Genomic DNA, 461373 nt, shown 5'->3' on the forward strand with positions numbered 1-461373 from the left:
CTGAGCCTGAAGGCAGTTGGGTTTTCAGTAGTAGGGCAAGCGCCTGGCCGATACCACCAGCAGCGCCGAGGACTGCGACTTTCATCCTAAACTCCTTATTATGGTTAACTTAAGTATCTGTAAATCCGTTGCCGCGACCTTAATTCAGCAAGTCTTTAATTACAATTTTCGAAGCTAAAGAATTTGAGGTCACGCGTCTTTATCTCCCATCAGAAGGCTATCTGACGACAGAAGGCAACGCATTAAGAGGGGGTTACAATACACCCTGCCCCGCCACCAAAACAACATCATTTTGATAACATTTAATTTACTTTTAAGCTTATTTGCGTGGCGTGACCCAGGCATGTTTTCTGATAACGAAATCTGATAAAATCACTCCCTTTCATAACATTATTTCAGCCTTGCGCTGAGTAGATAATTTGCATAAAAATTCATCCACATGCATAATAATGTTGTTTCTTTCGTCATATTCCGGGTGACTTATGCGAAGCTCGTCTAAGCAAGAAGAATTAGTAAAGGCGTTTAAAGCGCTACTCAAAGAAGAGAAATTCAGTTCTCAGGGAGAAATTGTTCAGGCGCTGCAGGAACAAGGTTTCGATAACATCAATCAGTCGAAAGTCTCCCGCATGTTAACGAAGTTTGGCGCGGTACGTACCCGTAACGCGAAGATGGAGATGGTCTATTGCCTGCTGGCTGAACTTGGCGTGCCGACCACTTCCAGCCCCCTCAAAAATCTGGTTCTGGATATCGACTATAACGACGCCGTGGTGGTGATCCACACAAGCCCTGGTGCCGCACAGCTGATTGCCCGCATGCTGGACTCGTTAGGTAAAACGGAGGGCATCCTGGGTACCATCGCAGGCGACGACACCATTTTTACCACCCCGGCCAGCGGTTTCTCCGTAAAAGATCTCCACGAAGCGATTCTGGTTCTGTTCGAACAGGAACTGTAATCCTCTCTCCCCGTAGCGCTGCTACGGGGAACATCCTGCTCCAGCCTCGTTTTCCCCTGCATTCCACTGCCTCTGGTTTTAACAAATAGTGCTTTTTACCGCCTATTAACATTCATCTGGTGAATGATAAATCAAAAAATCGCACAAAAAATCAAAAGCAGATATCCATATGATTTTCTTAGATTTAAACACACTTAAAGCTCAAAAATCACTCAATATTATGCATTTTGGTTATAAAAAACGGTGTGTTTAACACGTAATAACACAGGAAACCATTAGTCTGGTATTAATTTTTACCGTTATTAGTGTATACTTGATTTTGTGATGAGGGTCACGAAACAAGACCCCACTAAAAAATTCGACGAGGTAAGAATCATGAAAATCAAAACTACTGTAGCGGCGCTGAGCGTCCTGTCTGTCCTGTCCTTCGGTGCTTTCGCGGCTGACGCTATTAATGCTGACCAGGCACAATCCCGTGAGGCAATCGGTACGGTTTCGGTCGGTGCAGTCGGCACGTCGCCAATGGACATGCATGAAATGCTGAACAAAAAAGCGGAAGAAAAAGGTGCATCATCTTATCGCATCATCGAAGCGCGTTCCGGTGACCACTGGCACGCAACCGCAGAGCTGTACAAATAAGTTTTAGTTATCACTGAAGATGTAATTCTCCACTCAACGGCACCAGGCATAAAAATAGCGGTTCAACCCTTCTCGCCGTTGAGCAAAAAACCTTTTCCAGGAGTAAAGACTATGAAAACCAAATTGATCATCGCAACCCTCGGTCTGGCATCCGTTCTCTCTTTCGGCGCAAGCGCAGCCGTACAGCAAGTGAATGCCGACCAGGCACAAAATCTGCAGCGTATGGGCAGCGTATCCGTCACGTCGGTCACCGGCTCACCGATGGATATCCGTCAGGAACTTGCCGCCAAAGCTGAAAAAGCAGGCGCCAGCAGCTATCGCGTCACCGAACTGAATCAGGGTGACCACTGGCATGCCACGGCAGAACTGTATAAATAAACCCTCGTCGTATCTCATCATACGACTTGCCCCTGGCCTGATGGTCAGGGGCTTTTTTATGGCTTGCTCAGTGGCGAGCATTGAAACGCAGTTGTCCTTCCAGCTCTTCTTCCGCTTCATCGAACAGTAATATCAGCGCCCCGAAACGTCTGCGCAGCTTATCGGGCAGATGGATAAACTCTATTTCCAGCGGTAGCGGCAACAGACTGCCGGTTACCACATCCCACAGCGTATCCAGGTTCGTCACGCTTTGTTGTTCAAGATCAAACACCCGTGTAAATTCCCGGTAGAAGTCTTCCTGACTGTCTATCTCATCAAAATCAAAGGTATAGGTTTTCATTACCAGCCACCAGTCCAGGCGAGCGGCAGATGCCGCTCCATCTATTATAATCCCCCGATATGCAGGGTTTTAACTTCCAGATACTCTTCCAGCCCCAGCACCGATCCCTCACGCCCCAGGCCGGATTCTTTCACGCCGCCAAAGGGCCCCAGCTCTGTGGAGACGGCGCACTCGTTAATCCCAATCATTCCGCTTTCAATTGCCTGTGAAACGCGGAAGACCCGCGAGAGATTCTGTGTATAGAAGTACGCCGCCAGACCATAAGGCGTGTTGTTGGCACGCTGGATGACTTCATCTTCTGAAGTGAAACGGAAGCACGCCGCGACCGGGCCAAACGTCTCCTCTTCTGCCAGCTTCATCCCTTCATGACAGTCCCCCAGTACGGTTGGCATCCAGAAATTGCCGCCAAGGGAATGAGGTTTACCGCCCGCCAGCACGGTCGCGCCACGCGCAACAGCGTCGTCAACATGTTCACGTACCTTGTCGACCGCTGCACCTTCAATCAACGGCCCGACGACGACGCCGTCCTCAAGACCATTTCCCACCTTCAGCGCCTTCACCGCATCAGCGAGTTTATTCACGAATTTGTCGTAGACGGTTTCCTGAATATAGAAGCGGTTCACGCTGACGCAGACCTGCCCGGCATTGCGAAACTTATTGGCGATCGCGCCTTTCACAGCCGCGTCGATGTCTGCATCCTCAAAGACGATGTACGGAGCATTTCCCCCCAGCTCCATCGAGACTTTTTTCATGGTTTCTGCGGCGTTACGCACCAGCGTTTTGCCAACCGATGTCGAGCCGGTGAAGGAGATTTTTCGCACGTCCCGGCTGGCCATAATCGCGTCGCTGATTTCGTGCGTATTCCCGGCGACTGCGTTGAGTACCCCATCCGGTACGCCGGCCTGTTTTGCCAGCGTCAGCAGCGCAAAAGCGCTGAGCGGCGTGTTATTGGCCGGTTTGATTACCCCGGTGCATCCGGCTGCCAGCGCCGGGCCTAACTTGCGGGTGAGCATCGCCATCGGGAAGTTCCACGGCGTGATAGCCGCGACAACACCTATCGGTTCACGGGTCGCCAGAATGCGCGAGCCGGGTTTGATCGGCGGAATAATTTCACCGTTCGCACGCTTGGCCTCTTCGGCAAACCACTGGATAAAGCTGGCGGCGTACTCCACTTCACCTTCCGCTTCTTTCAGGGGCTTACCCTGTTCGGTGGTCATTAGCCGTCCGAGCCAGCTTTTATTCTCAATAATCAGTTCGTACCAGCGGTAAAGAATGGCCGAACGCTCTTTCGCGGTTTTGGCGCGCCATGCAGGGAAAGCCTGGGTGGCGGCAGCAATTGCTGCTTCGGTCTCTGCTTTGCCGGCTTTCGCGACGCGGGCGATGACTTCCCCGGTAGCCGGGTTAAGCACATCAAACGTCGTATCCAGCGGTTTCCAGAGGCCGTTAACCAGATAGCCGGTCTGAAAAAGGGTATTGTCCTGAAGCGCCTGGGTCGTCATGTGTCCTCCCTTTCTGAATGTAAGAACGTGCTGGAATAAGTATAGCCACAAAAAAACCGACGCTTTTGGCGTCGGTTTTTTTACTTCAGTCAGTTATCGGTGAGGGCATTTTGATAGCGACGCAGCATCAGCGCCAGCCGCCCTACCGGTTCGGTGACCTGAAGCGGTGCATCCCAGTGCTTAAGCTTTTCCTGATAGATATCGAGCTCTTCAAGCAGCTGCGTAAAGTAACGGCGACGTTTGTCATCACTGCTGGCGGAAAGCACATGGTCCGCGGTACGACGCAGCTGACGGTGCCAGGCGGAGAGATCGTCGTTGATCGGCACCGGTGCACTGCGCAGACGCTGGTGCGCGATAATCATGGTTAACGCCAGGCGGAACTTCGCGATGTCGCCCGGAAACTTGTTCAGCAGTAAAAACAGCTGCTGATAGAGCGCCGGGAGGTGGTTCTCTTTACGACGCGCCGTATTGGTGGTCATCGACGACACGGCGGCAGAAACAAACTGATTCAATAACACACGCCCCGTCCGCGCCTGTGAGTTATCTCGCACCAGCAGAATGACCATCATCGCCAGGAAACAGCCCACCAGCTGGCCCAGCGCGCTGTCGAGGAATTGGCTGAAATGGAAAGTCATCGGGTTATCGAGCACGATGATGTTAATCGTACTCGCCAGCGCCCCTAGCGATCCCAGGCGACGCTTTTGCACTTCAATGCCGATAAAGAACGCCATCACCGCCAGGCTAATACAGAGCAGCAACATGCTTTGTTGCGTCGACGGGATGATGACCAGGAAATAGAGCGCCCCTATCGGCAGGGCGGCAATGGTACCGTAGAGGAAATCAACGGCAACCATACGCGGGTTAGGCAGACGCATCGCCAGTGCGGTCACAACGGCAATCATCACCATCGCGCCGCTGCCAGACGTCCAGCCTGTCCACAACCAGAACAGCGTACCGAGCATACAGGCAAGCGTGGTACGCCAGAAGTTGACCATCGCGTGGTGACGTTCGGCAGATTCGGCCTTGATGACCACTTCACCCTGGAGGACCTCTTCTTCCGCCGCGCTAATTTTGGTGTTGCCGATCACGCCACGTTTCAGCAGCAGATAGCGCGTCGCGGCCCCGACCCAGGTGTAGATGGTCACCGGCGTGTCGCGCTCCCCGGTCCAGGCGATCACCCGACGCATACGCTTAAGCTGTTTATGCACGTCCTGCACGGTTTCCACCGGCTCGGAAAACAGCTCACGGAACGTATCGGTGACCGCTTCCGGACGGGTGTTCTGGATGAGATACGTTTCGCACGCCTGGGTAATCAGCGTCAGGGAGACAGTATTGAGGGCTTTCAGGCGGCGGTTCGCACGGGCCCAGCGCGAGGACTCCATGTTGAGGTTGCTACGCATCCCCTCCAGCGCCTGCGTCCGGCGAACCAGCCCGCTCCAGGCGTTATCCACCTCTTCACTGTCGCCATGCTTAATGCACAGCTGCATCAGCTGGTACTGGGCAACGATCAGCGCGTCAAGTTCACGGTCGACTTCCTGTTTGATGGAGCGTGGAGAGAAAAGCAGGTCAGCGACAATCGCACTCACAATACCGATCACAATCTCGCTGCAGCGCTCCACTGCAAACTGCGGCGCGAGCAAAGGTTCAGACTGAATGGTGATGATAATAATCAGCGCGGTATAACCCGCCAGCCCCCAGGCGTAGGAGTTTTCCACTTTCACCAGAGACGAAATCCAGGTGCAGAAACCCGCCCAGATACAGCACACCATCAGCATCAACAATGGCGTGCGGATCATCAGAATAATAATGGTGAGTGCTGCGAAACAGCCGATAAACGTCCCGATGATACGCAGCATCCCACGATAGCGGATCGCGCCAGAATAGGGTTCCCCGCCAGCGGCAAAGGCAGGACCCGCCGCAACTATTGCAGCCGTCAGGACCGCCCAGCGAGGGGTTTCAAGCTGGAAGTGAAAGCCAACAAACAGCGCCAGCACAATGGCACAGGCCAGCTTCACGGCGAAGCGAATGTGCTGGCTGGCGATGGAAAAGATACCCATGGCGATTAACCAAACTCGCGCAGGCGATGGGCAATTTTACGGAAGAAGGAGTCCTGGCTGGCATCCCGATCTTTTTCACCGGTGATCACCACCGTCGCCGTGGTCCCCGCCGGCCACAGGTTGCCCTGCTGTTCATCAAGGTGAATACGTACCGGCACACGCTGCGCCAGACGCACCCATTCCAGGTTGGAATCCACCGTCGCCATTCCTTTGGTATCGTTAGAGCTGCTGGAGTTGGTCACCCCTGCAGCGACACTGTCGACGGTACCTTTGAAGACGCGGTTACTGCCCAGCGGCGTGATTTCCGCACGATAACCCGGACGCACGCCTTCCAGCTTGGTCTCTTCCATATAGGCGAGCACGTAGAAGGAGTTCTGTTTAACCAGCGCCACGGCAGTGGAGCCACGGGTAATAAACTCCCCGGCATAGACATTGAGGTTAGTGACCCAGCCGTCGGATGGCGCGCGGATCACGGTGCGCTCCAGATCGAGCTTAGCGAGATCGCGCGTGGCTTGCGCTTTCGCCAGCTGGTGCAGCACGGTTTGCAGCACGTTGTTAGACTGGTCTATCTCTTCACGGGACATGGCCTGAACGCCCAACTGGTTACGGCGGCCCGCCTCACGGCGTTTTTCCGATGCCAGCGCCTGGTAATAGGCGACATCTGCTTCCGCTTCTTCCAGCGCCTTCTGGTAACGAGGCTGGTCGATGGTGAACAGAACCTGATCTTTTTTCACCAGCTGGTTATCGTGAACATTCACCGCCGTGATTAGACCAGCCACATCGGGGGCGATGGCCACGACATCCGCGCTGAAGCGCGCATCACGCGTCCACGGTGATTCGGTGTAATAGACCCAGGCACGAAAAATAGCGATGAAGGCGAGGATAACCAGGGCCATCGTGATGGCAGTGCGGGAGATTTTTCTTGTTAGCGTTTTCACATCAACCTCAGACAAACATGCGCGATATCAGGTAAAACAGGCAGCAATACAGCGCGGTATTGAACAATGCAGGGTGCCAGACGAAATCGTAAATCCCGGTAGGGACCAGCACCTTGCGCACCAGCCAGAAGATCGCCAGTGATAAAAGTAGCTCGAAAAATATCGGTGGGAACGACAGACCGAACACCACGATAACGGGAAACAGACTCATGTTGACCTTGATAAGAGAGAGTGCAGGCTTCAGAATTTTTTAGCGCACGCCATCGCAGAAGAGCAAGAAACGTCGGGCGAGAATGGCGCAGCCGTTATGTAATTAATAATATATTAACGTAACTGTTATGCTGTTATCTATAATATGTGATCTAAATCACTTTTAAGCCAGAGTGAACAATGGAACGTTTAAAACGCATGTCGGTCTTCGCCAAAGTGGTTGAACTGGGTTCGTTTACCGCCGCGGCACGTCAGCTTCAGATGAGCGTATCATCCATTAGCCAGACGGTCTCTAAACTGGAAGATGAGCTACAGGTCAAGCTGCTCAACCGCAGTACCCGCAGCATTGGGCTGACGGAGGCGGGTAAAATTTACTATCAGGGCTGCCGACGCATGATGCACGAAGTACAAGACGTCCATGAACAGCTCTACGCCTTTAACAACACCCCGATCGGCACACTCCGTATAGGGTGTTCTTCAACTATGGCACAAAATGTACTCGCTGCCATGACCGCGGATATGCTGAAGGAGTACCCCGGGCTTACCGTCAATCTGGTGACGGGTATCCCGGCGCCGGATCTGATCGCCGATGGTCTGGACGTGGTGATCCGCGTGGGGGCGTTGCAGGATTCCAGCCTCTTCTCGCGTCGACTGGGCAGCATGCCGATGGTTGTCTGCGCCTCGAAAAGCTATCTTGCGCAGTACGGCGTTCCGGAGAAACCCGCGGATCTCACCAACCACTCCTGGCTGGAGTACAGCGTGCGACCCGACAATGAATTCGAGCTGATTGCCCCGGAGGGGATCTCCACCCGGCTGCTGCCGGAAGGACGATTCGTCACTAACGATCCGATGACCATTTCGCGCTGGCTGGTGGCCGGTGCGGGGATCGCCTACGTCCCGTTGATGTGGGTGATCAATGAGATCAACAGCGGCGTGCTGGAGATCCTTTTCCCTCGCTATCAATCCGATCCGCGCCCGGTCTACGCCCTGTATACCGAAAAGGACAAGCTGCCGCTCAAAGTGCAGGTGTGTATCAACTATCTGACCGACTATTTTGTGGACGTGGCGGAGCTGTTTCAGGGGATGCGGGGAAGAAGAAAGGAATAATCAATTTATTTCTGAACGCATAGAGGCAATGAATATTCCCAGGATGAATCCCTTGTTGATTCAGGAATATTCCTTCACCACTATCAGGAATAGAGAATTGACACTACTGCCGCCACCCCATTACTTTATATGCAGTCTGCTCGTCAGACTGTTATTAATTTGTTGCTGATATGAATAATAAAATGTATTCCGCAGGATGACGTTAAACAAGGAAAAGAAATGAATCTATTTGAACAAACACCGCCTTCACGCAGGCGCTATGGACTCGCCGCGTTCATCGGTTTAATTGCAGGGATTGTCTCCGCGTTTGTCAAATGGGGAGCCGAAGTACCGCTTCCACCACGCAGCCCCTCCGACTTATTCACCGGCGCATGCGGACCCGAGCAATTAATAAGAGCCGCAAGCCAGATTGACTGTTCCCGCAATTTTTTAAACCCTCCCTATGTATTTTTACGCGACTGGCTGGGCGTTGTTGATCCTAACGCGGCAGTTTATACATTTGCCGGACATATATTTAACTGGGTTGGCGTGACGCATATTATTTTCTCAATCGTCTTCGCTGTTGGCTATTGTGTCGTGGCTGAAGTCTTCCCGAAAATTAAACTCTGGCAGGGTTTGCTGGCGGGTGCGTTAGCTCAGCTCTTTGTGCATATGATCTCCTTCCCGCTGATGGGGCTGACGCCACCGCTGTTTGAGCTGCCGTGGTATGAACACGTTTCAGAGATCGTAGGCCATCTGGTCTGGTTCTGGTCGATCGAAATTATTCGTCGTGACTTGCGTAACCGCATCACACACGAGCCGGATCCGGAGATACCGCTGGGTAACTTACGTTAAAAAAAAGGCGCTACATCAGTAGCGCCATTTTTTATGCCGATTCAGGTCAGGCTGTGCCGCCTACCGTCAGGTTGTCCACTTTCAGCGTTGGCTGGCCCACGCCCACCGGCAGGCTCTGGCCCTCTTTACCGCAGACGCCCACGCCGTTATCCAGCTTCAGATCGTTACCGACCATCGAGATCTGCTGCATGGCTTCAATACCGGAGCCAATCAGCGTCGCACCTTTTACCGCTTTGGTCACTTTGCCCTTCTCAATCAGATACGCTTCTGAGGTAGAGAAGACAAATTTACCGGAGGTGATGTCCACCTGGCCGCCGCCAAAGTTTGGCGCAAAGATACCGTAATCTACAGACTCGATAATCTCCTGCGGCGTGGATTTGCCCGGCAACATGTAAGTGTTGGTCATGCGCGGCATTGGCAGGTGCGCGTAAGATTCACGACGGCCATTACCCGTTGGCGCGACACCCATCAGGCGCGCGTTGAGTTTGTCCTGCATGTAACCTTTCAGCACGCCGTTTTCAATCAGCACATTGTACTGGCCTGGCGTACCTTCATCATCGATAGCCACCGAACCGCGACGGTCAGGCATGGTGCCATCATCCACCACGGTGCACAGCTCAGATGAGACGAGCTGTCCAATCTGACCGCTGAACACGGATGTCCCGCGACGGTTAAAGTCGCCTTCCAGACCGTGGCCCACCGCTTCGTGCAGCAGCACGCCCGGCCAGCCTGCGCCCAGCACCACCGGGAATGTCCCGGCGGGAGCCGCAACAGCATTAAGATTCACCAGCGCCATGCGCACGGCTTCTTTTGCCCACGCGTCAGCGCGCGCTTCGCCATCTACATCGCCCAGGAACCAGTCATAGCCGAAACGACCGCCGCCGCCGCTGGAGCCACGCTCGCGTTTACCGTTGTCATCAACCTGCACGCTGATGGAAAGACGCACCAGCGGACGCACATCGGCGGCCAGCGTACCGTCCGTTGCCGCCACCAGAATCAGTTCATAAACACCGCTCAGGCTGGCAGAGACTTCCTGCACGCGTTTATCTGCAGCACGCGCCACTTTGTCCACGCGGCGCAAAATATCCAGCTTCTCTTCGCGGCTCATGCTTTGCAGCGGATCGATACTGGTATAGAGCGCAGAGTGCGACACTTCACCGAGGGTTTTCACACGGCCATCGCCAGTATCACGCACAATGGTACGTGCAGCCTGCGCACTTTGCTCCAGTGCAGCCAGGCTAATCTGGTCGGCATAGGCAAAACCGGTTTTCTCACCGCTGACGGCGCGCACGCCGACGCCCTGGTCAATGTTATAAGAACCATCTTTGATGATGCTGTCTTCTAAAACCCAGGATTCGTGATAGCTCGACTGGAAATAGAGATCGCCGTAGTCGAGACGGCGTTCGGTCAGTTGACCAAGAATGGAGAACAGGTCCTGATGGCTCAGGCCGTTCGCTGCGAGCAAATGTTCACTTACCAGGTTCAGACTCATCGTATTGCTACTCGTTCGTTGCCGCCCATGGCGGTATAAAAATCGTATTTATTGAGAGTGAGGCAATTACCTGCCCACGTCAAATCATTGCTGTGCATCTTTGCGCGGCTGGCGCAGTACCTCGTTAATCTGGGGTTTATCCACCGGACCGGTAATGCGATAGCGCAGAATCGAGACTTTGCTCCACAGCGGGCCCAGCACTTTACTGGCAGCAAATACCGCCGCACCGACTATCGGGTTCACCACAAACGCCGCCGCCACGCCCACGCTCGCGGAAATTTCCGGCGCCACCACGGCTTCCATATCCAGCTCACGGCGTACCAGATTGACTGAGCCTTTCATGGCGATATCCGCTTCCAGGCCGTCTACCAGCGTGTCATCCGTATGCATCACGCCGTCCTTTATCCACGCCGTGCTGCGGATGGAATCGTAGTAGAAACCTTCGCTGAAGGTGTCGCTGAAATCGAAGCGCAGCTTGCGCAGCAGCGCATCAAAACTCAGCAGGCGCAGGATCTGCCCGGCTCGCCCCGTGCTCACATCGGCGATTTCCCCCTTGCCAAAGCGGGTTTTTAAAATACCGTTCAGTGACGCTTCGTCTGGCTTCCACGGCGCGTCTCGCCAGTGAAGATCGTAATTCACGTCAAATGACGATCCCCGCAGCGGCGTAGTGATGCCAAAGAAATTGGTTGCCGCATCCAGTTTGTTGCCTTTAATGTCGCCCTTCAGGGAGGTACGCTGTTCGCCCGGGTTATTGACCCATTCCCCTGCGGCCGTCATGCGGCCAAAACCGGTATCGACCAGGCCGCCGGAGAGCGTAAGCGTATTCCCCTGGATGGCAAAATCGCCGTCGATACGGCCATATTTTTGCCCCCACAGCCAGCATTCCGCGCAGCGCAGCTGGAGATCGGGCCAGCCGCTAAAATCGACGCGGGAGGCTTGACTCAGCGGCGATGTGTTCGCCGGTTGATCTTTACTCGCGGTGGCCGGGTTGTAGTAGAGATAGCGAATCGCTGCCTGCCACGGCGCGTTATTACGCATGGTAAGCGTGCCGTTGATCTCCCGGCCCTGCGCCTCCACTTTGGAGCCATTCGCGGTGGGCTGAGAAACAATGCTAAGGTTGTTCCACTGCTGTCCGCCCAACATCAGCGACGGCGTGCGTACCGTAACGGTTTGCGGGAACTGGGCGGCTTCATCCACGTTTTGTCCAACGCCTTTCTGGAACAGCGCCAGCCACTCCGCGCCATCCATCGGCGGAAGATTGAGCTCAACGCCCGCATGGTCGGGCAGCGGCGGCGTGGTTTTGCTGTCCGTCGTCCAGATAGCCCTGTCGAGGGTGAGTTTGCGATTAAGCAGCCAGCGGCTGTTGAAATGGTTTGTGCTGCCCGCATTTCCGGTCAACGCAAAGCTGTTCAGGTTGCCATCGACGTTGACCTTCACCGGCAGCGATTGTCCGGCCTGTTTATCCAGCGGCGCGGGCAACTGGCTGTGGATGTTTTTCAGGTCACCCGTGATGTCGACCTTATACTGCACGCCTGCGTGATAAGGCAGCTCAATAGCCACTTTGCCATTCCAGGCTACCGCGCCATCCACTGATGACGCGATCGGCTTCGGCAGGACGTCCATACGCGCAGGCTGCCAGTTACCGTCCAGATTGACGGCCACCTGGTAAGCTTTTTCACCCTCAGTGGTTGTGAAGTCAATATTCACCGGCTGATTAAACCAGCTGGCGGTCAGCGGCTCGCTCTTGAGGTTACCATTCACAAAACTGAACTGCCCGCTGAGGTTTTTCAGGGTGCTCTCAAGCGGTTTAATGTACAGACTGTTGTTCTTCAGACGGACATCACCTTTGGCGGTGGTCATCTCACCGTCAAGTGGGATATCAAGATGTAAGCGAGCATTCACATCGCCATCAAGCTGGAGCTGCTGCAGCGTCGCCGCCAGCGACTCTTTCAGCGGCGTCTCCTCAAAGTACGGCCCCACCGCTTTACCTGGACCGTTGATGTCGGCATCGATAAGCAGCTTCTCTTTTGAGTAGTCCGGGATGTTAGCCGTCAGGTTGCTGGCCGTCACGCCGCCCAGCGCAACGCTGTCAGACTTCATCCATAAGCCGTCATTGAGGAAGTTAAGTTCGATATCCAGGTTTTTCAGCGCAGGCCAGCCAGGCTGGAACGCGAAGGTGGCGTTGTGCAGCGGCACCAGCACCTGGAACTGACCTTCATTATGTTTGTACGGGAAAAGATGCGGATTACCACCGTAGACCAGTGTGGCATTATCCGCCTGACCGCCCTGAATCGCGCCGCTCAGATAGTCGACCAGCGCTTTCCCCATCAGGTTTTCCGGGAAATAGCGCCAGGCCTGAGAACCATCATCGGTACTGATGCCGGCCAGAATACCCAGCCAGGGCTCATCGCCATCTGGCTGCAGGTAGCGGAAATCGCCGCGTGCATGTACCGCTTTGGCTTTGACGTCGATATGCCTGCCATCAAGCTGGAAGCCCTTATCATTACGGAGCCAGTTCAGCACCGCATTGCCCTGTTCAATTTCCAGCGGCGCACGGAAGACCGTCTCGTAAGGCATTTTGGCGTTGTGCATATCCACCGTCAGCCTGCCGTTTTCCACACTGCCTTCCAGCTTGCCGCTGAAGTGCTCGGCTCCCGGAAGCAGCTTCCACTGCTTCCAGGCAAGATCGTTCCACGAGGCCTGGAAACGGGTTTTATCTGTGGCCTGAAGCGGGATATCCAGCGCCAGCGCATCAATCTTGCCGCTCGGCTGCGTTGCCAGCCAAATCTCGCCCAAATCCGGGGAGAGTTTCGCCGCCATTGAGCGCAGGCCTTCGATGGCTGTCAGATCCAGGTTACTGGCGCGGATACGCAGCTCATCGCTGCGTTTACTGGCCGCGCCGCCCACGTCCTGCTCCGGCATCCAGGCCAGCGTCAGCGCACCGCGCGGCCACGGCTTGCCGTCCATCGTGATGCGCGTATCCGGAATAGCAAACTGCCAGCCCTCTTTCTCCTGCGTCACATGCGCGGTGAGGTTATCGACGGAAAGCTGATGCTGCTGATTTTCGCCCTTCCAGCTTGCGCCCCCTTGCTTCAGCCAGATATCGCCGCTGGCGAATTTTCCCTTCGTCAGGGTTAGCCAGCCCTCAAGGCTAAAGCGGGCGGTTTCCAGCTGCATGTTTTGCTGTAACCAGTCGCCGAGCCAGGGCTTCACGTCCACATCGTCGGCCTGCAGCCAGACTTTACCGTTGTTTAACAGACCGTCATCGTCGCGCAGATCCATACGTACCTGCATCACGCCGTGCTGGCCGTTCAGGCTGGACAGGCTCACCAGTCCTTCCGCGCGGTGTCGGTTCTTGCCGTTAAGCCAGGTTAGCTGTGGGATCGCCAGTTCGGCGCGCTGGCCGGAAAGGGTAATAAAGCTCACTTCGCTGTCGCGCAGATCGAAATGATCGAACTGGCGGAGGAAGAGATCGCTGAAGCGGTTGGCTTCCAGGCCCTGATTATCCTCACCGCCCGTTAGCGGCGTATTGGTCAGAAACTGAAGCTGGTAAAAGGTGAGATCGCGAAACTGCCAGCGCAGATGCAGCAGGCTTTGCCAGACGTCCAGCGCCAGGGTCACGCGTTTGATTTTCAGATGGCCGCCATCTTTCAGGCTGGCATTGATATCCCGGACGTCGAGCGTCGGGCCAAAATTTTGCCAGCTGGCGCTTAGCTGGCTTACGTCGACCGGCACACCGGTGGTGGATTCGATTTTTGCCAGCAGCTGCGGACGCCAGCTGTCGAGATGCGGCAAAACGAGGCGTAGCCCGCTCACGAGCAACGCGACAATCACGACCAGCGTTGCCCCTGTAAGCAATAAAATCCCCGGCAATCGCCTCACGCATCTCTCCTTGTCAGCTTTCGTCACGCAGCGTACTGCGTTTTACATCATCACAACGTCAAACTGCTCCTGGTTATAGAGCGGTTCAATTTGTACTTTTACCTGTTTGCCGACAAAGATTTCCACTTCCGCCAGCGCGTGCGACTCTTCGCCTTTCAACGCTTCCGCCACCGCAGGGGAAGCATAGACCAGAAAACGGTCGGAGTCGTAGGCGTGATGAACACGGACGATTTCACGCATAATTTCGTAGCAGACGGTCTCAACCGTCTTTACCGTTCCGCGTCCATGGCAGGTTGGGCATTCATTACACAGCACATGCTCAACGCTTTCACGGGTGCGCTTACGCGTCATTTCCACCAGCCCCAGCTGTGAGAACCCGTTGATGCTGGTTTTCACGCGATCCTTACTCAGCGCCTGCTCCAGTGAATGCAGCACGCGGCGGCGGTGGTCTTCATTACTCATATCGATGAAGTCGATGATAATAATGCCGCCGAGATTGCGCAGACGCAGCTGGCGGGCAATCGCCTGCGTGGCTTCAATGTTGGTGTTGAAGATGGTGTCATCGAGGTTGCGATGGCCAACAAACGCGCCGGTGTTGATATCGACGGTGGTCATCGCTTCGGTCTGATCGATAATCAGATACCCGCCGGACTTGAGCTCAACCTTACGCTCCAGGGCACGCTGGATCTCGTTTTCGACATCATAGAGATCGAAGATAGGCTGACGCCCGGTGTAGTGCTCCAGCAGGCCCGGCATTTCCGGGATGTATTCAGCGGTAAATTCCAGCAGCGCTTCATACGTCAGGCGAGAGTCCACACGAATGCGGTCGAGCTGCGCATCGGCAAAGTCACGCAGAACGCGCTGAGCCAGCGCCAGCTCACCGTAAAGCTGGTAGCGGGTCTGGTTGCGTTTTTTACGCTCCATCACTTTGGTCCAGACGCGCTTAAGGTAAGCGGCATCGGATGCCAGATCGTCTTCGCTGATCCCTTCCGCGGCGGTGCGGATAATAAACCCGCCCTGTTCATCGCAGTAGGCGCTGACCACTTTCTTCAGACGCTCGCGCTCGCTTTCGCTCTCAATGCGCTGCGAAACGCCGACGTGTGACGCGCCGGGCATAAAGACCAGATAACGGGAGGGTAAGGTGATGTCGGTGGTAAGACGGGCGCCTTTGGTGCCCAGGGGATCTTTCACCACCTGCACCATTAAGTCCTGGCCCTGACGCACCAGTTCGGAAATATCGCGCACGGCAAACTGCTTTTGCTCTTCGCCCGCAACGCACTCGGTGTGCGGCATGATATCGGAGGCATGTAAAAATGCCGCCTTATCCAGACCAATATCTACAAAAGCCGCCTGCATACCCGGCAGTACACGACTGACACGACCTTTGTAGATATTGCCTACTATTCCGCGCCGCGCTTCACGCTCAATATGAATTTCCTGAAGAATGCCACCGTCAATATAGGCCACACGGGTTTCCGATGGCGTTACGTTTACCAACAATTCAGCCGTCATAATTATCCCTTCCCTCACGCAGTGAGTTAAAATTGCTCAGCAACTCATACGTTTCCACCAGCGGTAAGCCGACTACGGCGTGATAGCTGCCATGAATCTTCCTGACAAAACAGCCACCCAGCCCCTGAATACCGTATGCACCTGCTTTATCCATCGGTTCACCGCTGGCAATATAAGCGGCGATCTCGTCGTCGGTAAGTACTCTGAACGTGACATCGGTTACCACCAGACAATCCAGCACGTGCTGGCTATCCGCCAGCGCGACCGCCGTCATTACCTGATGCGTTTGCCCGGACATTTTGCGCAGCATACGCGCCGCATGTTCGGTATCGTGCGGTTTCTCAAGCACTTCACCATTAAGGATAACGATGGTATCTGCTCCCAGCACTGGCAGATCGCGGGGCGCTAACGCCACGCCCGCCTGCGCTTTCTCGCGCGCCAGACGAGAGACATATTGCTGCGCACTTTCGCCCTCAGCACGTTTTTCTTCAATGCCGGTCACGATGCGTTCAAAAGATACCCCTAACTGGGTCAGGAGTTCCTGACGGCGCGGGGAACCGGAAGCGAGATACAAAGACGTCATAGAAACCTTTTATTGCACGGCAAACTGCTGGCGAACCTTACGCATCAGCAGGAACAGCCACGGCCAGAGCACACCGTTTACTACACTACTCCAGAACACTTCCGGTCGGAAAGAGACGTTGATCACTAAAAACTCTGCCCAGAAAACAACGATATCCGCAGCAAGCGACAACAACATCACGACCAGGGCCTGTTGCCAGAGCGCGAGGTTACGAAAGAGCTGGAATTTTAGTGCGACGAGGTACGCAATAATGCTCATGGACAGGGCGCGAACGCCCAGCGTAGAGCCACTAATGAGATCCAGTATGGCACCCATAACAAAACCCGTGCCGACATTTACGCGGTGCGGCAGGGCAAGGATCCAGTAAAGTAAAATGAGCAAGACCCAGTTTGGCCGGAAAACGAGAATGTTATCCGGCCAGGGCATAATCTGCAGCAACAGTGCAATGAGGAACGAGAGCCAGATGACCCAGCGTCCCTGGCTACGATAACTTGCCACTACTGCCCTCCCAAAGAGAGTTTAGGCGGTGGCGGCGCATCAGGCAGCGGCTGCGTTAACCCGGTTGCCGGCGCGGGCACTGGCGCAGGTGGCCCCATGGAGTCCGCAGGCGGAAGAACCTGCGGCATCATCTGCATCAGGCGTTCGTTTGCGACACGGTGCACCTCTTCAGGCGTCATCGGATTCGTGCCATTACGATCGGCACCCCAGAGCAGCAGCAGGTAGCGCAGACGCTGTAAACCCGCAGTCGGACGAGCCTGAATGACGGTATACGCACGTTGAGTATCGAGCTTCACGGAAGAGACCACCGCAACCGGGTAGCCCTCAGGGAAGCGTCCACCCAAACCGGAAGTCACCAGTACATCACCGACACGGATGTCCGTGTTCGCAGGCAGGTGTTCCAGCTGCAGATCGTCCGTACAGCCGTTACCGGCCGCAATCACGCGGATATCGTTACGCAGGACCTGGATAGGCAGCGCATGCGTGGCATCGCAAATCAGCAGCACGCGGCTGGTCAGCTTGGCGACGGCAACAACCTGCCCCACTACGCCTTTATCACTGATTACAGGCTGGCCTTCATACACACCGTTCACACTCCCTTTGTCGATCACAACCTGATCGCTGTAAGGATCGTTCACGGTGGAGATCACCTGGGTGACCATCTTCTGCTCATCCTGACGCAGCGGCGAGCCGAGCAGTTCACGCAGACGCGCGTTTTCCTGCTTATATTGCCCCAGCATCAGCAGTTCGCTGTTTTTCAGCAGCAGTTCCTGGCGTAATGCCCGGTTTTCAAGTTCGAGCTGGTCTCGTGAAGACAGCGTTTGAGAAACGGAGTCGAGCAGTTCACGGGGACCATTTGATATAAAGTAGAAAGGACTGACGGCGGTATCCATGTACGTTCTGATCTGGCTGAACGTACCGAGGCGGCTATCGGCAATAATGACGCCAAGCGCAACCAGAACCGCCAGAATAAGGCGAAACTGTAGCGATGGGCCACGGCTAAAAATTGGCTTCATAGGCTATGCGTATTCTCGTGTCAGAGAGAAAGGGTAGCGATTCGCTACCCTTTCACAATGACTACTCTTCGCTGAACAAGTCGCCGCCGTGCATGTCGATCATTTCCAGCGCCTTGCCACCACCACGGGCGACGCAAGTCAGTGGATCTTCTGCAACTACGACAGGAATACCTGTCTCTTCCATTAACAGGCGGTCGAGGTTACGCAGCAGCGCACCACCACCGGTCAGAACCATACCGCGCTCGGAGATATCGGACGCCAGTTCTGGTGGGCACTGTTCCAGCGCAACCATTACCGCGCTCACGATGCCAGTCAGCGGTTCCTGCAGCGCTTCCAGAATTTCGTTGGAGTTCAGGGTAAAGCCGCGTGGCACACCTTCCGCCAGGTTACGACCACGCACTTCGATCTCGCGCACTTCATCGCCCGGGTAAGCAGAGCCGATTTCGTGTTTGATACGCTCTGCGGTCGCTTCACCGATCAGAGAGCCGTAGTTACGGCGCACGTAATTAATGATGGCTTCATCGAAGCGGTCACCACCGATACGTACGGAGGAGGAGTACACCACACCGTTCAGAGAGATAACGGCCACTTCTGTGGTACCACCACCGATATCCACTACCATTGAGCCGGTTGCTTCAGACACAGGCAGACCTGCACCGATTGCCGCCGCCATTGGCTCTTCAATCAGGAACACTTCACGAGCACCCGCCCCCTGAGCAGATTCACGGATTGCGCGACGTTCTACCTGGGTTGCGCCAACCGGCACACACACCAGAACACGCGGGCTTGGACGCATGAAGCTGTTGCTGTGAACCTGCTTGATGAAGTGCTGAAGCATTTTTTCAGTCACGAAGAAGTCAGCGATAACGCCGTCTTTCATTGGGCGAATTGCGGCGATGTTGCCAGGGGTACGACCCAGCATCTGCTTCGCGTCATGACCCACTGCGGCGACGCTTTTCGGCGAGCCTGCACGATCCTGACGAATGGCCACAACAGAAGGCTCATTCAAAACGATGCCTTGTCCTTTTACGTAAATAAGGGTATTCGCGGTACCCAGGTCAATGGACAGGTCATTGGAAAACATGCCACGAAATTTTTTCAACATACTAAGGGATAATCCTGAAAGCTGGGGCGGAAAACAAAATCCGCTTACTTTACCAACCACACGCAGCAGCGACAAGGCGCAAAAATCATCTGCAACGGTGAAAATTTGTGCAGTACGTTTCCTGATGTTACAAAATTGATCCCTGACTCCCTCAGGGCTGAGTCAACAGCAGCATTCCTTACTGACCTTTGTAACCCGTTAAAGGTCGTTCACTGGCTTTTTGCTCGACATACTCAAAGCTACAGGCGCGATATTCTACGTGAAAACAACGTAAACGGCAGGTCAAACAGAGTATCTTTGCAAATATTTTTTCACGTTGGTGTCAAGCGGTTGAGAGGCGGCAAAAAAATCGCCCTGACCACCCATGACACCGCGCTCTGTTAACATCTGCCATTCGCCCCTGGAGCGCACGCCCGCGGCAAAGACTTGTGTTCGGGTTCCTTTACACGCTTCAACCAGACTCTGAACCAGCAGCTGGTTTTCCGTGCGCTTTTCAATATTTCTTACCAGCCCCGGATGCAGCTTTAATAGCTCCACATCCAGTTCCTTGATCCAGTCGGTACTGACCAGCGTTAAACCAGCTTGTGTCACCGCCACACGCGCACCGAGCGCGTTGATCAAACGAACCACCGGACGTAACCGGCTGATGTGTTGACCCACATCCGCCTCAGCAAGTTCAAAAATAATGCGTTTGCGTTGCGATTTTTCGCATTGCATTAATGTATCACGCAGCCAGCGCTGAAAACGCGGGCGTATTAACGACTCAACGGTGACCTGTAACGCCAGACTTTCTTCCGGCCAGAAAGATAAAAATGGGATCAGGCGGGAAATTTGCTGGCGGTCATACTCTTCAGACAGCCCAAATTGCAGCACCATTGGCAGATATTCCGCAGAAATAACCTCTTCCGTACCGTCAAAAATACGGCACATCAGTTCGCGATGGTGGACATAGCCGTTTTTCATGACCGCCGGTTTTTGATAAATACGTGGCCCACCGCGGCTCAGCATTTGCTCAATTAACGTACGCCACCGCACGTTTCCACGCCCTTTTTCCGGTAACGAGTCATCGTAAACGGCCCATCCGTTCGCCCCCTGCAACACGGCGTTGCGGGTAGCCGATTCCGCATGCTCCATCACCTGCTCCGTCGACTGACCGCCGCGCCAGGCGCAGATCCCCATATGCACCATGTCGTCGCGATCGAGCATTTTACTCTGGGGCAGCGCGTCTACCGCCTTCAGCAGCTGGCTGGCAATACTTTCCGACTCTTTTAGCGTGCGATGCGGCAATAACACGGCAAAGTCGCTGCGGTGATAGCGGGCCAATAGTGCCCCGGGGTAGCGCATGATAAAGGTGGAGAGCAGGTTGATCAGCGTAAAGAGATTTTCTTCCGCGGCCCGCTGCCCCCATGTGTCGCGCAGCAGATCGAAATCGGGCAGGCGAATCATCATCACCACGCCGTGAGTGCCCACTTTTTCCGAATCGTCGAGCAGCGTGGCCAGTTGATTATCAAAGAAAAGGCGGTTGTTAAGGCCGGTTTTATTATCCTGCGCGGCATAAGAGCGGATCAGCGTATCCATACGGCTGCGCTGGTCGCTGGCAAACTGAATTTCTGAGAGCAACGTATCCAGCGCACTGCTGGTGCGTGACGGCCATTCATGAACAGAGCCGCGCACCTGCGGGCCGCGCTCACCGTTCAGGATGCGGACGGAGCGGATTTCCAGCAGTTCCTGCCCTGAGAGCTGGCGGCGCAACCAGCGAACCGCGAGAAAAATGAGCAGAATAATGAATGCAACCGCGATCGTGAGCGGCGCGGTGGTCATCATGGAACGGAAATAGCTGGCCATCGGATCGAGATATACCATGTGAATGGTCATACCCGGGTTTTTAAGGGAGTGCACCGTTACTTCCCGGTACTGACTCACTACGCCCGCAGGGCGATAACTTCCCTGCCGTTCATGGCTTAAAACCTGATGCTTTCCCTGCTGAATATCGATCCGAATAATATCAACCGGCACCATCAACTCATCCAGTTCCCGGGAGAGCGACGGGAGTGGCGTGGTCAGCAGACGCGTATCAATGACCGACGCAACAGACTGCACCCGGTTGACCAGTTTGTCCTGAATGGCGTTATAAAAGCTCAAAGAGCAACCCAGAAGCGTGACAAAGATGGTCAGCCCCGTTAGCAAGGTGATAAAAGCCGAGAACTTCGTCGTTAATCGCATCCTTGAGATTACTCCGTGGGTTGAGGGGGTAGCGAGTAAGCGCTAACTTGCATTTCAAATGCGGCATACTACCAAATCGGGCGTATCTGGCAATTTATTGCGTTAAATCGGCATTGAATTACCCTGAGCGAGTATAGTCTTCAGAAATTATTTTCCAATCATCTGAGTCGTGAGGACCCCGTATGCAGGCTTTGATCTTAGAACAGCAGGACGGCAAAACGCTTGCCTCAGTACAGGCCGTAGAAGAGAGCCGTCTGCCGGAAGGCGACGTCACCGTCGACATCGACTGGTCCAGTTTAAATTACAAAGATGCGCTGGCGATCACCGGTAAGGGTAAAATCATCCGAAATTTCCCTATGGTGCCGGGTATTGATTTTGCTGGCCGGGTCCACAGCAGCGAAGACCCTCGCTTCCATGCGGGCCAGCACGTGCTGCTCACCGGCTGGGGTGTGGGTGAAAATCACTGGGGCGGGCTGGCAACACAGGCGCGCGTAAAAGGCGACTGGCTGGTGCCGATGCCGAAAGGCATGGATGGTCGCAAAGCGATGATCATCGGCACCGCAGGCTTTACCGCCATGCTGTGCGTGATGGCGCTGGAAGAGGCGGGGGTTCACCCTGAGTCGGGTGACATTGTCGTGACCGGCGCCAGCGGTGGCGTGGGGAGCACGGCGGTAACGTTGCTGCACAAACTGGGTTACCAGGTCACGGCGGTTTCCGGCCGGGAAAGTACGCATGATTATCTTCGCCAGCTCGGTGCCAGCCGCATTCTTGGCCGCGATGAATTCGCCGAAACCCGTCCACTGGAAAAACAGGTCTGGGCGGGCGCGGTAGATACCGTCGGCGATAAAGTGCTGGCGAAGGTCCTGGCGCAGATGAACTACGGCGGCTGCGTGGCAGCCTGCGGTCTGGCGGGCGGCTTTGCCCTGCCAACTACCGTCATGCCGTTTATTTTGCGTAACGTTCGCCTGCAGGGCGTGGACTCCGTGATGACGCCAGCGGCTCGCCGCACGGAGGCCTGGGAACGTCTGGTACGCGATCTGCCGGAATCGTTCTTTACCCAGAGCGCAACGGAGATAAGCCTCAGCCAGGCGCCAGACTATGCCAGTAAAATCATGGATAACCAGTTCCACGGTCGCGCGCTGGTGAAAATCGCCTAATCTTCAAATTTTCGTGACATATTCGCGTGAAGCGCTCTCCTCCGTCATGCTTAGAAAAACGCATGACGGAGGATGCCATGAAAAACCGAAAACTGACGGAAGCCGACGTAACGTCCGAGTCTGTCTTTATGTTACAGCGCCGCCAGATCCTGAAAATGCTTGGCATCAGCGCCACTGCACTGACGCTCTCCCCTGCGGCACATGCCGACCTGCTCGACTGGTTTAAAGGTAACGATCGCCCTAAGGCGCCTTCCGGTGCCCCGCTTACGTTTACGAAACCCGCCGAGTGGCAAAACAAACTGACGCTCACCCCTGAAGACAAAGTCACCGGCTATAACAACTTTTACGAATTTGGTCTGGATAAAGCCGATCCTGCCGCCAATGCAGGCAGCATGAAAACCGATCCGTGGACGTTGAAAATTGACGGCGAGGTGGCAAAACCCCTGACATTGGACCACCACGATCTGACCACCCGCTTCCCGCTCGAAGAGCGCATCTATCGCATGCGCTGCGTGGAAGCCTGGTCGATGGTGGTACCCTGGGTCGGCTTCCCGCTGCATAAGCTGCTGGCGTTGGTTGAGCCCACCAGCAATGCAAAATATGTCGCCTTCCAGACGCGCTACGCTCCGGACGAGATGCCGGGCCAGAAAGATCGGTTTATCGGCGGTGGACTGGACTATCCGTACGTTGAAGGGCTACGCCTCGACGAAGCCATGCATCCCCTTACCCTGCTGACCGTTGGCGTATACGGCAAGGCGCTTCCTCCTCAAAACGGCGCCCCCATTCGGTTAACCGTACCGTGGAAATACGGCTTCAAAGGAATTAAGTCTATCGTCAGCATTAAGCTGACCCGCGAGCGTCCGCCAACGACCTGGAACCTGGCAGCACCGGGTGAATACGGTTTCTTCGCGAATGTGAATCCGCATGTGGATCATCCCCGCTGGTCGCAGGCGACTGAGCGCTTTATTGGCGCGGGTGGTGCGCTGGATGTTAAGCGTCAGCCCACGCTATTGTTTAACGGGTATGCGGATGAAGTGGCTTCGCTTTACCGTGGCCTTAATTTACGGGAGAACTTCTGAGTGCGTTTAACGGCAAAGCAGATTACCTGGCTGAAAGTGCTGCTGCATTTAGCTGGGATACTTCCTTTTATCTGGTTGTTCTGGGCCGCCAGTCAGGGCCTCTTTAGCGCCGATCCGGCAAAGGATATCCAGCATTTTACGGGTCGGATGGCTCTGAAATTTTTACTGGCAACCTTGCTCGTCTCGCCGCTGGCGCGCTACGCTAAACAGCCATTATTGATACGTACCCGTCGGCTTTTGGGGCTATGGTGTTTTGCCTGGGCGACGCTGCACCTTACCAGCTACGCCCTGCTGGAACTGGGAATTAACAATCTGACACTGCTTGGCCGAGAGCTGGTGACACGCCCTTATCTGACGCTGGGTATCGTAAGCTGGCTGGTTTTACTGGCGTTAGCGCTGACGTCCACGCAATATGCGCAGCGAAAGCTGGGCAGACGCTGGCAGTTACTGCACAACTTCGTTTATCTTGTCGCGATCCTCGCCCCCATTCATTATCTGTGGTCGGTGAAGATCCTCTCCCCGCAGCCAGTCCTGTATGCGCTGGCGGCAGTGGCGCTTTTAGCATGGCGTTACAAGAAGTTCCGCCAGTGGTTGCGATAGTTCGCGAAACTGTGCGTTTTCCCGCAGATCCCCCCTCAACCGCAAATCTTTTTTGGATTGCGGTTGATAATCTTCCCTGATAAGACCAGTATTTAGCTGCCAAATGCTACGAAATCGTTATAATGTGCGACCTTGGTTCCCCTGACAGTGGTTTTTGGCCTCTGAAAAGGTGACATTTGCGCTTCGACGGTATATTTTGTTTTTTACCCGAAAATCGCAGGAGATAGCGGCATAATGACTGACAAGTTCCATATCTTAGTATTGAACGGACCGAACCTGAACATGCTCGGTACCCGTGAGCCAGAGAAGTACGGCACGCTAACATTGAGCGAAATTGTTAACCGTCTGAGCACGGAAGCAGCGTCGCTGAATGTGGATTTGGATCATTTTCAGTCAAACGCGGAGTACGCAATCATCGACCGTATTCATCAGGCTAAAGACAATGTGGACTATATCCTGATCAATCCGGCCGCGTTTACGCACACCAGTGTTGCTATCCGCGACGCACTGCTCGCGGTGAGTATCCCGTTTATCGAGATCCACCTGAGTAACGTGCACGCCCGAGAGCCGTTCCGCCACCATTCGTATCTGTCGGATATCGCTACTGGCGTTATCTGCGGACTGGGCGCTGACGGTTATTCATACGCTTTACAGACAGCGGTAAAACGCTTGTCACAATCACACTAAACAAGAGTACGGAACCCACTCATGGATATTCGTAAGATTAAAAAACTGATCGAGCTGGTTGAAGAATCAGGCATCTCCGAACTGGAAATTTCTGAAGGCGAAGAGTCTGTACGCATCAGCCGTGCAGCCCCAGCCGCTAGCTTCCCGGTAATGCAGCAGGCTTACGCTGCGCCAGTGCAGCAGCCTGCGCTCTCCGCAGCCGTTGCACCAGCAGCTGAAGCCGCACCTGCCGCTGCAGCAGAAATCAGTGGTCACATCGTACGTTCCCCAATGGTTGGTACTTTCTACCGCACCCCGAGCCCGGACGCGAAGGCGTTCATCGAAGTGGGTCAGAAAGTCAACGTAGGCGATACCCTGTGCATCGTTGAAGCGATGAAAATGATGAACCAGATCGAAGCAGACAAATCAGGTACTGTGAAAGCGATTCTGGTCGAAAGTGGTCAGCCGGTTGAATTTGACGAGCCGCTGGTCGTCATCGAGTAACGAGGCGAACATGCTGGATAAAATTGTTATCGCCAACCGCGGCGAGATTGCATTGCGTATTCTTCGTGCCTGTAAAGAACTGGGCATCAAGACCGTCGCGGTGCACTCAAGTGCGGATCGCGATTTAAAACACGTATTGCTGGCGGATGAGACGGTCTGTATTGGCCCGGCTCCGTCCGTAAAAAGCTATCTGAACATCCCGGCTATCATCAGCGCCGCTGAAATCACCGGCGCGGTGGCAATTCATCCGGGTTATGGCTTCCTCTCTGAGAACGCCAACTTTGCTGAGCAGGTTGAACGCTCTGGCTTTATCTTCATCGGCCCGAAAGCCGACACTATCCGCCTGATGGGCGACAAAGTGTCTGCGATCACCGCGATGAAAAAAGCCGGTGTGCCAACCGTACCAGGCTCTGACGGCCCTCTGACCGACGACATGGATGCTAACCGTGCTCATGCTAAACGCATTGGCTACCCGGTTATCATCAAGGCGTCCGGCGGTGGCGGCGGTCGCGGTATGCGCGTAGTACGCAGCGATGCTGAACTGGCGCAGTCCATCTCCATGACCAAAGCGGAAGCGAAAGCGGCTTTCAGCAATGACATGGTGTACATGGAAAAATACCTGGAAAACCCACGCCACATCGAAATTCAGGTGTTGGCTGACGGTCAGGGTAACGCGATCTATCTGGCAGAACGTGACTGCTCCATGCAGCGTCGTCACCAGAAAGTCGTCGAAGAAGCACCTGCGCCGGGCATTACCCCGGAATTGCGTCGCTACATCGGTGAGCGTTGCGCCAAGGCGTGTGTCGATATCGGCTATCGCGGGGCGGGTACTTTTGAGTTCCTGTTCGAAAACGGCGAGTTCTACTTTATCGAGATGAACACCCGTATTCAGGTTGAACACCCGGTTACCGAAATGATCACCGGCGTTGACCTGATCAAAGAACAGCTGCGTATCGCTGCGGGTCAGCCGTTGTCCATCAAGCAGGAAGAAGTCGTGGTGAAAGGCCATGCGGTTGAATGCCGTATCAACGCCGAAGACCCGAACACCTTCCTGCCAAGCCCGGGTAAAATCACGCGTTTCCACGCGCCGGGTGGCTTTGGTGTGCGTTGGGAGTCTCATATCTACGCCGGTTACACCGTACCGCCGTACTATGACTCAATGATCGGCAAGCTCATCTGCTACGGCGAAAACCGTGACGTGGCGATTGCCCGCATGAAGAACGCCCTGCAGGAGTTGATCATCGACGGTATTAAAACCAACGTTGATCTCCAGATGCGCATCATGAGCGACGAGCACTTCCAGAATGGTGGAACTAACATCCACTATCTTGAGAAGAAACTCGGCCTCAACGAGAAGTAATCTAAAAACACGCCTGTTTATCAGGCGTGTTTATTTTTTGCGTCCTTGTTTCTCACCCCACACTATTTACCGTCACTATATCTCCAACCCAACCTAGAAATATTCAATATCATCATTTTTTCTACATTTACTTTTCATTATTCCTCGGTTCTTAACGATATTACAGCGTGATGTAATGAGTCCGTTTTTCTTAATATTTTCTCGATAACGGACATATCTTTTATGAATATACTGAAGAGTGGCAGGTGATGCTGCCAACTTACTGATTTAGTGTATGATGGTGTTTTTGAGGTGCTCCAGTGGCTTCTGTTTCTATCAGCTGTCCCTCCTGTTCAGCTACTGACGGGGTGGTGCGTAACGGCAAAAGCACTGCCGGACATCAGCGCTATCTCTGCTCTCACTGCCGTAAAACATGGCAACTGCAGTTCACTTACACCGCTTCTCAACCCGGTACGCACCAGAAAATCATTGATATGGCCATGAATGGCGTTGGATGCCGGGCAACCGCCCGCATTATGGGCGTTGGCCTCAACACGATTTTCCGCCATTTAAAAAACTCAGGCCGCAGTCGGTAACCTCGCGCATACAGCCGGGCAGTGACGTCATCGTCTGCGCGGAAATGGACGAACAGTGGGGATACGTCGGGGATAAATCGCGCCAGCGCTGGCTGTTTTACGCGTATGACAGGCTCCGGAAGACGGTTGTTGCGCACGTATTCGGTGAACGCACTATGGCGACGCTGGGGCGTCTTATGAGCCTGCTGTCACCCTTTGACGTGGTGATATGGATGACGGATGGCTGGCCGCTGTATGAATCCCGCCTGAAGGGAAAGCTGCACGTAATCAGCAAGCGATATACGCAGCGAATTGAGCGGCATAACCTGAATCTGAGGCAGCACCTGGCACGGCTGGGACGGAAGTCGCTGTCGTTCTCAAAATCGGTGGAGCTGCATGACAAAGTCATCGGGCATTATCTGAACATAAAACACTATCAATAAGTTGGAGTCATTACCAATCCAGCTTATGCATCAACCTATGATGTACAAAATGTCAATAACCCCCTGTTCTGGCTCAACCGTACTTTAAAAGTTTACGGTGAGGCTGAACAAGGTCGCTATCAAATTCCTGTTACCGAAGTTCATGGCAATGGCACGAACAGAACCACCAACGGTGGACGTAATAATTACTTCTTAACACATACATGGGGCGTCAAGGGTGAAAACGTTACCCTCCGTCTCGGTGATGTTCCGCAAAATGTTTCCTGCTATGCTGCCGTTGATCCTAACTACGAAGGTATTGTCGGTCCTGCTAATGAGCTTATTCTGAATGCAAACGGTGACACAACCTACACATTCTCTCAGAACGCGCTGCTTATCGTTGGGTGTCAGGATAAAACCAAAAAAATGGAGAATATTGATACATTCGTCTCCGTTGATATTGTTAACGGCGGTACGTATCACCCCCTCTTTATCTTTGGTATGAATGACAGAGCCGAGTGGCGCCAGCAGGCACAGGCCACAACGCCATCAGGCTACCACTTTATGTTTGATGGCAGGACACGCTTCGTTGCAAGTCAGGCAATTGCGCAAAACTCAGCAACTAAAAATATAGAGCAGACCCTCCGCCAGTCGCTGCTGCGAACCATTACTTATGACAAAGTCGATGGGCTGGATGGCTCGAGCTGGTTGCACCAGCCTAGCCGAGGCTTGCTCTTCGTCTCTTATCAGAGCTGCTGCTGGGCAAATAGCGGGCAAGGGCTGATTGGCGTGGGTGGTGACAGCTCAATCCCTGAGACACCGAGCTGGCTCGACTGGCACGAATACGGTCATCAGTTCCAGATGGGATGGTCCTGGAGTGACCAGGGAGAAGTTACCGTCAACCTTTATTCTATCGCTGCATGTTACACCACCCTCGGCGATACCGATTTCAAAAACTGTCATAGTAATGAAGGCTTTTACGGTTTCGGTTGGGATCAACAAGCTATCGGCACTCTGCTGAAATCCGGGCACACCTGGAATTTTGCTAAAGAAGATCTGTTCCGTAGGGCGTCTTTCTTTGGTGAAATAATGACGAGCTGGCCACAGCTTTACCCGGCACTGTCGAAAGCTTACCGTGAAGTTAACCAGAATGACCCAACCCTGGTTAATAGCAGCCAGAAAAAAATCGACTGGTTTACGCTTAATGCCAGTAAAATCGCCGGCGTTAATCTGAACCAGTATTTCCAGCAGTGGAATATTCCCCTTTCCGCAGAGGCGATTGCAGCAATTAATGCGCTGAATTTACCTCAACCTAAGAAAGTTGCGAAAACCTTTACCGGTAGCCTGAACGGCTCTTCCCCGATAACGATTGAAGTTCCAGCTGAAGATAACACCGTAAATATTGCTTTTGTGACCAACACACCTAAGGCGGGCCCTACCTCTCTGGTCTGGGTTGAGGATGGTGAAACGCCACTGTATGCGCAGGTTGTCGATAGCCGTAACAGAACCTTCATCGTGAAACTGCGTGGCCAGAACAGCCATGGCGGCTGCAATATTCATTCCGTTAACACCGCGGTAAACTGCAACTCTGGAACAAGTGCATATTTAAGAATCGCTTATAAAGCAGAAGATAACCCGCTTTTGCCTCAGGGCAGCTATACGGGTGTTCTCCACCTGATTGCGAATGACTGGCACAACACTGACTGGACGGCAAACGTGAATGTCGATCTCTCCATTGTGAAGTAAATGCTTTATTGCTGCGCCAGTTTCTGGCGCAGCAGAAAATGATTTGGTATCCCCCCTGCAATGCGTACAATCCGCCTCTCACTATGAATTATCCAGGAGAGTGGATGGACGCTCGTTTTGTTCAGGCCCATAAAGAAGCGCGCTGGGCGCTGTGGCTGACCCTTCTCTATCTTGCCGCATGGTTGGTAACCGCTTACTTACCTAATTCAGACATCGGTATTACCGGCCTGCCACACTGGTTTGAAATGGCGTGCCTGCTGGTACCGCTGGTATTTATCCTGCTGTGCTGGGCGATGGTTAAATTTATCTACCGGGATATTCCGCTGGAGGACGATGATGCAGCTTGAAGTCATTCTGCCGCTTGTCGCATACCTGCTGGTCGTATTTGGCTTGTCCATTTATGCCATGCGTAAAAGGGCGACCGGCGCCTTTCTGAATGAGTATTTCCTCGGTAGCCGTTCGATGGGTGGCGTCGTGCTGGCCATGACGCTGACGGCCACCTACATCAGCGCCAGTTCATTTATCGGCGGTCCCGGTGCCGCGTATAAGTACGGGTTAGGCTGGGTACTGCTGGCCATGATCCAGCTACCTGCCGTCTGGCTCTCTCTGGGTATTCTGGGTAAAAAGTTTGCCATTCTGGCACGGCGCTATAACGCCGTGACGCTCAACGATATGCTGTTTGCACGCTACCAGAGTCGCTTGCTGGTGTGGCTGGCAAGCCTGAGCCTGCTGGTCGCCTTTATTGGTGCGATGACGGTGCAGTTTATCGGTGGAGCTCGTCTGCTGGAAACGGCAGCCGGGATCCCCTACGAGACAGGGTTGATTATCTTCGGGGTAAGCATTGCGCTGTATACTGCGTTTGGCGGATTCCGCGCCAGCGTGCTGAACGATACGCTGCAGGGAATGGTCATGCTGATTGGCACGATCGTTCTGCTGGTGGGCATCGTTCATGCTGCGGGTGGACTTACGCATGCGGTGGAAACCCTGGAAGCCATAGATCCGAAACTGGTCTCGCCGCAAGGCGCGGATGATATTCTTTCTCCGGCATTTATGACGTCGTTCTGGGTGTTAGTCTGCTTTGGGGTGATTGGTCTGCCCCATACCGCCGTGCGCTGTATCTCCTATAAAGACAGCAAAGCCGTTCACAAAGGCATTATTATCGGGACGATTGTCGTCGCGATCCTGATGTTCGGCATGCATCTGGCGGGTGCATTAGGACGTGCAGTCATCCCTGACCTTACCGTGCCGGATCTGGTGATCCCGACACTGATGGTTAAAGTGCTGCCGCCATTTGCCGCCGGGATTTTCCTTGCTGCGCCAATGGCCGCTATTATGTCCACTATCAACGCCCAGCTACTGCAAAGCTCCGCGACGATCATTAAAGATCTCTATCTCAACCTGCGTCCTGAGCAGGTAGAAAATGAACGTCGCCTGAAGCGTATGTCAGCCATTATTACGCTGGTGTTAGGGGCATTGCTGCTGTTAGCCGCATGGCGCCCGCCGGAGATGATCATCTGGCTGAACCTGCTGGCGTTCGGCGGCCTTGAAGCCGTTTTCCTCTGGCCGCTGGTGTTGGGTCTCTACTGGGAACGTGCCAATGCTGCAGGCGCGCTGGGCGCGATGATTGTTGGCGGTGTGCTGTATGCCGTACTCGCAACGTTTAAGATTCAGTACCTGGGCTTCCATCCAATTGTGCCTTCGTTACTGCTAAGTTTACTGGCGTTTGTGGTGGGGAACCGTTTCGGTCAGCCCGTCCCACAGTCCGCTATGATTTCTACTGATAAATAAAGAGTTTTGCCATGCCGTGGATCCAATTAAAACTGAACACAACCGGCGCGAACGCCGAGGAACTGAGCGATGCGCTGATGGAGGCCGGCTCGGTCTCCATCACCTTCCAGGACACGCATGACACGCCGGTCTTCGAGCCGCTGCCGGGCGAAACGCGCCTGTGGGGTGATACCGACGTCATTGGACTTTTCGATGCCGAGACCGACATGAAAGAGGTCGTCGCGATTCTGGAAAACCATCCACTGTTAGGTGCAGGTTTCGTGCACAAAATCGAACAGCTGGAAGATAAAGACTGGGAACGGGAGTGGATGGATAACTTCCACCCGATGCAGTTTGGCAAGCGTCTGTGGATCTGCCCAAGCTGGCGCGAAGTGCCTGATGAAAACGCCGTCAACGTGATGCTCGACCCGGGCCTGGCATTTGGTACCGGCACCCACCCGACCACCTCCCTGTGCCTGCAGTGGCTGGACGGTCTGGATCTGGCAGGAAAAACCGTGATCGACTTCGGCTGCGGCTCCGGGATCCTCGCTATCGCGGCGCTGAAACTCGGTGCGGCAAAAGCGATTGGGATCGACATCGATCCGCAGGCAATTCAGGCCAGCCGCGATAACGCCGAGCGTAACGGCGTCTCCGATCGTCTGGAGCTGTATTTGCCGGATGCGCAGCCAGTGGCCATGAAAGCCGACGTGGTGGTCGCCAACATCCTGGCAGGCCCGTTACGTGAACTGGCACCGTTAATCAGCGTACTGCCCGTTGAGGGCGGTCTGCTGGGGCTTTCAGGTATCCTGGCAAGCCAGGCCGACAGCGTGTGTGAAGCCTACGCGGATCTCTTCGCCCTTGACCCGGTGGTAGAGAAAGAAGAGTGGTGCAGGATCACCGGTCGTAAAAAATAAGCATTTGGCGTGGTCATCTGACCACGCCTCTCCTCCACTGATAGTCCTCTCTCCCCGCGCATTTCTCCGGTAAAATAACCACACAAATCATAATGATTTGAATTACAACAATTCACCGGAAGAATATTATGAAACACATTACTGGCAAGGCAGCGCTGATTGCGCTGAGTATGATCTCGGCATCAGCTTTCGCTTCACACTGGAGCTACGAAGGGGAAGGTTCACCGGAACACTGGGGTGAACTGGACGAGGCCTACAAGGCCTGTCAAAACGGGATGAATCAGTCTCCGATTAACATTGAATCGACCGCAAACGCCCATTTCTCTCCGCTTAAAACGCACTACATTGATGGCCCTATGACGTTGACGAACAATGGCCATACCATTCAGGCCAGTGAGAAAGCGGATACCCGCGACACGATAACCCTGGATAATCAAGCCTGGACTCTGCAGCAGTTCCATTTCCACGCGCCGAGCGAGAACACCGTGCATGGCAAAAAATACGCAATGGAAATGCATCTGGTGCATAAAAATAGCGCAGGTGAGCTGACCGTAGTGGCCGTCATGTTTGATAAAGGCGCCGCGAACCCGGAGCTTGATAAGCTGTGGAGCGTGATGCCCCAACAGGCTGAACAGAACATCTCCATTAAGCAGGATCTCAACCTGAACAAGCTGCTCCCGGTCAACAAAACTTACTGGCGCTTCAGCGGTTCACTGACCACCCCACCTTGTTCAGAAGGCGTCACCTGGATTGTGCTTAAGCACCCTCTCACGCTCTCAGCTGAGCAGCTGGAGAAATTCACCCATACAATGCATCACGATAACAACCGCCCGGTACAGGCCCTGCATGGCCGTCTTGTGGTCGAATAATCTGCATTTTTTGCCCTGAGATCATGTTCTAAAATGCGACAGAGATCGCAAAGAAGTGAGGAAATCTGCTGCGAAAAACAGCAGATTATCCCGCTCAACTGTCGCGTTTAATGAGAAATGATGAGAAGTTACGGGAAATTGCAAGCGCTCATAAAACAATCATTTAATTATAACCCAATGATTTAAATGATGAATAATTTTTAACGGAATGATTGAGCGGCGATTCCTTGATCTACAACAGTGGATTGTTCAAAGTTTGGCCTTTCATCTCGTGCAAAAAATGCGTAATATACGCCGCCTTGCAGTCACAGTATGGTCATTTCTTAACTCATGCGCATCGGACACCACCAGCTTAGAAATCGCCTGATCGCAGCCCCAATGGCAGGTATTACCGACCGGCCGTTCAGGACGCTGTGCTATGAGATGGGAGCCGGTTTAACCGTATCCGAGATGATGTCGTCTAACCCGCAGGTCTGGGAAAGCGATAAATCCCGCCTTCGGATGGTGCACATTGATGAGCCAGGTATCCGCACCGTGCAAATCGCCGGAAGCGTGCCTGAAGAGATGGCAGATGCCGCGCGTATTAACGTGGAAAGTGGCGCCCAGATTATTGATATCAATATGGGTTGCCCGGCCAAGAAAGTGAATCGCAAGCTTGCAGGTTCAGCCCTTCTGCAATACCCCGATCAGGTGAAGTCTATCCTGACGGCGGTTGTCAGCGCGGTGGACGTTCCTGTTACGTTGAAGATTCGCACGGGTTGGTCGCCGGAACACCGTAACTGTGTAGAGATTGCCCAACTGGCCGAAGACTGTGGCATTCAGGCCCTGACCATTCATGGACGCACTCGCGCCTGTTTGTTCAATGGTGAAGCTGAATACGACAGCATTCGGGCAGTTAAGCAGAAGGTTTCCATTCCGATTATCGCGAATGGCGACATAACTGACCCGCTTAAAGCCAGGGCTGTGCTCGACTATACGGGAGCTGATGCTCTGATGATAGGACGTGCAGCTCAGGGAAGACCCTGGATCTTCCGGGAAATCCAGCATTATCTGGACACTGGGGAGCTGCTTGCCCCACTGCCTCTGGCAGAGGTTAAGCGCTTGCTTTGTTCGCATGTTCGGGAACTGCATGACCATTACGGTCAGGCAAAAGGGTACCGAATTGCGCGTAAACACGTCTCCTGGTATCTCCAGGAGCACGCTCCAGATGACCAGTTTCGGCGCACATTCAACGCCATAGAGGATGCCAGCGAACAGCTGGAGGCGTTGGAGGCATACTTCGAAAATCTTGCGTAATGAAATAAAGAGCTGACAGAACTATGTTCGAACAACGCGTAAATTCTGACGTACTGACCGTTTCTACCGTTAACTCTCAGGACCAGGTAACTCAAAAGCCCCTGCGTGACTCGGTTAAACAGGCACTGAAGAACTATTTTGCTCAACTGAATGGTCAGGATGTTAATGACCTGTATGAGCTGGTACTGGCTGAAGTTGAACAGCCACTGTTGGACATGGTGATGCAATACACCCGCGGTAACCAGACCCGCGCTGCGCTGATGATGGGTATCAACCGTGGTACTCTGCGTAAGAAACTGAAAAAATACGGCATGAACTAATTTCGATTAGCGAAATGCTTGTTTAAAAAGGCGCTACTCGGCATGGGGATGCGCCTTTTTTATTGCCTGTTAATGTTATCGTCAACGCTTTGTAAACCCTCGCGTATCCCGCTTTTAAACCGCAACTTTTCGTGTATATTTCCACCACTTCAGTGGTTCTCTTCTCGCGGAATGACACAATGATTCGTAAATACTGGTGGCTGGTTGTCTTTGCAATCTCCGTTTTCCTCTTCGATGCCCTTTTGATGCAGTGGATTGAACTGATGAGCACTGAAACCGACAAGTGCCGCAATATGAACTCCGTGAACCCGCTCAAATTAGTGAACTGCTCAGAACTCGATTAACGCCCTGACGTCACTGCCCCCCGAATTACCCACTAAAAACGGGGATTTAAAACCCTTTGAGCCGTTACCTTACGGTGATAATGTCTCGCCCTTCTCAACCTCTCCTGCTTAACGTCAGACACGAGTAGAACCGACCATGCTGGTTAGCCAATACAACCTTATCCTTGTAGTTCTTTCCTTCGTTGTGGCCATCCTCGCGTCGTATACCGCACTGAATATGGCGGCACGCGTCGCCGGAAGTCAGGGCGTCGCCGCCCGCGTCTGGTTGGCTGGCGGCGGTATTGCGATGGGCATTGGCGTGTGGGCTATGCACTTTATCGGCATGCTGGCGATGGACCTATCCATGAGCATGAGTTACAACGTCAGCCTGACCATTTTATCCATGGTCATTGCCGTGGGTTCTTCACTGTTTGCACTCTGGCTCGTCAGCTGTGAACAACTGCGCTTGCGCCGTCTGCTACCCGGCGCGCTGGTGATGGGAAGCGGTATTATCGCCATGCATTACACCGGTATGGCCGCGCTGGAAGTGAGGCCCGGTATCGTCTGGGACACGTTGTGGGTGGCCATTTCAGTCGTCATTGCCCTTGCCGCTTCGCTTGCTGCATTGTGGCTGACCTTCCGCCTGCGTCACGAAGCGGCTCAGGTCGTGCTGATGCGTCTGGGTGCCGCCATCACAATGGGCATTGCCATTGCCGGTATGCACTACGCCGGGATGAGAGCCGCGCAGTTTCCAATGTCGACGATGACGCACCATGTTGGTATTAACAGCAGCTGGCTCGCCATGTTGGTCAGCGTCGTCGCGCTCTCTATTCTTGGGATCACCCTGCTGGTGTCGATGCTGGATGCCCGTCTTCAGGCACGTACTGCCCTACTGGCCTCATCGCTTGCAGAAGCGAACCGGGAACTTGCTCAACTGGCGCTGCAGGATACGCTAACGCGTCTGCCCAACCGCATCCTGCTGGAAGACCGACTTGATCAGGCGATCAGTAAAGCCGATCGTGAAGGAACCCATTTTGCGCTGATGTTTATGGATCTCGACGGCTTTAAAGCCATCAATGACGCCTATGGTCATGATGTCGGTGACAAACTGCTGGTCGCCGTTACGCAGCGTCTGCTGCTGCTTCTGAAGGGCCAGTTCACTCTTGCACGTATCGGCGGTGATGAGTTTGTTCTGCTGGCTGAGGGCGAAGGCCCGGACGATGCGGCCTCGCTGGCAAATTCGCTGGTACGCGCGATCGATAGCCCGTTCAACCTCGACCCGTATGAACTGATGGTGACCCTCAGCATTGGTATCGCTTTTTATCCTCACGACGGCAAAACCGAACGCGAGTTGATGTTTAACGCCGACGCGGCGATGTACCACACCAAGCATATGGGCCGAAACGGTTATCACTTTTTCCAGCCTTCCATGAACACCCTGGCGCAGACCCATCTTCAGTTAATGAACGATCTGTGGATGGCCATCGAACGCAATGAGCTGCGCCTGTTGTATCAGCCAAAATTTCACGCGCCCGCAGGACCTCTCCTCGGGTTTGAGGCACTGTTGCGCTGGCAACATCCTAAGCAGGGACTACTGACGCCGGATCTTTTCCTGCCACTGGCGGAAAAGACGGGGCTTATCATCCCTATTGGTAACTGGGTGATCAATGAAGCCTGCCGCCAGCTGAGAGAATGGCATCTTCAGGGACATCAAGACTGGTCAATGGCTGTAAACCTGTCGACATTGCAGTTTGAACAACCATCACTGGTTAAAACGGTTCTCGACTGCCTGGAGCGCCATCAGGTACCGCCGGAAATGCTGATCCTGGAAGTTACGGAAACGACGGCAATGAGCAACCCGGATGAGAGCGTACGGGTGCTGACAGAATTGACGAATGCAGGCGTGAAAGCGTCCATTGATGACTTTGGAACCGGGTATTCAAGCCTGCTGTATCTCAAGCGCTTACCGGCCTGTGAACTGAAGATCGACAGAGCATTTGTAAAAGAGTTAAGCGGGGAAAGCGAGGATGCCACCATTGTCTCGGCGATTGTGGCTCTCGCAAAAACACTTAACCTGAAAGTCGTGGCTGAAGGTGTGGAAACCGAAGCCCAACAAACCTTTTTAACAGAGCTGGGTTGTAACACCCTTCAGGGTTATCTGTTAGGCAAACCAGCCAGCGCGCAGACCATAGAGGCGCTTTGTGCGCGAGGTGAAATGTTGCCTGGCGCTGAGCTGTAGTCATCTTGAGGCGACACGCGCAAGACAGGGAGTGTCGCCAGAATACTGTCGACCAGAGCGGGTGCCTGTTGATAGAGATTAAAACTGTCGGTGTTCATTAACCAGTTTTTAATGATTCCGCTAAAAAAGCCATGCAATACAATCATGGTCAGCTCAACATTCATCTGCGCCGCAACGATTCTCTGAGAAATACATTTTTCCAGCGTAATACGTAAAGAATCATAATTAAAGCCAATGCGTTTACGGATTTCATCTTCTGAAATCATATCGCTATGAAACTCACATTTATGATACAGAATTTGTAAAAGCGCGCATTGCCGGGGTTCATGCGCGATATACTGTAGCGCAGTAATAAATTGCTCACGAAGCATTAACAACGGGTCATCATTTTCGGAAAGAGAAAGCCTGTCACAAATAATGTCACGCAGCGGTAATTGCTGTTCCCAGATCGCATTAAATATCTCTGCTTTACTGGTAAAGTGCCAGTAGATGGCACCGCGCGTAACCTTTGCGGCATCCGCGATATCCGTCAGCGTGGTACTGGCCACGCCACGCGTCGCAAACTGCCCGATAGCCGCCTCAATCAACTGCTGTCGGGTCTGTTGAGCCTCTTCTTTTTTTTTACGCGCCATAGGCAGCTACTCGTTACTCACTGGGTTTATACGTAACCTCGGGTTCGGATGGCTGGAATTATTCCCTAAAACCCGTTTTCATTTTGCACAAAAAAAGTCAAATCCCTTAACTCATAATTTATACAAATGCATAATCAATATTTAATTCATGATATGAATATTTTAAGGCATTAAACTCTCTTTATGTGGTTAGCCTGGAGGGGAGTATATTCATATCTTCTCCGGGCCCCATTCTGATTTTTCCTTCACGCCTCGTCATTCGCACTTATAAATTAAAAAACATTAAATATCCTCATTATTATACGCAGCTACATTTTATTTTTTTATCCCTCTGCCCCAACGACCGTTCTACGGCAAATCTCGGTTAATGGGTATTTAAAGGAACAGTAATGACGAATCATTTCAGACGTTTGCCCTTATCCGGTTTCATTGTCTGCGCTGTACTGCTCTCTGGATGCGATGGCCAGGAAAACCAACAACAACATCCCCAGGCACCTCAGGTCAGCGTGCATATCGTGAAAAGCGCGCCGCTGGCGGTCACCACTGAACTCCCGGGCAGAACGGATGCATTCCGCGTGGCGGAGGTTCGTCCACAGGTTAGCGGTATCATCCTGCGTCGTAACTTCACGGAAGGTAGCGATGTAAAAGCAGGAGATTCGCTTTACCAGATTGATCCTGCGACCTATCAGGCGGCTTACGACAGCGCGAAAGGTGAGCTGGCGAAGGCCCAGGCGGCGGCCAATATTGCGCATCTGACAGTAAAACGTTATCTCCCGCTGGTAGGCACCCAGTATGTCAGCAAGCAAGAGTATGACCAGGCCGTGGCAACAGCCCAACAGGCCGATGCCAGTGTTATCGCCGCCAAAGCCGGCGTCGAAAGTGCACGTATTAACCTTGCCTATACCAAAGTGACGTCTCCCGTCGATGGGCGCATCGGCAAATCCAGCGTGACAGAAGGTGCTCTCGTCACGAACGGGCAGGCCTCTGCACTGGCAACAGTCCAGCAGCTTGATCCGATTTACGTCGACGTCACCCAGTCCAGCAATGAATTTATGCGCCTGAAACAGACAAGCCTGCAAAAAGGCGACACGGCCAGCAGCGTTGAACTGCTGATGGAAAATGGTCAGCCTTATCCGCTGAAAGGAACGTTGCAGTTCTCAGACGTCACGGTGGATGAAAGTACCGGTTCGATTACCTTGCGCGCCATTTTCCCTAACCCTCAACACCTTCTGTTACCCGGGATGTTCGTTCGCGCCCGCATTGATGAAGGCACACAGCCGAATGCAATTCTGATTCCCCAGCAGGGCCTGACCCGTACGCCGCGAGGGGATGCAACCGTCATGGTGGTTAACGATAAAAACCAGGTTGAGCCACGCACCGTCGTTGCGCCTCAGGCCATTGGCGATCGCTGGCTGGTGACGGAAGGGCTGAAAAACGGTGACCGCGTGATTGTCAGCGGATTACAAAAAGCCAGGCCAGGTGCCACCGTCGTCGCCACCCCAGATACCACCACAGCGCCCGCCAGTTAAGGAACGACGACATGGCTAATTTCTTTATTCAGCGGCCGGTTTTCGCCTGGGTACTTGCCATCATTTTGATGATTGCAGGCGGGCTGGCTATTCTCAAACTGCCCGTTGCCCAGTATCCAACGATTGCCCCGCCAGCCGTTGCGATTTCCGCAACCTACCCCGGCGCAGATGCCCAGACGGTACAGGATACCGTGACCCAGGTTATCGAACAGAACATGAACGGTATCGATAACCTGATGTATATGTCCTCCACCAGCGATTCAGCGGGTAATGTCACCATCACCCTGACCTTCGAGTCGGGAACAGACCCGGACATCGCCCAGGTGCAGGTGCAGAACAAGTTGCAGCTGGCCATGCCGCTGCTGCCGCAAGAAGTTCAGCAGCAAGGGATTGGCGTTGAGAAGTCCAGCAGCAGCTTCCTTTTGGTCGCCGGTTTTGTTTCGGACAATAAAAGCCTTACTCAGGATGATATCTCCGACTACGTCGCTTCGAACGTCAAGGATGCCATCAGCCGAACATCGGGTGTCGGCGACGTTCAGCTGTTTGGTGCCCAGTATGCGATGCGCATCTGGCTCGACAGTAACGCGATGAACAAATACCAACTGACGCCGCTGGATATTATCAATCAGTTAAAAACGCAGAACGACCAGATAGCGGCAGGCCAGTTGGGTGGAACACCATCAGTCCCTGGACAGCAGCTGAATGCCTCCATCATCGCGCAAACTCGCCTGAAATCACCGGAAGAGTTTGGTCGCGTCACGCTCAAAGTGAACCAGGACGGCTCAATGGTTCATCTGAAGGATGTGGCTCGCATTGAGTTGGGTGGCGAAAACTACAATATGGTGACCAAAATCAACGGGCAGGCGGCAACTGGTCTGGGGATTAAGCTCGCTACTGGTGCAAACGCGCTGGATACGGCGGCAGCCATCAAGAGCAAGCTGGCACAACTGCAACAGTTCTTCCCGCAGGGACTGAAGGTCGTCTACCCCTACGACACCACGCCTTTTGTGAAAATCTCGATTCATGAAGTGGTGAAGACCCTGTTTGAGGCGATCATTCTGGTCTTCCTGGTCATGTATCTGTTCCTGCAAAACCTGCGGGCAACGCTGATCCCAACGATCGCCGTGCCGGTTGTTCTGCTGGGGACCTTCGCCGTGCTGGCTGCGTTCGGTTTCTCCATCAATACCCTGACGATGTTTGGGATGGTGCTGGCGATAGGGCTACTGGTTGATGACGCCATCGTGGTCGTCGAGAACGTTGAGCGCGTGATGGTGGAAGATAAACTGCCGCCGAAAGAGGCCACGCAGAAGTCGATGGAGCAGATTCAGGGCGCGCTGGTGGGGATCGCCATGGTCCTCTCGGCGGTCTTTGTTCCGATGGCCTTTTTTGGTGGCTCGACTGGGGCCATCTATCGCCAGTTCTCGTTAACTATCGTTTCCGCGATGGCGCTATCCGTGCTGGTCGCGCTGATCCTGACCCCTGCACTCTGCGCAACGTTGCTTAAGCCCGTCTCCAGCGACCACCATGAGAAGAAAAGGGGCTTCTTTGGCTGGTTCAATGCGCTCTTTGATAAGAGTGTGGAACACTACAGCAACAGCGTGAGCGGTATTTTGCGTAAGACCGGTCGCTATCTGGTGGTGTATGTCATTATTGTTGGTGGCATGGCGGTGTTGTTCCTGCGCTTACCGACCTCCTTCCTGCCCGAAGAGGACCAGGGGGTCTTTATGACAATGGTTCAACTCCCGGCGGGGGCGACCCAGACGCGTACTCAGGCGGTCCTCGACCAGGTTCAGGACTACTATCTGGACAAAGAGAAGGCGAACGTTGAATCCGTCTTCACCGTAAACGGCTTTAGCTTTAGCGGCCAGGGTCAGAACTCCGGTATTGCCTTTGTCAGCCTGAAGCCCTGGGAGGAGCGCCCGGGCGAGAAAAATAGCGTTGAAGATATCGTGGGTCGCGCGACAAAAGCGTTCAGTCAGATTAAAGACGGCCTGGTGTTCCCGTTCAACCTGCCTGCGATTATTGAGCTTGGAACCGCAACGGGATTCGACTTTGAACTTATCGATCAGGCTAACCTGGGACATACCCAGCTGACGCAGGCACGTAATCAACTGCTCGGGATGGTAAAAGAGCACCCAGACCTGCTGGTGCGCGTGCGTCCAAACGGACTGGAAGATACGCCTCAGTTCAAGCTGGATGTCGATCAGGAAAAGGCGCAGGCATTGGGCGTCAGTCTTTCCGACGTCAACCAGACTATCTCGACGGCGTTGGGTGGCACCTATGTGAACGACTTTATCGACCACGGGCGCGTGAAAAAAGTTTACGTGCAGGCAGATGCCCGTTTCCGCATGCTGCCGGGGGACATTAACAACCTTTACGTGCGCAGCGCGAACGGAGAGATGGTCCCCTTCTCCGCCTTTAGCTACTCTCACTGGGTTTATGGCTCACCTCGCCTGGAACGCTTCAACGGGATGCCTTCAATGGAGATCCTCGGGGAATCCGCACCGGGTAAAAGTACCGGGGAAGCGATGGTGTTGATGGAAAGCCTGGCCGCAAAACTGCCTGCAGGAATTGGCTATGACTGGACGGGCATGTCTTATCAGGAACGCCTTTCCGGTAACCAGGCGCCCGCACTGTATGCCATTTCACTGATCGTGGTGTTCCTGTGTCTGGCGGCCCTGTATGAGAGTTGGTCCATCCCATTCTCCGTGATGCTGGTTGTGCCGCTGGGTGTTATCGGTGCTCTGCTCGCCGCGTCGCTGCGCGGATTGAACAATGACGTCTATTTCCAGGTCGGCCTGCTGACGACAATTGGCCTGTCGGCGAAAAACGCCATCCTGATTGTCGAATTTGCTAAGGACCTGATGGATAAAGAAGGTAAAGGGATTATTGAAGCCACCCTGGAAGCATCAAGGATGCGCCTTCGACCAATCCTGATGACCTCCCTGGCCTTTATCCTTGGCGTCATGCCGCTGGTAATCAGTACCGGAGCCGGGAGCGGTGCGCAAAATGCTGTCGGTACGGGCGTTATGGGAGGCATGCTTTCCGCGACGCTGCTGGCGATTTTCTTCGTTCCCGTTTTCTTTGTGGTTGTCCGGCGACGGTTTACCCGCCATAAAGAGTAACGTCCCCATGAAAGGCACCCTGTGGTGCCTTTTTTATTTTTAATATAAACAATAAATTAGACATTATTGAATTGCAGTGTTAAAAATGCGGTGATTTACATTAAGTAGAAACGCCCTGTTGTGTCTCCATAATTTCTCCATTAATTCATCCTGAAACCGACTTTTCTCCACGATTTTTACAAACGACATACTTTGAGATTATTCCCCGTGCAACGAGGTGTTATCCCGGTGGTAAAATAGCCTCCAGTTCGTTAATAGCCCTCCTGGCTTTGTAGCGAATGAGAAATAATACTGAGGTAACATCATGAAAAGATTCATTTCCGTTGCACTTCTCGCTGCGCTACTTGCTGGATGCGCGCACGATTCTCCATGTGTACCGGTTTACGATGACCAGGGTCGACTGGTTCATACCAATACCTGTATGAAAGGCACCACCCAGGATAACTGGGAAACCGCGGGTGCTATCGCCGGCGGAGCGGCTGCCGTGGCGGGTTTGACGCTGGGTATCGTTGCCCTGACGAAGTAACATCAATTAAGAAAGCGCGGCTCGGGCCGCGCTTTTGCGTTTAAAAAGTGCATTGTTTTCTAATAAGTAAAAAAATAGCCCCGTTTTTATTCAAGAAATTAATTCCCATCAACTGGCTATCACATCTTTTTAGTATAAAAAAGTTTATTTCATATTTTATCGTGATGATTTTCACACATTAATCTTATTGAATACCCTGCCAATATTCACTTCAGAAACTATCTCTTGATTTATCTCATCCTCATCGAAACTTTTGCTCCGATTTGTGGCACAGGTTGTAATTTCGCACCGTTTCGGGGCGTTCGTTTTATTTAAGCGTGTCTACACTCAGCATTAAGCGTTCTGTTATCACTTATTTTGTAGAACGCAAAACTGGCATTACGTTTGCTTTATAAACGTTGGCCAAAGCCACAGACAGGTTTAGCGCTTAAAAAGCGCTTCTATAACGATAAATTTCGCCACACAGGATGCATTATGAAAAAGACGATGATAGCCAGCCTGACCGCTGCAGGCATGTTGTTTGCCGTAGCGGGCCAGGCCCATGCGGGTACGACACTGGATGCCGTTAAAAAGAAAGGTTTTGTTCAATGTGGTATCAGTGATGGTCTGCCTGGCTTCTCATATGCCGATGCGAACGGCAAATTTACCGGTATTGATGTGGATGTCTGCCGCGGCGTCGCAGCTGCCGTTTTTGGGGATGACAGCAAAGTAAAATACACCCCGCTGACGGCGAAAGAACGCTTTACGGCGCTGCAATCCGGTGAAGTTGACATGCTCTCGCGTAATACCACCTGGACCTCCTCTCGTGATGCAGGTATGGGGATGTCATTTACCGGCGTGACCTATTATGACGGCATCGGATTCCTGACCCACAATAAAGCGGGCCTGAAAAGTGCCAAAGAACTGGATGGCGCCACCGTGTGTATCCAGGCGGGTACGGATACTGAGCTGAACGTCGCGGATTATTTCAAAGCCAATAAGATGAAATACACCCCTGTGACGTTTGATCGCTCGGATGAATCAGCCAAAGCACTGGAATCCGGCCGTTGCGACACGCTGGCCTCTGACCAGTCACAGCTGTATGCCTTACGTATTAAGCTGAGCAACCCGGCAGAATGGATTGTGCTGCCAGAAGTGATCTCCAAAGAACCTCTCGGACCTGTTGTTCGTCGTGGTGATGAAGACTGGTTCTCCATTGTTCGCTGGACCCTGTTTGCCATGCTGAACGCGGAAGAGATGGGCATCAATTCGAAAAACGTTGATGAGAAAGCCGCTAATCCATCCAACCCGGATATGGCTCACCTGCTCGGTAAAGAGGGTGATTTCGGCAAGGATCTGAAGCTGGATAACAAGTGGGCTTACAACATCATCAAGCAGGTGGGTAACTATTCTGAGATCTTTGAGCGCAACGTGGGATCGGAAAGCCCGCTGAAGATCAAACGCGGCCAGAACAATCTCTGGAATAACGGCGGCATTCAGTACGCGCCACCAGTACGTTAAGTCAAAGCTGTAACGGGCACTGCTCAGGCGGTGCCCAGTCCAGAGTCATGGTTACTGAGGTTTCTTTATGTCCCATCGCCGCTCAGCCGTAAAAGGAACGCTATCCTTTTCTCATCCCGCGGTCCGCGCCTGGCTATTCCAGATCATTGCTATTGTTGCGGTTGTTCTCATCGCCGTGTATCTCATCCATAACACCATCACCAACCTGAATAACCGCGGTATTACCTCCGGTTTTGCGTTCCTGGATCGCAGTGCAGGGTTTGGTATTGTTCAGCATCTTATTGATTATGAGGAAGGTGACACGTACGGACGCGTGTTTGTGGTCGGTTTACTGAATACGCTGCTGGTATCGGCGCTTTGTATTGTCTTCGCCTCGATATTGGGTTTCTTTATTGGCCTGGCTCGTCTTTCTGAAAACTGGCTCCTGCGGAAGCTTTCAACCTTTTATATTGAGACTTTCCGCAACATCCCACCGCTGCTGCAGATCTTTTTCTGGTATTTCGCGGTCCTGCGTAACCTTCCTGGCCCCCGCCAGGCCGTCGATGCGTTTGAGCTGTTTTTCCTGAGTAATCGTGGGCTATACATTCCCTCTCCGCAGTTCGCCGAAGGGCTTTACGCCTTCATCGTCGCAGTTATTATTGCGATCGCCATTTCTGTCGGGCTGTTCCGTTATAACCGCAAGCACCAGATTAAAACAGGGCAGCTTCGTAAAACATGGCCCGTTGGCGCTGCGCTAATTGTTGGCTTACCGTTAGTCGCTCACTGGCTTTTTGGTGCGGCTTTGCACTGGGATATCCCCCATCTGCGCGGGTTCAATTTCCAGGGCGGGATGGTGTTAATTCCTGAACTGGCAGCACTCACGCTGGCGCTCTCGATTTATACCTCCGCATTTATTGCAGAAATCATTCGCTCCGGGATCCAGGCGGTGCCTTACGGACAGCACGAGGCGGCGCGTTCACTTGGTTTACCGAATACCGTGACGCTGCGCCAGGTCATTATTCCCCAGGCCCTGCGGGTAATCATTCCGCCACTGACCAGTCAATATCTCAACATTGTCAAAAACTCATCGCTGGCCGCCGCGATTGGTTACCCGGATATGGTGTCTCTCTTCGCCGGCACCGTGCTTAACCAGACCGGACAAGCTATCGAAACCATTGCCATCACCATGTCTGTCTATCTGATCATCAGTCTGGCGATTTCATTGCTGATGAACCTTTATAACCGCCGTATTGCACTGGTCGAGCGCTAAGGATTTATGATGTCGAAAGCGATACTGTCGCACTCCTCGCGTCCAGCCAGCACAACCGGTGGACGTTTCATTATCTGGGCACGTAAGAACCTGTTCTCCAGCTGGAGCAACAGCCTGCTGACAATAGTCTGCCTGTGGTTGATGTGGGAACTGATCCCGCCGCTACTCAACTGGGCATTCCTGCAGGCGAACTGGGTGGGTTCCACGCGTGCCGACTGTACGAAAGCAGGCGCATGCTGGGTGTTTATTCACGAGCGTTTTGGCCAGTTCATGTATGGATTGTATCCTCATGAACAGCGCTGGCGGATTAATCTGGCGCTGGTTATCGGTCTGCTTTCCATCGCCGTAATGTTCGGGAAAAAGCTACCTCATCGCGGACGCTATATTGCCGGCTGGGCTGTAGCGTATCCCATTATTGTTTGGGTGTTGTTGTATGGCGGCTTCCTGGGGCTGGAACGCGTTGAAACACGCCAGTGGGGCGGTCTGACGCTGACGTTGATTATCGCTTCTGTGGGGATAGCTGGCGCTCTGCCGTGGGGCATTTTACTCGCTCTGGGGCGTCGTTCAACAATGCCGGTCGTGCGTGTGCTCTCAGTGATCTTTATTGAGTTCTGGCGTGGCGTACCACTGATCACCGTATTGTTTATGTCTTCGGTCATGCTGCCGCTGTTTATGGCAGAAGGTACAACGATCGACAAACTGATTCGTGCCCTGGTCGGGGTGATTCTGTTTCAGTCTGCCTATGTCGCTGAAGTTGTGCGTGGTGGCCTGCAGGCGTTACCTAAAGGCCAGTACGAAGCAGCGGAATCACTTGCTCTCGGATACTGGAAAACGCAGGGGTTGGTCATCCTTCCACAAGCACTCAAGCTGGTGATCCCGGGCCTGGTCAACACGATCATTGCCCTCTTCAAAGATACCAGCCTGGTCATCATCATCGGATTGTTCGATCTCTTTAGCAGCGTGCAGCAGGCAACCGTTGACCCTGCCTGGCTGGGCATGTCCACCGAGGGATATGTCTTTGCTGCTCTGATCTACTGGATCTTTTGTTTTAGCATGTCGCGCTACAGCCAGCACCTGGAAAAGCGCTTTAACACCGGGCGTACACCGCACTGAGGAAATTATGAGCCAAATTACTATGACACCCGCCGACGCGATGATTACGCTGGAAAACGTGAATAAATGGTATGGACAGTTTCATGTCCTGAAAGACATTAATCTCAAGGTAAAGCAAGGCGAACGAATCGTTCTTTGCGGCCCTTCCGGTTCAGGGAAATCGACAACCATTCGCTGTATCAACCATCTTGAAGAGCATCAGCAGGGACGCATTGTGGTTGATGGTATCGAGCTGAATGAAGATATTCGCAATATCGAACGCGTACGCCAGGAAGTGGGGATGGTATTTCAGCACTTTAATCTATTTCCCCACCTGACCGTTCTGCAGAACTGTACGCTTGCGCCGATTTGGGTACGAAAGATGCCGAAACAGGAAGCGGAGGCGTTGGCAATGCATTACCTCGAACGCGTACGTATTGCAGAGCACGCCAATAAGTTTCCCGGCCAGATCTCAGGCGGACAACAGCAGCGTGTGGCTATCGCCCGTTCGCTATGCATGAAACCCAAAATTATGCTGTTTGACGAACCGACATCTGCGCTGGATCCGGAAATGGTGAAAGAAGTGCTGGATACTATGATTGGGCTGGCGCAATCCGGGATGACGATGTTGTGCGTGACGCATGAGATGGGTTTTGCCAGAACGGTGGCAGACCGGGTGATCTTTATGGACCGCGGTGAGATCGTTGAACAGGCCCCACCGGATGAGTTCTTTGCGCATCCGAAGTCGGAACGTACGCGTGCATTCCTGTCGCAGGTGATTCATTAGTCATTTGCTTTGCCGGGTGGAGGCTTTGCCTTACCCGGCCTACCGTTTTTTCTGCACATAAACGCAAAAAGGCCATCCTTTCGGATGGCCTTTTCACTTATTTGATGTCTGGCAGTTCCCTACTCTCACATGGGGAGACCCCACACTACCATCGGCGCTACGGCGTTTCACTTCTGAGTTCGGCATGGGGTCAGGTGGGACCACCGCGCTAAAGCCGCCAGACAAATTCTTTTACTTCTTGCCGAACTTTAACCTAAGTATAAAGTGGTGCTGATACCCAGAGTCGAACTGGGGACCTCACCCTTACCAAGGGTGCGCTCTACCAACTGAGCCATATCAGCACACTAAATTTGATGCCTGGCAGTTCCCTACTCTCACATGGGGAGACCCCACACTACCATCGGCGCTACGGCGTTTCACTTCTGAGTTCGGCATGGGGTCAGGTGGGACCACCGCGCTAAAGCCGCCAGGCAAATTCTGTTATCTGTATCAGGCTGAAAATCGTCTCTCTTCGCCAAAACACCTTCGGCGTTGTAAGGTTAAGCCTCACGGTTCATTAGTATCGGTTAGCTCAACGCATCGCTGCGCTTACACACCCGACCTATCAACGTCGTCGTCTTCAACGTTCCTTCAGGAGACTTATAGTCTCAGGGAGAACTCATCTCGGGGCAAGTTTCGTGCTTAGATGCTTTCAGCACTTATCTCTTCCGCATTTAGCTACCGGGCAGTGCCATTGGCATGACAACCCGAACACCAGTGATGCGTCCACTCCGGTCCTCTCGTACTAGGAGCAGCCCCCCTCAATTCTCCAGCGCCCACGGCAGATAGGGACCGAACTGTCTCACGACGTTCTAAACCCAGCTCGCGTACCACTTTAAATGGCGAACAGCCATACCCTTGGGACCTACTTCAGCCCCAGGATGTGATGAGCCGACATCGAGGTGCCAAACACCGCCGTCGATATGAACTCTTGGGCGGTATCAGCCTGTTATCCCCGGAGTACCTTTTATCCGTTGAGCGATGGCCCTTCCATTCAGAACCACCGGATCACTATGACCTGCTTTCGCACCTGCTCGAGCCGTCACTCTCGCAGTCAAGCTAGCTTATGCCATTGCACTAACCTCCTGATGTCCGACCAGGATTAGCTAACCTTCGTGCTCCTCCGTTACTCTTTGGGAGGAGACCGCCCCAGTCAAACTACCCACCAGACACTGTCCGCAACCCGGATCACGGGTCTACGTTAGAACACCAGCCATTAAAGGGTGGTATTTCAAGGTCGGCTCCACGCAGACTGGCGTCCACGCTTCAAAGCCTCCCACCTATCCTACACATCAAGGACCAGTGTTCAGTGTCAAGCTATAGTAAAGGTTCACGGGGTCTTTCCGTCTTGCCGCGGGTACACTGCATCTTCACAGCGAGTTCAATTTCACTGAGTCTCGGGTGGAGACAGCCTGGCCATCATTACGCCATTCGTGCAGGTCGGAACTTACCCGACAAGGAATTTCGCTACCTTAGGACCGTTATAGTTACGGCCGCCGTTTACCGGGGCTTCGATCAAGAGCTTCGCGTTACCGCTAACCCCATCAATTAACCTTCCGGCACCGGGCAGGCGTCACACCGTATACGTCCACTTTCGTGTTTGCACAGTGCTGTGTTTTTAATAAACAGTTGCAGCCAGCTGGTATCTTCGACTGATTTCAGCTCCACCCGCAGGGGCTTCACCTACATATCAGCGTGCCTTCTCCCGAAGTTACGGCACCATTTTGCCTAGTTCCTTCACCCGAGTTCTCTCAAGCGCCTTGGTATTCTCTACCTGACCACCTGTGTCGGTTTGGGGTACGATTTCGTGTTACCTGATGCTTAGAGGCTTTTCCTGGAAGCAGGGCATTTGTTACTTCAGCACCGTAGTGCCTCGTCATCACACCTCAGCGTTAAAAAGGTACCGGATTTACCTGGAACCTCCGCCTACATGCTTAAACCGGGACAACCGTCGCCCGGCTAACATAGCCTTCTCCGTCCCCCCTTCGCAGTAACACCAAGTACAGGAATATTAACCTGTTTCCCATCGACTACGCCTTTCGGCCTCGCCTTAGGGGTCGACTCACCCTGCCCCGATTAACGTTGGACAGGAACCCTTGGTCTTCCGGCGAGCGGGCTTTTCACCCGCTTTATCGTTACTTATGTCAGCATTCGCACTTCTGATACCTCCAGCAACCCTCACAGGCCACCTTCAACGGCTTACAGAACGCTCCCCTACCCAACAACGCATAAGCGTCGCTGCCGCAGCTTCGGTGCATGGTTTAGCCCCGTTACATCTTCCGCGCAGGCCGACTCGACCAGTGAGCTATTACGCTTTCTTTAAATGATGGCTGCTTCTAAGCCAACATCCTGGCTGTCTGTGCCTTCCCACATCGTTTCCCACTTAACCATGACTTTGGGACCTTAGCTGGCGGTCTGGGTTGTTTCCCTCTTCACGACGGACGTTAGCACCCGCCGTGTGTCTCCCGTGATAACATTCTTCGGTATTCGTAGTTTGCATCGGGTTGGTAAGCCGGGATGGCCCCCTAGCCGAAACAGTGCTCTACCCCCGAAGATGAGTTCACGAGGCGCTACCTAAATAGCTTTCGGGGAGAACCAGCTATCTCCCGGTTTGATTGGCCTTTCACCCCCAGCCACAGGTCATCCGCTAATTTTTCAACATTAGTCGGTTCGGTCCTCCAGTTAGTGTTACCCAACCTTCAACCTGCCCATGGCTAGATCACCGGGTTTCGGGTCTATACCCTGCAACTTAACGCCCAGTTAAGACTCGGTTTCCCTTCGGCTCCCCTATTCGGTTAACCTTGCTACAGAATATAAGTCGCTGACCCATTATACAAAAGGTACGCAGTCACCTAACAAGTAGGCTCCCACTGCTTGTACGTACACGGTTTCAGGTTCTTTTTCACTCCCCTCGCCGGGGTTCTTTTCGCCTTTCCCTCACGGTACTGGTTCACTATCGGTCAGTCAGGAGTATTTAGCCTTGGAGGATGGTCCCCCCATATTCAGACAGGATACCACGTGTCCCGCCCTACTCTTCGAGTTCACAACCTGTGCATTTTCGTGTACGGGACTATCACCCTGTACCGTCGGACTTTCCAGACCGTTCCACTAACACACAAGCTGATTCAGACTCCGGGCTGCTCCCCGTTCGCTCGCCGCTACTGGGGGAATCTCGGTTGATTTCTTTTCCTCGGGGTACTTAGATGTTTCAGTTCCCCCGGTTCGCCTCGTTAACCTATGTATTCAGTTAACGATAGTGTGACGAATCACACTGGGTTTCCCCATTCGGACATCGCCGGGTCAAAGGTTCATATCACCTCGCCGGCGCTTTTCGCAGATTAGCACGTCCTTCATCGCCTCTGACTGCCAGGGCATCCACCGTGTACGCTTAGTCGCTTAACCTCACAACCCGAAGATGTTTCTTTCGATTCACCATCGGTTTGCGAAAATTTGAGAGACTCGAACACACATAACATGTGTGTCGTTTCAATTTTCAGCTTGATCCAGATTTTTAAAGAGCAAATATCTCAAACATGACTCGCAAGTCAGTTTTGAGATATGACGGCAGGTGACTTTCACTCACGAACCAGCAAGTGGCGTCCCCTAGGGGATTCGAACCCCTGTTACCGCCGTGAAAGGGCGGTGTCCTGGGCCTCTAGACGAAGGGGACACTGAAGTCTCAATCGCAAGACGCCTTGCTATTTACTTTTCATCAGACAATCTGTGTGAGCACTACAAAGGCAGGTTCTTTAAGGTAAGGAGGTGATCCAACCGCAGGTTCCCCTACGGTTACCTTGTTACGACTTCACCCCAGTCATGAATCACAAAGTGGTAAGCGCCCTCCCGAAGGTTAAGCTACCTACTTCTTTTGCAACCCACTCCCATGGTGTGACGGGCGGTGTGTACAAGGCCCGGGAACGTATTCACCGTAGCATTCTGATCTACGATTACTAGCGATTCCGACTTCATGGAGTCGAGTTGCAGACTCCAATCCGGACTACGACGCACTTTATGAGGTCCGCTTGCTCTCGCGAGGTCGCTTCTCTTTGTATGCGCCATTGTAGCACGTGTGTAGCCCTACTCGTAAGGGCCATGATGACTTGACGTCATCCCCACCTTCCTCCAGTTTATCACTGGCAGTCTCCTTTGAGTTCCCGGCCTAACCGCTGGCAACAAAGGATAAGGGTTGCGCTCGTTGCGGGACTTAACCCAACATTTCACAACACGAGCTGACGACAGCCATGCAGCACCTGTCTCAGAGTTCCCGAAGGCACCAAAGCATCTCTGCTAAGTTCTCTGGATGTCAAGAGTAGGTAAGGTTCTTCGCGTTGCATCGAATTAAACCACATGCTCCACCGCTTGTGCGGGCCCCCGTCAATTCATTTGAGTTTTAACCTTGCGGCCGTACTCCCCAGGCGGTCGACTTAACGCGTTAGCTCCGGAAGCCACGCCTCAAGGGCACAACCTCCAAGTCGACATCGTTTACGGCGTGGACTACCAGGGTATCTAATCCTGTTTGCTCCCCACGCTTTCGCACCTGAGCGTCAGTCTTTGTCCAGGGGGCCGCCTTCGCCACCGGTATTCCTCCAGATCTCTACGCATTTCACCGCTACACCTGGAATTCTACCCCCCTCTACAAGACTCTAGCCTGCCAGTTTCGAATGCAGTTCCCAGGTTGAGCCCGGGGATTTCACATCCGACTTGACAGACCGCCTGCGTGCGCTTTACGCCCAGTAATTCCGATTAACGCTTGCACCCTCCGTATTACCGCGGCTGCTGGCACGGAGTTAGCCGGTGCTTCTTCTGCGGGTAACGTCAATTGCTGCGGTTATTAACCACAACACCTTCCTCCCCGCTGAAAGTACTTTACAACCCGAAGGCCTTCTTCATACACGCGGCATGGCTGCATCAGGCTTGCGCCCATTGTGCAATATTCCCCACTGCTGCCTCCCGTAGGAGTCTGGACCGTGTCTCAGTTCCAGTGTGGCTGGTCATCCTCTCAGACCAGCTAGGGATCGTCGCCTAGGTGAGCCGTTACCCCACCTACTAGCTAATCCCATCTGGGCACATCTGATGGCAAGAGGCCCGAAGGTCCCCCTCTTTGGTCTTGCGACGTTATGCGGTATTAGCTACCGTTTCCAGTAGTTATCCCCCTCCATCAGGCAGTTTCCCAGACATTACTCACCCGTCCGCCACTCGTCACCCGAGAGCAAGCTCTCTGTGCTACCGTTCGACTTGCATGTGTTAGGCCTGCCGCCAGCGTTCAATCTGAGCCATGATCAAACTCTTCAATTTAAGTTTGATGCTCGTGAATTAAACTTCGTAATGAATTACGTATGTTCACTCAGAGACTTGGTATTCATTTTTCGTCTTGCGACGTTAAGAATCCATGTCACTTTGAGTGCCCACACAGATTGTCTGATAAATTGTTAAAGAGCAGTTGCAACGCGGCTTTCGCTCACCGTTGCGAGGTGGCGTATATTACGCTTTCCTCTTTCAGAGTCAACCCGTTATTTCAGGATTTTTTCTCTTCAACCGACCGGGTTGTCTGTGAAGTGATTCACATCTGCCGTGTCGATGGAGGCGCATTATAGGGATCCCATTTTTTAGCACAAGTATTTTTTAGATCTTTTTTTCCAACTGCTGATTTTCCGCGCTTTTCGCTGAAATCCCGCCCGATCTGCTTAAATATTGACGTATTTTGCCTTGCCTCGATCCCATAATATGATCAAAGTCTTCTGTCTAGCGCTCATCCTTAGAGGTAGTTATGTCTACTGTATTACGTCCTTATAAAGATCTGTTCCCCAAACAAGGCGATCGCGTGATGATCGATGCCAGCAGCGTAGTCGTAGGTGATGTCCGAATGGCTGATGATGTCAGTATCTGGCCACTCGTTGCCATCAGGGGAGACGTTAACTCTGTGTCGATTGGCGCACGTACCAATATTCAGGACGGCAGCGTTCTGCATGTCACGCACAAATCCTCTTATAACCCGGAAGGTAATCCACTCATTATTGGAGAGGATGTCACCGTTGGTCACAAAGTGATGCTTCACGGCTGCACTATAGGAAATCGCGTACTTGTTGGCATGGGATCGATTTTGCTGGATGGCGTCATAGTAGAAGATGACGTAATGATTGGTGCCGGTAGCCTGGTCCCGCAGAACAAACGGCTGGAGAGCGGCTATCTCTATCTGGGTAGCCCTGTAAAACAGATCCGCCCCCTGAAGGAGGCAGAGATCGAAGGATTAAAATACTCGGCGAACAACTACGTTAAATGGAAGAATGACTATCTGGATCAGGATAACCAGACCCAGCCCTGATCGTCTTCCTGCTGGTCGCGGATTAAATCGCTGGCTTCTTCTTCAAGATCCCAGCGATTTTCACAAAATATGTCTAAAGGATCTGAACCGCCAAAACGACGTAGCAGCGTTTCCCTATGAATGGCACAGGTAAGTTGCATCCCCTGCACCAGCACCGGGAAGCAGACTGCTTGTTTATCCTCATCCCAGCTCTCTCTGTCCGGGAAGTGAATAGCCTGATTCACGCCGAAAGCTCCTGCTTTAACTTTTCTATCACCGGCTCGACTGCAGGTAACACCCCATGCCAGAGCAGCACCGCATGCGCAGCCTGGCCCACCAGCATCCCCAGCCCATCGGCTAACTGTTTCGCGCCATGTTCTTCACACCACATAAGGAAGGGTGTCTTCCCTTTCTGGTAAAACATGTCATAGAAGTACATATGAGAGTTGATAAGAGAAACGGGGATTGCCGGGATCTCACCATTAATGCCGCTGGACGTGGCATTGATGACCAGATCAAATTCACGGTCTTCGAGATCCTCAAGCGCGATGGCGCTCACGCTACCGGTATGGGCAAACAACGCCGCCAGCGCTTCTGCCCTGGAAAAGGTTCTGTTGGTAATGGTCACTGCACAGTCCAGTGAAAGCAGGGGCAACAGCACGCCCCGCGATGCACCACCCGCACCAATCAGCAGAACCCGGAAACCAGGCTTGATAAACGAAAGTCTTTCCAGATCGCTCAGTAAACCAATCCCGTCAGTGTTGTCACCCAGAAGGCGGCCATCCTCAAGCCGTTTTAAGGTATTTACTGCACCAGCAAGTGAAGCACGCTCGGTCAGTTCGTCTGCACGTTCAAATGCCTCTTCTTTAAAGGGAACCGTCACATTCGCCCCTTTGCCGCCCGCAGCGAAAAACGCCTCGAGCGTTGGGATAAATGCATCAACCGGTGCCAGCACGCGACCGTAAGGGTGATCTATCTGCAACTGTTCCGCAAATTGCTGATGGATCAAGGGTGACTTACTGTGCGCAATCGGGTTACCAAAAACAGCATAAGTTTCCATGAGATTACCCCTGACGAAAACGTTCACCGGTTAATGCGTCGCGAATTTCGGACGGATTCAGGCGCCCTCCCGTCTCGCCGGCAGCAACCGGGAAATCATTCCCGAACTGTGCCAGCACTTCTTCGGTTGTCCGGCACGGAGGTAACCCGGTCAGATTCGCGCTGGTTGAAACCAGTGGTTTACCAAACGCCACACAAAGCTCAACCACCAGCGGATGGTCGGTGACGCGCACCGCCAGCGAATCAAACCTTCCGGTTAACCAGCGCGGTGTTGTCGGCTGGGCCGGGAAAACGAAGGTCACCGGTCCAGGCCATACGGAGAAGATGGCTTCACGCTGGGCCGGGGTAAGCATGGAATCATCAATGTAAGGTTTAAGCTGCTCATAATTGGCCGCGATTAAAATCAGTCCTTTTTCGACAGGCCGTTGCTTAAGTGCCAGCAATCGGCCAACGGCCGTCTCACTGTCAGGATCGCAACCGACCCCAAAAACAGCTTCAGTTGGATAAGCGATGACTTCTTCTTTTTTCAGTACGTCCACTGCATACGCAATGGAACCTGATGGCAGGTTATTATTCACTGTTTTGATCCGCCGGAACCGGCTTTCCACATTGTTTACTGGCGCAGAAGCGTTTAATGCCTTGCGCGGTTTTCTTCTCGATGAGTAGCGGATAATGGCAATGCACGCAGATACCCGCTACCGGTTTGAAATTGATAACGAACTGGCAGTCAGGGTAACGATCGCAGGAATGGAAAGTCTTACCAAAACGAGAACGACGCTGTACCAGTTGACCACGTTGGCACTGAGGACAGGCAATAGCCGTTTCATCTGGCTTATCAATTTGTTCTGTATGCTCACATTCCGGATAACGGCTACAGCCAATAAACATACCGAACCGCCCCTGACGCAACGCTAATTCACCACCACAGGCAGGACATAACTGCCCCTCCAGAATTTTGACGATATGTCCATCCGCCTGGCTTTTAAGAGGACGGACATAATCACATTCCGGATAGTGTGAACAACCGAGAAACGGACCGTGTTTCCCGGACCGAATAACAAGTTCAGCCCCGCACTGCGGGCAGGGCTCGTTTTTATGCACCGTAAATAGTGCGGATTTGGCCATAACAACTCTTGGTGCTGCACATTTGAATTAATGCAGCATACCTTCATTCACTTCAAAGAGTAATTCTTCCATTTGCTGATAGGCATTTTCACAACCCGGGATATTAAACAGAACCATCAGGATCACCCATTTGAGATCTTCCAGTTCAAATTCTGCCGTATCCAGCGCCATGACGCGCTCTATCACCATTTCTCTCGTTTCGAGGTTTAGCACCTGAATCTGCTCAAGGAATAAGATGAATCCCCGGCAGCTGGCATCCAGCCTTTCACACTCTTCAGCGGTATAGATGCGTACTGACAATGGGTCAGAAGCAAGCTGCATCGGTTCGGCGAGGCCTTCCTGATAATCAGCCAGTTTTTCCAGCCACATCAACGCATTATAGATATCTTCCCGCTCAAACCCCGCATCGGTAAGATCCTGTGTCAATTTGTCCTGATCCACTCGCATTTCTGCTTCGTTATGGATGTAAGTCTCAAACAAATACATCAGTACGTCGAACATGGCATGCCCTCCTTAATCGGACATAGCCGCCGGGTACAGCTGCGATCCACCCTGCTAACTCCAGTTCGAGTAGCTGTGCTACCGTTACTGGCACAGGTTGGCCGGCACGTTCAGCGACAACGTCAACAGGTGTTACCTCATCTCCTACGTTAGCCAGGAGCTTAGGAAATGGCAATGCCACCTTTCCCTGATCTGACGAATAATGTCGCTTTTCGGGATCTTCCTGCAGCCATTGCAACCCATGTTGCAAATTTTCAAGAATATCCCCTACCTCGGTTACCGGCGTTGCGCCCTGCTTTATCAGCCAGTGTGGCCCTTCGCAGCCGGGGTTACCTATCGGACCGGGCAAGGCGAAAACCTCCCGCCCCTGCTCAAGTGCGCACCGGGCCGTGACCAGAGAGCCGCTTCGCACTGCCGCTTCAACGACCAAGACGCCCTGGCTTAACCCGCTGATAATCCGATTACGGCGCGGAAAGTTTGCCGGTCGGGGCTGTGCCGAGAGAGGAAACTCAGACACTATCGCCCCGTCAGATTCAATAATCTGCATCGCCAGAGCCTGATGCCGACGGGGATAAACGCTAAACAGGCCGTTCCCCAGCACGGCCACGCTACGTCCTTTTGCGGACAGCGCAGCGTGATGGGCGACACCGTCAATACCGCAGGCCAACCCACTGGTGATTGTGAAACCGCTTTGTGAAAGCTGTTCGCACAGGATTTTCCCCCACCGCTCACCGTACCATGACGGCGCCCGACTCCCCACCACAGCCAGTTGGACAGTATTAAGTGTCGCTAAGTTACCTTTTACACATAATGCCCCAGGATAATCGGGAATCGTTCGCAGCAAAGGGGGATAAAAGGGATGGTTTGCCGTCAACAAATGATTTCCCGGCATTTCAAGCCACTTAAGGCTTCGCTCCAGTTCACTTTCCTCTAAGGCAAAGAACCGGCTAGCCTGTTTTGCTGACAGCCCGGCGTCTATGACAGCAGGAACATCTATATTTGTCTGCTTGAGCAACCGTGCAGCGGCTTCCAGCATCCCATCACCACACAGAGAACCCGTGTGGATAAGCCGTAACCATATCTCGGTAGACGTCATCCTTTCCCCCTGCCATAAGCGGCCTGCGCAATCATTGCGATTGGTCACTGATGCTGTCAATCGACCGGGGATTTGTCTAGAATAGAAGTAATATTCTTATCAACTCCTGAACACGACTCTGGAAATTTATGGCAGTTTTGCAAGTGTTACATATTCCGGACGAGCGCCTTCGCATCGTCGCTGAACCGGTTAAAGAAGTGAATGCAGAAATTCAGCGTATCGTCGATGATATGTTCGATACCATGTACGCTGAAGAAGGCATTGGCCTGGCGGCGACCCAGGTAGACATTCACAAGCGTATTATCGTGATCGACGTTTCTGAAAATCGCGATGAGCGTCTGGTGCTGATTAACCCTGAGTTGCTTGAAAAGAGCGGCGAAACGGGTATCGAGGAAGGCTGTTTGTCCATTCCTGAACAGCGCGCTTTGGTGCCACGTGCCGAAAAAGTGAAAATTCGCGCCCTGGATCGTGACGGTAATCCGTTCGAACTGGAAGCAGACGACCTGCTGGCGATTTGTATTCAGCATGAGATGGATCATCTGGTCGGTAAACTGTTTATCGATTACCTCTCGCCGCTGAAACAGCAGCGTATTCGTCAGAAAGTAGAGAAACTGGATCGTTTGCGCTCTCGCGCATAACGTCCCCCCGGATACAAGGATCATCGTGTCTAAAACACTACGTATTATCTTCGCGGGAACCCCTGATTTTGCAGCGCGTCATCTTGGCGCGCTGTTATCTTCTGGTCACCAGGTTGTTGGCGTCTTTACCCAGCCGGACCGCCCGGCAGGTCGCGGTAAAAAACTGATGCCGAGCCCCGTAAAGGTGCTGGCAGAAGAGCATGGGCTACCCGTTTTCCAGCCCGCCTCCTTACGCCCACAGGAAAACCAGCAGCTGGTTGCTGACCTGGATGCCGACGTAATGGTGGTGGTGGCGTATGGTTTAATTCTGCCAAAAGCCGTGCTTGATATGCCTCGCCTGGGCTGTATCAACGTGCATGGTTCCCTGCTCCCGCGTTGGCGTGGTGCGGCACCTATACAGCGCTCCCTGTGGGCGGGTGATGCTAAAACCGGCGTTACAATCATGAAGATGGATGTAGGTTTAGACACGGGCGACATGCTGTATAAGTTGACGTGTCCCATTACGGCAGAAGATACCAGCGCTACGCTGTATGACAAGCTGGCAGATCTCGGCCCACAAGGGCTCATTAAGACCTTACAGCAGCTTGCTGACAATACGGCGAAGCCTGAGGTTCAGGATGAGTCTCTCGTCACCTACGCCGAAAAACTGAGCAAAGAAGAAGCCCGGATCGACTGGTCTCTCTCCGCCGCTCAACTTGAACGCTGCATCCGCGCCTTCAATCCATGGCCAATGAGCTGGCTGATGATTGATGAGCAGCCCCTGAAAGTCTGGAAAGCGTCAGTGATTAACAGCATCACAGCAGCTGAACCCGGTACGATTATCGACGCCAGCAAGAACGGAATCCAGGTTGCGACTGCAGAAGGGATCCTGAATCTTGAGTCATTACAACCGGCCGGTAAGAAAGCCATGAGTGCACAGGATCTGTTAAATTCCCGTCGCGAATGGTTTATACCGGGCAATCGCCTTGCCTGATCCAATATTTGCTTAAAGCCCGGTGTTCCGGGCATTTTTATTTTTACGGTTATGAAAAAACAAAATCTTCGCAGTATGGCGGCGCAGGCCGTTGAGCAGGTCATCGAGCAGGGTCAGTCATTGAGTAATGTCCTGCCTCCCCTGCAACAAAAAGTATCTGATAAAGACAAAGCCCTGCTTCAGGAGCTCTGTTTTGGCGTCCTGCGCACTCTCTCTCAACTTGAGTGGCTCATTAATAAGCTGATGTCACGCCCAATGACCGGCAAACAGCGCACCATACATTATTTGATTATGGTGGGTTTTTATCAGCTTCTTCATACCCGAATCCCCCCTCATGCCGCACTGGCTGAGACGGTGGAAGGTGCCGTTGCGATTAAACGTCCTCAGTTGAAAGGGTTGATCAACGGTGTACTGCGTCAGTTCCAGCGACAGCAGGAAGAGCTGCTGGCTGAATTTACGCAAAGCGAAACACGTTACCTGCATCCGGACTGGCTTCTGAATCGCCTTAAAAAGGCGTATCCACAACAATGGCAAAACATTGCCGAAGCCAATAATCAACGTCCACCGATGTGGCTGCGCGTTAACCGGAATCATCATACCCGCGATGCCTGGCTGAGCTTGCTCGAAGAGGCCGGAATGAGTGGATTCACACATGATGCCTATCCTGACGCCGTGCGTTTAGCTTCCCCTGCACCGGTACATGCTTTACCCGGTTTTGATGAAGGCTGGGTGACCGTACAGGATGCCTCTGCTCAGGGTTGTATGACTTTCCTTGACCCGAAAAATGGCGAGCAGATCCTCGATCTGTGCGCAGCACCGGGCGGAAAAACAACGCACATTCTGGAAGTGGCTCCGCAGGCCAGCGTGATGGCAGTCGATGTTGATGAGCAGCGTCTTTCACGCGTCTACGATAACCTTAAGCGTCTGGGTATGAAGGCTCAGGTTAAGCAGGGCGATGGACGCAAACCCGCAGAATGGTGTGGTGAAACACAATTCGATCGTATTTTGCTGGATGCCCCTTGCTCTGCAACCGGTGTTATTCGCCGTCACCCCGATATCAAGTGGCTGCGCCGCGATCGTGATATCAAGGAACTTGCCCAACTGCAATCGGATATTCTTGACGCCATCTGGCCGCATCTAAAACCTGGTGGAACGCTGATCTACGCGACCTGCTCCGTGCTGCCGGAAGAAAACAGCCAGCAAATCGCGGCCTTCCTTAAACGCACTCCGGACGCTACGCTGCGTGATACGGGAACACCTGAAAACCCGGGTCAGCAGAACCTGCCGGGTGCGGAAGAGGGTGATGGCTTCTTTTACGCTAAGCTAATCAAAGAGTGATGTTGAGAACAGGTCACAAGATATGAAGATTATCATTCTGGGCGCAGGACAGGTTGGTGGAACGCTGGCAGAAAACCTGGTTGGCGAAAACAATGACATCACTATTGTTGATACCAACGGAGATCGTCTGCGCGTATTGCAGGACAAATTTGACCTTCGCGTTGTGCAGGGTCACGGTTCGCATCCGCGCGTTCTGCGCGAGGCTGGCGCTGACGATGCCGACATGCTGGTTGCGGTCACCAGTTCTGATGAAACCAATATGGTGGCTTGTCAGGTAGCCTATTCGCTTTTCAACACACCAAACCGAATCGCACGTATCCGCTCTCCGGACTATGTTCGCGATGCCGAGAAACTGTTTAATTCAGAAGCGGTTCCAATCGATCATCTCATCGCGCCTGAACAACTGGTTATCGACAATATCTATCGCCTGATCGAATATCCAGGGGCACTGCAGGTGGTGAACTTTGCCGAAGGGAAAGTCAGTCTGGCTGTAGTTAAGGCTTATTACGGTGGGCCATTGATTGGCAACGCGTTGTCCACCATGCGCGAACATATGCCCCATATTGATACGCGCGTCGCCGCTATTTTCCGTCACGACAGACCTATCCGCCCGCAAGGCTCTACCATTGTCGAAGCTGGCGATGAGGTCTTCTTTATTGCTGCCTCTCAGCATATCCGTGCGGTGATGAGTGAGCTACAGCGTCTCGAAAAGCCTTATAAACGTATTATGCTGGTCGGCGGCGGCAATATCGGCGCGGGTCTCGCGCGCAGGCTGGAAAAAGACTATAGCGTGAAATTGATCGAGCGCGATCAACAGCGTGCTTCTGAACTGGCGGAGAAGTTGCAAAATACAATCGTATTTTATGGCGATGCGTCGGATCAGGAGCTGCTGGCAGAAGAACATATTGATCAAGTAGATCTTTTTATTGCCGTCACTAATGATGACGAGGCGAATATTATGTCTGCCATGCTCGCCAAGCGTATGGGGGCAAAGAAGGTCATGGTGCTTATCCAGCGTAAGGCTTATGTTGATCTCGTTCAGGGCAGCGTTATTGATATTGCCATTTCACCGCAGCAGGCAACGATTTCTGCCCTGCTTAGCCATGTACGTAAAGCGGACATTGTCGGTGTTTCATCGCTCCGCCGCGGTGTGGCTGAAGCCATTGAAGCGGTGGCGCATGGTGATGAAACCACGTCACGCGTTGTGGGCCGCGCCATCGACGAAATTAAATTGCCGCCAGGCACCATAATCGGCGCTGTCGTGCGTGGGAATGATGTCATGATCGCCAATGATAATTTGCGTATTGAACAAGGCGATCACGTAATTATGTTCCTTACCGATAAAAAGTTTATTACCGACGTCGAACGTTTATTCCAGCCAAGTCCCTTCTTCCTTTAATGAGTCGGGTGCTCGCATACGAGCACCCACGCTTTAACCGCTTAATTCCTGTGCCTTTTATTTTTCATAACGTTTAATTATCCCGAATGGCAAATAGCTAATCATTTGTTAAACTTATAGTCGTCAGCTGGCACAAGGAGAACATAATGAGTTTTATTAAAGAATTTCGCGAATTTGCGATGCGCGGGAACGTGGTTGATTTGGCAGTGGGTGTCATTATTGGTGCGGCATTCGGCAAGATTGTTTCATCATTAGTTGCAGATATCATCATGCCACCTTTAGGGTTGCTCATCGGGGGCATTGATTTCAAACAATTTGCCTTCACGCTGCGTGAAGCGCAGGGGGATATCCCGGCAGTAGTGATGCATTATGGCTTATTTATTCAGAACGTATTTGATTTCGTGATTGTGGCGTTTGCTATTTTCATGGCTATCAAGCTGATCAACAGACTCAACCGTAAAAAAGAAGAGCCAGCAGCTGCGCCAGCACCAACGAAAGAAGAAGTCTTGCTGACTGAAATCCGCGATCTGTTAAAAGAGCAGAACAACCGCGTTTAATCAGCAAATTAAAGCAGGAAGGCCAGTGGTAAATAAGCGATTCGCTTGCTTGCCACTGGCCTCCCAGTTACCCCGTTTTGCATGTTTGTTTTTACGCAGATAACTTCCCTTCCCTTTTTTATTCTTTTCAACACGCTGTCGAAAAAGCGGGTCGTGAAGTAAGGCCTCAATGGCATTGTCTTTAATTTGTCCCTTCGTATGCTGATAGTGGCTCATCTTTTCTCCTGAGCATGATTTATGACGACTGAAGTCTAGACCCGGGTGGATTAAAAATCAACATCCCCGCGTTTCTCCACTGGCTCCCTGTTCAAGGGCTTCAAGAATTGAACAATAAATACTGCTATGGGCCGTTCCACAGCAGGCATCATTCAGCCTTTGCAGAGAACGTTGCATGGTTTGCAGCTCCTGAATACGGGCTTCAACTTCATCAAGCCGGGCCTGCACGATGCTTTTTGATTCCTGGCAGGTATGATGTTCAGGATCGATGCGGATCGATAATAACTCGCGGATCGAGTCCAGCGTGAATCCAAGCTGTCGCGCATAGCGTATAAATCTTAAACGCTGTAGATCGTTATCGGTATAAAGCCGAAACCCGCCTTCTGTGCGTACTTCATGATCGATCATCTGCTGCTTTTCGTAATATCGGATAGTATCCGGCGTTACGTTCGCGAGCTTTGCAAGTTCACCGATACGGTACATCGCTACTCCTCGTTTATTTTCTGCATCAATCTTTCACTGTATTCGCCATGCAGAAATTCAGTACTCAACCCGGCCTGACGTAACTTGAGCTCGACAAGGGCAAGCCTGCGGCTAAGTTCAGTATGTCGTGGATCGTCCCGGCGAATACCTTTTAGCAAATCGATAAGTTCAACGGCCTCTCTGCGCTGCTCAAGCTCAGGAGGAAGACAGCCGGCGTTTTTTAGTAAACGGTATCCGGCCCGCAGTTCAGGCGCAATATGCGAATCATCTTCCAGCACAAGAGGTTCGCCGCTTCCGGGGAGATCGTCGAAATCACCTTTATTTTGGGCATCGCGAATATGGCGTTCTGCCCACTGGTCAAGCAACCACATCGTCAGCTCCAGGGGATGAACAGAATTAATACAGACATTGTAGAGAAGTGGAGATACTGCGGATATAAAAAAACCCGCCGAGGCGGGTTTTTTTACGTTACTGCAGATTACTCTGCAGCAGCTTCTGCTTTCTCTGAACGATCAACCAGCTCGATGTAAGCCATCGGCGCGTTGTCGCCTGCACGGAAACCACACTTCAGAATGCGAGTGTAACCACCGGCACGGCTCGCGAAACGCGGGCCCAGTTCGTTAAACAGTTTTGCCACGATCTCGTTATCACGAGTGCGGGCGAATGCCAGACGACGATTAGCAACGCTGTCAGTCTTGGCAAGAGTAATCAGCGGCTCAACTACGCGACGCAGCTCTTTCGCTTTAGGCAGGGTCGTCTTGATGATTTCATGACGAACCAGTGAACCTGCCATGTTGCGGAACATAGCCTGGCGATGGCTGCTGTTGCGGTTCAGTTGACGACCACTCTTACGATGGCGCATGACCTTATCCTTCTCAGTAAAACCTTAACCTGTGATCCGGTTACTCGTCAGCAATGCTTGCTGGTGGCCAGTTTTCCAGGCGCATGCCCAGAGACAAACCACGTGAAGCCAGCACGTCTTTAATCTCGGTAAGAGATTTTTTACCCAGGTTCGGCGTTTTCAGCAACTCAACCTCGGTACGCTGTACCAGATCACCGATATAGTGGATAGCTTCTGCCTTGAGGCAGTTAGCAGAGCGGACAGTCAATTCGAGATCGTCAACAGGGCGCAGCAGGATCGGATCGAATTCTGGTTTCTCTTCTTTCACTTCCGGCTGACGAACATCACGTAAGTCAACGAAAGCTTCCAGTTGTTCTGCCAGGATGGTTGCCGCACGACGAATCGCCTCTTCAGGATCGATTGTGCCGTTGGTTTCCATTTCGATGACCAGCTTGTCCAGGTCGGTACGCTGTTCTACACGCGCTGCTTCAACATTGTAGGCAATACGCTCTACAGGGCTGTAGCATGCGTCGACCAGCAGACGGCCGATTGGGCGCTCATCTTCTTCCGAATGAATTCGGGCAGAAGCCGGCACATAACCACGACCGCGCTGAACTTTGATACGCATGCTAATAGCTGCGTTCTCATCGGTCAGGTGGCAGATCACGTGCTGCGGCTTGACGATTTCAACATCACCGTCGTGGGTGATGTCGGCTGCAGTCACAGGGCCAATGCCAGATTTATTCAGAGTAAGAATAACTTCATCTTTACCCTGAACTCTCACCGCCAGCCCTTTCAGGTTGAGCAGGATTTCAAGGATATCTTCCTGAACGCCTTCTTTGGTGCTGTACTCATGAAGTACACCATCAATCTCAACCTCGGTCACCGCGCAACCCGGCATCGATGAGAGCAGAATACGGCGCAGTGCGTTACCCAGAGTATGGCCAAAGCCACGCTCTAAAGGCTCAAGGGTCACCTTGGCGTGCGTCGAACTCACTTGCTCGATATCTACCAGGCGCGGTTTTAGAAACTCTGTCACAGAACCCTGCATTGTGTCCTCTCTTTGGTACTAAGCTTTACTTGGAGTAAAGCTCGACGATCAGGTGTTCGTTAATGTCCGCAGACAGATCAGAACGTTCCGGCTGACGCTTGAACGTACCTTCCATCTTGCCAGCATCAACTTCCAGCCAGGTTGGCTTTTCACGCTGCTCAGCCAGCTCCAGAGCGGCCTTCACGCGAGATTGCTTTTTCGCTTTCTCACGAATGCTAACAACGTCATTCGCTTTAACCTGATAAGAAGCGATGTTAACAACACGACCGTTTACCATGATTGCTTTGTGGCTAACCAACTGGCGTGATTCAGCACGAGTCGCGCCGAAGCCCATACGGTAAACAACGTTGTCCAGACGACCTTCCAGCAGAGCCAGCAGGTTTTCACCTGTGTTGCCTTTCAGACGTGCTGCTTCTTTATAGTAGTTACGGAACTGACGCTCCAGCACACCGTAGATACGGCGAACTTTTTGCTTTTCACGCAACTGCACACCATAGTCAGACAGACGCGGTTTACGCGCACCGTGCTGGCCAGGAGCTTGTTCAATTTTACACTTGGTATCGATCGCGCGAACGCCAGACTTAAGGAATAAGTCGGTGCCCTCACGACGGCTCAGCTTGAGCTTAGGACCCAAATATCTTGCCATTTTCTATCTCCAACTAACCTAAAAAACGAGCGTTATACGCGACGTTTTTTCGGCGGACGACAACCGTTATGAGGGATCGGAGTCACATCAGTAATATTCGTGATGCGGAAACCAGCGGCGTTCAGAGCGCGAACAGTAGATTCACGACCCGGACCCGGACCTTTAACCATAACTTCCAGATTCTTGATGCCGTATTCTTTTACGGCTTCAGCGCAACGCTCTGCTGCAACCTGAGCTGCGAACGGAGTGGATTTGCGAGAACCACGGAAACCGGAACCACCGGCTGTTGCCCAACCCAAAGCGTTACCCTGACGATCAGTAATAGTAACGATGGTGTTGTTGAAAGAAGCATGGATATGAGCCACGCCGTCAGAGACTTGTTTTCTTACACGTTTACGTGCACGAACTGGTGCCTTTGCCATTATTCAATCACCCCGATTATTTCTTGATCGGTTTGCGCGGACCCTTACGGGTACGTGCGTTGGTCTTAGTACGCTGACCGCGCACTGGCAGACCACGACGATGACGCAAACCGCGATAGCAACCAAGATCCATCAGGCGCTTGATGCTCATGCTGATTTCACGGCGCAGATCACCTTCAACGACAAATTTGGCAACTTCGTCACGCAGCGTGTCGATTTGTTCTTCAGACAGCTCACTGATCTTAACATCTTCAGCGATACCCGCTGCAGCCAGAATGGCTTTAGAACGGGTCTTGCCGACGCCGTAGATCGAAGTTAATGCGATCACAGCATGTTTCTGATCAGGAATGTTAATGCCTGCTATACGGGCCACTATGCACTCCTACTATTTAATATGTACGCACCATGCTGAAAAGCCCGTTTTCAGGATACTCAAATGGAAACGTACAGACATACAAAAGATTGGCTGGCTAATCTAGCCAGCTCAACCCAACTTTGCAAGAAAAATATGCGAAATAATCAGCCTTGGCGCTGTTTATGCTTCGGCTCGGCACTGCAAATCACACGGATGACACCATCACGCTTAACGATTTTGCAGTTACGGCATAATTTCTTGACGGAAGCACGAACTTTCATTTTTACTCTCCGTAACTTCTCAGGCGACCAATTAGCGGCCGTAGCCTTTCAGGTTCGCCTTCTTCAATGCAGACTCATACTGACTGGACATCATCAGAGTTTGCACTTGAGCCATAAAGTCCATAATCACGACAACAACGATAAGCAGTGAGGTCCCACCGAAGTAGAACGGTACTTTCATTGCATCACGCATGAACTCCGGGATCAGGCAGATAAAAGTAATATAAAGCGCACCAACCAAAGTCAGGCGGGTCATTACTTTATCGATATACTTCGCCGTTTGCTCTCCCGGACGAATTCCTGGTACAAATGCACCGGACTTCTTCAGGTTATCTGCTGTTTCACGCGGGTTGAAGACCAACGCCGTGTAGAAGAAACAGAAGAAGATGATCGCAGACGCATAGAGTAACACATAAAGTGGTTGCCCAGGCTGCAAATACAGCGAAATTGTTGTCAGCCAGTTCCAACCAGTACCGCCCCCGAACCATGACGCGATGGTTGCCGGGAACAGAATAATACTGGAAGCGAAGATTGCCGGGATTACCCCCGCCATATTCACTTTCAGCGGTAAATGTGTGCTCTGTGCAGCATAGACACGACGACCTTGCTGACGTTTCGCGTAGTTCACCACAATGCGGCGTTGACCACGTTCAACGAAGACAACAAAGAACGTCACTGCAAATACTAATACTGCAACCAACAGCAACAGGAGGAAGTGCAGGTCGCCTTGACGCGCTTGCTCGATAGTGTGGGCGATGGCTGGCGGAAGACCCGCAACAATACCGGCGAAGATAATGATTGAGATACCGTTACCGATACCACGCTCAGTAATCTGTTCGCCGAGCCACATCAGGAACATCGTCCCTGTGACCAGACTAACAACAGCGGTGAAATAGAATGCAAAGCCTGGGTTTAATACCAGGCCCTGCATACCAGGCATATTCGGCAGACCGGTAGCAATACCGATCGACTGGAATATTGCCAGCACCAGAGTACCGTAACGGGTGTACTGACTAATCTTACGACGTCCAGACTCCCCTTCTTTCTTCAATTCTGCCAGGGCCGGATGAACGACCGTCAGCAGCTGGATAATAATCGATGCCGAAATATACGGCATGATACCCAGAGCGAAGATAGAAGCACGGCTGAGAGCACCACCAGAGAACATGTTGAACATTTCAATGATGGTGCCTCGCTGTTGCTCAAGCAGTTTGGCAAGTACAGCGGCATCGATACCAGGGATCGGAATAAAAGAGCCAATACGGAACACAATCAGCGCGCCGATAACAAACAGCAGTCTGCGTTTCAGCTCGCCAAATCCACCTTTGGCACTTTGAAAATCTAATCCCGGTTGCTTAGCCATCTGCTACTTATTCCTCAATTTTACCGCCAGCAGCTTCGATAGCAGCACGAGCACCTTTAGTAACACGCAGGCCACGAACAGTTACCGGAGTAGAAACTTCACCAGACAGGATCACTTTCGCGAACTCGATCTGAATACCGATAATGTTTGCTGCTTTCAGCGTGTTCAGGTCTACAACGCCGCCTTCAACTTTCGCCAGGTCAGACAGACGGATTTCCGCTGTGATCGCTGCTTTGCGAGAGGTGAAGCCGAACTTCGGCAGACGACGGTACAGTGGCATCTGGCCACCCTCGAAACCGCGACGTACGCCACCGCCAGAACGAGAGTTCTGACCTTTGTGACCACGACCACCGGTTTTGCCGAGGCCAGAACCGATACCACGACCCAGGCGTTTACCCGCCTTTTTAGAGCCTTCGGCCGGAGACAGAGTATTTAAACGCATCTCTTACTCCTCAACTTTAACCATGAAGTAAACCGCGTTGACCATACCACGAACAGCAGGAGTATCCTCGCGCTCAACGGTATGACCAATACGACGCAGACCCAGGCCAAGCAGCGTTGCCTTGTGTTTCGGCAGACGACCGATTGCACTGCGGGTTTGAGTGATTTTAATAGTCTTTGCCATGGTCAATTACCCCAGAATTTCTTCAACGGATTTACCACGCTTGGCAGCGACCATTTCTGGAGAATTCATATTTTCCAGGCCATCAATAGTTGCACGAACCACGTTAATCGGGTTGGTGGAACCATATGCTTTGGCCAGAACGTTATGAACCCCAGCAACTTCCAGAACGGCGCGCATTGCACCACCGGCGATGATACCGGTACCTTCTGAAGCTGGCTGCATGAATACACGAGAACCCGTGTGAACACCTTTAACAGGGTGTTGCAGGGTGCCGTTGTTCAGCGCGACGTTAATCATATTGCGACGGGCTTTTTCCATCGCTTTCTGGATCGCTGCTGGAACTTCACGCGCTTTACCGTAACCAAAACCAACGCGACCGTTACCATCGCCTACTACAGTCAGAGCTGTGAAGGAGAAAATACGACCACCTTTAACGGTTTTAGATACGCGGTTTACCGCGATCAGCTTTTCCTGCAGTTCGCCAGCCTGTTTTTCGATGTGAGCCATCTTACACCTCTACCTTAGAACTGAAGGCCAGCTTCACGGGCAGCATCTGCCAGTGCCTGGACACGACCATGATATTGGAACCCGGAACGGTCAAAGGAAACATTGCTGATGCCTTTTTCCAGAGCGCGTTCAGCAACAGCTTTACCTACAGCTGCAGCGGCGTCTTTGTTACCGGTGTACTTCAATTGTTCTGAGATAGCTTTTTCTACAGTAGAAGCAGCTACCAGAACTTCAGAACCGTTCGGTGCAATTACCTGTGCGTAAATATGACGCGGGGTACGATGTACCACCAGGCGAGTTGCACCCAGCTCTTTGAGCTTGCGGCGTGCGCGGGTCGCACGACGGATACGAGCAGATTTCTTATCCATAGTGTTACCTTACTTCTTCTTAGCCTCTTTGGTACGCACGACTTCGTCGGCGTAACGAACACCCTTGCCTTTGTAAGGCTCAGGACGACGGTAGGCGCGCAGATCTGCTGCAACCTGACCGATCAGCTGTTTATCAGCGCCTTTCAGCACGATTTCAGTTTGAGTCGGACATTCTGCAGTGATACCGGCCGGCAGCGGATGCTCAACAGGGTGTGAGAAGCCCAGAGACAGGCCTACTGCATTCCCTTTGATCGCTGCACGATAACCTACACCAACCAGCTGAAGCTTTTTAGTGAAGCCTTCGGTAACACCAACAACCATTGAGTTCAGCAGGGCACGCGCGGTACCAGCCTGAGCCCATCCATCCACGAAACCATCACGTGGACCGAAGGTCAGAGCGTTATCTGCATGTTTAACTTCAACAGCTTTGTTGAGGGTACGAGTCAGCTCGCCGTTTTTACCTTTGATCGTAATAACCTGACCGTCGATTTTAACATCAACGCCGGCAGGAATGACGACCGGTGCTTTAGCAACACGAGACATTCTTTCCTCCGATTAGGCTACGTAGCAGATAATTTCGCCACCAAGACCAGCCTGGCGCGCTGCACGATCAGTCATAACACCTTTAGAGGTAGAAACAACTGCGATACCAAGACCAGCCATAACTTTTGGCAGCTCATCTTTTTTCTTATAGATGCGCAGGCCTGGGCGGCTGACACGCTGAATGCTTTCTACAACAGCTTTACCCTGGAAATACTTGAGAGTAAGTTCCAGTTCCGGCTTGGTGTCGCCTTCAACTTTAAAATCTTCGATAAAACCTTCTTCCTTCAGCACGTTGGCAATTGCCACTTTCAGCTTGGCGGAAGGCATGGTGACCGCAACTTTGTTCGCGGCCTGACCGTTACGGATACGGGTCAGCATATCCGCGATCGGATCTTGCATGCTCATCTGTCTTTACTCCCGTGATTCAATTGGTAATTACCAGCTAGCCTTTTTCAAGCCTGGCACTTCACCGCGCATGGCGGCTTCACGCAGTTTGATACGGCTCAACCCAAACTTGCCCACATAACCATGTGGACGACCTGTTTGACGACAGCGGTTACGCTGACGAGACGGGCTGGAATCACGCGGCAGAGACTGCAGCTTGAGAACCGCATTCCAACGATCTTCGTCGGAAGCGTTCACATCAGAAATGATCGCTTTCAGTTCAGCGCGTTTAGCGAAGAATTTATCAGCTAAAGCTACGCGCTTTACTTCGCGTGCTTTCATTGATTGCTTAGCCATTCAGTAACCCTACCTTACTTGCGGAACGGGAAGTCAAAGGCAGCCAGCAGAGCACGGCCTTCTTCGTCAGATTTCGCAGTAGTGGTAATGGTAATATCCAAACCACGCACGCGGTCGACTTTATCGTAGTCGATTTCTGGGAAGATGATCTGCTCACGGACACCCATGCTGTAGTTACCACGACCGTCGAAAGACTTAGCGGACAAGCCACGGAAGTCACGGATACGTGGAACAGCAATAGTGATCAGGCGCTCAAAGAACTCCCACATGCGTTCGCCACGCAGAGTTACTTTACAGCCGATCGGATAGCCCTGACGGATTTTGAAGCCTGCAACAGATTTGCGTGCTTTGGTGATCAGCGGTTTTTGACCGGAGATTGCTGTCAGGTCAGCTGCTGCGTTATCCAGCAGTTTCTTGTCAGCGATCGCTTCACCAACACCCATGTTCAGGGTGATCTTCTCGACCCGAGGGACTTGCATGACAGAATTGTAGTTAAACTCAGTCATGAGTTTGTTAACTACTTCGTCTTTGTAGTAATCATGCAGTTTCGCCATCGTACTACTCCAAATTACTTGATAGTTTCGCTGTTAGACTTGAAGAAACGGACTTTTTTGCCGTCTTCGAATCTAAAGCCTACACGGTCAGCCTTGCCGGTAGCCGCATTGAAGATTGCAACGTTAGAAACCTGAATAGCAGCTTCTTTTTCAACGATGCCACCTGGTTGGTTCAGGGCCGGAACCGGCTTCTGATGTTTCTTAACCAGGTTGATACCTTCAACGACGAGTTTGCCGGAAGACAGAACATTTTTTACTTTACCGCGTTTACCTTTATCTTTACCGGTTAACACGATAACTTCGTCATCACGACGGATTTTCGCTGCCATGATTCGCTCCTTAGAGTACTTCTGGTGCCAGAGAGATAATTTTCATGAACTTCTCAGTACGAAGTTCACGAGTTACCGGCCCAAAGATACGCGTGCCGATAGGCTGCTCGCTGTTATTGTTCAAAATAACGCATGCATTACCATCGAAGCGAATGACAGAACCGTCAGGGCGACGAACACCCTTCTTGGTGCGCACCACTACCGCTTTCAGCACATCACCTTTTTTGACCTTACCACGTGGAATTGCTTCTTTGATGGTGATCTTGATGATGTCGCCTACGCCTGCGTAGCGACGGTGCGAGCCACCCAGAACCTTGATACACATTACGCGACGTGCACCGGAGTTGTCGGCGACGTTCAGCATAGTCTGTTCTTGGATCATTTTAGTGCTCCGCTAATGTCAACTACTACCTGAGACTCTAAAATCAGAGCCGTTAAAAAGCCCCATATCGAGGGCGCGGCATTATAACACCGCTTCTGCAATATGGGTAGAAAAAATAAACGGCTCATCGCTGAGCCGTTTATTCGTATTGAGAATGCGTACTGTATTACAGAACCGCTTTCTCTACAACGCGAACCAGCGTCCAGGACTTAGTCTTGGACAGTGGACGGCATTCACGGATTTCAACCTTGTCGCCGATACCACATTCGTTGTTCTCGTCATGTACGTGCAGTTTGGTCGTACGCTTGATGAATTTACCGTAGATCGGGTGTTTCACAATACGTTCGATAGCTACAACAATGGATTTCTCCATTTTGTCGCTAACAACACGACCTTGCAGAGTACGGATTTTATCGGTCATTACGCACCCGCCTTCTGAGTCAGTAAAGTCTTAACGCGTGCAACATTGCGACGCACTTGCTTCAGCAGGTGAGTCTGTTGCAGCTGGCCACTTGCAGCCTGCATACGCAGGTTGAACTGCTCACGCAGCAGGTTCAGCAGCTCAGCGTTCAGCTCTTCAACGCTTTTTTCACGCAGCTCTTTTGCTTTCATTACATCACCGTCTTAGTTACAAAGGTGGTTTTGATAGGCAGTTTCGCTGCTGCCAGGCCGAAGGCTTCACGGGCCAGCTCTTCCGGAACACCGTCCATTTCATAAAGGACTTTGCCCGGTTGGATCAAGGCAACCCAGTACTCCACGTTACCTTTACCTTTACCCATACGAACTTCCAGCGGCTTCTCGGTGATCGGTTTGTCCGGGAATACACGGATCCAGATCTTACCTTGACGCTTAACTGCACGGGTCATTGCACGACGTGCTGCTTCGATCTGACGTGCAGTCAGACGACCACGGCCAACAGCTTTCAGACCGAAAGTGCCGAAGCTAACATCCGTACCCTGCGCCAGACCACGGTTGCGGCCTTTGTGCACTTTACGGAATTTTGTACGCTTTGGTTGTAACATCAGCGACGCTCCTTATTTACGGCCTTTACGCTGCTGCTTTTTAGGTTGAGCAGCCGGTTTTTCCGGTTGTTCAACAGCAGCCATACCACCCAGGATCTCACCTTTGAAGATCCATACCTTAACGCCGATTACACCGTAAGTGGTGTGCGCTTCAGAGGTGTTGTAGTCGATGTCAGCACGCAGAGTGTGCAGCGGTACGCGACCTTCACGGTACCATTCGGTACGTGCGATTTCCGCGCCGCCCAGACGGCCGCTAACTTCAACTTTGATACCCTTAGCGCCCAGACGCATTGCGTTCTGTACAGCACGCTTCATAGCACGACGGAACATAACACGACGTTCCAGCTGAGAAGTGATGCTGTCAGCAACCAATTTAGCGTCCAGTTCAGGCTTACGAACTTCAGCGATATTGATCTGTGCAGGAACGCCAGCGATATCCGCTACGACCTTGCGCAGTTTTTCTACGTCTTCGCCTTTCTTACCGATAACGATGCCAGGACGAGCAGTGTGAATAGTCACACGGATGCTCTTAGCTGGACGCTCGATAACGATACGAGATACAGACGCTTTAGCCAGTTCCTTAGTCAGGTACTGACGTACTTTAAAATCGCTGTCCAGGTTGTCAGCGAATTCTTTGGTGTTCGCAAACCAGGTAGAGTTCCATGGTTTTACAATACCCAGGCGAATACCATTAGGATGTACTTTCTGACCCATTGCTAGTCTCCAGAGTCTCAGCGATCGGACACAACCACAGTAATGTGGCTGGTGCGCTTCAGGATGCGATCTGCACGACCTTTCGCACGCGGCATAATGCGCTTCATGCTTGGGCCTTCATCTACGAAAATTTTCGCGACTTTCAGATCGTCGATGTCAGCGCCATCGTTGTGTTCAGCGTTAGCAATGGCAGATTCCAGTACTTTCTTGACCAATACCGCAGCTTTCTTGTTGGTATAGGTCAGGATGTCCAGGGCCTGCGACACTTTCTTACCGCGAATCAGGTCAGCAACAAGGCGAACCTTCTGTGCAGAAGAACGAGCATGGCGATGTTGAGCTAAAGTTTCCATCTCTTCCTCCTACCTTATTTCTTCTTCGCTTTTTTATCAGCAGCGTGGCCGCGATAAGTACGAGTCGGTGCGAATTCACCCAGTTTGTGACCAACCATTTCGTCGGTAACAAAGACTGGAACGTGCTGACGACCATTATGGACAGCGATGGTCAAACCGATCATGTTAGGAAAGATCGTTGAACGACGGGACCAAGTGCGCAGGGGCTTCTTGTCTCCGCTTTCCACCGCTTTCTCTACCTTCTTCAGCAAGTGCAGGTCAATAAAAGGACCTTTCTTGAGAGAACGTGGCATGGCTTATCCTCTAAAATTATTTGCTACGGCGACGTACGATAAATTTATCAGTACGCTTGTTGCTGCGGGTCTTCTTACCTTTGGTCTGAACGCCCCACGGAGTTACCGGGTGCTTACCAAAGTTACGACCTTCACCACCACCATGTGGGTGGTCGACTGGGTTCATCGCAGTACCGCGAACGGTAGGACGAACACCACGCCAGCGTGCAGCACCTGCTTTACCCAGAACGCGCAGCATATGCTCAGCATTGCCAACTTCGCCCAGAGTAGCGCGGCAGTCTGCTTCGACTTTACGCATTTCACCAGAACGCAGACGCAGGGTGACATAAGCACCGTCGCGCGCAACGATCTGAACGTAAGTACCCGCGGAACGCGCCAGCTGACCGCCTTTACCTGGTTTCATTTCTACGTTATGAACGGTAGAACCAACCGGGATATTGCGCATCGGCAGGGTGTTACCTGCTTTGATTGCAGCATCAACGCCAGACTGAATCTGGTCGCCAGCTTTCAGGCCTTTAGGGGCCAGGATGTAACGGCGTTCGCCATCTTTGTACAGAACCAGCGCGATGTTCGCGGAACGGTTCGGATCGTACTCAAGACGTTCAACAACTGCTGGGATACCGTCTTTGTTGCGTTTGAAGTCAACAATACGATAAGCCTGCTTGTGGCCACCACCGATGTGACGAGTGGTGATACGGCCATTGTTGTTACGACCACCGGATTTGCTGTTTTTTTCCAGCAACGGAGCAAAAGGTTTGCCCTTGTGCAGCTCAGGGTTAACCACTTTAACTACGTGGCGACGACCCGGAGATGTCGGTTTACATTTAACAACTGCCATTGTATTACTCCTCCGACTTACTCAGCGCCGCCAACGAAGTCCAGGTTCTGGCCTTCTTTCAGGGTGACGTAAGCTTTTTTCCAGTCGCTACGACGACCGATACGCTGTCCGTGACGTTTAACTTTCCCTTTAACAACCAGGGTGTTAACGACTTCGACTTCGACTTCAAACAGTTTCTGCACAGCAGCTTTGATCTCTGCTTTGGTCGCGTCTTTAGCAACTTTGAGAACGATGGTGTTTGTTTTTTCCATCGCAGTAGACGCTTTTTCAGAAACGTGCGGTGCGCGAAGCACCTTCAGCAGACGTTCTTCACGAATCATGCCAGCATCTCCTCAACTTGCTTAACAGCATCAGCAGTCATTACGACTTTGTCGAAGGCGATCAGGCTAACCGGGTCGATACCAGTCGCATCGCGTACGTCAACCTTGTGCAGGTTACGTGCGGCCAGGAACAGGTTCTCGTCCAGCTCACCGGTGATGATCAGCACATCTTCCAGAGCCATGTCTTTCAGTTTCTGAGCCAGCAGCTTAGTTTTAGGCGCTTCTACAGAGAACTTCTCGACAACGATCAGACGATCCTGACGTACCAGTTCGGACAGGATGCTTTTCAGCGCGCCGCGGTACATCTTTTTGTTAACTTTTTGACTGTGGTCCTGTGGACGCGCAGCGAAGGTCACGCCACCTGAACGCCAGATCGGGCTCTTGATAGAACCTGAACGCGCACGGCCGGTACCTTTCTGGCGCCATGGCTTTTTGCCAGAACCAGTTACTTCAGCACGAGTCTTCTGAGCACGAGTACCCTGACGAGCACCAGCTGCATAAGCAACAACAACCTGGTGAACCAGCGCTTCGTTGAAATCACGACCGAAGGTAGTTTCGGAAACAGTCAGCGCGCTCTGCGCGTCTTTCAATACTAATTCCATTGCTATCCCCTTACGCCTTCACAGCTGGTTTAACGATCAGGTCGCTACCGGTTGCACCCGGGACCGCACCTTTAACCAGCAGCAGGTTGCGCTCAGCGTCAACACGTACTACGTCCAGGCTCTGAACGGTTACACGTTCGTTACCCAGCTGACCTGCCATTTTCTTGCCTTTGAACACTTTGCCCGGAGTCTGGTTCTGACCGATAGAACCCGGAACGCGGTGAGACAAGGAGTTACCGTGGGTAGCGTCCTGGGTACGGAAGTTCCAGCGCTTAACGGTACCAGCAAAACCTTTACCTTTAGAGGTACCGGTTACGTCAACTTTTTTAACGTCAGCAAACAGCTCAACGCTAATGTCCTGACCTACGGTGAACTCTTCGCCTTCAGCAAGACGGAATTCCCACAGACCACGGCCAGCTTCTACGCCAGCTTTAGCGAAGTGACCCGCTTCTGGTTTGGTTACACGGTTAGCTTTTTTAGCACCAGTGGTAACCTGAATAGCGCGGTAGCCATCGTTAGCCAGATCTTTAACCTGAGTAACGCGGTTTGCTTCAACTTCGATTACGGTTACTGGGATAGAAACGCCATCTTCAGTGAAGATGCGGGTCATACCCACTTTTTTACCGACTAAACCAATCATTGTTTCAACCTCTCAATCGCTCGATGACCTGATTAACCCAGGCTGATCTGCACGTCTACACCGGCAGCCAGATCCAGACGCATCAGAGCATCAACGGTTTTCTCAGTTGGCTCAACGATGTCAACCAGACGCTTGTGAGTGCGGATTTCGTACTGATCACGCGCGTCTTTGTTAACGTGCGGAGAGATCAGAACGGTAAAGCGCTCTTTGCGGGTCGGCAGCGGGATCGGACCACGGACTTGCGCACCAGTGCGCTTAGCAGTCTCGACGATTTCCGCGGTTGATTGATCGATCAGACGATGATCAAACGCTTTAAGGCGGATACGGATTCTTTGGTTCTGCATGAGACCAGAGCTCCAATTATTTTATAAACGAAAATGATTACTCCTCAAACCCATTACGATTGATGGGAGAGTGTAACCGTTCTTACGTAGCTCCCCAATTGGGAGCATTGTTGAGTAACAAAATGCGCTACCCAGGTTCATATCGAACCAGCCGTCAATTACGACAAGCCCGCGTATTATACGTATTTACAGGCTTAATGCAAGTCGACTGTGTCGATAATAACCAACCTTTTGCAAGACACGTACACTACTGGTCAATATCTGCTATCGCCTGCTTAATACGCGCTTCAAGATCGCCCTTTTCCCCGGGAGCAACCGGATGCTCAGCGTCGCTTTCCTCCGACACACTAACATCCGTCTCTTCCACCGGCACCGGCAAGGGACGCTTCTTATAGATATAGTGCTCCTCAGAAAGCCGATAATGCTGAGGCTCTGGTGATGAAGACGCGTGCAGAGCAATCCCGCGGTACAGGTAATACCCGACGACCGCGCAACCCACACTATATAAAAGCCAGGACAATGCGATGCATATCCCCGCCCAAAGCGGGCGCGGCATATCTGGCCGGACAAAGCGTACTTTGGGCTGCAAAGAGGTTTCCGTTTGCTCGCTCATATCGTCCCTCTTTCCTGAATCAACGTTGGACTTTCACCCAGGGCTTGCCATAGCCTGATAAGTGACAACTGTCCCATCACACCATCGACTTTAATCTTATTTTGCGCCTGAAACTGGCGGACCTTCTCAGTTAGCAGCGAACTCCATTCTCCCGTCCCTTCCGCCTCGACATTCAGCACGCGGCTCAGCATCGTATCAAGCCAGACAATGTCATCGGTGCTACTCTTCTTTGTTATGCTTGCGTTGCCGTCGGGCGATGGCTTCCACATTCGCGTCACATTCCCTGTCCAGACATGGCTGAACCATGCCTTATCAAGGATCCATGTTTGATTTCCTGACAGCACGGTAAGCGTGTTCTCTCCTCCCCCGATCACGACGACAGGGAAACTGGCGCTACCTGCTTTCAGGGTGGCGACCCAGGGAAGTCCGTCAGACAACAGTGTTTCAAGCGTTTCGGTGCCGGAAAGGCAGGCCATCCCGCCCCGGTATGCCTGATCGCACCAGGCTTCTCCTTTGTCTACCTCATACCCCCAGACGCTAAACAGTAAACTGAGCGATTCATTGGTAGACATCGTCTCTGCCATCAGTCGCGCATGTGTTGAGACAGGTCTTGAGAATTCTACAGGAAGCAACGTTGTGAGCGGTGGCAGCCAGCGGGAAAGAGGCCTGGCGAAGTATACGCCTCCTCCACCACATAACACCGTTAACACCAACAGCAGCAACCAGGTTACGCCCTGACGGCCAGGTGCGGGCAGGTAACGCAACGCCTCACGCTGAAGAGAAGCGTCAATAATAGAGGCGGCATGTTCCTCCCCCTCCATCTTATTACGACGAATAACCCCTCCCAGTCGCGCAGCAAGATGAAGATTGCCATCGCAACGTCTCATGCATCGTCTGATAAATTGTTCCGGAAGAGTGTTGGTTGTCTCAGGGCCAATGCCTGCATGAGAGGAGATCACCTTGCGGTAATCTTTACTGTCCGGCGCGGGTATCTCAAACCATACCGGCTGTAATACCCGTAACTCGCGCTGCTGACGACGGTTGAATATCCCTGTAAGTAGCAATCGGGCTTGCGGCATCATGGTCATAAACGCCAGAATCGTTGAAACAAGCCCCCTGGAGATTCGGTGTCCATCTTCCAGGACAAACAGCGGCATACTGCCGTGTATCACGGTCCCCGCGCTGTACAGTTCCTCCCAGAGCTTCTCAACAGGGAATATTTTTCCCGCCAGACTGTTATCCGTCTGCGAATCCGCAATAATCACCCACTCCCACAGGTAACCTTTTCGGTTCAAAGGGCTGATGGTGAGCGCGCGATAAGGCCACGCGCTAATCACCCCTTGCGCAAGCACACTTTTTCCTGCCCCTTTACCGCCCTGCAATATTAGCCATTGTTCCTGAATTAACGTGGAAAACATGCTGTCCCGAATCAGACAATGCCGCGTAGTATAAAAAGTATTTAGCTCATCCATGAATAGCCGCATTACCTCGAAAATTATTCCATTCCTAAAACAGGGATATATATTGCATATGACTTGCTGCGTGCCAGTGACTGATTATATTATGACGGACTTAAACAAGAAACACGTTCACTCTTAGTCATTCTTAAAAGTGATTTCATGGCAACCATCTCTCCCTTAGTGAAAAATGCGTTATCGTATCGCACCCTGAGCCTTATGATTATATTGACTAGCGCTATGGGTGTCTTTATCTTCATTTACTCAGCATATATACAGTGGGGTAATAACAAAGCGTCGCTGATTAATGAGGATATCATCACGCCATTGAATAATTTTAATGAAAAATATAAATGGAATTTATCATCGTCAGTCAATAATCGCATTGACGCGCCCCCATTAGTGAGTGGCAACGTAGATACTCTGTCCCATATCCATTTAAGCGGTATTATTCATAGTTCGGATAAATTATCGTCCCGGGCCATTCTGCAGGAAGGGGGGGAACAGAATGTCTATTCTATTGATGATGTGCTTAAATCATCCAACAGCACGCGCATCATTGATATCACTAAGAACCAGGTGTTTTTCTCCTCAGGCGGAAACACCGCGCAGCTTACGCTGCTTACCGAACTGACGCCACCTGCCGCAACGCCAGAAAAAGTGAACGAGCAGCCGGCACCAACAGATGTCACATTGTCAGATTTTATTGAAGCGATTCCTGTCGTTGATAAAAATGTCTTGCGAGGATTGCGCCTTTTACCTCGCGGTAATACAGAATTATTTTCACGGACAGCCATTGCACCTGGTGACATTGCTATTCAGCTTAACAATATGTCTTTAACGCAACAGGTGAATATACCCCAGGCGCAGGAGGCACTTAGACATCTGCAGACGGCTCAGATTACCCTCTTGCGAAATGCATCACCAAAACTAATTAATGTTGCTGTTCAACAATTCCAGGACGGTCAGGATAAATAAATGGATGGAACCTCCGCAAGCCAGCGACTGAAAGCGCTTTCGCTGTTTTTTTTGCTCATCGCTACCGCTAAGCCCGGATATTCAGCTGATTACACGGCGAATTTTAACGGTGCGGACATTCAAACGTTTGTCAACATCGTGGGACAAAACATGGGGAAAACGATTCTGATTGATCCCGATGTTAAAGCATCCATTTCCGTCAGAAGCGTAGATACCTTTAATAAAGAGGAATACTATCAATTTTTCCTGAGCGTGCTCGACCTTTATGGCTTTTCACTTATCACTCTTGATAATGGCCTGCTGAAAGTCGTGCGTTCAGAAACCGTGAAAAATCTTCCAGGAAAGCTTACCAGTAACACGCAGCCCGGCAAGGGTGATGAACTGGTGACACGTATTGTTTCTCTGGAAAATGTTCCAGCGCGATCGCTGTCTCCTCTGCTTCGTCAAATGCTCGATGGCGGTAATGTCGGTAACGTCTCGCATTATGAGCCCTCTAATGCGCTGGTCATTACCGGCAAAGCATCAACCGTCAATCGCATGCTGGAAGTCATTAAACGTGTCGATGTCATGGGTGACGAGCAAGAGCAAATTATCCCGCTGAAATATGCTTCCGCTGTCGATCTTGCCGATGTCCTTAACACGCTGTCGCGTGAGAACGCAAAAGAGGCACAACCTGCGACACTCCAAACGCACATCGTTGCCGATAAAAGAAGCAATGCGCTGATTATCAGAGGCTCAGAACGCGCCCGCGCAAGAATTACTGAGTTGGTAAAACGTCTTGATACCCAGGAGCAAGGGCAAGGAAACACGCGGGTATGGTACCTGAAATATGCCAAAGCGGATAAGCTTGTTGACGTTTTAACCGGTGTCACGCAAAAACTGAAAGATGGCAAAAGTGGCACAACCAATACGGCAACCAGCAGCAGCCGCGATATCTCTATTACTGCAGATGAACAAACCAACTCACTGGTTGTGACCGCCGATCAGGGTATTCTCCAGCAACTCGATGAGGTTATCGCTAAGCTGGATATTCGTCGTGCACAGGTTCTGGTGGAAGCGATTATCGTTGAAGTGCAGGACGGTAAAGGTCTGAACCTGGGTGTACAGTGGGCTGAGAAAAACGTTGGTGGACAACAGTTTACCAAAACTGGCCTGCCAATCTTTAACGCGGCACAGGGCGTGGGTGAATTCAAAGCAAACGGAGGGATCACCAGCGATAACCCAGCTTACAACCTCTTCAGTAATTATAACGGCCTTGCGGCAGGTTTTTTCAACGGCGACTGGGGGGTGCTCCTCACAGCACTCAATACCGACAACAAAAACGACATCCTGTCTACGCCCAGCATCGTTACGCTTGATAATAAAGAAGCAGCCTTCAACGTCGGGCAGGATGTGCCCGTACTTTCCGGTTCCCAGACGACCTCCGGCGATAATATTTACAATACCGTCGAGCGTAAGACGGTGGGGACCAAGTTAAAAGTCACCCCGCAGATTAACGAGGGTGATTCTGTTCTGATGGAGATCGAGCAAGAGGTTTCCAGCGTCGACACATCGACAAGCTCTTCCTCGCTCGGCCCAACCTTCAACACCCGAACAATACAGAATGCCGTCCTGGTGAAAAGTGGCGAAACCGTTGTGCTTGGCGGTTTGATGGATGACGCCAGTAAGCAAGAAGTTTCAAAAGTTCCCCTACTGGGCGATATCCCTTTGGTGGGACAGCTTTTCCGCTACACATCCAATGAGAAAAGCAAACGTAACCTGATGGTCTTTATCCGCCCGACCATTATCAGAGACGATGAGGTCTATCGTTCACTCTCACGTGAGAAATACACCAATTTCAAAGATCTGCAAAAAGAGAGACGAGAAAAGCAAAGTGAAACACTGATTAACGTCGACAACATCAAAGAGCTTGAAGATCGGGCTTTTAATAATGCACCGGCAACACCGGACGCCAAAAATCCGTTCAGGGAAGGTCGAACGGAATGAGTCAGCACGCATGGAAAAAAGCGCAGCGCTATGGCATTGCCTTACAAGGAGAGACTCTCTTCTACTCGACAGATGCCACACTTGAGCATCTGCTCGAGTTCGCATCCGTTGCGCCAGAGTGCACCTGTTTTACCCGGCTCCCCCCGCAGCAGTTTGCCGAAAAGCTGGAACTTATTTACCAACAGAACAGCGGGTCAGCCCAGTTAATTGCCGAAGATATTAATAATTCCGACGATCTCAATACTCTCTCTGAAGAGATCCCAACGAATGAAGATCTGCTGAACGAGCAGTCGGACGCGCCGGTTATCAGGCTTATTAATGCCGTGCTCAGCGAAGCAATTAAAGAACACGCCTCAGATATTCATATTGAAGTGTTTGAAAAAGCGATGAGTATCCGCTTCCGGGTTGATGGCATCTTGCGCCCGGTGGTTCAGCCGAATAAAAAACTGGCGGCCTTACTCATCTCACGTATCAAAATCATGGCCAAACTGGATATTGCCGAAAAAAGGCTGCCGCAGGATGGACGCATTACCTTAAAAATTGGTCAGCGAAATGTGGATGTCCGTGTGTCGACGCTCCCGTCGCAGCATGGCGAACGTGTTGTTCTGCGTCTGTTGGATAAAAGTAGTCTGCGCTTATCCATCGATAAACTGGATATGTCAGCGGCAGACACACACAGTCTGAAGAATCTGCTTGCCCTTCCCCACGGTATTATTCTGGTCACGGGGCCAACGGGCTCCGGGAAAAGCACCACGCTCTACGCCATTCTCTCCGCGCTAAATAGCCCAGAACGCAATGTGCTTACGGTAGAGGACCCAATTGAATACGAACTGGAAGGTATCGGACAAACCCAGGTTAATAGCCGCGTAGATATGTCATTTTCCCGCGGACTACGCGCTATTTTACGTCAGGATCCTGATGTCGTCATGGTAGGAGAAATTCGCGATAACGAAACCGCTCAAATTGCGGTTCAGGCTTCTTTGACCGGGCATCTGGTGCTTTCCACTCTCCACACCAATAGCGCGTGCGGTGCCGTAACGCGATTACGGGATATGGGCGTTGAGCCGTTCCTTCTCTCTTCCTCGCTCGTTGGGGTGATTGCCCAACGTCTGGTCAGACGGCTATGCCCTCACTGTAAAACGGCTCACGCCGTGCGGCCTCAGGAGCAACAGCTCCTGCAAGCCCATGGGATTAATGCATCTCATCTCTGGCAAGCAAAGGGTTGCACCGCTTGCAGACAAAGCGGCTATCAGGGGCGCATGGCTATCCATGAACTGCTGCTCGCCACACCAGAACTGCGTGACGCTATTCACAATGAGCGCCATGAAAGGCAGTTGGAAGAGATCCAGCGTCGTCATCACCTCAGCCTGCTGGCAAACGGTCTTCGCGTAGCGGCAGAAGGGATGACCTCACTTGAAGAAATTCTGCGGGTGACCTCTGAAGGTCAGACTCCAGCGGATGGGCGCCAATGAAATTTCACTGGACGGCGACGGACGCGCGGGGAAACCGCCATACGGGGCTGAGTGAGGCCGCGAGTGAAAGAGATATGGTCGCGCAGTTGCGTAGCCAGGGGTTATTACCGCAAACGCTAAAACGGCAGCGGCCCAGGGTCACCCTCAGGGCTTTTTCGACACGAATCAGCCACAGCGAATTAACGCTTTTTACGCGTCAGCTGGCGACGCTGATCGCCGCGGCGTTGCCGCTGGATGAAGCGCTCGCCGTTGTTCAGCAGCAAAAAGAAAATAAAAAACTGGCCGACGTCATCACTTCTCTGCATCTCGCCGTTCTGGAGGGAAAGCCCCTCTCTGTGGCCATGCAAGCCCACCCTCGTCTGTTTGATACGGTCTTTTGCACCCTGGTAAAAGCGGGAGAGACGGTCGGCCAGCTGGGCGCCGTTCTTGAAAGGCTGGCCGAATATAATGAAGCACGTCAGCAAATGCGCAGCAAACTCACACAGGCGTTGATTTACCCTGCCCTGCTCACCACGGTCGCCATTCTGGTCGTTATCATTTTGCTTACCACGGTGGTACCGAAGGTCGCCGCGCAGTTCACTCATCTTAAGCATGAGCTACCGCTTTCCACCCGAACGTTACTGGCTATTAGTCACTTTCTGTCGACATACGGTCCCTGGATCGCACTGACGCTGATCTGTGGTGGAACGCTATTCTCTTTCTGGCTGAAGCGCGGGAAAAACCGGGATCATTTTCATCGCTGGCTCATCGCGTTTCGCATTACCTCCCCGCTGGTCTGCGCGATCAATAGCGCCCGTTATCTGCGCGCCCTGAGTATTCTCAATCGCAGCGGTATTCCACTCCTGGAAGGGATGTCGCTCTCAGCAGAAGGTGTGGGCAACCGTGAAATTGGACAGCGGCTCAGCGACGCAGCAGAAAGTGTGCGCCAGGGAAATAGCATCAGCCAGTCCCTGAAGCAGACGCAAATATTTCCCCCCATGATGATTTACATGATTGCTTCCGGGGAAAAAAGCGGCCAGCTCGGGGAACTCATGCAGCGTGCAACAAATAACCAGGAGGTGCAGCTGCAAAATCGCATTTCGCTGACCCTGGCGATTTTTGAACCGGCGCTGATTGTTGTCATGGCAGCGATCGTTTTGTTTATCGTTGTCTCGATCATGCAGCCCATATTACAACTCAACTCATTGATCAATTAAGGAAAAATCATGGAAGCGCAGAAAAAGGAAAGGCAGCGTGGTTTCACGCTTATGGAATTGATGGTCGTCATCGTGATTATGGGGGTTCTGGCCAGCCTGGTGGTGCCTAACTTAATGGGCAATAAGGATCGGGCAGACCGGCAAAAAGCCGCCAGCGATATTATTGCTCTCGAAAATGCGCTGGATATGTACAAGCTGGATAATCATCGTTATCCCACAACAGAACAGGGCCTGGAGGCGCTTATTACCGCCCCAGCGCAAGCTCCCCGGGCTGAAAACTACAACCCGGACGGTTATATCCGCCGTCTGCCCGCCGATCCGTGGGGGAATGACTACATCCTGATTAGCCCGGGTGAGCATGGCGCGATCGATATCATGTCCACAGGTCCTGATGCTGAAACCGGCACCGAGGATGATATCCACAACTGGGATAACGATAAAAAGTCACGCTAAAAATGGCCCATCAGAAAGGATTCACACTGCTGGAGGTGATGCTGGTTATGGTCATCATCGCCCTGGCGGCAGCCGGCGTTGTCGCTATGCAAAGTGACAGGCTGAGCGCTACCGGAAAGCTACTGCGGCAGATCGATGTCCTCAGACAGACAGCAAAATACATGTCAGACGTGGCGCTACTGGAAAAACATACTGTCGGCCTTCAGCTCACTACTGACGGCTGGCTTTTCTATGCACCGAAAAAGGATCGCACCGGTGAATGGCAGTGGCAGGAAATAGCAAACAATGACAATTTGCCGTTACGCGGCGATTGGGACGCACCGGCCAGGCCTGACGTGACACCGTCGTCGGAGGAGGCCAAGCCGCAAATCGTCATCCTGCCCGATGGACAAGTCACTCCCTTTTCAGTGGTTTTCAACGCTAAAGATGGCGAAAAAATCGCCATTCTGCACTCACACGGCGCGCTGCCGCTTGAGGTCATTCGCTTTAAGGAACCGCAATGAAACAACAAAGCGGAATGCTGCTGCTTGAAGTCTTGCTGGCAATGGCTATTTTTGCGACCGCCATTATTGCACTCCTCAACAGTATGCAATGGCAGCTTTCAGCACTGGAAACGTTAAAACAGGAAACGCTAGCGCTTTGGGTTGCAGACAACGTACTCGTGACCTCGACTTACGGACAACTCGCCGCCAAAGAGGGAGCCTCTTCTCAATTAAATGAGACCTTCTCCTGGCAACTGGTTGAAGGGAAAAAAAGTTCGTCTCCTTTGCTTCAGAAAGAGGCCAGGGTGATAACGTCTGATGGCCGAACCCTCAGCCTGTATGCCTGGTCTTCAGATAGTAAGAAAACGGAGGCGAAGCATGAGTAAAGTCCCCAACGGCTTTACGCTTCTGGAAGTGATGCTGGCGATCGTCATTTTCTCAACGCTCAGCTTTCTGGCCTCTCAGGTGTTCTCCCAGGCAACCGAACAGTACCAGCGAGCCAAGAAGACTGGCGATGATTTTGAGGCCATCCAGCACACCGTGCTCATGCTTGAAAATGATTTAATGCAGTATGTCCCGCGGAAAAACCGGCAAACACCGCTCCCCTTCTTGTGTGAAAAAGAGAGCGTAATTTTCACAACACAAACCCGGGATCCCGCAATGCCTTTTGGGGCAACGTTCGTTTTAACGACCGTCCACTGGTATATCGAAAACGACACATTATTCCGTGCAGTACGCTACTCATCCGACAGTGAAAAGGACGTGGCACCACAGCCACTGCTGGATCATGTCTCCCATTTTTCTGCAACAATGACGCCAGCGGATGAAAAGAGCGTGTCAACGACAGCCACGATAACGCTGGAGCGTGACGGTAAAGCGGAAATAACCCGACACGTTGTCCTGCCCGGCTGGTTTCCGGAAAAAAAAGCCGCCAGCCAACCTGCAGGAGCGACGCAATGAACACGCAAAAAGGTTCTGCATTGCTGATCGTTTTAATGATTCTGGCGCTGATGGCTGCGCTGGCAGCAGAGATGACGATAAGTTTTCAGGTTCAGCTCCAGCGCACCCGGCGCATCAATGATAGCCTGCAGGGGAAATACGCTCTGCTCTACGCTGAAGCACAATCTATGGCACGTTTTCAGGAGAAGCCTCGAGACGTACTCACCCACTCGGAGAGTCCTGGCGACGACACCGACGTCAGCTGGCAGATAAACGATCTGCACCATTGCTACAACCTGAACGCACTGAAGAATACGCCGGAAGAACCACTGGCGACGCCACCGTATGAAATCAGCGTGTTTTATGCCCTACTGGAGAAGCTCGCCGTTGAAAAATACCGGGCAGAAGAGATCGCACAATCCATCGCAGACTACATCGATGATAACGACTCAACGCGCGTTAAAGGTGCAGAAGACGAATACTATCAACATAGTCAGCCAGGCTACCTGACCGCCGGTCAGGTGCTCTTTTTACCCACAGAAGTGCGCAAAATTAAAGGGATGACTGACGCGCTTTATCAAAAACTCGCCCCTTTTATCTGCACCCGATTCAGCAGTGACCTCGCCATTAATATCAATACCCTTACTGAGCAGCAAGCGCCGCTTCTGGCAGCCCTCTTCCTCAACAATATCAGCTTGTCAGATGCAAAAATGCTCCTGAAAAAACGTCCTGTAAATGGCTGGGAAAAGGTAGAGGATTTTCTTTACCAGGCCCAACAGGATTTCAGCGCAGCAAAACCGCTGGTGGATTCGCTTAAAAAACAGATTACAACCAGCAGCAGTTATTTTTTGACCACATCCACGGTTCATGAGGGTGACCTTACCTTTGGTATGCGCACATTTTTCATTTATGACGAAAAAACTAAAACACTCAAACTCTATTTACGCCAGCTTACGGATGGCAGTAGCGAACAATAAAGCAGTTAACGTCCCTGCGACGAAACTGCTTATCCGCCTTTCTGGATCGACGCCGAACGTCCTTGAATGGGTGGAATATGATGGATGTGGCTACAGCCAGGTTCAGAGTCTGACAACAGAACAGTTGCCGGAGATTGCCGCACGCCCGGCATCAGGATGCACTCATCTCGTTATTCCGGCCCAAAAGGCAACGAGCAGAATAATCGTCATCCCAGACGAAAATTACGAACTGACCGATCAAAAACTTCAGTGGCTTGCGGATGAAACACTGGACGAAGGCATGCCCTCGCTGCACTGGACGCTACTCTCTCGGGAGGGAACGCGAGTTTCCGTCATTGGCGTTGACGCCGACTGGCTTATGTCCCAGCTTCGTCTCTTTGCCGGGGCTGGTTTTAACGTCACGCATGCGACGATTGACGCCCTTCGCTTGCCAGCCTGTGAAAGCGGCTGGACGGTATTATCAGACAGCGGTGGATGGTTGCTCAGAACGCATGAGAACAGTGTTGCCCATCTGACAGAACCCTGGCTGGCACAGCTGCTAGCGCATTATCCCCCGCAAGAGGTCGTCAGCTACGGTCCACTGCCAGCTGGCCTTTCCGCGAAGGAAACGCGTCCCGCATGTCATAGTTTGACACTCTATACACAGGAACCACCCGCTAACCTTTTGCACGGGAAAATGCGCCCGCCAGCCCCGCGCTCTTTCTGGAACACCAATATCAAACGCATGGCGCTTTGCAGCATTTTCCTGTTAGCCGTGAGTGCGTGTCTGGCTCAGGCTGTCGTGTATTTGCAACTTCGGGAGTATGAAAAACAGCTGAGCCACACACTGACGCAGCAATGGCAACGTTATATTCCAGAAAACAGGCATACCCGTAATCTGCGTACCTATTTACCCAGGCAGCTACAGCAACGATCGCCTGCCCCCTATTTGCTCTTACAACAGCTTCAGGCTCATCTGTCCGCTTTCCCGGAACTGGCGCTGGAAGGGTTGAGTTATAACCCGGCACGTAATGATTTACGTCTTTTTATTTCTACCCGCGATGAGCAACAGATCCAGGCGTTTTTAAATCAAAAACTGGCTGGCTACTCACTCAAAGTCGATAAACATGAACAGGGATTATGGACGATTCGAAATGATTAAACGCGCTCAGGAATGGTTTCACCAAAAAGATCCGCGTGAACAGCGGCTGCTACTCGCACTGCTTGTCTGCGGTGTCAGCATTCTTTTCTGGTTTGGGCTCTACCAGCCCCTGAAGCAGGCTACGGACACCATGCAATCCCGCTATGCTAAGGTGCAACGCGATCTGCAGTGGTTGCAGAAACAGGTTTCGGCTGCAGCTCTTCTTCCGGAAAAGAGACCATCAGGCTCCCTGGAGAATCAGGTTAAAAGCAGTTTGCACATGCTGGGCACTGCCGCAAAACTCCAGCGCACCGATAGCGGAGAACTGACTGTATCGGCCGACGCTCTCAGGATGGACGCTTTTATGAACTGGCTGGCAGTGCTACAGGGAGACTACGGTCTGCGGATTGCGGAACTTGAATTCCACGCCAGTGAACAGGGTACGGACACTATAATCCTGACGCGCCTGACGCTCGGAGTGAAATAAAATGGATAGCTCACTGGTTACTCTGTTTCTCATCATTGGCCTGCTGTCAGGAACCGCAATGGGTATACTCACCTGGCGTTTGCCTGCCGAGATTTTACGACCGTCTTCGACAGGCGAGGCGGGTTCAACGTCAGAGTTTACGTTCTCTGGCTCCCGGTGCTGCCAGTGTCAAACCCCACTGTTCTGGTACGACACGGTTCCCCTGCTCGGCTGGATGCTTCTCAAAGGGAAATGTCGCCACTGCGGCCAGCCTGTTTCAACACGCTATCCCTTGCTGGAAGGGCTTTGTGCGATGATGGCCGTCATTTGCTATGCCCTCCATCCAGCATCAATGATAATGTCACTGGCGCTTTTTCTGTTCTTTTGGTTTGTACTCGCACTCAGCGTGATCGATCTGCAGCATTACCTTTTACCCGACAAGCTCACGCTACCGTTACTGTGGGTTGGCCTGTTGTTTAATGCCTTTTTTGGCCCTGTTTCCTCCCAGGACGCCATTGTGGGTGCCGCTGCCGGCTATTTAATTCTGTGGCTGCTCTACTGGCTGGTCCGCTTAATCTGTCACAAAGAAGGGATCGGTTACGGGGATTTCAAGATGCTTGCGGCAGTGGGCGCCTGGTGCGGCTGGCGAGAGGTACCCGTGATCCTTTACGTAGCGTCAATCGCTGGGATCTTTTACGGGCTTCTGCTGTGGGTAAAAAAAAGGGCATTTCGGTGACCCGATACCTTTCGGTCCGGCACTGGCACTGAGCGGCTGGGGCTGTTTCTGCTGGGCAACGCTGTGAGGAGGCAGGAAGGAGGGTTTCCTTCCTGTATCAACTACTCTTTTTCTTCGCGGATTTGCGCCTGCAGATAGTTTTGAATACCCAGCTTATCGATCAAATCCAACTCGGTTTCCAGCCAGTCTATATGGCCTTCTTCATCGGCAAGGATCTCAATCATCATGTCACGGCTGACATAATCAAAAACGCTGTCGGCATAGGCAATGGCTTCACGGAGATCTTTGGCACCTTCAAGTTCCAGCCTGAGGTCGGAACGTAGCATCTCCTCGACATCTTCACCGATGCCCAGCTTGCCGAGATCCTGCAGGTTTGGAATACCTTCAAGGAATAAAATGCGCTCGATATATTTATCGGCGTGTTTCATCTCATCTATAGATTCATGGTACTCAACGTCGTTCAGACGTTTAAGTCCCCAGTTTTTGAACATTCTCGCGTGAAGAAAGTACTGGTTGATTGCGACAAGCTCATTTCCCAATAATTTATTGAGATAACTTATGATTTTAACATCACCTTTCATTATATAGTCCCTCCGCTTCCACTCATTGAAGCGTAGATCGGGCTACGGGGATGTCAAAAAAAAGATGGGCGCTTACGCGATCTCTTTGTATTCCGGGATCTGCATCAACTCGTCCTGCATGATTTCACGTGCAGCACGTACACATTTACCGCATTGATTTCCAACCGGAACAAATTTGCGAAGCTGCTGAAATGACTGTGGCTGAAACTGGCGAACGGCCTGACGTATTTTTTTGTCGCTTACACCATTACATAAACAAACGTACATAGAGACTCCCGTTCAAATTATGCGCAAAGTGTAAGTGAGAATGGTTATGATTACAATAGCACAAACGCCAGAATACGGGGCGGGTGCAGGCAAAAAATGCGAAAGTTTGTGACAACACCTGAGCAGCACAAAACAAAAAAGGACGCCGAAGCGTCCTTTTTTAATTCGGGGATAATTAATTAGCCCAGAACTTTAGCAACAACGCCCGCGCCAACGGTACGGCCGCCTTCACGGATTGCGAAACGCAGACCGTCGTCCATCGCGATTGGGTGGATCAGAGTCACAACCATCTTGATGTTGTCGCCTGGCATTACCATCTCAACGCCTTCTGGCAGTTCGATGGTACCGGTCACGTCAGTTGTACGGAAGTAGAACTGTGGACGGTAGCCTTTGAAGAACGGAGTATGACGGCCGCCTTCGTCTTTGGACAGGATGTACACTTCAGATTCGAACTTGGTGTGTGGCTTGATTGAGCCTGGCTTCGCCAGAACCTGACCACGTTCGATTTCTTCACGTTTGATACCACGCAGCAGAACACCAACGTTCTCACCAGCACGGCCTTCGTCCAGCAGTTTGCGGAACATTTCAACGCCAGTACAGGTAGACTTCGCAGTCTCTTTGATACCAACGATTTCAACTTCTTCACCAACTTTGATGATACCGCGCTCTACACGACCGGTAACAACGGTACCACGACCGGAGATGGAGAATACGTCTTCGATTGGCAGCAGGAATGGCTTGTCAATCGCACGCTCTGGTTCTGGGATGTAAGAATCCAGGAAGCCAGCCAGTTCGATGATTTTCTCTTCCCACTCTGCTTCGCCTTCCAGCGCTTTCAGCGCGGAACCACGAACGATTGGGGTGTCGTCGCCTGGGAAATCGTACTGAGACAGCAGTTCACGAACTTCCATCTCTACCAGTTCCAGCAGTTCTTCGTCATCAACCATGTCGCACTTGTTCAGGAACACGATGATGTAAGGAACGCCTACCTGACGACCCAGCAGGATGTGCTCACGAGTCTGAGGCATTGGGCCGTCAGTCGCAGCAACAACCAGGATCGCGCCGTCCATCTGCGCAGCACCGGTGATCATGTTTTTAACATAGTCGGCGTGGCCTGGGCAGTCTACGTGTGCGTAGTGGCGAGTCGGGGTGTCATATTCAACGTGAGAAGTGTTGATGGTGATACCACGAGCTTTTTCTTCTGGTGCGTTATCGATCTGGTCGAATGCACGAGCAGCACCGCCGTAGGTTTTAGCCAGAACGGTAGTGATTGCAGCAGTCAGGGTAGTTTTACCATGGTCAACGTGGCCGATAGTACCAACGTTAACGTGCGGTTTTGTACGTTCAAATTTTTCTTTAGACACGGCTATATTCCTTACTATAGTGCTCTCCCCTTCGGAGAGAGCACGGGACTTAGGTTTTAATCCTGTGGATTACTTACCACGGGCTTCAATAACGGCCTGAGCAACGTTGTTAGGCGCATCATCATACTTCAGGAATTCCATGGTGTATGATGCACGACCTTTGGTCAGAGAACGCAGCTGAGTTGCATATCCGAACATTTCAGACAGCGGAACTTCAGCGTGGATCTTAACGCCAGTTACTTCAGATTCCTGACCACGCAGCATACCGCGACGACGGCTCAAGTCACCGATAACGTCACCGGTGTTCTCTTCAGGAGTTTCTACTTCAACCTTCATGATTGGCTCAAGCAGAACTGGTTTTGCTTTCTTAAAGCCTTCTTTAAAGGCAATAGACGCAGCCAGTTTAAACGCCAGTTCAGAGGAGTCAACGTCGTGGTAAGAACCGAAGTGCAGACGGATACCCATGTCAACAACTGGGTAGCCAGCCAGAGGGCCCGCTTTCAGCTGTTCCTGGATGCCTTTATCAACGGCTGGGATGTATTCGCCAGGAATTACACCACCTTTGATGTCGTTGATGAACTCGTAACCTTTCGGGTTAGAGCCCGGCTCCAGTGGGTACATGTCGATCACAACGTGACCGTACTGACCGCGACCACCAGACTGCTTAGCGTGTTTACCTTCAACATCGGTAACTTTCGCGCGAATCGCTTCGCGGTAAGCAACCTGAGGTTTACCCACGTTCGCTTCAACGTTGAATTCACGCTTCATACGGTCAACGATGATGTCCAGGTGCAGTTCACCCATACCAGCGATGATGGTCTGGTTAGATTCTTCATCAGTCCATACGCGGAATGATGGGTCTTCTTTCGCCAGACGGCCCAGAGCCAGACCCATTTTTTCCTGGTCAGCTTTGGTTTTTGGTTCAACCGCGATGGAGATTACCGGCTCTGGGAATTCCATACGCTCCAGAATGATCGGGTGATCCGGGTCACACAGGGTGTCACCAGTGGTCACGTCTTTCAGACCGATAGCTGCAGCGATGTCGCCCGCACGAACTTCTTTGATCTCTTCACGTTTGTTAGCGTGCATCTGTACGATACGGCCAAAACGCTCACGCGCCGCTTTCACGGAGTTCAGGATGGTGTCACCGGAGTTAACCACACCAGAGTAAACGCGGAAGAAGGTCAGGTTACCCACGAATGGGTCGGTAGCAATTTTGAACGCCAGTGCAGAGAACGGCTCGTCGTCGCTTGCGTGACGCTCAGCCGGAGTATCTTTACCGTCGTCCAGGATGCCGTTGATCGCAGGAACGTCAACCGGGGATGGCAGGTAGTCAACTACCGCATCCAGCATCGCCTGAACACCTTTGTTCTTGAACGCAGAACCACAGGTTACCAGGATGATTTCGTTGTTCAGAACACGCTGACGCAGAGCTTTTTTGATCTCTTCTTCAGTCAGTTCTTCACCACCCAGGTATTTCTCCATCAGCTCTTCAGAAGCTTCAGCAGCGGATTCGATCAGGTTCTGGTGCCATTCGTCAGCCAGGTCCTGCATCTCAGCCGGGATGTCTTCGTATTCGAAGGTCACGCCCTGGTCTGCGTCGTTCCAGTTGATGGCTTTCATTTTCACCAGGTCGATAACGCCGGTGAAGCCTTCTTCAGCACCAATTGCCAGCTGCAGCGGAACAGGGTTCGCGCCCAGACGGGTTTTGATCTGACCAACAACTTTCAGGAAGTTAGCACCCATACGGTCCATTTTGTTAACGAACGCGATGCGTGGAACTTTATATTTGTTCGCCTGACGCCATACGGTTTCAGACTGTGGCTGAACACCACCAACTGCGCAATAAACCATTACCGCGCCGTCGAGCACACGCATGGAACGTTCTACTTCGATGGTGAAGTCAACGTGCCCTGGGGTGTCGATGATGTTTACGCGATGCGGTTCGTACTGCTTAGCCATACCTGACCAGAATGCAGTAGTCGCTGCGGAGGTGATAGTGATACCACGCTCCTGCTCCTGTTCCATCCAGTCCATGGTGGCTGCGCCGTCATGAACTTCACCGATTTTATGGTTTACACCGGTGTAGAACAGAATACGTTCGGTAGTAGTGGTCTTACCGGCGTCGATGTGCGCACTGATACCGATGTTACGGTAGCGTGCGATGGGTGTTGTACGAGCCATTTGATTCCTCGTTTGTTTCTTTAGGCGTTCAGTTAAGTTACCCAGAGCGGGCGGCTTCTCTGAAGCGCCCGCCTGGTGACTAATACTCCGAAGGGATTACCAACGGTAGTGTGCGAACGCCTTGTTGGCTTCTGCCATACGGTGAACGTCTTCACGTTTCTTAACTGCAGTACCTTTGTTTTCTGCAGCATCAGAAAGTTCGTTCGCCAGACGCAGAGCCATGGATTTATCACCGCGTTTACGAGCAGCTTCAACGATCCAACGCATTGCCAGAGCATTACGACGAACCGGACGAACTTCAACTGGAACCTGATAAGTAGAACCACCAACGCGGCGGGACTTAACTTCTACAGTTGGGCGAACGTTGTCGAGAGCGACTTCGAAAGCTTCCAGTTCATTTTTACCAGAACGCTGAGCCAGGGTCTCAAGCGCGCTGTATACGATGGCTTCTGCAGTAGATTTTTTACCATCTACCATCAGGATATTTACAAATTTTGCCAGCAGTTCTGATCCGAACTTCGGATCTGGAAGGATTTTACGCTGACCAATGACGCGACGACGTGGCATGGGAATACTCCGTTGTTAATTCAGGATTGTCCAAAACTCTACGAGTTTAGTTTGACATTAAGATAAATCAGTTTGGCCTTACTTAACGGAGAACCATTAAGCCTTAGGACGCTTCACGCCGTACTTGGAGCGAGCCTGCTTACGGTCTTTAACACCTGAGCAGTCCAGCGCACCACGAACGGTGTGGTAACGAACACCCGGAAGGTCTTTAACACGACCGCCACGGATCAGGATCACGGAGTGCTCCTGCAGGTTGTGACCTTCACCACCGATGTAGGAAGTCACTTCGAAACCGTTAGTCAAACGCACACGGCATACTTTACGCAGTGCGGAGTTTGGTTTTTTAGGAGTGGTGGTATATACACGAGTACATACACCACGTTTCTGCGGGCAGGCTTCCAGTGCAGGCACGTTGCTTTTTGCAACTTTGCGTGCACGTGGTTTGCGTACCAGCTGGTTAACTGTTGCCATTAAATAGCTCCTGGTTTTAGCTTTTGCTTCGTAAACACGTAATAAAACGACCTCATACAATATGAGGACGCGAAATTTTAGGGCTACGTCGAAAAGGTGTCAAGAAATATACAGCGATCTCGGATCACCAGTTCATTTGACTGGCGTGCGTCACAGTAAGATTGACGAAATCAGTATAGCCAACCACGTCAATTTTGGCTGAAATTTGACCAGAAAGACCTCGCGCGTCCAGATCGTCCTTCAGCGCAGAGACTGTTATGGGGGCATTCGTGAGAATTTCAACGAAACGACTGCCTTCCAGAGCGGCAAGCACGCCGTCCTGAATGAGCAGCAAATCATCACCTTCGCGCAGCATGCTCAACAGTGTGTCGATATCACATTGCCACGGTGAGTGGCTCAGAATATGGAGCATGGCGGCCTCAGAACGTCAAAACGGTGTCGTAGTGGGAAAGGTGTTCACGCAGATCAGAGGAAGGTAAGAGCGTCACATCCAGCACAAAAGACGACTTATCACTCAAACCGCGCGCCGTTAAGGAGTCGGCACAGACATAGCAGGTTTCGATATCGTACAGCGGCAGCAATTTGAAGGTTGCGATGTAATCGCGCGCCAGGATGGCCTGCGGCTGTTGGCCCGCGAGCAGTTGAAACACCCCGTCCCCCAGAAAAAAGACGCCGATATCTTCTGTTAATGCCGATGTCGCAAGTAACGCATCCAGCCCTTCGCGGCCAGAGGCGCTACCGTGCGGTGCAGAAGTAAAAACAAATGCCACGCGCTTCATCAGAATTGCACCACTCTGTCGCAGGTTAGCGCCGCCTGAGCCAGCTCGCCCAGACCACTCAACGAAAAGCCAGGCTGAAGGTTAGCGCCCGATAACCCCAGGCGATCGGCTTCGGTTGCATCCGTCACGCCGCGACGCAGTGCCGCCGCCACGCAGATGTTCAGCTCAACACCCTGCTTTTCATTTAACGCCTGCCACGCGCGGACCAGATCAAACTCATCGCTCGCCGGTGACGTAAACTGGTTCGCGTTATACACCCCTTCCCGATAGAAAAAGACGCTCGCCAGTTCATGTCCGGCCGCCAGTAGCGCATGCGCAAACTGCAGCGCGCTGCTGGCCTGCTGAGTGCCGTACGCCGGGCCTGTCACCATTAACGCAAAACGCATTACTTATCTTGCCCTACGAAGTCGCCGCTTTTGAACTGGCGGATGTAGAGGTAGACCGTATGCTTGGAGATATTCAGACGATCGGCCACCTGGTTAATGGCGTCTTTGATATCAAAAATCCCTTTCTCGTAGAGATTGAGTACGATCTGACGATTCTTGGCATTGTTCGAGACGTTGCGATCGGCATTCACCTCTTCAATGGTAAACTCAAGCGTTTGAGTCACCAGATCTTCTACGGAGGAGGCAAAGTTAACGGAGGAGCCAACGTCTGGCGTTTCAGGCGGAATAAAGGTGCTCATGATCTGCGAGAAAGGCACATCAAGGTTCATGTTGATGCACAGCAGTCCAATCACACGATGTTCGCGGTTTCGAATCGCGATAGTTTCTGATTTCATCAGCACGCCGCTTTTGGCGCGGGTGAAATAACATTTGGAGACGCTGCTGTCCGCGCCGGTCATGTCATGCAACATACGCAATGCAAGGTCGGTGATTGGCGAACCAATTTTACGGCCGGTATGCTCACCATTAGCAATGCGGATGGCGGAACACTTCAGATCTTGCAGGGAGTGCAATACGATTTCGCAGTGGGAACCAATGAGCATCGCTAACCCGTCCACCACCGCCTCATAGGATTTAAGAATATCGAAGTCGGTCTGGTCAAAAGGACGTTGATCCAGCAAATCAAGTTCACTGGTTTCGTTGGTTAAAAGCGACCTGGACATGAAAAAAACACTCCTTTTCAGGAGCCTGTCGTTAGGTTTTCAGGGCAGGCTCATTATCTACACGGACAACTAAATTAATACAGCGTACCAGACGCTTTCCAGTGTTAATTATATCTGCCCTGCAATAAAAAAACCGCCGCCTTAAAGGCGGCGGTTTTTATTACATTACTTCTTAGCGTCTGTCGCAGCTTTCTGATCTGCCTGCGCTTCCGGTTTCGCATCCGCTTTCGGTGCTGGTTTAATGTCCAGCAACTCTACGTCGAAGACCAGCGTGGAGTTAGCCGGGATACCCGGAACGCCCGTTTTGCCGTAGGCCAGATCCGGTGGAATAACCAGCTTGATCTTGCCGCCTTTCTTGATGTTTTTCAGGCCTTCAGTCCAGCCAGGAATCACACCGTCCAGACGGAAGGAGAGCGGCTCACCGCGGGTGTAAGAGTTATCGAACTCTTTACCGTCGATCAGCGTACCTTTGTAGTTTACGACAACAGTATCGCTGTCTTTCGGCGCATCGCCGGTACCTTCTTTCTCAACTTTGTACACCAGGCCTGTAGAGGAAGTCTTCACACCCTTCTCTTTAGCAAAGGTATCGCGGTAGGCTTTGCCTTTCGCTTCGTTGTCTTTCGCGTCCGCTTCCATCTTGGTCTGAGCGGCACCCTTCACGCGTGCTTCGAACGCCTGCAGCGTCTGCTCAATTTCCTGGTCAGACAGCTTGCTCTTATCCGCAAATGCGTCCTGTACGCCTGCGATCAGCTGGGCTTTATCCAGTTTGATGCCCAGTTTCTCTTGTTCTTTCAGAGAGTTTTCCATGTAACGACCCAGAGATGCGCCCAGTGCGTAGGCGGATTTCTGGTCGTCATTTTTGAACGCCGCTTTGCTGTCTGCAGTGGCAGCAGGCTTCGCAGCAGTATCAGCAGCGAATGACAGCGGCGCGTTCAGCGCAACAGCCATCGTCGTCGCCAGCAGCGTTACTTTAAACAGTGATTTCATCCATATCTCCAGGGCCTGGGGACTCTCACCCCAGCGTTAAACGTAAATGAGTGACGTACTATAAAACGTTGCAGAAGAAATCTACAGACAGACACTCCCAATTCTCACCACTTTTCAGACTATTTTTGTTTAAATAAGTTTCTTGCCAGCGGGATAGAGACTGCACTTAAGGATAAACTCAGTTAAACTGCGCCGCCGCTGGACCATCAGGTAAATCAGACATAAACGAGGTGAATGATGAAGGATACAACGATAGAAGCGAGAATGGCTGAGCTGGAAAGCCGCCTGGCTTTTCAGGACATCACCATCGAAGAGCTAAACCAGACTGTCACAGCACATGAACTCGAAATGGCGAAGCTGCGGGATCACATGCGTCTGCTGACGGAAAAGCTAAAGGCAACGCAGCCGTCAAACATTGCCTCTCAGTCTGAAGAGACACCACCACCTCATTATTGAGGCGTAAAAAAAGCGGGGTTCACCCGCTTTTTTATTTTCCGCTTAGCGGAATTAGTGGCAACCGCAGCCGCCGTTACCGCAACCACCTTTGCCATGGTCATGACCATGGTCGTGATCGTGGCCGTGACCACCGCAGCAGCCGTCGTGGCCGTGATCGTGGTCATGGTCGTGCGCACCGTGAACGTGGCCATGAGCCAGCTCTTCTTCGGTCGCTTCACGGATCGCAACAACTTCTACGTTGAACTTCAGGTTCTGGCCAGCCAGCATGTGGTTGCCGTCAACCACAACGTGGTCGTCTTCAACTTCAGTGATTTCTACAGGCACTGGCCCCTGGTCAGTTTCAGCCAGGAAGCGCATGCCAACCTGCAGTTCGTCAACGCCCATGAATACGTCTTTAGGAACGCGCTGAACCAGGTTGTCGTCATACTGACCGTAAGCGTCGTTCGCGCCGACAGCAACGTCGAATTTGTCGCCAACTTCATGACCTTCCAGCGCAGTTTCCAGGCCGGAAATCAGGGAACCGTGGCCATGCAGGTAGTCCAGCGGCGCACTCACCGGAGACTCATCAACCAACACACCGTCTTCTGTACGTACCTGATAGGCCAGGCTGACCACCAGGTCTTTTGCTACTTTCATGATATCTCCTGAGCGTGGGAAAATTGCTGGCGCAGATTGTAGCGGAAATCTGCACCCGTGTACCCTTTAGCTTAAAAAAACTCAGGGCATATCGCTAGTCCGGATGAAAAATGCCGATCACTTGCTCTTCTTTGCGAACATGATCGCGGGCCTCTTTATCGGCCTCACGCATCTGGTGACCACACTTAACACACTCAACGATATCAATATTATTTTCTCGCCACATCGCCAGAGTATCTTGCGCCTGGCAGGACGGGCATTTTGCACCTGCGATAAAGCGTTTACGGACAGCCATCTTTCGTTACCCTTTATTCAAATTCATCCCAGCCATCAAGCTGGCGTCGTTCCTGTTGCATCTCTCGCTGGAAGATCTCCTCCAGCTCGCGACGCGCTTCCCGCACGCGGGAGATCTGCGCCGTGTCGGTATGTACCGGCATCAGTTCGCGCAGCATTCGCATATCCAGCCGACGGAAGTGCATCTGGGCACGTTGCGCCTGATGAGGATGCATACCCAGCGAGATCAACGCCTTACGGCCTAACTCCAGCGCACTGGAGAACGTCTCACGGGAGAAGTGTTTCACACCCGCCTGCAACAATTCGTGAGCTTCAACACGTCCCCGGGCACGCGCCAGTATATGCAGGTGCGGGAAGTGCTGTTGACACAGCTCCACCAGTTTCATCGTGTCTTCCGGATCGTTACAGGTGATCACGATGGACTCGGCGGCCTCAGCGCCCGCCGAGCGCAGCAGCTCAAGCTGGGTCGCGTCGCCGTAATACACCTTGTAGCCATATTTACGCATCAGGTTAACCGCACTGATATCGCGTTCCAGCACCGTAATGCGCATCTTATTCGCCATCAACAGGCGACCAATCACCTGCCCGAAGCGGCCAAAGCCCACCACTATCACCTGGGGTTTATCGTCTTCTACCCATGGCGCTTCATCTTCATCGTCCGTCGGGTTTAAGCGGCGCGACAGCAGTTTATCCACCAGCTTCATCAGCAGCGGCGTGGTCATCATCGACAGCGTCACCGTCACCAGCAGCAGCGCCATCTGATCGTCCTTAAACAGCTTCTGAGAGGACGCGGCGGAAAACAGCACAAACGCGAACTCTCCCCCCTGGCTTAACACGCTGGCAAACTGCATGCGTTCCGAACTGCGCAACCCGTAAATACGCGCCATGACGTACAGCACCAGCATTTTCACCGCCACCAGGATGGCGACGCTGACCACAACCCAGAGCAGATGGGTATAAAGCACACCGAGATTGAGCGCCATCCCCACCGAAATAAAGAACAACCCTAACAGGAGCCCTTTGAAGGGATCGATGGCAATTTCCAGTTCGTGACGATACTCGCTCTCCGCCAGCAGCACCCCGGCGATAAAAGTACCCAGCGCCATTGATAGCCCCAGCGCGTCCATAAACAGCGCCGAGCCAAGCACCAGCAACAGCGTCGCAGCTGTAAACACTTCACGCACGCCCGATGCGGCAATAAAGCGGAACACCGGACGCAACAAGAAGCGTCCGCCAATCAGCATGCCCGCAAAGGCCAGCACCTTCATGGAAATCTTTGCCCAGTCGAAGCTATCGTCGCCAGAACCCGCCAGCAGCGGCACCAGCGCCAGCGCCGGGATCACCGCTAAATCCTGAAACAGCAGCACCGAAAAGCCCAGTTGCCCGGCTTCATTGCGGTTCATCCCTTTGTCGCGCATCAGCTGCAACGCCATCGCCGTCGAAGACATGGCAAGACCAATCCCGCCTATCACCGCGGCCTGCCAGGAAAAGTGGGTCAGCATTAGCAGGCCAGCCAGAATCGCGGCGCTGAACAACACTTGCGCGGCACCCACGCCAAAGATAGAGCGTCGGAGCTGCCACAATTTAGAGGGATTCAGTTCCAGACCGATGATGAACATCAGGAACACCACGCCTAGCTCGGAGAAATGGAGAATTTCATCCACATCGCTGATGAATCCCAGTCCCCAGGGACCAATGGCGATCCCCGCGAGCAAATATCCCAGTACCGCACCGATGCCGAGACGGGCGGCAAGCGGAACCGCGACGACGGCCGCAAATAAAAACAGTACCCCGGCGAGGAGCAAATTCGATCCTTCCATTAACGACCTCCTGCCGGAATCGGCGATGCCAGCCACTCGCCATAAGCTCTGGCGTGGCTGGCCAGTTCTTTCGGATCCTGACGCCGCGCCCAGTAGACAATGATCGGGCTCATCCAGTGCATACGGCACATCGCCGCCGTCAGCTCGAATGGCCGCAGGATATCGCTCATCGGATAACGGTTCAGCCCGTCGTGACGGTAAGCACTTTCGGGTTCACCGGTGGTGATCACGCTACGCCAGTACTTTCCCGCCAGCTGGTTTCCCCCCACCCCACTGGAGAAGCCGCGGCTCAGCACGCGGTCCAGCCACTCTTTCAGCAGTGCCGGACAGCTATAGGTATAAAGCGGGTGCTGGAACACAATCACGTCATGCTGACGCAGCAGTTCCTGCTCGTAAGGAATATCAATAAAGAAATCAGGATAGTGCGCGTAGAGATCGTGCACCGTAACGTTACTGAGCTGTGTGGCCGGCTTAAGCAGCACCCGGTTCGCCACCGAGTCCTGAGATTCCGGATGGGCATACAGCAGCAGCACTTTCGCTGTCTGAGACATCATTCCCCTCCCGGTCGTGTTTCTGTTTTTGTGTATCGTTGTTGTTTTGGGCTACCATGGCGGCCCGGTGCGGAAAATGGCCCACACCTTACATTATCATAATGACAAATTAACATAGTCGGAACATACGGCGCTTCTATGATTGTTTTCTCCTCGTTACAAATTCGTCGCGGCGTGCGCGTTCTGCTCGATAACGCCACTGCTACCATCAACCCGGGCCAAAAAGTGGGTCTGGTCGGCAAAAACGGCTGTGGCAAATCCACGCTGCTGGCGCTGCTGAAAAACGAGATTAGCGCGGATGGCGGAAGCTTTACTTATCCGGGAAACTGGCAGCTCGCCTGGGTGAACCAGGAGACGCCAGCCCTGAGCGAACCGGCCCTCGACTATGTTATCGACGGCGACCGTGAATACCGCAAACTCGAAGCGGAACTCCACGCCGCCAACGAGCGCAACGACGGTCACGCCATCGCCACCGTTCATGGCAAGCTGGACGCCATCGACGCGTGGACCATTCGCTCCCGCGCCTCCAGCCTGCTGCACGGCCTGGGCTTCAGCAATGAACAGCTGGAACGCCCGGTCAGCGACTTCTCCGGCGGCTGGCGTATGCGCCTCAACCTGGCGCAGGCGCTGATCTGCCGTTCTGATCTTTTGCTACTTGATGAACCGACTAACCACCTCGATCTCGATGCGGTTATTTGGCTGGAGAAGTGGCTTAAGAACTATCAGGGCACTCTGATTCTGATCTCCCACGACCGCGACTTCCTCGATCCGGTGGTGGATAAAATCATTCATATCGAACAGCAAACGATGTTCGAATATACCGGCAACTACAGCTCTTTCGAGCGCCAGCGCGCGACGCGCCTGGCCCAGCAGCAGGCGATGTACGAAAGCCAGCAGCAGCGCGTGGCGCACCTGCAAAGCTTTGTGGATCGCTTTAAGGCCAAAGCCTCTAAAGCCAAGCAGGCCCAGAGCCGCATCAAGATGCTGGAACGCATGGAGATGATTGCCCCGGCGCACGTCGATAACCCGTTCCACTTCAATTTCCGCGAGCCGGAAAGCCTGCCGAATCCACTGCTGAAAATGGAAAAAGTGAGCGCGGGCTATGGCGATCGCATTATTCTCGACTCCATCAAGCTCAACCTGGTGCCGGGTTCACGTATCGGTCTGCTGGGGCGTAACGGCGCCGGTAAATCAACGCTAATCAAACTCCTGGCGGGCGAACTTAACCCGGTCAGCGGCGAAATCGGCCTGGCGAAAGGCATTAAGCTTGGCTATTTCGCTCAGCATCAGCTGGAATTTTTACGCGCGGATGAATCGCCTATCCAGCACCTTGCGCGTCTGGCACCGCAGGAAATGGAGCAGAAGCTGCGCGATTACCTCGGCGGCTTCGGCTTCCAGGGCGATAAAGTCACCGAAAACACAGAGCGTTTCTCCGGCGGTGAAAAAGCCCGCCTGGTACTGGCGCTGATCGTCTGGCAGCGCCCGAACCTGCTGCTGCTCGATGAACCGACCAACCACCTGGATCTCGACATGCGTCAGGCGCTGACCGAAGCGCTGATTGAGTTCGAAGGCGCGCTGGTGGTGGTCTCGCACGATCGTCACCTGATCCGCTCCACCACAGACGATCTCTACCTGGTGCATGATGGCAAAGTTGAACCGTTCGACGGCGATCTGGAAGACTACCAGCAGTGGCTGACGGACGTGCAGAAGCAGGAAAACCAGCCGGACGAGTCGGCGAAAGACAACGCCAACAGCGCGCAGGCGCGTAAAGACCAGAAGCGTCGCGAAGCGGAGCTGCGCACTCAGACTCAGCCGCTGCGTAAAGAGATTGCCCGTCTGGAAAAAGAGATGGAGAAGCTCAACGCCACGCTTGCCACCGTTGAAGAGAAGCTAGGCGACAGCGGCCTGTACGATCAAAGCCGTAAAGCGGAGCTGACGGATTGCCTGCAAACGCAGGCAAAGACCAAATCGAGCCTCGAAGCGTGCGAAATGGCGTGGCTGGACGCGCAGGAACAGCTGGAAGCGATGCTGCAGGCCGACTAACACACCGGGAGGGTTATGCGTTTCGATACCACGAGCGAGATTACATTCCGCAAACTCAGCATCTTCATGACCTTCATGGAGAAAGGGAATATCGCCCGTACCGCCGAAACGCTCGGGCTGAGCGGTGTCAGTGTGCACCGCGCGCTGCACACGCTGGAAGAGAACGTGCGCTGCCCGCTTTTTACCCACAAGGGGCGCAATCTGATTGCGCTGCCTTCCGCCTGGACGCTGCTGGAATATTGCCAGGAAGTCATGCAGGTGATGGAGCGCGGGCTGGAAGAGTCGCGCAAAATCGCCGGTATCGGCCAGGGTCGGTTGCGCGTCGGTACGCTCTACTCGCTCACCCTGGAAACCGTACCGCGCCTGATTATGGGCATGAAATTACGCCGTCCGGATCTGGAGATGGATCTGACGATGGGCTCTAACGACACGTTGCTACACATGCTGGACGAAGGGTCGCTGGACGCCATATTGATCTCCATCTCCGAAAGCGATATCGACCGTAACGGCCTCGAAGTACTGCCCCTGTTTCACGACGACATTTTCCTTGCCGCGCCCGCGTCCGCCACGCTGAACGCCCATGGGCCAGCGGATCTTCGTGATTACAAACACCAGAAATTTGTCGCGCTGGCAGAAGGGTTCGCCACCTACGCCGGGTTCCAGGAAGCGTTCCACATCGCCGGATTCGAGCCGGAAATCGTCACGCGCGTGAATGACATTTTCTCTATGTTGAGCCTGGTGCAGGCGGGCGTCGGTTTTACGCTGATGCCGGGGAGGATGAAGAAAGTGTATGAGAACTCGGTGCAGCTATTGAAGCTGGCGGAACCGTACCAGATGCAGCAGCTGATTGCGATTGTCTTTGCCCGCAACCGCGAGCAGGATCCGAGCCTACGCGCACTGGCCGCCGAAGGGCGGATGTATGCGCGAAGCCTCACGGCAGGTACCTCGGCCCTGTAGGCCTGGTGCATTCCCCCTGTTCCAGGGTTCACTAAAACTGAACGCCACATTTGACTTATCATCCTTTACCTCTGAATATCCACAAAAACAACATGGCTTAAAGCAGGAACAGGATGTTCACACTCTACATGAAATGGGATGCTGGCTGTGATTTAGCACCGGCTGATATTCAGTTCATCCTCACGCCACGCGATGCACTGGAAATGGCGAGCGTATTTTACGAACTGGATTATCTAAAATATGCCCCTCAAAACCGTTTTCAACATTTCACCATCCCCAAACGTCGTGACGGCGTATACCACCGCTTCGCGGCGCAACCATACAACCGCAAGCACCACACGGAATACGACGGTCTTTATGATGAAGTAAAATGGAATCTTGAGCAGGGCTGGATGGTTGGCGTAAACACCGCAGAGAAGTGGGACCGTTTCCGCAACCCCTTCTTCTTCGATGACGACGGTAATCTGGTTTATGACTGTTTCATGGACAGCTATAGCGACAGTTTCCAGCGGGAAGTACGGAATATTTACGAACATTGCCTGAACGCACACCCGGGACGAAAACCTGCTCCGACCATTAAACAGTATAATTCCGATGCTCCCGTACAGCACGCACAAGCCACCAAAACCATCAACAGCAAAGCAGCCGGACGATTACTGGCGGCAGGTGGAATCTACAACGGCAACATTGAAGGCTTTAGGCAAACAGCGGAGCAACTTGGTGGTGATGCGCCAGCCGGATACACTGAAGTCATGGACAATAAGGGGCTAATCATTGCTGGCGCTTCTGTCGCTGCGGGATTTGGTCTTAGTCGATTAGGTACGGCAAGTGAGCTTTCTGAACTGGAGAATCTCCATGTTCTTGGAAAGGTCGAGGGCGAATATTCGATGATCAAGCCTGGACCATTGAGTAATAGATTTGCTGAAACGTTCTCAGGAGGTGTATATAAAGAAATAACGCTTTCTGAAGATACAGTTTTCTATCGAGGCGGCCAGAACGGTACTGATTTAGGACGTTTTTTTAGTTACGAGAAACCTCAAGGTATTATCCAAACTCGAATCGATAAAGCAGTTCTGCCTGAATGGCCTGATGGAAGCAAATCAATAATTGATAGTTACTTTGAAGTAGAAATACCTGCTGGCTCAAAGGTCTATATTGGAAATGTCGGTTACCAAACGGGTTTCTATGCGGGTGGTTCAGAACAGGTTTTAATTCCAGCTCCATGGGATATACCAGGAGTGAAAACACTAGGTTTTGGTAATCTAAAATGAAAGCTAATATTCAGAAATTTTTGGTAAAAATAACCCATCTGCTTTCAGATAGTGGTGAAACGAAATGGGCTGCAACATTTGAGAATTTCAGCAAGGACCTGGAGGTAGATTACGACACAACGTTAATCAAGATTAAACGTACATTCGGTGGCGCTGGGTCATTTAATGACGTAGTTTTACATCAAAACGGTCAAATGTTAACTAGTGAAAACAGAGAGTTGAACATACTGCAGGATCAACTTTATGACGCATTAACAGCAGAAATTGTGCGGACAAGAGGTCATTAAGCGCTTAATGATTGCCCCTGACATCCGTACCCGGCATAACGAAAATGTGCTCAGGAAGCGCTGCTATCATCCTATCTCAACGCTGCTGTGTTCCAGCGTAGTAGAGTTACTCTCCCATTCCAACTGCCGCATTTTTCACTGAAGAGAATGAAGAACTGGAACATTTGCGTCATAGGCTTTACCAGCAACTTGAGCAGGCAATCGATTTAATAAAAAAAGGTGTTTACCCTAACACTCGTCATCAGCGTCGCTGACGCATGCTCAGGGAGATTTCTACACTGAGCTATAAGTGCCAAACTTACCTTACGTTTTTCGAAAGCGCCGCCGGGCAAAACTCACCGCTGAAGCCGACCCGCCAAATGTACCGCTACATCAACCCCGCTGCGTTCCAGCGAAATGGATTCCCCTTCCCACGCCGCCTGTCGCGTTAAGCAGGTCAGCACGCCGCCGGGAGGCATCTCGATTGCCAGCCGCGCATCGCGTTCATTCGCGGATATCACCGCCTCCTGCCAGCGCACGGTACGCGCCATATTCATCGCCAGATCGTCGGCGATCTTCTCCGGCTGCCAGAGCACGCGTCCGGTACTGCCGCTCAGATACGCGCAGCGTGGGCGTGAAAGCGTGACCGATTCAAACGCTGCCGCCAGCTTCTGCGCCGGGTCCGCCAGCAGTGCGCAGTGCGACGGCACGCTGACCGCCAGCCGTTTGGCCTTGCTCGCCCCTTTCGCCAGCGCCCGCTCGGCTACCTGCGCCATCCCTTCATCGGAGCCGGCAATTACAATCTGCGTTTCGGCGTTCAGGTTCGCGATGTACGTGCCCGTGCCTTCGATAAGCTGTTCCACCTGCGACAGGGTCAACCCCATAATCGCCGTCAGGCCATAGCCGTGCGGATACGCCTGCTCCATCAGATCGCCGCGCAATGCAACCAGCTTAAGGGCGTCGGTAAATTCCAGTGCGCCAGCCATCACTGCTGCCGGGTACGCGCCAATCGACAAACCGCTCACAATGTCCGGCGTCACGCCGCGACGTTCAAGCTCGCGTGCCCAGGCCACGCCTGAAATCAACAGACAAAGTTGAACCGCGCGGGTGTGGCGTAACGAGGCTGCACTGTCCAGCGTATCGACTTCGCTTCCCAGTACCTTACGCGCCTGAGCCAGCGCCGTTCCCGGCAGGTTATGCAGCATACCTTCATGCTGCGTGCCCTGCCCCGGAAAGGTAAACAGTATTTTCATTACTCCTCCCTGCGCCACGGGTCCGTTACCAGACGCGGCCCGCGGCGGGTTTTCAGCAGCGTTTTGCCGTCGCGCAGCCACTCCGCCAGCGCGAATCCCCCTTCGGGTGTATCGACCTGCGTATCCGCCCGGCACAATGCGCGACTCAGCTGCGACTGCCATGCGGTAAACGCATCAGGGGAAATCGGCTGCGGGGCGCGGATCAACAGGTCGAGATCGCTGTCGGCATGGATAACCGGAATACCGGTCGCCAGCGCATAGCCAGTGCTGCCGGTAATGCCCCACGACCATGGCCACAGCTGCTGAGAAAGTTGTAGCGCCACCTGTACCGGTGGCTGCGTCACAAAGGGCGAGCGCAGCAGATCCGCCGTTACGCTCAGTGATTCGGGTAACACCACACGCGTTACGTGTTCTGGTTTCACCCATCCGGCCGCCCGCTGGTCGCGGCGCAGGCCGCGCACGCCAACGGGAATACGGCCAGCGTTATCAACATCACGCCGCACTACGACCGGCAAACCGGTATGCCAGGCCGCCTCCACCCAGTCGTCGGTGATGCCTTCCAGCGCGTCTCGCGCGGTAAGCCAGATGAGGTCGTGGGGGCGTAATGTTGTGGTCATGATTACATTCCTGAGGTCAGCGAGATAAACAGCGGCAGCGACAGGATACACAGTACGGAGCTTAACAGCAGCACGGCTTCCGCATCCGGAGACTGCACGCCAAAGCGGTTACCGAACACCACACCGAAGAAGCCCGCAGAAAGCGCAATCATCAGGATAGCGGTGATCGCCACGGAACCGTGCAGACCAAAGAGTAAAACGATACCCCAGGCAATCGCAGGCTGAATCAGCAGCTTGGCGATAGTTGACGTGATCACCATGGTGTTGATCTGCAGCTTACGGGCAGAGAGGATCACCCCGGTCAGGAACAGCGCTGCAGCGGTCGCGGACAGCCCCAGCGGTTTAATCGCCGCCAGCACCAGTTCCGGCATTTTGATACCGATGGCGGACAAAATGACACCCAGCAGCGGGCCCATCACGATCGGTTTTTTAATCGAACGCCACATCAGCACCGGCAGCATGGAGAGCGTCGAGCCAGAGTTATTCCCTTCGGCGCGCGCTTTTTCACGTTCCAGAATGAGCAGGCAGAACGGAGTCATCAGCACCGAACCGCAGGCGATGGAGACCGCAACAGACAGTGATGTCGATGAACCTTCACCCAGCACGCTGCCCAGAATAGGCAGGCCGAGCGCAGCATAGTTTGGCAGGGCGACGGTCAGCGTCAGCACGGCGGCATCCTGCGGCGATTTTTTAAAGACGCCGGTGGCGAGGAAGTAGATGGCCGCATAGGTTATCCACATCGCCAGGGTCAGCACCAGAATCAGCGGCGACTGGGCCACAATGCCGGTCCACGGCGTTTGCACGGTGGCGTTGAACAGCGCGGCAGGCAGTGCAAAATCCATCACGAAAATATTAAGCAGGGAAACGTTTTTGTTATCGACCATCTTTGCCTTACCGGCCCAGAATCCCAGCAGCATGATGACGAAAATCGGTGCAAGAGCATGAACAATTACGTAAGTCATAATTCACCTGTAGTAAAAAAGTTTAAGCACTGGCGCGATGATTATTATTTTCAGGATGCAGGTTCCCGCGCGGACGTAACGGTTACGTCCGCGGGGTCGTGCATCTGGCAGGTCTCTTTTTACTTACCAGCTTGCCCGCATGCGTTCGCGTACGAGGGCAGAGCTGCGGCGGTTGTCAGCACCCAGACGATTGTTCAACGTGGTGTCCTGACGAGCGTCACTGATGGCCTGTTGCAGGATGGTTTTCACCTGCGCCAGATCGTTATCGGAGGGGGCATCCGGGTTGCTGATGTCCAGCAGGTTTGAAAGCAGCCCCAGGGTGGAGTAGTTGCTGATGTCATAGGCCATCGGCGGAATGGTGGCCGCCAGTTTTTCCAGCGCGTCGACGGTTCGCAACGTAATGCGCGCCGCAGACTCTTTACCCATCGCGTGGATCAGCACCCCTTTATCGTTGAAAGCAATCAGGCGGTTAGCCTGGTAGCCATGCGCCAGAAATGCGCCGGACATCGCTTTACCGACGATAAGCCCAATCACCGGATGACCGGCCAGGCGCGCGTTGGCATACGCGGCGGCAGCCCCCGCCAGCGCCTGGTGGATACCAAACGCCTCTTCGCGACGGCCATAGGCCTGGCTTGGGACGTCAATCACCGCCACAATCGGACGCTTCACGGACTTACTGGCATCCTCGGCCACGGTTTCGCTCACCACTTTCGCCAGCGTCCAGCCCTCCAGCAGACCGACTTCCCCTTTCGCCGCGCGCGGGAAATGGTTGTGGGCATCCGGCACCACGGCAACAAAACGCACCGCTTCACCGTTCAGTTCGCCGTCTGCCGCCTGCACGGACGGGCAAAGCCCTTCCACACGTTTTACATTCGGCGCGAGCAGAGTCATCCAGAGTTCGCCACGGCTTATTGCGTTAGTCATCATTTCACCTCCCGGGCAAAAAGCGCGTTAATTTGTTCGGCATCGGCCTGTTTGCGGGTGTCGAAATTCGTCAGACGGTTCAGGTAATCGTCGTAGTTATCGGTGCGGTGTTTCGCGGGTACGCCCCTGGCAATCGCGTCGTTCATCGCCGCTTTCACCGCGTTGATACCGTCACCGACCAGCGCGTCAACCAGCCCGCTTTGGTAGCGCACTTCGCCACCGGTCATGCTCCAGATAAACGGACGGTCACGGGAGTCGTACTCTTCAATCCCCGCTTCCTGCTCGATGACCTGCGGACCGTTCAGTCCGAGACGCGCTTCGCGGGTCACAATCAGGTAGCTGCACAGCGCCGCCGCGATGGACATCCCACCGAAGCAGCCCACGGTCCCTGCGACAATCCCGATAACGGGCGTGTAACGACGCAGGTCAACAATCGCCGCGTGGATATCGGCAATGGCGGCCAGACCCAGGTTCGCCTCCTGCAGACGAACGCCGCCGGTTTCGAGGCACAGCACAGCCTGAGTCGGAATGCCGTTGCGGTTATCTTCTGCCGCCAGCTCCAGCGCCGCCGCCATTTTGGCACCGGACACTTCACCCATGCTGCCGCCCTGGAACGCACCTTCAATGGCGACCACAACGGCTGGCTGACCGTTGATCGTGCCTTTCGCCACCACCATGCCGTCGTCCGCCTGCGGAACAATGCCCTGTGGCCCAAGCCACGGAGAGATAATGCCTTCAAACGGATCCAGCAGTTCGCGATAGCTACCCTCATCGAGCAGGGCCTGCGCACGCTGGCGTGCTTTCAATTCGATAAAGCTGCTGTCATCACGCATGGCTCACCCCCTCAAAAACCTGTTCGATACGAATGCGAGCCACGCCCGGCGTCGCGCCGAAATCATGAATGGTCAGTTTTCCTGCTGGCAGGCTACTGACCGTTTGCAGGCGGTTGAACAGTGCCTCCCAGCGACCCCGGCTGTTGTCGACGGAGGTGGTGATATCAATGGTTAACGTCTGGCCCGGTTCGGCGGTGAAGAGCACCTCCATATCCCCGGAACCGACTACCCCTGCCAGGGCCCTGCCGCTTAACGCGCGGCTGGCTGGCACGGTCAATGTGATTTTTTCCATAACATCCTCTTAATGCTTTGAATAAGGCGTTTCGACGCGATCGAGAAACAGCGTGGCAGCAAGCAGGTCAGCAGCGCCGCCTGGGGAGGCGTTTAGCACCAGCATCTGACGGTCTAAGTTAGCCAGCGCCTGCTGGCCTGCAGCCGTTGCACAACCTCCGGCGTTCAGTACCGCACGGGCACCGTCCTGCATGGCGTCCAGCCCCTCCAGCCCGGCGCGCGACAGCACGCAGGTGTCGGTAAGCGACGTCATGATCGCCATCAGCGCGTCAAGCCTGGCGTGCGTTTCACTGCTGCCGTTGAGACGGCTCAGGCGAAGCTGCGGCAACGCGCGCTGCATAATGTGCGGGAACGCCTGCTGAGCCTCTTCGCGTGCACCCGGTACGCGGTAGCGGTGCGTGGCGCGAAGGCCTTTGCTGAACACTTTCGGCGCCGCCTCGTCAGGGAGTTTCGCCAGCTGCGCGGCAGTGCGGGCGACGTCGTGCGCCCTGGCTTCCCCGCCCAGCATCGCCACCGCGCTGACCAGCAACCCCAGCGCCCAAATCGCGCCGCGATGGGTGTTTACGCCACACGTTGCAGCCATCATCTGCTGCTCGCCTTCGCGACCAAGACGGCCAACGGTTTGCCGAAGCGCAATATCTGCCGGACGCAGCCAGCTTTGCTGCGCCAGCGCCTGAAACGTCGGGGTCAGGCTGCGCGCGGAGCGCTCCATCAGCGCAAGGGATAAATCGTGGTGCGCACCGTTCCCCCGACTGTCCACCAGACCGGGTTTCGGGCTTAATCGTGCTTCGTCAATCAGACACTGCGTGGCGGTTCGCGCCAGCCATTCGGCACCGCCTTCAACCTGAATCTGGGGCAGAAGTTTCATTACCAGCTCCGGAATTTCGCAGGTGGGTTGTACAGACCGCCGGACCATTCAACGAGGTCTGACACGCTGCCCGCCGCCAGCAGAGAGCGGGTGGCGTCGGTGCGGCGAATACCCATATCTTCCGGATAAACAACCTTGCCGCTCTGGCGCAGTTCCGCCACGCGTTTAGCATCCACGCCCAGGCCGATATCGGTAATCCCCGCCACAGCGGCGACCATGGCACGACGCTCCTCAAGATCTTTGGCGCGATAGAGGTAAGCAATCCCCTCTTCCGTCAGCACGTGCGTCACGTCGTCGCCGTATATCATGACCGGCGCCAGAGGCATCCCGGACGCTTTTGCCACGTCAACAGCATCAAGCTTTTCCACAAAGGTCGTCTTTACGCCCGCCTGGAAGGTTTCCACCATCTGCACGACCAGTTTTTTACCGCGCTGCATCGGGTCAGGTTCGGTGATCATGTTCAGCCAGGCCGGTGTAGCGTGGCGACGACCATGTGGGTCGTGCCCCATGTTTGGCGCACCGCCGAAGCCGGAAAGACGACCGCGTGTCACCGTTGAGGAGTTGGCGTAACCATCAACCTGCAGAGTTGAGCCGATAAACATATCGACCGCATACTGACCGGCCAGCTGACAGAACGCACGGTTGGAACGCATGGAGCCGTCGGCACCGGTAAAGAAGATGTCCGGACGGGCGCGGATGTACTCTTCCATCCCCAGCTCGCCGCCGAAGCAGTGCACGCTTTCCACCCAGCCGCTTTCAATTGCCGGGATCAGCGTTGGGTGCGGGTTCAGGGTCCAGTGCTTACAGATTTTGCCCTTCAGGCCGAGCTGTTCGCCGTAGGTCGGCAGCAGCAGTTCAATCGCTGCGGTGTTAAAACCGATCCCGTGGTTGAGGGACTGCACCTGATGTTCCGCGTAGATGCCCTTAATCGCCATCATCGCCATCAGGATGTGTTCCTGTTTGATCAGTCGCGGATCACGGGTAAACAGCGGTTCGATAAAGAATGGCTTGTCGGCAACGACAACATAGTCAATCCAGGAGCCCGGAATATCGACGCGCGGCAGGTCGCATTCGTCGTCCACCAGTTCATTCACCTGCGCAATCACAATCCCGTCGTGGAAGGCCGCGGCTTCCACCAGTGCCGGAGTATCTTCGGTGCTCGCCCCGGTGTAGAGGTTGCCTTTGCGGTCTGCTTTAAACCCCGCAATCAGCGCCACGTTGGGCGAGAGGTCGACGTAGAGGCGTGAATAGAGCTCGATATAGGTATGGATAGCGCCGATTTCGAGCTGACCATCTTCCAGCAGCTGGGAGATTCGCAGGCTCTGCGTCCCGGAGAAGGAGAAGTCCAGCTTGCGGGCGATGCCTTTCTCAAAGATATCCAGATGCTCGCTACGGCCGACGCTCGGCATGATCATATGCAGATCGTGGACAATTTGCGGGTTCACTTCAGCCAGCGAGCGTGAAAGGAAATCGGCCTGCTTCTGGTTGTTACCTTCCAGAACGACCTTATCGCCAGGGGCGATCAGTTTTTCCAGCATGGCGACAAGATCGCCGGTTGGCAGTACCTTGCCCTGCACCGGTACGGACGCCAGACGACGCGCTTTTTCGCTGCGTCGCGTGTTCCATTGCCGGGTGGGTGTTTGCCCAGATAACATTATTAACCTCCTGATTCAGCTAATCATTTTGATTTGCTTAACGTTGAGTAAAGTGTGCGCTCTGGTGGGAAAGGCATCAATTAAGCGTAGAGCGGAATCATTAGCCTGAGAGTAATAATCACGGTAAAGATTTGTGATCGGGATCAGTTCATGTTTCGGAAAACCAGGCTAAACGGGGTACAATTCGGAAAGTATCGTTAATTTCCGACAAGAATCAGCATCGCGCTTATGACCCAAATCATTCCAACAGACTTCGACATTGCAGCCGAAGACAGCACCGAGTTCGTGCCCATGCGCGGTGTGTCCAACTGCCATTTGCAGACCATGCTGCCACGGCTGATCCGCCGTAAGGTTCAGTTCACGCCGCACTGGCAGCGGCTTGACCTGCCAGACGGTGATTTTCTGGATCTCGCCTGGAGCGAAGACCCCGAGCAGGCACGTCATAAGCCGCGTCTGGTGGTTTTTCATGGTCTGGAAGGGAGTCTGCACAGCCCTTATGCGCATGGATTGATTGAGGCAGCAAAAGCGCGCGGCTGGCTCGGGGTGGTGATGCATTTTCGTGGCTGCAGCGGCGAGCCAAATCGACAGAAACGCATCTATCACTCGGGTGAAACCGAAGACGGAACCTGGTTTTTACACTGGCTGCGGGAAAACTATGGCACCGTGCCAACGGCGGCCGTGGGGTATTCGCTGGGCGGAAATATGCTCGCCTGCCTGCTGGCCAAAGAGGGCGACAGCGTACCGCTCAATGCCGCAGTGATTGTCTCCGCGCCGTTTATGCTGGAGCAGTGCAGCTACCATATGGATAAAGGGTTTTCCCGCGTCTATCAGCGCTATCTGCTCAACCTGCTGAAAGCCAACGCCGCACGTAAGCTGAAGGCTTACCCGGATACCCTGCCGGTCAGCCTGCGCCAGTTGAAAAAGGTGCGCCGCATTCGTGAATTCGACGATCTGATCACCGCAAAAATTCACGGCTTCGCCGATGCGATCGACTATTACCGTCAGTGCAGCGCCATGCCGTTGCTCAGCAAAATCACCCAGCCGACGCTGATTATTCACGCCAAAGATGATCCGTTTATGGATCATCACTCTATTCCCGCGCAGGAATTCCTTCCCGACAATGTTCACTATCAGTTGACTGAACATGGCGGCCACGTTGGGTTTATTGGCGGGACGCTGCACCGCCCGAAAATGTGGCTGGAGGCGCGTATTCCTGACTGGCTTACTCCTTATCTGGACGGTGCAAAATGATCATCCCCTGGCAGGATCTGTCTCCCGAAACGCTCGATAATTTGATTGAAAGCTTTGTATTACGTGAAGGCACCGATTATGGTGAACATGAACGCTCACTCGAGCAGAAGGTCAACGATGTAAAACGCCAGCTGAAAAGCGGCGACGTGGTGCTGGTGTGGTCAGAACTGCATGAGACGGTCAATATCATGCCCCGCAACGCGTTTCACGGCTGACCTTCCAACCTTTTCAGTCAGGGAGTTGCTATGTCTGCCAGACATCCCATTATTGCCGTTACAGGGTCGAGTGGTGCGGGAACGACCACCACCAGCCTCGCGTTTCGTAAGATTTTCGCCCAACTGAATCTCCGGGCGGCGGAGGTCGAAGGCGACAGTTTTCACCGCTATACGCGACCTGAAATGGACATGGCGATCCGTAAGGCGCGCGATCTGGGTAAACACATCAGCTATTTCGGTCCCGAAGCCAATGACTTTGGCCTTCTTGAGCAAACCTTCCTGGAGTACGGTCAGAGCGGCAAAGGGCAATCGCGTAAGTATCTGCATACCTATGATGAAGCTGTGCCGTGGAATCAGGTGCCGGGCACCTTTACCCCCTGGCAGCCGCTGCCGGAACCCACCGATGTGCTGTTTTATGAGGGATTACACGGCGGCGTAGTCACCCCACAGCATGACGTGGCGCGTCATGTGGATCTGCTGGTTGGCGTGGTGCCTATCGTGAACCTGGAGTGGATCCAGAAGCTGACGCGCGACATGAGCGAGCGCGGCCATTCGCGCGAAGCGGTGATGGATTCGGTGGTGCGCTCCATGGAAGACTACATCAACTACCTCACGCCACAGTTCTCCCGCACGCACATTAACTTCCAGCGCGTGCCGACGGTGGACACCTCTAACCCGTTCGCGGCGAAAACCATCCCGTCGCTGGACGAGAGCTTTGTGGTGATCCACTTCCGCAATCTCGAAGGCATTGATTACCCCTGGCTGCTGGCGATGCTGCAGGGCTCGTTTATTTCGCACATGAATACGTTAGTGGTACCAGGCGGAAAAATGGGGCTGGCGATGGAGCTCATCATGACGCCGCTGGTGGAGCGGTTGATGGAAGGGAAGCAGATTGCGTGAGTTGTTCTGCCCGGTGGCGCTGCGCTTACCGGGCCTACGTTCATGCTTTTGTAGGGCGGGTCAGCGAAGCGCCACCCGCCAAAAGATTAAGCCTCGATCACTTCATACGAATGCGTGATTTTTACCGCTTTCTCCAGCATTAACGCCACAGAGCAGTATTTTTCCGCAGACAGATCCACCGCACGCGAAACCGCCGCGTCTTTAAGCGCTTTACCGGTGACCACAAAGTGCAGATTAATGTGGGTGAACAGGCGTGGCGCCTCTTCGCGACGTTCTGAGGTGAGTTTAACCTCGCAATCCGTCACGTCATGACGACCTTTTTGCAGAATCGACACCACGTCAATCGCGCTGCATCCACCCGCCGCCATCAGCACCATTTCCATTGGGCTGGGGGCTTTATCGCCGGAGTTACCGTCCATCAAAATCTGGTGCCCTGACGCGGATTCGCCCAGGAACGTTAAACCTTCAACCCATTTCACGCGCGCTTGCATATTCTTTGACTCCAACGTTGCATTTTCGGTGACAGATTACGCGTGCGTTACATTTCTCGCAACGGAAGGCGACCTGCATCATGCTGAAGCGAGACACCAGGAGACACGCGGCGAAAGCTATGCTAAAACACTCAGGATGCTACAGTAATACATTGACGTTACACATGTATGCAGAGGACATCAAACTTTACTGGCTGCGAAACGTTACGACAGCCGACTTCCCAGGGTATGGGTAAGAATTCGATTGCAACCCCAGAGTCCGGATGCATCTGATGACTCTGGTGACAGCTTATAACAGAGGATAACAGCGCATGGTGCTTGGCAAACCGCAAACAGACCCGACTCTCGAATGGTTCTTGTCTCATTGCCACATTCATAAGTACCCATCGAAGAGCACGCTGATTCACCAGGGTGAAAAAGCGGAAACGTTGTATTACATCGTCAAAGGCTCGGTGGCAGTGCTGATCAAAGATGAGGAAGGGAAAGAGATGATCCTTTCTTATCTGAACCAGGGCGATTTTATCGGTGAACTGGGCCTGTTTGAAGAAGGCCAGGAACGTAGCGCCTGGGTTCGTGCAAAGACAGCATGTGAAGTGGCTGAAATTTCTTACAAGAAATTCCGTCAGTTGATTCAGGTAAACCCTGACATCCTGATGCGTCTTTCTTCCCAGATGGCGCGTCGTCTGCAGGTCACATCCGAGAAAGTGGGTAACCTCGCCTTCCTGGACGTCACCGGTCGTATCGCGCAGACCCTGCTGAACCTGGCGAAACAGCCAGACGCCATGACCCACCCGGACGGCATGCAAATTAAAATTACCCGTCAGGAAATTGGTCAGATCGTCGGTTGCTCCCGCGAAACGGTGGGTCGTATCCTGAAAATGCTGGAAGATCAGAACCTGATCTCTGCCCACGGTAAAACCATCGTGGTCTACGGAACGCGTTAATTCCGCTCAAACGGCGTGCCATCGCAAGGTGTCACGCCGTTTTTGTCTCTATTCCCCATGTGGCGCAGGCTGATCTATCACCCGGAAGTTAATTACGCACTGCGACAAACGCTGGTGTTGTGCCTTCCTGTGGCCGTGGGCCTGCTTCTGGGACAACTCCAGCAGGGTCTGCTGTTTTCTCTCGTTCCCGCCTGCTGCAACATCGCCGGTCTGGACACGCCGCATAAACGCTTTTTCAAACGCCTGATCGTTGGCGGTTCGCTGTTTGCTGGCTGTAGCCTCGCCGTGCAGCTTTTACTGGCGCGCGATATTCCGCTGCCGCTGATCCTGACCGTACTGGCGATGAGCCTCGGTGTTACCGCAGAAATCAGTTCCCTGCACGCCCGCCTGCTTCCCGCTTCACTGATTGCCGCCATCTTCACCCTGAGCCTCGCCGGGAATATGCCGGTGTGGGAGCCGCTGCTGATCTACGCCCTCGGCACGCTGTGGTACGGGCTGTTTAACTGGTTCTGGTTCTGGCTGTGGCGGGAACAGCCGCTGCGTGAATCTCTGAGCCTGTTGTATGTGCAGCTTGCGGATTACTGCGAAGCCAAATACACCTTGCTGACCCAGCATACCGACCCGGAAAAATCCTTACCGCCGCTGCTGACGCGCCAGCAAAAGGTGGTGGATCTGATAAGCCAGTGCTATCAGCAGCTGCATATGCTCGCCGCCAACAAGAATCACGAATATAAACGCCTGCTGCGCACCTTCCAGGTGGGGCTGGATCTGCAGGAGCATATCTCCGTGAGCCTTCATCACCCACAAGAGGTGCAAAAGCTGGTCGAGCGCAGCCACGCCGAGGCGGTGATCCGCTGGAATGCGCAGACCGTCTCCGCGCGCCTGCGGGTGCTGGCGGACGACATTCTCTATCACCGCTACCCCACGCGCTTTAACATGGATAAACAGCTCGGCGCGCTGGAGAAAATTGCTCGTCAGCATCCGGATAACCCGGTCGGCCAGTTTGCCGCCTGGCACTTCAGCCGCATTGCCCGCGTGCTGCGCACCCAGCGCCCGCTGTATCCCCGCGACCTGATGGCGGATAAGCAAAAACGTCTGCCGCTCCTGCCAGCACTCAGAAGCTATCTCTCTCTTAAGTCTTCTGCCCTGCGCAATGCCGCGCGGATTAGCGTTATGCTCAGTATCGCCAGTCTGATGGGCATGGCGCTGCATCTGCCGAAACCGTACTGGATCTTAATGACCGTGCTGTTTGTCACCCAGAACGGCTACGGCGCCACGCGGGTACGTATTCTGCACCGGGCAGGCGGCACGATGGCGGGGCTGATTATTGCGGGCGTAACGCTACACTTCCACGTTCCCGAGGGGTATACCCTGGCTGGGATGCTGGTGATTACGCTGGTGAGTTACCTGATTATCCGCAAAAACTACGGCTGGGCGATGGTGGGCTTTACGGTGACGGCGGTATATACCCTTCAGCTGCTTACGCTAAACGGCGAACAGTTTATCGTTGCCCGCCTGATCGATACGCTGATTGGCTGTCTGATTGCCTTTGGTGGCATGGTCTGGCTGTGGCCGCAGTGGCAAAGCGGATTGCTGCGCCAGAACGCCCACGACGCGCTGGAGGCTGACCAGCAGGCCATTCGTCTGATCCTGAGCGACGACCCGCAGCCCTCCCCGCTGGCGTATCAGCGGATGAAAGTTAATCAGGCGCACAACGCCCTGTTTAACTCGCTCAACCAGGCGATGCAGGAGCCAGGCTTTAACGCGCACTATCTGGCGGACATGAAGCTCTGGGTCACGCATAGCCAGTTTATCGTCGAGCATATTAACGCCATGACCACCCTGGCGCGCGAGCACACGATGCTGACGCCGGATCTGGCGCAGCGTTATTTGCAGTCGTGTGAAATCGCCCTGCAGAGGTGTCAGCAGCGTCTGGAGTATGACGCGCCGGGTGAGTCGGGGGATTCGAACATTCTGGAAGCGCCGGAAACGCTGACTCACGGGCCGATGAGCACCCTGGAGCAGCATTTGCATCGCGTGCTGGGCCACCTGAACACCATGCACACCATTTCGTCGGTGGCATGGCGTCAGCGTCCTCATCATGGCATTTGGTTAACGCGCCGGTTAAAACGAACCGAGTATTAGCCTTTAACGATCTTCGCGACCGCTACGGCAAAGCGGGTTAACCCGTCTTCAATGTCTTTCTCTTCCACCACCAGCGACGGTGCGAAACGCATCACGTCTGGCCCCGCATTCAGCACCATTACCCCTTCGTGGGCGGCAGCATGCAGAAAATCGCGGGCGCGGCCTTTGTACTGTGGCGTGAGCTCGGCACCGATCAGCAGACCCATGCCACGGATTTCGCTGAACACATCATACTGGTCATTGATCTTTTGCAGATGTTTTACGAACAGCTCACGCTTCGCATTCACGCCGTTCAGCACTTCTGGGGTATTGATGATATCGAATGCCGCCCCCGCCACAGCGCTCGCCAGCGGGTTACCGCCATAGGTTGAGCCGTGCGAACCGACATGAAACGCAGAGGCGATCTCCTGAGTCGTCAGCACCGCACTCACCGGGAAACCACCGCCGAGCGCTTTGGCACTGGTCAAAATATCCGGCGTCACGCCGTAGTGCATATAAGCGAACAGATCGCCGGTACGTCCCATTCCGCACTGCACTTCATCAAACACCAGCAGCGCCTGATGCTCATCACACAGCGCGCGTAGCCCTTGCAGGAATTCCGGGGTGGCCGCCGTCACGCCGCCTTCGCCCTGAATTGGCTCCACGACTACCGCGCAGGTGTGGTCGTCCATCACCGCTTTCACCGCATGCAGATCGTTAAACGGCACATGGACGATATCGGCCGGTTTTGGGCCAAAGCCGTCGGAATACTTCGGCTGGCCGCCGACGGAGACGGTAAAGAACGAGCGCCCGTGGAAGGCGTTGTGGAAGGCGATGATTTTGGTTTTGTACGGGCTGTGACGCGTCGTCGCGTAATAGCGCGCCAGCTTAAAGGCGGTTTCGTTGGCTTCGGTGCCGGAGTTCATAAACAGCACACGCTCGGCAAACGTGGCATCAATGATTTTGCGGCCCAGACGCAGCGCCGGCTCGTTGGTGAATACGTTACTGGTGTGCCACAGGGTTTCGCCCTGGGTTTTCAGCGCCTCCACCAGCGCAGGATGGCAATGACCCAGCGCCGTGACCGCAATACCGCCCGCGAAATCCACATACTCTTTTCCCTGCTGATCCCAGACGCGGCTGCCTTTCCCCTTAACCGGGATAAACTCAGCCGGTGCATAAATCGGCAGAATCACTTCATCGAATGTTGCGCGGGTAATTGCTGGTTGTTCAGTTGCCATGTCATGCCCATCCATTTTATGTCACATTGATTGTGAAAATATAATCACAAAATATGCATAAAAAATCACAGCAAGGCAACAGATATTCAGCGATGGAAGAAATTAGCCAGCAGGTCATGCCCTTGCTCGCTAAGGATACTTTCCGGATGGAATTGCACGCCCTCAAGATCCCACTCGCGGTGGCGAATCCCCATGATCTCCTGCGTATCGCTCCAGGCGGTCACCTCAAAGCAGTCTGGCAGCGTCGGCGGGTCAATCACCAGCGAATGGTAGCGCGTCACGGTTAAGGGATTATTGAGCCCCGTGAATACCCCGATACTGGTATGCGTGACCGGCGACGTTTTTCCGTGCATCACTTTCGCGGCACGCACGATGGTGGCGCCGAATACCTGGGCAATGGCCTGATGGCCCAGGCAGACGCCCAGAATGGGCAGCTTGCCAGCATAGTGCCGGATAACATCCAGAGACACGCCCGATTCCGACGGCGTGCAGGGGCCGGGTGAAATCACAATTTTCTGCGGAGCCAGCGTCGCAATATCGGCCAGAGTCACGTCATCGTTACGGCGGACAACCACCTCTGCTCCCAGCTCACAAAAATACTGGTAAAGGTTCCAGGTGAAGGAATCGTAGTTATCAATCAGCAGAATCATGGCGGCTCCCGAAAAAAATGCCGCCCTATTCTACTCAGATTCCCGCGCTTCGCTCACTACTTTGGCAAAGACAGCGTTCAGCGCAGTCAAATCGCCCGTCGCGCCGCTTCGGTTCGCCGCCACCCACTGCTCGGGATCGATACCCCGCCAGTCCAGCATATACCCGGCATGAATGGCCAGCTGCTCAAAGAAGACCCGTTGTGCAATACCATTGCCGCTCATAAAAGGATGCAGCATATTGATTTCACAGTAGTAGTGACTAACTCTGTTCACAAAGGTTTCTTTCTGAAGACCCACCAGATACTTTTCGCTTTCCAGGTCCGCCATCAATTCATTGCCCATCTTCTCGATGTACTCGAAGTGGCAGAAAGGAATGTCACCTTTAAAAATATCGTCGGTACGGTATTCGCCCGCCCGCTTCAGCTCTTTGCGATACAGATGGCGGTGAATAAGACAAAGATGGGGTAAACCGGGCGCGGAAGGCCCGAGCTCCAGCGTCTCAATATGGGGTTCTGAAGGACCATGACCTTTTTCAAGGAGACAACTGGCCTGAAGATTGACGTTACGCTGCTGCTCCCAAATACGGGATTTTTGCTTGTCGGTGAGTTTTTTCACTTAACGCCTCCCTGAATAGTCCGTTTGCCACAAGTATAAGCAGCAAAACGCGCTTTCGCAGGGAGGGGGCATTACACGGGCGAGCGCCGCCCGTGTCAAAGAGGGTTACGGCAGTACTTTTGCGGAGAGGATCACGACCGGTTTGGACGGCACATTCTGGTACGGGCCGACGTCATGAGTAGGAACCTGAGAAATCTTATCCGCCACGTCCATCCCTTTCACAATTTTACCGAAGACCGCGTAACCGAAGTCGCGCTGGCCATGGTCGAGAAAGGCGTTATCCGCCACGTTGAGGAAGAACTGGCTGGTGGCGCTGTCTTTATCCGCCGTACGCGCCATGGAAATCGTGCCGCGCTTGTTCAGCAAGCCGTTGTCCGCTTCGTTTTTGATCGGCGGGTTCGGCTGCTTCTGCTGCATCTGCTCGTTGAAACCGCCGCCCTGAATCATGAAGCCAGGGATCACGCGGTGGAAAGTGGTGTTGTTATAAAAACCACTGTTCACATAGTCGAGGAAGTTTTTCACGGAAACCGGAGCTTTCTGGCTATTCAGTTCCAGCTCAATATTCCCGGCAGAGGTGGTCAGCAGAACGTGAGGGTCCCCTTTGGCTGCCAGCGCAGCAGGGGAAACGGCAGAAAGAGCAAACACAGCTGCGACAGCCGCCAGTGTTGATTTGAGCATGAGAATTCCTTAACAAAGCGCAGTATAAAAAGCGAATGGCTTGATTCTAAAGAGCAGTATGAACGGAGACCAGCCTTTTACCTAATTTTACGAAATTGAAACAGTTGTAACCACGCAAACGATTGGTTACGGCGTCTTTTTATGTGATATAGATCACATAAAAAACTGCAATGAAGTTTAAATTTCTTTGAAAAGGTATGAATGGATCACTTTAATGTCTAAAATCTGCCCGCTCTCAGCGCCCTCCGGGCGCTTTTCTTTTTTGAACAGGCCAGACATGACTAACAGCAATCGCATCAAGCTCACATGGATCAGCTTCTTCTCCTACGCCCTGACCGGCGCGTTGGTGATCGTCACCGGGATGGTGATGGGGAATATCGCAGACTACTTCCAGCTGCCCGTCTCCAGTATGAGTAACACCTTTACCTTCCTCAACGCCGGTATCCTCATCTCTATCTTCCTGAATGCCTGGCTGATGGAAATCGTGCCGCTGAAGACGCAGTTGCGTTTTGGCTTTGTGCTGATGGTCGCCGCCGTGGCGGGTCTGATGCTGAGTCACAGCATCGCGTTGTTCTCCGCCGCCATGTTCGTGCTCGGCCTGGTCAGCGGGATCACCATGTCGATCGGTACGTTCCTGATTACCCATATGTATGAAGGCCGTCAGCGCGGCGCGCGCCTGCTGTTCACCGACTCCTTCTTCAGCATGGCCGGGATGATTTTCCCGATGGTGGCCGCCGTTCTGCTGGCACGCAGCATTGAGTGGTACTGGGTCTATGCCTGTATCGGTCTGGTTTACGTAGCAATCTTTATTCTGACCTTCGGCTGTGAATTCCCGGTTCTGGGCAAAAAAGCGCAAACCAGCGCAGAACCCGTCGCGAAAGAGAAATGGGGCATCGGCGTACTGTTCCTCTCCATCGCCGCCCTGTGCTATATCCTGGGCCAGCTGGGCTTTATCTCCTGGGTACCGGAATACGCGAAAGGCCTGGGCATGAGCCTGAACGACGCGGGTAAACTGGTAAGCGATTTCTGGATGTCTTACATGTTCGGCATGTGGGCGTTTAGCTTCATCCTGCGCTTCTTCGATCTGCAGCGCATCCTGACGGTGCTGGCGGGCCTGGCAACCGTGCTGATGTATCTGTTCATCAACGGTTCCCCGGACAATATGCCGTGGTTCATTATGACCCTGGGCTTTTTCTCCAGCGCGATTTACACCTCGATCATCACGCTGGGCTCCCTGCAGACCAAAGTAGCTTCGCCGAAGCTGGTTAACTTCGTGCTGACCTGCGGTACCATCGGCACCATGCTCACCTTTGTGGTGACGGGGCCGATCGTTGCCCACAGCGGCCCGCTGGCGGCGCTGCACACCGCTAACGGTCTGTATGCCGTGGTGTTCATCATGTGCTTCGTGCTGGGCTTCGTGACTCGCCACCGCCAGCACAACGCGGTAGCGTCTCACTAACCTTCACGCCCCTTTGCGCTACGCAGAGGGGCTGTTTCTGGCAAAGCTGACCTCTTCACCCCCGATATCCATCTGAATCCACGTCTGCGCCAGCTGCGTCGTGGCAATCACCCGCCCCTGACGAATCGACCAGCGCACCGGCACCTGACAGCGCACCGCTTCAAACCCGCTTTCCGCAGGCAAAATCACCAGATTCGCCGGATTGCCCGTGGCAATACCGTAATCGCTCAGGCCAAAGGTACGGGCGCTGTTATGGGTGATCAGATCCAGGCCTCTGTCGATTTGCGGATAGCCCATCATCTGGCAGACGTGTAACCCCATGTGCAGCACCTGGAGCATATTGCCGGTTCCCAGCGGGTACCAGGGGTCAAAAACATCGTCATGACCAAAGCAGACGTTAATGCCTGCTTCCTGGAGTTCCTTCACGCGCGTGATGCCGCGGCGCTTAGGATAGTCGTCAAAACGCCCCTGCAGGTGGATATTGACCAGCGGGTTAGCGACGAAGTTAATCCCCGACATCTTCAACAGGCGGAACAGGCGCGAGGTGTACGCACCGTTGTAGGAGTGCATGGCGGTAGTATGGCTGGCGGTCACGCGCGGACCGATGCCGGCCTCGTAGGCCAGGGTAGCCACCGTTTCGACAAACCGCGACTGTTCGTCGTCAATTTCATCGCAATGGATATCCAGCGGACGGTCATATTTCTTCGCCAGTGTAAAAGCAATATGCAGCGACTGGACGCCATACTCGCGGGTGAATTCGAAGTGCGGGATCGCCCCCACCACGTCGGCACCCAGTTTTAACGCCTCTTCCAGCAGCGCCGCGCCGTTCGGGTAAGAGAGAATACCCTCCTGGGGGAACGCGACGATTTGCAGCGTCACCCATGGGGCCACCTCCTGCTTCACCTCCAGCATGGCCTTCAGGGCGGTGAGCGTCGGGTCGGAGACATCCACATGGGTACGGACAAACTGAATGCCGTTGGCGATTTGCCACTTCAGCGTTTTCCAGGCGCGCGCTTTGACGTCGTCATGGCTGAGTAACGCTTTGCGCTCCGCCCAGCGTTCAATGCCCTCAAAGAGCGTGCCCGACTGGTTCCAGTTCGGCTCGCCTGCCGTCTGGGTGGTATCAAGATGGATATGCGGCTCGATAAACGGTGGGATCGCCAGCCCGCCGCGCGCGTTCAACACTTCATAACTTTCAGCGCGGGTGTCGTCCATTGGGGTGATGTCACCAAATCGCCCGTTCTCAATGGCGAGTTGCCATAGTCCTTCCCGGCCCGGTAAGCGAACATTCTGAACAAGCCAAAGCGGTGTTGTAGACATTTCTTATCCCCTGATCAACGCAACGTTGTTTAAGCATATTTTTGTTCAAAAATACGCCATTGCTTTGTACACAAAATCGACGCCCCCGAAAAGCCTGCGATTTCCATAACTTATAAAAATCCTGACAAATCAGCCGCATACCACCTAAGGAGTAGGCGAAGACGTATTTGATTTACATCAATAAGCGCCCCTGCTGAATCGTTAAGGTAGGCAGTAATAGAAAAGAAATCGAGGCAAAAATGAGCAAAGTCAGACTCGCTATCATCGGTAACGGCATGGTCGGCCATCGCTTTATTGAGGATCTTCTCGATAAAGCCGGTGCCGACCAGTTCGATATTACCGTGTTCTGTGAAGAACCCCGCAAGGCGTACGACCGTGTGCACTTGTCTTCCTACTTCTCCCATCATACCGCCGAAGAGCTCTCTTTAGTGCGTGAAGGTTTCTATGAGAAGCATGGCGTAAAAGTGCTGGTGGGCGAACGCGCCATCACCATCAACCGTCAGGAAAAAGTGATCCACTCCAGCGCCGGGCGTACGGTTTTTTACGACAAGCTGATCATGGCGACAGGCTCGTATCCGTGGATCCCGCCTATTAAAGGTTCTGAAACTCAGGATTGCTTCGTTTACCGTACGATTGAAGACCTCAACGCCATTGAATCCTGCGCACGCCGCAGCAAGCGCGGCGCCGTTGTCGGCGGCGGTCTGCTGGGCTTAGAAGCCGCGGGCGCGCTGAAAAACCTCGGCGTAGAAACCCACGTCATCGAATTTGCCCCGATGCTGATGGCCGAACAGCTCGACCACATGGGTGGCGACCAGCTTCGCCGTAAAATCGAAAGCATGGGCGTGAAAGTTCACACCAGCAAGAACACCAAAGAGATCGTGCAGGAAGGCACCGAAGCACGTAAAACCATGCGCTTTGCTGACGGCAGCGAGCTGGAAGTAGACTTTATCGTCTTCTCCACCGGTATTCGTCCACGCGACAAGCTGGCAACCCAGTGCGGTCTGGCCGTCGCGCAGCGCGGCGGGATCATGATTAACGATACCTGCCAGACCTCCGACCCGGATATCTACGCGATTGGCGAATGCGCCAGCTGGAATAACCGCGTATACGGTCTCGTGGCGCCAGGCTACAAAATGGCGCAGGTCGCCGTGGACCATATTCTCGGCAGCAAAAACGCCTTCACCGGCGCGGATATGAGCGCCAAGCTGAAGCTGCTGGGCGTGGACGTGGGCGGTATCGGCGATGCGCACGGTCGCACGCCTGGCGCTCGCAGCTACGTCTATCTCGACGAAAGCAAAGAAGTCTACAAACGTCTTATCGTCAGTAAGGACAATAAAACCCTGCTCGGCGCAGTACTGGTAGGCGATACCAGCGACTTCGGTAACCTGCTCCAGCTGGTGCTCAACGCCATCGAGCTGCCGGAAAACCCGGACGCGCTGATCCTCCCGGCGCACGCCTCCAGCGGTAAACCGTCCATCGGCGTGGATAAACTGCCGGACAGCGCGCAGATTTGCTCCTGCTTCGACGTCACCAAAGGTATGCTGATCTCTGCCATCAACAAGGGCTGCCATACCGTTGCCGCGCTGAAAGCCGAAACCAAAGCCGGTACCGGCTGTGGCGGATGTATTCCACTGGTGACTCAGGTGCTGAACGCCGAGCTGGCGAAACAGGGCATCGAAGTGAACAACAACCTGTGCGAGCATTTTGCTTACTCTCGCCAGGAGCTGTATCACCTGATCCGTGTGGAAGGCATTAAGTCCTTCGACGAACTGCTGGCGAAACACGGCCAGGGTTACGGCTGTGAAGTGTGTAAACCGACCGTCGGCTCCCTGCTGGCCTCCTGCTGGAATGAATACGTGCTCAAACCCGAGCACACGCCGCTGCAGGATACCAATGACAACTTCCTGGCGAACATTCAGAAAGACGGCACCTACTCCGTCATTCCACGTTCCGCCGGTGGCGAAATCACGCCGGAAGGGCTGGTCGCGGTGGGCCGGATCGCCCGCGAATTTAACCTGTACACCAAAATTACCGGTTCACAACGTATCGGGCTGTTTGGGGCGCAGAAAGACGACCTGCCAGAAATCTGGCGCCAGCTGATTGAAGCAGGCTTCGAAACCGGCCACGCGTATGCCAAAGCGCTGCGTATGGCAAAAACCTGCGTGGGCAGCACCTGGTGCCGCTACGGCGTGGGCGACAGCGTCGGCTTCGGCGTGGAGCTGGAAAACCGCTACAAAGGCATCCGTACCCCGCATAAAATGAAGTTCGGCGTCTCCGGCTGTACCCGTGAATGTGCCGAAGCGCAGGGTAAAGACGTGGGTATTATTGCCACCGAAAAAGGCTGGAACCTGTACGTCTGCGGTAACGGCGGGATGAAACCACGCCATGCAGACCTGCTGGCAGCGGATCTTGACCACGACACGCTGATTAAGTACCTCGACCGCTTCATGATGTTCTACATCCGTACCGCCGATAAGCTGACCCGTACAGCGTCCTGGCTGGATAACCTGGAAGGCGGCATTGATTATCTGAAAGCGGTGATCATCGACGACAAGCTGGGCCTGAACGAGCATCTGGAAGCAGAGATGGCTCGCCTGCGCGAGGCAGTGATCTGCGAGTGGACCGAAACCGTGAATACCCCTGCGGCGCAGACACGCTTCAAACACTTTATCAACAGCACCCAGCGCGACCCGAACGTGCAGGTGGTGCCAGAGCGCGAGCAGCATCGCCCGGCAACACCGTATGAACGCATTCCAGTCACGCTGGTGGAGGAAAACGCATGAGCCAGTGGGTAAACATTTGCGAGATTAACGACATTCTGCCCGCCACCGGCGTGTGTGCGCTGCTGGGTAACGAGCAGGTCGCGATTTTCCGTCCCCGTCACGATGAACAGGTTTTTGCCATCAGCAATATCGACCCGTTCTTCGAGGCCAGCGTGCTCTCCCGTGGCCTGATTGCCGAGCACCAGGGTGAACTGTGGGTCGCCAGCCCGCTGAAAAAGCAGCGTTTCCGTTTAACCGACGGACGCTGCATGGAAGATGAAAGCGTCTCCGTGAAGCACTATGACGTCCGCGTGAAGGACGGCAAGGTGCAGCTCAAAGCGTAACCCCCCGCCTTTTCAATAGGAAAGGCTTATGACCCCTTATGGGTAACGGCAGGAAAAACCGTATATTTTCGGCGATTCCTGCTGTTATCCTGACGTCAATGCTTACCCCCTCCTTGAATGCTGTGAGGTATCGTCGTGGACCACCTGCCGATTTTTTGTCAATTACGCCATCGCGACTGCCTGCTTGTAGGCGGCGGCGATGTGGCTGAGCGCAAGGCGCGCCTGCTGCTGGAAGCGGGGGCCCGACTGACCGTGAATGCTCTCACCTTCACCCCGCAGTTTGACGTCTGGGCCCAGGAAGGGATGCTCACGCGGGTACAAGGAGAGTTTGATGAATCCCTGCTGGATACCTGCTGGCTGACCATTGCCGCAACGGATGACGATGCCGTGAATCAGCGCGTCAGCGATGCCTGCGAAGCGCGGCGTATCTTCTGCAACGTGGTAGATGCGCCGAAAGAAGCCAGCTTTATCATGCCGTCGATTATCGACCGCTCACCGCTGATGATTGCGGTGTCATCCGGTGGACGCTCACCTGTTCTCGCCCGCCTGCTGCGGGAAAAACTGGAAGCCGTGCTGCCGCAGCATCTTGGTCAGATTGCCCACTATGCCGGACAACTTCGTTCCCGCGTGAAGCAAACCTTCGCGACCGTAGGGGAGCGTCGTCGCTTCTGGGAAAAGTTCTTTGTGAACGACAGGCTGGCGCAGTCGCTGGCGAACCAGGACACAAAAGCGGTGGAAGAGACGACCGAACAGTTACTGAACGAACCGCTGGATCACCGTGGTGAAGTGGTGCTGGTCGGCGCGGGTCCTGGCGATGCAGGCTTACTGACGCTGAAAGGCCTGCAACAGATCCAGCAGGCGGATATCGTGGTCTACGACCGCCTGGTCTCCGATGACATCATGAACCTGGTGCGTCGCGACGCCGATCGCGTCTTCGTCGGCAAGCGCGCGGGCTACCACTGCGTACCGCAGGAAGAGATTAACCAGATCCTGCTGCGTGAGGCGCAGAAAGGTAAGCGCGTGGTGCGTCTGAAAGGCGGCGATCCGTTTATCTTTGGTCGCGGCGGCGAAGAGCTGGAAACCCTGTGCAACGCAGGTATTCCGTTCTCCGTGGTGCCAGGGATTACGGCGGCGTCCGGCTGCTCAGCCTACTCCGGCATCCCGCTGACCCACCGCGATTACGCGCAGAGCGTGCGTCTGGTGACGGGCCACCTCAAAACCGGCAGCGAACTGGACTGGCATAACCTGGCCGCTGAAAAGCAGACGCTGGTCTTCTACATGGGGCTGAATCAGGCCGCCACCATTCAGGCGAAACTGCTGGAGCACGGCATGGAGGCAGATATGCCCGTTGCGCTGGTTGAAAACGGTACCGCCATTACGCAGCGTGTTGTCGATGGTGTGCTGACTCAACTCGGCGAGCTGGCGCAGCAGGTTGAAAGTCCGGCGTTGATTGTGGTGGGTCGCGTGGTTGAATTACGCGATAAGCTGAACTGGTTCTCGAATCACTGACACATATTTTTCCTTCTTCGAGTAGTCCTTAAGCGGACTACTCCCCTCTAACGGCTACCGCTAACATACCGCCCGCATAGTGGAACTTTTCCATTTATTCCCTCGTATTACATCCAATTTTTTAGACAAGGAATGCGTATGTTCAAGCTGGCAAAAGCCGCCGTTCTGGTTGGCCTGTTATCGACCCTGACGGCCTGTACCGGTCACGTTCAAAACACCAAAAATAACTGCAGCTACGATTATCTGCTGCACCCGGCGATCTCAATTTCGAAGATCATCGGTGGTTGCGGACAGGCGGCACAGCAGTAAGCCGTTTTCAGGCGTAAAAAAACCGGGATTTCCCGGTTTTTTAGTTTTGGGAAGTGCGGCCTGATGCCCTCACGCTGACCCTCTCCCACAGGGAGAGGGAACAAACCCTAAAAACGGTAACGTGGTTACCGTTTTGCTTTTACCTATGGTTTACCCACAAACCCAATCGCTTCATACACCGCTTTGAGGGTTTCTGACGCGCGCGCGCTGGCTTTTTCCGCGCCGTCTTTCATCACCTTCTGCAGGAAAGCTTCGTCGTTACGGTAGCGGTGATAACGCTCCTGCAACTCGGTCAGCATGCCGGAAACGGCGTCTGCCACTTCACCTTTCAGGTGACCATACATCTTGCCTTCGAAGTGCTGTTCCAGCTCTGGAATGCTCTGGCCGGTCACACCGGAGAGAATATCCAGCAGGTTGGAAACGCCCGCTTTATTCTGCACGTCGTAGCGCACCACTGGCGGCTCGTCGGAGTCGGTCACCGCACGCTTAAGCTTTTTAACCACGGATTTCGGATCTTCCAGCAGGCCGATAACGTTGTTGCGGTTATCGTCTGACTTGGACATCTTCTTGGTCGGTTCCAGCAGCGACATGACGCGTGCGCCCGATTTCGGAATAAACGGCTCTGGTACTTTAAACACCTCGCCATAAAGCGCGTTGAAGCGCTGGGCGATATCGCGGCTCAGCTCCAGGTGCTGTTTCTGGTCTTCACCGACAGGAACCTGGTTGGTCTGGTACAGCAGAATGTCAGCCGCCATCAGCACCGGATAGTCAAACAGACCGGCGTTGATGTTTTCAGAATAGCGTGCGGATTTATCCTTGAACTGGGTCATGCGGCTCAGTTCACCGAAGTAGGTGTAGCAGTTCAGCGCCCAGCCCAGCTGTGCGTGCTCTGGTACATGTGACTGAACGAAAATGGTGCTCTTCTCAGGATCAATGCCGCAGGCCAGATAGAGGGCCAGGGTGTCCAGGGTGGCTTTGCGCAGCTTCTCAGGATCCTGACGCGCAGTGATAGCATGAAGATCCACGATGCAGTAAATGCAATGGTAGTCATCCTGCATGCTGACCCACTGACGCAACGCACCCATGTAGTTACCAATGGTCAATTCACCTGACGGCTGTGCGCCACTAAATACGATGGGCTTAGTCATTATTCAATTCCTGATGTTCACTGTGCGAAAGCCCGAGTGCGGGCAACAAATCTTTGAAGTGGTCGAACACAACATCCGGCTCACTCAGCGTTATGGCCTCACCGTAGTTGTAGCCATAGGTCAATCCGACGGAAGGACATCCTGCCGCGCGGGCAGCCAGAATATCATTGCGGGAATCCCCGACAAAGAGCAGCTCCGCAGGTGTTAAGGATAATTTTCCTGCCACCAGCAACAGCGGTTCCGGATGCGGCTTTTTGTTTTGCACATCATCGCCGCCCACAATCACGGAGAAATATTTCGCGATATCCAGCGCGTCGAGAAGAGGGGCAACAAACGGCGTGGGTTTATTGGTCACTAGCCCAAGCGGGATGCCTTGGGCATGCAGCACGCTCAGGGTTTCCTGGACGTCCGGGAAGAGAAAACTCCCCTCTTCAACGGTCTCTTCATAGAAACGATTGAACAGTTTGCGCAGGATACGCAGCTGCTCATCCTGAGGGATATCTGCGTGATCGACGCTCGGTTTGCCCTGCGCGGAACGCTGCGACGCGCGCTCCTGACGAGCCCACGTTAACGCGCGCTCCATCAGCACATCGGCACCGTTGCCAATCCACGTCACAACACGTTCTTCGCCCGCAACGGGCAGTTCAAGGGCATACAGCGCCTGATCCACGGCGCTCGTTAAGCCCGGCGCGCTGTCAACCAGCGTGCCGTCGAGGTCGAACGCTACACCCCGAATTGCCTGCAATTTATCCATGACTTACCTTCGCCAGCTCGCGGCGCATTTCATCAATGACTTTTTTGTAATCCGGTTGGTCGAAAATGGCCGACCCGGCAACGAACATATCCGCGCCCGCTGCCGCAATTTCACCAATGTTATTCACTTTCACACCGCCGTCCACTTCCAGGCGAATATCGTATCCTGACTCATCAATACGACGGCGCACTTCGCGCAGCTTGTCCAGCGTATGAGGGATGAACGACTGACCGCCAAAGCCCGGGTTAACAGACATCAGCAAAATGACGTCCAGTTTATCCATGACATGATCGAGATAGCTCAACGGCGTGGCCGGGTTAAACACCAGACCCGCCTTACAGCCATTCTCTTTGATCAGCTGCAGGGTGCGGTCCACATGTTCTGAGGCTTCCGGATGGAAAGTGATGATGCTGGCCCCCGCCGCGGCGAAGTCTGGCACGATTCGGTCGACCGGCTTGACCATCAGGTGAACGTCGATCGGCGCGGTGATGCCGTAGTTACGCAGCGCCTTGAGCACCATTGGGCCAATCGTCAGGTTGGGGACATAGTGGTTATCCATAACGTCGAAATGGACGACATCTGCGCCAGCCGCGAGAGCTTTAGCCGTGTCTTCACCCAGGCGGGCAAAATCGGCCGACAGAATTGAGGGAGCAATCAAAAACTGTTTCATCCGCATCTCCTTGAAATGTGTTTACCGGCGGGCAAAACGGCTCAGGGGCGATAAAGAGCCAGGAGTTCGTCCACCTTTTTACGTGTGCCGCCGTTGCTGCTAATGCTACGCCGCACTTTAACCTGAAAATGCTTCGCGGCTTTATACCATTCGCGCGTATCAGGCGTATCGTGATTCGAAATTAACACCGGAATTCTTTTGCTGACCAGCTTTTCCGCCATCTCCGCCAGACGCGCCTGTTCGGCCGGGCTGAAGCTGTTGGTATGGTAGGCGGTGAAATTCGCCGTCGCCGACAGCGGGGCGTACGGAGGGTCACAGTAAACCACCGAATTTACGCCCGCCAGTTCCATACACTCCTCATAGGAGAGACAGTGGAACTCTGCATTCTGCGCTTTTGCAGCAAAGTGATATAACTCGTCCTGCGGGAAGTACGGGCGCTTATAACGACCAAACGGCACGTTGAATTCACCACGCAGATTATACCGGCACAGGCCGTTGTAACCATGACGGTTGAGATAGAGGAACAACAGAGCGCGGCGGAACGGATCCTGGCTCTGATTAAACTCCGTGCGGAACCGATAGTAGACGTCAGGGTTGTTGTTCTCAGGCGTAAACAGCTTACGCGCCTCTTCCACATACTCATCGGTACGCAGTTTGACGATGTTATAGAGGCTGATAAGGTCGCTGTTGATATCCGCGAGGATATAACGAGAAAAATCGGTGTTCAGGAACACCGATCCTGCACCCACGAAGGGCTCGATAAGACACTCGCCTTTTGGCAGGTGCTTTTTAATATCATCGAGCAGGGGGTATTTCCCCCCTGCCCATTTCAGAAAAGCGCGATTTTTTTTCATGCTGACTAACTGATTACACCTTCTCCGGCTGTGGAGAAAGCTCCGACAGCATCCTGCGCTTTAAACATTACTTCAGATCGGCCTGAACCTGATGAATCGGCTTCGCCCATGGGTTTTTAGCCTGAACATCTGCAGGCAGCGACGCCACGGCACGTTTCGCTTCATCTTTGGATGCATAAACCCCGCTAACCAACACATACCACGGTTGACCGTTTCGGGTCGTCTGATAAACCACGTAGTTTTTCAGATTTGATTTCTTCGCCCAACCGTTGAGGTTGTCATAGTTAGACGAACTGCTCAACTGCAGCGTGTAGTTGCTGGATGGCGCAGATTTCAGCGAGCTGACGTTGCCTGCGGTTTTGCCTGCTGTCGTGCTGGAAGCCGTCGCGGCAGGCGCAGTGGTGGCCGCCGGTGCCGTTGTGGTCGCCGTCGCTTTCGGTGCAGTCTGCGTGACTGGCGCTTTGGCCGGCTCGTTCACGGCAGCTGTAGCCGTGTGTTTCGGCTGTGTCGGTGCGGCTTTCACTTCAGGCGCTTTGACTACGGCCTGAGGTTTGGTTTCACGCTTAGGCTCAATCACCGCCTGCTTACGTTCAGGACGTGTCGCCGTTTGCGTCTGACGCGGCTTGGTTTCCGTCGCCGCAGTTTGCGGCTGAGCGTTACCACCGCGAATCGGCGCAACGGTTGCAGGTTCAGTTGGCAGCGTAGAGTTCACCACAACGTTATCAACCTGCTGCTGGTTCTGTGGCTGCGTCAGTGCATTGTTCAGGTCTCCCTGAACTTCTACACGCTGCTGGCCTTCAGGCGTAACGGGAGCCTGGCCCTGAGCTGGGGTTGATGACACAGGCGGCAGGGAAACATCCTGCGGCGTCGTGGTGTTGCTGGCAGTCTGCTCAGCGGAAGTGGTGCCCGGCGCTGGCTGCGCACCGTTCGCCTGATCCGTCGCATCGTTACCGGAAAGATTAATGCTCTTCTCAGTAGAAGCCGTCTGCTCGGTTGAGTTCGTTGACGGTGCTTTCAGCGCGGAGCCAATGCCAACAATCAGCAGCACAAGCACCAAAACGCCAAGGCCCATCATAATATACTGGCGGGAAGCCGGTTTCTGCGCAGCGGCTTTTTTACGTTTACGCGGGCGACGCTCTACAGGCTGTTCGTCCATTGAATCTTCTTCGGACTCATAATCCTCTTCTTCTCGCTCATCACGCGCGTTGCGGCTACGCGAAGGGCGACGATCGTCTGCATCCAGTTCAACATCGTCAAAGTTGATCTGCGGCTCGTTATCACGTTCTGAAGATTGACGAGAACGACCAGTACGACGATCGCTGGGATCGGGTTTCAGCTCGTCTTCTGGTTTGAATTCATCCATTTAACACCCCACTCAAAGGCTTATGCCTACGTCTTTGCATTTCGCCTGAAGCTAAACGACCACCGGTAAAAGTGGCCTGACCTTTCTAGTTGTTACGCCTGCTGACAATCAGCGATAGCGCCAAGAACGACATCGTGCGACACTCCGCCGCGCACTTCACTCTTCCCTATTGCAAGCGGGAGTACAAGACGCATCTCACCTGCCAATACTTTTTTATCGCGCATCATGTGGGGTAAATACGCTTGCGCCGACATCTCCTGCGGCCCGGTTACCGGCAAACCTGCACGTTCAAGCAGCGCAATGATACGTGCCGTCTCTTCCGGTTTAAACTGACCCAGACGTTCAGAGGTGCGGGCTGCCATGACCATTCCGGCTGCGACGGCTTCACCGTGCAACCAGTTGCCGTAACCCATTTCGGCTTCAATGGCGTGACCAAACGTATGCCCAAGATTCAGTAAAGCACGTAAGCCGGTTTCACGCTCGTCTGCGGCGACAACTTCTGCTTTCAGTTCACAACAACGACGAATGCAGTATGCCAGTTTTGCTTCATCCAGGCGCAACAACGCATCCATATTCTCTTCCAGCCAGTTAAAGAACTCGCCATCCAGAATAATGCCGTATTTGATCACTTCAGCCAGACCCGAAGCCAGCTCGCGCGTCGGCAGGGTTTTCAGACAGTCGAGATCCACTACGACCGATGCGGGTTGGTAGAACGCGCCAATCATGTTTTTGCCGAGCGGATGGTTGACTGCGGTTTTGCCGCCGACAGAGGAGTCGACCTGTGACAGCAACGTGGTCGGGATTTGAATAAAACGAACGCCACGTTGATAACTTGCGGCCGCAAAGCCGGTCAGATCGCCCACAACACCGCCGCCCAGGGCAAGCAGTGTTGTATCGCGACCATGCGGTTTTTGCAGCAATGCGGTAAAGACGGTATCCAGTACCGTCAGGCTTTTATACTGCTCGCCATCGGGCAGAATCACACTGTCGACTTTAACGCCTGCCCGCTCAAGCAGGTGGCGTACGCGGTCGAGATAAAGCGGAGCCAGCGTCTCATTGGTGACCAGCATCGCCTGATCACCCGCTTTTAGTGGTAAAAAGGAAGCTGGGTCGTTAAACAAACCAGCCGCGATGGTGATAGGGTAACTACGTTCCCCGAGAGTAACTGTAATCCTCTCCATGACGCGACATCCACCTTTAATGCTTTACCCGCAAGCGAGTGTATATAAAGCCAGAATCAGTTGCTTTCCAGCATATGAATAATCTGGTTTGCAACCACTTTAGCGCTCTGATCGTCAGTGCGAATGGTCACATCGGCAATCTCTTCGTACAGCGGATTGCGTTCATCGGCCAACGCTTCCAGAACTTCGCGAGGTGGCGTTTCAACCTGCAGCAACGGGCGCTTTTTATCGCGCTGCGTACGTGCCAGCTGTTTCTCAATGGTCGTCTCAAGATAGACCACTACGCCACGGGCGGAGAGACGGTTGCGGGTTTCGCGAGATTTCACAGAGCCGCCGCCTGTTGCCAGTACGATGCCCTGTTTTTCCGTGAGTTCGTTGATCACTTTTTCTTCTCGGTCACGGAAACCTTCTTCGCCTTCTACATCGAAAACCCAGCCCACATCAGCTCCGGTTCGTTTCTCAATCTCTTGATCAGAATCGTAAAATTCCATATTGAGTTGTTGAGCTAACTGACGCCCAATAGTGCTTTTGCCGGCACCCATAGGCCCAACCAGAAAGATATTGCGTTTCTCTGCCATTTTATCGGTACTACTAAGACTATTCGTTAATGGTAATCCCCGCTTCGCAGACACCCGGCGTAGCAGGACATGAACTGAAACCTCATATGCAATAGAGCGAGAGTCAGACTAAAAATTATCTCAATACTCCGGCTTGTTTGGCAACTGATTAAATCACCACGCCGGTCGCATAAGGTAATAAGACGTAAGTCCAACTCAAATCGGTACTCCTTGTATGCTAATTCATGCCCCACGTCAAACATCTGCAACAAACTGAATGCAAAATCATTGCGGGGATCGTTACCCGTCAGTGAATAGCCACCAGACGTGGTGTAATAAACACCACTAACTCACGCCGTTCATTGTCTTTTCCATCATGGCGAAAAAGTTGTCCCAGCCAGGGGATACGGCTAAGCCCGGGTACGCCGTCACTGCCGGTTTTATTCTTTTGCGAGAAAATCCCGCCCAGCGCCAGCGTTTCTCCACTTTTGACCTCCACCTGGGTTTCTATCTCCTGCTTGTCGATGGCCAGCGTTTCACCGTCAGCCTGCTGCAACACCTGTCCCGGCATGTTTTCACTGATGTGTAATTTCAGTCGCACGCGTCCACCGGGCAATACCACCGGCGTGACCTCCATTCCGAGTACTGCCTCTTTAAACTCCACCGAGGTCGCGCCGCTTTCGCCGCTTGAGACCTGATACGGGATCTCACTGCCCTGCTTGATGCTTGCCGGTTGCATATGCGAGGCCAGCAGCCGGGGGCTGGCGATGATATCGACCTGCTGTTTTTGTTCCAGCGCAGATAACTCCAGATCCAGCAGCCTGCCGTTAATCCGCCCGATGTTAAACCCCACATGGCTGGTTGCGCTGGCCACGGACAGATCGCTGCCAAGGGTCGTAATCTGTCCAACCCTGCCCGCCTCGGTAGCGTCAGCGAGATTCCATTTCACGCCCAGCTCACGGAGGCTTTTTTCATTAATGGTGACAATGTGCGCCGCCAGCTCAACCTGCTCGACGGGAATATCCATCTGCAACGCCCACTGTTGCAGCGCTTCCAGCGCGGCCGCGTTATCTCTGACCAGCAGGCGGTTGGTACGTTTGTCGACCGATACACTCCCCTTTGGACTCAGAAGCTTTTCCGCGGCTTTTTGCAGTTCCCCGGCATCCGCATATGAAAAAGGGAGGCTTTGCGAGACCAGCGGTGCATCAAGCTGTCGACGCGCCCGCTCCTGCTCTAAACGTTCCCGCCGATCGCGCAGCCATGCCGGGGTATGAACATAAAAAATGCTGCGCTCCTCGTGCAAAACGAGCCCGGCGCTGGCAACGACCGTCTGCAATGCTTGCCACCAGGGGACGCCCGTCAGATTAAGCGAGAGCGTGCCGCTGACATCGGGCGATATCACCAGATTACGGTTCTCCTGCGTAACCAGTGCCTGGAGCACCTGGGCCACAGGAACATCATCCACCACCAGCGTGACCGGCTTTGGCGCGGCGGCCCACAGCGGGTGGCTGAACGCCAGCAGCAACAGCACTATCCTTAACGTCATTTGTATCCTTTCCTTCTCGTTGCCACGTCCATTGCCCGGGTTCACATGTCTCCCCCACGGCAATGACCAGTTCCGTTTCATTGATGGCGGTTATCTGCCAGCCCGCCGGAAAACGATCGTGCATTTTCATACGATGCCAGCGCTGTTGCCCGTCCTGTAAAATAGCCAGTCGCTGCTGTCCTGCTACCATTCCGCGGTAGTGCCACTGCGCCAGCTCGCCCGTAGCGCAAGGGTCATCCGGCGGACGAAACGGATCGCGGATGCCGGTCAATAACAGCACGGAACAAACCAGCAGGCACTTCGCGCTATTTCGCATGTTCCAGCTCCAGCCGCAGGCGTAACACCGTACTTTGGGGCGAAATCGTAAAAGCAGCGACCTGCACATCCCGCTGTGCCAGCCGGGAAAAGAGTGCGGGGATCGCCTGCCACGCCGATTCCAGCGCCAGTTCGCCGCCGTTCTGCAACGGCTTCCAGTGCAGGAGCGTTGTTCCTTCACCCTGAAAATCGAGCGGCGAAAATGGCATCATCTCCCGTGCCGTCTGGGTTTCTGGACGAAGCGCTGTCTTACTGGCGGAAGGCCACAGCGACGCGTTAGTCCGCACCTCCTGGACCAGCTGCTGCTGTCGCTCTGTACACTCCCTCTCAACTGGCCGAAGCACCGTGCTCCATGCTGCCAGTCCCACAAGGAAAATCCCCAGACACATGCAGATCAGCCGACACCAGGGGCGGCTATCACACCAGCGTTCTAACAGAGTCTCCACGCGCTACCCCTCGCTTTTCAGGTGCAGAGTGAACATCCAGCGCCCCTGGCTATCCTGCCGAAGCTCCCCTTCAGGCCCGGGCGTAAAGCCGGCGAGTTGTCTCACCCCGTTGCGCAGCGCAGAGAGAGCCGGAAGGGTGGAGGCATACCCGATCATCATCAGCGCGGGAGGCTGATAACGCAGCTCTGTCAGCCAGACCTGTGGGGGCATGGCGCGGGAAAGTGATTCCAGCACCGGTTGCCATGCGTGTCGTTGCAGCGTGCCCGCAGGCTTCTGCGTCACGGTGGTCAGTTTCTGGCGAGACATAAGGCCACGCTGCACGGACTGGGTTCCCACAAGCTGACTTTGCAGCGCGCGCAGCGTTACCTGATGGTTCATTCGCAGACTGAAAACGATCATGAGGATCAGCAGCGACGTGCTGATAAACATGCCGCCCCAGAAACGCAGGCATCGCGCGCGACGCTGCTGACGCCAGGGCAGGAAATTGGTGACGTTCATTCAGGCTCCTCACTCATAGCCAGTGCCAGCGCGACGGTAAAGTCAGCTCCGCATTCGGGGAGAGGAGCATGGCAGCGTTGCAGGGTTTCCCATGGCGTCCGTTGGGTATCAAACAGCGCGATGTCGTTCGGGTTGAGGGCCAGCAGCGCCGCCAGCTCAGTGACGTTTTCTGCTTCCGTGGTGTATCGACGTCCCCACTGGTGGCGCATGGCCCACAGCCATTGATGCTGATCCCGCCAGGCGACGCACGGCGTCGGTGCTACCGCAGGGAGCAGGTTCCCCAGCGCGCTGGCATCCGGGGTGATGGTCGCCAGCCGCAAATGCAGTGTTTTCGCCAGCGCCAGCAGCGTTTCAACCTCCTTGTTTTGTGCGGCAGTGACGTGATACGTATTGCTGAACGTATCCTGGGTGTAATCGAAACAGAGGGTATCTGCGGACATCTCCAGTTCGCGCGAGAGCGACGCGCCCAGCCATGAGAGCTGTTCGCTGTCGCGCAGCGCAACCGCCGGGCGGGGAAGCGACCTTTGCAGAGTGCGCGCGGCTGGGAATGAGAGATAGACCCGGTGATAATGCGGCAGCGTCTTTCGCCAGTCGCGCAACGCATCAACCAGCTGTTCCGGCTGGCAAATTTTGCCGTCACGAATCGTGCCTTCAGCAAGAGTGAATGCCCACCAGCGGCGTAAACACCAGCCGCCTCTCTCCCGGGCCAGCGCCGCAATCAGCACCCTATCCTGTTGAATATGAACGCCCGTTTGCCATGTTTTGAAAGCCATACTTCACGATCTCCTTATCGCCCGTCGCCGTGACGGCTATATCAATGAATCAGGCTTGCCTTTATACTACCGCGCGATTGTTTAGAAACTGCCCAAGTGAAACCAAATGGGAAATCTCCGGTGAAGTTCGTAAAGTATTTATTCATCCTTGCAGTCTGTTGCATTCTGCTGGGAGCAGGCTCGATTTACGGTTTGTACAAATATATTGAGCCACAGCTACCTGATGTCGCCACGCTTCGCGATGTGCGGCTCCAGATCCCGATGCAAGTCTATAGCGCCGATGGCGAATTGATGGCGCAGTATGGCGAGAAGCGTCGTATCCCGCTGACCTTAAACCAAATTCCGCCCGTGATGGTGAAAGCCTTTATCGCCACCGAGGACAGCCGTTTTTACGAGCACCACGGTGTCGATCCGGTGGGGATTTTCCGCGCCGCGAGCATTGCGTTGTTCTCTGGTCATGCCTCCCAGGGGGCAAGTACCATTACGCAGCAGCTGGCGCGTAACTTCTTCCTCAGCCCTGAAAAAACGCTGATACGTAAGATCAAAGAGGTGTTCCTGGCGATCCGTATTGAGCAGTTGCTGAGCAAGGACGAAATCCTTGAGCTGTACCTCAATAAAATCTACCTGGGCTACCGTGCTTATGGCGTGGGGGCTGCGGCACAGGTGTATTTCGGTAAACCGGTGGATCAACTCACCTTAAGCGAAATGGCCACCATCGCCGGTCTGCCTAAAGCGCCTTCTACGTTTAACCCGCTCTATTCGCTCGATCGCGCCACCTCGCGTCGTAACGTCGTCCTGTCACGTATGCTGAGCGAAGGCTATATCAGCCAGAGCGAGTACGACCAGGCGCGCAACGATGTCATTGACGCCAACTACCACGCCCCTGAGATCGCCTTCTCTGCGCCTTACCTGACCGAAATGGTGCGCCAGGAGATGGTGAGCCGTTATGGCGACAAGGCCTATGAAGATGGCTATCGCGTGTACACCACCGTCACTCGCAAAGTGCAGCAGGCGGCTCAGGAGGCGGTGCGCAACAACGTGATGGACTACGACATGCGTCACGGCTATCGCGGCCCGTCAAACGTGCTCTGGAAAGTGGGTGAAAGCGCGTGGGACAGCAAAAAAATCACCAGCACGCTGAGGGCGCTGCCAACCTATGGCCCGCTCCTCCCTGCTGTCGTGACGCAGGCCAATCCTCAGGAAGCCGTTGCGACCCTGGCGGATGGCACTTCCGTCTCCCTGCGTATGGACGGGATGCGTTGGGCACGACCTTACCGTTCGGACACTCTGCAAGGGCCAACCCCGCGTAAAGTCACCGATGTGGTACAGACCGGACAGCAAATCTGGGTGCGTAAGGTGGGCGATGCCTGGTGGCTGGCGCAGGTCCCTGACGTCAACTCGGCCCTGGTCTCGATCAACCCACAGAATGGTGCGGTCATGGCGCTGGTTGGCGGGTTCGATTTCAACCAGAGCAAGTTCAACCGCGCGACTCAGGCACTGCGTCAGGTTGGCTCCAACATCAAGCCGTTCCTCTACACCGCGGCGATGGATAAGGGCTTAACCCTTGCCAGCATCCTTAACGACGTGCCTATCTCCCGCTGGGACGCTGGTGCCGGTTCCGACTGGCAGCCGAAAAACTCGCCTGCGGAATATGCCGGCCCTATTCGTCTTCGTCAGGGTCTGGGACAGTCGAAAAACGTGGTGATGGTACGTGCCATGCGCGCAATGGGCGTTGACTATGCGGCAGAGTATCTGCAGCGTTTCGGCTTCCCGGCGCAGAACATCGTTCGCACCGAGTCGCTGGCGTTAGGCTCCGCTTCCTTTACGCCGCTTCAGGTCGCACGTGGATACTCGGTGATGGCCAACGGTGGCTTCCTGGTTGACCCGTTCTTCATCAGTAAAATCGAGAACGATCAGGGCGGCGTGCTGTTTGAGGCAAAACCGAAAATTGCCTGCCCTGAGTGTGATATCCCGGTCATTTACGGCAATACACCGAAATCCGAGGTGCTTGAAAACAAGGACATGGAAGACCCTGCCGTGTCTCAGGAGCAGCCGAATATCGTTGTACCGCAGCCACAGCTGGAGCAGGCTAACCAGTCGCTGGTTGCACAGACCGGCGCGCAGGAGTATGCCCCGCATGTGATCAACACGCCTCTGTCATTCCTGATCAAGAGCGCGCTGAACACCAACATCTTCGGTGAACCAGGCTGGCAGGGTACCGGCTGGCGTGCGGGACGCGATTTACAGCGCCATGATATCGGCGGTAAAACGGGTACCACTAACAGCTCGAAAGATGCATGGTTCTCCGGCTACGGTCCGGGCGTAGTGACCTCGGTGTGGATCGGTTTCGACGATCATCGCCGTGACTTAGGTCGTACCACGGCATCCGGCGCGATTAAAGATCAGATTTCCGGCTACGAAGGCGGCGCGAAAAGCGCACAACCGGCGTGGGATGCGTACATGAAATCCGTTCTTGAAGGCGTACCAGAGCAGCCATTAACGCCACCGCCGGGTGTGGTCACGGTCAATATCGACCGTAGCACCGGACAGCTCGCTAATGGCGGTAATAGCCGCGCCGAGTATTTCATCGAAGGCACGCAGCCAACCACGCAGGCGGTGCATGAGGTGGGTACAGAGATTATTGATAACGGCGAAACGCACGAGCTGTTCTAAGCATAAAAATGCCCGGTAAAAACCGGGCAAAGAATCCCAGGCCGGGTAAGGCGAAGCCGCCACCCGGCTTTTTTTATGACCTACAACCGCCCCTGCCCCTTCAACCATTCCCGAACCAGGAACAACGCGCTCACGTTGCGGGCCTCGTTAAAGTCTGGGTCTTCCAGCAGATCCATCAGATGCGCCAGCGGCCAGCGCACCTGCGGCAGCGGTTCCGGCTCATCTCCCTCCAGCGATTCAGGGTAGAGATCTTCAGCCACCACAATATTCATTTTGCTGGAAAAATAGGACGGCGCCATGCTCAGTTTTTTCAGGAACGACAGCTCATTCGCACCAAAACCCACCTCTTCTTTCAGCTCACGGTTTGCCGCTTCAAAGACCGTTTCGCCCGGGTCGATCAGTCCTTTGGAGAACCCAAGTTCGTAAGATTCTGTTCCCACGGCGTATTCGCGGATCAAAATCAGATGATCGTCGACGATAGGGACAATCATCACCGCTTCGCGCGAAGAGGGGCGCATACGTTCATAAACACGACGCACACCGTTGCTGAACTCCAGGTCCACACTTTCAACATTAAACAGGCGCGATTTGGCGACAGTTTCAACATTCAGAATGGTGGGTTTTTGTAGTGGTTTGCTCATCTTGATGGGGTCTTAACAGTGTGAACTGGCTTTATTGTGCGATATGCCGCACGGTTTCGGCAATGTCAATCGCTCTTTATTTACATTTATGCAACGTAGCTGGGATCAATCCTCAATTCAAAACAAATGTCAAGAGGTTGAAATGTTTCCAGGAATTTGCTGATATCGCGCCATAAGAGGCTTTGCTATCATCACCGGTCACTGGGATGCGCTTCAGAATGCTCAAGTTCGACTCCATACTTGCCGATAGCCAGCCACAGACTCTCATTCAATGTAAAGGTGCTACTGATTACACCTGTAAGAAGATTAGTAAGATGGGGAAAGCATGAGCACCATTTTGATTGTTCTCGCTGCTATGCTGGCCAGCGCATTGATTGCAGGGTGGCTGTACTGGCGACGCGCACAGCGCCGTTACCGGCTGCCTTTTTTAAATGCCTTCGCGGGTGCGACCACCCGTAAACTCGCGCAAGATGAGCGCGATGCAGTTGAAAACTATCTCGAAACGCTGAACCGTACCCAGTTATCGCCTGGGCCGACGGGAGCTACAGCTGCGCCTGTCGCACTGAAACTTAACGCGCAGAGCGACACCGTGCTCTGCGTGACGCGTTCCATTACTCGCTACGGTATCACAACGGACGACCCCAACAAGTGGCGCTACTATCTTGATTCCGTCGAGGTACATCTGCCCCCCTCCTGGGAACAGTACATTAACGACGAAAACAGCGTTGAGCTGATTCATACCGATTCGCTGCCGCTGGTTATCTCGCTTAACGGTCATACCCTGAGTGAATATCTTCACGAAGCTCCGCGTTTTGCGCTGGAACGCGCGAGTTCAACACAGGCCTCCATTCGTGGCGAAGAGACCGAGCAGATCGAACTGCTGAACATTCGTCAGGAAACGCATGAAGAATACGCCCTGAGCCGTCCGGACGGCATCCGTGAAGCCATTCTGATCGTTGCCGCTTTCCTGCTCTTTTTTGTCTGCCTGCTGACGCCGGACGTCTTTGTTCCGTGGCTGGCAGGGGGCGCTGTGCTGCTTCTGGCTGCCGGACTGTGGGGGCTTTTTGCACCGCCGGCCAAAACCTCGTTGCGGGAGATCCACTGCCTGCGCGGCACACCAAAGCGCTGGGGTCTGTTCGGTGAAAACGATCAGGAGCATCTCAACAATATTTCGCTCGGTATTATCGACCTTATCTATCCGCGCCACTGGCAACCGTGGATCGCGCAGGATTTAGGGCAGAAAACCGATATTGATATCTACCTTGACCGCCACGTTGTGCGTCAGGGACGCTTCCTGTCTCTGCATGATGAAGTAAAAAATTTCCCGCTTCAGCACTGGCTCCGTAGCACGGTCATTGCTGGCGGCGCCGCGCTGGTGTTTATCATGCTGCTGCTTTTCGTACCGCTGGATATGCCCATCAAATTCACCCTGTCGTGGATTAAAGGCGCGCAGACCATCGAAGCGACCAGCGTCAACCAGCTGGATGAAGCAGGGGTGCGGGTGGGCGATACGCTGCGCCTGAAGGGAACCGGGATGTGTAATATCCACAGCCCGGGCGGATGGAACACGCGGCAGAGCTCGCCTTTCATGCCGTTCGACTGCTCGCAAATTATCTGGAACGACGCGCCGCCGCTGCCATTACCGGAATCCGAAGTGGTGAATAAAGCCACGGCGCTGACCCAGACGGTTAACCGCCAGCTGCACCCGAAAGCGGATGACGATTCACGCGTCAGCCCTGCGCTCCGTTCTGCCATCCAGAAGTCAGGCATGGTTCTCCTGGATGACTTTGGCGATATCGTTCTCAAAACCCAGGATTTATGTTCCTCGCAGGATGAGTGCATACGCCTCAAAAACGCGCTGGTTAACCTGGGGAACAGCAAAGACTGGGACTCACTGGTCAAACGCGCCGAAGCGGGACGACTGGACGGTGTCAACGTCCTGCTGCGCCCGGTAAGCGCCGAATCGCTGGATAACCTGGTCGCCACGTCGACATCGCCGTTTATGATGCGCGAAACCACCCGTGCGGCGCAGGCGCTCAACAGCCCGGCACCGGGCGGCTTTGTGATTGTCAGCGATGAGGGCAGCGACCTGGTCGATCAGCCTTACCCGCAGGTGGCGCTTTATGACTATCCGGCACAGGAGCAGTGGGGTCAGTTCCAGCGTCTGGCGCAGATGCTGATGCAAACCCCCTTCAGCGCCGAAGGGATTGTCACCAGTATTTATACCGATGCCAACGGCACCCGTCATATCGGCCTGCACAGGATGCCGGATAGCGCAGGATTGTGGCGATACATTGGCACCTCTCTGCTGATGATCGCCATGCTTATCGCCATTGTCTGGAACGGTATTATGGCGCTGCGCCGCTATCAACGCTCGCGCACCCGTCTTGCTGAGATCCAGCAATATTATGAAAATTGCCTTAATCCCAAGCTGATCCCCTCCTCCGAGAGCCTGATCTGATAACCTCGTTGCGCGACAAGATGTGCTACCCTGTCGCGCACGTTTCTTCTGGCTGGAGTTCCCCCTTATGCATCTTGATATCGACTGGCAGCAGGTCGACACCGTTCTGCTGGATATGGACGGCACGCTGCTCGATCTCGCCTTTGATAACTATTTCTGGCAAAAGCTGGTACCGGAAACCTACGGCGAACAGCAGGGTATCTCCCCGGCAGAAGCACAGGCATTCATTCGTTCGCAATATAGCGCGGCGCAACATACGCTAAACTGGTACTGTCTTGACTACTGGAGCGAGCGCCTCGGTTTGGATATTTGTGCCATGACCACCGCCCAGGGCCCGCGCGCGGTACTGCGCGAAGATACGGTTCCGTTCCTGGACGCGCTGAAAGCCAGCGGCAAGCGCCGTATTTTGCTGACCAACGCGCATCCACATAATCTGGCCGTGAAGCTGGAGCACACGGGGCTGGCATCGCACCTTGATTTATTGCTTTCTACCCACACATTTGGTTATCCGAAAGAGGATCAGCGGTTGTGGCATGCGGTGAAGGAAGAGACCGGCTTGCAGCCGGAACGCACGCTGTTCATTGACGACAGCGAGCCCATTCTGGATTCCGCGGCAACGTTTGGCATTCGCTATTGTCTGGGCGTCACCAATCCTGACTCTGGCCTGGCTGAAAAACGCTATCTGCGACATCCTGGACTGAACGACTACCGCCAGATGATCCCCTCACTGACCGTGAAGGAGACGCCATGAAAGAAAAACCCTCTGACGGGGTAAGACTGGATAAATGGCTGTGGGCGGCCCGTTTTTATAAAACGCGCGCCCTTGCCCGCGAGATGGTTGACGGCGGTAAAGTGCATTACAACGGCCAGCGCAGCAAGCCGAGCAAGCTGGTTGAGCTGAACGCCACCTTAACGCTACGCCAGGGCAACGATGAAAAAACGGTGGTGATTAAAGCCATTACCGAACAACGTCGGCCCGCATCGGAAGCCGCACTGCTTTATGAAGAGACGGCGGAAAGCGTTGAGAAACGCGAGAAGACCGCGCTGGCGCGCAAAATGAATGCGCTAACCATGCCCCACCCGGACCGGCGGCCGGATAAAAAAGAGCGCCGCGATCTGATGAAATTTAAACACGGTGAGACAGAGTAACCCTCACCCGCACGAGAGATGAAAATGGCCCAACACGACCAATTACACCGCTATCTGTTTGAACAATTCGCCGTGCGCGGCGAACTGGTCACCGTATCCGAAACCTGGAAACAGATTCTGGAAAACCACAATTACCCGCTGCCGGTGAAGACCCTGTTGGGCGAACTGCTGGTTGCCACCAGCCTGCTGACCGCGACGCTGAAATTTGCCGGTGATATTACCGTGCAGTTGCAGGGTGACGGCCCAATGACGCTGGCAGTGATCAACGGCAATAACCAGCAGCAGATGCGCGGCGTCGCACGCGTTCAGGGCGATGTGCCAGAAAATGCAGACCTCAAAACGCTGGTGGGGAATGGCTACCTGGTGATCACCATCTCCCCTGAGGAAGGTGAACGCTATCAGGGCGTGGTCGGCCTCGAAGGGGATACCCTGGCAGCCTGCCTGGAAGATTACTTCATGCGTTCTGAACAGCTGCCGACGCGTCTGTTCATCCGCACCGGTGAAGTGGATGGTCAGCCTGCTGCGGGCGGTATGCTGCTGCAAGTTCTGCCAGCCCAGGACGCACAGACCAATGACTTCGAGCACCTGGCGACGCTGACCGAAACCGTCAAAGCAGAAGAGCTGTTTAACCTGTCGGCGACTGACGTGCTGTGGCGTCTGTACCACGAAGAAGAAGTGACCGTTTACGACCCGCAGGCGGTGGAGTTCAAATGCACCTGTTCTCGCGAACGCTGCGCGGGTGCGCTGAAAACCCTGCCAGATGAAGAGATCGACAGCATCATGGCGGAAGACGGCGAAATTGATATGCACTGTGACTACTGCGGTACGCACTATGTGTTCAATTCAATGGATATCGCTGAGATCCGCAACAACGCCTCCCCGGCGGATCCGCAGGTTCACTAATACCCTTCCCTCTCCCCATCCAGTTCCCTCTCCCAGTGGGAGAGGGTTAGGGTGAGGGCAAAAAACCTCGCTTAAGCTGAATCGTTTTCCGTATGTAACTCTTACGTAATTTTCTTACGTGTATGCGATTACATTCACATTCTCTCCGATAAAATCACCAGCCTTTAACCTTTTCGGAACATTTTCCCCAACCAAAAAGCGATTCCTGCGATAATCCGCCTGCACTGTGACTGGAGTCGCAGCGTTTTCCGTTAGTAAGGGTTTTGTCCAGATGCGTAAATCTATGAGCCCCGTCGCGGTTAACAACCCCAGAAAAACCCTACAATTTCAGGCAGTACATATTGGCTAAGGAGCAGTGATATGCGTGTTACTGGTTTAACCCCGCAAGATCTCAAGGCTTATGGTATTCACGACGTCCAGGAAGTCGTCTACAACCCCGACTACGATACGCTGTATCAGGAAGAGCTCAATCCAGCACTGGAAGGATACGAGCGCGGTGTGTTGACGAATCTTGGTGCTATCGCCGTCGATACCGGTATTTTTACCGGTCGTTCGCCGAAAGATAAGTATATCGTCCGAGACGAAACCACCCGCGATACGCTGTGGTGGGCTGACAAAGGCAAAGGGAAGAACGACAACAAACCGCTCTCCCCGGAAACCTGGCAGCATCTGAAAGGGCTCGTCACCCATCAACTTTCTGGCAAGCGTCTGTTTATCGTAGACGCTTTCTGCGGCGCTAACGCCGACACCCGTCTCTCCGTACGTTTCATTACCGAAGTAGCCTGGCAGGCGCATTTCGTGAAGAACATGTTTATTCGTCCAACCGACGAAGAGCTGCAGGACTTCACGCCTGACTTCATCGTAATGAACGGTGCGAAATGCACTAACCCGCAGTGGAAAGAGCAGGGCCTGAACTCCGAAAACTTTGTCGCCTTCAACCTGACCGAGCGTATCCAGCTGATCGGCGGTACCTGGTACGGCGGCGAGATGAAGAAAGGGATGTTCTCGGTCATGAACTACCTGCTGCCACTGCGCGGCATCGCGTCCATGCACTGCTCGGCGAACGTCGGCGAGAAAGGCGATGTGGCGGTGTTCTTCGGCCTGTCCGGCACAGGGAAAACCACCCTCTCCACCGACCCGAAACGTCGTCTGATTGGCGATGACGAACACGGCTGGGACGATGACGGCGTGTTTAACTTTGAAGGCGGCTGCTACGCGAAGACCATTCGCCTGTCAGAAGAGGCTGAGCCGGATATCTTCCACGCAATCCGTCGCGATGCGCTGCTGGAAAACGTCACCGTACGTGCCGACGGCTCTATCGACTTTGACGACGCCTCGAAAACCGAAAACACGCGCGTGTCATACCCGATCTACCACATCGACAACATCGTGAAGCCGGTGTCAAAAGCGGGTCATGCTACGAAGGTGATTTTCCTGACGGCGGATGCCTTTGGCGTGCTGCCTCCGGTATCTCGCCTGACCGCCAGCCAAACGCAGTACCACTTCCTTTCTGGCTTTACGGCCAAACTGGCGGGTACCGAGCGCGGCGTGACGGAGCCAACCCCAACCTTCTCCGCCTGCTTCGGCGCAGCATTCCTGTCGCTGCACCCGACGCAGTACGCTGAAGTGCTGGTGAAACGCATGCAGGCGTCTGGCGCGCAGGCCTACCTGGTGAACACCGGCTGGAACGGGACTGGCAAACGTATCTCTATCAAGGATACTCGCGCTATTATCGACGCCATTCTGGATGGTTCTCTCGATAACGCCGAAACCTTCACGCTGCCGATGTTTGACCTGGCCATTCCAACGTCGCTGCCGGGTGTGGATACGCATATCCTCGACCCGCGCAATACGTACGGATCGCCGGAACAGTGGCGCGAGAAGGCAGAATCGCTGGCGAAGCTGTTTATTGAGAACTTTGAGAAATATACCGATACACCAGCGGGCGAAGCGCTGGTGAGTGCGGGACCGAAGCTGTAGCCCTTCTCCCTCTCCCTGTGGGAGAGGGCCAGGGTGGGGGCATCAGGTCGCATGTTGTCGGGTGGCGGCTTCGCCTTACCCGACCTACAAAAAAGGTGGCTTTTGCCACCTTTTTTTAACTCTCTTTCACCTGTCCGCGCGTCACCGGCACCGGTAACCAGGCGCGAATGCTCAGCCCACCCCGCTCGCTGGTGCCGATCTCCAGCAATCCGTTATGGTTATCGATAATACGCTGCACAATCGCCAGGCCTAAGCCCGTACCACTGGTGCTGCGCGCACTGTCGCCACGCACAAACGGCTGGAACAGATGCTTACGCTGCTCGGGCTTAATACCCGGACCGTCATCTTCCACCTGGAACCAGGCGCGGTTGAGTTCAGACCCGCTGCTGACTTTAATCCAGCCGTTACCGTAGCGCGCCGCGTTGACCACCATGTTCGCCACCGCACGCTTAATGGAGAGCGGGTGCATACGGACCTGAATTTCACCGGCCTGAAGGGCAGTATCAATTTCACGTTCATAACCACTTTCCGCGGCCACCACTTCACCCAGCACCGCGTTCAGATCCGCCATCTCCATCGGCATCTCCTGCCCGGTACGGAGATAGTCGATGAACTGCTCGATGATGGCGTTACACTCTTCGATGTCCTTGTTGATGGACTCGGCGAGATAACCATCTTCTTCGCCCATCATCTCCGTTGCCAGACGGATACGCGTCAACGGCGTGCGCAGGTCATGACTGACGCCCGCCATCAGCAGCGTACGGTCATCCGCCAGCTGCTTCACGCCTGCGGCCATGTGGTTAAAGGCCCGCGTCACAGAACGCACTTCCGAGGCGCCATACTCGCGCAGCGGGGGAGGAATAATGCCTTTACCGACCTGCAGCGCAGCGTGCTCCAGGTCGACCAGCGGTCGGTTCTGTATACGGATAAACAGCCAGGCCCCGCCTATCGCCAGCAGCATAATGGCGAGCGTATAGCGGAACAGCGGCGAGAAGTCGCCCTGATGGATTTCCGTCAGCGGAACGCGCACCCAGATGTTGGGTGACAGCCAGGTTTTCAGCCAGACGACAGGCGAGCTTTTGTTGACCTCAACACGGACTTCCGTTGGCCCCCCCAGCTGCTGCGCCATCTGCTGGCTAAGAAATTCGTAGTGCTGCGCCCAGCGCAAACCCGCGTCTTCTGCCGCCTCATTCGAGTAGAGCGAAATGCCCAGCTCACGGTAGATTTCACGGCGAAACGCCGGGGGAACGACCAGTTGCGTGCCGTCCTCCAGTTGCAGTTTATCGGTCATCAGCATACGGACTTCGTACGCCAGGACCTTATTAAACTGCTGGAGGCTCGGCAAAATCGCAAAGTTCAAAACCACCAGGTAGGTCGTCACCAGGCTGACGAACAGCAAGGTGACGATCAGTAACAGGGTGCGGGCAAATGAGCTTCGCGGCGAGAAGCGCATTCGCCTCATGCTTTAGAGCCGTCCGGAACGAACACGTAGCCCAGACCCCATACGGTCTGAATATAACGAGGATGCGCCGGATCTTCTTCCACCATGCGGCGCAGACGGGAGATCTGCACGTCGATGGAGCGTTCCATTGCCGAGTATTCGCGACCACGCGCCAGGTTCATCAGCTTGTCACGGGAAAGCGGCTCACGCGGGTGGCTGACCAGTGCTTTCAGCACCGCAAACTCACCGCTGGTGAGCGGCATTGGCTCATCTTCACGGAACATCTCACGCGTACCGAGGTTCAGCTTGAACTTGCCGAAGGCAATCACCGCTTCTTCCTGCGACGGTGCGCCAGGCAGCTCGTTCGCCTGACGACGCAGCACGGCACGAATACGCGCCAGCAGTTCACGCGGGTTAAACGGTTTTGGAATGTAGTCATCCGCGCCGATTTCGAGGCCCACGATACGGTCAACTTCTTCACCCTTCGCGGTCACCATGATGATCGGCATCGGGTTACTCTGGCTACGCAGACGACGGCAGATAGAGAGCCCGTCCTCGCCCGGCAGCATCAGGTCGAGAACCATCAGATGGAAAGATTCACGGGTTAGCAGACGATCCATCTGCTCAGCGTTCGCGACGCTACGAACCTGGAAGCCCTGCTCGGTCAGATAACGCTCCAGCAGCGCACGCAGGCGCATGTCGTCATCCACGACCAGAATTTTGTAGTTCTCTTGCATTGTGTGTACTCCCAAAGGTTCGGATAGTCTTTGTGACAGCGTATTCTAAAAAAGTGCACGTATTCGACCAGCGAAATCTGGTATAAATTCTAGTCGAAATTGTTACAAAGCATATTTAACAGCAGCTTATCTGCTCATTTCATCACATAAATCATTATTAATCCTGTCTGTTACACTGTGTGGTACGTATTGTGCGCCAGACAGAAAACAGGCAGCAAAGGCTTTACCATGAAAACGCCCCTGATCACCCGCGAAGGGTACGAAAAACTCAAAAAAGAGATGGATTACCTGTGGCGAGAAGAGCGCCCTGAAGTAACCAAAAAGGTGACCTGGGCGGCAAGCCTGGGCGATCGCAGCGAAAATGCTGACTACCAGTACAACAAAAAGCGACTGCGTGAGATTGACCGTCGGGTACGCTACCTGACCAAGTGCCTTGAGAACCTGAAAATTGTCGATTACTCCCCGCAGCAGGAGGGCAAAGTGTTCTTCGGCGCGTGGGTGGAGATTGAAAACGACGACGGTGACACCCTGCGTTTTCGCATTGTCGGCTACGATGAAATTTTTGGTCGTAAGGATTACATCTCCATCGACTCCCCGATGGCCCGCGCGCTGCTGAAAAAGGAAGTGGGTGATTTGGCCGTCGTTCAGACTCCCGCCGGTGAAGCCAGCTGGTACGTCAATGAGATCGTCTACGTAAAATAGTCCGAGAGCGCCCTCCCCGGCTGGCATTTTGCCGTGTCAGCCCGTATAACTATCCCCTGATTTTTCGACTCAACAGATGATAAAGCCATGATGAAAGATTCGCTCTGCCGCATTATTGCGGGTGAACTTCAGGCCAGAGCCGAACAGGTAGAAGCTGCCGTTCGCCTGCTTGATGAAGGGAACACCGTGCCGTTTATTGCACGTTATCGTAAGGAAGTCACCGGCGGTCTGGATGACACGCAGCTGCGTAACCTGGAAACCCGTCTGGGATACCTGCGTGAACTGGAAGACCGTCGTCAGGCGATCCTCAAATCCATTGGCGAACAGGGCAAGCTGACCAGCGAACTGGAAAGCGCCATTAACGGCACCCTGAGCAAAACCGAACTCGAAGATCTCTATCTGCCTTACAAACCGAAGCGCCGCACGCGCGGGCAGATCGCGATTGAAGCAGGCCTTGAGCCGCTGGCCGACCTGCTGTGGAATGAGCCGTCCCACCATCCGGAAACTGAGGCGGCGAAATTCATCGATGCCGACAAAGGCGTCGCGGACACCAAGGCCGCCCTCGACGGTGCGCGTTACATTCTGATGGAACGCTTTGCCGAAGACGCCGCCCTGCTGGCTAAAGTGCGTGATTACCTGTGGAAGAATGCGCACATCGTCTCTACCGTCGTGGCGGGGAAAGAGGACGAAGGCGCGAAATTCCGCGACTACTTCGATCACCACGAACCGATATCTACCACCCCATCACACCGTGCGCTGGCAATGTTCCGCGGCCGCAACGAAGGTGTGCTGCAGCTCTCTCTGAACGCTGATCCGCAGTTTGACGAGCCGCCGAAAGAGAGCCACTGCGAGCAGATCATCATTGACCATCTCGGCCTGCACCTTAACAACGCTCCGGCAGACAGCTGGCGCAAAGGCGTGGTGAGCTGGACCTGGCGCATCAAGGTGCTGATGCACCTCGAAACCGAGCTGATGGGCACCGTGCGCGAGCGCGCCGAAGATGAAGCGATCAACGTTTTCGCCCGTAACCTGCATGACCTGCTGATGGCGGCGCCTGCTGGCCTGCGCGCGACCATGGGTCTCGATCCGGGCCTGCGTACCGGCGTGAAAGTGGCGGTGGTTGACGGCACCGGCAAGCTGGTCGCCACTGACACCATCTATCCGCACACCGGACAGGCAGCGAAAGCGGCTGTCGTGGTTGCCGCTCTGTGTGAAAAATACAACGTCGAGCTGGTCGCCATCGGTAACGGTACGGCGTCCCGCGAGACTGAACGTTTCTTCCTCGACGTGCAGAAGCAGTTCCCGAAAGTCACGGCGCAGAAGGTGATCGTCAGCGAAGCGGGCGCATCAGTCTATTCCGCCTCCGAGCTGGCGGCGCAGGAATTCCCGGACCTGGACGTTTCATTGCGCGGCGCGGTCTCTATCGCCCGTCGTTTGCAGGATCCGCTGGCGGAGCTGGTGAAAATTGATCCGAAATCCATCGGCGTGGGCCAGTACCAGCACGATGTGAGCCAGACTCAGCTGGCACGCAAGCTGGATGCGGTCGTAGAAGACTGCGTAAACGCCGTCGGTGTTGACCTGAATACCGCCTCCGTGCCGCTGCTGACCCGCGTGGCGGGCTTAACCCGCATGATGGCGCAGAACATCGTCGCCTGGCGTGATGAGAACGGCCAGTTCCAGAACCGTCAGCAGCTGCTGAAGGTGAGCCGTCTGGGGCCGAAAGCGTTTGAGCAATGCGCGGGCTTCCTGCGCATCAACCACGGCGATAACCCGCTGGATGCCTCCACCGTTCACCCGGAAGCCTACCCGGTGGTGGAACGTATTCTGGCCGCCACCCAGCAGGCGCTAAAGGACCTGATGGGCGATAGCAGTGCCCTGCGCAACCTCAAAGCGGTGGATTTCACCGACGATAAATTTGGTGTGCCAACCGTCACCGATATCATCAAAGAGCTGGAAAAACCGGGCCGCGATCCGCGTCCTGAGTTCAAAACGGCGACCTTTGCTGACGGCATCGAGACCATGAACGATCTGCTGCCCGGCATGGTGCTGGAAGGTGCGGTAACTAACGTCACCAACTTCGGCGCGTTTGTGGATATCGGCGTGCATCAGGATGGCCTGGTTCACATCTCTTCTCTCGCCGACAAGTTCGTTGAAGACCCGCACACCGTGGTCAAAGCGGGCGACATCGTGAAGGTGAAAGTGCTGGAAGTGGACCTGCAGCGCAAACGTATCGCCCTGACCATGCGTCTGGACGAGCAGCCAGGCGACACCAACGCGCGTCGTGGCGGAAACGGCGGCGCTCGTGACTCTCAGCGCCCGGCCGCGAAAGCGGCAAAACCGCGCGGGCGTGATGCTCAGCCAGCGGGCAATAGTGCGATGATGGATGCGCTGGCGGCCGCGATGGGCAAGAAGCGCTAAGTGATAAACGCCCGGTGGCGCTACGCTTACCGGGCCTACGGTTTTGTAGGCCGGGCAAACGCAGTGCCGCCCGGCAAGCAGGCCGCAAAGAATGAAAACAAATAGAGTGCATCCATATTTAAACCACTAATTATCACTTCATTAACAAATAACCCTCTTCTCTTTATCTCCGCATTTCAGCAAATATTGAGCAAGGTCAAACAGGCCGTAAATTAATACACCAAACAACATTCCGTCACAGTTTTATTATTGCTGATAAAAACTATTCTCATTATCATCCCATAGTTGATAATTTAACCTTTCGTGGAAGCAGGCGTTATGCAATTCACTCCAGACAGTGCGTGGAAGATTACCGGTTTTACCCGCGAAATTAGCCCGGCCTATCGGCAAAAGCTGCTCTCGCTGGGCATGCTGCCCGGCTCGTCATTCCAGGTGGTGCGCGTGGCGCCGTTAGGCGATCCGGTTCACATTGAAACCCGACGCGTGAATCTGGTCCTGCGTAAAAAAGACCTCGCATTAATAGAAGTCGAAGCCTTATCCCGATAACGAGCCAGCGGTTTCAGTGAGTCTAAAAAAATGAAAAAATTAACTATTGGCTTAATTGGCAATCCTAATTCCGGCAAGACCACGCTATTTAACCAGCTCACGGGCGCGCGCCAGCGCGTCGGTAACTGGGCAGGCGTAACCGTTGAACGTAAAGAAGGCCAGTTCACGACAACGGATCATCAGGTCACTCTGGTTGACCTTCCCGGCACCTATTCCTTGACCACCATTTCGTCGCAGACCTCGCTCGATGAGCAAATTGCCTGCCACTACATTCTGAGCGGCGACGCGGATCTGCTGATCAACGTGGTCGACGCCTCCAACCTCGAGCGCAACCTCTACCTGACGCTGCAACTGCTGGAGCTGGGTATTCCCTGCATCGTGGCGCTCAACATGCTCGACATTGCAGAGAAACAAAAGCTGCGCATCGACGTCGATGCCCTCTCCGCGCGCCTGGGTTGCCCGGTAGTGCCGCTGGTCTCAACGCGCGCTCGCGGGATTGATGCCCTGAAGCTGGCGATTGACCGTCACACGGGAAATCACGACGTTGAGCTGGTGCATTACGCCCGCCCGCTGCTGCGCGAAGCCGATCTGCTGGCGCAGGAGATGGACAAAAGCATGCCTGCAAAACAGCGCCAGTGGCTCGGCCTGCAGATGCTGGAAGGCGATATCTATAGCCGCGCCTATGCCGGACATGCGGCAGATAAACTGGACGCGACGGTGGCCCGTCTCAGCGACGAGCTGGACGACCCGGCGCTGCACATCGCTGATGCACGATACCAGGCCATCGCCTCGATTTGCGACGTGGTCAGTAATGCCCTGACGGCGGAACCCAGCCGCTTTACGGCGGCGGTGGATAAGATTGTACTCAACCGCTTCCTCGGTTTGCCGATCTTCCTGCTGGTGATGTACGTGATGTTCCTGCTCGCCATCAACATCGGCGGCGCACTCCAGCCGATTTTTGACGCCGGTTCCGTCGCGATCTTTGTACACGGGATTCAGTGGGTGGGTTACACCCTGCACTTCCCGGAGTGGCTGACCATTTTCCTCGCTCAGGGGCTCGGCGGGGGCATTAACACCGTTCTGCCGCTGGTACCGCAGATCGGCATGATGTATCTGTTCCTCTCGTTCCTGGAAGATTCAGGTTATATGGCGCGCGCCGCGTTCGTCATGGACCGCCTGATGCAGGCCCTGGGTTTGCCCGGCAAATCCTTCGTACCGCTGATTGTCGGCTTCGGCTGTAACGTGCCGTCGGTCATGGGTGCCCGTACCCTGGATGCTCCGCGTGAACGCCTGATGACCATTATGATGGCGCCGTTTATGTCCTGCGGTGCGCGTCTGGCCATCTTCGCCGTCTTTGCGGCCGCCTTCTTTGGTCAGCAGGGCGCGCTGGCAGTCTTCTCGCTGTATGTTCTGGGCATCGTGATGGCGATCCTGACCGGTTTAATGCTCAAGCACACGATTATGCGCGGTGAAGCCTCACCGTTTGTCATGGAGCTGCCGGTCTATCACGTTCCACACCTGAAAAGCCTGGTGATCCAGACCTGGCAACGCCTGAAAGGGTTTGTGCTGCGCGCCGGTAAGGTGATTGTCATCGTCAGCATTTTCCTGAGCGCGCTGAACAGCTTCACCCTCAGCGGTCAGGCAGCAGATAACATCAACGATTCTGCCCTCGCCTCCGTCAGCCGCATCATCACGCCGGTCTTCAAACCGATTGGCGTGCATGAGGATAACTGGCAGGCGACCGTGGGCCTGTTCACCGGTGCGATGGCGAAAGAGGTGGTTGTCGGCACCCTGAACACGCTCTACACCGCGGAGAACATCCAGGAACAGGAATTTAATCCGGCAGCGTTTCACCTCGGTGATGAACTGCTGGGTGCCGTCGAGGAGACCTGGCAGAGCCTGAAAGATACCTTCAGCCTCAGCGTGCTGGCGAACCCGATTGAGGCCAGCAAAGGCGACGGTGAAATGGCGACGGGTGCCATGGGCGTGATGGGCGAGAAATTTGGTAGCGCATCTGCGGCCTACAGCTATCTCATCTTTGTTCTGCTCTATATTCCGTGCATCTCCGTCATGGGAGCGATTGCGCGTGAATCCAGTCGCGGCTGGATGGGCTTCTCCATTCTGTGGGGGCTGAATATCGCTTACTCGCTGGCGACGCTGTTTTATCAGACCGTTAATTTCAGTCAGCACCCACGCTACAGCCTGGTTTGTATCCTCGCGGTTGTCCTGTTTAACGTGATTGTTCTTGGCCTGCTGCGCCGGGCACGCAGCCGCGTCGATATCGACCTGCTGGCAAATCGTAAAACCGCCGCGACCTGCTGCAACAGCCCGGCGGGCGACTGTCACTAAGGAGCACACCATGGCGTCATTGATTCATGTGCGTGACATGCTGGCTCTGCAGGGCCGGATGGAGGCGAAACAGCTGAGCCTCAGCCTGCATACGCCCCAGCCGATGATCGATGCCATGCTGGAACGCCTTGAAGCCATGGGTAAAGCCGTGCGGATCCAGGAGGAGGCAGAGGGTTGCCTCTCTGGCAGTTGTAAAAGTTGTCCGGAAGGAAAGGCTTGCCTGCGGGAGTGGTGGGCACTGCGCTAATATTGCACTCATAAAGCCGGGCATCGCTGCCCGGCTTTATCATATTACTTATAGACGTCCGCGGTGGCGCGTACGTTTTTGGTCTGTTTTTCTGCACTGGTGACGACGTAGTACGTCCCGCCCATTTCATCCGCTTTCTTCGACAGCTCTTTTCTCGCATCCATCGGCGCGGTGGTGTCAGACGTAGAAATCTCACCGATTTTCGTCAGATTCATGCCGGCAACTTTATCTTTTTCCAGCTCTTTTGCCGCAAAGACGCCAAATGACAGTGACCCAATAACCAGAGAAGTGACAATACCTGTAACAAGTTTCATAGCCTGACTCTCCATAGGATTGTTGTTTTGATCATCGTAGGCATAACAACCGCAACGACATCTGGAGTATGGTTGCGGTGTGTAACTTTTTCCAGGCTGGATAGAAAATAATCAGTCTAAACGTTGACTTAACGCAATGAGCGCTGAACAAAATTCCGTCGGATGAGAGATAAACGGGGCATGCGCGGCTTTGGCAATGACCTGCGATTCGCTGTCCGGCCAGAGGGAGTCCAGCAAAGGCACCACTTTGCGCGGCACCAGCCCGTCAAGATAACCATAGATACGCAGATGCGGCATCGTCAGCGCGGCCAGCGGCTCACGCAGATCGACCGTTTTCAGAATTTCAAGGCCGCCGTTGAGCACCTCAACGTCCGGCATCGGCAAAGAGAGCACCACCTGCTTCAGCGCTCTGGCATCCTGTCGCGCGGTTTCGGTGCCCATCGTCTGTAGCGCGAGGAACCGCTCTACGGTCCGCTGGAAATCGTCACTCAGCTGCTGCTGGAAACCCGCCAGCACGTCAGGCTTTATGCCGGGCCACGTCTCCTGCGCGCTAAAGCAGGGCGATGAGGCCACCGTCACCAGCGCGTTTACGCGCTCGGGCCAGGAAAGCGCAATCTGGCTTGCCACCAGCCCACCCAGGCTCCAGCCCAGCCAGATGGCATGTTGTGGCGCCGCGTTCAGCACCTCCTGCGCCATCTCTTCGAGCGTCATCGCACCATAACCGTGGCTACGGCCATACCCCGGTAGATCAACCAGATGTAACGTAAATTGCGAGGCTAGTTCCTCGTTTATGCAATGCCATACTTCTGCATTCAGGCCCCATCCGTGCAGCAGCACAAGATGGCAATTTCCTGTCCCAACGGTCTGCCACCACAGCGTCTTCATCAGTTACTGTTCTCTTTTTTCACATGGAGGTTGAACATGCTAACAGTGCCCGGCTTGTGCTGGCTATGCAAAATGCCGCTTGCCCTTAGCGCCTGGGGCGTCTGTTCCGTCTGCACGCGTTCGCTGGAAAGGCGTATCACCACCTGCCCACAATGTGGTTTACCCGCCGCGAACCGCTATTTACCCTGTGGCCGCTGCCTGAAAAAACCCCCGCCGTGGAGCGCGCTGGTGGCGGTGGATGATTACGTTCGACCGCTGAGCAGGTTGATTCACGCCCTGAAGTTTTCCGGCCAGAGCTCGCTGGCACCGCCCCTTGCCCGCCTGTTATTGCTGGCGGTTTTACAGGCACGGCGAACCCGCGCCCTGCCGAAAATTGATATGGTGGTCAATGTTCCCCTGTATCGCCATCGCCACTGGCGGCGTGGTTACAATCAGAGCGACCTGCTCTGCCGTCCGCTCGCCCGCTGGCTCGGCTGTCGATACACTGCCAGCGCACTCACCCGCGTACATGCCACCGCCGTTCAGCATCAGCTCAACGCCCGGCTGCGCAAAAGAAACCTCAAAAATGCCTTTCGCCTTGAATTGGCGGTTAACGGCCTCCATATCGCGATTGTGGATGATGTCGTCACCACAGGCAGTACCGTTGCTGAACTTTCCCGACTGCTTTTGCGAAGCGGCGCCGCGTCGGTTCAGGTATGGTGTCTGTGCCGTACCTTGTAGCCCTTCTTCAATGGGCGTATGATTATACCCAGGTAATTTAGTCAACTATTAGGCCAAAGCTATGATCCGTATTTCCGATTCTGCACAAGCGCACTTTGCCAAACTGCTGGCAAATCAGGAAGAAGGGACGCAGATCCGCGTGTTTGTGATTAACCCGGGCACGCCGAATGCAGAATGCGGTGTCTCTTATTGTCCGCCAGACGCTGTGGAAGCAACTGACACTGCCCTTAAGTTTGAACAGCTCACCGCTTATGTTGATGAGCTGAGCGCGCCGTATCTTGAAGATGCGGAGATCGACTTCGTCACCGACCAGCTGGGCTCTCAGCTGACCCTGAAAGCGCCGAACGCCAAAATGCGTAAAGTCTCCGACGATGCCCCGCTGATGGAGCGCGTTGAATATCTGCTGCAATCCCAGATCAACCCCCAGCTGGCGGGTCATGGTGGTCGCGTTTCCCTGATGGAAATCACGGAAGACGGCCTGGCGATCCTGCAGTTTGGCGGCGGCTGTAACGGTTGCTCTATGGTCGATGTGACGCTGAAAGAAGGGATCGAGAAGCAGCTGCTGAACGAGTTCCCGGAACTGAAAGGCGTACGTGACCTGACCGAGCACCAGCGCGGCGAGCATTCTTACTACTAAGCCGTCTGCCTTTGCCCGGTGGCGCTGCGCTTACCGGGCCTACAAAACTGTTACTGTATCCCAATCGCAGGCCGGGTAAGGCTAAGCCGCCACCCGGCTTTTGTTTTCCCGCCGCGCCTCCTCTATATGTTGACCTGCGTCTCATAATTCACATTTTGCCTGCCTGGGTGATTCTCAACCACGCCATGTTACCCGTATCATTCTCGTGGGCACTAAGCACACTCATAACAGCCGACTAAACTTAATGGTTTGCAAGGCATCAGTATTAGTGCCGTTACTTCTCTGTTCCCAGTTGGGACAATCGGAATGTGTCGTTGAAACAATGACGTTACCCATAACAATTCAAAGGCCAGGTAAATCATGCCATTAGTCATCGTTGCTATCGGTGTTGTGTTATTACTGCTCTTGATGATCCGTTTCAAAATGAATGGATTTATCGCTCTGGTTCTGGTGGCACTTGCAGTCGGTCTGATGCAGGGTATGCCGCTGGTTAAAGTTATCAGCTCCATTAAAGCCGGTGTCGGCGGCACGCTCGGCAGCCTGGCGCTGATCATGGGCTTCGGTGCCATGCTCGGCAAAATGCTGGCAGACTGTGGCGGCGCGCAGCGTATTGCCACCACGCTTATCGACAAATTTGGTAAGAAGAACATTCAGTGGGCGGTGGTGTTGACCGGTTTTACCGTCGGTTTCGCGCTGTTCTATGAAGTGGGCTTCGTGCTGATGCTGCCACTGGTGTTCACCATCGCAGCGGCGGCTAACATTCCGCTGCTGTTTGTGGGTGTGCCAATGGCTGCGGCGCTGTCCGTGACCCACGGCTTCCTGCCACCTCACCCGGGCCCAACGGCAATCGCCACCATCTTCCACGCCGATATGGGTAAAACCCTGCTGTTCGGTACGATTCTGGCAATCCCGACCGTGATTCTGGCAGGCCCGGTATATGCCCGCTTCCTGAAAGGTATCGATAAGCCAATTCCGGAAGGTCTGTACAGCGCGAAAACCTTCACCGAAGAAGAGATGCCAGGCTTTGGCGTCAGCGTCTGGACCTCACTGGTACCGGTGATCCTGATGGCGATGCGCGCCGTGGCAGAGATGATCCTGCCGAAAGGTCATGCGTTCCTGGGCGTGGCAGAGTTCCTGGGCGATCCGGTCATGGCTACGCTGATTGCCGTCCTGATCGCGATGTTCACCTTCGGTCTGAACCGGGGTCGTTCAATGGATCAGATCAACGACACATTGACCTCTTCCATCAAAATTATTGCCATGATGCTCCTGATCATCGGCGGTGGCGGTGCGTTCAAGCAGGTGCTGGTTGACAGCGGCGTGGACAAATACATCGCTGCGATGATGCACGAAACCAACGTGTCGCCGCTCCTGATGGCCTGGTCTATTGCCGCGGTTCTGCGTATTGCGCTGGGTTCTGCAACCGTTGCTGCGATTACTGCAGGCGGTATCGTTGCGCCGCTGATTGCCACCACGGGCGTCAGTCCTGAGCTGATGGTTATCGCGGTCGGTTCCGGTAGCGTGATTTTCTCTCACGTGAACGACCCGGGCTTCTGGCTGTTTAAGGAGTACTTCAACCTGACCATCGGTGAAACCATCAAGTCCTGGTCCGCGCTGGAAACCATTATTTCGGTGTGTGGCCTGGTTGGGGTGCTGCTGTTGAATATGGTGGTTTGATGTCATAAGTCGGGTGGCGGCTTCGCCTTACCCGACCTACTGGCTCCATGTAGGCCCGGTAAGCGTAGCGCCACCGGGCAATAAAAAACCCGCCACTGGCGGGTTTTTTATCACTTCTTAGCAGCCGCTTTTCGCCGCTTATCCAAATCCTTAATCAGCCTGTTCACCCCGTCATCGGCAAACATCTTCTCAAGCGTTGTGGACAATTTGCGACGCCAGTTCTTGTACTGATAGCTGGTGCCCGGGATGTTCACCGGCTCCGCCATATCAATCCAGTCTTCCGGCTGAAGGCCAAGCAGAGCGCTGTTGCTGTCGGCAATATAGCGCTGCAAACCGCGGTTGAGCGTTGGCGTCATCGCCATCAGCGACGCCTTGTGACCGGCGCGCTTCGGCAGACAGCCATGCTTATGCAGCGCATCCAGCAGCCCCTGCTTCGCCAGCTCGCGATCCTGATACAGCCCGCGCAGAACCTCTTCATCAGGATAGAGACCCAGCGTTTTCCCGAGCGTCAGATCGCCACTTTCCCAGTAGCCTCTGAGCGTAGGAAGATCATGCGTCGTCGCGACTGCCATTGACTGTTCTGGATACGCTTTCGGCGCGCGGAAGGTTTTCTCATGGTCGTTTTCAAAATAGAGCACTTTATAGGAGTACACGCCGCTGTCGCGGAGCTTGCTGACAATTTCCACCGGCACGGTACCGAGATCTTCCCCGATCACCATACACTGGTGACGCTTACTCTCCAGGGCCAGGATCGACAGCAGATCGTCTACCGGATACTGGACGTACGCGCCGTGATCGGCCGTTTCGCCGTAAGGGATCCACCACAGGCGCAGTACGGACATGACGTGGTCAATACGCAGCGCGCCACAGTTTTGCATGTTCGCACGCAGCAGGTCGATAAACGGCTCGTACGCGCGCGCCGCCATCACGTGCGGATCCATCGGCGGCAAGCCCCAGTTCTGACCGAGCGGCCCAAGGATATCCGGCGGCGCACCGACGGACGCTTTCAGGCAGTAAAGCTCACGGTCACACCAGGTTTCCGCGCCCCCTTCTGCCACGCCGACGGCCAGATCGCGATACAGGCCGATCGGCATGTTGTAGCCCTGGCTTACCTGCCAGCAGGCGGCAAACTGGCTGTAGGCCAGCCACTGCAGCCACAGATAGAAATCCACCTCGTCGGCATGCGTTTTACAAAAGGCTTTGACTTCCGGGGTGTCCACGGACTGGTACGCTTCCGGCCAGACCGGCCAGCCCCAGCGCATTTCGTCCTCTTTCACCTGTTGCGCGTGCAGCGCATCGAATGCCGCTTGCCAGTAGAGGCTTTCGCCTTCCTGCGCCACAAACTGGCGGAAGGCCGCCATCTGATCGTCATTGCGCTTAGCAAAGCCTTTCCAGGCCAGACGTAGCGCCGCCATTTTTAGCGCGGTCACAGTAGCGTAATCGACCCAGTCCGCTTCGCGGGCCTGTTTCAGCATCTGCTTCGTGGTCTCAAGCTTCCACCACGCCTGCGCGTCTTTACTGTTTTTAAAATCATCCAACGCGTTAACGTCGATATAAATGACGTTCAGCCAGCGACGGGAGGACGGGCTGTACGGGCTGGCGCTTTCCGGGTTCGCCGGATAGAGCGCGTGGATCGGGTTGAGGCCGATGAACGCGCCGCCGCGCTCACCCACGGAGGCCAGCATATTCTTCAGATCGCCAAAATCGCCGATGCCCCAGTTGCTGTCGGAACGCAGCGTGTAGAGCTGCACGCAGGCGCCCCACAGCTTTTTGCCTTCGAGCAGCGCCTGCGGCTCATAGCAGCGTTTTGGCGCGACGATCACCCGGCAGTGAAAACGCTGCTCGTCCTGGGTGAGCGTCAGGCTGTGATAGCCCTCCGGCAGTTTCGCCGGAAGGTTAAACGCTTTGCCGCCGGTGGCGTGGCCTTTATGCTGATGCCCCTCTTCGGTGGTGAGCAGCCAGCTAAACTCGCCGCACCCCTCCACCGTCAGCGACATTTTTTTGCCCGCAGTAAAGACCTTTACGTTTGGCACCGGTAGTGCCGACGCTTTCGCGTCGGCTTTGTGCATGGCATTCAGCAAACGTCTTTTGGTGTCCGCACCAATAGACTGCGGTTTGCCGTGCGCATTGATGTAACTGAGGCTAATTCCCGCCGCCTGCGCGGCGCTGTCCAGACGTTTACTCTCCATCGCGCTTCCTTAGCGTTTTGCCTGCCAGATACGAGCCTGATAATCACGGATTGAGCGGTCAGAGCTGAACATACCGCAGCGCGCCGTGTTCAGAATGCATGCCCGGGTCCACGCGTCCTGGTCGCGATACAGCACGTCGACCTGCTTTTGCGCGTCCACATAGGCGGTGAAATCGGCCATCACCAGATACGGGTCACCGCCATGTTTGTCCATGCTGTGCAGCATCTGGTCAAACGCGTGCTTGTCACCGTCGCTGTATTTACCGCTCTCCAGCTCTTTCAGCACCGCATCCAGCACTTTGTCTTTCTTACGCCATTTCACCGGGTCGTAGCCTTTGGCCTTGATGGCTTTCACCTCTTCCACGGTATGACCGAAGATGAAGATATTCTCTTCACCGACCTGCTCAGCGATTTCGACGTTCGCACCGTCCAGCGTGCCAACGGTCAGCGCACCGTTCAGCGCCAGCTTCATGTTACCGGTGCCGGAGGCCTCTTTCCCTGCGGTCGAGATCTGCTCGGAAATATCCGCCGCCGGGATCAGCATTTCAGCCGCCGAGACGCAGTAATCCGGCAGGAACACCACCTTCAGCTTGTCGCCCACCTTCGGATCGTTGTTGATCGCCGCCGCCACTTTATTAATGCCGAGGATGATATTTTTCGCCAGGTAGTAGCCCGGTGCCGCTTTCGCACCGAACAGGAACACGCGCGGCACGCGGTCGGCCTGCGGGTTCTCGCGGATCTCTTTATACAGCGCCAGGATGTGCAGCAGGTTAAGGTGCTGACGTTTGTACTCATGCAGGCGCTTGATCTGGATATCGAAAATGGCATTCGGGTTGATCTCAATCCCGGTGCGCGCTTTCACAAACGCCGCCAGACGAACTTTGTTCTCCAGCTTGATGGCACGGTACTGCTCGCGGAACTTCGCGTCATCCGCGTATTTTTCCAGGTTGATGAGCTGGTCCAGATCGTTGGCCCACTCTTTCTTCAAGGTCTTATCCAGCAGATCGGCCAGCAGCGGGTTGCACTGCTTGATCCAGCGACGCGGCGTGATGCCGTTGGTCACGTTGTGGAATTTGGTCGGCCACAGCTGGTGATATTCCGGGAACAGATCTTTGACGACCAGATCCGAGTGAAGGGCCGCTACGCCGTTCACCGCAAAGCCGCTCACCACGCACATGTTCGCCATGCGAACCTGCTTATCGTGGACCACTGCCAGCTTCGCCCAGACCGCTTTATTGCCTGGCCAGGTTTTATCCACCAGGGTTTTAAACCGATCGTTAATCTTGTTGATGATCTGCATATGGCGCGGCAGCAGCGCTTTCACCAGCTTCTCATCCCAGCACTCCAGCGCTTCCGGCATCAGGGTGTGGTTGGTGTAGGCGAAGGTGCGGCTGGTAATCGCCCAGGCGTCATCCCAGCTCAGCTGATGCTCGTCGATCAGCACGCGCAGCAGTTCAGGAATGGCGATGGTCGGGTGCGTGTCGTTGAGCTGAATCACTTCGAAGTCCGGCAGCTGTGCCAGCTTGCGGCCCGCCAGGTGATGACGGCGCAGAATGTCCGCCACGGAGCAGGCGCACTGGAAATACTGCTGCATCAGACGCAGTTTTTTACCCGCCAGATGGTTGTCGTTCGGGTAGAGGACTTTGGTCAGCTTCTCGGCGTCGATACCCTGCTGCTCGGCACGCAGGAAATCGCCGTCGTTGAATTTGGTCAGGTTGAACGGATGAGCGTGCTTCGCCTGCCACAGGCGCAGCGGCTGCGCCACGCCGTTACGGTAGCCAAGCACCGGCAGATCCCAGGCTTCACCGGTGATGGTGAAAGCCGGTTCCCAGAGGCCTTGCTTTGTGACTTTCCCACCGATGCCGACCTGCACGTCCAGCTGCGCATTGTGGCGGAACCACGGGTAGGTATTGCGGTGCCAGTCATCTGGCGCTTCCATCTGGTGACCATCAGCGAACGACTGACGGAACAGGCCATACTGATAGTTCAGGCCATAGCCAATGGCGGACTGGCCAACCGTTGCCATGGAGTCAAGGAAGCAGGCCGCCAGGCGCCCCAGACCACCGTTACCGAGAGCCGGGTCAATCTCTTCTTCCAGCAGGTCAGTCAGGTTGATGTCGTGCGCTTTCAGCACATCACCCACCTCCTGATACCACCCAAGGTTCAGCAGATTGTTGCCCGTCAGGCGGCCAATCAGGAATTCCATCGAGATATAGTTGACGTGACGCTGGCCTTTGACGGGCTTCGCCACGGGCTGAGCATCCAGCTGCTCTGCGAGCGCCCCGCTCACCGCCTGCCACCACTGGTGAGGCGTCATCTCGTTTGCAGCATGAAGGCCAAAACGCTGCCACTGACGCGTCAGGGCAGCCTGGAATTGAGCTTTGTTGAAGGTAGGCTGTGACATAGGGGATCGGCATCCTTTAGAAAGAAAACACAAGTTGGCGCTAGTGTGCCTGGCTCATTTCACCTCTTCCTCCTCCTGTGGGGGATTAGACAGGGAGGAGTAGCGGGGATGAGCATAAAAGTGTGATCGAGGCCACTCTCAGAGCATAGCCTGAGTGTGCCCGGAAGAGGAAAACGTCACCGGGAAGAATGTCAAAGAAATGAAATGCAGTTTCGGATGAAATTAATCCGCGCTGAAATGATTACTTACGTAGAATAATATTTCTGCAATTGGGTCATATCTAAGGAGATTATTAAGCTCACTGAACTTTACCCGGACTTTATTAAATTTGGCGTCACTATCCCTTTCTGAAACCAGTTTCAGCATAACCGCAAGAGAACCATACAAGCCAGCACTGGCGCGGCGTCACAGCCCTTTCAGGAAAGTTCCATCATCTGCCTGAATGTTTTGTGACAGAGTGCAAATTCAGAGCCACCAAATCCAGACATAACTTGCAATAGTTCTCTATCTGTCCGACCTTATAGCTATTAATTACGAAGCGCAAAAAAATAAAATCTCTCGTTCACCACAGTGAAGTGAAACCTATGTTGATTCCGTCTAAATTAAGTCGCCCGGTTCGTCTCGACCATACAGTGGTCCGCGAGCGTCTGCTGGCTAAACTTTCCGGCGCGCATAATTTCCGACTGGCGCTGGTTACGAGCCCTGCAGGTTATGGAAAAACAACGCTCATTTCGCAATGGGCCGCAGGTAAGAGCGATCTTGGCTGGTACTCCCTTGATGAGGGCGATAACCAGCAAGAGCGTTTTGCCAGCTATCTGATTGCTGCCATTCAACAGGCCACGAATGGACACTGCGTCGCCAGTGAGGTGATGGTGCAAAAGCGCCAGTACGCCAGCCTGTCCTCCCTTTTCTCTCAGCTGTTCATTGAACTGGCTGAATGGCATCGCCCGCTTTATGTGGTAATTGATGATTATCATCTGATTTCAAATCCGGTTATCCACGAGTCGATGCGTTTCTTCCTGCGCCATCAACCGGAAAACCTGACCCTGGTGGTGCTGTCGCGCAACCTGCCGCAGCTGGGCATTGCCAACCTGCGCGTGCGCGATCAGCTGCTGGAGATTGGCAGCCAGCAGTTGGCCTTTACCCATCAGGAAGCGAAACAGTTCTTCGACTGCCGCCTGACCTCGCCGATTGAGGCCGCTGAAAGCAGCCGCCTGTGCGATGACGTCGCGGGCTGGGCCACGGCGTTGCAGCTGATTGCCCTCTCTGCGCGGCAAAACAACAGCCCGACACACCAGTCGGCACGGCGTCTGGCCGGTATCAACGCCAGCCATCTCTCTGATTATCTGGTGGACGAGGTGCTGGACAGCGTTGATCCTTCAACCCGTCATTTCCTGCTGAAAAGCTCCCTGCTGCGTTCGATGAACGACGCGCTGATCGTGCGCGTTACCGGCTGTGAAAACGGCCAGTTACAGCTGGAAGAGATTGAACGTCAGGGCCTGTTCCTGACACGCATGGACGATCCCGGCGAGTGGTTCAGCTACCATCCCTTGTTTGGTAGCTTCCTGCGCCAGCGCTGTCAGTGGGAGCTTGCCACAGAACTGCCGGAAATCCATCGCGCCGCCGCTGAAAGCTGGATGGCGCAAGGCTTCCCGAGCGAGGCCATTCACCACGCGCTGGCTGCCGGTGACGCCAGTATGCTGCGCGATATTCTGCTCAACCACGCGTGGGGGCTGTTTAACCACAGCGAACTGACGCTGCTGGAAGAGTCGCTGAAAGCCCTGCCGTGGGAGAGCCTGCTTGAGAACCCGCGTCTGGTTCTGCTGCAGGCCTGGCTGATGCAAAGCCAGCACCGCTACAGTGAGGTCAATACCCTGCTGGCGCGTGCCGAGCAGGAGATGGAAAGTGAAATGGATACTACCCTGCACGGCGAATTTAACGCCCTGCGGGCGCAGGTCGCAATTAACGACGGCGATCCGGATGAAGCGGAACGGCTGGCGATGGTCGCGCTGGATGAGCTGCCGCTGGCTAATTTCTACAGCCGCATCGTGGCGACCTCGGTACACGGGGAAGTACTGCACTGCAAGGGCGAGCTGACGCGCTCCCTTTCCCTGATGCAGCAAACCGAGCAGATGGCGCGCCGCCATGATGTGTGGCACTACGCCCTGTGGAGTCTGATTCAGCAAAGTGAAATTTTATTCGCTCAGGGGTTCCTGCAGGCTGCCTGGGAAAATCAGGAAAAAGCGTTCCAGCTGATTCGTGAACAGCATCTGGAACAGCTGCCGATGCACGAGTTCCTGTTGCGCATTCGCGCTCAGCTGCTGTGGGCATGGTCGCGCCTCGATGAAGCAGAAAGCTGCGCCCGTCAGGGTGTGAACGTGCTTTCTGGCTTCCAGCCGCAGCAGCAGTTGCAGTGCCTGGCGCTGCTGGTGCAGTGCTCGCTGGCGCGCGGCGATCTCGATAACGCCCGCAATCACCTTAACCGTCTGGAAAACCTGCTCGGCAACGGCCAGTACCACAGCGACTGGGTGTCAAACGCCGATAAGGTCCGGGTGATTTACTGGCAGATGACGGGGGATAAAAAATCCGCCGCCAACTGGCTGCGTCATACGCCAAAACCAGAGTTTGCCAATAACCACTTCCTGCAAAGCCAGTGGCGCAACATCGCCCGCGTGCAGATCCTGCTGGGTGACTTCGAGCCTGCCGAGATCGTACTGGAAGAGTTAAACGAAAACGCCCGTAGCCTGCGCCTGATGAGCGATCTGAACCGCAACCTGCTGCTGCTTAACCAGCTTTACTGGCAGGCGGGACGCAAAAATGACGCCCAGCGCGTGCTGCTGGAAGCGCTGCAGCTGGCGAACCGTACCGGGTTTATCAGCCACTTTGTGATTGAAGGTGAAGTGATGGCGCAACAGCTGCGCCAGCTGATTCAGCTGAATACCCTGCCGGAGCTGGATCAGCATCGTGCTCAGCGTATTCTTCGCGAGATTAACCAGCATCATCGCCACAAATTTGCGCATTTTGATGAGAACTTCGTTGAACGTCTGCTAAACCATCCGGAAGTGCCGGAGCTTATTCGCACCAGCCCGCTCACCCAGCGGGAATGGCAGGTGCTGGGGCTGATCTATTCCGGCTACAGCAACGAGCAGATTGCCGGTGAGCTGGCGGTGGCGGCGACCACCATCAAAACGCACATTCGTAATCTGTATCAGAAGCTGGGTGTGGCGCATCGTCAGGATGCGGTACAGCATGCGCAGCAGCTCTTGAAGATGATGGGGTACGGAGTGTGATTCCTTGCCCGGCGGCGCTACGCTTGCGCGGGCCTACGGGGTTTTGTAGGTCGGGTAAGCGCAGCGCCACCCGACACAATTCCTAGCACAATTCTAACTGCAAATTATTATCTTTAATCACCTGCATCACGCCCGCTGGCGGCATCGCGTCGGTGTAGACCGCATCCACAATGCTGATGCTGCCCATGTTCACCATCGCGTTACGGCCAAACTTCGAATGGTCCACCACCAGCATCACGTGGCGTGAATTTTCAATAATCGCGCGCTTGGTGCGCACCTCGTGGTAATCAAACTCCAGCAGCGAGCCGTCGCTGTCGATACCGCTGATCCCCAGAATGCCGAAGTCGAGGCGGAATTGAGAGATAAAGTCGAGCGTCGCTTCACCGATAATGCCCCCGTCGCGGCTGCGCAGTTCACCACCGGCGAGGATGATCCGGAAATCGTCTTTCTGCATCAGAGTGTTGGCGACGTTCAGGTTGTTAGTGACCACGCGCAGGTTCTCGTGATCCAGCAGCGCGTGAGCAACCGCTTCCGGCGTGGTGCCGATGTCAATAAACAGCGTCGCCCCGTTTGGGATTTGGCTCGCCACTTTACGGGCTATGCGTTCTTTTTCCGCCGTCTGCGTGGCTTTACGGTCATGCCAGGAGGTGTTGACCGAGCTGGACGGCAGCGCCGCCCCGCCGTGGTGGCGCAAAATACGGTTCTGATCGGCCAGATCGTTCAGGTCACGACGGATCGTTTGCGGGCTGACGGCAAACTGCTCGACGAGCTCTTCGGTGCTGACGTATCCCTGTTTTTTGACCAGTTCGATAATGGCGTCATGACGTTGTGTTTGTTTCATCAATTATCCCTGAGAATTATGTTCGTTTTCGCGCATGGAGCGTGTCGGCAAGCGCCATTGCCAGCCCGACCGCCAGGCCGGTGACGTGCGCACCATTGGCGATAGACATACCAAACAGATCAAACCATCCGGCAATTAGCCATATTAACGCAAAGGCTATTAATCCGCGTTGTAAATAGATGCCGCTTTCCGGGTCGCGCTCTCCGCGAAGCCAGACATAGCCCATCAGGGCGTAGACGACGCCCGACAGCCCACCGAACCACGGGCCGCTGAATTTATGCTGCACGTAGCCGCTCAACAGGGCGCTAATCACGGTGATCACGATCAGCTTACCGCTGCCGAGTCGCTTCTCGACAATCCCGCCGAGATACCACCACCACAGCAGGTTGAAGAGAATATGCATCACTGAGAAGTGCATCAGCGCATGGGTGAAGTAGCGCCAGACGTCAAACTCCAGAGAGGGGTCGTACGGCCACGCCAGGGCGATCATCACGCTCTGGTCGCCCACCACGTTCATGATAATGAAGACGATAATACAGGCGGCCATCAGCAGCAGCGTAAACGGCCCTGCGCGCTCGCGAATAGTGGCAAGAAAAGGGAAACGACTGTAATGCAATCCGCTGCCCGTCTGGCCGGATTGCCAGCTTGCCGCCAGATAGCGCGGGTCGCCAGGATTCTCAAGAAAACGCGCCAACTGCTCGTTTACCCGCCCGGCCTGGCTCTCATCGGCCAGCCAGACATCGGTCTGCGTATGTTGCTGAATGGTCAGAATAACGCCCTGCGTTGCCATATAGTCGACAAACGCCTGGGCGACGCGCGGATTGGTAAAAGAGGTGATCATCAACATGGGCAGCGGTCGCTTATTTCCACACAAAAGGGAACAGTATAGCGGGATTAGCGCTCAAAGGCGTATTCCACTTCTGCCGGGAAATGACGATGCCAGGCATCGAAGCCGCCGTCGACGCTGTACACAGCGTCGTAGCCCTGCTGAAGCAGATACTGCGCCGCGCCTTTGCTGCTGTTGCCGTGGTAACACATCACCATCACCGGCGTATCGAAGTCGTTATCGCGCATAAACGCGCCCAGCGTGTCGTTGGTGAGATGGAACGCGCCCGGCGTATGGCCCATCGCAAAACTCTGCGGATCGCGGATATCCACCAGCACCGCCGTTCCCTGGTGCATCTTCTGATGGGCTTCTTCTACGTTAATACATTCAAACTGATCCATGGTGTTCTCTTTACAGGGGTCAACGACACAATTTTACCCCGTAGTGTACGTCCTGGCGGCGGGTAAACGCCATTATGTTATCCATATCACTCTAAATTGTTTTTTTGATGTTACCAAAAGCGCGTTCCTTTGCTATTATGAGCGATATCGAACATTTTTGAGCTTTAACGAAAGTGCATGAGGGTGTTATGGAAACCAAAGATCTGATTGTGATAGGCGGTGGCATCAACGGTGCCGGTATTGCGGTCGATGCCGCAGGACGCGGTTTATCCGTGCTGATGCTGGAAGCTAACGATCTCGCCTGCGCGACGTCGTCCGCCAGCTCCAAGCTGATCCACGGTGGCCTGCGCTACCTGGAACACTACGAATTCCGCCTGGTCAGTGAAGCGCTGGCCGAACGTGAAGTGCTGCTAAAAATGGCGCCGCATCTGGCGATCCCGATGCGTTTCCGTCTGCCCCATCGCCCGCACCTGCGTCCGGCGTGGATGATCCGAATTGGTCTGTTTATGTACGATCATCTGGGTAAACGCACCAGCCTGCCGGGTTCGAACGGTTTGCGTTTTGGCTCAGAATCGGTCCTGAAGCCTGAAATCGTGCGCGGTTTCGAATATTCCGACTGCTGGGTGGACGATGCACGCCTGGTGCTGGCGAATGCGCAGATGGTGGAGAAGAAAGGTGGAGAGGTGAAAACCCGTACCCGCGCTACCGCCGCGCGTCGTGAAAACGGCCTGTGGATCGTCGAAGCAGAAGACATTGATACCGGCGAGAAATTCAGCTGGAAAGCGCGCGGTCTGGTGAACGCCACCGGTCCGTGGGTGAAGCAGTTCTTCGACGACGGCATGCATCTGCCTTCGCCGTACGGCATCCGCCTGATCAAGGGCAGCCATATTGTGGTGCCGCGCGTACACACGCAAAAACAAGCGTACATTCTGCAGAACGAAGATAAGCGCATCGTGTTTGTGATCCCGTGGATGGACGAATTCTCGATCATCGGCACCACCGACGTGGAGTACAAAGGGGATCCGAAAAACGTTGAGATCGACGAGAGCGAAGTGAACTACCTCCTTAAAGTGTATAACGCACACTTTAAGAAACAGCTGTCCCGCGATGACGTGGTCTGGACCTACTCCGGCGTGCGTCCGCTGTGCGATGACGAGTCTGACTCACCGCAGGCCATCACCCGCGACTATACGCTCGATATTCACGACGTAGACGGCCAGGCGCCGCTGCTGTCGGTGTTTGGCGGCAAGCTCACCACCTACCGCAAGCTGGCGGAGCACGCGCTGGAAAAACTGGCCCCGTACTATAAGGGCATTGGCCCGGCATGGACCAAAGGCGCGGTATTGCCCGGCGGTGATATCGGCGACAACCGCGACGATTATGCCGCGAAGCTGCGCCGTCGCTTCCCGTTCATTACCGAAGGCATGGCGCGCCACTACGCCCGCACCTACGGCAGCAATACCGAGCTGTTCCTCGGTGATGCGAAGGACATTGCGGATCTGGGCGAGCATTTCGGTCACGAGCTGTACGAAGCCGAGCTGCGTTACCTGGTCGAGCACGAGTGGGTTCGCCGCCTGGACGACGCCATCTGGCGCCGTACCAAAGAAGGGATGTGGCTGAATGCCGAACAGCAGTCACGTGTGGCGCAGTGGCTGCAGCAGCATGCGGGAAAGCGTGAGCTGTCGTTAGCGTCTTGATGTAAAAAAGCCCGGTGGCGCTACTGTATGACCGGATACATAGGTGACAGATCAGACCGGGAACATAGGTAACACTTTTAGTCTATCCGGAGCACACTCTGGGTTTTTCGGTCGTAGTACGCAAGCGTTATCCCATTAAAGATGATGGCCTCAAGGCCATCAGCTTGTTCTTCCAGCATGATGTACTCCCCAGTCAGTGCTTCACTCAGGAACACCGTACCCTTTTTTCCCATATAGAGGGTCCCCCTCGATTTCACCCTGTAGACTGTACCTCCTTCCGGATAAGCATATTCAGGAACACGGCCATCCCAGTGTCGGTTTGAGGGTTGCCATACCGTTCCGGGCGTTGCTCCCGCCAGTGCTTCATGCGGCCTTTCGTAGTTAAATTCTTTCCGGTAGTCACTGAACCACCGCTGTTGTTCTTCCATCGTCATGAAGGTGTTGCCCTGTTTCACCGCACTTTTCAGGGAGCGGTGCATTCGCTCATGGCGGCCATTTTCTTCCGGATGCCCCTTTCTGATACGCTCCGGCCTGATGCCCAGCTTGATTAGCCAGACGGCAAGACGACTTAATCCGGCTATTCCTGTTCCCGCGAAGGGCTGGCCGTTATCGGTTCTAAGCACTTCCGGCAGACCATATTCCAGGAACGCATCCGTCAGGCACTCTCTGACAAAGGGTTCACTCTCACGGTGTGTTCCCCGGCAGCTGAGCAGATACCGGCTGTGATTATCGGTCAGGGTGAAAGGATGGCAGTACTCTCTGCTGAGCAGCCTGAACTTGCCTTTAAAATCAGCGCTCCAGACCTGATTGTTCTCACTGATGATGGTCAGGGGCTGGCGATTGCCTGGTGTTCTGCGTTTTCGTTTTTTATCCGGAACCAGGCCTTCGCGCTTGAGGATATCGCCGATAGTGCTGGCGGCAGGTACGGTAAAATCGACGTGATGATTGAGCAACCACATCCGCAGTTTTTTTGGCCCCCAGTCAGGGTGTTTTTGACGCAGGGCAGTCAGGTGTCCGGCGATATCATCAGGAACCGTCCGGGAGTGGGAGCGTGGCGCACGCGACCGGTCCGAGAGAGATGACAGGTCAGAAGGGTCAAAACGCTGAAGCCATTTATAGCCGGTTTTACGGCTGATGCCAAAAAGACGGCAAAGCGCGGAGAAGGAGTCCGTACCTGCATGGCAGGCACGGATAAAATCAAGGCGTTGCATAGGTCGGGTCTCAGTCCAGGGCATAGCGAGTCTCCTCTTCTATGCCAGTTATAACTGTTACCCATGTATCCGGTCTAAAGTGTTACCCATGTTTCCGGTTCATACCCTACGCTTACCGGGCCTACGGGATCGAGTAGGCCTGGTAAGGCGAAGCCGCCACCCGGCTATGTTTTTACAGCCTCACCGGATCAATATGCCAGATCGTCTCGGCATACTCCTTAATGGTCCTGTCGGACGAGAAATACCCCATATTGGCGATGTTATGCATCGCAGCGCTGGTCCACTTCTCCTGCTGACGGTACAGTTCGTCCACCTTATCCTGACAGTCCACGTAGCTGCGATAATCCGCCAGCACCTGGTAGTGATCGCCAAAGTTAATCAGCGAATCCACCAGATCGCGATAGCGGCCCGGCTCGTCCGGGCTGAATACACCGGTCGCGATCTGCGTCAGTACCTGACGTAACTCTTCATCTTTTTCATAGAACTCACGCGGCGAGTAGCCTTTTCTGCGCAGCGCCTCCACTTCTTCCGTGGTGTTCCCGAAGATAAAGATGTTCTCAGCCCCTACGTGCTCCAGCATCTCAACGTTCGCCCCGTCCAGGGTGCCAATGGTCAGCGCACCGTTGAGGGCAAACTTCATGTTACTGGTCCCGGAGGCTTCCGTACCCGCCGTCGAAATCTGCTCAGAGAGATCCGCCGCCGGGATGATCAGCTGCGCCAGGCTTACGCTGTAGTTCGGGATGAACACCACCTTCAGCTTGTCGCCAATATCCGGATCCAGGTTGACGACCTTCGCCACATCGTTGATGAGATGGATAATGTGCTTCGCCATGTAATAGGCGGAAGCGGCTTTACCGGCGAAGATTTTCACGCGCGGCACCCACTCGGCCGTCGGGTCGGCCTTAATCCGGTTGTAGTGGGTAATCACATGCAGCACGTTCATCAGCTGACGCTTGTACTCGTGAATACGTTTGATCTGCACGTCAAACAACGCTTTCGGGTTGGCGACCACGTTCAGATGCAGCGCAAGGTAAACCGACAAACGCTTTTTGTTCAGCAGCTTGGCTTCGCGCACGGCTTTGTTCACCGTCGGGAAATCAATGTGCTGTTCCAGCTCGCTCAGCTGGCTCAGGTCGGTGCGCCAGGTGCGGCCAATGTTCTGATCCAGCACGTCAGAAAGCGGCTGGTTCGCCAGCGCCAGCCAGCGACGCGGCGTGACGCCGTTGGTCACGTTGCAGAAACGCGTCGGGAAGATCTTCGCGAAATCCGCAAACAGCGACTGCACCATCAGGTTTGAGTGGAGCTCAGACACGCCGTTTACCTTGTGGCTGATCACTACCGCCAGCCAGGCCATGCGTACGCGACGACCGTTGGATTCATCAATGATCGACGCCCGGCTCAGCAGGCCGGTATCGTTCGGATACTGCTCCTGCAGCGTCTTGAGGAAGTAGTCGTTAATCTCGAAGATAATCTGCAGATGGCGCGGCAGGATTTTGCCGAGCATATCCACCGGCCAGGTTTCCAGCGCTTCGCTCATCAGCGTGTGGTTGGTGTACGAGAACACCTGGCAGGTCACCTCGAATGCCTCATCCCAGCTGAACTTATGCTCGTCGATAAGCAAGCGCATCAGCTCTGGAATAGAGAGCACCGGGTGCGTGTCGTTGAGGTGAATCGCGGTTTTCTCCGCCAGATTGGCGTAGGTTTTGTGCAGCTGGTGATGGCGGCTGAGGATATCCTGAATCGTCGCCGAGACGAGGAAATACTCCTGACGCAGGCGCAGCTCACGGCCGGAGTAGGTTGAGTCATCCGGATAGAGGACGCGGGACACGTTTTCAGAGTGGTTTTTATCTTCCACCGCGGCGAAATAGTCACCCTGATTGAATTTACCGAGGTTAATCTCGCTACTGGCCTGGGCGCTCCACAGGCGCAGCGTGTTGGTGGCATCGGTGTCATAGCCGGGGATGATCTGGTCGTAGGCCACGGCCAGGATCTCTTCGGTCTCCACCCAGCGGGATTTTTTGCCTTCCTGCTGAATACGTCCGCCAAAGCGCACCTTGTAGCGGGTATTGTGACGCTTGAACTCCCACGGGTTGCCGTACTCCAGCCAGTAGTCCGGCGACTCTTTCTGACGCCCGTCGACGATGTTCTGCTTGAACATGCCGTAGTCGTAGCGAATGCCGTACCCGCGTCCCGGCAGCGCCAGGGTCGCCAGCGAGTCGAGGAAGCAGGCGGCAAGACGCCCCAGCCCGCCGTTGCCGAGGCCCGGGTCGTTCTCTTCGTCAATCAGCTCTTCTAAATCCAGCCCCATCTCTTCGAGGGCGGTTTTAACGTCGTCGTAAATGCCGAGCGACAGCAGCGCGTTGGAGAGCGTGCGGCCAATCAAAAATTCCATCGACAGGTAGTAAACCTGACGCGTTTCCTGCGAGAGCTGGGCGCGGTTTGATCGCAGCCAGCGTTCAACTAAACGGTCGCGCACCGCAAACAGAGTGGCGTTCAGCCACTCGTGTTTGTTGGCGATGACCGGATCTTTCCCGATGGTGAACATCAGCTTATAGGCGATGGAGTGCTTTAACGCCTCAACGCTGAGCGTGGGTGAAGAGTAGCTAAATGGAGCATTCATATCAGTAACTTCGCCTCGTTACATCAAGCGTTGATAAAGATCGCGGTACGACTGCGCCGCAACGTGCCAGCTAAAGTCCATGGACATCGCCTGACGTTGTACGTAACGCCACAGCGACGGACGGGACCACAAGACGAAAGCACGCCGAATCGCCCGAAGCAGCGACCAGGCATTACTGTCTTCAAAAACAAACCCGCTGGCGATACCGTCCGCCAGATTTTCCAGTGAGCTATCAGACACCGTATCCGCCAGCCCGCCCGTGCGGCGTACCAGCGGCAGGGTGCCGTATTTCAGGCCATAGAGCTGCGTCAGGCCGCAGGGCTCGAAGCGGCTTGGCACCAGAATGACGTCTGCGCCGCCCATAATGCGGTGCGAAAATGCCTCGTGGTAACCAATCTGCACGCCCACCTGCCCCGGGTGTTCCGCTGCCGCCGCGAGGAAACCTTCCTGCAGCACCGGGTCACCTGCGCCGAGCAGCGCCAGCTGTCCGCCCTGCTCGAGCAAGCCGGGCAGCGCCTCCAGCACCAGGTCCAGCCCTTTCTGGCTGGTCAGGCGGCTCACCACCGCGAAGAGCGGCACTTTGTCGTTGACCTTCAGCCCCATTGCAATCTGCAGCTGGCGTTTGTTTTCCGCTTTGTCTTCCACGGAATCGCGACCATAGCGTGCCGCCAGCAAGAGATCGGTTTCCGGACTCCAGATCTGTTCATCCACGCCGTTCAGAATGCCCGACAGGCGCCCTTCCCGATGGCGCTGTTGCAGCAGCCCTTCCATGCCGTAGCCAAACTCCGGCTGGGTGATTTCTCGCGCATAGGTTGGGCTGACCGCCGTGATGTGATCGGCGTAGTACAGCCCCGCCTTCAGGAACGAAATCTGCCCCTTAAACTCCAGCCCGTGCATGTTATAGAACGACCATGGCAGATCGATGTCATTCATATGATGCGCGTAGTACATCCCCTGATAGGCGAGGTTATGCACCGTAAAGACCGATTTTGCCGGGTGACCGCGCGCGGCGAGATACGCCGGAGCCAGCCCGGCATGCCAGTCGTGCGCGTGCACCACATCCGGACGCCAGAACGGATCCAGCCCCGTCGCCATTTCTGCCCCGACCCAGCCGAGCAGCGCAAAGCGCAGCACGTTGTCGGTATAGGCGAACAGGTTCGTATCGTGATACGGGCTGCCCGGTCGGTCGTATAAGTGTGGCGCGTCGATCAGGTAAATCCCTACGCCATTGTAATGTCCAAACAGCAGGGTGATGCGTCCGGCAAACGTCTCACGGCGGGTCACAACCTTTGCATCAGGAATGCCGCGCCGGATATCCGGGAAGGCAGGCAGCAGGACTCGGGTATCCACGCCTCCGGCGATTTGTGCCGCCGGTAATGCACCAAGAACATCCGCCAGACCGCCCGTTTTTAACAACGGGAACATCTCAGAACATACGTGTAAAACCTGCATCATCGCTCCTGTTTGATCTGCAGCTTCCGCAACATTTCCCGTGTGACTAACACGATCCCCTCTTCCGAACGGTAGAAACGACGCGCGTCTTCTTCCGCGTTTTCACCGATGACCATCCCCTCAAGGATGACGCAGGCGCGGTCGATCACGCAACGACGCAGACGACACGAACGCCCTACCCAGACATCCGGCAATAAGACCGCCGAATCGATATTACAGAATGAATTTATCCGCACGCGCGGGAACAGCACGGACTGCACCACCACCGAACCGGAGATAATGCACCCGCCAGAGACCAGCGAGTTCAGCGTCATACCGTGGCTGCCGGAGCGGTCCTGCACGAATTTGGCCGGCGGCAAGGATTCCATGTGGGTACGAATCGGCCAGTTCTGGTCGTACATATCCAGCTCAGGCGTGACTGAGGCCAGATCGAGGTTCGCTTTCCAGTACGCTTCCAGCGTGCCCACATCGCGCCAGTAAGGCTCGGCATTCGGGTCTGACTGCACGCAGGACAGCGGGAAAGGATGTGCATACGCCATGCCAGCTTTGGTGATTTTCGGGATGATGTCTTTACCAAAGTCGTGGCTGGAGTTTTCGTCTTTGTCGTCGTCTTCCAGCAGCTCATAAAGATAATCTGCATCAAAGACATAGATCCCCATGCTGGCGAGGGATTTGGTGTCATCGCCCGGCATGGTTGGCGGGTTCGCCGGTTTTTCGACGAAGTCGATGATTTTATCGTCGGCGTCCACGTGCATCACGCCAAACGCCGTCGCCTCGGCAACGGGCACCGGCAGACACGCCACGGTGCAGCGCGCCCCTTTTTCGACGTGGTCGATGAGCATGTGGGAGTAATCTTGCTTGTAGATGTGATCCCCGGCGAGGATCACAATGTATTCCGCGTTATAGCGACGAATGATGTCGAGGTTCTGCGTCACCGCATCCGCCGTCCCGCGATACCAGTTCTCGCCGTGAACACGTTGCTGAGCAGGAAGGAGATCGACAAACTCGTTCATCTCTTCACTGAAGAATGACCAGCCGCGCTGAATATGCTGAACCAGCGTGTGCGACTGATACTGCGTAATGACGCCAATACGGCGAATGCCTGAGTTCAGGCAGTTGGAGAGCGCAAAGTCGATGATGCGGAACTTACCACCAAAGTGAACGGCCGGCTTGGCGCGCTTGATGGTCAAATCTTTCAGACGGGTACCACGCCCGCCCGCAAGTATCAGGGCAACCGTTTTTAATGGTAGCTGGCGTGCCAACATTAAGGGATCGTTCTTCTCTAATCTAACCATGACTAACTCCTTTTTTATCATCTTTGGAATACGCACACTCCGTGCGCAGGCCCGTGCCAGACAGCCATTACTACCGGATTATCCGCTCCGGCAAAGGGGGGAACAGCGCGCCATTCCCCGTCAGGTAAAACAATCTCTGCGACGTCATCCGTCGCGTTCAGCGTCACCAGCCACTTATCCGACAGCAGGATTTGCAGACAGGTGATGCCGTGTTGCCACTCTTGCGCACTCAACGGTTGCGCGTCTTTATTCAGCCAGCGAACGTTGCCGTCGCCCTCTTCCCACCAGCGATCGGCGGTGAGCGCGGGGATCTGCTGGCGAAGGTGGATCAGCGCTGCGGTGAAATGGGTCAGCCCACTGTTCGCCTCACCCCAGTCGAGCCAGGTCAGGGTATTGTCCTGGCAATAGGCGTTATTGTTGCCGTGCTGACTGTGGCCGTGCTCATCGCCCGCCAGCAGCATCGGCGTGCCCTGCGATAACAAAAGCGTCGTCAGCAGCGCATGAACGCTGGCGCGACGCCGCTCAATCACGTCCAGGCTCCCGCCTAATCCTTCTATACCATGATTAAAGCTATGGTTATTGTTAGTCCCATCGCGATTCTCTTCGCCGTTCGCTTCATTGTGTTTCTGATTGAAACAAACGCAGTCGCGCAGCGTAAAACCGTCGTGCGCCGTCACCAGATTAATGGTGGCCGACGGCCGTTTGCCGTCGCGCCTGAAGAGATCGCTGGAGGCGGCAAAGCGCCCGGCGAACTCCCCCAGTGACAGATCGCGCGCCAGCCAGAAGCGGCGCATGGCATCGCGATAATGGTCGTTCCACTCAGCAAACAGCGGCGGGAAATTCCCCACCTGATAGCCACCCTCACCGATGTCCCACGGCTCGGCGATCAGTTTCACCTGCGAGAGCACCGGGCAATTTTTGATGGCCTCAAACAGTGGAGCCTGCTGGCTGAATGCTGGCGTGCGCCCCATGACGGGCGCCAGGTCGAAACGAAAACCGTCGACGTGGAACGTCTCAACCCAGTATTTCAGGCATTCATAAGCAAAATGCGTGACCGCTGGATGGCTGAGGTTGAGGGTGTTACCGCAGCCGGTCCAGTTCTCGTAATCGCCATCCTCTCTGATCCAATAATAGCTACGGTTATCAATTCCGCGCATGGAGAGCGTCGGGCCGTCGAGATCGCTTTCAGCGCTGTGGTTCAGCACCACGTCCAGAATGACCTCAATGCCCGCCGCGTGCAGCGCCTTCACCGCATCACGAAACTCGTCCCGCGCTGTCTCCGGATGGGCGGCGTAGCGGGGTTCTAGGGCGAACATCGCCAGCGGGTTGTAGCCCCAGTAGTTGCTCAGCCCCAGCCGCTGCAGGCGGGGTTCATTGGCGAAATGGGCGACGGGGAGCAGTTCCAGCGCGGTGATACCGAGGTGTTTCAGATAGGCAATCATCGTCGGATGGCCGAGTGCCTGATAGGTGCCGCGCATCGCGTTGGGGATCGACGGGTGCAGCCAGGTCAGCCCTTTGACATGCGCTTCATAAATCACGGTGTTGCCCCACGGCGTGCGCGGCGGAGCATCGTCTTCCCAGTCGTAGAGGTCGTTCACCACCACGCTTTTGGGCACGACCGGCGCGCTGTCGCGGTGGTCGGGCTCACCGTAGCCGACGTGAAACAGCGGGTCGTCTTTAAACTCGCCATCGACGCGGTGCGCGCACGGGTCAATCAACAGCTTCGCCGGGTTAAACCAGTGCCCCTGAGCCGGTTGCCACGGACCGTGTACGCGAAAACCGTAATGCATCCCCGGACGCCCACCGGACAGGTACCCGTGCCAGATATCCCCTGTGCGAGACGGTAAATCGTAACGGTGCTCGTTACCTTCCCCGTCAAACACACAAAGTTCCACCCGCTCCGCGTGAGCGGAAAAGAGCGTGAAGTTCACGCCCTTACCGTCAAAACGCGCGCCGAGCGGTTCGGGATGACCTGCCGTAAGCTGCGTCATTCACCCTCCCGCATCAGCCAGATAGTGCCAAGCGGCGGCAGCGTCAGGCTCAGGGAGTTTGGCCGCCCGTGGCTTTCGATGGCGTCGCTCTGCACCAGCCCGCCGTTACCGGCGTTGCTGCCGTGGTAGTGCATGGAATCGGTATTCAGAATTTCGCGCCATTTCCCCGGCTGGTTAATGCCAAAGCGGTAGTGTTCGCGCGGTACCGGCGTGAAGTTACTGGCGACGATGATTTCGTTGCCGGCTTTATCACGACGCACAAAGACAAATACCGAACGCTCATGGTCGTCCACTACCAGCCACTCGAAGCCGTAGGGGTCGAAATCCAGCTCGTGGAGGGCTTTGTGATGGCGATAGGTCAGGTTCAGGTCACGCACCAGACGCTGCACGCCGTGGTGCCAGTTGTCGCCGCCTTCCAGCAAATGCCAGTCGAGACTGGAGTCGTGGTTCCACTCGCGCCCCTGGGCAAATTCATTGCCCATAAACAGCAGTTTTTTACCCGGGAAGGCAAACATCCAGCCGTAGTAGGCGCGCAGGTTGGCAAACTTCTGCCACGCATCGCCCGGCATACGGTCGAGAATGGATTTTTTGCCGTGCACCACTTCATCGTGCGACAGCGGCAGCATGAAGTTTTCGGTGTAGTTATAGAGCAAGCCGAAGGTGAGCTTGTCGTGATGGTACTGACGGTACACCGGGTCGAGCTTCATGTAGTCGAGCGTGTCGTGCATCCAGCCCAGGTTCCACTTATACCAGAACCCCAGACCGCCTGATGACGGGGGTCGGGAGACGCCTGCAAAGTCCGTCGACTCCTCCGCCATGGTAACCGCACCCTCGACCTGCTCACCGATAATACGGTTAGTGCTGCGCAGGAATTCAATCGCTTCCAGGTTTTCGCGGCCGCCATACTCGTTCGGGATCCACTCGCCCTCTTTGCGGCTGTAGTCGCGGTAGATCATTGACGCCACCGCATCCACGCGCAGGGCATCAATGCCGAAGCGCTCAATCCAGTACAGGGCATTACCGACCAGATAGTTCGCGACTTCACGACGACCATAGTTGTAGATCAGCGTGTTCCAGTCCTGGTGATAGCCTTCGCGCGGGTCGCTGTGCTCGTACAGTTTTGTGCCGTCAAACTCTGCCAGCGCAAAGTCATCAGAAGGGAAATGACCAGGTACCCAGTCGAGGATCACGTTCAGCCCGGCGGCGTGCGCGGCATTAATGAAATAGCGGAAGTCATCGCGCGTGCCGAAGCGGCGTGTTGGGGCATACAGCCCGGTTGGCTGGTAGCCCCAGCTGCCGTCGAACGGATGCTCGTTAACCGGCAGCAGTTCGAGGTGGGTAAAGCCCATCCATTTAGCGTACGGCACCAGCTGGTCGGCGAGTTCCCGGTAGCTCAGCCAGAAGTTGTTATCGGTGTGGCGGCGCCAGGAGCCGAGATGCACTTCATAGACGGAGATCGGCGCATCAAAGCGGTTGGCCTGTTTACGCTCTTCCGTCTGGACCACCTTCTCCGGCTGGCCGCAAATCAGCGACGCCGTGTCCGGACGCATCTGCGCCTCGAAAGCATACGGGTCGGCTTTAATGCGCAGCTTGCCGTGAGCATCGATCATTTCGAATTTGTAGAGCTGGCCGTTATGCGCCCCCGGGATAAACAGCTCCCAGATGCCCGTCTCCCGGCGCAGACGCATCGGATGGCGACGACCGTCCCAGTAGTTGAACTGCCCGACAACGGAGACGCGCTGGGCGTTAGGCGCCCACACCGCAAAACGCGTGCCGGTGATGCCGTCCATGGTATCCGCATGAGCACCCAGCGTTTCATAAGGGCGCAGATGCGTACCTTCAGACAGCAGCCAGGCGTCCATCTCTTTTAAGAGCGGACCGAAGCTGTAAGGATCATCAATCAGGTTTTGCTGGCCGTGCCAGATAACGGCGAGTTGATAACGAAAGGGGTTTTTACGACGGGGCATGATGCCCGAGAAGAAGCCACGCGAGTCGAGGCATTCAAGATTGGCCACCTTGCGGCCGGTTTTGGGCTCAATGACCCACACTTCGGTCGCATCCGGTAACAACGCCCGAACTTCCAGCCCGGCCTCTGTACGGTGCATCCCCAGCACGGAAAAGGGGTCGGCAAAATGACCCGCAATAAGCGCATTAATCACGTCTCTATCCACACGATCGGACATGGTATTCATCCTGTTTTTTATGTCGTCCTTTTTTAGCGCCTGGGACGACTTTAATGTGACCTGACGGGTATCCACTCAGTCCCGTCCTAACCTCAGGTAAGAAATGACTCTTCCTTAAAGCATAGCCAACGCTCTACATGACTCCTGATAAAAAATAAGACATACGCGTGTTACTCCATGTAGTACGCAAAAAAAGGGGGTGAAAATCACCCCCGGTCATTAACAAATTATTACGCCAGCTGGCGTAGCATGCGGCGCAGCGGTTCGGCGGCGCCCCACAGGAGCTGGTCACCGACGGTGAACGCGGAGAGGTACTCCGGCCCCATGTTCAGCTTACGCAGACGGCCAACCGGCGTGGTCAGCGTGCCGGTGACGGCAGCCGGGGTCAGCTCACGCATGGTGATATCGCGATCGTTTGGTACCACTTTCGCCCACGGGTTGTGCGCGGCCAGCAGCTCTTCCACGGTCGGAATAGACACATCTTTTTTCAGTTTAATGGTGAAGGCCTGGCTGTGGCAGCGCAGTGCGCCGATACGCACGCACAGACCGTCAACCGGAATGGTGTTCGCGGTATTGAGGATTTTGTTGGTCTCAGCCTGACCTTTCCACTCTTCGCGGGTCTGGCCGTTATCCAGCTGTTTGTCGATCCACGGGATCAGGCCACCGGCCAGCGGTACGCCAAAGTTATCCACCGGCAGCGCGCCGCTGCGGGTCAGATCGGTGACTTTACGCTCGATATCGAGGATCGCGGATGCCGGGTTTGCCAGCTCGGTTGCGACGCTGTGGTGCAGCTGGCCCATCTGGGTCAGCAGCTCGCGCATATGACGCGCGCCGCCGCCGGACGCGGCCTGGTAGGTCGCCACGGAAACCCATTCAACCAGATCCTGCGCAAACAGGCCGCCAAGGGACATCAGCATCAGGCTGACGGTGCAGTTACCACCGACAAAGGTTTTCACACCGTTGTTCAGGCCATCGGTGATCACGCCCTGGTTAACCGGGTCGAGAATAATGATGGCATCGTCTTTCATGCGCAGCGAAGAGGCCGCGTCAATCCAGTAGCCCTGCCAGCCGCTTTCACGCAGCTTTGGATAGATTTCGTTGGTATAATCGCCGCCCTGGCAGGTCACAATAATATCAAGTGCCTTCAACGCTTCCAGATCGTAAGCATCCTGCAACGTGCCTGTGGTACCACCAAAGGACGGTGCAGCCTGGCCGAGCTGGGAAGTGGAGAAGAAGACCGGGCGGATAGCGTCGAAATCGCGCTCTTCAACCATGCGTTGCATGAGTACAGAGCCGACCATACCGCGCCAGCCGATGAAACCAACGTTTTTCATAGCATTTTTTTCCTGCTGAGGGTGTGTGCTGATTGTGCAAGCCAGTATTGAACTGGGATATGCTTCACATTACAAAATGCTGCCAAAGTCGCAAGCGAAATTAATCGATGATTGCCCGGCAATCAGAAATACAGCTAATTATCATAATAACCATAGAGATGTTCAGGGATAATTTACATGAGTGAAATCATTTCCGCAGCGGTTTTATTGATCCTGATAATGGATCCACTGGGCAACCTGCCTATCTTCATGTCGGTGCTGAAGCACACTGAGCCGAAGCGCCGCCGGGCGATCATGATCCGCGAGTTGCTCATCGCCCTGCTGGTGATGTTTATCTTCCTGTTTGCGGGAGAAAAGATCCTCGCCTTCCTGAACCTGCGCGCAGAAACGGTCTCCATTTCCGGCGGGATTATTCTGTTCCTGATTGCCATTAAGATGATTTTCCCGAGCGCCGAAGGGAGCAGCAGCGGCCTGCCCGCGGGCGAAGAGCCGTTTATCGTACCGCTGGCGATTCCCCTCGTCGCCGGGCCGACCATTCTGGCCACCCTGATGCTGCTGTCACATCAGTATCCGAATCAAATGAGCCACCTGGTGATTGCCCTGCTTATCGCCTGGGGCGGGACATTTATCATCCTGCTGCAATCGTCGCTGTTCTTGCGCCTGCTGGGGGAGAAAGGGGTTAACGCGCTGGAGCGCCTGATGGGGCTGATTCTGGTGATGATGGCGACGCAGATGTTCCTGGACGGGATCCGCGCGTGGATGAAAGGCTAGGTAAAAGCAAAATGGCCACGCAGTGGCCATTTTTAGTGTTTGCCCCCTCTCCCCGTGGGAGAGGCCGGGGTGAGGGCATCAGACCGCAGCGGCGGACCACCTACCCCTTACGAATCAAATACCGGTACGGCAGCGCTTCTGTCTGCTGCGCCACAAGCTCATGCTCCATAAAGGTACAAAACCCGGGAATATCGCGAGTCGTGGCCGGGTCGTCTGCAATAATCAGCAGCGTTTCACCGGGCTGCATGTTACGCACGGTCTTGCGTACCATCATTACCGGCTCCGGGCAGCGAAGGCCCTGAGCATCAAGGGTATGGTCTGGGCTGGAAAACAGGTCGGTCATGGTCTTCTCGGTCTGGTAAAAACGGCTGTAGTTTACGCCCGGTGGCGGACAATGCAAACCAGGTTAACGATTGCGCAAAAATCAACCATTGCAATGTCCAGCCAAAGCAGTATCATGCTGCGGTTTTTATTGGGTTCCCTCACCCCAACGTATAAAAAGGTCACAATATGACGCAGTTCTCTGAATCACAGCGCGTTAAAGCGTTGTTCTGGCTTTCGCTTTTTCATTTACTGGTGATCACGTCCAGTAACTATCTGGTGCAGCTCCCCATCTCCATCTTTGGTTTTCATACCACCTGGGGCGCGTTCAGTTTTCCGTTTATTTTCCTCGCCACGGATTTGACCGTGCGTATTTTTGGCGCACCGCTGGCCCGCCGCATTATTTTTGCGGTCATGCTTCCGGCGCTGTTCATCTCATACGTGGTGTCGTCCCTGTTTTATATGGGAAGCTGGCAGGGCGTTGAGGCGCTGACGCACTTCAACCTGTTTGTCGCCCGTATCGCCGCGGCAAGCTTTATGGCCTACGCGCTGGGGCAGATCCTTGACGTGCACGTGTTTAACCGTCTGCGCCAGAACCATCGCTGGTGGATGGCGCCTACCGCCTCCACGCTATTCGGTAACGTGAGCGATACGCTGGCCTTCTTCTTCATCGCTTTCTGGCGCAGCCCGGATGCCTTTATGGCCGAGCACTGGATGGAAATTGCGCTGGTGGACTACTGCTTCAAGGTCCTCATCAGCATTGTCTTCTTCCTGCCAATGTACGGCGTGCTGCTGAATATGCTGCTGAAAAGGCTGGCAGATAAATCTGAAATCACGGCATTGCAGGCTGGTTAAGGGTTCGCTTTATCAGTTGTGATAAGATGGACGAATGAGCCGTTATGGCCGTTTATCGAAAGGAAGAAGTCAATGCGCAATCTGGTTAAATATGTCGGGATTGGCCTGCTGGTTGTGGGTCTTGCAGCCTGTGATAACAGCGACACGAAAACGCCTGCTCAGGGCGCATCCGCAGAGAGCAACGCGACCGGCCAGCCGGTGAATCTGATGGATGGCAAACTCAGTTTCTCTCTGCCAGCCGATATGACTGACCAGAGCGGCAAGCTGGGTACCCAGGCGAACAACATGCACGTTTACTCCGACGCAACCGGTCAGAAAGCGGTCATTGTGATTGTGGGCGACGACACCAGCGAAGACCTGGCCGTCCTGTCTAAACGTCTGGAAGATCAGCAGCGCGGCCGCGATCCGCAGCTGCAGGTGGTGACCAATAAATCCATCGAGCTGAAAGGCCACACGCTGCAACAGCTGGACAGCATCATCTCTGCAAAAGGCCAGACCGCTTACTCTTCTGTGGTGCTGGGCAAGGTGGATAACAAACTGCTGACCCTGCAGATCACCCTGCCAGCGGAAGATCAGCAGAAAGCGCAGACGGCGGCTGAAAACATCATTAACACCATCGTGATCCAGTAACCTTCACGATGATGACGTGGCCTCCGGTGCTTGCACCGGGGGCCATTTTTTTAGCCGCCACGTCAGTAACAAGGCAATTATCACCAGACCCGCTGCGGCAAGATAAATCACCGGTACCCCTGCCCAGGCCATCACCAGCCCCGCCAGCGGCCCGGTAATGCCTAACGACATATCCATAAATACCGTATAGGTCGCCAGCGCCGCTCCCTGGTTCTGCTGCGGCACCGCTTTCACCGCCACCACGCCCAGCGCCGGGAAGACCAGCGAGAAACCGGCCCCCGCAAGGAAGACGCCCATTTTCGCCATCCAGGGTGCACTGGCGATGCCGGTCAACAGCAGCCCGACTATCTCGACCGCAAAGCAGATCATCGCCACATTCAGCCCACCCAGACGGTTGATGCCGTTCGGGAAAAGCAGGCGCGCGCCAACAAACGCCACGCTAAAGAGGGTTAACGCAAAGGCCGCGCCCTCCCAGCCTTTGGCGTCATAGAACAGGGTAATGAAGGTCGCAATGACGCCGAAGCCGGTCGTCGCCAGGGCCAGTGCCATACCGTACGGCCATACGCGGCCCAGCACAGCCCGAAACGGCAGTGGCTTGCCCTTGCTGGCCTTTACTTTCGGGCGCGGCAGGGCAAACAGAATCGCCAGAAGCGCGACCACCATAATGGTGATGGCGAGTCCATAGAGCCCGCCAAAGGCATAACAGGCCACGCCGAGCGGTGCACCGAGCGCCATCGCGCCGTAGGTAACAATTCCGTTCCAGGAGATCACCCGGCCAATGTGTGATGCGCCGACAACGCCCACGCCCCACAGCGTGGAGCCGGTTCCCGCCAGACTTTGCCCAATACCGAGGATGACGCGGCCCAGGCAGAGGAGCGTCAGACTGACCAGCGGCCAGGCGCTGGTTGTGGCCGCCAGCAGGTAGCTCAGGCCACTGAGGAAACAGCCGCACAACCCCACCACGACGATGCTTTTTGGTCCGAACATGTCCGCGTAGCGCCCGGCATGCGGCCGGCTTAACAGCGTGGCGAAATACTGCAGGCTAATCACCAGCCCCGCCCAGAATGCGCTAAACCCCATTACGTCATGGACATAGCCCGGCAAGACCGCCAGCGGCAGACCAATGGTCAGATAACTGGCAAAGTTGAAAATGACGACGGAAACAATACGCAGATTGAGGCGCAATCCGCTCAGCGCCGGTTCAGCGGCAGGTTCGGGCATGGAGTTAGACCTGAATTTTTTGCAACAGTGTTTCACTATTACCACGACGCCATCAGAAAATCAGCCCCGACTTTCAGATTATCGGTGCCAGACGAAGCGGAAGCCAGGCACTACACTTAATGCGTCATCTTACTAAGGAACGCGCATGATCTCCCCCCAGCCCGATAAAGCAGGACTCCACATTTTATTAAAACTCGCCTGTCTGGTGGTTATCCTCGCGGGTATTCATGCTGCCGCTGACATTATCGTCCAGCTTCTGCTGGCACTCTTTTTTGCCATTGTTCTCAATCCGCTGGTGACCTGGTTTTTACGCCGGGGCGTTAGCCGCCCGGTGGCCATCACTATTGTGGTGATTGTAATGCTGATTGGCCTGACGGCACTCTTCGGCGTACTGGCCGCATCGCTGAGCGAATTCTCCACCATGCTGCCGCAGTACAATAAAGAGCTGACGCGCAAAATCATCGCCCTGCAGGAGATGATGCCCTTTCTTAACCTGCATATCTCGCCAGAACGGATGCTGCGCAGGATGGATTCAGAGAAAGTCATGACCTACGCCACCACGCTGATGACCGGTCTTTCCGGCGCGATGGCCAGCATTTTGCTGCTGGTCATGACGGTGGTGTTCATGCTGTTCGAAGTCCGTCATGTGCCCTACAAGCTGCGTTTTGCATTAAATAACCCGCAAATCCATATTGCCGGTTTACACCGCGCGCTGAAGGGCGTGTCCAAATATCTGGCGCTGAAAACGCTGTTGAGCGTATGGACCGGGATCATTGTCTGGCTGGGACTGATGCTGATGGGCGTCCAGTTCGCCCTGATGTGGGGGGTGCTGGCATTTCTGCTGAACTACGTTCCCAACATTGGCGCCGTGCTCTCCGCCGTGCCGCCGATGATTCAGGCGTTTCTGTTTAATGGATTTTATGAATGTATGCTGGTCGGCGCGCTGTTTCTCGTTGTGCATATGGTGCTGGGGAATATTCTCGAGCCGCGGATGATGGGTCACCGGCTGGGCATGTCGACGCTGGTGGTATTTTTATCCTTACTGATTTGGGGATGGCTGCTGGGCCCGGTTGGGATGCTGCTGTCGGTTCCGCTGACCAGCGTATGTAAAATCTGGATGGAGACCACCAAAGGGGGCAGCAAGCTGGCGATCCTGCTGGGGCCGGGACGACCCAAAAGCCGGTTGCCGGGCTAAGCCGCTGGTCGGGTTAGCCATTATCGGGGACAATAGATTATAGTAATGGTTTCGCCGCGCAACTTTGCGACTCTCTGTTTGACTGAAGGCCAGACGTTATATGTACCAGGTTTTTCTGGGAAAAATCTCCTCGCTGAGCACCAACCGCTGGGCTCAAGCGCTCTCCCGTCACGCGCCCGAAGGCGCCCATCGCGCGCGCTGGCTCGCTGGACGCGGGTTGCTTTCGCGTCTGTTGGCGCCGACGCCACTCCCGGAGATTATCCACAACGAACAGGGGAAACCCCTTTTTGCCGGCGACTATCCGCTGTGGTTCAGCCTTAGCCACTCGGGAGATGAGATTGCGTTAATTATCAGTGACGAAGGTAACGTGGGCTGTTCCCTGGAACGTATTCGCCCGCAGGATAACTGGCGCACGCTCGCCAATGCCGTCTTCAGCGGCGCCGAGCATGAAGAGCTGGAAAAGGAAACGCCAGAGCGCCAGCTTACGGCATTCTGGCGTATCTGGACGCGAAAGGAAGCGATCGTTAAACAGTGCGGCGGTCACGCCTGGCAAATGGTTAGCATTGACAGTACCGCCAGCGCGTTTCATTCAGTCAGCCACTGCCGCATAGACTCGCTGAGCCTTGCGGTCTGTACCGCAACACCCTTCGAACTCAACGCCGGCCTGATTCATTCTGCTGACGACGTGCTGGCCTAAAAATCGTTAGTACACCCAGCATAATAAACCCGACGCCCACCAGCCCGTGCCAGGAGAAGTGTTCCCCCCAGCCGGGCAGGACGATTGCCGCGGCCCACACCAGAATATAACTGAGGCTCAGCAAGGCATATGCTTTGCTGAGCGCCATTCGATGCAGCGCCAGATACCAGCAGCCCATAGAGGCCACATACCCCATCAACCCCAGCAGCAGCGCGCCCGTGCCGGATGAGAAGTGCCACAGCGCGGAAATAAGCGCCAGAACATCGCTGACCGGCGGCAGTGCCTGCATGGCATCGCGCAGCAACAGCTGTGCGGCGCTGACTAACAGCACGCTGCATAACGCCCAGAACGCGCCTTTCACAGGCTTCCTCCCAGCACGATAATCCCAATGATGATAAACCCGACCCCCAGCCAGTGGTGCGCAGCAACGTGTTCGCGCCAGAATACTTTTGCCGCCAGCGTTACCCAGACAAAGTTGAGGCTCAGCATAGGATAGGCGACGCCAACGGGCAGGCGTTGCAGCACCACCAGCCAGACCAGCATTCCGCTACCCAGCGCCAGCACTGCCAGACCAAGCCACAACATAATGTGCGCGCCGCGCCGCCCGGCTTTCGCCGGACGGGTGGCCTGTTTCTGGCATAACTGCCCCGCGCAGCTGAGCAAGCTTGCCAGTACCAGCCAGGTCCAGGTCATCACTTCGGCAGATACTCCAGCAAGGCAAACCGTCCCTGGATATAGAGATTGTCCGGCTGCGGTAAATTCGCCCGTGAGATATCGTCACGTTTTGACAGCAGAACCACCAGCGACACACGCCCCTGCTGACGATGCGTCGCCAGCCACTGCGCGAAGTCATCTTTGTCGACGTAACGATCTTTCACATCGGGATAATCCAGCCCGTAACGCAGTTCGCCGCTCTGACCAAACAGCGTAATGTCATTACGCTTCAGCTCCCACGCCAGACCCGCGGCCACGCCAACGTTATTGGCCAGCACAAATCGGCTTTCCTGAAGCGGCTCGCGCACGGTATCGACCAGCGACTGCGGCTGTTTGGAATCCACCACCAGGTTAGGAATGGCAAAACCAATCAGCAACGCCAGGCCTGCAGGACACAAGGCTGCCAGCCACCAGCGCTGCTGACTCTGTCTGAACGTAAACCAGCCCACCGCGGCCCAGAGGAGGAACGCCACCACTGCACAGAACACTTTGTACAGTTCGACCGGCGTCCAGACCGGATGCTTAGCCAGCCCCCATGGCGAGACCACCAGCGCCGCAATCACGCCGATCACCCCAAACGCCAGGTTAATCCCACCGTTAATGCGCAACGCTCTCGCACCTTTTTCCGCCGCGAGGCAGGCATAGCGCGCCATCAGGATAGCCAGCGGGGCAAAACAGGGCAGGATGTAGGTCGGCAGTTTGCCTTTGGCGATGCTGAAGAACAGCAGCGGCATCACCACCCAGCCCAGCAGATAGAATCCTCCACCCGCGCTTTGTCTGTCATTCCAGCCGAGACGAAACGCGCCCGGCAGCAGTGCCAGCCACGGCAGGCTGCCCGCAAGCAGGAACGGCAGGTAATACCAGAACGGGGCTTTATGCTGGGCGTCGCTCTGTGCAAAACGCTGAATATGTTCAACCCAGAAGAAGTAACGCCAGAAATCAGGCTCCCGATGCGCAATCGCCAGCGCCCACGGCAGGACAATCAGCACGCAGCTCAGGATCGCGAGCCAGCCAAAAATCAGCACCTCTTTCCAGCGCTTCTGGACGATCACCCACGGCAGCACGCCAATCACCGGAACGGCCAGCGCCAGGAAGCCTTTGGTCATCACCCCCATCCCGCAGGCCAGCCCAAGCAGCACATAGCCACCCGCTTTTCCGGCCACGGTTTGGGCCTGCGAGGCCAGCCAGAAGCTGCACATCGCCGCCACCAGCCACAGGGTGATGATAGGATCCAGCACCGCATACGTGCCGATACCGTACGCCAGGAACAGGGTCAGGAAGATAAGGCCGGAGAAAATGGCTACTCGCTTATCCCGCCAGAGACGCCAGGCCATCCAGATCACCAGCAGCGCCGTTAACCCGGTGGAGAATATCGCCCCGGCGCGTACGGCAAAGTTGGTGTGCCCGAACAGCAACTGCCCGAGACTGTTGATCCAGTAGCCAGCAATCGGTTTTTCAAAGTAACGCAGCCCCAGAAAATGCGGGACGATCCAGTCACCCGATGCCAGCATTTCGCGGCTGATTTCCGCATAGCGCGTTTCGTCAGGCTGCCACAGCAGGCGGACATCGACAGGAATGAGGTAGTAAACGATAAACAGTGCGAGAAGCGCTAAGCCATAACGGGCTGTTTTCATGGGACCGGACTCACGGTGTGTTGATGGCCAAGCCAGCCTTCCCGGCCAGCCAGTTCATTACGGACAATTTTTCCCACAGGCAGGGTGCTGAGGTCGTCGGGCAGCAGCTCGCTCAACGGGCAGAATTCAATGCCCTCCTGAGCGGCCAGGGTCAGCAACGCATCGAAATCATGCTGATACGCAATCCCCTCTACTTCTGCATGGATGGTATACACCGGCGTACCCGTATCGCGATGCATACGGTCCAGAATATAACGATTAAATTCTTCCGCCTTCACCTCGCGTCCGACCACTTCATCCCAGGTGGGAAGCGTGACCGGAATTTGCACCGTACCGTAGTGATTTTCGCCTAACAGCGGCAAAAACGGCCCGGTTCCGCGGCAATCGCTGTTGTAGCGAAACGCAAAGGCTTCTTTGGCCTTTACGACCCGTTGATCCGCACGCCATCCTGCCACGGCGGAACAGCGCACGGGCTGACCGGTGATGGCCTCCAGCTCCAGCATTCCACGCTCAATTTCACGGGAGAGACGCGGGATATCCCAGACGCCTGCCCACGCCTGCCAGGCGTGATGATCCCAGGCATGCAGGCCGACCTCATGCTGCTGCGCCGCCTCACGGATAACCGCTTCGTTACCCGCGCCGATGCGTCTACCGGGCCAGGCGGTGCCAGCCAGCAGAATATCCCAGCCGTAGAGAGATGCTGCGCGTGAGCGCAGCATTTTGAACAGAAATGCCGGTTTAATCAGACGCCATAAATGGCGTCCCATGTTGTCAGGCCCCACGCTGAAGAAGATGCTGGCACGCACGCCGTGCTTGTTCAGCAGTTCCAGCAGCCTGGGGACGCCGTTACGCGTTCCCCTGAAGGTGTCGACATCAATGCGTAAACCGACTTTTTTCATGAGACCTGTTCCGACAGCTCCACGGTGCGCAGGAAGAAGTCGAGCGTCTCGTCAATGGTCTGCTCCATCTTCACCGTCGGCGTCCAGTTCAGGCAGCGCTTCGCATTGCGAATGCTCGGCTTACGGTGCTCAACGTCCTGGTAGCCTTTACCGTAGTAGCTGCTGCTTTCCACTTCGCGGAAACCGGCAAACGGTGGGAATTTATCGCGCAGCGGATGGCGCTCAAAGCTGGCCAGCAGCATCTCAGCCAGTTCGCGAATGCTCGCTTCGTTGTCAGGGTTCCCGATGTTGATGATTTGACCGTTGCAGCGGTTATCTTTGTTTTCGATGATGCGGAACAGCGCTTCGATACCGTCGCTGATATCCGTGAAGCAGCGTTTCTGTTTGCCGCCTTCAATAAGCTTAATCGGTGAGCCTTCCACCAGGTTCAGGATCAGCTGGGTGATCGCACGGGAGCTACCGATACGCGCCGCGTTCAGGTTATCCAGACGCGGGCCCATCCAGTTGAACGGACGGAACAGGGTAAAGCGCAGCCCCTCTTTCTCACCGTAGGCCCAAATCACGCGGTCCAGCAGCTGTTTGGAGACAGAGTAGATCCAGCGCTGTTTGTTGATCGGCCCGACCACCAGGTTAGAGGTGTCTTCGTCGAAGTTTTTGTCGGTACACATGCCGTACACTTCAGAGGTGGACGGGAAGATGATGCGCTTGTCGTATTTCACGCAGTCGCGAATGATCTTCAGGTTCTCCTCGAAGTCCAGCTCGAACACGCGCAGCGGGTTACGGGTGTACTCAATAGGCGTGGCGATGGCGACCAGCGGCAGTACCACGTCACATTTTTTAATGTGGTATTCAATCCACTCGGAATGGATGCTGATATCCCCTTCCACGAAGTGGAAGCGTGGGTTGTCGAGGAAACGACTGATCGCATCCGCGCCAATATCCAGGCCATAGATTTCGTAGTTATCGTCTTTGAGCAGGCGTTCAGTCAGATGGTTACCGATAAAGCCGTTTACGCCGAGGATCAGCACGCGGGTACGGCGTTTAACGGCAACCACCGGGGCGCTTGTGATCAGCGCCCCGGCGACCAGACCCAGAGACTGGGCCAGCTGCGTGCCCTGCACGTAAAGACCGCTGTCGGTTTGCCCGGTAATAATCTCCAGCGCCTGCTCGCCGCAGCTCACAATCAGCGGTGAGACGGAGACAACGGTGCCCGGTTTTGCCGCCGGGATGTCGTCGCGCACGCGGGATTTCCAGACGATAAACTTGCTCACGCCCGCAAAGCTGTATGCCCCCGGCCATGGGTCGGTCACGGCGCGCACCAGGTTGTGAAGCTGGCGAGCAGGTTGGTTCCAGTCCAGACGACCATCCTCCGGCGTGCGGCGACCGAAGGTACTTGCTTTGCTCTCATCCTGCGCGGTCTCGCTGAAGGTGCCGTTCAGGATAGCTGGCAGCGCGTCGCGCAGCAGGCTTTGTGCCACGGTGCAAAGTTTCTGGTGCAGCTGCAGCGCCGTTTCATCCGCATCGATTGCCACGCGGTGCTGGGCAATGATGGCCCCCGCATCCGCACGGTGGACCATCCGGTGCAGGGTCACGCCCGTTTCCGTTTCGCCGTTCACCAGCACCCAGTTCAGCGGCGCGCGCCCACGGTAGGCTGGCAGCAGTGAGCCGTGAAGGTTAAATGCTCCTTTTGCGGCCAGGCCGAGGATCTCGTCGCAGATCAGGTTGCGATAGTAAAACGAGAAGATGACATCAGGGGCAAGCGCGCGGATGCGCTCCACCCACAGCGGATGGTTCACGTCGTCCGGGGCATAAACCGGAATCCCCCGCTCGGCGGCGATGCGCGCCACTGAGCTGAAAAAGTGATTTTCGCCCGCCGTGTCCGGATGGGTAAAGATTGCCGCAATGTCATAGCCCGCTTCCAGCAGGGCCAGCGTGCCCGTGCAACCCATATCGTGATAGGCAAATACAACAGCTTTCATGGGTGGATTTCCTCTTGAGATGCTTTGTGTTCCTGACGGACAACACGTTGAATAAAGTAGCGCGGACGTGCGCGGACATCGTTATAAATTCGGCCAATGTATTCACCGAGCAGGCCCATGCCGACAAACTGGGCACCGATGAACATAAACAGCACGGCAAAAAGCATGAAGACCCCTTCAGCCGCCCACTGCGGGCCAAAGACCAGCCGCAGCACCACCAGCAGGACGGAGAGCGCGAACCCCGCCAGCGCGATGATGCTGCCGAAAACGCTCAGCAGACGCAGTGGCGTGGTGGTCAGGCAGGTGATAAGGTCGTACATCAGGTTGATGAGACGCATGAAGCTGTACTTCGATTCCCCGTGCTCACGCTCGGCATGCAGGACCGGGATTTCCGTTGCCTTACGGGCGAACGTATTAGCGAGGATTGGAATAAACGTGCTGCGCTCGTGGCAATGCAGCATGGCGTCGACAATATGACGGCGGTAGGCGCGCAGCATGCAGCCGTAATCGCCCATCGCTTTACCGGTCGTACGCTGGATAAGACGGTTGATAGTGCGTGAGGCCAGCTTGCGGAACAGGCTGTCCTGACGGTTCTGACGCACCGTGCCGACCACGTCATAGCCTTCATCGGCTTTCGCCACCAGGCGTGGGATCTCCTCCGGCGGGTTTTGCAGATCCGCGTCCAGAGTGATGATCAGATCGCCCGTAACGTGGCTAAATCCGGCCATGATCGCCGAGTGCTGGCCGTAGTTACGGTTCAGCAGCACGGCAACAATATGGCTGCCTTCAGCCTGGGCAGCATCGGTCAGCATCATTGCGGAGTCATCGCTACTGCCATCGTCCACCAGCAAAATTTCATACGCTTTGCCCAGCGTCTCGCAGGCGGCCGTCGTGCGGCGAATCAGTTCAGGCAGGCTCTCCTGTTCGTTATAAACAGGAATGACGACGGAAACTTTTTGTACGGGTGGTGCACTGAACATATCAATGTCCTGCAAGCTGATGGAGCGCGGTAATGACGCGGGTTGTGTCGTCATGAGTCATGTCCGGAAAAAGAGGGAGAGAACAAATACGCGCGCTATTCCATTCCGAATTCGGGAGCGATACATCAGGAAAACGCTCGCGGTAGTATTTTTGAGTGTGCGCCGCGCGGAAGTGCAGGCCGGTACCAATGCCCTTCTCCTTCAGCGCCGCCATCAGGTTATCGCGTGAAATCCCACAGCGGGCTTCATCAACGCGAATAATAAACAGGTGCCAGGCGTGAACGTGCGGCCATGCCGGGATGGTCAGCGGCTGGAACGGCGTATCGGCCAGCTCCCGCAGATAGCGTTGCGCGATTTCCTCACGGCGTTTGTTGGCCTCTTTTAATTTGCCCAACTGCACCAGCGCCAGCGCGGCGTTAATATCCGCCAGGTTGTATTTATAGCCCGGCGAGATCACTTCAGCCTGCGGTGCACGACCGTGCGTCTGGCGGTCATAGGCATCCACCCCCAGGCCGTGGAATTTCAGACTGCGGATCCGCGCAGCAAGCTGAGCGTTATCCGTGACAACTAAACCGCCTTCTGCAGAGGTCATATTTTTAATGGCGTGGAAGGAAAAAATCGCCGTCCCTTTCCAGCCCACATGGCGGTTCTTGTAATAGGTTCCGGCGGCATGGGCAGCATCTTCAATAACGGGAATACCGTGACGTTCGCCAATGGCATGAATCGCGTCGATGTCACACGGTGCGCCAGCATAATGGACGGGGATAATGGCTTTAGTACGCGAGGTTATCGCCGCTTCAACGGCGTCAGGCGTCACCATCAACGTGTCGTTGTCCACATCAATCATCACCGGTGTGGCACCCAGCAACACGATCATATTTAGCGTGGAAACCCAGGTCTGGGAGGGGGTGATCACTTCATCGCCGGGGCCAATATTCAGCGCCATCAGCGTGACATGCATGCCCGCGGTGGCAGAACAGACGGCAATCGCATGCTGATTGCCCGTCAGATGACAAAATGCCTCTTCAAGCTCCTGATTTTTAGGCCCCGTGGTGATCCAGCCCGACATCAAAACGTCCTGAACCGCCGCCATTTCTTCGGCACCCATTGAGGGTCGCGAAAAGGGCAGAAAATCACTCATTATTAATTTCCTTGCAATAAAAATGGCACGTTTTTGATATTAACCAAATGCCGGTCCGTTTATTTCAACGAACCATAAACTCATATCAAAATAGCTTTCATTTCTTAGGGAAAAATTAAGACAACGTTTATAACGTTATAGAACTACTAGCAGACACTTTAAAAACAACAAGTTAAATTAATATTAAATATTTTTTATTGTGACCTTCACAACGTTTTGCCAGGAAATGATTTAAACCAAACATCAACAAACAAAAAAAATCCCGGCCATTTCAAAATAATATGAAATAGCCGGGAACTTTTCTTTTTAGTTAATTGTCGCGCTTATTTTAAGTTTTCTGGAAAGTTTTCAGGTAACTCGCTGGCCGCACAGGCAATCACGCTGTCATCATTTGGACCACAGTCGCGCACAAAGGTGATTGTCGCGAATTCATCAATCACTTCTGTGGGATATGCCGGACCGGCATCGCGATAGCTATTCATCAGCGGAATATGATCGTTCTGGAAACAGACGGTTTTTTCCGGATTGTTCATTACCCAGCGCGGGAAGAAGATGGTGCCGTGGAACAGGTTGTCGCCCAGGTTAACAATCAGGCTCACGTCAGTACCGGTTGGCTCTGTCCAGGAGATTTTATAGATGCTCTCCCCGACGCGAACGATATACGCCTGCTGATCTTTTACCCAACGGTTTCCGACCAGGCCGCTGTGAATACGGTAGTCGAGGGTGTTTTCATTTTTGACGTAAATCTCGTAGTTCCAGCCGTTATCGTAGGTATAAACCAGATGTTTGCCAACGAAGCCGCTTAAGTCATGTTTGTCGAAGTTGCTCATGATGTGTCTCCTTTGTTTTGATGAACGTATCGTACCCCTTCAAAAAATGAATGAATAACGCTATGTTTGAATCAAATTAATTCAAAAATTAGATATGTCATGCATAAAACAACTCTTGAACAGTGGTCACTCCTGGAAAAAGTGGTCGAGGCCGGGAGTTTTGCCAAAGCGGCAGAACAGACACACCGCAGCCAGTCTTCCGTCAGTTACAACCTCTCTTTACTCCAGGAGCGCCTGGGCATTGCGCTGCTGGTGGTGGAAGGGAGACGGGCAGTCCTCACGCCCGCAGGAGAATTATTGCTGAATCAGGTAAAACCGCTGCTGAAAGCGTTCTCTTATGTTGAGACGCGCGCCGCGACGCTGCAAAGCGGCATGCGCACCCGAGTCGATCTGATCGTAGACAGTATTTTTCCCCGCCGCAGGCTGTTCGCGATTTTAAGACAATTCCAGCAACGGTATCCGCAAACCCAGGTGCGCCTTACCGAGGTGCTGGAAAATAGCCGCGCGGACACGATAAACGACGAAGCGGACGTAATGGTCCTGACCCGCCGCCAGGACATTACCGGGCTTGGCGAGTGGCTGATGAATATCGACTTTGTCGCCGTGGCGCATTACCAGCATCCGCTCTTTTGTCTTGATGCACCGCTTAATGATGAGATGCTGCGCCCGTGGCCGCTTATCCAGATTGCGGACAGCCAGAACGCCGCGCGGGCTGCCGGCGAGTCGTGGACGTTCTCCACCATTGATGCTGCCATAGAGGCGGTTGTCTCTCAGGTCGGCTACGGCTGGCTGCCAGAGGAACGCATCCAGCCCCTGCTGGAGCGAGGCTTACTGAAAATCCTTCCGCTGAACCACGGTGTCCGCCGGGCCACGCCGCTGCATTTGATCGTGAAACGTACCCTCGCCCCGCTGGATGAGCAGGTTGAAACCCTGCTGCGCCTTTTTAGCCAGGAGCCGTCATCACCACCTGCTACGCTTTAAGGTCCGAACGCTAAAACGATAAGGAGCAGAAGATGAAAATCGACTTTGCGGGGAAAGTGGCGCTGGTGACTGCCTCAACCGGCGGTATCGGGTTCGCCATTGCCAGAGGCCTGGCGGAAAGCGGCGCGGAAGTGATCGTGAATGGCCGCAGCATCGACTCGGTGAACAAGGGTATTCAGCAGTTACAGCAGGTTGTACCCGGCGTACAGGTGCGTGCCGCCATTGCCGATCTCAGTACGGCAGAAGGGGTGGAGTCGCTGCTGAAGGTCGCAAGTGATGTCGATATTCTGGTGAACAACGCCGGAATTTACGGCCCGCAGGACTTCTATAGCACCGACGATGAAACCTGGGAGCGTTACTGGCAGACCAACGTGATGTCCGGCGTGCGTCTTTCCCGCGCTCTGCTGCCAGGCATGGTGAAAAAAGGCTGGGGACGGGTGGTGTTTATCTCTTCCGAATCGGCATGCAATATTCCGGCGGATATGATCCACTACGGGGTGACCAAAACGGCACAGCTCTCGCTCGCGCGCGGGCTGGCGAAGTTCGTGGCGGGAAGCGGCGTGACGGTGAACAGCGTACTGCCGGGGCCCACCCTGTCGGACGGTTTCGCTGAAATGATGAAAGATGAAATCGAGAAAACCGGGAAATCGCTGGAGCAGCTGGCGAAAGAATTTGTCATGGCCAACCGCCCCAGCTCGGTTATCCAGCGTGCGGCCACGGTAGAAGAGGTGGCCAATATGGTGATTTATGTCTGTTCGCCTCAGGCCTCCGCCACCTCGGGCGCAGCGTTGCGCGTTGACGGTGGCGTGGTGGATGACATCATCTGATCCCGTTACGCCGCACTGCCCGTCACGCGGCGGGCCGTGATGTAATGTGCTTGCCAGTAGTCATCGGTCAGGGTTGACACCGTCACCCCCTGGCTGCTGGAGGCGTGAATAAACCGGTTGTCACCGATGTAGACACCGACATGCTTTCGGTTTGGCCCCGTCTGGAAGAAGACCAGGTCGCCGGCCTTAAGACGGTACTGCGCCACCTGCACGCCGCGATGGATTTGCTCGCTGGTCGTGCGCGGCAAATTAAGATTCGCCGCATCGCTGAACAGGTGCTGCATCAGTGCAGAGCAATCCACGCCGCGGTGGCTCGTGCCGCCCCACTGATACTGGGTTCCCTTCCACTTCTGGTATTGATCGAGAATGCGCGAGCGCAGCGGGCCCGTTTCCTGATGAAACAGCGCCGATTTCGCGGGTGATTCCGCAAACGCAGAATTCATCGAGATCATCGATGCAGGCAGTTGAAAACTCATTGCAGAAAACGAAGCAAAACTGAGTGTGAGGATTGAAATAAGCGATCTTAACGTCATATCAAAAATTGTGGCTTTGAGTGAATTTTTCCTTACGCGTGGGGGCCAATGTTCCCCCGAAATATCTTTCGATGTGGCGATAATATAGACAGTTCATTTTTTCACCAACGACTATCGAGGCCAAAAATGGACTCACTTTTAGATCGCAAGATCGTGAAAAAAAGAGTGGTGATGTAAGGACTGTTCAGATAAAGCAGGTAAACTGATCCGCAGAATGTGTATTTCAGCTAAGACGTATTTATGACCAATATGATTGCCGACGAGACGGTGGCTAAATCCAGCGTGCTCTCTGTCTTTGATTTTGATGGGACACTAACGCACCACGATAGCTTTATCCCTTTCCTGCGTTTTGCCTTTGGGAAACGCTACTTCGCAGGCCGCCTGGTGCGCATGGCGTTACCTACGCTGCACTGCGTTCGCCGCAAGCTGACCCGGGATGAGCTCAAGGAAGTGCTGATCAAAACATTCCTGACGGGAGTGGATGAGCACTGGCTGCGCCAGCAGGCGGAAGCATTTTGCGAAAAATACTGGAACAAGCTGATGCGCCCCGAAGGGGTTCTGGCCGTGGCGGCGGAGGTGAATTCCGGTGCGGAGGTGACGATCTGTTCTGCCTCTCCGGCGCTGGTGCTTCAGCCCTGGGCGGATAAGCTCGGTATTAAGCTGATTGGCACCCAGCTGGAAGTGAAAGACGGCAAGCTGACAGGACGCATCACCGGCAATAACTGCCGCTGTGCCCAGAAAGTCGCAAGACTGGAAAAAGTGTATGGCGATCTGAAGGCCTATCACCTGCGCGCCTGGGGAGATACCCGCGGCGACCACGAGCTGCTGGCCGCGGCGCAGGATCCTCACTGGCGGCATTTCCACCACCCGCGCAAGCGCCGGAATTCGCCGATTAAGGGTTAGGTGCGGTCTGGTGCCCTCACCCCAGCCCTCTCCCACGGGGAGAGGGAGAAAGGCAAAGCATCAGGCCTCACGTTTCCCAGGGAACATCACGCTCGTAATAATCCCCAGCGCCAGCACGCCTAAGACCACAAACAGGCTCGCCGTCGCGCCAATGCTGTACCCGTGATGCCAGAAGTGATCGGTGGCATTTAACCCCAGCTTGAACGCCACGAAGAACAGCAGCAACACCACGGCTTTCTCAAGGTGGACCAGATACTGCTTGAGCGCTTCCAGCACAAAGTAGAGGGTACGCAGGCCGAGAATGGCGAACATCATGGCGCTATAGATAATCAGCGGCTCGCGGCTCACGGCAATAATGGCCGGTACGGAGTCAAATGCGAACATCACGTCAGAAAGTTCCACCACTGCCACGCAAAGCAGCAGCGGCGTCGCGTAGCGTTTCGCCTTCTTCACGCGCCCGACCATGACGTCCTGGTTTTCCGGCTTTTCAAGCTCCGCATCCACCTCTTTCTGGGTCAGGATAAAGGCATTGCTGCTGATTTTCGGCCAGACCGGATAGAAGCGCTTCACCAGGCGGTACGCGAGATGGCCGGAGTAATCTTCCACTTCGTCACTCTCTTCATTGCGTTTGAGCATCATCACCGCCGTCCAGCCGACAACCAGCGCAAAAATGACCTCCACGTACGGCCCCAGGCTCAGCAGGCTGGTTCCGATCGCCACGAAAATACCGCGGAAAACAATCGCCCCCAGCACACCCCAGTAGAGCACGCGGTGACGGTACTTATCCGGCACGCCGAACCAGGCGAAAATCGCCATCATCACAAACAGGTTATCGACGGAAAGCACCTCTTCCAGCGCATAGCCGGTGAGGAACAGGCTCGCCATCTCTGCACCGTGGTGGACATACAGGAACCCGGCGAACGCCATCGCCATCATGACCCAGAAGATGGACCACATCGCCGCGCTTTTCAGCGAGACAGGTTTATCGTGACGGTGCATAAAGAGGTCGATAAACATCGCCCCAACGGCCATCACCACAAAGACAACAACGGTTTCCGTCGGGAAACCGAGATGAGCAGCTGACATACACAACCCTTTTTTGGATACAAAACACCATGCAGACAATAAAAAGCGCGAGCCCGTTAAGGGCACAGCACGCAAAAAAATAAATATTAACTGTTCTTTTCGGCCAGCGCCTGCGCACACGCCCAGGCACTTGCCCACGCCCACTGGAAGTTATACCCGCCGAGCCAGCCGGTGACGTCCATCACTTCGCCGATAAAGTAGAGCCCCGGCACGTTGCGGGCTTCCATGGTGCGCGAGGAGAGTTCATTTGTATCAACGCCGCCCAGCGTCACTTCCGCCGTGCGGTACCCCTCGGTGCCGTTTGGCTGAACGCGCCAGTTTGTCAGCGTCTCCACCAGCGTCTCTTGCTCGCGGCTGTTCAATTGCTTAAGCGATACGTCCGGGATCTGCCCCAGCACCTGAAGGCACTCCACCAGACGTTTTGGCAGCTGCATCGCCAGCGTGTTTTTCAGGCTCTGATTCGGGTGCGCCTCGCGCTGCTCGTTGAGGAACGCGTCCAGGTCGCAGTCCGGCACCAGATTCACCGTGACAAATTCACCCGGCTGCCAGTAGCTGGAGATTTGCAGTACCGCCGGGCCAGAGAGCCCCCGATGGGTAAAGAGCAGGTTTTCACGGAATACCGTCCCGTCTTCGGCAGTCATGACGGAAGGAACGGAGACGCCAGAAAGCGTCTGAAGCTGTTCAAGAAGGGGTTTGTGCAGCGTGAACGGCACCAGACCCGCGCGCGTGGGCAGTACCTTAAGACCAAACTGCTCGGCAATCTTATAGCCGAACGGGGACGCGCCCAGACCCGGCATAGAGAGGCCACCGCTGGCGACGACCAGATTATCAGCACTGACGGTTTCACCGTTCAGCTGCAGCGTGTACCCCTGTTCGTCGCGGGCGACCTCCAGCACTTCCGTGCGCAGACGCATCACCACGCCGCCCTTCTCGCACTCGGCGACCAGCATATCGACAATCTGCTGCGCGGAGTCGTCGCAGAACAGCTGTCCCAGCGTCTTTTCATGCCACGCGATGCCGTGCTTGCCCACCAGGTCGATAAAGTCCCACTGGGTGTAACGCGCCAGTGCAGATTTGCAAAAATGACGGTTTTGGCTCAAATACGCCGCGGGTTCGACATAAAGATTGGTGAAGTTACAACGCCCGCCGCCCGACATCAGGATCTTGCGGCCAGGCTTTTTTCCGTTGTCCAGTAACAGCACACGACGACCCGCCTGTCCGGCCATCGCCGCACAAAACATACCCGCCGCACCGGCGCCAATTACCACGGCATCAAACCTTTCCACGTCAAAATCCTCTTCGTTAACTGCCGCGGATTGTAAAGTTTCCTCTGTGGTCACACCAGCGTAAAAAGTTCTTACAAAGCCATTCCATTGAAATTTAACGATTATCCCTTCAAGCACTTTTCTCAAATCAGGTGGTATGTCAAAAAAAGTCTATATTTCACTTTGCCCGTTGCGCATTTGTCCTGGATAATGCGCCGCGTTCATGTCCTCAAAATGGCGTAACGTCCTATGCTACATTTGTTTGCCGGCCTGGATTTACATACCGGGCTTTTATTATTGCTTGCTCTGGTTTTTGTACTGTTTTACGAAGCGATCAACGGCTTCCACGACACTGCAAACGCAGTAGCAACGGTTATCTACACTCGCGCAATGCGATCGCAACTTGCGGTTGTTATGGCGGCGGTATTTAACTTTTTTGGTGTCCTTCTGGGCGGACTGAGCGTGGCGTATGCGATCGTGCATATGTTGCCAACGGATCTGCTGCTTAACGTGAGTTCCGGTCATGGCCTTGCCATGGTGTTCTCAATGCTGCTTGCTGCCATTATCTGGAACCTCGGTACCTGGTATTTTGGCCTGCCTGCATCCAGCTCTCACACTCTCATCGGCGCGATTATCGGTATCGGGTTAACGAACGCCCTGATGACCGGGACATCCGTCGTTGATGCGCTGAACCTGCCTAAAGTACTGGGCATTTTCGGTTCTCTGATCATCTCTCCAATTGTGGGTCTGGTGGTTGCGGGTGGATTGATTTTCATCCTGCGTCGCTACTGGAGCAACACCAAGAAACGTGCGCGCATCCACCTGACGCCAGCAGAGCGTGAGAAGAAAGACGGTAAGAAAAAACCGCCATTCTGGACGCGTATCGCGCTGATCATTTCCGCTATCGGCGTGGCCTTCTCTCATGGCGCGAACGATGGGCAGAAAGGCATTGGTCTGGTGATGCTGGTACTGATCGGTGTCGCACCGGCAGGTTTCGTGGTTAACATGAACGCCTCTGGTTACGAAATCACCCGTACCCGTGATGCCGTTAACAACGTTGAGACCTATTTCCAGCAGCATCCCGATCTGCTGAAAAAAGCGACCGGCGTTGATCAGCTGATCCCATCTCCGGAAGCCGGTGCAACCACCGCGCCGGGCGAATTCCACTGCCATCCGGCAAACGCGATTAATGCGCTGGAACGCGCCAAAGGCATGCTGGGCGATATCGAAAGCTACGACAAACTGGCCGTTGAACAGCGTGGTCAGCTGCGTCGTATCATGCTCTGCATCTCTGACGTGACCGATAAAGTCGCGAAACTGCCAGAGGTGAATGCCGACGACAAACGTCTTCTGAAGAAACTGAAAAGCGATATGCTCAACACCATTGAGTACGCGCCAATCTGGATCATCATGGCCGTCGCGCTGGCACTGGGTATCGGTACAATGATTGGCTGGCGTCGCGTAGCGACCACCATCGGCGAGAAGATCGGTAAGAAAGGCATGACCTATGCGCAGGGGATGTCCGCGCAGATGACGGCGGCGGTTTCTATCGGCCTGGCGAGCTACACCGGAATGCCGGTATCCACCACCCACGTACTCTCCTCGTCCGTGGCAGGTACCATGATTGTTGACGGTGGCGGTCTGCAGCGCAAAACCGTGACCAACATCCTGATGGCCTGGGTGTTCACCCTTCCGGCGTCCATCCTGCTGTCTGGTGGTCTGTACTGGATTTCGCTGAAGCTGATCTAATCAGCTGAAGGCGACAAAAAGCGGGTCAGGAAACTGACCCGCTTTTTTTATGCTCAGTGCCAAATCATCAATGCAATCATACTGACCACAACCAGCCCGCACAGAGCGCTGGTCAGAATGAACTGCCGACGCAGACGCTCGCAGCGACGGATAAACTCTTCATCGTGATGATCGCGGTAACGCTGGTAGTAGATGTATCCCACCAGTCGCATCTGTTTGCTGGGCTGTCCATGCGAGGTGAAGAACCCCCCACCGTCCACATACTGATAAAGCAACGGATCGCAACCACGAAGTACCACTAACAGCGCACGTAACGATGAGAAGTAGCGCGCCATATTCACTATGCAAACTACGCATAACGCCCAAAACAATGCGACGGTGCTAATCATACATCCTCCCCGGCGTCCGCCCACGGAGCAAAGCTCCTGAGCTCCCGCACCCCAATGCCCTGACAGACAGTTCAGTGAAAGAATGACCAAAAGTCGATCCGGTTCGCGTTTTAATATCCGAACGGCTCATTAAATAGTGTAGGAGATCCGTTAATTTTTTTGCCACAAGGTTAATCGTTATCAACACCAAAGCTTGAAAAATATGTTTAACTGGGCCGTAATGAAAGTATCAGACGACGGCATTCTCATTTAGTCATCGATAACTTAAGGAAGGAGTAACACTATGGCTTACAAACACATTCTCATCGCGGTAGACCTCTCTCCGGAGAGCAAAGTGCTGGTTGATAAAGCGGTATCCATGGCACGCCCCTACAACGCGAAAGTTTCCCTGATTCACGTTGATGTGAATTACTCCGACCTCTATACCGGTCTGATCGACGTGAATCTCGGCGATATGCAGAAGCGCATCTCCGAAGAGACGCATCACGCCCTGAGCGAACTGTCCACCAACGCGGGCTACCCGATTACCGAGACCCTGAGCGGCAGCGGCGACCTGGGTCAGGTATTGGTTGATGCGATTAAGAAATATGACATGGACCTGGTCGTATGCGGTCACCACCAGGACTTCTGGAGCAAGCTGATGTCGTCCGCGCGCCAGCTGATCAACACCGTTCACGTGGATATGCTGATTGTTCCACTGCGTGACGAAGAAGACGAGTAAGTGCGTTAAATTCCCCTCACCCTAACCCTCTCCCAGAGGGAGAAGGAATAGATCGAGGATGTAGGCCGGGTAAGGCGAAGCCGCCACCCGGCTTTTTTATTCCGGTGTACCTGAATAGATATCAAACCGGTGCCCTTTCGTGGTCACCGCGTTAGTCGTGGCCACGTCCGCCAGCGGCGGCGCGTAGTCAGGGCGCTTCACCACCACCCGCTTCGTCGCGAGCTGTCTGGCAGGCTCCAGCAGACCATCTGCATCTAAATCCGGCCCCACCAGCGACTGAAACACCCGCATCTCTTTCTTCACCAGCGCACTTTTCTGCTTATGCGGGAACATCGGGTCGAGATAGACCACCTGCGGGCGCGGGGTGATATCAGTGAGCGCCGTCAGACTGGAGGCGTGGATCAACTGCAACCGCTCCTGCAGCCACGGGCCGATTTCCGGGTCCGCGTAGCCACGCGTCAGCCCGTCGTCGAGCAATGCGGCGACCACCGGGTTACGCTCCAGCATTCGCACACGACAGCCAACAGACGCCAGCACAAACGCATCGCGACCCAGCCCCGCCGTGGCATCGACCACGTCCGGGAGATAGTTCCCTTTAATGCCCACCGCTTTGGCCACCGCCTCGCCGCGACCGCCGCCGAACTTGCGCCGGTGCGCCATCGCACCGCCGACAAAATCGACAAAAATCCCGCCGAGTTTCGCTTCGTCGCGCTTACGTAATTCAAGATGCTTCGGTGTCATCACCAGCGCCATCAGGTTATCTTCATCGTGCTCCAGCCCCCAGCGGGTCGCCAGAACAGATAAGGCGCCGTCTCCGGCGCCTGTTTCATCCACTAAGCAGATTTTCACGAACTATCAGCCTTTGATCCCGTAATGCTCAAGCATCGCATCCAGCTGCGGTTCGCGGCCACGGAAGCGTTTGAACAGTACCATTGGCTCCTCAGAACCGCCGCGGGTCAGGATGTTATCGAGGAACGACTGGCCGGTTTCACGGTTGAAGATCCCCTCTTCTTCGAAGCGGGAGAAAGCATCCGCTGCCAGCACGTCGGCCCACAGGTAGCTGTAGTAACCTGCCGCATAGCCGCCTGCGAAGATGTGACTGAACGCATGCGGGAAGCGGCCCCAGGTTGGCCCAGGGATCACAGCAACCTGCTTTTTAATCTCGGCCAGCGTTTCGAGGATTTTCGCCCCTTGTTCCGGGCTAAACTCGGCGTGCAGACGGAAATCAAACAGGCCGAACTCCAGTTGACGCAGGATGAACATCGCTGCCTGATAGTTTTTGGCCGCCAGCATTTTATCCAGCAGCTCTTTCGGCAGCGGTTCGCCGGTCTCATAGTGACCAGAGATAAACGCCAGCGCGTCCGGCTCCCAGCACCAGTTTTCCATAAACTGGCTTGGCAGCTCGACCGCATCCCACGGTACCCCGCTGATGCCAGCCACGCCTGCGGTTTCGATGCGGGTCAGCATGTGATGCAGACCGTGACCGAACTCGTGGAACAGGGTGATCACTTCGTCGTGAGTGAACAGCGCAGGTTTGCCATTCACCGGACGGTTAAAGTTACAGGTCAGGTAAGCGACCGGCTTTTGCAGAGAACCGTCGGCTTTACGCATCTGGCCGACGCAGTCATCCATCCACGCTCCGCCGCGCTTATTCTCACGCGCGTAGAGATCAAGGTAGAAGCTACCGCGCAGCTCATTCTTGTCGTCATACAATTCGAAGAAGCGCACGTCCGGATGCCAGACGTCGATATCGGTTCGCTCTTTTGCAGTGATGCCGTAGATGCGCTTCACCACTTCGAACAGGCCGTTAACGGCTTTGTTTTCCGGGAAGTACGGGCGCAGCTGCTCGTCGCTGATGCTGTAAAGATGCTGCTTCTGTTTTTCGCTGTAGTACGCAATATCCCACGGCTGCAGTTCGTCCACGCCGAACTCCGCTTTCGCAAAAGCACGCAGCTGAGCCAGCTCTTTCTCACCCTGAGGACGGGCGCGTTTTGCCAGATCGGTCAGGAAGTCGAGCACCTGCTGTGGGTTCTCCGCCATTTTGGTGGCGAGGGATTTGTCGGCGTAGTTTTCGAAGCCCAGCAGCTGTGCCAGCTCGTGACGCAGGGCGAGGATTTCCGCCATCACCGGGCTGTTGTCCCACTTACCGGCATTCGGCCCCTGATCGGAGGCGCGCGTGCTGTAGGCGCGGTACATCTCTTCACGCAGGGCCTGGTTGTCGCAGTAGGTCATTACCGGCAGGTAGCTTGGGATATCCAGCGTTAACAGATAGCCTTCCTGCTCTTTCGCTTCGGCCTGCGCTTTTGCTGCTGCCAGCGCGCTTTCCGGCATCCCGGCCAGCTCGGATTCATCGGTAATCAGCTTCGTCCAGTCCATGGTGGCGTCGAGGACGTTGTTGCTGTACTGGTTGCCCAGCTCGGACAGGCGCGCGGCAATTTCACCGTAGCGAACCTGCTTCTCTTTTGGCAGACCAATCCCGGACAGCTCGAAATCACGCAGGGCGTTATCGACCGATTTTTTCTGCGCCGTGTTCAGCTCGGCGTAATGGTCGCCGTCACGCAGATCGCGATACGCTTTGTACAGCCCTTCGTGTTGGCCGACCCAGGTGCTGTACTCCGAGAGCAGCGGCAGGGTCTGTTCATAGGTCTCGCGCAGTTCCGGGCTGTTTTTCACCGAGTTCAGGTGGCTTACCGGGGAGAAGATACGCCCCAGCACGTCGTCCACTTCGGCCAGCGGCTGACACAGATTTTCCCAGGTGTACGGTGCGCCCTGCGCCACCACGCTTTCTACCGCCGCGCGGCAGTTGTCCAGCGATTGCGTAACGGCTGGAACCACATGCTCAGGGAGGATTTTAGAAAACGGCGGCAACGAAAAAGGCGTCAGTAATGGATTGGTCATAAACGCTGTCCTGTTGAAATAGGTGAATGAAGCGCGCATCCGGCGCTGTGCATATCATTAATTAATGGGGTTAAGTGTAGAGGATTTCAATGCCGGACGTCGTGGAAAAGCGCCCGGTGGCGCTGCGCTTACCGGGCCTGCGGGTAATCTGTGCCGTTCTGCTGTAAACTGTGGCAAATCGTCAATTCAGCGGAAAATCATTACCCATGCTCAGTTATCGCCACAGCTTCCACGCTGGCAACCATGCCGACGTCCTCAAACACACCGTTCAGAGCCTGATCATTGAATCGCTCAAAGAGAAAGAGAAGCCGTTTCTCTATCTGGACACCCACGCGGGCGCGGGCCGTTATCAGCTGAGCGGCGAGCATGCCGAGCGTACCGGTGAATATCTGGAAGGGATCGCCCGCATCTGGCAGCAGGACGACCTGCCAGCCGAACTGGAACCGTACATCGGCGTGGTGAACCACTTCAACCGCAACGGCCAGCTGCGCTACTACCCAGGCTCACCGCTGATTGCCCGCCAGTTGCTGCGCGAGCAGGACAGCATTCAGCTGACCGAACTGCATCCGAGCGATTTCCCGCTGTTGCGCTCTGAGTTTCAGAAAGATAACCGCGCCCGCGTGGAGAAAGCCGACGGCTACCAGCAGCTGAAAGCCAAACTGCCGCCCGTTTCCCGCCGCGGCCTGGTGCTGATCGATCCGCCGTACGAAATCAAAACCGACTATCAGGCGGTGGTGACCGGCATCCACGAAGGCTACAAACGTTTTGCCACCGGCACTTACGCCCTGTGGTACCCGGTGGTGCTGCGCGCGCAAATCAAACGCATGATCAAAGATCTGGAAGCGACCGGGATCCGGAAAATCCTCCAGATTGAGCTGGCCGTGCGCCCGGACAGCGACCAGCGCGGCATGACCGCCTCCGGCATGATTGTGATTAACCCGCCGTGGAAGCTCGAAGCGCAGATGAACAACGTACTGCCGTGGCTGCACAAAACGCTGGTGCCTGCGGGTACAGGCCACGCCACCGTCAGTTGGATCGTGCCGGAGTAATCGCAGCCATCGGTGGAAACTATTGATTTCAGGTATACAATCGCGGCAATTCACGATTAAGGATAAAAGCTATGACTAAGCATTATGACTACATCGCAATCGGCGGCGGCAGCGGCGGCATCGCCTCCATCAACCGCGCGGCCATGTATGGCCAGAAATGTGCGCTGATCGAAGCTAAAGCGCTGGGCGGCACCTGCGTGAACGTGGGTTGTGTACCGAAGAAGGTGATGTGGCACGCGGCGCAAATCCGCGAAGCGATCCATATGTACGGCCCGGATTACGGCTTTGATACCACCCTCAATCACTTTGACTGGGACAAGCTGATCGCCAGCCGTACCGCCTACATCGACCGTATTCACACCTCCTACGACAACGTGCTGGGTAAGAACAACGTCGATGTGATCCACGGCTTTGCCCGCTTTGTGGATGCGAAAACGATCGAAGTGAACGGTGAGACGATCACCGCCGATCATATCCTGATCGCCACCGGCGGTCGTCCGAGCCACCCGGACATTCCGGGCGTGGAATACGGCATCGACTCAGACGGTTTCTTTGAACTGCCTGCGCTGCCTAAGCGCGTTGCCGTGGTTGGCGCGGGTTACATTGCGGTAGAGCTGGCGGGCGTGATCAACGGCCTGGGCGCGGAAGCGCACCTGTTTGTGCGTAAACACGCGCCGCTGCGCAGCTTTGACCCGCTGATTGTCGAGACGCTGGTTGAAGTCATGAACGCTGAAGGCCCAACACTCCACACCCACGCGGTGCCGAAAGCGGTAGTGAAAAATGCGGACGGCAGCCTGACGCTGGAGCTGGAAGATGGCCGCAGCCAGACCGTCGACTGCCTGATCTGGGCGATTGGTCGTGAACCAGCGAATGATAACTTTAACCTGGCCGTGACCGGCGTGAAAACCGACGAAAAAGGTTATATCGTCGTCGATAAGTTCCAGAACACCAGCGTATCGGGCATTTACGCAGTCGGCGATAACACCGGTGCCGTAGAGCTGACCCCGGTGGCCGTTGCAGCGGGACGTCGTCTCTCCGAACGTCTGTTTAACAACAAGCCTGACGAGCATCTCGATTACACCAACATCCCGACCGTGGTCTTCAGCCATCCGCCCATCGGCACCGTTGGCTTAACCGAGCCGCAGGCGCGCGAGCAGTATGGCGACGACCAGGTGAAAGTGTATAAATCCGCGTTCACCGCGATGTATACCGCCGTCACCTCTCACCGTCAGCCATGCCGCATGAAGCTGGTCTGCGTGGGCCCGGACGAGAAGATTGTGGGTATCCACGGCATTGGCTTCGGCATGGATGAGATCCTGCAGGGCTTCGCCGTGGCGCTGAAAATGGGCGCGACCAAGAAAGACTTCGACAACACCGTGGCAATCCATCCGACCGCCGCGGAAGAATTTGTTACCATGCGTTAAGGCAGAAGCCCCTCCCCGGAGGGGCTTTTTTTATTCACATTCATAAATCGTTGCAAAACGAATGCTCCGAAAATAGTGATCTACCGCACATTTCCCTCCCCATCTACCGAAGCGAATGTCTACGCTTATAAGACGCCCGGAAAAAAACTGTCTTTAGGTACACACAACCGGAGGTCCCTATCACCATGTTCAACCAGAAACTACAGGCTACCGAGAATATCGAATTCGAGATCGCAGAAGAGCTGCGCTACGAGACCGATCCCTGCGAGTTGAAACTGGATGAAATGATTGAGGCGGAGCCGGAACCCGAAATGATCGAGGGGCTACCCGCCTCCGATGCCCTGACGCCCGCCGATCGCTATCTGGAACTGTTCGAGCATGTTCAGTCAACACGCCTGTTCGCGGACAGCAAAACCTTCCCTGACTGCGCGCCGAAGATGGACCCGCTGGATATCCTGATCCGCTATCGTAAAGTGAAACGTCACCGGGATTTCGACCTGCGCCAGTTTGTAGAGAACCACTTCTGGCTACCGGCCACCTACGGCACGGAATATGTTTCTGACCCCGGTCTGTCGCTAAAAGAGCACATTGACAGCCTGTGGCCGGTGCTGACGCGCGAACCGCAGGACCATATCCCCTGGTCCTCTCTGCTGGTGTTACCGCAGGCCTATATTGTGCCCGGCGGGCGATTCAGTGAGACCTATTACTGGGACTCCTATTTCTCCATGCTAGGGCTGGCGGAGAGCGGACGTAACGACCTGCTGAAGTGTATGGCGGATAACTTCGCCTGGCTGATCGAACGCTACGGGCATATCCCAAACGGTAACCGTACCTATTACCTCAGCCGCTCTCAGCCGCCGGTCTTTGCCCTGATGGTCGAGTTGTTTGAAGAGGACGGGGTACGCGGCGCGAAGCGTTACCTTGAGCACCTCAAGATGGAGCACGCCTTCTGGATGGACGGTGCCGAGTCGCTGCTGCTTAATCAGGCCTATCGCAGCGCGGTACGTATGCCGGATGGATCATTGCTCAACCGCTACTGGGACGACCGCGACACGCCCCGGGACGAATCGTGGATTGAGGACGTAGAAACGGCCCGTCACTCCGGACGTCCGCCAAACGAAGTGTATCGTGACTTGCGCGCGGGTGCGGCCTCCGGCTGGGATTACTCCTCCCGCTGGCTGCGTGAGCCTGGCCGACTGGCCAGCATTCGCACCACGCAGTTTATCCCGATCGATTTGAATGCCTTCCTGTTCAAGCTGGAGAGTACTATCGCCAATATCTCGGCGTCGAAAGGGGATAAAGAGACCGCTGAACTGTTCCATCAGAAGGCCAGCGATCGCCGCGCCGCGATTAACCGCTACCTCTGGGATGAAGAAAGCGGCTGCTATCGCGACTATGACTGGCGCCGCGAAGTGATGGCGCTGTTCTCTGCCGCGAGCATTGTGCCGCTGTACGTCGGTATGGCCACGCATGAACAGGCCGATCGACTGTCGGATGCGGTGAAAACGCGACTGCTGACGCCGGGCGGGATTCTGGCAACCGAGTATGAAACCGGCGAGCAATGGGATAAACCCAACGGCTGGGCCCCGCTGCAGTGGATGGCCATTCAGGGGTTCAAGCAGTATGGCAATGACTCACTGGGCGATGAGATCGCCTGGAGCTGGCTGCAGACGGTGAATCATTTTTATAAGACCCACCACAAGCTGATTGAGAAGTATCATATCGCCAGCAGTACGCCACGCGAGGGTGGCGGGGGTGAGTATCCCCTTCAGGACGGCTTCGGCTGGACCAACGGCGTAGTGCGACGGCTGATAGGGTTGTATGGGGAGCCTTGAGTGGGGTGCGGTCTGGTGCCCTCACCCCGGCCCTCTCCCATAGGGTAAAGGGTTCAGCGAATCACCTCATAAATGGCAGTCTGAATGGACTGCCATTTTTTCGTGGTGGCATCCGGTTGCGACTGCGCACGCCGCGTAGCCATATCCAGATCGTGCTGTTGGCGCTTCACCACGGCGGGCACGGTGCAGAACGCTTTGAGATACGCTTTACGCACTGAGGTCAGGGATTCACCGTTCGACATCGCGTGGCTGAGCGTGTTGATAAAGCGACGGCATGGCTTCTCTTCCGTCATGTTCCGTCGGTAGCGCAGCATGAGCTCCAGCACGTCGTCATGGCCTGCCGACATCGCCTCTTCGGTCCATGACAGCTTCCAGTCCATCCCGCCCTGCAAAAAGAGCTGCGCGACACGGGTATCGTTGCGGTTAATCGCTGAACGGAAATTATTGTCGTCCCAGGTCACCCCCATGCGGGTCAGCGTCTCGCGCGCAGAAGGGGTTTCGCGCATATCTTTCGGCGGCGCCGCTTGCGCAGTGTGTTCGGCCGATGGATGCGGTTTGCTGCTGGTCACCAGCCAGAAGCCGCCCACCAGGATGGCGATTACCATCACGCCAACCGCGCCCCATAACGCACCGGAGATAAGCTGCTCACGCTGTTCGGGCGTGCGCGGCGCGCGCTGGGTCGGCTTTTCAATCGTGTCACGAACCTCAAACAGATCGCCACCGGTAACCCGATCCATTTTCTGCGCCTTTTCCCAGAAAGTGTGCAGTTCACTGGCGTCCACCGCCATCAATCCGGCCGGGTTGACGCGCGTTCTCCCCTCTTCGAATGCACGTTGAACCGGTCGGGAAATCTGCATGTAGTAGTTATCCAGCAGCTGAATTTGCGCCGAACTTAACGTTTTCTGAACCGTGATGTTGTTGCGAATTTGCCGAATATCATCAAGGAAGGTTTGCAGCGTTTTACGCGGTTCTACCAGGAGCGTCAGCATGGCAGGATCGTTAAACAGCGAGGCGTAATACCGGCTGAACTCTTTTTTATCCACCAGCATCTGCGCCAGTTCACTGAACATCATCCCGTTCAGGATATCGTTGATCTCCCCGAGCTTCAGCCAGCGTCTTACCCGGTCGGCATTAAATAAGGTCTTAAGATGATTATTGAGCCGCACCTGATCGGGCCAGGCCTGCTGAATAAGTCCTTTAATCATCAGCTCAATGGCGCGAACCTGCTTGTGCGCCTGCTGTTGCTGCAGTTCGCTACCCGTTGCCAGCTCCGTGCTGTAAGTCAGCAACGGTTGCTGCAAACGAAGATGTTCCAGCGTGGTCACAAAGCGCATCGCCGCAATCAGCTGGTTTTCGCTGACATCCTGCCCGCTTTCATACTGTGGAACGCGCTGCTGCAGCAGGCGCAGCTGCAGCGTAAATTCCGACATCTCGGCATCATTCAGATTGAGGGTCTTCGCAACGGCTGCCCATCCCCCGAGCGCTAAACGTGCGCTATCCAGTTGTTCCAGGAGCCAGCGTGGATCTTTTCCCTCAGAAACATGTACATTCAGGAGAAGCAAAATTTCAACCGACGCCTGGCGAATGACCGCCAGACAGTGTTCAAACTGTTCGCGAATATGATGTGATGTGCTGAGAGTCATTATTTTCCTTAAGCGACAACGAAGACATCAGGAATGGGCACTTATGGCCATTTTTCTTTTATTTATACATGCTTAACCATACCTGACTTTCTGTTGAAATAAAGTGACAACCCTAAAATCATTAAAATGTTTCAGGAGAATCTTAATGCCGGTTTTAATGACTTCACGCCTGAACTGCTCGCCTCTGCAGGAGCATGACTGGCCCTTTTTTCTGGCGTTGCAGCAACATCCTGACGTGATGCGCTTTGTGGCGGAAGACCGTCCCGTTGCCGCAATTCGTGAGGCGTTTGATTCTCGTCTGCCCCTCTGGACGCCGGGCAGCACGCACTGGCTGTGTCTCGTCGTCCGTGATGCCACCTCTCAGGCACCGCTGGGCGTGACCGGGTATATTCATCGTGAGGACGATTGCGCTGAAGTGGGCTTTCTTTTTGCACCCGAGGCGCAGGGGAAAGGTTACGGTTTCGAATCCCTGCAGGCGCTTTGCGATTACGCCTTTCGTGAGGGCGGACTACGTCGGCTCACCGCCACCGTCACGGCGGGAAATGTCGCCTCCAGACGTCTGCTGGAAAAAGCCCACTTTCGTCTGGAGGGGGAGCTTCGCGAGAGCTATTACCTTTCCGGACGCTGGCAAAATGACTGGTTATTGGGTTTATTGCGGCATGAATATCTGAACCATAACGCCTGATCAACAGCCATTTGGCGGATATTTTTCATTGTTCAATTCCTCTACAGTATCGCCATTACGAGGAAATGAATATGAAAGGTCATGCGCTGAATATCTCTTATGCCGCCATTGATTTAATAAAGAAGCATCAGGGGCTTTCACTGGAGAAATATCGTGATGAAAATGGTTTATGGGTGATCGGCTATGGACATGCGATCCATGAGGAGGACAATTTTCACGGAGGCATTACTCCGCTCCAGGCAGAATGTTTGCTTCAGGAGGATATTCAGTTATGTGAGAGGCTGCTGCGGGAAAATATAACACGCCCATTAACCCAACAGCAGCATGATGCATTGGTAGTATTGATATTCAGTTTCGCCGAGACGCCTTCACGTCTGAACGCGCTGTATCAGGCTATCGCCCGGGTATAGTACATGGCCGCCTGGGTCCGGTTTTTCACCTCCAGCCGCCGAAAAAGTGCTTCCAGATGCGCTTTTACCGTGGCCGCGCTGATGTTGAGATTGCGGCCAATCTCTTTATTTGACTCCCCCGCAGCCAGCAGTTTGAGTACCTCGCGCTGACGCTCGCTTAAACAGAGTAACGGCTGCGCTGATGATTGCTGGCTAACCCACTCCCCGGGAAAGCAGACCATCCCTCTCGACACGGAATCCAGCACGGCGGCAAACCGTTCGGGGTTAGCGTTACGGGGGATAATGGCCATCACGTTTCGCTGCATGAGCTGCTCAACCCATCTGGCCTCTTTTCTTGCCAGAACCATAATCACCCGTATCGCCGGGAAGGAATCCATAAGCTCTTCCAGGAAAGCACTCTCCTCTTCCTGGATCAAATTGCCGTCAATCATCACGATAGCAGACGGTGAAGCAGATATTTGCCCCCATAAATCGTCCGCCTGACAAGCGCCCGTTATATTTATTTCAGGAATTAACTCCTGCAGACCGTGTATCGCTCCATGAATAAATATCGACTGCCTGTCAAACATGATTACTCGCATCGTTTTTCTCCCTCTGAGAATAGCGAAGGGGGATTCTACAGAGGCAGTATTTAAGAAAAAACTCAATGAATGGAGAGGTTACAAATCCGCGAGTGGTTTTTATATTTGCCCGTATTTTGACACATCGGCATTAAGGATTTCCTTAAGGGGTTCCCTCCCCTTAATAGCAGGCCTCACAGGAACATACCGCCTGACACCTCAATACGTTGCGCATTCATCCAGCCCAGCTTATCGCTGAGCAGTGCCGCGATGGCATCGCCGATATCGTCCGGCAACCCCACCCGCCCCAGCGCCGTCTGTGATGCCAGCATCTGATTAAGCTGCGCGTTGTCGCGAACGCGTCCACCGCCAAAGTCGGTTTCTATCGCGCCCGGCGCGATAATATTGACGGAGATGCCACGCGCACCCAGCTCCTTCGCCTGATAGCGGGTCAACACTTCCATCGCCCCTTTCATCGCTGCATAGGTTCCGGAGCCTGGCTGGGTAAAACGGGCCAGCCCGCTGGAGACGTTGAGGATCCGGCCTCCGTCATTCAGCAGAGGCAGCAGGCGCTGTGTCAGGAAAAAAGGCCCTTTGAAATGAATATTCATCGCCTCATCAAACTGGGCTTCCGTTGTGTCGGTATAGGGTGCATATAAACCCGTCCCGGCATTGTTCAATAAATAATCAAAGGTGTCGCGTTGCCAGACGGTCTTAAGGATTTCCTGAAGCCGCTGAGCAAACTTATCGAAGCTGGCAATATCACCGACGTTGAGCTGTAATGCTGCAGCATTCACGCCTTTTTCCTGAATTTCGCGAACAACCTCCAGCGCGTCCTGCTGATTGCTGTGGTACGTCAGAACAATTCCCGTTCCGTCTGCCGCCAGCTTCAACGCCGCGTTTTTACCCAAACCACGGCTACCACCCGTCACTAATGCGATACGTTCAGTCATCATAAACCTCGTTTTGGCTGTTATGGAGATTGAGAAAGAGCTTATTAGGTGATAGAAGATCAATAAAGATGGTTTAAAACGCTTCACTGTTTCAACAGCAACAACAATGAGCTTCATCTATGGATAAAATTCACGCAATGCAGCTGTTTGTTCGCGTCGCGGAACTGGAAAGTTTTTCCCGTGCTGCAGAAACCTTAACGCTGCCGAAAGGCAGCGTTTCGCGGCAAATTCAGGCCCTTGAAAACCGCCTTGGCACCCAGCTGTTGCACCGGACCACGCGTCGCGTCAGCCTGACGCAGGACGGCATGGTCTATTACGAACGGGCAAAAGATCTGCTGGCAAACCTTGATGAACTGGACGGACTGTTTCAGCACGATCCTTCCACCATAAGCGGAAGGCTGCGCGTGGATATGCCCGTCGGCGTTGCTCGAAATTTAGTCATCCCCAGACTGCCGACTTTTTTGCAGCAGTACCCGGGTATTGAACTGGAACTCAGCAGCAGCGATCGTCTGGTGGATGTGATTCGCGAAGGGTTTGATTGCGTGGTCCGCGTGGGTTCCCTGAAAGATTCAGGGTTAATTGCCCGGCCGCTGGGGAAACTGACGGTAATTAACTGTGCCAGTCCGGATTATCTGGCGCGTTTTGGCTACCCTGAAACGCTGGATGATTTGGGCTCACACGCTGTGATTCACTACGCCGCCATGCTGGGTACCCGTCCGCAGGGCTTTGAATTTTATAACGGCAGTGCAACGCAGTGGATAAAGACGGGCGGCGTATTAACCGTCAACAGCACGGAGACCTATCAGGCGGCCTGCCTTGCCGGGCTGGGCATCATTCAGGTTCCACGTGTTGGGGTACGTGATTTACTGCGGGCGAAAAAACTGATTGAGATCCTCCCGCAATATCGCGCGGAACCGATGCCCGTGTCCCTGATTTATCCCCATCGCCGCAACCTCTCCCGTCGGGTACATCTGTTCATGGAGTGGCTGACCGAACTCACAAAAGCTTACGTGGATTAGTCGCAAGCTATAATTCAGTAACATCCAGCCTAACGAAAAGGAAAAGACGCGTGACGCCGGAAAATAACCCGCAACGACCCACCCAACATTTAGATTATGATCCCATCAAGAAGATGGAAACCGGGCCAGAAAAGGCTAAAACCCCAGGGGCGGCCAGCAAGACGCTGGGTACCGTCACCAGCCTGGCAGAAAGAATTCAGCAGTTTCCCATGGTTGCGCATTTAATACGTGCGACCGAGCGCTTTAATGACCGCATGGGGAACCAGTTTGGTGCTGCCATCACCTATTTCTCCTTCCTGTCGATGATCCCCATTCTGATGGTGTCGTTTGCAGCGGCCGGTTTTGTACTCGCGTCACACCCGACGCTGCTGCAGGATATTTTCAATAAAATCCTGAATAACGTTAGTGACCCGACCCTCGCCACCACGCTAAAAAGCACGATTAATACCGCTGTTCAGCAACGTACGACCGTTGGGATCGTTGGTTTGCTTATCGCCCTTTACTCCGGGGTAAACTGGATGGGCAACCTCCGCGAGGCCATTCGCGCCCAGTCGCGTGAGGTGTGGGAGCGTAAGCCGCAGGATCAGGAGAAAATATGGGTTAAGTATCTCCGCGACTTTGTTTCGCTGATTGGCCTGCTCATTGCGCTCATCGTTACGCTTTCGATTACCTCCGTGGCGGGCTCCGCACAGCAGATGATTATCTCTGCACTCTATCTGGATTACATCGAATGGCTGAAACCGGCCTGGCGCGGCATTGGGCTGGCGATTTCCATTTTCGCCAACTACCTGCTGTTCTTCTGGATTTTCTGGCGTTTGCCCCGTCATCGTCCGCGCAAGAAGGCCCTGCTCCGCGGAACGCTGATTGCGGCGATAGGCTTTGAAGTGATTAAAATCGTGATGACCTACACCCTGCCGTCGCTGGTGAAATCCCCGTCGGGCGCGGCGTTCGGCTCCGTGCTGGGGTTGATGGCCTTCTTCTACTTCTTCGCCCGCCTGACCCTGTTCTGCGCCGCGTGGATTGCCACCGCCGAGTACAAAGGCGACACACGCATGCCGGGAAAAACACACCGCTAACCCCTCTCTCGGGCTGAAATTTCAGCCCGACTCATCATTTCAGCATATAAATCCAGCCCGTAACTTTTATTTAACCAAAAACCAGTTTTATTCACCAATACTTAAAAACTGTGAAGCATTTCATGGAAGCATTTTCGCTGGCCTGAAAATTATCCGCTTTTTGTTGCTTTTATCACCAGAACGCGACTTTGTTACAGATTGAAATGTCGCTTTTGCTGTGCGTAATATGGCCTTTCGTTCGATAAAAAATAAGAAAATATTATGCAAGCAACAGCCACAACACTCGACTCTGGCGCGGAAAACGTCCCGGTCAACTCGCGCAATAAAGTTGTCGTCGCATCGCTGATTGGCACCGCCATTGAGTTCTTCGACTTTTACATTTACGCCACCGCTGCGGTCATCGTCTTCCCGCATATTTTCTTCCCTCAGGGAGACCCGACGGCGGCGACGCTGCAGTCTCTGGCAACCTTTGCTATCGCGTTTGTTGCACGTCCGATTGGCTCTGCGCTGTTTGGACACTTTGGCGACCGTATTGGTCGTAAGGTCACCCTGGTGGCCTCGCTGCTGACGATGGGGATCTCCACCGTGGCGATCGGCCTGCTGCCGACCTACGAAACCATTGGCATTCTGGCGCCGGTCCTGCTGGCGCTGGCGCGTTTTGGTCAGGGTCTGGGGTTGGGCGGTGAATGGGGTGGTGCGGCGCTGCTGGCGACCGAAAATGCCCCGCCGCGTAAACGCGCGCTGTACGGTTCATTCCCGCAGCTTGGCGCGCCGATTGGCTTCTTCTTTGCCAACGGGACCTTCCTGCTGCTTTCCTGGCTGCTGACGGATGAACAGTTCATGAACTGGGGCTGGCGTATTCCGTTTGTCTTCTCTGCCGTGCTGGTGCTGATTGGCCTGTATGTCCGCGTGTCCCTGCATGAGACGCCGGTGTTCGCTAAAGTGGCCGCGGCGAAAAAACAGGTGAAAGTCCCGCTGGGCACGCTGCTGACCAAACACGTCCGCGTCACCGTGCTGGGCACGTTCATCATGCTGGCAACCTATACGCTGTTCTACATCATGACGGTTTACTCCATGACCTACAGTACCGCCGCCGCGCCGGTTGGGCTGGGTCTGCCGCGTAACGAAGTACTGTGGATGTTGATGATGGCGGTCATCGGGTTTGGTGTGATGGTGCCGATTGCCGGCCTGCTGGCGGATAAATTCGGTCGTCGTACGAGCATGATTACGATCACCACGCTGATCATTCTGTTTGCCCTGTTCGTCTTCCCGCCGCTGCTGGGTTCGGGTAGCCCGGCACTGGTGATGGCCTACCTGCTGATTGGCCTTAGCCTGATGGGGCTCACCTTCGGCCCAATGGGCGCGCTGCTGCCAGAGCTGTTCCCGACGGAAGTGCGTTATACCGGTGCGTCGTTCTCCTACAACGTCTCTTCCATTCTGGGGGCGTCCGTTGCGCCATACATCGCCACCTGGCTGCAGGCAAATTATGGTCTGTTCTACGTGGGCGTTTACCTGGCGGCCATGGCGGCGCTGACGCTGATTGCGCTGCTGCTGACGCATGAGACTAAGCATCAGGCACTGTAAGCTCATGCCGGGTGGCGGCTACGCCTTACCCGGCCTACGATTCAAAATGTAGGCCGGGTAAGCGCAGCGCCACCCGGCAAAAACATCCCGCATCTTACTTCTTCATCTGCGACAAAATTGTCCGACACTGGTTCGCCTCACCTTCTGACGGCGAGATCAATGCCAGCAGCGCGGCGGCTGGGGTGACCAGCGTCGCGAGGGCTGCGGCCACCGCACCACGCGCGATCAGCGGCCCGGGCTTCACGCCTGCCTGCGGATTTTTAAAGGTGCCGCGGACATAAAGCGGCGAGCGCAGGGTAATAATACGGATCCCTTTACTTTCCGGGTCGATCGTCAAATCCAGCTGCTCTGAGGCCATGCTGGCGGTACCGGTCACGTTAATCACCGCGTTTTCCGTGTCGAAGGCAAAAATCTGCGGACGCGCCACGCCGTTAACCAGATCCAGATTGGCCGCGGCGCAGTTCACCCGCACCTCGTCATCCCCAAAAATTTGCCCGATGATAAAGTTGCCCACGTTCAGCCCCAGGATCTCCATCAGGTTGCGGCTGACCAGGCCGTCGTTCATCAGCAGTTTCAGGTTACCATTGCCGCTGCCCAGCAGCGCCGCCACGGAATTCCCTACCCCACGAATGTCCGCGTCACCGTTCATTTCACCGAGGGTTTTCTGCATCAACTCCACGTTTGGCATCAACTCTTTCAGCTTCAGCCTGCGGGCCTGAATTTCGGCGCGCCCCTGCATCGGCTTTTTATCGCCCTCGAGGTGAATGTTCGAGGAAATCGTTCCGCCCGCCATACCAAACTTCAGCGGCTGCAGGCGCAGATCGGCGTTTTTAAGAATGACATGCGTCGAGAGATCGCTCAGCGGCAACGTGCTGCCATGCTCAATTTTACGCCCTTTGAAGCGTACATCAGCATCCATCACGTCCCATTTGTCAGTTTCGAAGCGATCGTAAGGCAGCACTTTCCCCGCAGGCTGAACGTCCTTTTTAACCTCTTTCGACTTCGTGCCTTTGCCCGAATCCACGCCAATCAACGGGCCCAGATCGGCCAGACGTAGCTGGCTGGACTCCACATCCCCTTCCAGTTTCGGGCGCGGTTTTCCGGTGGTGTAGGTTAGCGAGCCGTGGATATCACTGTCACCGATGCGGCCGTTAAAATCCCGGTAGTCAAAGACAGACGATTTTTCGGTGTCGATTTTGGCAACCAGATGCCCGTCCGTTTCGAACGGCGGCGTATCGGGCAGCAACACACCGGTCAGCTCATACAGTTCCCCCAGCGAATCACCGGCAAATTTCAGCCGCAGATCCACGCCCCCCATGTTCATCGGGTCGTTGACCGTGCCCACGAATGCCACGCGCGTATTCCCTGAACGGAAATCCGCCTGCACCGGGAACGGCGTACCTTCGCTCCTGAGCGCCAGCATGCCGCCCATTTTTCCTTTCCCGCTCAGCGGCTGACCGTTGTAGCGCCCTTTGGCCGTCAGGCCGAACACATAATCTCCCGCTTTGGCGTTATCGCCTTTCGCCTGGTTGCCCGTCACTTCGCTAAACGGTAGCGGTTTACCCAACGGATCGACCAGGATCTCCACATCCGCCTTGCTGACCTTATCGTCGATGGCGATCCGCCCGCGATCGAAAAGAATATTGTCCAGACGGAATGACCATGAAGAGGGCCGGGCATTGGGATCTTTTTCGCCGTCGCTGGCAAGGTTAAACGTCCAGTTGTTGTTCTTTTCAGAAAGGCGGATCAGACGCGCATCGGGCTGCTGGAGTTTAATCCACGGCAGATAGACGGTTTTGGTCAGGAGCGCTAACGGCGCCAGCGTGGCTTCAACGCGTGGCAGATGGACCATGGTGACGTCCGGAATATCCGGCGGGTTGCCGAGAATAATGTCGTCGGCGTGGACGTGCGGCCAGGGGATCCAGCTTCGCCAGCCGGTCTCCTGTTTCTGACGTTCCCATACCACGCCCAAATCGCCGCGGATGGCGAAGGGACGGTTCAGCTCAGCTGAGACTTTCTGGTTGATGGTCGGCTTAAGGCGATTCCAGTCAAACGTCGCAATAATGACGACGATAACCACGATCAACAACAAGAAAATCCCTGTAGTCCAGGAGATAACCCTGGTTGTCTTTGTCATTTTTGTCCCCTTTCCTGATGGCCTGTCCTGTAAAACTATAGTCCAGACAAGGGGAAACGGGCGGATCAGAGGTTAGTTATGACGGTATCGAGGGTATCCATAGGAACCGGACGAGAGAGGAAATAACCCTGTGCGGCAGCAGCGGGTGAGTGTTGCACGTCGCGCCACTCTTCCAGCGTTTCCACACCTTCGACAATCACCCCTTTGCAATAGCGGTTCATCAGCTGCAATAACAGCGTAAACAGGTTTCGCCCTTCCGGGGTCTGACGCAGCATAATAAACAGATCGCGGGCCACTTTGATGTAGTCATAACGCACTTCGCTCAGCGCAGAGAAGTTCGCCATGCCCGTACCAAAGTCATCCAGCCACAGCGGGCCAAATTCACACATCGAGGCAAACGAGGAGTCCTGGGGCAGCCGGACGTGCTCCACCAGTTCAAAACGCATCCACGGCAGAGTGGCGATCAGTTCCTGCAATTTTGCATTCTGACGCAGCGCCAGCAGTGTCGGGCCATCCACGTTAACCGAGGCGAGGATATTGTGCCGCTCGAAAAAGGCCTGTTTGGTCGCCAGCATACGAAGCTGCTCTTCCAGCACGTCAAGGCGCTGGCGAACGGCAACTTCGGCAAAATAGCGATCTGGCGCGATACGCTGTAAAGGGTTTGACGGGTGCGTAACAACGGTCAAAATTTCAATGGCCATCAGTCGACCGTCCGTTCGGTAGATCGGCTGATAGGTATACGCACGCTCACATTGCAGCCAGTAGCGATGCTCCTGCAAGTTCTCAATACTTGCCTCAGGCGTAGTGCTCAGCCGCTGGATAACCTGCTCTGACTTCATTTCAGATGTCCTGTTGTTGGATGGCCTTTCTGGACTCGTCACTGGGTTATCGGCGCGACAATTGAGAACTTTATGTTCAATTCACCGGGAAAATGAAATTAAGATGACAGAAATTTGCCGGAACACGTGCTGGCTCAAACTAAATAATGGAACGTCGTTTTAATATAGTTGACCATCTAATTCACTCAGCGCACACTGCTGATAAATTCTTCTGTTCAGGTTCACGACTATGTCCAAAAAAATTGCCGTGATTGGCGAATGCATGATTGAGCTGTCCCAAAAAGGCGCGGAAGTCAGCCGCGGATTTGGTGGCGACACGTTAAACACTTCCGTCTATATCGCCCGTCAGGTTGCGCCAGAAGCACTCTCCGTGGACTATGTTACCGCCCTCGGCACGGACAGCTTCAGCCAGCAGATGCTGGAAGCCTGGCAGAATGAACATGTGGGCACCGCGCTGATCCAGCGTATGGAAAACCGCCTTCCCGGGCTTTACTACATCGAAACCGACAGCACCGGCGAACGCACGTTTTATTACTGGCGTAACGAAGCCGCGGCGAAGTTCTGGCTAGAGAGCGATGCAGCCCCGGCCATTTGCGAAGCACTGGCAAGCTTTGACTATCTCTATCTGAGTGGGATCAGCCTGGCGATCCTCAGTCCAGTCAGCCGCGAAAAGCTGCTGTCGCTGCTGCATAAATGCCGCGCCAACGGCGGTAAGGTGATTTTTGATAACAACTACCGTCCACGCCTGTGGGCCAGCCGTGAAGAGACGCAGCAGGTTTATCAGCAGATGCTGCAGTGCACGGACATCGCGTTCCTGACGCTCGACGATGAAGACGCCCTGTGGGGTGAGAAGCCCGTAGATGACGTGATTGCACGCACGCAGGCGGCGGGCGTAAGCGAAGTCGTCATTAAGCGCGGGGCGGAATCATGTCTGGTCGCGATGGCGGGTGAAGCGGTGGTTGAAGTCCCGGCGGTGAAGCTGGCCAAAGAGAACGTGATTGATACGACAGCGGCAGGGGACTCCTTCAGCGCGGGTTACCTGGCGGTACGTCTGACCGGGGGAACGCCGGAAGCCGCGGCACAGCGCGGACACCTGACGGCCAGCACCGTGATTCAGTATCGCGGGGCGATTATTCCGCGTGAGGCGATGCCTGTTTAACCAAAGTACGGGCTGATGCCCTCACCCTGGCCCTCTCCCACAGGGAGAGGGCATGTCTACGCATTACTGTCCTTGCGGAATATCCGTCGCGTCCGGGTGTAAATCATCCGCTGCGGTCGCCGGCTGCGGCGCGGTAACCATAATAGAATCCCAGGTCTTCTGAAGTTCCTTCATGTCATATTCCGGCTCGCCTTTCGGCTGCGTAAGGATCAATGCCATATCCTGCGACAACTGCTGACGTAAATCCTGATTTAACATATCCACGGTCAAACCGTTCAGGAAATCCTGACGAAGCTTCTGGTACTGTTCAGGCGCAATGTCGACAACCTGATTCTGCAGGGAGCGGATGCGCTGGCTGATCAGAATATCCGTATCGGCACGCGCGTAGGTCGCAAACAGCTTCTGCAGCTCCAGTTTTTTCTGGGCCACCAGCGCATTGAACTCCTCTTCAGAGAGGCCCTCTTTACGCACTTTTGCCAGCTCTTTGGCGACCACACCAAGATTCGCATTCAGCTTATCGCCCGGCGATTCAACGTTAATGGCACATTGCGCACGCTGGAAAAGCACGCGACAGTCAAAGCCAAGACCAATATTCTTCACGTTATTCTTACTGAGCGTCTGCTGAACGTGCCAGAACAACGCTTCACGCGCCAGGTCGGCACGCCAGTAGCGCAGCAGCGCGGCGGACTCGCGGATAGGCTGCCAGGCGTTATCCCACATCACGGAGAGTCGGTCCTGACGCACGGTGTCCGTCATAATGCTGACAGGCTCGGCGCGCAGCGGAGAGAGTGTCGGAACCGGGGCAGGCGTTTCACGCTTGCCTTTCAAATCGCCAAACGCTTTGTTGATCTGTTCAACCACCGCGCGGCTATCGACATTACCAACCACAATCAGCGTCATGGCGTCCGGGGTGTACCATTTCTGGTAGAACGATTTCACCTGTTCGGCATCGACCGGCTGCTTCAGCGGCTCCGCCGGATCGTGACCCAGCAACGTTGAACCTTTCAGACGGTAGCGCCACCAGCCCTCTTTGGTATCCGCAGGCCAGGTCGCCACCATGTCGCTGTTGCTCAGCGCATAGTTAACGGTATCCGGCGTAATCGCCAGGTTGCCTGAGGCATCAGCGAGATAGGTCAGCGCTTCTTTGAGCAGATCGTTACGGTTATTTGGCAGGCTCAGGTTAAACATGGTGTAGTCATAGGAGACCACAGCCGGAGGCAGCGGGCGTTTTGGATCGATGGCCTGTTGCCACAGCGAACGCACCTGAACCGCTTGCAGGCTGCCGCTCTGAGTGAGCGCCAGACGGGGAATAAAATGGCTAAAACCGGTTTGCTGAGTACTTTCCGTAAGGGAGCCGGTATTAACGGACAGACGGATTTCAACACGATCGCTCGGACGTTGCGGGGTGGATAAAACCTGCCACTGGAAACCGTTCGCTAACGTGCCTTGTTGCCAGGCCGGGTCTGGCTGGAGCGCATCTGCCTGCACATAACTGGCTGCTGCCATCATCAGCAAACCGCCGGTTAAGAGTCGAATTTTTGTGCCCTGCATGTGAACCCCTGATCAACATTCCTGGTTAAAAAGAGTGACTCGCGACGCGCTGCACTCTAAAAGATGACGATGAAAACACGTCGATTAGACCGCGCGTTCGGCAAAACGTCACGGTCCGAAGTGAAATATACCCAAAAAAAATCTTGTCGAATTATGACAGGTATGAAGGGTTATTATGCGCAGGAGCCCGCATCCCGACAAGGGAATGCGGGCATTTGTAACAAGATTAGGAGGTTAAACCAGGAGTTTTGCTATCAGACACGCGATTATTCAGCGTATCGTCGAGTTTTTTGTGATCCAGCTCTTTCACCCATTTCGCGACAACGACCGTCGCCACACCGTTACCTACCAGGTTGGTTAATGCGCGCGCCTCGGACATAAAGCGGTCAATACCGAGAATCAGCGCCAGGCCCGCCACCGGCAGATGCCCCACCGCAGAAATGGTAGCCGCCAGCACGATAAAGCCACTGCCCGTTACGCCTGCCGCGCCTTTCGAGGAGAGCAGGAGCACCACCAGCAGGGTGATCTGATGGAAAATATCCATATGGCTGTTGGTCGCCTGAGCGATGAACACCGCCGCCATCGTCAGGTATATCGACGTACCATCAAGGTTGAAGGAGTAGCCCGTCGGGATCACCAGCCCGACCACCGACTTACGGCACCCGAGTTTTTCCATCTTGTCGAGCATACGCGGCAACGCCGATTCTGAAGAAGAGGTCCCCAGCACAATCAGCAGCTCTTCACGAATGTAACGGATAAATTTGAAGATGTTGAAACCTGTCGCACGGGCAATGGAGCCCAGCACCACCACCACGAAAAGAATACAGGTGATATAGAAGCAGATAATCAGCTGGCCCAGCTGCACCAGCGTACCTACGCCATATTTACCGATGGTGAAGGCCATCGCACCGAAGGCACCGATTGGCGCCAGGCGCATGATCATATTGATGATGCCAAAGATGACCTGTGAGAAGCTCTCAATCACATTAAAGATAAGTTGGCCTTTGCTGCCCAGACGGTGCAGGGCAAAGCCAAACATGACGGCAAACAGCAGTACCTGCAGAATGTTTCCGCTGGCAAATGCGCCAATGACGCTGCCGGGTATCACGTCCAGCAGGAAGGCCACCACGCCCTGATCCTTCGCCTGCTCGGCATAGACCGCGACCGCTTTGGCATCGAGCGTTGAGGGGTCAACGTTCATGCCCGCACCAGGCTGGACCACGTTAACGATAATCAGACCAATAATCAGCGCAAGGGTACTGACCACTTCGAAATAGAGCAGCGCCACAGCACCGGTACGGCCTACCGCTTTCATGCTTTCCATGCCAGCGATGCCCGTGACAACCGTACAGAAGATTACCGGGGCGATGACCATTTTGATGAGCTTCACGAACGCGTCGCCAAGCGGTTTCATTTGCGCGCCCAGCTCAGGGTAGTAATGCCCCAGCAAAATACCGATGGCGATGGCTGTCAGGACCTGGAAATAGAGACTTTTGAAGAGTGAGGTTTTCATAAGGTGTCCTTGGGAAGAAAAACCACAGGTTTTGTAAGGTTATGGTTAACCTGCGGCTCTAAAATAACACCCGTATAACAGGACAGAAATAAACTCAGTTCAAATTTGAAACACAAATGTTAAGAACTTTGAGCTGGCTCGCACAAGCCAGCAACAAAATTACACTTTTGCGTGATTGTCAGCACCGGGAAGATAGCGTTGTTCAAAGACATCCGCAGGAACAGCAGCGGCAAAAAGGAAGCCCTGACCGCTCTCTACGCCCGCCTCTGCCAGCCAGATGCGCTGCGCGTCGGTTTCAATCCCCTCGGCAATCAGATGCAGATTGAGACTGCGCGCCATCTGAATAATGGCCTGCACCATGCTGCTGTCCTCTGGCAACCCTTCGACAAACGCTTTGTCGATTTTCAGCACATCCACCGGCAGGGTTTTCATATGCTGAAGCTGACGCAGCCCGGCGTAGCCCATACCAAAATCGTCCAGCGCGATGCGAATGCCGGCATTGCGCAGCGGCTTCAGAATGGCAACGGCTTCGTTAGGATCGTCAATGCGTCGGCTCTCCGTCACTTCCAGCGTCAGCGTATCAGGCTTGATCCGGTAGCGATTGATCAGCTCCAGCATTTCGGAAACCATCGTCGGATGCATGAGCTGCAACGCAGACAAATTGACCGACAGCGGCAGCGTCACGCCGCGCTCCTGCCAGGCGGCAAGCTGGCGGCAGGACTCCTCCAGCACCCAATAACCGACGGTGACCATCAGGCCACAGGATTCAATGCGTTCAATCAGCCCCTCCGGCAGCTCCCATGAGCCGTCCGGCTGCTGTACACGGAGCAGCGCCTCGGCGCTTTTTACTTCACCCGTCTGTAAATTCACCTGCGGCTGTAGCCAGAGAGCAAACTGACGGTTATCCAGCGCGGTCAGGATGTCGCTCTCTTCCGTCAGGCGCTGCTGCGCCTTTTCCATCTGTTCCGGGTCGAAGAACTGGATCTGATTTTTGCCTTTGCGCCGGGCGGTAAACGCCGCCGAGAACGCGCGGCGATACAGCTGCTCCGCCGTTAAATCACCGTAGTACATGGCGATACCGATACTGGCGCTTGGACGCAGCTGGATCCCCTGAACAGGCAGCCGCTCGTTAATGACAGTGAGCACTTGCTGACCTAATGTGATGGCATGCCACGGCTCTTTCACGCCGTTGGCTATCACCACCAGGTCGTAACCGCTGACCTGCGTCAGCACCATGCGCGGGGCCAGGACAGATTTCACCTTTTCCACCAGCGTCAGCAGCAGCATTTCACGCTGGCTCTCCTTGAGCACGCCCGCCGTATCCTGCAGGGTTTCACAGGCGATCACCATCAGCGCCGTGGTTTGCTGGCGCGCAACCGTCTGCTCCAGCATCGCCATCAGAAACGCCTTATTAGGAAGTTCTGACACCGGGAATCGCGTGGCGCTGTTATTTAATTCATCCTGCTGACGCTGGATGCGCTGCTGGTTGAGGTTATAGCTGCGTACCAGCATCCCGATCTCATCGTCATGATGAAGGCGCGGCAGTTCAAGCTGGTGCCCCATCTGATCCTGCGGCGCAAGCGCATTCAGCTCGCGGGCGATACGGCGCAACGGATGCACAATCAACCGGTTAATACACCAGGTTAACGCCACGCTGAGAATCAGGGTCATAAGTAAGCAAGTGGTCACTAACGTAACCACCCAACTCATGACGAACTTATACATGCGATACGAGTCTGCCTGCAGGACCAGGTAGGCCAGCGGCTGCGGATTGGCAGGACGTTCCAGCGAATAGAGAGGCAGAGAAATTTGCACCGGCAGTTCAAACAGGCGCATGACCATCATCGGGACGGGGCGTTCCGGGATAAAGCTCATCCGCAGCGCCTGGAACTGGTTGGGCAAGACGACATCCGCGCGGCTCACGATGCCAGCAGGCTGAATGCGTTTTAAAATGGTTTCCGCTTCGGGAATATCCCCTTTCAGGATCGAGGCGGAGAGTGGGCCGCGCACCGAGCGGGCGATACTTTCTAACTGCGAAGCCGTGTTATAGCGATTCTGCTGCACGGAATGAAACAGCAAAATGACGCAGAAAAGCAGGACAAACAGCATCGTGACGGCAGACACCATCGCCATCTGTTTGATCGTTAAGGAACGGCTGACACGCAAAATGACTCTCCACAAAACTCGAAGCGCAGGGCGCGCCAGGGTGTAAACCTGGCGCGCCTGAGTATACCCGATTGCTGTGCTATTAAGAGAGACTTACAAATGGATTAAGGAAAATCCGATTACCAGTCCGCGTAAGGAATGAGCGGCTGCGGCGGTAAGTCCATATCGCCCTGCCAGCCTGCGGCAGAGTAACGCACATAAATCAGCGCATGGCTTGGGGTATAGTCTTTCGCTTCCTGAATATCCACGCCCATGCCCACAAACCAGTTGGACGTGACCCGGCGTTCGATAATCGCCCGTGCGGTGTAACCCGTGCCGGAGCTGCTGCTGCCGGTTTCCATCGCGCCCCGGTCAGTATAGCGGCCGGGTTCATCGGTCGGGATCAGACTCTGAATCGGGTAGCGCAGTTCATCTTTGGTTTTGGAGTGTGACCAGGAGACAGAGCCGCCCAGCTCCCAGGACCAGTTTTCCGTGCGTTTACGCCAGGTCACCGGCAGTGCGAAGGAGACATACTCCTGCGGGCTGTAATAGCCGCCCTGACCCAAGGTATATCCGCTCAGGTCTTTGTCGTAATGCCAGAGCATATTGGAGACGCCGACCGTCAGGCGCTCGTTGTTTTTATTAATGAGCTTGTAGTAGTAACCCGTCATCCAGCGGACGCGCCAGTTATCTTCCACATTTTTACCCGTCAGCGTTTCTGCGTTCAGGCTTGACCAGACGCCGTTCGCCTCACCTTTGTCATAGCTGATGCTTACGCCACCCCCGGTCGCCCGTACGCCGCCCCAGGTGGTGCCGGTATTGGTATCTTTCTGCCCGGCGAAGGCCAGCAGTGAACTGGAGATTGGCCGACGATGGGCGTTGACGGTATAACCGATGGGACCCAGATCGCTGCTGTAGCTCAGGCCGCCCACCACGTCGACGACGTCAAAGCCCATTGGGGTGGTACCAATATCCATCGACCAGGTTTTATTCTGCCAGCCGACGGCGACGCTGGCGCCACTGTCACTCTGATGGGTGCTGCCGCTACACGGTGTTTCGTAGCAGGTCCCCCATTTAGGGTCGTACGTACCGTTATTGTTATCAAATGAACCGGCGTCCATATTGACCAAATCGCTTCTGAAGAACATGCGGCCATCAGAGAGCGGGGCATCGACCTGGAGCATGGTGGTATGGGCTTTCAGATCGGAATAGCCCCCCGTGCCGCTGGAGCCCCAGTAATCGTGCTGCAGCGTGACGTTAACATCCTGCTGACGGTACAAATCACCGGCGTCACTCCGTACGCCGCGCTTCAGCCAGTCATCTTTTTCATCGTTACGCGTCAGACGGGTGAAACTGTCGTTGTCCACCGGACGGGTCGTCGTGATGCCTGATGACACCATCGCGTCTTTATACGTCTCCAGCGCTTGCTGAGGCTGACCGTTCTGCGCCTGGAAGCGCGCGGCATCACGTAACACCAGCGCTTTTTCCATTGAGGCAGGCTGCGATTTGGCCTGCGGAATGATGTTGTTGAAGGTCTGCTCTGCGGCGGCGGAATCGCCCAGCCCCGCCTGCGCCATCGCGATCCGGCGCTGCATATTAAGGGATAACGGTTCGCCATTTTGCGCGGCAGGCAGTTTCGCCAGCTCGGCACGCGCAGCGTCCTTGTTACCTTGCGCGCTATAAATCTCGGTCAGACCGAGGATCGCGTCCTCGTTCTGCGGCTCACGCTGCAGGACGGCGTTGTACGTGGTTTTCGCCGATTCCAGATCGCCACGCTGCTGCGCCCAGTCGGCCAGCGTTAAGTCGATACGGGTAGAGGTCGGCTGCTGACGCAGAAGGTTTTCCGCCTCCTGCTCTTTACCGCTGTCGCGCAGGCGGTTGGCGGTTTCCAGCACCTGGTTACTTTGCAGACGGTCGGCCAGTTCCTGAATGTTGCCATTCCACTGGCTACGCGGCAGCGCATCAGGATGTCCGCCTGGCTGCGCTGGCCCGCGCTGTAGAGATCGCGCGAGAGACGATACGTTATCCAGACGTCGCCTGGCGAGAGCGCCAGACGGCGGCGCTGTATTTCTGCTGCCTGGGCGTATTTCCCCTGATTCTCCAGCTGTTCGGCCTGGGCGGACAGTTGCTCGTTAGTCAGGCTACGTTCAATATCATCAATGCTCCGGCGCTGGCTGGCAGAAAGCGACTGGATAAACTGCGAGGCTTTCTCCGGTGACTGTGCGCGGTAAATATTGGCCAGGCCGCGAACCGCATTGCTGTTACCGCTGTCCATACGCAACGCCTGACGATAATAACGCTCCGCCGCATCGTTATCTTTACGTGCCGCCGCGGTATCACCCAGGCCCAGCACCGCGTAACTGTCGGTATTGTCGATGTTACGTGCCTGCTGATAGTAACGTTCCGCCTGTGACGGGTTATTCGCCTTGAGCGCCGCATCGCCCTGCTGGATCAGCAGCCAGTAGCGGTTGACCTTCAGCAAACTGTCCCATTTACCCCGGTTATCGCTCTGCGGGTCGAGGGCTATGGCCTTTTCAAACTGCGCCACCGCGCGGGCACGATCGCCTTTCTGGGAATAAGCCTGTCCCAAAGCACCCACCGCTTCACTGTCAGCATGGTTGGCGCTGACGGCTTTTTGCAGCTCCGCAACCGCCTTACTCCCCTGCCCGGCATCCACTGCCGCCAGACCTTCCGCTTTCGCCCGGAAGGCCGGGTCTGCGAGCTGTTTTTGCTGCGCTTCAAGCTGGGCACGCGCCGCCGCGACGCTATCGCCGTCGCTGAAAACGCTCAGGTATTTTTGCAACGCGCTGACGCTGGCGCTGCTGGCAGGCTGGTCTTTGATCTGCTCATACCACATGTCAGACGCCTGGCTGCGGCCGCCGGTCGATTTAGCCATCTCCCGCAGGACCGCAAAGCCCTCATCGCGGCGCCCGCTCTGGAACAGGAGCTGGGAAAGCGTCGTCTGCAGCTGCGTATTACCGGGGCTGCTGCTGTTAATTTTTTTCAGCTGGTTAATGGCCGCATTGCGGCGGGCAGGATCTTTCGCCACCACATTCCAGTATTCCGTCGCCACGTCGCCACCCGGCGGGTTGCCGTCAAAGAGCTTGTCATAGGCGGCAATCGCCTCCTGAGTGTGCCCTGTCGTGGCGAGCAAGCGCGCCTGCTGTAACTGCTGTCGGCCATCCGGGGTGGAAAGCAGCATCGTATTGCGTGAGGACTGATACGCGCTGGAGCCCGGAGCGATCCCTTTCAGGCGATCCAGCTCTTTTTGCGCACCGGCGGTATCGCCCTGGCGCAGCAGGTAACGAAAACGGGCGGCGATAACATCAGGGTTGTTCGGATCAATCAGTTCAAGACGATAGAGCGACTGACGAACCAAATCCTCACGCTGTGTCGACTCGCCCAGCCGAACCTGCTCCAGCAGCTGTTTCTGCTGCGGAGAGTTAACGGCCTGCGCCAGCGGCATCAGTGCCAGCCCAAGCGATAAAGTGAGTAAATTTACTGTGAACTTGCGCATTCCTGGCCCCAATCCGGTATTAAGTCACCTTTAGCGGTGAAGCGAAAACGATGCTGATCCCATCCCTGACCAAAGAGAGTCAGTACATAGCTGTAATAGGCGTTGTTATCGGGAAAATGGTCTGCAACGCGCTGGCGCTGAACCGCCTGAGCATCGCGCTGTTGTAAAAACGGCAGCATGGCGGCAGAGAACCCGACCGGACCATTGCCGGTGCGTTTACCCGTCGCCACGTCCACTTTTTCCGGCGGCACGCCCTGTTTCATTGTTTTTGCCGCCATCGGCTGGAAGCGCGTCAGCAACCGGGCTTTCTGAGGGTCTTTATCACTCATCATGCCCACCCAAAGATAGACACGAATGGCGTCATAGCCCCCTACCAGCGCTTTATCCTGCTTTAACTGCCAGCCTCTGTTTTTCTGATACTGCACCCAGTCCGGCGAGAACCCCTTTGGCGCGCTTTCCAGCAGCAGTCGCAGATTCGTTTCACGAAGCGTGGTCCACGGGGCACCAAAGCGGGTGAAATAGCTTGCTAACTGCGGAGGAAGATAGCTGGGGTTAAAGCGCCAGGCGTTTTCATCAGCAAAACCGACTTTACCCGGAAGCAGCATGGCGCCGAGCCCTGGTACTTTCACCACTTCCTCACCGGCAATGCGTTTCAACAGCGCCTTACCCGTGCGGGTGTAGTCCGGATGTTTCCATAACCGGCCCGCTTCAAGCAGTGACCAGGCGATCCAGACATCGGCATCTGAGGCGGAGTTGGTGTCAATCACCGCCCAGTTTTCTTTGTCTTTCTGCCCCCAGAGCCAGGCAGGCAGATGGTCGTTGAGATTGCCGCCGGCAAGGTTATCGCGCGTCCATGTCAGTATTTGCTCAAACGCGCGGCGGTCGTTGGCGGCCAGAGCAAAGAACAACGCATAGCTTTGCCCTTCCGACGTGGTAATTTTGCGCGTGTCACTGGGATCAATGACGCGCCCGCCCTCGCTGATGTAATCCTTTTTGAACTGCTCCCAGGCAGGCCAGGTACAGGCGGCGCGAAGAGGAAGCGCCGCCAGCATCAACGCTGCTACTGCACACCAGCGAAAGGCTTTCATCACATCTTACTCATCCGGGTTGAGGCGACGACGGCTGATGATACGCAGCAGACGCCACAGCACCCATGCCAGCAAGACCACGCTGACCGCGGCCAGGATGGCGAGCAGAACCGGATGGTTAGACAGCGCATACCACAGGCGTTCGAACCACGGCAGATGGCCGACGTAGTACACATCACCCACGCGCAGGCTGTTGACGCCAGACTCACGGATCACCGACACAGAGCCAAACATCGCGGCACGTTTACCACTGTCGTTCATCGCCGTATTCAGCAGTTCATAGCCACGCGGGCTGTCCGCCAGAAGCGCCACCACGCTACGCTGATCGTTATAAGGTGACTGGAAGCCCACTACCGCAGCCATCGCCCCCTGAGAGGTGACGGCCGTCTGCGCGCTGGCCTGGCGATCGTTCGCATCCGGCATGATGCTCGGGAAATCGGTCTGGCGCAGCGGGGTGTTAACCCAGGACTCCGTGGCTTTCACCAGCAGATCGATACGCTTATCATCCTTCAGCTTATCCGGAATCGTACCGATGACCATGATGTCAGCGTCTTTGTTCTGGATCTGGCTGCCATCGTCCGTCAACGTGACGTTAATTGCCGGCAATCCCGTCTGGGCCCCAACGGTTGCTATGGTATCAAGCAGGGTTGTCACCTGACCTTCGTTTGGCGCTTTTGGCATCACAACGATGGACTCAGAGAGATCGGCCATGCGGCTGAACGGGAAGCCTGCATTAGCAAAGGCGCGCAGATCCGGCATCGCCAGGAAGTGATAGTACTTCGAGAAGTCGATGGTCGACTCATCGCCGATGACAACGTGGTTCTGAACCTGCTGGAAGGTGATGCAGTTATCCACCGAACCGCCAGGCATCGGGTTCATGTACTGGAAGTCAAAACGCAGCTGGTTGATTGCCCCAAGCTTCAGTGCCGGAATGGAGACATCCGTTTTACCGTCCAGAAGCCCCTGCAGCACCGGCAGGCGAAGCATCAGTCGGTTAGTGTCCTGGGTACTTTGCAGGCTGAACGATTGCAGGAACTGGTTGTTCAGGCTGATATCCATGCGCGAGCTGTCTTTCGTCGCCGGCGCGGTATAACGGTAGTTAAGATTGATATCGATGCCGTTGGTACGCAGCAGGTACAGATCCGGCGGCAGGTTCAGTGACAGGCTAATTGGCGAGGGTTCAAGCCCGGACGCCTGCAGCTGCTCTTCATAGGTTTTCAGCTCACCAAACGTCACGACACGGTCGGTACGCACCCAGTTTGGCGCATCATAAGGTTTACGCGCCAGCAGCGGCTTGACCTCGTCCACCACGACGCTGTTGCCGCGGAAAAGAACGTTGCCCTGGGCAATCGCTTTTGCCGCCTGGACCAGATCTTTATCGTCACGACCAAAGACCACCAGCAGCTTCACGTACGGGTTATCCGGGTGGCTGACCATCTCAATGGTTGGCGCTTTGACTTCAGGATGATCGCGCAGGAAGGCAGGACGTTTCGCGTTGGTGGCAAATACAATCGCGTTTCTGTCCGGCATTTTGTCATACATCACCGGGAAATTCTGACCGCGCCAGCCGGAACGCGAACCAAACCAGGAAGCCACAATGGTGGCCGCCAGCTGCTCGGTTACGTCCGGGGACGACGCAAACACCATCGGCAGCGTGAGCGGACGGTTATCACGAGGATCGAAGAACGGCACCGGGAAGGCGGAGAGATCGTTCTTCAGCGCCAGGGACTGATAGGTCATCTGCAGCGAGGAGTTACGCCCGATGTCCATCCACAGCGTGTTGCTGGCCGGGTTTTCACAGACATCGCGGTAGTGACCCACAAACTCCAGACGAATGCGGTTAAAGTCGGTAATGAACAGCGGGTTAATCGGCACCTGCGCCTGCGTTTTCTTACCCAGTTGTTCTTTGGTAACCGGCAGTACGTCCATCAGCTCATCGTTCAGGTAAACCTTCAACTGAGACTGGGTCGGCAGCAGGGACGGCGACGGGGTATATTCAAGGTTCAGCACGGCATTCGAGACGACTTCATCGCTGCGCATGCCAAATTCAATGCCGCCATTAGGATTGATGCCGCGCAACACCATGCTGCCCGGCGGCGGCGCGATTTGCGCGAAGGTCAGCTTGACGTCGCGTGACGGGGCATTTTCCGCGACAACGGGCGCATTCGCCCCCCGAACACCCGGCATCACCTGTCCGATAACCGGGTTCTCGGCGGGTAGAGTGTTCCCCTCCGTTGGCTGGTTCGGAATGACATTTTCTGTTTGACCGGGCGCGGCAGTAATAACCGGATCGGTTGCCTGCGCGACCACAGGCACTGTTGGCGCAGGCGTTGCCGCTGCGTTATCAGGCTCTGCGTTAGCCATTGTTGCGGGGAGCGCACTCATCCCCATTGCCACTGCACATAACCAGGAAAGTTTTGTTTTCATCGCGTTATCATCATTGTTGAGCCATAACCGGGTCCGCCTGCTTCGCCTCATCCCGCTCAGGACGACGAGGAATGAACGATACGACCCAGGAAACCAGCGAAGTAAGTGACCGGAAAATTAATTTCACCGACGACGGGGCAAATTCTGCAAGGTGACGATAGCCACGGAACCCCAGCTTCAGAATATCCAGCAGGCTTTCCAGAGGTTTATCTTCCGGGAAGCTGTCCTGCCAGAGAGCCCATGTATCCGCACGGGCAAACGTACACTGCACAAAATCAATGTGTTGCTTTTTGGTCAACGGCATCAGTTGCAGACCGACTTCATTGCCCGCCACACGCGCTACCTGCGTCGGGAAGACATACTCCTGCTGTCCGCGCTTAAGCAGCAGGTTAACTTTTTGCCCTTCCAGCACTTTCGCCTGGCCGTTGATTTTGATCCCCAGACCACCGTCAGAGAAGTCGTGCACGGTACAGGAGAAGAGGTGACCATCTTCACGGGCAATCGCCGCGGGCATGCAGATTTCAACGCGATGCGCGCGACGAACCTGTTTACTCTCCACCGACACCGCCACCGCGCCGCCAAGAATAATCAGGTTGTAGAAGACCCAGGCCATACTCACAAAGACGGTCAGGATTTCATTTTCAGGGCCGTAGAAGTAACGCCAGATACCGGCGATGACGCCAACGATGTTCAGCAAGACCAGGAAGATATACGGACGGGAGATCACCCAGTCGACGTACTCCTCTTCCACCAGCCCCCCCCTTCGCGGTGACGTTGAATTTCCCTTTATGCGGGTTGATCAGCGCCACCATCGTTGGCGGCGCAATGTACCAGGCCAGCACCGTTTCGTAGATTTCACTCCAGAAGGAATGGCGATATTTACCCTGAATCTTCGAGTTCGTCAGGCTCGCGTGGATCATGTGCGGCAGAACAAACAGCGCAATCATCAGCGCCGGGGCGTAGATGATATAGGCGTGAAGGAGCAGGAACGCCAGCGGCGCGGTCAGGAAGATCAGCCGCGGGATGCCGGATAAGAAGTGGAACATCGCGTTGACGTAGCAGAGACGCTGCGCCAGCTTGAGCCCTTTCCCTATCAGTGGATTATCGAGACGGAAAATCTGCACCATGCCGCGCGCCCAGCGAATACGCTGACCAATGTGCGCCGAGAGCGATTCCGTCGCCAGACCGGCGGCCTGAGGAATACGCATATAGGCCGAGGTATAACCCCGACGGTGCAGACGCAACGAGGTGTGCGCATCTTCAGTCACCGTTTCGACGGCAATACCGCCAATTTCATCCAGCGGTTTACGGCGGATAACCGCACAGGAGCCGCAGAAGAACGTGGCGTCCCACATGTCGTTACCATCCTGCACCAGACCATAGAACAGCGTGCCTTCGTTTGGGGTCTTACGGAAACGGCCAAGGTTGCGTTCAAACGGGTCCGGCGAGAAGAAGTGGTGCGGCGTCTGCATCATCGCCAGCTCTTTCTCTTTCAGGAACCAGCCCATGGTCATCTGCAGGAACGATCGCGTAGGTACGTGGTCGCAGTCAAAGATCGAGACAAACTCCCCGGTGGCATACTTCAGCGCGTTATTGATGTTACCGGCTTTAGCATGTTCGTGCGTCGGACGGGCGATGTATTCGACGCCGACCTCTTCCGCGAACTGGCGGAACGCTGGGCGGTTGCCGTCATCCAGGATCCAGACCTTGAGTTTATCTTTCGGCCAGTCGATGCCGAGCGCAGCATAAATGGTGTTTTTCACCACGCTCAGGTCTTCGTTGTAGGTTGGGACGAAGAGATCGACAGTCGGCCACGTCGTGGTGTCCTTCGGCAGCGGTACGGGCTGGCGATTGAGCGGCCAGATGACCTGGAAATACCCCAACACCAGCACAATCCAGGCATAGGTTTCGGCAAACAGCAGAATCAGACCGCAGACCAGACTCACCGGGTCGTCCCAGTTCAGCGTTGAGGTGTAACGCCACCAGATATAGCGGCAGGAAACGGTCAGCGACAGCACAATCAGCATCAGCGCCGAGAAGCGGCCCGGAATACGACGCACCAGCAACGCCACGCCCCACAGCAGGATCAGGAAGGTGAACTGCGCCAGGGGATTGAAGGGTTGCGTAATACAGACCAGCGCCAGAATCAGTGAGAACACGACAATCACGCCGAGGATAAAACGCCGCAGGCCCGGGTGGAGGTGCCCGAGCTCTTTTTGGTTATCCAGATGGCTGGTTTTGTCGGTCACGCTGTCAGGCAATTTATCCAGCCACTGGTGATAGCGCTCGCGCAGCTGTTGAACGCGGGAGAAACTGCGCCAGTGCGGCGTCAGGCGTTCTCGCTGTGACGAGGTGACGACCAGCCAGACGGCCTGAATGAGATAACGCGCCGGATCCAAAGGCCGCGGCCGGTCAGGGTTAATGTGTGGATATAATTCATTATGGTGCGCACGTATGCGCTGCCAGCGCGGATGTTCAAGCGGAATGAACATCCAGGCCATAATCATCCAGAAACAGCCAAGCGCGGCACTGAATGCCGACGCACCATGCCGACGAAAATGTCGGTAGCGTTCGCTCAGACGCGCATTAACCGGCGGGATAAGGAACCAACTGGCGAGTCGACTCATACCGAACTCCCTGCCGGCTCCGCCGCGTTGGCGAAGTTCAGCAGACACCAGTTAGCCAGCGTGAGGATCTCCTCTGCCGCCAGGGAATCGCTGCGGTACTCGCCGAGCGGCTGCTTGGAGGCCAGGGATTCTGCCATTCCTTCATCCCGGTGAATCACAATGGGTAGCAGGCGACGCTGACTCTGTAGCCAGACCTGGTAGAGATCGTCCTGGATCTGGCTCCCGATGCGTAAGTCGTTAATCAGGAGGTGCGCATTCTGCGGCAGCCCCTGTTGATGCAGACGAATATGGCAATTTGCATCCACGTTGACGATGGAGAGAACATGATCGCACTGCGCGATAAGCTGCCGGGTTAACGTCCCGGCGCCGTGCGGCAGATCCACCAGGATCCACTGGTAGTGGCCTTTTTCTTTCAGACTTTGCAATGCAAGCGTGAACTGCGAAAACAGCCGCTGATAAGCGGCTTCATTCTCACGTTCGGTGGTGGTGAGCTGACCAAAAGGCAGTAAATCAAGCTGAGAGGTATAGCGCAGCCCTGCATCCCGCCAGTCTTTATCATCAAGCAACGCGCGTGCCCAACCCGCTTCACGAGTGAAGTCGACGTTGAACGACATACGCAGCAAATTATCGGCGCAGGCGTCAATCACCAACACCGATTCACCTAAAAGCTGTAATGACCACGCCAGCGCCGCGGTAACGGATGTGGTACCCACACCGCCACGGACACCCTGTAATCCGAGTATGGCCATCAATGGCTCCCTTATTGTTGATGGGCGAATTCAGCTAATAATGGCCAGCGTTTAATAGCCGCGGCCAACTGTTCCCGCTGGGAAATATCGGTGTAATCTATTTCAGGTAAAGAAAAGGCCTGCGTCAGCGCCAGAAAATCGTTTTGGAATGTATAGCCCAGGGTCGAGTCGACTGGGGTTCCGGGTTCGTTATTATCCATTTTTCTGCCATCCCTTTGAGGAAAATCGCACGCTCAGAAGTTGCGGGGCGTCCTGCCCTGACAAATTTCATTTACATGCTAAATCTGATGTTCTTTAATTTCAATGTTAGGTTTATTTCTACGCTTTCGCTAGTAAACTGAGATACAGATAAATTAGACGAAAAGAGGGACACCGTGGACTCCATATTTTCTATTGGCATCCAGTCATTATGGGACGAATTGAGCCACATGCCAGTCGGTGGAGTCTGGTGGATTAATACCGACCGTAATGAAGATGCCATCAGTCTGGTAAACCAGACAATTGCCGCCCAGGATAAGGATTCCCGCGTGGCTGTCATTAGCATGGGCGAAGAGCCGAAGAAAATTATCACGCTGGAAAGTGACGACGGACCGCAAACCGTGCGCTTATTTTCCATGTCAGCAGAAGTGGATAGTCTATACTTTTTGTCCCGCGACGTTCAGTGCTCCATTGATCCGGATCACTATTTAGTGATTCTTAAATGCGCAAATAACGTCCTGCAAAATATCCCTGCTGAAAAACTGCTGCCGTGGCTGGAAAAAATCAATAAATGGGCAAAATTTCAAAATTGCACGCTATTGGTCGTCAATCCCGGCAGTAATAATGACAAGTTGTTTTCACTTTTAATGGGTGAATATCGCTCCCTGTTCGGTCTGGCCAGTCTGCGTGACCAGGTAGGCAGCTATCTCTACGATATTGCTTTCTGGTGTAATGAAAAAGGCGTGAGCGCCAGGCAACAGCTGACCCTGAAACAGAGTGAGGGGAAATGGCACCTGGCATAGCAGGAAGAAACGGTTGTGCAGCCGCGCAGTGATGAAAAACGCATCCTGAGCCATATTGCGGTTTTAGAGGGCGCGCCCGCGCTGTCGGAAAACTGGTCGCTGTTTGAGTCTAACGAAGCGCTTTTTCATGAAGCTCGTACAACCCAGGCGGCAACCCTTGTTTTCTCGTTGATGCAAAATAACCAGATTGAGACGCTGGCGAGACAAATTCATACCTTACGTCGCCAGCGCGGCAGCGCATTAAAAATTGTGGTGCGGGAAAACAATACCAGCCTGCGCGCCACCGATGAGCGTCTGCTGCTTGGCTGCGGAGCAAATATGGTTGTTCCATGGAATGCGCCGCTGTCACGCTGCCTGACGCTAATCGAAAGCGTTCAGGGCCAGCAGTTCAGCCGCCATGTGCCGGAAGACATTTCCACCTTGCTCTCCATGACGCAGCCGATGAAGCTGCGCGGATACCAGAAATGGGATAACTTCTGCGACGCCGTCGGCAATATGATGAGCAACACGCTACTTCCTGCGGACGGGAAAGGGGTGATGGTTGCCCTGCGTCCTGTTCCGGGTATCCGCGTTGAACAGGCTCTCACCTTATGTCGTCCGAATCGTACAGGGGACATCATGACCATTGGCGACAATCGCCTGGTGCTATTTTTGTCCTTCTGCCGGGTGAACGATCTTGATACCGCGCTTAACCACATCTTTCCCCTGCCTACCGGGGATATTTTCTCAAACCGTATGATCTGGTTCGAAGATAATGCTATCAGCGCGGAGCTGGTGCAGATGCGCGCACTTCAGCCTGAACAATGGGTTAAACCGCTGGCGATCACCAGCGATGCAAAACCGATTCTCAATGCCAGACATGACGGTCATGTCTGGCGTCGGGTTCCGGAACCCCATCGCTTATTAACCGAGAATGGGGAGAACGTAACATCATGAATATCAGCGATATTATTCAACTGGTCGTATTCTGTGCGCTGATCTTTTTCCCGCTTGGCTACTATGCGCGCCATTCCATACGTCGTATCCGTGATACGGCCAGAGTGATGTTTATAAAACCTCGCTATGTAAAACCAGCCGGAACACTGACACGGGCATCACACGTCAAGGCAGACCGAAAACATGACTAATTCTACCTATACCGCTTCGTCACCCTCGCCGCTCTGGCAATACTGGCGCGGCCTTTCCGGCTGGAACTTTTACTTTCTGGTGAAGTTTGGTTTGCTCTGGGCAGGCTATCTGAATTTCCATCCCCTGCTTAACCTGGTCTTTATGGCCTTCCTGCTGATGCCGTTGCCGAATATCAGGCTGCATCGTTTACGTCACTGGGTAGCCATCCCCGTCGGCTTTGCGCTGTTCTGGCACGATACCTGGCTACCGGGTCCGGACAGCATAATGAGCCAGGGGTCACAGGTCGCGGGCTTCAGTGCAGACTACATGCTTGATCTGGTTGAGCGCTTTATTAACTGGCAGATGATTGGCGCTATCTTTGTCCTGCTGGTGGCCTGGCTGTTCCTGTCGCAGTGGATCCGCGTCACGGTGTTTGTTGTCGCCATTATGATCTGGCTTAACGTGCTGACGCTGGCAGGACCGGACTTCTCCCTGTGGCCTGCCGGTCAACCAACCACCACGGTGACCACCACGGGTGGAAGCGCAGCGGCTACTGTTACCACGGCAGGCGATACGCCTGTGGTAGGTGATATTCCAACCCAGACCGCACCGCCGACCTCCACCAACCTCAATGCGTGGCTTTCCAGCTTCTATACCGCAGAAGATAAGCGACAGACGAAATTCCCGGATGCACTGACGGCAGATGCTCAACCGTTTGAGCTGCTGGTGATTAACATCTGTTCCCTCTCCTGGGCCGATGTGGATGCAGCCGGATTAATGTCTCACCCACTGTGGTCTCATTTCGATATCCAGTTTAAAGATTTCAACTCTGCCACCTCATACAGCGGCCCGGCAGCGATTCGCCTTCTGCGTGCAAGCTGCGGTCAGACATCGCATAAAAACCTGTACCAGCCGGCAGGGAATCAGTGTTATCTGTTCGATAACCTCGCGAAGCTGGGCTTTACGCAGCATCTGATGCTGGGACATAACGGCCAGTTCGGTAACTTCCTGAAAGAGGTGCGTGAACAGGGTGGCATGCAGGCGCCGCTGATGGATCAAACCGGGCTTCCCGTTACTCTGCTCGGCTTCGACGGTTCACCTGTTTACGACGATACAGCCGTACTGCAGCGCTGGCTGCAAACCATCGAAAAAGACAGCAACCCGCGCAGTGCGACGTTCTTTAACACCCTGCCGCTTCACGACGGTAACCACTTCCCGGGCGTGAGCAAAACGGCAGATTATAAAGTGCGTGCGCAGAAATTCTTCGACGAGCTGGATGCGTTCTTCACTGAGCTGGAAAAATCAGGCCGTAAAGTGATGGTGGTTGTCGTGCCTGAACACGGTGGCGCGCTGAAAGGCGACAGAATGCAGGTGTCAGGTCTGCGTGATATTCCAAGCCCGTCCATTACCAACGTGCCTGCGGGCATTAAATTCTTTGGTATGAAGGCTCCGCACCAGGGCGCGCCGATTGAGATTACACAGCCAACCAGCTATCTGGCAATTTCAGAACTGGTTGCCCGTGCCGTGGACGGGAAGCTGTTTGTGGAAGATAGCGTGAACTGGAATCAGCTCACCAGCAACCTGCCGCAAACGGCAGAGGTCTCCGAAAACGCGAATGCTGTTGTGATTCAGTACCAGAACAAACCGTACGTTCGTCTGAACGGCGGAGATTGGGTACCGTATCCGCAATAAAGGATTTACCCCTCTCCCCTGTAGGGAGAGGGGATTGTCAGTGCGTTATTATTGCGCTGAAATCCATACCAGCATTTTCAGACTTGCCGAATAGTAGTCGTCGTTAGAGGTGATTTCCGGTTCGCCGGATGGCTGACCCATCGTTAAATCCCTGACCGCCAGCAGACCGCCTTCCATCATATAGGGCGCGTATTCGTTGGTCGTGACGTTAACCCAGGCGGGTGTATGTTCCCGTGGGAACTGACCAAACCAGGCTTTCCAGGGCGTCAGCAGCGGGCTTTGTTTATCAGACCAGGCTATGTACAGCGGAATACGAATCGCATCGTAGCTCATTCGCGGTGGCCAGCCTTTGGCCGGCGTCAGCTTGCCCGCGGATGCCAGCGAAACCCAGTCTGTCGGTAGATTCGCTTTACCCGATCCCATTTTTCCCAGCAGACGTTTCCCGTCCTTTATCAATTCACGCCAGACCGGCAAATGACTGCGTCCGGCAAAGGCCTGCCAGGCCGGAAACACAAAATAGGAAGGATTAAGGACCACTTCACTCTCAAGCTTAAATCCCTGTACGCCGGGCAGCATCACGCGGTAACCCGCATAGCGGATTACGTTGTGGTCAATCAATGCTTTCGTAATCGCATCCGATGCGGCGCTGTAGCGTTTGTCATGCCAGCGCGCATCGGCTTTTAACAACGCCCATGCAATCAGGACATCGCCATCTGTGGCGTTGTTTTTATCAGCGACCGGATTGGACTCCGCGGGGTTATAACGCCAGTAAAACAGACCATTTTCGTTGTTCTTTAGCGTCCTGTTGGTCCATTGCCAGAGCTTATCGAACGTGGCTTTATCGTCGTTAGCCACCGCCATTAACATGGCGAAACCCTGACCTTCCGTATGCGAAACGTCACCGTTGCCGGTATCAACAATGCGGCCTTCCGGTTTAAAAAAGCGCGCCTTGTAACTCTCCCAGGCCTGACTCGCCTGCGAGAGAGGAGAGAACAGCAAACTCATCATCACAGCCAGGGTCGCGCAGACGGGTTTTCGCATCATTCACCCCATTCGGTTATTCGGCACTTCGCAGTGAAATCTCACCGCCCATCCAGGGCTTGATCACGCCATCCTGTTCCAGGAGCAACGCGCCCTGAACGTCAATCCCGCGGGAAATGCCGTAGATCTCTTTATCACCAATCAGTAATTTCACCGGGCGATTGATGAAGTTGTCCAGTTTTTCCCAACGAGACAGGAACGTTGCGAGTCCTTCCTGTTCAAAAAGCGTCAGTGAACTGCGCAACTCTTTAATCATACGCACGGCAAGGATGTTACGATCGATGACGATCCCCGCCTCCTGGAGATTCGTCCAGGCCTGGTTGACCACATCGTTTTGTACGTTACGCATCACCATATTGAGGCCCGCGCCAATCACGATTTGCGCCGCATCGCCCGTTTTTCCCGTCAGTTCGACCAGAATACCGGCAAGTTTACGATCGTTCAGGTAAAGATCGTTAGGCCATTTAACACGCACCCGATCGGCGCCCAGATCGTGTAGCACCTCTGCCATGACAATCCCGATGACCAGACTCAGGCCAATCGCTGCGGCAGGGCCCTGATCGAGTCGCCAGTACATGGACAGGTAGAGGTTGGCACCAAAGGGCGAGAACCATTTTCGCCCTCGGCGACCACGCCCGGCCTGCTGATACTCTGCAACGCAGGCATCGCCGGATTTCAGTTCAGGCAGACGATCCAGAAGATACTGGTTCGTTGAGTCAATCACCGGCAGCACCGCAACATTGCCGTGCCCAATCTGGCTACGAATCACATCTTCATTCAGCAATTGAATGGGTTCCGGCAGGCTGTACCCTTTTCCCGGAACGGTAAAGACATCGACACCCCAGTCGCGGAGGGTCTGGATATGCTTATTAATGCCTGCACGGCTCATGCCCAGCTGCTCACCCAGCTGCTCGCCAGAGTGAAACTCCCCATCCGCGAGGATGCTAATCAGGGTTAACGGGATGGTATTGTCTTTCACGCGATGGTCTCCACGGCATTCACTTCACCTGTGCGGCCAATGAAGCGGACTTCTGGCTCCAGCCAGACGTTAAACTTTTCACCCACACGTTCACGAACATAATGAGCCAGTTTGACCACGTCATCACTGCTCGCATCATGTTGATTGATCAGTACCAGAGCCTGCTGCTGATGAACGGCAGCGCCTCCGACTGAAGTGCCTTTAAGCTGGCATTGATCGATAAGCCATCCCGCAGCCAGCTTCACGCTGCCATCTGCGTGAGGGTAATGTGGTGCTGCGGGCCATCCTTCAAGGAAGACCTTTGCCTTTTCGCTGTCGATCACCGGGTTTTTGAAGAAACTTCCGGCATTTCCATTTACTTTTGGGTCGGGAAGCTTGGTCATGCGCATATGACAAACCGAGTCAAACACATCGCGGGGTGTGGCGGTAGCCGGATCGAGACGCGTTAAATCACCGTAGGTCAGTACGGGCTGCCAGTTCTTCGACAGGCGCAGGCCCACGGCGACAATCACGTAGCGATCCTGATATTCATGTTTGAAGATACTGTCACGGTAGCCAAAACGGCACTGTTCTGCGGTTAAACGCTTAGCCGTTCCAGTCGCCAGTTCGATGCAATCGACGTATTCACAGACATGTTTCAGCTCGATGCCATAGGCACCGATGTTTTGAATCGGTGATGATCCCGCGCAGCCCGGAATAAGCGCAAGGTTTTCCAGGCCTGGCATCCCTTTTTCAAGGGTAAATTGCACCAGGTGATGCCAGTTTTCTCCGGCCCCCACGTGCAAGTGCCAGCTATCGGCGCGCTCTTCCACATCAATTCCCATGATGCGGTTAACGATCACTGTTCCCGCAAAATCGTCGAGAAACAGGACATTACTTCCTTCGCCCAGAATCAGTACGGGTTCGTTTTTTTCGGTTGCGCTTTGCCATGCATTCAGCAACTGCTGTGCAGTATCGGCACGGACAATGTGATTAGCATTGCGTTGAATACCAAAGGTATTCCAGGGCTTAAGGGAGTGGTTCATAGACGCTATCCTGATGCAAAAACGCAGGTAGTTTACCGTATAAGCAGGGCGTTGGGGGATTAGTTTGTATAGCGCAGAAACGCAAAAAGGCCATCCTTACGGATGGCCTTTTCACTTATTTGATGCCTGGCAGTTCCCTACTCTCACATGGGGAGACCCCACACTACCATCGGCGCTACGGCGTTTCACTTCTGAGTTCGGCATGGGGTCAGGTGGGACCACCGCGCTAAAGCCGCCAGGCAAATTCTGTTTAATCTGTATCAGGCTGAAAATCGTCTCTCTCACGCCAAAACAGCTTCGGCGTTGTAAGGTTAAGCCTCACGGTTCATTAGTATCGGTTAGCTCAACGCATCGCTGCGCTTACACACCCGACCTATCAACGTCGTCGTCTTCAACGTTCCTTCAGGAGACTTAAAGTCTCAGGGAGAACTCATCTCGGGGCAAGTTTCGTGCTTAGATGCTTTCAGCACTTATCTCTTCCGCATTTAGCTACCGGGCAGTGCCATTGGCATGACAACCCGAACACCAGTGATGCGTCCACTCCGGTCCTCTCGTACTAGGAGCAGCCCCCCTCAATTCTCCAGCGCCCACGGCAGATAGGGACCGAACTGTCTCACGACGTTCTAAACCCAGCTCGCGTACCACTTTAAATGGCGAACAGCCATACCCTTGGGACCTACTTCAGCCCCAGGATGTGATGAGCCGACATCGAGGTGCCAAACACCGCCGTCGATATGAACTCTTGGGCGGTATCAGCCTGTTATCCCCGGAGTACCTTTTATCCGTTGAGCGATGGCCCTTCCATTCAGAACCACCGGATCACTATGACCTGCTTTCGCACCTGCTCGAGCCGTCACTCTCGCAGTCAAGCTAGCTTATGCCATTGCACTAACCTCCTGATGTCCGACCAGGATTAGCTAACCTTCGTGCTCCTCCGTTACTCTTTGGGAGGAGACCGCCCCAGTCAAACTACCCACCAGACACTGTCCGCAACCCGGATTACGGGTCTACGTTAGAACACCAGCCATTAAAGGGTGGTATTTCAAGGTCGGCTCCACGCAGACTGGCGTCCACGCTTCAAAGCCTCCCACCTATCCTACACATCAAGGACCAGTGTTCAGTGTCAAGCTATAGTAAAGGTTCACGGGGTCTTTCCGTCTTGCCGCGGGTACACTGCATCTTCACAGCGAGTTCAATTTCACTGAGTCTCGGGTGGAGACAGCCTGGCCATCATTACGCCATTCGTGCAGGTCGGAACTTACCCGACAAGGAATTTCGCTACCTTAGGACCGTTATAGTTACGGCCGCCGTTTACCGGGGCTTCGATCAAGAGCTTCGCGTTACCGCTAACCCCATCAATTAACCTTCCGGCACCGGGCAGGCGTCACACCGTATACGTCCACTTTCGTGTTTGCACAGTGCTGTGTTTTTAATAAACAGTTGCAGCCAGCTGGTATCTTCGACTGATTTCAGCTCCACCCGCAGGGGCTTCACCTACATATCAGCGTGCCTTCTCCCGAAGTTACGGCACCATTTTGCCTAGTTCCTTCACCCGAGTTCTCTCAAGCGCCTTGGTATTCTCTACCTGACCACCTGTGTCGGTTTGGGGTACGATTTCGTGTTACCTGATGCTTAGAGGCTTTTCCTGGAAGCAGGGCATTTGTTACTTCAGCACCGTAGTGCCTCGTCATCACACCTCAGCGTTAAAAGGTACCGGATTTACCTGGAACCTCCGCCTACATGCTTAAACCGGGACAACCGTCGCCCGGCTAACATAGCCTTCTCCGTCCCCCCTTCGCAGTAACACCAAGTACAGGAATATTAACCTGTTTCCCATCGACTACGCCTTTCGGCCTCGCCTTAGGGGTCGACTCACCCTGCCCCGATTAACGTTGGACAGGAACCCTTGGTCTTCCGGCGAGCGGGCTTTTCACCCGCTTTATCGTTACTTATGTCAGCATTCGCACTTCTGATACCTCCAGCAACCCTCACAGGCCACCTTCAACGGCTTACAGAACGCTCCCCTACCCAACAACGCATAAGCGTCGCTGCCGCAGCTTCGGTGCATGGTTTAGCCCCGTTACATCTTCCGCGCAGGCCGACTCGACCAGTGAGCTATTACGCTTTCTTTAAATGATGGCTGCTTCTAAGCCAACATCCTGGCTGTCTGTGCCTTCCCACATCGTTTCCCACTTAACCATGACTTTGGGACCTTAGCTGGCGGTCTGGGTTGTTTCCCTCTTCACGACGGACGTTAGCACCCGCCGTGTGTCTCCCGTGATAACATTCTTCGGTATTCGTAGTTTGCATCGGGTTGGTAAGCCGGGATGGCCCCCTAGCCGAAACAGTGCTCTACCCCCGAAGATGAGTTCACGAGGCGCTACCTAAATAGCTTTCGGGGAGAACCAGCTATCTCCCGGTTTGATTGGCCTTTCACCCCCAGCCACAGGTCATCCGCTAATTTTTCAACATTAGTCGGTTCGGTCCTCCAGTTAGTGTTACCCAACCTTCAACCTGCCCATGGCTAGATCACCGGGTTTCGGGTCTATACCCTGCAACTTAACGCCCAGTTAAGACTCGGTTTCCCTTCGGCTCCCCTATACGGTTAACCTTGCTACAGAATATAAGTCGCTGACCCATTATACAAAAGGTACGCAGTCACCTAACAAGTAGGCTCCCACTGCTTGTACGTACACGGTTTCAGGTTCTTTTTCACTCCCCTCGCCGGGGTTCTTTTCGCCTTTCCCTCACGGTACTGGTTCACTATCGGTCAGTCAGGAGTATTTAGCCTTGGAGGATGGTCCCCCCATATTCAGACAGGATACCACGTGTCCCGCCCTACTCTTCGAGTTCACAACCTGTGCATTTTCGTGTACGGGACTATCACCCTGTACCGTCGGACTTTCCAGACCGTTCCACTAACACACAAGCTGATTCAGACTCCGGGCTGCTCCCCGTTCGCTCGCCGCTACTGGGGGAATCTCGGTTGATTTCTTTTCCTCGGGGTACTTAGATGTTTCAGTTCCCCCGGTTCGCCTCGTTAACCTATGTATTCAGTTAACGATAGTGTGACGAATCACACTGGGTTTCCCCATTCGGACATCGCCGGGTCAAAGGTTCATATCACCTCGCCGGCGCTTTTCGCAGATTAGCACGTCCTTCATCGCCTCTGACTGCCAGGGCATCCACCGTGTACGCTTAGTCGCTTAACCTCACAACCCGAAGATGTTTCTTTCGATTCATCATCGGTTTGCGAAAATTTGAGAGACTCGAACACACATAACATGTGTGTCGTTTCAATTTTCAGCTTGATCCAGATTTTTAAAGAGCAAAACTTCGCAGTGCACCTTTTCAGGTTCACTCTGAAGTTTTCTTGTGTTCGCAGTAAAAGATGGTGGAGCTATGCGGGATCGAACCGCAGACCTCCTGCGTGCAAAGCAGGCGCTCTCCCAGCTGAGCTATAGCCCCATCGTTTGTAATCTCTGTACCGCTCATCCTTTAAAAGGATTTTGGTAGGCCTGAGTGGACTTGAACCACCGACCTCACCCTTATCAGGGGTGCGCTCTAACCACCTGAGCTACAAGCCTGCAGAGATTTTTACTGCTGTTTTTTCATCAGACAATCTGTGTGAGCACTACAAAGGCAGGTTCTTTAAGGTAAGGAGGTGATCCAACCGCAGGTTCCCCTACGGTTACCTTGTTACGACTTCACCCCAGTCATGAATCACAAAGTGGTAAGCGCCCTCCCGAAGGTTAAGCTACCTACTTCTTTTGCAACCCACTCCCATGGTGTGACGGGCGGTGTGTACAAGGCCCGGGAACGTATTCACCGTAGCATTCTGATCTACGATTACTAGCGATTCCGACTTCATGGAGTCGAGTTGCAGACTCCAATCCGGACTACGACGCACTTTATGAGGTCCGCTTGCTCTCGCGAGGTCGCTTCTCTTTGTATGCGCCATTGTAGCACGTGTGTAGCCCTACTCGTAAGGGCCATGATGACTTGACGTCATCCCCACCTTCCTCCAGTTTATCACTGGCAGTCTCCTTTGAGTTCCCGGCCTAACCGCTGGCAACAAAGGATAAGGGTTGCGCTCGTTGCGGGACTTAACCCAACATTTCACAACACGAGCTGACGACAGCCATGCAGCACCTGTCTCAGAGTTCCCGAAGGCACCAAAGCATCTCTGCTAAGTTCTCTGGATGTCAAGAGTAGGTAAGGTTCTTCGCGTTGCATCGAATTAAACCACATGCTCCACCGCTTGTGCGGGCCCCCGTCAATTCATTTGAGTTTTAACCTTGCGGCCGTACTCCCCAGGCGGTCGACTTAACGCGTTAGCTCCGGAAGCCACGCCTCAAGGGCACAACCTCCAAGTCGACATCGTTTACGGCGTGGACTACCAGGGTATCTAATCCTGTTTGCTCCCCACGCTTTCGCACCTGAGCGTCAGTCTTTGTCCAGGGGGCCGCCTTCGCCACCGGTATTCCTCCAGATCTCTACGCATTTCACCGCTACACCTGGAATTCTACCCCCCTCTACAAGACTCTAGCCTGCCAGTTTCGAATGCAGTTCCCAGGTTGAGCCCGGGGATTTCACATCCGACTTGACAGACCGCCTGCGTGCGCTTTACGCCCAGTAATTCCGATTAACGCTTGCACCCTCCGTATTACCGCGGCTGCTGGCACGGAGTTAGCCGGTGCTTCTTCTGCGGGTAACGTCAATTGCTGTGGTTATTAACCACAACACCTTCCTCCCCGCTGAAAGTACTTTACAACCCGAAGGCCTTCTTCATACACGCGGCATGGCTGCATCAGGCTTGCGCCCATTGTGCAATATTCCCCACTGCTGCCTCCCGTAGGAGTCTGGACCGTGTCTCAGTTCCAGTGTGGCTGGTCATCCTCTCAGACCAGCTAGGGATCGTCGCCTAGGTGAGCCGTTACCCCACCTACTAGCTAATCCCATCTGGGCACATCTGATGGCAAGAGGCCCGAAGGTCCCCCTCTTTGGTCTTGCGACGTTATGCGGTATTAGCTACCGTTTCCAGTAGTTATCCCCCTCCATCAGGCAGTTTCCCAGACATTACTCACCCGTCCGCCACTCGTCACCCGAGAGCAAGCTCTCTGTGCTACCGTTCGACTTGCATGTGTTAGGCCTGCCGCCAGCGTTCAATCTGAGCCATGATCAAACTCTTCAATTTAAGTTTGATGCTCATGAATTAAACTTCGTAATGAATTACGTATGTTCACTCAGAGACTTGGTATTCATTTATTGTCCGAAGACATTAAGAATCCATGTCACTTTGAGTGCCCACACAGATTGTCTGATAAATTGTTAAAGAGCAGTGCCGCTTCGTTTTCGCTGCGGCGCGGGGTGTGCATATTACGCTCTCCCGCTTCAGAGTCAAGCGTTTATTTTGCTTTTCTCTGCTGACCCGGCGGCGTGTGTGCCGTTGTTCCGTGTCAGTGGAGGCGCATTATAGGGAGTTATTTCACAGTGACAAGCACAAAATACAAAAAACTTTTCGTTCGCTCACTTTTCAAACTTAACGCTTATTTAAGTCGCGAATCGTCCGTTAAATGTGCGATTTCCCGCGCAAAACTGGCCACCTGCGACCAGTCGGTATAAACCACTTCTTTACGGGTATCGGTTTCACCACCGGTCATTTTCATAATCAGGCGGATCATGAAACGGTCATACCAACGGTATCGAGGGTAACGCAGCGCACCAGCAAAAACCGCGCACAGGTCTGGCTGCCACGGTGAGCTGAGTAAAAACTTGCGCGTATAGCTGTTGGTCTGCGGCGTACGCTTCTCGGCTTTACGCGCAACCAGATTGACCGAGTAAAACGCGCCGGGCAATTTGTTGAGCACCGCCGTGTGCTTTTTCACAAAGCGATCCAGCGCTGGATGGAAATGCCCGTAACGAATAGAGGCGCCAATCACCACGCGATCGTACTCCTGCCATGTGATCTGCTCCGCGCGATTCAGGTTCACCACATCCGAGTAAATACCCAGTTCTTTTAATTCCGACGCCAGATACGCGGCAATCTCACGTGTTTGTCCGTCTCGCGTAGAGAAAAGAATCAGTGTTTTCATCAACGGCTCCTTATTCGCGCCAGAATGTTGGGGTGAAGAGCACCAGCAGAGTAAAGACCTCAAGACGACCAAACAGCATATTGGCAATGAGGATCCATTTCGCGACCGGGTTCATACTGGCAAAGTTATCCGCCACGACCCCCAGGCCTGGCCCGAGGTTATTCAATGTTGCGACGACGGACGCAAAGGCGGAGAAATCATCCACCCCCGTCGCGATGATCGCCAGCATACTGACGATAAAGACCAGCGCATACGCCGAGAAAAAGCCCCATACGGCTTCGAGAATACGTTCCGGCAGCGCGCGGTTCCCCAGTTTAATGCTGTAGACCGCGTTCGGGTGGACCAGTCGTTTCAGCTCACGGTTGCCCTGCTTGAACAGCAGCAGAATACGAATCACCTTCAGGCCACCGCCCGTCGACCCGGCGCAGCCGCCAATAAACGCAGAGCACAGCAGGAGTACCGGCAGGAACAGCGGCCAGCGCGCAATACTGTCCGTGGTAAATCCGGCGGTCGTCGCCATTGATACCACCTGGAAGAACGCCTGGTTTAGGGTTGTCAGCGCGGAGTTGTAAACATCATGGAACCACAGCACCAGGGTACAGATGACGACCAGCGTAAGCTGGACACCAATAAACATGCGGAACTCAGGGTCGCGCCAGTACACCTTCAGGCTTCGCCCGCTCAGTAAAGAGAAGTGCAGGCCATAGTTACAGCCAGAAATCAGCAGGAAAATCGCAATGATGGTGTTGATCGTTGGGCTATCGAAGTAGCCTACGCTGGCATCGTGGGTGGAGAACCCGCCGATAGCGATTGTCGCAAAGCTGTGTCCGATGGCATCGAAAGCAGGCATCCCGGCAAACCAGAGCGCCAGCGCACAGGCCACCGTCAGCAGGACATAAATCAGCCACAGGGTTTTCGCCGTCTCGGCAATACGCGGGCGCATCTTGTTATCTTTCAGCGGCCCGGGCATTTCAGCCCTGTACAACTGCATCCCACCGACGCCCAGAATGGGCAGAATAGCTACCGCCAGGACGATGATCCCCATACCGCCGAACCACTGCAGCATCTGGCGATAAAAGAGGATGGCGTGGGGTAATGAATCCAGACCCACCAGCGTCGTCGCCCCGGTGGTCGTTAACCCCGAGAACGATTCAAAAAAGGCATCCGTGATGCTCAGGTTAGGTTGCTCGGAGAAGATAAAGGGCAGCGAACCCACGCTCCCCAGCACCGTCCAGAACAGCACCACGATCAGAAAGCCTTCGCGGGATTTCAGCTCACCTTTCTGACGACGATTCGGCCACCACAGCAGCGAGCCAATCGCCAGTGCGACAAAAAAGGTCTGGGTAAATGCCCGCCCCGCGCCGTCCCGGTAGATAAGCGCCACCAGTCCTGGGAGAATCATCGTCCCGGAAAAAAGTATGACCAGCAGTCCAACGATTCGGGTTATGGCACGAAAATGCATCTCTGCCGCTTCCTTTGGTATTCAAAAAAGTGAGGTGGGGATTATTCTTCAATCGGCAGTAATTGCAACGAACCGCGACTAAAATCTGCCAGTTTTGCTGAAAAAGCAGCCAGCTCCGCCTGAGGAAGCGCCACGCGTAATTGCACCATCGCCTGAAAGTCACTGTGCGCGATAACACCATTAAACTGTTTCAGCAACGCTTCGATGCCGGATAATTGGGCGTAATCGCACAATAGAGTATATTCGGTGAGCGGCGTTTTGCGGGTGGTCGTCAATATATTCAGTGCCTGCTGAACGCCACCGCCATAGGCTTTCACCAGCCCGCCCGTGCCTAACAAGATGCCGCCGTAGTAACGCACCACCACGGCGGTAATTTCACCCACGCCGCTGCCCATCAGCTGCGAGAGCATGGGTTTACCGGCGGTTCCCGCGGGTTCACCGTCATCGGAAAAGCCAAGCTGTTGCGAATCGTCCGGGGGCCCTGCCACCCACGCCACACAGTGGTGACGTGCGTCAGGATGCACAGCCCGGACAGACTCGACAAATGCCTTTGCCGCTTCAACGCCGTCGGTGTGTGCCAGCAGCGTAATAAAGCGGCTTTTCTTGATTTCCTCAACAAAGGTGACCGGTTCAGCCGGTATCAGCCAGCTTTCCATCAGGCCAGCTTCAGGTCTCGCGTCATATTCTCGATACCGTTCTCGTGAATCACCACGTTATCTTCGATACGAATACCGCCAAACGGTTTCAGTGCGTCAATTTTTTCCCAGTTGAAGTGTTTGCTGAACTGACCATCACGCCATGGCGCCAGCAGGGATTCAATAAAGTAGATCCCCGGTTCAATCGTCAACACCATACGCGGCTCAAGAATACGGGTGCAGCGCAGGTAAGGATATTTAGACGGTGCCGCAAGATGCGTACCGGTATCATCCTGCATAAAGCCAGCGACGTCGTGAACCTGCAGGCCCAGCGGGTGACCAATACCGTGCGGCATGAATGGCCCGGTGAGATCGTTCTCGACCATTGCCTCTTCGCTCATGTCTTTCACAATCTGATGCTTACGCAGAAGCTTCGCGATGCGCTGATGGAACTGAACGTGATAATCCACGTAGCTGGTACCGGCTTTCATGGTACCAATAAGCGCCAGTTGCTCATCGTTCACGTCTTTAATCAGCTGCGCGAAATCGGTGTCAGCATTAGCCGCCCAGGTACGGGTCAGGTCAGCCGCATAACCGTTGTACTCAGCGCCGGCATCAAGCAGGAAGCTGCGCATTTCCGACGGAACCTGATGGTCCAGTTTGGTGTAGTGAAGAACAGAAGCATGCTCATTCAGCGCGACAATATTGCTGTATGGCACGTCGGTATCACGGTGGCCGGTCGCGGTCAGGTACGCCTGGTTGATATCGAATTCGCTCATGCCGGACTGGAACGCCTCGTGCGCGGCACGATGGCCATTCACCGCCGTTTTTTGCGCTTCACGCATGCAGTAAAGTTCGTAATCGGTTTTGTACGCGCGGTAGTAATGCAGGAAGTCGAGCACCCCTTTCGGGTTGAGTTTGTCCGCGGGAATATCCAGACCCAATGCACGCTCCGGAACCGGGCCAATATAGGCGATATTGCCGCGTGCAGCAGGTAGCTGGCTGCCAATGCCGTCCGCTTTTGGCAGCGCAATCACATCAATTTCTTCCGTCCAGAAAGAGGTCGGCAGCGGTTCCACGTTGTGCCAGTAATCGACCGGCAGGTAGAACCACAGTTTCGGCTTGTTCACGCCATCCACCAGCAACCAGCAGTTAGGAACCTGAGTAACAGGCACCCAGGCTTTAAACTGCGGGTTAACCTTGAACGGATAGGCATGGTCATCAAGAAATGTGTTTATCAGCTCGCCGGAATGGATAAGCAGGGCATCCAGTTTGAAGCGGGCCAGTACATCGCGGGTACGTTCCTGTAGGGTAACGATATGATTTTTATAAAGCGAAGCCAGTGAGTCCATCATTCTTCCTTTCGTTTTTTTGACCTCAAGTCATCGCATCTTAGCACACCTCACTCCGGCTGCGTGATTTCCACCGACCGTGATCAATGCAGCAATTTCTTAATGAGTAATTTGCATTTTATTAACATAAATCCCACACTCCGTTTCATCTGGTATGACCAGATCCAATTGCTGGATTCAGGAGACTGACATGCTCTACAAAGGCGACACCCTGTACCTCAACTGGCTGGAAGATGGCATTGCCGAACTGGTATTCGATGCTCCCGGCTCAGTGAACAAGCTTGATACCGCGACCGTGGCCAGTCTTGGCCAGGCGTTGGAAGTACTTGAAAAGCAAACTGAATTAAAAGGGCTGCTGCTGCGCTCAAACAAAGCAGCCTTTATTGTCGGTGCCGATATCACCGAATTCCTTTCCCTGTTCCAGGTGCCTGAAGAACAGTTGAGCCAGTGGCTGCACTTTGCTAACAGCGTCTTTAACCGTCTGGAAGACCTGCCTGTTCCGACTATTTCCGCCGTTAATGGTTACGCATTAGGCGGTGGCTGCGAATGCGTGCTGGCAACCGACTACCGTCTGGCCACGCCGGATCTGCGTATCGGCCTGCCGGAAACCAAACTGGGGATCATGCCGGGCTTTGGCGGATCCGTCCGTATGCCGCGCATGCTGGGTGCTGACAGCGCGCTGGAGATCATCGCCGCCGGTAAAGATGTCGGCGCGGAACAGGCGCAGAAAATCGGCCTGGTGGACGGCGTGGTTAAGCCAGAAAAACTGGTTGAAGGCGCTCTGGCTATTCTGCGTCAGGCCATTAATGGCGATCTCGACTGGAAAGCCAAACGCCAGCCGAAGCTTGAGCCGTTAAAACTCAGCAAGATAGAAGCCACCATGAGCTTCACCATCGCCAAAGGCATGGTGATGCAGACGGCGGGTAAACACTACCCGGCGCCGATCACGGCAGTGAAAACCATTGAAGCGGCCGCCCGTCTGGGCCGTGACGAAGCCCTGAAACTGGAAAATCAGAGCTTCGTCCCGCTGGCGCACACCAACGAAGCCCGCGCGCTGGTTGGCATCTTCCTGAACGATCAGTTCGTGAAAGGCAAAGCTAAACAGCTGACCAAAAACGTTGAGACCCCAAAACACGCGGCGGTACTCGGGGCGGGCATTATGGGTGGCGGCATCGCCTACCAGTCAGCCTGGAAAGGCGTGCCGGTAGTGATGAAAGACATTAACGAGAAATCCCTGACGCTGGGCATGACCGAAGCGGCCAAGCTGCTGAATAAACAGCTGGAGCGCGGCAAAATTGACGGGCTGAAGCTCGCTGGCGTGATCTCCACCATTCAGCCTGTGCTGGAATACAGCGGTTTTGATCGTGTGGACGTGGTCGTTGAGGCGGTCGTAGAGAACCCGAAAGTCAAAAAAGCGGTGCTGGCGGAAACGGAAGACAAAGTTCGTCCGGATACCGTACTGGCCTCTAATACCTCGACTATTCCGATTAGCGAACTGGCGAGCGTACTGAAGCGTCCGGAAAACTTCTGCGGAATGCACTTCTTCAACCCGGTACACCGTATGCCGCTGGTCGAAGTGATCCGAGGGGAAAAAACCTCTGACGAAACCATCGCCAAAGTGGTGGCGTGGGCAAGCAAGATGGGCAAAACGCCGATCGTTGTTAACGACTGCCCGGGCTTCTTCGTCAACCGCGTACTGTTCCCTTACTTCGCCGGTTTCAGCCAGCTGCTGCGCGACGGGGCAGACTTCCGCAAAATCGACAAAGTGATGGAAAAACAGTTCGGCTGGCCGATGGGCCCGGCGTATCTGCTGGACGTGGTCGGTATTGATACCGCCCATCACGCCCAGGCGGTGATGGCGGCGGGCTTCCCGCAGCGCATGCAGAAAGATTATCGCGACGCGATTGACGCCCTGTTCGACGCTAACCGCTTCGGTCAGAAAAACGGCCTGGGCTTCTGGCGCTATAAAGAAGACAGCAAAGGCAAACCGAAGAAAGAAGAGGATGCGGCGGTGGATGGCCTGCTGGCCGACGTATGCCAGTCAAAACGTGACTTCACCGACGATGAGATCATCGCCCGCATGATGATCCCGATGATCAACGAAGTGGTGCGTTGTCTGGAAGAAGGCATTATCGCCAGCCCGGCCGAAGCGGATATGGCGCTGGTATACGGCCTGGGCTTCCCTCCGTTCCACGGTGGCGCATTCCGCTGGCTGGACACCATCGGCAGCGCCCGCTATCTCGATATGGCTCAGCAGTATCAGCACCTCGGCCCGCTCTATGAAGTGCCTGAAGGGCTGCGCAACAAAGCGCGCCATAACGAACCCTATTACCCAGCAGTTGAGCCAGCCCGTCCGGTTGGCGAGCTGAAAACGGCTTAAGGAGTCACAATGGAAAAGGTTGTCATTGTTGATGCGATTCGCACCCCGATGGGCCGTTCAAAAGGCGGCGCATTCCGTAACGTGCGCGCGGAAGACCTCTCCGCACACCTGATGCGTAGCCTGCTGGCGCGTAATCCGGCGTTGGACCCCGCCGCGCTCGACGATATCTACTGGGGCTGCGTGCAGCAGACCCTGGAGCAGGGCTTCAATATCGCGCGTAATGCGTCACTGCTGGCGGAGATCCCGCATTCGGTTCCGGCCGTCACCGTTAACCGTCTGTGCGGTTCGTCTATGCAGGCGCTGCACGATGCGGCACGTATGATCATGACCGGCGATGCTCAGGCCTGCCTGGTCGGCGGTGTGGAGCATATGGGGCACGTCCCGATGAGCCACGGCGTCGATTTCCATCCGGGGATGAGCCGTAACGTGGCAAAAGCTGCGGGAATGATGGGTCTCACCGCGGAGATGCTCTCCCGCCTGCACGGCATCAGCCGTGAAATGCAGGATGCGTTTGCCGCACGTTCCCATGCCCGCGCCTGGGCTGCCACGCAGTCCGGCGCATTTAAAAACGAGATCATCCCTACCGGCGGTCACGATGCGGACGGCGTTCTGAAGCAGTTCAGCTACGACGAAGTGATCCGCCCGGAAACAACGGTGGAAGCACTTTCTACGTTGCGTCCGGCATTTGATCCGGTCACCGGTACGGTCACGGCAGGTACCTCGTCGGCGCTGTCCGACGGAGCAGCGGCGATGCTGGTGATGAGCGAAAGCCGCGCCCGTGAGCTGGGGTTAACCCCACGCGCTCGGGTACGTTCGATGGCTGTCGTGGGCTGCGATCCTTCAATCATGGGTTACGGCCCGGTTCCGGCCTCGAAGCTGGCGCTGAAAAAAGCGGGACTAACCGCCAGCGACATCGATCTGTTCGAGATGAACGAAGCCTTCGCCGCGCAGATCCTGCCGTGCATTAAAGATCTGGGGCTGATGGAACAGATCGACGAGAAAATTAACCTCAACGGCGGCGCGATCGCCCTCGGCCACCCACTCGGTTGCTCCGGGGGGCGTATCAGCACGACGCTGATTAATCTGATGGAGCGCAAAGATGCCCAGTTCGGACTGGCAACAATGTGCATCGGGTTGGGTCAGGGTATCGCGACGGTGTTTGAGAGAGTGTAAATCAGGAAAAGTATTTCAAAGCCAATGACGTCAGAACAAGGCGGCAAGCGAGCGAATCCCGATGAGCTTACTCAAGTAAGTGATTCGGGTGAACGAGCGCAGCCAACGCAGTTATGGCGTCATTGGCGAAGAGAGAGAGTTTAGTTGCCGTTCTTCCCGCCTGTCAGGGGCGGGTTTTTTATTTAAATGAAGGCAAACGCATCGCCAAACAGGCGATCTTCACGCGCGTCACGTTCGTTACAGAACAGGTCCCGGGCGATTTTCGCCATCTCGAAACGACCTGCGATATAGATATCGTGTCCTGCCAGCGTGCCGTGATCCTGCAATACCGCCGTCAGCACGGTACCGCTACGCCCACGCCAGCCCTCTTCCGGCTGCTCAACCACCGGCTCAATGCGCAGGTTAGGATGGGTTACGCTCAGCGCTTCCAGCTCAGACAGGTCATATAGATGCTTCTCTTCGCGGCCACCCCAGTAAATGGTGATGTCACGGTCCGGGTTACGTGCCAGAGCGGTCAACAGAATAGAGCGCACATAAGAGAATCCCGTACCGCCAGCGATGAGGATCAGCGGACGATCTTCGTCATCGCGCAGCCACGCTTCGCCGTGAGGGATGTCGACCACAATCTCACGTTCTTTCAGGATGCGGTCCATAACGGCCATCGCGTACAGGTTAAGCTCAGACGCACCAATATGCAGCTCAATAAATTCTTTCTCTGCTGGCGCAGAGGCCATAGAGAAAGGACGCTTATCACGCTCATCCATCACTACCATTAAGTACTGACCAGCGCGGAAAGAGAATGCCGCTTCTGGCACTAAACGGACGCGATATACGGTGTCGGTGATGGCATCTACCGAGGTCACTTTACAGCTTAAGGTTGTCATTCGCTCTCTCTGTCGTGAAGTCTATAGGGCTTAACGGCCTGTTTCAGGTTTACCGTTATTCATTATGGCCAGTTCATCCCAGATCGCGTCAATACGCGCGGTCACGGCAGGATCTTTTTTGATCGGGCGACCCCATTCACGGTCGGTTTCGCCAGGCCATTTATTTGTGGCATCCAGTCCCATTTTTGAGCCAAGACCGGAAACCGGCGAGGCAAAGTCCAGGTAATCTATCGGCGTGTTCTCGACTAACACCGTATCGCGCGCCGGGTCCATTCGCGTGGTAATCGCCCAAATGACGTCATTCCAGTCGCGAGCGTTAACGTCATCATCGCAGACAATAACAAATTTGGTATACATAAACTGGCGCAGGAAAGACCAGACGCCCATCATCACGCGTTTCGCATGACCGGGATACTGCTTCTTCATCGTCACTACCGCCAGGCGATACGAGCACCCTTCAGGGGGCAGGTAAAAATCAACGATTTCCGGGAACTGCTTTTGCAGGATCGGCACAAACACTTCATTCAGCGCCACCCCCAGTACTGCGGGTTCATCCGGTGGACGCCCGGTGTAGGTAGAGTGATAAATCGCATCTTCACGCTGCGTAATGTGCGTAACGGTAAACACCGGGAAGTTATCCACTTCGTTGTAATAACCGGTGTGGTCGCCGTAAGGGCCTTCCGGTGCCAGTTCGCCCTGCTCAAGGTAACCTTCCAGCACAATTTCCGCACTGGCCGGAACTTCGAGATCGTTCGAAATACACTTCACGACTTCGGTTTTTGTCCCGCGCAGCAGGCCGGCAAACGCATATTCAGAGAGCGTATCCGGCACGGGTGTAACGGCTCCCAGAATAGTGGCCGGGTCAGCGCCTAAGGCGACAGAGACCGGGAAACGTTCACCCGGATGCGCAGCGCACCACTCCTGGAAATCCAGCGCGCCGCCGCGATGCGACAGCCAGCGCATGATGAGCTTATTCTTACCAATCAACTGCTGGCGGTAAATACCCAGATTTTGCCGTTCTTTATGCGGACCGCGCGTGACGGTCAAACCCCAGGTGATCAGCGGCGCAGCATCTTCAGGCCAGCACTGCATAATGGGAATTTTGGTCAAATCAACCGCATCGCCTTCCAGCACTTTTTGCTGGCACGGCGCACCGCGCAGGCGTTTGGTTGGCATGTTCAGCACCTGCTTAAACTGCGGCAGCTTGTCGAACAGATCGCGGAAGCCTTTCGGTGGCTCTGGCTCTTTCAGAAATGCCAGCAGCTTACCCACTTCACGCAACGCGGTAACGTCTTCCTGCCCCATCCCCAATGCGACACGACGCGGTGTACCAAACAGGTTGCACAGCACCGGCATGGAGTAACCTTTCGGATTTTCAAAGAGTAACGCGGGGCCACCGGCACGCAGGGTGCGGTCAGCAATTTCTGTCATTTCCAGATAAGGATCAACAGGAAGTGTAATGCGTTTGAGTTCGCCCTGCTTTTCCAGCAGCGTCAGGAAGTCGCGGAGATCGTGGTATTTCATGCAGTTAGTCATGGCCTCTCTGTAAGCGCTTCATTATACGGCGTAAGCCTGCTTGATGCTGTAATTTTGTTAAATTAGCGTGAACTTATGCGTTCTGTTCCAGGTTCACCCATTATAATCAACTTAGCGATCCCTCCAGGGTTTTGATATGCTTGCGCCCCGAACTAAGGGAAAGAGTGATTATGCAGGCCTGGTATTTACTGTATTGCAAACGCGGGCAACTTCAGCGCGCGCAGGAACATCTTGAACGTCAGTCTGTAAATTGTCTGACACCCGTGATCACGCTTGAAAAAATGCAGCGCGGGAAGCGCACAACCGTCAGTGAGCCGTTATTCCCGAACTACCTGTTCGTGGAGTTCGACCCTGAGGTGATCCACACCACCACCATCAGCGCAACGCGCGGCGTCAGCCACTTCGTTCGTTTTGGCGCCCACCCGGCCACCGTTCCGTCGACGGTCATTCATCAGCTTTCGGTGTATCAACAGCCCGAAGGGATCACCGACCCGGAAACCCCTTACGCGGGTGATAACGTCGTCATTACGGAAGGTGCATTCGAAGGCCTGCAGGCGATTTTCGCCGAGCCGGACGGTGAAGCACGCTCCATGTTGTTGCTCAACCTGCTGAACAAGCAGGTGTTGCAGAGCGTCAAAAATACCGACTTCCGTAAAGTTTAAAAACTGATCCTGAAGAGATGGCGCACGTTGTCATCCGTCTGCGCAGAAAGCCAGTGCGGATCGTCTCCACGCCATCGCGCCACGCGCTCAACAATGTGCCCCAGGTATGCAGGCTCATTTCGCCGCGATGACGGTTTGGGCGTCATATCTCTCGGCAGCAGATAAGGCGCATCGGTCTCAATAAGCAAACGGTCGGCCGGAATCAACGGTAACAGCTCGCGTAGCTCAAGCCCGCGGCGCTCATCACAAACCCAGCCGGTAATGCCGAGAAACAGCCCGCGCGCCAGGCACTCCTGCGCCTCCTGCCTTGAACCGGTGAAGCAGTGCAGCACCGCGCCGGGGAGTTTATCCAGCCAGGGATCCAGAAGCGCGAGAAAACGTTCGTGCGCGTCGCGGCAATGCATAAAGACGGGCATTTCAAGCTCTGCCGCCAGAGCAAGCTGGGCAGTGAATGCCTTTTCCTGTTCGTCAGGCGTGGAGAAGTTGCGGTTAAAATCGAGCCCACACTCGCCAATGGCCACCACCTCAGCGGTTTTCGCCAGCCTGTAAAGGATTTGTGCGCTCTCCTCGGTCCACTGGCTACTGTCATGAGGGTGGATGCCTGCGGTTGACCAGCAGTGTTCATAACGTTGCGCCAGAAGCTGCGCCTGCTCGCTCTCATGAAGGTTAGTTCCGGTCAGCAGGAGTCCTTTAACGCCGGCGTCAAAAGCACGCGCAACAACGTCATCGCGATCTTTTGCAAACTGCGAGCTGGTCAGGTTGAGTCCGATATCAAACATGCGAATCCCCATATAACAACCGCCCTGACGGGCGGCTGGTTTTACTCTTCAGTGGTCTTTTCAGACGCATCGTCTACATCGTCCGATCGGCGTCCTTTACCCACGTAGAAACGCGAGAAGAATACGCCAACCTCAAAGAGGCAATACATCGGTATGGCCAGTAACGTCTGCGAGAAAACATCCGGCGGCGTGAGCAGCATGCCGACCACAAATGCACCTACCAGGATATACGGACGCTTTTTACGCAGGTCTTCAGGGGTCGTTACCCCAACCCAGCAAAGCAGCACAATGGCGACCGGCACTTCAAATGCCACGCCAAACGCCATAAACAGCGCCATGACGAAGCTGAGATAGCTGGCGATATCTGTCGACACCTGCACCCCTTCCGGCGCGGTGTGCGTCAGGAAGCCAAAGGCCAGCGGGAAGACAACGAAGTAGGCAAACGCCATACCGATATAGAACAGCAACGAGCTGGAGACCAGCAGCGGGATCACCAGTTTACGTTCATGTTTATACAGCGCTGGTGCCACAAACGCCCATACCTGATAAAGGATGACGGGTGCAGACGCAATCAACGACACCCAAAAGGTGAGCTTAATAGGGGTAAAGAACGGTGAGGCAACATCTGTTGCAATCATCGTTGCCCCCAGCGGCATCTGCTTAATCAGCGGTGCAGAGACCACCTGATAGATATCGTTGGCGAAATAGACCAGGCACAGGAATATCACCAGAACCGCAATAATGCAGTTTAACAGGCGCTTACGCAGCTCAATAAGGTGCGTAATAAGCGGTTGAGTATCATCTACTGCCATGGTTACGCTTTATCACTCGACGAGGGGGATGATTCGGAAACAGGCGCGACGGGTTTCGCTTCCGCCACTTTTATCGTGGGGTCTTCCGGCTGCGCCTGTTTTTTCACTTCGGTTTCCTGCGGCGTCTGTTCTGGCGCGGCGGCCTGGTGCTCAGCACTCGCTGGCGTCACGCCCTCACGTTGCGCTTCGCTGTCCTTCACCACCGGGTTATGAATGGTGTTCGCTTCATCGCTCGCTTTTTCAGGATCGTTAACGCTGTAAGAGCGCTTCATGGATTCCGCCGCTTCGCGCAGTTCATCCATTGAGGCTTTCAGTTCCGGCGTCAGGTTATCCATGCTCGCCTTCTCGACCTTTTTCAGGCTTTCCTGAAACTCCTGGAGCTTAAGTTCCTGTGCCAGTTCATTCTGAACGGTCGATGCCAGCGATCTCAGCGCACGCACCCAGCCCACAACGGTTTTCACCGCCACGGGCAGACGCTGCGGACCCAGCACGATCAGGCCAATCACAAAGACTAGCAGCAGCTCACTAAAACCAATGTCGAACACGACTTACACCTGCTCTTTATCGTGGCTTTTGGCGTCTTCTTTTTTGGCTTCTTCTTGCTTATCGGAGATGGATTTTGCAGTAAAATCAGCATCCTGGCTGGCTTTATCCTGCTTGTTCTCATCATCGCTCATTGCTTTCTTGAAGCCTTTGATAGACGCGCCCAGATCGGAACCGATAGAACCGAGCTTTTTAGTGCCAAACAGCAGCACGACGATGACGGCAATAATGACTAATTGCCAGATACTGATACCACCCATACAAATTCCTCAGGAATAGATGATTAATTGGTCAAGTCGCATTATACGTATGCGACCCGTCGATGGCGACGCAAACTCAGCGCGTTTTTCTCCATCCGGCTAGCCAGACAACAACCCCGCTAGCCATCAGCCAGGCGGGCATCATCTGCCAGTCCGGACGATTGATTAGCAGCAACGTACCGCTCAACAGCAGCGTTGCGCCAATCCCAAAGAGATAGCGTGATTGTCCCTGGCGCACGCGACTGGACTGAAGCTCGCGGGCGATTTTATCCATGCTGTGCTGAAGGTTCTTGCTCTGACGCAAACTGTCGTAAACCAGTTCAGGAATTTCGGGCATTTTTTCAATCCAGAACGGGCCTTTCTCTTTCAATGAGCGCACCAGCGCTGGAAAACCTACCTGATCCTTAATCCAGGATTCCAGGAACGGTTTAGCCGTCTTCCACAAGTCTAACTGAGGATAGAGTTGGCGACCTACACCCTCAACGTAAAGTAATGTTTTCTGAAGTAAAACTAATTGCGGCTGAACTTCCATATTAAAGCGGCGAGCCGTATTAAACAGGTTTAACAGCACGTGCCCGAAGGAGATTTCTGCCAGCGGCTTTTCAAAAATCGGCTCGCAGACGGTACGAATAGCAAACTCAAACTCTTCGACGTTGGTGTCCGGCGGAACCCAGCCGGAGTCAACGTGCAGCTCAGCCACCTTACGGTAGTCACGGTTGAAGAACGCGATAAAGTTCTCGGCCAGATAACGCTTATCTTCTTTATTCAGCGACCCCACAATCCCGCAGTCGATACCGATATACTTCGGATCCTCAGGATGCTCGTAGCTCACAAAAATATTGCCCGGGTGCATATCCGCATGGAAAAAGCTGTCGCGGAACACCTGAGTAAAGAAGACCTGAACGCCACGTTCGGCCAGCAGCTTCATGTTCGTTCCCTGCTTCTCCAGCGCCGCCACATCCGAAACCGGAATACCGTAGATGCGCTCCATGACCATCATGTTCTGACTGCAGTAGTCTGAATAGACCTCAGGCACATAAAGCATCGGGCTGTTTTCAAAGTTACGACGCAGCTGAATGGCGTTTGCTGACTCGCGCAGCAGGTTAAGCTCATCAATCAGCGTTTTTTCGTATTCCCGCACCACTTCCATCGGACGCAGACGACGGCCATCAGGTAACAAACGTGGTACCCAGCGCGCCAGACGATAAATCAGCTTCATGTCAGCTTTGATGACCGGCAGGATATCCGGGCGGATCACCTTGATCACCACCTCTTTGCCGTTCTCTTTCAGACGCGCGGTATGCACCTGAGCAATAGACGCCGACGCCAGCGGGGCTATTTCGAAATCGTCAAACCAGGTTTCAACGGGAAGATTACCCATTGCCTCTTCGATCTGTTTCTTTGCCCTCACTCCGTCAAACGGGGCAACACGGTCCTGCAGCATTGCCAGTTCATCGGCAATATGAGGCGGGAAGAGATCGCGGCGGGTTGAGAGCATCTGTCCGAACTTAATCCATACCGGGCCAAGCTCCTGCAGCGCCAGACGCAGACGTTCACCCAGCGGCTGACCTTTATGACGATTAGGCATCCAGAACAACATCCGCCGCCAGATTCTAAGCGGCAGCGTGATACGCATTTTGGGGATAAGCTCATCGAGCCCGTAACTCAAAAAGGTGTGGACGATAAAATAGAGGCGCCGAATTTCACCAGGCGTCATTTGCCCTCCAGTTTTTCCAGCCGTTTGGTTAATGCATCAACCGCACGTTCAACAGCAGCGGTTTCTTCCGCAAACCATGCCACTTCCAGCGGACCGGGGGCCATGCGCCACTCTTCAGTCAGGACTTCTGCGGCATAGCGCTGCTGCCGTTCCAGATTTTTGCGCAAGAACGCCGTGCCGCCATGAATAGCTTTCCCGATCCCTTCAGCGGCGATGTCACCAATAAAAGGCGCGAGCAGTTCTGCCGGGTCAAACTCCGCCAGATCGCTGAGCGCAACGAAGTTTTGTACGACCTGGATGTCGCCCTCCACTTCCAGCTCACCGCTGCGGATAAGCGCCGTCAATTGCTGGCGATCGCGCAGTTTTGGCAGCACGCTCATATGGGTAATGACCGAGCAATCCGCCTCGCCTTCCCACTCACCCAGAACATCGAGCTGGCGTTCGCTGAAGACCAGCACGAGCGGCGTTGAGAACTCTTTTAATACAATGCGCAGGACCTTCCCGTTAAGTCGCTGACGTGCAGCTTTTAGCGCCGGCGCGCGATACAGGAAGGCATTGAGCACATTCTCGATGCCTGCGGTGACTAAGGGTTTAAAGGGCACGGGACACCTCCACTCAGAATTTGTAACCGCGATGCAGCGCAACGACACCCGCCGTCATGTTGAAGTATTCAACGTTCTCAAATTCCGCATCCTGCATCATGGCTTTTAGGGTGTCCTGATCCGGGTGCATGCGAATGGACTCCGCCAGATAGCGGTAGCTCTCCGCGTCGTTCGCCACCAGTTCACCGATACGCGGCAGCACGTGGAAGGAATAGGCGTCGTAGGCTTTGCTCAGCGGCTCAATGATCGGTTTAGAGAACTCGAGCACCAGCAGACGTCCACCCGGCTTCAGTACACGGTACATGGAGCGCAGCGCTTTTTCTTTGTCGGTGACGTTACGCAGGCCGAAGGAGATCGTGATGCAGTCAAAGGTATTATCCGGGAATGGCAGCGCTTCGGCGTTAGCCTGCACGTATTCCACATTGCCCACCACGCCGATGTTACGCAACTTTTCGCGTCCCATTTTCAGCATGGAGTCATTGATATCGGCCAGAACAACGCGGCCAGTTTCACCCACCAGACGGGAAAACTTCGCCGTCAGATCGCCTGTTCCACCAGCTAAATCCAGCACGGTTTGTCCACGGCGCACACCGCTGCAGTCAATGGTGAAGCGTTTCCACAAGCGATGAATGCCGAACGACATTAAGTCATTCATCACATCGTACTTCGCCGCCACGGAATGAAATACGTGGGCCACCATGTCAGCTTTCTGCGCTTTGGCGACAGTCTGAAAGCCAAAGTGCGTCGTGTCTTGTGAATCGTCAACCATCTCAGAGCCTGCTAATCAGTCAAATGTTCGTGAAGTGTAACAGATTGGGCGCGTTTGCCCTACGATTCAACCGCCGTGATAGAAACGTGTCGGCGGCTCGTCAGACGATAAATCCGTCGTTAACTCGTTGTCTTCGCTGGGTGTCTTTTGTTCATCTGCGCCTTCACGCAGACGGAACTCTTCGTCTTGCGCCGTGGCCTGCTCCACCAGTTCCGGATTAATCTCGCGTTTGACCTCCACCCCCAGGCCGCGGAATGCTTCAGCCTGAGCAAGTAGGTTGCCCCGCCCGGAGGCGAGTTTTTTCATCGCCTGACGGTAGTTATCCTGCGCACGGTCCAGGCTTTGCCCGACCGAGGACATATCGTCCACGAAGAGGCGCATTTTGTCGTACAGCTTGCTGGCACGCTCGGCAATCTTCTGTGCATTGCGGCTCTGGTGCTCATAGCGCCACAGGTTAGCAATGGTACGTAATGCCACCAGCAGGGTGGTGGGGCTCACCAGCATAATATTATTTTTGAGCGCTTCGGTGATCAGTTCGGGCTGTCTGTCGAGGGCCAGCAGGAACGCCGGTTCGACCGGAATAAACATCAGCACATAGTCCAGCGAGCGCAGCCCCGGAAGCTGCTGATAATCTTTTCTGCCCAGCAGTCGGATATGGTTACGCACGGAGGCAATATGCTCCTGCAGCGCCGACTCGCGCGTGTAGTCGTCTTCCGCATTAAAGTAACGCTCATACGCCACCAGCGTCATTTTGGCGTCGATCACCACATCTTTCCCCTGCGGCAGACGCACAATGACGTCTGGCTGCATCCGCGAGCGGGCATCGCTCTCGATACTCACCTGCGTTTCGTATTCATACCCCTCGCGCAGGCCAGAGGCCTCCAGCACGCGGGTGAGCACCACTTCTCCCCAGTTACCCTGGGTTTTGTTATCCCCTTTTAGCGCCCGAGTGAGGTTGACCGCCTCCTGCGCCATTTGCGCATTCAACTGCTGAAGATTACGAATCTCGTGCGCCAGCGTGTGCCGCTCGCGGGCTTCCTGTCCAAAGCTGTCCTGCACCTGACGGCGAAAACCGTCCAGCTGTTCACGCAGCGGCGTCAGCAGACTGTTCAGACTCTGGCGATTCTGTTCGTCAACGCGGCGGTTGCTGTGTTCGAAAATGCGGTTGGCGAGATTCTCAAACTGCTCGCTGAGGCGCTGCTCGCTGTTAATCATCTGACGGATTTTGTCTTCCGCATGCAGCTGCGTGGATTCGAGGCGGGTAGTCACTTCGCGGAGATCGGCCTCCAGCGACGTGTTGATATCACGCAGGTTGCGCAGTTCGTTATTGAGCAGCTCGCACTCGTCGCGCCAGTGGTCACTTAGCGCAAGCTGTTGCTTTACCGCGCTGAGCTCGGCGACGATCTCTTCGCGCTCCGCCAACTGATCGGCCTTCTGCTGCGCATGCTGGTAGCTGGAAATCAGCCAGCCTATCGCAACGCCCGCCAGCGCAATCACCGCATAAATCAGGATTGAGATATCCACAATGCCCCCTGCATCAACGTATTACCCGCACAAAATAGAATTGTGCTGTATAAACGTCCAGTTTGAAAGGGTTTTCCTGCGAGGTGCTACGCAAAAAATAAAGGCCGAACGCGTCGGCCTTTGATTTGAGAAGAGAGGGCTAGATCAGGCGACGAGCCGCTTCCACCACAATTTTCACCGCATGACTTTCGGTCTGCTTCATGGTTTCGGCGTTCGGGATCTCCTGCTGAGTACGGTTGACGATAACGCCCGCCACCATACCGGCACGCAGACCCTGGCTTGCACACATGGTCAGCAGCGTCGCGGATTCCATTTCGTAGTTCATTACGCCCATGGACTGCCACTCTTCCATTGAGCCTTTGAAACGGCTCACAACGCGGCCAGAGAAGGTGTCGTAGCGCTCCTGGCCCGGGTAGAAGGTGTCGGAAGAGGCGGTTACGCCAACGTGGGTGGTCGCGCCCACGGACTTCGCGGCTTCAACCAGCGCGGTGGTGCATTCGAAGTCAGCCACTGCCGGGAATTCCATAGGCGCAAAGTGCAGGCTTGCCCCGTCCAGACGAACGGATGCCGTCGTCACCAGTACGTCGCCCACGTTGATGTGCGGCTGAATCGCGCCGGTCGTGCCGATACGCAGGAAAGTACGAATGCCCAGCTGCGCCAGCTCTTCAACTGCAATAGAGGTAGACGGACCGCCGATACCGGTGGAGCACACAATCACCGCTTTGCCATCCAGCTCTGCACGCCAGGTGGTGAATTCACGATGGGCAGCCAGTTTGACCGGCTTATCCATCAGCGCGGCGATCTTTTCCACACGCTCAGGGTCGCCAGGGACGATAGCGAGCGTAGCCCCTTGTAAATCATTTTTAGTGAGGCCGAGATGAAAAACATCAGACTTAGACATAGGTGACTCCTCTGTGGGTCGGTTAGTCAGAAGAAGTAAAACGGTACTTTACAGAAGCAGTAAGCATAATTTCGTGATGCATCTCACCATGAATGAAAATGATTGCAGTGAATTTCCATCAAAAAGTGATTTACATCACATTAACAAGTTATATCGTCAGGTGCTGCACAAAAGATAGACCGTTTAAGGCACTGTGAGTTGTTAACCTGGTGTCTATATTTACCTTTGCGCTAACTCATTGGTACGGAGAATGCCATGACTGAAAAAACCGGTTTTGCACCTGCTGCAGCCCCGCTTGCTTCAACCATCGTTTCAACCTCAGAAGAGGCCATTACGGCGGGAGAGACCTCCATTCCCTCTCAGGGGGAGAATATGCCTGCCTGGCACGCACGACCAAAATCGGCAGACGGTCCGCTGCCCATCGTGATTGTGGTTCAGGAGATTTTTGGGGTTCACGAACATATTCGCGACCTCTGCCGTCGCCTGGCACTTGAAGGATATCTGGCCGTTGCGCCAGAACTCTACTTCCGTCAGGGCGATCCAAACGACTATAGCGATATTCCAACGCTGTTCAGCAATCTGGTCAGCAAAGTCCCGGACGCGCAGGTGCTGGCCGATCTCGACCACGTTGCCAGCTGGGCGGCGCGTAACGGCGGCGACCCGCACCGTCTGATGGTCACCGGCTTCTGCTGGGGCGGACGCATTAGCTGGCTGTATGCCGCACACAATCCGCAGCTCAAAGCGGCTGTCGCCTGGTATGGCAAACTGGTGGGCGAGAAAACGCTGAATTCGCCAAAACATCCGGTGGACATCGCCACTGAGCTCAATGCCCCGGTGCTGGGTCTGTATGGCGGCCAGGACACCGGTATTTCGCTTGATTCGGTAGAAACCATGCGCCATGCGCTACGGGCAGCCAATGCCAATGCTGAGATTGTGGTGTATCCGGATGCCGGACATGCGTTTAACGCAGATTACCGTCCGAGTTATCACGCGGAATCGGCGAAAGATGGCTGGCAGAGAATGCTGGCGTGGTTTAGCCAGTACGGCGGGAAGAAATAAACACTTCGCAGCCCCGGCGAAAGCCGGGGCTGCGTCAGGGCTTACTCCAGGCCCAGATGTTTCCACAGCTCGTCCATCGGCAGCGTGGCCAGGGCGATACGCTCATCCGCCGCACCATACCAGATATGCAACGTGTCATTACGCACCAGCGCCCCGCAGGTAAAGACGACGTTACCGAAAAAGCCTTCACGCTCATAGGGCGCGCTCGGCTCCAGCAGCGGTACGGAAGATTTGGCGATGAGGGTGAGCGGATCCTCAAGATCCAGAAGCAGAGCGCCCAGGCAATAACGCTGGCTAGCGTCAACGCCGTGATAAATCTCCAGCCAGCCGCGCGCGGTCTTGATCAGCGGCGCGCCGCCACCCGACTTCAGCGCATCCCATTCGTCTCCCGAGCGTCCCAGCAGATGCCGGTGGTTTCCCCAGTGCAGCATATCGGGCGATTCGCAGATCCAGATTTCCGGGTGGCCGAAATGGCAGGGCGCGGGCCGGGTAAGCGCCCGGAAGGATCCGCCAACCTTCTCCGGGAAGAAACAGACGTCGCGGTTATCAGGGCAGAAAATCAGCCCTTTCTTGTCGACGGAGATAAAATCAACGGTGGTCGCCAGCGCGGTGGAGATACCCAGCGATGACACGGCGGAGTAATTGATGTACCAGACATCGTCAATCAGGGTGATACGCGCATCTTCACAGCCAAATTCCTCATAGCGGCTGTCGGCGGTAATAAACGGCTGTTGATCGATGGTGAAATTTACACCGTCCTGGCTTCGCGCCAGGCGCAGGTGGGACATTGACGTCAGCCAGACCTGAGCCGGGTCGCTTTTCAGCACAATGGTACGCGGGTCGCTAAAATCATAGCGCGGGTCGTTGCGGTCGAACGTTTTTGTTGCCGCCTGCCAGCCGCCGGACTGCTGCACCAGAAGCGGAACGACGATCTTCTGTGGGTCATCATTTATCACGCTCTCGGCAACCCGAAGCAGCAGGATAATCTCCCCATGATACTCCGTTACCCCGGCGTTAAAGACGCACTCCACTTTCCGTCCTGGCAGAGAAGGCACCACGTCGCTCGGGGTGATCAACGGATTCTTACCGTGTCTGTTCATATACACTCCTTTTTATCAGAATTTGATTTTTATCCAGCTGCTGCGCGTTTTGGCCGTACAGGACATCCGCTTCAATGGCCCACAATGGGTTTTGTACCGGCTGGCCAAAATTCACGGCCACCCAGACCTGTTCCTGCGCCGTTGTTCGGGTAAACCAGACGCACGCCTTATGGCGCTTCAGTAGGCTGCACTCCCCATGCTGTAGCGCCCCGATGGCGGCCCGAAGCGCAATGAAGGTCTGGTACTGACGCCACAACGAGCCGGGCGTCGATATCTGATGTTCGGCATTGAGCAAGGGATAGTCCTGGCTGACGGGCATCCACGGCGTGGATGTGGAAAAGCCCGCAAACGGTGCGTCGCACCAGAGGAAGGGGGCGCGGGACCCATCCCGTGAATGTTCAATGGCCTGCGCCAGCGCGTCGGCGGCACTGCACCCCTGCCGCATGGCCGTGTCGTAGAAGGTTTTTCCCTGAATATCAAAAATCTGCCCGACCGTCTGAGGCACATAGTCGGGCATCCCCAACTCGTCACCCTGAAAAATAAACGGTACGCCGCGCACGGTCAGCTGTAGCGCCAGAACGGCCAACGCCCGGGCGGCGTCATGCGGGCCTTCACCAAAGCGGCTAATCATGCGCGGCATATCGTGGCTGGAAAAGAATAGCGTCGGCAGGCCAGACTGCAGCGCCAGCGTGGCGTTAATCTCGTCGCACAGGCGTGCCGCATCGAAGGTTTTCTGGCTGCCAATATTGAAGTTAAAGACCACGTCCATCAGCGACGGGGCCTGATAACGGGCCAGGGTCTCCCTCTCCTCGCTGCCGATTTCGCCGATCAGGAAAACATCCCCTTGCTGCCTGGCATGTTGGCATACGCGCTGCAGCGTGCCGATGAGTCCCGGCTGATTCACGTCATGCTCATGCTGCTGTACTCCCGCTTTCTCCGGATTGTCAGGCCCGATGCCGCGCGTACTGAGGAAATTAATCACGTCGAAGCGGAAGCCATCCACGCCCTGTGCCTGCCAGAAATCAATGACCTGAAGCATTTCCTGCTCAACCGCGGGGTTCGCCCAGTTAAGATCGACCTGCTCAGGCGCGAATTTATGGTAGTAAAACTCGCCGGTGTCCGGCTCCGGGCTCCAGGCGCTGCCGGAAAAAAATGACTCCCAGTTGTTAGGGTGCGCGCTGAAAAGAAAATAGTCCCGATAGCGGCTTGCGGGATTATTCCAGGCATCCTGAAACCACGGATGCTGCGAAGAGACATGATTAAGCACCAGATCGATAATGACCCGGATCCCCTTTTCATGGCAGCGATGAACGACGTCGCGAAAATCGGTCAGCGTGCCGAATCGTGGGTCGACGGCGCAGTAATCACTAATGTCATACCCGTTATCCACCAGAGGAGAGGGGTAAAACGGCGTGATCCAGATGGCACCGATGCCTAACGCGCTCAGGTAATCCACTTTTGAGAGCAGGCCTGGGAAATCACCCAGCCCGTCACCGTTACCATCGCAAAACGACGGCAGATAAATTTGGTAACAGGTACAGGCCTGCCACCAGGGTTGTTTGTTCACCGTACATTCCTTATTTCAGTGATAACGACATGCCCTGCAGGAAATATTTCCGGAACAGGATAAACAACACGATGACCGGCAGCATTTGCACCACGGCTCCCGCCATCACTGGCCCCAGATAAACGCCGTAGGATTTACTGAAGGTGGCCAGCAGCACCGAAAACGGCATTTTGTCGGCATCGCGCATGACAATCAGCGGCCAGAGGAAGTTGTCCCACGAGCTTGAGAAGGTAAATAGCGCCACGATCGCCAGAATGGACTTGTTCAGCGGCATCATGACGTGCCGCAGAATGGCCCACAGGCTGGCATGATCCAGACGCGCGGCGTACAGGTAATCGTTGGGCGTACCCTTGAAGCTCTGAGACACCATAAAGATCCCCCAGGCACTCATTGCATAAGGCAGGATCATGGCGCTGTAACGGTTGATCAGACCGAGCTCACGCATCAGCACAAACTGTGGAATGATGAACATGAAAACCGGGAAAACCATCTGCACAATCAAGAGATTACGGAAAGCGTTTTTGCCCCAGAATTCCGTTTTTGCCAGCGCATAGCCCACCAGCATGGAGGTGACGGTCACGCTCGCGGTCACGGTGACAGAGACGAAAAGCGAGTTAAGCAGCGTGCGCAGAAACGGCTTATCGGCCCGGTTGCTGTTATCGAAAAGGAAAGTGTAATTTTCGAGCGTCAGCGTGCCCGAAAAGAGATCCGTGGTATAAATCTGTGCCGTAGGCTTCAGGGATGACACGACCATCCAGACAAACGGATAGAGCCAGCTTAACGCCAGAATAAACATCAGCGCATGAATTAGCAGGCTCAGGGGCGTGAGTTTTTTCATTCATACAATCTCAATGTGTTTTTCGAATAACCGACGAAATAGCCAGATCATCAGGAAACTGCAGGCAGCGACGATAATCGACATGGCAGCAGCCCAGGTAGGTTTCATATTTTGAAACGCGGCTTCGTACATGACCACCATGGGACTGGTGGTACTGTTTAGTGGCCCACCACCGGTAATTAAATAGGGCTCTGTAAAAATACTGAACGCCACCGTAATAGCCAGCACCATCACCATCACAATTTGCGGATTCATCATCGGCAGCGTTATTGCCCAGCCTTTCTGAAAACGCCCGGTTTTATCGAGAATAGCCGCACTATAAATATCCGATGGAATAGCCTGCATGCCGGAATAGAGAATTAATCCGTAATAACCGACAAATTTCCAGGTCACGATAAGCGCAATGGATAGCATGGCGCAGTCAGGGTTGGTAAACCACGGCACGGAAATCCCAAACCACGCAGACAATAAGCGGTTAACCGGGCCGTACTCATTAAAGAGACGGGAAAAGACAATTGAGTACGCCACCCCTGACGAGATATTTGCCAGTAAAAAACTCAGGGCGATAACCCCCGGCCGTAGTTAATTCTGCGTAATCCGGCAGCAAAAAGCAGCGCGGTAATAAACACGATCGGGACATACCACATTAAAAAGCGGCAAATGTTCCACATGGATGTCCAGAATAACGCATCGTGCAGTACGCCAATAATGTTCTGCAAACCGGTAAATTGCGGTGCGCCGATAAACTGCCAGCGGGTCACGCTCAGCACCACCAGCCAGGCAAGCGGGTAGAACCAAAATAGCAGCGAATAGCCAATCCAGGTGGAGGCCAGCAGGCCTCCGGTTCGGGATTCATATCCAGCCATCATGCCCCCTACTGGCCCGTGAGGGCGCTGATTTCCTGCTGAGATTGTTTCAGCGCGTCGGCAGGCGTACTGGTTTTGAATATCACGCGCTCAAGCATCTGCGTCATGCTGCGCTGTACTTCTGTCGTCTGGTTTGTTGCTGCAGGAGGAAGCGCGACGTCCACCCACGAGGCGATTTGTTTCTCTAGCGGATTTTGTTTGAAGTAACTGACAAAGATCGGATTACTCATTAAATCCGCGCGGGCGGGCGGCATCCCTGTCAACTCAAGCCACAGCCGGTCATGTTCAGGGTTACTGAAGACCCACTGCATAAACTGCCAGGCCTGCGCCTTTCGCTTACTGGAACTGAAGATCACCAGACCTTTGCTGTCGCCGAACGTATAGGGGTGTTCAATGCCCGTCTCGGTCAGCATCGGACCGATCTGAATCGTTTTTAATATGTCCGGATACTGCTTGCGATAGCGGGCTAAATCCCACGGTCCGCGCGCTGAGGCGATAACCTGCCCCGTTGCGAGCGGATCCTCGGCAGAGGTGAAGTCGTAGCTGCTCCACTTATTGTTAAAAACGTTGCCCATGAAGGTCAGCACGGCCTCGCCAGCAGGCGTGGTCAGCGCAGGTTTTTTGTCGACCAGATACGGCTTGCCGTGGCTCTGGGCGTAGAACAGCGGAATGAAGTCGAACCAGCGTTCCCACCAGTTTTTACCTGCCGTAAGCTGTATCACATAGCCGTGATTATCCGCCGCCCGACGCTTCGCCAGCGCGTAAAGTTCATCGTAGCTAACCGGTACCCGATCAAAACCGTATTGCTTCAGTAAATCACCGCGCCACCACCAGACAATTGGGTTGATATATACCGGCAGTACTGTTTGTTTGCCGTTTAATTCCCAGGCTGACAGCAGAGAAGCCATTTGCCGTTTCTGAATCGTTTCCTGAAAACCCGGCATTCTGGAGAGATCTTCTATCTGCCCGACATCAACAAGCTGGCTGGCAAAACCAATAAATATATTGGTTGAAATATCCGGTTCAGTCCCTGATGCCAGCGCGTTCATTATCGCTTCTTCTGAACTGTTTGCGGCAGGAATAGCGGTAAATTCGACGGGCATATGGGCAGGGTCTTTATTCCATTCCGCCACTATTTTACTCCAGAAGGCTTCTTCATTGACGGTGGGTGTGACCCACATTTTGATTGTTTCACGCGCCCCGGATTGTGTCTCTTTTTTATCATCAGGCCCGCAACCGGTAAGAAAAAAGAGGAATATTACCGATGCTATTAATTTTGCTGCTTCTGCAACTCTCACGTTATATCTCCCTGATGTCGATAAGTGTTAATCGCTCACTGCTGCACTCTGTGAATGGTGCGTAAGCTAACACCCCTTTTTTATGTTTAACGTTAAACAAATCACAAAACTATTTATATTTAACGATAAACTCAGCCGCTATTATTTATTTAATTACGCCTCATAAATAATTTACGTGAATATAAAATGCCTAATTCATTTAGCAAAAGAAAGAATAAAAACGTGACGATTAAATCGCTGGCAGCAAAGATGGGTATTTCACATACCACGGTATCTAACGCGTGGAATAATCCCGAAAAGCTGTCTGCTGAATTACGTGAAAAGATACTTGGGTACGCCCGTCAGGTTGGATTTCAGGGGCCGGATAAACTCGCCCGGGCTTTACGCACCGGAAAATCCGGGGCCATAGGCGTCATTTTTAACGATGCCATGAGCTATGTTTTTATCGATCCGCATGACGTCAGCCTGATGCGCGGCGTCGCGACCCGCTGCGAAGACCGTAATATTAATCTGGTGCTGATACCGCTTCAAAAAGGGCCTTCATCGCTCACTACCCTGGTGGACGGGTATATTCTCAACGCCACGCATAACAGCGCCGCCATTATTCAACAAACCCTGGCCCGCAATCTGCCTGTGGTGACGCTCGATTTTCAGCTTCCGCAGTTCAGCAGCGTGTCGGTGGATAACACACGCGCCATGCGTGATATCACCCACTACCTGATACAAAAGGGTCATCGCCATTTCGGCATTATTGCCTTCCCGTCTCACCCGAACGCGCGCGGGATGCGGCCTCTGACGCACCGCGTGACGGGGGATAACCAACTCATGCTGACCCGCGTGAATGCCTGCCGCGACGCGTTTCAAGAGCACGGTATTAGGCTCAGTGACTGCTGGCTGTGTGAAACCCATCACGATGAGCCACACGGCGAACGGGCAGCGGAAGCATTGCTGACGGCACACCCTGAGATCACGGCGCTGATCTGCTTATCCGATCGTTTTGCCATCGGCGCGGTGAATTATTGCCAGCGACAGCGTCTTGCTATACCTGGCCGGGTCGCCATTACCGGATTCGACAATACCGCCCGGCAGTATAACGGGCCTGGACTTACCACCATCGCGCAGGATGCCGAACGTAAAGGTGAAATCGCGGTTGATCTGCTTCTGAACAATGGCCCCGTCACCCACGTTGCGCTGGAACACCGGCTTATCGAGCGTGATACGGCATGAGATTACCCTGCTTAAGATAAGAGTGAACTATGGATGAACTAACGTGCTTTAAAACCTATGACATTCGTGGCGAAGTTGACGTCAATCTCACCCCTGACATTGCGCGTCGCATCGGAAGGGCGTACGCCGTCTGGCTGCATCCCCGGCGCGTGGTAGTAGGCGCTGATGTCCGCCTCAGCTCGGAGGCGCTAAAAACGGCCCTGATCGACGGGCTTACCGCAGGCGGCGTCGATGTTATCGACCTGGGCATGACCGGTACGGAAGAGGTCTATTTCGCCACCCGGGAATTGCGGGCAGACGGAGGGATCCAGGTGACGGCGAGCCACAATCCCGCCCATTACAACGGCTTTAAGCTGGTTGGCCTTGAGGCGCGCCCGATCAGTAATGACAACGGTCTGCTGGAGATCAAAGCACTGGCAGAACAGAACCGCTTTCCACCCTGCGTGCGTCGTGGGGGCATTTTTCCCTTCGACAATCGCCCGGCCTGGGTGAACGCTCTGCTGCGATTTATCACTACGTCCCCAACGCGAACGTTACGCCTGGTGGTCAACTCCGGGCACGGCACCGCAGGTCCGGCGCTAGATGCGCTTGATGAGGGCTTAAAGCGTGCCGGTGTACCGGTCGAGTTTATCCGTATTCATCACCAGCCAGATGGCCGCTTTCCCGCTGGCGTACCTAACCCGATGCTGCCTGAAAACCGGCAAAGCACCCGACTGGCCGTCATCGAACATCACGCCGATGCTGGCATCGCCTGGGATGGCGATTTCGATCGTTGCTTTTTCTTCGACGAGCGCGGGGATTACGTTGAGAACTATTATCTCGTGGGGCTGTTTGCCGAACATTTTCTGCGACGCTATCCCGGCAGCCGTATCATTCTTGATCCCCGCTTAATCTGGAACACGCTCGACACGGTCGCCCGTTGCGGCGGTAGCGCAATCGTGAGTAAAACCGGGCATGCCTTCCTGAAAGCCCGGATGCGAAGGGAAAATGCCATTTACGGCGGCGAGATGAGTGGCCATCACTATTTTCGCGATTTTGGCTACTGCGATAGCGGCATGATCCCGCTGATCCTGATGCTCCAGATCCTGGGCGCAGACGCGCAGCCGCTCTCTCATCTTATGCGTCACGCACAGGCCCGCTATCCGGTGTCTGGCGAAATCAACCTGACGGTCAACGAGCCCGCTGCACTCCTCAATGACGTCGCCGCGCACTATGCCCCGGTCGCATGCGAACGCGACACCTGCGACGGCCTGAGCCTGTCCTTCGCAGACTGGCGTTTTAACCTCCGCGCCTCCAATACCGAGCCGCTGGTCCGCCTTAATGTTGAAGCGCGGGGAGATACCGCTCTGCTTGTCCATAAAACTCATGAAGTGCTGATGCTGATTTCTGCCCTGCAAGGGGCTCAGGAGACATTATGACCGCCCTTTCATTACGACATATTCATAAAAAGTACGATAAAAACGTCATCGTGGCGGATCTGTCACTGGAGATAGCATCAGGAGAATTTATCGTTCTTGTGGGCCCCTCCGGGTGCGGGAAATCGACGCTGCTGCGCATGATCGCGGGATTAGAGGCGCCAGACAGTGGCATGCTGATGATGGGCAATGAGGATGTCACCCACCTGGCGGCGGGCAAGCGGAGCTTGTCGATGGTTTTCCAGTCCTATGCACTTTATCCGCATATGACCGTACGGGAGAACCTCGCCTTTGGCTTACGCAATATCCGCACCCCGGAGGCCGACATTGCGCAGCGCATCACCCACGCCGCCAACATGCTCAGGCTGGACGAGCTGCTCGACAGGCTTCCGCAACACCTCTCCGGCGGCCAGCGCCAGCGCGTGGCGATAGGTCGTTCTATTGTCCAGCAGCCCGCGCTGTTCCTGTTTGACGAACCCCTTTCCAACCTTGACGCCGCTCTGCGGGTTGAAATGCGCCAGGAGATCCAGCAACTCCATAATACCCTGAAAAACACCATGATTTACGTCACGCACGATCAGGTCGAGGCGATGACGCTGGCCGACCGTATCGTGGTGATGTGTAAAGGCAATATTGAGCAAACGGGTACGCCGCTTGAACTGTACAACACCCCGGCGAACCGCTTCGTGGCCGAATTCATCGGTACGCCAAAAATCAATATGTTACCCGCCATCTGGCAGCAGGGGGCATTGCATATCGACCCTGATACCGTCTTCCCGCTTTCGCATCAGCCCGCAGACATTCAGGAGGGGGAATCGGTATTTGTCGCGATCCGCCCTGAACACCTGGGTTATCAGCAGCCGGGGGATTTTAGCCTGAGCGGGAAAACGCAGTTATGCGAACTGCAGGGAGATTCAACCCTGGTGTGGCTGGACGTGGCAGGGCATGCCGTGTGCCTGAAATCCTTCCAGCAACTGAGTCTGCCTGCGCAGCAACGTATCACGCTGACCGTGCAGGAGGCTCATCTGCATCTCTTTGACGCGGCAGGCAAGCGGATTGCAATGACGGAAAATGCCGCCTGAATAGAGTATCAGGCGGCGGGAAATGCGCAGACTTACCCCTGACGCAAATTCTGCGCTGCCTTCACCATGTTGGCGAGCGCTGCGCGGGTTTCCGGCCAGCCGCGGGTTTTCAGGCCGCAGTCCGGGTTCACCCACAGGCGCTCTGCCGGAATACGCTGAGCGGCTTTTTTCAGCAGAGCTTCAATCCACTCCACGCTCGGCACGTTCGGGGAGTGAATGTCGTACACCCCCGGTCCGATTTCGTTTGGATAGTCGAACTCTTCAAACGACTCGAGCAGCTCCATATCTGAACGCGAGGTCTCGATGGTGATCACGTCGGCATCCAGCGCGGCAATGGAATCCATAATGTCGTTAAATTCGCAGTAACACATATGGGTGTGGATCTGCGTGTCGTCCTTCGCCACCGCCGCATTGATGCGGAAGGCTTCCACGCCCCACTTCAGATAGTCATCCCAGTCGCTGCGGCGCAGCGGCAAACCTTCTCGTAACGCCGGTTCGTCAATCTGGATAATGCCAATGCCAGCGGCTTCCAGATCCGCCACCTCATCACGCAGCGCCAGCGCGATTTGCTTCGCAATGGTTTCACGGGTCACGTCTTCACGCGGGAACGACCAGCACAGAATGGTCACCGGCCCGGTCAGCATGCCTTTTACCGGCTTGTCGGTCAGAGACTGAGCATACTTCGCCCACGCCACCGTAATCGCTTCCGGGCGGCTGACGTCACCGATCACCACCGGTGGCTTCACGCAGCGGGAACCGTAGCTCTGCACCCAGCCATTCTGGGTAAACACGAAGCCGTCCAGGTGTTCACCGAAGTATTCCACCATGTCGTTACGCTCAGCTTCACCGTGCACCAGCACGTCCAGACCTAAACGCTCCTGCTCGATGATCGCCTGCCTGATGTGCTCAGCAATGCCGGTACGGTAGTGATTCGCATCCAGATTGCCCTTTTTGAAGTCGAGACGCAGGCCGCGGATCTCGGTCGTTTGTGGGAATGAACCGATCGTCGTAGTTGGCCATGCGGGCAGGTTGAAGCGGGCGCGCTGGGCTTCGGCACGGACTTCATACGGACTCTGGCGCTGGCTGTCCTGAGCGGTGATGGCCGCCAGACGTTTTTCCACTGCCGGATTATGCACGCGTGCCGAATGACGGCGCGCCTGAATCGGGGCGCTCCATTCGGTAATCGCCGCCGTGTCACCGCTGTTCAGCGCGTCGCGCAGCAGCGCCAGTTCTTCACATTTTTGCAGGGCGAAGGCAAACCAGCTTTTCACTTCCGGGTCGAGACGGGTCTCCACGCTCAGATCGATCGGGCTGTGCAGCAGTGAACATGATGAGGCCACCCACAGCTCACGTTTACCGACAATGTCTTTAATTTGAGCATACTTTTCGGTGAGATCGGCACGCCAGACGTTACGACCGTTTACCAGCCCCGCTGAGAGCAGCCAGTCTGCGGGCAGACGTTTGTGCAGTTCCTTCACGTCATCTTTGCCGTGAACCAGGTCAACATGCAGGCCCTGAACCGGCAGCGCGGCAATCGTGCTCAGGTTAGGCGTCACGCCCTCGAAATAGGTGGTCAGCAACAGCTTCACCTGCCCGGTAAGCGCGTCATACGCCGGTTTGAAGGCATCGAGCCAAACCTGGGGCAGCTCAAGCACCAAAGCAGGTTCGTCGATTTGCACCCACTGAATGCCGCGTTTACCCAGCTCAATCAGTACCTGTTTGTAGACGGGCAGAATGTCCTTCAGCAGGCTGAGGCGGTCAAACGGCTCGCCTTTGACTTTGCCCAGCCACAGGTAGGTTACCGGTCCGAGCAGCACCGGTTTCACCTGGTGGCCCAGCGCCAGCGCTTCGTCGACTTCGTCCAGAAGCTGTGTCCAGGTCAGTTTGAACTGCTGACCTTTTACGAACTCCGGCACCATATAGTGATAGTTGGTGTTAAACCACTTGGTCATTTCTGCCGCTGCCGCGGGTTCACCCGTTGGCGCACGACCACGGCCGATGCGGAACAGGGTATCGATATCAACCGATCCATCTTTGTTCTGATGACGAGCCGGCACGTTGCCCAGCAGCAGGCTGGTCGTCAGAACATGGTCGTACCAGGCGAAATCGCCCACCGGCAGCAGGTCAATGCCCGCCTGCTTTTGCTGATCCCAGTGACGGGCGCGCAGCTCGCGCCCTACGGTCAGTAGTTCTTCACGGGTAGCGTTACCCGCCCAGTAGCTTTCTTGCGCTTTTTTCAGCTCGCGACGCAGGCCAACGCGAGGGAAACCGAGAGTGTGATTGCGGATTGTCATGTTATGCCCCTTGTGAATTTCGCTATTTAGACGTCCAGATGTTTACACATCTATAATTGGCAGGTACTGTATATTCCTCAAGCGCAAAATGTTCATGGCGAAGTGAAGGACTTTCATGATCGAGATAAAACACCTGAAAACGCTGCAAGCGTTGCGGAACTGCGGATCGCTCGCGGCGGCTGCGGCCACGCTGCACCAGACCCAGTCTGCCCTTTCTCACCAGTTCAGCGATCTGGAACAACGCCTCGGATTTCGTCTTTTTGTGCGTAAGAGCCAACCTCTGCGCTTTACGCCGCAGGGTGAAATTCTTCTTCAACTGGCGAATCAGGTCCTGCCGCAGATCGCCAGCGCGCTACAGTCCTGTAACGAGCCGCAGCAGACAAAACTGCGCATCGCCATTGAGTGCCACAGCTGTATTCAATGGCTGACCCCTGCGCTTGAGAACTTCCGCCAGAAGTGGCCGCAGGTGGAGATGGATTTTAAATCCGGTGTGACGTTCGACCCGCAACCCTCGCTGCAGCAGGGTGAGTTGGATCTGGTGATGACCTCCGACATTCTGCCGCGCAGCGGCCTGCACTATTCGCCGATGTTTGATTTTGAAGTGCGCCTGGTGCTGGCACCGGATCATCCGCTGGCGGCTAAAACGCGCATCACGCCGGAAGACCTGGCAACAGAAACGCTGCTGATTTATCCGGTTCAGCGCAGTCGCCTGGATATCTGGCGTCATTTCCTGCAGCCGGCAGGCATTAGCCCGCAGCTGAAAAGCGTGGATAACACCCTGCTGTTGATTCAGATGGTTGCCGCCAACATGGGCATCGCGGCGCTGCCGCACTGGGTGGTGGAGAGTTTTGAACGCCAGGGCCTGGTGGTGACCAAAACCCTGGGTGAAGGACTGTGGAGCCGTCTGTACGCTGCCGTGCGCGATGGCGAGCAGCGTCAGCCGGTGACAGAAGCGTTTATTCGCTCAGCGCGGAACCACGCGTGCGACCATCTTCCGTTTGTGCGGAGCGCGGAGCGACCCAGCGGCGATGGACCCACAGTGAAGCCAGGATCACCGCTCCCCCAATAAGGAAGCTCGGCCAGTGCGGTTGCTGCTGCCAGATGGCGAGGTTGACCAGCAGCCCCGCCGGGACGTGCACGTTGTTCATTATCCCGAGCGTTCCGGCGTCGACCTGCGTCGCGCCGTAGTTCCACATGAAGTAACCCAGCCCTGACGCCACCACGCCCAGCCAGACCAGAACGCCCCACTGCACCGACGTGGTCGGCAGCTTTTGCGGGTTACCGAGCAGAAACCACGCCGATACCGCGACAATCGCCGCGCCCATATAGAACCACGCAAATGCATTGTGCTGAGGCATCGGGCGGGTTTCCATCAGGCGTTTGTAGCCCACCATGCCGATGGCGAAACTGATGTTGGCGAGCTGGACGAACATCAACCCGGTCCAGAAGTGATCGCTGACTTTGTCATAGCGAATAATTGCCGCGCCAATCACCGCCAGCGCCGCGCTCAGCAGGTATCCCCAGCGCAGACGACGCCTGCTGAGCAGGTCGTAAATCAACGTAATATAGAGCGGCGTCAACACGGTAAAGAGCAGGAATTCAGAGACGGACAAATAGACGTAAGCCCGGAAGCTGAACAGATACATGATACCCAACTGCATCGCGCCCACCAGCATGTACAGCACAATCGCTTTCAGCGATTGACCACGCGAGCGCAGAAACGGCAGGAATACCAGCGCCGCCAGCCCCACGCGCATCAGCACCGAGAAGTAGCTGTCGACCGAACCGGCAAGGTACTCGCCAATCAGGCTAAAGGAGAAGGCCCACAGGATAGTGGTGATAATGAGTAGCGCCACAATGCTTGTCTCTCAGAAAGAAGGACAGGCATTGTAGCGGACTCTTCAGTTGACATCTGGTCAACAAACAACCAAATGAAGATTATTCAAGGAACAGCTTGCGCAGGTATTTCGGTACCGCGTTGTCAGCGTTGGAACCAATCACTTCCAGCTCCGGATGCAAATCTTTCAGACGCTGATGCGCGTTCTGCATGATGCAGCCCTTGCCTGCCATGGAGAGCATTTCAGCGTCGTTCATGCCGTCACCAAAAGCGATGCAGTCTTTCAGCGCGAAACCCAGACGTTTCGCGACCGCTTCCAGCGCGTGACCTTTGGAGACGCCCCCCGCCATCACTTCCAGACAGGTCAGGGTTGAGAAGCTCACGTTGACGCGATCGCCCCAGCGGGCGTTGATCGCCTGTTCCAGTGGGAGCAGTTCTTCATGGCTATCGCAGGTGAAGAACACCTTACTGATACCTTCCGGCTCAAGAAGGCCCGGCTCGTACAGGGAGTAGTTAAATACCGCTTCCTTGAAGAAACGCATTTCATCCGGGCGGTGGCGGTTCATGAACCAGTCGTCGTTGCGGTACACGTTGGTGATGATAGCCGGGTTGTTATGCACCACGCCGAAGAGATCGGCGGCAATATCGCGATCCAGGTTATGGGTAAAGATCAGGTTACCGTCAGTATCATGCACGCGCGCACCGTTGGAGGTGATCATGTACGATTTGATCTCAAGATTATCGCGGATCTGCCCCACGTCTACGTGGTGGCGGCCGGTGGCAAACACAAAGTTCACGCCACGGGCAGTCAGAAGCTTTAAGGTCTCTTTCGCGTAAGGCGACAGGGTGTGGTCAGGGGAAAGCAGCGTGCCATCTAAATCAGATGCAACAACCTGGTACATAGGGATTTCAACCTCTGGTGGAAAACAATAATCAGTTATGCCTGTTGAAAAATTCAACAATGGCGTTGAGCGCGACTGAGCGCATAACGTCCTTTTCGAAAAGGATCTCATGGTAAGCGCCGTTGATGACCAGCGGTTTTCCCCCTTCACAAGGGTGACCGGCGGCGGCGCGCAATTCACAATAACGGTCATGCATGCGGTTATCGACCACACGCTCTTCTTCAGCCTGAATCAGGAGTGTTGGCGTGTCATCATCACCTACCCCCGCCAGCACCTGTTCACCGGCCAGAATCCCCTCCCGCACCCAGTGCCAGGTCGGGCCACCGACGCGTAAGCGCGGTTCATCGGCATAAAAGCGCAGGTTGCGGCGATAACGCTGCCGACTGTGGGTTAAGACGTTGATGGCGAACGGCAGCGCGCGCCAGCGTCCGGTCCCGATGGCATAGCCTTCACGAATGCGCTGATGGCCCTCAGCCCAGTCGAGAAGATGACGCACCATCCAGTCGGGGAAACGTATGACGATACCGTACATCGGCGCGGTTAGCGCAATGGCATCACACTGGTGTTGATACCGCTGCAAAAACAGCGTCGAAATAGCGCCACCCATGGAGTGCGCAAGGATATAGCGCTTACGCCAGGGGCCGGGCTGCACTTCCTGCTGCCAGAACGCGGCAAAATCGTCGACGTAATCGCTGAAGCGATCGACATGTCCACGGTGCGTGTCCTGTAGCATGCGTCCGGACAGCCCCTGTCCACGGTGGTCGATGATGAGCACATCGAACCCCATATGGACCAGATCGTAGGCCAGTTCGGCGTATTTAACGTAGCTTTCAATGCGCCCCGGGCAAACCACGATTACCCGATCATTTTTCTCATCACGGAAACGAACGAAGCGTACCGGGATGCCCCCGACGCCCGTAAACTCATCTTCCTCACGCTGCCGCCAGAAATCGGTCAGCGGCCCCATAGAGAAAGCAGCAAATGCGTTTTCTCGTGTTTCCCAGTCCTTTTTCTGCTGAAACATTGGGTTTCCACTCACGTAATCCAGGGAATATCGTTTTTTTTCGTAACCGGTCACAAAATGACTCATCAATAGCGTATTGTGGCATAAAAACAGACGATTCGGGAGTTTCAAATGACCTTCGAGTGGTGGTTCGCCTACCTGCTGACATCCATCATCCTGAGCCTTTCACCGGGTTCGGGTGCGATTAACACCATGACTACCTCCATCAACCACGGCTATCGCGGGGCGGCGGCGTCGATTGCCGGTTTGCAAACCGGGCTGGGCATTCACATCGTCCTGGTCGGGATTGGGCTGGGAACGCTGTTCTCCCGCTCGGTGCTGGCGTTTGAAGTGCTGAAATGGGCCGGTGCGGCATATCTTATCTGGCTGGGTATTCAGCAGTGGCGCGCGGCTGGCGCCATTAACCTGAATACGCTCGCGCAGACGCAAAACCGTGGTCATCTGTTTAAGCGGGCAGTATTCGTCAACCTGACCAACCCGAAAAGCATTGTGTTCCTCGCCGCGCTGTTCCCACAGTTTATCGTGCCGCACCAGCCTCAGGTGATGCAGTACGTGGTGCTGGGTGCGACCACAATTATTGTCGATATTATCGTGATGATTGGTTACGCGACGCTGGCACAACGAATTGCCGGATGGATAAAAGGACCTAAGCAGATGAAGGCCCTGAACAAAGTGTTTGGCTCGCTGTTTATGCTGGTTGGCGCGCTGCTTGCGTCAGCGCGTCATGCTTAGCGAGAAATGATGAGATGAATGCCGAAGCCGGCGAACAGCGCGCCGGCGAAGCCATCGATCCACTTCGCGATACGCTGGTAGCCACGGCGCATCGCCGGTAAGGCAAACAGGCTTGCCACGATAGTGAACCACGCGAAGGTCTCCACGACGATAAGCAGAAAAATGCCCCAACGTGCGCCCGCGCCAACGCTGTCGCCCACAAACAGCGAGAACACCGAGCCGAAATAGATAATCGCTTTCGGATTCGCCAGGTTGGTCAGTAGCCCTTTTACAAAGCTCCGTCCACCCGTTGCCAGCTCCACCTTAGGCTCTTGCGTTTTTTTCTCTTCTTTTTTCAGCGCCCCGCGCAGCATCTGGTAGCCCATCCAGCACAGGTACAGGCCACCGCCAACCATAATGATGTTATGCAGCCAGGCCATCTTCGCCAGGATAAGGTTCAGACCGAGCAGCGCAACGGCCGCCCAGACCATGACGCCCATGGTAATACCGAGCACGCCCATCATCGCCTCTTTACGGGAACGACTGACCGCTGTTTGCGATACGAAGAAAAAGTCAGGGCCCGGGCTCATCAGCGCAACGATGTGCACTAACGCCACGGTGAGAAATAGCATTAACATAATTGGCTCGCAGGGAAATAATTCAGTGAGTCATCATACTGGCACTTTTTTGGCCGGCTGACTACTCCTCATCATCACCGTCAACGTGAGAACGGATAAGCGCCATAAACTCTTTACCGAAGCGCTCCAGCTTGCGCGTGCCTACGCCGTTGACGCTGAGCATTTCGCTGGCGCTGAGCGGCATCTGTTCCGCCATCTCAATCAGCGTCGCGTCGTTGAACACCACGTAAGGCGGGATGTTCTCTTCATCAGCAATGGCTTTACGCAGCTTACGCAGTTTGGCAAACAGCTTGCGGTCATAGTTACCGCCGTAGGATTTCTGCATCACGCGTGGTTTGAGGGCGACCACGCGCGGTACGGCGAGCTTCAGTTCAACGTCACCGCGCAACACCGGACGCGCGGCTTCGGTCAGCTGTAGCGCCGAGTGCTGAGCGATGTTCTGAGTGGCAAATCCGAGGTGAATCAGCTGACGAATAATGCTAACCCAGTGCTCGTGGCTCTGATCTTTACCGATCCCGTATACCGGCAGTTTGTCGTGGCCCATGTCGCGGATACGCTGGTTATTGGCGCCGCGCAACACTTCCACCACGTAACCCATCCCGAAGCGTTGATTCACACGGTAAATGGTCGAAAGCGCCTTACGCGCGTCCATCAGGCCATCGTACTGCTTCGGCGGATCCAGGCAGATATCGCAGTTGCCGCACGGCTCCTGTCGCCCTTCACCAAAATAGTTGAGCAGCACCAGACGGCGGCAGGTTTGCGCTTCGGCAAACGCCCCCATCGCGTTGAGCTTATGGCGTTCGATATCCTGCAGCTGTCCCTGCGGTTTCTCTTCCAGACAGCGGCGCAGCCACGCCATATCGGCTGGATCGTAAAACAGCATCGCTTCCGCAGGCAGACCATCACGCCCGGCGCGGCCGGTTTCCTGATAGTAGGATTCGATATTACGCGGGATGTCGAAATGCACCACAAAACGCACGTTGGGCTTGTTAATCCCCATTCCAAACGCCACCGTCGCGACCACAATCTGCAGGTCGTCACGCTGGAATTTCTCCTGCACATCCGCGCGGATGTGGTTCTCCAGCCCGGCATGATACGCCGCGGCGCTAAAGCCACGGTTTTGCAGACGCGCGGCGGTGTCTTCCACCTTCGCCCGACTGTTGCAGTAAATAATGCCTGACTTGCCGCGCTGTTCCTGGACATAGCGCAGGAGCTGATCCAGCGGCTTGAATTTTTCCATCAGCATGTAGCGGATGTTAGGGCGGTCGAAACTGCTGACCTGAATATAGGGATCATTCAGCCCCAGCAGGCGAACGATATCCAGACGCGTCGTATCATCTGCCGTGGCGGTAAGCGCCATAAACGGCAGTTCCGGGAAGCGCTGACGGAGCTGGCCGAGGGCGGCATATTCCGGGCGGAAATCGTGCCCCCACTGCGAGATACAGTGCGCTTCATCCACCGCCAGCAGGACCGGGTTCCAGTGTGCGAGATGGTCGAGGAAGTTATCCAGCATCAGGCGTTCCGGTGCGATATACAGCAGACGAACCTGCCCGGTGCGACACCCGGCCATCACCTCTTGCTGCTGCTCCCGGGTTTGCGTGGAATTAAGACAGGCCGCCGCCACGCCGTTGGCGAGCAGTTGATCAACCTGGTCTTTCATCAGAGAAATAAGGGGCGATACCACGACCGTCAGGCCGTTAAGCACCAGCGCGGGCACCTGATAACAGAGTGATTTCCCGCCGCCGGTCGGCATAACGACCAGACAATCACGGCCTTCCAGCACGGTTTCAATGATGGTTTCCTGGCCAGGGCGGAACTGCTGGTAGCCAAAGGTTTCATGCAAAACCTGTTTAGCCAGCGACTCCTGATTCAATACTTCCGCCTGCGCCACGTTAACCCCATATGCCAGAAATGAAACAGGCGCTATTTTCAGCGCCTGAGAGAGAAACTTCAACGTTTAACGCAAAAACATTCGAGCAGCTTAGAGAATATCGTTCAGCATTACGCCCACACCCACGCGGGTCTGGTTGAAGTTATAGTCGATCAGCGACTCGCCGTAACCGCTGTACACCTGCGTATAGAGGCGCACGTGCTTAGTTACCGGATAGCTCAGGCCCACTTCCGCACCACCGTAGCCGGTATTCCAGTTGTACTGGCCTTTCGCGCTCAGCACGGCATCGCCTAACTGGTAGCCGACCTTGAGCTGGTAGTACCCCATATATTTGGTGATATCCGGGTTATCGTCGGTGCTCCCCACCACATACCACGGCTTCACTTCCACCATCCAGTTGCCGTTCTGCGCCATCAGGCGCGTATAGGCACGGTTCCAGCTACGAGACGTGGGGTCTGAACGGCCGTTAGAATCGTGATTAAAGCCGACTTCGACGTCACGCAACGTCCATCCGGCAAATTCATAATCCGTTGCAAAGCCAAGGAACAGCTGCGGCTCATAGTTGGTTTCACGGAACGGCGAAGATTCGCCGCTGTTGGAAAGCTGCCACCAGGATTTCTGCGTGTAAGAGGCACCGAGTACCGAGTTCGGCCCCAGAATACCGCGCCAGAACGGGAAGGCGAGGCTCAACTGGAACTTCACCTCATCTTTACGCGCATTATCAGACCAGTTATAGGAGCTTATCGCTTCTTTGTTCAGATCGCTGGTCTGGGTGTAAATCACGTAGTTGGTGTCATACGGGTAAAGCGTGAACGGATTGTCATGCTCCTGAAGCATGTTAGCAATGATGCTACCGTGTACGGATGGCGCATCGTGCACTTCTTTAACTGTCGCTTCCTGCGCATATGCTGTGAGGGGCAGCGCAACCGCCGCCAGTAACCAACCCAGATACGTCCGCATCGGTGGTGTTCTCCTGAAATAGTGACGTGTAATGAATAATTTTATCCGGGCATTCTACAGACTTCTGCGCCAACTTCCGCCTCCTCGTTTCTGAAAGTGGAAATCCGTATTGTTGAGGCATAAAATCAACATTTCATTAACAATAGGGATATGAAACCTCATGTCAGCCATGCTTACCTCTGAAGAAGTGTTAAAGCTCGTGGGCGAGATTTTTGTTTACCATATGCCATTTAACCGTGCGCTGGGTCTGGAGCTGGAGCGTTACGAGAAAGAGTTTGCCCAGTTGAGCTTCAACAACCAGCCGATGATGGTGGGCAACTGGGCGCAAAGTATTTTGCACGGCGGGGTGATTGCTTCCGCGCTGGACGTGGCGGCTGGTCTGGTCTGCGTGGGCAGTACGCTGACGCGTCATGACACCATCAATGAAGACGAACTCCGTCAGCGTCTGGCACGCATGGGCACCATTGATTTACGCGTCGATTATCTTCGCCCCGGACGCGGCAATCGCTTTACCTGCACCAGCAGCCTGCTGCGTGCGGGGAATAAAGTTGCGGTGGCGCGCGTAGAATTACACAACGAAGAACAGGTTTATATCGCCAGCGCAACCGCCACTTATATGGTGGGTTGAAGCGGCAAAATCGGGTAAAATTAATTCACTTTTTTGTAACGGATTTTCCCGATGGATGCTAAACAGACGCGGCAGGGCGTTTTACTCGCCCTTGCCGCTTATTTTATTTGGGGTATTGCACCGGCGTACTTCAAGTTTATCGCTTATGTACCGGCCGACGAGATCCTCACTCACCGCGTCATCTGGTCCTTTTTCTTTATGATCGCGCTAATGAGCCTCAGCCGTCAGTGGTCCGGCGTCAAGACGCTGCTCAAAACGCCTAAGAAAGTTTTCCTGCTGGCACTCTCGGCGGTGCTCATTGGCGGAAACTGGCTGCTGTTTATCTGGGCGGTGAACAACCACCACATGCTCGAAGCCAGTCTTGGCTACTTTATTAACCCGCTGGTGAACATCGTACTGGGGATGCTTTTCCTCGGCGAACGTTTCCGCCGTATGCAGTGGCTGGCGGTGTTTCTGGCCTTCTGCGGCGTGCTGGTACAGCTCTGGACGTTCGGCTCGCTGCCGATTATTGCCCTCGGCCTGGCGTTCAGCTTTGCGTTCTACGGTCTGGTACGTAAGAAGATTGCGGTGGAAGCACAAACGGGGATGCTGTTTGAAACCCTGTGGCTGCTGCCGGTGGCGGCGATCTACCTCTTCGGTATCGCCGACAGCGCCACCAGTCATATGGGCAGCAACCCGTGGTCGCTGAATCTGATGCTGATGGCGGCAGGCGTGGTGACCACTATTCCTCTGCTGTGCTTCACCGGTGCGGCAACGCGTCTGCGTCTCTCCACGCTGGGCTTCTTCCAGTACATCGGCCCGACGCTGATGTTTCTGCTGGCGGTGGTGTTTTACGGCGAAGTGCCGGGCGCAGATAAGATGGTGACGTTCGCCTTTATCTGGGTAGCGCTGGCGATTTTTGTCGCCGATGCGATTTACACCCAGCGCAGAGTGCGCAAAGGGCTGTAGTGCCTTTTTGCCGGATGGCGGCTGCGCCTTATCCGGCCTACATGTTCAGTAGGCCCGGTAAGCGCAGCGCCACCGGGCGGATTCTCAAAGCCAGTTACGACGCTTAAAGTACAGATACGGCGCCAGCCCGGCGAGGATCATAAAGATAATCGCCCCCGGGTAACCAAAGCTCCACTTCAGCTCCGGCATAAACTCGAAGTTCATCCCATAGCTGGAGGCCACCAGCGTCGGCGGCAGGAACACCACGGATACCACCGAGAAGATCTTGATGATGCGGTTCTGCTCGATGTTGATAAAGCCCATCGCCGCCTGCATCAGGAAGTTCACCTTCTGGAACAGGGATTCGTTGTGCGGCAGCAGGGATTCGATATCGCGCAGGATCTCACGCGCCTGCTCCAGCTGACCACCCGGCAGACGCGCCTTGCGCACGAGGAAGTTCAGCGCGCGCTGGGTATCCATCAGACACAAACGCACCTTCCAGCCGATATCTTCCAGCTCGGCCAGCGTGGAGAGCGCTTCGTCGTATTCATCGCCCTGATGGCCTTCCATGATCACGCGGCTCAGCTTTTCCAGGTCGCTGTAGATGTTTTCAATCTCATCCGCCAGCTGTTCGATTTTGGTCTCAAACAGGTCGAGCAGCAGTTCGTAAGCGTTGCCGTCCACCATTGCCTGGCTGCGGGCGCGCATGCGGTAGAGACGAAACGCGGGCAGTTCACGCTCGCGCAGGGTAAACAGGCGACCGTCGCGAATGGTAAAGGCCACGGTGGAGTTGCCCGCATGGTCTTCCGCATCTTCAAAGAAGAAGAAGGAGTGAATGTGCAGGCCATCTTCATCTTCAAAAAAACGCGCAGAAGCTTCGATGTCTTCCAGTTCAGGACGGGTTGCCAGGCTTTGCCCCAGCTCAGATTGTACGCGAAGGCGCTCATCGTCGTCCGGCTCGACCAGATCCACCCATACGGCATCAATGAGGGGCTGTGACTCTTCGGCTTCAAGCCGAGTCAGTCGGTTATTTTCGAGTTGAAATGCGCTCAACATGACCGGGACTCCCAATGCAAAAAATATCGGACAGTTCGGTGGGCACACAGAAACAAATTGGGTTTCAGACCATTAAACAGCCTGACTCAGCGCGACGGGAATAATGCAGTCGCTGACAACCACTAAGGCCATCAGCAAGGGGAGATAGCCTTAGGAGTTGTTCCTGGATGACAGGGAATTGAGCCAGTATCTACTGGGTGTGTCCAAGGCGAATGTCCTCTTAGCGTAATCGTGCGCGCATGTTACGCCAGCAGTAACTGTGGCGTCAACACGCAACGGAACGCTGAAGGGCATTAATTGACCTTCAACGTATAAGGCTAGCAGATTATTACAAAATAATGATATTTTTCTGAAAGTTACACTGTTTCTAGCTTAGCGTAAGCGGCCACCAGCCATTTGATCCCCTGCCCCTGGAACGCCACCTGCAGGCGGCTGTGCTCGCCGCTGCCTTCCAGATTTACAATGGTGCCTTCGCCAAACTTCGAATGGCGCACGCGCTGACCCAGCTTGTAGCCGGTGTCCGTTTCAGAGATCGGTGATCCCATACGCGGATGGCTGACAGGGCGGCTGATGCTGGCACGCAGGCGCACTTCCTCCACGCACTCCTCCGGCAGTTCGCCAATAAAGCGAGACGGACGGTGGTAGACCTCTTTCCCGTACAGGCGGCGGGTTTCCGCATAGGTTAGCGTCAGCTTTTGCATCGCGCGCGTCACGCCCACATAGGCCAGTCGACGCTCCTCTTCCAGCCGTCCGCCTTCATCGAGCGACATCTGGCTCGGGAACATCCCCTCTTCCATCCCGACGATAAAGACCTGCGGGAACTCCAGACCTTTGGCGGAGTGCAGTGTCATCAGTTGCACCGCATCCTGCCAGGTGTCCGCCTGCCCTTCACCCGCCTCCAGCGCGGCGTGGGAAAGGAACGCCTGCAGCGGCATCAGGTCTTCGTCTTCTTCGTTGTAGCTGAACTGGCGCGTTGCCGTGACCAGTTCCTCTAAGTTCTCAATACGGGTCTGACCCTTCTCGCCTTTTTCCTGCTCGTACATGGTGCGCAGGCCGGAGTCTTTGATTACCCGGTCAGTCTGCACGTGCAGCGGCATATCGGCGGTTTCCTGCGCCAGGGCGTCAATCAGCTCAAGGAAGCGCTGCAATGCGCTGGCCGCACGACCGGCAAGGGCTTTCTCCTGCAGCAGCTCGCGGCACGCCTGCCACAGCGTCAGCTGGCGGTCGCGCGAGGCCTGACGCACCACGTCCAGCGTGCGGTCGCCAATGCCACGGGTTGGGGTGTTGACCACGCGCTCAAACGCCGCGTCATCATTACGGTTCGCAATCAGACGCAGATACGAGAGCGCATCTTTGATTTCCTGACGTTCGAAGAAGCGCATACCGCCATAAATGCGGTACGGCATACCTACCTGCAGCAGCGCCTCTTCCAGCACGCGTGACTGGGCGTTACTCCGGTAGAGAATGGCGCACTGCTCTAACGCGCCGCCGTTATCCTGCCAGGTTTTAATACGGTTCACCACGAAGCGGGCTTCGTCGAGCTCGTTGAAGGCGCAGTAAATTGAAATCGGCTCGCCGTCGACGCCGTCGGTCCACAGCTTTTTACCCAGACGCCCGTTGTTGTTTTCAATCAGGGCGTTGGCTGCGCTCAGAATGTTGCTGGTGGAGCGATAGTTCTGCTCCAGACGGATGGTTTGTGCGCCGGGGAAATCGTTGAGGAAGCGCTGGATGTTTCCCACCTGCGCCCCGCGCCAGCCGTAGATCGACTGGTCATCATCCCCCACGATCATCACCTTACCGGTATCGCCCGCCAGCAGGCGGATCCATGCGTACTGGATGTTGTTGGTATCCTGGAATTCGTCCACCAGGATATTGGTAAAGCGTTCACGGTAGTGCTGAAGGATATGTGGTTTGTTGAGCCACAGTTCGTGGGCGCGCAGCAGCAGCTCGGCGAAATCCACCAGACCGGCGCGATCGCACGCTTCCTGGTAGGCTTTGTAGACGTTTTGCCAGGTCTGCTCCACCGGGTTGCCGAAGCTCTGAATATGGTGCGGGCGCAACCCTTCATCTTTCTGACCGTTGATGTACCACATCGCCTGACGCGGCGGCCACTGTTTCTCGTCAAGGTTCATCGCCTTGATCAGACGCTTCAGCAGACGGAGCTGGTCTTCGCTGTCGAGGATCTGAAAATCCTGCGGCAGGTTGGCGTCCATATGGTGCGCGCGCAGCAGGCGGTGCGCCAGGCCGTGGAAGGTGCCGACCCACATGCCGCCCTGGCTGGTACCCATTAACTGGGCGATACGGTGGCGCATCTCCGCCGCCGCCTTATTGGTAAACGTGACGGCCATGATTGAGTACGGCGAGCAGTTTTCCACGCTCTGCAGCCACGCGATACGGTGAACCAGCACGCGCGTCTTACCACTGCCCGCCCCAGCCAGCACCAGCATGTTGGTGCGCGAGGCCGCTACGGCTTCACGCTGTTTGTCATTAAGGCTGTCGAGCAGGTAAGAAACGTCCATTGGCACCGTCACATAGTATTCAGGAACAGAGCAAAACGCCCGGTGGCGCTTCGCTTACCGGGCCTACAACTGCAAAACCCTGGTAATTTATACAATATTACTGGTGATTATATCAGCGTCGTGAGGGATGCCAACCGTGAAATTTCCACGTGCGGCAGAAGACGGCTATCCAGCGTGGTCATCAGGTCGGCGTTCTCTGGCTTGATCCAGCAGGCCTGCATGCCGCAGCGGATAGCGCCAGCCACGTCGGTGGTGAGGTCATCACCCACATGCAGAATGTTACCCAGCGGCAGATTCAGTTTTTCCGCCGCCAGATGGTACATATCGCTGAACGGCTTGGCGCGCCCATGCGGGCCCGCGCGCAGCACAAACTCAAAGTAATGATCGAGACCAAACAGCTCCGGCTGCGCATTGCCGTTGGTGATGGCCACCAGCGGCCACTTTTCGGCGAGCTTCGCCAGCGTGTCGTGGGTCTCCTGCGGCACGTCGATGCGACTGCGCCATTTGGCAAAGTTTTCCATCGCTGCCTCAGCACCGATGGCCGCATCCCGTGCGTTGAGCCCTGCGTTGAGCATCGCCTGCTCCACCGCGCGGCGACGCCATTCGGTCACGTCATGGTAAATGTCCGGCTCGGTCTCACGCAGAGACTGACGCAGCGTCTGAAAGTCCTTGTTCTGCATCGTCTTCAGCGCCGGGTGGTAGTTCTGCACAAACGCCAGCGACGCCTGCTCGGTACGCAGAATCACCTCGCGGTTGTCATAAAGGGTGTCATCAAGGTCAAACGTCAGGGCTGAGATCTGGCCGAGTGGGCGGTAAAAACGCATTATTTCCCCCGTTTGGCGCGTGGATGCGCCGCGTCATACACCGAGGCAAGGTGTTGGAAGTCTAAGTGGGTGTAGATTTGAGTGGTCGACAGATTCGCATGGCCGAGGAGTTCCTGCACGCCGCGCAGATCGCCGCTCGACTCAAGCATGTGTGTCGCAAAGGAGTGGCGCAGCTTATGCGGGTGAACATGACTGTTCAGCCCCTGCTTAATACCCCACTCCGCAAAGCGCTTCTGTACGTTACGCGCCGAGATCCGCTTGCCGAGTTTCGACAGGAACAGCGCATCTTCTTCCGCGCCAAACAGCCCGCGCAGGTTAAGCCAGTGTTCGATCCAGGCGACGGCATTGCGGCCAATGGGCAGGCGGCGCTCTTTGCTGCCTTTGCCCATTACCCACACTTCACCGGTGTCCAGGTCGAGGTGTTTTAAATCGAGGTTCACCAGTTCAGACAGACGCAGGCCTGCGCCGTACATTACTTCCAGCATCGCGCGGTCACGCACCGCCAACGGATCGTTCAGATCGATATCCAGCAGACGGTTTACGTCGTCGACGTCGATATTTTTCGGCAGATGGCGCGGGGCTTTCGGCGTGGCGATCCCTTTTGCCGGGTTGGCTTTTATGCCGCCCTGGCTGACCAGCCAGTCAAAGAAACTGCGTAGCGCGGAGAGTCTGAGCGCCAGGCTCGCCGGGCTGAGGTTTTTTTTTCGGCTACGCACAACGAACCCGCGTACCGTGGCAGCGTCACATTGTTGCCAGCTTTTCAGGCCGATCTCGTCGGCAATCTGCATGATGGCATCAAGCTGACGCTGGTAGTTAAGCAGCGTAATGGGGCTGAGCTGACGTTCCACCCCCAGATAGCGCAGAAAGCGCGCGACGTCAGTGGAAAGCGGTCCGTCCGTCATACGCGTTCAATCCAGCGCTCCAGCAGTTCGGGCAGCATCAGGGCGATCTCCTGCAGCAGGTGCGTGGCCTGGCCTTGCTCGTAGTGGTGCGCGTCGCGGCTGGTAAATAACATGACGCCCAGATCGCCATCGCGTCCCATCAGCGACATCGCCACCGAGCCAATCGCCTTCGCTTCCGGTAATACCACCAGCAGTTCAGGCCCGTTCAGCGGCCCCAGATAGTGATGCGCATGGCCCAGACGCTGAATGCGCAGCGGTTCAAACGCCTGACGACTGAGCGCCAGATGGGTAAACCCGGACGGTGCGCCAATGCGCCAGCGGTCAGGGAAAAGACGAATCGTTGCACCCGCCAGCCCAAGCTCACGCGCCCAGCGGTGGAAGCGGCTAAGGAACTCATCAAGGCTGTGCGCCGAGGCCAGACGCGCCTGCAAATGCAGCAAACGATAGAACAGACTTTCGTTGGTACTGGCCTGTTCCATCAGCAGCGTCATGTTCTCTTCTAGCTGATTGATGTGGTTGCGCGAGCGCGCCATGTGCCATTCGACCAGCGACACGGTCCCGCGCACCGGATGCGGCACGCGCATCTCTTCGACGACGCGTGCATTGCGAATAAAAAACTCAGGATTGCGCAGCAGATAATCCACAACAGCTCTGTCGTCCAGTTCCGTCACTGTTTCCTGCAGTTCTTCCCCTGGTTGTTTCATAGATGGATAAACCCGTCATAGACATGTGCCGCCGGGCCAGTCATATACAGTGGATGACCCGGTCCTTTCCAGGCGATATCAAGCCGACCGCCCGGTAACTCGACGCGAACCTCTTCGGCGAGTAGCCCCTGTGAGATGCCGACCGCCACGGCCGCACACGCACCGCTACCGCAGGCCTGGGTTTCGCCCGCGCCGCGCTCGTAAACCCGCAGGCGGATGTGCTCACGCTTCACCACCTGCATGAAACCGATGTTCGCCCGCTCCGGAAAACGCTCGTGGCCTTCCAGCACCGGACCGAGCGTTTCAACCGCGGCGGTTTCCACATCATCTACCTGAATCACGCAGTGCGGATTACCCATCGAGACGACGCCGCACAATACTGTCTGCTCGGCCGCACGCATAATATAGGTCTTTTCCGCTTTGTTTGCGCGAAACGGCACGGCAGAGGGTTCGAAGTTAGGCTCGCCCATGTTCACGCGCACCAGTTCGTCATCGGTGACGCTGAGCACCATGCGGCCGTTGGCCGTACTGACGCGAATATCGCGCTTGTTGGTCAGCCCTTTCAGGCGGACAAAGCGGGCAAAACAGCGCGCACCGTTGCCGCACTGGTTAACCTCGCTGCCGTCCGCGTTAAAAATACGGTAGTGGAAATCGAGGTCGGGATCGTATGGCGGCTCAACCACCAGCAGTTGATCAAACCCCACGCCCAGATGCCGATCCGCCAGGCGACGGATCAGTTCCGGGGAGAAAAACACATTCTGCGTTACCGCGTCGACGACCATAAAATCGTTGCCAAGGCCATGCATTTTAGAGAACTGCATCATTTGCTCCATTGCGCGGGTACAGAACGTTGTCGTCAGAGATTAACCTGAGTAGGGCCACCGTTGTCGCCACGATCGTTAGTATTTGGCGTGGTAGACTCAATGCCGCTTTGGACGGGTTTCGTCGGCGGCGGCGCGGTTTTATCCGCAGGTGGGAAGTAGAGTGGTCCCTTCAGTCCGCAGCCCGTCAGGCTAAACAGGGTGATGAGAACGGCAAGCGTTCGGAAAGCGTTTTTCATTATAAAGTTGCCCGTAAGTTCAAATCTGTTTCTATCATCGCAGGAGAAGACACAAAAGCAAGAGTTTGCCGCTTTCCTGCAACGTGAATTATTTAGCGTTATACTGCCGGCATCACGAAAAACAGGAACAAAACCATGAACGACAGTGAATTCCATCGCCTTGCAGACACCCTGTGGATGACCATCGAAGAACGTCTCGACGACTGGGACGGCGACAGCGATATCGATTGTGAAATCAACGGCGGCATTCTGACCCTGAGCTTCGAAAACGGCAGCAAAATTATTATTAACCGCCAGGAACCGCTTCACCAGGTCTGGCTGGCCGCAAAACAGGGCGGATATCATTTCGATCTGAAAGACGGGGAATGGATTTGCGACCGCAGCGGCGAAACGTTCTGGGATTTGCTGGAGCAGGCAGCGACGGCGCAGGCGGGTGAGACCGTCAGTTTCAGGTAGTTTTGTTGCCGGGTGGCGCTTACGCTTACCCGGCCTACGGGTTCGGGCTGTTGTAGGCCCGGTAAGGCGTAGCCGCCACCGGGATCACGAAATCAGGAGAAATACTGCTGCAACAGCGGTGCGGTATCCTGGTTTGCTGGCACCGCAGGGGTAATTGCCTGCGTACGGAACGGGATCACCTGCGCTCGCCCATCAACGTTCACAATCTGATAGAACTGCGGCAGGTTGAAGTTGATAAAGCTGGAGCCATAGGTGAAGCGATCATGTGAAGAAGAGTAGAAACGGCTGACGTCGCGCACCAGCTCCTCTTTGCTACCTTCACAATGATGATACACCTCGGCGCGGTTGGTCTCATCCAGAATGTAAATGTTAAACCCGGCATCGTCGCCCGACTCTTCGAAGAAGAACTGAATAATCCCTTCACTCGCAAAGCCGTCCACCACCTGTGGCAGTTTGACGTGGTTGGTTTCCACCTGGACCGACAGTCCATGCAGCTTGTTATGTGAAATCGCCCCGTAAAACTCAATGGCGTTTTCCAGCTTCTGTACCGATACATTCAGACGTTCGAAGAACAGCCCCCAGGTCTGGCCGGAGACGCGCAGCGCTTTAAAACGCCCGGTTTCCTGACGGGTACTGGAGAGACGCAGCTCGATGCACTCGGAGACCAGTTGCTGCACGCGGGTACGAATTAAGCCGCGCAGGTGCTGGCTGTAGCAGAACACTTCGACGCTGTCCGGCGGCGCGGCGTCCTGGTGCATTTTGCCCAGAATAGTTTTCAGCGCTTCGATCATCGCCTGCTCGCCGTTGAAATGCAGAGTACGCACTTCATTCCACGAGTTGCGGTACAGCAGATCCACGCTGCCCACCAGACAGTTTTGCTGTTCGCCAAAGCTGAAGACGTCCAGTTTGCGGAAGTCAAAATGGACTACCTGATTACGGAAAGCTGCCGTCGGGTCGTATTCCAGGTTGACGATAATCGCCAGATGGCGAATTTCACAGGGGCTGTAGAGCGCTTTCGGCGTTGGCGCAGGCAGACGCAGTGGGAAGTGGTGCGAAACATCCGCCACCATCTCCTGCAGCTTGGCTAAATCGACGACCTCGTTGCCCTTGATAAACAGGCGGGTACGTGAAGTCAGCAGACCGTTAAACCACGCCCAGGCCACCAGTTTGTTCAGGTAGCGGTTATATTCCAACGGCTGATGGCTGACGATCGAGTCCATGCTAGGCGCACGGTTGTACAGATACCACCCAGTGCGGTTTGCGCGGCCCGGCGGTACATAGATAAAGGTCAGGTTCGGTTCTGACAGGTCAGGCGAAATCTGCGGGTTCACCAGGGTGACTTTGCCCGGCAGCGCTTCAAACGCGGCATAGAGCTTACGGGTCAGTACGCCAATGTCCTGCGGGCTGGCGGAGACGCTAAGGTTGTTGCGGCGCGCAAAGCGGATCAGGTTACGGTAGCTTTGCATCATCGCATCGAGCAGTTCGTTATGCGCTTCACGCACCTGATCGATTTTCCAGTTAGCACGGTTGTCGAGCATGGACAGACGCGCTTCGTCCCATCCCCACTCTTTCACTAACTGGCTGACCACTTCACGACGCCAGCCCACACAGGCGCGCTCGCGGCTCAGTTTTTCACAAACTTTGAGATAAAAACATCGACGCACCAGGTCAAGACGCGTGGAGTCATCAATGGCTTTCAGGTATTCGGTAACGCGTTCCAGCATCATGCAGTAGGCATCAAGCCCGTAGGAGACAATCTCACCATCGTGCAGGCGCTGCTTGATATCTTTCGCCAGCAGACGCGGCGTGGGGTATTCCCAGGAGTAGGCTTCAAGCAACAGCGTTTTCAACACCGCTTTGTACGGTGAATCAATGCTCTTATAGAGCTGCCAGAGGCTAGCGCCGAAGTACTCTTCTGCGGACAGGGAGCTAAGGCCGCCCAGATCCAGCCACTCGTTTGGCGTCAGAACGCCCTGCGAATAAAGCGACATGACGTAGTCGTCATAATTCTCTTCTTCATCGCACGGCACCATATTCCACAGAATACGCTTCCCGGCCAGACGCACAGCAGTACGATAAAATTCATCCAGCAATAAGATGTGCTGAGTCGAGCCGCAGTCTTCACCACCCAGACTGCCGCTTTCGTTATGGCGGAAACGGTTTTCATCAATCAGGAAGAAGCTCACTTCCACGCCAAGCGACGCGGCCCAGCTCTCCAGCAGGCTGCATTTACGCTGCAGCAGCTGCCGCTCTTCGTTATCGAGCCAGGATTGATGGCAGACCCAGATATCCAGGTCTGAAGAACAGCTTTGCCCTACCGATGAGGTACTCCCCATCGTGTAAACGCCGGTAATCGGCAATTCACCTGTCGGTGATTCCTGCGGCGGCATGCCGCGGTAGAGTTCCAGCTCGTTCAGATAATGCTGTTGGGTTTCATCAGGCGTGAAAAGACATATGCCTCTGGGAACGTTACCGTCAAGGTACCCAGGCATCAGCGGATGGTGATAGTGCAATAATGTCGGCAGCAGACTGTATACCTGCTGGAAAGCAGGGCCCATGGCAGCAAGCGCGCGATCCACGCGCAATTGATTTATGGCATCCAGTCTCTGTTTCAGAGTCTCAATATAGAGGTACAAGACGTATCGCCTGATGTTTCCGGGTGTCGTAAGCCATTCAAAACACGAATAACCGCGAGCCCGCAGTATTTCAAAAAGATAACCGTTACCCTTTTTTCGCCCTTATCATTATGGTGGTACCGACGAAAAAATGGTCTAAAACGTGATCAATTTAACACCTTGCCGGTTGACCGTAAAGAAAGATGCGCTACATACAAGTGTAGCACCGTTCTGTACGTGTAAATTCCTGAATACGGCTATGGCTGGCCAATACGCCACCGTGTCCCTCTCGCGCTTCATCAACCGTAAAACTGCCATCCCAGAGTCAACAATGTTAGGATGGTTAGCGATTGATAATGACGGTAACAAGCATGTTAGACAATGTTTTGAGAATTGCCACACGCCAAAGCCCTCTCGCGCTCTGGCAGGCACATTATGTTAAGCAGCGCCTTGAAGCCTGCCACAATGGATTGCGCGTCGAGCTGGTGCCGATGGTCACGCGCGGTGACGTGATCCTGGATACGCCACTGGCGAAGGTGGGCGGCAAGGGCCTGTTTGTCAAAGAACTGGAACTGGCATTGCTTGAGAACCGCGCCGATATCGCCGTGCACTCCATGAAAGATGTGCCCGTCGAGTTCCCGGAAGGGCTGGGGCTGGTGACCATCTGCGAGCGCGAAGATCCGCGTGATGCGTTTGTCTCTAACCGCTATGACTCGCTCGATGCGTTGCCCGAAGGTAGCGTAGTTGGCACCTCCAGTTTACGCCGTCAGTGTCAGTTGGCGGAGCGTCGCCCTGACCTGATCATCCGCTCGCTGCGCGGCAACGTCGGCACACGCCTGGGCAAACTGGATAACGGTGAATACGATGCCATTATTCTTGCCGTCGCTGGACTGAAGCGTCTGGGGCTGGAGGAACGCATTCGCGTGGCGCTACCACCAGAACTGTCGCTGCCGGCCGTGGGCCAGGGTGCCGTCGGCATTGAGTGCCGTCTGGACGATGTGCGTACCCGCGAACTGCTCGCGCCGCTGAACCATGACGAGACCGCTATCCGCGTAAAAGCCGAGCGGGCGATGAATACCCGCCTCGAAGGCGGATGCCAGGTGCCGATTGGCAGCTATGCTGAATTAACCGAAGGGAAACTCTGGCTGCGCGCGCTGGTGGGTGCCCCGGACGGTTCACAGATGGTACGCGGCGAACGTCGTGGCAATCCGCAAGATGCCGAACAGCTTGGCGTGTCGCTGGCGGAAGAGCTGCTGAATAACGGCGCGCGTGAAATCCTGGCTGAGGTCTATAACGGAGAACCCCCTGCATGAGTATTCTTGTCACCCGCCCTTCTCCCGCAGGAGAGCAGTTAGTGAGCCGTCTGCGCACACTGGGGCAGGTGGCCTGGAGTTTTCCGCTGATTGAATTCTCCCCCGGTCGCGAGCTCTCTGCGCTCGCCGATCGGATAAATACCCTGCAGGAAGGCGATCTGTTGTTTGCGTTGTCGCAACATGCCGTGGAATTCGCCAACGCCCAGCTGCAACAGCAAAGTCTGTCCTGGACAACTGCCCCACGCTATTTCGCCATTGGTCGCTCAACGGCGCTGGCGCTGCATACCGTAAGCGGTGCTGATGTTCGCTACCCGTTAGATCGGGAAATTAGCGAAGTCTTGCTACAATTACCTGAATTACAAACTATTGCCGGAAAGCGCGCGCTCATTTTGCGCGGCAATGGTGGCCGCGAGCTGCTGGGCGAAACGCTGCGTGAACGGGGTGCCGACGTGACGTTCGTTGAGTGCTATCAGCGTTGCGCAAAGCACTACGATGGCGCGGAAGAAGCGATGCGCTGGCACGCGCGCGGCATTAATACGCTGGTGGTCACCAGCGGTGAAATGTTACAACAGCTTTGGTTGCTGATACCGCATTGGTATCGCGAAAACTGGTTACTCCGCTGTCGGCTTCTGGTCGTCAGTGAGCGTCTGGCGAACCTCGCCCGGGAACTGGGCTGGCAGGATATTCGGATCGCTGATAACGCCGACAACGATGCGCTGCTGCGCGCATTACAATAACTCTCAAATGGGAAGCCATAATGACGGAACACGAAAAATCCTCCGCCGTGGTTGAAGAGACCAGGGAGACTGTGGACACCACACCACAGCCAGAGACGACTGAGAAAACCGCTGAGAAGAAAAACGGCAGCAACAAAACCAGCCTCGCGCTGAGCGCAATTGCCATCGCCATTGCACTGGCGGCAGGTTTTGGCCTGTACGGCCTTGTGAAGCAACAGGGCGCTAACCAGACGGCCACCAGCGATACGCTGGTCAATCAGCTTACCTCCCTGCAAAAAGCGCAGGAAACGCAGAAAACCGAGCTGGAAGCGGTGATTAAGCAGCAGGCTGCCGCGCTGGCCGAGGCAAACAGCAAACAGGAAGAGCTGACCAAACAACTGGACGAAGTACAGCAAAAAGTCGCCACGATTTCCGGTACCGATGCCAAAACCTGGCTGCTCTCTCAGGCCGATTTCCTCGTAAAACTCGCCGGGCGTAAGCTCTGGAGCGACCAGGACGTTACCACCGCTGCCGCACTGCTGAAAAGCGCCGATGCAAGCCTGGCAGACATGAACGATCCCAGCCTCATTACCGCACGTCGCGCGATCACCGAAGATATCGCGAGTCTTTCCGCCGTTTCGCAGGTGGATTACGACGGCATTATCCTCAAGGTGAACCAGCTTTCGAATCAGATTGATAACCTGCAGCTGGCGGATAACAACGACGACGACTCCCCCATGGATTCCGACGGTACCGAGCTTTCCAGCTCTCTGAGCGAATGGCGCATTAACCTGCAGAAAAGCTGGCAGAACTTTATGGACAGCTTTATCACCATCCGTCGTCGCGATGAAACCGCTGTACCGCTGTTAGCGCCGAATCAGGATATCTATCTGCGCGAAAACATCCGTTCCCGCCTGCTGGTGGCGGCTCAGGCTGTGCCGCGTCATCAGGAAGAGACCTACAAACAGGCGCTGGATAACGTCTCGACGTGGGTGCGTGCGTATTACAATACCGATGACGCGACGACCACCGCTTTCCTCGAAGACATCGACAAGCTGAGCCAGCAGAACATCACGATGAACGTACCGGATAAGCTGGCCAGCCAGCCGATACTGGAGAAACTGATGCAGACGCGCGTGCGTAACCTGCTGGCACAGCCGGGCGTTCCGGCAGAGCAAACAGGCGGAGCGGCACCAGCGCCAGCGCCTGAAAGCGCGCCACAAGGAGAGTAATGATGCTAAAAGTTCTCTTACTCTTCATCTTGTTGATCGCCGGGATCGTCCTGGGACCGATGCTTGCCGGTCATCAGGGATACGTTCTGATCCAGACCGATAATTACAACATCGAAACCAGCGTAACGGGTCTGGTGATTATTCTGATCCTCGGCGTCGTAGTACTGCTGGCAGTCGAATGGATCCTGCGCCGTATTTTCCGTACCGGCGCGCATACGCGCGGCTGGTTCGTTGGCCGCAAGCGTCGTCGTGCGCGTAAGCAAACCGAGCAGGCGCTGCTTAAGCTCGCCGAAGGCGATTATCAGCAGGTTGAAAAGCTGATGTCGAAAAATGCCGACCATGCAGAACAGCCGGTGGTGAACTATCTTCTGGCTGCCGAAGCAGCGCAGCAGCGCGGTGATGAAGCCCGTGCAAATCAGCATCTGGAACGTGCGTCAGAACTGGCTTCCGGTGACCCGATTCCGGTTGAGATCACCCGCGTTCGTCTGCAGCTGGCACGCAATGAGAACCATGCGGCGCGCCATGGCATTGACCGCCTGCTGGAAATAGCTCCCCGCCATCCTGAAGTCCTGCGTCTTGCCGAACAGGCTTATATTCGTACCGGTGCGTGGGGCTCGCTGCTGGACATCATTCCGTCAATGGCGAAGGCCGAAGTGGGTGATGACGAGCATCGTGACGAGCTTCAGCGTCTGGCATGGATTGGCCTGATGGATCAGGCACGCGCCGACCTGGGTAGCGACGGCCTGAAGACCTGGTGGAAAAATCAGAGCCGGAAAACGCGTCAGCAGGTTCCTCTGCAGGTGGCGATGGCGGAACATCTTATTGAATGTGACGATCATGACACCGCCCAGGAGATCCTCCTCGACGGTCTCAAGCGCCAGTACGACGATCGTCTGGTCATGGTGATCCCGCGCCTGAAAACCAATAACCCAGAGCAAGTCGAGAAAGTGCTGCGTCAGCAGATCAAAACCGTCGGCGACCGCCCGCTGCTGTGGAGCACGCTGGGCCAGTCACTGATGAAGCACGGCGAATGGCAGGAGGCGAGCCTCGCCTTCCGTGCGGCACTGAAACAGCGTCCGGACGCCTATGACTACGCGTGGCTTGCCGATACGCTCGACAAACAGCATAAGCCAGAAGAGGCTGCTGCCATGCGGCGAGATGGGTTGCTGTTAACGTTGCAGAACAACGGCACGCAGCAGTAATTAACAGGGAGGCCAGACGGCCTCCTTTTTTTATCGCTTTTCTCCTGCTACATTCTTTACACCTCAAGCCACAAACGAACCCGCCAATGTAACGATGCCTTTTCATTAACTTTTTTTCGCACATGCGCGAATTGCGCGTGGACTAAATCGTTTCTGAAAGGAAATCGTCATGAACTCGCTTTTGTATGCGCTTATTGAAGCGCTGCGCTGCCATCGCTGGCTGCGCCTGCTTGCCTGTGCTTTTATCTTCTCTTCACTGGGAAATGGGTTAACCCAGGTTGTAGTCTTCGGGCTGCTGTTAGCGTGGTCAGCCCCGCCAGCCCTGCTTACCCTCGCCTTTCTTTTCGCCACGGTACCAGGGTTTTTCGGCAGCATGCTCGGTGAAAGGCTATGCTCGCGCTATTCTCCGATATCCCTGCTGATATTGACCGAAGGACTCGGCTTACTTGCCCTGCTCTTTCCCCTGCTTGGCGTGGGTTATCATAGCGTTGTCGCGTTACTCGCCGTGCAATCCACCGAAGCGCTACTCAGCGGGATGAGCTGGCCCGCCCTGACGTTGCTCTTCAAGCGCGGCCTCAGCGAAACGGAACTGCCTGCCGCCACCTGTCTGGAAAATGTTATTTTTGCGTCTCAGGTGCTATTAGGTACCGGGCTGGGCGTGGTGCTTTTTCAGAAGATGCCCGTGCTCGCCTTGCTGACCATTGATGCCATCAGTTTCCTCGGGTCGCTGGTCATGTTATGGCTGGCGGAACGCCTGTTTTCACCAGCTCCACACGACGCCCCTGAAGAAAAGGGGGTTTCTACGAAATTGCGCTGGCAGACATTGACCGTTCGGCAGAAACGCAGCTTGCTCATTTTGCCTGCGCTGGCCGCTGTCGGATCACCCGCTATGGCACTTCTTCCGGCACTGGCCCAGCAGCTACGCCCTCAGGATGCGGCTGGCCTTGCTCTGCCCCTGCTTTTTGCGAGGAGCATGGGGCAGCTTTGCGGCCCTTTGCTGCTTAAAAGAGACAGTCTGGCGCGTTTTGCGGCTCGTACGCCGCGATTATTACTTTGCCTTGGCATCTTTCTGGCCGCTTATGGAATGCTGCCGTTTATGGCCAACTGGGCAGGTTATGCGCCTGGGATGATCTTTGTCGCACATCTGGCCTCAAACGTGCTTTTTGCAGCGGGTACGTTTGGCATGCTCAGCCATTTTCAGGCCAGGCAAATCGCTGTTGCCAGCGGTAAAGCCTGGCGCTGGCAAACGCTCAGCGCCTCACTTTTCACTGGCATTGCAGCTGTGGTGGCTTCCGGGGTTGGCTCAGTACAGGCGCTATATATGGTTTCGTCAGCGGCTCTGCTGAGTGTTGCTCTCATCATGCGCTTTTATCAGGAATAAGGCATAAAAAAACGCCTGCTATAAAAGCAGGCGTTAAAACAGGTCTGTAAGACAACATATTTGGTGCTTCACTCAACGTTATGTCCATGGTGTCTGATGAGGCCGAAGCGACATCTGTCAGTGGACGATAAGCACCGTAAATGGCTCTGCGTCATTCCTGAGTTTATGAGGCACTAAGGCGAACATAAGAGATGGAATGAGCATCTACACGTATATTATTGCACGTAACGTGCCAGAGTTACACGCAAAACGTATACATGACGCAACATTTTAAGATAAAAGGAAATTATGCTGTTAAGCACTGTCTGAAGCTTCATAACGTATCGCTAAATGCAGAAATATGTCGTCAAAAAGAGACAGTAAAGCCCCTAAATAAATATTTCTATTACTTTCAACGGATTACATGTCGCTGAATCGCGACACTGAAAAAGGGCGCTGTCGGGGAATCACTACAGGAAAGAAACATCACAGAAAACAAAAAACCCCGCCGAAGCGGGGTTCAAAATTGGTCGGCGAGAGAGGATTCGAACCTCCGACCCACTGGTCCCAAACCAGTTGCGCTACCAAGCTGCGCTACTCGCCGATGTACTGCTTTTTGAATTTTTAGTTCAATTCATTTAAAAAGTCGTGGTGCGAGGGGGGGGACTCGAACCCCCACATCCTAAGGACACTAACACCTGAAGCTAGCGCGTCTACCAATTCCGCCACCTTCGCAATTCACAACTCTTTCAATAATGGGGTGGCTAATGGGATTCGAACCCACGACAACTGGAATCACAATCCAGGGCTCTACCAACTGAGCTATAGCCACCACTGTATTCTTTCACGCGGTACTGACTACTTCTCAGACCACCGCAGCTCTAGCGCCGGGACTAAAATGGCGCGCCCGACAGGATTCGAACCTGAGACCTCTGCCTCCGGAGGGCAGCGCTCTATCCAGCTGAGCTACGGGCGCTTAGCGCCGTTGCGGGGCTGGATATTACGTACCTCCGTCCCCGCTGTCTAGTGATTTTTTGAAAAAAATGCGCGTTTGGTTATGGTTTGCACATTTTGCCGCTTATTCCTCCACTTTGTGCGTGGTGCCGCGGCGACCCAGGCCAAAAAGCTTATACGCGGCCGTCACTGCCGCCAGGAAGATTAGCCCGACAAACAGCGACATGCGGGTATCTTCATTAAAGTACATTCCAATTAATACGCAAATCAGGAACGCCATCGTTAAATAGTTCGCATACGGGAACAGGATCGAGCGGAACGGATGGCTGGCGATCGCTTTTTTATGTGCATGACGGAAACGCAGCTGGCTGATGAGAATGACAAACCACGGCACCATACCCGGCAGCACGCTGGCACTGTAGACGTAAACAAACACACGCTGCGGATTAGGAATGATGTAATTCAGGCATGAGCCAATCAGCAGAATCACAATGGATACCGCGACCCCCGCAACTGGCACACCCGCACGTGATACTTTACTCATCGCCGCAGGTAGCTGGTTATTTTTCGAGAGTGCGTAGAGCATACGGCCACAGCTGTACATCCCGCTGTTACAGCCAGAGAGTGCCGCTGTCAAAACCACAAAGTTGATGATGCCTGCTGCTGCGGTAATACCAATCTTCGCAAAGGTTAAAACGAACGGGCTTCCGGTCGTGCCAATTTCATTCCACGGGAAGATAGTCACGATAACGAAGATCGCGCCCACATAGAAAATCAGGATGCGCCACAGCACTTTGCCCACCGCGCTGCGCAGCGTGACCTGCGGGTTTTTCGCTTCACCGGCAGTAATACCGATCAGCTCCACACCCTGATATGAAGCCACCACGATACACAGCGCTGTCAGGAAGCCCTTCCAGCCGCCAGCGAAGAAGCCGCCGTGTTCAGTCAGGTTGCCAAAGCCGATGGCGTGCCCACCGTTGCCAAAGCCAAAGAAAATCACGCCCAGACCAATCACAATCATCACGATGATGGTGGTCACTTTGATCATCGCAAACCAGAACTCGATTTCACCGTACAGGCGCACCGCGGCCAGGTTTGCCAGCGCCACCAGCCCCACGGCAATCAGCGCCGGTATCCACTGGACCATGTCCGGGAACCAGAACTGGACATAGACCCCTATCGCGGTGATTTCAGAGATGCCCACCGCCATCCACATAAACCAGTAGGACCAGGCTGTCAGGTAGCCGAAGAACGGGCTCATATAACGGTGCGCGTAAACGGCAAAAGATCCGGTTACGGGTTCCAGAAAGAGCATTTCGCCCATTGAGCGCATGATGAAGAAAACAAACAGCCCGGCGATGATATACGCCAGTAATACGGAAGGGCCTGCCCATTTAAGGGTGCTTGCGGAGCCCATAAACAGGCCCACGCCGATAGTGCCGCCCAGCGCGATCAGTTCGATATGACGAGCTTCCAGCCCACGCTGTAGCTCCGGTTGTTTCTCTGCCATAGATCCTCGATTGTGTTTGCTGTTTCCCGGCTTAATACCGGGTATTGTTTTTTAGGGGGACTAAAATACGGAGCGAATGGTTTCTTAAAATCGACCAAATGGCAAACGATGCATAAAAAAAATGAATGCATTGCACAAATTATCAGCAGTTTTGCAGGCGAGTTGCAGCGCGAACAGCATATCGCGCTACATTTTGATTACATTTTCCCGGTGTAGTGCCAGGCGAGGTAGCGAAGCAGACGAATCTGTCGTTTAATGCGGGTGGGTTGTGAAAGCAGGCGGTAGAGCCATTCCAGCCCCATATTTTGCCAGACCGTCGGTGCACGCTTAACGTGGCCGGTAAAGACGTCGTAGGTGCCTCCTACGCCCATATACAGGGCATCCGGGCTGACCAGCCGACAGTCGCGCATCAGGATTTCCTGGCGCGGGGAACCCATCGCCACGGTGACAATTTTTGCCCCGCAGTCGCGAACGCGTGCAAACAAGGCCTGCCGTTCTTCAGGCTTAAAGTAACCATCCTGACTGCCGACAATATTAACATTCCACTGACGACGCAGCTTCTCTTCGGTCTGTGCCAGCACTTCGGGCTTACCGCCAATCAGGAAGACTGGCGTCCCCTCCGCGCCCGCGCGGGCCATAAGATGCTCCCAGAGATCGGCCCCCGCCACGCGGGAAACATTAGCGCCAGGAAACTTTTTACGGATAGATCGGACCACGCTAATCCCGTCCGCGTATTTAAATTCAGCCGCTTCAATCAGGCTTTTGACTTCGGCGTTATCTTCCACCGCCAGCATCTTTTCTGCATTGATGGCAACCAGCGTACCGGATTTCATCTGACCATCGGCAAAAAGAAAATCCAGCGCGTGCTGCATATCGCGCCAGCCAATAAGCTGCAAACCACGAAGCGCATAACGCGGTGCAGAAGTTTTATCCGTCATGACTATCCTTTCTTAAACTTGCGACAGCGTTGTGCTGCCCTGTTGCCCGCGCTTGTGCACAAGCCCTGCACTGTCAAACAGCCAGTACAGCAATTTGGCCAGTAACAGGCTGATGCCGAAAACGACCATGAAGAACACCACGCGCGAAACGAATGAATCCAGGCCTTCGCGCGCCAGAACGATCATATTGAAAATGGCACCAAAGCAGAAACTGTGCAAAATGGCCGCTTTGTAGCGGTTCGTCTCTTCAATACCGCGCAGGTAAAGCCAGTCGAACCATTTAATAATCAGCCCTACGACAACCGCACCAGGCAGGATAAACCAGCCGCCGCCCATCACCACCAGGGAGCCGATCAGCGTTGGCGAGATCGCCAGACCCGAATGATTGTTCAACACTTCCCAGGTAAAATAGTTCGCGGTATTGAGCACCACGCCAGGGCGGTCCGGCCATAGCCAGCTCGGGATAAAGACATAGAAGTCGCGAACAATCGGCGCAAGCCCCTGGAAATCAATCTTGTCGTAGTTTTGTAGCAGCAAGGCCAGGTTTTCCCACGGCGAGAAGGTATCGCGCGTCAGGTAGAGGAACGTGTAAAACGCCTCATCGCCCGCCACGTTCATCCCGTAGCGCTTCAGCGCCAGCCAGAACATCCCCACAATGCCAAACACCCCTGCCGCCACCAGCATCCACAGCGAGATCCAGCCGCGGATAATGCCGATAAACAAGAAGATAGCGAAAGCAATGATGATATTGGCACGCGTACCGCCCACAATCATGTAGGTCAGGATACCGAACGCGACGGTACTGACCAGGAAGAATAGCCACGCTTTGCTGTCCTGTCGCAGGAAGAAAATCACCAGCATCGCCGGGATAAAGAAGTAGAAGAATCGCTTTAACGCCACGCCCGAAACTTCAGCCGAAAAAATCTGGCTGTAGGAGTTGAGCTTAAACAGCAGGAAGCCGTTATGCATAAAGAAGATCCCGACACTGACCAGGGCGATAGCCATCAATATCACCCATGTCAGGTGGGTCTCCACCCGATTCATAGTAAAGAGCGCCCGGCGTGATGCAGTGGCCCTGGCTGAACGCAGCCGCGTTTTGTAGGTGACGTAGTAAACCGCATAGAAACAGGTCGCCGCCAGAAGCGCCTGGAGCAAGATTTCCGGCGGCGCGACGCTCACGTCAAACCGGAAAACCAGAATGCTGGTCAGCGGGAAGCCGAAAAAGAAGGTCAGCAGAAACAGTAACGAGAAGAATACGTTAAAGTTGAAGCGCACCCGGCGGAATTCAAACCAGGTGAGGGTGGCGATAAACAGCGTGCTCAGAAGCCAGACAACCAGTAAGCCGCTGAATTGCAACTGACTCATGCTTTGTCTCCTGACGCGATACGCAGCGCACGATGCCACGGTGTGAGATAGTTCGGGCTGAAAAAGTCGATACTGTTTTTATCCACCAGCGTGAGCTGGCGTTGTGCTTCCCGTACCACCTCGACATTCAGCGTATCGGAGGTAAACAGCACCGGAATATGCTGTTCAACCATATCCTGCCAGAATGGGTTGTCACGGTTGAGCACGCACGGCACCCCCGCCTGGATCAGCAGACACAACGTACCTATCCCCTGCTGACGCGCAAAGATAAAATAGCCGAGATCGCATTTTCTTAGCAGCGTAAGGTATTCATCAAACGCCAGCTTTTCACTGAGGATTTGAAGATTCTCAGGGCTAAAAAGCGTAAGACCCTGCTGGCGAACCTCGTTGATGTAGGCGTCGTTATTGGCCGGATAACCCATCGGCACGACCACGTTCACCGTGTCGCCAAACTGCTGGTGTACCGCCCGCAGCGCGGCAACATGCTCGTTACTGCGGTCGCCTGAATTTCCCACCAGAATCGTCAGCTTGCCTTCACGAACCGTGTCATTCGCCAGGGTATTTAGCGCCGGATCCATGCGGGTTGGGAAATAGATTAGCTCACCGCGCACGTTCGGATGCTGTTTCGCAAAATAGTTGAGATCGCCACGGGTGGCAAAAACGCAGCCCACCCTGCCCTGTGCCATCCGGCGAAGGGGATAGAAAAGGCGGAATTTCCAGCCGCGTGAGACTTCGTAGAGATCCGCCCCCCAGATATGCCAGCTGCACTGGGAAGGTTTGATTCCCCCGCTGAGCAGGGCCAGCCACAGGCCGGTATTGAACTGCCCGTGGAAAAAGAAACGTTGCTGGCGATTCGCTTTGGCTTTGGCAATGACCGCCTTCGCCAGCGCGGCCTTGTCTGGCCAGAAGCGAAGAGTCAGCGCCGGAAATGCCTCGCTCAGGCCCTTATCCTGACCTGCAACCATAAACTCACGTGCATCAGGGTTACCCGGTGCCAGTTCATCGTTAAAGAACCGCAAAACGGTCTGGTTATGGTGTGGGATATCCGATCCCAGGATGTGAATCAGTGCAGTCATGCGCGTTTACGCCACAATAAAAATACGCCGCAACAGGCAGCGAAATAAACGATATAGGTTGCCATATAGGCCTGAGCCGCCCCCAGCGCACCATGCGAAGGTATCAGCCAGTGTGAAAATGCCGTCAGTAACCCAAACTGGCTTATCTCCGCCAGGATATACAGCCGCAGCGAGGCTTTCGCAATCACCAGGTAGCCGAAAACGTAAGCCCCCACTTTCAGCACATCGCCCACCAGTTGCCAGGCAAACAGATCGCGCATGGCGGTAAACTTCGCTGAGAAAAGCAGCCAGATGGCGACATCGCGCAATAGCCAGACGGTAAAACTGGCCGCCGCCACGGCGGGAAGCACAAAGCGCAGCGAGCGGAAAATCTCACGGGTAATATCCTGCCTGGACGTCAGACGCGATAAGGTTGGCAGCAAATAAACGCTAAAGGAAGCCGTAATAAACTGTAGGTAGGCGTCGGAAATACTGCTTACGCCCTGCCAGATCCCTACCTCATCCCAGCTATAATGCGCCGCCAGCAGGTTTCGCATCATCACGTAAGCCACCGGCAGCGTGACGGAGGTGATGAGCGCCATCAGGGTAAATTTACCCAACTGGCTGGCAAGCACTTTGTCCCATCGCGGTTTGAGGTAGCTCAGAGGGATAACGCCCCGACGCATCAGCATAAACGCGGCAGGAACGACAACCAGCGCCGGAACCAGCGCCAGTCCAAGCAGTGCCCCTTCATAGCCACCCAGGCGGTAGCAGAAGTAATAGGCAATCACGCCGATGACGCTCCCCAGGATTAACGCAAGCGCGTTCCCGGCAGCATCACGAAAGCCTTTCATCAATGCCAGGAGCAGGTTTGCCCAGGCAATACCCATCTGAACCAATGCGACCAGACGCACCAGCCCCTCATACCGGGTGTGCCCAAATAATCCCTGACTGATGGGGGCCGCCGCCAGCAGAAAGACAATCGCCATCAGGGTCGAAAAACCCGTGACCATCGCCGACGAGGTGCCCACCACCCTGCGAAGCTGAGCCGCATCATCATGATACTGAGCAACGTATTTGGTCACACCGTTGAAGATACCGGCCCCGGCCAGCACGCCAAGGACGGTCACCAGCTGGCGGAAGTTCCCCGCCAGCCCGACGCCTGAAGGACCGAATGAGACGGCCAGCAGCTTGACGACCAGCAGTCCGGCGCCAATCTTTACAAGCGTGGACGCGGCGGTCCACACCGATGCTTTTGCCAGAGACATATCAGCCGAAATAACTCAGAAGGGTATTAATCACCGTACGCTGGTTAACTGGCGCGAGGTTGTAGAACAGTGGCAAGCGAAGCAAACGCTCACTTTCTTTTGTAGTGTAACGGTCTTCACCGGCGAACACCCCGAACGCCTCGCCTGCCGGGCTCGAATGTAGCGGAATGTAGTGGAACACAGCCATAATTTCGGCTTCTTTCAGCCAGGCGATGAGCTGGCTGCGATCGTCGTTATCGCGAAGCTTGATGTAGAACATGTGGGCATTGTGAACGCAATCAGCCGGAATAGTTGGCAGCTCGATACGCCCGGCTTTTGCCAGCGGTTCAAGTGCATCGTAATAGGTTTGCCACAGGGACAGGCGCTGAAGGTTAATCCGCTCCGCCGCTTCCAGCTGTGCCCACAGATATGCCGCCTGCAGATCCGCCATCAGATAGCTTGAGCCGATATCGCGCCAGGTGTATTTATCCACCTGCCCGCGGAAGAACTGGCTGCGGTTGGTGCCTTTTTCACGGATCACTTCCGCACGCTCCACGAGCGCCGGGTCGTTGATCAGCGTCGCGCCACCTTCTCCACCCGCCGTATAGTTTTTCGTTTCGTGGAAGCTAAAGCAGCCAATGTGGCCGATAGTGCCCAGCGCGCGTCCCTTGTAGGTGGACATCACACCCTGAGCGGCATCTTCCACCACAAACAGGTTGTGTTTTTTGGCGATCGCCATGATGGTGTCCATTTCACAGGCTACGCCCGCGTAGTGAACCGGCACGATCGCCCGCGTTTTGTCGGTGATCGCCGCGTCAATCAGCGTCTCATCAATGTTCATGGTATCCGGGCGGATATCCACAAAGACGATTTTTGCTCCGCGCAGGACAAACGCATTTGCTGTGGAGACAAAGGTATAGCTCGGCATGATCACTTCATCGCCGGGCTGGATATCCAGCAGCAGTGCCGCCATTTCCAGCGATGCCGTACAGGACGGGGTCAGCAGCACTTTAGCGCTGCGAAAACGCTGCTCCATCCACTGCTGACAGCGACGGGTGAAACCGCCATCACCGCAAAGTTTGCCGCTGCCCATGGCAGACTGCATATAGTCGAGTTCCGTACCGACGACGGGGGGGGCGTTAAATGGAATCATCTTGTCACCTGTATAACCAGTAGGCGGTGGCGTCGATGTTGGCACCACTCGCAATATAACGTTTAAGCGCGGCAGTGTTGCCCATTTGGGTAGCCACCCGCAGCGTCACACTCTGCTGCTGCTGCGCCCAGTGCAGCGCCGCCTGCATGAGTTTTGCCCCCATACCGCGTCCGGCTAATAAGCCAATACGCGCCTCGCGCTCGTTGAGCTTACGCAGCGAAACGAATCCCTGTATCTGACCGTCCGCGGCACGACACACCAGACAGACGTGGTCAAAGGTGCCTTTGACCGCATTCTCAATCCACTGGGCATAGAAGCGTCCGCTGTCATCAGGTGCATACCAGGGCGCACGAAAGCGGCTCTGAGCAAATGCCTTAGCCGCCATCTGGCGTAATACAGGGATATCCTGTTCCGTTGCAAGTTCCGCCCCGCACGCATCGTGTCGGGTAAGGGCAATAGACAGGTCTGCCTCACCTTCAACCAGCTGAAAACCGTGTTGCTGGAGCACATCAAGCCAATCGGCGCGGTCCGCCGGGATCTTAGCCTGCACGCGCTGCCAGGCGCTGAAGTCAGCTTCCTGCAGAGCAGGCGCATCCTCACGCAAGCGCACTATCGCCGAGGGGCGTGCAAAAAAAGTGCTTTCCCATTCAAGGGATTCAAGCACGCCGTGGAGTTCACTCAACGCCAGACGCCTTTGGTATCAACGACATACTGTTGATGCACGGTATCACCAGACGTCGCTTTAAACTCTTTATGATCCACCAGCAGCACCAGCACATCCGCCGTTGCCAGCGCGTCATCAAGGGTCGTCAACGTGCAGTGCCCCGCCAGTTTAGCCGGCAGTTCATGGATATTCGGCTCAACCACCACCGTGTCGCCCTTGTGCCACCCGGCGATCATCTCGGCAATTTCCATTGCCGGGCTTTCGCGCAAATCGTCAATATTGGGTTTAAACGCCAGGCCAAAGCAGGCGATTTTCAGCTCGCTGGCTCGCTTGCCGCTCTCTGCAAGACAATCGGCTACCGTGGCTTTGACCTGGTTGAGCACCCAGTGAGGTTTGCTGTCGTTCACTTCGCGCGCGGTACGGATCAGACGCGCCTGCGCCGGATTCTGCGCCACGATAAACCACGGATCGACGGCGATACAGTGTCCACCCACACCCGGGCCCGGCTGAAGAATGTTCACGCGCGGATGGCGATTCGCCAGGCGAATCAATTCCCAGACGTTAATTCCCTGATCGGCGCAGATCAGCGACAGCTCATTCGCAAAGGCGATATTCACGTCACGGAAGCTGTTTTCCGTCAGCTTGCACATTTCAGCGGTGCGGGAGTTGGTCACTACGCATTCGCCTTCGAGGAAAATTTTGTACAGGGCGCTGGCACGTTCCGAGCAGACGGGAGTCATACCGCCAATAACGCGATCGTTTTTAATCAGCTCAACCATGACCTGGCCCGGCAGCACTCGCTCCGGACAGTAGGCGATGTTGATATCCGCCTGCTCTCCCGCCTGTTGCGGGAAGCTTAAATCGGGACGCGCGTCGGCCAGCCACTGCGCCATCTGCTCGGTGGCGCCCACTGGCGAGGTCGATTCCAGGATCACCAGCGCCCCTTTCTTCAGCACAGGGGCAATGGATTTCGCTGCCGCCTCGACGTAGATCATATCGGGCTCGTGCTCGCCTTTAAAAGGCGTCGGGACGGCGATCAGGTACGCATCCGCTTCCACTGGCGTCGTGCTGGCACGCAGGAAGCCGCCGTCAACAGCCTCTTTCACCACGCGGTCCAGATCGGGCTCAACAATATGAATTTCGCCGCGGTTAATGGTTTCCACCGCCCGGGCATTGATATCCACACCGACAACCTGTTTCTGACGAGAGGCAAACGCCGCCGCGGTGGGCAGGCCAATGTAGCCAAGACCAATGACAGAGATGGTAGTAAAACTCATAGCGATACCCGATTGTGTTTAAGTGCATGCAAAATACGACCACAAGCCTGGCCATCTCCGTATGGATTATGGGCCCGGCTCATTGTCTGATATGCGTCATCATCATGCAGAAGTCGCGTCACCTCTTCGACGATGAGCTGCGCGTCAGTACCGACCAGACGCACGGTACCCGCTTTAACCGCTTCCGGGCGTTCAGTCGTTTCACGCATCACCAGCACCGGCTTGCCGAGGGACGGTGCTTCCTCCTGAATGCCGCCGGAATCGGTGAGGATCAGCCAGGCATGGTTCATCAGCCAGACAAACGGCAGGTAGTCCTGCGGTTCAATCAGCAGGACATTTTCAACATGGCCAAGGATGCGGTTGACCGGCTCGCTGACGTTAGGATTGAGGTGGACCGGATAGACAATCTGTACATCGACGTTCTGCGCCGCAATTTCAGCCAGCGCGTGACAGATTTGCTCAAAACCCCGGCCAAAGCTTTCGCGACGATGGCCTGTGACCAGAATGGTTTTTTTGCCGTTATTCAGGAATGGATAGCGGGCTGCGAGCGCTTTCTGCAGATCGCTGTTTGCCAGGACGCGATCGCGTACCCAAATCAACGCATCAATGACCGTATTGCCGGTCACAAAAATTTTGTTGTCGGCGATATTTTCGCGCAGCAGGTTCTGACGCGAATTCTCGGTAGGGGCAAAATGGTACATCGCCAGATGGCCGGTAAGCGTACGGTTGGCCTCTTCTGGCCACGGCGAATAAAGGTTGCCGGTACGCAGGCCCGCCTCAACATGGCCGACGGGAATACGCTGGTAAAAAGCGGCCAGGCTTGTTGCCATCGTCGTCGTGGTATCGCCATGTACCAGAACAACGTCGGGCTGGAATGACTCCAGGATCGGCTTGAGACCTTGCAGTATGCGGCAGGTTATTTCCGTCAATCCTTGTCCCGGCTTCATAATATTGAGATCGTAATCCGGGACGATGGAAAAGAGCGTTAAGACCTGGTCGAGCATCTCACGGTGCTGGGCCGTAACGCAGACTTTCGCTTCAATATCAGGGTCGCTGGCCAGCGCATGTACCAGAGGCGCCATCTTAATGGCCTCCGGCCTGGTGCCAAATACGGTAAGTACTTTCACATCGATTCTCTTCGATTAGACGATGAAGGCCCTGGCCTTCATCGTAAACGGCGTTCTTAGTTTGCGCGACGACGCGTTAACGCAACACCAGCACCAGCGAGTGCACCCACAATCCCCCACATGATCATCAGGAATGCACGGCGCGGACTATCGCGTTTTACAGGTTCTTCAGGTGTTCTCAAATAACGATAGGTCTGAAAACGCGGGTCCATCGTGGGACCGACATTAAGCGTGTTCAACATCGCGCGATTTTGATCGTAGTCGAGGTCAAAATCAGGGCCAACGGCCTGCAGATTTTCCAGACGCGCCTGCAACATTGGGCGACCAAGCAGGAACATTTCAGAGTCAGGCAATTCATCTGCCGGGACATCCGTCTCAGAGCGGGAAATATTGTGCTGCTCCGCAATTTTCAACGCCTGTTCAATGTTATGTATGCGTCGGGCGAAAATGGCATTTGCCACTTCCTCCTGGCGTTTGACCTGCGCCTTCATCTGGATTGTGCGGGCCGCCCATGCGCCTTTCAGCTCTTCATTAAGATGGCTTGCGGCACGCTGGCTGGCAAACGCGACGTACTGACGCAACAGATTGTTGGCGTCCGGCGCGGTTTCTGCAATCAGCTTGACGCTGTCGTTGACGTTACGCAGCGCATCACCCGGCATAAATTGAACATTGTTAATCAGATCGTCCAGCAGCGCGGCATCGGCTTTGGTGTTATCAACCCGACGCTGCTTGTAGTAATCCGTCTGGGACCAGAAATCGCGGCGTGTATCCCACGAGGCCAGTTGCATCACAAACTCTTTATAGGCTTCATCCATAACGGAAGCCTGGTCCGGCGTCGCGAGATTGGCTTTAATATCCAGGTTTCGCAGGAATTGCTGCTGGGAATAGTACCCCCCGAGCATGTTAACCGTTGGTCTGTCTGTGATTGCCGTGGCGCTCCACTCCTGTTTTGCAAAGAATGTGTAGGCCAGCGCCAACAGTGCAAACCCCAGCGCGATCCCCGCAATCCAAAGTTTGCCTGCCCATAACACGCGAAACAAACCCCGAATATCCAGTTCATTCTCAGTTACCACTGATTTCGCTCCCGCCAACGGTTGAGTCATCATAGTCCCGGTTTTACTTAGTTAATGTTGTGTTTTTGCCACTGTTACGACGCATCCTGCGCTTAAGACGTTTAATGAATCGCGCGACTTTCCATGCGCGCTTAATGCAGTAGCCATAGAGAGAAAAAGCAAGCAAGAACAATACCAACATAGCCCACTCAGGCACAAAATGTGTATATTCCGCCGTCACACCAATCCCCGCTAGAATAGCAGCCGCCAGTGTAATTAGCACAAATGCCTGCCGGGAAGTGAATCCGGCTCGCATGATCAAATGATGAATGTGCTGACGGTCAGCAGAGAAAGGGCTCATCCCTTTACGAAGCCGGCGATACATAATGGCGACCATATCCATTAACGGGATGGCAATAATCCACAATGCCGTTACAGGACTAATGGGATGCACGTCACCCTGAGTGGTTTCCAGCAAGATCCAAATGATAGTAAAGCCGATGAACGTGCTACCCGCATCGCCCATGAATACTTTGTAGCGTCGACCCAGTGCGCCAAGATTTAACATGATATATGGCAGGATCGCCGCAATCATGGCAAAACACCACATAGCCAGGCTGTATTGCCCGTCGAACCATAAAATGAAACCTATTGCGGCAAATGAGACGCAGGACAGTCCTCCCAGCAATCCATCAATACCGTCAACCATGTTAAATGCGTTAATCGCAACCCACACAGCAAAAAGCGTCAGGAAATAACCGAATGGGCCGAGCTCCATCTCCCAGAGGCCAAAAATATAGCCCAGGCTACTCAGGTGCAACTTTGCGAATGTCATCATGGTGATGGCTACAGCAGCCTGAACGAAGGCACGGATCTTGACGCTAATGTCATAACGATCGTCAAGAGCGCCGACCACGACGAGAACGGTTGCACATGCCAGGTACAACCGGGCGTGGGGAATGTAATAATCAGCTATTGCAAAAGTGAAGCAGATACCTGCAAAAACAGAAATCCCCCCAACCAGAGGGATCATGCCTTGATGCCGCTTACGGAAGTTAGGTTTATCCACTAATCCCAGGTATTTTGCCACCTTACGAGCCAGAAACAAAAAGCAGGTGGTAAATAAGAAAATACTGGTTAGTTCAGTAAACGTATCAAGTAGGTTCACAATGGATGTTCTCAACAAATGTTAGTCAAGGAAGTATAACCATCAAGGCGCTGAGCCTGAAGTTATAAAGCAAACCTCTTACAATTCCATTTGCTTATTATTCAAGCTATTAATGTTTTTACTGTGCGAATTATCTTATTGTCGCACTGACCGGTCAAAATTGGGAGTAGATGGTACTAGCGTATAATCCATAAAAGAAAAACGCCACGTAAAAACGTGGCGTTTACAGGCTTTATTTACGTTACGAGCGCTTCATCATATCGAAGAAATCGTCGTTCGTTTTGGTCATCGCCAGTTTGTTAATGAGGAATTCCATTGCGTCGATTTCACCCATTGGATGGATGATTTTGCGCAGGATCCACATTTTCTGCAGCTCTTCCTGGGTAGTGAGCAGCTCTTCTTTACGGGTACCGGAACGGTTGTAGTCGATTGCCGGGAAGACGCGTTTTTCAGCGATCTTACGAGAAAGGTGCAGTTCCATGTTACCTGTACCTTTAAATTCTTCGTAAATCACTTCGTCCATTTTGGAGCCGGTATCGATCAGCGCCGTTGCGATGATGGTCAGGCTGCCGCCCTCTTCGACGTTACGTGCCGCACCGAAGAAGCGTTTCGGACGGTGCAGGGCGTTGGCGTCCACACCACCGGTCAGTACTTTACCGGAAGCCGGAACCACGGTGTTGTAAGCACGTGCCAGACGGGTAATGGAGTCGAGCAGGATGATCACGTCTTTCTTGTGCTCAACCAGGCGTTTCGCCTTCTCGATAACCATTTCCGCGACCTGAACGTGACGAGAGGCGGGTTCGTCAAAGGTAGAAGCAACCACTTCACCTTTAACCAGACGCTGCATCTCGGTCACTTCTTCCGGACGTTCGTCAATCAGCAGTACCATTAGTACGCAGTCCGGGTGGTTATAGGCGATGCTCTGCGCGATATTCTGCAGCAGCATCGTTTTACCCGCTTTTGGCGGTGCCACAATCAGACCACGTTGGCCGCGACCAATTGGCGATGCCAGATCCAGAACACGCGCGGTTAAATCTTCCGTTGAACCATTACCACGCTCCATGCGCAGGCGAGAGTTCGCGTGCAGAGGCGTTAAGTTCTCAAAGAGGATCTTGTTACGTGAGTTTTCTGGCTTGTCAAAGTTAACTTCATTGACTTTCAACAGCGCAAAGTAGCGTTCACCCTCTTTAGGAGGACGAATCTTACCTGAAATGGTGTCACCAGTGCGGAGGTTGAAACGGCGGATTTGGCTGGGGGATACGTAGATGTCGTCAGGGCCGGCGAGGTAGGAGCTGTCTGCAGAGCGGAGGAAACCAAATCCGTCTTGCAATATCTCCAACACACCGTCGCCAAAGATATCTTCGCCACTCTTAGCATGCTGCTTCAGGATGGCGAAAATGATGTCCTGCTTGCGCATACGAGCCTGGTTTTCCAGCCCCATATTTTCGCCGAGAGTGATCAGCTCAGAAACCGGCGTATTCTTTAATTCGGTAAGATTCATAATGGTGTGGGTTCTTAAACTCGGGGTGATTCTCGAACTTAATGTTGTGAATGGTATGGCAGGGTCATCCATGCCTGTTTAGCGGCCATCATCTCATGTCTGTTCGCTGTCTGGTCACAGGGAAAGAACGCAGAACTGAAACGACAAGACGGATTGAGTGACAAGCCCGGAATTTAGCCACTTCACGCACTGTTGATGTCAACAAGGGGAAGTATCGGGTAAAACAAGATTCAAACAACAGATATGTTTAAAACGAAGTCATAGCTAACTTAGCACGACTTAAGCCGGGCGTCCAGAGTTCCACATCATTTAGCCGGGTGCTCTGGACGCGCAGCGGAGAAACCTTACGCCAGGTTAGCGTCCAGGAACTCTTTCAGTTGACCTTTGGACAGCGCGCCCACTTTGGTCGCCGCCACTTCGCCGTTTTTGAACAGCAGCAGGGTCGGGATGCCACGGATACCGTATTTTGGTGCGGTGCCCGGGTTCTGGTCGATGTTCAGTTTGGCAACGGTCAGTTTGCCCTGATATTCGTCAGCGATTTCATCCAGAATCGGAGCGATCATTTTGCAAGGACCACACCATTCAGCCCAGAAATCGACGAGGATCAGCCCGTCAGCCTTAAGTACGTCCGTGTCAAAACTATCGTCAGTCAGGTGAATAATTTTATCGCTCATATATAACTCCACAGGAATAAGCCTGGTACGTTGGTTTTGTCTACACCAACGACGTGTTGATGTCGCATTAACCAACTAAAGGTTGACTTTATTTCACCGGATACGCTTTCGTAAAGCAATAGTAAGCTGATATTCTACCACACTATGAGCAAAACACATTTAACAGAACAGAAGTTTTCCGACTTCGCCCTGCACCCAAAAGTGATTGAAGCCCTTGAAACTAAAGGGTTTCATAACTGCACGCCCATTCAGGCTCTCGCACTGCCGCTGACGCTGGCCGGTCGCGATGTTGCAGGGCAGGCGCAAACCGGTACCGGCAAAACGATGGCGTTTTTAACGTCAACGTTTCATTATTTACTTTCTCACCCAGCGATTGCAGACCGCAAAGTTAACCAGCCGCGCGCGCTCATTATGGCCCCGACGCGAGAACTGGCGGTACAGATCCACGCAGACGCTGAACCCCTGGCACAGGCTACCGGTCTGAAGCTTGGCCTGGCCTATGGCGGTGACGGCTACGATAAGCAGCTGAAAGTGCTGGAAAGCGGCGTGGATATCCTGATTGGTACCACTGGCCGTCTTATCGACTACGCCAAACAGAACCACATCAACCTCGGCGCAATCCAGGTTGTGGTGCTTGATGAAGCCGACCGTATGTACGATCTGGGCTTCATTAAAGATATCCGCTGGCTGTTCCGCCGCATGCCGCCGGCCAATCAGCGTCTGAACATGCTGTTCTCTGCCACCCTCTCTTACCGTGTGCGTGAACTGGCGTTTGAACAGATGAACAACGCCGAATACGTGGAAGTCGAGCCTGAGCAGAAAACAGGTCATCGCATTAAAGAAGAGCTCTTCTATCCTTCTAATGAAGAGAAAATGCGTCTGCTGCAAACGCTGATCGAAGAAGAGTGGCCGGACCGCGCCATTATCTTCGCAAACACCAAACACCGCTGTGAAGACATCTGGGGCCATCTGGCTGCAGACGGTCACCGTGTGGGCCTGCTCACTGGCGACGTTGCACAGAAAAAACGCCTGCGTATCCTCGACGAATTTACCCGTGGCGATCTCGATATTCTGGTCGCAACCGACGTGGCTGCGCGTGGCTTGCACATTCCTGCCGTTACGCACGTCTTTAACTATGATCTGCCGGATGACTGCGAAGACTATGTACACCGTATCGGTCGTACCGGTCGCGCGGGTGCGAGCGGCCACTCAATCAGCCTTGCGTGTGAAGAGTATGCGCTGAATCTTCCAGCCATTGAGACGTACATCGGTCACTCGATTCCGCAGAGCAAATACAATCCGGAAGCGCTGTTAAGCGAACTGCCGCCGCCTAAGCGTCTTACACGCCCACGCTCCGGCAATGGCCCGCGTCGTTCAGGCGCGCCGCGTAATCGTCGTCGTTCAGGTTAAGAAAATATGCTCAGCTCCACCTCGCTTTATGCAGCAATCGATCTCGGTTCGAATAGTTTTCATATGCTGGTTGTGCGCGAGGTGGCAGGGAGCATACAAACGCTGACGCGCATTAAGCGCAAGGTCCGCCTCGCGGCGGGCCTGAGCAGCGATAATGTTCTCTCTCCCGAAGCCATGGAACGTGGCTGGCAGTGTCTGCGGCTCTTTGCAGAGCGTCTGCAGGATATCCCGCATGCCCAAATCACCGTGGTCGCCACCGCGACGCTCCGCCTGGCGGTTAACGCCGTGGATTTTATTGCCAAAGCGCAGGAAATCCTGGGGTGCCCGGTTCAGGTAATCAGCGGCGAAGAAGAAGCTCGCCTGATCTATCAGGGAGTTGCGCATACGACAGGCGGGGACGATCGCCGTCTGGTGGTAGATATCGGCGGTGCCAGTACCGAGCTTGTGACCGGTACCGGCGCGCAGGCGACCTCGCTGTTCAGCCTGTCGATGGGCTGCGTAACCTGGCTTGAGCGTTACTTCGCTGACCGCAATCTGGGTAAAGAGAATTTCGACGAGGCAGAAAATGCCGCGCGCGAAGTGTTACGTCCGGTGATGGACGAACTGCGCTACCACGGCTGGAAAGTGTGTGTCGGTGCGTCAGGTACCGTTCAGGCCCTGCAGGAAATCATGATGGCGCAGGGAATGGACGAGCGCATTACGCTTGCCAAGCTTCAGCAGCTTAAACAGCGCGCTATTCAGTGCGGACGCCTGGAAGAGCTGGAAATTGAAGGCCTGACGCTGGAACGTGCCCTGGTCTTCCCGAGCGGGCTCGCCATTCTGATCGCCATTTTCACCGAGCTGAACATCCAGTGTATGACCCTTGCCGGCGGCGCGCTGCGCGAAGGTCTGGTCTACGGGATGCTGCATCTTTCAGTGGATCAGGACATCCGCAACCGTACTTTGCGCAACGTGCAGCGTCGTTTTCTGGTTGATATCGATCAGGCTGGCCGCGTATCGCAGCTGGCCTCTCGCTTTGCCGATCAGGTCGCTAACGTCTGGGATCTTGACCCTCTGAGCCGCGATTTATTGCTGAGCGCTTGTGCTCTGCATGAAGTGGGGCTGAGCATCGACTTTAAGCAGGCCCCGGCTCATGCAGCCTACCTTGTGCGTAACCTTGACTTACCGGGCTACACGCCCGCACAGAAAAAGCTGCTGGCAACGCTGCTGCTGAACCAGACCAACGCCGTTGATCTCTCCTCTCTTCATCAGCAAAACGCTGTACCGCCGCGCGTGGCCGAGCATCTGTGCCGCCTGCTGCGTCTGGCAATTCTGTTTGCCAGCCGTCGTCGTGATGATTTGCTGCCTGCGATTAATCTGGTGGCCGATGATGAGAAGCTGACGCTGACGCTGCCGGAAAACTGGATTGATCATCACCCGCTCGGCGCAGAGATGATCGAGCTGGAGTGCCAGTGGCAAAGCTATGTGCACTGGGCACTGGAAGTAAAATAAGAGAGTAAAATATGCCGGGTGGCGCTGCGCTTACCCGGCCTGCAAGCCCTTCAAACTCATCCCTTCTCTTTGGCTTTTGCCAGCATGGCGCGAATGTTTGCCACGTTCGCCTGGCCTTTGTGCATCCGCTCTTCAGCGGTAATCACCTTGCGCTCTTGTTCCCAAATCAGGTCGTCCTGCGGCAGTTCCAGCAGAAAACGGCTTGGCTCCGGGCGGACAAGCTCACCATACTGGCGGCGCTCTTTACACAGCGTGAACGTCAGCTCTTTCTGCGCACGGGTGATCCCCACATAGGCCAGACGCCGCTCCTCGTCGACGTTGTCTTCATCAATACTGCTCTGATGGGGCAGCAACCCCTCTTCCATGCCGACCAGATACACATACGGAAACTCCAGCCCTTTTGACGCATGCAGCGTCATCAGCTGAACCTGATCAGCCTCTTCTTCGCTCTCGCCGCGCTCCATCATGTCGCGCAGGGTAAAGCGAGTGACCACCTGGGTCAGGGTCATCGGCTCATCGATTTCCGAGCCTTCCAGCATTTCGGTCATCCAGCTGAACAGCTGGTTAACGTTTTTCATGCGCATCTCAGCCGCTTTCGGGCTGGCGGAGGTTTCGTACAGCCAGGATTCGTAATCAATACCGTGAATCAGATCGCGCACCGCCGCCACCGGCTCGCGCTCTGCAAGACGCTGCACTTCGCCAAGCCAGTGGGTGAATCGCGTTAACGAGTCGTAACCGCGCCCGGTCAGCGTCTGGCTTAGTCCCATATCGAAGCTGGCCGTAAACAGGCTTTTATTGCGGGTCATCGCCCATTCACCCAGCTTTTGCAGCGTCGCCGGACCGATTTCGCGCTTCGGCGTATTCACGATGCGCAGAAACGCGCTGTCGTCATCCGGGTTAGTGAGCACACGCAGATAGGCCAGCAGATCTTTAATTTCAGGCCGTGAGAAGAACGAGGTGCCGCCCGAGATTTTGTACGGTATGCGGTTCTGCATCAGCATCTTTTCAAAGACGCGCGACTGGTGATTACCGCGATAAAGGATCGCGTAATCTTTATATTCGGTTTTGTTGACGAAGTGGTGGGCAATCAGTTCGCCCGTCACGCGCTCCGCTTCATGTTCTTCATTGTTGGCGCTGAGCACTTTCAGCTCCGTGCCGTAGCCCAGCTCGGAGAACAGGCGCTTTTCAAATACGTGCGGGTTATTGGCAATCAGGATGTTTGCCGCCTTCAGGATCCGTCCGGAGGAGCGGTAGTTTTGCTCCAGCTTAATCACCTGCAGCGCGGGGAAGTCTTTACTCAGCAGCACCAGGTTTTGCGGACGCGCGCCGCGCCAGGAGTAGATCGACTGGTCGTCGTCGCCTACCACGGTGAAACGGGCACGCTGGCCCACCAGAAGCTTTACCAGCTCGTACTGGCTGGTGTTGGTGTCCTGATATTCATCCACCAGCAGGTAGCGGATTTTATTCTGCCAGCGCTCGCGCACCTCTTCATTTCGCTGTAAAAGCAGCGTCGGCAGCAGGATCAGGTCGTCGAAGTCCAGCACATTACACGCTTTCATGTGCGCATCGTACAGACCATAACAGTGGGCGAAGATCCGATCCCGTTCCCCTTTGGCGATCGCCGCAGCCTGGGCCGGGGTCATCAGATCGTTTTTCCAGTTAGAGATCGTCGAGATCAGCTGCTGCAACAGCACCTTGTCATCTTCTATCAGCCCTTCAGTGAGCTCTTTGAGTAATGCCACCTGGTCGGTGTCATCGAAAAGCGAAAAGTTGGATTTCATCCCCAGCGCGGCATACTCACGTTTGATGATATCCAGCCCCAGCGTGTGGAACGTGGAGATCATCAGCCCGCGCGCCTCTTTGCGCCCCAGCGTCTGGCCGACACGTTCTTTCATTTCGCGTGCCGCTTTGTTGGTAAAGGTGACCGCCGCAATGTGACGGGCCTGATAACCACAGCCACGGATCAGGTGCGCAATCTTATTGGTGATGACGCGCGTTTTACCGGATCCTGCTCCCGCCAGCACCAGACAGGGTCCGGTGACAAATTCGACGGCTTGTTGTTGTCCGGGGTTTAGACGCATAAATGATCACTCAATGAAAGTCAGGAGGGGAGAATAACAGCGTGGTAGTATAGCGAGCCTAATCCATACCACTCAAGGCACGATCATGGCAAAAACAGCAGCAGCACTGCATATTCTTGTTAAAGAAGAGAAACTGGCTCTGGATCTTCTGGAGCAGATAAAAAACGGCGCCGACTTCGGCAAGCTGGCTAAGAAGCACTCAATTTGTCCGTCAGGCAAACGTGGCGGCGATTTAGGTGAATTCCGTCAGGGTCAGATGGTGCCGGCGTTCGATAAAGTGGTCTTCTCCTGCCCGGTGCTGGAGCCGACGGGTCCGCTGCACACGCAGTTTGGCTACCACGTCATTAAAGTATTATATCGCAAATAAAAAGCCGGGTGTCGGCTGCGCCTTACCCGGCCTACATTTTACGTGTTTGTAGGTCGGGTAAGCGAAGCGCCACCCGACGAGGTTGTTAACCCGCTACCGCGATACGCTTCATATCGGTCATGTAGCCACGCAGTTTGTGACCCACTTTCTCGATCTGGTGGCTGCGAATCGCTTCATTCACATCGCGCAGCTGCGCGTTGTCTACCGCACCTTCCGCAATCGCTTTGCCCAGATCGCCCGGTTGCAGGGTGGTCATGAACTCTTTCAGCAGCGGTACGCAGGCGTAAGAGAACAGGTAGTTACCGTATTCAGCGGTATCAGAGATAACCACGTTCATTTCGTACAGACGCTTACGGGCGATGGTGTTCGCGATCAGCGGCAGTTCGTGCAGAGATTCGTAGTAGGCAGACTCTTCGATGATGCCTGAATCCACCATGGTTTCGAACGCCAGCTCAACACCCGCCTTCACCATGGCGATCATCAGTACGCCTTTATCGAAGTACTCCTGCTCGCCAATTTTGCCTTCAAACTGTGGTGCCGTTTCGAACGCGGTTTTGCCGGTCTCTTCACGCCAGGTCAGCAGTTTCTTATCGTCGTTCGCCCAGTCCGCCATCATGCCGGAAGAGAATTCGCCGGAGATGATGTCGTCCATATGTTTCTGGAACAGCGGTGCCATGATGGTTTTCAGCTGTTCAGACAGAGCGTAAGCACGCAGTTTTGCCGGGTTGGACAGACGGTCCATCATCAGCGTAATACCGCCCTGCTTCAGCGCTTCGGTGATGGTTTCCCAGCCGAACTGGATCAGTTTTTCCGCGTAGGCCGGGTCGGTGCCTTCTTCCACCAGCTTGTCGAAGCACAGCAGAGAACCGGCCTGCAGCATACCGCACAGAATGGTCTGCTCGCCCATCAGGTCAGATTTCACTTCGGCAACGAAGGACGATTCCAGCACACCCGCACGGTGGCCGCCGGTCGCCGCTGCCCATGCTTTGGCAATCGCCATGCCTTCGCCTTTCGGATCGTTTTCCGGGTGAACCGCGATCAGGGTCGGTACGCCGAAGCCACGTTTGTACTCTTCGCGTACTTCCGTACCCGGGCACTTCGGTGCCACCATCACTACGGTGATGTCTTTGCGGATCTGCTCGCCCACTTCAACGATGTTGAAGCCGTGGGAGTAACCCAGCGCAGCGCCGTCTTTCATCAGCGGCTGTACGGAACGCACCACGTCAGAGTGCTGTTTGTCCGGGGTCAGGTTAACCACCAGATCCGCCTGCGGGATCAGCTCTTCGTAGGTGCCCACTTTGAAGCCGTTTTCGGTCGCTTTACGCCAGGAAGCACGCTTTTCAGCAATCGCTTCTTTACGCAGGGCATAAGAGATATCCAGACCGGAGTCACGCATGTTCAGGCCCTGGTTCAGACCCTGTGCGCCACAGCCGACGATGACCACTTTTTTACCCTGAAGGTAGCTCGCGCCATCGGCAAATTCATCGCGCGCCATGAAGCGGCATTTGCCCAGCTGCGCCAGCTGCTGGCGCAAGTTCAGTGTATTAAAGTAGTTAGCCATGGGTGATACCTCGTGATGTTGTGTGTCTTATTGTTCGGTTCGCGTTTCAGCGAGAATAGAACCACATTACAACAGGAAATTTATTGCGGAAATTGATATATTCACAACGTCATATTGCAATTTTTGCAATATAAAAAGAGGGAGTGGAATCGGTGGATTTACGCGATCTGAAAATGTTTCTGCATCTGGCGGAAAGCCGTCACTTTGGCCGCAGCGCACGGGCGATGCACGTCAGCCCCTCCACGCTCTCGCGCCAGATACAGCGCCTTGAGGAAGACCTCGGCCAGCCGCTGTTTGTGCGCGATAACCGCACCGTCACGCTCACGGAAGCGGGTGAAGAACTGCGCCTTTTTGCCCAGCAGACGTTGCTGCAGTATCAGCAGCTACGGCACGCCATTGACCAGCAGGGGCCGTCGCTGTCCGGCGAGCTGCATATTTTCTGCTCCGTCACCGCCGCCTACAGCCATCTGCCGCCCATTCTTGATCGCTTCCGCGCGGCACATCCATCGGTTGAAATTAAGCTGACCACGGGCGACGCCGCCGACGCGATGGAAAAAGTGGTGACGGGCGAAGCGGATCTCGCCATTGCAGGGAAACCCGAAACGCTCCCGGGTGCGGTAGCGTTTTCAATGCTCGAAAATCTGGCGGTGGTACTGATTGCCCCGGCGCTGCCCTGCCCGGTGCGAAACCAGGTATCGGTAGAAAAACCGGACTGGTCCACGGTGCCGTTTATCATGGCCGACCAGGGGCCAGTGCGCCGTCGCATTGAGCTGTGGTTCCGCCGACAAAAAATCAGTAACCCGTTGATTTACGCCACGGTCAGCGGTCATGAGGCGATGGTGTCGATGGTGGCGCTCGGCTGCGGCGTGGCGCTATTGCCGGAAGTGGTGCTGGAAAATAGCCCGGAACCGGTGCGCAATCGCGTGATGATTCTGGATCGCAGCGATGAGAAAACGCCGTTTGAGCTTGGCGTGTGCGCACAAAAAAAGCGGCTGCATGAGCCGCTTATTGATGCGTTCTGGAAGATATTGCCCAACCATTGAAGTCGGGTTGCGCTCCGCTTATCCTGCCAGGAAGAAACGGAAGGCGGGGTTGTGGGTTTCGTCGTGACACTCATAGCCCAGTTCGTTCAGCCGTGTTTCAAAATCCGGCTCGTGCTCACCCAGTTCAAACGCCGCCAGCACGCGGCCGTAGTCGGTGCCGTGGCTACGGTAATGGAACAGGGAGATGTTCCAGTGCGTGCCCAGCGTGTGCAGGAATTTGAGCAACGCGCCCGGTGATTCCGGGAATTCGAAGCTGAACAGGCGTTCCCTGAGCGGCTTCGAGGGACGCCCGCCGACCATATAGCGCACGTGCAGCTTCGCCATTTCGTCGTCTGAAAGGTCCACCACGCTGTAACCACCGTCATGCAGGAGGTTAAGGATCTCTTTACGCTCCTCGACGCCACGGCTCAGACGCACGCCGACGAAAATGCAGGCATCTTTGGCATCGGCGAAACGGTAGTTGAACTCCGTCACCGAACGACCGCCCAGCAGCTGGCAGAACTTCAGGAAGCTCCCCTTCTCTTCCGGAATAGTCACCGCCAGCAATGCTTCACGCTGTTCACCCAGCTCGCAGCGCTCGGACACGTAGCGCAGGCCGTGGAAGTTCACGTTGGCGCCGGAAAGCACATGCGCCAGGCGCTCGCCGCGGATGTTGTGCTGCGCGATGTATTTTTTCATCCCCGCCAGGGCCAGCGCGCCGGACGGCTCCGCGACCGCACGCACATCCTCAAACAGATCTTTCATTGCCGCGCAGATAGCATCGCTATCAACCGTGACGATATCGTCGAGGTATTCCTGGCAGAGACGGAAGGTTTCATCGCCAATGCGTTTTACCGCCACGCCCTCGGCAAACAGACCAACGCGCGGCAGATCCACCGGATGCCCGGCATCCAGCGCCGCTTTCAGGCAGGCAGAGTCCTCAGCTTCAACAGCGATGACTTTAATCTGCGGCATCAGCTGTTTAATCAGCACGGCCACACCCGCCGCTAACCCGCCGCCGCCCACCGGAACGAAGACGCGGTCGAGATGGGCATCCTGCTGCAGCAGTTCAAGCGCCAGCGTGCCTTGTCCGGCAATGACCATCGGGTGATCGAACGGCGGCACCCAGGTGAAGCCCTGCTGCTGCGCCAGCTCAATGGCTTTGGCTTTAGCTTCGTCAAAATTGGCGCCGTGGAGCAGCACTTCCCCGCCGAAACCGCGTACCGCGTCGACTTTGATGTCAGCGGTAGCAACCGGCATCACGATTAGCGCTTTCAACCCCAGACGAGCAGACGAGAACGCCACGCCCTGCGCATGGTTGCCCGCCGAGGCGGTAATGACGCCGCGCGCTTTTTGCTCATCGGTCAGTCCGGCCATCATCGCGTAGGCGCCGCGCAGCTTGAAGCTGTGCACCGGCTGGCGGTCTTCGCGCTTCACCAGGATCACGTTATCGAGGCGCGAAGAGAGTTTTTCCATTTTCTGAAGCGGCGTGACCTGCACGGCTTCATAGACCGGTGCACGTAGCACCGCTCTCAGATATTCCGCCCCCTCGGGGGCGGCGGATAAGGGTTGTGACTCGGCCATCATTAGCCCCCAAGTTTCGATTTATCGCGCACCGCGCCTTTATCTGCACTGGTGGCAAGGCTCGCGTATGCGCGCAGGGCGAAGGAGACTTCACGCTGACGATCTTTCGGCGTCCAGGCTTTATCGCCGCGCGCTTCTTGTGCCTCACGACGGGCCGCAATTTCCTGGTCGCTCAGCTTCAGTTGAATGCCGCGATTCGGGATATCGATTTCGATCAGGTCACCGTCTTCAATGATGGCGATGTTGCCGCCGCTTGCCGCTTCCGGTGAAACGTGGCCGATGGAGAGCCCGGACGTACCGCCGGAGAAACGACCGTCGGTGATCAGCGCACAGGCTTTGCCGAGACCCATGGATTTCAGGAAGGTGGTTGGGTAGAGCATTTCCTGCATGCCCGGCCCGCCTTTCGGCCCTTCATAGCGAATAACAACCACGTCGCCTTCTACCACTTTGCCACCGAGGATGGCGTCCACCGCTTCATCCTGGCTTTCGTACACTTTCGCCGGGCCGGTGAATTTAAGGATGCTGTCGTCCACGCCTGCCGTTTTCACGATGCAGCCGTTTTCCGCGAAGTTACCGTACAGCACGGCCAGACCGCCGTCCTTGCTGTAGGCGTGCTCCAGCGAACGGATGCAGCCTTCGGCGCGATCGTCATCCAGGGAATCCCAGCGGCAATCCTGCGAGAACGCCTGCGTGGTACGGATCCCGGCGGGACCGGCGCGGAACATCGTTTTCACCGCGTCGTCTCTGGTCAGCATCACGTCGTATTGGTCCAGCGACTCTGGCAGCGTCAGGCCGAGCACGTTTTTCACGTCGCGGTTCAGCAGCCCGGCGCGATCCAGCTCGCCCAGGATACCGATTACGCCACCGGCACGGTGAACATCTTCCATATGGTATTTCTGGGTGCTTGGCGCAACTTTACACAGCTGCGGCACTTTACGGGACAGCTTGTCGATATCACTCATGGTGAAGTCGATTTCGGCTTCCTGCGCGGCGGCCAGCAGGTGCAGAACGGTATTGGTGGAACCGCCCATGGCGATATCCAGCGTCATCGCATTTTCAAACGCCGCTTTGCTGGCGATGTTACGCGGCAGTGCACTGGCATCATCCTGTTCGTAGTAGCGTTTGGTGAGCTCAACGATGCGTTTACCGGCGTTGAGGAACAGCTGTTTACGATCGGCGTGTGTCGCCAGCAGCGAGCCGTTACCCGGCTGCGACAGGCCCAGCGCTTCGGTCAGACAGTTCATGGAGTTGGCGGTGAACATCCCGGAACAGGAGCCGCAGGTCGGACACGCGGAGCGTTCAACCTGGTCGCTCTGCTCGTCAGACACTTTCGGATCCGCGCCCTGGATCATCGCATCGACCAGGTCGAGCTTGATGATTTTGTCGGACAGCTTGGTTTTACCGGCTTCCATTGGGCCGCCGGAGACGAAGATCACCGGAATGTTCAGGCGCAGGGAGGCCATCAGCATCCCCGGGGTGATTTTATCGCAGTTGGAGATACAGACCATTGCATCGGCGCAGTGGGCGTTGACCATGTACTCAACCGAGTCGGCGATCAGCTCACGCGACGGCAGTGAATAGAGCATGCCCCCGTGGCCCATTGCGATACCGTCATCCACCGCGATGGTGTTGAACTCTTTCGCCACACCGCCGGAAGCTTCGATTTGCTCGGCAACCAGTTTACCGAGGTCGCGCAGATGCACATGGCCTGGCACAAACTGGGTGAAGGAGTTCACCACGGCGATAATTGGCTTGCCGAAATCGGCGTCGGTCATCCCGGTGGCGCGCCACAGTGCGCGGGCACCCGCCATGTTACGGCCGTGGGTGGTGGTGGCTGAACGATACTTAGGCATGCTTTATTTACTCCCGTCTGACTATTCAATGGGACGGTGCGTGCCGTCCCAAATTTATATTTAGTGATTAACCTGATCCAACCAGCCGTATTTATCTTCTGTTTCGCCAGTAAAGAGGCCAAAGAAGGCTTGCTGGATGCGTTTGGTGACCGGGCCACAGCGGCCTTCGCCGACCTGAATACCGTCTACGCTACGAACCGGCGTGATTTCAGCCGCCGTACCGGACATGAACACTTCATCAGCCAGATACAGGGATTCGCGAGACAGCACCTGCTCGCGCACTTCGATACCCAGGTCTTTCGCCAGCTTGATGATGGCGTCACGGGTAATACCCGGCAGCGCGGAAGATGTGAATGGCGGCGTGAACAGGATGCCATCTTTCACTTCAAACAGGTTTTCACCTGCGCCTTCCGAGATGTAGCCATTCACGTCCAGCGCGATACCTTCCTGATAGCCGTGACGGCGCGCTTCGCTACCGACCAGCAGAGAGGAAAGGTAGTTACCGCCCGCTTTAGCAGCGGTCGGGATGGTGTTTGGCGCCACGCGGTTCCAGGAAGAAACCATTGCGTCGATCCCCTGCTCCAGGGCTTCTGCTCCGAGGTAAGCCCCCCACGGGAACGCGGCAATGATCACATCGGTGTTGTAACCGGCTGGCGGGTTCACGCCCATACCGACATCACCCACGAAGACCAGTGGACGAATGTAGGCGCTGGTAAGGTTATTCTTGCGAATGACTTCGCGGCAGGCTTCCATCAGCTCATCAACGCTCTGTGAAACCGGGAAACGATAAATTTTGGCTGAATCATGCAGACGCTGCATGTGTTCGCGATGGCGGAACACCACTGGCCCTTTGTGAGAATCGTAGCAACGGATACCTTCAAAGACGGAGGTGCCGTAGTGCAGCGCGTGGGACATGACGTGGACCTTCGCGTCCTCCCAGCGAACCATCTCACCATTGAACCAAATGTAATCAGCTTTTTTTGTCGTCATTTTTTCGTCCTGTCACGCTTAAGCGCGGATTTGTTGTGATGTGGTTGTGCTCTGGCAGATGGCAACATGGGCAACGTCTACCAGTTTTGATAACTGACTAAACAGTAAGTCGACCGGCCGCGGGCTGGCAACGGTTAATTCGATACTGATGTTCTGCGCGTCGGTGGCCGTCTCCATATTCATAGAGCAAATCTGAAAACCACGATGACGGACCACACGCAAAACGCGTTCCAAGGTTTCCGGGTTGAAGCGAGCCTGCACGGCGACCTGATGTTGCATCATGATAATTTCTCCAGCATTTGTGAGTTACTGGCACCGGGCGGTACCAATGGCCAGACGTTCTCAAGCTCGTCGATTGAGACATGAAGCAGGTACGGCCCTTCGCTTGACAGCATGGTGTCGAGTGCCGCTTCAACCTGGTCTTTACGGGTGATGTGCTGGCCAGGAATGCCGAAGGCGCTGGCCAGGGTGAGGAAATCGGGGTTATCGGTCAGGGTGGTTTCGCTGTAACGCTCCTGGAAGAACAGCTGTTGCCACTGGCGAACCATCCCTAAACGCTGATTATCCAGCAACACGATTTTCAGCGGCAACTGCTTGCGCTTAACGGTTCCCAGCTCCTGAACGTTCATCATGAAGGAGCCGTCACCGGAGATACAGATAACCGTATCGTTCGGGCGAGCCACCTGCGCACCCACGGCGGCAGGCAGGCCAAAGCCCATGGTGCCTAAGCCGCTGGAGGTGATGAAGTTTTCCGGACGGGTGTAGGTCATGTGCTGGGCTGACCACATCTGGTGCTGGCCTACGTCGGTGGTGACGACGCTATCAGCCGGTTTACGGTCAGACAACTGTTTCAGCAGCAGCGGCGCGTAGATGGCATCGCCAGGATGGTCGTAACGCCAGGCGTGTTCGGCGCGCATCTCTGCGGCGTGCTGGCGCCACGCGCTGATATCCAGTGGCTGCGCCAGTGCAGGTAACAGCGTATTGAGATCGCCCTGCAGCGCGACGTGCGCCTGACGCAGTTTGTTCATCTCCGCCGGGTCGATATCCATATGGATAACTTTGGCATTTGGCGCGAAGGTATTCAGTTTGCCGGTAACGCGGTCGTCAAAACGCGCACCCACGGTGATGAGCAGATCGCACTCTTGCACCGCCAGGTTTGCGGCTTTAGTGCCGTGCATCCCCAGCATGCCGAGATAGTATGGGTCGTCTGCATCAACCGCACCAAGACCTTTCAACGTGCAGGTGGCAGGCATTTGCGTTACCGCGATAAATTCACGCAGGGCAGGCACGGCCTGCGCCATGCCGACACCCCCGCCGACGTACAGCATCGGCTGTTTCGCCTGCGCCAACATCTGGCGCGCCTCTTCAACCTCTGCATGCGGGAACGCATCGTCGCTTTCCACGGTGGAGAAGTGCGGTTCCAGTTCGCCGAGTGCAACCTGGATATCTTTCGGGATATCCACCAGAACGGGGCCAGGGCGGCCCGAGCTCGCTACTTCGAACGCTTCGGCCATTACGCGCGGCAGCTCATCCAGAGACTGGACAAGGAAGCTGTGCTTGGTGCAGGCCAGCGATAAACCAAGTACGTCCACTTCCTGGAAAGCATCGGTACCGATAAACGGGGAAGCCACCTGACCGGTGATCGCCACGACGGGCACGGAATCGAGCAGTGCATCAGCCAGGCCGGTAATCAGGTTCGTTGCGCCCGGACCTGACGTTGCCATGCACACGCCAGTTTTACCCGTCGCGCGGGCATAGCCGATAGCGGCCATTGCTGCCCCCTGCTCGTGTCGGCACAAGAGATGTTCCACGCCGCCGTCATACAGTGCATCGTAAATCGGCATGATCGCGCCACCCGGATAACCGAATACGGTCTCGACTCCCTGCGCGCGCAACGCATGTACAACCCATTGTGCCCCATTCATAGTTAGTTCCCCGTCATAAATCTGGAGAAACAGAATTTTATGCTAGTCGTCATGTCCTGCTCCTCGTTTACGTTTTTTAGTCATAAAAAAACCCCCGGACCTTTCGGTGCGGGGGTCTTAGTTCGTTAAGGCTTGATTTCTAAGCCTTTCCTCGTCCAAGTGCAGCCCCGCACGGTGGGATAATAATCACCACCACGCTAATCACGACCAGGCTAATCACTCGTAGAAGGGCTGTCATTTTCAGTTCTTTTTGCATCTTGTTCGAAGGAATACCTAAAGAGGTATCACAGTTTTTAAATCAAACACAAGATTTATTTATGACGCATTTGGTTAGGCCGCGAATCATATTTCTTAAAATCGTTGTTTTATATGGGGAAATTGAAGAATGAATATTTTTCATATTTTTACGACGGCGCTAACCATCAAAACGGCGCTTTTTACCTTCTGCGAGAAGTCTTCCACGGGTATGTAATGATTTCAGTGTGCGCTTAAAATCTCTGAATAAGAGCCGTAAATACACAAAATGACGCTAAACAGACAAAAGAGGCACTGGCATAGTCGTACCAGGAGGTAGTGCAAATGTCACTGTCAGTTGTTTATACGCGTGCGGCTCTCGGGGTGAAGGCACCGCTTATTTCTGTAGAGGTTCATCTGAGTAATGGGCTACCCGGGCTCACGCTCGTCGGGCTACCTGAAACGACGGTTAAAGAAGCCCGGGATCGCGTTCGCAGCGCAATAATAAATAGCGGTTATACCTTCCCCGCAAAGAAGATCACCATCAACCTGGCTCCCGCCGATCTGCCCAAAGAGGGAGGACGATATGATTTACCTATCGCGATTGCGCTTCTCGCAGCCTCTGAGCAGCTTAATACGACCAGGCTAGGCTCGTACGAGTTTGTGGGAGAACTCGCGCTCACAGGCGCGTTAAGGGGCGTTCCCGGTGCGATATCGGGCGCGCTGGAAGCTATACGTGCAGGACGGCAAATCATTGTCGCGAATGAAAATGCATCAGAAGTGAGTCTTATCGCCGAGAAGGGGTGTCTTGTCGCAGGGCATTTACAGGAAGTTTGCGCCTGGCTGGAAGGGCGCCATGAACTGTCCGAGCCGGAAGAGTGTGACAATGTTATAGCCGATACCCCAGAGGATCTCAGCGAGATTATGGGACAGGAGCAAGGGAAACGGGCGCTGGAGATTACGGCCGCAGGTGGACACAATCTTCTTTTGATCGGCCCGCCTGGTACGGGTAAAACGATGCTGGCGAGCAGGCTGAGTGGCTTGCTGCCACCGCTCAATAATCATGAAGCGCTGGAAAGTGCCGCCATTTATAGCCTTATCAGTTCTACCTCGTTGCAAAAACAGTGGCGCCGTCGCCCTTTTCGTTCACCTCATCATAGCGCTTCACTGACGGCGATGGTCGGCGGTGGGTCTATTCCCGGGCCGGGTGAAATATCACTGGCGCACAATGGCATTCTGTTTCTCGACGAGCTGCCTGAGTTTGAGCGCCGCGTCCTGGATGCCCTGAGAGAACCCATTGAATCTGGAGAGATACACATCTCACGCACGCGAGCCAAAATAAGCTATCCCGCGCAGTTTCAGCTGGTCGCTGCGATGAATCCCAGCCCTACGGGTCATTATCAGGGCAACCATAACCGCTGTACGCCTGAGCAGACGTTGCGCTATCTGGGAAAGTTATCCGGCCCGTTTCTCGACCGTTTCGATTTATCCCTCGAAATCCCCCTTCCCCCGCCGGGCCTGCTCAGGCAAAAAGGCATCACGGGTGAAAGCTCAGCAGATGTACGCGAGCGGGTCATTGCTGCCCAGACGCGACAATATGCCCGTCAGAACAGGCTGAATGCACGGCTGGATAATGCCGGGCTCCGGCAGTTTTGTTCTCTTAACATAGAGGATGCGGTTTGGCTGGAGGAAACCTTGACGCGTTTTGGTCTTTCTATACGCGCGTGGCAGCGTTTGCTGAAAGTGGCCAGAACCATTGCTGACGTGGAGGGTTGTAGTGACATTCAGAGGAAACACTTGCAGGAGGCGCTGAGCTACCGCGCTATCGATCGTTTGCTGCTCCATCTGCAGAAGTTGCTGGCGTAAAAAAGGGGCCGTAGCCCCTTCTCATCATCTTAGTCATCAGACTCAGTGTAGTCTTCTGCGCCTTCCATCTGCGGCTTACCGCCGGAGAGCGTATGGAAGCGTTTTGGACGCTTAATGCGCGCCATGTACTTGATCCATACACGTTCTGCTTCAGACTGTGGCTCACGCTCGCCACGGCACACTAAGACAAACTGCTTTTCATCTTCAGTTGCGGGCTCACGCTTACCCAGATCCAGCTCGTTGAAGGCATAACCATGACGCTCAAGCAGCTGCGCCTCTTTGATGGTGAAATCGCCGTGACGAGAGAACCCGCGCGGATAATGTTTATTGTCGAAAAAACGATTAGTCGTCGTAAAGCTTTCCGCCATCCTACACGCTCCTAATTCTTTGGCCGAGCTATTTATGGCGCGGAGTATTAGTTACGCTTGACAGAGTGTAAAACAAAACATTTAAATCATAACGACAAATTATTTTGCGGAGAAAGATGTGGATACGGAATTGCTAAAAACTTTCCTCGAAGTGAGCAGAACACGCCACTTTGGGCGAGCAGCTGAAGCCCTTTACCTGACGCAGTCAGCGGTCAGTTTTCGTATTCGACAGCTGGAAAATCAACTGGGTGTGAATCTTTTTACCCGCCACCGCAACAACATACGTTTAACGCCTGCCGGTGAGAAACTGCTCCCCTATGCGGAAACGTTGATGAATACCTGGCAGGCAGCACGTAAAGAGGTTGCCCATACGTCGAGGCACAATGAGTTCTCGATAGGGGCCAGCGCGTCACTGTGGGAATGTATGCTAAGTCAGTGGCTTACCCGGCTATATCGTTCTCATGAACATTTGCAATTTGAAGCCAGAATTGCGCAACGCCAGTCCCTGGTTAAGCAACTTCATGAGCGCCAGCTTGATCTTCTTATCACGACCGAAGCCCCCAAGATGGACGAATTTAGCAGCCAGATCGTAGGGCAGTTTGGTCTGGCACTTTATGCTTCTGAACCTTCAATGATGAAAGCCGATCTGACCTATTTGCGCCTGGAGTGGGGTCCTGATTTTCAGCAGCATGAGGCGGGATTGATAGCCCCAGATGATGTTCCACAGTTAACCACCAGTTCTGCCGAGATTGCCTGTCAGCAACTTCCCTTGTTGAAGGGTTGCACCTGGTTACCAGCCCGTTGGGCAGATACTAAAGCGGGGCTACATACCGTGATAGATTCCACCACCATTTCGCGCCCGCTGTATGCGATTTGGCTGCAAAACAGCGATAAGCAGTCGCAGATAAAAGATCTCTTAAAAATCAATATTATGGAATGATGCATCAGCCAGCAGGGAAGCTGGCTGAAAATTCAGGTGTGCCGTTGTATTTCAGGCAAAAAAAAATCCTTTGCCGAAGCAAAGGATTCGATATGGCAGGGGCGGAGAGACTCGAACTCGCGACACCCGGTTTTGGAGACCGGTGCTCTACCAACTGAGCTACGCCCCTAAAGTTTTTTGCCATTAAGCCTGCCAGTGAGGCAGGCTTAATGTCTTAATAAGTGGCGGAACGGACGGGACTCGAACCCGCGACCCCCTGCGTGACAGGCAGGTATTCTAACCGACTGAACTACCGCTCCACCGAAGACTGCTTGTAACCACCGGATTTATGCACCGGCTTACTACTTAATTTGATGCCTGGCAGTTCCCTACTCTCACATGGGGAGACCCCACACTACCATCGGCGCTACGGCGTTTCACTTCTGAGTTCGGCATGGGGTCAGGTGGGACCACCGCGCTAAAGCCGCCAGGCAAATTCTGTAATCTGTATCAGCTGAAAATCGTCTCTCACCGCCAAAACAGCTTCGGCGTTGTAAGGTTAAGCCTCACGGTTCATTAGTATCGGTTAGCTCAACGCATCGCTGCGCTTACACACCCGACCTATCAACGTCGTCGTCTTCAACGTTCCTTCAGGAGACTTATAGTCTCAGGGAGAACTCATCTCGGGGCAAGTTTCGTGCTTAGATGCTTTCAGCACTTATCTCTTCCGCATTTAGCTACCGGGCAGTGCCATTGGCATGACAACCCGAACACCAGTGATGCGTCCACTCCGGTCCTCTCGTACTAGGAGCAGCCCCCCTCAATTCTCCAGCGCCCACGGCAGATAGGGACCGAACTGTCTCACGACGTTCTAAACCCAGCTCGCGTACCACTTTAAATGGCGAACAGCCATACCCTTGGGACCTACTTCAGCCCCAGGATGTGATGAGCCGACATCGAGGTGCCAAACACCGCCGTCGATATGAACTCTTGGGCGGTATCAGCCTGTTATCCCCGGAGTACCTTTTATCCGTTGAGCGATGGCCCTTCCATTCAGAACCACCGGATCACTATGACCTGCTTTCGCACCTGCTCGAGCCGTCACTCTCGCAGTCAAGCTAGCTTATGCCATTGCACTAACCTCCTGATGTCCGACCAGGATTAGCTAACCTTCGTGCTCCTCCGTTACTCTTTGGGAGGAGACCGCCCCAGTCAAACTACCCACCAGACACTGTCCGCAACCCGGATTACGGGTCTACGTTAGAACACCAGCCATTAAAGGGTGGTATTTCAAGGTCGGCTCCACGCAGACTGGCGTCCACGCTTCAAAGCCTCCCACCTATCCTACACATCAAGGACCAGTGTTCAGTGTCAAGCTATAGTAAAGGTTCACGGGGTCTTTCCGTCTTGCCGCGGGTACACTGCATCTTCACAGCGAGTTCAATTTCACTGAGTCTCGGGTGGAGACAGCCTGGCCATCATTACGCCATTCGTGCAGGTCGGAACTTACCCGACAAGGAATTTCGCTACCTTAGGACCGTTATAGTTACGGCCGCCGTTTACCGGGGCTTCGATCAAGAGCTTCGCGTTACCGCTAACCCCATCAATTAACCTTCCGGCACCGGGCAGGCGTCACACCGTATACGTCCACTTTCGTGTTTGCACAGTGCTGTGTTTTTAATAAACAGTTGCAGCCAGCTGGTATCTTCGACTGATTTCAGCTCCACCCGCAGGGGCTTCACCTACATATCAGCGTGCCTTCTCCCGAAGTTACGGCACCATTTTGCCTAGTTCCTTCACCCGAGTTCTCTCAAGCGCCTTGGTATTCTCTACCTGACCACCTGTGTCGGTTTGGGGTACGATTTCGTGTTACCTGATGCTTAGAGGCTTTTCCTGGAAGCAGGGCATTTGTTACTTCAGCACCGTAGTGCCTCGTCATCACACCTCAGCGTTAAAAGGTACCGGATTTACCTGGAACCTCCGCCTACATGCTTAAACCGGGACAACCGTCGCCCGGCTAACATAGCCTTCTCCGTCCCCCCTTCGCAGTAACACCAAGTACAGGAATATTAACCTGTTTCCCATCGACTACGCCTTTCGGCCTCGCCTTAGGGGTCGACTCACCCTGCCCCGATTAACGTTGGACAGGAACCCTTGGTCTTCCGGCGAGCGGGCTTTTCACCCGCTTTATCGTTACTTATGTCAGCATTCGCACTTCTGATACCTCCAGCAACCCTCACAGGCCACCTTCAACGGCTTACAGAACGCTCCCCTACCCAACAACGCATAAGCGTCGCTGCCGCAGCTTCGGTGCATGGTTTAGCCCCGTTACATCTTCCGCGCAGGCCGACTCGACCAGTGAGCTATTACGCTTTCTTTAAATGATGGCTGCTTCTAAGCCAACATCCTGGCTGTCTGTGCCTTCCCACATCGTTTCCCACTTAACCATGACTTTGGGACCTTAGCTGGCGGTCTGGGTTGTTTCCCTCTTCACGACGGACGTTAGCACCCGCCGTGTGTCTCCCGTGATAACATTCTTCGGTATTCGTAGTTTGCATCGGGTTGGTAAGCCGGGATGGCCCCCTAGCCGAAACAGTGCTCTACCCCCGAAGATGAGTTCACGAGGCGCTACCTAAATAGCTTTCGGGGAGAACCAGCTATCTCCCGGTTTGATTGGCCTTTCACCCCCAGCCACAGGTCATCCGCTAATTTTTCAACATTAGTCGGTTCGGTCCTCCAGTTAGTGTTACCCAACCTTCAACCTGCCCATGGCTAGATCACCGGGTTTCGGGTCTATACCCTGCAACTTAACGCCCAGTTAAGACTCGGTTTCCCTTCGGCTCCCCTATTCGGTTAACCTTGCTACAGAATATAAGTCGCTGACCCATTATACAAAAGGTACGCAGTCACCTAACAAGTAGGCTCCCACTGCTTGTACGTACACGGTTTCAGGTTCTTTTTCACTCCCCTCGCCGGGGTTCTTTTCGCCTTTCCCTCACGGTACTGGTTCACTATCGGTCAGTCAGGAGTATTTAGCCTTGGAGGATGGTCCCCCCATATTCAGACAGGATACCACGTGTCCCGCCCTACTCTTCGAGTTCACAACCTGTGCATTTTCGTGTACGGGACTATCACCCTGTACCGTCGGACTTTCCAGACCGTTCCACTAACACACAAGCTGATTCAGACTCCGGGCTGCTCCCCGTTCGCTCGCCGCTACTGGGGGAATCTCGGTTGATTTCTTTTCCTCGGGGTACTTAGATGTTTCAGTTCCCCCGGTTCGCCTCGTTAACCTATGTATTCAGTTAACGATAGTGTGTCGAAACACACTGGGTTTCCCCATTCGGACATCACCGGGTCAAAGGTTCATATCACCTCGCCGGCGCTTTTCGCAGATTAGCACGTCCTTCATCGCCTCTGACTGCCAGGGCATCCACCGTGTACGCTTAGTCGCTTAACCTCACAACCCGAAGATGTTTCTTTCGATTCATCATCGGTTTGCGAAAATTTGAGAGACTCGAACACACATAACATGTGTGTCGTTTCAATTTTCAGCTTGATCCAGATTTTTAAAGAGCAAAACTTCGCAGTGCACCTTTTCAGGTTCACTCTGAAGTTTTCTTGTGTTCGCAGTAAAAGATGGTGGAGCTATGCGGGATCGAACCGCAGACCTCCTGCGTGCAAAGCAGGCGCTCTCCCAGCTGAGCTATAGCCCCATCGTTTGTAATCTCTGTACCGCTCATCCTTTAAAAGGAGTTTGGTAGGCCTGAGTGGACTTGAACCACCGACCTCACCCTTATCAGGGGTGCGCTCTAACCACCTGAGCTACAAGCCTGCAGAGATTTTTACTGCTGTTTTTTCATCAGACAATCTGTGTGAGCACTACAAAGGCAGGTTCTTTAAGGTAAGGAGGTGATCCAACCGCAGGTTCCCCTACGGTTACCTTGTTACGACTTCACCCCAGTCATGAATCACAAAGTGGTAAGCGCCCTCCCGAAGGTTAAGCTACCTACTTCTTTTGCAACCCACTCCCATGGTGTGACGGGCGGTGTGTACAAGGCCCGGGAACGTATTCACCGTAGCATTCTGATCTACGATTACTAGCGATTCCGACTTCATGGAGTCGAGTTGCAGACTCCAATCCGGACTACGACGCACTTTATGAGGTCCGCTTGCTCTCGCGAGGTCGCTTCTCTTTGTATGCGCCATTGTAGCACGTGTGTAGCCCTACTCGTAAGGGCCATGATGACTTGACGTCATCCCCACCTTCCTCCAGTTTATCACTGGCAGTCTCCTTTGAGTTCCCGGCCTAACCGCTGGCAACAAAGGATAAGGGTTGCGCTCGTTGCGGGACTTAACCCAACATTTCACAACACGAGCTGACGACAGCCATGCAGCACCTGTCTCAGAGTTCCCGAAGGCACCAAAGCATCTCTGCTAAGTTCTCTGGATGTCAAGAGTAGGTAAGGTTCTTCGCGTTGCATCGAATTAAACCACATGCTCCACCGCTTGTGCGGGCCCCCGTCAATTCATTTGAGTTTTAACCTTGCGGCCGTACTCCCCAGGCGGTCGACTTAACGCGTTAGCTCCGGAAGCCACGCCTCAAGGGCACAACCTCCAAGTCGACATCGTTTACGGCGTGGACTACCAGGGTATCTAATCCTGTTTGCTCCCCACGCTTTCGCACCTGAGCGTCAGTCTTTGTCCAGGGGGCCGCCTTCGCCACCGGTATTCCTCCAGATCTCTACGCATTTCACCGCTACACCTGGAATTCTACCCCCCTCTACAAGACTCTAGCCTGCCAGTTTCGAATGCAGTTCCCAGGTTGAGCCCGGGGATTTCACATCCGACTTGACAGACCGCCTGCGTGCGCTTTACGCCCAGTAATTCCGATTAACGCTTGCACCCTCCGTATTACCGCGGCTGCTGGCACGGAGTTAGCCGGTGCTTCTTCTGCGGGTAACGTCAATTGCTGTGGTTATTAACCACAACACCTTCCTCCCCGCTGAAAGTACTTTACAACCCGAAGGCCTTCTTCATACACGCGGCATGGCTGCATCAGGCTTGCGCCCATTGTGCAATATTCCCCACTGCTGCCTCCCGTAGGAGTCTGGACCGTGTCTCAGTTCCAGTGTGGCTGGTCATCCTCTCAGACCAGCTAGGGATCGTCGCCTAGGTGAGCCGTTACCCCACCTACTAGCTAATCCCATCTGGGCACATCTGATGGCAAGAGGCCCGAAGGTCCCCCTCTTTGGTCTTGCGACGTTATGCGGTATTAGCTACCGTTTCCAGTAGTTATCCCCCTCCATCAGGCAGTTTCCCAGACATTACTCACCCGTCCGCCACTCGTCACCCGAGAGCAAGCTCTCTGTGCTACCGTTCGACTTGCATGTGTTAGGCCTGCCGCCAGCGTTCAATCTGAGCCATGATCAAACTCTTCAATTTAAGTTTGATGCTCGTGAATTAAACTTCGTAATGAATTACGTATGTTCACTCAGAGACTTGGTATTCATTTATTGTCCGAAGACATTAAGAATCCATGTCACTTTGAGTGCCCACACAGATTGTCTGATAAATTGTTAAAGAGCAGTTGCAACGCGGCTTTCGCTCACCGTTGCGAGGTCCCGTATATTACGTTTTCCTCATTCAGAGTCAAGCGATTATTTTTGCTTTTCTCTGTTGGCGTTCATCTCTGAACCCCGCTAACCCGGCGGCCTGTAAGCCGTTGTTCCGTGTCAGTGGAGGCGCATTATAGGGAGTTCTCAGACGTTGACAACCCCTCTTTTAAAAAAAACTTTCAACCGTCTCTTTTTTGCTCAAAACCGTGCTATAGCGCCAGTTTTTCGAGCGTTTGAAAGCCATAACGGCGTAAAACGGGTAAAAGTTGCTCAGTCTCTTTCGTAATTGCCATACAAAAAGCAATATTCGCATCGGCTGATTTCGCATCAGGCGCTTCATGTTCCAGCAGCCAGGCCGTACGACGCGCGATAGCCGCACCGGAATCCACCAGCCGTGTTCCCTCCGGTAGTACCTCTAACAGCTCTTCCTGTAGTAACGGGAAGTGGGTGCAGCCGAGCACAACCGTATCCGGGGGTTCGGGCATCCGCAACCATGGACGAAGAATACGACGCAGCTCGTCGAGTGATACCGCCTGTCCATGCAATTTCGCTTCGGCCATCTCCACCAGCTCTGCCGAACCGAGCATCGCAATCTGGCATTCGTTAGCAAAACGCTCGATCAGCTCGCGGGTATAAGGACGCTTTACCGTACCTCGCGTGGCCAGCAATCCCACAATGCCATTCGCCGTCAAACGTGCCGCAGGCTTGATTGCAGGCACGACGCCCACAACCGGGAACGGGAATTTTTCACGCAGGGCGGGAAGGGAAACGGTGCTCGCCGTATTACAGGCGATGACGGCCAGTGCAAGGGGATAGCGCTTTTGCACTGCGGTGACGATTTCAACCACGCGCTCGACGATAAAGTCCTCACTCTTTTCCCCGTACGGGAACGCGACGTTATCGAAAGCGTAAATGTAATGGAGATCCGGCAGGAGATGCCGAATCTCATCATAGACCGAAAGCCCACCGACGCCGGAATCAAATACCAGCACGGTGGGACGCGGATTAGAAGGTGTAGCTGCCAGACAAGGTGTATTCCCGTCCTGCAGTTTGGTAGCCATAAACTGTCTCGTAATCTTTATCGAACAGGTTGGCTATTTTACCACGAACTGTGAGGTGTGAGGTGACAGGATACGAAACTGCGACATCCCACAGGCTGACACCACCCATTTTTACACGTTCTGTAGAATAGGTATTCGGATCGACCGCAACGTCATAGCGTGTACCCAAATAACGATAGGAAACATTCCAGTCGAGATCCCATACCTGCCAGTCAAGCTGGTACTTAACCTGCTGCTTAGAACGGCGCGCCAGAACTTCATTGGTTTTAGTATTACGTGGGTCAACATAGTCATAGGAAATTTGGTGCCCTACCGGACCGGTATCAAACTGCGCGGTGGCTTCAATCCCTTTGATACGGGCTTCGTCCACATTGTAGTACCGGTAGTTTGCGTCGTAGCCAATTAGGTTATCAATGTCGTTACGATAACCCGTTACGCGCCAGTTAACCGGCCCCGTCAGACCTTCAAAGCCTCCTTCCCACTGTTTACTCTCTTCAGGCTTAAGGTCAGGATTGCCATATTTCTCACTGTGAATCTGGCTCATCGTCGGTGCTTTATAAGCCGTGCCATATGAACCAATAATCCGGTAACCATCGATAAACTCCCACGCAGCACTGGTTTGCCACGTAGCATGATTGCCAAAATTCGAGTTATCATCGTTACGTGCCGCAGCTTCTAGCGTGATGCTGTCAAATTGCTGCATCGCCGAGAGGAAGACGCCCGTATTGCGCTGCTCATAGCCGTTATCCATAGTGCTAGAACCAGCCTGAGTTTTTTGTTTCTGCCAGTCCAGGCCCGCACCAATATTACCATGACCTACTTCAAGGGAATTTAACCACTGTGTGGTGTACTGCTTCACATCGTCCGTCGTTGCGGAATCTGAATAACGCCCTTTCTTCGGGTCATAGTTCTGATCTTTGCTGCGACCATAACCTATGGCCAACTGCGATTTAAATATCCCCTGACTGTAGCGCAGGCCAGTATCCCAATTTTGACTGTAGAGTTGGCGCGTATCCGGTCGTCCATCAACAACAAAATTAGCATCGTAATGGTCATAGCCGTCATACGCAGTGCGATTGTCGTAACCAAAGCCGCGGAAAAAACCACTGATGCTATCGGTAATTTGCTGTTCCACAGAACCGTAAAGTGACTTACTCATAAAACCGTCACGATCCGGCTGACGCGGAGCATCTTTCGCACCGATATCGAAACCACGGGTATAAGTGTAATTACCCGCCATGGTGATTTTGGTTTTATCCAGAACCTGCTGGAAAGAACCGTCATAAGTTTGATAACCCTTAGAACCCACTCCGGCAGAAATTTCCGCGCCCGGTTTATCGCGCCCGGTGATAATGTTGATCACACCGCCAATCGCGTCGGAGCCATACAGCGCAGAACGCGGGCCGCGGATGTACTCAATGCGCTGAATCAGCGAGGTGGGGATTTGGCTAAGATCGGGAACGTTGCTGATCCCGGCATTGTTCAGCGGTACACCGTCAATCAGAACCAGAACGTGACGGGACTCAGTACCACGAATAAAAGTAGAAGAGGTCGCACCCAGGCCACCACTTTGCGCGATGTCCACTCCCGGCAAACGCGACATGATTTCCACAACGCTCTTTGCCTGCCAGCGTTCAATATCTTCTCGCGTCACAACGGACGTCGGCGCCAGAACGGTTTTTGCCGGTTGTTCAAAACGATTTGCCGTCACCACCAACGAGTCGGCGCTATCCTGCGCCCAGCCCGAAAATGCCGTGACGGACAGCGCCGTCAACAGCGATACTTTTTTAATCATTGTTAAAGCATCCACAATATAAGAAGGATGCCGCAGGCCCCATCGATAGCACGCGATGATGAAACCAAATGCGACGTGATCCCGGCAGGTCTTCGGGCTAGGTGGCGTTATACGGATGAAGACTTCCCATTGTCACAGTGTCTACAACGTTCATCCCGCCAGTCTTTACCGCTGCGCGTCAGCTCCAGAATTACACTGGATTCCCTTTTCACTCTCAGGAGACCGGAAACAGAATGCTACAATTAGACACGTATAGATGTCCAGACAGCTATGAGCCATTAAATCTGGACATCCCCTGCACAATGCCTACAATCCCCGCGTAATTCTTTATCACTCAGGACGCATCATGACCCCAGAACACCTCCCGACAGAACAGTACGACGCGCAGCTGGCAGAGAAAGTCGTCCGCCTGCAAAGTATGATGACGCCGTTCAACGCGCCCGTTCCCGAGGTGTTCCGCTCTCCCGTCAGCCACTACCGCATGCGCGCCGAGTTCCGCATCTGGCACGACGGAGATGACCTGTACCACATCATTTTCGATCAGCAGACGAAATCCCGCATTCGCGTGGACAGTTTCCCGGCGGCGAGTGAGCTCATCAACCAACTGATGACCCTGATCATTGACGGTGTGCGCGATAATCCGGTGCTGCGTCATAAGCTGTTCCAGATTGACTATCTGACCACGCAAAGCAATCAGGCGATTGTCTCTCTGCTCTACCACAAAGCGCTGACCGACGAATGGCGCGAACAGGCAGAAGCCCTGCGCGATGCGCTGCGTGCGCAGAACATCAATGTCCACCTGATTGGCCGCGCGACCAAAACCAAAATCATGCTGGATCAGGATTACGTCGATGAGCGTTTGCCGGTGGCGGGTAAAGAGATGATTTATCGTCAGGTCGAGAACAGCTTCACTCAGCCGAACGCCGCGATGAACGTGCAGATGCTGGAGTGGGCGCTCAAGGCGACGGAAGGATCTAAAGGCGACCTGCTTGAGCTGTACTGCGGTAACGGCAACTTCTCCCTGGCCCTGGCACGTAACTTTGATCGCGTTCTGGCAACCGAAATTGCCAAGCCGTCAGTTGCCGCCGCGCAGTACAACATTGCCGCTAACCATATCGACAACGTGCAGATCATTCGTATGGCCGCAGAAGAGTTCACGCAGGCCATGAACGGCGTGCGGGCGTTTAACCGCCTGGAAGGGATCGACCTGAAGAGCTACCAGTGTGAGACGATTTTTGTCGACCCGCCGCGCAGTGGCCTGGACAGCGAAACCGAAAAGATGGTGCAGGCGTACCCGCGCATTTTGTACATCTCCTGTAACCCGGAGACGCTGTGCAAGAACCTCGAAACATTAAGCCAGACGCACAACGTTGAACGTCTGGCGCTGTTCGATCAGTTCCCGTATACGCACCATATGGAGTGCGGCGTTTTACTTACCGCACGGTAATCTGTAGGCCGGTTTTGGCAGGTGGCGCTTCGCTTACCTGCCCTACAAATAATTCATTACTCTGGTAACTGGCTCTTACGGCTACGCATGCGCGAGCCAATCCAGAATACCAGCGCCACAGACAGTACCGCAGGGAAGAAGTTAGATCCGATATCCGGATACTCCGCACGCACCACGGTGCTATACAGCAATACGCCCAGAATAAAGCAGGCAGCGGCCAGCCCCGGTAACCCCACCGGCATGGTGCGGTTCAGGTAACGTTGATGCAGGCAGTACACCGTCAGCACCAGCGCAATAAGCGGGAAAATCGAAAACGGAACAATTGAGCTAAAAATAGCGGCAAACGTCCCATTAATGGATAAGCCAGCGATCAATGCCAGCAACAGCGTCCCTTTATCCTGACCTGACTGTTTCATTACTCACCTTCACTCTTCGGTTTGATGTGCCAGTTTCTCTTGTTCACGGCGATACCAGTAGTACGCGCCTTTGGAGATCATCCTGAGCTGCAATACCAGTCGCTCTTCGAGCTGTTTGCGTTGTTCAATGCTGACATCCAGCGCTTCGGCACCCGCGCTGAAAACAATCGTCACCATCGCCTCAGCCTGTGCTTCAGTAAACGCACGCGGCATATGGTTTTCGAGTTCAAGATAGTCGGCAAGTTCCGCGATGAAGTGCTGAATTTCACGCGCGACGGCGGCACGAAACGCCGCCGATGTGCCCGAACGCTCGCGCAAAAGCAGACGAAACGCGTTGGGGTTATTGCCAATAAATTCCATAAAGGTCGACACGGAGGTGCGTATCACGCTACCCCCTTTGGCGATACGCTGACGTGCCTGGCGCATCAGCTGGCGCAGCATCAGACCGCTTTCATCGACCATGGTCAGGCCCAGTTCATCCACATCACGGAAATGACGATAGAAGGACGTTGGCGCAATCCCGGCCTCGCGTGCGACTTCGCGCAGGCTCAAACTGGCAAAACTCCGCTCGGCACTCAGTTGACTGAATGCGGCTTCCACCAGCGAACGCCGGGTTTTCTCTTTTTGTTGTGCTCTTACGCCCATCACGATAGTTGAATCCTTCCAAAGGCCTGCTGGCACTATACCAGAGAATAAAATTAATCTGTTTGCCTGGCTTTGTGAATGATTGTTTACGTGCGGTTTGTGCTCCACTGCCGGAAAAAAGCACAACGATAATTGGGTTACCCTGGCAATGATGTTATGATTCTGTTGCTTTTATGTATAAGAACAGGTAAGCCTTACCATGCCACATTCCTACGATTACGACGCAATAGTTATTGGTTCCGGCCCCGGCGGCGAAGGCGCTGCTATGGGTCTGGTGAAACAGGGAGCCAGAGTAGCGGTCATTGAGCGCTACCATAATGTCGGCGGCGGTTGCACCCACTGGGGTACCATCCCTTCAAAAGCCCTCCGCCACGCCGTTAGCCGCATTATCGAATTTAACCAGAACCCTCTTTACAGCGACCACTCCCGACTTCTTCGTTCCTCCTTTGCCGACATCCTGAATCATGCGGATACCGTCATTAACCAGCAGACGCGCATGCGCCAGGGGTTTTATGAGCGTAACCACTGTGAGATTTTGCAGGGCAACGCGCATTTTGTGGATGAACACACCCTGGCACTTGAATGCCACGACGGTTCGGTTGAGACACTCACCGCCGAAAAATTTGTGATTGCCTGCGGATCGCGCCCTTACCACCCGGCCGACGTCGACTTCTCGCACCCGCGCGTTTACGACAGCGACTCGATTCTGAGCCTGCACCATGAACCCCGCCACGTCATTATCTATGGCGCAGGGGTCATTGGCTGCGAATATGCGTCGATCTTCCGCGGAATGGATGTCAAAGTTGATCTCATCAACACGCGCGACCGCCTGCTGGCATTCCTCGATCAGGAGATGTCAGACTCTCTCTCCTACCACTTCTGGAACAGCGGCGTGGTGATTCGCCACAACGAAGAATACGAGAAGATTGAAGGTTGCGACGACGGTGTGATCATGCACCTCAAGTCCGGTAAGAAGCTGAAAGCGGACTGCCTGCTGTACGCCAACGGTCGTACCGGCAACACCGATTCCCTGCAGCTGGAGAATATCGGACTTGAGACCGACAGCCGCGGTCAGCTGAAGGTCAACAGTATGTACCAGACTGCCCTGCCGCACGTTTACGCGGTCGGCGACGTGATTGGTTACCCAAGCCTGGCCTCTGCCGCTTATGACCAGGGCCGTATTGCCGCACAGGCGTTGGTGAAAGGTGAAGCGACGGCGCATCTGATCGAAGATATCCCGACCGGCATCTATACCATCCCGGAAATCAGTTCCGTAGGGAAAACCGAGCAGCAGCTGACGTCAATGAAAGTGCCATATGAGGTGGGTCGCGCGCAGTTTAAACATCTGGCGCGGGCGCAAATTGTCGGAATGAGCGTGGGGACGCTGAAAATCCTGTTCCATCGCGAGACGAAAGAGATCCTCGGCATTCACTGCTTTGGTGAGCGCGCGGCGGAAATCATTCACATCGGCCAGGCGATTATGGAGCAAAAAGGCGGCGGTAACACCATTGAGTACTTCGTTAACACCACCTTTAACTACCCGACTATGGCGGAAGCCTATCGGGTCGCCGCGCTGAACGGCTTAAACCGCCTGTTTTAACGCGTTATCGAAATGGCCATCCATCGCACCGCGGATGGCCTCTGCCAGCTGCTCATAGCGGCTGCGCAGCGGTGACCCCGGACGATAAACAAGGCCGATCGTGCGACGCGGTTCCGGCTTAATGCACGGCAGATAAACCACGCCGTCACGCTTACGCTCGCGCGGCACGGCCAGCGCAGGCAGCAGCGTAATCCCGCTTCCCGCCGCCACCATATTACGCAGCGTTTCCAGGCTGGTTGCGCGGAAATGGGTATCTTCGTCGGCACCCGCTTCAAAGCAAAAGCCCATTGCCTGATCGCGCAGACAGTGGCCATCTTCCAGCATCAGCAGCTTTTCACCGGCCAGATCGGCCATCGGCACGCGATCGCGGTTCGCCCACGGGTGATCTTCATAGATCGCCAGCATCATTGGCTCATCGAACAGCGGCACTTCAATAAACGCTTCGCTCTCTTTCACCAGCGCCAGAATAGCGCAGTCAAGCTTGCCGCTATCTAACTGCGCCAGCAGTTGATGGGTTTGCGCTTCATGCAGGTACATTTCGAGTTTTGGGAAAGTCTGGTGCAACATTGGAATGATGTGCGGCAAAAGATACGGGCCAACGGTTGGGATCAGGCCAATATGCAGTGGGCCGGACATCGCTTCCCCCTGCTGGCTTGCCATTTCCTTGAGCACTTTGACCTCGCGCAGCACGGTGCGCGCCTGATCCACCAGCAACAAACCGGCCTGGGTGAACAGTACCTTACGACTGGTGCGCTCCAGCAGCATCACGCCCAGCTCATCTTCCAGCTTGCGGATCTGACCGCTCAGCGTCGGCTGGCTGACGTGGCAGGAATCTGCAGCACGGCGAAAATGGCGGTGCTCGGCTAGCGCTACCAGGTATTCAAGATCACGAATATTCATTATTCATCCTCCGTCGCCACGATAGTTCATGGCGATAGATAGCATAGCAACGAACGATTATCCCTATCAAGCTTTCTGTTGAATAATACACCACATAGACGAGGCGGCACGTGTTTGACCCTTGACGTCCCCGCACCGTCATCGAGTTTCTCTCAAAACTCGAACAACTAAAGCCAACGTGAACTTTTGCGGACCCCGTGGTCCGCTTTTTTTTTGCGCAAAAAAGCCCGAGGTAAACGCAAAATGGCAACCGAAGTTGCCATTTTTAGTGTTTGCTCCCTCTCCCTGTGGGAGAGGGCCGGGGTGAGGGCACCCACCCGCACCGATCAAACCAACCGGTTTTTCGCATCCGTAATCGCCTGCGCGACCTGCTTCGGCGACACGCCGCCTTTCGCGGCACGCTTATCCAGGCAGGATTGCAGCGCCAGAATCGGATAGACATCCTCCCCGATAACCGCACTGAACTTCTGCAGGTCAGCAAGCGCCAGGTCTTCCAGCGGTTTACCCTGACGAATCGCCTCCACCACCGCTTCGCCCACAATATGGTGCGCTTCACGGAACGGTACACCCTTCGCGACCAGGTAATCCGCCAGCTCGGTGGAGTTGGCATACCCCTGCTGCGCCGCTTCCTGGCAGCGCGGACGTTTCACCTGAATGCCATCCAGCACCAGCGCACCCATATGCAGACAATCCAGCCAGGTGTCGAGCGCGTCGAACAGCCCTTCTTTGTCTTCCTGCATGTCTTTGTTATACGCCAGCGGCAGCCCTTTCAGGGTCATCATCATGCCGGTCAGCGCGCCCTGCACGCGGCCACATTTGCCGCGGATCAGCTCCAGCGCGTCCGGGTTTTTCTTCTGCGGCATCAGGGAAGAGCCTGAGGTCACGCGGTCGGACAGCTCCACAAAACCGGCTTCACCGGAGTTAAAGAAGATCAGGTCTTCGGCAAAGCGCGACAGATGCACCATCCCGATAGACGCATTGGAGAGCAGCTCCAGTACATGGTCACGGTCAGAGACGCTGTCCAGGCTGTTACGGGTGGCGGACGCAAAGCCCAGCCAGCCTGCGAGCTGTTCACGGTCGATTTCATACGCGGTACCGGCCAGCGCGCCGCTGCCCAGTGGGCTGACATCCAGACGTTTCAGGGTGTCCTGCAGACGGCTTTCGTCACGCGCCAGCATCTCAACATAGGCCAGACACCAGTGGGCAAAGGTCACCGGCTGCGCGCGCTGCAGGTGGGTATAGCCCGGCATCACGGCGTCCTGGTTGTTCTGCGCGGTCTCTACCAGCGCGCTCTGCAGCTGACGGTTAGCTGCCAGCAGCTCGCCAACGGTCTCTTTACACCACAGCTTCAGGTCGGTAGCAACCTGGTCGTTACGGCTACGGCCGGTGTGTAGCTTTTTACCCAACTGACCGACTTTGTCGATAAGTTTGCCTTCCACCCAGCTGTGAATATCTTCGGCATCGCTCTGCAGGATTTGCTGCGGATCCAGACGCACCTCTTCCAGAAGGTTATTCAGCGCCTCTTCCAGTTGCAGCTGCTCCTCTGCGGTCAGCACGCCAACGGTTACTAGCGCTTTGGACCAGGCCACAGAGCCGACAATATCCTGTTCGGCCAGGCGGTAGTCGAAGCGCAAAGAGTCATTGAACTGTTTGAACCGCTGATCCGCTGCCTGTGTAAAACGCCCACCCCAAAGTGCCATAACATGCTTCCTTAATATCTTTGAATTTCACTGCCCGGTGACGCTGCGCTTACCGGGCCTACAAAACATTAAATCGATTACGCTAAAATACGCGTGCCAATCGGCGTGCCGTTAAACAGCGCCGGCAGTTGTTCCGCGTGACGCCAGGAGGCGATATCCACCGGGCGACCCAGCGTGCGAGCGGCATCCAGCGCGGCGTTCACTTTGACGATCATGCCGTCAGTAATGATGCCCTGCGCGATCAGCTGTTCGGCTTTGGCCGCGGTCATTTCCGCGATGCGCTGGCCTTTGCCGTCCAGAATGCCGCTCACGTCGGAAAGCAGGATCAGGTCTGCGCCCAGCGTAGCCGCCAGAGCCGTTGCCGCCTGATCCGCGTTAACGTTCATCAGCTCGCCCTCTTCGGTCACGCCGATAGAGCTCACCACTGGCAGGAAACCACCTTCCAGCAGCGTGTTAATCAGCTTAGGCGAACCCGGCTGCGCCAGTCCAACGTGGCCCAGTTCTTCATCGAGCTGGGTCACTTTTACGCTGTCGCCATCCCCCAGACAGAGGCCAACGGAGGCGATATGATGTTTCTTCGCCCATGCCAGTAGCGTTTTGTTCGCCGTTCCCGCCAGCGCGCCGGTAATGATGTCAATCTGGTCAGCGGGCGTGACGCGCAGGCCGTTTTTCTTTTTCACCGGCAGGTTGAGCCCTTTCATCAGCTCATCTACCACGCAGCCGCCGCCGTGCACAATCACCAGCGGACGTTGGTGTGATTCACGATAGTTCACCAGCGCGGTAAACAGACGCTCCAGCGCTTCTTCGCTGTCCAGCAGTACACCACCGAGTTTGATAATTAATGGGTTCATCATCACACCTTAAATAAGAGCCTGCGTTTCAGGGAAGCCGAAACGAATATTTGCACACTGCATTGCCTGTGCGGCAGCGCCTTTGAGTAAGTTATCTTCTGCAGCGACCACAATCAGGTGCTCGCCCTGTACGGCAAAGCCGATGTCGCAGAATGGCAGCCCGACCACATTTTTCAGCGCCGGCACGCCTTTGTCATACAGACGCACCAGCGGTTTATCCGCATACGCCTGCGTGAAGACCTCGCTCACCTGCTCTTTGGTCACGCCCGGTTTCAGGCGGCAGGTGATGGTTTCAAGGATCCCGCGCGGGAAGCTGCCCAGATGCGGCGTGAAAATGACGTCCGTACCCAGATGCGTCGTGATTTCAGGGTGATGGCGGTGATTAAACACGCCATACGGCTGAAGGCTCACTTCGCAGAAGCTATTAGAGATCGCCGCTTTGCGCCCTGCTCCGCTCACGCCGCTGGTGGCGTTGATCACCGGCCACTGATTCAGATCCAGCAGACCTGCGTCGATCAGCGGTTTCAGGGAAAGTTGCGCCGCCGTCGGGTAGCAGCCCGGCACGGCAATCAGATCCGCTTCTTTGAGTTTGTCTGTGCTCCACTCCGCCAGGCCGTAAACCGCTTTTTCAAGCAGATCGGGGTGCTGATGGGTGAAACCGTAATATTTTTCGTAGAACGCGCCGTCGTTAACGCGGAACGCGCCGGAGAGATCGAACACCACGCAGCCGGCTGCCAGGAACTGCGGTGCCAGGTCATGACTGACTTCGTGCGCAGTGGCTAAAAACACCACGTCAACGCCGTCGGTGAACTCACTGATGTCAGACATCGGCTGCAGCGGCAGATCGACAATGCCCAAAAGCCACGGATGCAAATCGGAAATTAACTTTCCTGCATCATTGCTTTGCGCTGACACGGTCAAAGCGGTTATGGTCATATGTGGATGGCGATTCACGTAGCTTACAAGCTCTGCGCCCGCATAACCGCTAGCGCCTACAATCAGCGTATTCAACATCGGGTTCCTTTATGCTCAACGTTAATGTATTTTTATTCACATTTATTGCATGAATATTGATACTATCACGACCTAAGGTGTGTCAACAATGAAAATGAACTTACCGCCATTTATCGAGATCTACCGCGCCCTGATTGCCACACCGTCCATCAGTGCAACGGAAGAAGCGCTGGATCAAAGCAATGAGTCTTTAATCAATCTGCTGGCGGGTTGGTTTAGCGATCTTGGGTTTAACGTTGAGGTACAGCCCGTCCCCGGAACCCGTCATAAATTTAACCTGCTGGCCAGCACCGGAACCGGTGCGGGCGGCCTGCTGCTTGCCGGTCATACCGACACCGTGCCGTTTGACGATGGCCGCTGGACCCGCGATCCGTTCACCCTGACCGAGCACGACAACAAACTCTATGGTCTCGGCACCGCCGACATGAAAGGCTTCTTCGCCTTTATCCTCGACGCGCTGCGTGACGTGGACGTGACAAAACTGAAAAAGCCGCTCTACATTCTGGCGACCGCCGACGAAGAGACCAGCATGGCGGGCGCGCGCTACTTCTCTGAAAACACGTCGATTCGCCCGGATTGCGCCATTATCGGCGAACCGACTTCACTGCAACCGATTCGCGCGCATAAAGGCCATATCTCGACGGCCGTGCGCGTGCTGGGCCAGTCCGGCCACTCCAGCGATCCGGCGCGCGGCGTAAATGCGATTGAGCTGATGCATGACGCCATCGGCCGCATCATGACCCTGCGCGACTCGCTGAAAGAACGTTATCACTATGACGCGTTCACCGTGCCGTATCCGACCCTAAACCTCGGCAGCCTGCACGGCGGCGATGCCTCCAACCGTATCTGCGCCTGCTGCGAACTGCATATGGATATCCGCCCGCTGCCGGGTATGACGCTGAGCGATCTCGACGGCTTGCTGAATGAAGCGCTGGCCCCGGTGAGCGAGCGCTGGCCGGGCCGCCTGACGGTCTCCGAACTGCATCCGCCGATCCCGGGTTATGAGTGCCCTCCGGATCACCAACTGGTTGAAGTGGTGGAAAAACTGCTTGGTGAAAAAACCGACGTGGTGAACTACTGCACCGAAGCGCCGTTCATTCAGACGCTGTGTCCGACGCTGGTCCTTGGCCCTGGCTCCATTAACCAGGCGCACCAGCCGGATGAGTATCTGGAAACCCGCTTCATCAAGCCCACTCGCGAGTTGATTACCCAGGTTGTGCACCACTTCTGCTGGCATTAAAACCGCACCGACTCTAACCCTCTCCCGGTGGGAGAGGGTTAGAGTGAGGGCAACAAATCGCATGATCTCCGTCACATTCCCATAAGCATCTCTTATCTGACGCAATGCGAATTAAATTTCGTAAATTGCCCGCATTTATTCGTTTGCTGAACCGTTTTCGCAGCAATTGACGACGGGGGTTTTACGTGGCTTTATAAAGGGAGATGACAAAATATTGTCCAGCAGATTTTCGCATGGGCATAAACAAAAATGATGGGGTGACTGGGTTTTTATGAACGAACAATATTCCGCGTTGCGTAGTAATGTCAGTATGCTCGGCAAAGTGCTTGGAGATACCATCAAAGATGCGTTGGGGGAAAACATCCTCGAACGCGTTGAAACCATCCGCAAGCTGTCTAAATCTTCCCGTGCCGGTAACGAGGCCAGCCGTCAGGAACTGCTCACCACCTTGCAGAACCTCTCCAACGATGAGCTGCTGCCCGTTGCCCGTGCCTTCAGCCAGTTCCTGAACCTGGCCAACACCGCTGAGCAATACCACAGCATTTCGCCTAATGGCGAAGCTGCCAGCAACCCGGAAGTGATTGCCCGTACGCTGCGTAAACTGAAAGACCAGCCCGATCTCACCGAAGCCACCATCAAAAAGGCGGTGGAGTCTCTCTCGCTGGAGCTGGTTCTGACCGCTCACCCAACCGAGATCACCCGTCGTACCCTGATCCACAAAATGGTGGAAGTGAACAACTGCCTCAAGCAGCTGGATAACAAAGACATCGCCGACTATGAACGCAACCAGCTGATGCGCCGTCTGCGCCAGCTGATTGCTCAGTCCTGGCATACCGACGAAATTCGTAAGCAACGCCCCAGCCCGGTCGACGAAGCCAAATGGGGCTTTGCGGTGGTGGAAAACAGCCTGTGGGAAGGGGTGCCGAACTACCTGCGCGAGCTGAACGAACAGCTGGAAGAGAACCTCGGCTACCGCCTGCCGGTCGACTTTGTGCCGGTACGCTTCACCTCCTGGATGGGCGGCGACCGCGACGGCAACCCGAACGTCACTGCGGAAATCACCCGTCACGTTCTGTTGCTGAGCCGCTGGAAAGCGACCGATTTGTTCCTGAAAGATATTCAGGTGCTGATTTCCGAACTGTCGATGGTCGAAGCGACGCCGGAACTGCGCGCGCTGGCCGGTGAAGAAGGCGCCAGCGAGCCGTACCGTTTCCTGATGAAAAAACTGCGCGGTCAGCTGATGGCGACTCAGGCCTGGCTGGAAGCGCGCCTGAAAGGCCAGCGTCTGCCGAAGCCGGAAGGCCTGCTCAGCCAGAACGAACAGCTCTGGGAACCGCTCTACGCCTGTTATAAATCACTCCAGGCCTGCGGGATGGGCATCATCGCTAACGGCGAACTGCTCGACACTCTGCGCCGCGTGAAATGTTTCGGCGTGCCGCTGGTGCGTATCGACGTTCGTCAGGAAAGTACCCGCCATACCGAAGCGCTGGGTGAACTGACCCGCTATCTCGGCATCGGCGACTATGAAAGCTGGTCCGAAGCCGACAAACAGGCATTCCTGATCCGCGAACTGAACTCCAAGCGCCCTCTGTTGCCGCGCAACTGGGAGCCAAGCAACGAAACCCGCGAGGTGCTCAACACCTGTAAAGCGATCGTGGACGCACCGAAAGGATCGGTGGCCGCCTATGTGATCTCCATGGCGAAGACCCCGTCCGACGTGCTGGCCGTTCATCTGCTTCTGAAAGAAGCGGGCATCGACTATGCCCTGCCGGTGGCGCCGCTGTTTGAAACCCTCGATGACCTGAACAACGCCAACGACGTGATGACCCAGTTGCTGAACATCGACTGGTATCGCGGCTTTATTCAGGGCAAGCAGATGGTGATGATTGGTTATTCCGACTCCGCCAAAGATGCGGGCGTGATGGCGGCATCCTGGGCGCAGTATCAGGCGCAGGATGCACTGATCAAAACTTGCGAGAAAGCCGGTATTGAGCTGACGCTGTTCCACGGACGCGGTGGCTCAATCGGCCGCGGCGGCGCGCCTGCACACGCGGCACTGCTGTCGCAGCCGCCAGGCAGCCTGAAAGGCGGCCTGCGCGTGACCGAGCAAGGTGAGATGATCCGCTTCAAATACGGCCTGCCGGAAGTGACCATCAGCAGTCTGTCGCTTTATACCAGCGCCATTCTGGAAGCAAACCTGCTGCCACCGCCGGAGCCGAAAGCGTCCTGGTGCCATATCATGGACGAACTGTCGGCGATCTCCTGCGATCTGTACCGTGGCTACGTGCGTGAAAACAAAGATTTTGTGCCTTACTTCCGCTCGGCAACACCTGAGCAGGAACTGGGTAAACTGCCGCTGGGCTCGCGTCCGGCGAAGCGTCGCCCGACCGGCGGCGTAGAGTCACTGCGCGCGATTCCATGGATTTTCGCCTGGACGCAGAACCGTTTGATGCTGCCTGCCTGGCTGGGTGCCGGTGCCGCGCTGCAGAAAGTGGTGGAAGACGGTAAACAGAACGAACTGGAAACCATGTGCCGCGACTGGCCATTCTTCTCTACCCGTCTGGGTATGCTGGAGATGGTCTTCTCGAAAGCTGACCTGTGGCTGGCGGAATACTACGATCAGCGTCTGGTTAAGCCTGAGCTGTGGGCGCTGGGTAAAGAGCTGCGCGAACTGCTGGAAGGCGACATCAAAGTGGTGCTGGATATCGCCAACGACTCACACCTGATGGCGGACCTGCCGTGGATCGCCGAGTCTATCCAGCTGCGTAACATCTACACCGACCCGCTGAACGTCCTGCAGGCAGAGCTGCTGCACCGTTCTCGTCTGGCGGAAGAAGAAGGCAAAGAGCCGGATCCTCGCGTTGAGCAGGCGCTGATGGTGACGATTGCGGGCGTTGCGGCGGGTATGCGTAACACGGGCTAATCGGCTATGCCGGGGTGGGCTTGCGCCCACCCGGCAATACCCCGGTATCCATAACATGTTCCACGATATTACGCACATCCTCACGGCTCTGATTAAAGGCGCATTCCCCCTGGATCAAGTGCATTTTGTCACGCCTGCCGAGAATAACCGCACATCACCTTGTCTCTCAGTTATCCTGGAAACCCGCTGCGAAGCATTCTTTTCCGCAACCGGGAACGTCCCGCAGTATTCTTCAAACTCGCTCAGAATAAGCTTCGGCAAACAGCAGCTGACGCTTCAGCTCTACCGGGGCAACGCTCTTATACAACAGCAGCAGATTGCCAGAAGAGGGCCCCGGACGGGCGCGTTTCTCCTGCAAACGCTCAATGAGCTGCAGATGCAGCCAACTGAGCAGGACACGGCCAGGCTGGTGATATTAAGTCTGCTCAGCCACTGCCGCGATCTGCTTGGCAGTGATATCCACACTGATAGCCGCAGCCGCGCATTATTCGAAGCCGTTCGTCGCTTTATTGATGAAAACCATGCCTCGGCGCTGACCCGGGATTCCGTTGCCGGGGCATTTTATATTTCCCCTAACTATCTCTCTCACCTTTTTCAGAAGACCGGGAACGTCGGGTTCAATGAATACCTGACGCAGACCCGTCTGGAACACGCCCGCCAGCTGCTGAAAGGCTATGACCTCAAAATTAAAGATATCGCCGCACGCTGCGGATTTACCGACAGCAACTACTTTTGCCGTCTCTTTCGTAAGCACACCGAGCGCTCCCCTTCCGAATATCGTCGTCAGTATCACAGCCAGCTGATCGCCAAAAAATAGCATTGTGATCGTTCTCTCACTTCACTAAGGACATTACATTTGTCCAGTATTTGGCAAAATTGACCTGTATCCGCCGTACTCTGCCGCGCCTTATCCTTTATTCAACCTTTCTGACTTAAGGAAAAATAATGGAACTGTACCTGGACACCGCCAACGTGGCGGAAGTTGAGCGTCTGGCGCGGGTATTCCCGATCGCGGGTGTGACCACTAACCCGAGCATTATTGCCGCCAGCCGAGAGTCCATCTGGAGCGTGCTGCCGCGCCTGCAAAAAGCCATCGCTCCCCGGGGCACTCTGTTTGCCCAGACCATGAGCCGTGACGCCGGGGGAATGGTGGCAGAAGCCAAACGTCTCAGTAATGCCCTGCCGGATATCGTGGTGAAAATTCCGGTAACGGCAGAAGGACTTGTAGCGATTAAGGCATTGAAAAACGAGGGGATCACTACACTCGGGACGGCCGTATACAGCGCCGCACAGGGTCTGCTGGCTGCGCTGGCGGGCGCGTCGTATGTCGCACCGTATGTGAACCGCGTCGATGCCCAGGGCGGTGATGGTATCCGCATGGTCCAGGAGCTGCAGTCTCTTCTGGAAATGCATGCCCCTGAGAGCAAGGTGCTGGCCGCCAGCTTCAAAACGCCACGTCAGGCGCTGGACTGCCTGCTGGCCGGATGCGACGCAATCACGCTTCCTTTAGATGTAGCGCAACAAATGCTCGGCACGCCGGCGGTAGAGTCAGCCATAGAGAAGTTCGAGCAGGACTGGAAAAACGCGTTTGGTAACCTCAACCTCTAAGGGAGAAATGTTATGGACCGTATCATTCAATCGCCCGGAAAATATATCCAGGGCGCTGATGTGCTTACCCGTCTCGGCGACTACCTGAAACCGCTGGCAACGCGTTGGCTGGTTGTCGGCGATAAATTTGTGCTGGGTTTTGCTGAAGAAACCTTGCGCCAGAGCTTTAAAAACGCAGAGCTGCATGCAGAAATCGCACCGTTTGGTGGCGAATGTTCACAAAATGAAATCGATCGTCTGAAAAAACTGGCCGATAGCGCCGACTGTCTGGCCGTGCTGGGTATCGGCGGCGGGAAGACGCTGGACACCGCCAAAGCGCTGGCACACTTTATGGACGTGCCGGTTGCGATTGCCCCGACCATTGCCTCCACCGATGCACCGTGCAGCGCACTTTCCGTAATCTATACCGACAGCGGCGAGTTCGATCGCTACCTGATGCTGCCACACAACCCGAACATGGTGATTGTGGATACCAAAGTCGTCGCGGGTGCGCCGGCTCGTCTGCTTGCCGCGGGTATTGGCGATGCGCTGGCGACCTGGTTTGAAGCGCGCGCCTGCTCGCGTAGCGGTGCCACGACGATGGCGGGCGGTAAATGCACGCAGGCGGCACTCGCGCTGGCGGAGCTGTGCTACAACACGCTGCTTGAAGAGGGTGAGAAAGCCATGCTGGCGGCGGAACAGCATGTCGTAACGCCTGCGCTGGAACGCATTATTGAAGCCAACACCTATCTCAGCGGCGTAGGTTTTGAAAGCGGTGGACTGGCTGCGGCACATGCGATTCACAACGGTATGACGGCGGTGCCGGATGCGCATCACTTCTATCACGGTGAAAAAGTAGCGTTTGGTACGCTGACGCAGCTGGTGCTCGAAAATGCGCCGGTAGAAGAAATAGAGACCGTCGCGGCGCTTTGCCACAGCGTGGGACTGCCGATCACGCTGGCGCAGCTGAATATTAAAGAGGCTATTCCGGCCAAAATGCGTCTGATCGCAGAAGCGTCCTGCGCAGAAGGGGAAACTATTCACAACATGCCGGGCGGAGTAACGCCAGATCAGGTGTATGCGGCGCTGCTGGTGGCTGACCTGTATGGACAGCGGTTCCTGCAGGAGTGGGAATAATAAAAAAAGCCGGGTGGCGCTACGCTTACCCGGCCTACGAATGACATGCTTTTGCAAGCCGGGTAAGGCGTAGCCGCCACCCGGCATACTGGTTACTTCACGTCAAACCGATCCAAATCCATCACTCTCGCCCAGGCGGCAACAAAATCACGCACAAACTTCTCGTGTGCATCGCTGCTGGCGTAGACTTCAGCCAGCGCGCGCAGGACGGCGTTTGAACCGAACACCAGGTCCGCGCGGGTCGCGGTGTATTTCACTTCGCCACTGGCGCGATCGCTACCGGCAAACAGCTCGTTTGAGTCGTCGGTCGCCTTCCACTGGGTATTCATATCCAGCAGGTTCACGAAAAAGTCATTGCTCAGCACGCCCTCACGGTCGGTGAACACGCCATTCTTGCTGCCATCGAAGTTTGCCCCGAGTACGCGCAGACCGCCGACCAAAACCGTCAGTTCGGGTGCGGTCAGCGTCAGCTGCTGCGCTTTGTCGATCAGCAGTGATTCGGTGGTTGACGTATCCACCTGCGCACGGTAGTTGCGGAAGCCATCGGCAATCGGCTCGAGCAGGTTAAACATCTCGATATCCGTCTGGTCCTGGCGCGCATCCACGCGGCCCGGCGTGAACGGTACGGTAACGTAAACGCCCGCCGCTTTTGCCGCCTGCTCAACGCCTACCACGCCCGCCAGCACGATGATATCGGCCAGGGAAGCTTTATTGGTGGTGCGCTGGATGGCTTCCAGAGCCGGTAATGCACGTACGGCAGCGGCGTTCACATCCCAGTCGCGCTGAGGCGCCAGCGCCAGACGCGCACCGTTGGCGCCGCCACGCTTGTCGCCACCGCGGAAGGTCGACGCAGACGCCCAGGCAACGGAAACCAGCTCACTCACGGAGAGACCCGAGGCAATGATTTCCGCTTTCAGGCTTTCAATGTCTTCTTTCGAAGGATTGAACACCGGCTGAGGCAGCGGATCCTGCCAGATCAGATCTTCTTTCGGCACTTCCGGACCAATGTACCGCGCTTTTGGGCCCATATCGCGGTGAGTCAGTTTGAACCACGCGCGCGCAAAGGCTTCGTTGAAAGCCTGCGGATCGTTCAGGAAGCGGCGAGAAATTTTCTCGAATTCCGGATCAAAACGCAGCGTCAGGTCGGTGACCAGCATCGTTGGTTTGCGTTTTTTCGACGGGTCGAACGGGTCCGGCATAATTTCTGGCGCATCCACGGCTTCAAACTGAATGGCACCTGCCGGGCTGCGGGTCTGGACCCACTCATATTTGAACAGGTTCTCGAAGAAGTAGTTGCTCCACTGGGTCGGAGTTTGTGACCAGATAACTTCCAGACCGGACGTAATGGCATCTGCACCAACGCCTGTACCGTGCGTACTCGCCCAGCCCAGGCCCTGCGCTTCAATCGGTGAGGCTTCAGGGTCGGTGCCCACATGTGTGGCTTCACCTGCGCCATGGGTTTTACCGAGCGTATGACCACCGGCGATCAGCGCCACGGTCTCTTCGTCGTTCATGCCCATATTGCCAAAGGTCGCGCGGATGGCTGCCGCCGCGGACAGTGGTTCACCGCTGGCGTTTGGCCCTTCCGGGTTAACGTAGATCAGGCCCATTTCGGTTGCGGCCAGAGGACGCTTCGCCAGCGCTTCCGGGTCACGGTGGGTCAGCCAGGCTTTTTCATCGCCCCAGTTCACGTCCAGATCCGGTTCCCAGACGTCTTCACGACCGGCACCGAAACCAAAGGTGCGGAAACCGGAGTTTTCCAGCGCCACGTTCCCCGCCAGGATGAACAGGTCAGCCCAGGAAATTTTTTGCCCATATTTTTGCTTGATGGGCCACAGCAGACGACGCGCTTTATCCAGACTGACGTTATCGGGCCAGGAGTTCAGCGGTGCAAAACGCTGTTGACCGCGTCCTGCCCCGCCGCGTCCATCAACGGAGCGATAAGTACCCGCGCCGTGCCACGCCATGCGAATAAACAGGCCAGCATAGCTGCCCCAGTCAGCAGGCCACCACGGCTGAGAGTCGGTTAAAAGCGCTTTGAGATCGCCTTTGAGGGCAGAGTAGTCGAGTTTGCTAAATTCTTTGCGGTAGTCGAAGTCTTCACCCAGCGGGTTAGAACGGTTGGAATGTTGGTTAAGAAGGTCAATGCGGAGTTGCTTTGGCCACCAGTCACGGCTGCTTGTACCTGCTCCCGCGCTGTGATCGGCGCCGCCGTGATGGAACGGGCATTTGCCGGCTGATGCTGCGTTATTGGTCTCGTCTGACGTGCTCATCGCTATGCTCCCTTGTACAGTGTTACCGTTACGATATACACCACTAGCAATAAGATATAGTTGAAATAATCCACAGATTCGATAGTTAATACCTTTTAACTATCTGTTTGATTAAAAAGCCCTCATTTTATAAGGGCTTTCTATTTTTTTATGCCGGACGAACGCCCAGGGTGTGACAGATGGCATAGCTCATTTCCGCGCGGTTGAGCGTGTAGAAGTGGAAATCCTTCACCCCTTCGCGGCTTAAGATCTTCACCATGTCCATCGCGATGTTAGCGCCCACCAGCTTGCGGGTCTCCGGGTCATCGTCCAGCCCTTCATACATTTTGGACATCCACAGCGGAATGCGCACGTTGGTCATATCAGCAAATTTCTTCGCCTGTTTGAAGTTAGAGACCGGCAAAATTCCCGGGATAATTTCGACGTCGATGCCCGCGGAAACGCAGCGGTCACGGAAACGCAGGTAGCTCTCCACATCAAAGAAGAACTGGGTAATCGCGCGATTGGCACCCGCATCCACTTTACGCTTCAGGTTGAGCAGGTCCGCCTGGGCGCTTTTCGCTTCCGGATGAACTTCAGGATACGCGGCGACGGAGATATCAAAGTCGGCCACGTCTTTCAGCAACGCGACCAGGTCGGCGGCATACATTTCCGGCTTACCGCTTCCCGGCGGCAGATCGCCGCGCAGGGCGACAATATGACGGATACCGTTGTTCCAGTAGTCCTGGGCAATGGCACGTAACTCGTCACGGGTGGCGTCGATACAGGTGAGGTGCGGCGCAGCTTCCAGACCGGTACGGTCTTTAATGCCTTTGATGATGCTGTGCGTGCGGTCGCGCTCGCCGGAGTTCGCACCGTAGGTCACGGAGACAAACTTTGGCTTCAGGCTGCTCAGGCGATCGATAGAGCTCCACAGGGTTTGCTCCATTTCACTGGTGCGCGGCGGGAAAAATTCAAAAGAGACGTTAATCTGGCCGTTTACTTCGGCCAGGCTCTGATTCAGTGCTTCCCGCTGGTTGGCGTGAAAAAAGCTCATACCTTACCTCTATCTGTCGCGTGTCATTGTTTGTTGTATTGTGAACTTCTATACGTTTAGACGTCCAGATGTAAAAATGACGGAAAAGCGGAGGGACGTCAACATAAATAATCAACAATAACGGTGAGGTTTGCTCAGGGAAGATGAAGGAAATTCATGATGGGGTGAGCGCGGTCCGATGCCCTCACCCCGGCCCTCTCCCACAGGGAGAGGGAAATGTAGACGTTACAGCAGCTTAGCCAGACGGTTGATGTCGGACTGGATCGCTCCGGCGGTGACATCGCGCCCCGCGCCCGGGCCACGGATCACCAGCGGGTTATCGCGGTACCAGCGGCTTTCGATCGCGAAGACATTATCGCACGGCAGCAGCGCCGCCAGCGGATGGTCAGGTCGCACCGCCTCGACGCCGACACGGGCTTTACCGTTGGCCTCAAAACGCGCCACATAGCGCAGCACCAGTCCCATCTCGTTCGCCGCTTCCAGACGCTGCACCATCTGCTCGTTAAGCTCTTCACCATTTTCAAAGAAATGGTCCACAGACCCTTCTTCACAGCCAGCAGGCACCAGGGACTCGACGCGGACGGCATCCGGTTCGATGTCGTAACCCGCTTCGCGCGCCAGAATCACCAGCTTACGCATCACGTCTTTACCGGAGAGGTCAACACGCGGGTCAGGCTCGGTTAAGCCCTGCTGCCACGCCTGATCCACCAGGTCGGTAAACGGTACGGTGCCGTCAAACTGCAGGAACAGCCAGGAGAGCGTGCCGGAGAAGATCCCGCTCAGCGCCAGAATGCTGTCGCCGCTTTCAATCAGGTCACGCACGGTGTGGTTAACCGGCAGGCCCGCCCCAACGGTGGCGTTATACAGCCAGTGGCGGCCTGTTTTTTCAAACGCGTCGTGGATCTGACGGTATTTATCCGTGCTGCTCGCCCCCGCCAGCTTGTTGGCACTGATAACGTGGAAACCGTGGCTGGCGAAATCCAGATACTGATCGGCAAGCTGTTCGCTGGCGGTGACGTCCAGCACCACCAGATCGTCATACGGGTGCGCGCGCATCCACAGGAACAGCGACTCTTCATCCTGCTCGACGGCCTCATCGTTAAAGAAGGCCAGCGCCCGGCTGGCGTCCAGCCCTTCGTAATTCAGCAGGCTGCGGCGGCTGTCCACCACGCCTGCGAGAATGAATTCAAACCCGGTACGTGCCGAAAGCGTCACCTGCTCACGGGCGAACAGCTCCAGCCAGCGGGAACCGATGTTGCCTTTACCAAACAGCACCAGGCCGATGCGTTTTTCCGCGCGGAACAGGGAGGTGTGCAGACCCTGAATCAGGCTTTCGGTTGGCCCTTTACGCAGCACGGCGACCAGGCTGATGCCCTCTTCTGACTGCCAGGTAAATTCAACCGGCTGGCCTTTCAGCTGCTGCCAGAAGCGGTGGCAATGCAGCGGGTTACGGGTGACGCCCGCCCCCACCATCGCCACCAGCGCCAGCCCCTGACGCAGGCGAAGCTCGCCCGGCAGGCCCGCTTCATCCAGAATCTTCAGGGCGCTGTCCGCCACTTCAGCGGTATAGCAGAACTGCAGCAGCTGGCGGTCGTTATGCACGCCAACGGCCAGCGGACGCACCTGGGCACGCTTTAACACCAGGTCGATATCTTTATGCGCCAGCTTGAAATCCTGGCCCGCGGGCACCTGGAACTCAATCAGACAGATGTCGTCGTGGCTGGTGACAATACGCGCCCCGGTACCGGACGCCAGCACGCGCTCGATACGCGTAGAGCCTTGATCCGGGGTATAGCTGCAACGCAGCTGGAGGTCTATATCGCTGCCGGACACCGGCTGCAGCGTGCGCGCGTGCAGTACCGGCGCGGCCAGACGCGCCAGCTCGCTGGCTTCGTCGAGACGCAGCAGCGGCAGCAAACAGGCATCTTTCACTTTACGCGGGTCCGCGCTGTAAACGCCGGCCACGTCGCTCCAGATGGTCACGCGGGATACGCCCGCCAGCGCACCGATTTGCGTTGCTGAATAGTCAGAACCGTTACGGCCCAGCAGCACGGTTTCGCCCGCGTTGCTGCGGCTGATAAAGCCGGTGACAACAATACGTTTGCCGGGATGCTGCACCAGGAGCTGTTGCAGCAGCGGATAGGATAACCCTTCATCCACCTGCGGCTGTGCGGCGCGTTCGGCGCGGAGGAAATCACGGGCGTCGAGCCAGGCGGCATCCACACCCAGATGTTGCAGCACGGCAGCCATCAGACGTGCAGACCACACTTCACCGTGGCCCACCACTTCGGCATACACCGCGTCGGTGATCCCGCTGTCCAGCAGGGCCGCCAGACGTTCAAGATCGTGCGTAAAAGCGCTGATCAGCCCGTCGGCAACGTCCGCTGGCAGCAGGCCAGCAATCAGTTCGCTCTGATAGCGGCGTAAGGACTGTTGCACCTGATGCGCAGAAAGGCGATCGGTCTGGCTCAGTTTCAGCCAGCTAATCAACTGGTTGGTGGTGCTGCCCGCCGCGGAGACAACCATCATGTCACCCGGCTGTGAATACTCCGTCATGATCCCTGCAACGCGCAGATAACATTTCACATCAGCAAGACTACTACCACCAAACTTGTGCAGCTGACGACCCTTCGCCCCTGCCTGCGCTATCACACTCATGATTACCCCTTGGCTGCGACCCGGAAGCCATTTTCCAGATCGGCAATTAAATCTTCAGAATCTTCAATACCGGTCGAGATACGCAGCAGCGTCTCGGAAATCCCGGCGGCGGCACGTGCTTCCGGTGCCATACCGGCGTGCGTCATGGTTGCGGCGTGGGAGATCAAGCTTTCAACCCCACCTAATGATTCCGCCAGCGTAAACAATGACAGCCCGCTCAGGAAGCGACGCAGCGTTTGCTCGTCGCCGTCCAGTTCAAAACTTAACATCGCGCCAAACCCTTTCTGCTGGCGCGCGGCAATCTCGTGCCCCTGGTTTTTCGGCAGCGACGGGTGATAAAGCTTCTTCACCAGCGGCTGGGTTTTCAGGAAATCGACAATGGCCTGGGCATTGCGCTGCGCCACTTCCATACGCGGAGAAAGCGTACGGATGCCGCGCAACAGCAGGTAGCTGTCGAACGCCCCGGCGGTGACGCCAATGTTATTGGCCCACCATGCCAGTTCCGTGACAACGTCGGGATCTTTTGCAATCACCACGCCCGCTACCACGTCAGAGTGGCCGTTCAGATATTTAGTGCATGAATGCAATACCAGATCAGCACCCAGTGCGAGTGGGTTCTGAAGGGCCGGACTGAGGAACGTATTATCCACTACACTTATCGCTCCCGCATCCCTTGCGAGCTGACAAATTTTCGCAATATCGACAACGCGCAACAATGGGTTGCTTGGACTTTCCACCAGAACGAGCTTTGGTTTCTCTGTCAGCGCCTGTTTCAGCGCCTGTTCGTCGTTTTGATCGACAAACAGCACGCGATAGCAGCCGCGTTTTGCGAGGCTGTCAAACAGGCGATAGCTGCCGCCATAGCAGTCGTGCGGGGCGACCAGCAGGTCTCCCGGCTTCAGGAACACGGTCGTCACCAGGTGAATCGCAGACATCCCGGTGTTGGTCAATACGGCCCCTGCGCCCCCTTCCAGCTCGGCCAGCGCACGCTGGGTCACATCACGCGTAGGGTTGCCACGACGCGAGTAGTCGTGCGCGCGGGGTTCATTAAATCCGGTGAAATTGTAGGTACTGGAAAGATGAATCGGCGGGACAACGCAGCCGTACTGCTCGTCATCATTTAATCCGCTACGCACTGCAATAGTGGCCTGTTTACGCGTCATGGTGAGGGCTTCCTGGCGAATGAGGTGAAAAGTCAGGCACCAGAGTAAACATTCAAATTATGGACGTCAATACATCTGGACATCTAAACTTCTTTGCGTATAGATTGAGCAATGCGCAAATAGCCGTTAAAATTATATGCTTTAGTGCACGCTGCAGCGGCAATATCCGTGCCACGGTATCGTCTCTACGGTAAACTACGCAAGATTACGGTTCAAAACGGGCAGTGACCGGTTTGCACCTTTAGATTAATGACTGAGAGGATTAAAGGTATCTCATGGCTGAATGGAGCGGCGAATATATCAGCCCATACGCTGAGCACGGTAAGAAGAGTGAGCAAGTAAAGAAAATTACGGTTTCCATTCCTCTGAAGGTGTTAAAGATCCTCACCGATGAACGTACGCGTCGTCAGGTGAACAACCTGCGTCACGCGACCAATAGCGAACTGCTGTGCGAAGCGTTCCTGCATGCGTTTACCGGTCAACCGTTGCCGAACGATGACGATCTGCGCAAAGAGCGTAGCGACGAAATCCCGGAAGAGGCGAAGGTGATCATGCGTGAACTGGGTATTGACCCGGATACGTGGGAATACTGAGAAGCGGATACAAAAAAGGCACCTTGCGGTGCCTTTTTTTCGGGAAACTTATTTAGCGCCCGGGATGCTGAAACGCTTGTTGAAGCGGTCAACACGGCCACCGGTTGCAACATCACGCTGCTTACCAGTGTAGAACGGGTGGCATTTGCCGCACACGTCCAGGTTCAGATCGTGACCCACGGTGGAGCGGATCTGGATAGAGTTACCGCAAGAACAGTTTGCAGTAATCATTTCGTATTTCGGGTGAATATCTTTTTTCATGGGAGAACCTCAGTTAAGGCCGCGTCGCTCTTCCAGCCCTAACGCCAGACACCACGCGATGTTGAATGTAAGTTCTTTGGCGTAAAGTACACCAAAGGCGGCGAATCATACAGAATTTGACCAACGTATGCAAACTGATCCGCACGCCGCTTTCACTAATGTGTATACTAACGCGCCACTTTTCAAGTCAGGAAGATTCGATGCCCGTCGCTCACGTTGCCCTGCCCGTTCCGCTTCCCCGCACCTTTGACTACCTGCTGCCCGACAGCATGAGCGCCAAAGCGGGCTGTCGCGTGACCGTGCCGTTTGGCAAACAACAGCGTGTGGGGATCGTTGTTTCCGTCAGCGATAAAAGCGAACTCCCCCTTAATGAGCTGAAATCGGTCATTGAGGTACTGGACAGCGAACCGGTTTACTCCACCAACACCTGGCGACTGCTACTGTGGGCGGCTGATTACTACCATCATCCGATTGGGGATGTCCTGTTCCACGCCCTGCCTATCCTGCTGCGCCAGGGTAAGAGCGCCAGCCATGCGCCGATGTGGTACTGGTTTGCCACCGAGCAAGGGCAGGCCGTAGACATTAATAGCCTCAAACGATCGCAGAAACAGCAGCAGGCGCTGGCCGCTCTGCGCCAGGGTAACATCTGGCGGCATCAGGTCGACGAACTTGAGGTGAGCGAAGCCGCTTTACAGGCCCTGAGAAAGAAAGGTCTGAGCGAGCTGGCAAGCCAGGCCCCAGCCCTTCACGACTGGCGCGACGGCTTCTCCGTTTCAGGGGATCGTCTGCGCCTGAATACCGAGCAGGCCACCGCGGTCGGCGCCATTCACAGCGCCTCGGACCATTTTTCTGCCTGGCTGCTGGCGGGCGTCACCGGTTCCGGTAAGACCGAAGTGTATCTGAGCGTGCTGGAAAACGTGCTCGCGCAGGGCAAACAGGCGCTGGTCATGGTGCCGGAAATTGGCTTAACCCCTCAAACCATCGCTCGATTCCGCGAGCGCTTTAACGCGCCGGTTGAGGTCCTGCACTCCGGTCTGAACGACAGCGAACGCCTCAGCGCCTGGCTGAAAGCGAAAAATGGCGAAGCGGCGATTGTGATCGGCACCCGCTCGTCGCTGTTTACGCCGTTTAAAAATCTTGGCGTGATCGTGATCGACGAAGAGCACGACAGCTCCTATAAGCAACAGGAAGGCTGGCGCTACCATGCCCGCGATCTGGCAGTTTATCGCGCCCACAGCGAGCAAATTCCGATTATTCTTGGCTCCGCCACCCCTGCGCTCGAAACCCTGCACAACGTGCGCCAGCGCAAATATCATATGCTGCGTCTGACGCGTCGTGCCGGGAATGCCCGTCCGGCCATTCAGCACGTGCTCGATCTAAAAGGTCAGCAGGTTCAGGCCGGGCTAGCACCCGCATTGATTACCCGCATGCGTCAGCATTTGCAGGCGGGCAACCAGGTGATTCTGTTCCTCAACCGCCGCGGATTTGCACCCGCCCTACTGTGCCACGACTGCGGCTGGATTGCGGAATGCCCACGCTGTGACCACTACTACACCTTCCATCAGGCACAGCGCCACCTGCGTTGTCACCACTGCGACAGCCAGCGTCCGGTGCCGCGCCAGTGTCCATCGTGCGGGTCAACGCATATCGTGCCGGTCGGACTAGGAACGGAACAGCTTGAGCAGGCGCTGGCGCCCTTCTTCCCTGACGTTCCAATCTCTCGTATCGACAGAGACACCACCAGCCGCAAGGGCGCGCTGGAACAGCAGCTCGCGGAAGTACATCGCGGCGGGGCGCGCATTCTGATTGGTACCCAAATGCTGGCAAAAGGACACCACTTCCCGGACGTCACGCTGGTCGCCCTGCTGGACGTGGACGGCGCGCTGTTCTCTGCGGATTTCCGCGCGGCCGAGCGTTTTGCCCAGCTCTATACCCAGGTGGCCGGACGGGCAGGGCGCGCAGGCAAACAGGGCGAAGTGGTTCTGCAGACGCACCACCCTGAGCACCCGCTGCTGCAAACCCTGCTGCACAAAGGCTATGACGCCTTTGCCGAGCAGGCGCTGGCCGAACGACAGACCATGCAGCTGCCGCCGTGGACCAGCCACGTCATCATCCGCGCGGAAGATCATAACAACCAGCAGGCACCGCTTTTCCTGCAGCAGCTGAGAAATCTCCTGCAGGCCAGCCCCCTGGTGGATAATCAGCTGTGGATCCTGGGTCCGGTACCGGCGCTGGCGCCGAAACGCGGCGGACGTTTCCGCTGGCAAATTTTGCTCCAGCATCCTTCGCGGATCCGTTTACAGCACATTGTTAGCGGCACGCTGGCGCTGATCAACACCCTGCCTGAAGCACGTAAAGTGAAGTGGGTGCTGGACGTCGATCCCATCGAAGGCTGAAGACGGATCGAAAAATTTAACGCTCCTCACACTTTTTATGAAAATTCTGTAACCGATTCCATTAACTATCTGTAAAAATGGTGATGTCAGAAGTTCGGTGTTCAGGCGAGGAGAAGACGTTGAAGTCCAGGAAAGAGGTTGCCACGGCGACCATGAAAGACGTTGCCGAGAAAGCACAAGTCTCAACGGCAACCGTGTCCCGCGCATTAATGAACCCGGATAAAGTCTCCCAGGCGACCCGCAACCGGGTAGAGCAGGCTGCGCTTGAAGTGGGTTATTTCCCACAGGCGATGGGGCGCAACGTCAAACGCAATGAATCACGCACAATCCTTGTGATTGTGCCGGACATCTGCGATCCCTTCTTCAGTGAGATTATCCGCGGTATCGAAGTGACGGCGGCGGAACAAGGCTACCTCGTTCTGATTGGCGACTGCGCCCATCAGAACCAGCAGGAAAAAACCTTTATCGACCTCATTATTACCAAGCAGATCGACGGCATGCTGCTGCTTGGCTCGCGCCTGCCGTTTGACGCCAGCATCGAAGAACAACGCAATTTACCGCCGATGGTCATGGCCAATGAGTTTGCCCCTGAACTGGAGCTACCGACGGTCCATATCGATAACCTCACCGCCGCATTCAACGCGGTGAACTATCTTCAGGAGCTGGGGCATAAGCGCATTGGCTGTATTGCCGGGCCAGAAGAAATGCCGCTGTGCCACTACCGCCTGCAGGGCTACGTTCAGGCACTGCGCCGTACTGGCGTTATCGTCGATCCGCACTACATTGCCCGCGGTGATTTTACCTTCGCAGCCGGTGGCCAGGCGCTGGAGAAGCTTCTGGACCTGCCTGAACCGCCAACCGCCGTATTTTGTCACAGCGACGTGATGGCGCTGGGCGCGTTATCGTACGCCAAACGCCGCGGCCTGCGCATACCGAAAGATTTATCCATCATCGGATTCGATAATATTTCGCTTTCAGAATTTTGCGATCCGCCGCTCTCAACGGTCGCGCAACCGCGCTATCAAATCGGTCGCGAAGCGATGCTGCTTCTGCTGGATCAGCTTCACGGTCAAACAGTTAGCAGCGGCTCGCGGTTGCTGGACTGCGAACTGATAGTCCGGGGCTCTACCCAGGCATTGACTTAACGTAAACGTCTTTAGGACACCCTTATCTGGTCAAAGCCCCGCCGCTTAAGTAACATGGCGGGCTGACGAACGAATAAATACAGCGAAACGATAGTGGCACAACGAGATTATGTACGTCGCGGCCAGCCGGCACCTTCGCGACGCAAAAAGAGTAGCTCAAGGAAAAAGCAACGTAGCCTGCCTGCTGTCTCGCCAGCAATGGTCGCTATTGCTGCGGCTGTTGTCGTCGCCTTTATTGGTGGTCTGTACTTCATCACGCACCATAAAAAGGAAGAGTCCGAGGCGCTTCAGGCCAGTAAAGTGGCCGGTAATGGCCTTCCTCCGAAACCTGAAGAGCGCTGGCGCTATATCAAAGAGCTGGAAAGCCGCCAGCCTGGCGTGCGTGCGCCTACCGAGCCCTCTGCCGGTGGTGAAGTGAAGAATGCCGATCAACTGACGGACGAGCAGCGCCAGTTGCTGGCACAAATGCAGGCCGATATGCGCCAGCAGCCGACGCAGTTGAACGAAGTGCCATGGAATGAACAAACGCCAGCGCAGCGTCAGCAAACGTTGCAGTTGCAGCGTCAGCGCCAGGCTCAAATTCAGCAGCAACAGCAGCAGCAGTGGACGCAAACTCAGCCGGTACAGCAGCCGAAGGCACAGCCTTACCAGCAACCGCAGCAGCAGACGCGTACGGTACAATCTCAGCCTGTTCAGCAGCAGCCAAAAGCACAGCCGCAAAAACAGGCGGCTCAGCCGTATCAGGATCTGCTCCAGACGCCAGCGCATACCACTGCACAGCAGCCGAAAACGCAGCAGGCTGCGCCGGTCACCAAAGAGACCGAAGCGCCGAAGCAGACGGCTGAGAAAAAAGACGAACGCCGCTGGATGGTACAGTGCGGTTCGTTTAAAGGTGCGGAGCAGGCCGAAACCGTGCGTGCTCAGCTGGCATTTGAAGGGTTTGATTCACGCATTACCACCAATAACGGCTGGAACCGCGTGGTGATTGGCCCGGTCAAAGGCAAAGAAAACGCCGATGGCACCCTTTCTCGTTTGAAAGTGGCCGGCCACACAAACTGCATTCGACTCGCCTCTGGGGGTTGAAACCCCCAAAATCTCCCCCATCTATCATTTAATTCAGCCCTGAGCACAGGCTCAGGGCTTCTGTTTCCCGAATTTGTAACCAGGGGGTCTGCTCGTGACAACAATAGTAAGTGTACGCCGTAACGGCCATGTGGTAATCGCCGGTGATGGCCAGGCCACGCTGGGTAATACCGTCATGAAAGGCAACGTGAAGAAAGTCCGTCGTCTCTATAACGACAAAGTGATCGCCGGTTTTGCAGGCGGTACAGCTGATGCCTTCACGCTGTTTGAACTGTTTGAACGCAAGCTTGAAATGCACCAGGGTCATCTGGTGAAAGCGGCCGTTGAGCTGGCAAAAGACTGGCGTACCGACCGTATGCTGCGCAAGCTCGAAGCGCTGCTGGCGGTAGCCGATGAAACCGCTTCGCTGATCATCACCGGTAACGGTGACGTTATTCAGCCGGAGAATGACCTGATTGCCATCGGCTCTGGCGGCCCTTATGCCCAGGCTGCAGCCCGCGCGCTGTTGGAAAATACCGACATGAACGCACGTGATATCGCGGTGAAGGCGTTGGATATTGCAGGTGATATCTGCATCTATACCAACCATAACCACACCATCGAAGAATTGACCTCCAAAGCGTAAGGATCTCCCATGTCTGAAATGACCCCACGCGAAATTGTCAGCGAACTGAACAAACACATTATCGGCCAGGATAACGCCAAGCGCTCCGTGGCTATCGCTCTGCGTAACCGCTGGCGTCGTATGCAGCTTGACGAAGAGCTGCGCCATGAAGTGACGCCGAAAAACATTCTGATGATCGGCCCAACCGGTGTCGGTAAAACCGAAATTGCCCGTCGTCTGGCGAAGCTGGCGAACGCGCCTTTCATCAAAGTCGAAGCTACCAAGTTCACCGAAGTGGGCTATGTGGGTAAAGAAGTGGACTCCATCATCCGCGATCTGACCGACTCGGCAATCAAAATGGTGCGCGTCCAGGCGATTGAGAAAAACCGCTATCGCGCGGAAGAGATGGCCGAAGAGCGCATTCTCGACGTGCTGATCCCACCGGCGAAAAACAACTGGGGCCAGGCTGAGCAGCAGGCTGAACCGTCTGCCGCGCGTCAGGCATTCCGCAAAAAACTGCGTGAAGGCCAGCTGGATGATAAAGAGATTGAGATCGATCTTGCTGCCGCGCCAATGGGTGTAGAAATCATGGCACCTCCTGGCATGGAAGAGATGACCAGCCAGCTGCAGTCCATGTTCCAGAACCTGGGCGGCCAGAAGCAGAAAGCACGTAAGCTGAAAATCAAAGACGCGATGAAGCTGCTGATTGAAGAAGAAGCGGCGAAGCTGGTGAACCCGGAAGAGCTGAAGCAGGATGCTATCGACGCGGTTGAGCAGCACGGCATCGTGTTCATCGACGAAATCGACAAAATTTGTAAGCGCGGCGGCAACAGCTCCGGCCCGGACGTGTCCCGTGAAGGCGTTCAGCGCGACCTGCTGCCGCTGGTTGAAGGCTGCACCGTCTCCACCAAGCACGGTATGGTGAAAACGGACCACATCCTGTTTATCGCTTCCGGCGCGTTCCAGGTTGCCAGCCCGTCTGACCTGATCCCGGAACTGCAGGGTCGTCTGCCGATCCGCGTTGAACTGCAGGCGCTGACCACCGAAGATTTCGAACGCATCCTGACCGAGCCAAACGCCTCTGCGACCGTACAGTACAAAGCGCTGATGGCGACCGAAGGCGTGAACCTGGAGTTCACCGAAGACGGTATCAAACGTATCGCCCAGGCCGCGTGGCAGGTTAACGAAACCACCGAAAACATCGGTGCGCGTCGTCTGCATACCGTGCTGGAACGCCTGGTGGAGGATATCTCTTATGATGCGAGCGACCTTAACGGTCAAACCATTACCATTGACGCTGAATATGTGAGCAAACATCTTGATGCGTTAGTGGCAGATGAAGATCTTAGCCGTTTTATCCTATAATCGCGGTTATTGCATTCTCATCACCGTTAATGGGGGCTAATGCCCCCATTTTTATTGGCTAAATACTTATGACTGATATCAGCCGTACTCAGGCGTGGCTCGAAAGTCTACGCCCTAAAACGCTTCCTCTGGCCTTTGCCGCCATTATCGTCGGCACGGCACTTGCCTGGTGGCAAGGTTATTTTGATCCTCTGGTCGCTGCGCTGGCATTGATTACCGCAGGGCTGCTGCAAATTCTCTCCAATCTCGCTAACGACTACGGTGATGCGGTGAAAGGCAGTGACAAACCTGACCGTATCGGACCGCTGCGCGGGATGCAGAAAGGGGTGATTACCCAGGCACAGATGAAGCGCGCGCTGATTATCACCGTGGTACTGATTTGTTTATCGGGTCTGGCACTGGTGACGGTCGCCTCGAAAACCACCAGCGACTTCATCGGCTTCCTGGTGCTGGGCTTGCTCGCAATTATCGCGGCCATTACCTACACCGTCGGTACGCGTCCTTACGGGTATATTGGCCTCGGGGATATCTCCGTGCTGGTGTTCTTCGGCTGGCTGAGCGTGATGGGGAGTTGGTACCTGCAGGTGCATACCGTTATCCCTGCCCTTTTCCTGCCCGCAACCGCCTGCGGTCTGCTGGCGACGGCGGTACTCAACATCAATAACCTGCGCGATATCGACAGTGACCGTGAGAACGGTAAAAACACGCTCGCGGTACGTCTGGGGCCGGTCAATGCGCGCCGCTATCATGCCTGCCTGCTGATTGGTGCCCTGGTTTGTCTGGCACTGTTTAATCTGATCTCGCTGCACAGCGTATGGGGCTGGCTGTTTATACTCGCCGCGCCGCTGCTGATTAAGCAGGCCCGCTTCGTCATGCGTGAACTTAGCCCGGCCGCGATGCCGCCGATGCTGGAACGAACGGTAAAAGGCGCCCTGCTGACTAACCTGTTGTTCGTCATTGGGATTGTCTTAAGCCAGACGCTCAGTTAGCTGACAAATATCAATTAACAATTGATGATTTTGCCAACAACGCATTTAGCACGATATACTGAACACATTCGCAGCAACTGAGCGGTAAACCTATGAAATACGATACCTCCGAGCTTTGTGACATCTACCAGGAAGATGTCAACGTCGTTGAACCGCTGTTCTCCAACTTTGGTGGACGGTCGTCGTTTGGCGGACAAATCGTCACGGTGAAATGTTTCGAGGACAACGGGTTGCTGTACGATCTGCTCGAACAGAATGGTCGTGGCCGCGTTTTGGTCGTCGATGGCGGCGGTTCCGTGCGTCGTGCTCTGATAGATGCAGAGCTGGCCGGCATTGCCGTGCAGAACGAGTGGGAAGGCATTGTGGTGTACGGTTCCGTGCGCCAGGTGGACGATCTCGAAGACCTGGATATCGGGATTCAGGCGATTGCGGCCATTCCGGTAGGCGCAGCAGGTGACGGTATCGGTGAAAGCGACGTCCGCGTCAATTTTGGCGGCGTGACCTTCTTCTCCGGCGACCATCTTTACGCTGATAACACCGGGATTATTCTTTCGGAAGATCCGCTGGATATTGAGTAATAAAACAGTAAGCATAAATCATAAAAAAACCGCCAATAACAATGTGGCGGTTTTTTTGTCCCTCGGGATTCGCGGTCCGTTGGATTATCTTGCAACCTTTAACCAGGATTTTTATCTTACCCTGGTTCATCCCTCCGGTAACCCCCGTCGACCCTTTATAAATTCCTAATTTCCGCTGAAGACCTTAACTACACTGCTGTTGCTCATTATGATGCATCGTTCCTTTCCGCCATCTCGCACATGGGCATCGGTCCAGGGAAAGGTGTATTCACAACCGTAAAGCAACCTTTAACCGGGCTTGTGTCCGCCGACTTATCACCGGTGGTGAACGGTGGAGCGGTTAGCTGCAGGGACCGCATGATGAAACGCTATTTATGTATCGCGTTCATTGTCGCCAGCGTACTCGTTGTAAAGAGTGATGAACCGAGTGGATTTGTCGCTTTTGCTATGACAGCGCAGGACAAGTAGCGTTAAGGCCGCCGATGGCGGCCTTTTTTATGGTTTGATGTCAGTGAGCAGAAACCATAAAAAAGCCGGGTGGCGGCGTCGCCTTACCCGGCCTGGTCAGTTAATCCCAATGGGAATCAGACCTCTTCCATACGTCCCAGCAGCGCCTGCAGGCGATCCTGCCAGCCGTTCTGCTGTTCGCGCAGCTGGTTGTTTTCACGCTCCAGTTCTTCGCGGCTGTGCTGCGCGTTCTGCACTTCCTGCGCCAGGCTGTTGTTTTTCTCTTTCAGCTCTTCAATTTCCATTTGCAGCAGCGTGATGGTGTCAATCGCCTGCTGTACTTTCGATTCCAGTTTCTCAAACACTTCTAAAGACATGATGCTACCTCTCCTGAATTGCAAGGCGACGCTTTAACGTAAACGCGCACGACATATTCCATCGATTGTATGGAGCGCGGCGCTCTGTGTCCAGCGACACGCCGCGCAGATCGCGGTTTGCAACACTTTTCGGTCTCGTCCTGGTGCGTTCGCGGCATATACCACTAAGTTGTTAACTCATTCGTTAATGAAATGATTCAGCTCACATTCCATTTCTGATGCAAAAACGCGCTTTATGGCGCGAAAACGCTCATTTTATTGACACAGACCACACATTTTGATTTCGATATTTCTCGTTTTTGCTCGTTAACGATAAATTAACACTATGTCTACAGGGCATCGTGGCTGTCACGGGCGACCACGCTAACAATAAACATCAATTTCTTCAGGATTCCGATTATGAGTCAGACATCAACCTTAAAAGGCCAGTGCATTGCCGAGTTCCTTGGTACCGGGTTGTTGATATTCTTCGGAGTGGGCTGTGTCGCTGCACTGAAAGTGGCGGGTGCCAGTTTTGGTCAGTGGGAAATCAGTATCATCTGGGGTCTGGGCGTGGCGATGGCCATCTACCTGACTGCAGGGGTTTCTGGTGCACATCTTAACCCGGCGGTGACTATCGCACTGTGGCTGTTCGCGTGCTTCGACGGACGCAAAGTTGTTCCCTTCATTCTTTCTCAGTTTGCCGGCGCGTTTTGTGCAGCGGCGTTAGTTTACGGGCTTTATTACAATCTTTTCATCGACTTCGAACAGACGCATCATATGGTGCGCGGCAGCGTCGAAAGTCTGGATCTGGCAGGCATCTTCTCAACCTATCCAAACCCGCATATCAATTTTGTGCAGGCGTTCGCAGTTGAAATGGTGATTACCGCTATTCTGATGGGCGTTATCCTGGCGCTGACCGACGACGGAAACGGCATTCCGCGTGGCCCGCTGGCCCCCTTGCTGATTGGTCTGCTGATTGCGGTGATCGGCGCATCCATGGGCCCGCTGACCGGGTTTGCGATGAACCCGGCGCGTGATATCGGACCGAAAGCCTTCGCGTTTATCGCGGGATGGGGCGACGTGGCCTTTACTGGCGGGAAAGATATCCCTTACTTCCTGGTACCGCTTTTTGCGCCGGTGGTTGGGGCCGCGCTGGGCGCGTTTAGCTACCGCAAATTAATTGGTCGCCACTTACCGTGCGACACCTGTGTGGAAGAGGAGAAGGAAACGACTTCTACCGCACAACAAAAAGCTTCGCTGTAATCTGACTACGGGACACATACCATGACCGAAAAAAAATATATCGTTGCGCTCGACCAGGGCACTACCAGCTCCCGCGCTGTCGTAATGGATCATGACGCGAACATTGTCAGCGTGTCTCAACGTGAATTTGAGCAAATTTACCCTCGTCCAGGCTGGGTAGAACATGACCCAATGGAGATCTGGGCTTCACAAAGCTCAACGCTGGTTGAAGTACTGGCGAAAGCCGATATCAGTTCCGACGAGATTGCCGCTATCGGTATTACCAACCAGCGTGAAACGACGATTGTCTGGGAACGCGAAACCGGTAAGCCTATCTACAACGCTATTGTCTGGCAGTGCCGCCGTACCTCAGAAATCTGTGAACAGCTGAAGCGTGACGGGATGGAAGAGTACGTGCGCAGCGCCACCGGTCTGGTGGTTGACCCGTACTTCTCCGGCACCAAAGTGAAGTGGATCCTCGACCACGTGGAAGGTTCACGCGAACGAGCAAAACGCGGCGAGCTGCTGTTCGGAACCGTTGATACCTGGCTTATCTGGAAGATGACCCAGGGACGTGTTCACGTCACCGACTACACCAACGCCTCGCGTACCATGCTGTTCAACATCAACACCCTGGAGTGGGATGACAAGATGCTGGACGCGCTGGATATCCCACGCGCGATGCTGCCTGAAGTGCGCAAGTCTTCAGAAGTCTACGGTCAGACCAACATTGGCGGTAAAGGCGGCACCCGTATTCCTATCGCCGGTATCGCCGGTGACCAGCAGGCGGCACTGTTCGGCCAGCTGTGCGTCAAAGAAGGGATGGCGAAGAACACCTACGGCACCGGCTGCTTTATGCTGATGAATACCGGTGAGAAAGCGGTGAAATCAGAAAACGGCCTGCTGACCACCATCGCCTGCGGCCCTCGCGGTGAAGTGAACTACGCCCTGGAAGGTGCGGTGTTTATGGCGGGTGCATCTATTCAGTGGCTGCGTGACGAGATGAAGCTGATTAGCGATGCCTTCGACTCCGAATACTTTGCGACCAAAGTGAAGGACACCAACGGTGTGTACGTGGTGCCAGCGTTCACCGGCCTGGGCGCACCGTACTGGGATCCCTATGCACGCGGTGCGATTTTCGGTCTGACGCGTGGTGTGAACTCGAACCACATTATTCGCGCCACCCTGGAATCCATTGCCTACCAGACGCGCGACGTGCTGGAAGCGATGCAGGCAGACTCCGGCATTCGTCTGCACGCCCTGCGCGTGGACGGCGGCGCGGTAGCGAATAACTTCCTGATGCAGTTCCAGTCCGACATTCTGGGTACCCGCGTTGAGCGCCCTGAAGTGCGTGAAGTCACGGCGCTGGGTGCGGCATATCTTGCCGGTCTGGCGGTAGGCTTCTGGCAGAACCTGGACGAGCTGCAGGAAAAAGCGGTTATCGAGCGCGAGTTCCGCCCGGGCATCGAAACCACCGAGCGCAACTTCCGCTACAGCGGCTGGAAGAAAGCAGTGAAGCGCGCCCTGGCGTGGGAAGAGCACGACGAGTAATCCTATATTCCCTCTCCCTCTCCCATGAGGAGAGGGAGAGGGGCCCAAACCGCACCGGTCCCCTCTCCCCTCCCCACTCTGTGATAAACTTCGTGCAATTCCTTTTGATTGCACGAGTACCTCATGAAACGTGAACTTGCTATCGAGTTTTCCCGCGTCACCGAAGCGGCCGCCCTCGCAGGCTATAAATGGCTGGGGCGTGGCGACAAAAATACCGCGGACGGTGCTGCTGTCCATGCCATGCGCATTGTACTTAACCAGGTCAACATCGACGGCACTATCGTCATCGGCGAAGGCGAGATCGACGAAGCGCCAATGCTCTATATCGGTGAAAAAGTCGGTACCGGCAAAGGGGATGCGGTGGATATCGCCGTAGACCCGATTGAAGGCACCCGCATGACGGCGATGGGTCAGGCCAACGCGCTTGCGGTTCTGGCCGTGGGCGATAAAGGCTGCTTCCTTAACGCGCCGGATATGTACATGGAAAAGCTGATAGTCGGTCCTGGTGCGAAGGGCGCAATCGACCTCAGCCTGCCGCTGGAAGAGAACCTGCGCAACATCGCCAGAGCTTTGGGCAAACCCCTGAGTGAACTGACCGTGACGATTCTGGCAAAACCGCGCCACGACGCCACCATCGCGCAGATGCAAAAGCTCGGCGTGCGCGTGTTTGCCATTCCGGATGGCGATGTTGCCGCCTCAATTCTGACCTGCATGCCGGACAGCGAAGTAGACGTGCTGTACGGCATCGGCGGTGCGCCGGAGGGCGTGGTCTCGGCGGCGGTGATCCGCGCGCTGGACGGCGATATGCAGGCGCGCCTGCTGCCTCGGCATGAGGTGAAAGGCGACAGCGACGAGAACCGCCGTATCGGTGAAAACGAGCTGGCGCGCTGCGAAGCAATGGGTATCGAAGCCAATAAGGTTCTCGCGCTGAATGAAATGGCACGCAGCGACAACGTTGTCTTCTCCGCCACCGGCATCACCAAAGGTGACCTGCTGGACGGCATCACCCGCAAGGGCAATATGGCGACCACCGAAACGCTGCTGATCCGCGGTAAATCGCGCACCATTCGCCGCATTCAGTCCATTCACTATCTCGATCGTAAAGACCCGGACGTACAGACGCACATTCTGTAAAACCGTTTGATCGATAGAGCTTTCCGGCCCGAAGGGGCTGGAAATGTTTCCCACAAGTACGGAAGATAGAACAGAGAAACAGCACAGGAGAAGATCATGGCGGACTGGGTAACAGGTAAAGTCACAAAGATAGAGTTCTGGACCGATGCGCTATTTAGTCTCACCCTGCATGCTCCCGTTCACCCGTTTAAGGCCGGGCAATTTGCGAAGCTGGGGCTGGATGTCGACGGCGAACGCGTGCAGCGCGCCTACTCTTACGTTAACGCGCCGGATAATCCGGATCTTGAGTTCTATCTGGTGACCGTCCCGGACGGTAAGCTCAGCCCGCGCCTTGCCGCCCTTAAGCCCGGTGACGATGTGCAAATTGTGAGTGAAGCAGCAGGTTTCTTTGTACTCGAAGAGATCCCTGATTGTGACACGCTCTGGATGCTGGCAACCGGCACGGCCATTGGCCCCTACCTCTCCATTCTGCAATATGGCAAAGACCTTGAGCGCTTTAAAAACATCGTGCTGGTGCATGCTGCGCGCTACGCCGCAGACCTGAGCTACTTGCCACAGATGCAGGCGCTGGAACAGCGATATGGCGGGAAGCTGAAAATTCAGACCGTCGTCAGCCGCGAAACCGTAGCAGGTACGCTGACCGGTCGCGTGCCGGCGTTAATTGAGAGTGGTGTGCTGGAAAACGCAGTGGGTTTGCCGATGACTGCCGACACCAGCCACGTCATGCTGTGTGGTAACCCGCAGATGGTTCGGGATACGCAACAGCTTCTGAAGGATACCCGGCAGATGACGAAACATCTTCGCCGCCGACCGGGTCATATGACTGCCGAACACTACTGGTGATCAGCGGTACTTCACCTCAAGGGTGTCTTTACCGTATTTATTTTCGCTCTGGGTGCCGATAAACGCGCCCAGATCGACAATCATCATCACGAAGATAACGGACGGCAGCAGCCTGCCCACCACCCAGGGAAGAATGGACGGCAGCATCCCCCAGTTCCCTGCGACCAGCATCCACGCCAGAATAATCAGAAAAGCCCACGCGCCGGAACGACCACGATCGTGAAGACGTTTCACCACCACGGCCGCCGTTGGCCACAGCAAACAGACCAGCGCAAAAGCCGCCGTTTGCGTGCTCAACCAGGCATTGTACGCAACGAAAAACAGAAGCAGCATGGCGACAACCCACGTCACCATCCAGACCCAGAAATCACGGCGTCCGATACGCCCTTTGAATGAAAACAGCCACTGCTGTATGGTCATGTAAGGTTCCTTATTATCATTTAGTCCGCATTTTACCCTGGAGTTGTGACCTTTTGACAAGCCGGGCAGATATCGTTTTAATCATGAGCACTTACGGCCAGGGGCAATGTTGATGAAAAGTTCGGCACACACTCTCTTCCTGTGTATAGCGATGCTTGGCGCGGGTTTTCCGCTGCACGCCGCCGACACGTCGGCCCCTACCACGGCACCCTATTTGCTGGCAGGCGCGCCGTCGTTCGATCAATCCATCAGTCAGTTTCGTGAAACCTTCAATCAGACCAACCCTACGTTGCCGCTGGATGAGTTTCGCGCCATTGATACTTCTCGTGACACCCCAACCCTGACCCGCGCGGCGAGCAAGATAAACGAAAACTTGTATGCCTCCACGGCGCTGGAGCGTGGGACGTTAAAAATCAAAAGTATGCAAATCACCTGGCTACCGATCCAGGGCCCAGAGCAGAAAGCGGCAAAAACGAAGGCGCAGGAGTACATGAGCGCGGTATTACAGGCGTTTACGCCCGCGCTGACGAAAAAGCAAAGCCAGCAAAAGCTGCAAAAGCTGCTGGCCGCGGGTAAAAACAAGCGGTACTACGCCACAACTGAAGGGGCAATTCGCTATGTGGTGGCGGATAACGGCGAAAAAGGACTGACCTTCGCAGTTGAACCGATTAAGCTGGCGCTATCTGACACCCTCGGCGGGGCGAATTAATGACAAAAAGCAAAGCCTTTCGAGGGAAAATCTCTATACTGATTCACAGACCATGCTGCCCGACAGGGCGGCCATATTCCTTAATTCGCTTATTTAGCGTGGAGAATTGAAATGCGACATCCTTTAGTGATGGGTAACTGGAAACTGAACGGCAGCCGCCACATGGTAAACGAACTGGTTGCGAACCTGCGTAAAGAGCTGGCTGGCGTAACGGGCTGCGCGGTTGCTATCGCTCCGCCGGATATGTACCTGGACCTGGCTAAACGCGCCGCTGACGGCAGCCACATCATTCTGGGTGCACAGAACGTTGACGTTAACCTGTCTGGCGCGTTCACCGGTGAAACTTCCGCTGAAATGCTGAAAGATATCGGCGCAAAATACATCATCATCGGCCACTCAGAGCGTCGCACCTACCACAAAGAATCCGACGAGTTCATCGCGAAGAAATTCGCTGTGCTGAAAGAGCAGGGTCTGATCCCGGTTCTGTGCATCGGTGAAACCGAAGCAGAAAACGAAGCGGGCAAAACCGAAGAAGTGTGCGCACGTCAGATCGACGCGGTTCTGAAAACGCAGGGCGCAGCAGCGTTCGAAGGTGCAGTCATTGCTTACGAGCCAGTCTGGGCGATCGGTACCGGCAAATCTGCAACGCCAGCGCAGGCTCAGGCCGTGCACAAATTCATCCGTGACCACATTGCTAAAGCCGATGCGAAAGTGGCTGAGCAAGTGATTATCCAGTACGGCGGTTCCGTAAACGCTTCCAACGCTGCTGAGCTGTTCACCCAGCCAGACATCGATGGCGCGCTGGTTGGCGGTGCATCCCTGAAAGCTGACGCTTTCGCGGTGATCGTTAAAGCGGCAGAAGCGGCTAAACAGGCGTAATTGCCTTTGCGGCGGGTGGCGCTTCGCTAACCCGCCCTACGCTCTTCTCCTCCCTCTCCCTTCGGGAGAGGGTTGGGCGGACTACACTTTCCCCAGCAAGCTAAACCACAGATAATCCAGCGGCAGCAGCACCAGATACGTCGCAACAGCCAGCGCCAGACAGAGCATCATCCCCGCCTTTGCAGGCACCTTCCCTAGCCCCATCGCCACAACAATCGGCGACGCCTGATACGGCAGCAGCGGCGTGGAATAACCCAGTACCTGAATCATAATCACCGACAGCAGCGGGAAGCCGGTGGCATCTGAGAAGCTCTGTGCCAGGGTGGTATACAGCGCCGGAACGCCGTTGGCAGTCATAATGAAGTTGAGCGCGGTGGTGATACCGGTCAGCGCCAGGAAACTGGTGAACGGTTTGTCTGCGTCCAGCGGCATAATGCGGAGCAACGCTTCGCCCACCGCCGTACCGATACCGGTTTGCGTTACCACGATGGCCAGCCCAAGAATGCCTGCAACATAGAGGCAGGTACGCATATTCACCCCCGCAGAAAACTCTTCCCCGGTGATAAAACCAACGCGCGGCAGCATAACGATGACGGACGCCGCCAGCCCAGTCCATGCCGGCCCAATACCATGCCAGCTCTCCGTGACCCACATCACCAGCACCACCGCCAGCAGCCAGGCGAGGCGCTTTTCATCCTGCCCCATGGGTTCAGATGGCGCCAGATCCTTCGGCGGTTTTGGGCTGCCGGGGAATAACCAGCAGATGAGGCCAATCAGGATCAGTCCTTTGAGAATGCCCAGCACCGGGGTGTGCAGCAGCAGATACGGAACATAGTTCAGGTGGATGCCGTACGAGCCTTCCGCCGCACCGCTCATCACCAGGTTAGGGACGTTAGCAGGCAGGATAGTTGCCGAGAGCTGGAAAGTGCCGAACCCCACAGCCAGCGCCAGACCAAACCAGGCGCGGGAACCGTCAGGGATACCGGCACGTTTCGCCATCGCCGCAACAATCGGCATCAGCAGCGCAATACGCCCCATATTTGACGGCATCACAAACGCCAACGCATAGCTCAGCAGCACCACACTCGCCACCATCACTATCCAGGAATCGGTAAGCTTTGCTGACAGCGCCCGGGCGGCCCTGTCAGCCAGACCGGTTTTACGGATCGCCACCCCCAGTACAAAACCGCTGAATACCAGCCAGAAAGCCGACGAGGCAAAGCCGCCGAAAATGGCTTCCGGCGGGGCGATTCTGGCGGCCATCGCTGCCGTGAAAAACAGCAGCGCGGTGATAAATTCTGGCAGTAGCGACGTCGCCCATAGCACGATGGTGACGCCAACAATCAACGAAGGCAGCAGCAGAGGATGAGATAACCAGAGCGACATACCTGTCTCCTGTAGATTTTTTCAGCAAGTCTACGGCGACAGGCAGGACGAGTAAACGCTATTTATGGTGGGGTCACTTCAGGATAGTGCATTGATGATCCTGCAATTCCTCAGCCGAGGCGCGGTTAAGCATGAGCAGGTTTCGCTCGGTCGCCAGCAAAACAAACGAACCATCCGACTGCTGCGCCATCGCCAGCGCAAAGCGCCCCATGTGGTCGCGCGCTTCGGGTAGCTCTTCCGCCAGCATCATAAACGGGCTGCGCTGGACCAGTTCATTCTCCGTTACCCGTCGGGCAAGATACTCGTGCCCCTCCAGCCCACCGGGTAGAGGTAGCCACTGGGTGCTGATGTCGCCCTGTGCCGCATTGAGTTTCTCACGTACGTCCGGGCGCAGACAGGAGATATGAATATGGAAATGGTTCTGCGTACGGCCAGTCGGCGAGTTAATCGTCAGTGAAATGGCGCTGTCAGGCACCTCAGATCCCCGCTTCAGGGTCATAAAGCTGCGCGACTGCCACGCCAGCCAGAAGAAATTTGGCGTGTGAGGCTCGGTCAGGAGCGGGCTTTCGGTTCCATTAATGCGGTATGTCGGCATCAGCAGATACTGCAACGGCCCGTTGCGGTCTTTAAATACGACATAGCCCGCATCAGGCTTCACCTGTGCGCAGGGTGCCGGGTTACGGTGTTGCAGTTGATTAGGCAGGCACTGGTCGAGAACGATATGACGCAACGCATTCGGATTACCCGCTTTTATCCAGTACACGCCGCCAGCGGCAAGGGCGATGATAATAAGGATCAATAAGATAATTTTTTTCACAACGCGTTCCCTGTTTTCGATAGAGGCGAAAGAGTAACGCAAAATGATGACCAAATAAAAAACCCGGTGGATTTCTCACACCGGGTCACCGTGCCGTTTGATAACGCTTAGCGCTGGCTAATCTGATCGAAGGTGCCGCCATTAGAGAAGTGCTCTTTCTGCGCTTTCGTCCAGCCGCCGAACACATCATCAATGGTGAAGAGTTTCAGTTTCGGGAATTCCCCTTCATATTTCTTCGCAACAGCCGCATCGCGTGGACGATAGTAGTTTTTCGCCGCAATTTCCTGGCCTTCAGGCGAGTAGAGATATTTCAGGTAGGCTTCCGCCACCGCTTTTGTCCCTTTCTTATCAACCACTTTGTCGACCACGGAAACAGTCGGCTCGGCAAGAATAGACTCGCCTGGGGTCACAATCTCGAACTTGTCTTTGCCCAGCTCGTGGGTGGCCAGCAGGGCTTCGTTTTCCCATGCGATCAGCACGTCGCCGATACCGCGCTCGACGAAGGTGTTGGTGGCGCCACGCGCGCCGGAGTCCAGCACTTCGACGTTTTTGTACAGCGCTTTCACGAACTCCTGCGCTTTGGCCTGGTCACCGTTGTTGTGATGCAGCGCGTAACCCCAGGCCGCCAGGTAGTTCCAGCGAGCGCCGCCGGAGCTTTTCGGGTTTGGTGTAATCACTGACACGCCCGGTTTTACCAGGTCGTTCCAGTCTTTAATCTGTTTCGGGTTGCCTTTACGTACCAGGAAGACGATGGTCGAGGTGTGTGGCGCAGAGTTATCCGGCAGGCGTTTGATCCAGTTTTTGTCGATACGACCACGCTCGGCAATGGCGTCGACATCGTAGGCCAGCGCCAGGGTCACCACATCGGCTTCGATACCGTTGATGACGGAGGTCGCCTGTTTACCGGAGCCGCCGTGAGACTGGCGAACCACGACATTGTCGCCAGTTTCCTGTTTCCAGTGCGCCGCAAATGCTTTGTTGTACTGCTCGTACAGCTCACGCGTCGGGTCGTAAGACACGTTCAGTAACTGGATGTCCTTCGCCAGAACGCTGGTCGATGCCAGCAATAATGTTAAACCCACGCCCCATTTATTCATCGCCCGGCTCTCTTGTGTAGTGTTTTGATGAATGCAGCGTGCCAGAAAGCGATTCGATGATTAAAGAATAAAAAAAGATTGGCTATAACGTAGAGGAATAAAAAGAAGAATGTGAGCAGCCAGATGCCCTCACCCCAACTCTCTCCCACGGGAGAGGGAGCAAACATAAAAAACGGTAACCCAAGGGTTACCGTTTTGCATTTACCTTGCCACCGGGCAACAGAGCCGATCAGTACAGTTTTTTCGCGCAGTCCAGCCAGTCACCTTTGAACGGACGCTTCATATTTTCAATCGCGTCGATGATGTCATGGTGAACCAGTTTTTCGTTCTGAATACCGACGCAACGGCCGCCGTGACCCTGCAGCAGCAGATCGATAGCGTACGCGCCCATACGGGACGCCAGAATGCGGTCGTAAGGGCCAGGGGAACCGCCACGCTGGATGTGACCCAGTACGGTCGCGCGGGTTTCGCGCTTGGTTTCGGCTTCGATGTACTTCGCCAGCTCGTCAACGTCACAGATGTGCTCGGTGATAGCCACGATCGCGTGTTTTTTACCTTTCGCGATGCCGGCTTTGATTTCAGCGACCAGATCTTCACGGCTGAATTCCACTTCCGGAACCACCACGAACTCACAACCACCGGCAATCGCCGCGGCCAGGGTCAGGTCACCGCAGTAACGCCCCATCACTTCAACGATAGAGATACGCTGGTGAGAAGACGAGGTATCGCGCAGACGGTCGATCGCTTCAACAACGGTACCCAGTGCAGTAAAGAAGCCGATAGTGTAGTCAGTACCTTTGATGTCGTTGTCGATGGTGCCCGGCAGACCGATGCACGGGAAGCCCATTTCGGTCAGACGTTTTGCACCCATGTAAGAGCCGTCACCGCCGATAACCACCAGCGCGTCCAGACCGCGTTTTTTCATGTTCTCGATAGCCACTTCACGGATGTGTTCGTCACGGAATTCCGGGAAGCGCGCAGACCCAAGGAAGGTACCGCCACGGTTAATCATGTCGGACACGCTGTAACGGTCGAGCTGAACCATACGATCTTCATACAGACCCAGGTAACCATCATAGATACCAAAAACTTCCAGACCTTCCGTCAGCGCTGCACGGACAACACCACGAATTGCCGCGTTCATGCCCGGCGCATCACCGCCGCTTGTCAACACACCGATTTTCTTAATCATGACTACCTCTGAACTTAGGAATGCAAAATTGAAATCTGTTGCCGGAAGAAACTTATCGACCAACGAATACTGCAAATAGTATATCAATCCCTTCCAGCTGAATTGATTCAGGTCAGACCAAATGGCGGTAATTTATACACAAAATGCTGGCCTGGCTCACTTTTTTACAACCAATTACGAAAGCCCCACGTGTCCGGGTACAACCGAGCAGGGATCCTGGTGAATAATGACGTCTGAACCAGGAAAACGCTGCAAAATTGCCTGCTCGACCTGCTCAGCAATCACGTGAGCCTGTACCAGTGGCAGGTTGTCTTCCATTTCAATATGAATCTGAATAAAGCGGGTCGGCCCTGACTGCCGCGTTCGAAGATCGTGTGCACCGCTGACGCCAGGCCAGGAGGTCACAAGAGAAAAAATTTCATTGCGTTCTGCGTCCGGAAGGGCTCGGTCAAGCAACGATTGCACCGCGTCATACCCCATCCGTAAGGCGCTATACAAAATATAGATGCCGATACCTAACGCAAATAGCGCATCGGCCCGGTGCCAGCCATACCAGGCCAGGCCCAGCGCAATAAGAATTGCCCCATTCATCATAACATCAGATTGATAATGAAGCATATCCGCCCGTACAGCCTGGCTTTGCGTTTTGCGAACCACCCAGCGCTGGAACGTTACCAGAACAAGTGTGCTTATAAGTGCAACGACCGTCACCACTACGCCCACACCGGGATCGTTCATAGGTGTCGGCGAGACGAGATGCTGAATGCCGGTCAAAAACAGGAACAGTGCAGAACCGGAAATAAACATGCTTTGCGCCAGCGCGGCCAGCGACTCCGCTTTACCGTGCCCAAACGTGTGCTCTTCATCCGCGGGCTGCAGTGAATAGCGCACCACCAGCAGGTTGGTCAGCGAGGCGGCAATATCCATTAGCGAATCCACCAGCGCCGCCAGAATACTGACCGAACCGGTATACCACCAGGCAAAGATTTTAATCAGTAACAGGCCAGACGCCACAACGGTTGCCGCAATAGCGGCCCGGCTTACCAGCCTTCCATAGGATTGATTCATAAACGCTCCTGTCATGTCTTGCCGCTAGTATAACGGAAGCATAGGGGGACGGAGGATGAATAAACGGTTAACAAATCAGAATGCGGGGCAAAAAAAACCCCCACATCATGTGGGGGAAGACAGGGATGGTGTCTATGGCAAGGAAAACAGGGTTTACTGGTTACTACGGGTACTGCTATTGCTACTGAAAAGCGTCGCATCCAGGCTTCGCTGCATCCGTGCAACCTCACGCAACTGGTCCATTCGTTGCTGATGTCGGGTGTTCAAAACCGCTTGCTGCTCGGGCGTTAGCAGGTGGAACATCTGGTTACGGACCTTCGCCATCTCTACCTGGCGGGCAACCTGTTCCTGTGCCATTTTTTCGGCCTGAGCGCGTACAGCGCTTTCGTCAAAATTTTCTGCGGTGACAAGGCGATGCATTGTCTCCATTTCGCTAACATTAACAGGGGGCTGGTCGTGTCGTGCCCTCTGCATCAGATCTCGCATCTGTTGACGCTGATGTTCGGTTAAACTTATGCCGTCAAACATATGGCTTTGGCTACTGAGCTGCGTTGCGCCCTCTGGTGAGGGACCGGTATCGCCGTTGATAGCTACAGCGGCCTGGCTAAACGCACTGAACGCCAGCGTTGAGGCCATGACGGCAGCGGTAACTTTGCGCATCGCTTGCTCCCAAAATCTTTCGTGTCGCGATTCAACGAGAGACAGTCTACGATTCAGGCTGCAAACATGCGTCAGGGGGTGTAAAACAACGTAAAGTCATGGATTAGATAGCCTTGATGTCGTAATTTCTGCCTCGGAGGTATTTAAACAATGAATAAAATCCTGTTAGTTGATGATGACCGAGAGCTCACATCCCTTTTAAAGGAGTTGCTCGACATGGAAGGTTTCAACGTCCTGGTTGCCCATGATGGCGAGCAGGCGCTGAGTCTCCTTGACGACAGCATCGATTTACTTTTGCTCGACGTCATGATGCCGAAGAAAAACGGTATTGATACGCTGAAAGAGCTTCGCCAGACACACCAGACCCCCGTTATCATGCTGACCGCCCGCGGCAGCGAACTTGACCGCGTTCTCGGCCTTGAGCTGGGTGCGGATGACTATTTACCGAAACCGTTCAACGATCGTGAACTGGTGGCCCGTATTCGCGCTATCCTGCGCCGTTCCCACTGGAGCGAGCAGCAGCAGAATACCGACAACAGCTCACCCACGCTGGAAGTGGACTCCCTGAGCCTGAACCCAGGTCGTCAGGAAGCGAGCTTCGACGGTCAGACCCTGGAGTTGACCGGCACAGAGTTCACCCTGCTTTATCTGCTGGCGCAGCACCTCGGCCAGGTGGTATCGCGTGAACACCTGAGTCAGGAAGTGCTGGGCAAACGTCTTACCCCGTTTGACCGCGCCATCGACATGCACATCTCTAACCTGCGCCGCAAGCTGCCGGAGCGTAAAGACGGTCACCCATGGTTTAAAACCCTGCGTGGTCGCGGCTATCTGATGGTTTCCGCTTCATGATAGGCAGCTTAACCGCCCGCATCTTTGCCATCTTCTGGCTGACGCTGGCCCTGGTTTTAATGCTCGTGTTGATGTTGCCAAAACTCGACTCACGCCAGATGACGGAGCTTCTTGACAGCGAGCAACGTCAGGGCGTGATGATCGAGCAGCATGTTGAAGCGGAGCTGGCAAACGATCCGCCGAACGATTTGATGTGGTGGCGCAGGCTGTTTCGCGCTATCGACAAGTGGGCGCCGCCCGGGCAACGCCTTTTGCTGGTCACCAGCGAAGGCCGCGTCATTGGGGCCGATCGCAATGAAATGCAGATTATCCGTAACTTTATTGGCCAGGCGGATAATGCCGATCACCCACAGAAAAAGAAATATGGTCGGGTAGAGATGGTGGGTCCTTTCTCGGTACGGGATGGGGAAGACAATTACCAGCTCTATTTGATTCGCCCTGCGAGCAGTTCCCAGTCCGATTTCATCAACCTGCTGTTTGACCGTCCGCTCCTGCTGCTGATTGTTACCATGCTGGTCAGCTCGCCGCTGCTGTTATGGCTGGCGTGGAGTCTGGCAAAACCCGCACGTAAGCTGAAAAACGCCGCCGATGAAGTGGCGCAGGGTAACCTGCGACAACACCCTGAGCTGGAAGCGGGGCCACAGGAATTCCTTGCCGCCGGGACCAGTTTTAACCAGATGGTCAGCGCGCTCGATCGAATGATGACCGCACAGCAGCGTCTGCTATCGGACATCTCGCACGAGCTGCGCACCCCGCTTACGCGTTTGCAGCTTGGCACCGCGCTGTTGCGCCGCCGCAGTGGGGAAAGTAAAGAGCTGGAACGTATTGAAACGGAAGCTCACCGCCTGGACAGCATGATTAATGACCTGCTGGTGATGTCACGCAACCAGCAGAAAAACGCGCTGGTCAGCGAAACGGTGAAAGCCAATCACCTGTGGCATGAGGTGCTGGACAACGCGGCGTTCGAAGCGGAACAGATGGGCAAATCGTTCACCGTCAACTTCCCGCCGGGTCCATGGCCGCTGTACGGCAACCCCAACACGCTGGAAAGCGCGCTGGAGAATATTGTGCGTAATGCTCTGCGCTACTCGCATACCAAGATTGAGGTGGCGTTCTCGGTCGATAAAGACGGGATCACCGTTATCGTGGATGACGACGGTCCTGGCGTCAGCCCTGAAGATCGGGAGCAGATTTTCCGTCCGTTCTACCGTACTGACGAAGCGCGCGACCGTGAATCCGGCGGTACAGGTTTGGGTCTGGCAATTGTTGAAACCGCCATGCAACAGCATCGCGGCTGGGTGAAAGCTGACGACAGCCCGCTGGGCGGGTTGCGGTTAACGCTGTGGCTGCCGTTGTATAAGCGTTCGTAACGGTATGTGCCGGGTGGCGGCTTCGCCTTACCCGGCCTACTTTCTGCGGAGCACTATTTTCCCCACAATCTCCGCGAATTATCTTCGATCTTGTTGCTTAACCGCCGCTTCTGCATTGTTCTGGTCCAGCTGGTCGATAACCCCGCCGCAGACAGCAACCGATGATATTGTTCATCATCAAACGGCATATGCCAGGCGATGGCGCAGGCGTCATACACCGACACGTCGCTCAGGCGCGAAGCCAGCTCAAGCGGCGCATCCGCCGAAACCTGCCCGGCCAGCACCACACGGTACAGCCAGCCGGTTTTACCCGCGCTTTGCAGCTGGGCCGACATATCCTGAATGCCGAAGTGGTAGTTGAGCTTGAAGCACGGCGAGCGAGGCTGCGTCACCTGAATCAGGGCGTCGCCCCAGCGATAAATATCGCCGATAAACACGTTCTTTTCCGTCAGCCCTTCCGTCGAGAGATTCTCACCAAATGCAGGCGCGACGAAGAGGTCCGCCTGGTCAGGAAATTCGGTTTTCCAGTGCTGATAGTGCTCGCGAGGATAGTGACACAGCGCGCGATCCGGCCCGCCGTGGATTTTCTTTTCGGCCTGCTCATCGCCTGCCAGCCCAAGGTCGGTTAAGGTCAGTTCACCGTCAACCTGCACTTTCGCGATGGCGCTCGGGCGGCTGCCGTCGTACTCCCTTACCTTGCCTGTAAACACATTCACCGGGTAATGCATCGCTGCCTCCATTACGCAGATACAAAAAAAGCGAGTCATCAGACTCGCTTCTCACAGGCGTCAATGCAACCTTATTTTTTAGCGGCGAAACGCGCTGCTGCTTCGTCCCAGTTCACCACATCCCAGAACGCTTTGATGTAGTCAGGGCGACGGTTCTGGAACTTCAGGTAGTAAGCGTGTTCCCACACGTCCAGACCCAGGATCGGGAAGCCGGATGCGCCAGAGATCGCTTCACCCATCAGCGGGGAGTCCTGGTTAGCAGTGGAAACCACCGCCAGTTTGTCACCTTTCAGAACCAGCCACGCCCAGCCAGAGCCGAAACGGGTTGCAGCGGCTTTTTCGAATTCCGCTTTGAAGTTGTCAACGGAGCCGAAGTCGCGCTCGATAGCCGCTTTCAGGTCGCCCTGCAGGGTGGTACCGGTTTTCAGGCCTTTCCAGAACAGGCTGTGGTTAGCGTGGCCGCCCGCGTTGTTACGCAGAACGGTTTTCTTGTCCGCTGGCAGCTGGTCCAGTTTAGTGATCAGTTCTTCAGCAGACAGGTTAGCGAACTCTGGCAGGCTTTCCAGCGCAGCATTCGCGTTGTTCACATAGGTCTGGTGGTGTTTAGTGTGATGGATTTCCATCGTCTGCTTGTCGAAATGCGGTTCCAGTGCGTCGTAGGCATACGGCAGGGATGGCAGTGTATAACTCATAATCCTCTCCATTATTGTCGGGCGGCACAGCTGTTAATGCCGCGTAAGCAGTTGGTTCATTATAGTTAATTAAATGATATTGAAAATGATTATCAATGCCGTAGTTTTTGTAAGGTCATTCCTTTTCTGATGAAGCGTGAAAATGTGAATCTGCTCACCCGCTTAACGCGTTGATTGCCATTTAAAACCAAAGTGCGGCAGCCTCCCGAAGGTGGTCGTTCTGCTTAATTTTTACACTCATCGGGTCGGTGGGATGCCATTGACCGATAAAAACGATGAGGACGTAAACATGAATCATGCGATTACGATGGGTATTTTCTGGCATTTGATAGGTGCGGCCAGTGCAGCCTGCTTCTATGCTCCGTTTAAAAAAGTCAGGCAGTGGTCATGGGAAACCATGTGGTCGGTTGGCGGTGTGGTCTCCTGGATCCTGCTTCCCTGGGCCATCAGCGCCATGCTACTCCCGGATTTCTGGGGCTACTTCTCCTCTTTTAACGCCTCCACTCTGCTGCCGGTGTTTCTGTTTGGTGCCATGTGGGGCATCGGTAATATTAACTACGGCCTCACCATGCGCTATCTCGGCATGTCGATGGGGATCGGCATCGCGATTGGCATCACGCTGATTGTCGGCACCCTGATGACGCCCATCCTCAACGGTAACCTCTACGTGTTACTGAATACCGAAGGCGGCAGAATGACGCTGCTGGGCGTGCTGGTAGCGGTTATTGGCGTCGGAATAGTGACCCGCGCGGGCCAGTTGAAAGAGCGCAAGATGGGCATTAAAGCCGAGGACTTTAACCTGAAAAAGGGTCTGCTGCTGGCGGTAATGTGCGGCATCTTCTCCGCCGGAATGTCGTTTGCCATGAACGCCGCCAAACCGATGCACGAGGCGGCAGCCGCGCTGGGCGTCGACCCGCTGTACGTGGCGCTGCCCAGCTACGTGGTGATCATGGGCGGCGGTGCACTGGTTAACCTCGGCTATTGCGTAATTCGTCTGGCAAAAGTTGAGAGTTTGTCGCTAAAAGCCGACTTCTCACTGGCAAAACGGGTCATCATCACCAACGTACTGCTTTCGGCACTCGGCGGACTGATGTGGTACCTGCAGTTCTTTTTCTACGCCTGGGGACACGCCAGCATCCCGGCACAATATGACTATATGAGCTGGATGCTGCACATGAGCTTCTACGTGCTGTGCGGCGGACTGGTGGGTCTCATCTTGAGGGAGTGGAACAATGCCGGACGCCGACCGGTGGGCGTTCTGAGCCTGGGCTGTGTGGTGATTATCATTGCGGCCAACATTGTCGGCCTCGGTATGGCGAACTGATTACGCCGCCCTGCGACTGTGATGACGCCATTGCACCGGCGTCATCCCTACCTCGCGATTAAAGACCACCGAAAAGTAGTTACTGTCCTCAAAGCCGCAGCGCATTGCCACGTCACTGACCATGAACTCTGTATGCTGGAGCAAATACTGGGCGTGGCAAATGCGCAGCTGGCGCAAATAGTGATTTACCGTCATGCCCGTCTGGGTACGGAACTGCTGACGCAGGGCACGTTCGCTGCACTGCTCCTGCTCGCAGAACTTTTCCAGAACAAAGCTTTTATTCAGGCTGGCCGCCAGCGTGGCAATCAGCTTATCGAGCAGGGTCTCCTGCTGCGTTGCGGAGGGGTTATCCGTCTCGTAGCGATGCCGTTTAAGCATCATCACCAGCTGTGCGAAGAGGATCTCCGCCATCGGGTTAGCCAGCGGATCGGTTTTATAGCTCTCCTGTTCAAGGAGGGAAATGGCCTGACGGATGGCAGTCATGCCGCTGCTGCTTAAACGCCAGTGCGGTGAGCCTTTCGCACCGTTGAAGCCGGGAATGCATGCTGCCCAGTCAACGTTAAGGCTGAGCCGATCGGGGCAGTAGATAACGTTCTGTAAAACCAGGTCATTCACCGAGGCGTAGGCGTGTTTATCTTCGGCACGAATGTAAAACAGATCCCCCCGGGTAATGCGGTAAGGCCGATCGTTGAGAATGTGCAGACCGTTGCCGCGCCACACCAGCACCAGCTCATAAAATTCGTGCGTGTGTTCAGCAAAGACGTTTTGCGGATAGCGATCCGCCACCGCAACAGCTTGTTCAGCGGAGGCAAAAAAGTCATCTTTGCGAAGAATTAACGGTGCGGCCACATCACCACCTCAACGGCGAAAACCTGACATTATTACCCGCTTTACGGCAGCAAAACGTTGACTGGGCTCGCGTTACTGTAGTGAGGTGTCCCTCCCCTGGCGAATATCACGCGGAGACCAGCTGAACTCCCGACGAAACAGCGTCGAAAAGTGGTTACTGTCGCCGAAACCGCAGCGATAAGCGATATCCGTGACGCTTTCATCACTGTGGCGAAGCAGGTGGCGCGCTTTTATCAGCCGCAGTCGGTTAAGGTAACGCTGGGGCGTCTGCCCGGTTCGCTGCTTAAGCTGGCGGTGCAGGGTGCGCAGGGAGAGTGAAAAATGACTCGCCAGCATTTCCCAGCAGATATCCTCGGCAAAATGTTCCTCCAGCCAGGCCATCAGCTGGTTCAGGCGGGCTTCGCTGCTCTCCCCCTCCACCGGGTTACTGCGGCGCAACGCCACCAGCAGCTGCATAAACAACATCTCGCGCGTGGCGAGCGCATGCATCTCCTGTCCGTCCTGACTCTGCTCCATCTGGAGCAAAATCTGGCGAACCTGCTGCAGCGTGGCCTGATTCACGCGCCAGTGCGACGGATAATGTCCTTCCTTCTCCTGCGGCAGTAGCTGATGAAGCCCCGCGAGAAACTGGAATGCGTCCGGGGATCGATAGAGCACGTTCGTCAGGCACAGGTTGTCGGTATGCTCATACAGATGCCGATCGTGGTCGCGCACAAAGCAGACTGTGCCGCCGCTGATGGTGTAGGGCTGACCGTTAAAGACATGGATGCCCGTGCCATGCTCAACAATCACGATTTCATGAAAATCATGATGATGCTCCGGGAAAGCCGCCTGCGGCAGCCGCGGCTCTATCGCCACAGGCGAGCCACCCGCCGGAAAAAAGTCCACGCTGTGCAGTATGGTCATAACGCCCCCCACCAATGAGAAATGTTCTCAAAATAGTAAATAAGGCCTCTCACCCTCACCTTAAATTTTCGACAGCAAACGCCGCAAAACCTGCCTGTTTTTCAAGAATAAGCGGGAAAGATCCGGAATTGCGGTCAACGTCACAGTGGCTGAACGGCGCGCCTTCGCGGAAAAGTGTGAACCCCCTCACGTTCATCTTTGCTTTCTTGCCAGCACGGGTTGCGGACTGTCAGTGGCGAGAAGGTGGTCTTTTCGCCCCTTTTTTACACTCAGCGCTAATGATTTCAAGAAGGATCCGACCATGACCTTTCGCCATTGTGTCGCTGTGGATTTAGGCGCATCCAGCGGCCGTGTAATGCTCGCCACCTGGGACTGCGACCAGCACACCCTTTCCCTTCACGAGATGCATCGTTTTGCGAACTGCCTGCAAAAACAGGACGGCTTTGATACCTGGAACATTGATGAACTTGAGACGGAGATCCGTACCGGGCTCAAAAAAGTCTGCGATAGCGGGATCCTCATCGACAGCATCGGCATAGATACCTGGGGCGTCGATTATGTCTTGCTGGACAGCAGCGGCGCTCGCGTTGGCCTGCCCGTCTCCTACCGCGACAGCCGCACGGATGGCCTGATGGCGCACGCCATCGCCCGGCTCGGTAAGGATGATATCTACGGGCGCAGCGGCATACAGTTTCTGCCGTTTAACACGCTGTATCAGCTGCGCGCGCTGGTCGAGCAGCAGCCAGGGCTGGCAGCAGACGTTGCCCATGTGCTGCTGATCCCGGACTACCTGAGCTATCGCCTGACCGGCAACATGAACTGGGAATATACCAACGCCACCACCACCCAGCTGGTCAACATCAACTCGGATAACTGGGATGAGCACCTGCTGGCCTGGACGGGCGCATCCCCGGCGTGGTTCGGTACGCCGACCCATCCCGGCAACGTCATCGGCCAGTGGGTGTGCCCGCAGGGGAATGCGATCCCGGTCGTTGCCGTGGCGAGCCACGATACCGCCAGCGCGGTTATTGCCTCACCGCTTTGCGGTAAAGATGCCGCCTATCTCTCTTCCGGCACCTGGTCGCTGATGGGCTTTGAAAGCAAAACGCCTTACGTCAGCGAGGAGGCAATGGCCGCAAATATCACCAACGAAGGCGGGGCCGAAGGGCGCTATCGGGTGTTAAAGAACATTATGGGGTTGTGGCTGCTCCAGCGGGTGCTTAAGGAGCAGAAAATTACCGATCTGCCCGGGCTTATCGCCGACACCGAAAAGCGCAAAGCCTGTACGTTCCTGATTCATCCCAATGACGATCGCTTTATCAATCCGGCGCACATGAGCACCGAGATCCAGGCCGCCTGCCGCGAGGCCGGACAGCCTGTACCATCAAGCCCGGCCGAACTGGCGCGCTGTATTTTTGACAGCCTTGCCCTGCTTTATGCGGATGTGCTGAGCGAGCTGGCCAGCCTTCGCGGCAGACCGTTCGACACGCTGCATATTGTTGGCGGCGGTTGCCAGAACGCGCTGTTAAACCAGCTTTGTGCCGATGCCTGCGGCATCACCGTGGTGGCGGGCCCGGTCGAGGCCTCCACGCTCGGCAATATCGGCATTCAGCTGATGACCCTTGACGAACTGGCCAGCGTGGACGATTTCCGCTCGGTAGTCACCGCCAGCGGCAGCCTGACCACGTTCCTTCCCGATCCCTGCCATGAAATTGCCCGCTACCGGGCGCAGTTTCAGCAAAACCGACTGACTAAGGAGCTTTGCGCATGACCACTCAACTTGAACAAGCCTGGAACCTGGCTAAACAGCGTTTCGCCGCCGTCGGCGTGGATGTCGAAGCGGCACTGCGTCAGCTCGACCGTCTGCCGGTCTCCATGCATTGCTGGCAGGGCGATGACGTCGCCGGCTTCGAAAACCCAGGCGGTTCCCTGACGGGGGGTATTCAGGCAACCGGTAACTATCCCGGGAAAGCGCGCAACGCGACCGAACTGCGCGCCGATCTGACGCTGGCGCTCAGCCTGATACCCGGTCCGAAGCGCCTGAACCTGCACGCGATTTATCTCGAATCCGACGAGCCGGTCGCGCGTAATGAAATCCAGCCGAAACACTTTAAAAACTGGGTGGCGTGGGCAAAAGCCAACGGTCTGGGCCTGGACTTCAACCCGTCCTGCTTCTCGCACCCGCTCAGCGCTGACGGCTTTACCCTCGCCCATCCCAGTCACGAGATCCGTCAGTTCTGGATCGACCACGTGAAGGCCTGCCGCCGCGTTTCAGCCTGGTTTGGTGAACAGCTTGGCACCCCGTCGGTGATGAATATCTGGATCCCGGACGGCATGAAGGACGTCACCATTGACCGCCTCGCCCCGCGCCAGCGCCTGCTGGCTGCACTGGATGAAGCCATTAGCGAGAAGCTTAACCCGGCGCACCATATTGATGCCGTGGAGAGCAAGCTGTTCGGCATTGGCGCGGAGAGTTATACCGTCGGCTCGAACGAGTTCTATATGGGTTACGCCACCAGCCGCCAGACTGCCCTGTGTCTGGATGCCGGACACTTCCACCCGACGGAGGTCATCTCCGACAAAATTTCTGCCGCCATGCTCTACGTGCCGCGCCTGCTGCTGCACGTCAGCCGTCCGGTGCGCTGGGACAGCGACCATGTGGTGTTGCTGGATGACGAAACGCAGGCCATTGCCAGCGAGATCGTTCGCCACGACCTGTTCGACCGCGTCCATATTGGCCTCGACTTCTTTGACGCCTCCATCAACCGCATCGCGGCGTGGGTTATTGGCACCCGCAACATGAAGAAAGCGCTGCTTCGTGCCCTGCTGGAGCCCACTGAAGCACTGAAACAGCTGGAGCAGGAAGGTGACTACACGGCCCGCCTGGCGCTGCTGGAAGAGCAGAAATCGCTGCCGTGGCAGGCCGTGTGGGAAATGTACTGTCAGCGCAACGACGTTCCAACAGGCAGCCAGTGGCTGGAGAACGTGCGGGCGTATGAGAAAGACGTGTTGAGCACACGCGGGTGATTCAACCCTCCCCGCAGTATAAGTAGGCCGGGTAAGCATAGCGCCACCCGGCATTTTCAAAGGAACCACAGTATGCAGACCATCACCCATTCCTGGTTCGTCCAGGGCATGATTAAAGCCACCTCTGACGCCTGGTTGAAAGGGTGGGATGAGCGTAACGGCGGCAACCTGACGCTGCGCCTGGACGATGCCGACATCGAGCCGTACGCCGCTGATTTCCATCAAAAACCGCGCTATATCGCCCTGAGCCAGCCGATGCCGCTGCTCGCTAACACGCCGTTTATCGTCACCGGATCCGGCAAGTTCTTTCGCAACGTCCAGCTCGACCCGCAGGCCTGTCTCGGCGTCGTGAGGGTGGACAGCGACGGCGCGGGCTACCACATTCTTTGGGGGCTCACGGACGAGGCAGTACCCACCTCTGAACTGCCAGCGCACTTCCTCTCGCACTGCCAGCGCATCAAGGCGACCCACGGTAAAGACCGCGTCATCATGCACTGCCACGCCACCAATCTGATTGCCCTGACCTACGTGCTGGAAAACAACGCCGATCTCATCACCCGCAAGCTGTGGGAAGGCAGCACCGAGTGCCTGGTGGTCTTCCCGGACGGCGTCGGTATTCTGCCGTGGATGGTGCCCGGTACCGACGAGATCGGCCAGGCAACCGCCAAAGAGATGCAAAAGCATTCTCTGGTGCTGTGGCCGTTCCACGGCGTTTTCGGCAGCGGCCCGACGCTGGATGAAACTTTCGGCCTGATCGATACCGCTGAAAAATCAGCTGAAGTGCTGGTGAAGGTCTATTCCATGGGCGGTATGAAGCAGACCATTACCCGGGAAGAGCTGATTGCACTCGGTAAACGCTTTGGCGTTACGCCGATGCAGTCGGCACTGGATTTGTACCCATAGCCGTCCGCGAAAGCGACTGGAGGCATGATGATCCGTAAAGCGTTTGTGATGCAGGTAAACCCGGACGCGCACGAGGAGTATGCGCGTCGCCATAACCCCATATGGCCCGAGCTTGAAGCGGTGCTGAAAGACCACGGCGCGCACCGCTACGCCATTTATCTCGACAAAGCACGCAACCTGCTGTTTGCGACCGTGGAGATTGAATCGGAGGAGCGCTGGCGCGCGGTAGCGAATACCGACGTCTGCCAGCGCTGGTGGGAACATATGGACGACGTTATGCCGTCAAACCCGGATAACAGCCCGGTGAGTACCGAGCTTACCGAAGTGTTTTACCTGGACTGATGTGTTAACGCTGCTGCCCCCGAGGCGGCAGCAATCTCCTGCCTGCTGCTCAACGTAAACGCCGACACCACCGTAATTGCCAGCACGAAACAGCCCAGCATCAAATACGTCTCCTGGAAACCGATCCGGTCATACATATTTCCGGCAAAGGCAGAAAGGAAAATCGCCGCCGACTGTTTGGCAAACTGGAAGCCGATCAGATAGATAGTCGCCGACAGTCGGGTATCAAAAACCCCGGTGATGTACTTAAAGGCGCCCACCAGCAGGAACGGGACTTCCAGCGCGTGCAGCATCTTCAGGGCAATCACCTCCACGGCGGTGGTGGCGAACGACGAGCCGATAATACGCGTCGCCATTATCACCCCGGCGATCAGCAGCGTATTTTTCGCGCCGATACGGTTAATGATCCACGGCGAGCAGAACATAATGATGGCGTTACAGATTTCCCCCGCAGTGGTGGCAAAGCCAAAGGCGCGAGTGCCTTCCTGCGGCGTGGCGAAGAAGGTTTTAAAGAAGGTGGCAAACTGCTGATCGAAAACGTCATACACGCAGGCAACGCCAATCACGTACAGAATGAACATCCACATTCTGCGCTGGCGGAACAGCTTAAAGACGGTTCTGGCAGTGATCTGCGGCTGGTTGGCTCCCAGGGCGTTCATCACCTGCGCCGTCTGGTTGGGCTTCGGCTTCGCGACCACCAGCAGCAGCATCAACAGCAATGCGGCCCCTGATCCCATCCAGAATACATACGACGGATCGATGCCGAACAGGATGCCGCCCGTAGACGCGCATAGCCCCCAGCCGAGACAGCCGAACATGCGCGCCTTGCCGTATTCGAAGAAACTGTTGCGGCTCACGCGTTCGATGTAGGCCTCGATTGCGCCCGATCCCGCCGAGAAGACAAAACCGATATATAACCCGCCGCTCAACGCCCCCAGCCAGATACTGGTTTTCAGCAGGGGCGCGAAGACGTACAGGAAGAACGGTGCGAACAGGAATAACAGCACCGAGATTATCCACAGCAGGTGTTTTTTCAGCCCCAGCTTGTCCGAAATCACCCCCAGCACCGGCTGGAACGCAATGGCCGACAGCGAGATGCAGGAGAAAACAATTCCGGTATGGGTTTTATTCAGGCCGATGATATCCGACAGCCAGATCGGCAGGAACGGAAAGCAGGTGGCCATGATGAAGAAGTAGAGAAAGAAGAACAGCCCGAAGATCCAGAAATTTGGGTTGTCTTTGTGGGTACAGGTTGTTGTATTCATTATTTTTATCCTCAACGGAGGGCCAGTTTCCCGGCCCATCACCTTTACACGCGTTCCACGCCAATCAGAATGGCGGTTTCCGGATCGAGAATCGGCAGCGCAATGCCCGCCTGCATCAGCCACTCACCGCTCACCGTTTGCGGTGTTTCCATCCACGCCGGCAGCTTGCGCATGGTGTGCCCGCCTTCGCCCGTAATTTGAATATTCGGGTGATCGAGCAGCGCGACGCGGTACTGCGCGCTGGCCTCCAGCCCCGGCATGCGCAGCGGCATCATCAGGCTGTAATCCGGCATCGCGAGCTGGCTGACCATAAATAGCCCCTGCGCCTTGTCTTCGCTCACAATCCCCTGCGCCAGCGTGGTGGCGTCCGGCATATCAATCCGCCATTGGGTGCCGTGGTGGATCACCTCTCGCCACTGCTTGTGCAGCGCGGCGTAATGTCGGTACCCCTCGCGCTCCTGCGCGTCCACGGTGAGCGGATCCAGCTCCAGCCCCATATGGCCAAACATCGCCGTCAGGCCACGGAATTCAATGCTGTGCTGGCGGAAGGTGGCGTGGCATTTATGATGACCGATATGCGCCCCCATCACCTCCGGCGGGAAAAAATAGCTCATGCCACGCTGGATGGTGCTGCGCTCCAGCGCGTCGTTGTTGTCGGACGTCCAGAAGCGATGGCTCCGGCTTAGCACTTCGTAATCAATGCGCCCGCCGCCGGAAGAGCAGGATTCGAATTCAATATGCGGGAAGCGCTCGCCCAGCACGTCCAGCAGCCGGTAAAACTGACGGGTCTGGGCGTCGGCGGCGGCTTTACCGTTGTGTCCCGGCTGCACCAGCTCGCGGTTCATGTCCCACTTCACGTAGTCGATCGCATGCTCGCCCAGCAGCCAGCTCATGCGTTCCACAAGATAATCAAAAGCCTGCGGAATGTTGAGGTTGAGCACCAGCTGATGACGCCCGGTCGCCTGGGCATAGCCCGGCAGCGCCAGCACCCAGTCAGGATGCGCGCGATACAGATCGGAGTCCGGGTTGATCATCTCCGGCTCAACCCAGATGCCAAACTCCATGCCGAGCCGTTTGACGTGGTCAATCACCGGCGTCAGGCCATTCGGATATTTTTTCTCATCCAGATACCAGTCGCCCAGCGCGGCGTGGTCGTCATTGCGGCCTTTGAACCAGCCGTCGTCAATAATAAAGCGCTCCACGCCCAGCGTGGCGGCCTCGTCAGCCATGCGCATGATGTAATCCGGATCGTGGTTGAAGTAGATCCCCTCCCAGGTATTGAGGTGTACCGGACGCGGTTTATTTTCCGGGAAGCGGATGACGTTGTCGCGCAGGTAGCGATGGAAAGACTGGCTCATGCCGTTCAGGCCCCGCGGGGAGTAGCTGGCATACAGGCGCGGTGTCCAGAGCGTATCGCCCTCTTCTATCGCCATTTCCCCCGACAGGTAGAGCGCTTCGGCCTGAATATAACGGCGACCGTCGGTTTTCGCTTCCGCGCGCAGGCGATGGTTCCCGCTCCAGCCCAGATGCACGCCCCAGACGTCACCCTGCATTTCGCTGAACGACGGCGTACCGGCTATCAGTGCAGGAAAGTGTTCGTGGGAGGTTTTACCCCGGCGGTTTTCAATCACAACGCTGTCGTGCTCAAGGTTTACGCGGTGCGGCTGGAACTCTCTGATCCAGCGTCCGTGGAAGGCCATCACCTCCCGGGCGCGCTCGGCCACCGGCAGCGTGACGGCAAAGCGGTCAACCTGCCAGGGACGTGCTTTCAGGTTCGTTAAACCGTGACGAACCACCAGCACGCCGCTGTCGTCCAGCGCCAGCTCGCTGGTCAGACGCAGGCCCGCATAGTCATCTTCAGCGGTAATCGTCAGGGTGTTTAATTCCTGCTGTACCCGCGTAGTTCTGAATACCGGGGAACCGTCCAGCCCCTCTCGGTGCCCCTCAATACCCGGCGAGCCAAACAGGCCGTGCCCGAGTTCAGCCATCAGCGTAACCGGAGAATCGACATCCAGCCTGCCGTTAGCAACGGGCCGCGAAAGGGTTTCAGCATTTTGCGGCAAAAAGTGCTGAAGATGCGGCCCCCAGTAAATAATTTCGGCGAACGGGCGCGTTTTTATCACCACATCTACCGTTGCGCTTTCAAGTCGTAAAATAGAATCTTGCATCAGACATCTCCTGTCATGGGATGACTTGAGTTTTGATCCGAAACGTTTCGGATACAAACCAAAACGTTTCGGATTTGTGATCGGGTTTAGAAAATGGAGATATTCAGGCCGTCTGGCCGGGGGAGAATTCCGGTTGCCAGAGCACCTGAAGCTGCGCAATATCGTCGCCGTTAATCAGCCGGCGGACCATGTCGGCAATCTGTTTTCCGACACCCTGACGGGTAGACTGGATCACCGACGCCACGTCGGTATCGACGATACTGTCCTGCGGCAGTCCGTCGTAGACCACCAGCGACACGGCGTTGTCGCCGGATAAACGCCCCAGCTGTTCGAGCGCCATCGCCGCCCCGTCGCCGTGGGTGTTGCAGTCAGTAATGATCGCCGTGGGCGGTTGCGGCAGGGCAAGCAGTTCTTTCGTGGTGGCATATCCCACGCGGCGCGACGGCGGCATGGCGCGCAGCCATTCGCTGGAAAGCCCGGCTTCCCGCAGAGCGTCCAGATAGCCCTGACGGCGCTGGGTGATAAATGCCTGATTATTGCTTTCGCCGAGCAGCGCAATACGCTGATGGCCTTTCTCAATCAGCCAGCGGGTAGCATTGTACGTACCGGCATAGTTATCGAAATCAAACCACGCGTAAGGCTGCGGCAGCTGGCTGCGCCCAAGCGCCAGGAAAGGGAACCCGGCGGCCTGCAGCTGCTCAAGCCGCGGATCGCGATCCAGCGTATGCGCCACAATCAGCGCGTCGACGCGCCGGCTCTGTACCATGCGCATATAGCTGTGCTTATCCGCCAGATCGTCATCGGCAATGAGCAGTAAGTCGATCTCATGTCGCGCCAGTTCGTGGCTAATTTCGCCGACCATGTCCATAAATACACTGTTATTGAGCGGAACAGGATGGACGGGAAACACCAGCCCGACCGCGTCAATTTTGCCCATCTTCAGGCGGCGGGCGAAGGTGTTAGGTCGGTAACCACGGCGCTGAGCCTCGGCTTCCACGCGGGCGCGCGTCTCAGCAGAGACGTCGTCATAGCCGTTGAGGGCGCGGCTGACGGTCGTAATGGAGAGTCCCAGCTCTTTGGCAATGGCTTTAAGCGACATGATTTTCCGTATCTACGTTAATTTTGTTCCGCCACCAGCAACGCATGCGTGTCTGGCTCCAGCGCCTTAAAAATGTGCGGCTGGTCGGCGGGGTAACAGATGTAATCCCCGGCGGCGAGCTCTTCTGCCGCATCCAGCAGGCCGACCAGGGCCCTTCCCTGCATGACGATAATATGTTCTACCGAGCCAGGCGAATGCGGCTGAGAAATGCGGTCTGCACCCGGCTGGGTCATCAGGAGATAGACATCCCGTCGCGCGCCTGGCGGGCACGCCGCCAGCAGTATGGCTTCATAGTTTGCCTGTCCGGCAACCACTTTCGTTCCTTCACCACGGCGGATCACCTGCGTGCTCGGCAACTGCGGCTCCAGCAAACGGGCGAAGGGAATATCCAGCGCCACGCAGAGCGACCACAGCGTCTCCAGGCTGGGGTTGCCGTTGCCGGATTCCAGCTGGGAAAGCGTGGATTTAGCGATCCCGGCACGGCGGGCAATTTCCGCCAGTGAAAGCCCGGTTCGCAGGCGCTCTCGCACCAGGCTTTTGGCGATTACGCTAATTGGCTGCGTCATATAACGGCCCTTTTTGTTCTATAAATCGAACGAATCGTTCGTCTTGAAAAACATTTCTGTTGCGTTCATTATAATGGATACACGTTCGATATGGCTAAAATTGTATGAAGCATCATCTCTCCTGCCTTAAAGGCGACACGATAAAAGCAATCATCCTGGTTTGCCTCGCGGTCGGCGTGGTCGGGATGTCTTACGGCTCACTGGCGATGGCCTACGGTTTCCCGCTTTGGGTGCCGTTTGTTCTCTCGCTCACCGTCCTCGCGGGCGCATCGGAATTTATGTTTATCGGCATTGTGGCCAGCGGCGGTAACCCTCTGGCGGCGGCGGCAGCCGGTTTGCTGGTCAACGCACGCCATGTGCCGTTTGGCGTGACGGTGCGTGAACTGGTAGGCAAGCGCGGCCTGAGCCTGTTGGGCTGCCACATTATGAATGACGAAAGCGTGGTGTTTGGCCTGTCGCAAAAAACGCCCGAGCAGCGTAAGGCGGCGTACTGGTTATGTGGTTTAGGCGTGGCAATTATCTGGCCGGTGGGCGCCTTGCTGGGCGCCATGGTCGGTAAGCTGCTCCCGGCCCCGGAAACCATCGGGCTGGATGCGGTCTTTCCGGCCATTCTGCTGGCGTTAGTGGTTCCCGCGTTTAAAAACCGTACCACGTTAATCCGCGCCTGTAGCGGTGCCGTGCTATCCCTGGCTGCCGTACCGTTTTCCCCGGTGGGATTACCGGTGCTGCTCTCTTTACTCGGTCTCGCTGCGAGGAAGAAATAATGGGAAATATGACGATTTTTATTCTCGGCATCGCCATTTTGTCTGCGGGAACCTATTTGATGCGTCTCGGCGGAGCAAAACTCGGCAACCGACTGGCACTCTCTGAACGATCTCAGGCACTGCTGTCAGATGCGGCAACGGTGTTGCTGTTTTCTGTGGCGCTGGCGACCACATTTTATGAAGGGGAACATTTCGCCGGGATGGCGCGCGTGCTGGGCGTGGCGTTTGCGGTATTTCTGGCGTGGCGAAAAATGCCATTGATTGTGGTGATCATCGCGGCGGCAGTAGTGACGGCGCTACTGCGCGTGGCGGGCATAAACTAAAAAAGCGCCCCGGGGGCGCTCTTTCGACGGTGTGACTGGCTTATTTATTCAGTTCAGCAGTCATGTGTACGCGGTTACCCGTGAATGCCTGGGTAATTTTGTAGGATGATGCACCCGCTTCCTGAGCCTGCGCCGCGATTTTAGCTTCTGCACCGTCAATGGTAGAGGCGGTTGCGGTCACAGTCTGTGCAGCGAAAGAACCGAAAGAAGCAGCCAGAGCGATTACAGCGACAAAAGTTTTGATGCTTTTCATGATATAAACCCTTTCGTTAATTTGTTTTGGTAAGGCACCGTGCCTTGATGAGATAAATACTAGACCTCATCCCGAACAACTAAAAGCGGAAGGATTTGCTATTATCATTCAAAATTACTGAACTCAAAAAAAACGTTATGCATTGCGCTGATATCTGTTTCCTGATGTCCTGAACGTCAGCCTTTTTCAGGGAGAAAAACGCCAATGCAAAGCATAAAACAACCCTCATTCCTCATCAGACATAGTACTGCCGTCCATTTTATCGCTTATGCGGGCGCCATTTTTGTCATAACGCCCTTTAACAGTAAAGCGATGCCCGTCTTCGTCTGGATGGCCATGCTGATAGCCTGCGCTATCATCATTTCCTCACGCATAAAACCCCTCACGCTGTTGCAGCTGTCCCAAATGGAATGGGGTGAATACAAAAAAATAGCGGGCTCGACGCTGATGTCTTCTCTGCTGTTTTTAACATCGTGCGTGGCATTTAAATATTTCGCCGGAAATGGCCTGGAGCTACCCGTCACGCTCGCGATCGGGACGGTGGGATGTATCTACTATTCCATCACCCTCTATCTGGACGCCGTGGATGATGACAGAAAGAAAATTGCGAAAAAGGCTTTCACCCTTACACGTGGTGTATGGCTGTTAATTTCCTTCATCTGCTACATACTGGCGCGAAAGGTCTTTATGGACGTCACGGATGTCACCTACGAGGCGACTTTCAATAAAATTACGTCGTTTGGGTTCTTTTTAATCTTCTGCACCTTATTCTTTTCCATGGTATTTCTGCTATTCACGATGGCGCTTCCCTTGTTGCAGAATTCATCGGTCCAGTTTAACGTCATGGCGATTTCTGCCCCCCTTTTCTGCGCTGGCTATATCTTCTTTATTGCCTATAACGTCAATACCAGCCGGGTGCTTGAATACGTCCTCAATGTGACAATCGATTACGACACTCGGGATACGTTTTACTGTAACAATGAATATCGAATTCTCAACGACTATCCCAATGCGCGCTTTATGATGGTAGGTGAAGGTAATTATCGCGTGTTTACGCCAAAAAAGCGGGATTACGGGATCTGGCGTCTGACCTGTAAAAACGTCGCGCCTTTTTATTCCCTGGTAGAGGTTCAGGATAGAAAAGATATTGTTAAAAAAGAGAAAAAATAAAAAAGCGCCCCGGGGGCGCTCTTTCGACGGTGTGACTGGCTTATTTATTCAGTTCAGCAGTCATGTGTACGCGGTTACCCGTGAATGCCTGGGTAATTTTGTAGGATGATGCACCCGCTTCCTGAGCCTGTGCCGCGATTTTAGCTTCTGCACCGTCGATGGTAGAGGCGGTTGCGGTCACAGTCTGTGCAGCGAAAGAACCGAAAGAAGCAGCCAGAGCGATTATAGCGACAAAAGTTTTGATGCTTTTCATGATATAAACCCTTTCGTTAAGTTGTTTTGGTAAGGCACCGTGCCTTGATGAGATAAATACTAGACCTCATCCCGAACAACTAAAAGCGGAAGGTTTTGCCTGAAACATTCAAAATTATTGATCAACTATTAATCGCTGCGGATGGGTATAGATTGTTGCCCTTCCCGGCTTGCAGAACCCGACCAGCGTCAGGTTGCAGCGCTCCGCCACTTCCACCGCCAGCGTTGTGGCCGCCGATACCGCAAACAGGATTTCCACACCGCACATTGCGGACTTTTGCACCATCTCATAACTTGCACGGCTGGAAACAAGCGCCGCGCCCTGTTGCCAGACCTCGCTTTCTCGCGCCCGGCGTCCCAGCAGCTTATCCAGCGCGACATGGCGGCCCACGTCTTCATGCCCTCCGGCAATATCGCCCGACGGCAACACCCACGCCGCCGCATGCGTACAACCGCTCAACTGGCCGATGGGCTGTACGTCGTTGAGATGCTCAAGCGCATGATCAAGGTGTGCCAGATTGAAGGTCTGGGTAAACGGCAATGGCGCAACGGGCTTGCCGATATCATTGAGCTGCTCAACGCCACACACGCCGCAGCCGGTGCGTCCGGCCAGCGCGCGGCGGCGCTCTTTCAACCCCATAAAGCGACGGCTGGAGAGTTCGATTTGCACTTCAAGACCGTTACACGCCTTCACCACGTCCATCCCGTAGATCTCCTGCGGATGCGCAATAATGCCTTCCGAGAGAGAAAAGCCAATGGCGAACAGGTCGAGATCTTTCGGCGAAGCCATCATCACCACATGCGAAATACCGTTGTAAACAAGCGCAACAGGCACTTCTTCCGCCAGCAAATCGGGCGTGGCGTGGGTAATGTGGGGCGGTCTGCGTACCGACAGTTCCACAATGCCTGCAGGCAGTGGCGACGAGTGGGTAGCACGGTTTTGTTTAGACACAGCGGTATTCCTGAACAACCACGGAGGTGAGCCTGCTATTGCAGCATAAACAACAGGCCTTACGCATAGTATGGATCAACTTTTCGACAATCATTCTCCTACTCATTTAGAAGGGGTGCAACCCGGCCAGCGCTACACCGCTTTAACATGCAGAAGCAATAGCGTGATCTGTATCACACTTTATAATCAACATGGTGATAATACGTTCACTTTGTATTAACGCCATTAGAACAGGTGTACCGACATTGTGGTATTCTGATGATATCCCTCGGAGAAATGAGGGATTAACGCAAATTTTTTCCTTTGCGGTCATTCTTCAACCGCGAAGTCAAAACTACATATGTAAGCAATGTCGAAACAAGGAGTGACCCATGCAGGTCAGCAGAAGGCAGTTCTTTAAGATCTGCGCTGGCGGTATGGCAGGCACAACGGCAGCAGCACTGGGCTTTGCGCCCGGCGTCGCGCTGGCGGAAACGCGGCAGTATAAACTGCTGCGCACCCGTGAAACCCGTAATACCTGTACGTACTGCTCTGTCGGTTGCGGGCTGTTAATGTATAGCCTCGGCGACGGTGCTAAAAACGCCAAAGCGTCTATTTTCCATATCGAAGGTGACCCGGATCACCCGGTCAACCGCGGCGCGCTGTGTCCGAAAGGGGCCGGTCTGGTGGACTTTATCCACTCTGAAAGCCGCCTGAAGTTCCCTGAATATCGTGCGCCTGGCTCCGACAAATGGCAGCAAATCAGCTGGGAAGAGGCGTTTGACCGCATCGCTAAACATATTAAAGAAGACCGTGATGCGAACTTCATTGAGAAGAACGCCGACGGCGTGACGGTCAACCGCTGGCTCTCCACCGGGATGCTGTGTGCTTCAGCGTCCAGTAATGAAACCGGCTATTTAACCCAGAAATTTACGCGCGCACTCGGTATGCTCGCGGTCGACAACCAGGCGCGTGTCTGACACGGACCAACGGTAGCAAGTCTTGCTCCAACATTTGGTCGCGGTGCGATGACCAACCACTGGGTCGACATCAAGAACGCCAACCTTATTGTGGTGATGGGCGGTAACGCCGCTGAAGCGCACCCTGTCGGGTTCCGCTGGGCGATGGAAGCCAAAATCCACAACGGTGCGAAACTGATTGTGATCGATCCCCGCTTCACGCGTACAGCGTCAGTGGCGGATTTCTACACCCCTATTCGTTCAGGTACTGACATCACTTTCCTGTCAGGCGTATTGCTGTACCTGATGACCAACGAAAAATACAACCGCGAATACACCGAAGCCTATACCAACGCCAGCCTGATCGTGCGTGAGGATTACCACTTCGAAGATGGCCTGTTCAGCGGTTACGACGCCGAAAAACGCAAGTACGACAAAACCAGCTGGAACTACGAGCTGGATGAGAAAGGCTTTGCGAAACGCGATACCACCCTGCAACACCCGCGCTGCGTGTGGAACCTGCTGAAAGAGCACGTCTCCCGCTACACGCCGGAGGTGGTCGAAAACATCTGTGGTACGCCGAAGGCGGACTTCCTGAAGGTCTGCGAGCTGATCGCCGAAACCAGCGCGAAAGATAAAACCGCGTCGTTCCTCTACGCCCTCGGCTGGACGCAACACTCCATCGGTGCGCAGAACATCCGTACCATGGCGATGGTTCAGCTCCTGCTCGGCAACATGGGCATGGCAGGCGGCGGCGTGAACGCCCTGCGCGGTCACTCCAACATTCAGGGTCTGACCGACCTCGGCCTGCTGTCTCAAAGCCTGACAGGTTATATGAACCTGCCAAGCGAGAAACAAACCGACCTGCAAACCTACCTGACGGCCAGCACGCCAAAACCGCTGCTCGAAGGCCAGGTGAACTACTGGGGCAACTATCCGAAGTTCTTCGTCTCGCTGATGAAAGCCTTCTACGGCGACAAGGCGACGGCGGAAAACAGCTGGGGCTTTGACTGGCTGCCGAAGTGGGACAAAGGCTACGACGTGCTTCAGTACTTCGAGATGATGCATCAGGGCCAGGTCAACGGCTATATCTGCCAGGGCTTTAACCCGGTGGCCTCGTTCCCGAACAAGAACAAGGTTGTTGAGTCCCTGTCGAAACTGAAGTTCCTGGTGACGATTGACCCGCTCAATACTGAAACCTCGACCTTCTGGCAGAACCACGGCGAATCGAACGACGTCGATCCGTCGAAGATTCAGACCGAAGTGTTCCGTCTGCCATCCACCTGCTTCGCGGAAGAGAACGGGTCTATTGTCAACTCCGGCCGCTGGCTGCAGTGGCACTGGAAAGGTGCGGACGCCCCGGGCATCGCCATGAACGACGGCGAGATCCTGGCCGGTATTTTCTTACGCCTGCGCAAGATGTACGCGGCTGAAGGTGGCGCGAACCCGGAACCGGTGTTGAACATGACCTGGAACTACTCGACGCCTGAAAATCCTGCGCCGGAAGAAGTGGCGATGGAGAGCAACGGCAAGGCACTGGCGGATGTTATCGACCCGGCCACCGGCACCGTGCTGGCGAAGAAAGGCGATCAGCTCAGTACCTTCGCCCATCTGCGCGATGACGGTACAACGTCAAGCGGCTGTTGGATCTTCGCTGGTAGCTGGACGCCGAAAGGCAACCAGATGGCCAACCGCGACAACGCCGACCCGTCGGGCCTCGGCAATACGCTGGGCTGGGCGTGGGCGTGGCCGCTTAACCGTCGCATCCTCTATAACCGTGCCTCCGCTGACCCGCAGGGCAACCCGTGGGATCCGAAGCGTCAGCTTCTGAAGTGGGACGGCGCGAAATGGGGCGGCGTAGATATTCCGGACTACAGCACTGCCGCACCAGGCAGCGATGTCGGACCGTTTATCATGCAGCCTGAAGGGATGGGACGTCTGTTTGCCATTGATAAGATGGCAGAAGGGCCGTTCCCGGAACACTACGAGCCGTTTGAGACGCCGCTGGGCACTAACCCGCTGCACCCGAACGTGGTCTCTAACCCGGCAGCGCGTATCTTCAAGGGCGACTTTGAAGCGCTGGGTAAAAAAGACAAGTTCCCGTACGTGGGCACCACCTATCGTCTGACCGAGCACTTCCACTACTGGACCAAGCACGCGCTGCTTAACGCCATCGCGCAGCCGGAGCAGTTTGTGGAGATCGGCGAGAAGCTGGCGAACAAGCTCGGCATCGCTCATGGCGATACCGTGAAGGTCTCCTCTAACCGCGGCTACATTAAAGCCAAGGCGGTGGTGACCAAGCGTATTCGCACGCTGAACGTTCATGGTCAGCAGGTGGATACCATCGGTATCCCAATTCACTGGGGTTATGAGGGCGTGGCGAAGAAAGGGTTCATTGCGAATACCCTGACGCCGTTCGTCGGTGATGCGAACACGCAGACGCCGGAGTTTAAGGCCTTCCTCGTGAACGTGGAAAAGGTGTAACGGAGACGACTTATGGCTTATCAATCTCAAGACATTATCCGTCGTTCCGCGACTAACGGTTTCACGCCCGCGCCTCAGGCGCGGGACCACCAGCAGGAAGTGGCGAAACTTATCGACGTGACCACCTGTATCGGCTGTAAAGCCTGTCAGGTGGCCTGCTCTGAGTGGAACGATCTGCGTGACGAAGTGGGTCACAACGTTGGGGTGTACGACAACCCTGCGGACCTGACCGCCAAGTCCTGGACGGTGATGCGTTTCTCGGAAGTGGAGCAGAACGACAAACTGGAATGGCTTATCCGCAAAGATGGCTGTATGCACTGCGCGGATCCGGGCTGCCTGAAGGCATGCCCGTCAGAAGGGGCTATCATTCAGTATGCCAACGGCATCGTCGACTTCCAGTCCGAGCAGTGCATCGGCTGCGGCTACTGCATTGCGGGCTGTCCGTTCGACGTACCGCGCCTGAACCCGGAAGACAACCGCGTCTACAAATGCACGCTGTGCGTTGACCGCGTCACTGTCGGCCAGGAGCCCGCGTGCGTGAAGACCTGCCCAACCGGCGCTATCCACTTTGGCTCTAAAGAGGATATGAAAACGCTGGCGGCAGAGCGCGTGGACGAGCTGAAAACCCGTGGTTACGACAATGCGGGCCTGTACGATCCGGCCGGTGTTGGTGGTACGCATGTGATGTATGTGCTGCACCATGCCGACAAGCCGAATCTGTATCACGGCCTGCCGGAGAACCCGGAAATCAGCGCCACCGTGAAGTTCTGGAAAGGCATCTGGAAACCGCTGGCCGCGGTAGGTTTTGCTGCCACCTTCGCAGCGAGCATCTTCCACTACGTCGGCGTCGGTCCGAACCGTGCGGAAGAGGAAGACGACAACCTGCATGAAGAGAAAGACGAGGTGCGCAAATGAGAAAACGTGACACCATCGTGCGCTACACCGCGCCGGAACGCATCAACCACTGGGTCACCGCCTTCTGCTTCATGCTGGCGGCGATAAGCGGGCTGGGGTTCTTCTTCCCCTCCTTCAACTGGCTGATGCAGATCATGGGGACACCACAACTGGCGCGTATACTGCACCCGTTTGTTGGCGTCATCATGTTCGCGTCGTTCATCATCATGTTTTTCCGCTACTGGCACCATAACCTAATCAATCGGGATGATATCTTTTGGGCGAAGAATATTCGTAAGATCGTCGTCAACGAGGAAGTAGGTGATACCGGGCGTTATAACTTCGGTCAGAAATGCGTATTCTGGGCGGCGATTATCTTCCTGGTCCTGTTGCTGGTCAGCGGCGTGATCATCTGGCGTCCGTATTTTGCGCCTGCTTTCTCAATCCCGGTGATCCGATTCGCGCTGATGCTGCATTCATTTGCCGCAGTGGCGCTAATTGTGGTTATCATGGTGCATATTTACGCCGCCCTCTGGGTGAAAGGCACCATTACCGCGATGGTGGAAGGCTGGGTAACCAGTACGTGGGCGAAGAAACATCACCCGCGCTGGTACCGTGAAGTCCGCCAGAAACAGGAAAAGTCATCTGAATGAGTATTCGCATAATCCCGCAAGATGAGCTGGGGTCGAGCGAGAAACGTACGGCGGAGTATATTCCGCCGTTGTTATTCCCCAGACTCAAGAACCTCTACAACCGCCGCGCAGAGCGTCTGCGCGAGCTGGCAGAGAACAACCCGCTGGGCGATTTTCTGCGTTTTGCTGCGCTTGTCGCCCACGCGCAGGAAGTGGTGCTGTACGACCACCCACTGCAAATGGACCTGACTGCGCGCATCAAAGAAGCCAATGAGCAGGGCAAGCCGCCGCTGGATATTCACGTCCTGCCGCGCGACAAGCACTGGCACAAGCTGCTGCATTCGCTGATTGCCGAGCTGAAGCCCGAAATGAGCGGTACTGCGCTAGCGGTCATTGAGAACCTGGAAAAAGCGTCCGAACAGGAGCTGGAAGAGATGGCGAGTGCGCTGTTTGCTTCCGACTTCTCGCTGGTCAGCAGTGATAAAGCGCCGTTTATCTGGGCGGCACTGTCGCTCTACTGGGCGCAGATGGCAAGCCTGATCCCCGGCAAAGCCCGCGCCGAGTACGGTGAAGCGCGCCAGTTCTGCCCGGTGTGCGGTTCCATGCCGGTCTCCAGCATGGTACAGATTGGCACCACCCAGGGGCTGCGCTACCTGCACTGCAACCTGTGCGAAACCGAATGGCACGTCGTGCGCGTGAAGTGCAGCAACTGCGAGCAGACCCGCGATCTCAACTACTGGTCGCTGGAAAATGAAGAAGCGGCAGTGAAAGCTGAAAGCTGCGGCGACTGTGGGACCTACCTGAAGATTCTGTATCAGGAAAAAGACCCGAAAGTCGAAGCGGTAGCCGACGATCTCGCCTCGCTGATTCTGGATGCCAAAATGGAGCAGGAGGGCTTCGCCCGCAGCTCAATCAACCCGTTCCTGTTCCCGGGTGAAGGGGAGTAATCTCCCGTAACCGTGCCGGGCGGCGCAAGCTTGCCCGGCCAGTCATACCCGCTTTAATCCGCTTCCGTACTTTCCCCCACTTTCAGATTTTATTTAGCCGCTACGCGTAGAAAAGTCGCTGTGACTTCGTCACGATCCCTTGCAAGAAAACATTACATTTTGTAAGGGAAAATGTTGAAAAGGGAATTTCGACCAGTCGCAACGAAGCGCACCGGCTTTTTTATCTGTGCTGTTCTCAGCCTTTCATCGGGTGCCAGCGCCGCACCGGGTGATGAACCGTTTATCCTGCAACAGCAGCGTCAGCAGGCGCTGGAAACCCAACTGACGCCCCAGGCGCCTGACGTTCGGCTGCAATCTCCGGCAACACGTAACGAAAGCGGCGAATTTGCCGCCGAAACGCCCTGCTTCACCATCCATGACGTGACGCTGACGGGGCATAACGCCCTCCCGCACTGGGTACCGCTGCAGCGCATCGCGAATCAGTCCGTCGGGAAGTGCCTCGGCGCACGGGGTATCAACCACGTGATGAGCCTGCTGCAAAACCGGCTGATCGCCCACGGCTGGACAACCGCACGCGTGCTGGCTCCCGCTCAGGATTTAAAAAGCGGCCATTTAACACTGGCCGTTATTCCGGGGAAAATACGCCACGTCACATTGACCGATAACAGCCGTCGCGGGTTATGGCTTTACAGCGCCTTCCCGGCACATGACGGTAATCTGCTCGACCTGCGGGATATCGAGCAGGGTCTGGAGAACCTTCAGCGTCTGCCCACCGTCCAGGTTGAGATGGATATCGTTCCGGCTGAACAGCCGGGTGAGAGCGATATCGTGATTACCCGCCAGCAGAGCAAATTCTGGCGGCTTGGCCTGTCGCTTGATGATTCTGGCTCGTCGTCAACGGGCCGCTATCAGGGTGGGCTAACGCTGTCGCTGGATAACCCGCTGGCGCTGAGCGATCTCTTCTGGTTTTCCATTAACCATGACCTTCAAACCGGGCCGGAAAAAGGCAACCAAAACCTCAGCGCCCACTGGTCTGTTCCCGTGGGCTGGTGGGCATTTTCCGTTACCGGCAGCGATTACCACTATCACCAGACCGTGGCGGGGCTAAACGGCGACATTCGGTACAGCGGCAAAAGCCAGAGTCTGGTGGCGCAGGCCAGCCGGGTTCTGCACCGCAGCAGCGCCCAAAAAACCACGTTCACCTGGGACGTGGAGAGCCGGACAACGAAAAACTACATCAACGACACGGAAGTGGAAGTTCAGCGCCGCCACGTCTCTTCATGGAAGGCCGGGCTTCAGCATCGCCACTATATCGGCCCCGCCACGGTTGATGCTGGCATCAGCTACCAGCGCGGCACGCGATGGTTTGGCGCCCAGCCAGCCCCCGAAGAAACGTTCGATGAAGCCACCGCGCTGGGCCGAATTCTTCGCACCAACGCACGCCTGAGCCTGCCGTTCGCACTCAGCACGCAGCACTTGCGTTACGACGTAGCCTGGCAGCGTCAGACCAGCAACACGCCGCTCACTTCACAGGATCAGTTCGCCATCGGCGGGCGCTGGACGGTGCGCGGCTTCGACGGCGAACGCACGCTCAACGCCGATCGCGGCTGGCTGGTTCGAAACGATCTCTCCTGGCAGACCCCGCTTGCCGGAACCGAGCTCTATCTGGCTGCCGACTATGGCGAGGTCGCTGGCAACGGTACGGAATACCTGGCGGGCAACCATCTTGCGGGTGGCGCGGCGGGCTTGCGCGGTGCGCTCTGGAAAGTGGGATACGACGCCTTCGCGGGCGTGCCGTTCTCCCACCCGGACGGTTTTAAAACCAGCCCGGCAACCTTCGGCTTCAACCTCAACATGGATTTCTGAGTATGCGCTATGGCGAATTGACGGTTCATTGTCCGCAGCTCGAGGACGTCGCGCTAAGTGAAGCCGAAGTGCTGGGCGCGTCGGTCTGGCTCTGGATGCATTCCCTCAACCACCGTGACGCGCCGCTGCACGTCCTGCCCGTGGTGCTCTTGCCCATCATTAAACGCCAGCAGTACGTGCTGATAGAGGAGAAAGGACGCCCGATCTTTTTCCTGAGCTGGGCATGGATGAGCGAAGAAGCCGAACGCCGCTATCTCACCCAGGAGACGGTCGTCCTGCCGGAAGAAGACTGGTGTAACGGCGATCGGATGTGGTTTCGCGATTTTATTGCCCCCTTTGGGCACGCGGAAGCCCTGTTTCGCCTGGTACGCGAGGAGATTTTTCCGCATCACGTTGCGCGCTTTCTGTGGCATCGCGGCAATGAGAAAGGCCGTCGTATCAAAACGTTTTATGGCAGGCAGGTCACGCGCGAAGCGCTGCTGAACTGGAAACACACGCACCCGCTGCACGGACAAAAATAAAAAGGATTTCACCATGAATAAACGTCTGTACCGTATCGTCTTTAATAAAGCCCGCGGCATGCTGATGGTCGTTTCCGAGCTGGCGCGCGGCTGTTCGGGCGGATCGTCTTCCTCCGGGATCGGGCACGCGCTTCAGCGTCTTGTCTGTCGCGTCGGCGCACTCAGCCTTGCGCTGTGGCTGGCCTCTGGTGCCGTCACGGTGCAGGCCGCCGGGATTGTGGCGGACGCCTCCGCGCCCGGTAAACAGCAGCCCACCGTGATCAGCACCGCTAACGGCACGACGCAGGTGAATATCCAGACCCCGTCTGCAGGCGGCGTGTCCCGCAACACCTACAGTCAGTTCGACGTTGGCCGGGACGGGGCCATCCTCAATAACGCCCATAAAAATACCTCAACCGAACTCGGCGGAATGGTGACCGCCAACCCGTGGCTGGCGAAAGGCGAGGCTAAAGTCATCCTCAACGAGGTGAACGCACGCAACCCGAGCCAGCTCAACGGCTACATTGAGGTGGCTGGACAAAAGGCCGACGTGATCATTGCCAGCCCGTCGGGCATTACCTGTGACGGCTGCGGCTTTATCAACGCCGGGCGCGCCACGCTGACGACCGGTACCGCGCAGATGCAGGATGGCCGGATAACCGGGTATCAGGTGGAGCGCGGTGAGATTACCGTGAACGGCAACGGGCTGGATACCTCCGGGCAGGCGCACACCGATATCATCGCCCGGGCGGTTCAGGTGAATGCGGCGATTCACGCGCAGGATTTACGCGTCACTACCGGGCGCAACACGGTGGATGCGGCGCATGAAAAGGTGACCGCCCTTGCGGATAACGGTGCGGCAAAACCCGTCATGGCGCTGGATGTCTCCCAGGTCGGCGGCATGTACGCCGGGAAAATCCGTCTGATCGGGACGGAAAAAGGCGTCGGCGTGCGCAACGCGGGCAATATCGGCGCGGAAGCAGGGACGGTCACCCTCTCCGCCGACGGGCGTATTGAGAATAGCGGCACGGTCTGGTCTTCCGCTGACGTCGCCCTTTCTGGCACCGACGCCATACAAAACAGCGGCTCCCTCGCTGCACAGCGCAACGTCAGCCTGACGGGCAAAACGATTGCCAGCACCGGCACGCTGGCGGCAGGCGTGCAGCCCGATGGCACCACAGGCCGCGACGGCGATCTGACGCTCAACGCCAGCGGCAAACTTGAGATGCATGGACTGAATGTGGCGGGTGGCAACATCAGGTCCACGGGACAGGGGTTGGATGCATCAGGCAGCGTGACGCAGGCCAACGCCATTACCCTTAACGCCGGACAAGGCGACCTCAGCACCGCCGGTGCGGAAGTCATCGCGAATGACACACTCAGCGCCACGGCAACCGGCACGCTGGATAACAGCAGCGGCCTGCTCGCCGCCGACCAGCTCACGCTCACGGCAAAACGCCTGCAAAATCAGAAAGGCCAGATAAGCCAGAGCGGCACGCGGGGTCTGACGCTGAACCATCAGGACGGCATTGATAACCGCGAAGGCATGATTGCCGCCAACGCCACGGTAAGCGTCAACGCCGCGTCGCGCTAACCAGCCGCAACGCGCTGGCTAACGTCGGCGGGACAATTGCCGCCCACGATAAACTGACGCTCGACAGCGCCGGGTTGAACAACGACGAAGGGTTAATTCAGTCCGGGGCGGACATGATCGTCGACACTCACGGGAACCGCCTGTCAAACAACACGACCCTGACGACCGGCGGCATCGTCAGCTTTGGCACCCTGAACGTCAACGCCGGCAGCATCAGCAATCAGCACGGCATGCTGGCCAGCGCGAAAGAAACCGTCGTAACGGCCGCGGACGTGGACAACCGCAACGGTACCCTGAGCGCCACAGGTTCGCTGAATCTGCATGTGGGGTCGCTGGAAAATACGCAAGGCACACTGGTATCCGGTGAAGATGCGCGGATAGACGCCTCCCGGATCGCCAACCAGAAAGGGATGATTGTCGCCCAGGGCAATCTTGCCGTCACGGCACAGCGTCTGGACAACGACAGCAGCGGGCTGGTCCAGAGCGGAGGGGATCTCACGCTGGCCGTTGACGGTATCAGCAACCGCAACAGCGGGGACACGGGCGGCATCGTTAGCCAGGGAAACCTGAGCATAACCACGACCGATCTGCAAAATGATGCGGGCGTACTTCTCGCCGAAAAACGGGCCACGCTGGACGCCGCGCGCTTTAGCAACATCGCCGGGACGCTGTATGCCCTGGATACGCTGACGCTTGCCACGCGCAGCGATACCGACAACCGTCAGGGGGTCATTCAGGGAAGCGGGCTCGTTCTTGATACGCACGGCTGGCAGCTGGATAACCGCGAGGGGATGATTTACAGCCTGGCGGACATGCAGCTCGCCACCGCCGCGCTGAACAACCAGAACGGCACGCTGGGCGCAAAAGGGGAGTTCACGCTGCGGGCCACCTCGCTGGATAACCGTTCCGGCGGGCGTCTGGTGGGTGAGCAGCAGATGACCCTCAACCTCAATCGTCTTGATAACCAGGACGGGCAGATCCAGTCTCTCGGTGAACTGGCGGTGAACGCCGTAACGGGGGCGATCGACAACACGCTGGGCCTGATACCCAGTGGCGCAACGGTGACGCTCAACGCGGCCTCGCTGATCAATCGCAATACGCAGGCTGAAGATAAGGGTATTGAAGGGCTGGATGTGAAAATCAACAGCCAGCAGTTCGATAACACTCTGGGAACAACGCGGGCAGGCAATACGTTATCGATCGCCAATTCCGGAACCCTGGATAACACGCAGGGTGAGCTGTCCGCCGAGGGGGCGCTGTCGCTGAGCGGCGCGGCTTTGCGGCTTCTCAACGCTGACGGGGTCGTTATTGGCGGGGAGAACGTCACGCTTGAAGCCGACGCGCTAACCGGAGACGGTCAGCTTCTGTCGCTCGGCGATATGACGATTCACACGCAGCAGAGTTTTAACAACGCGGGTGATGTGATTGCCAACGGCAGCATGACCTTCACCACGCCGGGCAGCGTGACCAACAGCGGTAACCTGCTGGCGGGCGCAAAACTGGATCTCAGCGCCGCCAGTCTGTTCAATGCCGCGTCCGGCGAGATTGCCGCCGGCGCGACCTGGTTGACCCTCTCCTCAAGTCTGAGTAATTACGGTCTTATCGACGGCAGCCAGACGTGGCTGCGTGCCGAAACCTTAACGAACGCGGGTACCGGCCGCATCTACGGCGATCATCTGTCGATTCAGGCGATAACGCTCAATAACCTCGCCCAGGACGGAACGGCAGCGACCCTCGCCGGACGCCAGCGCGTGGACATCGGGGCACAGACAATCAACAACCGCGACCACGCGCTGATCTACAGCGACGGGGCGATGGCCATCGGCGGGCGCGTGGACGACAACGGCTTCGCCATCGGGCAGGCGCAAACCCTCAACAACCACAGCGCGACCATTGAGTCCGCGGGCGACATGGCGCTCTCCATCGGCCAGCTCAACAACATCAACGACCATTTCAGCACCGAAGTGGCGCTCATCTCCACGGAGCAGATCCACGAGTACCAGCAAAAGGGATCGCCCACCCGCTGGGATGCGGATGCTGACGGCGTGTTCGTCGACCACAACTCGGCCGACCACCTGCTTAACCTCAACACCCCGGACGATACCGGGGCCAACAACGACAACTTTTACGAGTACACCTACACCCGTACCATTGAAGAAGAGGTGATTGCCGAAAGTGACCCGGGCAAAATCCTCGCCGGCGGCAATATGCTGATTACGGCAAATCAGGTTCTGAACGATAAAAGCCAGATTGTGGCGGGGGGAACGCTCGGGATCTTCGCCGATTCGGTGGATAACGTGATGCCGGAAGGCAGCCGATGGATCACCGATGCAGGCTCGGTCACACACTACAGCCGTAAATCCAGAAAGGGTGGCGACTCGCAGGGAAAAAGCACCTCGGACTACGCCCCGCCTGTGGTTATCCAGTCGATCACCCTGTCGCCGGGCAAAATGGAAGGCAACAGCCAGGCCGATGGCAGCGGCATGACCCTTTCCCCCGCCAGCGCCCACAAAACAGATGCCACGCTCAGCGGGACGGGTAGCCTGGCGGTAGGTGTGGACACCACCTCACCGGGTTCCCCTGCCCTGCCCTCCGGCAATGCGCCTGGCAAATGGATTGAAACGCCCGCCAGCGATGCGCAGGGCGTGGTGGTACGTGCCGCAGGGCCGGACATCCGTCTGCCGGACAGCAGCCTGTTTAACACCCTGCCGGATCCGGATGCGCATTACCTGATCGAAACCGATCCACGCTTTACCAACAACAAGACGTGGCTCGGCAGTGATTATATGCAGAATGCGTTCACGACAGATCCGGATAACGTGCACAAGCGCCTTGGCGACGGCTATTACGAGCAGCGCCTGGTACGCGAGCAGATCATCGCCCTCACCGGCGGCCGCTACCTGGGCGACTACCGCGACGATGAGACCCAGTTCAGGGCATTGATGGATGCGGGCATTGCTTTCGGGCAGACGCATCAGCTTGTCCCTGGCGTGGCGCTCACCGCCGAACAGATGAGCCTGCTGACGGAGGACATGGTCTGGCTGGTCAACACCCGCGTTCAGCTTGCCGACGGCAGCTGGCAGACGGTGATGGTGCCGCAGGTGTATGTTCGCGTACAGCCTGGCGACATCGACGGCTCCGGCGCGCTAATGGGGGGCCAGAATCTGGTGATGAACCTGAACCGCGACCTGGTCAACAGCGGCACCCTGCACGGGCGTGACGCGGTGCAGCTCAGCGCCGACAACATCATCAACAAAGCAGGAACGATACAGGGGGCTGACGTCAGCCTGTTCGCCCGCACGGACATCAACAACACCGGCGGCACGATCTCGGGCAAAAATGCCGTACTGGCCACGGCCGGGCGCGACATCAGCCTCACCACCACCACCCGCAGCGCACAGAGCAGCGGCGGGAAAAACAGTTTTGAGCGCACCACCGTAGAGCGCGTGGCGGGGATATACGTCCAGGGCGATGACGGTAAGCTGGTGCTGAACGCCGGGCGCGATCTCACCCTGACCGGCGCGCAGGTCGTTAACAACGGCAGTGGCAGCCAGACGGTGCTCAGTGCCGGGCGGGATCTGAACCTCACCACCGTCACCACCTCCGCCAGCGATAACCTGACGTGGGATAAAAATAACTGGCTGAAGCAGTCCACCACTCAACAGGTTGGCAGTGAGGTGGCCAGCGGAGGCGATATCCTGATGATGGCCGGACGCGACGTGAATGCGCAGGCCGCAACAGTGGAGGCGGACAGCAGCCTCGCCGTCAGCGCGGGGCGCGACATCGCCGTCACCGCCGCCACTGACAGCAGCATGTTTGAGTCGCACCATCAGTCCACCGGCAGCAGCGGCGCGCTGTCGAAAAAAACCGTGACCACGGACGATGTGGTGAACAGTGAGACCGCACAGGGAGCCCTGTTCAGCGGCGACAGCGTCACCCTGCAGGCGGGCAATAACCTGCGGGTGCAGGGCAGCGATATCGTGGGCGATAACGATGTCCGGCTGGCGGCAGGCAACAGCCTGACCGTGACCACGGCGGAGGAGCACAGCCAGGAGAGTCATCAGCGGCAGGAGAAAAAATCCGGCTTCTCCGGCACGGGCGGCATCGGTGTCAGCTACGGCAGCCAGAGCCTGAAGGTCACCGACACCGCACAGGACACCACCCATCGCGGCAGCACCATTGGCTCCGTGAACGGCAGCGTCACGCTGAGCGCGGGCAATGACCTGAGCGTCCACGGCTCGGACCTGATTGCCGCGCAGGATATGACGCTCGCCGGGAAAAACGTCAGCATCACCGCCGCCACGGAGAGCGGCACGCAGACCCACACCGTGGAGCAAAAATCTTCCGGTCTGACCCTTGCGCTCTCCGGCGCGGCGGGTGGTGCTCTCGACAGCAGCGTGAGCACCCTGAAGCAGGCCAGGGAGACCGATAACGACCGCCTCGCCGCCCTGCAGGCGGTGAAAGGCGCCCTGACCCTCGGACAGGGCGCGCAGTCCGTCATGCTCGACCAGGCCACCGGCAACCAGAAGGGCAACGACAACACCGTCGGCATCAGCCTCTCTTACGGCAGCCAGTCGTCAAAATCCACCCGGACCAGCACGCAGGCCACCGCAAAAGGCAGCAGCCTCACCGCCGGGAATAACCTCACCGTGGTGGCAACCGACGGCGACCTGCTGGTTCACGGCAGCCAGCTTGATGCGCAGAACGACCTGTGGCTACAGGCCAGCCGGGACGTGAACCTGATTTCCGCACTGAACACCTCCACGCTCGACGGCCAAAACGAGAGCCACGGCGGCAGCGCGGGCGTCGGTATCGGCTACGGCTCCGGTGGCGCGGGCATCTCCGTCTCCGCCAGCGTGAACAGCGGCAAAGGAACCGAGCGCGGCAACGGCACCACCCGCACCGAAACCACGGTTAACGCAGGGGATACGCTCACAATCGTCAGCGGGCGCGATACGAATCTCACCGGGGCACAGGTCAGCGGGGAGAGCATCCTGGCCGATATCGGGCGTAACCTGACCATTACCAGTGAACAGGACACCGACCGTTACGACAGCAAACAGCAAAACGCCAGCGCGGGCGGCAGCTTTACCTTCGGCACCATGAGCGGCTCGGCCAGCGTTAACTACAGCCGCGACAGCATGAACAGCGACTACGTCTCCGTGAAGGAGCAGAGCGGTATCTTCGCAGGCTCCGGCGGGTTCGACATCAACGTCGGCGGCCACACGCAGCTCGACGGCGCGGTTATCGCCTCCACCGCCACGGCGGATAACAACCGCCTCGACACCGGGACGCTCGGCTGGCGGGATATCCACAATACCACTGAATACGACGTGGAGCACCAGAGCGCGGGCATCAGCACCGGCGGCAGCATCGCGGGGCAGTTCACCGGGAATATGGCGAGCAACCTGCTGGTCGGGGCGGACAGCAGCGGCAGCGCGGAGGGCACCACGCGTGCGGCCATTGAAAACGGCACGGTGGTGGTTCGCGATAAGGAGCATCAGACGCAGGACGTGGCGGACCTGAGCCGCGACACGGCGAATGCCAACGGCAGCATCGACACCATTTTCGATAAGGAGAAAGAGCAGCGCAGGATGGAGGAGGCGCAGCTTATCGGGGAAATCGGCAGCCAGGTGGCGGATATCGCCCGCACGCAGGGTGAAATCGCGAAACAGGAGGCCATGAACGACCCGGCAGCGCTCCGCGCCGCAGAGGAGAAGCTGAGGGCTGAGGGCAAGAGCAACCCTACCCCTCAGGAGATAGCCGACCAGGCCGGACGCACGGCAATTGAACAGTACGGCACGGGCAGCGACATGCAGCGCGCCATCCAGGCGGCTACCGCTGCCGCTCAGGGTCTGGCGGGCGGCGACATGACCGCCGCGCTGGCCGGAGCGGCGGCACCGTACGTGGCGGAGATTATCGGCCACCGTTCCGGGCTGGACGATACGATGGAAAAAGCCGCCGCCCACGCGGTGGCGAATGCGGTGCTGGCCGCGATGCAGGGGAAAGACGCGCTGGCGGGTGCGGCTGGAGCAGCGGTCGGGGAGCTGGCGGGTGGTATTGCGCTGGAGATGTACGGGAAGGATGTTGCTGCGCTGAGTGAAAGTGAAAAGCAGACCATCAGCGCGCTGGCGACTCTTGCCGCAGGGATAGCAGGCGGCGTTGCGGGAGACGGTACGGCAAGCGCCATCGCCGGGGCGCAGTCCGGGAAGACGGTGGTTGAGAATAATGCGCTTAATCCGAGCAGTTTCGGACAGGGTATGATGGATTACGGCCTGGCAGCACAGTCGTGGAACCAGTATGCAGAAGAGAATGGTCTGTCTCCGAAGGAGAAGCAGGCCGGACTGGAAAAACTGGCAAACGGTGATTTACCGGAAGGCGCGAATATCGCTAAAGCAATTGTGGAAGGATATCAGGATGGTGTGATGATTGCGGGAGCCTGGTATCTGGGACCAGCGGCGTCAGTAGGTAACGTTGTTAGTGGCGCAATAATAGGAGAAATTGCTAATGGAAGCTACCAGTGGTTTGACCTGAGCCGTCCAGGTAACGAGAACAAGAACTGGGATTATAAGGGAAGTATTTCAGCGGGAGCAACTGGTGCACTAGCTCCGGGTCGTGGGATTTGGGCTAATGCCGGGATCGCACTGGGTGGTTCACTATTCACTGATGGGCTGGATAAAGGTGCATTAACTGGCACGGGCGCAGGTTGGGCGTTTGGTACGGCAGTTAATATTATTGCACCACCAGTATTTTCCCCTGTATTAGGTCCGAGCGCAGCCCCTGTAGGTGATATTATCGGTACCGTGGGAGGTGAATTTATTAGTAATGTAGTTAAGGATGAAATTAATGAAAAGAAAAAATAACACTACCGTAGCTTTACTGTTCTTAAGCATTGCATACATGGTTTTTTGTTGTTTAATTTTTTTCTCTCTGGCTTTGATAATTGTAAAACTAATCATTAGTCATGAAGTAGATATTGAACAATCAGATATCAAGCATGTTTTGGTTGCAAGCGTTATTGCTGGAACGGCAGCAGCTTTCAGGTCATGGCTCTTCGCCAAACTGGACGAGCGCAAAGCCCGAAAATCCCCCCTTCCGATCCAAAATCCTGAACCACGATCCCGGCCACTGAGCCGGGATCTTTTAACAATCACTCGCTGCGGATCAGACAATCATAACGATCGCGTTTAATCACCGGCAGATCGCCAGTGTCGTTCAGCGTCCCCGGAAATTCTCTCAGCCACTTTTTCACCTTCAATTTATTGATATGCGTGATACTTAACCCTTTCAGGCACCCCCATAACTCGCGGGTATTTTGCGGCGCAATCACAATACAGTCCGGCATAACACGGATCTTTACCGCCATCCCGCTACGAAATCCGACGCGGGACAGCCGCTCGCCCGCCAGCGGCAAATAATTGCGATCCATTCGGGTATAAAGTTCGCAGCAGGCAGAGCCTGATCCCCCTCTGGCGTAAACACGTTCAGACCCGGTGCGTTCCCCGTGAAGCGCACGCGGGTTCTTTTTGTGCACCTGCTCGCGAATTTCTACATTATTCTCAGATACTGCAACTTCTGTTTGGGCAACAGCCCGCTCTGGCATAGAATTCTTCGCAGCCATAATCAACTCCTGCTTAGTTGTTTGTGGTCAGCGGTATAAAGGTGTTGGCGCACCTTTATACCGCGCTCTTACCGTTTCACGTTCATTACATATTATTCACAGCCTGTATCACTGACTTTTCCTGCGGCCATTATACCGCTATGGATAAAGATACAGCACTGCATTATGGGAAACGTTTAATAAATGCGAAGCGACTCGAGAAAATAATACAACAGGCTGTAATACCTCATTATAATAAGGATTAAGGAAAGAATAAAATGACATCGAAGAAGTGGTTTTTACTATGGTTTTTCCTCACGTTCGCATTTGTTGTGACAGCTAATATTGTTGCTTTACTAACCTATTTTTCTGCAAGAATTTACCTTTTAATTACTCAAGACATTCCTATTGATGTTTATCTACCTGGTTTTATGAAACTAATTAAAGGTACATCCTTTGGTGGATTCATTTTTGGATGTGGTTGTTGGTGGATTTATTACCGCCAAGAAAAAAAGTAATAAAAAATCACGGCCACCGCGCCGGGCTCTCTCTTTTAACTGTCACTTATCCCGTCTGATCACCGGCACATCCCCCAAATCATTCAGCACTCCGGGAAACGTCTTCAGCCAGTTAGTCACTTTTTGTTTATTTATATTCACTACGCTCATACCATCCAGGCAACCCCATAGTTCGCGTGTATGCTGTGGCGTGATCATGATACAATCCTTCATCACGCGGATTTTAACCAGCATACAATCAATAAAACTGCATTCGACAACCATTTCCCGTTGAGAGATGTTTTTCTCTCCTTTAATTTAACGTGGATTTATTATTTCAGAGTGAATATATGGAGTTGTGGTTTCTTAATTAACTCTTGGATTTTATGAAGTTGTAATCAATTATATAAGACCCTATTTCATTTGAATGAGCACTAACCCTTACAGCATCTGCTCCTGGTTCACCCGCTGCTTGAAGTGCTTTTTTATTTGTACACAATTGAATCCAACGCTTTGTGTTATAGTCCTTAAACCACAACCCTGCTTCACAATGACCAAACCGCCCCTTTCTTGGGCCAGGATATGTTATTTCATAAGCCGCTTCGTATGTAATAACGTTTCCCTTCGACATAAACACGAAAACATCATAAATCCCTAATGAAAGAATAAAGCCACAACTAAACCCCACCCAAAAACGTTCAATGACATAATTTGATGTTTTACCAATAGGTCTATAATAGGTAGCTCTCCCGGAGAATATGAGACCAAAAATAGAGCCTATCGTTATATACGTTAACCATTCTGGAACAGAGTTCATTAGAACAGTTCTCATTGAAATCATGCTCACCCAAATGATATAGGCAAGAAAACAACCCAAAAGCAAAAAACTCAATAATAATATAATTACGAGCCCGGATTTGTTTCGTTCAAAGCTGTAGTATTTATTCATTTTATTACAAATTCATAACGAGTCATTAGTACATAAATGTTGCAATAATAATTGATGCAATAGCTAAACACCATTTAGCTTTCCTTAATTACAATTTGGGTTTTATTTGAAAAGTAGAGAATTAAAAATGCAATTGACAACACATCTTTTATTACGACAACAAGGATTAACTATACGCTCGTCTATGAAGGTTCGAACGCCGATCTGGATGGCAATTACGCCATCAATAGATTTATTTTTAATACAACATGAGAGTTATCTTCTAAAAAGATAACTCTCTTTTAACTGCGCTACTCCTCTTCATTTCCCCCCTCTTCATACGCGCCATACGGCTTCGCAGGGAGAACGATGTAAGTTCCTTCAAAAACCGCGCCCGGGGTTTCATCGCCAAACAGCTCAACCTGCATCTGTACACGCGCTTTGCGGCCACGCGCCAGACGATCAAGGTCGCCGCCCAGTGCGCCAAGGTCAGCCACCGCGCTCGGTTTGCCGCTGATTGGCGCGCTGTAACGAATATGGGCATCGGCCAGAATGATGGTGCCGCCAAGATGGCGCTCGCGCAGCATCAGCCAGATCAGCCCCCAGCCGGTGAGCGTTGCCAGAGAAAACAGGCTGCCAGCAAACAGGGTGTGGTGAGGGTTCTGGTTGCCGATTTCCGGCATGGTGGTAATGAATTTTTGCCCGGTGTACTGCTGGATGCGCACGCCCATCTTTTCACTCAGAGGGATATGTTCATACCAGGCTTGCTGTAACTGACCGCACCAGTCTGCGCGATGCAGAATGTCGTCCAGAGTGGCAATGGGTTTGATCATCAAAAAATGACGAATCGGCGTGGTTTGCGGGGCGGTGATTTCCCCCTGATTTACAAAACCGAGTTTGGCAAAAAACTCCACGGCATCTTCGCGGGCGCTACAGGTGACGCGCTTAACGCCTTCCTGGCGGGCGACGGACTCCAGGGTCATTGCCATTAGCGTCCCCAGCCCTTTGTCCTGTACGGAAGGGTGAACCGCCATAAAGCGAATAGATGCTTCGTTATCGGCATTGATATACAGACGCCCGACGGCGACGAGATTGCCCTCCTCGTCCATCACCATCTGGTGATGGGCCATTGCGTCCCAGGCGTCGCGCTCAGAGCCTTTCGGTTGATGTAATGGCTTGCGCAGCATTTCCCAGCGGAACTGGTAATAGGCTTCTAACTCTTCTTCCGTTTGCGGTACTCGAAGGTGATACATAGCTGTACTCTCTCTTGTTACCCGCGGCCACGCCGCCAGTTGGCTCATACCTGGAGCCAGAATGTGACGGGGCCATCGTTCACCAGCGAAACCTGCATATCTGCAGCGAATCGTCCGGTTTGCGTATGCATTTCCTGCTGGCGACAACGCTCAACAAAGTATTCGTAAAGTGCTTCTGCACGATCGGGCGCGGCGCCTTTCGAGAAACTCGGGCGCATGCCGCGCTCGGTATCCGCTGCCAGCGTAAACTGGGACACCACCAGCACGCTGCCGCCCGCCTGCTGGACGTTCAGGTTCATCTTGCCTTCCGCATCGCTGAAAATGCGGTAACCCAGCACCCGCTCGCATAAGCGGTTAGCTTTTTGTTCGTCATCATCCTTTTCGACACCTAACAACACCAAAAGTCCTGGGCCAATTTCACCCGTCACCTCTCCCTCCACGGTGACGCTGGCACGGGTTACGCGCTGTATCAATGCAATCATGGTTGGTCTGCTTCTTGTTGTTTTTCAGCTGCTGCTGCTTTTTTAAGTTCGCGGTATACGCCGAGAGTGACAGTTATTTCGGCACCAAGCAAGACGATACACCAGGTCCAGTAGACCCAGACAAACAAAATGGGGATCACCGCCAGCACGCCGTAAATCAGCTGATAGGACGGAAACATGGTGATGTAGAGGGCAAACCCTTTTTTACCCAGCTCAAAAAGCACGGCCGCCACCAGCGCCCCCACTACCGCATCGCGGTTTGGTACGCGCGTGGTCGGTACGACGCTATAGAGCAGCCAGAACGAAAGCCATGACAGGATCAGCGGAAAGATGCGAAGCACATTATCAATAACGCCGTTTAAATCACTCGCCCAGCGCAATGACAGAAGGTAAGAGCTGATGGCAAGGCTCGCCCCGGCCAGCAGCGGGCCGAGCGTGAGGATCATCCAGTACACGGCAAAAGAGTAGACTTTTGGCCGCGCTTTTTTACTCCGCCAGATTGTGTTCAGTGCGCTATCAATGGCATACATCAGCAGCAGCGCAGTGACAATCAGCCCGCACGCCCCCACCGCCGTCATCTTGTTGGAGTTGGCAACGAACTGCTCGATGTAGTTCTGGATAACATCCCCGGTGGCAGGAATGAAATTCGCAAACACGAAATGGCGAAGCTGCAGGCTGACGTCCGCAAACATCGGAAAGGCGGAAAATAGCGCAAAGATCACCGCCACCAGCGGCACTAATGAGAGCAACGACACGTACGCGAGGTTTCCCGCCAGCGTGGTCATGTTGTCCTCATCAATGCGGTGCCAGAGCAGTTTTAGCCAGGCTCTCAGCGGGCGCGTATGATGCGTGGCTTTTTGATGAACGGTTTTTAACATAACTGCTTCGCAAAGTAGTTGGGTATCGTCTCTTTTCCGGTCACCAGAATTGACGTGATACCTAACTGGTTAGCTCCCTCTATATTATCGGCATTATCGTCGAAAAAGACGGCATCGGCGGCAGTGAAACCTTCTGCCTGCAAAACGGCCTGATATATCCGCGCTTCGGGCTTGCGCATACCCATCTCCTGCGAGAGATAGATTTTATCTGCCGCTGCCTTAACTTCAGGGTATTCTTCAGGCCAGAACGTGGTGTGCAGGCGGTTAGTATTCGACAGGACAACCACACGGTGCCCCTGCTCACGCAGTTTGTGCATGATGTCGATCACTTCCGGGCGGATGGCGACAAATACCGCCTGCCAGCCGTGCGAAAACTGCTCATAGCTTAACGACAGCCCCATATCCTGGCAGAAATGCTCTGCGAATTCCTCGTCACTTATTTCACCGCGCTCATGCTGATGGAAAGTTTCGCCCATCGCAAAATTCTGCTTTAACGTCGCCAGCGGAACACGGCTAAAGTCGCTCCATGCACCCAGCACGCGATTAAAATCGATATCGACGATTACATTTCCTAAATCAAAGATATAAAGCATGTTTATCTCCTGCTCGCCGTGGAAAAATAACTGTAGCGGGAAAGAGAAGGTTTGGCTATGTGCGAGATTCAGCTTAAAGAAAGGAATGGCCCGAAGAGAGATATCGGGCCATAAAAAGGTCAGCCAGCCTGCTGTTCTTCTCCTGAACTGACTTCGACCACTTCCACTTTGCTGGATTTGAGGAGATTTTGCAGCGCCGAGCCGGGAAGCTCATCCGTGAAAAGCGCCGTGGCCTGCGCCACGTTGCCAATTTCTACGGCGGCGGAAGCGCTGTATTTTGTATGATCGGCTGCCAGTAAAATATGGCGCGAGTGAGCCATCATGGTTTTCACCACGCTGGCTTCATTGACGTCAAACTCCATCATCGCACCGTCGTGCTCAATCGCCCCTACGCTGGTCACAAGATAGTCCGCCCGGAAGCCGGACACAAACGCCGTCGCCGCCGGGCCGATAATGCCGCCGTTATGCGGGCGCAGCGTGCCGCCGGGGACCATCACTTCAAAGCGCGGGTTTTTATAGAGAATGTGCGCCACCCGCAGGCTGTTGGTGATAATGCGCAAATGGTTGTGATTGAGCAGCGCCCGGGCAACATGCTCCACCGTCGTCCCGATGGTGATAAAGATGGTTGAGCCATCGGGAATGTAGTCCGCAATCGCCTCGGCAATCGCCCGCTTCTCTTCGGTGAGCGAAACTTCACGCTGCTCGAACGCCGTGTTCACCACGCTGGACGCCCTGCCCGCACCGCCATGATGACGCGTTATGAGTCCCTGCTCGCTGAGCTTACGGATATCCCGTCGTACCGTTTGTGTGGACACATCCAGCAGCTGCGCCAGTTCATCAATATTCATATAGCCGCGATCGGCAATCAGCGTCAGCAGCTGATCGTGACGCGGGTTGCCGGTCAGTTCGGTAAGACTCATGGGCTGTCCTCTGAAAACCATCACGCCCCGCATTTTATACAAAAAGTGACAAAAAAGAGCGGGTTTGATCACAGTCGGGTATACCCGCACGCCCGCCGGGCCTGGTGCATTTCAGGGCGGCGACGGCGCTGGCAAAACGTACGGCGTCAACGGCGGACGCTTGCTGCGCCAGACTGACCGCCAGCGCACCGTGGAAAACGTCGCCCGCCCCCGTGGTATCAACCACCTCGACCTCAAAGCCAGGCTGATGACATAACCTGCCGCTTTCCAGCCAGAAGCAACCGTCTCGCCCCTGCGTAACGTACACATGTCCATTTGTGAGCATTTGTGCTTTTTTCAGCGCGTCTTCAGCTTCATCCAGCTGCGTTAAACGCCGCAGTCCCGGCGCGGAGAAGGCGGCATGATCGCTTAGGGCGATCAGTTCCGCGATGTCCTACGGAGTGACATCCGCATCAAGTAAGGTGGGTACGCCCTGCTGGCGAGCACGGATAAACGCCTGTTTTGCCCCGTCATGCCAGCGCACGTCTGCTAATACGATATCCCATTGTGAGAAGTCGACGTCTTGCAGCCAGTCAGCCTCAGCGGGAAGATCGGGGCTGGGGTAGTTCGCAATCACGCGCTCCCCGCTGGCGTCCACCAGCACTGCGGATTGTGACGATCGGGCCCCTTTAAACACGCGCGTGTAGCGGGTATTCACCCCCAGGGATTCCAGCTCCGCGAGCAGGCGTCTTCCGGTCTCGTCGTCACCCACGCGGCCAATAAAGTCCACCTCAGCCCCCAGTTTCGCTGCTGCCACCGCCGCAGTTGCCGCCGGGCCACCGCCCACTTCCGTATAATCTTTTGCGACATATTTCCCACCTTCTCTTGGTAAATCATCGAGATACCAGATGCGATCCAGCACGGTAATGCCGATACAAACGATGCGAGTCATGGTGATTCCTTGTGCGATTTCTGATGCTGCCATTTTAATTTCATCAAATGTTTAAAAAGTGACCCCTGTCAATTTTTTGACTATAAATTACAAATACGATCAAAAACAGACAACACAAACGCGCAAAAATTGACACGATGTGACAGGAGAAAGGCATGTCAGCAATCGCATTTATCGGTTTAGGGCAGATGGGCGCGCCAATGGCGAAGAATCTGCTGAAACAAGGTCACCGGCTTCAGGTCTTTGATGTGAACCCGCAGGCCGTTCAGACGCTGGTGGAGAGTGGCGCACAGGCAGTGGCGACGCCAGCGCAGGCCGCTGCGGATGCCGAATTCGTCATTACCATGCTGCCCAACGGCGACCTGGTGCGCAGCGTACTGTTTGGTGAGCACGGCGTTTGCGAAGGGTTATCCCGCGACGCGCTGGTGATCGATATGTCCACCATTCATCCACTGCAAACTGACGCGCTGATCCGTGACATGGCGGAGCGCGGCTTCAGCCTGATGGACGTCCCCGTCGGACGAACGTCTGACCATGCCATCGCCGGTACGTTACTTCTGCTGGCAGGCGGCACGGCGCAGCAGGTTGAGCGCGCCACGCCGGTATTAATGGCGATGGGCAATGAGCTGATCAACGCTGGCGGGCCGGGCATGGGCATCCGCGTGAAGCTTATCAATAACTACATGAGCATCGCCCTGAACGCGCTTTCAGCAGAGGCGGCCGTACTGTGCGAAGCGCTCGGCCTCTCCTTCGACGTGGCGCTCAAGGTCATGAGCGGCACGCCGGCAGGCAAAGGCCACTTCACGACCTCATGGCCGAACAAGGTGCTGAAAGGGGATCTTTCACCCGCCTTCATGATCGACCTTGCGCATAAAGATCTGGGGATCGCCCTGGACGTGGCCAACCAGCTCCACGTTCCCATGCCGCTCGGCGCGGCTTCCCGTGAAGTTTACAACCAGGCTCGCGCCGCCGGGCGCGGGCGCGAAGACTGGACGGCCATTCTTGAACAGGTTCGCGCATCTGCCGGGCTGAAAAAATCACACTGATACGAAAAGGACTGAGGAATGACGATGTACACCCTGAAAGATATCACCCGACCTTCCGGCGGTTTTGCCATGCTGGCCGTGGACCAGCGCGAAGCGATGCGCCTGATGTTTGCTGCGGCAGGCGCGCCGGTGCCGGTAACCGACCAGCACCTCACGGATTTTAAGGTTAACGCGGCCAAAATCCTGTCGCCGTATGCCTCCGCTATTCTGGTTGACCAGCAGTTCTGCTATCGCCAGATCGTCGAGCAGCAGGCCGTCGCCAAAAGCTGCGCGATGATTGTGGCAGCGGACGAGTTTATACCGGGCAACGGTATTCCGGTCGATAGCGTGGTGATCGACAAAAACATCGACGCGCAGGCAGTAAAACGCGATGGCGGCAAGGCGCTGAAGCTGCTGGTGCTGTGGCGCAGCGATGAAGATCCGCAGCAACGTCTGGAGATGGTGAAGGCGTTCAATACGCTGTGCCATAGCAACGGACTGCTTAGCATTATCGAACCGGTGGTGCGTCCGCCGCGTCGCGGTGCCGCGTTCAACCGCGAGCAGGCGATTATCGACGCCGCCAGAGAGCTGGGCGATAGCGGTGCCGACCTCTACAAAGTGGAGATGCCGCTGTTCGGTAAAGGTACGCAGCAGGAACTGCTGGCCGCCTCGCAAAAGCTGAACGCGGAAATCAATATGCCGTGGGTGATCCTCTCTTCCGGCGTGGATGACAAGCTCTTCCCGCGCGCGGTGCAGGTTGCCATGCAGGCGGGGGCTTCAGGCTTTTTAGCCGGTCGCGCCGTGTGGTCCTCCGTGGTGGGGCTGCCGGATACTGAAATGATGCTACGCGACGTCTCTGTGCCAAAACTGCAGCGTTTGGGTGAGATCGTCGACGAAATGATAGCTCGCCGCTAAGAAAGGACCCGAACATGAAATGGTTTAACACCCTGAGCCATAACCGCTGGCTCGAACAAGAGACCGACCGTATTTTCGATTTCGGTAAAAACGCCGCCGTGCCGACCGGCTTTGGCTGGCTGGGCAATAACGGCCAGGTGCGTAGCGATATGGGTACGCATCTGTGGATCACCGCCCGCATGCTGCACGTGTATGCGGTGGCCGCCAATATGGGGCGTCCCGGGGCGTATGCCCTGGTTGAGCACGGCATTAATGCCCTCAACGGCCCGCTGCGCGACAAACAGCACGGCGGCTGGTACGCCTGTGTGAACGATGAAGGCGTGATCGACGCCTCCAAGCAGGGCTATCAGCATTTCTTCGTGCTGCTGGGCGCGGCGAGCGCCGTGACCACCGGCCATCCGCAGGCGCGCAGACTGCTGGACGATGCGATTGAGGTGATCGAGCGCTATTTCTGGAGCGAGGAAGAACAAATGTGCCTCGAATCCTGGGACGAGGCCTTTAGCAAAACCGAGGATTATCGCGGCGGCAACGCCAACATGCATGCCGTTGAAGCGTTCCTGATCGTCTATGACGTCACGCACGACCGCAAGTGGCTCGACCGCGCCCTGCGCATCGCCTCGGTGATTATTCACGACGTGGCGCGCAAGGGTGATTACCGCGTTAACGAGCATTTCGACACCGACTGGAACCCGATCCGCGATTACAACATCGACAATCCTGCCCACCGTTTCCGCGCCTACGGCGGCACCCCGGGCCACTGGATCGAGTGGGGCCGCCTGATGTTGCACCTGCGCGCCGCGCTGGAAGCCCGTTTTGAAACCCCGCCGGAGTGGCTGCTGGAAGATGCGAAAGGACTGTTCCATGCCACCATCCGCGACGCCTGGGCACCGGACGGGGCCGATGGTTTCGTCTACTCCGTAGGCTGGGATGGTAAGCCTATTGTCCGTGAACGCGTGCGCTGGCCTATCGTCGAGGCGATGGGCACGGCTTACGCACTCTACACCGTAACCGGCGAAGCACAGTATGAAGCCTGGTATCAGAAGTGGTGGGATTACTGCATTAAGTACCTGATGGATTACGAGAACGGTTCCTGGTGGCAGGAGCTGGATACCCATAACGAAGTGACAACCAAAGTCTGGGACGGCAAGCAGGATATTTACCATCTGCTGCACTGCCTGGTGATCCCACGTTTGCCGCTGGCACCGGGCTTAGCCCCGGCAACGGCCGCCGGTTTGCTGGACTGCCTGGCCAAATAATAAAAGACGGAGTTTTTATGCGTACCCTACACAATATTGACCTGAAAAATAACGAAAGGGGTTTCACCCTGCACTGGGAAAACCGCCTGATTTTGTCCCATACCGCGGATGCGCCCTGCCTGTGGATCGGTGAAGGCGTCGCCGATATTGAGATGTTTCGCGGCAATTTCAGCATCAAGGACAAACTGAACGAAAAGATCGCGCTGACGGACGCAACCGTCACGCAGCAAAGCGCGGGCTGGGCGATCCGCTTTACCCGTGGCGATGCGGTCAGCGCGACGCTGCTGGTGGGCGTGGATGGCGAAGGCCGCCTGGAGATGAAGCTTAAAAACGATGCCACCCGCCATAACCGCATCTGGCTGCGGCTGGCGGCTCAGCCAGAAGATCACATTTACGGCTGCGGCGAGCAGTTCTCTTATTTCGATCTGCGCGGCAAGCCGTTCCCGCTGTGGACCAGCGAACAAGGCGTGGGCCGTAACAAGCAAACCTACGTGACCTGGCAGGCCGACTGCAAAGAGAACGCAGGCGGCGATTACTACTGGACCTTCTTCCCACAGCCTACCTTCGTGAGCACCCAGAAGTACTACTGCCACGTGGACAACAGCTGCTACATGAATTTTGACTTCAGCGCGCCGGACTTCCACGAACTGGCGTTCTGGGAAGATACCGCCACGTTGCGCTTCGACTGTGCGGAAACCTACGTCGGTCTGCTGGAAAAACTCACCGGACTGCTGGGGCGTCAGCCTGAACTGCCAGACTGGGTTTACGACGGCGTGACGCTGGGTATTCAGGGCGGCACCGAGGTCTGTCAGCAGAAGCTCGACGTCATGCGCAAAGGGGGCGTGAAGGTGAACGGCATCTGGGCGCAGGACTGGTCCGGCATTCGCATGACCTCCTTCGGCAAACGCGTGATGTGGAACTGGAAGTGGAACAGCGAGCTGTACCCACAGCTTGACGAGCGTATTCCACAATGGAAACAGGAAGGCGTGCAGTTCCTCTCCTACATCAACCCGTACGTCGCCAGCGATAAAGATCTCTGCGAAGAAGCAGCGAAACGCGGCTATCTGACTAAAAATGCCGACGGCAAGGACTACCACGTCGAGTTTGGCGAGTTCTATGCGGGCGTCATCGACCTGACCAATCCTGAAGCCTACGACTGGTACAAAGAGGTCATCAAAAAGAACCTGATCGAACTGGGTTGCGGCGGCTGGATGGCCGATTTCGGGGAATATCTGCCGACTGACACGTTCCTGCACAACGGCGTTAGCGCAGAGATCATGCACAACGCGTGGCCAGCCCTGTGGGCCAAATGTAACTACGAGGCGCTGGAGGAGGCCGGCAAACTTGGCGAGATCCTGTTCTTTATGCGCGCAGGCTACACCGGCAGCCAGAAGCACTCGGTGATGATGTGGGCGGGAGATCAGAACGTCGACTGGAGCCTGGACGACGGTCTGGCATCCGTGGTGCCTGCGGCGCTGTCTCTGGCGATGACCGGGCATGGCCTGCACCACAGCGACATCGGCGGCTATACCACCCTGTTCGAGATGAAGCGCAGTAAAGAGTTGCTGCTGCGCTGGTGCGATTTTAACGCCTTCACGCCGATGATGCGCACCCACGAAGGTAACCGTCCTGGCGATAACTGGCAGTTCGACGGCGATGCGGAAACCATCGCGCACTTCGCGCGCATGACCACCGTTTTCACCACCCTGAAGCCGTATATCAAAGCCGCCGTCGCGCAGAACGCGAAAAGCGGCCTGCCGGTGATGCGCCCGCTGTTCCTGCACTACGAGGACGACGCACGCGCCTACACGCTGAAATACCAGTATCTGTTTGGCCGCGATCTGCTGGTGGCGCCCGTTCACGAAGAGGGGCGCACGGACTGGACGCTCTATCTGCCGCAGGACAACTGGGTGAATGCGTGGACCGGGGAATGCTGCCAGGGCGGTGACGTGACCGTTGATGCCCCACTCGGCAAGCCACCGGTCTTCTATCGCCAGCACAGTGAATGGGCAGATCTGTTTAGCACCTTACGTCATATCTGATAAGGCTCGCCCGCAGGGAAACCTGCGGGCAGACGGAGAACAATAATGAGTCAACATACTTCTGATCCGGCAACCCTGCGCCTGCCGTTTAAAGAGAAACTCGCCTACGGGATGGGCGATCTCGGCTCTAACATCCTGCTGGATATCGGCACGCTGTATCTGCTGAAGTTTTACACCGACGTGCTGGGGCTGCCGGGCACCTACGGCGGGATCATCTTCCTGATTGCGAAGTTCTTTACCGCCTTCACCGATATGGGCACCGGGATCATGCTCGACTCCCGGCGCAAGATTGGCCCGAAAGGGAAATTCCGCCCGTTCGTGCTATACGCCGCCTTCCCGGTGACGCTGCTGGCGATTGCCAACTTCGTCGGCACGCCGTTTGAGGTGACCGGTAAAACGGTGATGGCAACCGTGCTGTTTATGCTGTACGGCCTGTTCTTCAGCATGATGAACTGTTCTTACGGCGCGATGGTGCCCGCCATTACCAAAAACCCGGACGAGCGCGCCTCGCTGGCCGCATGGCGTCAGGGCGGTGCCACGCTCGGCCTGCTGCTCTGTACCGTGGGCTTTGTCCCGGTGATGAACCTGATTGAAGGCAACGATCAGCTGGGCTATATCTTTGCCGCCACCCTCTTCTCGCTGTTCGGGCTGTTCTTTATGTGGTGGTGCTATAAGGGCGTGACCGAGCGTTACGTCGAGATGCAGCCTGCCAATCCGGCGCAAAAGCCGGGGCTGTTACAGTCTTTTCGCGCCATCGCCGGGAACCGTCCGCTGTTTATCCTGTGCATTGCAAACCTGTGCACGCTGGGTGCCTTTAACGTCAAGCTCGCCATCCAGGTCTACTACACGCAGTACGTGCTGAACGACCCGATTCTGCTGTCGTATATGGGCTTCTTCAGCATGGGCTGTATTTTTATCGGCGTCTTTATGATGCCCGGCGCGGTGCGGCGCTTCGGTAAGAAAAAGGTCTACATCAGCGGGCTGATGATTTGGGTGGCGGGCGATCTGCTCAACTACTTCTTCGGCGGCGGCTCGGTGAGCTTTGTGGCGTTCTCCTGCCTCGCGTTCTTCGGTTCCGCGTTTGTGAACAGCCTGAACTGGGCGCTGGTCTCCGACACCGTGGAGTACGGCGAGTGGCGCACCGGCTTGCGCTCTGAGGGAACGGTCTATACCGGCTTTACCTTCTTCCGCAAGGTATCTCAGGCGCTGGCGGGCTTCTTCCCGGGGATCATGCTCACGCAGATCGGCTATGTGCCCAACGTAGTGCAATCCGCCGGTACGGTTGAAGGGCTGCGGCAGCTGATATTTATCTATCCAAGCCTGCTGGCGGTCATCACCATCGTGGCGATGGGCTGCTTCTACAACCTCAACGAGAAGATGTATGTGCGCATCGTCGAAGAGATCGAACTGCGCAAGCGTACGGCATAAATGACGTGATAGAGCGCCCTGCGGGGCGCTCTGAGGATCGACCATGAGAGATAATACTGATCCGTTAACCCTGAAATTGAGCCTGCGTGAGAAGTGCGCCTACGGGATGGGCGATTTTGGCTCGAACCTGATGCTGTGTATTGGCACGCTGTATTTGCTGAAGTTTTACACCGATGAACTGGGCATGCCCGCGTTCTATGGCGGCATTATTTTCCTGGTGGCGAAATTCTTCACCGCGTTTACCGACATGCTGACCGGCGTGCTGCTGGACTCCCGGCGGAATATCGGTAAGAAGGGAAAATTCCGGCCGTTCATTCTCTACGCCTCCGTCCCGGTGGCGCTGGTCGCGACGGCGCAGTTTATGGCCAACGACTTTAGCCTGACGGTGAAAACGGCGCTCGCCACGGTGCTCTTTATGCTGTTTGGCCTGTGCTACAGCCTGATGAATTGCTCCTACGGCGCGATGGTTCCGGCCATAACCAAAAACCCGAACGAGCGTGCGCAGCTGGCCGCCTGGCGTCAGGGCGGCGCGACGGTGGGGCTGTTGCTCTGCACCGTGGGCTTTATGCCCATTCAGGCACTGTTCGTCCACCAGCCCTCACTCGGTTATCTGGTGGCCGCGCTGGTGTTTGTGACGGGTGGCCTGTTCTGCATGTGGTGGTGCTACAGCGGTGTGAAAGAACGCTACGTGGAGCTCACGCCCGATCACCATAAGCCCGGCATTCTGAAATCGTTCTGCGCGATTTTCCGCAACCCGCCACTGCTGGTGCTGTGCATCGCCAACCTGTGTACCCTCGCCGCGTTTAACATCAAGCTGGCGATTCAGGTCTATTACACCCAGTACGTACTGAACGATCTTCATCTGCTGTCGTGGATGGGTTTTTTCAGCATGGGCTGCATTCTGATTGGCGTGTTTCTGGTGCCCGGCGCGGTGAAGCGCTTTGGCAAGAAGCCGGTGTATCTGGGTGGGCTGGCACTGTGGGCAGTGGGTGACGTGCTGAACTTCTTCTGGGGGACCAGCTCCCTGCTGTTTGTGCTGTTTTCCTGCATGGCCTTCTTCGGCACGGCGTTTGTGAACAGCCTGAACTGGGCGCTGGTGCCGGATACCGTCGACTATGGCGAATGGAAAACCGGCATCCGCGCCGAAGGGTCGGTTTACACCGGTTATACCTTCTCGCGCAAAATATCCGCCGCCCTCGCTGGCTTCCTGCCCGGCATCATGCTGACCCAGATTGGCTACGTTCCCCATGCCGTTCAAAGCGCGGGCACGCTGCTGGGATTGCGTCAGCTTATTTTCCTCTGGCCATGCGGTCTGGCAATCGTCGCCGCTGTGACCATGGGGCTGTTTTATAAACTCAACGAAGCGCGCTTCGCCTTTATTATCGAGGAGATTGGAAAACGGAAAAAACAATCAGCGAATACCCCTGAGATAACCACCAACAATAAAGCGTCAGCAGTCACTTTATAACAATAAATCCGGCCAATATGTCCTTCCTGTTAATCAGGAGGGAGGCCTTTCTGTACCTGATACATGGACAAATTATGAAAAGAATCATCACTGTACTGATCGTGTCGTCTGTGTCCTGCCCGGTATTTGCCGGGGCCTATGTCGAAACCCGCGAAGCTTACAATACGGCCTCTGAACTGCACGAGGTGATCCTGCGTGCGGGATATAACTTTGATATGGGCGCGGGGCTGATGTTCACCAATGCCTATAACGTGGGGAAATGGGATGAGCTGAAGCACAGCTATAACGAAATAGAGGGATGGTATCCGCTCTTTAAACCCACCGACAAACTCACCTTCCAGCCCGGCGGATTGATTAATGACAGCAGCGCCGGTTCGGGTGGTGCCGTCTATCTGGACACCAACTATAAATTCATCGACTGGTTTAACCTGACCTTCCGCTATCGCTATAACCATAACAATTACGATACGCCGGACTATAACGGTCAGATGGATAAGAACGACACGCACGAGTTTGCCAACTACTGGAATTTCAAAGTAACGGATGCGTTTTTCTACACGTTTGAACCGCACTTTTTCCAGCGGGTGAATGATTATCACAGCAAAAATGGCAAAGACCATCACTGGGAAATCACCAATAAATTCAGCTATAAGATCGACAGAAACTGGCTGCCGTACCTCGAACTTCAGTGGCTGGACAGATGGAATGATTACAACCGCGAGCAGTACCGAATTCGCCTGGGGTTACGGTACTCGTTCTAACAAAAAAGCCGCTGATTTCTCAGCGGCTTTTTTACTACGGATTGACCGTATTAGTCTTCTTTCGCACCGCGCATAGCACGTTTACGATCGTTCTCGGTCAGGTGACGTTTACGGATACGAATTGACTGTGGAGTCACTTCGACCAGTTCGTCATCATCGATGAATTCCAGAGCCTGCTCCAGAGTCATCTTGATCGGTGGAACCAGAACCGTTGCTTCGTCAGTACCGGACGCACGCATGTTGGTCAGTTTCTTACCGGTCAGGCAGTTTACGGTCAGGTCGTTAGAACGACTGTGAATACCGATGATCTGGCCTTCGTAAACTTCTGCACCGTGACCCAGGAACAGCTTACCGCGATCCTGCAGACCGAACAGCGCGAACGCAACCGCTTTACCCTGACCGTTGGAGATCAGCACGCCGTTGTTACGCTGGCCCACTTCGCCCGGACGCACGTCGTCGTAGTGGCTGAAGGTGGAGTACAGCAGACCGGTACCGGAGGTCATGGTCATGAACTCAGAACGGAAGCCGATCAGGCCACGGCTTGGGATCACGTAGTCGAGACGTACGCGGCCTTTGCCATCTGGATTCATGTTTTTCAGGTCGCCTTTACGCTCGCCCAGTGCCTGCATAACAGAACCCTGGTGCTGCTCTTCAACGTCCAGCGTTACGTTCTCAAACGGCTCTTGTTTACGGCCGTCGATTTCGCGGAAGATAACTTTCGGACGGGAAACCGCCATCTCGAAACCTTCACGGCGCATGTTTTCGATCAGGACTGACAGGTGCAGCTCACCACGACCCGAAACGCGGAATGCATCAGCGTCTTCAGTTTCTTCAACGCGCAGCGCAACGTTGTGCACCAGCTCTTTGTTCAGGCGGTCAAGGATCTGACGAGAGGTAACGAATTTACCTTCTTTACCACAGAACGGAGAGGTGTTGACGTTGAAGAACATGGATACGGTTGGTTCATCAACGGACAGAGCAGGCAGCGCTTCGACGTTCTGCGGATCGCAGATGGTGTCGGAGATGTTCAGCTCGCCCAGACCGGTGATCGCGATGATGTCACCCGCTTCCGCGATGTCGCTCTCGATACGCTCAAGACCCAGGTGAGTCAGGACTTTACCGACTTTACCGTTACGGGTTTTGCCTTCGCTATCGATGATAGTGACCTGCTGGTTAGGCTTCACTTTACCGCGCTTGATACGACCAATGCCGATGACGCCAACATAATTGTTGTAGTCGAGCTGGGAGATCTGCATCTGCAGGGTGCCGTCCAGGTCAACGTTTGGCGCAGGAACACGGTCAACAATCGCCTGATACAGCGGGGTCATGTCTTCAGCCATGTCTTCATGGTCCAGACCAGCGATACCGTTCAGCGCAGACGCGTAAACGATAGGGAAGTCCAGCTGCTCGTCGGTCGCGTCGAGGTTAACGAACAGGTCGAAGACCTGGTCAACAACCCAGTCAGGACGCGCGCCAGGACGGTCAACTTTGTTGATAACAACGATTGGCTTCAGACCATGGGCAAAAGCTTTTTTGGTCACGAAGCGCGTCTGTGGCATTGGGCCATCCATTGCGTCAACGACCAGCAGAACGGAGTCTACCATGGACATTACACGTTCAACTTCACCACCGAAGTCGGCGTGCCCTGGGGTATCAACGATGTTGATACGGTAGTCATTCCATTTAATCGCGGTGTTTTTCGCGAGGATGGTAATCCCACGCTCTTTCTCCAAATCGTTGGAGTCCATCACGCGTTCTTGGGTTTCGGCACGCGCATCAAACGTACCGGATTGCTGCAGCAGCTTGTCAACCAGGGTAGTTTTACCATGGTCTACGTGCGCGATGATGGCGATGTTACGCAAATTTTCGATCACAACTTTGCCTCAGGCATTTAGAAATAGCGCGTTATTGTACACGGATTAATCGCACTACAAAACAGGATCACAAACATCCCCCGCAAACAAGTATTGCAGAGATGCTTTGTGATCGCTTTCACGGAGCGGTAAAAGGGCACTTTAACGTAAATTGCACCAATATGGTGCTCAATGTTCACATTGAAGCACTATACTGGTGCAACAAATCCATTGTGGTGCAGCCCTTTTGCACTATGGTGCGCATGATAACGCCTTTTTGGGGTGTTTTAAAAGTTGGCACAGATTTCGCTTTATAAAAATACATGGCACACGGCCAGTACAAACAGAAATTGAAGACCTCGTTACCACGACGACAATGACCAATCTGGAGAGTTAAGTATGTCCGCTGAACACGTTTTGACGATGCTGAACGAACATGAAGTGAAGTTTGTTGATCTGCGCTTCACTGATACCAAAGGTAAAGAACAGCACGTCACAATCCCTGCTCATCAGGTGAACGCCGAATTCTTTGAAGAAGGCAAAATGTTTGACGGCTCCTCCATTGGTGGCTGGAAAGGCATTAACGAATCCGACATGGTTCTGATGCCAGATGCGACCACCGCGGTCATTGATCCGTTCTTCGAAGAACCAACCCTGATCATCCGTTGCGACATCCTCGAGCCAGGCACGCTGCAGGGCTACGACCGCGACCCACGTTCTATCGCTAAACGCGCTGAAGAGTACCTGCGTTCTACCGGCATCGCGGACACCGTGCTGTTCGGGCCAGAGCCAGAGTTCTTCCTGTTCGATGACATCCGTTTCGGTGCCTCTATTTCTGGCTCCCACGTAGCAATCGACGACATCGAAGGTGCATGGAACTCCTCCACCAAATACGAAGGTGGTAACAAAGGTCACCGTCCAGGCGTGAAAGGCGGTTACTTCCCGGTTCCACCGGTCGACTCTGCACAGGACATCCGTTCCACCATGTGTCTGGTGATGGAAGAAATGGGCCTGGTGGTTGAAGCTCACCACCACGAAGTCGCGACTGCTGGTCAGAACGAAGTGGCTACCCGCTTCAACACCATGACCAAAAAAGCGGACGAAATTCAGATCTACAAATACGTTGTGCATAACGTTGCGCACCGTTTCGGTAAAACCGCGACCTTCATGCCAAAACCGATGTTTGGCGATAACGGTTCCGGTATGCACTGCCACATGTCTTTGTCCAAGAACGGCACCAACCTGTTCTCTGGCGACAAATATGCTGGTCTGTCTGAGCAGGCTCTGTACTACATTGGCGGCGTTATCAAACACGCTAAAGCGATCAACGCCCTGGCGAACCCAACCACGAACTCCTACAAGCGTCTGGTCCCGGGCTACGAAGCACCAGTCATGCTGGCTTACTCTGCGCGTAACCGTTCTGCTTCTATCCGTATCCCGGTGGTGGCGTCTCCTAAAGCGCGTCGTATCGAAGTTCGCTTCCCGGACCCAGCGGCTAACCCATACCTGTGCTTCGCAGCACTGTTGATGGCCGGTCTGGACGGTATCAAGAACAAGATCCACCCAGGCGAAGCGATGGACAAAAACCTGTACGACCTGCCGCCAGAAGAAGCGAAAGAGATCCCACAGGTTGCTGGCTCTCTGGAAGAAGCCCTGCAGGCGCTGGACGCAGACCGTGAGTTCCTGACGGCGGGCGGCGTGTTCACTGACGACGCTATCGATGCTTACATCGCCCTGCGTACCGAAGAGAACGACCGCGTGCGCATGACGCCACACCCGGTTGAGTTCGAACTGTACTACAGCGTTTAATTAAGTTGTTTTACCCGGCGTGACAAGCGCCGGGAGTAGTTGCCGTGGAAACTTTTAGCCCATCTCCGGATGGGCTTTTTTCTCCACCAACAACCTGATCTCACGCGCTTTTTACGCCGAAAAAGCTATACTGCACTAAAACAGTGCAACGACTCCAGGAGACTGCTGAATGGCAACTGGCACGCTGCCCGATGCTGGGCAGATCCTCAATTCTTTAATTAACAGTATCTTGCTGGTCGACGACGAGCTGGCCGTTCATTACGCCAACCCGGCGGCGCAGCAGCTGCTGGCCCAAAGCGCGCGGAAACTGTTTGGTACCCCGCTTCCGGAACTCCTGAGCTATTTTTCGCTGAATATTGGCCTGATGCACGAAAGTTTGCAGGCCGGCCAGGGGTTTACCGATAACGAAGTGACGCTGGTGATCGACGGGCGCTCGCATATTCTGTCGCTGACTGCGCAACGACTTCCAGAAGGGATGATCCTGCTTGAAATGGCGCCGATGGATAATCAGCGTCGCCTGAGCCAGGAGCAGCTCCAGCATGCGCAGCAAATTGCCGCCCGTGACCTGGTGCGTGGTCTGGCGCATGAAATCAAAAACCCGCTGGGTGGGTTACGCGGTGCGGCGCAGCTTCTGACCAAGGCGTTACCCGATCCTGCGCTGGCGGAGTACACCAACGTCATCATTGAGCAGGCGGACCGTCTGCGTAATCTGGTTGACCGTCTTCTGGGGCCGCAACAGCCGGGAATGCATGTTACGGAAAGCATTCATAAGGTGGCTGAACGCGTCGTGAAACTCGTCTCGATGGAGCTGCCGGAGAACATCACGCTGGTGCGTGATTACGACCCCAGCCTGCCGGAACTGGCGCATGACCCGGATCAAATTGAGCAGGTCCTGTTGAATATCGTGCGTAATGCCCTGCAGGCGCTGGGACCGGAAGGGGGCGAGATTATTTTACGTACCCGTACCGCCTTCCAGCTCACCTTACATGGCGTGCGCTATCGGCTGGCGGCGCGCATCGACGTCGAGGATAACGGGCCCGGTATTCCCTCCCATCTTCAGGACACTCTGTTTTATCCGATGGTCAGCGGTCGCGAAGGCGGGACCGGCTTGGGCTTATCTATCGCCCGCAGCTTGATCGATCAGCACTCCGGAAAAATTGAATTTACCAGTTGGCCGGGACATACCGAGTTTTCGGTTTTCCTGCCGATTAAAAAATAAAGGTGACGTTTATGCAACGAGGGATAGTCTGGGTAGTCGATGACGATAGCTCCATCCGTTGGGTGCTTGAACGCGCGCTCACAGGGGCAGGATTAAGCTGCACGACGTTTGAGAGCGGCAGCGACGTGCTCGATGCACTCACCACCAAAACGCCAGACGTTCTGCTTTCGGATATTCGCATGCCGGGCATGGACGGGCTGGCGCTTTTAAAGCAGATTAAACAACGCCACCCTATGCTTCCGGTCATCATAATGACGGCACACTCCGATTTGGATGCCGCTGTGAGTGCCTATCAGCAAGGGGCGTTCGATTATCTGCCCAAACCGTTTGATATCGATGAGGCGGTGGCACTGGTTGAGCGTGCGATTAGCCATTACCAGGAGCAGCAACAGCCGCGTCACGCGCCCGATTTTGGGCCTACCACCGACATCATCGGCGAAGCGCCAGCGATGCAGGATGTGTTTCGCATTATTGGCCGTCTGTCGCGTTCATCCATCAGCGTGCTGATTAACGGTGAGTCGGGAACCGGTAAAGAGCTTGTGGCGCATGCCTTGCATCGCCACAGCCCGCGAGCAAAAGCGCCGTTTATCGCCCTGAATATGGCCGCGATCCCAAAAGATTTGATTGAGTCCGAGCTGTTCGGCCACGAGAAGGGGGCCTTTACCGGCGCGAATACCATTCGCCAGGGGCGCTTCGAACAGGCTGATGGCGGGACGCTTTTCCTGGACGAGATCGGCGATATGCCGCTGGATGTTCAGACCCGCCTGTTGCGCGTGCTGGCCGACGGGCAGTTTTATCGCGTGGGCGGCTACGCGCCGGTGAAGGTGGACGTGCGCATTATCGCCGCGACGCACCAGAACCTGGAGCAACGCGTACAGGAAGGCAAATTCCGTGAGGATTTATTCCATCGCCTGAACGTGATTCGCGTTCATCTGCCGCCGCTGCGTGAGCGCCGGGAAGATATTCCCCGCCTGGCGCGCCATTTCCTGCAGGTGGCCGCCCGCGAGCTGGGTGTGGAAGCCAAGCAGCTTCACCCGGAAACCGATGCCGCCCTGACGCGTCTGGCGTGGCCTGGCAACGTGCGTCAGCTGGAGAATACCTGTCGCTGGTTAACCGTGATGGCTGCCGGGCAGGAAGTGTTAATTCAGGATTTACCGGCCGAACTGTTTGAAGCGACCGCGCCTGAGAGCAGTACCGGTCACGCGTTGCCGGACAGTTGGGCGACGCTGCTGGCACAATGGGCCGACCGCGCGCTGCGTTCCGGTCATCAAAACTTGTTGTCTGAAGCCCAGCCAGAGATGGAACGTACGTTGTTGACCACCGCGCTTCGTCATACGCAAGGCCATAAGCAGGAAGCCGCCCGCCTGTTGGGATGGGGACGTAATACCCTGACGCGCAAGCTTAAAGAGCTGGGAATGGAGTAATCTTACCCGAAGTGTAAAGGTTATTAATTGAGCGCAAATTGCCGTTATTTTGCGCTTTACTGTTCTGATGAGTTTTGTATGATCGTGCCCGGAAATTGAGGGTGTCGATCATGCTGGAAACTTTGGTAAATATGCTCTCTAGCGGAGCCGTTGAAAGCCACACGCCACAAACCGCCGTTGCGGCTGTTTTGTGTGCGGCGCTGGTGGGGCTGTTTAGCTAGCGAGCTGTCAATGAAAAGCCGGGTGGCGGCTTCGCCTTACCCGGCCTACAAAAGCGCAAATGTAGGCCGGGTAAGCGAAGCGACACCCGGCATTGCTGCTTAAATTACCCGCGAGAACTGCTGCATGCGCGCCTTCTGGCGCAGATACGCGTCAAAGCACATACAGATGTTACGAATCAACAGACGCCCCTTCGGCGTGACCTCAACGGCACTCTCCGACACCTCCACCAGCCCATCTTTCGCCAGCGGTGCCAGAAGCTTCAGATCTTCCGCGAAGTAATCCCTGAAGTGCAGATCCCAGTGCGCCTCAACATCGCTGAATTCGAGACGGAAGTTGCAGATAAGCGCCTTGATCACATCGCGACGGATACAGTCATCACGGGTTAACGCAATGCCGCGCCACAGGGCGTTGCCGGTTTCATCCACCTGCTGATAATACAGCTTCAGCTCTTTCTGGTTCTGCGCGTAGCAGTCGCCCATCATGCTTATCGCGGAGACGCCCAGACCGAGCAGATCGGTATCGCCCTGCGTGGTGTATCCCTGGAAGTTGCGGTGCAGCACCCCTTCTCGCTGGGCGATCGCCAGTTCGTCATCCGGACGAGCAAAGTGATCCATACCGATAAACTGATAGCCGGTCTCGGTCAGTGAAGTAATGGTTTCCTGCAGGATATCCAATTTCTGCTGAGCAGAAGGGAGATCAGCATCTTTGATTTTACGCTGGGCGGCGAACAACGTTGGCAGGTGCGCGTAGTTAAAGACGCTCAGGCGGTCCGGGTTAAGCTCGGCTACACGTTTCAGCGTGAAGGCAAAGCTCTCCGGCGTCTGTTTTGGCAGGCCGTAAATCAGGTCAATATTGGTCGACGTAAAGCCGATTTCACGCGCATGATTGAGCAAGGCAAAGATAAACTCTTCGTCCTGCTCGCGGTTCACCAGACGCTGGACCTCTTTGTTGAAATCCTGCACGCCCATGCTCAGACGGTTGAAGCCTTCCGCGCGTAAGTGATCCAGGACATCCAGCTCAATTTCACGCGGATCAACCTCGATCGAGATTTCAGCATCGTCGTTAAAATTAAAGTGGCTGCGTAAAAGCGTCATCAAACGCGTGATTTGCGCTTTATTCAGGTAGGTTGGCGTGCCGCCGCCCCAATGAAGCTGGCTGACGTGACGCCCTTTAAACAGCGGTGCGCGGTGAAGAATTTCCTGTTCGAGCGCATCGAGATACTGATC

Annotated in this window: 413 protein-coding genes, 12 tRNA genes, 10 rRNA genes, 7 pseudogenes and 1 riboswitch (2 of these 443 only partly in view); of the genes and pseudogenes, 173 read left to right on the forward strand and 269 right to left on the reverse strand. The window is 55.1% G+C overall.

Going from position 1 to position 461373, the window contains the following annotated elements; translation table 11 throughout:
• Positions 1 to 85 carry the 5' portion of a malate dehydrogenase gene (mdh, locus tag BFV64_RS21085; RefSeq protein WP_014885422.1) on the reverse strand. The gene continues 854 nt to the left of window position 1, outside the view, so 85 of the gene's 939 nt are visible here — the first part of the coding sequence; the start codon lies at positions 83 to 85; the stop codon falls past the left edge of the window.
• A gap of 397 nt (positions 86 to 482) precedes the next feature.
• Between mdh and argR the strand changes: the two genes are divergently transcribed.
• From argR to yhcN (BFV64_RS21100), 3 genes are all read left to right on the forward strand, one after another.
• Positions 483 to 953: a transcriptional regulator ArgR gene (argR, locus tag BFV64_RS21090; protein ID WP_023294679.1), complete on the forward strand. Its 471-nt coding sequence runs from the start codon at positions 483 to 485 to the stop codon at positions 951 to 953.
• A gap of 375 nt (positions 954 to 1328) precedes the next feature.
• The gene (gene yhcN, locus BFV64_RS21095; protein WP_014885423.1) at positions 1329 to 1592 is read left to right on the forward strand and encodes a peroxide/acid stress response protein YhcN; all 264 of its coding nucleotides are present in this window, start codon (positions 1329 to 1331) and stop codon (positions 1590 to 1592) included.
• Positions 1593 to 1703: 111 nt separating this feature from the next.
• Positions 1704 to 1970 (forward strand): peroxide/acid stress response protein YhcN, encoded by a 267-nt coding sequence (gene yhcN, locus BFV64_RS21100; protein ID WP_014885424.1) that lies wholly within the window; start codon positions 1704 to 1706, stop codon positions 1968 to 1970.
• Between the two features lie 67 nt (positions 1971 to 2037).
• On the opposite strand, the gene BFV64_RS21105 is transcribed toward yhcN (BFV64_RS21100), so the two are convergent.
• The 5 genes from BFV64_RS21105 to aaeX all read right to left on the reverse strand — a co-directional run bounded on the left by BFV64_RS21105 (position 2038) and on the right by aaeX (position 7015).
• Positions 2038 to 2310 carry a barstar family protein gene (locus BFV64_RS21105; RefSeq protein ID WP_045281399.1) on the reverse strand — a complete coding sequence of 91 codons (273 nt, stop codon included), beginning with the start codon at positions 2308 to 2310 and terminating at the stop codon, positions 2038 to 2040.
• Between the two features lie 44 nt (positions 2311 to 2354).
• A complete protein-coding gene (locus tag BFV64_RS21110) occupies positions 2355 to 3809 on the reverse strand; it encodes an NAD-dependent succinate-semialdehyde dehydrogenase (protein ID WP_014885426.1) in 1455 nt (484 codons plus the stop codon).
• 89 nt (positions 3810 to 3898) lie between these two features.
• Positions 3899 to 5866, reverse strand: coding sequence for a p-hydroxybenzoic acid efflux pump subunit AaeB (gene aaeB, locus BFV64_RS21115; RefSeq protein WP_059372550.1), 1968 nt, complete (start codon positions 5864 to 5866; stop codon positions 3899 to 3901).
• A gap of 5 nt (positions 5867 to 5871) precedes the next feature.
• The gene (gene aaeA / locus BFV64_RS21120) at positions 5872 to 6804 is read right to left on the reverse strand and encodes a p-hydroxybenzoic acid efflux pump subunit AaeA (RefSeq protein ID WP_014885428.1); all 933 of its coding nucleotides are present in this window, start codon (positions 6802 to 6804) and stop codon (positions 5872 to 5874) included.
• Positions 6805 to 6811: 7 nt separating this feature from the next.
• The gene (gene aaeX, locus BFV64_RS21125; RefSeq protein WP_003860416.1) at positions 6812 to 7015 is read right to left on the reverse strand and encodes a p-hydroxybenzoic acid efflux pump operon protein AaeX; all 204 of its coding nucleotides are present in this window, start codon (positions 7013 to 7015) and stop codon (positions 6812 to 6814) included.
• Positions 7016 to 7194: 179 nt separating this feature from the next.
• Between aaeX and aaeR the strand changes: the two genes are divergently transcribed.
• Both aaeR and BFV64_RS21135 read left to right on the forward strand, forming a co-directional pair.
• On the forward strand, positions 7195 to 8121 hold the full coding sequence (gene aaeR / locus BFV64_RS21130; RefSeq protein WP_014885429.1) for an HTH-type transcriptional activator AaeR: 927 nt from the start codon (positions 7195 to 7197) through the stop codon (positions 8119 to 8121).
• A gap of 219 nt (positions 8122 to 8340) precedes the next feature.
• On the forward strand, positions 8341 to 8955 hold the full coding sequence (locus tag BFV64_RS21135) for a YagU family protein (protein ID WP_023331418.1): 615 nt from the start codon (positions 8341 to 8343) through the stop codon (positions 8953 to 8955).
• Between the two features lie 46 nt (positions 8956 to 9001).
• Here the strand turns inward: BFV64_RS21135 and tldD are convergent, their stop codons facing one another.
• The 8 genes from tldD to csrD form a co-directional block, all read right to left on the reverse strand.
• The gene (tldD, locus tag BFV64_RS21140) at positions 9002 to 10447 is read right to left on the reverse strand and encodes a metalloprotease TldD (RefSeq protein ID WP_023331419.1); all 1446 of its coding nucleotides are present in this window, start codon (positions 10445 to 10447) and stop codon (positions 9002 to 9004) included.
• A gap of 84 nt (positions 10448 to 10531) precedes the next feature.
• On the reverse strand, positions 10532 to 14329 hold the full coding sequence (yhdP, locus tag BFV64_RS21145) for an AsmA2 domain-containing protein YhdP (RefSeq protein WP_014885431.1): 3798 nt from the start codon (positions 14327 to 14329) through the stop codon (positions 10532 to 10534).
• Positions 14330 to 14371: 42 nt separating this feature from the next.
• The gene (gene rng / locus BFV64_RS21150; RefSeq protein ID WP_014885432.1) at positions 14372 to 15841 is read right to left on the reverse strand and encodes a ribonuclease G; all 1470 of its coding nucleotides are present in this window, start codon (positions 15839 to 15841) and stop codon (positions 14372 to 14374) included.
• Positions 15831 to 16424 (reverse strand): Maf family protein, encoded by a 594-nt coding sequence (locus BFV64_RS21155; protein WP_023331420.1) that lies wholly within the window; start codon positions 16422 to 16424, stop codon positions 15831 to 15833. Before BFV64_RS21155 ends, rng begins: the two co-directional genes overlap by 11 nt.
• A gap of 9 nt (positions 16425 to 16433) precedes the next feature.
• Positions 16434 to 16922, reverse strand: a complete 489-nt coding sequence (gene mreD / locus BFV64_RS21160) for a rod shape-determining protein MreD (RefSeq protein WP_008502849.1) — start codon at positions 16920 to 16922, stop codon at positions 16434 to 16436.
• Entirely contained in the window at positions 16922 to 17938 is a 1017-nt protein-coding gene (mreC, locus tag BFV64_RS21165; protein WP_023331421.1) for a rod shape-determining protein MreC, read from the reverse strand. Before mreC ends, mreD begins: the two co-directional genes overlap by 1 nt.
• A 61-nt stretch (positions 17939 to 17999) precedes the next feature.
• A complete protein-coding gene (mreB, locus tag BFV64_RS21170; RefSeq protein WP_000913396.1) occupies positions 18000 to 19043 on the reverse strand; it encodes a rod shape-determining protein MreB in 1044 nt (347 codons plus the stop codon).
• Positions 19044 to 19325: 282 nt separating this feature from the next.
• The gene (gene csrD / locus BFV64_RS21175) at positions 19326 to 21266 is read right to left on the reverse strand and encodes an RNase E specificity factor CsrD (protein WP_023337866.1); all 1941 of its coding nucleotides are present in this window, start codon (positions 21264 to 21266) and stop codon (positions 19326 to 19328) included.
• Positions 21267 to 21448: 182 nt separating this feature from the next.
• On the opposite strand from csrD, the gene acuI reads away from it, so the two are divergent.
• The 16 genes from acuI (at position 21449) to BFV64_RS21255 (ending at position 37082) form a co-directional block, all read left to right on the forward strand.
• Positions 21449 to 22423 (forward strand): acrylyl-CoA reductase (NADPH), encoded by a 975-nt coding sequence (gene acuI, locus BFV64_RS21180; RefSeq protein ID WP_045281397.1) that lies wholly within the window; start codon positions 21449 to 21451, stop codon positions 22421 to 22423.
• Between the two features lie 77 nt (positions 22424 to 22500).
• The gene (gene msrP / locus BFV64_RS21185) at positions 22501 to 23502 is read left to right on the forward strand and encodes a protein-methionine-sulfoxide reductase catalytic subunit MsrP (protein WP_023331424.1); all 1002 of its coding nucleotides are present in this window, start codon (positions 22501 to 22503) and stop codon (positions 23500 to 23502) included.
• Positions 23503 to 24102: a protein-methionine-sulfoxide reductase heme-binding subunit MsrQ gene (gene msrQ / locus BFV64_RS21190; protein ID WP_014885437.1), complete on the forward strand. Its 600-nt coding sequence runs from the start codon at positions 23503 to 23505 to the stop codon at positions 24100 to 24102.
• Between the two features lie 234 nt (positions 24103 to 24336).
• On the forward strand, positions 24337 to 24789 hold the full coding sequence (aroQ, locus tag BFV64_RS21195; protein WP_023331425.1) for a type II 3-dehydroquinate dehydratase: 453 nt from the start codon (positions 24337 to 24339) through the stop codon (positions 24787 to 24789).
• A gap of 21 nt (positions 24790 to 24810) precedes the next feature.
• The gene (accB, locus tag BFV64_RS21200; protein ID WP_010436174.1) at positions 24811 to 25272 is read left to right on the forward strand and encodes an acetyl-CoA carboxylase biotin carboxyl carrier protein; all 462 of its coding nucleotides are present in this window, start codon (positions 24811 to 24813) and stop codon (positions 25270 to 25272) included.
• Positions 25273 to 25282: 10 nt separating this feature from the next.
• Positions 25283 to 26632, forward strand: a complete 1350-nt coding sequence (gene accC, locus BFV64_RS21205; RefSeq protein ID WP_003860388.1) for an acetyl-CoA carboxylase biotin carboxylase subunit — start codon at positions 25283 to 25285, stop codon at positions 26630 to 26632.
• Between the two features lie 299 nt (positions 26633 to 26931).
• A protein-coding gene (locus BFV64_RS21210) for an IS1-like element IS1B family transposase (RefSeq protein WP_235611130.1) occupies positions 26932 to 27629 on the forward strand; the annotation gives its coding sequence in 2 pieces (ribosomal slippage) (positions 26932 to 27181 and positions 27181 to 27629; 699 coding nt in all).
• Positions 27630 to 28034: 405 nt separating this feature from the next.
• Positions 28035 to 29354 carry a M60 family metallopeptidase gene (locus BFV64_RS21215; RefSeq protein ID WP_081330978.1) on the forward strand — a complete coding sequence of 440 codons (1320 nt, stop codon included), beginning with the start codon at positions 28035 to 28037 and terminating at the stop codon, positions 29352 to 29354.
• Positions 29355 to 29458: 104 nt separating this feature from the next.
• Positions 29459 to 29701 carry a YhdT family protein gene (locus BFV64_RS21220; RefSeq protein WP_014885441.1) on the forward strand — a complete coding sequence of 81 codons (243 nt, stop codon included), beginning with the start codon at positions 29459 to 29461 and terminating at the stop codon, positions 29699 to 29701.
• Positions 29691 to 31142, forward strand: coding sequence for a sodium/pantothenate symporter (gene panF / locus BFV64_RS21225; protein WP_014885442.1), 1452 nt, complete (start codon positions 29691 to 29693; stop codon positions 31140 to 31142). The genes BFV64_RS21220 and panF overlap by 11 nt, the downstream gene beginning before the upstream one ends.
• Positions 31143 to 31153: 11 nt before the next feature.
• Positions 31154 to 32035, forward strand: a complete 882-nt coding sequence (gene prmA / locus BFV64_RS21230) for a 50S ribosomal protein L11 methyltransferase (RefSeq protein WP_069602416.1) — start codon at positions 31154 to 31156, stop codon at positions 32033 to 32035.
• Between the two features lie 128 nt (positions 32036 to 32163).
• A complete protein-coding gene (locus BFV64_RS21235) occupies positions 32164 to 32904 on the forward strand; it encodes a carbonic anhydrase (RefSeq protein ID WP_045134749.1) in 741 nt (246 codons plus the stop codon).
• Between the two features lie 330 nt (positions 32905 to 33234).
• Positions 33235 to 34200 carry a tRNA dihydrouridine synthase DusB gene (gene dusB / locus BFV64_RS21240; protein WP_014885445.1) on the forward strand — a complete coding sequence of 322 codons (966 nt, stop codon included), beginning with the start codon at positions 33235 to 33237 and terminating at the stop codon, positions 34198 to 34200.
• A gap of 23 nt (positions 34201 to 34223) precedes the next feature.
• Positions 34224 to 34520, forward strand: a complete 297-nt coding sequence (gene fis, locus BFV64_RS21245) for a DNA-binding transcriptional regulator Fis (protein WP_000462905.1) — start codon at positions 34224 to 34226, stop codon at positions 34518 to 34520.
• Positions 34521 to 34699: 179 nt separating this feature from the next.
• Complete coding sequence (locus BFV64_RS21250) at positions 34700 to 34864, forward strand: DUF2556 family protein (RefSeq protein WP_014885446.1); 165 nt, start codon at positions 34700 to 34702, stop codon at positions 34862 to 34864.
• 136 nt (positions 34865 to 35000) lie between these two features.
• Positions 35001 to 37082, forward strand: coding sequence for a putative bifunctional diguanylate cyclase/phosphodiesterase (locus BFV64_RS21255; RefSeq protein ID WP_045268630.1), 2082 nt, complete (start codon positions 35001 to 35003; stop codon positions 37080 to 37082).
• Here BFV64_RS21255 and envR read toward each other — a convergent pair.
• A complete protein-coding gene (gene envR / locus BFV64_RS21260) occupies positions 36998 to 37714 on the reverse strand; it encodes an acrEF/envCD operon transcriptional regulator (RefSeq protein ID WP_032635392.1) in 717 nt (238 codons plus the stop codon). The genes BFV64_RS21255 and envR overlap by 85 nt on opposite strands.
• 389 nt (positions 37715 to 38103) lie before the next feature.
• Here envR and BFV64_RS21265 point away from each other — a divergent pair, with 389 nt between their 5' ends.
• The 7 genes from BFV64_RS21265 (at position 38104) to BFV64_RS21295 (ending at position 47522) form a co-directional block, all read left to right on the forward strand.
• Entirely contained in the window at positions 38104 to 39243 is a 1140-nt protein-coding gene (locus BFV64_RS21265) for an efflux RND transporter periplasmic adaptor subunit (RefSeq protein ID WP_014885449.1), read from the forward strand.
• Between the two features lie 11 nt (positions 39244 to 39254).
• Positions 39255 to 42368, forward strand: a complete 3114-nt coding sequence (locus BFV64_RS21270) for an efflux RND transporter permease subunit (RefSeq protein ID WP_069602417.1) — start codon at positions 39255 to 39257, stop codon at positions 42366 to 42368.
• 304 nt (positions 42369 to 42672) lie between these two features.
• On the forward strand, positions 42673 to 42894 hold the full coding sequence (locus BFV64_RS21275; RefSeq protein WP_008502867.1) for a lipoprotein: 222 nt from the start codon (positions 42673 to 42675) through the stop codon (positions 42892 to 42894).
• 474 nt (positions 42895 to 43368) lie between these two features.
• The gene (locus tag BFV64_RS21280; protein WP_014885451.1) at positions 43369 to 44394 is read left to right on the forward strand and encodes an amino acid ABC transporter substrate-binding protein; all 1026 of its coding nucleotides are present in this window, start codon (positions 43369 to 43371) and stop codon (positions 44392 to 44394) included.
• Positions 44395 to 44461: 67 nt separating this feature from the next.
• The gene (locus BFV64_RS21285) at positions 44462 to 45643 is read left to right on the forward strand and encodes an amino acid ABC transporter permease (protein WP_014885452.1); all 1182 of its coding nucleotides are present in this window, start codon (positions 44462 to 44464) and stop codon (positions 45641 to 45643) included.
• Positions 45644 to 45652: 9 nt separating this feature from the next.
• Positions 45653 to 46756, forward strand: a complete 1104-nt coding sequence (locus BFV64_RS21290; protein ID WP_045134746.1) for an amino acid ABC transporter permease — start codon at positions 45653 to 45655, stop codon at positions 46754 to 46756.
• A 7-nt stretch (positions 46757 to 46763) separates the two neighbouring features.
• Entirely contained in the window at positions 46764 to 47522 is a 759-nt protein-coding gene (locus tag BFV64_RS21295; RefSeq protein WP_014885454.1) for an amino acid ABC transporter ATP-binding protein, read from the forward strand.
• A 106-nt stretch (positions 47523 to 47628) separates the two neighbouring features.
• On the opposite strand, the gene rrf (BFV64_RS21300) is transcribed toward BFV64_RS21295, so the two are convergent.
• The 6 genes from rrf (BFV64_RS21300) to BFV64_RS21325 form a co-directional block, all read right to left on the reverse strand.
• A 5S ribosomal RNA gene (gene rrf / locus BFV64_RS21300) occupies positions 47629 to 47744 on the reverse strand.
• A gap of 43 nt (positions 47745 to 47787) precedes the next feature.
• Positions 47788 to 47863, reverse strand: a tRNA-Thr gene (locus BFV64_RS21305).
• Positions 47864 to 47877: 14 nt separating this feature from the next.
• A 5S ribosomal RNA gene (gene rrf / locus BFV64_RS21310) occupies positions 47878 to 47993 on the reverse strand.
• A gap of 64 nt (positions 47994 to 48057) precedes the next feature.
• Positions 48058 to 50963: ribosomal RNA gene (locus BFV64_RS21315) — 23S ribosomal RNA — on the reverse strand.
• 192 nt (positions 50964 to 51155) lie between these two features.
• Positions 51156 to 51231 (reverse strand) — tRNA-Glu (locus BFV64_RS21320).
• Between the two features lie 85 nt (positions 51232 to 51316).
• Positions 51317 to 52856 (reverse strand): 16S ribosomal RNA (locus BFV64_RS21325).
• The 16S, 23S and 5S rRNA genes sit together here with 2 tRNA genes alongside, the layout of an rRNA operon.
• A gap of 472 nt (positions 52857 to 53328) precedes the next feature.
• On the opposite strand from BFV64_RS21325, the gene BFV64_RS21335 reads away from it, so the two are divergent.
• Positions 53329 to 53883 (forward strand): gamma carbonic anhydrase family protein, encoded by a 555-nt coding sequence (locus tag BFV64_RS21335; protein WP_059373080.1) that lies wholly within the window; start codon positions 53329 to 53331, stop codon positions 53881 to 53883.
• On the opposite strand, the gene BFV64_RS21340 is transcribed toward BFV64_RS21335, so the two are convergent.
• Genes BFV64_RS21340 through dprA form a run of 6 tightly spaced genes read right to left on the reverse strand, consistent with a single transcriptional unit; the run spans position 53859 to position 57643 of the window.
• Complete coding sequence (locus tag BFV64_RS21340) at positions 53859 to 54107, reverse strand: DUF1488 family protein (RefSeq protein ID WP_023337873.1); 249 nt, start codon at positions 54105 to 54107, stop codon at positions 53859 to 53861. The two genes, BFV64_RS21335 and BFV64_RS21340, sit on opposite strands and share 25 nt — an antisense overlap.
• Positions 54104 to 54922: a shikimate dehydrogenase gene (gene aroE, locus BFV64_RS21345; protein ID WP_014885457.1), complete on the reverse strand. Its 819-nt coding sequence runs from the start codon at positions 54920 to 54922 to the stop codon at positions 54104 to 54106. Before aroE ends, BFV64_RS21340 begins: the two co-directional genes overlap by 4 nt.
• A gap of 4 nt (positions 54923 to 54926) precedes the next feature.
• The gene (gene tsaC / locus BFV64_RS21350) at positions 54927 to 55499 is read right to left on the reverse strand and encodes an L-threonylcarbamoyladenylate synthase type 1 TsaC (protein ID WP_023337875.1); all 573 of its coding nucleotides are present in this window, start codon (positions 55497 to 55499) and stop codon (positions 54927 to 54929) included.
• Entirely contained in the window at positions 55492 to 56046 is a 555-nt protein-coding gene (locus BFV64_RS21355; RefSeq protein WP_023338824.1) for a DNA topoisomerase family protein, read from the reverse strand. The genes tsaC and BFV64_RS21355 overlap by 8 nt, the downstream gene beginning before the upstream one ends.
• Before the next feature lie 27 nt (positions 56047 to 56073).
• Positions 56074 to 56547 carry a DUF494 family protein Smg gene (smg, locus tag BFV64_RS21360; protein ID WP_008503477.1) on the reverse strand — a complete coding sequence of 158 codons (474 nt, stop codon included), beginning with the start codon at positions 56545 to 56547 and terminating at the stop codon, positions 56074 to 56076.
• A complete protein-coding gene (gene dprA, locus BFV64_RS21365) occupies positions 56519 to 57643 on the reverse strand; it encodes a DNA-protecting protein DprA (RefSeq protein ID WP_023337877.1) in 1125 nt (374 codons plus the stop codon). Before dprA ends, smg begins: the two co-directional genes overlap by 29 nt.
• A 128-nt stretch (positions 57644 to 57771) precedes the next feature.
• On the opposite strand from dprA, the gene def reads away from it, so the two are divergent.
• From def to mscL, 5 genes are all read left to right on the forward strand, one after another.
• Positions 57772 to 58281, forward strand: a complete 510-nt coding sequence (gene def, locus BFV64_RS21370; protein WP_006812188.1) for a peptide deformylase — start codon at positions 57772 to 57774, stop codon at positions 58279 to 58281.
• Between the two features lie 25 nt (positions 58282 to 58306).
• On the forward strand, positions 58307 to 59254 hold the full coding sequence (gene fmt, locus BFV64_RS21375) for a methionyl-tRNA formyltransferase (RefSeq protein WP_045135127.1): 948 nt from the start codon (positions 58307 to 58309) through the stop codon (positions 59252 to 59254).
• A gap of 51 nt (positions 59255 to 59305) precedes the next feature.
• Entirely contained in the window at positions 59306 to 60592 is a 1287-nt protein-coding gene (gene rsmB, locus BFV64_RS21380; RefSeq protein WP_045135128.1) for a 16S rRNA (cytosine(967)-C(5))-methyltransferase RsmB, read from the forward strand.
• 22 nt (positions 60593 to 60614) lie between these two features.
• Entirely contained in the window at positions 60615 to 61991 is a 1377-nt protein-coding gene (gene trkA / locus BFV64_RS21385; RefSeq protein WP_014885463.1) for a Trk system potassium transporter TrkA, read from the forward strand.
• A gap of 146 nt (positions 61992 to 62137) precedes the next feature.
• A complete protein-coding gene (gene mscL, locus BFV64_RS21390) occupies positions 62138 to 62548 on the forward strand; it encodes a large-conductance mechanosensitive channel protein MscL (RefSeq protein WP_045135129.1) in 411 nt (136 codons plus the stop codon).
• Here mscL and BFV64_RS21395 read toward each other — a convergent pair whose 3' ends face one another.
• From BFV64_RS21395 to BFV64_RS21555, 33 genes are all read right to left on the reverse strand, one after another.
• Positions 62549 to 62764 carry an alternative ribosome-rescue factor A gene (locus tag BFV64_RS21395; RefSeq protein WP_014885464.1) on the reverse strand — a complete coding sequence of 72 codons (216 nt, stop codon included), beginning with the start codon at positions 62762 to 62764 and terminating at the stop codon, positions 62549 to 62551.
• Positions 62765 to 62821: 57 nt separating this feature from the next.
• A complete protein-coding gene (gene zntR / locus BFV64_RS21400; RefSeq protein WP_014885465.1) occupies positions 62822 to 63247 on the reverse strand; it encodes a Zn(2+)-responsive transcriptional regulator in 426 nt (141 codons plus the stop codon).
• A gap of 2 nt (positions 63248 to 63249) precedes the next feature.
• Complete coding sequence (locus BFV64_RS21405) at positions 63250 to 63618, reverse strand: DnaJ family domain-containing protein (protein WP_014885466.1); 369 nt, start codon at positions 63616 to 63618, stop codon at positions 63250 to 63252.
• Positions 63619 to 63725: 107 nt separating this feature from the next.
• Complete coding sequence (rplQ, locus tag BFV64_RS21410; RefSeq protein WP_001216368.1) at positions 63726 to 64109, reverse strand: 50S ribosomal protein L17; 384 nt, start codon at positions 64107 to 64109, stop codon at positions 63726 to 63728.
• Positions 64110 to 64149: 40 nt separating this feature from the next.
• Positions 64150 to 65139 carry a DNA-directed RNA polymerase subunit alpha gene (locus tag BFV64_RS21415; protein WP_002919219.1) on the reverse strand — a complete coding sequence of 330 codons (990 nt, stop codon included), beginning with the start codon at positions 65137 to 65139 and terminating at the stop codon, positions 64150 to 64152.
• A gap of 25 nt (positions 65140 to 65164) precedes the next feature.
• Complete coding sequence (rpsD, locus tag BFV64_RS21420; protein ID WP_003863314.1) at positions 65165 to 65785, reverse strand: 30S ribosomal protein S4; 621 nt, start codon at positions 65783 to 65785, stop codon at positions 65165 to 65167.
• Between the two features lie 32 nt (positions 65786 to 65817).
• Positions 65818 to 66207: a 30S ribosomal protein S11 gene (rpsK, locus tag BFV64_RS21425; protein ID WP_003863312.1), complete on the reverse strand. Its 390-nt coding sequence runs from the start codon at positions 66205 to 66207 to the stop codon at positions 65818 to 65820.
• Between the two features lie 16 nt (positions 66208 to 66223).
• Positions 66224 to 66580, reverse strand: a complete 357-nt coding sequence (gene rpsM, locus BFV64_RS21430; protein WP_003863308.1) for a 30S ribosomal protein S13 — start codon at positions 66578 to 66580, stop codon at positions 66224 to 66226.
• A gap of 146 nt (positions 66581 to 66726) precedes the next feature.
• Positions 66727 to 66843, reverse strand: a complete 117-nt coding sequence (rpmJ, locus tag BFV64_RS21435; protein ID WP_000868187.1) for a 50S ribosomal protein L36 — start codon at positions 66841 to 66843, stop codon at positions 66727 to 66729.
• A 31-nt stretch (positions 66844 to 66874) separates the two neighbouring features.
• Complete coding sequence (gene secY / locus BFV64_RS21440; RefSeq protein ID WP_003863305.1) at positions 66875 to 68206, reverse strand: preprotein translocase subunit SecY; 1332 nt, start codon at positions 68204 to 68206, stop codon at positions 66875 to 66877.
• Between the two features lie 7 nt (positions 68207 to 68213).
• The gene (gene rplO / locus BFV64_RS21445; RefSeq protein WP_014885468.1) at positions 68214 to 68648 is read right to left on the reverse strand and encodes a 50S ribosomal protein L15; all 435 of its coding nucleotides are present in this window, start codon (positions 68646 to 68648) and stop codon (positions 68214 to 68216) included.
• A gap of 3 nt (positions 68649 to 68651) precedes the next feature.
• Positions 68652 to 68831: a 50S ribosomal protein L30 gene (gene rpmD, locus BFV64_RS21450; RefSeq protein WP_003863301.1), complete on the reverse strand. Its 180-nt coding sequence runs from the start codon at positions 68829 to 68831 to the stop codon at positions 68652 to 68654.
• A gap of 6 nt (positions 68832 to 68837) precedes the next feature.
• Positions 68838 to 69338, reverse strand: coding sequence for a 30S ribosomal protein S5 (rpsE, locus tag BFV64_RS21455; RefSeq protein ID WP_003863299.1), 501 nt, complete (start codon positions 69336 to 69338; stop codon positions 68838 to 68840).
• A gap of 14 nt (positions 69339 to 69352) precedes the next feature.
• Positions 69353 to 69706, reverse strand: a complete 354-nt coding sequence (gene rplR, locus BFV64_RS21460; protein WP_003863297.1) for a 50S ribosomal protein L18 — start codon at positions 69704 to 69706, stop codon at positions 69353 to 69355.
• 9 nt (positions 69707 to 69715) lie between these two features.
• Positions 69716 to 70249: a 50S ribosomal protein L6 gene (rplF, locus tag BFV64_RS21465; protein WP_003863296.1), complete on the reverse strand. Its 534-nt coding sequence runs from the start codon at positions 70247 to 70249 to the stop codon at positions 69716 to 69718.
• A 12-nt stretch (positions 70250 to 70261) separates the two neighbouring features.
• On the reverse strand, positions 70262 to 70654 hold the full coding sequence (gene rpsH, locus BFV64_RS21470) for a 30S ribosomal protein S8 (RefSeq protein WP_006178918.1): 393 nt from the start codon (positions 70652 to 70654) through the stop codon (positions 70262 to 70264).
• A 30-nt stretch (positions 70655 to 70684) separates the two neighbouring features.
• On the reverse strand, positions 70685 to 70990 hold the full coding sequence (gene rpsN, locus BFV64_RS21475) for a 30S ribosomal protein S14 (RefSeq protein ID WP_003863291.1): 306 nt from the start codon (positions 70988 to 70990) through the stop codon (positions 70685 to 70687).
• A 14-nt stretch (positions 70991 to 71004) separates the two neighbouring features.
• Positions 71005 to 71544: a 50S ribosomal protein L5 gene (gene rplE, locus BFV64_RS21480; protein ID WP_001096206.1), complete on the reverse strand. Its 540-nt coding sequence runs from the start codon at positions 71542 to 71544 to the stop codon at positions 71005 to 71007.
• Positions 71545 to 71558: 14 nt separating this feature from the next.
• A complete protein-coding gene (gene rplX / locus BFV64_RS21485; protein WP_003863287.1) occupies positions 71559 to 71873 on the reverse strand; it encodes a 50S ribosomal protein L24 in 315 nt (104 codons plus the stop codon).
• A gap of 10 nt (positions 71874 to 71883) precedes the next feature.
• Positions 71884 to 72255: a 50S ribosomal protein L14 gene (gene rplN / locus BFV64_RS21490; protein ID WP_002919748.1), complete on the reverse strand. Its 372-nt coding sequence runs from the start codon at positions 72253 to 72255 to the stop codon at positions 71884 to 71886.
• A 166-nt stretch (positions 72256 to 72421) separates the two neighbouring features.
• The gene (gene rpsQ, locus BFV64_RS21495; RefSeq protein WP_008503489.1) at positions 72422 to 72676 is read right to left on the reverse strand and encodes a 30S ribosomal protein S17; all 255 of its coding nucleotides are present in this window, start codon (positions 72674 to 72676) and stop codon (positions 72422 to 72424) included.
• Positions 72676 to 72867, reverse strand: a complete 192-nt coding sequence (gene rpmC / locus BFV64_RS21500) for a 50S ribosomal protein L29 (RefSeq protein WP_003863282.1) — start codon at positions 72865 to 72867, stop codon at positions 72676 to 72678. The genes rpsQ and rpmC overlap by 1 nt, the downstream gene beginning before the upstream one ends.
• Positions 72867 to 73277, reverse strand: coding sequence for a 50S ribosomal protein L16 (gene rplP, locus BFV64_RS21505; RefSeq protein WP_002919759.1), 411 nt, complete (start codon positions 73275 to 73277; stop codon positions 72867 to 72869). The genes rpmC and rplP overlap by 1 nt, the downstream gene beginning before the upstream one ends.
• Positions 73278 to 73289: 12 nt before the next feature.
• Complete coding sequence (gene rpsC, locus BFV64_RS21510; protein WP_000529945.1) at positions 73290 to 73991, reverse strand: 30S ribosomal protein S3; 702 nt, start codon at positions 73989 to 73991, stop codon at positions 73290 to 73292.
• A gap of 17 nt (positions 73992 to 74008) precedes the next feature.
• A complete protein-coding gene (gene rplV / locus BFV64_RS21515) occupies positions 74009 to 74341 on the reverse strand; it encodes a 50S ribosomal protein L22 (protein ID WP_002919773.1) in 333 nt (110 codons plus the stop codon).
• A gap of 14 nt (positions 74342 to 74355) precedes the next feature.
• Positions 74356 to 74634: a 30S ribosomal protein S19 gene (gene rpsS, locus BFV64_RS21520; protein ID WP_001138117.1), complete on the reverse strand. Its 279-nt coding sequence runs from the start codon at positions 74632 to 74634 to the stop codon at positions 74356 to 74358.
• 16 nt (positions 74635 to 74650) lie between these two features.
• Positions 74651 to 75472 carry a 50S ribosomal protein L2 gene (rplB, locus tag BFV64_RS21525; RefSeq protein WP_000301859.1) on the reverse strand — a complete coding sequence of 274 codons (822 nt, stop codon included), beginning with the start codon at positions 75470 to 75472 and terminating at the stop codon, positions 74651 to 74653.
• Between the two features lie 17 nt (positions 75473 to 75489).
• Complete coding sequence (rplW, locus tag BFV64_RS21530) at positions 75490 to 75792, reverse strand: 50S ribosomal protein L23 (protein WP_000617546.1); 303 nt, start codon at positions 75790 to 75792, stop codon at positions 75490 to 75492.
• Complete coding sequence (rplD, locus tag BFV64_RS21535) at positions 75789 to 76394, reverse strand: 50S ribosomal protein L4 (protein ID WP_000424395.1); 606 nt, start codon at positions 76392 to 76394, stop codon at positions 75789 to 75791. Before rplD ends, rplW begins: the two co-directional genes overlap by 4 nt.
• 10 nt (positions 76395 to 76404) lie before the next feature.
• Positions 76405 to 77034 carry a 50S ribosomal protein L3 gene (rplC, locus tag BFV64_RS21540; protein ID WP_003863274.1) on the reverse strand — a complete coding sequence of 210 codons (630 nt, stop codon included), beginning with the start codon at positions 77032 to 77034 and terminating at the stop codon, positions 76405 to 76407.
• 32 nt (positions 77035 to 77066) lie between these two features.
• A complete protein-coding gene (gene rpsJ / locus BFV64_RS21545) occupies positions 77067 to 77378 on the reverse strand; it encodes a 30S ribosomal protein S10 (protein WP_001181005.1) in 312 nt (103 codons plus the stop codon).
• Between the two features lie 247 nt (positions 77379 to 77625).
• Complete coding sequence (locus tag BFV64_RS21550) at positions 77626 to 77991, reverse strand: type II secretion system protein GspB, cryptic system variant (RefSeq protein ID WP_069602418.1); 366 nt, start codon at positions 77989 to 77991, stop codon at positions 77626 to 77628.
• Positions 77988 to 79409: a peptidoglycan-binding domain-containing protein gene (locus tag BFV64_RS21555; RefSeq protein WP_157843297.1), complete on the reverse strand. Its 1422-nt coding sequence runs from the start codon at positions 79407 to 79409 to the stop codon at positions 77988 to 77990. Before BFV64_RS21555 ends, BFV64_RS21550 begins: the two co-directional genes overlap by 4 nt.
• A gap of 201 nt (positions 79410 to 79610) precedes the next feature.
• On the opposite strand from BFV64_RS21555, the gene gspC reads away from it, so the two are divergent.
• From gspC to BFV64_RS24760, 12 genes are read left to right on the forward strand one after another with little or no spacing between them, the layout of a single operon-like run.
• Positions 79611 to 80426, forward strand: coding sequence for a type II secretion system protein GspC (gene gspC, locus BFV64_RS21560; RefSeq protein ID WP_080335840.1), 816 nt, complete (start codon positions 79611 to 79613; stop codon positions 80424 to 80426).
• Positions 80427 to 82412: a type II secretion system secretin GspD gene (gene gspD / locus BFV64_RS21565; RefSeq protein WP_072251823.1), complete on the forward strand. Its 1986-nt coding sequence runs from the start codon at positions 80427 to 80429 to the stop codon at positions 82410 to 82412.
• On the forward strand, positions 82409 to 83884 hold the full coding sequence (gene gspE / locus BFV64_RS21570) for a type II secretion system ATPase GspE (RefSeq protein ID WP_023331444.1): 1476 nt from the start codon (positions 82409 to 82411) through the stop codon (positions 83882 to 83884). The genes gspD and gspE overlap by 4 nt, the downstream gene beginning before the upstream one ends.
• On the forward strand, positions 83881 to 85080 hold the full coding sequence (gene gspF, locus BFV64_RS21575) for a type II secretion system inner membrane protein GspF (protein WP_045135132.1): 1200 nt from the start codon (positions 83881 to 83883) through the stop codon (positions 85078 to 85080). Before gspE ends, gspF begins: the two co-directional genes overlap by 4 nt.
• 9 nt (positions 85081 to 85089) lie before the next feature.
• Positions 85090 to 85533, forward strand: a complete 444-nt coding sequence (gene gspG, locus BFV64_RS21580; RefSeq protein WP_014885475.1) for a type II secretion system major pseudopilin GspG — start codon at positions 85090 to 85092, stop codon at positions 85531 to 85533.
• Between the two features lie 2 nt (positions 85534 to 85535).
• The gene (gene gspH / locus BFV64_RS21585; RefSeq protein ID WP_045135133.1) at positions 85536 to 86036 is read left to right on the forward strand and encodes a type II secretion system minor pseudopilin GspH; all 501 of its coding nucleotides are present in this window, start codon (positions 85536 to 85538) and stop codon (positions 86034 to 86036) included.
• Complete coding sequence (gene gspI, locus BFV64_RS21590) at positions 86033 to 86401, forward strand: type II secretion system minor pseudopilin GspI (RefSeq protein ID WP_023331447.1); 369 nt, start codon at positions 86033 to 86035, stop codon at positions 86399 to 86401. Before gspH ends, gspI begins: the two co-directional genes overlap by 4 nt.
• Positions 86394 to 86975: a PulJ/GspJ family protein gene (locus tag BFV64_RS21595; RefSeq protein ID WP_052192639.1), complete on the forward strand. Its 582-nt coding sequence runs from the start codon at positions 86394 to 86396 to the stop codon at positions 86973 to 86975. Before gspI ends, BFV64_RS21595 begins: the two co-directional genes overlap by 8 nt.
• On the forward strand, positions 86972 to 87931 hold the full coding sequence (gene gspK / locus BFV64_RS21600; protein WP_045135134.1) for a type II secretion system minor pseudopilin GspK: 960 nt from the start codon (positions 86972 to 86974) through the stop codon (positions 87929 to 87931). The genes BFV64_RS21595 and gspK overlap by 4 nt, the downstream gene beginning before the upstream one ends.
• Positions 87864 to 89072, forward strand: a complete 1209-nt coding sequence (gspL, locus tag BFV64_RS21605; protein WP_158008546.1) for a type II secretion system protein GspL — start codon at positions 87864 to 87866, stop codon at positions 89070 to 89072. Before gspK ends, gspL begins: the two co-directional genes overlap by 68 nt.
• Positions 89065 to 89538 carry a type II secretion system protein M gene (gene gspM, locus BFV64_RS21610; protein ID WP_032635368.1) on the forward strand — a complete coding sequence of 158 codons (474 nt, stop codon included), beginning with the start codon at positions 89065 to 89067 and terminating at the stop codon, positions 89536 to 89538. Before gspL ends, gspM begins: the two co-directional genes overlap by 8 nt.
• A gap of 1 nt (position 89539) precedes the next feature.
• Positions 89540 to 90253: a prepilin peptidase gene (locus BFV64_RS24760; RefSeq protein ID WP_081330979.1), complete on the forward strand. Its 714-nt coding sequence runs from the start codon at positions 89540 to 89542 to the stop codon at positions 90251 to 90253.
• A 101-nt stretch (positions 90254 to 90354) separates the two neighbouring features.
• Here the strand turns inward: BFV64_RS24760 and bfr are convergent, their stop codons facing one another.
• The 11 genes from bfr to fkpA form a co-directional block, all read right to left on the reverse strand.
• Positions 90355 to 90834, reverse strand: a complete 480-nt coding sequence (gene bfr, locus BFV64_RS21620) for a bacterioferritin (RefSeq protein WP_014885483.1) — start codon at positions 90832 to 90834, stop codon at positions 90355 to 90357.
• 72 nt (positions 90835 to 90906) lie between these two features.
• Positions 90907 to 91101 (reverse strand): bacterioferritin-associated ferredoxin, encoded by a 195-nt coding sequence (gene bfd / locus BFV64_RS21625; RefSeq protein WP_008503493.1) that lies wholly within the window; start codon positions 91099 to 91101, stop codon positions 90907 to 90909.
• A gap of 179 nt (positions 91102 to 91280) precedes the next feature.
• The gene (gene tuf, locus BFV64_RS21630; RefSeq protein WP_014171903.1) at positions 91281 to 92465 is read right to left on the reverse strand and encodes an elongation factor Tu; all 1185 of its coding nucleotides are present in this window, start codon (positions 92463 to 92465) and stop codon (positions 91281 to 91283) included.
• A gap of 69 nt (positions 92466 to 92534) precedes the next feature.
• Positions 92535 to 94649 (reverse strand): elongation factor G, encoded by a 2115-nt coding sequence (gene fusA / locus BFV64_RS21635; RefSeq protein ID WP_014885485.1) that lies wholly within the window; start codon positions 94647 to 94649, stop codon positions 92535 to 92537.
• A 96-nt stretch (positions 94650 to 94745) separates the two neighbouring features.
• Positions 94746 to 95216 (reverse strand): 30S ribosomal protein S7, encoded by a 471-nt coding sequence (rpsG, locus tag BFV64_RS21640; RefSeq protein WP_003861706.1) that lies wholly within the window; start codon positions 95214 to 95216, stop codon positions 94746 to 94748.
• Positions 95217 to 95312: 96 nt separating this feature from the next.
• Positions 95313 to 95687: a 30S ribosomal protein S12 gene (gene rpsL / locus BFV64_RS21645; RefSeq protein WP_000246815.1), complete on the reverse strand. Its 375-nt coding sequence runs from the start codon at positions 95685 to 95687 to the stop codon at positions 95313 to 95315.
• A 124-nt stretch (positions 95688 to 95811) separates the two neighbouring features.
• Entirely contained in the window at positions 95812 to 96099 is a 288-nt protein-coding gene (tusB, locus tag BFV64_RS21650) for a sulfurtransferase complex subunit TusB (protein ID WP_014885486.1), read from the reverse strand.
• Positions 96100 to 96106: 7 nt separating this feature from the next.
• The gene (gene tusC / locus BFV64_RS21655; protein ID WP_045134893.1) at positions 96107 to 96466 is read right to left on the reverse strand and encodes a sulfurtransferase complex subunit TusC; all 360 of its coding nucleotides are present in this window, start codon (positions 96464 to 96466) and stop codon (positions 96107 to 96109) included.
• On the reverse strand, positions 96466 to 96852 hold the full coding sequence (gene tusD, locus BFV64_RS21660; protein WP_014885488.1) for a sulfurtransferase complex subunit TusD: 387 nt from the start codon (positions 96850 to 96852) through the stop codon (positions 96466 to 96468). The genes tusC and tusD overlap by 1 nt, the downstream gene beginning before the upstream one ends.
• Positions 96852 to 97574, reverse strand: coding sequence for a helix-turn-helix transcriptional regulator (locus tag BFV64_RS21665; protein ID WP_014885489.1), 723 nt, complete (start codon positions 97572 to 97574; stop codon positions 96852 to 96854). Before BFV64_RS21665 ends, tusD begins: the two co-directional genes overlap by 1 nt.
• A 165-nt stretch (positions 97575 to 97739) precedes the next feature.
• Positions 97740 to 98561 carry an FKBP-type peptidyl-prolyl cis-trans isomerase gene (fkpA, locus tag BFV64_RS21670; RefSeq protein WP_023331457.1) on the reverse strand — a complete coding sequence of 274 codons (822 nt, stop codon included), beginning with the start codon at positions 98559 to 98561 and terminating at the stop codon, positions 97740 to 97742.
• A gap of 237 nt (positions 98562 to 98798) precedes the next feature.
• On the opposite strand from fkpA, the gene BFV64_RS21675 reads away from it, so the two are divergent.
• Positions 98799 to 99017 carry a protein SlyX gene (locus BFV64_RS21675; protein WP_008503009.1) on the forward strand — a complete coding sequence of 73 codons (219 nt, stop codon included), beginning with the start codon at positions 98799 to 98801 and terminating at the stop codon, positions 99015 to 99017.
• 51 nt (positions 99018 to 99068) lie between these two features.
• On the opposite strand, the gene slyD is transcribed toward BFV64_RS21675, so the two are convergent.
• From slyD to kefG, 4 genes are all read right to left on the reverse strand, one after another.
• On the reverse strand, positions 99069 to 99653 hold the full coding sequence (gene slyD, locus BFV64_RS21680) for a peptidylprolyl isomerase (RefSeq protein WP_045134895.1): 585 nt from the start codon (positions 99651 to 99653) through the stop codon (positions 99069 to 99071).
• A 94-nt stretch (positions 99654 to 99747) separates the two neighbouring features.
• Entirely contained in the window at positions 99748 to 99948 is a 201-nt protein-coding gene (locus BFV64_RS21685; RefSeq protein ID WP_003861689.1) for a YheV family putative zinc ribbon protein, read from the reverse strand.
• Positions 99949 to 99961: 13 nt separating this feature from the next.
• Complete coding sequence (gene kefB, locus BFV64_RS21690; protein ID WP_014885492.1) at positions 99962 to 101767, reverse strand: glutathione-regulated potassium-efflux system protein KefB; 1806 nt, start codon at positions 101765 to 101767, stop codon at positions 99962 to 99964.
• Complete coding sequence (kefG, locus tag BFV64_RS21695; protein WP_014885493.1) at positions 101767 to 102318, reverse strand: glutathione-regulated potassium-efflux system ancillary protein KefG; 552 nt, start codon at positions 102316 to 102318, stop codon at positions 101767 to 101769. Before kefG ends, kefB begins: the two co-directional genes overlap by 1 nt.
• A gap of 138 nt (positions 102319 to 102456) precedes the next feature.
• Here kefG and BFV64_RS21700 point away from each other — a divergent pair, with 138 nt between their 5' ends.
• The 4 genes from BFV64_RS21700 to BFV64_RS21715 all read left to right on the forward strand — a co-directional run bounded on the left by BFV64_RS21700 (position 102457) and on the right by BFV64_RS21715 (position 106876).
• Positions 102457 to 104361 (forward strand): ABC transporter ATP-binding protein, encoded by a 1905-nt coding sequence (locus BFV64_RS21700; RefSeq protein ID WP_045134897.1) that lies wholly within the window; start codon positions 102457 to 102459, stop codon positions 104359 to 104361.
• Between the two features lie 15 nt (positions 104362 to 104376).
• On the forward strand, positions 104377 to 105318 hold the full coding sequence (locus tag BFV64_RS21705; RefSeq protein ID WP_069602420.1) for a LysR family transcriptional regulator: 942 nt from the start codon (positions 104377 to 104379) through the stop codon (positions 105316 to 105318).
• Between the two features lie 113 nt (positions 105319 to 105431).
• Positions 105432 to 106589 carry a DUF8093 domain-containing protein gene (locus BFV64_RS21710; protein ID WP_045134899.1) on the forward strand — a complete coding sequence of 386 codons (1158 nt, stop codon included), beginning with the start codon at positions 105432 to 105434 and terminating at the stop codon, positions 106587 to 106589.
• Positions 106586 to 106876 carry a DUF6966 domain-containing protein gene (locus BFV64_RS21715; protein ID WP_014885498.1) on the forward strand — a complete coding sequence of 97 codons (291 nt, stop codon included), beginning with the start codon at positions 106586 to 106588 and terminating at the stop codon, positions 106874 to 106876. Before BFV64_RS21710 ends, BFV64_RS21715 begins: the two co-directional genes overlap by 4 nt.
• Positions 106877 to 107211: 335 nt before the next feature.
• Here the strand turns inward: BFV64_RS21715 and mdcH are convergent, their stop codons facing one another.
• From mdcH to mdcA, 8 genes are all read right to left on the reverse strand, one after another.
• Positions 107212 to 108108, reverse strand: coding sequence for a malonate decarboxylase subunit epsilon (mdcH, locus tag BFV64_RS21720; RefSeq protein WP_045134900.1), 897 nt, complete (start codon positions 108106 to 108108; stop codon positions 107212 to 107214).
• Positions 108108 to 108725: a malonate decarboxylase holo-ACP synthase gene (locus BFV64_RS21725; protein WP_045134901.1), complete on the reverse strand. Its 618-nt coding sequence runs from the start codon at positions 108723 to 108725 to the stop codon at positions 108108 to 108110. The genes mdcH and BFV64_RS21725 overlap by 1 nt, the downstream gene beginning before the upstream one ends.
• Before the next feature lie 2 nt (positions 108726 to 108727).
• A complete protein-coding gene (locus BFV64_RS21730) occupies positions 108728 to 109687 on the reverse strand; it encodes an AEC family transporter (protein WP_069602421.1) in 960 nt (319 codons plus the stop codon).
• Positions 109688 to 109810: 123 nt separating this feature from the next.
• Positions 109811 to 110611 (reverse strand): biotin-independent malonate decarboxylase subunit gamma, encoded by an 801-nt coding sequence (gene mdcE, locus BFV64_RS21735; RefSeq protein ID WP_045134903.1) that lies wholly within the window; start codon positions 110609 to 110611, stop codon positions 109811 to 109813.
• The gene (locus BFV64_RS21740; protein ID WP_014885503.1) at positions 110611 to 111444 is read right to left on the reverse strand and encodes a biotin-independent malonate decarboxylase subunit beta; all 834 of its coding nucleotides are present in this window, start codon (positions 111442 to 111444) and stop codon (positions 110611 to 110613) included. The genes mdcE and BFV64_RS21740 overlap by 1 nt, the downstream gene beginning before the upstream one ends.
• Positions 111437 to 111736, reverse strand: a complete 300-nt coding sequence (mdcC, locus tag BFV64_RS21745; RefSeq protein ID WP_014885504.1) for a malonate decarboxylase acyl carrier protein — start codon at positions 111734 to 111736, stop codon at positions 111437 to 111439. Before mdcC ends, BFV64_RS21740 begins: the two co-directional genes overlap by 8 nt.
• 9 nt (positions 111737 to 111745) lie before the next feature.
• Positions 111746 to 112603, reverse strand: a complete 858-nt coding sequence (locus BFV64_RS21750) for a triphosphoribosyl-dephospho-CoA synthase (protein ID WP_045281917.1) — start codon at positions 112601 to 112603, stop codon at positions 111746 to 111748.
• The gene (mdcA, locus tag BFV64_RS21755) at positions 112603 to 114258 is read right to left on the reverse strand and encodes a malonate decarboxylase subunit alpha (protein ID WP_069602422.1); all 1656 of its coding nucleotides are present in this window, start codon (positions 114256 to 114258) and stop codon (positions 112603 to 112605) included. The genes BFV64_RS21750 and mdcA overlap by 1 nt, the downstream gene beginning before the upstream one ends.
• 228 nt (positions 114259 to 114486) lie before the next feature.
• On the opposite strand from mdcA, the gene BFV64_RS21765 reads away from it, so the two are divergent.
• Genes BFV64_RS21765 through BFV64_RS21775 form a run of 3 tightly spaced genes read left to right on the forward strand, consistent with a single transcriptional unit; the run spans position 114487 to position 116624 of the window.
• A complete protein-coding gene (locus BFV64_RS21765) occupies positions 114487 to 115509 on the forward strand; it encodes a hydrolase (protein ID WP_069602423.1) in 1023 nt (340 codons plus the stop codon).
• Positions 115506 to 115724, forward strand: coding sequence for a YheU family protein (locus BFV64_RS21770; protein WP_003861664.1), 219 nt, complete (start codon positions 115506 to 115508; stop codon positions 115722 to 115724). Before BFV64_RS21765 ends, BFV64_RS21770 begins: the two co-directional genes overlap by 4 nt.
• 30 nt (positions 115725 to 115754) lie before the next feature.
• Positions 115755 to 116624 carry a phosphoribulokinase gene (locus tag BFV64_RS21775; RefSeq protein WP_014885508.1) on the forward strand — a complete coding sequence of 290 codons (870 nt, stop codon included), beginning with the start codon at positions 115755 to 115757 and terminating at the stop codon, positions 116622 to 116624.
• Positions 116625 to 116710: 86 nt separating this feature from the next.
• Here BFV64_RS21775 and BFV64_RS21780 read toward each other — a convergent pair whose 3' ends face one another.
• Positions 116711 to 117115 carry an OsmC family protein gene (locus BFV64_RS21780; protein WP_014885509.1) on the reverse strand — a complete coding sequence of 135 codons (405 nt, stop codon included), beginning with the start codon at positions 117113 to 117115 and terminating at the stop codon, positions 116711 to 116713.
• Between the two features lie 311 nt (positions 117116 to 117426).
• Between BFV64_RS21780 and crp the strand changes: the two genes are divergently transcribed.
• Together crp and BFV64_RS21790 are read left to right on the forward strand one after the other, a co-directional pair.
• A complete protein-coding gene (gene crp, locus BFV64_RS21785; RefSeq protein WP_000242758.1) occupies positions 117427 to 118059 on the forward strand; it encodes a cAMP-activated global transcriptional regulator CRP in 633 nt (210 codons plus the stop codon).
• 57 nt (positions 118060 to 118116) lie between these two features.
• Positions 118117 to 120204: a YccS/YhfK family putative transporter gene (locus BFV64_RS21790; protein WP_069602424.1), complete on the forward strand. Its 2088-nt coding sequence runs from the start codon at positions 118117 to 118119 to the stop codon at positions 120202 to 120204.
• Here BFV64_RS21790 and argD read toward each other — a convergent pair.
• The 4 genes from argD to ppiA form a co-directional block, all read right to left on the reverse strand.
• The gene (argD, locus tag BFV64_RS21795; protein ID WP_177336815.1) at positions 120201 to 121421 is read right to left on the reverse strand and encodes a bifunctional acetylornithine/succinyldiaminopimelate transaminase; all 1221 of its coding nucleotides are present in this window, start codon (positions 121419 to 121421) and stop codon (positions 120201 to 120203) included. The genes BFV64_RS21790 and argD overlap by 4 nt on opposite strands.
• Before the next feature lie 86 nt (positions 121422 to 121507).
• Positions 121508 to 122071 (reverse strand): aminodeoxychorismate synthase component 2, encoded by a 564-nt coding sequence (gene pabA / locus BFV64_RS21800; protein WP_045281915.1) that lies wholly within the window; start codon positions 122069 to 122071, stop codon positions 121508 to 121510.
• Between the two features lie 30 nt (positions 122072 to 122101).
• The gene (locus BFV64_RS21805; RefSeq protein WP_014885513.1) at positions 122102 to 122686 is read right to left on the reverse strand and encodes a putative adenosine monophosphate-protein transferase Fic; all 585 of its coding nucleotides are present in this window, start codon (positions 122684 to 122686) and stop codon (positions 122102 to 122104) included.
• 105 nt (positions 122687 to 122791) lie between these two features.
• A complete protein-coding gene (gene ppiA, locus BFV64_RS21810) occupies positions 122792 to 123364 on the reverse strand; it encodes a peptidylprolyl isomerase A (protein WP_014885514.1) in 573 nt (190 codons plus the stop codon).
• Positions 123365 to 123641: 277 nt separating this feature from the next.
• Between ppiA and tsgA the strand changes: the two genes are divergently transcribed.
• On the forward strand, positions 123642 to 124823 hold the full coding sequence (tsgA, locus tag BFV64_RS21815) for an MFS transporter TsgA (RefSeq protein ID WP_023331476.1): 1182 nt from the start codon (positions 123642 to 123644) through the stop codon (positions 124821 to 124823).
• 18 nt (positions 124824 to 124841) lie between these two features.
• On the opposite strand, the gene BFV64_RS21820 is transcribed toward tsgA, so the two are convergent.
• Complete coding sequence (locus BFV64_RS21820) at positions 124842 to 126143, reverse strand: cytosine deaminase (RefSeq protein WP_069602425.1); 1302 nt, start codon at positions 126141 to 126143, stop codon at positions 124842 to 124844.
• 239 nt (positions 126144 to 126382) lie between these two features.
• Between BFV64_RS21820 and nirB the strand changes: the two genes are divergently transcribed.
• The 4 genes from nirB (at position 126383) to BFV64_RS21840 (ending at position 131067) form a co-directional block, all read left to right on the forward strand.
• Positions 126383 to 128926 carry a nitrite reductase large subunit NirB gene (nirB, locus tag BFV64_RS21825; protein ID WP_069602426.1) on the forward strand — a complete coding sequence of 848 codons (2544 nt, stop codon included), beginning with the start codon at positions 126383 to 126385 and terminating at the stop codon, positions 128924 to 128926.
• The gene (nirD, locus tag BFV64_RS21830) at positions 128923 to 129249 is read left to right on the forward strand and encodes a nitrite reductase small subunit NirD (protein ID WP_014885518.1); all 327 of its coding nucleotides are present in this window, start codon (positions 128923 to 128925) and stop codon (positions 129247 to 129249) included. Before nirB ends, nirD begins: the two co-directional genes overlap by 4 nt.
• Before the next feature lie 135 nt (positions 129250 to 129384).
• A complete protein-coding gene (gene cysG, locus BFV64_RS21835; RefSeq protein ID WP_014885519.1) occupies positions 129385 to 130758 on the forward strand; it encodes a siroheme synthase CysG in 1374 nt (457 codons plus the stop codon).
• A gap of 138 nt (positions 130759 to 130896) precedes the next feature.
• Complete coding sequence (locus tag BFV64_RS21840) at positions 130897 to 131067, forward strand: YhfL family protein (protein WP_014885520.1); 171 nt, start codon at positions 130897 to 130899, stop codon at positions 131065 to 131067.
• Positions 131068 to 131210: 143 nt separating this feature from the next.
• Here the strand turns inward: BFV64_RS21840 and trpS are convergent, their stop codons facing one another.
• From trpS to BFV64_RS21900, 12 genes are all read right to left on the reverse strand, one after another.
• Positions 131211 to 132215 carry a tryptophan--tRNA ligase gene (gene trpS / locus BFV64_RS21845; protein WP_014885521.1) on the reverse strand — a complete coding sequence of 335 codons (1005 nt, stop codon included), beginning with the start codon at positions 132213 to 132215 and terminating at the stop codon, positions 131211 to 131213.
• Positions 132208 to 132969 (reverse strand): phosphoglycolate phosphatase, encoded by a 762-nt coding sequence (gph, locus tag BFV64_RS21850; RefSeq protein ID WP_014885522.1) that lies wholly within the window; start codon positions 132967 to 132969, stop codon positions 132208 to 132210. The genes trpS and gph overlap by 8 nt, the downstream gene beginning before the upstream one ends.
• Positions 132962 to 133639: a ribulose-phosphate 3-epimerase gene (gene rpe, locus BFV64_RS21855; RefSeq protein WP_014885523.1), complete on the reverse strand. Its 678-nt coding sequence runs from the start codon at positions 133637 to 133639 to the stop codon at positions 132962 to 132964. Before rpe ends, gph begins: the two co-directional genes overlap by 8 nt.
• 41 nt (positions 133640 to 133680) lie before the next feature.
• Positions 133681 to 134493 (reverse strand): adenine-specific DNA-methyltransferase, encoded by an 813-nt coding sequence (gene dam, locus BFV64_RS21860; RefSeq protein WP_014885524.1) that lies wholly within the window; start codon positions 134491 to 134493, stop codon positions 133681 to 133683.
• A 67-nt stretch (positions 134494 to 134560) separates the two neighbouring features.
• Positions 134561 to 135856, reverse strand: a complete 1296-nt coding sequence (gene damX / locus BFV64_RS21865) for a cell division protein DamX (protein WP_014885525.1) — start codon at positions 135854 to 135856, stop codon at positions 134561 to 134563.
• 92 nt (positions 135857 to 135948) lie between these two features.
• A complete protein-coding gene (gene aroB, locus BFV64_RS21870) occupies positions 135949 to 137037 on the reverse strand; it encodes a 3-dehydroquinate synthase (protein WP_045268728.1) in 1089 nt (362 codons plus the stop codon).
• A 56-nt stretch (positions 137038 to 137093) separates the two neighbouring features.
• A complete protein-coding gene (gene aroK / locus BFV64_RS21875) occupies positions 137094 to 137615 on the reverse strand; it encodes a shikimate kinase AroK (protein WP_003861630.1) in 522 nt (173 codons plus the stop codon).
• Positions 137616 to 137901: 286 nt separating this feature from the next.
• The gene (gene hofQ / locus BFV64_RS21880) at positions 137902 to 139140 is read right to left on the reverse strand and encodes a DNA uptake porin HofQ (protein WP_023331482.1); all 1239 of its coding nucleotides are present in this window, start codon (positions 139138 to 139140) and stop codon (positions 137902 to 137904) included.
• On the reverse strand, positions 139052 to 139456 hold the full coding sequence (locus tag BFV64_RS21885) for a HofP DNA utilization family protein (protein WP_032629558.1): 405 nt from the start codon (positions 139454 to 139456) through the stop codon (positions 139052 to 139054). The genes hofQ and BFV64_RS21885 overlap by 89 nt, the downstream gene beginning before the upstream one ends.
• Positions 139446 to 139901, reverse strand: a complete 456-nt coding sequence (locus BFV64_RS25620; protein ID WP_023331483.1) for a HofO family protein — start codon at positions 139899 to 139901, stop codon at positions 139446 to 139448. The genes BFV64_RS21885 and BFV64_RS25620 overlap by 11 nt, the downstream gene beginning before the upstream one ends.
• Positions 139902 to 139904: 3 nt before the next feature.
• Positions 139905 to 140399 (reverse strand): PilN domain-containing protein, encoded by a 495-nt coding sequence (locus tag BFV64_RS21895; protein WP_023331484.1) that lies wholly within the window; start codon positions 140397 to 140399, stop codon positions 139905 to 139907.
• The gene (locus BFV64_RS21900; protein ID WP_023331485.1) at positions 140396 to 141172 is read right to left on the reverse strand and encodes a type IV pilus biogenesis protein PilM; all 777 of its coding nucleotides are present in this window, start codon (positions 141170 to 141172) and stop codon (positions 140396 to 140398) included. Before BFV64_RS21900 ends, BFV64_RS21895 begins: the two co-directional genes overlap by 4 nt.
• Before the next feature lie 120 nt (positions 141173 to 141292).
• Between BFV64_RS21900 and mrcA the strand changes: the two genes are divergently transcribed.
• Complete coding sequence (gene mrcA / locus BFV64_RS21905) at positions 141293 to 143845, forward strand: peptidoglycan glycosyltransferase/peptidoglycan DD-transpeptidase MrcA (protein WP_014885532.1); 2553 nt, start codon at positions 141293 to 141295, stop codon at positions 143843 to 143845.
• A gap of 80 nt (positions 143846 to 143925) precedes the next feature.
• Here the strand turns inward: mrcA and nudE are convergent, their stop codons facing one another.
• Positions 143926 to 144486 carry an ADP compounds hydrolase NudE gene (gene nudE / locus BFV64_RS21910; RefSeq protein WP_008503041.1) on the reverse strand — a complete coding sequence of 187 codons (561 nt, stop codon included), beginning with the start codon at positions 144484 to 144486 and terminating at the stop codon, positions 143926 to 143928.
• 325 nt (positions 144487 to 144811) lie between these two features.
• Here nudE and BFV64_RS21920 point away from each other — a divergent pair, with 325 nt between their 5' ends.
• From BFV64_RS21920 to pckA, 5 genes are all read left to right on the forward strand, one after another.
• Positions 144812 to 146947, forward strand: a complete 2136-nt coding sequence (locus BFV64_RS21920; RefSeq protein ID WP_014885533.1) for an intracellular growth attenuator family protein — start codon at positions 144812 to 144814, stop codon at positions 146945 to 146947.
• 67 nt (positions 146948 to 147014) lie between these two features.
• A complete protein-coding gene (gene yrfG, locus BFV64_RS21925; RefSeq protein ID WP_059372990.1) occupies positions 147015 to 147698 on the forward strand; it encodes a GMP/IMP nucleotidase in 684 nt (227 codons plus the stop codon).
• Complete coding sequence (hslR, locus tag BFV64_RS21930) at positions 147695 to 148096, forward strand: ribosome-associated heat shock protein Hsp15 (protein WP_014885535.1); 402 nt, start codon at positions 147695 to 147697, stop codon at positions 148094 to 148096. Before yrfG ends, hslR begins: the two co-directional genes overlap by 4 nt.
• Positions 148097 to 148114: 18 nt before the next feature.
• Positions 148115 to 148999 (forward strand): Hsp33 family molecular chaperone HslO, encoded by an 885-nt coding sequence (gene hslO / locus BFV64_RS21935; protein WP_162184515.1) that lies wholly within the window; start codon positions 148115 to 148117, stop codon positions 148997 to 148999.
• A gap of 360 nt (positions 149000 to 149359) precedes the next feature.
• Entirely contained in the window at positions 149360 to 150979 is a 1620-nt protein-coding gene (gene pckA, locus BFV64_RS21940; protein WP_023331490.1) for a phosphoenolpyruvate carboxykinase (ATP), read from the forward strand.
• A 115-nt stretch (positions 150980 to 151094) separates the two neighbouring features.
• On the opposite strand, the gene envZ is transcribed toward pckA, so the two are convergent.
• Together envZ and ompR are read right to left on the reverse strand one after the other, a co-directional pair.
• Entirely contained in the window at positions 151095 to 152441 is a 1347-nt protein-coding gene (gene envZ, locus BFV64_RS21945; RefSeq protein WP_014885538.1) for a two-component system sensor histidine kinase EnvZ, read from the reverse strand.
• The gene (ompR, locus tag BFV64_RS21950) at positions 152438 to 153157 is read right to left on the reverse strand and encodes an osmolarity response regulator transcription factor OmpR (protein ID WP_001157751.1); all 720 of its coding nucleotides are present in this window, start codon (positions 153155 to 153157) and stop codon (positions 152438 to 152440) included. Before ompR ends, envZ begins: the two co-directional genes overlap by 4 nt.
• Positions 153158 to 153385: 228 nt before the next feature.
• On the opposite strand from ompR, the gene greB reads away from it, so the two are divergent.
• From greB to feoC, 5 genes are all read left to right on the forward strand, one after another.
• Positions 153386 to 153859, forward strand: coding sequence for a transcription elongation factor GreB (gene greB / locus BFV64_RS21955; protein ID WP_014885539.1), 474 nt, complete (start codon positions 153386 to 153388; stop codon positions 153857 to 153859).
• An 87-nt stretch (positions 153860 to 153946) separates the two neighbouring features.
• Positions 153947 to 156277 (forward strand): Tex family protein, encoded by a 2331-nt coding sequence (locus BFV64_RS21960; protein WP_045135552.1) that lies wholly within the window; start codon positions 153947 to 153949, stop codon positions 156275 to 156277.
• Between the two features lie 318 nt (positions 156278 to 156595).
• The gene (gene feoA / locus BFV64_RS21965; RefSeq protein WP_008503050.1) at positions 156596 to 156823 is read left to right on the forward strand and encodes a ferrous iron transporter A; all 228 of its coding nucleotides are present in this window, start codon (positions 156596 to 156598) and stop codon (positions 156821 to 156823) included.
• 30 nt (positions 156824 to 156853) lie between these two features.
• Positions 156854 to 159172, forward strand: coding sequence for a Fe(2+) transporter permease subunit FeoB (feoB, locus tag BFV64_RS21970; RefSeq protein WP_014885541.1), 2319 nt, complete (start codon positions 156854 to 156856; stop codon positions 159170 to 159172).
• 10 nt (positions 159173 to 159182) lie between these two features.
• Positions 159183 to 159419 (forward strand): [Fe-S]-dependent transcriptional repressor FeoC, encoded by a 237-nt coding sequence (gene feoC / locus BFV64_RS21975; protein WP_069602427.1) that lies wholly within the window; start codon positions 159183 to 159185, stop codon positions 159417 to 159419.
• Between the two features lie 44 nt (positions 159420 to 159463).
• Here feoC and BFV64_RS21980 read toward each other — a convergent pair whose 3' ends face one another.
• Positions 159464 to 159733, reverse strand: coding sequence for a YdgH/BhsA/McbA-like domain containing protein (locus BFV64_RS21980; protein WP_014885543.1), 270 nt, complete (start codon positions 159731 to 159733; stop codon positions 159464 to 159466).
• A gap of 111 nt (positions 159734 to 159844) precedes the next feature.
• Entirely contained in the window at positions 159845 to 160618 is a 774-nt protein-coding gene (gene bioH / locus BFV64_RS21985) for a pimeloyl-ACP methyl ester esterase BioH (RefSeq protein ID WP_023331493.1), read from the reverse strand.
• Between the two features lie 36 nt (positions 160619 to 160654).
• On the opposite strand from bioH, the gene gntX reads away from it, so the two are divergent.
• The 3 genes from gntX to gntT all read left to right on the forward strand — a co-directional run bounded on the left by gntX (position 160655) and on the right by gntT (position 163652).
• Complete coding sequence (gene gntX, locus BFV64_RS21990) at positions 160655 to 161338, forward strand: DNA utilization protein GntX (protein ID WP_058690276.1); 684 nt, start codon at positions 160655 to 160657, stop codon at positions 161336 to 161338.
• Positions 161339 to 161399: 61 nt separating this feature from the next.
• Positions 161400 to 161975: a Fe-S biogenesis protein NfuA gene (gene nfuA / locus BFV64_RS21995; protein WP_003861601.1), complete on the forward strand. Its 576-nt coding sequence runs from the start codon at positions 161400 to 161402 to the stop codon at positions 161973 to 161975.
• 360 nt (positions 161976 to 162335) lie between these two features.
• A complete protein-coding gene (gene gntT, locus BFV64_RS22000; protein ID WP_014885546.1) occupies positions 162336 to 163652 on the forward strand; it encodes a gluconate transporter in 1317 nt (438 codons plus the stop codon).
• 110 nt (positions 163653 to 163762) lie between these two features.
• Here gntT and malQ read toward each other — a convergent pair whose 3' ends face one another.
• Positions 163763 to 165841 (reverse strand): 4-alpha-glucanotransferase, encoded by a 2079-nt coding sequence (malQ, locus tag BFV64_RS22005; protein ID WP_063433785.1) that lies wholly within the window; start codon positions 165839 to 165841, stop codon positions 163763 to 163765.
• A gap of 9 nt (positions 165842 to 165850) precedes the next feature.
• The gene (gene malP, locus BFV64_RS22010) at positions 165851 to 168244 is read right to left on the reverse strand and encodes a maltodextrin phosphorylase (protein ID WP_069602428.1); all 2394 of its coding nucleotides are present in this window, start codon (positions 168242 to 168244) and stop codon (positions 165851 to 165853) included.
• A gap of 584 nt (positions 168245 to 168828) precedes the next feature.
• On the opposite strand from malP, the gene malT reads away from it, so the two are divergent.
• Positions 168829 to 171534 carry an HTH-type transcriptional regulator MalT gene (malT, locus tag BFV64_RS22015; protein ID WP_014885549.1) on the forward strand — a complete coding sequence of 902 codons (2706 nt, stop codon included), beginning with the start codon at positions 168829 to 168831 and terminating at the stop codon, positions 171532 to 171534.
• Between the two features lie 82 nt (positions 171535 to 171616).
• Here the strand turns inward: malT and BFV64_RS22020 are convergent, their stop codons facing one another.
• Genes BFV64_RS22020 through glpE form a run of 3 tightly spaced genes read right to left on the reverse strand, consistent with a single transcriptional unit; the run spans position 171617 to position 173602 of the window.
• Positions 171617 to 172375, reverse strand: a complete 759-nt coding sequence (locus BFV64_RS22020; protein ID WP_014885550.1) for a DeoR/GlpR family transcriptional regulator — start codon at positions 172373 to 172375, stop codon at positions 171617 to 171619.
• 16 nt (positions 172376 to 172391) lie between these two features.
• Positions 172392 to 173222 (reverse strand): rhomboid family intramembrane serine protease GlpG, encoded by an 831-nt coding sequence (glpG, locus tag BFV64_RS22025; protein WP_069602429.1) that lies wholly within the window; start codon positions 173220 to 173222, stop codon positions 172392 to 172394.
• A 47-nt stretch (positions 173223 to 173269) separates the two neighbouring features.
• A complete protein-coding gene (gene glpE / locus BFV64_RS22030; RefSeq protein ID WP_014885552.1) occupies positions 173270 to 173602 on the reverse strand; it encodes a thiosulfate sulfurtransferase GlpE in 333 nt (110 codons plus the stop codon).
• Between the two features lie 188 nt (positions 173603 to 173790).
• On the opposite strand from glpE, the gene glpD reads away from it, so the two are divergent.
• Positions 173791 to 175299 carry a glycerol-3-phosphate dehydrogenase gene (glpD, locus tag BFV64_RS22040; protein ID WP_014885553.1) on the forward strand — a complete coding sequence of 503 codons (1509 nt, stop codon included), beginning with the start codon at positions 173791 to 173793 and terminating at the stop codon, positions 175297 to 175299.
• A gap of 77 nt (positions 175300 to 175376) precedes the next feature.
• Here glpD and BFV64_RS22045 read toward each other — a convergent pair whose 3' ends face one another.
• From BFV64_RS22045 to asd, 7 genes are all read right to left on the reverse strand, one after another.
• Positions 175377 to 176534, reverse strand: a complete 1158-nt coding sequence (locus tag BFV64_RS22045) for a DDE-type integrase/transposase/recombinase (RefSeq protein ID WP_069601972.1) — start codon at positions 176532 to 176534, stop codon at positions 175377 to 175379.
• A 148-nt stretch (positions 176535 to 176682) separates the two neighbouring features.
• On the reverse strand, positions 176683 to 179130 hold the full coding sequence (gene glgP, locus BFV64_RS22050; RefSeq protein ID WP_014885554.1) for a glycogen phosphorylase: 2448 nt from the start codon (positions 179128 to 179130) through the stop codon (positions 176683 to 176685).
• Between the two features lie 18 nt (positions 179131 to 179148).
• A complete protein-coding gene (gene glgA / locus BFV64_RS22055) occupies positions 179149 to 180582 on the reverse strand; it encodes a glycogen synthase GlgA (protein WP_023331499.1) in 1434 nt (477 codons plus the stop codon).
• Entirely contained in the window at positions 180582 to 181877 is a 1296-nt protein-coding gene (gene glgC, locus BFV64_RS22060; RefSeq protein ID WP_069602430.1) for a glucose-1-phosphate adenylyltransferase, read from the reverse strand. Before glgC ends, glgA begins: the two co-directional genes overlap by 1 nt.
• A gap of 17 nt (positions 181878 to 181894) precedes the next feature.
• Complete coding sequence (gene glgX, locus BFV64_RS22065; RefSeq protein ID WP_014885557.1) at positions 181895 to 183868, reverse strand: glycogen debranching protein GlgX; 1974 nt, start codon at positions 183866 to 183868, stop codon at positions 181895 to 181897.
• Positions 183865 to 186051, reverse strand: coding sequence for a 1,4-alpha-glucan branching enzyme (gene glgB / locus BFV64_RS22070; protein ID WP_069602431.1), 2187 nt, complete (start codon positions 186049 to 186051; stop codon positions 183865 to 183867). The genes glgX and glgB overlap by 4 nt, the downstream gene beginning before the upstream one ends.
• 230 nt (positions 186052 to 186281) lie before the next feature.
• A complete protein-coding gene (gene asd / locus BFV64_RS22075; protein ID WP_023331502.1) occupies positions 186282 to 187385 on the reverse strand; it encodes an aspartate-semialdehyde dehydrogenase in 1104 nt (367 codons plus the stop codon).
• Positions 187386 to 187562: 177 nt separating this feature from the next.
• On the opposite strand from asd, the gene yhgN reads away from it, so the two are divergent.
• Positions 187563 to 188156, forward strand: coding sequence for an NAAT family transporter YhgN (yhgN, locus tag BFV64_RS22085; protein ID WP_003861574.1), 594 nt, complete (start codon positions 187563 to 187565; stop codon positions 188154 to 188156).
• Between the two features lie 100 nt (positions 188157 to 188256).
• Here the strand turns inward: yhgN and tusA are convergent, their stop codons facing one another.
• Complete coding sequence (gene tusA, locus BFV64_RS22090; protein ID WP_014885560.1) at positions 188257 to 188499, reverse strand: sulfurtransferase TusA; 243 nt, start codon at positions 188497 to 188499, stop codon at positions 188257 to 188259.
• A 167-nt stretch (positions 188500 to 188666) separates the two neighbouring features.
• Between tusA and BFV64_RS22095 the strand changes: the two genes are divergently transcribed.
• Both BFV64_RS22095 and BFV64_RS22100 read left to right on the forward strand, forming a co-directional pair.
• A complete protein-coding gene (locus BFV64_RS22095) occupies positions 188667 to 189332 on the forward strand; it encodes a 7-cyano-7-deazaguanine/7-aminomethyl-7-deazaguanine transporter (RefSeq protein WP_014885561.1) in 666 nt (221 codons plus the stop codon).
• A 72-nt stretch (positions 189333 to 189404) separates the two neighbouring features.
• A complete protein-coding gene (locus BFV64_RS22100) occupies positions 189405 to 189962 on the forward strand; it encodes a DcrB family lipoprotein (protein WP_023309515.1) in 558 nt (185 codons plus the stop codon).
• A gap of 3 nt (positions 189963 to 189965) precedes the next feature.
• Here BFV64_RS22100 and BFV64_RS22105 read toward each other — a convergent pair whose 3' ends face one another.
• A complete protein-coding gene (locus BFV64_RS22105) occupies positions 189966 to 191183 on the reverse strand; it encodes an MFS transporter (protein WP_045135451.1) in 1218 nt (405 codons plus the stop codon).
• A 145-nt stretch (positions 191184 to 191328) separates the two neighbouring features.
• Between BFV64_RS22105 and BFV64_RS22110 the strand changes: the two genes are divergently transcribed.
• Both BFV64_RS22110 and acpT read left to right on the forward strand, forming a co-directional pair.
• Entirely contained in the window at positions 191329 to 192378 is a 1050-nt protein-coding gene (locus tag BFV64_RS22110) for an AI-2E family transporter (protein ID WP_014885564.1), read from the forward strand.
• A 100-nt stretch (positions 192379 to 192478) separates the two neighbouring features.
• Entirely contained in the window at positions 192479 to 193075 is a 597-nt protein-coding gene (gene acpT, locus BFV64_RS22115) for a 4'-phosphopantetheinyl transferase AcpT (RefSeq protein WP_050862870.1), read from the forward strand.
• On the opposite strand, the gene arnF is transcribed toward acpT, so the two are convergent.
• From arnF to BFV64_RS22155, 8 genes are all read right to left on the reverse strand, one after another.
• Entirely contained in the window at positions 193032 to 193436 is a 405-nt protein-coding gene (gene arnF / locus BFV64_RS22120) for a 4-amino-4-deoxy-L-arabinose-phosphoundecaprenol flippase subunit ArnF (RefSeq protein ID WP_069602432.1), read from the reverse strand. The two genes, acpT and arnF, sit on opposite strands and share 44 nt — an antisense overlap.
• Entirely contained in the window at positions 193433 to 193768 is a 336-nt protein-coding gene (gene arnE, locus BFV64_RS22125; protein WP_069602433.1) for a 4-amino-4-deoxy-L-arabinose-phosphoundecaprenol flippase subunit ArnE, read from the reverse strand. Before arnE ends, arnF begins: the two co-directional genes overlap by 4 nt.
• On the reverse strand, positions 193768 to 195423 hold the full coding sequence (gene arnT / locus BFV64_RS22130; RefSeq protein ID WP_069602434.1) for a lipid IV(A) 4-amino-4-deoxy-L-arabinosyltransferase: 1656 nt from the start codon (positions 195421 to 195423) through the stop codon (positions 193768 to 193770). Before arnT ends, arnE begins: the two co-directional genes overlap by 1 nt.
• Positions 195420 to 196322, reverse strand: coding sequence for a 4-deoxy-4-formamido-L-arabinose-phosphoundecaprenol deformylase (gene arnD, locus BFV64_RS22135; RefSeq protein WP_069602435.1), 903 nt, complete (start codon positions 196320 to 196322; stop codon positions 195420 to 195422). The genes arnT and arnD overlap by 4 nt, the downstream gene beginning before the upstream one ends.
• Entirely contained in the window at positions 196319 to 198301 is a 1983-nt protein-coding gene (gene arnA / locus BFV64_RS22140; protein ID WP_014885570.1) for a bifunctional UDP-4-amino-4-deoxy-L-arabinose formyltransferase/UDP-glucuronic acid oxidase ArnA, read from the reverse strand. Before arnA ends, arnD begins: the two co-directional genes overlap by 4 nt.
• Positions 198298 to 199281: an undecaprenyl-phosphate 4-deoxy-4-formamido-L-arabinose transferase gene (gene arnC, locus BFV64_RS22145; protein WP_045135446.1), complete on the reverse strand. Its 984-nt coding sequence runs from the start codon at positions 199279 to 199281 to the stop codon at positions 198298 to 198300. Before arnC ends, arnA begins: the two co-directional genes overlap by 4 nt.
• 1 nt (position 199282) lies before the next feature.
• Complete coding sequence (gene arnB, locus BFV64_RS22150) at positions 199283 to 200422, reverse strand: UDP-4-amino-4-deoxy-L-arabinose aminotransferase (protein ID WP_058690285.1); 1140 nt, start codon at positions 200420 to 200422, stop codon at positions 199283 to 199285.
• A 323-nt stretch (positions 200423 to 200745) separates the two neighbouring features.
• Complete coding sequence (locus BFV64_RS22155) at positions 200746 to 201252, reverse strand: phenolic acid decarboxylase (RefSeq protein WP_014885573.1); 507 nt, start codon at positions 201250 to 201252, stop codon at positions 200746 to 200748.
• A 99-nt stretch (positions 201253 to 201351) separates the two neighbouring features.
• Between BFV64_RS22155 and BFV64_RS22160 the strand changes: the two genes are divergently transcribed.
• Positions 201352 to 202233, forward strand: coding sequence for a LysR family transcriptional regulator (locus tag BFV64_RS22160; RefSeq protein ID WP_069602436.1), 882 nt, complete (start codon positions 201352 to 201354; stop codon positions 202231 to 202233).
• Positions 202234 to 202265: 32 nt separating this feature from the next.
• Positions 202266 to 203060 (forward strand): SDR family NAD(P)-dependent oxidoreductase, encoded by a 795-nt coding sequence (locus BFV64_RS22165; protein WP_047027090.1) that lies wholly within the window; start codon positions 202266 to 202268, stop codon positions 203058 to 203060.
• Between the two features lie 5 nt (positions 203061 to 203065).
• Here BFV64_RS22165 and BFV64_RS22170 read toward each other — a convergent pair whose 3' ends face one another.
• A complete protein-coding gene (locus tag BFV64_RS22170; RefSeq protein WP_014885576.1) occupies positions 203066 to 203512 on the reverse strand; it encodes an NlpC/P60 family protein in 447 nt (148 codons plus the stop codon).
• Positions 203513 to 203833: 321 nt separating this feature from the next.
• On the opposite strand from BFV64_RS22170, the gene BFV64_RS22175 reads away from it, so the two are divergent.
• Positions 203834 to 204496 (forward strand): HAD family hydrolase, encoded by a 663-nt coding sequence (locus BFV64_RS22175; RefSeq protein WP_072093626.1) that lies wholly within the window; start codon positions 203834 to 203836, stop codon positions 204494 to 204496.
• Positions 204497 to 204556: 60 nt separating this feature from the next.
• Here BFV64_RS22175 and BFV64_RS22180 read toward each other — a convergent pair whose 3' ends face one another.
• On the reverse strand, positions 204557 to 205582 hold the full coding sequence (locus BFV64_RS22180) for a TerC/Alx family metal homeostasis membrane protein (RefSeq protein WP_045281303.1): 1026 nt from the start codon (positions 205580 to 205582) through the stop codon (positions 204557 to 204559).
• An 86-nt stretch (positions 205583 to 205668) separates the two neighbouring features.
• Positions 205669 to 206868, reverse strand: a complete 1200-nt coding sequence (locus tag BFV64_RS22185; RefSeq protein WP_069602494.1) for a BaiN/RdsA family NAD(P)/FAD-dependent oxidoreductase — start codon at positions 206866 to 206868, stop codon at positions 205669 to 205671.
• Between the two features lie 228 nt (positions 206869 to 207096).
• On the opposite strand from BFV64_RS22185, the gene pitA reads away from it, so the two are divergent.
• Positions 207097 to 208596 (forward strand): inorganic phosphate transporter PitA, encoded by a 1500-nt coding sequence (gene pitA / locus BFV64_RS22190; protein WP_023337922.1) that lies wholly within the window; start codon positions 207097 to 207099, stop codon positions 208594 to 208596.
• A 53-nt stretch (positions 208597 to 208649) separates the two neighbouring features.
• On the opposite strand, the gene uspB is transcribed toward pitA, so the two are convergent.
• Positions 208650 to 208985 carry a universal stress protein UspB gene (gene uspB, locus BFV64_RS22195; protein ID WP_003861224.1) on the reverse strand — a complete coding sequence of 112 codons (336 nt, stop codon included), beginning with the start codon at positions 208983 to 208985 and terminating at the stop codon, positions 208650 to 208652.
• A 283-nt stretch (positions 208986 to 209268) separates the two neighbouring features.
• Between uspB and uspA the strand changes: the two genes are divergently transcribed.
• On the forward strand, positions 209269 to 209706 hold the full coding sequence (gene uspA / locus BFV64_RS22200; protein WP_003861223.1) for a universal stress protein UspA: 438 nt from the start codon (positions 209269 to 209271) through the stop codon (positions 209704 to 209706).
• 96 nt (positions 209707 to 209802) lie between these two features.
• Here uspA and rsmJ read toward each other — a convergent pair whose 3' ends face one another.
• Positions 209803 to 210555, reverse strand: coding sequence for a 16S rRNA (guanine(1516)-N(2))-methyltransferase RsmJ (gene rsmJ / locus BFV64_RS22205; protein WP_063944045.1), 753 nt, complete (start codon positions 210553 to 210555; stop codon positions 209803 to 209805).
• A 6-nt stretch (positions 210556 to 210561) separates the two neighbouring features.
• Positions 210562 to 212604, reverse strand: a complete 2043-nt coding sequence (gene prlC, locus BFV64_RS22210; protein WP_069602437.1) for an oligopeptidase A — start codon at positions 212602 to 212604, stop codon at positions 210562 to 210564.
• 206 nt (positions 212605 to 212810) lie between these two features.
• On the opposite strand from prlC, the gene BFV64_RS22215 reads away from it, so the two are divergent.
• The 3 genes from BFV64_RS22215 (at position 212811) to BFV64_RS22225 (ending at position 216912) form a co-directional block, all read left to right on the forward strand.
• Positions 212811 to 213653, forward strand: coding sequence for a 23S rRNA (adenine(2030)-N(6))-methyltransferase RlmJ (locus BFV64_RS22215; protein WP_014885583.1), 843 nt, complete (start codon positions 212811 to 212813; stop codon positions 213651 to 213653).
• A gap of 71 nt (positions 213654 to 213724) precedes the next feature.
• Complete coding sequence (gorA, locus tag BFV64_RS22220; RefSeq protein WP_069602438.1) at positions 213725 to 215077, forward strand: glutathione-disulfide reductase; 1353 nt, start codon at positions 213725 to 213727, stop codon at positions 215075 to 215077.
• 185 nt (positions 215078 to 215262) lie between these two features.
• Positions 215263 to 216912, forward strand: coding sequence for an alpha,alpha-trehalase (locus BFV64_RS22225; RefSeq protein WP_014885585.1), 1650 nt, complete (start codon positions 215263 to 215265; stop codon positions 216910 to 216912).
• A gap of 53 nt (positions 216913 to 216965) precedes the next feature.
• On the opposite strand, the gene BFV64_RS22230 is transcribed toward BFV64_RS22225, so the two are convergent.
• Positions 216966 to 218555, reverse strand: coding sequence for an STY4199 family HEPN domain-containing protein (locus tag BFV64_RS22230; RefSeq protein WP_069602439.1), 1590 nt, complete (start codon positions 218553 to 218555; stop codon positions 216966 to 216968).
• 145 nt (positions 218556 to 218700) lie between these two features.
• Here BFV64_RS22230 and BFV64_RS22235 point away from each other — a divergent pair, with 145 nt between their 5' ends.
• Both BFV64_RS22235 and BFV64_RS22240 read left to right on the forward strand, forming a co-directional pair.
• Positions 218701 to 219240, forward strand: a complete 540-nt coding sequence (locus BFV64_RS22235) for a GNAT family N-acetyltransferase (protein ID WP_014885587.1) — start codon at positions 218701 to 218703, stop codon at positions 219238 to 219240.
• A 71-nt stretch (positions 219241 to 219311) separates the two neighbouring features.
• Positions 219312 to 219650, forward strand: coding sequence for a lysozyme (locus BFV64_RS22240; RefSeq protein WP_014885588.1), 339 nt, complete (start codon positions 219312 to 219314; stop codon positions 219648 to 219650).
• Here BFV64_RS22240 and BFV64_RS22245 read toward each other — a convergent pair.
• Together BFV64_RS22245 and BFV64_RS22250 are read right to left on the reverse strand one after the other, a co-directional pair.
• Positions 219629 to 220231, reverse strand: a complete 603-nt coding sequence (locus tag BFV64_RS22245) for a response regulator transcription factor (protein ID WP_014885589.1) — start codon at positions 220229 to 220231, stop codon at positions 219629 to 219631. The two genes, BFV64_RS22240 and BFV64_RS22245, sit on opposite strands and share 22 nt — an antisense overlap.
• Before the next feature lie 173 nt (positions 220232 to 220404).
• Positions 220405 to 221163 carry an SDR family NAD(P)-dependent oxidoreductase gene (locus BFV64_RS22250; RefSeq protein WP_057057852.1) on the reverse strand — a complete coding sequence of 253 codons (759 nt, stop codon included), beginning with the start codon at positions 221161 to 221163 and terminating at the stop codon, positions 220405 to 220407.
• A 119-nt stretch (positions 221164 to 221282) separates the two neighbouring features.
• On the opposite strand from BFV64_RS22250, the gene BFV64_RS22255 reads away from it, so the two are divergent.
• The 3 genes from BFV64_RS22255 (at position 221283) to BFV64_RS22265 (ending at position 224842) form a co-directional block, all read left to right on the forward strand.
• Complete coding sequence (locus BFV64_RS22255; protein ID WP_023331530.1) at positions 221283 to 222182, forward strand: LysR family transcriptional regulator; 900 nt, start codon at positions 221283 to 221285, stop codon at positions 222180 to 222182.
• Positions 222183 to 222232: 50 nt separating this feature from the next.
• Entirely contained in the window at positions 222233 to 223258 is a 1026-nt protein-coding gene (yhjD, locus tag BFV64_RS22260; protein WP_014885592.1) for an inner membrane protein YhjD, read from the forward strand.
• A 261-nt stretch (positions 223259 to 223519) separates the two neighbouring features.
• Positions 223520 to 224842: an MFS transporter gene (locus BFV64_RS22265; protein WP_045135441.1), complete on the forward strand. Its 1323-nt coding sequence runs from the start codon at positions 223520 to 223522 to the stop codon at positions 224840 to 224842.
• A gap of 94 nt (positions 224843 to 224936) precedes the next feature.
• On the opposite strand, the gene BFV64_RS22270 is transcribed toward BFV64_RS22265, so the two are convergent.
• On the reverse strand, positions 224937 to 226979 hold the full coding sequence (locus BFV64_RS22270; protein ID WP_059373008.1) for an AsmA family protein: 2043 nt from the start codon (positions 226977 to 226979) through the stop codon (positions 224937 to 224939).
• A 65-nt stretch (positions 226980 to 227044) separates the two neighbouring features.
• Positions 227045 to 227818 carry a cyclic-guanylate-specific phosphodiesterase gene (gene pdeH / locus BFV64_RS22275; RefSeq protein ID WP_045269642.1) on the reverse strand — a complete coding sequence of 258 codons (774 nt, stop codon included), beginning with the start codon at positions 227816 to 227818 and terminating at the stop codon, positions 227045 to 227047.
• 229 nt (positions 227819 to 228047) lie between these two features.
• Here pdeH and kdgK point away from each other — a divergent pair, with 229 nt between their 5' ends.
• Positions 228048 to 228977 carry a 2-dehydro-3-deoxygluconokinase gene (gene kdgK / locus BFV64_RS22280; protein WP_014885596.1) on the forward strand — a complete coding sequence of 310 codons (930 nt, stop codon included), beginning with the start codon at positions 228048 to 228050 and terminating at the stop codon, positions 228975 to 228977.
• Between the two features lie 63 nt (positions 228978 to 229040).
• On the opposite strand, the gene BFV64_RS22285 is transcribed toward kdgK, so the two are convergent.
• The 9 genes and pseudogenes from BFV64_RS22285 to bcsR form a co-directional block, all read right to left on the reverse strand.
• On the reverse strand, positions 229041 to 230528 hold the full coding sequence (locus BFV64_RS22285; RefSeq protein ID WP_069602440.1) for a M16 family metallopeptidase: 1488 nt from the start codon (positions 230526 to 230528) through the stop codon (positions 229041 to 229043).
• A gap of 226 nt (positions 230529 to 230754) precedes the next feature.
• Positions 230755 to 232041: a dicarboxylate/amino acid:cation symporter gene (locus BFV64_RS22290; RefSeq protein ID WP_014885598.1), complete on the reverse strand. Its 1287-nt coding sequence runs from the start codon at positions 232039 to 232041 to the stop codon at positions 230755 to 230757.
• A gap of 159 nt (positions 232042 to 232200) precedes the next feature.
• A complete protein-coding gene (hmsP, locus tag BFV64_RS22295; RefSeq protein ID WP_014885599.1) occupies positions 232201 to 234207 on the reverse strand; it encodes a biofilm formation regulator HmsP in 2007 nt (668 codons plus the stop codon).
• Positions 234208 to 234326: 119 nt separating this feature from the next.
• Positions 234327 to 237703: pseudogene (gene bcsC / locus BFV64_RS22300) on the reverse strand (cellulose synthase complex outer membrane protein BcsC).
• Positions 237685 to 238791 (reverse strand): cellulose synthase complex periplasmic endoglucanase BcsZ, encoded by a 1107-nt coding sequence (gene bcsZ, locus BFV64_RS22305; RefSeq protein WP_045135438.1) that lies wholly within the window; start codon positions 238789 to 238791, stop codon positions 237685 to 237687. Before bcsZ ends, bcsC begins: the two are co-directional and overlap by 19 nt.
• A 6-nt stretch (positions 238792 to 238797) precedes the next feature.
• On the reverse strand, positions 238798 to 241218 hold the full coding sequence (gene bcsB / locus BFV64_RS22310) for a cellulose biosynthesis cyclic di-GMP-binding regulatory protein BcsB (RefSeq protein WP_045135437.1): 2421 nt from the start codon (positions 241216 to 241218) through the stop codon (positions 238798 to 238800).
• A gap of 10 nt (positions 241219 to 241228) precedes the next feature.
• A pseudogene (gene bcsA / locus BFV64_RS22315) lies at positions 241229 to 243845 on the reverse strand (UDP-forming cellulose synthase catalytic subunit).
• Positions 243842 to 244594 carry a cellulose biosynthesis protein BcsQ gene (gene bcsQ / locus BFV64_RS22320; protein ID WP_014885603.1) on the reverse strand — a complete coding sequence of 251 codons (753 nt, stop codon included), beginning with the start codon at positions 244592 to 244594 and terminating at the stop codon, positions 243842 to 243844. The pseudogene bcsA and the gene bcsQ overlap by 4 nt, the downstream one beginning before the upstream one ends.
• 11 nt (positions 244595 to 244605) lie before the next feature.
• On the reverse strand, positions 244606 to 244794 hold the full coding sequence (gene bcsR, locus BFV64_RS22325; RefSeq protein WP_008503237.1) for a cellulose biosynthesis protein BcsR: 189 nt from the start codon (positions 244792 to 244794) through the stop codon (positions 244606 to 244608).
• 174 nt (positions 244795 to 244968) lie between these two features.
• On the opposite strand from bcsR, the pseudogene bcsE reads away from it, so the two are divergent.
• The 3 genes and pseudogenes from bcsE to bcsG all read left to right on the forward strand — a co-directional run bounded on the left by bcsE (position 244969) and on the right by bcsG (position 248394).
• A pseudogene (gene bcsE / locus BFV64_RS22330) lies at positions 244969 to 246531 on the forward strand (cellulose biosynthesis c-di-GMP-binding protein BcsE).
• Positions 246528 to 246722 carry a cellulose biosynthesis protein BcsF gene (gene bcsF / locus BFV64_RS22335; RefSeq protein ID WP_014885605.1) on the forward strand — a complete coding sequence of 65 codons (195 nt, stop codon included), beginning with the start codon at positions 246528 to 246530 and terminating at the stop codon, positions 246720 to 246722. The pseudogene bcsE and the gene bcsF overlap by 4 nt, the downstream one beginning before the upstream one ends.
• The gene (bcsG, locus tag BFV64_RS22340; RefSeq protein ID WP_059373538.1) at positions 246715 to 248394 is read left to right on the forward strand and encodes a cellulose biosynthesis protein BcsG; all 1680 of its coding nucleotides are present in this window, start codon (positions 246715 to 246717) and stop codon (positions 248392 to 248394) included. The genes bcsF and bcsG overlap by 8 nt, the downstream gene beginning before the upstream one ends.
• A 48-nt stretch (positions 248395 to 248442) precedes the next feature.
• Here bcsG and BFV64_RS22345 read toward each other — a convergent pair whose 3' ends face one another.
• The 12 genes from BFV64_RS22345 to pepQ all read right to left on the reverse strand — a co-directional run bounded on the left by BFV64_RS22345 (position 248443) and on the right by pepQ (position 260983).
• Positions 248443 to 249435: a family 8 glycosyl hydrolase gene (locus BFV64_RS22345; RefSeq protein WP_059373539.1), complete on the reverse strand. Its 993-nt coding sequence runs from the start codon at positions 249433 to 249435 to the stop codon at positions 248443 to 248445.
• A gap of 16 nt (positions 249436 to 249451) precedes the next feature.
• Positions 249452 to 250414: a bifunctional biotin--[acetyl-CoA-carboxylase] ligase/biotin operon repressor BirA gene (birA, locus tag BFV64_RS22350; protein ID WP_069602441.1), complete on the reverse strand. Its 963-nt coding sequence runs from the start codon at positions 250412 to 250414 to the stop codon at positions 249452 to 249454.
• The gene (murB, locus tag BFV64_RS22355; RefSeq protein WP_059373540.1) at positions 250411 to 251439 is read right to left on the reverse strand and encodes a UDP-N-acetylmuramate dehydrogenase; all 1029 of its coding nucleotides are present in this window, start codon (positions 251437 to 251439) and stop codon (positions 250411 to 250413) included. The genes birA and murB overlap by 4 nt, the downstream gene beginning before the upstream one ends.
• 124 nt (positions 251440 to 251563) lie before the next feature.
• Positions 251564 to 251679, reverse strand: a 5S ribosomal RNA gene (gene rrf, locus BFV64_RS22360).
• Between the two features lie 67 nt (positions 251680 to 251746).
• Positions 251747 to 254651 (reverse strand): 23S ribosomal RNA (locus BFV64_RS22365).
• Between the two features lie 180 nt (positions 254652 to 254831).
• Positions 254832 to 254907, reverse strand: a tRNA-Ala gene (locus BFV64_RS22370).
• A gap of 42 nt (positions 254908 to 254949) precedes the next feature.
• A tRNA-Ile gene (locus tag BFV64_RS22375) sits at positions 254950 to 255026 on the reverse strand.
• Positions 255027 to 255096: 70 nt separating this feature from the next.
• Positions 255097 to 256636 (reverse strand): 16S ribosomal RNA (locus BFV64_RS22380).
• 352 nt (positions 256637 to 256988) lie between these two features.
• A complete protein-coding gene (gene hemG / locus BFV64_RS22390; RefSeq protein WP_014885610.1) occupies positions 256989 to 257534 on the reverse strand; it encodes a menaquinone-dependent protoporphyrinogen IX dehydrogenase in 546 nt (181 codons plus the stop codon).
• A gap of 10 nt (positions 257535 to 257544) precedes the next feature.
• Complete coding sequence (trkH, locus tag BFV64_RS22395; RefSeq protein WP_013099227.1) at positions 257545 to 258996, reverse strand: Trk system potassium transporter TrkH; 1452 nt, start codon at positions 258994 to 258996, stop codon at positions 257545 to 257547.
• 41 nt (positions 258997 to 259037) lie between these two features.
• On the reverse strand, positions 259038 to 259652 hold the full coding sequence (locus BFV64_RS22400) for an IMPACT family protein (RefSeq protein WP_045281880.1): 615 nt from the start codon (positions 259650 to 259652) through the stop codon (positions 259038 to 259040).
• Positions 259652 to 260983: a Xaa-Pro dipeptidase gene (pepQ, locus tag BFV64_RS22405; RefSeq protein WP_045281881.1), complete on the reverse strand. Its 1332-nt coding sequence runs from the start codon at positions 260981 to 260983 to the stop codon at positions 259652 to 259654. Before pepQ ends, BFV64_RS22400 begins: the two co-directional genes overlap by 1 nt.
• A gap of 190 nt (positions 260984 to 261173) precedes the next feature.
• On the opposite strand from pepQ, the gene fadB reads away from it, so the two are divergent.
• Together fadB and fadA are read left to right on the forward strand one after the other, a co-directional pair.
• Positions 261174 to 263363 (forward strand): fatty acid oxidation complex subunit alpha FadB, encoded by a 2190-nt coding sequence (fadB, locus tag BFV64_RS22410; protein WP_045281882.1) that lies wholly within the window; start codon positions 261174 to 261176, stop codon positions 263361 to 263363.
• Between the two features lie 9 nt (positions 263364 to 263372).
• On the forward strand, positions 263373 to 264536 hold the full coding sequence (gene fadA / locus BFV64_RS22415) for an acetyl-CoA C-acyltransferase FadA (RefSeq protein WP_069602442.1): 1164 nt from the start codon (positions 263373 to 263375) through the stop codon (positions 264534 to 264536).
• A 182-nt stretch (positions 264537 to 264718) separates the two neighbouring features.
• Here fadA and fre read toward each other — a convergent pair whose 3' ends face one another.
• A complete protein-coding gene (fre, locus tag BFV64_RS22420) occupies positions 264719 to 265420 on the reverse strand; it encodes an NAD(P)H-flavin reductase (RefSeq protein ID WP_069602443.1) in 702 nt (233 codons plus the stop codon).
• Between the two features lie 30 nt (positions 265421 to 265450).
• Positions 265451 to 266956: a 4-hydroxy-3-polyprenylbenzoate decarboxylase gene (gene ubiD, locus BFV64_RS22425; protein ID WP_023331547.1), complete on the reverse strand. Its 1506-nt coding sequence runs from the start codon at positions 266954 to 266956 to the stop codon at positions 265451 to 265453.
• Between the two features lie 170 nt (positions 266957 to 267126).
• On the opposite strand from ubiD, the gene rfaH reads away from it, so the two are divergent.
• Positions 267127 to 267618, forward strand: a complete 492-nt coding sequence (rfaH, locus tag BFV64_RS22430; RefSeq protein ID WP_014885616.1) for a transcription/translation regulatory transformer protein RfaH — start codon at positions 267127 to 267129, stop codon at positions 267616 to 267618.
• Here rfaH and tatD read toward each other — a convergent pair.
• The 9 genes from tatD to udp all read right to left on the reverse strand — a co-directional run bounded on the left by tatD (position 267615) and on the right by udp (position 275525).
• Positions 267615 to 268397: a 3'-5' ssDNA/RNA exonuclease TatD gene (gene tatD, locus BFV64_RS22435; protein WP_032635121.1), complete on the reverse strand. Its 783-nt coding sequence runs from the start codon at positions 268395 to 268397 to the stop codon at positions 267615 to 267617. The two genes, rfaH and tatD, sit on opposite strands and share 4 nt — an antisense overlap.
• Positions 268398 to 268438: 41 nt before the next feature.
• Entirely contained in the window at positions 268439 to 269209 is a 771-nt protein-coding gene (gene tatC, locus BFV64_RS22440) for a Sec-independent protein translocase subunit TatC (RefSeq protein ID WP_023331550.1), read from the reverse strand.
• A gap of 2 nt (positions 269210 to 269211) precedes the next feature.
• Positions 269212 to 269754, reverse strand: coding sequence for a Sec-independent protein translocase protein TatB (gene tatB / locus BFV64_RS22445; protein ID WP_023331551.1), 543 nt, complete (start codon positions 269752 to 269754; stop codon positions 269212 to 269214).
• 3 nt (positions 269755 to 269757) lie between these two features.
• A complete protein-coding gene (gene tatA, locus BFV64_RS22450) occupies positions 269758 to 270012 on the reverse strand; it encodes a Sec-independent protein translocase subunit TatA (protein WP_014885620.1) in 255 nt (84 codons plus the stop codon).
• A gap of 76 nt (positions 270013 to 270088) precedes the next feature.
• Positions 270089 to 271729: a ubiquinone biosynthesis regulatory protein kinase UbiB gene (gene ubiB, locus BFV64_RS22455; protein ID WP_045135432.1), complete on the reverse strand. Its 1641-nt coding sequence runs from the start codon at positions 271727 to 271729 to the stop codon at positions 270089 to 270091.
• Positions 271726 to 272331, reverse strand: a complete 606-nt coding sequence (gene ubiJ / locus BFV64_RS22460) for a ubiquinone biosynthesis protein UbiJ (RefSeq protein WP_045135431.1) — start codon at positions 272329 to 272331, stop codon at positions 271726 to 271728. The genes ubiB and ubiJ overlap by 4 nt, the downstream gene beginning before the upstream one ends.
• A gap of 13 nt (positions 272332 to 272344) precedes the next feature.
• Positions 272345 to 273100, reverse strand: coding sequence for a bifunctional demethylmenaquinone methyltransferase/2-methoxy-6-polyprenyl-1,4-benzoquinol methylase UbiE (gene ubiE, locus BFV64_RS22465; RefSeq protein WP_014885623.1), 756 nt, complete (start codon positions 273098 to 273100; stop codon positions 272345 to 272347).
• A gap of 66 nt (positions 273101 to 273166) precedes the next feature.
• Complete coding sequence (gene rmuC, locus BFV64_RS22470; protein ID WP_063614529.1) at positions 273167 to 274624, reverse strand: DNA recombination protein RmuC; 1458 nt, start codon at positions 274622 to 274624, stop codon at positions 273167 to 273169.
• Positions 274625 to 274763: 139 nt separating this feature from the next.
• Complete coding sequence (udp, locus tag BFV64_RS22475) at positions 274764 to 275525, reverse strand: uridine phosphorylase (protein WP_003860792.1); 762 nt, start codon at positions 275523 to 275525, stop codon at positions 274764 to 274766.
• Positions 275526 to 275780: 255 nt separating this feature from the next.
• Here udp and BFV64_RS22480 point away from each other — a divergent pair, with 255 nt between their 5' ends.
• Positions 275781 to 276584 carry a dienelactone hydrolase family protein gene (locus BFV64_RS22480; RefSeq protein ID WP_014885625.1) on the forward strand — a complete coding sequence of 268 codons (804 nt, stop codon included), beginning with the start codon at positions 275781 to 275783 and terminating at the stop codon, positions 276582 to 276584.
• Between the two features lie 41 nt (positions 276585 to 276625).
• On the opposite strand, the gene BFV64_RS22485 is transcribed toward BFV64_RS22480, so the two are convergent.
• The 5 genes and pseudogenes from BFV64_RS22485 to BFV64_RS22505 all read right to left on the reverse strand — a co-directional run bounded on the left by BFV64_RS22485 (position 276626) and on the right by BFV64_RS22505 (position 282253).
• Complete coding sequence (locus BFV64_RS22485; RefSeq protein WP_023331554.1) at positions 276626 to 277684, reverse strand: glycoside hydrolase family 130 protein; 1059 nt, start codon at positions 277682 to 277684, stop codon at positions 276626 to 276628.
• Positions 277668 to 279251: an alpha-amylase family glycosyl hydrolase gene (locus BFV64_RS22490; RefSeq protein ID WP_045281884.1), complete on the reverse strand. Its 1584-nt coding sequence runs from the start codon at positions 279249 to 279251 to the stop codon at positions 277668 to 277670. Before BFV64_RS22490 ends, BFV64_RS22485 begins: the two co-directional genes overlap by 17 nt.
• A 10-nt stretch (positions 279252 to 279261) precedes the next feature.
• Positions 279262 to 280089 carry a carbohydrate ABC transporter permease gene (locus tag BFV64_RS22495; protein WP_045269172.1) on the reverse strand — a complete coding sequence of 276 codons (828 nt, stop codon included), beginning with the start codon at positions 280087 to 280089 and terminating at the stop codon, positions 279262 to 279264.
• Positions 280090 to 280955 (reverse strand): annotated as a pseudogene (locus tag BFV64_RS22500) (carbohydrate ABC transporter permease).
• Between the two features lie 8 nt (positions 280956 to 280963).
• Positions 280964 to 282253 carry an ABC transporter substrate-binding protein gene (locus tag BFV64_RS22505; protein WP_048996612.1) on the reverse strand — a complete coding sequence of 430 codons (1290 nt, stop codon included), beginning with the start codon at positions 282251 to 282253 and terminating at the stop codon, positions 280964 to 280966.
• A gap of 186 nt (positions 282254 to 282439) precedes the next feature.
• On the opposite strand from BFV64_RS22505, the gene BFV64_RS22510 reads away from it, so the two are divergent.
• From BFV64_RS22510 to BFV64_RS22520, 3 genes are read left to right on the forward strand one after another with little or no spacing between them, the layout of a single operon-like run.
• Positions 282440 to 283480 carry a LacI family DNA-binding transcriptional regulator gene (locus BFV64_RS22510; protein WP_050863000.1) on the forward strand — a complete coding sequence of 347 codons (1041 nt, stop codon included), beginning with the start codon at positions 282440 to 282442 and terminating at the stop codon, positions 283478 to 283480.
• A 29-nt stretch (positions 283481 to 283509) separates the two neighbouring features.
• Complete coding sequence (locus BFV64_RS22515) at positions 283510 to 284898, forward strand: phosphohexomutase domain-containing protein (RefSeq protein WP_069602444.1); 1389 nt, start codon at positions 283510 to 283512, stop codon at positions 284896 to 284898.
• The gene (locus BFV64_RS22520; RefSeq protein ID WP_069602445.1) at positions 284895 to 285977 is read left to right on the forward strand and encodes an ABC transporter ATP-binding protein; all 1083 of its coding nucleotides are present in this window, start codon (positions 284895 to 284897) and stop codon (positions 285975 to 285977) included. Before BFV64_RS22515 ends, BFV64_RS22520 begins: the two co-directional genes overlap by 4 nt.
• Before the next feature lie 32 nt (positions 285978 to 286009).
• On the opposite strand, the gene metE is transcribed toward BFV64_RS22520, so the two are convergent.
• Positions 286010 to 288271, reverse strand: a complete 2262-nt coding sequence (gene metE / locus BFV64_RS22525) for a 5-methyltetrahydropteroyltriglutamate--homocysteine S-methyltransferase (protein ID WP_045281888.1) — start codon at positions 288269 to 288271, stop codon at positions 286010 to 286012.
• 115 nt (positions 288272 to 288386) lie between these two features.
• On the opposite strand from metE, the gene metR reads away from it, so the two are divergent.
• On the forward strand, positions 288387 to 289340 hold the full coding sequence (gene metR / locus BFV64_RS22530; RefSeq protein ID WP_023331563.1) for an HTH-type transcriptional regulator MetR: 954 nt from the start codon (positions 288387 to 288389) through the stop codon (positions 289338 to 289340).
• Here metR and BFV64_RS22535 read toward each other — a convergent pair.
• The 3 genes from BFV64_RS22535 to pldB form a co-directional block, all read right to left on the reverse strand.
• Positions 289228 to 290127, reverse strand: coding sequence for a carboxylate/amino acid/amine transporter (locus BFV64_RS22535; protein WP_045135425.1), 900 nt, complete (start codon positions 290125 to 290127; stop codon positions 289228 to 289230). The two genes, metR and BFV64_RS22535, sit on opposite strands and share 113 nt — an antisense overlap.
• An 82-nt stretch (positions 290128 to 290209) precedes the next feature.
• Positions 290210 to 291010 carry a sugar/pyridoxal phosphate phosphatase YigL gene (yigL, locus tag BFV64_RS22540; protein WP_023331564.1) on the reverse strand — a complete coding sequence of 267 codons (801 nt, stop codon included), beginning with the start codon at positions 291008 to 291010 and terminating at the stop codon, positions 290210 to 290212.
• Positions 291011 to 291041: 31 nt separating this feature from the next.
• Positions 291042 to 292034 (reverse strand): lysophospholipase L2, encoded by a 993-nt coding sequence (pldB, locus tag BFV64_RS22545; RefSeq protein ID WP_045135424.1) that lies wholly within the window; start codon positions 292032 to 292034, stop codon positions 291042 to 291044.
• 111 nt (positions 292035 to 292145) lie between these two features.
• On the opposite strand from pldB, the gene rhtB reads away from it, so the two are divergent.
• Positions 292146 to 292766 (forward strand): homoserine/homoserine lactone efflux protein, encoded by a 621-nt coding sequence (gene rhtB / locus BFV64_RS22550; protein ID WP_014885639.1) that lies wholly within the window; start codon positions 292146 to 292148, stop codon positions 292764 to 292766.
• Here rhtB and rhtC read toward each other — a convergent pair.
• The 3 genes from rhtC to pldA all read right to left on the reverse strand — a co-directional run bounded on the left by rhtC (position 292763) and on the right by pldA (position 296234).
• Positions 292763 to 293383: a threonine export protein RhtC gene (gene rhtC, locus BFV64_RS22555; RefSeq protein WP_014885640.1), complete on the reverse strand. Its 621-nt coding sequence runs from the start codon at positions 293381 to 293383 to the stop codon at positions 292763 to 292765. The two genes, rhtB and rhtC, sit on opposite strands and share 4 nt — an antisense overlap.
• A gap of 61 nt (positions 293384 to 293444) precedes the next feature.
• Positions 293445 to 295274 (reverse strand): ATP-dependent DNA helicase RecQ, encoded by a 1830-nt coding sequence (gene recQ, locus BFV64_RS22560; RefSeq protein ID WP_014885641.1) that lies wholly within the window; start codon positions 295272 to 295274, stop codon positions 293445 to 293447.
• Positions 295275 to 295364: 90 nt separating this feature from the next.
• Positions 295365 to 296234, reverse strand: a complete 870-nt coding sequence (gene pldA, locus BFV64_RS22565) for a phospholipase A (protein WP_014885642.1) — start codon at positions 296232 to 296234, stop codon at positions 295365 to 295367.
• Positions 296235 to 296394: 160 nt separating this feature from the next.
• On the opposite strand from pldA, the gene yigI reads away from it, so the two are divergent.
• Positions 296395 to 296862: an acyl-CoA thioesterase YigI gene (gene yigI, locus BFV64_RS22570; protein WP_023331568.1), complete on the forward strand. Its 468-nt coding sequence runs from the start codon at positions 296395 to 296397 to the stop codon at positions 296860 to 296862.
• 51 nt (positions 296863 to 296913) lie between these two features.
• On the forward strand, positions 296914 to 297810 hold the full coding sequence (gene rarD / locus BFV64_RS22575; RefSeq protein WP_014885644.1) for an EamA family transporter RarD: 897 nt from the start codon (positions 296914 to 296916) through the stop codon (positions 297808 to 297810).
• Positions 297811 to 297894: 84 nt separating this feature from the next.
• Here the strand turns inward: rarD and corA are convergent, their stop codons facing one another.
• The 8 genes from corA to lptM form a co-directional block, all read right to left on the reverse strand.
• Complete coding sequence (gene corA / locus BFV64_RS22580; protein WP_008501540.1) at positions 297895 to 298845, reverse strand: magnesium/cobalt transporter CorA; 951 nt, start codon at positions 298843 to 298845, stop codon at positions 297895 to 297897.
• A 150-nt stretch (positions 298846 to 298995) separates the two neighbouring features.
• Positions 298996 to 299052: a YsgD/CorL family protein gene (gene ysgD, locus BFV64_RS25995; protein ID WP_212743980.1), complete on the reverse strand. Its 57-nt coding sequence runs from the start codon at positions 299050 to 299052 to the stop codon at positions 298996 to 298998.
• 149 nt (positions 299053 to 299201) lie between these two features.
• Positions 299202 to 301364 carry a DNA helicase II gene (gene uvrD, locus BFV64_RS22585; protein WP_045281890.1) on the reverse strand — a complete coding sequence of 721 codons (2163 nt, stop codon included), beginning with the start codon at positions 301362 to 301364 and terminating at the stop codon, positions 299202 to 299204.
• 107 nt (positions 301365 to 301471) lie between these two features.
• Complete coding sequence (gene yigB / locus BFV64_RS22590) at positions 301472 to 302188, reverse strand: 5-amino-6-(5-phospho-D-ribitylamino)uracil phosphatase YigB (protein WP_045281891.1); 717 nt, start codon at positions 302186 to 302188, stop codon at positions 301472 to 301474.
• A complete protein-coding gene (gene xerC, locus BFV64_RS22595) occupies positions 302188 to 303090 on the reverse strand; it encodes a tyrosine recombinase XerC (RefSeq protein WP_069602446.1) in 903 nt (300 codons plus the stop codon). Before xerC ends, yigB begins: the two co-directional genes overlap by 1 nt.
• A complete protein-coding gene (locus BFV64_RS22600) occupies positions 303087 to 303794 on the reverse strand; it encodes a DUF484 domain-containing protein (protein ID WP_023331571.1) in 708 nt (235 codons plus the stop codon). Before BFV64_RS22600 ends, xerC begins: the two co-directional genes overlap by 4 nt.
• Positions 303791 to 304615: a diaminopimelate epimerase gene (gene dapF / locus BFV64_RS22605; RefSeq protein WP_014885649.1), complete on the reverse strand. Its 825-nt coding sequence runs from the start codon at positions 304613 to 304615 to the stop codon at positions 303791 to 303793. Before dapF ends, BFV64_RS22600 begins: the two co-directional genes overlap by 4 nt.
• Positions 304616 to 304650: 35 nt before the next feature.
• Positions 304651 to 304854 (reverse strand): LPS translocon maturation chaperone LptM, encoded by a 204-nt coding sequence (gene lptM, locus BFV64_RS22610; RefSeq protein WP_014885650.1) that lies wholly within the window; start codon positions 304852 to 304854, stop codon positions 304651 to 304653.
• Positions 304855 to 304989: 135 nt separating this feature from the next.
• Here lptM and cyaY point away from each other — a divergent pair, with 135 nt between their 5' ends.
• Positions 304990 to 305310: an iron donor protein CyaY gene (cyaY, locus tag BFV64_RS22615; protein ID WP_014885651.1), complete on the forward strand. Its 321-nt coding sequence runs from the start codon at positions 304990 to 304992 to the stop codon at positions 305308 to 305310.
• Positions 305311 to 305402: 92 nt separating this feature from the next.
• Here cyaY and cyaA read toward each other — a convergent pair whose 3' ends face one another.
• Positions 305403 to 307946, reverse strand: coding sequence for a class I adenylate cyclase (cyaA, locus tag BFV64_RS22620; RefSeq protein WP_023331572.1), 2544 nt, complete (start codon positions 307944 to 307946; stop codon positions 305403 to 305405).
• Positions 307947 to 308296: 350 nt separating this feature from the next.
• Between cyaA and hemC the strand changes: the two genes are divergently transcribed.
• From hemC to BFV64_RS22645, 5 genes are all read left to right on the forward strand, one after another.
• A complete protein-coding gene (gene hemC, locus BFV64_RS22625; RefSeq protein WP_032629599.1) occupies positions 308297 to 309238 on the forward strand; it encodes a hydroxymethylbilane synthase in 942 nt (313 codons plus the stop codon).
• Complete coding sequence (gene hemD, locus BFV64_RS22630) at positions 309235 to 309975, forward strand: uroporphyrinogen-III synthase (protein ID WP_045135421.1); 741 nt, start codon at positions 309235 to 309237, stop codon at positions 309973 to 309975. The genes hemC and hemD overlap by 4 nt, the downstream gene beginning before the upstream one ends.
• 20 nt (positions 309976 to 309995) lie before the next feature.
• A complete protein-coding gene (gene hemX / locus BFV64_RS22635; RefSeq protein ID WP_069602447.1) occupies positions 309996 to 311186 on the forward strand; it encodes a uroporphyrinogen-III C-methyltransferase in 1191 nt (396 codons plus the stop codon).
• Between the two features lie 2 nt (positions 311187 to 311188).
• The gene (gene hemY, locus BFV64_RS22640) at positions 311189 to 312388 is read left to right on the forward strand and encodes a protoheme IX biogenesis protein HemY (protein WP_014885656.1); all 1200 of its coding nucleotides are present in this window, start codon (positions 311189 to 311191) and stop codon (positions 312386 to 312388) included.
• 169 nt (positions 312389 to 312557) lie between these two features.
• A complete protein-coding gene (locus tag BFV64_RS22645; protein ID WP_045135419.1) occupies positions 312558 to 313769 on the forward strand; it encodes an MFS transporter in 1212 nt (403 codons plus the stop codon).
• A 506-nt stretch (positions 313770 to 314275) separates the two neighbouring features.
• Here the strand turns inward: BFV64_RS22645 and BFV64_RS22650 are convergent.
• From BFV64_RS22650 to trxA, 17 genes are all read right to left on the reverse strand, one after another.
• A tRNA-Pro gene (locus tag BFV64_RS22650) sits at positions 314276 to 314352 on the reverse strand.
• 45 nt (positions 314353 to 314397) lie between these two features.
• Positions 314398 to 314483 (reverse strand) — tRNA-Leu (locus tag BFV64_RS22655).
• Between the two features lie 21 nt (positions 314484 to 314504).
• A tRNA-His gene (locus BFV64_RS22660) sits at positions 314505 to 314580 on the reverse strand.
• A 67-nt stretch (positions 314581 to 314647) separates the two neighbouring features.
• Positions 314648 to 314724 (reverse strand) — tRNA-Arg (locus BFV64_RS22665).
• Between the two features lie 102 nt (positions 314725 to 314826).
• On the reverse strand, positions 314827 to 316212 hold the full coding sequence (gene thrP / locus BFV64_RS22670; RefSeq protein WP_023331578.1) for a bifunctional threonine/serine APC transporter ThrP: 1386 nt from the start codon (positions 316210 to 316212) through the stop codon (positions 314827 to 314829).
• Between the two features lie 197 nt (positions 316213 to 316409).
• On the reverse strand, positions 316410 to 317150 hold the full coding sequence (gene wecG, locus BFV64_RS22675) for a lipopolysaccharide N-acetylmannosaminouronosyltransferase (protein ID WP_045135418.1): 741 nt from the start codon (positions 317148 to 317150) through the stop codon (positions 316410 to 316412).
• 12 nt (positions 317151 to 317162) lie between these two features.
• Positions 317163 to 318515, reverse strand: a complete 1353-nt coding sequence (gene wzyE / locus BFV64_RS22680; RefSeq protein WP_045135417.1) for an ECA oligosaccharide polymerase — start codon at positions 318513 to 318515, stop codon at positions 317163 to 317165.
• Positions 318512 to 319591: a TDP-N-acetylfucosamine:lipid II N-acetylfucosaminyltransferase gene (locus tag BFV64_RS22685; RefSeq protein WP_032635142.1), complete on the reverse strand. Its 1080-nt coding sequence runs from the start codon at positions 319589 to 319591 to the stop codon at positions 318512 to 318514. Before BFV64_RS22685 ends, wzyE begins: the two co-directional genes overlap by 4 nt.
• Positions 319588 to 320838 carry a lipid III flippase WzxE gene (wzxE, locus tag BFV64_RS22690; protein WP_045135416.1) on the reverse strand — a complete coding sequence of 417 codons (1251 nt, stop codon included), beginning with the start codon at positions 320836 to 320838 and terminating at the stop codon, positions 319588 to 319590. Before wzxE ends, BFV64_RS22685 begins: the two co-directional genes overlap by 4 nt.
• Position 320839: 1 nt before the next feature.
• A complete protein-coding gene (gene rffA, locus BFV64_RS22695) occupies positions 320840 to 321970 on the reverse strand; it encodes a dTDP-4-amino-4,6-dideoxygalactose transaminase (RefSeq protein WP_014885664.1) in 1131 nt (376 codons plus the stop codon).
• Positions 321971 to 321974: 4 nt separating this feature from the next.
• A complete protein-coding gene (gene rffC, locus BFV64_RS22700) occupies positions 321975 to 322652 on the reverse strand; it encodes a dTDP-4-amino-4,6-dideoxy-D-galactose acyltransferase (RefSeq protein ID WP_045135415.1) in 678 nt (225 codons plus the stop codon).
• Positions 322649 to 323911, reverse strand: a complete 1263-nt coding sequence (wecC, locus tag BFV64_RS22705) for a UDP-N-acetyl-D-mannosamine dehydrogenase (RefSeq protein ID WP_045135414.1) — start codon at positions 323909 to 323911, stop codon at positions 322649 to 322651. Before wecC ends, rffC begins: the two co-directional genes overlap by 4 nt.
• Positions 323908 to 325038, reverse strand: a complete 1131-nt coding sequence (gene wecB, locus BFV64_RS22710) for a non-hydrolyzing UDP-N-acetylglucosamine 2-epimerase (RefSeq protein WP_014885667.1) — start codon at positions 325036 to 325038, stop codon at positions 323908 to 323910. Before wecB ends, wecC begins: the two co-directional genes overlap by 4 nt.
• A gap of 56 nt (positions 325039 to 325094) precedes the next feature.
• Complete coding sequence (gene wzzE / locus BFV64_RS22715) at positions 325095 to 326141, reverse strand: ECA polysaccharide chain length modulation protein (protein WP_014885668.1); 1047 nt, start codon at positions 326139 to 326141, stop codon at positions 325095 to 325097.
• 13 nt (positions 326142 to 326154) lie between these two features.
• The gene (gene wecA / locus BFV64_RS22720; protein WP_014885669.1) at positions 326155 to 327258 is read right to left on the reverse strand and encodes a UDP-N-acetylglucosamine--undecaprenyl-phosphate N-acetylglucosaminephosphotransferase; all 1104 of its coding nucleotides are present in this window, start codon (positions 327256 to 327258) and stop codon (positions 326155 to 326157) included.
• 241 nt (positions 327259 to 327499) lie between these two features.
• Positions 327500 to 328759 carry a transcription termination factor Rho gene (rho, locus tag BFV64_RS22725; RefSeq protein ID WP_008501566.1) on the reverse strand — a complete coding sequence of 420 codons (1260 nt, stop codon included), beginning with the start codon at positions 328757 to 328759 and terminating at the stop codon, positions 327500 to 327502.
• A 344-nt stretch (positions 328760 to 329103) separates the two neighbouring features.
• Positions 329104 to 329433 (reverse strand): thioredoxin TrxA, encoded by a 330-nt coding sequence (gene trxA, locus BFV64_RS22730; protein ID WP_006179218.1) that lies wholly within the window; start codon positions 329431 to 329433, stop codon positions 329104 to 329106.
• A gap of 144 nt (positions 329434 to 329577) precedes the next feature.
• Between trxA and rhlB the strand changes: the two genes are divergently transcribed.
• Positions 329578 to 330843: an ATP-dependent RNA helicase RhlB gene (gene rhlB, locus BFV64_RS22735; protein WP_014885670.1), complete on the forward strand. Its 1266-nt coding sequence runs from the start codon at positions 329578 to 329580 to the stop codon at positions 330841 to 330843.
• A 6-nt stretch (positions 330844 to 330849) separates the two neighbouring features.
• Positions 330850 to 332334, forward strand: a complete 1485-nt coding sequence (gene gppA, locus BFV64_RS22740) for a guanosine-5'-triphosphate,3'-diphosphate diphosphatase (RefSeq protein WP_045281893.1) — start codon at positions 330850 to 330852, stop codon at positions 332332 to 332334.
• A 56-nt stretch (positions 332335 to 332390) separates the two neighbouring features.
• On the opposite strand, the gene rep is transcribed toward gppA, so the two are convergent.
• Positions 332391 to 334415, reverse strand: coding sequence for a DNA helicase Rep (gene rep, locus BFV64_RS22745; protein ID WP_008501569.1), 2025 nt, complete (start codon positions 334413 to 334415; stop codon positions 332391 to 332393).
• Positions 334416 to 334500: 85 nt separating this feature from the next.
• Between rep and ppiC the strand changes: the two genes are divergently transcribed.
• Positions 334501 to 334782, forward strand: a complete 282-nt coding sequence (ppiC, locus tag BFV64_RS22750; protein WP_008501570.1) for a peptidylprolyl isomerase PpiC — start codon at positions 334501 to 334503, stop codon at positions 334780 to 334782.
• 85 nt (positions 334783 to 334867) lie between these two features.
• Here ppiC and ilvC read toward each other — a convergent pair whose 3' ends face one another.
• On the reverse strand, positions 334868 to 336343 hold the full coding sequence (ilvC, locus tag BFV64_RS22755; protein ID WP_045135412.1) for a ketol-acid reductoisomerase: 1476 nt from the start codon (positions 336341 to 336343) through the stop codon (positions 334868 to 334870).
• A 152-nt stretch (positions 336344 to 336495) separates the two neighbouring features.
• On the opposite strand from ilvC, the gene ilvY reads away from it, so the two are divergent.
• Complete coding sequence (gene ilvY / locus BFV64_RS22760) at positions 336496 to 337386, forward strand: HTH-type transcriptional activator IlvY (RefSeq protein WP_014885674.1); 891 nt, start codon at positions 336496 to 336498, stop codon at positions 337384 to 337386.
• 18 nt (positions 337387 to 337404) lie between these two features.
• Here ilvY and ilvA read toward each other — a convergent pair whose 3' ends face one another.
• The 7 genes from ilvA to ilvL form a co-directional block, all read right to left on the reverse strand.
• Positions 337405 to 338949, reverse strand: a complete 1545-nt coding sequence (ilvA, locus tag BFV64_RS22765; protein WP_014885675.1) for a threonine ammonia-lyase, biosynthetic — start codon at positions 338947 to 338949, stop codon at positions 337405 to 337407.
• A 2-nt stretch (positions 338950 to 338951) separates the two neighbouring features.
• Positions 338952 to 340802: a dihydroxy-acid dehydratase gene (ilvD, locus tag BFV64_RS22770; protein WP_045281894.1), complete on the reverse strand. Its 1851-nt coding sequence runs from the start codon at positions 340800 to 340802 to the stop codon at positions 338952 to 338954.
• A gap of 60 nt (positions 340803 to 340862) precedes the next feature.
• Positions 340863 to 341792, reverse strand: coding sequence for a branched-chain-amino-acid transaminase (gene ilvE, locus BFV64_RS22775; RefSeq protein WP_014885677.1), 930 nt, complete (start codon positions 341790 to 341792; stop codon positions 340863 to 340865).
• Between the two features lie 18 nt (positions 341793 to 341810).
• On the reverse strand, positions 341811 to 342074 hold the full coding sequence (gene ilvM / locus BFV64_RS22780) for an acetolactate synthase 2 small subunit (RefSeq protein WP_003860184.1): 264 nt from the start codon (positions 342072 to 342074) through the stop codon (positions 341811 to 341813).
• On the reverse strand, positions 342071 to 343717 hold the full coding sequence (gene ilvG / locus BFV64_RS22785; RefSeq protein ID WP_069602448.1) for an acetolactate synthase 2 catalytic subunit: 1647 nt from the start codon (positions 343715 to 343717) through the stop codon (positions 342071 to 342073). Before ilvG ends, ilvM begins: the two co-directional genes overlap by 4 nt.
• Before the next feature lie 2 nt (positions 343718 to 343719).
• Entirely contained in the window at positions 343720 to 343770 is a 51-nt protein-coding gene (gene ilvX, locus BFV64_RS26175; protein WP_201405605.1) for a peptide IlvX, read from the reverse strand.
• Between the two features lie 86 nt (positions 343771 to 343856).
• The gene (gene ilvL / locus BFV64_RS24790) at positions 343857 to 343955 is read right to left on the reverse strand and encodes an ilv operon leader peptide (RefSeq protein ID WP_001311244.1); all 99 of its coding nucleotides are present in this window, start codon (positions 343953 to 343955) and stop codon (positions 343857 to 343859) included.
• Positions 343956 to 344296: 341 nt separating this feature from the next.
• Here ilvL and BFV64_RS22790 point away from each other — a divergent pair, with 341 nt between their 5' ends.
• Positions 344297 to 345817, forward strand: a complete 1521-nt coding sequence (locus BFV64_RS22790) for a YifB family Mg chelatase-like AAA ATPase (protein WP_059372219.1) — start codon at positions 344297 to 344299, stop codon at positions 345815 to 345817.
• A 29-nt stretch (positions 345818 to 345846) separates the two neighbouring features.
• Here the strand turns inward: BFV64_RS22790 and BFV64_RS22795 are convergent, their stop codons facing one another.
• Complete coding sequence (locus BFV64_RS22795; RefSeq protein ID WP_014885680.1) at positions 345847 to 346185, reverse strand: MaoP family protein; 339 nt, start codon at positions 346183 to 346185, stop codon at positions 345847 to 345849.
• A 118-nt stretch (positions 346186 to 346303) separates the two neighbouring features.
• Between BFV64_RS22795 and hdfR the strand changes: the two genes are divergently transcribed.
• Entirely contained in the window at positions 346304 to 347125 is an 822-nt protein-coding gene (hdfR, locus tag BFV64_RS22800) for an HTH-type transcriptional regulator HdfR (protein ID WP_014885681.1), read from the forward strand.
• A gap of 93 nt (positions 347126 to 347218) precedes the next feature.
• On the opposite strand, the gene BFV64_RS22805 is transcribed toward hdfR, so the two are convergent.
• The 9 genes from BFV64_RS22805 to btuB form a co-directional block, all read right to left on the reverse strand.
• Positions 347219 to 347294, reverse strand: a tRNA-Trp gene (locus BFV64_RS22805).
• A 53-nt stretch (positions 347295 to 347347) separates the two neighbouring features.
• Positions 347348 to 347424, reverse strand: a tRNA-Asp gene (locus BFV64_RS22810).
• Positions 347425 to 347480: 56 nt separating this feature from the next.
• Positions 347481 to 347596, reverse strand: a 5S ribosomal RNA gene (gene rrf / locus BFV64_RS22815).
• Between the two features lie 63 nt (positions 347597 to 347659).
• Positions 347660 to 350564: ribosomal RNA gene (locus tag BFV64_RS22820) — 23S ribosomal RNA — on the reverse strand.
• A gap of 180 nt (positions 350565 to 350744) precedes the next feature.
• Positions 350745 to 350820 (reverse strand) — tRNA-Ala (locus tag BFV64_RS22825).
• A gap of 42 nt (positions 350821 to 350862) precedes the next feature.
• Positions 350863 to 350939: transfer RNA gene (locus BFV64_RS22830), tRNA-Ile, on the reverse strand.
• Positions 350940 to 351009: 70 nt separating this feature from the next.
• Positions 351010 to 352549 (reverse strand): 16S ribosomal RNA (locus tag BFV64_RS22835).
• A gap of 382 nt (positions 352550 to 352931) precedes the next feature.
• Positions 352932 to 353783 carry a glutamate racemase gene (gene murI, locus BFV64_RS22840; protein ID WP_014885682.1) on the reverse strand — a complete coding sequence of 284 codons (852 nt, stop codon included), beginning with the start codon at positions 353781 to 353783 and terminating at the stop codon, positions 352932 to 352934.
• Positions 353728 to 355578, reverse strand: coding sequence for a TonB-dependent vitamin B12 receptor BtuB (gene btuB / locus BFV64_RS22845; protein WP_014885683.1), 1851 nt, complete (start codon positions 355576 to 355578; stop codon positions 353728 to 353730). The genes murI and btuB overlap by 56 nt, the downstream gene beginning before the upstream one ends.
• Before the next feature lie 66 nt (positions 355579 to 355644).
• Positions 355645 to 355820, reverse strand: a riboswitch (cobalamin riboswitch).
• A 104-nt stretch (positions 355821 to 355924) separates the two neighbouring features.
• Here btuB and trmA point away from each other — a divergent pair.
• Positions 355925 to 357025 carry a tRNA (uridine(54)-C5)-methyltransferase TrmA gene (gene trmA, locus BFV64_RS22850; protein ID WP_023331591.1) on the forward strand — a complete coding sequence of 367 codons (1101 nt, stop codon included), beginning with the start codon at positions 355925 to 355927 and terminating at the stop codon, positions 357023 to 357025.
• A gap of 56 nt (positions 357026 to 357081) precedes the next feature.
• Here the strand turns inward: trmA and BFV64_RS22855 are convergent, their stop codons facing one another.
• A complete protein-coding gene (locus BFV64_RS22855) occupies positions 357082 to 357441 on the reverse strand; it encodes a YijD family membrane protein (RefSeq protein ID WP_008501783.1) in 360 nt (119 codons plus the stop codon).
• Between the two features lie 9 nt (positions 357442 to 357450).
• A complete protein-coding gene (gene fabR / locus BFV64_RS22860; protein WP_008501784.1) occupies positions 357451 to 358089 on the reverse strand; it encodes an HTH-type transcriptional repressor FabR in 639 nt (212 codons plus the stop codon).
• Positions 358090 to 358285: 196 nt separating this feature from the next.
• Between fabR and sthA the strand changes: the two genes are divergently transcribed.
• Positions 358286 to 359686 (forward strand): Si-specific NAD(P)(+) transhydrogenase, encoded by a 1401-nt coding sequence (sthA, locus tag BFV64_RS22865; protein ID WP_014885685.1) that lies wholly within the window; start codon positions 358286 to 358288, stop codon positions 359684 to 359686.
• Here the strand turns inward: sthA and oxyR are convergent.
• From oxyR to argC, 4 genes are all read right to left on the reverse strand, one after another.
• The gene (gene oxyR, locus BFV64_RS22870) at positions 359669 to 360586 is read right to left on the reverse strand and encodes a DNA-binding transcriptional regulator OxyR (RefSeq protein WP_014885686.1); all 918 of its coding nucleotides are present in this window, start codon (positions 360584 to 360586) and stop codon (positions 359669 to 359671) included. The genes sthA and oxyR overlap by 18 nt on opposite strands.
• A gap of 326 nt (positions 360587 to 360912) precedes the next feature.
• A complete protein-coding gene (gene argH / locus BFV64_RS22875; protein WP_032635165.1) occupies positions 360913 to 362286 on the reverse strand; it encodes an argininosuccinate lyase in 1374 nt (457 codons plus the stop codon).
• A 77-nt stretch (positions 362287 to 362363) separates the two neighbouring features.
• Positions 362364 to 363140, reverse strand: coding sequence for an acetylglutamate kinase (gene argB, locus BFV64_RS22880; RefSeq protein WP_086527814.1), 777 nt, complete (start codon positions 363138 to 363140; stop codon positions 362364 to 362366).
• Between the two features lie 6 nt (positions 363141 to 363146).
• The gene (argC, locus tag BFV64_RS22885; protein ID WP_023331592.1) at positions 363147 to 364151 is read right to left on the reverse strand and encodes an N-acetyl-gamma-glutamyl-phosphate reductase; all 1005 of its coding nucleotides are present in this window, start codon (positions 364149 to 364151) and stop codon (positions 363147 to 363149) included.
• Positions 364152 to 364239: 88 nt separating this feature from the next.
• On the opposite strand from argC, the gene argE reads away from it, so the two are divergent.
• The 5 genes from argE (at position 364240) to gldA (ending at position 371038) form a co-directional block, all read left to right on the forward strand.
• The gene (gene argE, locus BFV64_RS22890) at positions 364240 to 365391 is read left to right on the forward strand and encodes an acetylornithine deacetylase (RefSeq protein ID WP_014885690.1); all 1152 of its coding nucleotides are present in this window, start codon (positions 364240 to 364242) and stop codon (positions 365389 to 365391) included.
• 271 nt (positions 365392 to 365662) lie between these two features.
• Positions 365663 to 368314: a phosphoenolpyruvate carboxylase gene (ppc, locus tag BFV64_RS22895; protein ID WP_014885691.1), complete on the forward strand. Its 2652-nt coding sequence runs from the start codon at positions 365663 to 365665 to the stop codon at positions 368312 to 368314.
• 55 nt (positions 368315 to 368369) lie between these two features.
• The gene (locus BFV64_RS22900) at positions 368370 to 369131 is read left to right on the forward strand and encodes an AraC family transcriptional regulator (protein ID WP_045134877.1); all 762 of its coding nucleotides are present in this window, start codon (positions 368370 to 368372) and stop codon (positions 369129 to 369131) included.
• 128 nt (positions 369132 to 369259) lie between these two features.
• Positions 369260 to 369922 (forward strand): fructose-6-phosphate aldolase, encoded by a 663-nt coding sequence (fsa, locus tag BFV64_RS22905; protein ID WP_032635167.1) that lies wholly within the window; start codon positions 369260 to 369262, stop codon positions 369920 to 369922.
• 12 nt (positions 369923 to 369934) lie between these two features.
• The gene (gene gldA / locus BFV64_RS22910) at positions 369935 to 371038 is read left to right on the forward strand and encodes a bifunctional L-1,2-propanediol dehydrogenase/glycerol dehydrogenase (protein ID WP_032635168.1); all 1104 of its coding nucleotides are present in this window, start codon (positions 369935 to 369937) and stop codon (positions 371036 to 371038) included.
• 92 nt (positions 371039 to 371130) lie between these two features.
• Here the strand turns inward: gldA and katG are convergent, their stop codons facing one another.
• The 4 genes from katG to metB form a co-directional block, all read right to left on the reverse strand.
• On the reverse strand, positions 371131 to 373311 hold the full coding sequence (gene katG / locus BFV64_RS22915) for a catalase/peroxidase HPI (RefSeq protein WP_023331595.1): 2181 nt from the start codon (positions 373309 to 373311) through the stop codon (positions 371131 to 371133).
• Positions 373312 to 373459: 148 nt separating this feature from the next.
• Positions 373460 to 374347 (reverse strand): methylenetetrahydrofolate reductase, encoded by an 888-nt coding sequence (gene metF, locus BFV64_RS22920; protein ID WP_023331596.1) that lies wholly within the window; start codon positions 374345 to 374347, stop codon positions 373460 to 373462.
• A 225-nt stretch (positions 374348 to 374572) separates the two neighbouring features.
• Complete coding sequence (locus tag BFV64_RS22925) at positions 374573 to 377005, reverse strand: bifunctional aspartate kinase/homoserine dehydrogenase II (RefSeq protein ID WP_023338878.1); 2433 nt, start codon at positions 377003 to 377005, stop codon at positions 374573 to 374575.
• Between the two features lie 2 nt (positions 377006 to 377007).
• A complete protein-coding gene (gene metB, locus BFV64_RS22930) occupies positions 377008 to 378168 on the reverse strand; it encodes a cystathionine gamma-synthase (protein WP_069602449.1) in 1161 nt (386 codons plus the stop codon).
• Positions 378169 to 378443: 275 nt separating this feature from the next.
• Here metB and metJ point away from each other — a divergent pair, with 275 nt between their 5' ends.
• A complete protein-coding gene (gene metJ / locus BFV64_RS22935; RefSeq protein WP_006179183.1) occupies positions 378444 to 378761 on the forward strand; it encodes a met regulon transcriptional regulator MetJ in 318 nt (105 codons plus the stop codon).
• 48 nt (positions 378762 to 378809) lie between these two features.
• Here the strand turns inward: metJ and rpmE are convergent, their stop codons facing one another.
• Positions 378810 to 379022: a 50S ribosomal protein L31 gene (rpmE, locus tag BFV64_RS22940; protein ID WP_003862040.1), complete on the reverse strand. Its 213-nt coding sequence runs from the start codon at positions 379020 to 379022 to the stop codon at positions 378810 to 378812.
• 200 nt (positions 379023 to 379222) lie between these two features.
• Between rpmE and priA the strand changes: the two genes are divergently transcribed.
• From priA to rraA, 7 genes are all read left to right on the forward strand, one after another.
• Positions 379223 to 381418 (forward strand): primosomal protein N', encoded by a 2196-nt coding sequence (priA, locus tag BFV64_RS22945; protein WP_045134874.1) that lies wholly within the window; start codon positions 379223 to 379225, stop codon positions 381416 to 381418.
• Between the two features lie 83 nt (positions 381419 to 381501).
• Complete coding sequence (gene cytR, locus BFV64_RS22950) at positions 381502 to 382563, forward strand: DNA-binding transcriptional regulator CytR (RefSeq protein ID WP_392389257.1); 1062 nt, start codon at positions 381502 to 381504, stop codon at positions 382561 to 382563.
• A 93-nt stretch (positions 382564 to 382656) separates the two neighbouring features.
• Positions 382657 to 383646, forward strand: coding sequence for a cell division protein FtsN (gene ftsN / locus BFV64_RS22955; protein WP_014885700.1), 990 nt, complete (start codon positions 382657 to 382659; stop codon positions 383644 to 383646).
• Positions 383647 to 383740: 94 nt separating this feature from the next.
• Positions 383741 to 384271: an ATP-dependent protease subunit HslV gene (gene hslV / locus BFV64_RS22960; RefSeq protein ID WP_008501802.1), complete on the forward strand. Its 531-nt coding sequence runs from the start codon at positions 383741 to 383743 to the stop codon at positions 384269 to 384271.
• A gap of 9 nt (positions 384272 to 384280) precedes the next feature.
• Positions 384281 to 385615 carry an ATP-dependent protease ATPase subunit HslU gene (hslU, locus tag BFV64_RS22965; protein ID WP_010436948.1) on the forward strand — a complete coding sequence of 445 codons (1335 nt, stop codon included), beginning with the start codon at positions 384281 to 384283 and terminating at the stop codon, positions 385613 to 385615.
• A gap of 68 nt (positions 385616 to 385683) precedes the next feature.
• On the forward strand, positions 385684 to 386604 hold the full coding sequence (gene menA, locus BFV64_RS22970; RefSeq protein ID WP_014885701.1) for a 1,4-dihydroxy-2-naphthoate polyprenyltransferase: 921 nt from the start codon (positions 385684 to 385686) through the stop codon (positions 386602 to 386604).
• Positions 386605 to 386696: 92 nt separating this feature from the next.
• The gene (gene rraA / locus BFV64_RS22975) at positions 386697 to 387182 is read left to right on the forward strand and encodes a ribonuclease E activity regulator RraA (RefSeq protein ID WP_014885702.1); all 486 of its coding nucleotides are present in this window, start codon (positions 386697 to 386699) and stop codon (positions 387180 to 387182) included.
• 584 nt (positions 387183 to 387766) lie between these two features.
• Here rraA and zapB read toward each other — a convergent pair.
• Complete coding sequence (gene zapB, locus BFV64_RS22980) at positions 387767 to 388006, reverse strand: septal ring assembly protein ZapB (protein WP_008501806.1); 240 nt, start codon at positions 388004 to 388006, stop codon at positions 387767 to 387769.
• A 399-nt stretch (positions 388007 to 388405) separates the two neighbouring features.
• Between zapB and BFV64_RS22985 the strand changes: the two genes are divergently transcribed.
• From BFV64_RS22985 to fpr, 4 genes are all read left to right on the forward strand, one after another.
• Positions 388406 to 389251: an MIP/aquaporin family protein gene (locus tag BFV64_RS22985; RefSeq protein WP_014885705.1), complete on the forward strand. Its 846-nt coding sequence runs from the start codon at positions 388406 to 388408 to the stop codon at positions 389249 to 389251.
• Positions 389252 to 389272: 21 nt separating this feature from the next.
• Complete coding sequence (gene glpK / locus BFV64_RS22990) at positions 389273 to 390781, forward strand: glycerol kinase GlpK (RefSeq protein WP_014885706.1); 1509 nt, start codon at positions 389273 to 389275, stop codon at positions 390779 to 390781.
• Between the two features lie 123 nt (positions 390782 to 390904).
• Positions 390905 to 391915, forward strand: coding sequence for a class II fructose-bisphosphatase (gene glpX, locus BFV64_RS22995; RefSeq protein WP_023331601.1), 1011 nt, complete (start codon positions 390905 to 390907; stop codon positions 391913 to 391915).
• 96 nt (positions 391916 to 392011) lie between these two features.
• Positions 392012 to 392758 carry a ferredoxin--NADP(+) reductase gene (gene fpr, locus BFV64_RS23000; RefSeq protein ID WP_014885708.1) on the forward strand — a complete coding sequence of 249 codons (747 nt, stop codon included), beginning with the start codon at positions 392012 to 392014 and terminating at the stop codon, positions 392756 to 392758.
• Here the strand turns inward: fpr and BFV64_RS23005 are convergent, their stop codons facing one another.
• Positions 392759 to 393178, reverse strand: a complete 420-nt coding sequence (locus BFV64_RS23005; protein WP_023331602.1) for a DUF805 domain-containing protein — start codon at positions 393176 to 393178, stop codon at positions 392759 to 392761. It lies immediately after the preceding gene.
• Positions 393179 to 393290: 112 nt separating this feature from the next.
• Here BFV64_RS23005 and BFV64_RS23010 point away from each other — a divergent pair, with 112 nt between their 5' ends.
• Both BFV64_RS23010 and tpiA read left to right on the forward strand, forming a co-directional pair.
• Positions 393291 to 393887, forward strand: a complete 597-nt coding sequence (locus BFV64_RS23010; RefSeq protein WP_023331603.1) for a DUF1454 family protein — start codon at positions 393291 to 393293, stop codon at positions 393885 to 393887.
• Positions 393888 to 393998: 111 nt separating this feature from the next.
• Complete coding sequence (tpiA, locus tag BFV64_RS23015) at positions 393999 to 394766, forward strand: triose-phosphate isomerase (protein WP_003862019.1); 768 nt, start codon at positions 393999 to 394001, stop codon at positions 394764 to 394766.
• Between the two features lie 81 nt (positions 394767 to 394847).
• On the opposite strand, the gene BFV64_RS23020 is transcribed toward tpiA, so the two are convergent.
• From BFV64_RS23020 to cpxP, 6 genes are all read right to left on the reverse strand, one after another.
• Complete coding sequence (locus BFV64_RS23020; protein WP_032635169.1) at positions 394848 to 396152, reverse strand: SLC13 family permease; 1305 nt, start codon at positions 396150 to 396152, stop codon at positions 394848 to 394850.
• A gap of 73 nt (positions 396153 to 396225) precedes the next feature.
• Positions 396226 to 396969 carry a CDP-diacylglycerol diphosphatase gene (locus tag BFV64_RS23025; protein ID WP_014885712.1) on the reverse strand — a complete coding sequence of 248 codons (744 nt, stop codon included), beginning with the start codon at positions 396967 to 396969 and terminating at the stop codon, positions 396226 to 396228.
• A 107-nt stretch (positions 396970 to 397076) separates the two neighbouring features.
• Complete coding sequence (locus BFV64_RS23030; protein ID WP_069602450.1) at positions 397077 to 398066, reverse strand: sulfate ABC transporter substrate-binding protein; 990 nt, start codon at positions 398064 to 398066, stop codon at positions 397077 to 397079.
• Between the two features lie 229 nt (positions 398067 to 398295).
• The gene (pfkA, locus tag BFV64_RS23035) at positions 398296 to 399258 is read right to left on the reverse strand and encodes a 6-phosphofructokinase (RefSeq protein WP_014885714.1); all 963 of its coding nucleotides are present in this window, start codon (positions 399256 to 399258) and stop codon (positions 398296 to 398298) included.
• Between the two features lie 174 nt (positions 399259 to 399432).
• Entirely contained in the window at positions 399433 to 400326 is an 894-nt protein-coding gene (fieF, locus tag BFV64_RS23040; protein ID WP_014885715.1) for a CDF family cation-efflux transporter FieF, read from the reverse strand.
• A gap of 153 nt (positions 400327 to 400479) precedes the next feature.
• Positions 400480 to 400986, reverse strand: coding sequence for a cell-envelope stress modulator CpxP (cpxP, locus tag BFV64_RS23045; protein WP_023331606.1), 507 nt, complete (start codon positions 400984 to 400986; stop codon positions 400480 to 400482).
• A 150-nt stretch (positions 400987 to 401136) separates the two neighbouring features.
• Between cpxP and cpxR the strand changes: the two genes are divergently transcribed.
• Together cpxR and cpxA are read left to right on the forward strand one after the other, a co-directional pair.
• Positions 401137 to 401835, forward strand: coding sequence for an envelope stress response regulator transcription factor CpxR (gene cpxR / locus BFV64_RS23050; RefSeq protein WP_006179159.1), 699 nt, complete (start codon positions 401137 to 401139; stop codon positions 401833 to 401835).
• Positions 401832 to 403205 carry an envelope stress sensor histidine kinase CpxA gene (gene cpxA, locus BFV64_RS23055; RefSeq protein ID WP_014885717.1) on the forward strand — a complete coding sequence of 458 codons (1374 nt, stop codon included), beginning with the start codon at positions 401832 to 401834 and terminating at the stop codon, positions 403203 to 403205. The genes cpxR and cpxA overlap by 4 nt, the downstream gene beginning before the upstream one ends.
• Positions 403206 to 403258: 53 nt before the next feature.
• Here the strand turns inward: cpxA and yiiM are convergent, their stop codons facing one another.
• Together yiiM and sodA are read right to left on the reverse strand one after the other, a co-directional pair.
• On the reverse strand, positions 403259 to 403933 hold the full coding sequence (gene yiiM / locus BFV64_RS23060) for a 6-hydroxyaminopurine reductase (RefSeq protein WP_014885718.1): 675 nt from the start codon (positions 403931 to 403933) through the stop codon (positions 403259 to 403261).
• A gap of 71 nt (positions 403934 to 404004) precedes the next feature.
• The gene (sodA, locus tag BFV64_RS23065; protein WP_004203668.1) at positions 404005 to 404625 is read right to left on the reverse strand and encodes a superoxide dismutase [Mn]; all 621 of its coding nucleotides are present in this window, start codon (positions 404623 to 404625) and stop codon (positions 404005 to 404007) included.
• A 289-nt stretch (positions 404626 to 404914) separates the two neighbouring features.
• On the opposite strand from sodA, the gene rhaT reads away from it, so the two are divergent.
• Entirely contained in the window at positions 404915 to 405949 is a 1035-nt protein-coding gene (gene rhaT, locus BFV64_RS23070) for an L-rhamnose/proton symporter RhaT (RefSeq protein WP_069602495.1), read from the forward strand.
• Here rhaT and rhaR read toward each other — a convergent pair whose 3' ends face one another.
• The gene (gene rhaR / locus BFV64_RS23075) at positions 405950 to 406798 is read right to left on the reverse strand and encodes an HTH-type transcriptional activator RhaR (protein WP_023336471.1); all 849 of its coding nucleotides are present in this window, start codon (positions 406796 to 406798) and stop codon (positions 405950 to 405952) included. It abuts the gene before it with no gap.
• 72 nt (positions 406799 to 406870) lie between these two features.
• Positions 406871 to 407704 (reverse strand): HTH-type transcriptional activator RhaS, encoded by an 834-nt coding sequence (gene rhaS / locus BFV64_RS23080; protein WP_023331610.1) that lies wholly within the window; start codon positions 407702 to 407704, stop codon positions 406871 to 406873.
• A gap of 301 nt (positions 407705 to 408005) precedes the next feature.
• Between rhaS and rhaB the strand changes: the two genes are divergently transcribed.
• From rhaB to rhaM, 4 genes are all read left to right on the forward strand, one after another.
• Positions 408006 to 409475, forward strand: a complete 1470-nt coding sequence (gene rhaB, locus BFV64_RS23090) for a rhamnulokinase (RefSeq protein WP_069602451.1) — start codon at positions 408006 to 408008, stop codon at positions 409473 to 409475.
• Positions 409472 to 410731: an L-rhamnose isomerase gene (gene rhaA, locus BFV64_RS23095; protein ID WP_014885724.1), complete on the forward strand. Its 1260-nt coding sequence runs from the start codon at positions 409472 to 409474 to the stop codon at positions 410729 to 410731. The genes rhaB and rhaA overlap by 4 nt, the downstream gene beginning before the upstream one ends.
• Before the next feature lie 72 nt (positions 410732 to 410803).
• Entirely contained in the window at positions 410804 to 411634 is an 831-nt protein-coding gene (rhaD, locus tag BFV64_RS23100; RefSeq protein WP_069602452.1) for a rhamnulose-1-phosphate aldolase, read from the forward strand.
• 27 nt (positions 411635 to 411661) lie between these two features.
• Positions 411662 to 411976 carry an L-rhamnose mutarotase gene (rhaM, locus tag BFV64_RS23105; RefSeq protein WP_069602453.1) on the forward strand — a complete coding sequence of 105 codons (315 nt, stop codon included), beginning with the start codon at positions 411662 to 411664 and terminating at the stop codon, positions 411974 to 411976.
• On the opposite strand, the gene BFV64_RS23110 is transcribed toward rhaM, so the two are convergent.
• The 4 genes from BFV64_RS23110 to BFV64_RS23125 form a co-directional block, all read right to left on the reverse strand.
• Entirely contained in the window at positions 411964 to 413241 is a 1278-nt protein-coding gene (locus BFV64_RS23110) for an MFS transporter (protein WP_014885727.1), read from the reverse strand. The genes rhaM and BFV64_RS23110 overlap by 13 nt on opposite strands.
• Positions 413242 to 413285: 44 nt before the next feature.
• Positions 413286 to 415409 carry an alpha-galactosidase gene (locus BFV64_RS23115; RefSeq protein WP_069602454.1) on the reverse strand — a complete coding sequence of 708 codons (2124 nt, stop codon included), beginning with the start codon at positions 415407 to 415409 and terminating at the stop codon, positions 413286 to 413288.
• A gap of 103 nt (positions 415410 to 415512) precedes the next feature.
• The gene (locus tag BFV64_RS23120; protein WP_014885729.1) at positions 415513 to 416508 is read right to left on the reverse strand and encodes a LacI family DNA-binding transcriptional regulator; all 996 of its coding nucleotides are present in this window, start codon (positions 416506 to 416508) and stop codon (positions 415513 to 415515) included.
• A 17-nt stretch (positions 416509 to 416525) separates the two neighbouring features.
• Positions 416526 to 417074, reverse strand: a complete 549-nt coding sequence (locus BFV64_RS23125) for a helix-turn-helix domain-containing protein (RefSeq protein WP_014885730.1) — start codon at positions 417072 to 417074, stop codon at positions 416526 to 416528.
• Positions 417075 to 417178: 104 nt separating this feature from the next.
• Between BFV64_RS23125 and BFV64_RS23130 the strand changes: the two genes are divergently transcribed.
• Positions 417179 to 417838, forward strand: a complete 660-nt coding sequence (locus BFV64_RS23130; RefSeq protein WP_045134865.1) for an AzlC family ABC transporter permease — start codon at positions 417179 to 417181, stop codon at positions 417836 to 417838.
• On the forward strand, positions 417838 to 418161 hold the full coding sequence (locus BFV64_RS23135; protein WP_032635181.1) for an AzlD domain-containing protein: 324 nt from the start codon (positions 417838 to 417840) through the stop codon (positions 418159 to 418161). The genes BFV64_RS23130 and BFV64_RS23135 overlap by 1 nt, the downstream gene beginning before the upstream one ends.
• 40 nt (positions 418162 to 418201) lie before the next feature.
• Here BFV64_RS23135 and BFV64_RS23140 read toward each other — a convergent pair whose 3' ends face one another.
• Positions 418202 to 418414 carry a YdgH/BhsA/McbA family protein gene (locus BFV64_RS23140; protein ID WP_014885733.1) on the reverse strand — a complete coding sequence of 71 codons (213 nt, stop codon included), beginning with the start codon at positions 418412 to 418414 and terminating at the stop codon, positions 418202 to 418204.
• 204 nt (positions 418415 to 418618) lie between these two features.
• On the opposite strand from BFV64_RS23140, the gene BFV64_RS23145 reads away from it, so the two are divergent.
• Positions 418619 to 419584: a hypothetical protein gene (locus tag BFV64_RS23145; RefSeq protein ID WP_233099046.1), complete on the forward strand. Its 966-nt coding sequence runs from the start codon at positions 418619 to 418621 to the stop codon at positions 419582 to 419584.
• Between the two features lie 40 nt (positions 419585 to 419624).
• Here the strand turns inward: BFV64_RS23145 and BFV64_RS23150 are convergent, their stop codons facing one another.
• The gene (locus BFV64_RS23150; RefSeq protein WP_045134863.1) at positions 419625 to 419837 is read right to left on the reverse strand and encodes a YdgH/BhsA/McbA family protein; all 213 of its coding nucleotides are present in this window, start codon (positions 419835 to 419837) and stop codon (positions 419625 to 419627) included.
• A gap of 114 nt (positions 419838 to 419951) precedes the next feature.
• A complete protein-coding gene (gene fdhD / locus BFV64_RS23155) occupies positions 419952 to 420788 on the reverse strand; it encodes a formate dehydrogenase accessory sulfurtransferase FdhD (protein WP_014885735.1) in 837 nt (278 codons plus the stop codon).
• Positions 420789 to 421159: 371 nt separating this feature from the next.
• On the opposite strand from fdhD, the gene fdnG reads away from it, so the two are divergent.
• The 8 genes and pseudogenes from fdnG (at position 421160) to BFV64_RS24805 (ending at position 437834) form a co-directional block, all read left to right on the forward strand.
• A complete protein-coding gene (gene fdnG / locus BFV64_RS23165; RefSeq protein ID WP_108444113.1) occupies positions 421160 to 424210 on the forward strand; it encodes a formate dehydrogenase-N subunit alpha in 3051 nt (1016 codons plus the stop codon).
• A gap of 12 nt (positions 424211 to 424222) precedes the next feature.
• A complete protein-coding gene (gene fdxH, locus BFV64_RS23170) occupies positions 424223 to 425125 on the forward strand; it encodes a formate dehydrogenase subunit beta (RefSeq protein ID WP_045134862.1) in 903 nt (300 codons plus the stop codon).
• Positions 425122 to 425757: a formate dehydrogenase cytochrome b556 subunit gene (gene fdoI, locus BFV64_RS23175; protein WP_008501832.1), complete on the forward strand. Its 636-nt coding sequence runs from the start codon at positions 425122 to 425124 to the stop codon at positions 425755 to 425757. The genes fdxH and fdoI overlap by 4 nt, the downstream gene beginning before the upstream one ends.
• Positions 425754 to 426683 carry a formate dehydrogenase accessory protein FdhE gene (gene fdhE, locus BFV64_RS23180; RefSeq protein WP_014885738.1) on the forward strand — a complete coding sequence of 310 codons (930 nt, stop codon included), beginning with the start codon at positions 425754 to 425756 and terminating at the stop codon, positions 426681 to 426683. Before fdoI ends, fdhE begins: the two co-directional genes overlap by 4 nt.
• 171 nt (positions 426684 to 426854) lie before the next feature.
• Positions 426855 to 428549, forward strand: coding sequence for a ShlB/FhaC/HecB family hemolysin secretion/activation protein (locus BFV64_RS23185; protein WP_045134861.1), 1695 nt, complete (start codon positions 426855 to 426857; stop codon positions 428547 to 428549).
• A 2-nt stretch (positions 428550 to 428551) separates the two neighbouring features.
• Positions 428552 to 429070 (forward strand): toxin-activating lysine-acyltransferase, encoded by a 519-nt coding sequence (locus BFV64_RS23190; protein ID WP_023331620.1) that lies wholly within the window; start codon positions 428552 to 428554, stop codon positions 429068 to 429070.
• Positions 429071 to 429083: 13 nt separating this feature from the next.
• A pseudogene (locus BFV64_RS23195) lies at positions 429084 to 437506 on the forward strand (hemagglutinin repeat-containing protein).
• The gene (locus tag BFV64_RS24805) at positions 437490 to 437834 is read left to right on the forward strand and encodes a hypothetical protein (protein ID WP_235611132.1); all 345 of its coding nucleotides are present in this window, start codon (positions 437490 to 437492) and stop codon (positions 437832 to 437834) included. The pseudogene BFV64_RS23195 and the gene BFV64_RS24805 overlap by 17 nt, the downstream one beginning before the upstream one ends.
• Here the strand turns inward: BFV64_RS24805 and BFV64_RS25150 are convergent.
• A complete protein-coding gene (locus tag BFV64_RS25150) occupies positions 437794 to 438264 on the reverse strand; it encodes a SymE family type I addiction module toxin (protein ID WP_023331624.1) in 471 nt (156 codons plus the stop codon). The genes BFV64_RS24805 and BFV64_RS25150 overlap by 41 nt on opposite strands.
• A gap of 257 nt (positions 438265 to 438521) precedes the next feature.
• On the opposite strand from BFV64_RS25150, the gene BFV64_RS23205 reads away from it, so the two are divergent.
• Positions 438522 to 438761 (forward strand): hypothetical protein, encoded by a 240-nt coding sequence (locus BFV64_RS23205; protein WP_023331625.1) that lies wholly within the window; start codon positions 438522 to 438524, stop codon positions 438759 to 438761.
• Between the two features lie 42 nt (positions 438762 to 438803).
• Here BFV64_RS23205 and BFV64_RS23210 read toward each other — a convergent pair.
• From BFV64_RS23210 to BFV64_RS23240, 8 genes and pseudogenes are all read right to left on the reverse strand, one after another.
• A pseudogene (locus tag BFV64_RS23210) lies at positions 438804 to 439036 on the reverse strand (SymE family type I addiction module toxin); the annotation flags it as partial.
• 74 nt (positions 439037 to 439110) lie between these two features.
• A complete protein-coding gene (locus tag BFV64_RS24810) occupies positions 439111 to 439689 on the reverse strand; it encodes a hypothetical protein (RefSeq protein ID WP_071978070.1) in 579 nt (192 codons plus the stop codon).
• Between the two features lie 290 nt (positions 439690 to 439979).
• The gene (gene fabY / locus BFV64_RS23215) at positions 439980 to 440921 is read right to left on the reverse strand and encodes a fatty acid biosynthesis protein FabY (protein ID WP_023331628.1); all 942 of its coding nucleotides are present in this window, start codon (positions 440919 to 440921) and stop codon (positions 439980 to 439982) included.
• 44 nt (positions 440922 to 440965) lie between these two features.
• A complete protein-coding gene (dtd, locus tag BFV64_RS23220; RefSeq protein WP_014885747.1) occupies positions 440966 to 441403 on the reverse strand; it encodes a D-aminoacyl-tRNA deacylase in 438 nt (145 codons plus the stop codon).
• Positions 441400 to 442281 carry a virulence factor BrkB family protein gene (locus BFV64_RS23225; protein WP_014885748.1) on the reverse strand — a complete coding sequence of 294 codons (882 nt, stop codon included), beginning with the start codon at positions 442279 to 442281 and terminating at the stop codon, positions 441400 to 441402. The genes dtd and BFV64_RS23225 overlap by 4 nt, the downstream gene beginning before the upstream one ends.
• Positions 442275 to 442874, reverse strand: a complete 600-nt coding sequence (gene yihX, locus BFV64_RS23230; protein ID WP_023336484.1) for a glucose-1-phosphatase — start codon at positions 442872 to 442874, stop codon at positions 442275 to 442277. The genes BFV64_RS23225 and yihX overlap by 7 nt, the downstream gene beginning before the upstream one ends.
• 119 nt (positions 442875 to 442993) lie before the next feature.
• A complete protein-coding gene (locus tag BFV64_RS23235; protein ID WP_014885750.1) occupies positions 442994 to 443794 on the reverse strand; it encodes a DeoR/GlpR family DNA-binding transcription regulator in 801 nt (266 codons plus the stop codon).
• Positions 443795 to 443828: 34 nt separating this feature from the next.
• Positions 443829 to 444725, reverse strand: a pseudogene (locus BFV64_RS23240) (sugar kinase).
• Positions 444726 to 444880: 155 nt separating this feature from the next.
• On the opposite strand from BFV64_RS23240, the gene yihU reads away from it, so the two are divergent.
• The 7 genes from yihU (at position 444881) to ompL (ending at position 453620) form a co-directional block, all read left to right on the forward strand.
• A complete protein-coding gene (yihU, locus tag BFV64_RS23245) occupies positions 444881 to 445771 on the forward strand; it encodes a sulfolactaldehyde 3-reductase (protein ID WP_023331632.1) in 891 nt (296 codons plus the stop codon).
• An 18-nt stretch (positions 445772 to 445789) separates the two neighbouring features.
• Positions 445790 to 446665 carry a sulfofructosephosphate aldolase gene (gene yihT / locus BFV64_RS23250; protein WP_023331633.1) on the forward strand — a complete coding sequence of 292 codons (876 nt, stop codon included), beginning with the start codon at positions 445790 to 445792 and terminating at the stop codon, positions 446663 to 446665.
• 14 nt (positions 446666 to 446679) lie between these two features.
• A complete protein-coding gene (gene yihS / locus BFV64_RS23255) occupies positions 446680 to 447921 on the forward strand; it encodes a sulfoquinovose isomerase (RefSeq protein ID WP_045281573.1) in 1242 nt (413 codons plus the stop codon).
• Between the two features lie 17 nt (positions 447922 to 447938).
• The gene (locus tag BFV64_RS23260) at positions 447939 to 449963 is read left to right on the forward strand and encodes an alpha-glucosidase (RefSeq protein WP_049011402.1); all 2025 of its coding nucleotides are present in this window, start codon (positions 447939 to 447941) and stop codon (positions 449961 to 449963) included.
• 45 nt (positions 449964 to 450008) lie between these two features.
• Positions 450009 to 451391: an MFS transporter gene (locus BFV64_RS23265; RefSeq protein ID WP_045281571.1), complete on the forward strand. Its 1383-nt coding sequence runs from the start codon at positions 450009 to 450011 to the stop codon at positions 451389 to 451391.
• 43 nt (positions 451392 to 451434) lie between these two features.
• Positions 451435 to 452859, forward strand: coding sequence for an MFS transporter (locus tag BFV64_RS23270; protein ID WP_023331636.1), 1425 nt, complete (start codon positions 451435 to 451437; stop codon positions 452857 to 452859).
• A 74-nt stretch (positions 452860 to 452933) separates the two neighbouring features.
• Positions 452934 to 453620: a porin OmpL gene (gene ompL / locus BFV64_RS23275; protein ID WP_014885758.1), complete on the forward strand. Its 687-nt coding sequence runs from the start codon at positions 452934 to 452936 to the stop codon at positions 453618 to 453620.
• Between the two features lie 50 nt (positions 453621 to 453670).
• Here the strand turns inward: ompL and typA are convergent, their stop codons facing one another.
• Positions 453671 to 455494, reverse strand: a complete 1824-nt coding sequence (typA, locus tag BFV64_RS23280) for a ribosome-dependent GTPase TypA (protein ID WP_023331638.1) — start codon at positions 455492 to 455494, stop codon at positions 453671 to 453673.
• Between the two features lie 378 nt (positions 455495 to 455872).
• Between typA and glnA the strand changes: the two genes are divergently transcribed.
• The 4 genes from glnA (at position 455873) to BFV64_RS25630 (ending at position 460146) form a co-directional block, all read left to right on the forward strand.
• Positions 455873 to 457282 (forward strand): glutamate--ammonia ligase, encoded by a 1410-nt coding sequence (gene glnA / locus BFV64_RS23285; RefSeq protein WP_008501856.1) that lies wholly within the window; start codon positions 455873 to 455875, stop codon positions 457280 to 457282.
• Positions 457283 to 457451: 169 nt separating this feature from the next.
• Positions 457452 to 458501: a nitrogen regulation protein NR(II) gene (gene glnL / locus BFV64_RS23290; RefSeq protein WP_045134856.1), complete on the forward strand. Its 1050-nt coding sequence runs from the start codon at positions 457452 to 457454 to the stop codon at positions 458499 to 458501.
• Between the two features lie 11 nt (positions 458502 to 458512).
• Entirely contained in the window at positions 458513 to 459925 is a 1413-nt protein-coding gene (gene glnG, locus BFV64_RS23295) for a nitrogen regulation protein NR(I) (protein WP_014885761.1), read from the forward strand.
• Between the two features lie 110 nt (positions 459926 to 460035).
• A complete protein-coding gene (locus BFV64_RS25630; RefSeq protein WP_023331639.1) occupies positions 460036 to 460146 on the forward strand; it encodes a YshB family small membrane protein in 111 nt (36 codons plus the stop codon).
• A gap of 99 nt (positions 460147 to 460245) precedes the next feature.
• Here the strand turns inward: BFV64_RS25630 and hemN are convergent, their stop codons facing one another.
• Positions 460246 to 461373: the 3' portion of an oxygen-independent coproporphyrinogen III oxidase gene (gene hemN, locus BFV64_RS23305; protein WP_032635196.1), read on the reverse strand. It continues 246 nt past the right edge of the window; only the last 1128 of its 1374 coding nucleotides appear in the window; its start codon lies off the right edge, out of view — the gene reads right to left on this strand; its stop codon occupies positions 460246 to 460248.

The organism is Enterobacter kobei (genome assembly GCF_001729765.1).
Classification (GTDB): Bacteria; Pseudomonadota; Gammaproteobacteria; order Enterobacterales; family Enterobacteriaceae; genus Enterobacter; species Enterobacter kobei.

Coding starts and splice junctions, on each gene's coding strand:
- BFV64_RS22100 (WP_023309515.1), top strand. CDS start 189,405: ATGCGCAATCTGGTTAAATATGTCGGGATTGGCCTGCTGGTTGTGGGT.
- rplR (WP_003863297.1), bottom strand. CDS start 69,706: ATGGATAAGAAATCTGCTCGTATCCGTCGTGCGACCCGCGCACGCCGC.
- malQ (WP_063433785.1), bottom strand. CDS start 165,841: ATGGAGAGTAAACGTCTGGACAGCGCCGCGCAGGCGGCGGGAATTAGC.
- kdgK (WP_014885596.1), top strand. CDS start 228,048: ATGTCCAAAAAAATTGCCGTGATTGGCGAATGCATGATTGAGCTGTCC.
- thrP (WP_023331578.1), bottom strand. CDS start 316,212: ATGGCAGAGAAACAACCGGAGCTACAGCGTGGGCTGGAAGCTCGTCAT.
- BFV64_RS24805 (WP_235611132.1), top strand. CDS start 437,490: ATGAAAAGAAAAAATAACACTACCGTAGCTTTACTGTTCTTAAGCATT.
- rpmE (WP_003862040.1), bottom strand. CDS start 379,022: ATGAAAAAAGATATTCACCCGAAATACGAAATGATTACTGCAAACTGT.
- hemD (WP_045135421.1), top strand. CDS start 309,235: ATGAGTATTCTTGTCACCCGCCCTTCTCCCGCAGGAGAGCAGTTAGTG.
- arnE (WP_069602433.1), bottom strand. CDS start 193,768: ATGACCTGGACCTGGCTGGTACTGGCAAGCTTGCTCAGCTGCGCGGGG.
- BFV64_RS23125 (WP_014885730.1), bottom strand. CDS start 417,074: ATGACGCAGCCAATTAGCGTAATCGCCAAAAGCCTGGTGCGAGAGCGC.
- bcsZ (WP_045135438.1), bottom strand. CDS start 238,791: ATGAAAGCCTTTCGCTGGTGTGCAGTAGCAGCGTTGATGCTGGCGGCG.
- greB (WP_014885539.1), top strand. CDS start 153,386: ATGAAAACGCCCCTGATCACCCGCGAAGGGTACGAAAAACTCAAAAAA.
- bioH (WP_023331493.1), bottom strand. CDS start 160,618: ATGAAGACGCTGTGGTGGCAGACCGTTGGGACAGGAAATTGCCATCTT.
- BFV64_RS23130 (WP_045134865.1), top strand. CDS start 417,179: ATGAAGCATCATCTCTCCTGCCTTAAAGGCGACACGATAAAAGCAATC.
- BFV64_RS21980 (WP_014885543.1), bottom strand. CDS start 159,733: ATGAAACTTGTTACAGGTATTGTCACTTCTCTGGTTATTGGGTCACTG.
- glpX (WP_023331601.1), top strand. CDS start 390,905: ATGAAACGTGAACTTGCTATCGAGTTTTCCCGCGTCACCGAAGCGGCC.
- BFV64_RS21780 (WP_014885509.1), bottom strand. CDS start 117,115: ATGCAAGCGCGCGTGAAATGGGTTGAAGGTTTAACGTTCCTGGGCGAA.
- BFV64_RS22245 (WP_014885589.1), bottom strand. CDS start 220,231: ATGCGAGTAATCATGTTTGACAGGCAGTCGATATTTATTCATGGAGCG.
- wzxE (WP_045135416.1), bottom strand. CDS start 320,838: ATGTCTCTGGCAAAAGCATCGGTGTGGACCGCCGCGTCCACGCTTGTA.
- mdcA (WP_069602422.1), bottom strand. CDS start 114,258: ATGTTATCTGGGCAAACACCCACCCGGCAATGGAACACGCGACGCAGC.
- BFV64_RS23235 (WP_014885750.1), bottom strand. CDS start 443,794: ATGAGTCTTACCGAACTGACCGGCAACCCGCGTCACGATCAGCTGCTG.
- BFV64_RS22170 (WP_014885576.1), bottom strand. CDS start 203,512: ATGATCTCGATGAATTCTGCGTTTGCGGAATCACCCGCGAAATCGGCG.
- ompL (WP_014885758.1), top strand. CDS start 452,934: ATGAAAAGAATCATCACTGTACTGATCGTGTCGTCTGTGTCCTGCCCG.
- bfr (WP_014885483.1), bottom strand. CDS start 90,834: ATGAAAGGTGATGTTAAAATCATAAGTTATCTCAATAAATTATTGGGA.
- gorA (WP_069602438.1), top strand. CDS start 213,725: ATGACTAAGCATTATGACTACATCGCAATCGGCGGCGGCAGCGGCGGC.
- BFV64_RS21730 (WP_069602421.1), bottom strand. CDS start 109,687: ATGACTTACGTAATTGTTCATGCTCTTGCACCGATTTTCGTCATCATG.
- BFV64_RS21740 (WP_014885503.1), bottom strand. CDS start 111,444: ATGCGTGATGACAGCAGCTTTATCGAATTGAAAGCACGCCAGCGTGCG.
- BFV64_RS21770 (WP_003861664.1), top strand. CDS start 115,506: ATGATCATCCCCTGGCAGGATCTGTCTCCCGAAACGCTCGATAATTTG.
- fadA (WP_069602442.1), top strand. CDS start 263,373: ATGGAAAAGGTTGTCATTGTTGATGCGATTCGCACCCCGATGGGCCGT.
- BFV64_RS22235 (WP_014885587.1), top strand. CDS start 218,701: ATGCCGGTTTTAATGACTTCACGCCTGAACTGCTCGCCTCTGCAGGAG.
- hslU (WP_010436948.1), top strand. CDS start 384,281: ATGTCTGAAATGACCCCACGCGAAATTGTCAGCGAACTGAACAAACAC.
- gspC (WP_080335840.1), top strand. CDS start 79,611: ATGGCAACCATCTCTCCCTTAGTGAAAAATGCGTTATCGTATCGCACC.
- BFV64_RS23145 (WP_233099046.1), top strand. CDS start 418,619: ATGCAAAGCATAAAACAACCCTCATTCCTCATCAGACATAGTACTGCC.
- aaeX (WP_003860416.1), bottom strand. CDS start 7,015: ATGAGTCTGTTTCCCGTTATCGTGGTGTTCGGTCTGTCGTTCCCACCG.
- glgB (WP_069602431.1), bottom strand. CDS start 186,051: ATGTCCGATCGTGTGGATAGAGACGTGATTAATGCGCTTATTGCGGGT.
- acuI (WP_045281397.1), top strand. CDS start 21,449: ATGCAGGCTTTGATCTTAGAACAGCAGGACGGCAAAACGCTTGCCTCA.
- gntT (WP_014885546.1), top strand. CDS start 162,336: ATGCCATTAGTCATCGTTGCTATCGGTGTTGTGTTATTACTGCTCTTG.
- prmA (WP_069602416.1), top strand. CDS start 31,154: ATGCCGTGGATCCAATTAAAACTGAACACAACCGGCGCGAACGCCGAG.
- gppA (WP_045281893.1), top strand. CDS start 330,850: ATGCTCAGCTCCACCTCGCTTTATGCAGCAATCGATCTCGGTTCGAAT.
- fkpA (WP_023331457.1), bottom strand. CDS start 98,561: ATGAAATCACTGTTTAAAGTAACGCTGCTGGCGACGACGATGGCTGTT.
- argE (WP_014885690.1), top strand. CDS start 364,240: ATGAAAATGAACTTACCGCCATTTATCGAGATCTACCGCGCCCTGATT.
- uspA (WP_003861223.1), top strand. CDS start 209,269: ATGGCTTACAAACACATTCTCATCGCGGTAGACCTCTCTCCGGAGAGC.
- trxA (WP_006179218.1), bottom strand. CDS start 329,433: ATGAGCGATAAAATTATTCACCTGACTGACGATAGTTTTGACACGGAC.
- rplB (WP_000301859.1), bottom strand. CDS start 75,472: ATGGCAGTTGTTAAATGTAAACCGACATCTCCGGGTCGTCGCCACGTA.
- BFV64_RS22520 (WP_069602445.1), top strand. CDS start 284,895: ATGACCGCCCTTTCATTACGACATATTCATAAAAAGTACGATAAAAAC.
- BFV64_RS21155 (WP_023331420.1), bottom strand. CDS start 16,424: ATGACGTCTTTGTATCTCGCTTCCGGTTCCCCGCGCCGTCAGGAACTC.
- ompR (WP_001157751.1), bottom strand. CDS start 153,157: ATGCAAGAGAACTACAAAATTCTGGTCGTGGATGACGACATGCGCCTG.
- rplW (WP_000617546.1), bottom strand. CDS start 75,792: ATGATTCGTGAAGAACGTCTGCTGAAGGTGCTTCGCGCACCGCACGTT.
- argB (WP_086527814.1), bottom strand. CDS start 363,140: ATGATGAACCCATTAATTATCAAACTCGGTGGTGTACTGCTGGACAGC.
- BFV64_RS22250 (WP_057057852.1), bottom strand. CDS start 221,163: ATGACTGAACGTATCGCATTAGTGACGGGTGGTAGCCGTGGTTTGGGT.
- gspD (WP_072251823.1), top strand. CDS start 80,427: ATGGATGGAACCTCCGCAAGCCAGCGACTGAAAGCGCTTTCGCTGTTT.
- malT (WP_014885549.1), top strand. CDS start 168,829: ATGTTGATTCCGTCTAAATTAAGTCGCCCGGTTCGTCTCGACCATACA.
- rplX (WP_003863287.1), bottom strand. CDS start 71,873: ATGGCAGCGAAAATCCGTCGTGATGACGAAGTTATCGTGTTAACCGGT.
- acpT (WP_050862870.1), top strand. CDS start 192,479: ATGTACCAGGTTTTTCTGGGAAAAATCTCCTCGCTGAGCACCAACCGC.
- rhaM (WP_069602453.1), top strand. CDS start 411,662: ATGATCCGTAAAGCGTTTGTGATGCAGGTAAACCCGGACGCGCACGAG.
- trmA (WP_023331591.1), top strand. CDS start 355,925: ATGACCCCAGAACACCTCCCGACAGAACAGTACGACGCGCAGCTGGCA.
- nudE (WP_008503041.1), bottom strand. CDS start 144,486: ATGAGCAAACCACTACAAAAACCCACCATTCTGAATGTTGAAACTGTC.
- BFV64_RS21685 (WP_003861689.1), bottom strand. CDS start 99,948: ATGGCTGTCCGTAAACGCTTTATCGCAGGTGCAAAATGCCCGTCCTGC.
- ppc (WP_014885691.1), top strand. CDS start 365,663: ATGAACGAACAATATTCCGCGTTGCGTAGTAATGTCAGTATGCTCGGC.
- btuB (WP_014885683.1), bottom strand. CDS start 355,578: ATGATTAAAAAAGTATCGCTGTTGACGGCGCTGTCCGTCACGGCATTT.
- fdhE (WP_014885738.1), top strand. CDS start 425,754: ATGAGTATTCGCATAATCCCGCAAGATGAGCTGGGGTCGAGCGAGAAA.
- BFV64_RS23225 (WP_014885748.1), bottom strand. CDS start 442,281: ATGTTAAAAACCGTTCATCAAAAAGCCACGCATCATACGCGCCCGCTG.
- BFV64_RS21355 (WP_023338824.1), bottom strand. CDS start 56,046: ATGGCCAAATCCGCACTATTTACGGTGCATAAAAACGAGCCCTGCCCG.
- BFV64_RS23135 (WP_032635181.1), top strand. CDS start 417,838: ATGGGAAATATGACGATTTTTATTCTCGGCATCGCCATTTTGTCTGCG.
- zapB (WP_008501806.1), bottom strand. CDS start 388,006: ATGTCTTTAGAAGTGTTTGAGAAACTGGAATCGAAAGTACAGCAGGCG.
- mreC (WP_023331421.1), bottom strand. CDS start 17,938: ATGAAGCCAATTTTTAGCCGTGGCCCATCGCTACAGTTTCGCCTTATT.
- BFV64_RS21290 (WP_045134746.1), top strand. CDS start 45,653: ATGTCGAAAGCGATACTGTCGCACTCCTCGCGTCCAGCCAGCACAACC.
- BFV64_RS22645 (WP_045135419.1), top strand. CDS start 312,558: ATGAACTCGCTTTTGTATGCGCTTATTGAAGCGCTGCGCTGCCATCGC.
- rhaB (WP_069602451.1), top strand. CDS start 408,006: ATGACCTTTCGCCATTGTGTCGCTGTGGATTTAGGCGCATCCAGCGGC.
- def (WP_006812188.1), top strand. CDS start 57,772: ATGGCAGTTTTGCAAGTGTTACATATTCCGGACGAGCGCCTTCGCATC.
- BFV64_RS21765 (WP_069602423.1), top strand. CDS start 114,487: ATGACCCAAATCATTCCAACAGACTTCGACATTGCAGCCGAAGACAGC.
- tatA (WP_014885620.1), bottom strand. CDS start 270,012: ATGGGTGGTATCAGTATCTGGCAATTAGTCATTATTGCCGTCATCGTC.
- BFV64_RS21415 (WP_002919219.1), bottom strand. CDS start 65,139: ATGCAGGGTTCTGTGACAGAGTTTCTAAAACCGCGCCTGGTAGATATC.
- glpD (WP_014885553.1), top strand. CDS start 173,791: ATGGAAACCAAAGATCTGATTGTGATAGGCGGTGGCATCAACGGTGCC.
- BFV64_RS21895 (WP_023331484.1), bottom strand. CDS start 140,399: ATGAACGTCACCAATTTCCTGCCCTGGCGTCAGCAGCGTCGCGCGCGA.
- rpsD (WP_003863314.1), bottom strand. CDS start 65,785: ATGGCAAGATATTTGGGTCCTAAGCTCAAGCTGAGCCGTCGTGAGGGC.
- BFV64_RS21550 (WP_069602418.1), bottom strand. CDS start 77,991: ATGAGCGAGCAAACGGAAACCTCTTTGCAGCCCAAAGTACGCTTTGTC.
- BFV64_RS21665 (WP_014885489.1), bottom strand. CDS start 97,574: ATGTCCAGGTCGCTTTTAACCAACGAAACCAGTGAACTTGATTTGCTG.
- bcsF (WP_014885605.1), top strand. CDS start 246,528: ATGAATATCAGCGATATTATTCAACTGGTCGTATTCTGTGCGCTGATC.
- glnA (WP_008501856.1), top strand. CDS start 455,873: ATGTCCGCTGAACACGTTTTGACGATGCTGAACGAACATGAAGTGAAG.
- mreB (WP_000913396.1), bottom strand. CDS start 19,043: ATGTTGAAAAAATTTCGTGGCATGTTTTCCAATGACCTGTCCATTGAC.
- BFV64_RS21105 (WP_045281399.1), bottom strand. CDS start 2,310: ATGAAAACCTATACCTTTGATTTTGATGAGATAGACAGTCAGGAAGAC.
- yigI (WP_023331568.1), top strand. CDS start 296,395: ATGTCAGCCATGCTTACCTCTGAAGAAGTGTTAAAGCTCGTGGGCGAG.
- BFV64_RS22095 (WP_014885561.1), top strand. CDS start 188,667: ATGACGCAGTTCTCTGAATCACAGCGCGTTAAAGCGTTGTTCTGGCTT.
- BFV64_RS22345 (WP_059373539.1), bottom strand. CDS start 249,435: ATGCGAAAACCCGTCTGCGCGACCCTGGCTGTGATGATGAGTTTGCTG.
- lptM (WP_014885650.1), bottom strand. CDS start 304,854: ATGAAAAACGCTTTCCGAACGCTTGCCGTTCTCATCACCCTGTTTAGC.
- rfaH (WP_014885616.1), top strand. CDS start 267,127: ATGCAGGCCTGGTATTTACTGTATTGCAAACGCGGGCAACTTCAGCGC.
- BFV64_RS22110 (WP_014885564.1), top strand. CDS start 191,329: ATGATCTCCCCCCAGCCCGATAAAGCAGGACTCCACATTTTATTAAAA.
- BFV64_RS22600 (WP_023331571.1), bottom strand. CDS start 303,794: ATGAAACAACCAGGGGAAGAACTGCAGGAAACAGTGACGGAACTGGAC.
- gph (WP_014885522.1), bottom strand. CDS start 132,969: ATGGATAAATTGCAGGCAATTCGGGGTGTAGCGTTCGACCTCGACGGC.
- gspG (WP_014885475.1), top strand. CDS start 85,090: ATGGAAGCGCAGAAAAAGGAAAGGCAGCGTGGTTTCACGCTTATGGAA.
- menA (WP_014885701.1), top strand. CDS start 385,684: ATGACTGATATCAGCCGTACTCAGGCGTGGCTCGAAAGTCTACGCCCT.
- katG (WP_023331595.1), bottom strand. CDS start 373,311: ATGAGCACGTCAGACGAGACCAATAACGCAGCATCAGCCGGCAAATGC.
- BFV64_RS23185 (WP_045134861.1), top strand. CDS start 426,855: ATGTTGAAAAGGGAATTTCGACCAGTCGCAACGAAGCGCACCGGCTTT.
- tsgA (WP_023331476.1), top strand. CDS start 123,642: ATGACTAACAGCAATCGCATCAAGCTCACATGGATCAGCTTCTTCTCC.
- BFV64_RS22160 (WP_069602436.1), top strand. CDS start 201,352: ATGCATAAAACAACTCTTGAACAGTGGTCACTCCTGGAAAAAGTGGTC.
- pdeH (WP_045269642.1), bottom strand. CDS start 227,818: ATGAAGTCAGAGCAGGTTATCCAGCGGCTGAGCACTACGCCTGAGGCA.
- rhaT (WP_069602495.1), top strand. CDS start 404,915: ATGAATCATGCGATTACGATGGGTATTTTCTGGCATTTGATAGGTGCG.
- BFV64_RS21275 (WP_008502867.1), top strand. CDS start 42,673: ATGAAAAGATTCATTTCCGTTGCACTTCTCGCTGCGCTACTTGCTGGA.
- rffA (WP_014885664.1), bottom strand. CDS start 321,970: ATGATTCCATTTAACGCCCCCCCCGTCGTCGGTACGGAACTCGACTAT.
- rpsS (WP_001138117.1), bottom strand. CDS start 74,634: ATGCCACGTTCTCTCAAGAAAGGTCCTTTTATTGACCTGCACTTGCTG.
- tusD (WP_014885488.1), bottom strand. CDS start 96,852: ATGCGTTTTGCGTTAATGGTGACAGGCCCGGCGTACGGCACTCAGCAG.
- BFV64_RS23150 (WP_045134863.1), bottom strand. CDS start 419,837: ATGAAAAGCATCAAAACTTTTGTCGCTATAATCGCTCTGGCTGCTTCT.
- BFV64_RS23205 (WP_023331625.1), top strand. CDS start 438,522: ATGACATCGAAGAAGTGGTTTTTACTATGGTTTTTCCTCACGTTCGCA.
- rpsQ (WP_008503489.1), bottom strand. CDS start 72,676: ATGACCGATAAAATCCGTACTCTGCAAGGTCGTGTTGTTAGCGACAAA.
- rplC (WP_003863274.1), bottom strand. CDS start 77,034: ATGATTGGTTTAGTCGGTAAAAAAGTGGGTATGACCCGCATCTTCACT.
- corA (WP_008501540.1), bottom strand. CDS start 298,845: ATGTTGAGCGCATTTCAACTCGAAAATAACCGACTGACTCGGCTTGAA.
- yigL (WP_023331564.1), bottom strand. CDS start 291,010: ATGTACCAGGTTGTTGCATCTGATTTAGATGGCACGCTGCTTTCCCCT.
- msrP (WP_023331424.1), top strand. CDS start 22,501: ATGAAAAACCGAAAACTGACGGAAGCCGACGTAACGTCCGAGTCTGTC.
- argH (WP_032635165.1), bottom strand. CDS start 362,286: ATGGCACTTTGGGGTGGGCGTTTTACACAGGCAGCGGATCAGCGGTTC.
- BFV64_RS21405 (WP_014885466.1), bottom strand. CDS start 63,618: ATGTGGTTGCTTGACCAGTGGGCAGAACGCCATATTCGCGATGCCCAA.
- xerC (WP_069602446.1), bottom strand. CDS start 303,090: ATGACGGACGGACCGCTTTCCACTGACGTCGCGCGCTTTCTGCGCTAT.
- rhlB (WP_014885670.1), top strand. CDS start 329,578: ATGAGCAAAACACATTTAACAGAACAGAAGTTTTCCGACTTCGCCCTG.
- rpmC (WP_003863282.1), bottom strand. CDS start 72,867: ATGAAAGCAAAAGAGCTGCGTGAAAAAAGCGTTGAAGAGCTGAACGCT.
- aroQ (WP_023331425.1), top strand. CDS start 24,337: ATGACTGACAAGTTCCATATCTTAGTATTGAACGGACCGAACCTGAAC.
- BFV64_RS22495 (WP_045269172.1), bottom strand. CDS start 280,089: ATGAAAAAACTCACGCCCCTGAGCCTGCTAATTCATGCGCTGATGTTT.
- BFV64_RS22790 (WP_059372219.1), top strand. CDS start 344,297: ATGTCACTGTCAGTTGTTTATACGCGTGCGGCTCTCGGGGTGAAGGCA.
- BFV64_RS22180 (WP_045281303.1), bottom strand. CDS start 205,582: ATGTCAGCTGCTCATCTCGGTTTCCCGACGGAAACCGTTGTTGTCTTT.
- malP (WP_069602428.1), bottom strand. CDS start 168,244: ATGTCACAGCCTACCTTCAACAAAGCTCAATTCCAGGCTGCCCTGACG.
- pitA (WP_023337922.1), top strand. CDS start 207,097: ATGCTACATTTGTTTGCCGGCCTGGATTTACATACCGGGCTTTTATTA.
- BFV64_RS22400 (WP_045281880.1), bottom strand. CDS start 259,652: ATGGAAAGCTGGCTGATACCGGCTGAACCGGTCACCTTTGTTGAGGAA.
- hemY (WP_014885656.1), top strand. CDS start 311,189: ATGCTAAAAGTTCTCTTACTCTTCATCTTGTTGATCGCCGGGATCGTC.
- ilvA (WP_014885675.1), bottom strand. CDS start 338,949: ATGGCCGAGTCACAACCCTTATCCGCCGCCCCCGAGGGGGCGGAATAT.
- aroE (WP_014885457.1), bottom strand. CDS start 54,922: ATGGAAACTTATGCTGTTTTTGGTAACCCGATTGCGCACAGTAAGTCA.
- BFV64_RS21270 (WP_069602417.1), top strand. CDS start 39,255: ATGGCTAATTTCTTTATTCAGCGGCCGGTTTTCGCCTGGGTACTTGCC.
- uspB (WP_003861224.1), bottom strand. CDS start 208,985: ATGATTAGCACCGTCGCATTGTTTTGGGCGTTATGCGTAGTTTGCATA.
- BFV64_RS25630 (WP_023331639.1), top strand. CDS start 460,036: ATGCTGGAAACTTTGGTAAATATGCTCTCTAGCGGAGCCGTTGAAAGC.
- yihX (WP_023336484.1), bottom strand. CDS start 442,874: ATGCTTTATATCTTTGATTTAGGAAATGTAATCGTCGATATCGATTTT.
- rpmD (WP_003863301.1), bottom strand. CDS start 68,831: ATGGCAAAGACTATTAAAATCACTCAAACCCGCAGTGCAATCGGTCGT.
- glnL (WP_045134856.1), top strand. CDS start 457,452: ATGGCAACTGGCACGCTGCCCGATGCTGGGCAGATCCTCAATTCTTTA.
- BFV64_RS25150 (WP_023331624.1), bottom strand. CDS start 438,264: ATGGCTGCGAAGAATTCTATGCCAGAGCGGGCTGTTGCCCAAACAGAA.
- nirB (WP_069602426.1), top strand. CDS start 126,383: ATGAGCAAAGTCAGACTCGCTATCATCGGTAACGGCATGGTCGGCCAT.
- envZ (WP_014885538.1), bottom strand. CDS start 152,441: ATGAGGCGAATGCGCTTCTCGCCGCGAAGCTCATTTGCCCGCACCCTG.
- ilvG (WP_069602448.1), bottom strand. CDS start 343,717: ATGAATGGGGCACAATGGGTTGTACATGCGTTGCGCGCGCAGGGAGTC.
- BFV64_RS23120 (WP_014885729.1), bottom strand. CDS start 416,508: ATGTCGCTTAAAGCCATTGCCAAAGAGCTGGGACTCTCCATTACGACC.
- murB (WP_059373540.1), bottom strand. CDS start 251,439: ATGAACCACTCCCTTAAGCCCTGGAATACCTTTGGTATTCAACGCAAT.
- BFV64_RS21840 (WP_014885520.1), top strand. CDS start 130,897: ATGTTCAAGCTGGCAAAAGCCGCCGTTCTGGTTGGCCTGTTATCGACC.
- rng (WP_014885432.1), bottom strand. CDS start 15,841: ATGACGGCTGAATTGTTGGTAAACGTAACGCCATCGGAAACCCGTGTG.
- argR (WP_023294679.1), top strand. CDS start 483: ATGCGAAGCTCGTCTAAGCAAGAAGAATTAGTAAAGGCGTTTAAAGCG.
- tusB (WP_014885486.1), bottom strand. CDS start 96,099: ATGCTCCATATTCTGAGCCACTCACCGTGGCAATGTGATATCGACACA.
- hslR (WP_014885535.1), top strand. CDS start 147,695: ATGAAAGAAAAACCCTCTGACGGGGTAAGACTGGATAAATGGCTGTGG.
- BFV64_RS23115 (WP_069602454.1), bottom strand. CDS start 415,409: ATGCAAGATTCTATTTTACGACTTGAAAGCGCAACGGTAGATGTGGTG.
- feoC (WP_069602427.1), top strand. CDS start 159,183: ATGGCGTCATTGATTCATGTGCGTGACATGCTGGCTCTGCAGGGCCGG.
- bfd (WP_008503493.1), bottom strand. CDS start 91,101: ATGTACGTTTGTTTATGTAATGGTGTAAGCGACAAAAAAATACGTCAG.
- BFV64_RS21775 (WP_014885508.1), top strand. CDS start 115,755: ATGTCTGCCAGACATCCCATTATTGCCGTTACAGGGTCGAGTGGTGCG.
- metB (WP_069602449.1), bottom strand. CDS start 378,168: ATGACGCGTAAACAGGCCACTATTGCAGTGCGTAGCGGATTAAATGAT.
- sthA (WP_014885685.1), top strand. CDS start 358,286: ATGCCACATTCCTACGATTACGACGCAATAGTTATTGGTTCCGGCCCC.
- hslO (WP_162184515.1), top strand. CDS start 148,115: ATGAAAATGGCCCAACACGACCAATTACACCGCTATCTGTTTGAACAA.
- BFV64_RS21705 (WP_069602420.1), top strand. CDS start 104,377: ATGCGTTTCGATACCACGAGCGAGATTACATTCCGCAAACTCAGCATC.
- bcsQ (WP_014885603.1), bottom strand. CDS start 244,594: ATGGCCATACTCGGATTACAGGGTGTCCGTGGCGGTGTGGGTACCACA.
- fadB (WP_045281882.1), top strand. CDS start 261,174: ATGCTCTACAAAGGCGACACCCTGTACCTCAACTGGCTGGAAGATGGC.
- BFV64_RS23010 (WP_023331603.1), top strand. CDS start 393,291: ATGAAAAGTTCGGCACACACTCTCTTCCTGTGTATAGCGATGCTTGGC.
- crp (WP_000242758.1), top strand. CDS start 117,427: ATGGTGCTTGGCAAACCGCAAACAGACCCGACTCTCGAATGGTTCTTG.
- gspF (WP_045135132.1), top strand. CDS start 83,881: ATGAAATTTCACTGGACGGCGACGGACGCGCGGGGAAACCGCCATACG.
- dapF (WP_014885649.1), bottom strand. CDS start 304,615: ATGCAGTTCTCTAAAATGCATGGCCTTGGCAACGATTTTATGGTCGTC.
- mdcC (WP_014885504.1), bottom strand. CDS start 111,736: ATGGAAAAAATCACATTGACCGTGCCAGCCAGCCGCGCGTTAAGCGGC.
- BFV64_RS21820 (WP_069602425.1), bottom strand. CDS start 126,143: ATGTCTACAACACCGCTTTGGCTTGTTCAGAATGTTCGCTTACCGGGC.
- dprA (WP_023337877.1), bottom strand. CDS start 57,643: ATGACGTCTACCGAGATATGGTTACGGCTTATCCACACGGGTTCTCTG.
- argD (WP_177336815.1), bottom strand. CDS start 121,421: ATGGCAACTGAACAACCAGCAATTACCCGCGCAACATTCGATGAAGTG.
- yiiM (WP_014885718.1), bottom strand. CDS start 403,933: ATGCATTACCCGGTGAATGTGTTTACAGGCAAGGTAAGGGAGTACGAC.
- BFV64_RS21700 (WP_045134897.1), top strand. CDS start 102,457: ATGATTGTTTTCTCCTCGTTACAAATTCGTCGCGGCGTGCGCGTTCTG.
- ppiA (WP_014885514.1), bottom strand. CDS start 123,364: ATGCTCAAATCAACACTGGCGGCTGTCGCAGCTGTGTTTGCTCTTTCT.
- BFV64_RS21725 (WP_045134901.1), bottom strand. CDS start 108,725: ATGACCACAACATTACGCCCCCACGACCTCATCTGGCTTACCGCGCGA.
- cyaY (WP_014885651.1), top strand. CDS start 304,990: ATGAACGACAGTGAATTCCATCGCCTTGCAGACACCCTGTGGATGACC.
- BFV64_RS22480 (WP_014885625.1), top strand. CDS start 275,781: ATGACTGAAAAAACCGGTTTTGCACCTGCTGCAGCCCCGCTTGCTTCA.
- pldB (WP_045135424.1), bottom strand. CDS start 292,034: ATGTTTCAGCAGAAAAAGGACTGGGAAACACGAGAAAACGCATTTGCT.
- BFV64_RS22225 (WP_014885585.1), top strand. CDS start 215,263: ATGTTCAACCAGAAACTACAGGCTACCGAGAATATCGAATTCGAGATC.
- ilvC (WP_045135412.1), bottom strand. CDS start 336,343: ATGGCTAACTACTTTAATACACTGAACTTGCGCCAGCAGCTGGCGCAG.
- wzzE (WP_014885668.1), bottom strand. CDS start 326,141: ATGACTCAACCGTTGGCGGGAGCGAAATCAGTGGTAACTGAGAATGAA.
- pldA (WP_014885642.1), bottom strand. CDS start 296,234: ATGCGGACGTATCTGGGTTGGTTACTGGCGGCGGTTGCGCTGCCCCTC.
- BFV64_RS22795 (WP_014885680.1), bottom strand. CDS start 346,185: ATGGCGGAAAGCTTTACGACGACTAATCGTTTTTTCGACAATAAACAT.
- tatC (WP_023331550.1), bottom strand. CDS start 269,209: ATGGCAGTAGATGATACTCAACCGCTTATTACGCACCTTATTGAGCTG.
- rho (WP_008501566.1), bottom strand. CDS start 328,759: ATGAATCTTACCGAATTAAAGAATACGCCGGTTTCTGAGCTGATCACT.
- pabA (WP_045281915.1), bottom strand. CDS start 122,071: ATGATTCTGCTGATTGATAACTACGATTCCTTCACCTGGAACCTTTAC.
- trkA (WP_014885463.1), top strand. CDS start 60,615: ATGAAGATTATCATTCTGGGCGCAGGACAGGTTGGTGGAACGCTGGCA.
- rpsG (WP_003861706.1), bottom strand. CDS start 95,216: ATGCCACGTCGTCGCGTCATTGGTCAGCGTAAAATCCTTCCAGATCCG.
- bcsB (WP_045135437.1), bottom strand. CDS start 241,218: ATGAAAACAAAACTTTCCTGGTTATGTGCAGTGGCAATGGGGATGAGT.
- aaeB (WP_059372550.1), bottom strand. CDS start 5,866: ATGGGTATCTTTTCCATCGCCAGCCAGCACATTCGCTTCGCCGTGAAG.
- rpsH (WP_006178918.1), bottom strand. CDS start 70,654: ATGAGCATGCAAGATCCGATCGCGGATATGCTGACCCGTATCCGTAAC.
- rplV (WP_002919773.1), bottom strand. CDS start 74,341: ATGGAAACTTTAGCTCAACATCGCCATGCTCGTTCTTCTGCACAGAAG.
- yhcN (WP_014885423.1), top strand. CDS start 1,329: ATGAAAATCAAAACTACTGTAGCGGCGCTGAGCGTCCTGTCTGTCCTG.
- tatD (WP_032635121.1), bottom strand. CDS start 268,397: ATGTTTGATATCGGACTCAACCTGACCAGCTCGCAGTTTGCAAAAGAT.
- BFV64_RS23270 (WP_023331636.1), top strand. CDS start 451,435: ATGAGAGATAATACTGATCCGTTAACCCTGAAATTGAGCCTGCGTGAG.
- mdcH (WP_045134900.1), bottom strand. CDS start 108,108: ATGAAAATACTGTTTACCTTTCCGGGGCAGGGCACGCAGCATGAAGGT.
- feoA (WP_008503050.1), top strand. CDS start 156,596: ATGCAATTCACTCCAGACAGTGCGTGGAAGATTACCGGTTTTACCCGC.
- hemG (WP_014885610.1), bottom strand. CDS start 257,534: ATGAAAACACTGATTCTTTTCTCTACGCGAGACGGACAAACACGTGAG.
- BFV64_RS21555 (WP_157843297.1), bottom strand. CDS start 79,409: ATGTTTTCCACGTTAATTCAGGAACAATGGCTAATATTGCAGGGCGGT.
- BFV64_RS21220 (WP_014885441.1), top strand. CDS start 29,459: ATGGACGCTCGTTTTGTTCAGGCCCATAAAGAAGCGCGCTGGGCGCTG.
- damX (WP_014885525.1), bottom strand. CDS start 135,856: ATGGATGAATTCAAACCAGAAGACGAGCTGAAACCCGATCCCAGCGAT.
- glpE (WP_014885552.1), bottom strand. CDS start 173,602: ATGGATCAGTTTGAATGTATTAACGTAGAAGAAGCCCATCAGAAGATG.
- bcsR (WP_008503237.1), bottom strand. CDS start 244,794: ATGGATAATAACGAACCCGGAACCCCAGTCGACTCGACCCTGGGCTAT.
- murI (WP_014885682.1), bottom strand. CDS start 353,783: ATGGCTACCAAACTGCAGGACGGGAATACACCTTGTCTGGCAGCTACA.
- gspI (WP_023331447.1), top strand. CDS start 86,033: ATGAAACAACAAAGCGGAATGCTGCTGCTTGAAGTCTTGCTGGCAATG.
- ppiC (WP_008501570.1), top strand. CDS start 334,501: ATGGCAAAAACAGCAGCAGCACTGCATATTCTTGTTAAAGAAGAGAAA.
- oxyR (WP_014885686.1), bottom strand. CDS start 360,586: ATGAATATTCGTGATCTTGAATACCTGGTAGCGCTAGCCGAGCACCGC.
- gspH (WP_045135133.1), top strand. CDS start 85,536: ATGGCCCATCAGAAAGGATTCACACTGCTGGAGGTGATGCTGGTTATG.
- BFV64_RS22230 (WP_069602439.1), bottom strand. CDS start 218,555: ATGACTCTCAGCACATCACATCATATTCGCGAACAGTTTGAACACTGT.
- mdcE (WP_045134903.1), bottom strand. CDS start 110,611: ATGACTAACGCAATAAGCCGTGGCGAACTCTGGATGACTCTGCTCGCG.
- BFV64_RS22925 (WP_023338878.1), bottom strand. CDS start 377,005: ATGAGTGTGATAGCGCAGGCAGGGGCGAAGGGTCGTCAGCTGCACAAG.
- rhaD (WP_069602452.1), top strand. CDS start 410,804: ATGCAGACCATCACCCATTCCTGGTTCGTCCAGGGCATGATTAAAGCC.
- rplN (WP_002919748.1), bottom strand. CDS start 72,255: ATGATCCAAGAACAGACTATGCTGAACGTCGCCGACAACTCCGGTGCA.
- ilvD (WP_045281894.1), bottom strand. CDS start 340,802: ATGCCTAAGTATCGTTCAGCCACCACCACCCACGGCCGTAACATGGCG.
- BFV64_RS21885 (WP_032629558.1), bottom strand. CDS start 139,456: ATGCGAAATAGCGCGAAGTGCCTGCTGGTTTGTTCCGTGCTGTTATTG.
- BFV64_RS21255 (WP_045268630.1), top strand. CDS start 35,001: ATGCTGGTTAGCCAATACAACCTTATCCTTGTAGTTCTTTCCTTCGTT.
- BFV64_RS22685 (WP_032635142.1), bottom strand. CDS start 319,591: ATGACTGCACTGATTCACATCCTGGGATCGGATATCCCACACCATAAC.
- BFV64_RS22255 (WP_023331530.1), top strand. CDS start 221,283: ATGGATAAAATTCACGCAATGCAGCTGTTTGTTCGCGTCGCGGAACTG.
- dam (WP_014885524.1), bottom strand. CDS start 134,493: ATGAAAAAAAATCGCGCTTTTCTGAAATGGGCAGGGGGGAAATACCCC.
- nfuA (WP_003861601.1), top strand. CDS start 161,400: ATGATCCGTATTTCCGATTCTGCACAAGCGCACTTTGCCAAACTGCTG.
- metF (WP_023331596.1), bottom strand. CDS start 374,347: ATGAGCTTTTTTCACGCCAACCAGCGGGAAGCACTGAATCAGAGCCTG.
- BFV64_RS21335 (WP_059373080.1), top strand. CDS start 53,329: ATGTCTACTGTATTACGTCCTTATAAAGATCTGTTCCCCAAACAAGGC.
- BFV64_RS23190 (WP_023331620.1), top strand. CDS start 428,552: ATGCGCTATGGCGAATTGACGGTTCATTGTCCGCAGCTCGAGGACGTC.
- glgX (WP_014885557.1), bottom strand. CDS start 183,868: ATGACGCAGCTTACGGCAGGTCATCCCGAACCGCTCGGCGCGCGTTTT.
- BFV64_RS21265 (WP_014885449.1), top strand. CDS start 38,104: ATGACGAATCATTTCAGACGTTTGCCCTTATCCGGTTTCATTGTCTGC.
- aaeR (WP_014885429.1), top strand. CDS start 7,195: ATGGAACGTTTAAAACGCATGTCGGTCTTCGCCAAAGTGGTTGAACTG.
- BFV64_RS21280 (WP_014885451.1), top strand. CDS start 43,369: ATGAAAAAGACGATGATAGCCAGCCTGACCGCTGCAGGCATGTTGTTT.
- aroB (WP_045268728.1), bottom strand. CDS start 137,037: ATGGAGAGGATTACAGTTACTCTCGGGGAACGTAGTTACCCTATCACC.
- gspL (WP_158008546.1), top strand. CDS start 87,864: ATGACGAAAAAACTAAAACACTCAAACTCTATTTACGCCAGCTTACGG.
- pfkA (WP_014885714.1), bottom strand. CDS start 399,258: ATGATTAAGAAAATCGGTGTGTTGACAAGCGGCGGTGATGCGCCGGGC.
- BFV64_RS22515 (WP_069602444.1), top strand. CDS start 283,510: ATGGATGAACTAACGTGCTTTAAAACCTATGACATTCGTGGCGAAGTT.
- BFV64_RS24810 (WP_071978070.1), bottom strand. CDS start 439,689: ATGAATAAATACTACAGCTTTGAACGAAACAAATCCGGGCTCGTAATT.
- BFV64_RS21900 (WP_023331485.1), bottom strand. CDS start 141,172: ATGGCTTTCAAAACATGGCAAACGGGCGTTCATATTCAACAGGATAGG.
- priA (WP_045134874.1), top strand. CDS start 379,223: ATGCCCGTCGCTCACGTTGCCCTGCCCGTTCCGCTTCCCCGCACCTTT.
- BFV64_RS22900 (WP_045134877.1), top strand. CDS start 368,370: ATGTTCCACGATATTACGCACATCCTCACGGCTCTGATTAAAGGCGCA.
- argC (WP_023331592.1), bottom strand. CDS start 364,151: ATGTTGAATACGCTGATTGTAGGCGCTAGCGGTTATGCGGGCGCAGAG.
- BFV64_RS21750 (WP_045281917.1), bottom strand. CDS start 112,603: ATGAAACTTCTGCCCCAGATTCAGGTTGAAGGCGGTGCCGAATGGCTG.
- ubiB (WP_045135432.1), bottom strand. CDS start 271,729: ATGACGCCTGGTGAAATTCGGCGCCTCTATTTTATCGTCCACACCTTT.
- csrD (WP_023337866.1), bottom strand. CDS start 21,266: ATGCGATTAACGACGAAGTTCTCGGCTTTTATCACCTTGCTAACGGGG.
- BFV64_RS22285 (WP_069602440.1), bottom strand. CDS start 230,528: ATGCAGGGCACAAAAATTCGACTCTTAACCGGCGGTTTGCTGATGATG.
- hemX (WP_069602447.1), top strand. CDS start 309,996: ATGACGGAACACGAAAAATCCTCCGCCGTGGTTGAAGAGACCAGGGAG.
- rplQ (WP_001216368.1), bottom strand. CDS start 64,109: ATGCGCCATCGTAAGAGTGGTCGTCAACTGAACCGCAACAGCAGCCAT.
- udp (WP_003860792.1), bottom strand. CDS start 275,525: ATGTCTAAGTCTGATGTTTTTCATCTCGGCCTCACTAAAAATGATTTA.
- glpK (WP_014885706.1), top strand. CDS start 389,273: ATGACCGAAAAAAAATATATCGTTGCGCTCGACCAGGGCACTACCAGC.
- pepQ (WP_045281881.1), bottom strand. CDS start 260,983: ATGGACTCACTGGCTTCGCTTTATAAAAATCATATCGTTACCCTACAG.
- BFV64_RS22855 (WP_008501783.1), bottom strand. CDS start 357,441: ATGAAACAGTCAGGTCAGGATAAAGGGACGCTGTTGCTGGCATTGATC.
- rhaA (WP_014885724.1), top strand. CDS start 409,472: ATGACCACTCAACTTGAACAAGCCTGGAACCTGGCTAAACAGCGTTTC.
- rpsK (WP_003863312.1), bottom strand. CDS start 66,207: ATGGCAAAGGCACCAGTTCGTGCACGTAAACGTGTAAGAAAACAAGTC.
- BFV64_RS23265 (WP_045281571.1), top strand. CDS start 450,009: ATGAGTCAACATACTTCTGATCCGGCAACCCTGCGCCTGCCGTTTAAA.
- glgA (WP_023331499.1), bottom strand. CDS start 180,582: ATGCAGGTTTTACACGTATGTTCTGAGATGTTCCCGTTGTTAAAAACG.
- yigB (WP_045281891.1), bottom strand. CDS start 302,188: ATGCGTTTTTACCGCCCACTCGGCCAGATCTCAGCCCTGACGTTTGAC.
- cytR (WP_392389257.1), top strand. CDS start 381,502: ATGTCAGAAGTTCGGTGTTCAGGCGAGGAGAAGACGTTGAAGTCCAGG.
- fis (WP_000462905.1), top strand. CDS start 34,224: ATGTTCGAACAACGCGTAAATTCTGACGTACTGACCGTTTCTACCGTT.
- yihU (WP_023331632.1), top strand. CDS start 444,881: ATGTCAGCAATCGCATTTATCGGTTTAGGGCAGATGGGCGCGCCAATG.
- arnD (WP_069602435.1), bottom strand. CDS start 196,322: ATGAAAAAAGTCGGTTTACGCATTGATGTCGACACCTTCAGGGGAACG.
- rpsC (WP_000529945.1), bottom strand. CDS start 73,991: ATGGGTCAGAAAGTACATCCTAATGGTATTCGCCTGGGTATTGTAAAA.
- prlC (WP_069602437.1), bottom strand. CDS start 212,604: ATGACCAATCCATTACTGACGCCTTTTTCGTTGCCGCCGTTTTCTAAA.
- cpxR (WP_006179159.1), top strand. CDS start 401,137: ATGAATAAAATCCTGTTAGTTGATGATGACCGAGAGCTCACATCCCTT.
- BFV64_RS23260 (WP_049011402.1), top strand. CDS start 447,939: ATGCGTACCCTACACAATATTGACCTGAAAAATAACGAAAGGGGTTTC.
- tusA (WP_014885560.1), bottom strand. CDS start 188,499: ATGACCGACCTGTTTTCCAGCCCAGACCATACCCTTGATGCTCAGGGC.
- fusA (WP_014885485.1), bottom strand. CDS start 94,649: ATGGCTCGTACAACACCCATCGCACGCTACCGTAACATCGGTATCAGT.
- sodA (WP_004203668.1), bottom strand. CDS start 404,625: ATGAGTTATACACTGCCATCCCTGCCGTATGCCTACGACGCACTGGAA.
- metJ (WP_006179183.1), top strand. CDS start 378,444: ATGGCTGAATGGAGCGGCGAATATATCAGCCCATACGCTGAGCACGGT.
- BFV64_RS22020 (WP_014885550.1), bottom strand. CDS start 172,375: ATGAAACAAACACAACGTCATGACGCCATTATCGAACTGGTCAAAAAA.
- BFV64_RS21960 (WP_045135552.1), top strand. CDS start 153,947: ATGATGAAAGATTCGCTCTGCCGCATTATTGCGGGTGAACTTCAGGCC.
- BFV64_RS23030 (WP_069602450.1), bottom strand. CDS start 398,066: ATGAATAAATGGGGCGTGGGTTTAACATTATTGCTGGCATCGACCAGC.
- rpsJ (WP_001181005.1), bottom strand. CDS start 77,378: ATGCAGAACCAAAGAATCCGTATCCGCCTTAAAGCGTTTGATCATCGT.
- rpsE (WP_003863299.1), bottom strand. CDS start 69,338: ATGGCTCACATCGAAAAACAGGCTGGCGAACTGCAGGAAAAGCTGATC.
- fpr (WP_014885708.1), top strand. CDS start 392,012: ATGGCGGACTGGGTAACAGGTAAAGTCACAAAGATAGAGTTCTGGACC.
- glgP (WP_014885554.1), bottom strand. CDS start 179,130: ATGAATGCTCCATTTAGCTACTCTTCACCCACGCTCAGCGTTGAGGCG.
- yrfG (WP_059372990.1), top strand. CDS start 147,015: ATGCATCTTGATATCGACTGGCAGCAGGTCGACACCGTTCTGCTGGAT.
- rplF (WP_003863296.1), bottom strand. CDS start 70,249: ATGTCTCGTGTTGCTAAAGCACCGGTCGTCATTCCTGCCGGCGTTGAT.
- fieF (WP_014885715.1), bottom strand. CDS start 400,326: ATGAATCAATCCTATGGAAGGCTGGTAAGCCGGGCCGCTATTGCGGCA.
- BFV64_RS23110 (WP_014885727.1), bottom strand. CDS start 413,241: ATGAATACAACAACCTGTACCCACAAAGACAACCCAAATTTCTGGATC.
- asd (WP_023331502.1), bottom strand. CDS start 187,385: ATGAAAAACGTTGGTTTCATCGGCTGGCGCGGTATGGTCGGCTCTGTA.
- uvrD (WP_045281890.1), bottom strand. CDS start 301,364: ATGGACGTTTCTTACCTGCTCGACAGCCTTAATGACAAACAGCGTGAA.
- rplO (WP_014885468.1), bottom strand. CDS start 68,648: ATGCGTTTAAATACTCTGTCTCCGGCCGAAGGCTCTAAAAAGGCGGGT.
- cpxP (WP_023331606.1), bottom strand. CDS start 400,986: ATGCGCAAAGTTACCGCTGCCGTCATGGCCTCAACGCTGGCGTTCAGT.
- fabY (WP_023331628.1), bottom strand. CDS start 440,921: ATGTATCACCTTCGAGTACCGCAAACGGAAGAAGAGTTAGAAGCCTAT.
- BFV64_RS22265 (WP_045135441.1), top strand. CDS start 223,520: ATGCAAGCAACAGCCACAACACTCGACTCTGGCGCGGAAAACGTCCCG.
- accB (WP_010436174.1), top strand. CDS start 24,811: ATGGATATTCGTAAGATTAAAAAACTGATCGAGCTGGTTGAAGAATCA.
- arnA (WP_014885570.1), bottom strand. CDS start 198,301: ATGAAAGCTGTTGTATTTGCCTATCACGATATGGGTTGCACGGGCACG.
- BFV64_RS21675 (WP_008503009.1), top strand. CDS start 98,799: ATGAAGGATACAACGATAGAAGCGAGAATGGCTGAGCTGGAAAGCCGC.
- BFV64_RS22165 (WP_047027090.1), top strand. CDS start 202,266: ATGAAAATCGACTTTGCGGGGAAAGTGGCGCTGGTGACTGCCTCAACC.
- metE (WP_045281888.1), bottom strand. CDS start 288,271: ATGACAATCCGCAATCACACTCTCGGTTTCCCTCGCGTTGGCCTGCGT.
- glgC (WP_069602430.1), bottom strand. CDS start 181,877: ATGGTTAGATTAGAGAAGAACGATCCCTTAATGTTGGCACGCCAGCTA.
- BFV64_RS22105 (WP_045135451.1), bottom strand. CDS start 191,183: ATGCCCGAACCTGCCGCTGAACCGGCGCTGAGCGGATTGCGCCTCAAT.
- yhgN (WP_003861574.1), top strand. CDS start 187,563: ATGAGTGAAATCATTTCCGCAGCGGTTTTATTGATCCTGATAATGGAT.
- gntX (WP_058690276.1), top strand. CDS start 160,655: ATGCTAACAGTGCCCGGCTTGTGCTGGCTATGCAAAATGCCGCTTGCC.
- gspE (WP_023331444.1), top strand. CDS start 82,409: ATGAGTCAGCACGCATGGAAAAAAGCGCAGCGCTATGGCATTGCCTTA.
- rpsL (WP_000246815.1), bottom strand. CDS start 95,687: ATGGCAACAGTTAACCAGCTGGTACGCAAACCACGTGCACGCAAAGTT.
- fdxH (WP_045134862.1), top strand. CDS start 424,223: ATGGCTTATCAATCTCAAGACATTATCCGTCGTTCCGCGACTAACGGT.
- BFV64_RS23140 (WP_014885733.1), bottom strand. CDS start 418,414: ATGAAAAGCATCAAAACTTTTGTCGCTGTAATCGCTCTGGCTGCTTCT.
- wecG (WP_045135418.1), bottom strand. CDS start 317,150: ATGACGGATAAAACTTCTGCACCGCGTTATGCGCTTCGTGGTTTGCAG.
- BFV64_RS22290 (WP_014885598.1), bottom strand. CDS start 232,041: ATGAAAACCTCACTCTTCAAAAGTCTCTATTTCCAGGTCCTGACAGCC.
- smg (WP_008503477.1), bottom strand. CDS start 56,547: ATGTTCGACGTACTGATGTATTTGTTTGAGACTTACATCCATAACGAA.
- ilvL (WP_001311244.1), bottom strand. CDS start 343,955: ATGACAGCCCTTCTACGAGTGATTAGCCTGGTCGTGATTAGCGTGGTG.
- metR (WP_023331563.1), top strand. CDS start 288,387: ATGATCGAGATAAAACACCTGAAAACGCTGCAAGCGTTGCGGAACTGC.
- rsmB (WP_045135128.1), top strand. CDS start 59,306: ATGAAAAAACAAAATCTTCGCAGTATGGCGGCGCAGGCCGTTGAGCAG.
- glnG (WP_014885761.1), top strand. CDS start 458,513: ATGCAACGAGGGATAGTCTGGGTAGTCGATGACGATAGCTCCATCCGT.
- kefG (WP_014885493.1), bottom strand. CDS start 102,318: ATGTCTCAGACAGCGAAAGTGCTGCTGCTGTATGCCCATCCGGAATCT.
- BFV64_RS21235 (WP_045134749.1), top strand. CDS start 32,164: ATGAAACACATTACTGGCAAGGCAGCGCTGATTGCGCTGAGTATGATC.
- gspM (WP_032635368.1), top strand. CDS start 89,065: ATGATTAAACGCGCTCAGGAATGGTTTCACCAAAAAGATCCGCGTGAA.
- tldD (WP_023331419.1), bottom strand. CDS start 10,447: ATGAGTCTGAACCTGGTAAGTGAACATTTGCTCGCAGCGAACGGCCTG.
- rplP (WP_002919759.1), bottom strand. CDS start 73,277: ATGTTACAACCAAAGCGTACAAAATTCCGTAAAGTGCACAAAGGCCGC.
- BFV64_RS23005 (WP_023331602.1), bottom strand. CDS start 393,178: ATGACCATACAGCAGTGGCTGTTTTCATTCAAAGGGCGTATCGGACGC.
- envR (WP_032635392.1), bottom strand. CDS start 37,714: ATGGCGCGTAAAAAAAAAGAAGAGGCTCAACAGACCCGACAGCAGTTG.
- feoB (WP_014885541.1), top strand. CDS start 156,854: ATGAAAAAATTAACTATTGGCTTAATTGGCAATCCTAATTCCGGCAAG.
- BFV64_RS21295 (WP_014885454.1), top strand. CDS start 46,764: ATGAGCCAAATTACTATGACACCCGCCGACGCGATGATTACGCTGGAA.
- cpxA (WP_014885717.1), top strand. CDS start 401,832: ATGATAGGCAGCTTAACCGCCCGCATCTTTGCCATCTTCTGGCTGACG.
- BFV64_RS21110 (WP_014885426.1), bottom strand. CDS start 3,809: ATGACGACCCAGGCGCTTCAGGACAATACCCTTTTTCAGACCGGCTAT.
- rpsN (WP_003863291.1), bottom strand. CDS start 70,990: ATGGCTAAGCAATCAATGAAAGCACGCGAAGTAAAGCGCGTAGCTTTA.
- BFV64_RS22045 (WP_069601972.1), bottom strand. CDS start 176,534: ATGCCCTGGACTGAGACCCGACCTATGCAACGCCTTGATTTTATCCGT.
- kefB (WP_014885492.1), bottom strand. CDS start 101,767: ATGGAAGGATCGAATTTGCTCCTCGCCGGGGTACTGTTTTTATTTGCG.
- rraA (WP_014885702.1), top strand. CDS start 386,697: ATGAAATACGATACCTCCGAGCTTTGTGACATCTACCAGGAAGATGTC.
- slyD (WP_045134895.1), bottom strand. CDS start 99,653: ATGAAAGTAGCAAAAGACCTGGTGGTCAGCCTGGCCTATCAGGTACGT.
- ilvE (WP_014885677.1), bottom strand. CDS start 341,792: ATGACGACAAAAAAAGCTGATTACATTTGGTTCAATGGTGAGATGGTT.
- BFV64_RS21715 (WP_014885498.1), top strand. CDS start 106,586: ATGAAAGCTAATATTCAGAAATTTTTGGTAAAAATAACCCATCTGCTT.
- aroK (WP_003861630.1), bottom strand. CDS start 137,615: ATGGCAGAGAAACGCAATATCTTTCTGGTTGGGCCTATGGGTGCCGGC.
- ubiE (WP_014885623.1), bottom strand. CDS start 273,100: ATGGTTGACGATTCACAAGACACGACGCACTTTGGCTTTCAGACTGTC.
- hofQ (WP_023331482.1), bottom strand. CDS start 139,140: ATGACGTTAAGGATAGTGCTGTTGCTGCTGGCGTTCAGCCACCCGCTG.
- trkH (WP_013099227.1), bottom strand. CDS start 258,996: ATGCATTTTCGTGCCATAACCCGAATCGTTGGACTGCTGGTCATACTT.
- secY (WP_003863305.1), bottom strand. CDS start 68,206: ATGGCTAAGCAACCGGGATTAGATTTTCAAAGTGCCAAAGGTGGATTT.
- pckA (WP_023331490.1), top strand. CDS start 149,360: ATGCGTGTTACTGGTTTAACCCCGCAAGATCTCAAGGCTTATGGTATT.
- nirD (WP_014885518.1), top strand. CDS start 128,923: ATGAGCCAGTGGGTAAACATTTGCGAGATTAACGACATTCTGCCCGCC.
- fre (WP_069602443.1), bottom strand. CDS start 265,420: ATGACAACCTTAAGCTGTAAAGTGACCTCGGTAGATGCCATCACCGAC.
- fsa (WP_032635167.1), top strand. CDS start 369,260: ATGGAACTGTACCTGGACACCGCCAACGTGGCGGAAGTTGAGCGTCTG.
- rpmJ (WP_000868187.1), bottom strand. CDS start 66,843: ATGAAAGTTCGTGCTTCCGTCAAGAAATTATGCCGTAACTGCAAAATC.
- BFV64_RS21710 (WP_045134899.1), top strand. CDS start 105,432: ATGTTCACACTCTACATGAAATGGGATGCTGGCTGTGATTTAGCACCG.
- gldA (WP_032635168.1), top strand. CDS start 369,935: ATGGACCGTATCATTCAATCGCCCGGAAAATATATCCAGGGCGCTGAT.
- BFV64_RS21250 (WP_014885446.1), top strand. CDS start 34,700: ATGATTCGTAAATACTGGTGGCTGGTTGTCTTTGCAATCTCCGTTTTC.
- ubiD (WP_023331547.1), bottom strand. CDS start 266,956: ATGACTAACTGCATGAAATACCACGATCTCCGCGACTTCCTGACGCTG.
- yhcN (WP_014885424.1), top strand. CDS start 1,704: ATGAAAACCAAATTGATCATCGCAACCCTCGGTCTGGCATCCGTTCTC.
- fdoI (WP_008501832.1), top strand. CDS start 425,122: ATGAGAAAACGTGACACCATCGTGCGCTACACCGCGCCGGAACGCATC.
- BFV64_RS21920 (WP_014885533.1), top strand. CDS start 144,812: ATGAGCACCATTTTGATTGTTCTCGCTGCTATGCTGGCCAGCGCATTG.
- arnT (WP_069602434.1), bottom strand. CDS start 195,423: ATGAAAACAGCCCGTTATGGCTTAGCGCTTCTCGCACTGTTTATCGTT.
- BFV64_RS21285 (WP_014885452.1), top strand. CDS start 44,462: ATGTCCCATCGCCGCTCAGCCGTAAAAGGAACGCTATCCTTTTCTCAT.
- BFV64_RS22985 (WP_014885705.1), top strand. CDS start 388,406: ATGAGTCAGACATCAACCTTAAAAGGCCAGTGCATTGCCGAGTTCCTT.
- BFV64_RS22485 (WP_023331554.1), bottom strand. CDS start 277,684: ATGAACAGACACGGTAAGAATCCGTTGATCACCCCGAGCGACGTGGTG.
- BFV64_RS21135 (WP_023331418.1), top strand. CDS start 8,341: ATGAATCTATTTGAACAAACACCGCCTTCACGCAGGCGCTATGGACTC.
- rplE (WP_001096206.1), bottom strand. CDS start 71,544: ATGGCGAAACTGCATGATTACTACAAAGACGAAGTAGTTAACAAACTC.
- rhaS (WP_023331610.1), bottom strand. CDS start 407,704: ATGACCATACTGCACAGCGTGGACTTTTTTCCGGCGGGTGGCTCGCCT.
- BFV64_RS22270 (WP_059373008.1), bottom strand. CDS start 226,979: ATGACAAAGACAACCAGGGTTATCTCCTGGACTACAGGGATTTTCTTG.
- BFV64_RS21595 (WP_052192639.1), top strand. CDS start 86,394: ATGAGTAAAGTCCCCAACGGCTTTACGCTTCTGGAAGTGATGCTGGCG.
- BFV64_RS24760 (WP_081330979.1), top strand. CDS start 89,540: ATGGATAGCTCACTGGTTACTCTGTTTCTCATCATTGGCCTGCTGTCA.
- rplD (WP_000424395.1), bottom strand. CDS start 76,394: ATGGAATTAGTATTGAAAGACGCGCAGAGCGCGCTGACTGTTTCCGAA.
- mscL (WP_045135129.1), top strand. CDS start 62,138: ATGAGTTTTATTAAAGAATTTCGCGAATTTGCGATGCGCGGGAACGTG.
- BFV64_RS21790 (WP_069602424.1), top strand. CDS start 118,117: ATGTGGCGCAGGCTGATCTATCACCCGGAAGTTAATTACGCACTGCGA.
- BFV64_RS22215 (WP_014885583.1), top strand. CDS start 212,811: ATGCTCAGTTATCGCCACAGCTTCCACGCTGGCAACCATGCCGACGTC.
- yihT (WP_023331633.1), top strand. CDS start 445,790: ATGACGATGTACACCCTGAAAGATATCACCCGACCTTCCGGCGGTTTT.
- hemC (WP_032629599.1), top strand. CDS start 308,297: ATGTTAGACAATGTTTTGAGAATTGCCACACGCCAAAGCCCTCTCGCG.
- tpiA (WP_003862019.1), top strand. CDS start 393,999: ATGCGACATCCTTTAGTGATGGGTAACTGGAAACTGAACGGCAGCCGC.
- panF (WP_014885442.1), top strand. CDS start 29,691: ATGCAGCTTGAAGTCATTCTGCCGCTTGTCGCATACCTGCTGGTCGTA.
- BFV64_RS22155 (WP_014885573.1), bottom strand. CDS start 201,252: ATGAGCAACTTCGACAAACATGACTTAAGCGGCTTCGTTGGCAAACAT.
- rpe (WP_014885523.1), bottom strand. CDS start 133,639: ATGAAACAGTTTTTGATTGCTCCCTCAATTCTGTCGGCCGATTTTGCC.
- dtd (WP_014885747.1), bottom strand. CDS start 441,403: ATGATTGCATTGATACAGCGCGTAACCCGTGCCAGCGTCACCGTGGAG.
- BFV64_RS22510 (WP_050863000.1), top strand. CDS start 282,440: ATGCCTAATTCATTTAGCAAAAGAAAGAATAAAAACGTGACGATTAAA.
- zntR (WP_014885465.1), bottom strand. CDS start 63,247: ATGTACCGTATCGGTGAACTTGCAAAGCTCGCGAACGTAACGCCGGAT.
- accC (WP_003860388.1), top strand. CDS start 25,283: ATGCTGGATAAAATTGTTATCGCCAACCGCGGCGAGATTGCATTGCGT.
- rhtC (WP_014885640.1), bottom strand. CDS start 293,383: ATGTTAATGCTATTTCTCACCGTGGCGTTAGTGCACATCGTTGCGCTG.
- wecC (WP_045135414.1), bottom strand. CDS start 323,911: ATGAGTTTTACTACCATCTCTGTCATTGGTCTTGGCTACATTGGCCTG.
- BFV64_RS22175 (WP_072093626.1), top strand. CDS start 203,834: ATGACCAATATGATTGCCGACGAGACGGTGGCTAAATCCAGCGTGCTC.
- dusB (WP_014885445.1), top strand. CDS start 33,235: ATGCGCATCGGACACCACCAGCTTAGAAATCGCCTGATCGCAGCCCCA.
- BFV64_RS21215 (WP_081330978.1), top strand. CDS start 28,035: ATGGAGAATATTGATACATTCGTCTCCGTTGATATTGTTAACGGCGGT.
- gspK (WP_045135134.1), top strand. CDS start 86,972: ATGAACACGCAAAAAGGTTCTGCATTGCTGATCGTTTTAATGATTCTG.
- trpS (WP_014885521.1), bottom strand. CDS start 132,215: ATGACTAAGCCCATCGTATTTAGTGGCGCACAGCCGTCAGGTGAATTG.
- bcsG (WP_059373538.1), top strand. CDS start 246,715: ATGACTAATTCTACCTATACCGCTTCGTCACCCTCGCCGCTCTGGCAA.
- arnC (WP_045135446.1), bottom strand. CDS start 199,281: ATGTTCAGTGCACCACCCGTACAAAAAGTTTCCGTCGTCATTCCTGTT.
- rarD (WP_014885644.1), top strand. CDS start 296,914: ATGGATGCTAAACAGACGCGGCAGGGCGTTTTACTCGCCCTTGCCGCT.
- yihS (WP_045281573.1), top strand. CDS start 446,680: ATGAAATGGTTTAACACCCTGAGCCATAACCGCTGGCTCGAACAAGAG.
- BFV64_RS21395 (WP_014885464.1), bottom strand. CDS start 62,764: ATGAGCCACTATCAGCATACGAAGGGACAAATTAAAGACAATGCCATT.
- tusC (WP_045134893.1), bottom strand. CDS start 96,466: ATGAAGCGCGTGGCATTTGTTTTTACTTCTGCACCGCACGGTAGCGCC.
- BFV64_RS22240 (WP_014885588.1), top strand. CDS start 219,312: ATGAAAGGTCATGCGCTGAATATCTCTTATGCCGCCATTGATTTAATA.
- wzyE (WP_045135417.1), bottom strand. CDS start 318,515: ATGAGTCAGTTGCAATTCAGCGGCTTACTGGTTGTCTGGCTTCTGAGC.
- BFV64_RS23020 (WP_032635169.1), bottom strand. CDS start 396,152: ATGTCGCTCTGGTTATCTCATCCTCTGCTGCTGCCTTCGTTGATTGTT.
- rep (WP_008501569.1), bottom strand. CDS start 334,415: ATGCGTCTAAACCCCGGACAACAACAAGCCGTCGAATTTGTCACCGGA.
- arnB (WP_058690285.1), bottom strand. CDS start 200,422: ATGAGTGATTTTCTGCCCTTTTCGCGACCCTCAATGGGTGCCGAAGAA.
- ilvM (WP_003860184.1), bottom strand. CDS start 342,074: ATGATGCAACATCAGGTCGCCGTGCAGGCTCGCTTCAACCCGGAAACC.
- glpG (WP_069602429.1), bottom strand. CDS start 173,222: ATGTTGATGATCACCTCTTTTACCAATCCGCGCGTCGCCCAGGCGTTT.
- rhtB (WP_014885639.1), top strand. CDS start 292,146: ATGACCTTCGAGTGGTGGTTCGCCTACCTGCTGACATCCATCATCCTG.